Source organism: Emcibacteraceae bacterium (assembly GCA_041396985.1).
In the GTDB taxonomy this organism is placed as follows: domain Bacteria; phylum Pseudomonadota; class Alphaproteobacteria; order Sphingomonadales; family Emcibacteraceae; genus Pseudemcibacter.
Map to the genome: position 1 here is coordinate 1 of JAWKXO010000003.1, position 461,373 is coordinate 461,373.

Here is a 461,373-nt window from a genome sequence, read left to right on the forward strand (position 1 = left end):
TTACTGGTTTGTGGCCCGCGGTGATGATATTATCATTTCTGCAGGCTATAATATTGCCGCGCCGGAGGTAGAGCAGGCGGTCATGGCCCATGAAGCGGTTAAAGAATGTGCTGTCGTTGGTGCCAAAGACCCGGACCGAGGCATGATTGTGAAAGCCTTTGTGGTTTTAAATGAAGGATATGAGAGGAATGATGGCCTGATTTCAGATATTCAGAATTTTGTAAAATCCAATATAGCCCCCTATAAATATCCGCGGGCCATCGAATTTATTGATGCTCTGCCAAAGTCGGCAACTGGTAAGCTGCTCCGTAAGGACCTGAAAGATTAGTCAAGAAAGATTAATCAAGAGACATTCTGGCATTATGAAGAAAATGGGTAAATTCCTTCATATGGTCAAGATCAATTGAATTTAAGGCTTCCTCGACCCAAAGCGCATTATTTTCTGCCATTTTTTGAAATAGATTGTTGCCTTTTTTTGTCAGTGTGACCAACGAACTTCTACGATCATCCTCTTTGGCCTCTTTTTTGATCAGACCGTCACTCTGCATACGGTCAAGTAGCCCGGTTATATTTCCTTTAGACGCTATAAGCCTTGATGCCAACTCGCCAATGGTTAGACCATCATTATTTTCTCTGGCCAGCTGTGAAAGCACATCAAAACGAGAAATATTCTGGCTGTAATTCTGCCTTAGTTTATCGTCAATAATCTGTTCCAGTTTGTTGGAATAACGAAGCAGCTCAATCCAGAGTTTGAGCGATTCTTTTTGTCGCTCTGTATAGTTTGATTTTGGCATTTACAATTTTCTCCCTGCAAGCACTATATCCGCAGTGGGAAAAGTTGCAAGCACGCAAATGTAGTTTACATGTAAGATAAATTTGGCTAGTCTGCTTTAATTCTGCAGGAGGCAAAAATATGAAAATATCTGTAATTGGTGGTGGGCCGGGTGGACTTTATTTTGCACTTCTGACTAAAAAGGCGAAACCTGACTGGGATATTGAGGTTTTTGAGCAAAACAGGCCTGATGATACCTTTGGCTTTGGTGTCGTCTTTTCTGATGATACGTTAGACGAATTTTTAAGCCGAGATCCTGAATCTTACGCGCTGGTCCGCGATGAATTTGCCTATTGGGATGATATTATCATCCGTTTTAAAGGTGAAGAAGTCCGTTGCGGTGGTAATGGCTTTGCCGGATGTTCCCGGCTTAATCTGCTTAAAATTCTGCAACATAGATGTCATGAGCTGGGGGTTAAGCTAACATTCGGTAAGCGGATTGACGTCGAAAATCTGGAAACTGACTTTGCCTCATCGGATATGATCCTTGCCAGTGACGGAATAGGCTCCGCCATTCGCACCTATTACAGTGATTATTTTAAACCGAGCCTTGTAACAAAGTCGAACCTATTTACCTGGATGGGTTCTACCCGCAAGGTTGAGGACTTTACCTATTTCTTTAAAGATACAAAACATGGTCCCATTTGTGCTCATACCTATCAGTATGAGGAAGGAACATCGACCTGGGTTTTTGAAATGTCAGATGACTGCTGGCAGAAATGGCAGTTTGAAGAATTTGATGAGCAGGGATCAGCCGATAAGCTGGAGAAAATTTTTGCAGACGAACTGGAAGGTCACAAGCTCATTATTAACCGTTCGATGTGGCGCCAGTTTCCAAGGATTTATTGTAAAAACTGGTATCACAAAAATATTGCTATTCTTGGTGATGCAAAGGCATCAGCTCATTTTTCAATCGGGTCCGGAACCAAGCTTGCCATGGAATGCGCAATTGCCCTCTCGGACGCGATGGTCGAGCATGGGGAAACGTCCATAGAGGATGCCTTTAAAGCCTATGTCAATGAGCGTGAAACACCGGTGCAGATTTTACAGCATAATGCCGATGTTTCCATGGCCTGGTTTGAACATATGGACCGGTCCTGGGATATGGACCTGATGCAGTTTGCCACGGTTGTTATGTGCCGGTCTAAATCGGTGACCTATGATAACCTGATCTTGCGTGACCCGAACTTTGCCGAAAAAATTGATACGGCCTTTTACGAACGCTATTACCGTGAAAGCGGGTATGATTATCGGCAAAGCCGGCCGACACCTATGTTCACGAAATTCAAACTGGGTGAAATGGAACTTCGAAACCGTGTTGTTATGTCCCCCATGGCGCAATATTCAGCGGATGAAGAGGGCAATGTTACAGACTGGCATTTCAATCACTATAGCGGATGCGCAAAGGGCGGTATGGGCCTGATGTATGTGGAAATGACCTGCCCATCACCGGAAGCGCGGATCACGCTTGGATGCCCTGGGCTTTGGACTGACAGACACGAAGTTGGCTGGAAACGCATTGTTGATTTTGTTCATGAAAACACGAGCACAAAAATTTGCATGCAGCTTGGCCATGCAGGACGTAAAGGATCGACCCAGCTGGGCTGGCAAGATGCAGATCACCCTATTAAGGATAAGGATAAAAACTGGACGCTTAAGTCAGCATCCGCCCTGCCCTATTTCAAGGATATTTCCCAGACCCCAAAAGCCATAGACCGCGCCGATATGGATAAAATTATTGCTGATTTTCGGCAGGCAACGATACGGGCGGACCGAGCAGGATTTGATATGATCGAAATGCATGCGGCGCACGGATATTTGCTTGCGTCTTTTTTATCGCCGCTGACCAATATCCGTAGTGACGAATATGGCGGATCGATAGAGAACAGATGCCGTTTCCCGCTTGAGGTGTTTAAAGCTATGCGGGAAGAATGGCCGGACCATAAACCGATGTCGGTAAGGATTTCGGCCTGTGACTGGGTCGAGGGCGGTATTACAGAGGAAGATACGTTTTATATTGCCAATGCCTTTAAGGATGCGGGCGTGAATCTGATTGACGTATCTGCCGGACAAACAGTGCCTGACCAGAAACCGGTTTACGGGCGGATGTTCCAGCTTGGCTTTGCAGAAGCCATACGTAACGTCCCGCGGGTCGCCACGATGGCTGTAGGCAATATCACCGACCCGGCACAGGTTAATACCATCATCCATACAAGGCGGGCTGATCTTGTGGCACTTGGCCGTCCGCATCTCTGGAACCCTTATTTTACACGTGAGGCGGCCGCCTGGTACGGTGTACCACTTGCGGATGGGGATTGGGAAAAACAATATCTTTCTGGTAAAGCACAGGCCTATAGCTTAAAAGAAAAGGCACGGGCACAACAATTGGAATGGCAGCAAAAAGCCAAGCCAAGCCGCCATAAATAACAGCCGAAAAATAAAGGAACAGGGGATATGGCCACTTTTAAGGTAACACGTAAAATCCGTTTCGGGCAGACAGATGCCGCCGGGATTACTTATTATCCGCGTCTGGTTGAAATGATAAATGACATTGTTGAGGATTTTTTCGCCGATGTGGTTAAATTCAGCTACAAAGAAATGATCGTCGAAACCGATTACGGAGTTCCGACCGTAAATCTCAATGTTACATTCAAGCGCCCGGCTGAGTTAGAAGATTACGTGGATTGGTATTTGAATGTAACCAAAATCGGCCGTTCGTCCTTTACTGTGGAAATTGAAGCAAAAGTCGCGGAAACTGAGATTCTCAGCGCCATTGTGACCTTGGCCTATATTAAGGGAAAAGGGGCCATTATGAAAAGCCATCCGCTTCCTGCCCATGTGAAAAAAATTATGCAAGATTATATGAAATAGAGGTCTGAATTAGTGAGTGTTGTTTCCACTGAAATATACAATGATATAGCGGTGATCACCATTGATATTCCACCGGTGAACGCGCTTTCACATGCAGTACGGGAAGGCGTTTCGCAGGCTTTGTCGGATGTGGGCGTAAAGTATGAAGTCAAGGCAATAATCTTACGTTGTGCCGGGCGCACCTTCTGTGCCGGTGCCGATATTTCAGAATTTGGAAAACCACCCAAATCCCCAAGCTTACCGGAACTGATGGATCAAATGGATAAAATCGATATTCCTTTGATTGCTGCCATTCATGGTACGGCCCTTGGGGGCGGATTTGAACTGGCGCTTTGCTGTCATTACCGGATATTGGAAGCGTCAGCAAAAGTCGGGCTGCCGGAAGTAAATCTGGGGCTTATACCCGGTGCGGGCGGGACCCAGCGGCTCCCCCGTTTGACAGGCGTTTCTCAGGCATTGGACATGATCACAACCGGAAAGCCAGTTTCAGCAGAAAAAGCCTTGTCGCTTAAAATTGCGGATCGGGTCAGCCAAAATAATCTGGAACAGGATGCTCTGGCAATTGCTGAAGACATTATAAAAAACAATATTCCGGTAAAAAGAGTAAGTGATCTAGACATCAAAGATAATTCTGAAGTTTTTGATATATTTGCAAAAAAAATAGCTGCCCGAACTCGTGGTTTTCTTGCGCCAGCGGCAGCGATAGAAGCTGTGAAAGCTGCCACCACCTTATCTTTTAAAGAGGGGTTAATGGTTGAACGGGAACAATTTATAAAACTTGTTGAAGGGGCGCAGTCAAAAGCCCAGCGCCATCTGTTTTTTGCAGAACGTGAAGCAGCAAAAGTGCCCGGTATTGATAAAAACACAGCCGTTTATGATATTAGGCAGGTTGCGGTCATCGGCGGTGGCATTATGGGCTGCGGCATTGCTGTGAATTTCTTAAATATACAGCTTCCAGTCACTTTATTGGAAATCTCCCCCGACGCATGTGATGCCGCGAGGCAGAAAATTTCTGGTATATATGCTTCATCAGTCAAAAAGGGCCGCATCACGGAAGTTCAGAAAGAAAAGATGTTGGCCGGGCTTACCCTTACCTGCAAATATGAAGATATTTCAAATACTGATCTTGTGATTGAGGCTGTGTTTGAAAATATGGATATTAAAAAACAGGTGTTTGAAAAACTGGATAGTGTGGCAAAACCAACCGCGATCCTGGCGACAAACACATCTTTTCTTGATATTAATGAAATGGCCAGCGCGACATCGCGACCACAGAATGTTCTTGGCCTTCATTTTTTTAGCCCGGCCCATATTATGCCGCTTTTAGAAATTGTTAGAACGGATCATACGTCGAACGAGGTACTGGCAACGGCATTGAAATTGGCAAAAATGATTGGGAAAACGGCTGTGGTATCCGGGGTTTGCTACGGCTTTATCGCCAACCGGATGTCCTCCTGTTATGGACGGGAGGCAGGACTACTTCTGCTTGAAGGGGCAGATGTTGAGCAGGTTGACCGCGTACTTTATGAATTCGGTATGCCGATGGGCATGTTTACCATGCTTGACATGGCCGGTATAGATATTGGGGTGATGGCGCGTGAAAATCTTAGTCCTGAGCTATATGATCAAAGGGCTTTTGCTATTCATGCGGCATTGGTGAAGGATGGGCATAAGGGGCAGAAAACAGGGACAGGATTTTATATTTATGACGGGGGTCAAAAGATAATAAATCCGATGGTTACTGAACTGGCCAAAAAATTTGCGGAAGAATTTCAGATCAGGCGCCGCACTATCAGTGACAAAGAAATAGAAGAGCGCTGCATATTTGCCCTGATCAATGAAGGCTATAAAATTGTTGGGGAAGGTATTGCCATAAGAGCAAGTGATGTTGATGTGGTTTATACCGCTGCATTCGGTTTTCCCCGTTATAAAGGCGGGCCGCTTTTTTATGCGGAGCAAATAGGGCTTGATTATGTGATTCGTAAAATAAATGAATTTGCTGAAAAACATGGTGATCGATGGTGGCAGCCGTCGGATCTTATGATAAAATTGGCCACAAAATAACAGGTGATGATATGACAGAAAAAAAAGACAAATATGTTGCAGAAAATAAACCGACGCTTGTTAGTCTAGAGGCTGGTAAAAAATACGCCTGGTGCACCTGTAAGCTCAGTAAAAACCAGCCTTTCTGTGATGGTTCCCATAAAGCGACGAACAAGAGGCCAATGGTTTTTACCGCTGATAAGGATGAAGATGTGCTTCTTTGTGTCTGTAAGGCGACAAAGTCCGGTCCTTATTGCGATGGATCCCATAATAACCTTGAAGATGTTTATGCCGAAGCCACCCCCGAAGAAGTGGAGAGCATGAAAGGATCCCACTTTGTTGAGCGCGAAAATGGCAAGGCGCTCATTGACGGTGGGGCCTATGTTTTAACGCCGCAGGCGGAAAATGATAAAGTGGCGGGAAACTTAAGGTACCAGCCTGTTATTTCGGAAGAGGACGGGGCAACAAAACTAAGTCTTCATAAATTATCAGTTTCACCCGGAACAACACCGTGGCTTGAATATAAGGGGGTTGATACGGTTCTATATTTTGTTGATGGAAAAGGCAAAGTTGATATCGCAGGACGGGAATTTGATGTTGCTGCTGAGGCTGGTATTTATGTAAGGCCCGGTGAATCATTCCGCGTTATTGCAAAAGAAAATATGACCATTTATGCAACAGCCTGCCCGATGCTCAGTGAGCTAAGTGTGTTAGATGAAAATCAAAGTGAATTTCAAGCCGATTTTCCCGAGCGCTATGTGGCATTCGACCTTGCGACGGCTAATGTTATGGCCAACCGTTTTTATCAGGAACTCGTCGATAAAAAAGTTGGGTCAAATGAGGTTACCCAGTTTATCGGCCAGATCCCAAAATCCCGTGCAGCCATGCATCGCCACCTTTATGAGGAGGCCATTGTTATTCTATCCGGTTTTGGCCGGATGTGGACAGGCACCAAATGGGCGACGGTTGAATGCGGTGATGTATTGTTCCTGCCGCACCGTCAGGGCCATTCCCTCGAATGTACGGCGGATGATGGCATGCTTCTTATGGGCGTTTTTTATCCATCAGGCAGTCCGGCAATTAACTATTAGGGTAAATAATGAAATCAATGGAAGACTATCGGAAACATTTTCCGATTTTTAAAAATAAGGTTTATATCAACAGCTGTTCCTATGCCGCTCTCTCGAACGAGGTTGAAGCGGCTTTCTTGAGCTATCTTAAAGACAGGCACATGCTTGGGGCGGACTGGATCAACTGGTGTGATCGTCTTGAAAGGGTCCGGGGTCTGTTTGCAAAGCTGCTTTCTGCAAAGGTCAGTGAAATTGCGGTTACGGCATCGGCATCGGCATCTTTAAGCGCGGTATCAAGCAGTCTTGATTTTTCAGGTCCCCGAAAAAAAATCGTTACGACCGATCTAGCTTTTCCTACGGAGGCTCAAGCCTGGCATGCGCTTAAAAAAAATGGTGCAGAAGTCGTCCATGTAAAAGAAAAAAATGGCATGATTGACCTGGATGAACTTGAAAGACGGGTTGATGACAAGACCCTGTTGGTGGCTGTTCCCTTGGTGTGCTACCGAAATGGGGCCCTTGCCGATATCCCTAAAATTCGTGATATTGCCCGAAAAAATGGCGCGATGATTCTGGTTGATGCCTATCAGGGAGTTGGTGCGGTACCGATCAATGCCGCTGACTGGGATGTTGATTTCATCGTTGGCGGCTCTCTTAAATATCTGCTTTCTACTGCTGGTGTTGGTTTTCTTTATGTCCGTGAGGGTTTGATCAGTAAATCAAGCCCAACCCAAACCGGATGGTTTGCCCAGGAAGATATCCATGCCATGCTCATCCATGATAATATTCCGGCAAATTCTGCCAGACGTTTTGAACAGGGAACACCGGCGGTGCCCAATCTTTATGCCGCGGAGGCAGGTCTAAACCTAATTCTTGAAATAGGTGTTGAGAATATCAGAAAACATGTAGCTGCCCTTAATGAATATCTGAAGGAAGGGGTTCAAAAAATTGGCGGAAAGCTGATGTCACCTGTCGATCCGGAGCAGCATGGTGCCATGATTACTGTTGCCTCAACCGATCAATATGCACTGGTTGAGAGATTGGCTGAGCAGAATATTGTCGCCTCATGTCGGGATGGAAATTTACGGCTTTCGGCCCATTTTTATAATAATAGTCAGGATATTGAGGCGGTCTTGTCGGCTCTTAAGGATAATCAAAACCTGCTGGCATAAATCAAAAATCATTTCGTTATTCAAATTTACTTGGCATCTAGAAATATAAATGTTACTCTCTGGTAACTTTTATATTTTGAGGTGAGGAATGACGACTATCGGCAAGGCAAGTGGGCCAGTAAAAAAAATATCCAAAGCAGATCTGGAAAATTTAAAGCTGCTTGAGAAAAAAGTCCTCTGGCTGGCAAGCTATATGATCCATAACGCCAATCATCTTCGTCCGTCGCGGGATGGTCTTAAGGTCGGTGGTCACCAGGCGTCCAGTGCTTCACTGGCAACGATTATGACGGCCTTATATTTCCATATTTTAAAGCCGAATGACCGGATTGCTGTGAAACCCCATGCCTCCCCCATTATGCATGCAATCATGTATCTGATGGATCGTCAGACACTGCCTAAAATGCAGAATTTTCGTGGTTTTGGGGGGGCACAGTCCTATCCATCCATGACAAAGGATACGACGGATGTTGACTTTTCAACAGGTTCGGTCGGGATGGGTGTTGCGGCGACCTTATTTAATTCCCTGACCCAGGATTATATGGTTGATCACGGCTGGCACGATGAAAAAGCAATGGGTCGGATGATCGCCCTTGCGGGTGATGCGGAATTTGACGAAGGCAATATTTTTGAAAGCCTGCTAGAAGGATGGAAGCACCGGGTCAGAAATCTTTGGTGGGTTATCGATTATAACCGTCAAAGTCTTGATGGTGTGGTTGATGATGCTCTTTTCGGTCGGATTAGTGGTGTATTTGACAGTCTGGGGTGGAAGGTTTCTACCCTTAAGTACGGAAAAAAACTGCTCAAAGCTCAGAAAGGACCAGCGGGTGAAGCAATCCTCAAATGGATTGATAACTGTCCGAACCAGCTTTATTCAGCCTTGACCTATCAGGGCGGCGCTGAATGGCGAAAACAGCTCTCTGATGAGCTTAAAGGAACAAGCAAGCTTGGCGAATTTCTGGATAGCTATAGTGATCCTGAACTGGCCGAAGTTATGACCAACCTTGGGGGTCATGATCTTGAAACCCTGACCGAAGCCTTCAGTCAGGCCGAAAGTGACCAGCCGCAGTGCTTTATAGCCTATACTGTAAAAGGCCATGGCCTGCCGCTTGCCGGACACAAGGATAACCATGCCGGGCTGATGAGCGTCGGGCAGATGGCACAGTTCCAAAAAGACCAGAAAGTGCCACAAGGCGCGGAATGGGATAAATTTGGCGGGCTGGAAAAACACGCGGAAAAATTACAGCATTTTATTGATAACAGTGCCTATCAACAGCGTAAAAAAGCAATTAAGAAAGCTGCCGCCATCCGTATTCCGGAAATTCCGGCGCCAAGCGATGACTACCAGTCAACCCAGGAGGCTTTCGGTAAAATCATGTTTGATCTTGCCAAGGGCGATAGTGAGCTTGCCGACCGGATTATTACTACAAGTCCGGACGTGACTTCCTCAACCAACCTCGGGCCGTGGGTGAACCGCAGAAACCTTTATGCCCGTGAAGACGTGGCTGATATTTTCAAGGATAAAAGAATTCCTAGCACCCAGATATGGCGTAAAGGGCCTTCGGGTCAGCATATGGAGCTTGGGATCGCCGAAAATAATCTGTTCTCACTGCTTGGTCAGTTGGGTCTTGCCCATCATCATTTTGGAGAAAGACTTTTCCCGGTGGGGACCCTTTATGATCCGTTTATTGCCCGGGGGCTTGATGCCTTAAATTATGCCGCTTATCAGGGTGCCCGCTTCATGCTTGTTGCGACCCCTTCCGGGGTTACGCTTGGACCAGAAGGTGGTGCTCATCAGTCCATCGGCACGCCGCTGATTGGCCTTTCTCAACCGGGACTGACGTCGGTTGAACCTTCCTATGCCGATGAACTTGCAGTACTCATGAAATGGGCGTTTGAAACCATGCAGGACGAGGAAGGATCATCAGTTTATCTCCGTCTGTCAACGCGAAAAATTGATCAGCTTCCCCGTAAGCTTTCTGAGGAAGATAAAGATAATATTGTTAAAGGAGCTTATTGGCTCAGAAAACCAACAAGTGGAACAACAAGAGCCATAATTTATTCAGGAGCCATTGCGCCGGAGGTTATGGGTGCCGTACAGGATTTGCAGCACGAAAATAAGGATATGGCGGTTCTTGCCGTAACGTCATCGGATATTCTATATCGTGACTGGGCGGCATCGCGCCGAAGCAGTGCGATAAATAAAATTCAGAAGACTTCCCATATCGAGAACCTGATGTCTAATCTGGCACGGGACTGTGTCGTCGTTTCCGTTTGTGACGGTCACCCGCTTAACCTTTCATGGCTTGGTAGTATTCATGGGAACCCGGTTGTGCCGCTTGGTGTTGAGGCCTTTGGACAGACAGGTGATCTTCCCGATTTATATGAACATTTCATGATCGACAGTGCGGCCATTGTTGCGGCTTATGGCAGACTGAAACGGAATTGATCCTTATCATCATTAGAACCTTGCAGAATTCATATTGCTCCATTCTTATTTTTGTGTTTTTTTAACAAAAATGAGGATGGAGTGATTGATGAAAGCCGTTTTGTTCGAAGAATTCGGTAAAAAGCCAGAGATTACACAGGTAACTGATCCAGCGCCAGTTGATCATGGTGTTGTTGTCAGGGTTATTGCAACAGGACTTTGCCGGAGCGACTGGCATGGCTGGATAGGTCACGATCCAGACATCAGATTGCCCCATGTGCCGGGTCATGAACTTGCCGGTATCATTGAGGTGGTCGGCAAAGATGTCAAAAAATGGAAAGCTGGTGACCGTGTAACCGTTCCATTTGTCGGGGGTTGCGGGCATTGTCCTGAGTGCCTGTCAGGCAATCAGCAGGTCTGCGATAATCAATTCCAGCCCGGTTTTACCCATTGGGGGTCATTTGCCCAATATGTGGGCATTCATTATGCTGATATTAATCTGGTGAGGTTGCCTGATTCCATGGATTTTGTTACAGCGGCCAGTCTGGGATGCCGATTTGTGACCTCTTACCGGGCTGTTGTTGACCAAGGGAAGGTGGACGCTGGTCAATGGGTTGCGGTACATGGCTGTGGCGGCGTGGGGTTATCAGCCATCATGATTGCAAAAGCCTATGGCGCCAAAGTGATCGCCGTTGACATTGATGATGATAAACTGGATTTTGCCAGGGCGATAGGCGCGGATTTCGCCGTAAACGGATTGCATGAGAAAGTGCCGCAGGCTGTTTTTGAAATTTCAAAGCGAGGGGCGCATATTTCCATTGATGCGCTTGGCAATCCTGTCACTTGTGAAAATTCAATCAGGTCTCTTAAAAAGCGCGGTAAACATATTCAGGTCGGTCTGCTGGTAGCCGACCAGAGCAAGCCGAACTTGCCGATGGATATCGTGGTGGCTAACGAGCTGGAAATTATCGGCAGCCATGGCATACAGGCATATCGTTATCCTGAACTTATTGGCTTGATTGAAAAGGGCAAGCTTTCCCCTGAAAAGCTGATCGGTCAAACCATTTCATTGGAGCAATCGATTGATGCATTAATGAATATGGACAGCTTTGAAGGAACGGGGGTCACGGTAATCCGTTTATAAAGGAGTAATTTTATTCTGCAGTGACCGTTATCGTTTCTTTCTGACTTTTTGCCGGCCATAACATGTTTAAGGCTGCAACAACAACAAGCCATAGTCCACCAAGAAGGCCGACACCGGAAATTGAGAAAATCAGAAGCATGGGCATGACCGCTTCCGAGCGCTCATAAAAATCATCCCATTCTTTAAAGGCCTCCATGGAGCCTGCAACCATCAAGGCGGTGAGGAAAACAACAAGAGAAATATTACTGAGCCAATAGCCATGGGAGGCCCATTTTTTTGACCAGCCACTGAATTCAGCACCTTTTAGCTCTTCGATTATCAAAAAGACTGAGCCCATCAGGATCATGGTATTGATGCCGATGGTTGTTCCCATTGCATGGGCAACGGTGATATGGGTGCCGTGAGAGAACAGATTAAACGCCGGTATTGAAATCAGGATCGCTAAAATCAGATTTAAAAATACCCAGATATCGGCCGCAAAAATAAAGCGATAAGACTGGCGATGAGTGAATTTCTGATCCGGTGTTAGTGATTGCCGCCATTTCCAGATAATGTCGGCAAGAATAATAAGTTCTGCCATACTGACGGCGTAACCAAGCATTCTAATCCACGAGGCAGAGGGCACCGCATATACATGGTGTGACCAGCCAACCATTAGTGCAACAAAGCTCAGGATATAAAGCAGGAAAGCTTCATTGGAATGGGCCATTTTCTTATCGCCGCTGATATATTCCATCACAAACATGGCTGTGCCGTAGACCAGCATATTCCAGGACCCGACAAGCGCGCCATAGGATTTCCACTGAATGGTAGTTTCACGGACAATATTTTCATCAAAAAACGGGATTAGATATAGGTGAGCTTCGGTAAAAGTAATCAGGAAAAATATAATCCCGGTCATCCACATCCAGTAATAGACCGGCCAGGGGCCTTTTTCCTTTTTCATCGTCAAAAGAATGTTAATGCCAAACATAATCCATGTGGCGAAAATGGGTGTTGATAACACGGGTGGATAAGCCCAATATTCACGACCGCCAAATTTCCCCATAATATAGGCGGCAAGGATGGCAATACCGGTGATCACAAAGACCCAAAAATGCAGTGGCATGGATCTTGACCAGGCGAGGCTAAGTCCCCGGTATTTTGGTAAATAATGATATATCCCCCCAATAGCGGCAAGAAAAATCCAGGCAACGGCAAGACTGACATGGATGGGCCGTAACTGGTAAAATTCAAAGCCGCTTAACGTGTCGGGGTATAAATATTTAAAAGCCCCCAGCACACCCATAAGTACACATCCACCCAAAGACATCAGTCCGAGGATAACAAAACATACGCCGGAGCGATTATTAACGTTCGTATTTGACTGTTCCATACCAGGTTATCTCTCCTTTCTTGGGGTTATAATTACCACCCTCGCCGACATGCTTAAGGTAGGCGATGAGATCATCAACTTCCTGCTCGTTAAATCCAAAATTTGGCATCCGGTCAGTGCCTTCTTCAATGAACATGCGCGCATAGTCGGGTCCAAGATCGGGATTAGCCACTACATTGGTAAGATCAGGTCCCATATAACCGCCAAGGCCATAGATCTGGTGGCAGGCCCAGCAGTTATTTTCCCGAAATAATTTTTGTCCGTGCAGGACATTTTCACTAGCGGCAGTTTCGCCATTCAGTGCGGTGCCGGATGTGTAGATATTGGCAGAATAGAAAAAGAACGAAACAAAAAGTGCCAAAAACAACACACGACGCCATGGTTGAGGTTTATCCATTTTCGCTACCCCTGTTTATACATCCCTATATGTACAGTTAAATTATACTGCAAATCAGGAGTATAAAGCGGTGTATTAAGGACAGGAATGAGGGGAAAATTAGAATTCCATTCTAGCAAATAAAAAAATCATAAAAATGAATTCTGTATTTGTGGGAGTTATTTTTAAAACCCCCCATTTTAATACCTATTGAAAAATATAATTAAGAGAAACATTTTCAGGTTCATTTAAGCTGCGGATGATACCTAGGGTTTAATTTGAATTATGGAGTGTTTATAATGCTTAATCGTGTAATTTTTTTCACGCTTATGATCTGGCCTTTTGCTCTTTTCGCTGAGCAGCAGGAAACTCCCGAATTTGAAATTGTTGAGAGCGAAACTTTGACCCTTGGTGAAGTGGTGAGTGCTGCTATGGCAAGATCACCAGATCTTGGCGTGGTGAAATCCAAAGAGGAAAATGCTGACGCCTTAAGAAGTCGTGCATCAAGTTTATTTGCGGATACTCCGGAAATTTCGCTTAAAATGCAAAATGACCGCTTACTGTCAAACCAGGGATTGCGGGAATGGGAAAGTGCTCTTGGAGCTGCCGTTATGGATGCCAGGACAAAAATCAGCAAGTTATCAGAAAGCAAGGATGTCTGATCAGGAAGCTAAAGCCTATCAGGATTTAGCTATTTTGAGTGTAAATGGTCAGATCCGCGAACATCTATGGCAAATCAAACTGGCACAGACCGAGCTGCAACAGGCACAGGCAAACTTAAAAATCGCCGAGGATCTGGAACGCGATATTAGCAGGAGAATTGCAGCCGGAAATTTACCTAAACAGGATGAGCTTTTAAGCCAGAAAGAAGTGATGAGCCGTAAAATGGAGCTGATTAACGCCCAAGCAGAATTTATTCATGCGGGCAAAAGATATGAGAGTGTTACTGGGCTAACAGAAATTCCGGCATTTTTTGAAGAAGAGATTGATCATGAAACAGATACTGAAAATGCGCCGATATTAAGGTTTTATAATGCGAAAGTTGATTATCTTGATGCTTCTTATAATGAGCAGAGAAACAGCTGGAGCAGCCCACCGAAATTATCCGTAGGCGTTAAGCGGGAAACGGCTTCCTATACAGGCCATAATATTGACTCTATTGGTGTTGGAGTGCTGGTTCCTCTTGGTGCCGGTGCCCAAATGAAGTCTAAACGTGCTGAAGCTGCTCTTGCTCTCGCAGAAATGGAGCGGGAACGGGAACTGGTCAAAAGGGAATACAGGCTTGCCCTCCATGAAGCGGACAACGACCTTGAGGTATGTGAAGCCGAGCTGCCGCTCTCCGCCAAACATTTTGAAATGGCCAGTGAAAATTTAAGACTTGGAAAAAAAGCCTTTGATTTGGGTGAAACTGACTTGTTTGATTTTCTGAAAATTCAGGAACAGTATTTTTCATCTTCAGCGGCAAATAAAAAAATTATTATTGAATGTAAGCGGGCAGTAGCCCGGCATAATCAGGTTAAGGGAGTATTATTGCCATGAAAATAATCTTGAAGGCACTAATCAGTTTATTTTTATTGGGTAGCATAGCCAATGCGTCAGACGAGCAAATTAAAATTACTGCATCACAAATTGATAAAATGGGTATTGAAACTCGTGATATTGAGAAAATTTCATCCGTATGGAGCACCGGGTTTCCTGCGCAAGTGGTCATTCCAAATTCGCAAATTATGGTACTTAATCCAATGTTGCCGGGACTTGTCAATATACTTTATGTGGCCGAAGGCGATCAGATTAGCAAAGGACAGAAACTGGCTGAAATTTCAAGTCCGGAATTTTTGAATGCGCAACAGGTTTATCTGGATGCGTTATTTACAAAATTACAAATGACCAGAAATCATCAGCGTAATATTGAGCTTTTTAAAGAAGGAATTATTTCTGAGAAAAGTTATTTAAGTGGTGAAGCCGCATTTCAGGATGCAGAGGCTTCCGTCTTCCGCGCCCAGCAATCCCTTGAATTTTCCGGACTTGATCCTGCTGATATAAAGGCACTTGAAGAAAGCCGTAAGATGCAGAAAAATCTGATTATCCGAGCGCCCTTTGATGGTGTCGTTCTGAAACAGAATGCCAGAACGGGAGAGCATATCAGTGAAGATATGTCCCTTTATGAAGTAGGACAGATTAATCCGCTCTGGATTGAAATCCATGTGCCATTATATTTAAGAGAGTCACTTCAGCCTGGTAATAAAATAACCATAGACGGTTCGTCTGTTGAAAGCCGTATTATTACCATCGGTAAAATGGTCCACGAGGAAGATCAGGGAATTATCGTCAGAGGAGAGATTTCTTCCGGACAATCAGAATTTATCCCCGGCCAACTGGTGAAAGCCAGACTTGAACAGAAAAATGAAGCAGGGGAATTGTTCAGAATTCCGGCTGGGGCCGTTATCAGAAGTGGCGATAATGCAAGTATTTTTATCAGGAATTCGCAAGGGTTTTTGTTAAAGCCGGTAAAAATTATTGCTGATGAAGGATCGTCACTTGTCATTATGGCAGAAATGGCAGAAGGTGATCAGATTGCCTCCAAAGGCCTTGTCACCCTAAAAGGGATGATGGAAGGATTGGGGAGCGAAGAATAATGCTGGATAAACTCATACAGTTTTCGCTTACTCAGCGGCTGATCGTCCTCCTTGTTGCAGTGCTTGTTATTGCGGGGGGATGGGTTTCTTTTGGTGATACCCCAATTGATGCTTTCCCGGATGTATCCACAACCCAGGTAAAAATCATCCTCAAGGCACCGGGTATGACTCCGGAAGAAATTGAGCAGCGGATCACTGCGATTATTGAAGTTGAGATGTTGGGTCTTCCCAATCAAAGCATGCTGCGCTCTATTTCAAAATATGCTTTGACCGATATCACCATTGATTTTGAGGAGGGAACCGATATTTACTGGGCCCGTCAGCAGGTATCAGAACGGCTAAATGCCATAATGGAAGACCTTCCAGCCGGTGTTTCCGGCGGGATTGCCCCGATGACAACGCCGCTTGGTGAAATGTTCATGTTTACCATTGATGGCGATACGATGAGCCTGATGGAAAAAAGGTCGCTCCTTGACTGGGTTATCAGACCCGCATTGCGCGGGGTTCCTGGTGTGGCTGATGTAAATGCCCTTGGTGGATTGGTAAAGACATTTGAAATTACCCCCGATAACTCGCTTTTATTGGCCCATAATATTACTGTGTCCGAAGTTATTGATGCAGTACGGGAAAATAATAAAAATGATGGTGCCGGCCGCCTTAACGAAGGAGAAGAAGTTCTTCTGGTGCGAACCAGTGGCAGCATTACAGGCATTTCCGATATTGAAAATATTATTGTCAGGCAGCATCTTACCGAGCCAATCCGCGTAGCTGACATTGCAACCGTCAAAATTGGCTCTATTACCCGTTACGGCGGTGTCACGGCACGCGGTCAGGGAGAAGCTGTTGAAGGGCTTGTGCTTAGTTTGCGGGGAGCTAATGCCCAGGAAGTGGTCGAAGGCGTAAATGAGAAACTTGCTGAGATTGAAAGAAGTTTACCGGATGGCATTTCCATCAATGTGTTTTATGACAGGGGAAAACTGATCGACAAAGCTATTGGATCGGTTTCCAAGGCACTCGGTGAAGCTATTGTACTGGTTCTGGTTCTGCTTCTGGTTTACCTTGGCGATCTGCGTGTTGCCCTGACCGTCGCGCTCATTTTACCACTTGCCGCGCTGGCAACATTTATATGGATGAAAGAGTTTTCCATGTCTGCAAATCTGATGAGCCTTGGTGGTCTTGCCATCGCCATTGGTATACTGGTTGATGCAGCGGTCGTTGTGGTTGAAAATATAGTGACTTATTTATTTGATGAAAAAAATCAGAAGCTGCCGAAACTGCATCTCATTTATCGCGCAGTTTCAGAAGTTTCCTTACCGGTTACCTCGGGCATGCTGATTATCATTATTGTGTTCTTGCCGCTGCTGTCTTTACAGGGACTGGAAGGAAAATTATTTTCACCGGTGGCACTGACGATTGTATTTGCGCTAACATCGTCACTTTTCCTGTCCCTGACTGTAATTCCGGTAATCGCGTCATATCTTCCCAGTCAGGTCAGTCATTCTGAAACCTGGCTTGTCAGGACGTTGCAGAAGAAATATGTCCCCATACTCAACTGGTCACTGGAAAACTCAAAGAAGGTATTTATTTCATCCGGAATATTACTTGCTGTTGCGCTCCTGGTTTATATCCAGGTCGGGAAAACCTTTATGCCGACAATGGATGAAGGTGATATGATCATTCAGTGGGAGAAATTGCCATCAGTCGGACTTGAAAAATCCATTGAAATGGACAATCGAATTCAGCAGATTTTAATGGAAAATATTTCAGAAATTGACAGTATGGTGGCCCGCGTCGGCTCGGATGAAATTGGGCTTGACCCCATGGGTCTTAATGAAACGGATGGATTTCTTGTCCTTAAGCCTCGTGATGAATGGACGGTGGACAGTAAAGAAGAACTGATGGCAAAAATTAATGATGTTCTGGCGGAAATTCCTGGCGTCGCATTTAATTTTACCCAGCCCATTGAAATGCGGGTTTCTGAAATGCTGACCGGTGTTCGTGGGGATATTGCCATAAAAGTTTTTGGTGAAGACCAGAACCAGTTAAATGCCATTAGCGCAAAAATTATTGATATTCTTCAGGACATTGAAGGGGCGGATAACGTTTATAAACCTGCCAATGAAGGGGCACAATATCTTAGGCTTCAGATTGATACAATGGCAGCAGGACGTCTTGGTATTTCAGTTGATGAGATCTCGGAACTGCTCAGAAGTCAGATTGAAGGTCTGAATGTCGGTTTGGTCTATGAAGGGGCGCGCCGGACACCGATAATTATTAAAGGAACGGAAGAGGTCAGAAATTCTCCGGCAGATTTTGAAAATCTGCAAATCACTTTGCCGGAAGGACGGCGTGTCCCTCTTGCCATGGTTGCTAAAATTGAGCGGGTTGAAGGTCCTGTCTCTGTCCAGCGTGAAAAAGGATCCCGTATGGTGGTTGTCATTGCCAATGTTGCAAACCGTGATCTCGTTGGATTTGTGGAGGAAGCAAAGGAACTCACTGCCTCAAATGTGGAACTGCCAAGCGGATATACGCTTGAATGGGGGGGACAGTTTGAAAACCAGCAACGGGCGGCCGCAAGGCTTTCTATCGTGATCCCGGTTGCTCTTGGACTAATTTTTCTGCTTCTTTTCGTGACATTTAAGTCAATCCGACAGGCGCTACTGGTATTAAGCAATATTCCCTTTGCCATGACCGGGGGAATTATCGCTCTCTGGCTATCCGGTGAATATCTATCTGTTCCGGCTTCGGTCGGGTTTATCGCCCTGCTAGGGATTGCGGTGCTTAATGGCGTTGTCATGGTCAGTTATTTTAATCAGCTTTATGCTCTTGGAAAACCGATTGCAGAAGTCATTATGGAAGGAGCAATCAGAAGGCTGAGACCGGTTCTCATGACCGCTAGTATAGCGGCATTCGGTCTTGTCCCGCTTTTGTTTGCAACAGGACCCGGTTCTGAAATTCAAAGACCACTGGCAATCGTTGTTATAGGCGGGTTGGTTACTTCAACATTGCTGACACTGGTTCTTTTGCCGATTTTGTATAGCCGATTGGGAAATAATTCCGGTGGGGAGAAAAATTCATGAGCCTTTGTATGCTATCACTTATCGTGCCGGTCGCTATTGAAAGCACGATCATCGACTGGTTATTAGAGCAGGATGAAATTAAAGGATTTAACAGTCTGTCCCTTGATGGACACGGAGCCCATGAAAATGCAATGACACTATCAGAACGCGTTACTGGGAAATCCGTTAAAAAAATGTTCCAATCGCATGTCACGGAAGTACAGGCAAAAGATATATTGGGTCGGCTGAAGAAGGATTTTGCAAACGCTGATATTCATTATATGATCAGACCATTATTAGATGCGGGGAATTTATCATCCTATGAAGCAGATTAATTTTTATAAAATTCCACTTATGTTTTTTGGGGTGATGGTATTGCTTTTTGGTGGTGAGAGTGCCTTTTCACAGGAAGAACAATATGAATCCAATCATTTATCACAGGAAGAATTGGCGGAAATATTAAAAAGTGGCGATATTCTGGGGCTTGAGCAAATTATCTCATTTATCCACAGGGAAAAAGATGACCGAATGCTTGAAGTTGAGCTGCTTAATTATGACGGTGTGCTTATTTATCAGATTGAAATTCTAACGGCCAAAGGCGTTGTTGTGACCTATTATCTGGATGGTAAGACGGGTCAGGATGCATCAAGTTTGCTGGAGGGCTAGAATGAGATTACTGCTTGTTGAAGATGATCCAAAGCTCGGACCTAGACTGGCAGAGGATCTTCGGGGCAAAGGTTTTGCAGTCGATTTGGTCTCAACAGGTATAGATGCGGAATTCATGGGGGACGAAATTTCATATGATGTTGTAATTCTTGATCTGGGATTGCCGGATATTTCAGGACTGGATGTCTTAAGAAACTGGCGAAGAAAAGGAAATTCACAGGCTGTACTCATCCTGACAGCCCGCGATGACTGGCAGGAGCGGGTTGATGGCTTTCAGGCAGGGGCAGATGACTATCTTGGAAAACCGTTTCATTTTGAGGAACTCATTGAACGTGTAAATGCATTGATCCGCCGTACCAATCAAAAAGTAGGTGCTGGTCTTGCGGCGGGTGGCATAAGTCTGGATGAACGAAAACAGACCGTTACAACGGATGCTGGTCAGGAATATGAACTGACGGGCACTGAATTCAGGTTGCTGCGATATATGATGATGCATCAGAATGAAATATTATCGAAAACCCATTTGACCGAACATATATATGATGATGTTTCGGATAAGGACAGTAATGTCATAGAAGTTTATATAAGACGACTGCGTAAAATTCTTGGTGATGAAATGATAAAAACAAAAAGAGGACAGGGCTACGTTTTTGAGGAACGGTCATGAGCAGTTTAAAGTCCCGTCTTAACCTAGGTGTATTTATTGTTTCCCTGATATTTTTCAGTACTTTGATTGGTATAAATATTGTTTTTTTTAACAGGTTTGGAGAAGAGTTTGTTCAAACCCGGCTCCAGCATGATATTGATGCTCTATTGGCAAATTTAAAACCGGGCGAAGACGGAAATCTCTTTCTTAATGAAGAGACACTCAATCCTATTTTTCTCCAACCATTTTCGGGTCATTATTTCCATATTGAAATGTCACATAGGGAGTATTTGTCCCGTTCATTATGGGATCAGACAATGTCAGTCTCCAAAATTGAGATCGGCAAAACGGCTTTAAAACAGGAAAACGGGCCAAACGGCCAAAGGCTTCTGATCCTGGAAGGGGGCTATCTGAAAGATGGGCAATTAATACGAATAGCCGTTGCAGAGGATTTTACGCCAATTACAAACAGTTTGCGCACTCTTACCATTGCGCTGGTTGTTTTAAATGGTGCCATTGTGCTGCTATTGATGCTGATACAGCGCTTTATTGTTAATCGTGGGATGGCCCCCCTGCAGGCAACAACTGAGGAATTGGCGCGGATTGGGTCAGGAGAAAACAATTTCCTCAATGAAAAAGTACCAGAAGAGGTTTTACCATTGGTTATGGAAATCAACAAATTGATGGTGATGGTTGATAACCGGGTTAAACGATCTAAAACAGCATTGGGAAATCTGGCACATGCACTTAAAACACCGCTGGCTTTAATTGAGCAGAATGTATCGGGTGGAGATGATAAAATAAGACCCGAAGAGATAAAAGGTGCGACCAAACAGATCAAACATCAACTGGATAGTGAGCTCAGACGGGCGAGAATTATCGGATCATCTGTCCATGGCCAGAAAATTGATCTTTCAGAATTAATCGGAACACTCATTACGACTTTCAAAAAAATATACCAGGATAAAAATATCGACTGCATATTGAATATTGATCCTGATGCTAAATTTGTTGGTGATCGGCATGATATGATGGAGCTTTTTGGAAACCTTCTTGATAATGCCTGTAAATGGTGTCAGCATGTTGTTTCGGTTAGCATCAGAAATTCTGACGGGCTGGAAATAACTATAGAGGATGATGGTCCGGGAATTTCACAGGAAAAATATGAGCAGATTGAAAGTCGTGGAATTAGGCTTGATGAAGCGGGCGAAGGATATGGCCTTGGCCTATCAATCGTGCGCGAAATTATTGATTTGAATGATGCAGAAGTAAAATATGCGCCATCGGAAGAATTGGGCGGATTGAAAGTCTTTATTAAAATGCCCAGGCAATGATTATTTTCATTCTATCTTTGGTACAAGTTAACCTTTACAAACAATCTATTTTATAGTCCTATATGCGATGTAAGAGTGGGGACTCAGAATAATATAACTTTCGAATATGAGGAGAAATCTTAGATGAGGATTAATAAAAAAATTGCAAATATATTATTTGCTTCCGCGGCTTTAACCGCTGTTTTTTCTGCGTCGGCTATGGCACAGGGAAATCCCTATGAACCGATAGAGGGAGAATGGGTGACACTGCCTGACGGGCGTCAATGGGGATCAACAAGCACCGTTTATTATGCTGGAAATGGTAATATCTGGGTTGCTGAGCGTTGCGGTGGCAATACGAATTGTCTGGATACGCCGGATATTGATCCGATTATGCTGGTCGATGTGGATGGAAATATCTTAAAAAGTTTTGGTAAAAATATGATCGTCTGGCCACATGGATTACATGTTGATCCAGATGGAAATTTATGGATTGCTGATGCCCGTGGTGATGAAAAACGTAAAAAAGGGCACCAGGTTCATAAATTCAGTCCTGATGGAAAGTTGCTGATGTCACTCGGCACAGCTGGTGTGGCGGGTAAAGATAAATATATATTTGATCAGCCCTGCGACGTTGCGGTAGCACCAAATGGCGATATTTTTGTTGCCGATGGTCATGGTGCCGGTGGCAATAACCGCATTGTCAAATATAACAGCAAAGGTGAGTATCTGATGGAATTCGGCTCAACAGGATCAGAGCGTGGTCAGTTCCGTGAACCTCATGCACTGGCGATCAGTACAGATGGCCGGTTGTTTGTTGGAGATCGTCATAACGCCCGCGTTCAGATTTTTGATCTGGAGGGACATCATATTGATCAATGGACCCAGTTTGGACGTCCAAGCGGTGTTTATATTGATAAGAACAATATGCTTTATGTTGCCGACAGTGAATCAAACACTGGCTATCAGCGTAATCCTGGCTGGCTGCGCGGAATTCGCATCGGAAGTGCGAATAATGGTTGGGTGACAGCTTTTATTCCTGATCCAAACCCGGGTTATGCCCGTGGCACAAGTGTGGCCGAAGGGGTAACGGCCGATGAAGCCGGTAATGTCTATGGTGCGGAAGTGGCGCAAATGAGAATGCGTAAATATATTCCAAAAACATATCATGGAACACCACCACCACCGAGAAGAAATTAATTTCTGGACTAATTAAAGGAAGCCTCCATATTATCCATATGGGGGCTTTTTTTGTAGGTACTAGAAATGGAAATTATCAAAAGCAAAAATTTTAAAGCGAATAAAGCCTGGGGAGCAAGGGATATTGCCAATATGGGTGGCATAACAACCCGACTTCACTGGACAGATAAACCTTATGTCTGGCACATTAATGAAGGTGAAGAAGTATTTGCCGTATTAGATGGGACTGTCGAAATGTTTTACCGTGAAAATGGTGATGAAAAATCAGTTCTGTTGGACGTCGGGGACATTTTTTATGCCGGTATAGGGACGGAGCATGTCGCCCATCCCAGAGGAGAAGCGAGAATTTTAGTGATTGAAAAAGAAGGCAGTGTGTAACAATGAAATTGAATGCTGAATTTGATCAGGTTGCGGTGGTCCGGCCCAAAGATTATAAATGGGTTCCCTCACCCATGAAGGGCGTCGAAAGAATGATGCTTGACCGCATTGGCGATGAAGTGGCAAGGGCAACCACAATTGTCCGTTATGCACCCAATAGTGAATTTCCAAGCCATGTGCATGGTGGAGGAGAGGAGTTTTTCGTTCTTGAAGGTGTTTTTTCTGACGAACATGCGGATTATCCGGCAGGCAGTTATGTCAGAAACCCTATCGGTACGGCTCATACACCACGTATTGGTGAGGAGGGAGCGACTATATTCGTCAAGCTGTGTCAGTTTGAAAAAGAAGACCAGCATCAGTTTAGCATAAGTACAAAAGAATCGAACTGGTATCCTGGACTGGTTCCAGGCTTATCGGTGATGCCATTACATGAATATGGCACAGAACATGTGGCGCTGGTAAAATGGGCGCCAAATACATTGTTTAAGCCACATCAGCATTGGGGTGGGGAAGAAATTCTGGTGCTTGAAGGCACATTTTATGATGAACATGGCGCTTATCCGAAGGGCACCTGGATCAGGAGTCCTCATTTAAGCAAACATACACCATTTACGAAAGAGGACGGGGCACTCATTTATGTGAAAACCGGCCATTTGCCTATTTCTTAAAAAATTAGACGAACTTGTCGATTTTTAATCTCCCCATTCGTTTAGCTGGTGTAATCTGAAATCAGATTATTTTCTAAGATTAAAAAATGAGGAGAATATCATGAAATATATAGCATTGATTTATGCAAATGAAGAAACCAGTCCAAAGCCGGGCTCTGAGGAATTTGGCCGGTTGATCGGGGAATATGAAGCTGCCACCGGCCAGTTTATCAATGACGGGGTTCTGGTCGGGAGTGATCCCCTGCAGTCGGTGAATACAGCAACGACGTTACGGGCGAGGAATGGCAAATTGGCGATGACGGACGGCCCCTTTGCTGAAACAAAAGAGCAGCTTGGGGGCTATTATATATTTGAATGCGAAAATCTGGATGATGCATTGAAATATGCGGCCATGATACCGACCGTAAATTACGGGTCGATAGAAGTCAGACCGATCATGACGATAGAGAGGTAGACTTTTTATATGGTATCCCCATCGACGCCGCCGATTAACTTTGAAGTGGCAATTCATAAAATTGTCCGAGAGGAATGGGGATACCTGATTTCTTCATTAATTAAATCCTTTAATGATTTCCACATGGCTGAAGATGCCCTTCAGGACGCCGTAGAAGCGGCACTGATTAACTGGCGGGAGAAAGGCCTGCCGCCTTCTGCGCGGGCTTGGCTTTTAACGACAGCGAGACGCAAAATTATTGATAAAATAAGGCGTGATAAAAACTTTGAATCCAAAAAGGAACAATTTCTTCCTCTTCTGGAGGATGATGAACTGATGGAATCTGATTATTCAGTCCCGGATGAAAGGCTCAGATTAATTTTTACCTGCTGCCACCCGGCGCTTGATCATAATATTTCAGTTGCTTTAACTTTGCAGCTTCTTGGTGGATTGACCACAACGGAAATTGCCAGAGCATTTCTGGTTAAACCGGAAACCATGGCACAGCGTTTGGTGCGTGGAAAAAGAAAAATTAAACAGGCGGGCATCCCCTATATCATCCCGGACCAGAATCAGTTTGCCGCCCGTCTTGATGCGGTACTGAGTGTTTTATATCTTATTTTTAATGAAGGCTATTCAGCGTCATCTGGAAAAAAACATATAAGAGCAGAACTTTGTGATGAAGCAATAAGACTTGCCAGAATATTGCTACATCTTTGCCCGAAAGAGCCGGAAGCAGAAGCGCTTCTGGCATTAATGCTTCTTCATAATTCGCGAAAAACTGCCCGCTTTGGTGAAAATGGTGTTCTTGTACCATTGGAGGAGCAGGACAGGTCATTATGGAACATGAATGAAATTAATGAAGGGACTATCCTGGTAGAAAAGTCCCTGGCCCGAAAACAAATAGGAGCATACCAGATACAGGCGGCCATAAGTGCTCTCCATTCAGAAGCCTGCCGATTTAAGGATACCAACTGGCGGGAAATTGTACTTCTTTATGATGAGCTTTTTAAATTGCTGCCTTCACCCGTTATTCAGTTAAACAGGATCGTTGCCCTTTCCTATCTTATTTCACCGGAAGAAAGTATTAAGGCCCTTGAAGGTTTGAAGCAGGATATTGGCAATTATCAGCCCTATTATGCGGCACTGGCAGATTTATACAAGCGAAGCGGCAAAAATAAAAAGGCTATTAGATATTATCAAAAAGCAATCAGCTTAAGCGGCAATCAGGCCGAGCAGGATTTCTTGCAACAAAGAATGTCTGATCTAATATCTTTACAAAAACAATAAATTATTGTCCAATGAGCCGGATTAAAAATAGTCATAAAACGGACTAAAAATTTGGAGGATAATCAATGATTAATAAAAAAATGATCACCAACTTATTATTGGCAGCAACGGCCCTGACGTCTGTTGTTGCCACAACTTCAGTCGCACAGGATAACCCGTACGAAGCTATTAAAGGGGAGTGGATTACATTGCCTGACGGGCGTCAATGGGGATCAACCAGTACCGTTTATTATGCAGGAAATGGTAATATCTGGGTTGCTGAGCGTTGCGGTGGAAATGGGAACTGCCTTGATACACCGGATATTGACCCGATCATGCTGGTCGATGTTGATGGAAAAATCTTAAAAAGCTTTGGTAAAAATATGATTGTCTGGCCTCATGGAATGCACGTGGATCCGGACGGAAATTTATGGATTGCTGATGCCCGTGGTGATGAAAAGCGTAAAAAAGGTCATCAGGTTCTAAAATTTAGCCCGGACGGTGAGTTATTGATGACAATTGGAACTGCGGGTGTTGCGGGTAAGGATAAATATATTTTTGATCAGCCCTGCGATGTAGCAGTAGCGCCAAACGGCGATATATTTGTGGCCGATGGCCATGAAGCGGGCGGTAATAACCGCATTGTCAAATATAACAGCAAGGGTGAGTATCTGATGGAATTTGGTGATACCGGGGCTGAACGGGGCGAACTTCGCGAACCTCATGCGCTGGCTATTAATTCGCAGGGAAAATTATTTGTTGGCGACCGTCAAAACAGCCGCATTCAGATTTTTGATCTGGACGGACATCATCTTGATCAGTGGACCCAGTTTGGCCGTCCAAGCGGTATTTATATTGATAAAAACGATATAATGTATGTTGCTGACAGTGAATCAAATACCGGTTGGCAGCGTAACCCGGGCTGGGAACGTGGTATCCGTATCGGGAGCTCAATTACCGGATGGGTAACCGCTTTTATTCCCGATCCGAATAATGGAATGGAACCCCGTTATACAAGCGTTGCAGAAGGGGTAACTGCGGATGAGGCCGGAAATGTTTATGGCGCTGAAGTCCTTCAGAAAAGGATGCGTAAATACGTACCGAAAGGCTATTTTGCCACCCCGCCAAAACGCAATTAGATAATAGACATATTGAATAAGATAAAGTTTGAAAAAGCCTCTTATTAATGAGAGGCTTTTTTTAGCGCTGCCTTTTTTTCAATATATTTTTTAAGCTCATACATTGCCCAGGAGGCTATGGCGATTATAACGAGTAGCATACCCCAGCGCATCAGATCGACATAAAAAGCGCGGTCAAATTTTGGCATAACGAAAATATACTGCATGAGATTATCATTGCGTTCTGTCATCCAGTGCCAGCCACTATGTGCGACGAGTGCAGATAGAAGAATTGTGCCGGCTTTTTCATTCACGACATATTTGAATAACAGATTAAGCAGAGGCAGGACGATGATCAGGATGAACAGCTGACCGACCTCGACACCAAGGTTGAACGACAACAGAGAGGTGAAGAGATGTGTTCCAGCAAACTGCATGCTTTCTGATAGCAGGAATGAAAAACCGAACCCGTGAACAAGACCAAAAGCAAATGCAACGACCCATCTGTTTTCCAGCTTTGCCCCGACAATATTTTCAAACGCCATAAAGACGATTGAGAGGGCAATAAGCATTTCAATAAGCGGTGCAAACCATAATGCCTGTGGTGCCAGGCCAAAGGCTGTCGAAATAAGTGTTATGGAATGAGCAACTGTAAAAGAGGTGATAACAGGAACCAGACCCATAAAATTACGAACAGGAATGATCAGGCATAATAGAAACAGAATGTGGTCTGTTCCCTCCAAAATATGGAAAAAGCCAAGTTTCAAAAATTCATAAAGGGCGTGAAAAAGGCTTGGATCAAGCTCGACAACACCAGGGTTTCCAATATAGTTGAAGACACGTTCGCCAGAGTCCGGCGGCAAAAAACGCAAAACTGTATTTGTCACATTGGCCAGTTTGTTTAATGTGGGCTCAATTGAAAATCTGGAATGTTCGGACTTTATGGGGAATTCATATAGGACATCCAGAACGGCCTGCCCATAATATAACTTGGTTTCATTGGTAAGGGCTGGTTTTTTAATATTTTCAATTGCGGCTTCCCAAGTGCTTATTGAGCGGTCCTGCGGATAAGTTGCGCGGTAGGCCGTAATCATTTTATCGTTGATAAGTTCACCATTTTCAAAAACCTGCAGCTCGTCTGTCAGGTAAACATGGGCCGCATCAAGCAATACAGAATCCGCTTTTTCAAAATCAAGATAGCCGGGGCCAAAAGTCGGATAAACAAGTTCGCTCATGGATTCAAGGGGGACGCGGAGCAGGAGTTTTAGAGTATTCCCCTCAGGCTTAACATACATATGTACTGTTACAGATGCTGGATTATCATGGGCTTTTGCCTGTGTCGTTAAGGAAGAAACGACGAATAACGCCAGCGTGATAGCGGCAACAATCAAAGATTTTCCAAAAATAGTAAAATCATAAAATAATTTATTCTTCATGAACGAATTTCCCTTTATTGACACTGTTTTACCCTATATTCGCTGTATTACATAGGAAAAGCGAAACAAAGAGTCAATTTATTACGGTTAATACAACTGATTCAGTGCTTGAACGTACCTTTGATATACTGTATCATTTTTTCACAGCATAGTATTCAGTTTAGAAAAGCGCTAAAACGTTATGCTAAGCTGAATAAATAAAAACTAAAATGGAACGGAATCATGAAATTAAAAAATAAGGTTTTGATGGGGGCCGCATTAGTTGTCACTCTCGTCGGTTTAGGCCTTGGACAATCATATGTCGGTATGGGTGGTGATGCAACAGCACAAGCACCACAGGCACCTGCATTTGAAGTTGATCCCTTTTGGCCACAGCCACTACCAAATGGCTGGATCTTGGGGAACGTAATCGGTGTTGCAGTTGACGCAAACGATCATGTTTATATTGTTCATCGCGCATGGGGAGAAGGCATCTTCAAACCTTTCGCTGAGCTCGGATTACAGCAGGGTACAAGTATCTGTTGTACACCTGCTCCGCCAATTGTTGAATTTGATGCAGACGGTAATCTGGTCCGTGCCTGGGGTGGTCCTGTTGACGGCGCACCATACACATGGCCAGAATCAAACCATGGTATTGAAGTGGATTATAAAGGCAACGTCTGGATTGGTGGTAACGGCCAAAACGATTCACACATCCTGAAATTTACAAATGACGGTAAATTTATTGCTCAATATGGTACACCAGGCATTTCCACACCGGATAGCAATGATACAACACACTTCTCACGTGTTGCTAAAATTTCTGTCGTTGAGGAAACAAATGAAGCCTATATCGCGGACGGATATGGTAACAGACGTGTTGCTGTTCTTGATGCAGATACCGGCGCGTTTAAACGTTACTGGGGTGCTTATGGCTCCAAGAAAATTGACGATCCGACTGAAAGATATCGTCATGACCCATCCAAGCCACCGTCAAAAGTCTTTACAGGTCCGGTTCACTGTGTTGAGCCATCAGATGACGGCCTACTCTATGTTTGTGACCGTACCAGTGACCGTATTCAGGTTTTTGACCGTGATGGTAACTATAAGTCTGAAGTGCTGATTGCTCCTGAAACCGGTTCTCAAGGTTCAACCTGGGATCTTGATTTCTCAAAAGATTCTGCACAAAAATATATTTACCTTGCAGATGGTCAGAACCAACGTGTTTACATTATTGACCGTGCTTCTATGAAAGTTCTTACCAAGTTCGGTGGTGGTGGACGTCAGCCAGGCCTGTGGTTTGCACCACATAGTCTTGCGACTGACTCAAAAGGGAACATTTATACAACTGAAACTTACGAAGGTAAGCGTATCCAGAAATTCGTATACCAAGGAATTAAAAATATTCCTGCTGCGGATCAGGGTGCTCTTTGGCCTGCCGGAAAACTTCATTAATCGTCGTTTTACCTAAGTTTCGATTTTAAAAATATTAAACCCCCGGTGAATAATTCGCCGGGGGTTTTTATATATGATTATATTATTTTTGAGGTTTCCTAGTCATCGGGGAGTTTATAAGCCCGTATTTCACCGGGATATGATCCGCCACTTACGGCAACAATGATATATTGTTTGCCTTTTATTGTGTAGGTCATCGGCGATCCGGACTGTCCCGCGGGCATCCATATTTCCCCTACTTCCTCCCCGGTCATTTTATCATAAGCACGCAGCATCGCCCCGCGTTCGCGATCACCAGGGTTTGTCACACGCATATCGCCGGCGATGGCAAGTGTTTTTGTCACCATCATTCCGACACTGCCGGGTTGACCAGTTCTCGGAATGTCCATCCCTTGCAGTTTAGGATGATTGCGGACATTGTCCAGTGTTTCACCGTGGGCTATACGCCAGATAATTTCACCTTTTGTCATATCAAATGCGGCAATAATCCCGTATGGAGGTTTCAGAATGGAAAGTCCTTCAACATTTAGGGTTGGTACTTTGACCGGAGGTCCGTCATAGACGGGGTAATCCACTTCTTTTGGGGCGCCCGGGTTCTGCCCGGTTCCACCTGCAAGGGCCATTTTAAACGGCTGCCCTTTGCGTCCTTCAAGGTAATTGACATTTGAATATCCTTCCGGTGGTGGGGCCAGTGAAATACCGCTAATTGCCGACACGTTTGCCGGGGCATAGAGAATACTGGTTTCCGGATCAAAAGCCCCTCCAGCCCAGTTTGTACCACCTCCTGAATTTCCAAGAGTGATCGCCCCAAGCATGCCGTTTATATCACCAAGAATTGGTGGATTATAAAGCGTGGCTTCCTTCCAGACATATCGTTCCAGTTTTTTTAAGGCCTCTTCTCTCATTTCCGGGGTAAAGTCAATCAGATCATCAGGCACTTTCATTTCCGAGCGGCCATAGTTTAATTTTTCCATGACCTTTGGTTGGGTCGGTGCGTACCATTCGCCGGGAACATTGCCTTTTGGGACGGGGATTTCCCTAATAGGCCAAATAGGTTCTCCCGTTACACGATCAAAAACAAACAGCATGGCCTGCTTAGTGGGAACGGCAAGAATTTGACGATCTTTACCATCAATCTTTACGTCCATTACCATTGGTGCTGATGAAAGGTCATGTCCCCAGAGCGGATGATGAACCACCTGAAAATGCCATTTATATTTACCGGTTTTCAGATCAACGGCAACTATACTTTCCGCAAAGAGATTGTCGCCAGGACGATGTCCGCCATAATAATCCGATGACGGGCTTTCGACAGACAAATAAACAAGTCCATTTTCCTCATCTGCCGTTATCTGGGTCCAGACGCCGGTGCTGCCGTTTCTCTCCCAGGAATTGTCGAGCCAGGTGTCATTACCAAACTGACCTGGACGGGGGATTGGGTCAAACTGCCAGACCTTCTTGCCGGTACGGGCGTCAAACGCACGAACCAGACCTTTGGTGTTGTTATAGTTATCAATGGTTAGACCTTCCTTCATGGCATTTCCGACAATTATCAGGTTGCCGACCACAGTCGGGGTAGCATGAAGACCGATTTCCCCGGTAACCAGGTCGATCTGAACTTCATTGCCCTGTACAGCGCCGACTTTAAGATCAAGGATACCATTACCGTCTGTGCCGAAGGAATTGATCGGAACACCGGTATGGGCATTAAGGGCGACCAGTTTATAGCCAGTCGTCACATAGAAAATACGGTCATCGCCTTTACCGTCTGACCAGTAGGACAGACCACGACCGGACAGTTGCCGTGGGGCCATCCCGCCACGTAAGCCTTCGTCCATGCTATGAAGCCACATCAGTTCACCGGTTTCTCCATCAAGGGCGAATGCGGTTCGACGTGTTCCCCCGGTCGCATAAATCACACCGTCGATCATCAGCGGTGTGACTTCGAGTTTATATTCTGGACGACTGCCAAGATTTTTAGTGGAAAATGACCAGGCCAGTTCCAGATCGTTGAAGTTATCAGCATTGATCTGATCCAGTGGCGAATAGCGGGATCCTTTTATGTCACCTGCATAATGTGGCCATTCCCCATTTGATGTATCCGGAGACTGTGCATTTGCTGTTGTTACCATTATAAATGTGATTGTGAGGAAAATTTTTAAATGAGATTTCATGTGTTTTCTCTCGTTATAAATTATTATGAAAATTAAATAATAGAAGCCTCAATGACGATAAAGTCACAGAGGCTTCAGTTCAAGATTTAAGAAATATAATTTTAGTCATCAGGAAGTGCATAGACCCGGAATTCACCCGGATAGGATCCGCCACTGACAGAAACACAGATATACTGCTTGCCGTCAATCATATAGGTCATGGGCGACCCTGTTTGTCCAGCAGGCATCCAGATCGCTCCTACTTCTTCGCCAGTTTCCTTGTTATAGGCTCTTAGCATGGCACCACGTTCACGATCTCCCGGATTTGTGACAATCTGGTCGGCAAGGATAACGAGTGTTTTGGTTACGACAAGGCCAATTTCAATTTTCTGGCCTGTGCGCGGTATATCCATATCCCGAAGTTTGGGATGGAATCTGACATTGTCCGGTGTTTCACCGTGAGGAACCTGCCATTTTACTTTTCCGGCCTTCATATCAATTGCTGCCAGAACACCATATGGCGGTTTCAGGATTGAAAGACCTTCAACATCCAGACCTGGAATTTTCACAAGCGGCGCTTCGGGATCTTCATATTCACTTTCCAGTTTTGGGGCATCCGGGTTTTGCCCTGTTCCTGATGCATATCTCATCCTGAAAGGCTCACCTTTACGTCCGGCCATATAGCGCACATTTGAAAATCCTTTTGGTGGGGGAGCTAGAGAAAGATTGTCAAGTGATGCAGCCTGGGCTTGCGCATAGACAATTCCCGTTTCAGGATCAAATGACGCACCAGGCCAGCTGGAGCCCCCTCCGGTCGCCCCGATATTGATGGCACCAAGTACACCATTAACATCACCAAGTAGCGGTGGGTTATAGCGTCCACCATTGCTCCAGTCCCAGCGATCCATCCTATCCAATGCCGCCTGACGAAGTTCCGGTGTAAAATCTATAAGATCATCAGGAAGGTTAAGTTTTCCACGGCCATACATTAAATCCATTGGCGGCTCAGGCTGGGTTGGGGAATACCATTCACCCGGTACATTTCCAACAGGTACCTCTTTTTCAGGGATCGGCCAAATCGGCTCACCAGTCAGGCGGTCAAAGGCATAGATAAAGGATTGTTTTGTCGGCAGGGCGATGATCTTGCGGTCCTTGCCGTCAATTTTCACGTCCATAATGAGCGGCGCTGATGACAGGTCATGATCCCAGATCGGGTGGTGAACCACCTGGAAATGCCATTTATATTTACCTGTTTTCAGATCAACCGCAACAAGGCTTTCGCCGAACAGGTTATTGCCCGGACGGTGTCCGCCATAAAAATCAGAAGATGGTGATTCTATCGGTAAAAATACCAGACCATTCTCTTCATCCACAGTGATCTGGGTCCAGACTCCTGTATTGCCGTTTCTTTCCCATGAATTGTCTAGCCAGGTGTCATTACCAAACTGTCCGGGGCGGGGGATCGGGTCAAACTGCCAGACTTTCTTACCTGTACGAACGTCAAAGGCACGAACCAGACCTTTGGTATTGTTATAGTTATCAATGGTCATGCCTTCTTTCATGGCCGAACCAACTATGATTAAATCACCGGCAATGGTTGGGGTTGCATGAAGGCCTATTTCGCCGCTGACCAGATCAATTTGTACCTCATTACCCTGGACAACACCCAATTTCAGATCAAGAATTCCACTACCATCCGGTCCAAACGATTTAATGGGAATACCCGTGTGGGCATTAAGGGCCACAAGCTTATAGCCGGTCGTGACGTAATAAATGCGGTCATCGCCTTTACCGTCTGACCAGTAGGACAGACCGCGACCGGAAAGCTGACGGGGGGCAAGGCCTGCGCGCAAGCCTTCACGCATGCTGTGTAGCCACATCAGTTCCCCTGTTTTACCGTCAAGGGCAATCGCTGTACGGCGGGTACCGGCAGTGGCATAAAGCACACCATCAACCATTAACGGCGTGACTTCGAGTTTATATTCTGGACGACTGCCAAGATTTTTGGTGGAAAATGACCAGACCAATTCCAGATCGTCGAAATTATCAGCTTTAATCTGATCCAGAGGCGAATAGCGGGACCCTTTGATGTCCCCGGTGTAATAAGGCCACTCACCGTTTGATGTATCAGGTGATTTTGCATTTGCAGTTTGTGCAATAATCACTGTTATTAAAATGAAAATGGTTGCTATTGTGTTTTTGAAATATGTCATTTCTCCCTCCCCTTTTTTATATGGAAAAAGCCCCCTTAATCCTATGATTAAGGGGGCTTTTATACAAGATTTAAAAACGCTCTATGATTAACAGATTAATCATCAGGAAGTGCATATACCCTGAATTCACCAGAATAAGCACCACCACTGATAGAGACACAGATATACTGCTTGCCATCAATCATATAGGTCATAGGTGATCCGGATTGTCCGGCCGGCATCCAGATTGCACCAACTTCTTCCCCGGTCATTTTATCATAAGCACGAAGCATAGCGCCACGCTCACGACCACCTGGGTTTGTTATCCGCTGATCACCAACAATCACCAGTGTTTTGGTCACGACCACACCAACGTTGGCAGGCTGGCCTGTGCGTGGAATATCCATTCCCTGCAGTTTCGGATGATTGCGGACATTGTCCGGTGTTTCACCATGTGCCACTTTCCAGAGGACTTTGCCCTGGTTCATATCAATGGCCGACAATACACCATATGGCGGTTTCAGGATTGTAAGACCTTCCACATTTAAAGAAGGTATTTCCACAGGTGCCGCATTTGGATCTTCATATTCACTCTCCACTTTCGGGGCATCAGGATTTTGCCCTGTCCCTGCAGCATAAGCCATACGGAAAGGCTGACCTTTACGACCGGCGATATAATCAACGTTTGAATAGCCTTTTGGTGGCGGTGCCAGTGAAATATTATCAATAAAGGCCTGAGAAGCAGGAGCATAGACAATCCCTGTTTCAGGATCGAATGACGCACCCGGCCAGTTTGTACCGCCGGTTGTTGCACCAATATTGATCGCACCAAGAACACCATTAACATCACCTAGCAGTGGTGGGTTATAGCGTCCGCCATTGCTCCAGTCCCAGCGATCCATCTTATCGAGGGCAGCCTGGCGAAGTTCAGGGGTAAAATCAATCAGGTCATCAGGCAGATTAAGTTTTCCACGACCATACATTAATGCCATTGGCGGCTCAGGCTGGGTTGGGGAATACCATTCACCCGGTACATTTCCAACAGGTACCTCTTTTTCAGGGATCGGCCAGATCGGCTCACCAGTCAGGCGGTCAAAAGCATAAATGTATGACTGCTTGGTCGGCAGGGCGATGATTTTGCGGTCCTTGCCATCAATCTTCACGTCCATAATCAGTGGCGCTGATGACAGGTCATGGTCCCAGATCGGATGGTGAACCACCTGGAAATGCCATTTATATTTGCCGGTTTTCAGATCAACCGCCACAAGGCTTTCGCCGAACAGGTTGTTACCCGGACGGTGACCACCGTAAAAGTCAGATGACGGACTTTCAACAGCCAGGAACACCAGGCCATTTTCCTCATCCACAGTGATCTGGGTCCAGACACCGGCGTTGCCGTTCCGCTCCCATGAATTATCAAGCCAGGTATCGTTACCGAACTGTCCAGGACGGGGGATCGGGTCAAACTGCCAGATTTTCTTGCCTGTACGAACGTCAAACGCACGAACCAGACCTTTGGTGTTGTTATAGTTATCAATGGTCATGCCTTCTTTCATGGCAGAGCCGATAATGATCATGTCACCAACAACGGTCGGCGTTGCATGAAGGCCGATTTCGCCGGTAACCAGGTCGATCTGAACTTCATTGCCCTGTACGGCACCGATCTTAAGATCAAGAATACCATTACCGTCTGTGCCGAAGGAATTGATCGGAACACCGGTATGGGCATTTAGGGAGACCAGTTTATAACCGGTTGTCACATAGAAGATACGGTCATCGCCTTTACCATCTGACCAGTAGGACAGACCACGACCGGAAAGCTGTCGTGGAGCAAGACCAGCGCGCAAGCCTTCACGCATGCTGTGAAGCCACATCAGTTCCCCTGTTTTACCGTCAAGGGCGATCGCCGTACGGCGGGTGCCGGCAGTGGCATAAAGTACGCCGTCGATCATAATCGGCGTGACTTCAAGTTTGTATTCACTGCGTGTTCCAAGATTTTGCGTTGAAAATGACCATGCCAGTTCGAGATCATCGAAATTATCAGCATTGATCTGATCCAGCGGCGAATAGCGGGACCCTTTGATGTCCCCGGTGTAATAAGGCCATTCACCGTTTGATGTATCCGGTGCTTTTCCCTGCGCACCGGAACTTACCAAACTTGCAGCAAGTAGCATAAGTGCCACTGCAGTTTTTGTAATGTTAACCATTATAAGTTTCTCCAGATTTATTAATTCATTATTATAAAAAAAGACTCAAAGATCATATGATCTTTGAGTCTTCTCTGCAAGATTCTAATTCGTATAAATTTTATTCTTCAGGCTTTAAGGCGTGCCATTCAATGCGCTTCAATTGAGCGTTCTGATAAGGAAGTTCTTTTGTTCCTGCGGGGAAATTATTTTGAGACATAATATAGGCAAGAATGTCTGCTTTCATTTTACGGGAAACACCCTTTGGATCATCAAGTGGCATTGTATCACGTATTCTTTGAAACAATACATCAACACCTAAACTGTCCCAGTTATAAACAAAAGCACCCTGCTTTAAAGTTGGCGCTTCTTCAATACCCTGCATCTGTGTACCATGACAAGCTGAGCAATGGTCCTGATAGAGTTTCTGTCCTCTTTCCGCCTGAGCTTTGGTATATACACCGTCCCAAACTGTTACGCCCTGTGCTTTTGAAATATTTCCAAAAGAGAGCCCCATAACTGTTGCAGCGGCAATTATTGATACTTTGTGTTTTAATTTCATGTTAATCTCGTTTACCTTTTTAAATTCCCATCTAAAACCAACGGTATGTTTTTTTCAGATGTATTAAATGAACTTCGCAAGTCTAACGTTCGATTATAAATACCGAATATTAATCCAAGCTGAATTAATAAAGCCGAATGGGGCCAAAATTATGGCCCCATTCGACAATGTTTTTTAATCGTCAGGCAGTGTGTATACCCTGAATTCACCAGGATATGCACCACCACTGACAGCGACACAGATATACTGCTTGCCATCAATCATGTAGGTCATTGGTGAACCGGATTGTCCGGCAGGCATCCAGATTGAACCGACATTTTCACCGGTCATTTTATCATAAGCACGAAGCATGGCGCCGCGCTCACGTCCTTCCGGATTGGTAACCAGCTGATCACCAACAATCACCAGTGTTTTGGTCACGACCACACCAACGTTGGCACGTTGACCGGTGCGAGGAATATCCATACCCTGCAGTTTCGGATGATTGCGGACATTGTCCGGTGTTTCACCGTGAGGAACTGTCCAGAGGACCTTGCCCTGGTTCATGTCAATCGCTGAAAGGATACCATATGGGGGTTTCAGGATTGAAAGACCTTCAATAGTCAGCGAAGGCACGACAACAGGAGGACCATCATAAACCGGATAGTTCACTTCTTTCGGTGCGTCAGGGTTCTGACCAGTACCGGCAGCATTTCTCATGCGGAATGGCTCACCCTTACGTCCGGCCATATAACGCACGTTTGAATAGCCTTCCGGCGGAGGAGCAAGAGACATATCGTTTAGAATTGCTGTTGCAGCAGGTGCATAGACAATGCCTGTTTCAGGATCGAATGACGCACCCGGCCAGTTTGTACCGCCGGTTGTTGCACCAATATTGATCGCACCAAGTATACCGTTAACATCACCAAGAAGTGGTGGGTTATATAAACCGCCATTGCTCCAGTCCCAGCGTTTGGCTTTCTCAACGGCTGCAGCACGCATTTCAGGCGTAAAATCAATCAGATCATCAGGTAATGTCAGATGTGCCCGACCATACATCAGATCTTCAGATGGTTTAGGCTGAGTTGGTGAATACCATTCACCCGGCACGTTGCCTTGTGGCACTTCAACTTCCGGGATCGGCCAGATCGGCTCACCGGTCAGGCGATCAAAAGCATAAATGTATGACTGCTTGGTCGGCAGGGCGATGATCTTGCGGTCCTTGCCATCAATCTTCACGTCCATGATAAGTGGAGCCGATGACAGGTCATGGTCCCAGATCGCATGATGAACAGTCTGGAAATGCCATTTATATTTACCGGTTTTCAGATCAACCGCCACAAGGCTTTCGCCGAAAAGGTTATTGCCCGGACGGTGACCACCGTAAAAGTCAGATGATGGGCTTTCAACAGCAAGGAACACCAGACCATTTTCCTCATCGACCGTAATCTGGGTCCAGACGCCGGCGTTGCCGTTTCGCTCCCATGAATTGTCCAGCCAGGTGTCATTACCGAACTGTCCAGGACGGGGGATCGGGTCAAACTGCCAGATTTTCTTGCCCGTACGAACGTCAAAGGCACGAACCAGACCTTTGGTGTTGTTATAGTTGTCAATGGTCATGCCTTCTTTCATGGCAGAGCCGATAATGATCATGTCACCAACAACAGTCGGGGTCGCATGAAGACCGATTTCGCCGGTAACCAGATCAATTTGTACCTCATTACCCTGAACGGCACCAATTTTAAGATCAAGAATACCATTACCGTCTGTGCCGAAGGAATTGATCGGAACACCGGTATGGGCATTCAAAGCAACCAAACGATAGCCGGTTGTTACATAGAAAATACGGTCATCGCCTTTACCGTCTGACCAGTAGGACAGACCACGACCGGACAGCTGACGGGGGGCCATACCGCCACGAAGGCCTTCACGCATGCTGTGGAGCCACATCAGTTCCCCTGTTTTACCGTCAAGGGCGATCGCCGTACGGCGGGTACCGGCTGTGGCATAAAGCACGCCATCGATCATAATTGGTGTTACTTCCAGCTTATATTCACTGCGTGTTCCAAGATTTTGCGTTGAAAATGACCATGCCAGTTCCAGATCTTCAAAGTTATCGGCATCAATCTGATCCAGTGGCGAATAGCGGGACCCTTTGATGTCCCCGGTGTAAAATGGCCACTCACCGTTTGACGTATCCGGTGCTTCTGCGCGGGCACCGGTACTGATCAACCCAAAGGCCATCATCCCAACTGCCAGAACAGAATTTTTAAAATTAAATTTCATTATTCTCTCCCATACATTTAATTTGAAGACATAATTGTTATAATATTACAAAAAGTCAAGATATTATAAGTTTTGTCATAAGTTTCATGTGTTTTTGTTTGTTTTATCATATTTAAGACGAGTCTAGGTTTGAAATCCTGCATTTTGAGAGAGAAATATAGGACAATTGATACGTGATTCTGAAAAAAAGAATCAAACTCTATTGTGAGAAAAAACGTAATGAGTAAATCGAATAAGGTATTTAAATACCCTTAAAGGATGGGGTTGGTATTAAGAAAGTTCAGGGAGCTTCAAGGGAAGCTCCCTGAATATAAAATTAATCTTCGGGTAACGCATAGACCCTGAATTCACCAGGATATGCACCACCACTGACAGAGACACAGATATACTGCTTGCCATCAATCATATAGGTCATTGGCGAACCGGATTGACCGGCAGGCATCCAGATTGATCCGACATTTTCACCGGTCATTTTATCATAAGCACGTAGCATTGCGCCACGCTCGCGACCTTCCGGATTGGTTACTGTCGGATCACCAAGAATGACCAGTGTTTTTGTGACCACCACGCCAACACTTCCTGGCTGACCAGTACGGGGGATATCCATACCCTGCAGATCAGGATGGTTGCGGACATTATCCAGTGTTTCTCCATGCGCAACCCGCCATAGAACTTCACCTTTTTTCATATCAATTGCTGCAATAACACCATATGGCGGTTTCAGAATAGACAGGCCTTTTACATTCAGTGAAGGCACGACAACAGGGGGACCATCATAAACCGGATAGTTCACCTCTTTCGGTGCATCAGGGTTCTGACCAGTACCGGCAGCATTTCTCATGCGGAATGGCTCACCCTTACGACCGGCCATGTAACGCACGTTCGAATAACCTTCCGGTGGAGGAGCAAGTGAAATTCCTCCAATAGCGCCAGTTGTTGCAGAGGCATAAACAATCCCTGTTTCAGGATCAAACGCTCCACCCGGCCAGTTTGTACCGCCCCCCGCATTACCAAGGTTAATGGCACCAAGCATACCATTTACATCGCCGAGAATTGGGGGATTGTAAAGTGTACCATCTTTCCAGACCCAGCGTTCTAGGTTTTTAATCGCGATTTCACGCATTTCCGGTGTAAAATCGATCAGGTCATCCGGATAATCAAGTTCCGGATTACCGTAGAGGAGTTTATCAGAAGGACGTGGCTGGGTTGGGGAATACCATTCGCCCGGTACGTTGCCTTGTGGGACAGGCACTTCTGGAATTGGCCAGATCGGCTCGCCGGTCAGGCGGTCAAATACATACATGAAAGCCTGTTTGGTAGGAAGAGCAAGTATTTGACGATCCTTGCCGTCAATCTTCACATCCATCACGAGTGGCGCTGATGACAGGTCATGGTCCCAGATCGCATGATGGACCACCTGGAAATGCCATTTATATTTACCTGTTTCAAGATCAACAGCAACAATACTTTCGCCGAACAGGTTGTTACCCGGACGGTGACCGCCGTAAAAGTCGGATGACGGGCTTTCGACGGAGAGAAAGACAAGCTTGTTTTTCTCATCCACAGTGATCTGGGTCCAGACGCCAGCGTTGCCGTTTCGCTCCCATGAATTGTCCAGCCAGGTGTCATTACCGAACTGTCCGGGACGGGGGATCGGGTCAAACTGCCAGATTTTCTTGCCTGTCCGAACGTCAAACGCACGAACCAGACCTTTGGTGTTGTTATAGTTGTCAATGGTCATGCCTTCTTTCATGGCAGAGCCGATAATGATCATGTCCCCAACAACAGTCGGGGTCGCATGAAGACCGATTTCCCCGGTGACCAGGTCGATCTGAACTTCATTGCCCTGAACGGCACCGATCTTAAGATCAAGAATACCATTACCGTCTGTGCCGAAGGAATTGATCGGAACACCGGTATGAGCATTCAAAGCAACTAAGCGGTAGCCGGTTGTCACATAGAAAATACGGTCATCGCCTTTACCATCTGACCAGTAGGACAGACCACGACCGGACAGCTGACGGGGGGCCATGCCGCCACGAAGGCCTTCACGCATGCTGTGGAGCCACATCAGTTCCCCGGTTTTACCGTCAAGGGCGATTGCCGTACGGCGGGTACCGGCAGTGGCATAAAGTACGCCGTCGATCATAATCGGCGTGACTTCCAGTTTATATTCACTGCGTGTTCCAAGATTTTGCGTTGAAAATGACCAGGCAAGCTCCAGATCTTCAAAATTATCGGCATCAATCTGATCCAGTGGCGAATAGCGGGACCCTTTAATGTCCCCGGTGTAAAATGGCCACTCACCGTTTGACGTATCCGGTGCTTCTGCGCGGGCACCGGTACTGACCAGCCCAAAAGCCATCATCCCGATTGCCAATACAGAATTTTTAAAATTAAATTTCATTATTCTCTCCCTTTTTAATAATATGCTGTGTCCCTATAATTATATTTTGCATTCGGACATTTCTTAATTCAACATAGCCTTACATTTATAGGAAAGATTTGTTGGTTTGTACACTCTAAATGAACCATGAAGGTTTGCATGAAAATGACTATTTCTTATGGACCTGAATTTCTGGATGAAACCAAACAATGTCCGAATTTTTCATCTTGGTTTCAGACAGTAATTATATAAACCAATTCAGAATTTAGAGTTTTGTTGAGTTTTAAATTCAAACATGCGAAAGAAATATCAGGTTAATTTATATCTGAAACATCCATTTTTAAATTTTTATGGCATATAAAGAAAAGTGATGATAGATACATTATAACATTTGATAAATAATATCGTTCGCAAAAAAGCGAAAAGTACAAAAAATCATAAAAATATATCAGGGAAGAACTGAAAATGCAGAGAGGGTATTTTCTAGAACAAAAGAATAAAATATGTCAATTGATGGCAATTGGAAAGTAATAGCAAAATGAAATTTAAAAAACTGTCTTTACTGGGATTGGGAATATCTTCCTTAATTCCAGCAATTTTACCGACAATGAGTCTGGCGCAGGATAACAGTGAAACGGAAACGTTGACTGTTACCACAACAAGAAGTGAAAGACTGGCAACGGACGTAATCGGAAATGATACGGCCGTATCAGGTTCTGAAATTGAATTTATAAGTCCAACACATATTAATGAAGTGTTTCAGGGCGTAGCTGGGGTAAATATTTCACGTAACAGTGGGCAGGAATCACTTATTTCTCTTCGATCACCAATTTTTACAGGTGCAGGGGCCTGTGGTGCTTTCTTAACGGCACAGGATGGTATCCCATTAAGAGCTGCCGGATTCTGTAACGTAAATGAGCTGTTTGAAAGCTTTGTGGAGCAGGCAGGAAGTGTTGAAGTGGTGCGTGGGCCAGGGTCAGTTCTTTATGGTTCAAATGCCATGCACGGCATAATAAACGTCATATCCAAACCGGTCGGGGATGCCAGTTCAACCGCCAGTATGGAAGCAGGTTCCTGGGGGTATCTGAAATTCAATGCGTCCGGTGCATTCAGGGATGGCAATTCAGGACTTAGGGTTACGGCGAGTGTCATGCATGACGGCGGTTATATTGAGAATAGCGGATATAACCAGCAAAAAGGCCAAATCAGACACGAATATGATAACGGGGACTGGAAAATTTCATCGAATTTTCTGGCAACCAACCTTGACCAGGATACATCAGGATATCTTGACGGGCTAGACAGTTACAAAGACCCAGTTCTTGCAAGAACAAATGCCAATCCTGAAGCATACAGAAAGGGTAAATCTTTCCGTTACTGGTCAACCATTTCGAAAGATATAGCGAATAATGTACGTTGGCAGATTTCCCCGTATTTAAGAACTATGGACATGGAATTTCTGATGCATTTCCTGCCCGGTCAACCAGTTGAAAATAATAAGCAGAAAAGCGCTGGCTTCCAAAACGCCTTTTATTTTAACGAAGGCTCAGACCTTGAAATTATTGCCGGATTTGATGGTGAAATAGCCAAGGGGGAACTTTTGCAGGTACAGGAAAACCCGCCTGTTGAACCGTTCCTGGTTACAAGGCTGCCAGTTGGTAAAAACTATGACTATGAAGTCAATACGAAGCTGATTGCCGGCTTTGTCCGGGGTGATGTTGATGTTACCGAGCAGCTTTCAGTGATTGCAGGCATCAGGACCGAATATGTCAAATATGATTATGATAACCGTATGGTTTCGGGACAGGTGGATGAAAACGGCAATCCATGCCCGCATCCTGAAGGGTGTCGATACACGCGTCCAGCGGACCGTTCAGACAGTTTTACAAACACTTCATTTGAAGCTGGGTTTCTTTATAAACTGGATGAAAATAATAATTTTTATGCCAGATTAAGTCGTGGTTTCCGTGCGCCGCAGACTTCAGAACTTTACAGGCTTCAACTTAATCAGCTGGTTGCAGATATTGATAGTGTCAAACTTGACAGTGTTGAGGCAGGTATCAGAGGTAAAATTGAAGCTTTAACCTACGACGTCTCATTTTTTGCCATGAAAAAAGACAATGTTATTTTTCAGGATAATCGCATTAATGTTGATAATGGTAAATCCAAGCATATTGGTGTTGAAGGTATGGTGGAATACAGGTTCCCAATCGATGTCACGTTAAGAGCCAGCGGCAGCCTCGCCAAACACCAGTATGATTTTGATTATATGCCGGGAACAGTGAACTGGAACGGGCTTGATATTGATACGGCTCCCCGTAATTTTGGCAGCATTCAGTTAAACTGGGTGCCGGCCAATAAGGTTAAAGCAGGATTGGAATGGATCTGGATGGGTAAATATTCTATGGATCCTGAAGCCACATTTATTTATCCGGGTCATAACTATTTCAATCTTAGGGTCGAAGCTGAAGCCATGGAAAATGTAGATGTATTTCTTCGTGTGATGAATTTGACCAATGTCAGATATGCTGAGCGCGGTGATGTGTCCTTTGGCACACCAAGATATTTTGTCGGATTACCTCGGGCCTTTTATGGTGGTGCGAGGGTTCGCTTCTAATATTTCCAATAAATCTTATTAAATTAAAAGGCCCGTATTCACCAATACGGGCCTTTTTAATTGGATCAAGGCTTTACAGAAGTCCAATGTATAGCTATTGTTTTGGCCGTACTAGCAAAATTATCTTAGGGACGGAAATTCAATGAAGAAAATACTCATTTTAATGCTACTGACTGTGGCAGCCTGCTCTTCTCAGGATGGCGGTCAGAATGAACAGGCAAGCAATGCGGGCACCCAATCTGGTCAAATGTCAGATGAAGTTGCCCGTTGGGAAGCCCAGGCAAAAAATATTACCATCATTCGTGATGATTGGGGTGTACCGCATATTTACGGTAAAACGGACGCTGATGCTGTTTTTGGCGTAATGTATGCTCAGGCGGAAGATGATTTTAACCGTATAGAAGTGAATTACATGAATGCTATGGGCCTTCTTGCCCAATCAGAAGGCGAAGACCAGATCTTCCGTGATTTGAGAATGCGCCTTTTCATCCAGCAGGATGATCTGAAAAAAATGTATGCTGAAGCACCAGACTGGCTAAAGAAACTTATGGATGCTTATGCAGACGGACTTAATTATTATCTTCATACTCATCCTGAAACCAAAGCAAAGGTAATTAAGCGGTTTGAACCTTGGATGGCCCTTTCCTTCTCTGAAGGCAGTATTGGTGGTGACATAGAAAGTATTTCCATAAATGATCTGCAAAATTTTTATGGTGGCACTATGAAAATGGCGGAAGCACCACGCGATCTTGATCTGGAACCACGGGGCTCCAACGGCATGGCAATCGCTCCGAAGAAAACAAAGGATGGTCATGCCATGCTTTATATCAACCCGCATACTACCCATTATTTCCGCGAAGAGGCCCATATGGTCAGTGATGAAGGACTGGATGCCTACGGGGCCCTTACCTGGGGACAGTTCTTTATTTATCAGGGTTTCAGCGAATATAACGGCTGGATGCACACATCAAGCCGTGCTGACGTGATTGATGAATATGCGGAAACTATCATCGAAAAGGACGGGAAACTCTATTATAAATATGGTGACGAGGAACGTCCTGTGACTGTTTCCACAGAGACTATCGAATATAAAACAGATACCGGTAAGGAATCCCGTGATTTTACTGTTTATCACACGCATCATGGACCCATTATCCGCTCTGAAGGGGATAAATGGATCAGTGTTCAATTAATGAATATTCCACTGACAGCCCTTAACCAGTCATATACAAGAACGAAAACGCATAGTTATCAGGAATTTTTTGAGATGATGAGGCTTAAATCCAACTCTTCAAACAATACTGTCTATGCTGATAAAGACGGGAACATTGCCTATTTCCACGGTAACTTCCTGCCAATCCGAAATACAAAATATGATTTTAATCACCCTGTGGACGGTAGCAATCCGGACACTGACTGGAAAGGCCTTCATACGGTTGAGGAATCAATTCACCTGCTTAATCCGGAATCTGGTTGGTTATATAACTCTAACAACTGGCCCTTTAGCGCTGCTGGACCGGGTTCCAGCCCGAAAAAGGCGGATTATCCAAGCTATATGTCAGTGAATTTTGAAAATCCCCGCGGTGAGCATGCTGTAGGGCTTTATCCAAAAATTAATGACTTTACAATCGACAGCTTAATTGAAGCCGGATACGACGGACTACTTCCATCATTCCAGCGTTTTGTACCGGTACTTAAAGCAGCCTATGATGCCGCACCGGATCCAAGCCTAAAAGAAGCTGTTGATATGCTGGTGGCCTGGGACAAGCGTTCCAGCATGGATTCCATTGAAACATCACTTGCCCATCATTTTGGCAATGAACTTTTTGAATATGTTCCACGCGGTCGTGATCTCGACCCGTTTGATGTTTATGAATATGCTGAAAAGCAAGTTAGCGGAGATAAATATCTGGCGGCTTTAAAAGCGGCAATGGACAAAATGGTTGCTGATTTCGGGTCATGGAAAGTCAAATGGGGTGATATGAATCGCTTCCAACGTAATGACGGCAGTATTGAGCAGACATTTGACGATAGTAAACCAAGTTATCCTGTGAAACTGGCTTCTGGCCGTTGGGGAGCACTGGCTTCCGTTGGCACCCGTCAGTATCCAGGCACGAAAAACTGGTATGTGACCAGCGGTAACAGCTTTATTGCCTCAATCGAGTTTGGTGATAAAGTTAAGGCCAAAGCTCTGATGGCTGGTGGTTTAAGCAGTGATCCGAACTCACCACACTTCTTTGATCAGGGTGAGATGTATGGCACAGGCGAGTTTCGTGATGTTTATTATTACCGTGAAGATGTTGATGCACATGCTGAACGTCAATATCATCCGGGTGAATAATTACAGGCATTTATAGATTATTAAATTATGGGCCGGACATATTAATGTCCGGCCCATATTTATTTTAAAGCCGTCTTAAGGTATATTTTATTGTCATAAGATTATGGGTGAAAGTGCGTGCGATGAATTTTAAAAAATGGCTGGTTCGTATTTGTCTGACTATCGGGTTTCTTGGTCTGGTTGGTGTGACTTTTCTTTATATGGGGTTTCGGGCAAGCCTGCCGCAACTGGACGGGAGTGTAAATTCGGCCGAGCTGCAATCAGCCGTTAAGCTTGAACGGGATAGTCGGGGAAACGCCACTTTAAGTGCTGATTACAGAAATGATCTTTCATACGCTACGGGCTATCTTCATGCGCAGGAGCGTTTCTTTCAAATGGATTTATCAAGAAGACTGGCGGCAGGGGAACTTTCGGAGCTTTTTGGCGGGATAGCGCTAAAGACGGATATGACCAACCGCTTACATCGGTTTCGTAGTCGTGCCGTAGCAGCCATTAATGCACTACCTCAGGAACATAAAGTGCTGCTTGAAAAATATGTGGCAGGTGTCAATGCCGGACTTAACGATCTTGGCAGTAAACCATTTGAATATTGGCTTCTGGGGGTGTCGCCAAAACAATGGACCGTTGAGGACAGTTTTCTGGTGATTTACTCCATGTTTTTTACCCTGCAGGATTCAGGCGGAGGATTTGAATGGCAAAATTACCTGATAAAACAATCCCTTGATCCGGCACTTACCGCATTTCTGCTTCCGACCCGGACAAAATGGGATGCGCCGATCCAGCAGGATGATAAACCTTTGGTACAAACCGCTATCCCACCGTCATCAGTGCTGCCAAATATCCAGCTGGCGTCGCTGGATTCTGATGACGACCCCATGCCCGGTAGCAATAACTGGGCCGTATCAGGTGATATTACAAAAACCGGGGCCGCTATGCTTTCCAATGATATGCATTTAAGTATTCGTGCGCCTTCTATCTGGTATAAACTGCGACTTAAGCTTAATGATGGTTCGCTTGATGTGACGGGTGTTTCTCTTCCAGGGACACCGGCAATTGTGGTTGGCAGTAATGGTTCAGTGGCCTGGGGGTTTACCAATAGTAATATTGATACGTCCGACATCATCAAACTTAAACTTAACCCGCAAAATGCAAATCAGTATCTGACGGTAGATGGCTATAAAGATTTTGAGGTTGTTGACGAAGCCATCCATGAAAAAGGCGGAAACCCAATAACATTTACCGTTAAAGAAACGATCTGGGGGCCGGTAATGGATTTGCAAAAGGGTGAGACATATGTATTTCGCTGGGTTGCCCATGTAACAGGGGCAGTTAATATGGGGCTTCTGAATATGGAAAATGTCAAATCCGTTAAAGAAGCCCAATCCTATGCCGGGACTATGGGCATTCCGGCACAAAATGCAATGCTCGTGGATAAAGACGGTAATATCGGCTGGACCATTTTCGGTATGCTGCCCAGACGAAGTGATGGTGATTATAGCGATATTATGGACTGGTCAACGGGTGATAAGGACTGGTCAGGATGGTATTCATCAGAAGAATATCCCAAAGTTTATGATCCGGATAATCATAGACTTTGGACCGCGAATGGCCGGGTTGCCAGCGGTGCCGATTTGGAGAAACTTGGCAGCAACAGATATGATCTTGGCGCGAGGGCGCAGCAAATCAGGGATGATCTTTTTGCACTTGATAAAGATGTTGTGGAACAGGACCTTTATAATATCATGCTTGATAACAGGGCCGTGCTACTGACCCGCTGGCAACAGCAGCTTCTGAACGTGCTTAAAAATTCAGGCGATAGCGCGTTTGACCAATATATCAGGGAAATTGAAAACTGGGGCGGCAAAGCCGATAAAAACTCGGTCGGGTTCAGATTGGTTCGTGATTATCGACGACAGGTATATGAAACACTGATGGGAAGCATTACGGCGCCCTGCGTCAGTTATAATGAAGAATGCAATTATGATAGTGCCACCAAATATTGGGAACAGCCGCTCTGGCAACTGGTCACAGAAACGCCGGATGGATGGTTACCTGCCGGATTTGATAACTGGCAGTTTTTCTTTGAGAAGCAGGCCTTTGATGCCTGGAAGCCGGTGATAATGGGTGAAGATGATCTGGAAAATTATACATGGGGCGAGCAAAATCGGGCAAACATAAAACATCCGCTTAGTGCGGCTGTACCGTTTCTGGGAATGATGACAGATATGCCGATGGACCCGCAGTCTGGGGATACAGAGAATATGCCCCATATATCGGGCCAGTTTAAAGGCCAGTCAGAACGAATTGTCGTCAGTCCGGGTTTTGAGGAAAGAGCCATCATGAACCTGCCGGCGGGTCAGTCCGGCCATCCGTTATCCCCATATTACGGGGCGGGGCATGAGGACTGGGTCAGGGGTAAACCGACACCCTTCCTGCCGCAGGAGACCAAATGGACGCTGGAATTTTTGCCGCTTACTCCGAATTAAGAAGCTTGTCAGCAATGATGAAATTATCGCCATCTTTATCAAACCGGCGTGCTTTGATCTTATAAGTGTTTTGCAGGTTTTTATCGCTCAGAACGTCACCCGGCTTGCCTGAGGCTACAATCTTTCCTTTATCGAGCAATATAAGGTCGTCACAATATTTCTGTGCAAAATTCAGATCGTGAATAATCAGCAAGACACCATGACCATTCTTGGTCAATTCTTTTAAAATATTGAGAATTTGAATCTGGTGATAGGGATCAAGGGATTCAATTGGCTCGTCAGCCAGCAGGAATTCCGCTCCTGTCACAATGGCGCGGGCAAGCATAACCCTGGCCCGTTCGCCGCCGGACAGGCTTGTGGTAATTCGCATTGAAAGGTGATCAACATTTGTTTTTTTCATGGCTTCCAGCGTCAATATCTGATCTTTACGGGTCGTGGACTGCCACGGTGAAAGATGGGGAATACGTCCCAGTGAAACCAGATGGCCAACTGTAAGCGGCCAGTGAACGGGCGCGCCTTGTGCCGCGTAGGATATTTTACGTGCTCTTTCCTTTAGCGGCCAATCGGAAATATCCTTGCCATCCAGGGTGATTTCACCAGCACTTTTATCAACCACGCCCAAAATAGATTTTAACAGAATAGATTTTCCGGCACCATTCGGGCCTATAAGTCCAACCAGTCTGCCGCTGCTGATGTCAAAGCTGACATCCGATAATATTTTCTGCCCTTCAAGGGAAACAAGCAGATTTCTAATGCTTAAGTGGCTCATCTCATTTCCTTTCTCGTTTTATAAACGATGTAAAGGAACATTGGGGCCCCGATTATGGCAGTCACCACGCCCAGCCGCAGTTGCCCATAGCCGAATGGTAGACGGGTGAGTAAGTCCGCGGAGATAAGAAGTATGGCCCCGAGCAGGGCTGAGGGAAATAGTAATCTTCCCGGCGCATAACCGATGAGCCGGCGGACAATATGGGGAACCACAAGGCCGACAAAGCCAATGGCGCCGCAGGCGGCAACCACGGCCCCTACCGATAGGGCGCCGCCCAGAATGATTTGAAGTTGCATGCGTTTGGTATCAATGCCAAGTGATCTTGCCGTATCATCACCAAGACTTGTGGCATCAAGACCATTTGAAATTCCCAAATGCAGGGCCCAGCCCAACAAAATAAACGGCAGCGAAATTGAAATGTCTGAAATGGTTCTGTTTTCAAGGGATCCCAGCATCCACATGATCATATCCTGCAATGTCATTGGATTTGGCGCAAAATTCATGGTCAGGGATATAGCGGCGGTGGATAGGGAACTGATACCGATCCCGGCGAGGATCAGGGTCAGAACGCTACTGTCCCGCATTGAAATAAGCACCAGAATTGCTGTAGATACCAATGCGCCAAAGATGGCCATCAGCTGAATGGCGGCCGGAAATATGGAAGAAAGCCCAAAATAAATGGCGATGACAGCACCAAGTGCAGAGGTCGAGGTAACCCCGATTATTCCCGGGTCTGCCAGCGGATTTCTCAGCATGCCCTGAAGCGATGCACCGGACAGGCCAAGTGTGGCACCGGCAAGGATACCCATAAGTACCCGGGGCAATCTGAGATCAACGACGATGATCGATACGGCCCCTGTCCCCTGCCCGAATAATGCCTCTATAACTTCGGATGGGGATAATGATACGCTGCCAATAAAAAGAGACAGAAAAGAAATCAACACCAGACCAATGATCAGGGCAATATTAAAATTTCTGTATGGAAGAACCTTAACTGCCATTATGGGGTCCTATCCTTTGACAGTAACGTCTTTTCCCCTTCATCATGGATGTAATCGGCAATTTCAATACTGAAAAGGCTGCCACAGGAAATCATGTCACTGGGGATTGACACTGTTGGAATTTCGGCCATGATTTTCTGAATTTCAGGATGACGGGTAAGGCTCCAATGGGACACTTCAACATCGCTTTGACCAAAAAAACTTGTGACGATAAGATCAGGGGGATTCATAAGCAGTTTTTCAAGTGATAAAGGCTGCCAGCCGATAGTACCATTTTCTTCGGCAAGGGATTTAAACCCGGCCAGTTTTATTATGTTGTCAATATAGGTGCCCGTCCCACCCGTATAACCACTTGGTGTGATATAGGCAGCCCTAATGTCTGATTTTGGTAATTTTTCAAGCTTTGAAAGTCGGTCAATATAGTCAGTTTTTATCTTTTCGGCTTGCTTATGTCGGTTCAGCACTTCACCAAAATGCTCTAAATTTTTCAATAATATATCTGTCTCATAGCCATATTGGGGCGTATCCGTTTCTATGCCGTAATTTTTTAGTGCGGGCTGGATCATAAATGACCAGTCAGTGCCAAGCACCACATCCGGCTTCATCATGAGTATTTCTTCAACAGTGCCGCCATACTGTTTTAGTCCGGCTGCCCGATCACGATAAAATGAATTTTGATCCTTAGCATATTTTGAGACGGCTATGATCTGCTTTGGATCAGCAAGGGCAAGCAGATATTGATCGGCACAAAAATCCAGTGATACTGCCTTTGGTAATTCGTCCGCAAAAGTAAATAATGAAAAACAGGAAGTTGCAGTCGCAGAAAGTACAGCGAAAATAACACATCTGATTTTTGCGACTGCGTCCATTATTATATCCCCTAGAACTTTACCCGTGCTCCAATATAACCTGATCTGTCCGGTGTGCCATACTCAAATACCTGCTGATATTCTTTGTTAAACAGGTTATCAATCCGGCCATATAGTTCCAGCATTTCAGTAAGCTGATAAGAGGCCCGGAAGTCAAACCTTGTCCAGCTCTCCAGTGAAGCAGAGAAATCTTCTGTGCGAGACGTATAAGTGGCACTTAAACCAAGCTTCATCGGTTCAAGCGGTGACCAGATAATCTCAGCAAAAGCCGTATTTTTTGGAACCAGCAGTAATTGTGTGCCAAGACCTATGTCCTTGCTGTCGGTATACGTATAGTTGGCGTATACTGATATTGTGTCATTCAGCTCGGCATTCAATGAAAGTTCAATACCTTTTGATATGACCTTATCAACATTTTGATACTGGTAGATAAAAAAGTTGGGATCAATCAGGACATAATTGATTTTATCCTTAAAATTCTGATGGAAATAGGTGGCCCCCAAAAGAACCTTTCCATCCAAAGCGGATTGTTCAATACCGATTTCCCATCCCTTTGAACGCTCCGGCATTAGATCAAGGTTGCCGTTAAACGGGTGGGTGAGCTGGGTGATGGTTGGTGCCTTAAACCCTTCGGCCCAGTTTGAGAAAATTTTGGTTCCGCTTTCTTCAATATAATAAGCGGCTGTAATGCGCGGCGTATAAGTATCCCCTGCCTGACTATGATCATCATAACGCACGCCGGCGGTAAAGGTCAGGCCCTTTATACCCTGCCAGTCAATTTCTGAAAAGGCGCTATCCATATTAAACTTTTGGGCATCCGTATTATTGGCTTCCGCTTCAACCTCTTCATGCTGAAGGCCGAATGATACACCAAAGGCGTCATCAATTTTGTAATGGCCGAAATAATCAATATTTATCCGGTTGCTTTTTGACTGGGGAGTAAGGATATTGCCTGTTTCATCTTCGCGTAGTGTGTTTGAATATTGAAAGGAAAATGTGTTTATAAAATTTCCGTCCAACAATTCAAGATGGCTGCGTGATGCCAGAAGATATTCTGTGGTGTGATCAACCTTATCCGCATCCTGAAGTGTGTAAAAGGGTGGCAGATAGTCATCAAATTCATTACGGCTTTTGGAAAAATGCCCGATAAATTCAGTTGAAAAATTGTCGGTCAACTGACTACCCACTTTTGAATTAAGGGATATGTTATGAAAACCGTCAGCTTCCATATTGCCGTTATTTTCATCAGCTTTTGAAATGCCGTCCGTGGTAATACCACGGGCCGCAAAATTAAAATGAAGTTTTTTGTCGCCACCATGAATATTGGCGCCACCGTTAAAGGTAGTATAGGAACCGCCCTCCACAAAGGCGCCACCGCCAAGGCCATCACTTCCTGAATTTGTAATGATATTAACCACACCACCCATTGCATCCGAACCGTATAAAAGTGACTGTGGTCCACGAAGTACCTCAATCCGTTCAATGGCATTGACATCATAATTTGCGAAATTGGCACGGCCATCGGGGGAGGCACCATCATTGATCTGAACACCGTCCATTAGAACAACGACTTCAGTCGTTCCGCGAATACGGAGCGACGAAACACCACCAAAAGAACCGTTCTGAGTTGCAGTTACACCCGGTATTTTTGTCAGAATGTCTTTTAAAAATACGGTTTGTGCAATTTCAATATCCTCCGCTGAAACCACAGAAATACTGCTGCCGATGTTTGATAGCGGTTTGTCGTAACGTGTTGCTGTTGTGACAATCACGTCCTCTGCCGTTGCTGCGTATAGGGGGAAAGATTGGATGAAGGCCGTAAGACTGACCCCGCTTAATATAATTGATTTTTTCATAATGATATCCTCATAAAGTATAAATTTTGCTCTATACTTGAGGATGAATGTGATGCCTCCCGTACAAAGCGAGTGATATCACCCGTACGGAAATTCCGCTCCATTCACTGACCCGGTAAATAGGTATGGCGATCAGACGGCAGGTTTCCTGACTTATGGATACTCTCTCAGTCTCGCCTTCCCGAAATTTTCAGTGGCTTATGAAACCGAGCACTCCAATCACAGTTGCGGGTACAGTCACGGCATTCCGTGTTCCCTTTTACCCCCGAAGGGCACCATCTGGCTTAAGTGATACTCTTAATTAAAATGAAGATCAATATTATTTGAGGTTTGTTTTCTGGTAGGCAAGCTTGGCCGCTATCAGATCCTCAAGCGCTGTACCGACTGATTTAAAAAGCGTGTTGGATTTTGTGTAATCAGGTTTAAATGTGTCTTTGACCATTCCGAACAGGTCATCTTTTACATCATTTTTTGTTATAATGCCTTGATCGATCGGCTGTAAAATGTCTCCCGCTTCTGAAAGTGCGCCGTCAAATGTATCTACATAAATATTTGATGAGGCTATTATATCATTATCAGCTTCACGCATATCATAGGTATATCCCCCGACAAGATCGATATGCCTGTGTTTATTTTCTATTAGCCATTTTCCTTTTAAAATTGGCTCTCTCGCCAGGGTCGCGCAGGATATAATATCGGATATGTCGGCGTATTTTTCGGGGTTGTTAACAGCTTCTATATTAACAGAAGGGTTAATTGAAAGTTTTTGTGCAAGCTTTTCCGCCTGTTCAAATCGCCGCCCCCAGATATATATGTTTTTAAGTTCACGCACCTTTTGATGGGCGCGGATCAGGTGAGAGGCTATTTTCCCGGTACCCATCATCAGCAGACTTTCAGACTTTGGGTTAGACAACAGGCTTGAAGCCAGTGCAGAGGCGCAAGCCGTTCGTCGGGCGGTCAGCTCGTCCCCATTCATTATGGCCTTCACTTCGCCGGTTGTGGCGTCGGAAAGAATGTAGGTTGACTGGACGCTTTCAAGTCCGATCTGATGGTTTTCCGGGCAAACCATCACCATTTTTAAGCCCATCATACCGCCCCGCTGCCAGCAGGGCATAAGCAGCAGGCTATTTTCCGTGCCCCTTTTCGTTGTAATTTGATGACTGTGTCTTAAGGGGACTTCCCCGCCTTGCTTAAATCCGTCCCTTAATGCACGAATGAGTTCGTCATAAGGTAGAAGGCAGGAGAGTTCTTCAGCACCAAAATATTTCACTTATTATCCTTTTATTTTTGATTTATATTACAAAATAATTTTCAACAACAATGCCGTAAAACCATATGACACAACAAGTAAATAATTCTCTTTGGTCACTTTCAAGGACATCAAAGCTTGAGACAAATATACTCAGTCATGATCAAAAAGCTGATGTGGCAATTATTGGTGGTGGCTTTACGGGTATTTCTGCTGCCCTTAGGCTGGCGGAAGCAGGAACGGATGTGGCCGTGGTAGAAGCAGAATATAGCGGTTTTGGCGGGTCCGGCCGAAATGTTGGGTTGACCAATGCGGGACTATGGATAAATCCGGAAGATGTGGAAAAAGCTATTGGCAAACGCCACGGTGCGGCCCTTAATCAGTTCCTGAGCCGCGCCCCTGACCTGGTTCATGATCTGATTGATGAACATGAAATTGAATGTGATGCAGTACGGAACGGAACATTACATCTGGCTCATGATGAAAAAGGTTTAAAGGCGTTGGAAGAAAAAGCGTGGCAGATTAATGCCCGTGGTGGAAGTGTCATGCTGCTGGATAAGGCGGCTACCTTTAAATTAACTGCAGCAGAAAACTATCTGGGGGCAATTCATGATATGCGGGCAGGCACCATTCAACCCCTTGAATATTGTCATGGGCTCATGAGAGCTGCAAAAAAAGCGGGTGCAAAAATATTCACATCATCCCCGGTATTAAGCCTTCGGTTCAAGCGTGGCCAATGGCATTTAAAAACGCCTAAAGGATTTATCAGGGCGCATCGGGTATTGCTGGCAACCAATGCTTATCTTGAACATATTTATCCGATCATCAGATCGTCTTTTACCCCGATGTATTATTCACAAATGGCATCAGACCCGCTTAGCGATGAACGGCTTGCTCATTTCCTGCCCGGAAAAAACGGAACCTGGGATACGCGTCTGGTGATGCGGTCTTTCCGGACGGATGCCGCCGGCAGGTTAATTATCGGCACCATTGGCAATATTTATAGTGAAAATGCACCGCTCCTCAGCTCATGGGCCGACAAAATTATCAAAGAAACTTTCCCGGAAGTGGGCCCTGTAAACTGGACCTATAAATGGTCAGGCCGCATTGCCTGCTCGGAAAAATATGTGCCCAACATTCATGATCTGGGAAGAGGGCTTTATAGTATTTCAGGCTTCAGCGGTCGGGGTATTGCACCGGGTACGGCGCTTGGGCGGGTTATGGCAGATTATCTTTTGGGGCGTGTTGTCTCCCGTGATTTACCGCTACCGCTCAGCACTGTTAATTCAGTGCCATTGAATAAATTAAGAGAGCTTTTCTTTGAAGGGGGAAGCCAGCTTTCGAAAATTTATGATCATATAGTCTGAATTAAGATAAGAATTTTTATCTGTTTTTTCCAAAAATAATTAAATTGCTTAAAATGTAACCTTCTATTTATACTTTGTAAGTAAAATAGGCCGTGATTAAAGATGATGCCGTAATTTTAAGATGGACAGAAATTAATATGGGGAAAACTGAAATCTCAGATTTAACGATCCTTATTGCTGATAATAATTCATTTATTGCAAAGACATTATTCTCTATTTTAGAGGCGTTTGGCGCAAAAAGAATAATACTCTGTGATGATCTCGATGATGCAGAGAAAAAGTTCTACAATATCGACGTTGACTGTATTTTTGTCGACTTTATGATGAATAAAAGAGCGGGCCTTGACTTTATAAAAAAAATAAGAACCAAGCCCGGAACAAAGAATGATCCGGAATTACCAATCATTCTGGAAACAGGTGTCACAGATATAAAATCAGTTATTTTGGCAAGAGATGCCGGTGTTACAGAAGTTATAAGCAAACCGTTTTCGCCGGCACAAGTGCTTCAAAAATTGGATAGTGCAATAAACCGTAAGCGAGAATTTATTCAATCAGAAGATTTTATCGGGCCAAATCGTCGCCGTCATAAAGAAAACAATTCAGAATGGAACGGGGAAAATGATCGTCGCGGGGCAAATTTGGATAAATTAAAAAAAGCTATGGATAATTAAATGAATGAGCGCTTAGATAAAGAACAAATGCTAGCCCGCGCCAATAGTGCAGTGGAAAAAGCAGGACTTGAATTTGCTGCAGAACTGAAACAAAGAATCAGGGAACTGGAGATTGCGATCCGGCAAAATAATCGTCAGGACGCTGTGTTGATGGCCTATAATCTTGAATCTGAGGCCTCAACATTTGGCTGGCCACGTGTTACACGTATCTGCAAATGGCTTCGGAAAATTTTTTCAGGTGAATTTGATACGGTGCCTGAAGCTGAAGAAGTTTTTGGCGCGTTAAATGCCTTAAAAACAATGGTCAGTAATCCTGAAGAGCGTGATGAGCAACGTGATGCAGAGCTTTTTGAAAAAATCTATCCGTCGCTTAAAAGAGTGATTTCAGATATCTAAAAAACTACGAAATAGCCTTCAGATACCAATTCAGAAAATGTTGCGGGAAATACTCCATTTCTGAAAGACGTCCGGGCTTGTAAAATTTTGAATTAACCCCTTTCTGATTATTCACAATAATTTCTTCGTCATCCAGTATTGTCACATGCCAGAGCCAGGTTAAATCTTCCAGCTTATAATCTTTTCCTTCTTCCGCGTCGGCGCGTACAAACCAGAATAAATCACATATGCAATCATCAATTGAGACGGGCAGAAACCGATAGCCAATCATATGATCATCATAAATCAGGAAAAAAGTAACGGGGCCAACCAGAAATTCAGAGGCAGCCCCGTCATATTTCTCAAGGTTTCCAAGTAACGGGGCAACAGGGCTACCATCCTTGCTTCCGCTCTTTTTTCCAGGAAGAAGGGGATTTCGGTCATACTGATATCCTTCCTCCCCGGGAATGGCGAGATCGAAATAGTAGGATGAGGCTTTGGTTCTCACATTACTTGGAGGATTTTCTTTTAAGGCTTCTTTCTGTTTTCTGAACTTTTCAGGATTTTGGGCCATTGAATGTATTTTTGCAAAGTCTTTGTGCGAAGGGGCGCAGTGATAACACTCCTGATAATTTTCGACAGCCAGTTTCCAGTTGGATTTTACCGGATAGCATGTTTGTTGGGCCAGTTTCATATTGTCAAAACCGAACTGCTTAAACATGTCTTTTAGGTCATCCCTCATGGCATTTAGTGAAAGAGGTTTTTTTGCCAGACTTATAAAAATAAGCCCACCCACAAGTTCGACATGGACTTTATGAAGACCGTTTTCACTTTTTTCAAAATCGTCCGCCATTATGCGTGCGGCAATCAGATTTCCATTGAGATCATAACTCCAGGCGTGATATGGGCAGGTGAAGTTTTTTGCGTTACCCTTTTTCTCAAGGCAGACACGTGATCCACGATGCCTGCATACATTTAAGTGGGCTTTAATTTTTCCTTCTTTGTTACGGCATAAGATGATTGATTCATTTGCAAATTCGACTAGAAAATAATCCCCCGGATTTGGGATTTGTGATGTGTGACCGGCAAGGAACCAGTTTTGGAAAAAAATTTTTTCCAGTTCCCTTTCATAAAGTTCGGGATTCTTATAAAAATTCTGTTCCAGCGAGTAACCTGGCTTATAATCTTTGATCAGATCGCAAATTGATTTATCGGCACCCATTCGAATTGATTGCTCCATTGGTATTTTATTGTACAATTGTACAATAAAAGGCGATATTAAATTTTGCAATTTATTTTGCGCAATAAAAAAGTATTTAAAGCACTATTATAAAAAGGCGCTTTTATGGTGCGGGAAGATTTGTCTTAAATACTGCATCATCACCTTTTCCGCATCCTGGCGTTTAAATTCCTGATTGGAAATAAGAATATTAAGCCAAAGCCCATCGGCCATAGCGACAATGCTTTTTGTTAAAAGAGAAACATCAATATCCTGATAGTTTCCATCAGTCACGAGATCATACAGCAGATTTTCAAGTGTGTCCGTATAATCTGTCACTCTTTCCTGGCTTATTTTTTTATAGACAGGTCTTGATTTCGCCTCTCCCCAGAAAGCAAACCAAACGGCCAACTTCTTATTATCTGCAACAGCTGCCTGATAATCAGACCTGAGCAGGGCAGCAAGCTTATATGCAGGATCATCATCGGCCTTTTCAAGCGCGGTTCGCCAATTTTGTTCATATTCGAGGCGCAAATGTTTCAATGTTTCATTGAGCAGGTTTTCTTTGCTCGTAAAATGGAGATTAACAATTCCCTGACTGAGGCCGGCTGCCTTTGAAACATGGGATAACGTTGTGTCACTCAGCCCCCGTTTGGCAATCGATTGAATGGCAGCTTCGATTAGCTGACGACGTCGTACATTTTTGGCGACACGTCTTTTTGAGTTAATTTTGGCAAGGGCCATTCTGGAATCTCTTATGTTTAATTAGTGGCATTTTATAATATTAAAAACATTAGTCAATATAATAGGTTGATTAAATTTACTGAATATATATTCATTCATTTAATGCTGGACAATTAAATATTCAGTTGGCATATTTTAAAATAAATCAAGGGCTGATTCTTGAAGGGTTGCCTGCTAAGGGAAACGAAGCGATGAAAAAATATGATGTGATAGTTATTGGTGCGGGACATAACGGCCTGACCAATGCGGCGTTTCTGGCAAAAGCGGGGCTTGATGTCCTGATGGTCGAAAAAAATGATTATATTGGTGGCGCGTCGGTCAGCCGTAACCTTCATAAGGACTGGATGTATTCAAACTGTTCCTATGTCTGTAGCCTGTTCAGACCGGAAATTTACCGTTATCTGAACCTGGGTAAACACGGGCTTCAGGTTGTCACCTATAATGGTGGGTTTTCACTCACCGACTGTGGTGATTATCTTGGCAGTTATAGTGATCATGATGTGATGCGCCGTGAAATCCAGCGCCACAGTCCGATCGATGTAGATGCCTATGATCGTTACTATACCGAAATGGCAAAATGGTGCCGTTTTATCCGACCGCTTCTCCTTCGTACACCGCCTGACCCGACCAGCTTTAAAATTCGTGATCTGGATGAGCTTCGGTTCCTTGCTAAAAAATTCGGTGAACTGGGTCCTAAAGATCTGCATGACTTTATGCGCTTTTTTACGATCAGCGTTGGTGATTTTGTTGATCAGTTTTTTACCTCTGACCTGATTAAAGCACACAAGGCGGGTTCTGCGGTTGTTGGAACAAATCTGGGGCCTTATTCGCCGGGGACGGCTTATGTGCTTCTGCATCATTATATGGGCGATGTGGACGGGGCAACCGGGGCATGGGGGTTTGCGCGTGGTGGTATGGGCGCAGTGGCAAAAGCACTCGCCGGCGCTTTTCAGGAACATGGCGGTGAAATCAGAACGGGTTCCGGCGTTGAGCAGATCACGGTGAAAAACGGCAAGGTTACTGGGGTGCGACTTGAAAATGGTGAGGAAATAAAGGCGGACCGCGTTGTTTCAAACCTTGATGCCAAGCGGACATTTCTTGGCATTATGGACCCGAAAGATGCGGGGGAAAAAGTGGTGAAAGCCGCTAAAAGGTTCAAAATCCGTGGCTCGTCCGGCAAACTGAATATTGCACTAAACGGCGTTCCGGAATTTTCGGCGCTTCCAAAAGACAGCAAGCTTATTCAGGGTGATTTCCATGTGGTTGACAATATGGAAGCGTATGAGCGTGCCTACGACGAATGGAAAAGCGGAACCTGGTCAAAAAGCCCTTATCTTGACGTCCTTATCCCGTCCCTTACGGATCCGACAATGGCACCACCGGGCAAACATTTTATGTCGGTTTTTGTTCAATACTGTCCTGAAAAAGTCAACGGTCAGGACTGGACACCTGATTTGATAAAACAGTTTGGCGAAACAGTTATCAATACCATTGCCAAATATAGCCCGAATTTTAAAAGCCTGATTGAGCATGTTGAGGTCAGAACTCCCAGTAAAATTGAGGAAGAAATCGGTCTGACCGGCGGTAATATTTTCCAGGGGGAATTATCCTTAAGCCAGCTGATGTTTAACCGGCCATTTCCCGGATATTCACAGTATCGTGGCCCGGTAAATGGCATGTATATGTGTGGGTCCTCCACCCATCCGGGAGGCGGCGTTATGGCGGCACCCGGTGCCAATGCGGCCCGGGAAATACTCATGGATATGAAAGTAAGCACCACCGTGCCGGAGGATGAAGGCGATGACTGATAGCGTAAAAAATAAATATGATGCCATCATTGTCGGCGGCGGTCATAACGGGCTGGTCTGTGCAACTTATCTGGCAAAAGCCGGTAAGAATGTAATTGTGCTTGAGGCGAACAGCCAGGTTGGTGGCGGCGCAGTAACAAGCGATCTATGTTACGGCAAGCGGGTTTCTGCATGTGCCCATTATCTTAACCAACTTAATAATCAAGTATTAAAAGACTTAAATCTTTCGGCGCATGGGCTAAAATTAGCAGCAAAAGATCTGTCAACTATTTCACTTGATAAAGATGGCGATCATCTGTTTCTCACTAAAAACTCCGCCAAAGGTGGTGGCATCACGAAAGAGGAAGCGGATGCCTATAAAAAATTTATGGCACTTATCCATGATTATGCGAAAACGCTGGGGCACTTGATTGATAGTCCGCCGATTGATATTTTTAATCCGGACTGGGATGACAAACTGGTGGCCATGAAGCTTGGTTGGAAGCTTAGGGTCGGGCTTGGCGCGGAAAAAATGTCAGAACTGCTTCGAATGATAGGAATGAATATCCGCGATGTGCTGAATGACGAATTTGAAAATAATAAGCTGAAAGGCGCATTATCCTTTGATGCAGTGCTGGGAACCCATACAGGCCCTTATTCGCCGGGTAATTTTCTTAATTTTCTTTATCGCTATGCCGCTGGCGATAGCGGGGCGCTGCATATTCCGGAAGGGGGAATGGGTGCCGTGAGCAAGGCCATGGCCGCCTCAGCCATTGCGTCAGGCGTAGAAGTCAGGACGGACGCAAGGGTGCAGAAGATAAATGTTGAAAATTGTGTAGTCAGAGGTGTGACATTGGAAAGTGGTGAGGTCATCAGTTCTGATATGGTTATTTCCAATGCCAATACCAATACAACTGTTTTTGATTTGGTCGGAACAAAACATTTTGAAGCTGATTTTGTGCTTCGTATGACCAATTACCGCATGCGCGGGGCAACGGCAAAATTACATATAGCCCTTCATGCTCTTCCCGACTTTAAAGGACTTTCGAAAGAAGATCTGGTCAATCGCCTGCTGATTGCTCCTGATCAGGAGGATGTCGAACGGGCCTTTAACCATGTAAAATATGGTGAAGTTTCCCCTTCCCCGATGATGGAAATATCAATTCCGTCATTGGTTGATAAAAGCATCGCTGACAATGGCCATGTTTTAAGTGCATCCGTTCAATATGCGCCCTATGCCCTGAAAGGCGGCTGGACAGTGGAGGCAAAGACAGCATTTCTTGAAAGCTGTATCGAAAGAATAGCTGAATATGCACCAGATATCAGGGAGCAGATAGAACATGCGGAAATTTTAACGCCTAAAGATCTGGAAGATCGCTTCGGAATGGTCGGTGGTAACTGGCACCATGGAGAACTGACCCTTGACCAGATGCTAATGCTTCGCCCGGTTCCGGAAGCATCAAGATATGCGTTGCCGCTTGACGGGCTTTACATTTGCGGGGCCGGGGCTCATCCGGGCGGCGGTGTCATGGGCGCTGCCGGGCGTAATGCTGCGAGAGCAATTCTTAAGGGAGAAGTGAAATGACCACGCAGATTGATAGGGATCACTGGCGCAGTGCTGTCAAATTTTCACCTTTTTATAGCAAACTAAAAGAACATGATATGGTCAATATGTGGCATCGGTGGGCGGGCTATACGGTGCCGACTGTGCTTGAAAATACGACTTTTGAATATTTCGCCATTCGTAATACGGCAAGCCTATTTGATCTAACACCAATGTCAAAATACCGGATTTGGGGTCCGGAAGCTCTTGATTATATGAACCGCTTGTTGCCCCGCGATATGACAAAATTACGCGTCGGTCGGGTTGCTTATACAGTCTGGTGTGATGACGAAGGGATGGTGATTGATGATGGAACCGTTTTCCGGGTGACGGAAGATGAATATCTGTTATGTGCTCAACAAAGGCAGATGGAAATTTTGAAGCGGAATGCCATTGGCTTTGATATTGAATTTGAAGAAGTATCGGACGAGATTGCTGCCCTTTCCTTCCAGGGTCCGATCAGCTGTAAAATCCTTAAAAATATGGGGTTTAAGGATATTGAGACCATGAAGATGTTTGATCTTCGTCATTTCGAGTTTCCGGGTGGTGAGGTGATGATATCCCGTTCCGGCTATACTGGCGATCTGGGCTATGAAATCTGGATGAAGAATGAGCAGGCCGAGCCATTTTGGGATGCTATTTTTGAAGCGGGAAAGGATTATAATATCCGTCCGATAGGTGGCGATGCCCTTGAGATAGCCAGGATTGAGGCCGGTCTTATTGCGGCCAATGTTGATTTTTCGCCCGCCAATGAAACGGTGCGTCCGGGACATGCCAAATCACCGTTCGAACTGGGCCTGGACTGGCTCGTGAAACTGGATAAGGGAGTGGTTTTTAACGGAAGACGTGCTTTGTTAAAGGAAAAACAGCAAGGCTCAAGGTACCGCTTTGTCAGGCTGGATGTCGAAGGGAATAAGACGGCGTGTAATGCTTATCTTTTTGATAGGGAAAATGGCAAGAATATAGGCTATGTCAGCAGTGCGGCGTGGGCACCGTCGGCAAAGAAAAATATTGCTCTCGGGTTTGTAGATATGCCCCATGGTAAAGTGGGGGATATTATCTGGGCGGAGATTTATTATAAAAAAGAGCTTAAATGGAACCGGCGTTGGGCAAAATGTACGGTCATGGGTGGTCCTGCCTGGAACCCACCCAGAAAAACAAAAACGCCACCAGATGATTTCTAGACTTATGTATTATGGACTAATGATTATCAGCCACTGATTATAAGGCCTGTTGAGCTTTCAATAAACTGATAGGCAGTATCTAGGCTTTTTCTTTGCGAAAAGCCTTCAGGATCCAGACAGCATTCAAGCCAAAGTCCATCAAGCAAGGCATAAATACCAATTGCCAGAGACCAGGTATCACGCCCTTTTAAAGAAAATTTTTGCTGTCTGTACGCTGTTTTAAGAATAGATTCTATTGCATCTATATATTGTTGATACATTTCCTTATGCGCAATCCTCAGGTCATGTTCGCTTAATGTAATCGCCCAAAAGGCAAGCCATACTCTTAAATATTTTGGGTCGACATCATCAGGGGCAAAAGTGCTCTCAATATATACTTTTAACGCATTCAGGGGGTTTGTATCCATGGCAGCAATTTTTGCCTTAAATTCTTCCAGGAATAAATTTGAAAAATATTTATAGCTTTCTGCAATGAGCTCTTCTTTGCCTTTAAAATAATGGGTCAGTAGTCCAGGGGCCACGCCAGCGTAGCCAGCAATTCGACGTACAGTCGTTCTTTTGTACCCAAAATTTGCCAGTGAGCAGATGGTTGCATCTATAAAAAGCTGTTTTTTATCAGGATTTTTTTTATCAACTTTAAATAAATTTCGGCCATCTTTCATTTAAATATGCTCTTTTCAGGTTTAATTTATGTTAGAGTAGTACAAAATTTTTCTGTAGTCGTCTGATTTATTGGAAAAATTAAATTTCATAACTAGAGAGGTTAATTATGACAGAATTTACACCTTTTGCGTCATTCATAGGCGGTGCGTTGATCGGGCTTTCCGCTGTGCTTCTAATGCTATTCCAGGGCAGTATAGCCGGTGTCAGTGGCATTTTAGGCAGGCTCTTGCCACCCTGGACCGAAACCAAAGGTCTGGATTGGCGGGCAGCCTTTATTTTTGGCATTATTATTTCTCCCATTCTGGTTAAGCTCGTTACCGGTCAAAATATTGAGCAGGTTGTATCTGACAGTAAAATTGTCATGATCTCAGCAGGTCTGCTCGTTGGATATGGAACCGGCCTTGGTAGTGGATGCACCAGTGGCCATGGCGTTTGCGGCATTTCGCGCCTATCCATGAGATCCATTCTGGCAACGGTGTCTTTTATGTTATCCGGTTTTTTAACCGTTTATATCATCCGCCATCTTATTGAAGGGGCATTCTGATGGGTAAAATTATTTCTGCTTTGATTGCCGGTTTGATTTTTGGACTGGGCCTTATAATTTCGGGTATGAGTAATCCTGCCAAAGTATTAAATTTTCTTGATTTAGCTGGTACGTTTGATCCCAGCCTTCTCTTTGTCATGGGCGGTGCAATTATAGTTGTATTTACCGGGTATAAACTTGTGTTGAAACGTAAAACGCCTATTTTTGACAATGCATTTCACATACCGACCCGCAAAGATATTGATAAAAACCTTATTATCGGTTCTGTAATTTTTGGAATTGGATGGGGTATTGGCGGATTTTGTCCGGGGCCGTCATTAACGTCCGTACTGCTTGGAAGTGAAGGAATAATTTATTTCTTCCCTTCACTTGTTGTTGGGCTGATCATAACGAAAATTATTAAGGCTTAATGCACCTGCATATAAACTTTCACTCATGAGGCCTGTATTATGCAGACCTCATAAAATTTCATTTAATGAAATATATCATTAAGCAGATTCTGTTTGTTCAAATGCACCGGAGATACTTTTTGAAGGGTCCCTTTTATCCCGATTATGAACCATATCATCCATCAACTGGCTGATTATTCTGCTGCCCGTTTTTTCAAACAGAAATGGAAAAAAAGCGTGGGTCAGGCAGGCAAGAAGTGCCAGTGTCAGTTTACCACAGAATGAGAGTGCGGATAATAGATGTCCGAAATATGTTTCGCCAACTGAAGCAGGGTGCTCGGTAAAAGAAAATCGCATGTCTGTTATCCTTATTGTTTGTCCTATATTTAGTTTAGGAAAGATAGCATGTGCGGAAGAAAAGATTTTTGCTTTCTTCAATAAAATTTGCGATTTTCTAGAAAAAATATATTAATATAAATTATAATAATAGTATAAATTTACATTAATTAGGCAATATTATGAAAAATAAGCCTTCTTATACGTAATTTAGCGGAAGTTTTGTCGTACTTTTTATTTCTTCCATTACGAAGCTGGAGCTGACATCGTAAAGATCATCAATTTTTGAAATAATATCCTGATAGACCCTGTCATATTCTGACATATCCGGCACCAGTATTTTTAGCGAGTAATCTGTTTCGCCGCTTAAGCGTAAAATTTCAACCACTTCCGGAATGTGGATGAGAGAGTTTCGAAATTTAATCAGCCAATCTTTTGAATGCTGACTGGTTTTTATATTTACAATGACAGTCAGACCCAGATTGAGTTTCTTCTTATTGACAAGTGCGACCCGTTTTTCGATATAGCCTTTTTCCTCAAGAATCTGTACCCGCCGCCAACATGGCGTCGTGGATAGGCCGACTTTTTCAGAAAGTGCAGAGGTTGAGATGGTGGCATCTTCCTGCAGACATTTTAAAATCTTTTTATCAAATTCATCCATGATCCGTCTCCCCTTTATTATAGAAAATAATTCTATTATTTTGCGATAGAATCGCAATCATATACTAAATTGATACTGTTTAAAAGATTACGCCCGGGTTTAAAATATTTTTCGGATCCATGGTTTTTTTGAGCAGCTTCATCAGGGCAATTTCTTCCTGTGACCGACTATGAGCCAGCCAGGCTTTTTTCTCCCTCCCGATACCATGTTCTGCTGAGACGCTCCCTCCTATTGTTTTAAGCGGATCATAGACGATCGCATTGGATTGTTCATGCAGGCTTTCATCACCCGTGTTCGGGCAAATCATCAAATGAAGGTTACCATCGCCGATATGACCGATGACGTAACAATTTGCCTGCGGCCAGGTCGATGAAAATTTTTGCTGTACCTGTTCAATATAATTTTCCATATGTTTAATTGGAAGACTGACATCATATAAAAATAAAGGGAAATTCCTTAATATTGGCTCAAAACCTTCTCTGACAATCCAGATGGATTTTCGTTCCTGTTCTGACTTGGGAATGATGGCATCGATAATAATATTTTCCTCCATAGCACTTTCTAAGGAGTTCATGAAAATATTGTTGTCTGATTGCACGTCAGTCCCTGTACATTCGGTAATTACATAATAAGGATGATCTCGGCTCATTGGGGCCTTGTGGCCATCCGGACCTGTCACTGCCTGAAAATAATTGCCCCACATAACCTCAAAGGCGCTTAATCGGGGTCCGGCTTTTTTCTTCATATGGTTTAAAAAACGGATTACGCAAGAAAAGCTATCTAATCCCACCAGGGCAGTCTGACAGTTGGTTGACGCCGTTTCAAGTTTGACAATGATTTTGGTGATGATTCCAAGTGTGCCTTCGGAACCAATGAAAAGCTGTTTTAAATCATACCCCGCATTGTTCTTGATTACCTTATTCATGGAGGAAATTACAGTGCCGTCTGCCAACACGGCTTCAAGCCCGAGAATATGATTTCGCATCATGCCATAACGGATCACATTAATTCCACCTGCGTTGGTTGCGGCGTTGCCACCGATAGTACAGCTTCCTCTTGCGCCAAGATCAAGAGGGAAATAGAACCCTTTTTCGGCGACGGTTTTTTGTACATTTTCCAGAATTGCTCCTGCTTCAACAGTAACGGTGCCGCCTATTTCATCAATTTCCTCGATCGCGGTCATCCGTTCTGTTGAAATAATTACGTGATCTAATGTTGCGTCGGCGGCTTTTGCGCATCCTGTCAGGCCGCCATGGGTTACAATTATCTGACCTACGTCATTGCATTTTTTTATTATCTCGGAAAGCTGTGCAGTAGAAGTTGGCTTGATAACGGCCTTGGCAGTAATCGGGGTGGCATCCCAATAACTGCTTGCGCGGTTTGAAATGCTGTCCCCTGTCAGGACTGCTTTTTCTCCATAGTCTGCTTTCAGCTTTTCAATAAAAAATGACATTTATCTTATTTCTTTTTTTGAGTGTTTTGTGATTAGAGTTTTGCTTCTCATAAAGCATTCAACTGTTCTTTAGAACCATTTCTGAATCTTAAATACGATTATTTGCCCAACAACTATGGCAGCTAAAATTGCGCAGAATATCCAGAAGGAATAGGCATAATCGGCACCCGGAATTCCCCCTACATTAATGCCCAATAATCCGGTCAGAAACCCTAGCGGCAGGAAAATGGCGGCGATAACCGAAAGGACATACATATTTTTATTCAGTCTGTCCGATAACATATTTGCAAGTTCATCTTTTACGATTTGTGCCCGCTCTCTAATTGCATCAAGATCCTCTACATGGCGTAAGACATTGTCATAATTTTCGTATAAGTAGCGTTTTTGCGATGTAGTTAGCCACTCCATCTCAGAAATTCTCAGTTGGCCAATAGCATCTTTTTGTGGTGCCATATAGCGTCTGAAGATAATGGCTTTTCGCCTTATGTCGATGATATTTTCCCTTAACGATAAATCAGGATCATCCAGAATTTTTTCCTCAATATCGTCTGTCCGTTCATCCAGTTCAGTAATTACCGGTTCAATGCGTTCAAATAAGCGTGTAATCAGCATAGTTACAAAATGCCCGGCATCGGTTGGACCACGGCCATTCTCAATTCTTTCCTTAATATCAAGAATGGCTTTAAGCTGCCGTTTCTGAACGCTAATAATTCTGTGTTTGTCGACCCACATTCTGATTGAAACCATGTCTTCGGGGTCAGCATCCAGATTGAGGTTCGCGCCTCTCAATATAATAATGGCCCCGTCACCGATTTCGGTAATACGAGGGCGGGTTTCCTCAGCCAGTAATGCAGATACGACAAACGGGTCAAGATAGGAAAGCTCATTTTCAAGCCACTCACGCGCCTGGGGATTACGAGCATCAAGATGAACCCAGGCCAATTGCGCATTCTTGATTTTCTGGCTGGCAACTTTAATATCATCAATGGCACTTCCACCGCCTTTGCCATCAAAATCATAAGCGAGCAACATAGTTTTCGTCATTTTAACTCACCTAAATTCTTTACATATACATCCCTTTGTGGATATGGAATTTCGATATTATTTTCTGCAAATTTATCCCATATGGCAAATAGGACATCACTTTTGGGCCTTTTTCTGCCTTCTGCAACATTATCCACCCAGAAATAAAGGGTGAACATCACTGCACTATCTCCGTAAGAATCAAGAAAACAATCGGGAGGTGATACTGTGCTTGATTTTGGGTGTTCATTTGCGGCTTCCAGCATAAGTTCATATGCTTTTTTAATATCGCTTTTATAAGATACGCCGATATTTATCTCTACCCGGCCGAGCGTGTTTGTATATGTCCAGTTCGTTACGCTGTGAGTAATAAAATCTTCATTGGGGATCATGATTTCCCTGTTTTCGAAGGTTTCAACAAGTGTGTATCTGGCACCCGTATGCCTGACAAATCCTGTGGTGCCATTTTCAAGTTCAATGAGATCGCCGACAACCACAGTTTTTTCAAATAACAAAATAATGCCACTAATAAAATTTGAAGCTATCTTCTGTAGACCCACACCGATCCCGATCCCAATAGCACCGCTAAAGATAGCCAGGCCGGTCAGGTCGATATCAAGAAGATCAAGGGCAACGAGAAACGCAATAAAATATACAAGGATCTGCAATGCCTTTACGATCAGAGAACGGTTACTTGCCGTAATTTTGTTAAGCTTCTGAATATGCCCCTCACCAAAATCGGCGACAATACCGGCAAGCCAGAAAAGCAGGACAATTATAATAGCGGCCCGGGTAAGCAAATAGACCGAATAACGGTTAGATCCGAGTTGGAATGACATCGCATCGGAATCAAGAAAGTTTTGAATAGGGGCTAAAAATCCGGAAATGCCAAGAACAAAAAAGCCGACCACAACGAGCAATAGCAGCAGTTTAGCGACCCATGTCTTTGGTTTAAGAATTGATTTCCACATATAGAACTCACCCTGATTTATTCTTTTTTATTATTGTCCAGAAATTACTTTTTATAAAGCACAAACATCATTCCATTCAATATTGGGGAATAAAAAATATTTAGGATTATCGGGTTAGCCTATTTGACATAAATAGTAATTATCCTCTAAATGAAGCCAATACGAATAAAGGAAATTGGATTGAATATGGAAAATATTGTAGTTGGATGGGAAGAATGGGTGACTTTGCCGGAATTGGGTTTGCCAGCATTGAAGGCAAAAACGGATACCGGCGCAAGAACATCCGCCTTACATGCATTTTCTATTCAGCCTTTTGGTAGTGAAAAAAAGCCCTTTGTCAGATTTGGAATTCACCCGGTTCCGGATAATCCGGATATTGAAGTATTTTGTTCCGCACGGGTAGTAGACAGAAGAGAAGTGACATCTTCAAACGGCCAGAAAGAGCTAAGATATGTCATTAAAACACCAATAATTATTGGAAAAAGAAAATGGGATATTGAAATAACACTGACCAATCGCGGAAATATGGCCTACCGTATGTTATTGGGACGAACGGCCCTTGAGGAAGTCGCGGTCCAGCCAACGCAAAGTTTTATTCAGGGACAACTGTCCTACCATTTATATGATAAGATTGCCCGACAGAAGCCGATTAAACGGCCACTCAGAATTGCAGTTCTCACCAGAGAGCCAAATAATTTTTCGACAAGAAGACTGGTGGAAGAAGCCGAAAAAAGAAATCATGTTATTGAGCTCATCGATACCAAAAGATGTTATCTCAATATTCAAAGTCATAATCCCGAAGTTCATTATGACGGTAAACCACTTCCAGTCTATGATGCCGTCATTCCACGAATTGGCGCTTCGCTGACCTTTTATGGCATGGCGGTTGTCAGGCAGTTTGAGGCTATGGGAACATTTTGTCTTAATAGTGCAGCATCAATTGGGGCATCGCGTGATAAACTGGCCGCCCATCAGATTTTGGCAAGGCACAGAATACCTATGCCGACAACGGCTTTTGCTAACTCTCCTAAAGATACAAACAGTTTACTTTCGTTGGTAGGCGGCGCTCCTACCGTGCTTAAACTTTTACAAAGCACACAGGGAAGAGGTGTCGTGCTGGCGGAGACAAAAAAAGCGGGGGAAGCTGTGATCAGTGCGTTTCAGGGACTTGATGCCCATTTTATCGCCCAGGAATTTGTAAAAGAGGCGGCGGGGTCGGATGTACGCTGCTTTGTTGTCGGTAAGAAAGTGGTCGGCGCTATGATGAGAACGGCTGATGCAGAAGATTTTCGTTCAAATTTACATGCTGGGGGTAAAGCAAAACGGGTTGCTTTAAGTAAAGATGAAAAAGCCATTGCCATCAGGTCAGCAAATGTCCTTGGTCTGACAGTCGCCGGAGTGGATTTGATAAGAACGGAAACTGGATCAAAAGTTTTGGAAGTCAACAGCTCACCCGGTCTTGAAGGATTAGAGAAAATATCCAGAAAAAATGTTGCTGAAAAAATAATAGAATATATTGAAAATAATGTATCTTCCACAGTCCGGCAAAGCCGCAAAACCAGATAATAAGTAGAATATTATTTAAAATAAATTTTTTCTATTAAAGCCTGATATTCTTCGAGCGATAAAGTTTCAGGAATATTTTTGTCATGCCCGTAAATTAACTTACCATCGAAGTCGGAAATGATCTGCCTTTGATTTGCTGCAGATGTGTCTGAATTAAAAAGCTCTTTTGCGTCTGAAATGCGGCTTCCCATAATCAGTTTCCTTAAATTAATGGACCATCAGATTATGAATTATATGCCGTAAATAAAATTATAAAATTGAATATTTTATGATATTATTATTTGATTTTTAAATAACATATGGTTCAGGTAAAATGGATATCCCTCAAATTAAAACATTCATCGCTGTGGCCGATACGGGCAGTTTTATTGCAGCGGCTGAGAAGGTCTATGTGACCCAATCCACAGTGAGTATCAGGATTAAAAATCTTGAAGATCAGTTGGGAACATATTTATTTGAAAGAAGCAAACAGGGCGCGCGTCTTACATTTGCAGGCAGGCAGTTTCTAAAACATGCAATTGCATTGGTAAAAATCTGGGACGAGGCGAGGTTATCAGTTGGTATCGGGGAGCAAATGGAAGCACTGCTGCGTATTGGTGGCCAGGTTAGTCTTTGGGATGGTTTTTTGCTAAAGTTATTGTCATGGATGCGCATTCATGCACCGGAAATTGCTATCCGAACTGAAATGGGATATTCGCCTGACCTTATGCAGAAACTTACAGAAGGGTCTGTTGATATTGCTATCCTTTACAGGCCTCAGCACAGAGCAGGGTTTAAAATTAAGCAGATATTTGAAGAAGAAATTGTTTTGGTTTCTTCGCTGGAACAGGGGATCGATATATTTGATCACGATTATATTTTCGTTAATTGGGGACCGGAATTTATCAGTGATCATGCCCTAAATTTTCCGAACCTGACCACACCGAGGGTATCACTTGACCTGGGTACACTTGGCATTGAATATTTGCTCAACTCTCCCTCCAGTGGGTATTTCCCGAGAAGAATTGCGGACAGTTTTGTAAAAGAGGGAAAGCTCTGGTATGTGGACTGGGCGCCGAAATTCATTTATCCGGCTTATATAATTTATGCGGAAGACATAGAAACTGACCTTATTAAGGTCATTTTAAAAGGAATTTCTGTTCTAAGAAAAGAAATGCTGACAGCTACTTAAAAAGTTCTTACCATCAGGGAATATCTGATAAATCAGATACTTCCTGGCGGTAAAATTTCTGAATTTAAAGAACTCAGTAGTCTTCGATATAATCGTCAAAAGCGCTTTTATATCTGGAGCGGCTTCTTGCAGGACGGCTACGTTTGGACTTATTTTTATCGCGCTCTTTAACTAAATCAAAATAATAGTCATCGTCAAATTCACTATAATCATAATAATCCAGTTTTTCGTATAATTCCCTATCAGAAATTGTATTTGGTTTATAATGCCTCATGTTAGTCTCCAATACTCATTACTGTTAGCATGTAGATAACATGATACCTGATTTTATCTATTTGAAAAGCGAATTTATTATATATAAAATATTTAAAAATTGAATATTATTAATCTTTAATTTACTATAATTCCGGTGCTTTAAGTGCTTCAATCAAAGGGTTTAGATATTTTTCATACGGGCGCCATTTTTCGATGGCCGTATTATAAATTGGTTTACGTACCTGATCGGCGCTGGCTGTATGAACAGATCTTTTGTTTTGATAAAAATTCAGACATTGATCCTGCCATTCCAGCCCTATGAATTTGATCAGTTTCCGAGCCTCATGCTCAAGATTATCAACAACGTCTTCATATTGTACATCTATTAGCATCTGTTTTGGCAGGACTTTATGCCAATGCTCTATAAGATCCTGATAACGGTTATAATAGCGGCCCAATTCGCCTAAATCATATACAAATGGCAAAAGTTGCTGAAACAGACGAGTGTAATTGGAAAAACAACAATCCATTGGATTACGTTTTGTATTAATGATACGTGCCCCGGGCAAAATTTTTGCGATTAATCCAACGTAATGGAAATTTGCAGGCAGTTTATTAACGATGCGTTTGGCATTAGGATTAAGTGCTTTTAGTTTGCCTAAATAATCTTTCCCAATGTCCAAAAGATCATCTTCGGCAATCTTTTCAATTTCCCATGGAAAATTATTGATTTTTTCTTTTATGATTTCGGCAAGTATCGTCAATTCTCCGCCTGCATGGATGTTACTATGGCTTGATAATATTTGTTCTATAAGGGTTGATCCCGAACGGGGCATCCCTACTATGAAAACGGCTGTTTGGTCATCGTTAGGGGCTTTTTTAAATGTATTTACAAATGATGCTGAAAATACATTTTTTATTTTTTCCATCAGCTTGAAGACAGCTTTTTCATCATAATGAAAACTTGCTCTTTTTATCTTGTTTCCGTACTTGAAATATTCAAAAGCAGTATCAAATTTTTCCAGATCGGAATATGCTTTCCCCAGAGTGAAATATAAACGAGCCTGATTTTCGGTTGATAGCCTCTTTGCATCCGGCACAATTTTTTCCATCTGCTTTATATGTTCATCGTCACTCTTATACTTCTTTAAAGGCGATAAATTATGATGGGCTTCAATATTGGCTGGTTTTATTCTAATTGCAGTTTCAAGGTGTTTTTTGGCATTAATAATGTCACCATTGGCAATTAAAACTACTGCCAGATTATTATGAGCTTCAGAATTATTGGGATTGATTTTGATTGCCTGAATATAGGCATCTTTGGCCTGATCCGGATGGCCGATTGCTTCCAATTGAGTGCCAAGATTATTATAGGCAGCCCCAAAACCGGGATTGAGTTTTATTGCTGTTTTATAAGCCTCTATTGCTTTTATACTTTCACCCAATGTGCTCAGCGCAAGGGCGGCAATATAGTGGGATTTTGGATCATTAAGATTTAGCTTTAATGACCTGTTGATGGAATGTAGGGCATTATTCGGATTGCCTCTAAAAAATATGATTTCTGCCAAATCTCTATGATATATCGCTCTATTCTCATCAAGCGATATGGCATTCTGCAACATTTTCTCAGCTTTTGCATCTTGGCCCTGTTGAAAAGCAAGCTGTCCCAGCAGGTGATAAGCCGGATGATAATTTTTATTGACCTGGATGATATCAAGACAAATTTTTTCAGCAATTTCAACCATACCCTGATTTGCATAATTAAGGGCAGCATGAATGGCATCTGTTGGCCCTTTAAATTGAGCAATATTACCTGAATACTGATTTTGTCTGACCATAAAGCGCTTTCTGTATTTTTGTGACTGCAATGCATATTCACATATACAGCAATTTCAGTCAGTTGATCTGGAAGATTATACTTAACATTGGTATTAGTCAGATGAAAGTGAATTTAATTTAGGGGATTACAGTTCCCAAAGTGCAGTTTCTTCATAGCGCCCTTATTTAAAGTCTTTTTTATCTGTTCTAATTATCAGAGGCCGTGATTTCCACCAGTAAATAAATTCAGCAGATGGCCTCAACCACCATCCGGGATATTTTGGGATTGTGATAAATTGAGCGATAAAAAGATAGCATTTGGCATAAAAAGAAAAAATATAATCAATGTTCTTGCCACTCTTTAAGGACATTGCTTTCTGGATAATTCTTTTCCGGGAATATAGATTATTTCTAACTCTTAAATCCAATGAATTTTTAGCATTATCCGGCATTTCACGGCTACCGCGATAAGCCGCAAGTTTAGGCCAGTATTTGTATAGAATGGCTTTCTGCGGTCTGTTAATTACATTATTTTCCAGTGAAAATCGTAACATGGTTTCCATATAATCAAGATCAAGGTAAGGATAGAGGAATATATGTCCTGGCCTTGATTGTTGCTGTCCCCACAATATGGAGCTTTTCCGGGTTTGCCATAAGGCAAAAGTCAGCAGATTCTGATTATATCCGGCAGGCTGATTAGTTATTCCTTCTCTTAGTATTTTTTCCATATGTTCTGGTTTTGGAAAAAATTCTTTTTTCAAAATCAAAGGTATTTTATGAGGCATAATTTTTTCAAGATGCCCACGAAAAACCCAGTCATTAAAGCCAAAAATATCACCCCCGGTGCCATCATAAAAACTGCATTTAAATTTATCATAATAGGTAAATATTGGTACGGACCAGGTATGAACCTGACATTGACCGTCCATACTGAAAATTCTTTGAATATCCTGTTTGTGCCATTCTTCCGGTGTTGGGTACCGGAACAGTTTGATATTAATGTTGTAATCTTTTGCTATTTGCATCGCGCAGTCGGCTTCAATATCAAATCCGTTTTCCATCAATGACTGAACGGTACAAGCGCCGAATGGAGTTTTACTTTTCTCTAAATGGGCAAATAACCGGCGGCTGTCATACCCACTGGAAAGAGGCAGTAAAACATCTCCAAAATGAACTGATTGACATCTTTCTATGGCAGTGGCCAATTTCTGCTCGGACAATTCGAGGGAGAGATCACATACAGCCTCTTCACCTTTTGGGAAGGTTTCATAGTCATACCATTTTTCAACTCTTTTGCCGGAATTTGTATATGAAGTGATACTTGCTTCCTGTGCTAGCTCTATCGCTTCACTTAATGTGTCTCTTGCAGGAATATACCCATTGGTTAATCGTAAAAAGCTGGCCATCATATTCGGTTTGTCGTCATGCAGACTTAATAGAGCAGGCGTTGATGAAAAGAAAATGAGTTTATCGATTTTTCTTATGTAAATTGGGCTCATGCCGAATATATCGGTTATGATGCTTAGTTCACGGCCTTCTTTTGATATTCTTACGGCACTGAAAATCCCATTGTGGCGTTTTAAGAGCTCATTTGACCAATATTTCCTTACTCGGTCCGCCGGAGTATAAGTGTTGATGGATGCTTCGGAAAGGTATCCCCTGAAGATAATAAGATCAGGATCATCAATATTTTCAGGGGGAAAAAGAAGGCCGTCAACTGTGTCAGCACCGTTTCTAATCGCAATCCAGTTTTTACCGCGTTCAATTTGAAAATGGCGGGGGGCAGAACCAGTATCAAAATCGTGGGGATCCGGCGACCAGCAGCCAAAATAAAATTCCTTACCGCCACATTTCCCGGAAATATATTGATCAAGTTCTGCTAAATTGATACGGGTGACTTTATTCATTTACACCTGAAGTTTGCTGACGGGAAAGACTTATTTCCAGTATTTTCTTTACCAGATCTTTTTGTGTTAACCCTTTTTCCTGAGCGGCAAAAGCAAAGCTGCCAAAAGAACTAATATCACAACACACATTAATTTCAAGAATTGTCAATTGACCTGTATTATCATTATAACGGTAATCAATTCGGAAATAGTCAATCGGCCTCAGTGAATTATTAAGAGCTTCGGCATGATGGGTAATGGTCTTTCTGACTTTGTCATTGTCAAAAATCTTGAATGACATGTCCCCATGATCCTGCAATTTTTCCTCTGATGTCAGAACATTATGAGGCTCAATTGTTGGGACCTCAACCACACCGAGCACTTGTGGGCTTTGTCCGCCGAGCACAGGTACCGTTAAATTAATGCCTTCAACAAAATCTTCCATGAGCACTGGAACATTCTTTGATAAAAGAAAGTCAATCTCCTCTTGAGCGGCGTGCCAGTCTTCACAATAGGAACTGGATCTTATCCATTCAGAATTTCCGCCTGACATGGGTTTTACAAAATACGGTGCTTTCAGTTGATCCGGTCTCTTTATTTCGTCTCCAGGATAAAATGCTGCGCTATTGGCAACGGTTATTCCACATGAGCTTGCAATATGTTTAAACAGACTTTTATTCTCGGCAACACCTCTGACTTCGGGGCTGGAGCCCAAATAGGGCACTCTTAAATATTCGCAGATGGCTGAAGCATATAGTTCACTTGATCTGAAACCCATTCGGTTGAAAAGCGAAAATACATAATCATATTCGCCTGCCTTGTTAAATAGATCCTGAGCATCATTTGTACCGATGACCTTTTCACATAATTCTGACAGTATTTTATAAATTTCCCTATGGTATCTTAATTTAGAGGTCACAACATTCGGCATTCCCTCTTTGGTTTTTGGGTCTGCACAATTGCCAAGAAACAGAATTTTTAATGTATTTAAGTTCATCTTATGTGATTATCTCTCTTTTCATATTTATATACATGCCGTCTGGTATTTTATACACTTGAAAAACGAGCATATTTTTATGATTAAACTATAACATAAAAGTAGTTAACAAATCGCGATGCAGAATTGGGGCAAAGAAATAACATTAATGGCTGTATTATTTAAAATATTTGAAGAGCAAAAAAAGAACCCACGGGAAATATAATTTTCTGTGGGTTCTGATAATTTTTAAATAAGCTGATCTGCGTAATAAGTTAATTTAATCTTATTACACGACTTATAAGCTGACTTTTTTCCTGCGACGACCTAGGAAGCCCATGCCACCAAGTGCCGCACCAAACATCAATAATGCAGGTGGTAGAGGCACAGCAGAAATACTGGCTAATGCGTAGTCGCCATATCCCCTGCTTTGAAGGCCACCGTTCAGAACAGTGAACACCAGTTGATCAGTAAACAGATATAGTCCGGTGACAGATAAAAATCCGCTTGAGCCGTCAAACCTTACTTCGCCAGGATCGGCAGAAAAATCCATAAAACCGCCATTGTAAGTTACTCTTGCAACTTCAGGAGCCGAAGTACCTTCATCATCAGTGAATAAATCAAGAAATGTAATGCCGCTAATGCCAATCGCCTTGCCAAAATTAATTGTGATAGACTGAGCACCATCAGATGAAATTTCATCATCGTCATCATCACCACCACCATTATTGACACCAAGTCCGTCATTTTGACAGGCTAGTCCTACACAGCTGTTACCATCTTGCCCTTGTGATGCAGTGAGCACCCCGCCAGATGCAGATATTGAATAAGTTGTACCAGCAAATAGGCCATTTGCGCCGATAAACGGATTTGCCGTAAAATCCAGCGTTGCCGCGTTAGAAATAGTGCCAGAAGCAATCAATGCTATGAAAGATGCACCAATAACGGAAATAAACTTGTTAATCATACTCTGTACTCTTCATTATTTAATAATTAAAAATTACAATTCCAGCCGAAACATATAAGCCCGTCTGATTGTATTTGTTTTTATAAAAATTATTTTTCTCAACTTACTCTTACCAGAGGAAAAATATGCTTTCCATTCCGTAAAATATTACCACATATAAACTATTTGGTCAAAGGCATTAAATTTAATTTTTTATAAAATTCTAAAAAAATTGAGGGGAAGATGTTGAGTTTTTTATAAATACTAATGTAACTATTTGATAATAAAAGATCGTTATGGTTAACAAATTCTCAAATATAAAATTTCAATTCATACAAAAAAATTTATCAAATAAAATTTAATAGCGATTAAATCGAATGATCATGATCTGTCGGTTTAAAACCAGCTCAAACTGAGATTTAATTCTTTATGGCAAAATCTTCAATTAGACCTACTCTGATAATAATTATCAAAAACACTTGCTATTAATAATCATTATTAATAATATAGGTCCATTGAGTCGTCTTGACTAATAATTAGCCGAGCCAGCCATTGTCTGATAAAACAATTCCGGAACTTATCTGGATAGAATTTACAAAGACAAGCAAGCCAAGCGTAAACCAAAATCAAATTGGGTTAACTAAGGAGTTTGCTTGTGAATTTTTATAGTAATGTTTCTATGCTGGCATTATTGGTGGCTTTTTCCACTACTACAAATGTGAATGCTGATGAAGGCGCTGTGGAAGATGTTGATGTGATCACAGTTACTGCAACGAAAACTGAAAGAAACGTGTTTGAAACACCGACTGCTGTCGCGGTCATTGACCAGCAGGAAATTGAGCAGTTTATACCGCTTTCATATTCAGATGTTCTGGAAGGTGTGCCTGGCCTATCGGTGCAGGGTGGTGCCCGAAGGATTGCAGAAGAGCCATCAATTAGAGGTTTTTCTGACCAACAGCTTGTTCTCAGAATTGATGGAGCAAGACAGAATTTTGATATATCTCATAGAGGAAGATTTTTCGTAGATCCTGATCTGATCAAAAGGGTTGAAGTTATCCGTGGTTCCGCGTCATCGTTATATGGAAGCGGTGCCATAGGCGGGGTTCTTTCCCTTGAAACCAAAGGGGCAAAAGACCTTCTCCGTGAGGGTCAGGATATTGGTGCCAGAAGCAGTATCGGATATCAGTCAAATGGAAATGAATTTTTTACATCAGGCAGCATATTCGGCAAATCCAATAAAGTCGATATGTTGGCCAATCTCGTTTACCGGAAAGTTTATGATGACTTAACTGACGGTTCAGGCAGTCCTATTGTTGATACCCAGGACGAGATTGTTAACGGACATACAAAACTTGGGTTTGAGCCGACAGAATTTCAACGCTTTGAAATTAATGCGGATTTTTTTGACAGTCAGGGCCTAAATCCCACTGCTTCAGATGATGTTTCCTCTCCTACAACTGTTGTTGATCGGGACACATCCCAATATAACATCAGGGGAAATTATTCTTACCATGACCCTGATAATAATCTTGTCGATTTCAAAACCGTTATTCACTATTCGGATATTAATATAAGTGAAGATCGACTATTCGATGGTCGCTCGGACAAATCAAATTTTAAATCTTATGGAATTGACATGCATAATACCAGCAGGGTCATGGTTTCGGATCGATTGAAAGCAGCTATTACTTACGGTCTGGAATATTTTAAGGATGAACAGAATGGCACAAGGGATGGTGTAGACCGACCTGAATTTCCTGATTCAGAGCGCAAATTTATTGCCGGTTATACTCAGTTGGAAATAGATGTGCTGGATGGACTTCTTTCAATCATTCCAGGAGTGCGATATGACAGCTATGATCTGACTTCAAATGACGTTTTTGACAATAGATCTGAAAGTGATTTTACACCGCGAATTTCAATAGGACTAAATCCCACCGATCAGCTTTATTTCTGGGGCAGTTATTCTGAAGCGTTTCGCGCGCCAACGCTAACCGAACTATATAATGATGGCATCCATTTTTCTGTGCCTGAAGGCTTTGGCCCTGGCACGCTTGTCGTCAATGAGTTTGAGCCGACGCCTCTTCTAATGGCGGAGCAGGCCAAATCATGGGAAGCAGGCTTCCGCTTCAGGCAGTCTGACCTGATTAATGCCGGGGACAGCTTTGTTCTAAGTGCCAACTATTTTAATACGGACGTTAATAATTTTGTTGATACGGTCGTATCCTACGTTGATCCAATGAAGGCACCTGAATTTATACCGCCATTTGGCCCTATGACATTCTATGGAACCACTCAGAATGTGAATGGAAAGGCTAAAATTGACGGGTTTGAAGGGGATATCCGTTATGACAACGAGTATATCACTTTTAGCATAAGCGGCTTTACGGCAAACGGCAGGAACCCTCTGACGGATGAAGGGCTTTCTTCAATTGCACCCGATAGCATGACCATTCGCCTGACCGGAAAATTCCAGGATATAGGTTTAAGGGCGGGCACCCGCGTTACCATCACGGCCGCTCAAATCGATGTGCCGGCCGAAAGCGTGACAACTGACGGCTATCAGACGGTTGACTTGTTTGCAAGCTGGTCACCCGTGGATGGTGCATTGCAGAATACTGTCTTTAGTATTGCGCTGGATAATGTGTTCAATGAAGATTATTCGATCCACCCAACCGTTATTCACCAGCCGGGCCGAAGTTTCAAATTCAATTTATCACACCAGTTTTAGTGGAAAGGGAAGGATATGATTGATGAAATAAATCTACCACCTAAAGAACCTGTACAAGGTAAGATTGACGCTACCGGCCGGTGTGACAGCAGCAAGCTGCTTCAGGGGCGAAATGAGATCATTATCGTTCATGGAGATGTCGAATACCGTCTGCGAAAAACATCCCAAAATAAACTGATCTTAACAAAATAGAGAATTAGGAACAAACCAGGAAAAAGTTAAGCCAGCCAGCGCATTAGAAAAATAATTTGCGAGCCAGCCGACCAAACCCCAAATCTTATAAAGGAGAATATTATGGACGTGGCACTGGCAAGTGATGAAACATCCTATATGCAGGATTTAAAAGAAAAATGGCATTTATATAAAGAAGAGAACCCCAAAGTCCGCATCCGAAATGCAGCCGATGATCTCGGTGTAAGCGAAGCAGAACTGGTTGCAACCGGTATTGGTGAAACGGCAGTCAGGCTGAAAGCGGAATGGGGAAATATTATTAAACAGCTTCCAAAACTGGGTGAAATTCTCTGCATAACCCGCAATGACGATGCGGTACATGAAAAAAATGGTAAATTCGGTGCCGTTTCAGTCAGTCCGGGTCATGCTTTGGTGGTTAACCGTGAAATTGATTTGAGAATTTTCTTCAGCCATTGGCATTTTGGGTTTGCGGTAACAGAAAATACTGCGCGTGGCGAGCGAAAAAGTCTGCAGTTTTTTGATCTTTCCGGATCATCTGTTCATAAAGTCTATCTGACGGATGACAGCAATTTCGAAGCCTATGATGAATTAATCAGTCGGTTCAAAGCAGATAATCAGTATGCTGAACTCAAAACAACCGAGCATGCCCCGCTTCCTGCCGAAGTTCCGGATGAAAACATTGAAGCGGAAAGAATGAGAAAACATTGGCTCGCTCTTCAGGATACCCATGATTTTATTCATATTTTGCGGGACTTTGGCGTATCAAGAGTGCAGGCATTAAGGCTTGCCGGGTCTGATCTGGCCTTTGAAGTATCGAAGGGTGCTTTTAGATATGCCTTGGAGAAAGCTTCGCAAACAGGTCTTCCCATCATGATATTTGTCGGAAATAAAGGATGCATACAAATACATACCGGTCCGATCAAAAGAATTGTTGATTCAGGTGGCTGGCTGAATATTCTGGACCCACGGTTTGATCTTCATGTTAAGGAAAGCCGGATTGAAAAGGCATGGGTCGTGCGCAAACCAACCAGCGATGGTATTGTCACTTCGCTGGAACTTTTCGACAAAGACGGCAATCAGATACTCACCATGTTTGGGGAGCGAAAACCTGGTCAACCGGAATTGAAAGACTGGGCAGCTCTATGTGCGGACCTACCCAAATGAGACATCTGATTTATCCGGTAATATTTCTGCTCTTAAATGCCCAGACTGCACTGGCACAGGAACAGAATTGCCAGACTGCGGGACAAAGGGTAATTGCTCTTGGCGGTGCTGTTACTGAAATGATCTATGCTCTTGGTGAAGAGAAAAGGCTTGTTGGTGTAGATATCACATCAACTTACCCTGCTTCTGCTCTTAAACTTCCGAAGGTCGGGTATTATAGGACTGTCAGTGCCGAAGGGTTAATGTCATTGGGTCCGGATCTTATAATTGCTGATCCTGATGCAGGGCCGCCGGAAGTTTTAGATCAGCTTAAAGCGATCGGTATTTGTATTCGGAAAATTGGGGGTGGCGGGAGTGCGGATGCCGTATTGGACCGGGTTGCATTAATTGCCGATATATTAAATGCCGAGGGGAAAGGAAATACGCTTAGAAAAAGTCTTTCTGATGATTTTGCTGAAGCTACCGTCAGATCAATGGAAATTGCATCTGAAAAGCCCCGCGTACTTTTTTTATTGTCGGCTCAGGACGGCACACCCGTTGCCGCTGGCATTGATACCGATGCAAATGCCATTATTCATCTGGCTGGCGGGGTAAATGCTGTTGATGGGTTTAGCGGCTATAAGCCACTTTCCTCTGAAGTGGCGGCAGCTTCAAAAGCGGATTTCATCCTCATGATGTCACATGTGGTTGAAAGTTCCGGCGGGCCCTCATCAATATTGAACTTACCGCAAATCAGGCTGACACCAGCGGGAAGGCTGGGAAATCTTATTTCGATGGACGGACTTTTACTGCTTGGTTTTGGACCCCGAACCCCGGAAGCCATTAATTCACTTAGTAACCAGATCTATAAGTAGCCGATCAAATAAAGGTGAAGAGGGAATTAAAAATATGAACACAGATATATTGACCGGTTTGCGCTACAAAAAACCAAGCCTCATTGTCATTCTCTGTATTGGTTTAATTTTGGCTGTGATTGCCAATATTTTGATCGGTGGATATAGCCTGCCATTTGATAAGATTATCGCAATTCTGCTGACCAAGCTTGGACTTTCAACATCAGTTGATTTCGCGCCGCATGAAGCAGGAATATTGCTTTCAATCAGACTGCCAAGACTGATACTTGGTATTTTTGTTGGAGCCGCACTGGGGATCTCCGGGGCCGTCCTTCAGGCGCTTTTCAGAAATCCGCTGGCGGAACCGGGTCTGATCGGGGTCTCGAGCGGTGCCGCTTTATTTGCCGTCGGCTATATTGTGCTGGGGGTGGGTTTTGCGGTTTCCTTTATGTTGCCACTTATGGCTTTTATTGGGGGTATCTGCGCCACATTACTTATCTATACCCTTTCAAGAAATGCGCTAGGGGATAAAGTGGCGACCATGTTGTTGATTGGCATAGCCATTAATGCCATTTCGCTGGCCGGGATAGGATTTTTTCAGTTTATAAGCGATGATACACAATTAAGACTTCTGACTTTCTGGATGATGGGAGGACTTGGCAGTGCATCCTGGCAGTCTATCCTACCGACCCTTTCGCTTATAACAATAGGGGTATTTGCTCTATGGCACAGCGCGGTTCCGTTAAATGCATATTTACTTGGGGTGGCGGAAGCGGGTCATTTGGGTGTGGATACAAAAAAACTGACCAGGATCATTATTCTTTCCGTTGCGCTGATCGTTGGCTCAGCAGTTGCTGTTTCCGGTATAATTAGTTTTGTTGGCCTAATTGTACCTCATATTGTACGCCAGTTTTCCGGCCCTGATCACAGGATTGTCATTCCTGCGTCTGCTTTGCTTGGGGCGATATTTACTCTTATTGCGGATCTGGTCGCCCGAACAGTGGTTATTCCGGCAGAGCTCCCTATAGGTCTTGTCTGCAGTGCTGTGGGAGGACCTTTTTTCCTTTGGCTTCTGCTTGAAAAAAACAGGGAGGCCAGCCATGGCTTATAAATGTGAAAAAATATCTGTATTTGCCGGACGAAAGGTATTGGTTAATGATATCTCCTTGTCTGTAAAACCAGGGCAACTGTCGGTCATTCTTGGCCCCAATGGCGCCGGTAAATCAACGTTGCTAAAGGCGCTGTCAGGTGATATCAGACCTGACAGAGGTGAGGTTATGATTGACGGTAAGTCCACTCAATCTCTGGACAGAAAAGAACTGGCAATGGCCAGAGCCGTACTCCCTCAATTATCAAACGTCACCTTTAATTTTTCCGCTCTTGATATCGTTAAAATGGGCAGGCTCCCCTATAATGAATGTGAGCGGATCAGTTTGCCGATTGTCGCAAAAGCCATGTCTCTGACAAGGACATCAGAACTCCAAAGCCGGCAATTTATTACGCTTTCCGGGGGCGAGAAACAGCGGGTGCAATTTGCCCGTATTTTGACACAGATTTGGCCGGAATTAAGCAATGGTAAGACAAAATATCTGTTGCTGGACGAGCCAACCGGTGCCCTTGATCCATTATATCAGATGGAAATTTTAAATATTGCCAGATGGCTTGCTGAAGAAAAAGGGTTCGGTGTCCTTGCCGTCCTTCATGATTTGAACCAGGCGATGGTCTATGCTGATTATATTTATCTTCTTAAGCAAGGCAGACTGGTTAGTGAAGGCCAGCCTCAAACAGTTCTGACCCGGTCTTCCATCCGGGAGCTTTGGGGAATTGACACCGAAATTATCCATCACAAATCTGCTTCAGTCCCTTATATTCTTCCCTATGTTGGGAAATGCTCTAGCTCCTTTTAAAAATATATTTCAGGCAGTTTAATTGCCTATTGACTTAATTAAGTATTAACTTAATAATCTGTCTATGGATAGATTTGCCGCTCTTGCTGAACCCAACCGTCGCCGTATGATTGAAATCATTGCTGCGAATGAAAAGATTTCAGCCACCGAAATCAGCAGCCGGTTCGCGATCAGTGCCCCGGCGGTGTCGCAGCATCTGAAAATCCTGCGAGAAGCCGGGATCGTCAACATGGAAAAAAAAGCGCAACAAAGGCTATATTCAATTAATTCACAAGGTGTGGATGAAATGTGGGAATGGCTAAATCATATTCGACAGTTCTGGGGAGAGAAACTTTCGGCGTTGGAAGAATATTTAATTCAGGAAAAAGAGAAAATATAGGGTAAAGGAGAGAAAAAAATGAGCAAATCCACACAACCATTCTTAATGTTTTCAGGGCATAACCACGGCAAAGCGGAAGAGGCGGCAAACTTTTATGCAAAAACCTTTAAAAATGCTGAAATAAACGAAATGACCTATTTTCAGGAAGGTGAAGGCCAGCCGGTCGGCACTATAAAATCAGCACGGGTTAAAGTTAATCAGGTAGAATTAAGGCTGATGGACAGTGACGGTCCTCATCAATTTAATTTTACGCCATCAATTTCTTTTTTTGTTGAATGTGATAATGACGATGAAATCACGGATCTTGCCAAGATATTAAGCGAGCAAGGTCAGTTTATGATGCCGCTTGGAAACTATGGCTTTAGTGCGAAATTTGCCTGGGTCCAGGACCGTTACGGCGTCTCCTGGCAGCTTAATCTGTCTAGTTGAATTGTAGGGTATAAAATGGAGGAGAGGAAGGGATGAGGTCCACTCCTCCATAAATTATTATAACTCATTGATTTATAATGATTAAGCATAGTTTTAAGATAACATTTTTTACTCTGTCAGTGTACTAAATAGTGTACTGAACAGTGTATTATTGTGAGCGACTGCTTCCGACCCTAAGTGGACAGTCAGAATTGGAAATATTTACCTAATGTGGTTCAATCTACTTCAAAGTGAACATGGTCGTCATGTCTCGCTGCGCCACATCCTGCAAACTTCATTTTATCGCTTTGTACATTGAGTATTTCTACAAGGTACGGCTCAATAAAAATCTTCTGAATAGACTTTGACGCATTCCCAAGGCTTAAGTGATTTAGCATTTCACTTGTTCGATCAAGGTCCAAAGCGAGGTCGCTAAAAATAGATTGAAGCCAAGCAAATTTCCACCTCAATGCACCTTCATTCGCACACACTTGCTTCTTCTCATAATGCCATGAGGGAGAAAAGTTCCAATACCCGATCATCCATCCTCCGCCTTTAGACAGAGGTATTCCGCTATCTTGGTCTTTATAGAAAAGCGCGACATCTAACTTTTTGCCATCGTTGTGGCTCAAGTGAGGAAGTAATGGAATATCGTTTGCAAAGGGAAAGTTGGCGTCTAAATAACTAACCACCGTTCCGGGGAATTTATCTGCCATATGGTCCGCGAGGCCTTCAAGAATGCTTTTAACGTGAGGCTGCACATAATTGCGGTTTAACGCACAAAACAAAACAGAGTTAGCTTGATACGGGTGTGCTTCTGTTGCGAAACAGTTAAGAGCAACTCTGCCAAATAAAGGGGCTACAAATGGCACGGCAACCGTAGTTGATATAGCATAAACCAATAAGAAAGTCCCGGTGGTAAATAAACTTTGATACCCTTGTTTACGGTTAGCTATAATTTCTCCAAAACCATAAGAAAACCATAGAATAACACCACCAATTTCCGTTATAACCGTTAATAAAAATACAGCCAAAATCGCAAGAAATACACCCAATACTGAGCGTGTCGAAGACAAAGGGCCTAACAGTAGTTTTTTAATTGCGTAGAATAAATCCATACTACCCCAAGCGGTAAAGTTTGTTAAATACCAACTTCAGCAAGCCTACCATACGGTTTCACATATCTCTAGCCGAAACCAATTGCATAAATAATTTGGTCAGCTTATTGAATTTGCCCAACGTCCACTTTGGGTCGAAAATTGTCATATAGATGAACTGTTACTACTCACAAACGATGATAGCTTGCCAATATAGGAATGGTCCTAATTTGTTTCCGTTTGGGGTGGTATCAACGCGTTGTATTGCGCCGTTAAGATTATTCTTAGTGCAGATGTCGTCAGCAAACTTTTGAGCGTGCCTTCTGGCATCTTCTTCTGTTACTTCATTCAACTTAGTGTATCCATCAACTGAAAAAGCCATCTTGCCATCTGGCGAGTACGCAGCCGAGTAGTCCTGAATAACTGCGGGTGAGCAGCTAGTAACGAACATTAGTGATAAATATATTATTAGTACCCTTATCACTTTCTTACAATCCCTGCTTGCGACCACATGATTTTCCACTCATCATACCCATAGTAGAGACTGTACTTACATGATGTGTAAGAGCATGACAGCACTTTGACCAATCGCCCCTCAACATCTGCTTCACAACCAAGCATAGCGGCCTGTGAAGGCATCAAATCTTTTACTTGCTCATATAAACCTTCTGAAGGGCAAAATGGGAACATGTCAGTGCTAACTTCACCTTCGCAATTTAAAGGAATAGGTTCCCCAGCTGTCCAGCAATTACTAGGTAATCTGCTTTGTGCATTTGCTTCTATAAGACCTGAACCGGATAGTGGGATTAGGATGCATGAACAAATGCTAATACTTAGAATGATGGACATTATTTTCATGATGGTTTCCCCTGATAGTTTGATGTAGGCATATAATTCATTGTGAGATTAATGTTGCAAGGGATGCTAAAAATACGACAATTATGATTAATGTCAGGCAACCTTTTCGAGTTTCTGCTTGTGACTTTGCGCCCCAACCTTCATCAAGTGGTTCTCCGCACTTAGGACATTGTTCAGCGTTAATTGATATTTGACGTCTACAAGCCGGACAATGTGCCATCCTACTCATCATTCTTTCCCCCAATTGGTCCTGTCACATATAGTACTCCCGGGATTTCCGTTTCTAATTTCAGCATTACAATTCACTGCATCCATAATGTATTTTTGAAAGCTTAGTGGTCCGCGGTCTAGATCACACTTTTGAATTTGTGCAAGCAAAAGCGTGCCGTTTATTCTTTGCCAAAGATTTGAAATTTCTTGAAGTCTTGCTGCAGCACGGACAGCACTATTTTGGTCCGAAAGAGTTTCATTCAATGCTATCGTCATTAATGAATTTTCGATGTCTTCAGATAGGGCATCACAATTAGCCGCGAAAACATTCTGAACTGAACTAAATATTATGATTGCAGTGAGTATGATAAATTTGAACATTTTCCCTCCCTTGAATGTAGTTTCTATAACTTTATCAAAGGATGGCGAGAAAACAATAAAATAATTACGGAATAATAATAAAGACGTAAAATAGTTCACTCATAAAATTATTCCAGATGCTCTATCAAAGTTGAAGAGGAGCATGTCATGGAATTAAAGAAACGATTAGGGGGCAAAGTAAGTTTTTATCGAACCTCAATCGGTATGACCCAAGAACGATTGGCCGAAGAACTTGATCTTTCGGTGGATATGATTGGCAAGATAGAGCGAGGAACTGCTGCTCCTTCCTTTAATACGCTTGAAAAGCTCTGTAATGTGCTGGATAAGGACATATTGGAGTTATTCGGAGATAGCCTACAGACGGAGCTTAAAACGCCAAAGGCAAACACATTACGTGAGATTAATAGCGTACTGATTAAATTGAATGAAAAAGACCTCGAGCGTGCACTTAAATTACTTAAGGCCCTTACTTGATTAGATTGATATTACCTTTAACTTGCCTAGGATGAATTTAGTATGCATCGTTACAGCATTCCAAAGCAGGTCAGGCTTCCAACAAACGACCCGTGCATCTTCCATGTGTTTCATGTAAATATACTTTGTTTCAGGTAGGAGCATTCCTAGCGCCGTATCTATACCTCTTACTTTGCAGCAATCGCCAAACATATGCCATTGAGTTTCGGATGCAATGTTTGGAACAGCGAAGAAGTCCGTTAGCAAGTAGGGTTTAAATCTGTTAGCAGCCTTACCCGATAGCTTGTAGAAGCTTTTAAGTGTCATGTCGGTAAGACTTTGCTTCAGCAATCGTATTTCAAGACGCATATGCAAAAGGTCGTCATAAATTGGTTTTTCTTGTTTTTCTTTCGATTTAGCTCTTTTATCGTAAATGTAGGCCTTAAAATTCTGCGATGATATTTTTTGGCTGTTTGGCCCGATGTAAGAAGTTTCTACACCTCCATTTGGTCCAAAATAAGTGACATTTTTTCTGGGGTTTTCAGTGTTCTTTTCAATCAGGAAATCTGAGGTGTCGACATTGAGAAAGTCTATCGCCCAATCAAGTCTAGTAATCTTGCCGTGTTGAATTATATAGTCCGCATCTATATTACCATTGCTTACGGCGAATATGGTGTCCCAGAATTGTTTGACATGCTCATATGTCCATTGAGACGGGATAATGGTAATCTTTAAATCATTGTAGCTTTTGTGCTTGGGTTTAAACTGGATGGCAGCAAGTCCCGGTAAATCGGCTATTCTTAAGCTGTGTGTATATCCGTGGAAATTATTTTTGGCTTTTTTGGGTAGGTGGCTAACGTAATACGGTTCATACTGAGGTTCATCACTGTCTATAAGCATCTGAGAAATATGCGTGGCAATTGACTTTCGTGTTTCCCGGTCCTTGACTTTAAGGGTTACAATCATGAAATCGATCTTAGGATTTAAGACATAGCCCTTACTATCCACACCTCTTTCATATTCATAACATGTATCTAATTTAGTCTTGCACTTAATTGCAAACTCTTCACCCCCTCCTTTGTTAGTAGCAGGGGGTGGTATATCTTTTAACTTGGTTATAGTAAGAGCCATTTCCCCTCCTTGGGAAGATCATCCATAACCTATCTATACCGAATAAATGCCACCTTGTCGCCAATAAATGAATAGTGACAAGAGGGGTAAAATTTTGCACTTAATTGCAAAATCCAACACAATAAATATTGTAAGCGTTTTTGCACATATTTGCAAATTTGCAAAAATGAAAATAAAACTTTATTATCAATAGGTTATGGTGATAACTAGGCTCTATATAATTTTGACTAACAATATCAATGATCGCCCATATAGTGTGGCAATATAACTAGGCATGGTCAAGAAAAAAAACAATAGATCAGGTGGGGTAGATTGCATCAGGCTGTATTAACAAATGAGCTATGGGGCGATTTGAAAATTGATGTTAATCGTCATCCGTTGTTATTTCGACTGCTTTGGCTGCACTAACGGCTTCTTCTGGGAGAGTTTCTTCTGGACCAGATTTTGTTTCAAGCTTCTTATTCAGCGCTAAACTGGCGTCTAGTTTGGATTGATCAAATTCCTTTTTCAGAACGATTGGCCTCTCTGCTTTTATTGCTTTTCCGGAGGCAAGAAACTCAAACCGCCCCAGATTTGGAATAAGCTTTGTATGTTGAGAACTATAAACGCTATCCAAAAAATTTAAGCTGGTTTGATCAATTAAACTGTGTGTTAAAAAAGTGTTGCATTGAGACAATATGGTTTTGCTCACCAGAGCTGTGCGTTGACTAATTACCATGAGGCCAACTCCATATTTACGGCCTTGTAGGGCAATTTGACCTATTCTGCTAACAACGAACTGAGTATCGAAATCAAATCCGGAACCGCGTACTTCGGGAACGATTGTATGGGCTTCTTCTAGAACAATTAGAATTTGCCGTGCCCGTCGATTTTCGCGTGCCCAGTCCATAATGGTAGAAAGATATAGTTCGGTAAGTCGAAGTGAAGCTTTTGTATTAGACATTTCTGCAAGCTCTAATATAGCTAGATTTTCATTGGTGTTTGTTAGATAGTCATCAATTTGTTCTTCAGTATTTTTTCTTAATTCATCAATACCTTTTTGCAGAACTTTCTTTTCTTTGCCAGCTCCATACTGTCCTGTTTCTACTGCGAACAGGTCTTCCTCTAACTTTGTGGCTTGAGAAGAAGAGGGTGAAGGAAATATTGGCCCCAAGTCTGAAAGCCGGTGTTTATAGTCTCCCGTGAAATCTACACAGAAGACTTTGGTACCCCCCCGTATTGCCTCTCTAATAATGTCTAATGCAAGTTCTGTTTTTCCAGTGCCGGTAACGCCTAATATCGCTGTATGATATTCAATAAGTTCATCTATCCGGGCTATAGCATCAACGTTTGTTGACGGAACTTTGCCAATTGGAAATTCACGGTCACCTGCTATAGCCTTTTTGAATTGACGGCTACTAGCTGCAAAAATAGGGGTATTCATTTTTGGTAACCAACTATATTTCTCAAATCCCTTTTCAGGTGTGTAGATGCCTAATTGGGCCGCGCGTACTATATGAGTGCCGCGGGGATTTTGGTCGAAGCTTTCTTCAGAAGTTTCAGCACCGATTATTTGATAAAATACATCTTGCCCTGAAAGATTTGTGAAGACCACGTCGCCTTCTTTCAATTCTGACATTGCAGCCACTTCAAACGCTATTACACTTATATTTGAGTTTTCAACTACGAACCCTACAAGCCGACTATCCTTTGCTCCACTCAACTTTTCTAAAAATGAGGCTGTTTTTTCTTTATCATGGCTACTACAAACGGCGCCATTGGGAAGGTTATACTGTTCATCTGCGGTAGCAACGCATAATCCGGTACCAACCACTTCGGCATCTTGTACTTGAGTAAAAAGAGAAACTACATACTGTTGTTTACTATCTGGCATGCCAACAGTGAAAAGGCGATTAGGTTCCCAGGCGGACACTGAAGTTAATCTAACTCGTACTATGTTAGGATGATCAATACGGCTTATCGTCCCGATTGTTGGTAACGTATCTACTGCTGCGCTATCAGCGTTATATTGTTTCCATGCGGTTCTTATACGCTCGATAGGTTTGCCAAATAACATAACAAACCAATATAAAAACAACCAAACCATAGAAGTGTGAGAGCTTTGATATGCTGCAACTATGCTAATGAACGCTGGCATGGAAAATAGCATCTCTCCGCTACCAAAAATTCCCGTTGCTTTATAAGCGAATATGCCGAGTGGTGAGCGCTGATCTCGATCGTGAAGAAATAATGCAGCGACAGCAATAATGGTAACCATAACAGTGTACCCGATTGCAACTGATCTTATCAAACTAAGTTCTTGTAAGATTATTAACTCAGGACTGATTTCCATGGTTGTTAATATTAACAAGCTACTAATACTACAAGTAATTACGTCCCTTGGAGGTAAAAACCAAGGTGCTGACAATAATGATAAGAACCAATAGGCTAATATACTCATCAACCAAACAGTTTCAGCACCGCTAGTTGGTATGAATTGGTTAGTAATGAGGATGAAAACTAAATACGCCGAAATAGCATTCAATATTAGAGTTATTGCACGTTCTTTATTGGTTAAGTTTGGCCGCATAGGTATTACCTTCATGAGTTGAGAACTCAGGTGCCTATAAACCTATACTTTAAGCCCCCCGGAAAAAACTGATTGACATATTGTAAATCAAACATTCGATCATTGCTACAAAAACGTTGCTACTCAAAGGATATTTGATATCGGGTTTGACACAAATAACTCTGCTTCTCGGATGTATCGCCTAACAGATGTTTCTGACTTATGCCCAGTTTGCTTCATAATTGCATACGTTTCAACCCCCGCTTGAGCGGCAGAAGTTGCGAGACCAGCACGTAAGGAGTGACCGGAGAACGCTCTTGGGTTAAAGCCAGCAGCTTTGGCACGCCGTTTAATGATATAGGCTATGCCGTTGCCACTTAGTCTACTCTTGCCGTCGCCATCAATGCTTAGTGAACGGAAGAGGGGACCATCAATGATCTGTTCATGTTCGATATAAGCTTGCAACGATCCGACGGGGCAGTATTCGCCTTTGGCATAAGGTATTCCAAGCCGCCGACCTTTACCTTCTTGGTCCGTCTTGCTTCTTTCTATGGTCAGAATTAGACCTTCAGGTACAAACTCAGCATCGTTGCAATTAAGTGCAAGAAGTTCTGAACGTCTTAATGCGCTCGCAAATCCGACTAGCAACAATGCGCTGTCTCGAATGCCCTTTCTGCCTAATCCGCAAGTTTCAACCATTTTGATAAGCCGTTCCTTGGTCAAAGGCGATACCTGTGAGGAAGCAGTACCATGGGTTCGCTTGATCCCCTTCATCGTGGACCGAACCAGTTCTGACTTTGTTGGGTTTTCAAGTTTCCTAACCGAGTGGATTTTTGAAAGTGCTGCTACTCGTCGAGACAAGGTCGCCACTGAAAGAGCGCCAGCATAATCTGACAAATAGTTTGCTACCGAGTTAGCAGATGCCGGTATCGACCCACCCCACGCCATAAAGTGCTCCAGATCTGCCCTGTAGGCCCGAAGGGTTGCTTCTGCTGACGATGCTCTCACATAGTCCTTTGTGCGTTCTGAGGGGCCATTGTGGCCTTGTGATAAGGGATTGTTATCTAAAGGGTGAGCTTCTATTACTTCATGCTTGTTGTTGCGTTGCGTGTTACTCATGGTCTGAGATCGCCATCGCAGCTTCTTCTATTAGTTCAGCTAGTATTGTCCTGTGGCAACGGTCAGTTGAATGACAGGCACACAGCAATGTGAGGGTGTCACCCTTGAGATGCCGTTTCGCTAGCTGGTTTATCAATTCATGCTGATTGTTCATTTCTGTGCGGTACAACATGCTCCACACTTCGTGATAGGTAATATGATCCTCTTCTGAATGGTCGGCTTTAAAATACGTTGCGTATTGACTGAGTAACTTCTCTGATGGCGCCAATTCTTTGTACCAGAGATTTATGTTTTCTCGCCTAAGGCCTCTTGGCCAATATCGTGTAACGAGCAGGCGATACCCATCACCGGGCTGAGGATTTAACCTTGCATGTTTATCAATCCGAATTGTCATATAATTAATTACCTGTTATTGCAATTAATTATACCAAATAATCTTTTAAAAACAAATAGTTAAATGTAATTTCAATTGTATGTTTTTAATGTTTGAGCGAGGTTTTGTGTTACATACTTGAAGCCATCACCTAAATTCGGTGATCTCTAGAATAAAACTTTATTGGACAGCGTTATCGCCTAATGAGTATTTCTGCGATAATCGTATGGGTTTTCAAATTCTCCCGTCCATATACCTGTGCCGTTCCACCGTGCCTGTAGTTCTTCCATTAGGTAGTCGTAAGAATAATAGGTATACGCAGTCGCCATGCCTGCTATCACCATTTGAGCTTCTATATCTTCATTCTTATGGTTATAGCAGCGGGCCACTATACGACCATATTGATCTGTACTTAATGTAAAACAGTTTACGATCTGATTATTGATAATAGTATTCAGGTAAGCTCGAGCTTCGATGCCACATTGATACCTTCGGCTTTCTACCCAGCATGGTTGATCGATCTCTGGTGCATCTATGCCATGAAACCTTATTAGTTCGCCGTTTATTTTAATTGTATCTCCATCAGTGATGACAGCGTAGCCTCTAATATCGCCCACCATTCGATCTTCGCTTGTACTAGCTATCACTTTATTTTTTAATGAAGCCAAATCCGGAACATAGAAACCGACTATCCCACCAATCACAAGAGCGACTATTATGATCGGTAACAACTTCGCCGATGCTGGCCGCTTTTTAAAAGGTAGCAAATTGCTCATTCCATGGCCTTCATTTTCATTAAAATTAACAGTCTTCCTTATGGCACAGAATATTAAACTTCCTATTAACGGTACCTATGGCTGTACGGCGTCCATGGTTGTGAACGCTAATGATAATTAAAACTATCGAGATACATTTCAATTTCGTCGAGAAACTCGTGTCGGGCTTGAAAGCGAGGATCACTTCTTGCATTCTTCAATTCGGTCATGGCCTTTTCGATTGTACACCATCCGTCTTTTTCTGGAGCGGGTCCCCTTAACCTACTGTTTTTCCACTCTTCAAGTTTCTCGATAACTTTTGTAGGTAATGTAGCTGGTGCGTGTTGATATATTAGCCGGCAACCCGCTTCCCGTAACCTGATGTCTTCCATGCGAAGTACAAGTTCATATCGTTCGTTCCAGTTCACCGAGTGGAACTGTTTCATTAATTGCTGATCGTCTCTGCTTGGAAAGCCTTCAAATATTTTTCCTTCCAAATAATCCTTCTTCTCGTATCCATCAGTTATTTGTCCCAAGGCTTGCCCCACCTTTTCACAAAAATCCGGTCTGCTTTGTATTAATCCTGACCGCCGTTCAAGCTCTGCGTATCCAATTTCCTGAATAACAGGGTTGGTGACTGCTCATTTGCGGATAAAAGAATAGGCTGATTATTGGATTTAACTGACCTTATTCGTTTCACACGAGCGTTACGGACGTCTACCAGTTCATCAACTGATAAATCTAAGAGGTCGCTGGGATCGTGTTGCAGGTCTACAACGCCGAAATCTGTTGGGTTGATAGAATTGACACCAGCCAAACTAACTGCATATCGGTATATACGACCAAAGTGGCTTTCTGTTAAACACAATGGTGCCATCGTTCCGAGTAGTGCTTCGATATGAGGCTTCGAAATGTTTTGCATCATCGCTTCCCACACAATAGTTGCCTGCATCTTTATTATTTTCATAATATGCAAGGTTGCTCTTACGTCGTCGAGAGCATCATGAGCATTTTCATGGGCGAACCCATTTAATGGTGCTAACTGATCCAATTTAAAGGAAGGATTACCTTTATCACCAATTGGTATCTCCAGTACGCCCGGACTATGCACGTGGCACGCATGAGCCATTCTTAGAACGTCCGCACGGGTATTACCGTTGGTGTTAGTCAGATAGGTAGGTAGTAAATTCTGATAAAAGGCTTGCCTCACAAGTGGTTCGTCAAAGGCCAGTGAATTGTATCCTGTAATCACTGCTGGTGACCATTGTTCGATGAACGCTTTAACTGTAAGAATGAACTCGTAATGTGAAGGGAGTGAATGATCTGTAATCTGGGTAGGGCGAACATTGGTGACAAGTAACGCAGTCGGGTTTGCCACGACGTGCGGCTGTATCTGACACCGGATGTCTATGGTTTCAATTTCGTTTAACTCGCCATCTGTGACAATGGCGGCGAATTGGAGTATCTGATCAAACTCCGTCGCCGTTCCTGTTGTCTCTGTGTCGTAAACTAGGAAATTCATCCTCTATCCCCAATTAAGTGCATGGATAGTCTAGCACAAATCAGTGAATTAACAACCATGAGCCCCCTTTTGATAATATAAGATTATCGAAAGTAGTTTACTTAATTGCAATATTGAAAGGGCCTATTTCTAACGAAAATAGGCAGTTACGAACTTATCGTAGTTAACTACAGACAGCGTGAAACACAATGTTTCTGTCCGTTAATATTCAGTTTTAAGCTCTTGCCATGATTGCCGGATAATACTTATGGCTGAATGAGAGAATAAAGTGGCCATAATCCCCGCAACTATCAAATCAGGCCACGCATTATCTGTAACTACAATACCAGATGCTGCTATCATTACAGCAACATTGCCAATTGCATCATTTCTACTGCATAACCAAACAGACCTAACATTGGCATCTCCATCTTTGTAACGCAATAGGAGCAATGCACTTATCAAATTGGCGGCAAACGCAGCAAAACCAATTGCTCCCATGGTAATTGGTTCAGGAACTTCATTTTCCAATACTCTCATTCCAGTTGCTCCAAGTACCCACATCGCTATGAATAACAGGGATATTCCCTTGAACATTCCAGCTTTGGCCCTTACTGCGATAGGCATACCAATAACGATAAGTGAAATTGTATAAGTCGCGCTGTCACCCAAAAAGTCCAGACAATCCGCTAAAAGAGACATTGATCCGGATAATACTCCTCCACCTAATTCAACAACGAACATTGTAAAGTTAATTGCGATGATCACCACGAGTATACGTTTATATTCTTTTGATGCTCCGTCGAAATTGATATTTGTCTCGCATCCGCATTTTTCTACCATTTGTAAAACCTTTCAATAGATTGTTTAACCTAGTAACTACCAAGACCAGAATTAATTGTTCCATAAACTATTCATTGCCTAGCGCCTAGATACTAAATAAGTATGCCTCAGAGATGCAGTTGCACCCCTGAGATATTAGGATTGTGATTATTCTTGCTCGAAATCGTACGTCATAAATTTGCTGTAAACAGCGGGCAACAATATTAAGGTCAACATAGTACTTGTAACGATCCCGCCAACAACTACTGTCGCCAAAGGTTTTTGTATTTCGGACCCAATACCGTTGGATAATAGTAGAGGTATTAAACCCAGCATACTCGTTATTGCGGTCATTAAAACCGGCCTCAGTCTAGAAACAGTTCCTTCTAAAACACTGTTAAACATAGTTTCTCCATTGGAAAGCCGTTCATTAAATGAATTTACAAGAACAACCCCATTTAAAATCGCTATGCCAAATAGTGTGATAAAACCGATAGAACCGGGCACAGATAGATATTGGCCACTTATGTAAAGCCCAACGACACCCCCAACCAGAGCCATGGGGACATTTAACATAACAAGTGAAGCCTGTTTTGCTGAACCAAAAGCGAAATAAAGAAGCAGGAATATCAATGCCATCGAAATAGGAACCACGATCATCAACCGTGCTTGCGCCCGTTGTTGATTTTCATACTGTCCACCAAACTCAACAGCGTATCCAGCAGGAAGGTCAATTTCGTTATTGATACGATCCTCCAGTTCTGAGACAAGGCCGCCCATATCTCGACCTTCTACATTACTTTGAATAACTACACGCCTTTGCACATTATCGCGCCTGATTTGGGTAGGGCCATTTTCAACCATGACCTCTGCAACATCTCCCAACCTGACCCAAGCACCATTTAGCGATACCAACGTCAAATCAGCTATTCTCTGCGCGTCTTTTCTAAATTCCTCATCAAGCCGCACATAAATATCATATCGTTCATTTCCTTGTATAACTTGTCCTGCTGCTTTTCCGCCGATTGCATCGGAAACAAGCTCCATTACTTGAGAAACTGAAAGACCATACCGGGCAACAAGTTCACGTTTAGGCGTAATAACAAGCTGGGCTTCACCAGATATTTGTTCCATGGCTACATCACTAGTTCCCGATGTTTCTCGTACCAAGGCTTCAATTTCCTTTCCTTTGTCACTTAAAACATCCAAATCGGGGCCAAAAAGTTTCACTGCTAGCTCTGCTCTAACCCCTGATAGAAGTTCATCTACCCTAGTAGCAATCGGTTGTGAGAAGGAGAAAAGTAGTCCTGGAAAAACGGACATTTCCTGTTCCATTAATTGCTGAAGTTGGTATCTATTGTCAGCTGATGTCCATTGTTGCACTTCTTTAAGCCCCACCAATAGCTCAATATTTGATACAGGTTCCGGATCACCACCAATTTCAGCACGTCCAGTACGACTTGAAACAAACAGAACTTCTGGAAATTGAATAAGTTTATCTTCAAGTACTTGAGCGACTTCGACCGCAGTAGTCAGAGATGTGGAAGGTGCAAGTGTTACACGAATATTGAGTGTGCCTTCTTCAAGCTCGGGAACAAACTCTGTCCCAAGGAATGGTATTAATGTCATCGCCATCACAAAAACAATAAATGACGCGATCATAACTTTCTTTGAATTATTAAGAACCCAAACCAACGCTTTACGATAATGATCTTCTATGAACATAAGAGGTTTATTTTCTTTTTTACGAATACCTTTCATAAATATATATGAAGCCAACGGCGGTAGAATGAGCATCGCTACAACTAATGAGCCCAACATAGTTAAGATGATTGACAGGGCCATTGGCTGAAATAACTTACCCTCAACGCCTTGCAAACTGAACAGTGGCGCAAAAACTACTACAATTATCATCACAGCAAAAAAAACAGGACGACCTACTTCTTTAGCTGCTTCCTGAACGATCAAACGTAATCCATGGGACTTTTCACCGATCAATTTATTCGGATTGCGACGAGACAAATGATTGAATATATTTTCCATCATTACAACAGAACCATCAACCATCATGCCGATTGCAATAGCCATTCCACCTAGAGACATTAAATTTGCTGAAATTCCATTTAATGACATGACAGAAAGTGCCATTAAAACAGAAATGGGAATTGAAAGTAATACAAGACTGGCAGCTCTTATATTAAGTAGAAATAGGTATAAAACGATAACGATGAGGATAAATGCTTGTAATAAAGCACTTGAAACTGTTTCTATCGCTTTTGATACCAGATCAGCTTGATCGTATACTGGCTCTATCGTTACACCTTCGGGTAAAGCGGCTTGAATGATGGGTAGACGCTCTTTATACTGTCTATCGTTAGCTTAGTGTTGGCTCCAAAGTCTTTTTTAATACAATACCTGTTACAACTTCACCAAGTTTCTCGATTTTTCCGTCTGTACGTCTGGTCATTGTAACTGCGCCTTGGCGAATTTCCCCGCCAAACTCAACAGTTGCAATGTCTGAAACATAAACAACGCTGCCATCTTTTTCTTTTAAGGGTATATTACCAATATCAGTCAAGCCATCTTCCTGACTTCTGATCCAGCCAACACCACGAATTACCAGTTGCTCGTTGCCACTGTCTATATACCAGCCACCAGCATTTTTGTTATTATTCTCAATTGCGCTGATCACATCTGCAATCTTAACCTCATAGTTCAATAAATGATCCGGGTTTACCTGAACTTGAAATTGTCTGACCTCTCCACCAAATGAAAGAACGTCTGTAACTCCCTCTATAGGCATTAAAAGTAATTTGACTACCCAGTCATTCAAACTTCTTAGGTCAAGAGCATCGTACTGTTGGTCACCACGTGACCGTAGAATATACTGATAAACTTGCCCTAATCCTGAAGTGTTAGGCCCCATTTCAGGTACCCCTACCCCGGAGGGAACATCTTCTTTCGCGGCTTGCAATCTTTCAAATACCAGCTGACGCGCAAAATAAATATCGGTACCTTCTTTAAATACTACTGTAATCACCGACAGTCCTGACTTGGATATAGAACGAACTTCTTCTACATCAGGTAATGCATACATTACAGCTTCAACCGGAAATGTGATCAATTGTTCAACTTCGTTGGCTGCCAAACCTGCTGCCTCGGTATTGATGGTCACTTGAACATTTGTAACGTCGGGAAAAGCGTCCAGATTGATTTTTGGTAAGATAAAAACACTCGATCCCAATAACCCTAACACAGCTAAAAGCACCAGTAATCGATTTACGATGCCTAGGTCTATTATTTTGTTTAACATCTCGGCATCCTTTAATGATTATGTACGCTAAAGCCGCTTTTGGCGAGTTCAGATTGAATAAAGAACGCACCAGTTACGACTACTGTTTCGCCCTCATTAACATCAGATATTACATACCGATCTCCAGTGGATTTGAGAATTCTGACCTCTCTAGGTATAAAGCCTCCATCCTGATCTTGGATAAAGAGCTGCCAGTCTCCATCAGCTGATCTAAGTACAGCTTCCTTGGGAACTGAATATCCCTTTTCTTCACCGGGCATTAAAAATTTTACATTTACGAATTGTCCCGGATGTAAATTATGATCCTCATTTTCCACAATCATTCTTATTTTACGCCGGCGTGTTTCCTCATCAACTATTTCATCTGCTATTAAAACACGTGCTTCCGCAATGTAGTCACCTACTTCAATTGTCGCTCTACTGGATGTAAAAGCCTGATCGAACTGTCCTAGCGATATTGCACTTTCGATCCAAACAGTATCTTCATTTATCAGCTTAAAAAGTATGGTACCCGGTTCAACCAAGGCACCAGATAAAAAGTCATCACTCGCAATAGTAGCTGCTTGAGAGGAATAGAGGTCATACTCACCTGGTTTATTCAGTTCTGATGTCTCATAAAGTCTGTTGATATCCTCAGCAGACATTCCGTAAGACTTCAGTTGTGCTAATAACTGAAGGTAATCTGTCTCTGCTTGTAAATAACGTTTTGCGGAAACAATATCACTTCCCAAGTTTTTAACACGCTGCCATTCTCTTGAAACATTAATGAATTTCGCCTGAGCATTTGCCATCTCAACACTGAATAGAGTTATCAAAGGTTGATTAACATCCACTCTATCTCCTAATCTTGCATGTCGTTCAATGATTATTGACGGTATACGGGGGGTGATAATTGAGGATGCATAATCATTAGCGCGCACTTCACCCGTAGCAGCAATACTTTCTGTTATTCTATCCAATCGTAATTTAACCGTCGTTATACCTGCAGCTGCGATTTGTTCTTGTGTTAGTGAAACTTCAATTTCTTCTTCGTTGTGGGCTTCATCATCATTATGCACTTCTTGCGAAATGCTACTCTCAGATGACAAAATAATTGCAGCTGATAAACTCCAAGCTAACAAAATATGATAGTTATATTTTTTAATTAGAGAGGATTTGGTCATATTAATTCTCCATCCATTCATTGAAATTGCCAGTCAACTCAAACCAGTCAATCCAAGCGATTTCCAGATTAAAGCGCATCTCGATAATGGCTTCTTCTGTTTGAAATAATTGTTCGATTTCTAGTAAATAATTAAGGGTGCTGATCTCATCATTCTCAAGCAGCCGGGACATTAAGTCGTATTGATTATCAAGAGATTTAACATCACCTTTTTGCCAACTCTGCCAACTGCTGGAGAGTAGAGAAATACGACTATGATTGGAGATCAAAGTTGCTTCATATAATCGTTGCCTATTTTGATAATCGAACTCCGATGATTGCATGTCTTTTTGAGATGCAATCAGATCATCCGAATAAGTGTTCCTTATTGGAAGTGGGAGGGAAATGTTGATCCCAACCAAATCATTATTTCCTTCTTTTCCGTATTTGACACCAACGGTGGGATCAACGGATCGCCTCTTACGTGCCACTTCGACTTCAGCTTTTTTCTCAAAATACGAGACTTGTGAAAGCAAAAGTGTCGGGCTTTTTCTTTCTACGCTTGTCTCCAGAGCGGGAATTGCTAAATTAGAGAGATATTTTAAAGACCAATGCATGGCCTCAACACCAGTTAAAGCTTCAACCAGTTGCTTCGCGCTCAGCATTGATGACAAGGCATTATTTTTGTCGGTTCTTGCTTTGAATAAGGCCAGATTTGCCGTTTGTAGTTCTTTTAAAGTTATATCACCTTGCTGATGTCTGCTTTGTGCATATGAGGCTAACCTAATAGCTGATTTTAGGCTTTTCTCCCGAAGTGATAAAATTTGATTTGTTCTCTCGTAATCTGAAATTGCTCTGGCAATAGAAGCCATCACATTGTTTCTCGCGATCTTATATTCAAGCCTCGCCTTTTCAGTTCTAATTCGGGCTAAATTTTGATTGGTGGTTCTCTTGCCTCGCCAATCTATTGTCTGACTGAGCCCTACAGACTTTGATGATTGATCAGCATTTTCATATTCCAAATCTAGCGTTGGATTATAAAGTGCTTGCCCCAAAGATCGTCCTCTCGCAATTTCGGCTTCCAACTTTTCCTGAGCGGATTTTACAGCAGGGTTTGTAAGAAGAGCTCTTGCCATGAGTTCGTTCACGGAAAGAGTGTTTTCAATTTCCGTATTAGTCGTTCTTTCCTGAGCGAATGTATTTGTGGAGAGCAAAAACACCCACAACGACAAAGCGGAAAGAACATGCATTATTTTGCAGTTCATTTTAATTCCTAATAAATTTAATAGAAGTTGACCGTGGCCGAGAACCTAAACGAAATCTCGGACACAATTATCATTAGTTGTTAGATTATTAGGAAATGGGAGGAGCTATTGGTGGTTTATGATAAATAGAAATAAGCAAATCCGTTAAAGGTGCTCCATATTCTATATCATCAGGTTCAAATTTAATGTTAATCTCACAGAACATTAGCGTTAATTGCGGATGTGAGTGCATGCAATGGGAAACACCTGTAAGTTCATCCTGATGTTCTGCAATTTCATTATGATTTTTTGAGAAACTGTCATGACCTTCCTGATCGAGCAAGTTATGCTCAACAGTTTCAAGTAGAATTTCACCGGCCTCCGACATTGCACAAGCAATTTGGGTGAATAAAAAAGAGGCCAATATCATAAAGGTCATTTTAAAGTTCATATGGTGTATATAATCATTAATCTAAATACTGACAAGCGAATAGTTGGTAGAGTATTCAAGACATCCATCCTAAGTGGGTGGCGTTCAAGACTTCAGTTGGCTAGTAGTGACTGCAAAAATATTGGGTGACTAATTTTATTTTTGGTTGAATATTCCAACCACTTTTTTATGGAAATCGGCAGAATACTGCCATTCTGTTTTTAAAAACATGCCACCACCTTGGAATGTGAAATGAGGTAATATTTCATACAAATTGGATCATGTTCAATATTGAAAGTGACAGACTTGGAACGAGACCAGAAGTATTATTATTTCATTTTTTTAAGTGGTTCAAAGTCGACGTAATTATAGGAGTTATCTATAAAACTTTTTAGTACACCAATTGATGTACCTGATCCGTAATTAGAGGTAGTGTCTGCTTTACTGTGCCCCATAAGCTTTTTAATACTATACTCTTCTACATTCTGATTTCTAAGTTCATCTGCAAAACTATGTCTGGTGCTATGAAACGTCTTCACTGTATCTGGGAAACCTAAGTTTTTTTTGTATCTATTCAATCGGCTAGTTGCTTTTTTACTTGGGTCTCTCAGTTGTGCGCCAATAAGGTTTGGGAAAATTAATTTGTTTGGTTTTCCTTTTGTGGTTTTTTTTATCCATTTGAGCAAGCCTAGATCAATCAATTGGTCATGTATTGGTACTTTTCTAATACTAGATTTAGTTTTGACACCTTTCCCATGTTGGTTATTAACATCAAAACACAGAATGTTTTCAAATTCTACTATGTCACGACTGTGCAGTAAGCATATCTCTTTTATTCGCAAGCCTGACATAAACCCAATCAACCAAGCCCAGTAATGTTCGGTTTGAATTTTCATTCGCCCTTCAATATAAGTCCTACTCTTACTCTTAAATCCCACAAATAATGGAGATGTCAGTATTTTTATTATCTCATCCTTACTAAACGGCTGTCGTCCTTTTGTATCGGGTGTAGTTTTCAAGACTTGGATTTTAATTCCCTGAAATGGAGATTGATCGAGGTGTTTGTCTTGGACGGCCCAGTTAAAAATAGCATTTGTAAGCGATAAATATTTCTTCTGTGTTTTAATGCTTTGCGTCTCTACATTTTTATAATTAGTGCTTTTTTTTATGACCTCTTTAAGAGTTAGGTTCTTGTATCTTTTGTTCTTCGAATAGTTTTTTGGCATTGACATCAGCGTATCTCGAAAACTGCGAACATCATCCATATCAATATTGTGTATTGATATTTCGTCGCCAAACCATTCGAGTAACCAGCGGTACAATCTTTCGAAATCTAGCTTACTGTTAAGTGTTATTGCTTTATGTTTAGCTTTCCGGTGCTTATCCAAAAGCTGCTTCAACGACAAGTGCGGTTTGGAATGAACATTAGTAATTTGAGTAGATTGATAGTCCATAAATAATGCGTCCAATGGCCTACCATCATGAAATCCTTTAGTAAGGTATTGGTGGAATACTCGATATGCCTCTGCCTGTGCGCGACATAGAAGCGTACCTAGTAATCTGTACTCTACAGAATTTGTTGTGGGAATATCACGTCCCATATCCTCAAAGGCCTGATCTATTTCGAATGAAATTGTAGAATTGAACTGCTCAGAAACAATCATGTTCTCATATGCATTAACAAGTTTTAAAGTTTTCTCAGCTTGGTATTTTCGGTTAAACCCCTGTTTTCCCTTCGTTACGGCAGGGTTTCGTGGGGCCAATTCCAAATCATTTAGACAATCCTGTAATTCTCGCCTAAAATAGGCTCTAGCTACCTCTATCATTTCGGGACTTGCGTTGTCAGATATCATTTGTTCAGTTTCCCCAAGCAGACGCTTAAAACTTAGATCGATATATGCACATCTTAGTCGAGCTTCTTGAAGATTACCAGTTTTCAGGGACCTCCTGATTTCGGATATGCCTAAAATTTTTTTGAGTTGGCCTGATAGCTGTCTACGAAAGTAATATATGCCGGCCTTCTCATAAAGGTTTGGGGTCCCGGAGTACTGAAAGCCTGAGCTCATTTCGCGGCTCCCAGTGTACTGACCAGTGTACTCCCCAGTGTACTCGGCTGTTTCCATTCTTTAATAAAAAGGTGAGAATTGTTATTTGGTAAGGAGTTAGCTGAAGACATGGAGGAGAGGAAGGGAGTATCCTCCATATCTAGAAGTCCGCATAAACCCTAGACTTTTAAGTTCTTCTGCTACACAAATTAATGATTTTGTGTAGCAAAATGTGTAGCAGTAGATAAATAAAATTGCAACGGGTTGTAAATTTTCCCTTAGGTGGTTAACAGAGTATATAAGTTTACAATGGGTTGCAAACCCCTTCATTTTCTAAAGTGATAACTCACTGTTCTTTAGATTGTCACTACGGACAGAAAATTTACATCCGATTGCTGGTTGGGTGTTTTTTGTAATGAATCATCAAGGCCAATAATTGTGTAGCGAGAACTAGTTTGACGATATCTGCAATGATGCATATCATTCAATAAAGGGAATCGGGTAGTTTTGATTATATAATTTAAATTGGGTGTATCATGAAATCATCGCATGCGAGTGAAATTTCGTCCTCTATAAGACTTTTGAGAAAAGAAAAAATTCTAACTCAGGTGGATTTATCGAAGAAATTATCTGTTAAGCAATCAACAGTAAGTAGGTGGGAAAATGGCGTGGATGAGCCTTCGGGCGAGCATTTGCCAAAACTCGTCAAGGTTCTTGAATGTACCTATGACGAACTTTACGGTGGGCTAAATAAGGATTTTGCTGAGGAAAGAGAATTATTAAATAATTTCCGTAATCTAACAAAGATGAAAAAGAAACAAATAATGCAATTTTTCTATGATAATCCGGAAGAGTTTAACGGCCAGAATATTAAGGCAAAAGCACAACACGAGATAAATAAGCTATTGTGCCAGTTGTTGAATAAGGGGTTAACGACGGGAGAGTTGAAAATTATTCTGTTTGATCAAATTGAGAATTTGGAAACTGTTAATGATCCTCGGGAAGAAGCAGAAGCTAAAAGCAGGAACTTTGCAAGGATATTCCCTAGTTTCTTTGCACGAAAGCCTAACATGCCCACAAATTAGATTTTTCCATGTTTAATCTAGATACTCAATTTGGTAAACACGGTTATATTTTTATCAGGAAATGCCTTCCCCCCAAGTAATGTTCAGGCAATCCTAAATTATTCATATATTTTCTTAGACTAATCTTTATCAGTTCTCGAAAGTCCCCCATATATAATCACATGCTATACAAATCAGAGTAAGAATTAAAAATAGAAATTCTTTTGTTCATTACATCAAATATTTTGTATTATAAACTTAATACGAGAATTAATTGAGGTCTATTCGAAATTTTATTGATCGAATTTTGAAACTATTCAAGAATTAATAATTATCAATAAACTACCCAATACTTTATAAATTAAAGCATTAATTATTGGGTCGGAAAATCTTAGAAAAACTGATACAGATATGGACATCTTAAAAATCCACCTTAGAGTAAGACAATGAAAAATTTTATGTTCAATTTTTATGTTATATGCACAATCATTGTTTGTTCACTGACTACTACACCTTTGTATGCACAGGAGGGTTCAGCTGAACCTACTTCTAGATTGGTACTTGCTGATAATATTGCCAGTGAAGATAAGATAGCTGAAGTGAGTATTTTATCCCTCGTGGGATTTATCGTTGTAGCCATTAGTGTTCCATTTGTAATTAGCTTCATAATACAAATACTAATTGAAAACACATTAACGGCTTATATCTGTACCTACTGCTTAGTGGCCCTTCTTTATTACCTCCTAAGCCTAATTTTTACCGATATGTCTGGAAGCAGAAACATAATGACATATATTTTTCTGCTCTTTCCCAGTATGTTTGGTTCTTTAATTGCCCAGTTTGCTTATTACATGATGCTTGTTAAAGAAAGTAAAAATAATAAAGCTTAAACATCAAAGAGATGTGCGGATTGATTTGCTAATTTACTTAAACTTACAATTCTTTTCTGGATATAATTTTTGCCAATATCCCACTGACTATTAAAGAGCATAATAATGCAAGGGATAGTAATTTTATAAATGGGAAAGCTATTGTAAAAATACCCAGAACAACAGAAATATACGCTTCTCTGTGGTTCTCAGAATTTAGTAAAGCCAAAATGCCAAGAAAAATTGCCAGACCACCCGAAGGGACACTAGTGAAATAGAGTATACCATTTGTCGGTATTTCATCTATATTGAAATGAGATGGAGCTGGTTCGGCGTAAAATAATAATAACGAAATTATGAGGCCGAAACCGCTAATAACAATACCTAAAAGTCCTAGCTTAATCTTCTTTTTACTCATTATTACGCCACTACTAAATAATTTTACTTAAAGGTCATATAACAAAAAAACAGCAATTTGTCCATCTTTAGGTTTATTACCTTTGACCAATGCAACTAGCAATAAACCTTCCTCAGCTCTCCCCACCGTGTTGTATATCTGGGACTGAGAAGATTTCTTGCCATGAACCATGTTTTGTTGGTGCCGGATATAGCGGGGCGGATGGTTTCACGGCCATGTATCTTGTTGATCCTGTCCATGGTTTTCATGAGCTGTGTTACCCTGTCTGACTGTCCACCGCCAAAGATGGATATTTGCCGTTCAGTGTCATAAACAAGTCCGGTGAGCATTACCCCTGCTTTCTGGTAATTATGTCGTGGCTTATAGATGGCTTCCAGCACTTGTAAAGCGGCTCTTATAATGGTTCCTGCATCATTACGGGCTTCCTGAAGAATAACCGCATGACTTGCTGAATAGCTTGTGTTCCTATCCCCATAAGGGTCAGTCCTGATAAACACATGAACCCTGTAGGCATAGACCTTCTTGATGCGGGCTTTCTCTGCTGCCCTGTTGGCGTAAAAGGAAACCGCTTCTATCATCTCTTGCTTTGTACTGACGCGGTTCTTAAAGCCCCTGCTGACGATGATATTCTGGGGATGGGGTGGGACTTCCTCCAGAGGAATGCAACTTATGCCATTTAGTTCTCTTACTGTGCGCTCTGCCACCACGCTGAAACGCTTTCTGACGGCTCTGGGGGCCAGTAGAGAGAGGTCATAGGCCGTATGAACCCCGAAGGCCTTTAGATGCTCTGTGAGCCGTCTGCCTATACCCCAGACCTTATCAACCACTATCTGTTTTAAAATATCATAATCCGGTGTTTCCATGACATAGGAACCACACTGGCCTTCAAACCTTTTAGCAACATGGTTTGCCAGCTTTGCCAGTGTCTTGGTCGGGGCAATGCCGACAGAGACAGGAATACCGGTTAAACGTTCCACATCATGCTTGATGAGCTTCCCCCGTGCCTCCAGGTCATTAAATCCCTTTAAGGACAGGAAGGCTTCATCAATGCTATAAACTTCAAGATCAGGGGTATAATTCTCAAGGACTTTCATCACCCGGTCTGACAGGTCACCATAAAGGGCATAGTTGCTAGAGAAGACTGCAACCCGCTTTCTGACAAGGTCATCACGTACTTTAAAGAACACATCCCCCATCTTATAGCCCAGTGCCTTGGCCTCATTGGAGAGGGCAATAAGACAACCGTCATTATTGGATAAAACCACAACAGGCTTTCCTATAAGGTCAGGACGGAATACCCGCTCACAGGACGCATAGAAGCTGTTACAGTCCACCAAGGCAAACATGGCCTATAACTCGGTGATGGAGGAGGTCACAACACCCCAGACGGTAAACTCTTCAATGATGGATTTAAAATGAGGATTGGCTGGGTCAAGCTGCGGAGGATCAGATTTAAGGTTTAACCGCTTCACAGTCATATCCCCGTCAACCATAGCCACAACCACCCTGCCATGTGTGGGCATGATACTGCGGTCAACAATAAGAAAGTCCCCGTCATTAATACCTGCCCCTGTCATGCTTTCCCCTTCAACCTTAAACAGGAAAGTGGAGGACGGGCTCTTAATCAGTTTCTGGTTCAAATCCAGCTTATCCTCAAGCCAGTCTTCTGCCGCACTGGGAAAACCACACCTCACACGACTTGGTGCAAGAGGAAGCGAAAGGGCAATACCCGGATAAACAGGGCCAATATAGGAAATGGAATCAAGCATCCCTCAATTAGAACAAAAAAAGAACAAAAGTAAAGAAGGAAAGTAAAACTAATTTAGCAAATTACTAAATTTTATTGATGAAAGATTAAAATACAGAAGTCTAAAAGTTTACTTTTGTAATCCATTGTAAAAGTAAAATAGTATTATTTGAAAATCTAAGATCTATGATGTGAAAGTCAATAAATAACTACCAATCCTGCATAAAGTCATGAGTCAAGTTTAATCCATTCTACAAAGTCTGTTCGTTTTTTATAAATTTCAATCATAATACTTTTGAGAAAAGTTTGTTGCGAGGTTAAATTTATTACAAGTGTATCCATAGCTCGAGTTAATGGTATCATAAGCCACTGTGCAGCAAAAATAAGCGCTAATTCTTCTTTTGATTTGAACTGGCCTTGGGACACTTGAGGAGATGATATAAATTGATTGAACTTAATTTCATAGAAATTATCTAAGGCGTAGTTAATAACAATCCAACCTTCTAGGCCACGACAAGATTCATATTGAACTATGCGAAGAGCATCGCGTTCTGTCGGATAATGTTCTCTAATGTCGGCTGATGTGGCATCCCAAACAAGCTTACCAGTTCTCTGAATTGCTTGCCCAGGAAGTGAGTAGGCACTATTTTCTTCATGAACAATGAGAGATGGAGGGACGCAGGCTAGCATGTCAACTGGATAGTTTCCAAGACTTGCGGCCTCCAAAATGAATTGATCGACGATTTTAGTGTTATTTTCCATTTCTCCTTCAATAATTATTATGCGGCCGCCGTTTGCTTCTGTGTTAGGTTCCAAGTCCCAATTTGATAAGCCCATTAATTCAGCACAGTCAGAAACGAAGATCGCTAAGTTGGCCTTCATACGAAGACAGCGCTTTAAGCGCCGGGGCTGAATTAACTCGCGTGCAAGCCCTAAATCCCAATTTGCTACAGAGTCACGTACATATTGGTCTACACCATCCGCTACAACGATTTTCTTTGGTCCAAAAAATTTATGAAGGATCTTTATTTCGTTAGATGGCCAGTCCTGACCTTCATCAATGAAGACAACGTCCCATGCAAACTCATTTGCCTGCCTTTCAATAACTAAACTAAGGTCTTCAATTGTAACAGTACCGCTAATTAAGTAATCGAGTAAGGTTTTTTTGTGTTTTTCATAGTTATCTAGAAAATCATCTTCTATTCCAATTATCCCTAATCCATACATTAATCGGCCAACAAAAGAATGAACTGTTTCGATGCCAATTCCACCCTTCTCAATATTTCGTGGAACGCCTAATAAGGCCATTGTCCTTCTCATATCAGCAACAAGTGCTTTGTTATAAGTGAGGAATAGTGATCTCATTCCGTTAATGTCAAATTCCCTGTATGCCATTTGGAGCATAAGTACGGTTTTTCCTACCCCTCCTCGGCCTCGTAAAATGACCTGTTTCTTAGACAAATCACTAAGCCAATTATCGGGTAACGCAGATTTAATAATTCTGTCCATCCGTCCACGGTCAAGTGCAGTTGGCTCTAAAGTTTTCATTACGGTAGCTTCTGGCGATAGAATTGCATTAAAATTTTCATTTGGTCCGAAACTAATATTTACGAAACGGCCAATTGCTTGTGGTTGTGAAATTTGGCCTATTATATTTAGTATTTTCTCGAAGCTTGCATCTATTCCGAAACAGTTGTGCGGTCTCGTTGGCAGATCGTTCTCTCGTAATCCGGACATAAAAATCATGTCCTTTACGTATGGACTAGGTAGCCCTGCTCGTTTTAAGTATATCTTAAGTTCGAAAACTTGTTTGAAGGCTTTTTCGGTAACACATTCCCATCCACGAGGATATTTTACAGATACAAGTTTGTCATCAAACCTTACACCACTTGCATTGTGAGATTTTACTTCAATTGCTAGTGCGAAGTTTTGTATTGAAGCGCGTCGTGGCACAAAAGGTTCCCCGTTTCTAGGATAAAATTTCATCTCTACGTCAAATTCTCGAGGTTGTTCGAAGTGACCAACGAGAAATATGTCTATATCCTCGTTCTTCTGGCCGTATAGTTTAAGACTTACAAACATTTTGATGTGATCAAGCTTATGTTGGCTCAGATCAGGCCAAACTGCAAGAATTAGCTTGCGAAGATGAAGTGCTGCCTCATACTCTTGTCCTTCGTTTGCACCAACAATCTCAATCATTTTTATCTCTCAAATTGAATTTGCATTTATTCTTGGAATTAATTATCTGTTAAAAATTCTTTTCATCACTATATTCCATAATCTTTAATTTGCTGAAGAACTCTAAGACTAACTGAGGGAAGGTTAGCACGGACTTCAAGTTCATTTTCCACAATAACATGGTACTTAGAACTATTATCTCGCAAAATTGAAATCTCAGGATCAGCAGGGTGCCCGCTGGTAAGAGCACCAGATAAAGCGATAATAAATTGATTGCTACCAACTTTAGCAAGAACGGGAACTTCAATAGTATTACCTGAACCGTAGGTGACAGAAGCATTTTCTGAAAATGATATATTTCCCTCGCTACGGCGTTTAAGATCATTTAACAGTAAGTTGGTAGATGCCTTTATCCGTTTTGCGTTGAAAACGGGAGGTTTGCCTGAAATTAAATATTCTAGTAGTTCAACGCCAACGTGTCGGTCAAGAAGTCTGTGTTCGAGTTTATTTTTAAATGTTCTGAGGCACCTATAGCAAGAAGTATCACAGGCTTCCGGGCAGTTTTTTAAAATCAAAAGCGCATTTTGAAATAACTCAAGTTCTTTACCAACTAATTGACTGGCGAATCCAGCACCACCCGGAAGAGTATCGTAAAGAAAAATTTCGACTTCTTTACCTGATTTACCACGAATTGTTAGTGCTGGTCGGAATTCAGCCATTAATTCACTTGGTTCAATTTCAAGAATTTTACAAGCTGACTTTGCTAATGCTTCACTAATAGTCCTAAGCGCAACTTGACTAGAAAAATGAGTTGGGTGAATTTCAATTGGTTTTTCTACGCGCAACGAAAATAATCCAATATCGGTTATGAAATCAGTTCCAAGTACAATATGTCGTGTTGGCCCAATCCCTTCACAAATCGCATTATCATCTTTTTCTGGAAAAGGTTTTTGGTGAGGGCCACCTAGACTTGGTATTGGAGAAGAACTAGCTTCTATTCGCCCACATTTTACGCAATAGGTATAACCCTCTTCTTGTGGTCCTGTATTCGAAACTAGCAGATGTTCACGGGTACTTAAACCACGTATGCGATCATTAGCTTGGTGCCAACCCGCACTATCTCCAGGTGTACCCATTGTGAGTTTTGCACGGGTTGCATAACTAGTTTCAGGAATTTCATCTGGTGAAGTAACTTCTTCTTCATAAATAGGATGTGCAAATCCAGGAGGACGGACCCAATACTTTGCTGGTCCAAAACCATTACTTTCACTACATGCCGGGCAGTCCTCAACGTCCCCTTTGCTGACCTCATGTCTATCAAAAGTTTTTGCATAACCACATTCTGAGCATTCCATGTAAACTTTTCGGGTTTCCCAAGCTTTATGAAGATTTTCTTTTATTATGGAATAAATTGCGCCGGATGTGTAACACTTACCAGAAATCCAAACTTGGCGTCCAGGGGAATATTGTGATAGAGCAATGGGTAGTCCTTGGGATGGGCTAAATTTCATTATATGTCGGTAAGGGGTTGAGCGGTCTCGATCAAACACACTGAAAGTTGCAACATCGGTTGGAAAAGCATAGCGGGGCAGTTTTCCACAATAGAGTAACCGATCCAAAAGGTTACTTGGTTGAGAGGCTTGTTGTGGACGCTCTTCACCGACCTCTGGGGCTTCTTCATCACCGTCATCATTTTCCTCTTCATTTCCCTCGCTTACAATATCTAATGAAATTGCTTCTTCAATGGCTTCGGTACAGTCTTTTACAAATTCTCCTAGTAGAATGTCTTTATCCTCTATAGAAAGCTCGTTGGGCAACCATTTTTCAATGCGATTTCGGAGCTTTGTCTCGTTTTCATTTAACCAGTTAGTAAAATCATAATAGTTAAGTGCAGAATTAGATTGTCTAAATGCTGAAACACTCCCAAGAACAGAGAATAAATCATGGGGCTGGTTAGGATCAATTTCGGAAAGTCGATCTTGGTGGTAGTTCTGGAGTAAAAATGCACGTATATGACGGCGAGTAATCTCAGGATTGTTGAGAGTTAATTTTGGATCAACAACTTTTCCTCGAATCATTTCATCTGGGAAAGAGAAATAGTGTTCATCGTGACTGTCGGCACTTCCAAATGCAAGTACAGTCGCGACAGCATTTCCACGACGCCCAGCCCGACCAGCACGTTGCTGATAATTTGCACGACCTGGAGGCATGTTTCTCAAGGCTACACCGGAAAGTTCTCCTAGGTCTATACCAACCTCCATTGTTGTAGTGCTTGAAAGGATATCAATTGCTGTTGAGCGGGAATTAGCATGAGTACTATTGAGTTCAATATCTTGGAAAAGAAGTTCATGCTCTTCTGCCTTCGAAAAAACATCTTCGTCCTGCGGAGCATTTAGTTGAGCGGTATGTTCAGCGGCAATCACGGCCATGGGCTCGCGAGGGGGATCTTCAAGAGCTTCTATTACAGGCTTTCTATAAAAACCTTTTCGCGCGATAAAAACAGGATCAGTACACGGACTTAAGAGGCTAACATTTTCATGTCCACATTCTATGCAATTCTGGTAAAATTGAATTGGACGATGTACAGATCTGCATTTTGCGCAATAAACCCATTCTCCGTCAAATTGAAGAGAAAGTTCACTTCCATTTAGGTAGCGGTTTCCACCTTCTTTTGATGTTGTAAATTTTGTTAGGAGTTTGGGATGCCAATGATCCCAGAAAAATTTTCTTGCTTCTTTTTCAGGGAGTATAGCGTTTATTTGATCAAATTTAGTATTTGGGTTTCTTGATCTAATTCTGTAACCCTCGTTTGCTTTCCTGTCAATCCAAGTCCCAGGTGTATGAGTCAGTCCAAAACCTGTCCAACAACGAATCCAAAACCTAGCTAAAGAAAGCTTTGCTTCTTCACTTTCGGCAATTTGGGAAATGTTTGGTAAAGCCAAAATAATACTTTTATTTTCATCATTTTCTTTGAGATTAGCAAGAGCTAATGATTCCATACCGTAAAATTTATCTGAAAGATTTGTAAGTATGCTTCCCAGTAATGCCTCAGGGGGTTTTTTTGATCGAAGGGAAAAGAGTATCTTAATTAGCTGATTTGGATTTTTATATTCTCCACTATTTACGGCTTTTTCTACAATTTCTTCGGCATCAAAATTTTCGTGAGCATGGAGTTCAGGTCGTAATCTTACATTGAGTTCCTTTGATGCTATAAGTATACCCAAAAATAGGTCATCTAAATTTAAATAAGGTTGGATAGAGTTTTGATCAAGTAACCACTTGAATCCGCGAATAATAAGTGGACGCAGTGAGTCTCGCTCAGAATACATTTGGATATTAGGTGCTAGCCTAGCTGCAACTTGACGGGAGTCACTGAAGGCCAGTACCTTACGGCCGCGTAAGGGTGCAAATCTTGTAGCTTTCTGTGGACCAGGAGGCTGGATTTGGATTTGGCGGGTAATTAGAGCCTGAAAAGGTTGATCACCTTTCGTTTGATGATCTTGAACGTAACTTCTGCCGAACCTAGCCTGTTTGCCGCAAATTGCGCATGGCACAAACTTTCCTGGAGGCTCAGGACTTGTAACATTTTCTTCGTCATCATCATTAATATCAGACAATCGTGCTTGCCTGATATAGACGGTTCTTGTACGAGGCCCTATAGTATTAGGATTTATTTGTCCAGTCTCTAAATCGTAATCAGCAGGCTCAGCCGCATCTTCGTTAAGGGGATCTTCTAAAAGTAAATCAATTGGCTCAAGCAAACGGATTTCACCGCTAGCCATACGAATTTGTTCGCCAGGCTCAGACCAAAGGTTATTAGGTTCTTCAATGTCGTCTGTATAAGCACGTCCATATGCAGTCCCACAATTCCGACAAGTAAAGAGTTCAAGTACTCGTGAGCCACAACCGCATGTTTCTATTGGTTGAGAGTACATTTTTCCACAGACACCAGTTTGGCTTTTTTCTGGGACCTCACTGCAATTTGGATCCATGCATACCCAAAGTCCGGGCAATCCTCGGAAGAAATTATGGACTCGGCAAGGTAATAACCCTGGCACTCCAGGAGAACTTCGAGCTACGCTAGCTAGAGCCATTAGGGTAGTGACGGCTTTGTCCGCAAGTTCTTTAGGCACCTCTTTCTGAAAGATGAGTTCACCTAAATCAGCAATTGGAACCGCCTCTTGCATACTAACGTTTATAAGACGGCCCATAGGATCGAATTCTTCTAATGCTATAAAAAGCGCTTGTTCACTAATCCCAGAAATGGGGACTTTACGATATTTAAGAATCGGAGAGATAATTTTGAGACGATCTTCATTGGTTTCCGCTCCGTAGAATGCTTTTAAATCGATGGAAGATAAAGCATTAGCATCATTTAGAGTTCCCTTATCTTGCTTTTCTTTCAATGCAAGAGAGCCCTGAACTGGTACGAAGGATTGAGGCAGAGTACCAGAGAGTTGTGCGCCGAAATCTGCAGCGTATTCAGCATTATCAAAGCTTGCAGTTGCACAAATAACCTGCAAACGTTCCGTTGAAATTCCAATTCGATCTCGAAGTCTTCTAAGCAACAGACCAACTTCTGCTCCTGCTGCTCCTCTATAAAGATGTGCCTCATCAAGAACAACAAGAAATTTTTCATCTGGATTATTAGCTAACCAATTCTTTGTTTTATCAAAAATTGGTCGTTCAATAGGCCGCATCAACATATACTCAAGCATTGAGTAGTTAGTTACCAGGAGGTCGGGTGGGGATGTTTGAACCTCATGTCTAGTCAATAGTTCCGAGTCATCGGGTAAAGTTATCGCCCTGACGAACTCTCCTGTTAGAGAGTTTATCCACTCCGTTCCTTTCTGGCCAAACCATTCTTCAAGATCTGGTTTGGCAGGCCATTTTCCCCGTTTTTTCAATGCAGAGAGTAATTGGGTAGCTTTTAACTTATCTTCTGCATTGTCACTTTGAGTTCGGCGTAAAACATCTACATAGAAACTATCGAATGACTTTAGTCTGGCAGTGTCCTTCTTAGGACTCCTAACCCCAGCATATGGAGTTCTGCTCGTATATCGTGCAAAACGTGGAGGACGTCCACACCAAGCTTTAAATTTTTTGACTAGCCTCGGGTCACCAAGAATTCCCCTTAAGCGGCCTAACTGGTCGTTAACAAGTGCGTTCATTGGATACATTATTAGGGCACGCATAGCAGGTTGCTCAGCAAAGCAGGAAGGATTCTCCTTTGCCTCTTTTGCAAACTTTCCTAGTATTGGTAGAAGAAATGACTCGGTTTTTCCTGATCCTGTTCCGGTCATAATAACAAGATTATTTCCATCAATAAGACATTTTTTGAGAGATTCGGCCTGATGTTTATAAGGCGGGTTATAAATTAGCTTAGGCAGGTCACCATCAGGAATACTTAGTAGCTCAAGTAATTCAAGTGCTGCCTCTGGTAATCCAGAAATTGATTCAAATTTCTCTCCTGAATGATATTTTGGAGTAGATTCTAGATAAGGAATTCTGTGTATTACTCCGTCCCGATCCAGTAGAGATTGCCTTTGTGCAACCAGCGAGGGTGCGCTAATGTGGTAAGTTGCCTCTATATAGTCCTTCAGCGAAGTATGCAGGTTTTCAATTGTCTGTTTTAAAGTTTGCATAATATACTCCTCAAGTAGGGTTCAATTACTAGGTGACAGCCAAAGATTTTCTTGGAGAAATTCTTCTTCTTCATTTATTTCGTCATTTGGTACTTGGTACGCAAATAAACTATTTTCACCTTTACATTTATTTCCCAGTACCAATAGACGTCTTTCTGCCCATAGAGGGATAGGAGAAAAGAATTCAATTCGAAAAATTGAATTATCAATTTCAGTCTTTTTATAAATTTGGGGTTTATTTAGTTCTTTGTCGATTGCCATTTGCAAATGCCATGCAGCATCGCAACCTCGCCAGCGGAAGGCTCCATTAGGAAGGTCAAGTAGGCGTATTACATTGCCTTCTTCTAGCTCAACTAGGCACCAAAGAGGAGAACCAAACTCTTGTGGTCGTCTTGCTACAAATATACCTGACTGGATAATTGGGATTTTCCAACGGCCTCTATAATATGTTACTTTAGTTGAGGGGTCAATTATCTCAATCCCAGAAACAGGGCCACATTTGGGTTCTGCAGAAATACGTAGTAAAGACTTTGAAAGCAAATTGGACGAAGAAACTTTTTGTGGAGCTTTTAGCCAAGTTGAAGTTGTTAGTCGATTTAATCCCTCAGATAAAAGTTTATTTGCCAAGTCCTCGCCAAAATGCGGTTTGATCATTCTTGTAGTATAATAATATTCCAAGCGTTCAAAAATAGCCTTTGAAAGAAATTCATCCTGATCAGGAACTATTCCGGTCAGGAAAAAATTACCACTTTTTCTTTCTACAAAAGCTGGAGGTGCAGCGAATAAACAGGTTCTTTTCGAATCTGTATCTTTGGTAGTAACATCATTAAGGTCTAATAAATCTCCAGAAACTACTAGGTCATTAATGAGATCCTCAATTTGTCCTTTTAAGCTCTCAAAGTCGTTTACTATGTATCGAAGGCTTTCCCCTAATGTTGAACTCAGAAAAGTAGGCGAACAAGGGCACAAATAGCCGGCTAAGCGCCTAATCATGGATGCTAGAAAAACTTCGTCAATTTCAGTGCCAGATTTATTAATACCAAGAACCGAACGGCAATATTTTACAATCTCTTTGGATGTAATAACTGAAATCATGTATTCGCCCCAGGAATTAATAGTGGTCCGTGTTTTAATTTTGTACTCCTGGAAAGCACAGCAAGTCTAGCGCCGCGGATAAGTGTTTGTGAGGATTTTGCTTGTGTAATCAGGTTTACCAAATCATTTCGATATATCTTGGTTACTGATTGAGGACGGTTAGCTAAATCAAAAACAAATTTGCAGAGATTATCATTTGAAGAAATACCATACCGTTTTGCAAGTTCTGTAAACCAAATTCTCATTGCCCTATGTCCTTCATTAGCTAATGGAGCATCTCTAATAATAACGCTGGAAAAGCCACTCTTATGCTTGATAAGCGATTGTAATTTAGATAAAGTTGCTACCGCATCACTTGAATTAATAAGCTTGGCTTCTGTGCGTGCCCAATCCCAACCTGCAACTATCCCAATTAAACCGTGCATTAACATGTTCGTTACTTGCCTTTGCCTAGCGGTTGCAAGAAAACCCGCAATGCGAGCTAATTTCCAGTAACGCAGTATCAACAAAAGTTTGATAATCTTCTTAGGGTTATCAGATATATGACCATGGTTTGGATGCACGCCCAGCCCGTCTAATCCCTCTCCTGTTAGTCCTGTACTAACGACTACTGCATCAGTAAAATTTCCCACTTTCGCAATATAAAGGCCTCCTGGCGGTAGTATCCTTTGCGCAGTATGGGCTTGTTTTTTATTGATAGTTCTTACATTCATTGGTTTATCCATACTTATGAAATAAACCTTTGACTTGAATTCTGTTTGAACAGTCTCATCCACAAGGCGAATAAACAGGTTGTTTCCATCATGTCGAATAACCCAACGTACTGGGCGAACTTCATGCTCGAAGCGTAAAATGTGTTGGCCAAGATCAGCCCCATCAATTGTCAAACGTCCGGATGTGGCTTCCAAGTACCTCCATTCACAATTTTCTTTTCTAAGAAACTCGGAAAATTTTTTTTTCCAAATCTCTGGTTTTAATGGTAAGTTCAGAGGTGCACAAACTTGGCAGTTAAATATGTCTTCTTCACTCGAATTTTGGAGTGAAATATATGGAGTGATTTGGCGACTTGGGGGACCGTATACTGATAATTCAACCTCATTCTGCCAAAAAGTATCTAACATTGGGCTATAAGGGTCTGTAAATATAATGAGACCTGCATGCGATGTTGTTTCAGGCACCCAAGGCTGTGGCTCTCGAATTCGAAGTTCAAGGTGACCTTCATGCGGTTCAAGATTATCACAAAAACCTTTCAGTCCTTTTATTCGAATTGTCAATAAATGTTTCCCTACGGGTAATTCAGAGAGTTGTATAAATGTTGGTTTCCCTGGAATATTGGCAGGAATAGATTTGGATTCTTTTCCATTAAGAATGACTTCATAAAATTGAATTTTATGATCAGATATTATACTAAAGCAGGGTTTTTCCGTTGTTAGCCAATCACTACGTCCTTCTCCATCCCAATTGCGGCCTGGTAAACCCACAGGACTGACGCTAATAGTTTTTGCAACTTTCAGCTTCCAAGTCAGTAGTTGTTGGATATAATTATCTGAAACAGTGTCCGGAACTTTAAAGTAATAAGTAGTTATATTTAAACAGTTTATATTAGAAAGTTGCATTCCCGTTAATAAATTTTCTACTGGATACTTAGAAGCAAAAATGTACTCCATACCTGGACGAACAATTCGTCCAGATATTTCTCTAGCTATACCGTCTGCACCAATGCGGAAGAGCCAATTGGGTCCAGAACTAATACGGCATTCAGTGTTAAGTAAATGATCAATTATTCCATTATTTTTTTCAAATTTTATAATAGGCAGTTTTGGATCAGGCCATTCTTTAAGAACGGCGATACGACGGCCGGAGATTAACCAGCCTTGCGGCTTATTCCCATTACTCCCATTCAATTGACAGCGGGTCTTCTTCAAAAACTTGCTTAATTTTACATCAAGTGCTGCTATATCTTTGAAGCTAGGAATTTCAACTTGTAAGTCCCACCTACCACTTCCCTTATATTGTATCCTCAAGTCAGGTCTAATATCAGGCTTTACGTTATTGTTGCGAAGCTTATTTATTTTATCAACTGGTTGATTTTGCGTAAGTGGATTTCGGTGACTTAAACCCTTGAAATTTTTTGATACTACTCGACTTGCTTCATTGATCCAACTTTTCGCATTTCGGGTTTTCTCTAAATCACTAACAATCCTCTTTAGGGTTTCTGGCAGAAGTGGTTCTTCTCCTTTTATTTGGTCTTGATGTAATAGTGCGAGGACAATTCTACCCACTAGCTCTTCTTGTTGAAGAAACTGTTCCAGTCGTGTTGAAATGTTGTATGTATTTGAAGCAATTAGTCTTCCTATTGTTGATGCTTCGGTGGAATTCAATCTTGCAAGGCTGAACCTTAGTTCATATAAAACTCGGGCAAATTGTCGTTGAAGGAAACGTGGTAACACTGCATGAGTGATTGGCCATGAAATTATATTGAAATGTTGTGCCCAAGTTCCGGAGGGAAATACCCCATTATATAATTTATGAAATTTTGTAAACCAATTGGATACTCTATTGCGATACTTTGAATCCCAGGCAGGGGTGGTTTCTTCAAAAGAATGCCAATACTCATCCCCATTGTAATTATAACCTTTTTCTGCTGCATAGATAGTCCACAGAAGCCAGTGAGGAGAAAGTTTCTTCTTCTGGATAATTCTTTGTCTAAGATAGTTAGAAATTTCTTCAAGGTTGCTCTTTGATAGACCATGCTCTAATGCAAATAATGGAAGACCTGATTCCTTACGTTTTTCAGCAAGTAATTTAAAGTGATCCTTCATGCGTTCTTGCCAATTATCTAATGTGACATCTGGGGAGGTTATGTCTTCCATTTCAGATTTCCGGTATTATTGTTATTTTCTTTTTCGGTGTTCAAGTGACGAAATTGGTTTCCAAACAAATCAATTAAGTCCTTGTGAGTCCAATTTTGAAATTCTGGGAACCTAACTGCACGTGGTTGCATCCATCTTTTTACTCCAAGACTTGCTATTTCTTTTACGCTTAACAAGGATTCGATATTTGGCTTTTCATTCCCTGTTTTAAGAATTTTTAGAGCATTTGAAGCAAGGAAGCTGATAAATACTTGGCGCCGGATCCCATGCCGAAGCATATCTTCTTTAAATCCTAATTCTGATAATGCAGCTCTAGTTGTGCGTAAACGCCAATTTGGTCCCTGCCCAAATTGGTATTTGTCGGCATAACCATGATTAATATCTCGGAGAAAATCTCGGAGTTCTAGGAATAAACTATCAGGTATATGAAAGTGTCCCCATCCACCAGTGAATCCAATTGGTTCCATATACTGGAGACCTTCAAGTTTTAGACGATTATAAACTGACGATCTTCCCATGGAGGAAGAAGTTGTTACTGCTAATAAAGAAGCTTTCTTTTTTATACCCGAAATAAGTCCAGTTGAACTACCATAAGCTTTAGCGAAATCATCAAATATATCACGACTGCGTAGCAAGCATGCTATAAGTTTACCTCCTAACAATGCATTATATGGCGGAATGGCTCCTAGAACGTAGGCATCCATAATGTTTACAAGGCGTTCACTTCTATCTTGCGCGCTCCAACCAATTAAATTATCACGAACAGCAAGATTGAAAACGGGATCCCCAATAGCAATGATTCCCATAAGTTTGCCATTATTCTTGTCCCATACTAGGTATCTAAGGCGTCTACCAAAGCCATTTGAAACTGGAACTGACCAGGTTAAAGATGCCAATCTGAATAAATCGCCTTGCTCAGTGCCGGATGAAATAAGTTCGATAACCGGAGAAACTCTCTTAGGATTGACCTCATTTCCTTCGGCAAAGTACATTAAGAGCTTTTCAAACTTATCTAAAATGAATTCTCTGTTTTTCTTCAGTTTATCTTCACGCTGAACTCGGTGAACACTCCTAACTATTTCTTTGCTTTCCCCCTCAATTATTAACTCACCATTGTCTGATTTGGCGAACCCAATGTTTCTAAGGTGTCTACGAAGTTTTCTTTTTAGGTTAGCCTCACGAGATGTAACTTTGACAAATGTATTGAATGTTTTGACCACGATTTATATGCTCCCCCATTTTAATTGGATCCATCTTTATTAAAAACAATAATATTTTTTTCGGACCTAAAAATTTATACAATTTTGACATGTTTTAAGATAAATATAAAGCAATATTAACTGAAGTAATTATTTAGCAAATAACTATCACTAAGTTATTGTTTAATAAAATTATGATTAGAAGATTCCTAATATATGTAACTATGAACTGTAACTATTTTGACTTCAACAATTTAAGTAGATTGATAGAGTTTCTAATACGAAATTAAGAAGTGAAATGGGTGATGTTGTCAATTATTGAAATTAAGATTACAATGTGATGGGGATACAAAACAATTATTATGATTGATTGATTTCTGCATATTTTTTGGGTTAATTTACTATATGATTTATATTTCACATTAATTTATTTAGATTTAAACATAATAATATTTGTGGGTATATTTGTGGGTAATTGCTAATTAATTAGAAAAAATTATTTATTTTCAATAAATTATGGAGGAGAGGAAGGGATTCGAACCCTCGAGAGCTTGCGCTCAACACACTTTCCAGGCGTGCGCCTTAAACCACTCGGCCACCTCTCCTTAGCAGGCGCAATATAACGTTCTTTTACCAAGACGCAAGTAAAGAGATCAAATTGTTTTCTGTTTTTATGAAATCTGTCTATTAATCGCCTTAAAAGGGCGTTAGGCTCTATTCGGAATAGATGGAGTATAAATGATGTTGAGCCGCCTGCTCGCTTATATATTATTATCGCTGACAGTCATTATGCTTGGAGCGGAATTACTTAAGTTTCTGGTAGGCGGTGAGCAGGGTCTGATCAGTATTTCTCATGTGGTGAATTTTGTCAGCGCTTTGAATGGACCACATCTTGCTTCGGCCGATTCCCCGGATAGCTGGCAGACTATGCTGTCCCCGGTTCTGAAATTTCCGATTATTGTGGTCTTTGGGGTCATAACAATGCTTCTGTTTCTGGAAAACAGGTAAAGGGTTGACGATCCACTGTGATATAACGAGGTTTCGGCAACTATTACTTGACATTGGGCCCAACATTAACGATAACACACTGTTTTTGAGATTCAGGACCTGAAAAAATGGCCTAAAAAGAAGGTAGGATAAGAAAATGGCAGTTCCAAAAAGGAAAGTATCACCACATCGTCGTGGTAACCGTCGTTCGCATGACAGCTTGAGCGTTGACACATATGTTGAAGATCAGGAAAGCGGTGAGCTTCGCCGCCGCCATCATATTGACCTGAGCACAGGAAAATATCGTGGCCGTCAAATTCTTGAGCCAAATGACGAATATTAAGAATTAAGACTTATAGATAAAAAACCCGGCTGATTTAATCAGCCGGGTTTTTTTGTTTTAGAGGAAATGATTATTTGTCATCCCGCATTTTGAGGGCGGCAATAAAGGCTTCATGGGGGATTTCCACGTTTCCATAAAGGCGCATTTTCTTTTTGCCTTTTTTCTGCTTTTCGAGCAGCTTTCTTTTACGACTGATATCGCCACCATAACATTTTGCGGTTACATCCTTGCGCATGGCGCTTATGGTTTCGCGGGCTATAACCTTGCCGCCGATGGCGGCCTGGATCGGAATTTTAAATAGTGCCCGCGGGATCAGGTCTTTTAGCCGTTCGCAGAGTGCGCGACCACGATATTCGGCCTGACTGCGGTGGACCATCATACTAAGGGCGTCGACAGGTTCGTTGTTCACCAGGATTGACAATTTAACGAGATCCCCTTCACGGTACCCTTCCATTTGATAATCAAAACTGGCATAACCGCGGCTGATTGATTTTAATCTGTCATAAAAATCATAGACCACTTCATTCAGTGGAAGTCGGTAAACGACCATTGCCCGATTACCGGCATAGGTCAGATCAACCTGTTCGCCTCGTTTTTCCTGACATAATGTCAGTACGGCACCAAGGTGACTATCTGGAACAAGTATAGTTGCCTTGATCCATGGTTCTTCCATATGGTCTATATAAACCGGGTCCGGCATATCTGCAGGATTATGGATTTCTTTTATTTTCCCTTTGTTCAGAAAGATTTTATAAATAACACTGGGCGAAGTGGTGATGATATCAAGATCAAATTCACGCATCAGCCGTTCCTGGATAATCTCCAGATGCAACATTCCAAGAAAACCGCAGCGGAAACCGTAGCCAAGGGCGGTTGAGGTTTCAGGCTCAAATTGAAAACTGGCATCATTGAGCCTTAGTTTATGCATGCTTTCCCGCAGGAGTTCAAAATCGGCTGCATCGGCCGGGAACAGACCACAAAAAACAACGCTTTGCACCGGTTTAAACCCGGGAAGCATTTTGGCGGTTTCGTTTTTATACTCGGTTACCGTGTCCCCCACATGGGTTTGCGATACTTCCTTGATTGATGCTGTGAAAAAACCAACTTCACCTGGGCCGAGTTCATCAACGATTGTCGATTTTGGTTTAAATACGCCAACACGGTCAACAAGATGGTCGGTATCGGCCGCCATCATTTTAACGCGCATGCCTTTTTTAAGTTTGCCGTCAATAATCCTGACCAGAACCATTACGCCCAGATAGCTGTCATACCAGCTGTCAACCAGCAGGGCTTTCAGCGGCGCATTCGCATCCCCCTGGGGCGGTGGCAGCGTTTTAATAATGCTTTCCATAACGTCTTCAATGCCGACACCGGTTTTTGCCGAAACCAAAATGGCTTCAGAAGCATCAATACCGATCACATCCTCAATCTGGGCCCGGACCTGTTCTGGTTCAGCGGCGGGTAAGTCAATTTTATTCAGCACAGGGACAATTTCATGATTATGTTCAATGGCCTGATAGACGTTCGCAAGGGTTTGTGCCTCAACGCCCTGACTGGAATCAACGACAAGAATAGAGCCTTCGCAAGCATAAAGGCAGCGGCTCACTTCATAGGCAAAGTCAACATGGCCGGGTGTATCCATCAGGTTTATGATATAATCTTCGCCGTTTCTGGCTTTATATTCTAGGCGGACTGTCTGAGCTTTAATGGTGATGCCACGCTCGCGCTCAATATCCATGTTGTCGAGGACCTGTTCTTTCATTTCACGGTCGGTAAGTCCGCCGCAAAACTGTATCAGGCGGTCGGCAAGTGTCGACTTCCCATGATCAATATGGGCGACGATTGAAAAATTTCTGATATGGGCCAAGTCTGTCATGAAGGGGCTTTTACCATTCACCCAATCAACTTACAACAGATTCCGATAGGCTAATGATTATTTTATTTCTGCCGGTTTATAGGCAAGGAAGCGCCATGCCTTTACATGCCCGTCTTTCATGGTTTTTGAACGGAGCATCCAGAATTCAGCTTCTTTAATGAGGCGGTTTATGGTTTCCGACTGATCTTCCGGGTGTTTTGTCAATGATTCTATAACTTTATCAACGCCAACCCAGCTTTTTGCGATCATATCAATGTAAATATTTGTGATGTCTTCATTCACCCTAAGAATATAGCCACACTCGGTAAGAAGCTTTTCCATGGATTTGTGTGGTATCGGAAAGGGCTGTGTCGGTTCCTGACGAAGCCATTTCTGAACATCCTTGTTTTCCAAAGCCTCAGGACCGGAAAGGGTATAATCATTAATCAGGAACAGGCCGCTGTCCTTAAGTTTATTAAAGACGTTCTGAAGTAGTTTTGGTTTATCCTCAACTGTATAAAGGGCCTCTTTCGAATAGGCGCGGTCAAATGTTCGCTCGAAAGTCTCATCACTGGAAGGATTATAATGTTTAATTGGAGCTTTGGCTTCCAGTCCGGCCTTTTTTGAAAGTTCCATGCCTTTTTCAGCAAGATTTTCCGACTGTTCATATCCGGTAATCCAGGCGCCAAATTCTTCGGCAAGAACACGCGATGGTCCGCCCAGACCGGCACCAATTACCGCCACGCTCATTTTGGATGACATACCGAGCAGTTTTGACATGCTGGTCACATATTCCGGACCACCAGGCCCACAATAGCCCTCGCCCCAGATGAGCTGCGCTGTTTCTAGTCTTTTATCATCCCAGACCAGGGCTTCCGGTGCATCGCTGACAGGTTTTACTTGTTTTACCGGCTCAACTGATGCAACTTCTTCATCCTTTTCACCAGAGTTCAAACGCGCTCTGATATCATCCAGGTCGTAACCTTCCCACCAGGCCTTCAGACGCCATTTCATGGGGACTTTTACTGTATTTTCCTTACTTACCATACCGATTTCAGAATCCACTTACAGTTTATCCTGGATAAACTATAAGCAGATGATCTTTAAATATGGTTAATAAATTTCTATCCCGATAACAATTACCTTAGAGTTCCGCCGATTTTAGAGGACACAGTATCAATGACCTGTTTCGAGAATGTATCAATTTCCTCATCAGTCATCGTTTTATTAAACGGTTGCAGTTTGACATTTATGGCAATTGACTTTTTATCTTCATCAATACCGGCACCCTGATAGACATCAAAAATGCTGACATGATCGATCAGTTTTTTATTTACACTGCTGACAACTTTTATAAGACTTTCTGCAGGTAAATTCTTATCAACAACAAATGCAAAATCACGCTCAACTGCCTGAAAATCAGAAACTCTTAGAGGGCCTCTGCTATTTCCGGATTGCGAGCGAGGCAGCGGAATATTACCGATCATAATTTCAAACCCGGCCAATGGTCCTTTCACATCCATTTGCTTAAGGATAGATGGGTGGATTTCACCAAAATAAGCCATGATATTTTTTGGACCCAAGCGAATAACTCCGCTTCCTCCAGGATGATACCAGGATGGTGCCTCTGCCACAATCTGGGCATTTTCGGCATTGACCCCTAATGACGTCAGGATGGCAACGGCGTCTGCTTTTGCATCATACACATTTACATCTTCAGGTCGCTTTTGCCAGTGGCGGTCGTGTTTCTGTCCACGACGAACGCCAGCAACGACAAAATTCTGCCCGTCTGGTGTATCTGAAGCAAACTGATTGCCGGCCTCAAAAAGGGCGACATTTTTAAGACCACGATCATGGTTTCGTCCGGCGGCCATAATCAGGTTAGGAAGCAGATTAGGGCGCATGGCATTAAGCTCAGTGCTGACAGGATTATCCAGAATAAGTGGCTCAGACTGCCCATTAAATAAGGCAGCATAAGCACCTGGCATAAATGACCAGGTAACGGCCTCCCGAAGGCCAATTGACGCGGCACTGCGCTTGGCCAGTCGGATACGTTTCTGCACCGGATTTAGGCCGATAACAATTTCCCTGCTTGATGGGGGCAGTGGTTCAACGTTAATTTTATCATAACCGTGGATGCGCAGCACTTCTTCCACCAGATCGGGTTCCCGGTCAATATCACAGCGCCAGGATGGTGTCGTGACGTCAAGCGTTGCACCATTATCGACAACACCAAAACCAAGTCGTACCAGAATTTCAGCGATCTGTTCTTTACTGATATCCACACCACCAAGTTCACGTACTCGTTCTGGACGCATAGTAATGGTTTTGCTGATATCGGGCACCTCGCCGGCAAGATAAACATCGCTGGGCTCCCCGCCGCACATTTCCATAATCAGCCGGGTGGCCATCTCCACGCCATCCAGCACAGTCGCCGGGTCGACACCCCGCTCAAAACGGTATCTGGCATCACTGTCTATACCAAGCTTGCGGCCGGTCATCGCCGTGCGGATAGGGTCAAACCAGGCGCATTCCAAAAATACGTTGGTTGTTGTCTCGTATGTTCCGCTGTCGTTACCACCCATAACACCACCGATTGAATTTATGGCATTATCGTCTGAGATAACACAGACCTGGTCATCAAACTGATATTCCTTACCGTCGAGGGCCAACAGTTTTTCACCTGATTTGGACAGCCGTACTGTCAGATTTCCAGCAATATTGTCCGCGTCGAAAACATGCAGAGGCCTTCCATAATCATGGGTCATGAAGTTGGTTATATCAACAAGAGCGGATATTGGCTTCATTCCCAGGGATTTAAGGCGGCGTTGCATCCAGTCAGGGCTGGGACCGTTTTTAACCCCGCGAATATAGCGTCCGGCAAAAACAGGGCAGGCATCAGGGCTTTCAATATTAACTTTAATAGGGCTTTCAAAATTACCCGGTACTTTTGAAATATCTGGCTTTTTTAAAGTGCCAAGACCAGCAGCTGCCAGATCGCGGGCAATTCCATATACGCCAAGTGCATCCTGATGATTTGGTGTGATGGCAATTTCAATGACCGGATCATTCAATCCGGCATATTCAGCGAAACTTTTACCGACCGGGGCGTCAGCGGGAAGGTCAATAATTCCATCATGATCTTCACCAAGGCCAAGTTCGCGCTCGGAACACATCATGCCATTGCTTTCCACACCACGAATGACAGATGCTTTTAATTTAAGCCCATTACTGGGGATAACGCTGCCACTAGGGGCAAATGCACCGATCAGTCCGGTTCGCGCATTAGGGGCGCCGCAAACAACCTGTACTGTTTCACTTCCGTTATTAACGGTGCAGACCCTTAATTTATCGGCATTGGGATGTTGTTCCGCCTTTTCAATGCGGGCAACGACAAAAGGTTTTAAGTCAACTGTCGGGTCACTGATCCCTTCAACCTCAAGTCCAATAGAGGTCAGGGTTTTTGAAATGGTATCAAGGTTGGCATCAGTATCAAGATATGTTTTAAGCCAGGATAATGTAAATTTCATGTTATTTACCCCCCTTCACGTTTGATGTTCTTGTACTGAGTGACGGGATATCAAGTGCCTGAAAACCGTAATGCTTGAGCCAGCGTAAATCAGCGGCAAAGAAATCACGTAAGTCTGGAATGCCCCATTTAAGCATGGCAATGCGGTCAAGGCCGAGGCCAAATGCAAAGCCCTGATATTCTTTTGGATCAAGATTTACATTTTCCAGGACTCGCTCATTGACCATACCGCATCCCATAATTTCAAGCCAGTCATCACCCTCTCCGATCAGCACCTCACCGTCTTTGAAGGCGCAGCCGATATCAACTTCTGCCGAGGGTTCCGTGAATGGAAAATAACTTGGGCGAAAACGAATTTTCACATTATCAATTTCAAAGAATTTCCGCGCAAATTCCTCAATACACCATTTAAGGTGTCCCATATGAATATTTTTATCAATGACCAGTGCTTCCACCTGGTGAAACATCGGGGTATGGGTAGCGTCACTGTCGTTTCTGTATGTCCGTCCTGGGGCAATGATCCGGTAAGGTGGCTCGCCGGATAGCATGGTACGAATTTGTACAGGGGATGTATGGGTTCTGAGAACCTTGCGGTTGCCATCCTCGTCTGCTGGAAAATAAAAGGTATCATGCATCTGCCGTGCCGGATGTTCTTCCGGGATATTAAGGGCAGTGAAGTTATAGAAATCCTCTTCTATTTCCGGTCCTTCTGCAACACTGAACCCCATTTCCGTAAAAATTTCGGTGACTTCGTCCATGACCTGGCTGATTGGGTGGATGCTTCCACTATCCATTGAAACGGCGGAAAGGCTGATATCTACACTTTCAGACTGAAGTTTCCGGTTAAGGACCTCTTCCTCCAGAGTGTTTTTGCGGGCAGATATTGCATCATTTAAATTATTTTTCAGTTGATTTAATTTGGGCCCAAATTCCTTTTTTTCTTCCGGGTTCATTTTGCCAAGTTCACGCATCAGCAGACTGACACGTCCTTTCTTGCCAAGCTCGGCAATACGGATATTTTCAACCTTGTCCAGATTGTCTGCCGCCAGTAAATTTGCGGTAATTTCACTTTCCAGTGTTTGGAGGTCTTGCATTATTTTTTACCCAAAATTTTTAAATCAATTAATTATAAAACCGAACATAAAGAAAAAGGAGCCTACTGCCAAGCGGCAGGCTCCTCAAACTTGAATTTTGAACTCTTTGAAGGGCTTTTTAGGCGATTGCGGCTTTTGCTTGTTCTGCAATGGCTTTAAAAGCTTCAGGTTCACGAACGGCTAAATCAGCCAGAACTTTGCGGTCAAGTTCGATGCCTGCAACTTTAAGGCCGTTCATAAATCGTGAATAGGTAAGTCCTTCTAGACGCGCACCTGCGTTAATACGCTGAATCCACAAAGCGCGGAATTGACGCTTACGGACTTTACGGTCACGGTAAGCATACTGGCCTGCTTTTTCAACAGCCTGCATCGCTACGCGAATAGTGGATTTACGACGACCGCGGTAACCTTTTGCGGCATTAAGAACTTTTTTGTGACGGGCTTTTGCAGTTACGCCCCGTTTTACATGTGCCATTTTATTGCTCCATTAACCGTAAGGCATATATTTCTTAACAATCCGGGCATCCTGATCACTCAGAATTGTTGTGCCGCGTTGATTGCGAATTTGTTTGTTTGTGCGTTTGATCATGCCGTGCTGTTTCCCGGTCTGTGATGAACGCACCTTGCCAGAGGCGGTGAGTTTGAAGCGTTTTTTGGCGCCACTTTTTGTTTTCAATTTGGGCATTTAGCTTTCCTTCTGTTAAATAAGTCAGCCTTGGCTGACAAGCTTTTCGAATGGATAGGCATGCCCTACCAAGCCGTACCATTCAACGAAGGTCGGTGTATAGCCCGCTTTTATTGGGATTGCAAGAGGATTTAATAACTAATGCCTGTTCCTGCGGGTTAATCTATTTTTTACATAAAGTTGACATATTTTATATTAACCCTATCAATAAATGCCAACGATAAGAAAACAGAAAAGAATCATTGATGATGAAATCCATATACCAGTTATTTACGTACAGGCTCATGCCTGTGTTGGCTGCGTTACTGATCGTAATGCCGCAAATTTCCACGGCGCAGGAAGAGCTCAATGCCCATCCGGCCATTTGGATGATTGAACGGGATAAATCAAAAGTTTATTTTTTAGGCTCAATTCACCTGCTTCCCAAAAATGTGAAATGGTATGGCGGAAAAGTCAAAGAGATATTCGGCGATGCGCGTGAGGTAGTCTTTGAGGTTCACATGACACCTGACAAAGAAGCCCAAGCGCAACAGATAACAATTGAAAATGGTCTGCTTCCTGCAGGGGATGAGCTAAGAAACTATCTGGAGCCTGAAGAATACCAGTATTTGAGTGAACAGGCCGTGGCTGTCGGAATACCAGCTGTTAATCTTACTAGGTTCAAACCCTGGTTCGCATCTATTGCTCTTTCAATAAATGTCATTAAAAAGCAGGGATGGGACCCGGACTCCGGTGTCGATAAATTTATTGAGGGGTTGGCCATGCAGGAAAACAAAACGATTTCTGAGCTTGAAACTTTGCAAGATCAAATGGCCACCCTTTATGATCATCCGTTATCCATACAGGCAGAAATGCTGGTGGATACACTTGACCAAATAAAGGATATTCAAAAAATTACCATGGAAATGGTGGATACATGGGCAAATGGGGATGAGAAGGGGATGGAGGAATCCTTGATCAAGCCAATGCAGGAACAGAAAGAAATATACCAGCAGCTCGTTGTTGAACGCAATAAAAGGTGGCTTCCTGTAATAGCCGGGCTACTGATGAAGGAACAAAACACACTGGTTGTTGCCGGAGTAGCCCATTTTATTGGCGATGACGGGGTTATTAAAATGCTAAGGCAACAGGGTTATAAAGTTAAAAGGATAGAGTAATGTCAGATAAAATAAGCTGGGAAGATTTTCAGAAAGTTGAGCTCAGAATAGGGACGGTGGTTAATGCTGAGGAATTTCCGGAAGCAAGAAGACCGGCTTATAAAGTCTGGGTGGACTTCGGGGGTGAGATTGGAATTAAAAAATCTAGCGCGCAGATCACTGTGCATTATAAACCTGAAGAGCTTATTGGAAAACAGATTGTGGCGGTTGTGAATTTTCCGGTAAAACAGATCGGACCTATTCAGTCAGAATTTCTTCTGACGGGCTTTTATGATGAAAATGGGGCAGTGGTTATAGCCCAGCCTGAAAGACCGGTTCCAAACGGGTCGCGACTGGTTTGAAAAAACCCGCCGAGTGTCTCCACTTACGGCGGGCTCCTTTCGCATCCACACTATTAAGTTCAGCTGACCCTTTACAGTGCGGAATGTCGTGCCACCAATGGGCGCACGTTCGTCTATATGCTATCATAAATCAAACATAAAAACAAAAATGATGTGACTTCAATGAGTTGGAAATGGTCAATTTTCTGCGACTCGAAATGATAAAAAAAGCAGCCCGATTTCGAGCTGCTCTAATGTATATAGTATCTTAATTTTATGGTTATTTTGGCGCGATAATCATGATCATCTGCCGCCCTTCCATTTTCGGCATCTGTTCAATTTTTGTAACGGCGGCAAATTGGTCTTTCACGCGGTTTAAAACCTCCATACCGAGTTCCTGATGGGCCATTTCGCGCCCACGGTATCTGAGCGTCACCTTAACCTTGTCACCGGCATTCAGAAATTTGTCGATTGAGCGCATTTTCACGTCATAATCATGTTTCTCAATACCCGGACGCAGCTTAATTTCCTTAACATCAACCGTTTTTTGCTTCTTCTTGGCAATGCTGGCTTTTTTCTGCGCTTCGTATTTATATTTTCCATAATCGAGAATTTTACAAACAGGGGGATTAGCATTTGGTGATATTTCAACGAGGTCAAGACCAGCTGCTTTTGCCATTTTCATGGCTTTATCAGTTGCGACAGCACCATGGTTTTCACCATTTTCGTCAATAAGTCTTACTTCATCCTCGATGATATCATCATTGACCCTGGGTCCTTTCTTAGACGACGGGCCTTGCATTGGTCGCTTAGTTATTTAATTTCTCCATTATGTTGTTAGCGTACAGTTTATGTATAACCCAATAAACTTAATTTATTGTTTATCCGGGGCAATAGACTCGGTGACAAGTTTATTAATTGCGTCACTTAAATCAAGGGTTTCCTGATTATTTGAGCCAAGTCTTCTTACAGTAATTGTGTTATTTTCTGCCTCCCGGCCACCTGCAACGAATATTGCCGGTATTTTGGCGTGGGAATGTTCGCGGATTTTATAATTTATTTTCTCATTACGCAAATCAATTTCCGCTCTCAGGCCAGCGGCTTTCAATTTTTTGTAAACAGCCTGCACATAGTCGTCCTGTTCGGTGGTAATCCCTGCCACGACCACCTGTGTCGGGGCAAGCCACATTGGAAAACGACCGGCATGGTTTTCTATTAGTATTCCGATAAACCGCTCAAACGAACCAAGTATGGCCCGGTGAAGCATAACGGGACGATGTTTGGCATTATCGGCGCCAATATAATTTGCATCGAGTCTTTCTGGCAAAACAAAGTCTACCTGCAAAGTTCCACATTGCCAGTCACGGCCAATGGCATCGGTCAGCACAAATTCAAGTTTTGGGCCGTAAAAAGCACCTTCGCCGGGGTTATGAGTATAGTCAAGTCCCACTTGCTCAACGGCGTCTATCAGGCACTTTTCTGCTTCGTCCCAGACGGCATCAGTGCCAGCCCGCATTGCTGGCCGATCCGAGAATTTGACTTTAACTTCTTCAAAGCCGAAATCTTTATACACTTCGAGAAGCATTTTGCAGAAAATTTCAGTTTCTTCTGTGATTTTTTCTTTTTCACAAAAAATATGGGCATCATCCTGTACGAAGGAGCGAACCCGCATCAGTCCATGCAATGCACCGGATGGTTCATAGCGGTGACAACTACCAAATTCTGCCAAACGCAATGGCAGGTCACGATAGCTGACAATGCCCTGATTGAAAACCTGTACATGGCAGGGACAATTCATGGGTTTCAGGGCAAAGATGCGTTCTTCTGATTCAGTTGTGTACATATGCTCGCGGAATTTTTCCCAATGTCCGCTTTGTTCCCAAAGCTTTCGGTCAACTAGCTTCGGGGTATTGATTTCACGGTACCCATACTCAATCTGTTTGCGGCGCATATAGGCTTCTATCTGGGTATAAATGGTCCAGCCATTTGGATGCCAGAATGGCATGCCTGCGGCTTCTTCCTGAAAATGAAACAGGCCCAGTTCGCGGCCCAGTTTTCTGTGGTCACGTTTTTCTGCTTCTTCAATTCGGGTAAGATATGCATTTAATTCCTTTTTATTACGCCAGGCGGTGCCGTAAATACGTTGAAGCATTTCATTGTTGCTGTCGCCACGCCAATAGGCGCCTGCCACATTCATCAGTTTGAAAGTGTCATTACCAAGATATTTTGTTGAGGGCAGATGCGGGCCACGGCAAAGATCGATAAAATCGCCTTGTCTATAGAGAGTAATCGGTTCATCAGACGGAATGCTGGCAATAATTTCCGCTTTATAGTCTTCGCCCATATCACGGAAAAATTTAACGGCTTCATCACGCGGCATTTCCGTACGGATAATTTCCTCGTCACGCTCGACAATTTCTTTCATGCGCTGTTCAATGCGTTCCAGATCTTCCGGGGTAAAGGGCTTATCCCGCGCAAAGTCGTAATAAAAACCATTTTCGATAGCCGGGCCGATTGTGACCTGAGTATCCGGCCATATTTCCTTGACGGCCTCCGCAAGGATATGGGCGGCATCATGACGCAAAATTTCCAACGCTTCATCATCACGATTTGTAATGATTGATACATCTGAATCTTTTTCAATTTCACGGGACAGATCCCATTGCTCGCCATTAACGACAATCACTAACGCCGCCTTGGCAAGGCCTGGGCCAATATCGTTGGCAAGCGTCATACCAGTCACCGGTCCATTATATTCACGGACGCTGCCATCAGGCAGGGTTAGGGCGACTTTATTTTTGCTACTCATCAGGATCTCGTTATTAATCTTTAGTTATCTGGTTATTATGGTTGGAATTTATATCCTTTAAGTTTCAAGTCAAGTGAACAAACCTTAAAATTACGTATTTCTTGGCCTTAATCGGCATTATTATGTTATCAGACAAAAAATAAACGGCATCGGATGATAAAATGAGTGGAAATCCAACTTTTTTGATTGGACCTGAGAAAAGAAAAATAGCCTACCGCAAACGGAATGGGGGAAGCCCAACGGTTGTGTTCTGTGGTGGTTATATGTCTGATATGGAAGGCACAAAAGCCTTATTTCTGGAAGAAAGCTGTAAAGAACTTGGGTTAAGTTACGTCAGATTTGATTATTCCGGTCATGGTAGCTCGTCTGAAAAATTTGAAGACGGAACCATTGGCAAATGGCGGGATGATGCATTATCAGTCATTGATCAGGTTACGAAAGGTTCCTTAATTATCGTTGGCTCAAGCATGGGGGGATGGATTGGACTGTTGGTTTCACTTGCACGAAAGGAACGTATAAAAGCTTTCATTGGTATTGCATCAGCCCCGGATTTTACAAGAGAACTGATGTGGGATTGTTATTCTGACACTATAAAAGAAACCTTAAATAGAGACGGTATTTATCTTGAGCCTTCCGAATATAGTGACGAGCCCTATAAAGTATCATATGCCCTTATTCAGGAAGGGGATAAGCATCTTCTGTTGGATAAGCCAATTGAACTTGACTGTCCGGTACGCTTATTTCATGGTTTTAAGGATAATGACGTACCCTATGACTATTCGATGCGAATTGCCGAAAAACTAAAAAGTGATGATGTCACTATCAATTTCAGTAAGTCAGGGGACCACAGACTTTCTACGCCCGCTGATTTAAACCGATTGAAACAGGCATTAACTGAGTTTTGCTAATATATCACGGTAGCCTTCCCTGAAACTTGGGAATTTTGGCCGCCAATCCAGGGCGTTTTTTACATATTCATTTTTAATGCGTTTATTATCTCTATAAAAACTTCTTAATGCGGGGCTGATATCGGAATTTTCAAATAATTCACCTTCTATCGCGGGCAAGTGTAATTCCTGGCATATGAAATCAAGTATATCCGCCGTTGCGGCAGGGCAATCATCAGCAATATTATAAATTTCCTTTAGTGCGGGTTGGTCCATGGACTTAATAAGGGCGGAACATATATCATCCACATGAACCCGTGAAAAAACATGGCCGGGTTTAATTATTTTTCTGGCAGTGCCGTTTCTGACAGCTTCAATCTGGTTACGGTCGCGACCATATATGCCGGCAAGTCTGAAAATATGGACAGGAAGGTCAAGTGAAAGCCACATTTTTTCGGCTTCAAGTCGGCTTTTCCCGCGCGGCCCGGTGGGGTGGAGTGGGGTTTGTTCATCGACCCATTCGCCATGATAATCACCATAGACGCTGGTAGCGGATAAATATCCGATCCATTTCAAATTTGGCATGGTTTCTATATTTCTTTTGTGATGAAACAAAACGGGGTCAGAAACATTCTTGTCAGGTGGAATAGAAATCAGAAGATGCGTTACATGTTCCAGTATCTTGTCTGCATTTTGAAGTGGTTCATTCGTAATGAACTTATTTTCACCGGATCTTTGGCTGCCTGAATATTGCCATTTTGCTGGTGATAAACTACGGATCAGGTGATTTGCCGTATAGCCAAGTCCAAAGCAGAATAAGTTCATTTTCAGTGTCATTTTTTACGATTTGCTCTTTAAAGTGATTATAATTATACAGGTACGGGTAAATTACCAGCACGAAAGCAGGTTAAGTCAATATGGGTTCTATGATTAAAATAATTTTAGCTTTACTGGTGGTTCAGGTTGCTGCAGCCAATGCACAGGATACTTCAGAAGCGGCACAAGCAAAAAAATATCAGGAATGTCTGGCGAGTGTGGAGCATGACAGTAAAAATGCCCTGAGCGAAGCGCGTAAATGGTTTATCGAAGGGGGCGGTGTGGCGGCTCAACATTGTGAAGGGATGGCCCTTTATGAGCAGGAAAGGTTTTCCGAAGCGGCGCAGTTATTTGAGAATATAGTCGGAAAATTGCAGCGTAATGAAAGCGTCAATGATTTTGCCAGTAAGAATAAAAAAAACCTGACCATTCAGCTTAATTATCTGGCCGGTTTAGCGTGGCATTCAGCAAAGGAATTTGACAAAGCATATAATGATCTGACGGCCTCTATTAATGGTCTGGAAGAGAATTCTCCCCTGTCTTACGAAATTTTAATTGAGAGAGGACTGGTTCTGGCATCATCGGAAAATTATAAAGGGGCGATTGAGGATTATCAGCGGGCCCTTGAAATAAATCCGGAGAAGGTCGATGCTTTTTTATTAAGGGCTGAAGCTTTCCGTAAGTTAAGCGAGCATCTGAAAGCACGGCTTGATTTAAACATGGCGCTGAGTATAGACCCCAATAATCCGGATGTATTATTTGAAAGCGGTGTAAATTACCGTATGCAACACCATGATGAGAAAGCGTTAGTAGAGTGGAAAAAACTGATTGCCAAATATCCTGATAGTTATTGGCAAAAGCTGGCTGAAGATAATATCCGTCTCATTGGTCAATAGTTATCCCCATTCTTTTAAAACATCTGGGTCATATTCCGATTTAGCATATTTATTTTTAATGTGAGCGAACTCTGTTTCTCCCGAAAGCATTTTTATGGCCCATATTGCCATGGCACGTATATGCGGGCTTTTTTCGGTTAATTTTTCTTCGAGCAGAGGTAAAAATGAACTGTTGCCACTATTCCCCATAGCAATAAGCACATTTCTGATAAAAAAATCTCTGCCAATTCTTTTAATAGGGGAACCTGAAAAAATTTCACGAAATGAGGGTTCATCGAGCTGTGCAAGTTCAATGAGTTTCGGATATTTAAGTTCTCCTCTTGGCAGGAGGGAAAATTCATTGGTTCTTATTGCATATTTATTCCACGGGCAAACAGACAGGCAGTCATCACATCCATAAATCCGGTTTCCCATGGCGGCACGGAATTCTCTGTCAATATGGCCTTTATATTCTATTGTCAGGTAGGAAATACAGCGACGTGCGTCTAACTGGTAAGGCGCCGGAAAGGCGTTCGTCGGACAGATATCAAGACAGGACCGGCACGAACCACAATGATCCGGTTCGTTGCTATCTGGGTCTATTTTCAGTGTGGTGAAGATGCTGCCAATAAATAGCCAGGATCCAAAATCCCGGCTCACCAGATTGGTGTGTTTTCCCTGCCAGCCAAGTCCGGCTTTTGCAGCCAATGGTTTTTCCATCACCGGCGCCGTATCGACAAACACTTTTACCTCTGCCTGATATTTCTGGTGGATATGTCGGGCAATTTGTTTAAGGCGTTTCTTGACAACATCATGATAATCCCGCCCACGGGCATAGACGGATATATTCCCGATATTTTTATTGGCCAGAAAATCAAGCGGGTTTTCACCCGGGCCGTAATTCATTCCCAACATAATGATGGATTTGACCTCGGGCCATAATATAAGGGGCGATTTTCTGCGGTCTGCCTTTTCTTCCATCCATTTCATATCGCCGTGAAATGACTGCTTTAAAAAGCTGGTAAAATACCCGGCGTTTTCTTCAAGTCCGTAGGGATCAGTTATTTTTACAACGTCAAATCCTGTTTCAAGAGCGAATGATATTATGGCTGATTTTTTAGACTCTGGTTGTGAAGTTTCGCTCATTTCGGTTTCTTTAAACGTTAAAAGTCAGGATCACGGTAATATGATGCCGGGGTAAGTCCAGAAATGGTGTCCTTCAATATTTTCTGCATGCTTGGTCTTGATTTAATGCGGGCATACCATTCGCGGGCTTTTGGGTAATCATCCCACGGCACATCACCAAAATAGTCAACACATGAAATTTGTGTTGCGGCAGAAATATCGGCATATGAAAAATCATTGCCGCCAAGCCAGTTCCTGCGATCAGTAAGATACTCAATATATTTAAGGTGGGGTTTTATGTTTTGAGCAGCAAACCTGATATTTGCAGCTTCCGTATTGCCTCTTTTTAAAAATATTTTCATCACTTTTTCATTGATGATCAGGTTGGTGACTTCGTCAAAAAATTTGACGTCAAACCATTCCACAAGACGTCTTACTTCGGCCCTGCATTTTGCATCAGTGCCCAGAAAACCAGGGTGATCATTAATTTCTTCCAGATATTCGGAAATTGCAGTTGTACCTGAAATGACAGCATCATCCTCTTCGATCAAAACAGGCACGGTACCGGCGGGATTTAACATAAGAAATTCATGGCGCCGCTTCCAGGGTAGTTCAAGGATCATTTCAAATTCAATTCCCTTTTCCAGCATGGCCATTCTTATTTTTCTTGAACCGGGAGAGAACCAATAATGATATAACTTAAGCATTTTTAAAATTTATCCTTGAAAAGTAAAAAGTCATCGTTAACAATAAGCCTATATACTAAAATGAAATTCATTGTTAGCGAATATAAAAAAATTGATCAGGTATTGAAATAGGTTTTATTGATGGCATGCTGTGATCATGACATACACGAAAAAGATCTTAAAGTGGATGCTTTCCGCAATGCGTTGTGGATAGCATTTATTATTAATTTGACAATGTTTTTTATTGAATTTGGCACTGCCTTTTTTGCCAATTCTGTTTCGCTACAGGCTGACGCAATGGATTTTCTGTCTGATTCAATAACGTATGGCGTCACCCTTCTTGTTTTAGGAAGTTCACTTCGCATCAGGGCATCTGTTGCTCTCCTGAAGGGAGCAAGTATGGGTATTCTAGGCCTGTGGATTTTTGTTCGCACTGTTATGAATGCTCAGGACGCGGTGGTTCCCTTGGCAGGTGTAATGGGAACAGTTGGTCTTGTGGCTTTGGCCGCAAATGTGATCAGTGCGGTGCTCTTGTTCAAGTTCAGAGGCGGAGACAGCAACATGCGCTCAATCTGGCTTTGTTCAAGAAATGATGCAATTGGAAATATTGCTATTGTTATTGCGGCTTCCGGGGTATTTGCAACCAATACCGGATGGCCTGATTTCATTGTGGCAGTGATGATGGCGGGACTTTCCAGTCTTGCCAGTTTTCAAATTATCAAACAGGCCATGTCGGAACTTAAAACGATAAATGGGTAAATCAGATTAATGACGCATCAGCGGCATTAGGCAGGTCCATTTCAAGAATAGCCATTTGAAATGCGTAGGAAACTTCCCCTTCATCCTCATCGCGATAAATTAGTCCAATAAATTCACCGTTCAGATGGACTTCCATACTATCGTCTTCGGACTGGCTTTTTTCTAGGGTAAATTTATCACTGCCAAATTTATTATTAAGATATTTCCGGATGCGAAGAATTTCAGTACGTGTCATTAGTATTCCTTAAAAGCGAGCCTAGCCTTTCAACATAGGGGGCTATAACGGGTATATTCCTGCTGTTAATATAATTTGGATCGTTTAGTAATGCTATAGATTTTTGTAGTTTGTTAATCAGATATTGTTTTTGTTCGATGCTTATAAATTGGTTTTTTTTCAGATTTTCCAGATCGTCAGTTAATGTGTCTTTTAGCTTATTTAAATCTGGTGAAGATTGATTAGGAGGATTTTTTAACTGAAATGCTGAATAAGCCATCATCACTCTATCGCCAACGCTGGCCCATTCTTCCGGATTATTAAAACCGACACTTTTTATAATTTTTAAGAAATCCTCATATGTCGGAAGATTTCTGATTTCCTCGAGGCTATCTGTCAACGGCGTCATGCTGAATGATGATATTTCATCTTGCCCGGGAAGGGTCTTTTGCTCTTCGCCAAGATTCTTTTCATATGTTTCAGCAAGTTGACGAATTTGAGGCATTGCATTCAAATATTTTTCAATTTCGTCCTTATTTAATACATTTTGAGCATTTGCATGGGTAATATTTAAAAAAAATAAAGCAAATATAAGTATCTGTTGTAAGAGTGGCTTCTTCATTGATTTCCTTGAGAAAAACTATTAAAATCAATAAGTTACATTAATAACAATAATGAAATTAAGGTTAATATTTCTTAACAATATCGGCAGTTCCAGCCCAAAAGTCAATAAACATGGCAGTCAAATAATAGATAAAATTTTATCTTTAAGCTTCAGTTTACCATTTTTCACTATAGTCCATAAGTGCAAATGGGGTTTCCGTCAGAATATGAGTATCCTTTAAGCAACTGCGGAAGGTCTAAAATTAAAATTTGATATAAATAGTAGCACAGATTTTAGGAGTAAAAAATGGGCAAATTGAGTTTAGTGAAATTAATGGCATCAATTATGGTTGCTGCCGGTATAACGATTGCGGGTTTTGTGACTTCTGCTAATGCACAGGATATTAGCGGCTGGCAGCATGAAGTAAGTGAGGCAATTGCAAAAAAGCAGTCTTATCCTCGTGCAGCACTCAGGAAAGAGTTGGAAGGTAAAGCAACTGTTGAAATTAACGTAGACCGTGAGGGCAATATTGTTGCTCACACTCTTAAATCTTCAACAGGATCTGATATTTTGGATAGAGAAATTCCAAAACTATTAAATCGAGCAAGCCCTCTCCCTGCCCCACCAGCAGGTGCAGCTGACAGCCAACTTACCATGACAGTACCATTAGCATGGGTACTTGAATAACTGCAATTACAGATTAATCTGAACATTTAAGGCCCTGAATTTTTCAGGGCCTTTTTTGTTTTTTCACGAAAAACATTTCAATCGACAGCCTGCTTCATTTTTTTTATATAAAAAAACGATTTTTTTTGTTTTTTTTTCATTGCTTGAAATTTGAAAATTTTTGGTTTGTTTCTAGCGTATAATTTATGGGAATTATGTTATAATTCAATATATTAATGATATATCATAACATTCTAATATTTTTATGTACCTTATTGAAAGATAATAGCTTTTTTAATTAAAAGTGTTTTTTTTAACATATAAAATTTATTTCTTAAGCATTTGTACACCTTTTAAATTTAAAAACCAAATTATGGATTATCCAGAAGGGTAAAACAATTTTTGTAAACATTAAGTTTAATATTATGGAGACTAAATTAAATGAGTAAAGTTAGAGTTTTAAAAGTATTTGTATCAGTAATGTTGGCATCACTTATTGCAGTCACAGGTTTTGCTGCAACAGCAAATGCTGCAGATATCAGCGGGTGGCAAAATGAAGTAAACGAAGCAATTGCTAAAAAGCAGGTTTATCCTCGTGCAGCTCTTCGCAAAGAAATTGAAGGTAATGTAAAAGTTGAAATTCAAGTAGACCGTGAAGGTAATATTGTTGCTCAAAATATCAAAACTTCTTCTGGTGAAGATATCTTGGACAGAGAAGTGCCAAAGCTTTTAAAGCGCGTTAGCCCACTTCCAAAACCACCAGCGGATGCAGCTGACAGTCAACTGACTTTTGTTGTTCCGCTTGCTTGGACAATTAAATAATTTAATTGCAGTATATTATACCTAAATCGGGTATTTTTATTCTTTATTTTCAAGGCCTTGAAAAGTTTTTTTTCAAGGCCTTTTCAATTGTGTAAACTGTCTCTATGCTGCGTTTAATGATTCATTAAAATTATGATATTTTAGGAGAAGTTATGACAGAGCCTTTGATGCCATTGGCTACAGGTGTTTGGCTTGTGGATAATACAAGCCTCAGTTTTGCTCAAATTGCAAAATTTTGCGGTTTACATGAACTTGAGGTACAGGGGATTGCGGATGAACAGGTGGCAGTAAATATAGTAGGCCTAGACCCTGTTGCTAACGGTCAGTTAACCTGGGAAGAAATTGAACGGTGTCAGAATGACCCGAATGCAAATCTGCAGATCGTCATTGATGATGTGCCGGCAAAAACGAGAAGCGGCGGCGCAAAATATACACCGGTATCCAAAAGACAAGATAAACCAGATGCTATTGCATGGCTGCTCAGACACCATCCTGAGCTAACGGATGCTCAAATTTCTAAAATTGTTGGCACTACAAAACCGACAATTACCGCTATTCGTGAAAGAACACATTGGAATATGAGCAATATTAAACCAATTGACCCGGTTTTGCTTGGCTTATGCAAACAGACTGAATTGGATGCAGCGGTAAAAAAAGCAGCTCCGCGTCGTGCCCAAGTTGAAGATGAAGGGCAAAATGCTGAATAAGCGTTAGAAATTTTTCTCAAATTTTAATGCAAAACATAAAAAAACCCGCCTGTAACGAGGCGGGTTTTGACTTTAAAGGCACTGTTTATTGTGCTTTTAATCGCGTCATTTCGTCTTTCAGGACCAGTTTTTCTTTCTTCAGCTCGTTTAAAACAGTACTGTCAGGTGCCGGACGATTTTCTTCTAAATGTATTTTTTCATCTAAAGCGGCATGTTTTCTTGAAAGTGCATTGATATGAGCTTCTGAATGCATATTTTGGTCTCCTAATTAATATTGTTGTAATCAGATCTTTGCTGTTCATTTTTAAGTATGCTGATAATAAGTTTAGATTGTGTGAATAATGGGGCGAATTGATTTCGCGTTAGGGGAATTGTCTGATTTTTGAAATTTGGCAAAGTGGCCATATATATTCCCTGTATTATTCAAAACACTCAGCTTGGTCTGTGAATTAAATCACATTACAGCACTTATAATTACATCATAGTTTTCTGCATTTGTCATCTGTTCCTGGGAAAAATCGAACTTATTTCGCTGAAACAAATACAAACTGTGTATAAATTTCAATTATTTTGATATAAACGACAACAGATTTAAATAAGGTGGTTTTATTAATGAAAGATGGTCAAAAGCGACTCATTGTCGGAATCAGTGGAGCGTCTGGTATTCAATATGGTATAAGGCTTCTGGAATTTTTGAAAGAGGCTGACGTAGAGAGCCATTTAATACTTTCAAAGGCAGCTGCTGTTACCGCAAGTCTCGAAACAGATAAGAAAATTTCAGAGATAAATGCACTGGCAAGCGTTGTCCATAAGGTAGATGATATCAGTGCTTCGGTTGCCAGTGGGTCATTTAAAACATCTGGGATGCTGATCGTTCCCTGCTCCGTTAAAACCATGTCTGAAATTAATACAGGGGTGACGTCCACATTACTGACACGTGCGGCAGATGTGACACTAAAAGAACGTCGCAAACTGGTCTTAATGGTTCGTGAAACCCCCCTTCATCTGGGCCATTTAAAAACGATGACGTCCCTAAGTGAGATGGGGGCAGTTATTTATCCACCAGTGCCGGCACTTTACAGTAAGCCGGCAACGATAGATGAAATGATTGATCAGACTTTAAGCCGTATACTTGATTTGTTTGATATCGAAACAGGCCGTCTTAAAAGGTGGAAATCTTAATTGCTGATATCTTTTTAATAAAGTCGTTAGAGTTATGGTATACTCTAAAGCATAGCAACAACTGGGCTGTTAAAAATGAATATTGATGAAGGTGATATTTTAGAAAAAATTCAACAGTTAAGGGTGCAGCATCGTGACCTTGATGATGCTATTACAGCGCTTATTTATTCGGGTACCAGTAATATGCTTCAGATTAAAAGGCTTAAAAAACAGAAACTGATGCTGAAAGATAAAATTGCCCAACTGGAAGATCAGCTTTTGCCCGATATTATTGCTTAAATCAGTCGCCATCTTTTTTCATTGATTGCTTGTGAGTATACATTTTTTTATCGGCATGATCGAGTGCCTGATCCGGGCTTAATCCGGAATGGAGCGGATATACACCAAAAGCTATCTTGATAGGAATTTTATTGCCATTCAAAATAAGCGGATTTTCCTCCAGCATTTTGAGGATTTGCAAAGCTTTGGCAGTGGCATTTTCTTCAGTCGCCTTTGGCAGGATAATGCCGAATTCATCGCCGCCCAATCGGCCGATAATATCCGAATCACGTAAACCGGAAATCATGATTTTTGCCAGGTGAACAAGTGCTTCGTCACCGGCTTTATGTCCATGTGTATCATTAATGCCCTTAAGGTCATTCATATCAAGGAATATAAGAGAGCTGTTAATGCCATAACGATCCGAATAGGAAATCATTCGGGTCATTTCACGGACAAAGGCACGGCGATTTGATATTTCAATCAGACTGTCCTGATCAGCAAGGCGTTCCAATTCGGAAATGCGCCGATGCGCAATTTCAAGTTCATGACGCATATTTTCAACTTCAGCCATCAGTGTCATTATGGCATCACGAACTTTTGGTGTCATTTCAGCCTGAGGAATTCCCAGAATACTGGTTGTATCCTGAATATTACGAACAGAAGAAACTGAAGATGAAGAAGAAAGGCTGCCGCTTCGTTCAATCGTCTTGCGGCGGATAGGCTGTGCCCGGTCTGTATTGCTGGTACCTTGTATTTTCATATAATCAGATAACCTTAAATCCCGACATTCATCTATAAGTTTCTTTATAAACTGATATAACAGATTTAACGCATAGTATCAGTATGTTGCAGTTAAATTGTTATTAAAAACCTACCATTTGTATTTTTTCTGTTAAAAGATATCATTTGGACATTAAGAATGCCACTGTAAACTTGCCTATCCGGACGGGATCGTTATAATCCACTTTTTTAATTTATAGTGTTACAAGCAGTATTTGAAGGAACAGGCATGAGCGAAAACACACCCGTTGTTGGCGTAATTATGGGGAGCCAATCGGATTGGCCCATTATGAAAAATGCTGTTGAGGTTCTCAAAGAGCTGGGTGTATCTGTTGAAAGCCGGATAGTCTCAGCGCATCGTACGCCAGAGCGTCTTTATGAATATGCCAAATCGGCAAAAGAAAGAGGTCTTAAGGTTATCGTCGCCGGTGCGGGCGGAGCCGCACACTTGCCGGGTATGGCGGCGTCAATGACGCTACTGCCAGTTTTCGGCGTACCAATTGAAAGCAAAGCTCTTAAAGGTATGGATAGTCTGCTTTCAATTGTCCAGATGCCGGGTGGGATTCCTGTCGGGACCCTTTCTATTGGTGTAGCAGGGGCTAAAAATGCTGGCTTGCTGGCGGCTTCCGTAATTGCCCTTGACGATGAAACTGTCGCAAACAATCTAAAAGCCTGGCGTGAGCGTCAATCGGCATCAGTTGCCGAGTTTCCGGTTGACTGAAATATGAGCGTTTTATCACCCGGATCAACCATTGGCATATTAGGGGGTGGCCAGCTCGGGCGAATGTTGTCGATCGCAGCGTCCCGTCTTGGATATAAATGCCATATTTATTGCCCAGAAATAAACAGTCCAGCATCACAAGTATCTGCGCAAGTGACCCATGCTTCATACGAAGATACTGATCAGCTTGAAAAATTTGCACTGTCTGTAGACGTTATTACATATGAATTTGAAAATATCCCCGTTGCTACCGTAGAATTTCTGTCTGAAAGAAAACCTGTGTTCCCGGGCTCAAAAGTACTTGAAGTATCCCAGGACAGACTAAAGGAAAAAGAATTTATAAATTCCCTCGGTATTGAAACGGCTCCTTTTAAGGGGGTTTCGAACATTGAAGAAACGTTGGGTGCCCTTCAAACAATAAATTATCCGGCAGTCCTAAAAACCAGGAGGTTTGGGTATGACGGCAAAGGGCAGGCCATTCTTAAATCTCCGGAAGACCTCAAAGCCGCTTTTGAGAAACTTGACAGCAATGAAATTATTTTAGAGGGTTTTGTTGATTTTGAACTGGAAATATCAGTGATTGCGGCTCGGGGGCAGGACGGCGAAATTAAATGTTATGTTCCTGTGGAAAATAAACACAAAAACCATATTCTTGATATTTCAATTGCTCCTGCCAGAATTGATGATGAGTTAAAAAATGAAGCTGTTTTATATGCGAAAAAAATAATTGAAAATATTGATTATGTTGGCGTGTTGACGGTTGAATTTTTTGTTTCATCAAATGAGCCACGACTGAGAGTTAATGAAATTGCGCCACGCGTTCATAATTCTGGCCACTGGACGATTGAGGCCTGCACGACAAGTCAATTTGAACAGCATATTCGGTCAATATGCGGTCTTCCGTTAGGGGATGTTGATTTTACTGGTGAGGCACGGATGATCAATCTGATTGGCGAGGATATTCTTCAATTTCATGATCTGGTGTCCCAGGCAGAAAATTATGTTCACCATTACGGAAAATCAGAGGTGAAGGAAGGGCGAAAAATGGGGCATATAACCCGTCTATATCCGGATAAAGATTAACTGCCGTAGCGTTTTTTACCAAGTTCGCGCCAGATATTGGGAAATTTTGGTTTCTTGCTGCGGCATTTAGCCTTTAATTTCTCAATCTGCATGACATTTTCAATTCTTCGATCCAGAAAATCCCATGTATCAGCATTATTTTCACTTTCATCACCGAGCCAGTATAAAAATGTGCTGGAATAGACGGCACTTAATGTCATTCTTTTGGTATAGAAGTTGAAATCGGTGGAAGTATCATTAATCGTCTTCCAGATAAGATCAACTGTTCGGTAAAGTATCCTGAGACTTGTATAATAATTTCCGGGAAGGGCAAGAAAAGCAACCGTTCTTCTTACCGCTTCTTTATGGGGTTGTTCAGATAACAGTCTGAATTTTACAAGTGCAGTAATTTTTTCTCGAATTTTTAAGCTATTCAGGTCTATTTTGGCGGCCTGGTGAACCATGGCTATGTCACATTTCTGTGCATAAAAATCAATCATTTCAATGACGCCATCTGGAAAAGCTAAATCAACTATAGCACTGGATATACCAATATTCTCTGCTGCCTGATTTAAGGTCTTTTCCGACCAGCCATCAAATGCAACGTGATCCAGCGCCGCTTCCAGTAGCGAATCGCGATATTCGTCGGGTGTTTTATCTGATGTCTTTTTGCTCATATTCCTAATATGGGCATCAAACATAAAATCGTAAAGACTATTTTTAATAAAAATGGCTTAAATTATAGAAAAAGCTTCACAAGTCGCCTTTGATTTGATAGAAAGCGGGCTTCTTTGAAACATACGTTTCTTTGATGTAAACACAAACCAGAAAGGAGTGTGACTATAACCATGCAGGTTATTGTCCGCGATAATAACGTTGATCAAGCGCTTCGCGCTCTGAAGAAAAAACTTCAGCGTGAAGGGGTGTACCGTGAAATGAAAATGCGCCGTTTTTATGAAAAGCCTTCCGAAAAGAAAGCCCGTGAGAATGCCGCTGCAGTTCGCAGATCCCGTAAACTTGACCGTAAACGTCTCGAGCGCGACGGCGCAGTTTAAGCTTTTAGCGTTACTATAAATTCAAAAGCCGTCCTCAGAATAATTGAGAGACGGCTTTTTTATTAAGAATATGTTTTGATAGGCTGTGATGAAATTTTTAGCTTTAATATTTTCTGTGCTTCTCGTTTCAGGATGTTCTTCAACCAACCCTGAATTAATACATCATGCCGACAACTTAAATAGTCACGAATATTTTGGTGTTTGTTACGGATATGGCTGTAAATTTTACCAAAAAACAGGCTTAACTGATCAGGAATGGCAGAAAGTCAGGAATATTTTTTCTCCAGCGGCAGAAACAGCTGAGCAGGAGAGAGGCATGATTGCCAAATCGATTGCCCTGATTGAACAAATAATTGGCCCCAAAACAGGGACTGATCAGGATAATGCCGGCGCAGTAATCATTAATTTTAATACAAAAAACCAGATGGACTGTATTGATGAGGCCTTTAATACCACAAGCTATCTATATCTGATGCGCCATGACGGCCTGATTAGGTTTCATACGCTAGGGGCTCACCTTAGACGCGGGGTAAGTGACTTCAGTTATCCGCATAGCACCGCGACAATCCATGAAATCAGCCTTCCTATTGTCGTCGAAGGTGAAGGGCATTATGTCGTTGATTCATGGTTTCACAAAAATGGAGCGTTGCCGGAAATTATTCCGGCTCATACCTGGAAAAGCCGCTGGCATCCGAAAGAAAAAAGAGAGCGTTATAATTTTTCAGCGTCATAATCTGAAAAATCCCAGTCTTTTGCCGTATTGATTTGTTCCAGAAATAAATTCTCGGCGGATGCCACAGCTTCTTCTTCGCTATCTGCGTTGACTTTGGTAACCCAGTAAAATGTTCCTCTGGGCAAATCGGATTTCAGAGTGACTTTATATGCAGACATATTAAATATCCTGTTTGAATATTGTTGGTGAACTTTCTATACTCTTTTAACAATCCAGAGACAATCATAATGAGTTCAGTATGGCGAATAAAGACCAACCTACGCGAAAACCCCTTAGACAAAGGGTCACTGACCGGAAACTTGGCATTAAAGAGGTAAGGCCATTAAGTGAAAGAAAAAAACGGTTATTAAGGGTAGCCGTTCTTTTATTGACGGCACTACAATATTCAGGGCTTTTATTTTTGCTCTTATCCCTCGGGGGGATTGTTACCGAGAATTATGAAATTCATAATATGCAGTTATTAACACTATACTGTGCGATGTTTCTTGTCGGTCGCTTCGGTTTGATGATCATAAAATCTGTGTTTATGTTCAGATAAAAAAACAGGGCGTTTTTCAGACGCCTCGTTTTTGAAGATTTTTAGCCCACTTTATTTTTTTTCGGTCTTTTTATCGCTTGCGACCTTTTTATCAGCTGACTTTTTCGCGGGTGCTTTTTTTTCTTCAGGCTTTTCTTTTACTTCTTTCCATTGATCGGGGAAAAGATGATAATGTGCTTTGTTTACGGCATCACTTACTGATTTAAGTGTGGTCATGACATTATCCATGTGAAACCCTTTGCCGCGGTAAACATATATTTTGCTGACGGTATCAAATGAACGGAAAATATTGTCGATCTTGACATCTTTATGCTGGCTTTTTCCAAGGTCGCCAATAAAATCATACAAAATATATTTCCCGGCAGTTTTTTTGACCCATTCTTCATTTGCCTCATCACAATGATCAAAAATACTCTGAACATCCTGATTATTTAAGGGGTGATCTTCGGGTATGCCCAGAAACTTCCTTAATGCTTCTGCTCTTGCTTTTCCTTTTTTGCGTGGGGCCCACAATATTTTGGAAATTTGTGAAGCGGCACAGAAAATAGACTGCAGAGACATGAAAACACCGACACTGCTGTTTTGTTCCAGGGTCTGGTTAAGTATTCCGATATTTCCTTCGATATATGTGAACTGGTTTCTCAGTTCATGTATATGTAAGCCAAGTTTATTAAGGTCCATATTGGTCCTTCCTTTTATCTCAGTTAATTATTTCTTGAAATGTTATATATCCTTATTGGAATATATCAGCAAGCTTTAAAGCTAGTCCCATATCGCCTTCAATTTTTAGCTTTCCCATCATAAAAGCCAATTGAGGATTGAGTGAGCCGTCCATCAATCCTTCAAAATTTTCCATTGAGAGTATGAAGGTGACATCAGCATCAAGATCTTCGTTTGTCACTTCAGGAGGTGACTTTGTGGCGTCGACATGAATTATGCCTTCATCGGTCAAATTGAATTTTACCTTTTTCTTCAAATCTGACGCTTCGGCTGTCTTTTGTTTAACGGTTTCTGTATGGTCCTTTAGTGACATTATAAACGTCCTTAATTTATGATAGTTCTTATTTATTCAAGATTTCACTTATTGTATGGCATTACCAGTGATTTCTCAATTCCCGTAAGGCCAGAAAGACTTCTTTTTCACTCGGGGTGTTGCTCATGTGAGGGAATTTCTTTTTTAGTTCATTTATTATTGAAGGATTTTGTAGCCTAAGAAAGCTGTTTATTTTTCTTTCATCCTGCATAGTTGAAACATAAGCATTATGAGGATCCTGATGTTCAAGTTTTTTAAGGAATGATTTGGCATCCTCATTATCCGGCTCCCGGTCCAGGGTAAATTCCAGATTATTAATCATATAATCATGTCCCGGATAAATGACCGTATTATCGGGAAGTCGGGCCAATTGTTTGTCAAATGTTGTAAACAAGTCGTCCGGATTGCCACCGAGCTTACAATGACCAACCCCGGCATTGAAAAGTGTATCACCGCAAATCAGGGCAGGTTCCGGGCCACTGGAAAGAAGGCAAATATGGCTTTTGGTATGACCGGGTGTATCCAGCACCTGAAAAGACACACTTGTGCCGATGGAAACTTTATCACCGGCATTTAAGCCGCGATCAACATCCGGTATTTTTGCTACGGCCCCATGGTGAGCCAAGATTTTAGCACCGGTCTTTTCGCGCATCTCCTGATTGCCGCCTATATGATCCCAATGTTCATGGGTATTCAATATAGTATTGATTTTAAAACCTTCACTGGCGGCATAGTCGAGGCAGCGCTCAACATCAAGCGGATCAATGACCATCGCTTCCATGGTTTTTTCACAAACAATAATATAATGAAAATTTCTAAGACTGTTATCAGCATATAGCTGTTTTATAATCATAAGCCACCTTCCATGCGTTTAATCATGCTTTCTGGAACGGCTCTCCGGGATATTAAGATTTATTTTTGTTCCTTCTCCTGGCGAACTGATAATTGACATGCTGCCGTCATGCTTTTCTATCAGTTTTTTTACGTATGAGATGCCAAATCCTATTCCTGTTGACGGGTCAGAGTAAATATCGTCAAGATGTGTGTCACTGCTGAAGGCTTTAGTTATCTCCATCGGAGTCATGCCCTTGCCATTATCTGCACAGCTAATTACGGTGTTGCCAGTTGGGTCAGTGTAAAGCCTTACTGTTATTTTACCGTCAGCGGGCGTAAATTTCACAGCATTATCGATAACAGCTTCAATTGATTTTTGCAGCCTTACTTTGTCGCCATAAATTTCAGGTAAATTAAGAATATAGGAAACCTCAACAACAACATTTTTCTTTAACGCACATTTTTTAAACTTATTAACACAGTTCTTTAAAACCGCGACGAGATCAAAGGTTTCCTCGTGTAATTCAAATTCAGTGGTTTCAAGTTCTTTAAGCTCAAGCAGGCTGTCAATAAGCTCTAATAGCTCCTGTCCGGCCCCATGTATATCAGAAGCATATTCTTTATACGTATCTTTACCAATCGGCCCGAGCATTTCAGTCATTATGACTTCCGAATACCCGAGAATCCCGTTTAAAGGTGTTTTGAAATTATGATGCATGGCAGCCAGTAATTTCTGTTTAATTTCGCGGGCAGCTTCATCCTTCAACTGAATGTGATCTTTATTCAAACGAAAAATACAAATGAACCGTGACAAGGTTTTATCGCCGTTATATGGCCTTACTGTCATGTTCATATTGAGAATGTGTTTGTTGGCACAGATAAAATCACAATGTATGAAGGCAGATTTGCGGTTTTTTAAGGCATCATAAATGATATGCTGTTCTGCACTATTATTCAGAAAATCAAATAGGGGTTTATTTCGCACATTGTGAAATGAATATCCTGTTACGAGTTCAAAGTGGTAATTGATATCATTTATGATGGGGATATCTTTTTCAGGATCGATTGAAAGCAAAATTATCGCGTCGCTTACTTCGTTAAACACGACATTGAAAAGGCCGTTTTCGTCAATATATCTTGGGTGTTTCGAGACATTTGTCGCCGAAAAATCTTTGCGAATATCAAAGGAAACATCCATTTTAAATAAAAACCCAGACGCATTAATTATATAATAAATATGATAATTTTCAAATCACCTTTCGAATCATCTATTATCTGATTCGTGAGGTCAACAAAAAAGTTAACTTTTTGTTAACCTTATCAATCAACGCCGGACTAAAAGTCCGGCATTAAGATTTTTTGATGATTTTATTGGAGGGCTCTAAGCGCCGCCATTGATAAACTTATCATTTATCTGGCAAGTGGCTGGACCCATAAGAACAACAAACAAAGTTGGCAGAATAAAGAGAATTAGTGGTACTGTCATAACAGCAGGAAGTCTTGCCGCTTTCTCCTCTGCTTTCATAAAACGTTCATTACGGAATTCGTCAGAAAGTACTCTTAATGACTGTGCCAGTGGTGTCCCGTATTTTTCAGCCTGAATGAGTGTTGCTGTAACAGCTTTAATTGAAGGCAGGCTGACCCGGTTTGCAAGGTTGTGCAGGGCAAGTCTTCTTTCCGGCAGGAAGCCGAGCTCAATTGCGGTGAGGTTAAATTCATCACACAAATCCGGACTTGTTTGAGACATTTCTTTTACAACACGTGTCATCGCCGCATCCAGCGTCAGGCCGGCTTCCGCACAGATCACCAGAAGATCAAGCATGTCAGGAAGTGAATTCTGCATCAGCAAATTACGTTTTGACGTTCTGTTTGATAGAAATATCTCCGGCGAATAGGACGCTATCAGGGCAGATCCAATAACGGCCGCAAATTCCTGAATATCTGTCAGGTCGAACATGCCAAAACCATAAATTGTGATTACAGCGATCAGGCTGATAATTACCGGCAGAACGAGTTTAAAAAATAAAAATATAACCAGGGCTTCCTTGCTTCTGTAACCCGCCTGTGTCAATTTTAACTGGAACTTTTCGGCCTGTTCATTCTTTAAAAGGTTAAATTTACTCACCAGGCTATGCATAAAGCCTACATGCTTGTTGGTTTTGATAGTCTGGCTGCGTTTCACGGGTGCGACATATCCACGCTTTAGGTCCGAACGTCTTTCCTGCAAAGCCTTAATTCGGGTATCCATACCATCTTTAATTATTCCCGTGCTCCAAATAGCCAGCATCACTAAAAAAGCTGATGTTGCTGCCAGGAGTGTGATGACGTCTTCGCCAGTTATGCCTTCAGGAAGAAACTGTTCCATTTTTATGTCTCGAAATTAATTAGTTTGGAAATAATAAACATGCCTATAGCCATCCATATCAGTCCACCCAGCAACCCCAATTGTCCGCGGGGGTCGATGAACATAGTGCTCATATAGTCATAATTCAGCACAGAAAGAATACCCAGCATGATGAAAGGAAGCGCACCTATAATGGCGGCACTGGCTTTACCTTCTGATGACATTGCTTTTATTTTAAGTTTCAGTTGTGCACGACCACGAAGAATATTGGACAAATTAGCCAATGTCTCTGCAAGATTACCCCCTGTTTCCTGTTGTACAGAAATACAGATAACGAAAAACTTAAATTCTGGTGTATCCAGTTTGTCGGACGCCTGCCATAATGCTTCATCAAGCGTCTTACCAAAACGGTTTTCATCAATAATTGTTTTAAACTCAGTTGATATTGGTGCTGCCATTTCCTGGCTAACTGCATAGATAGATTCAGTCACAGGAAGACCCGCTTTTAAACCCCTGACGATTAAATCAATTGCTTCAGGGAACTGTGTGGTAAATTTTTCCAGTCTCTTTTTAATAGTTATGTTAACCCATAGATGAGGCAGCAGCAGTCCAACGGCCAGCGCAACTGCAAAACAGGGTATAAATGATAAACTTGTTATCAGCATCAAGATAACAAATATTACTAATGCAATAACGACATTAGCAATAATATATTGCTTGAAACTAATATCCATGCCTGTTTTTTTAAGCCGTTTCCGTAGTTCCTGTGGTTTAGGAATAAGACCGTCCAGAATTGACGTTTCCTGCTTTTTAAACAATGCTCTTTTATGCTGCTGGATCATTGCTTCCTTGTTGTGGCGCCCTTTAATTTTATCAAGGCGTGCCTGAGTGATTTTGTTTGCCTTGCCAAAAATGCCGACAGCAAGTGAAACAGTCAAAAACAGGATAACCACGGTCGCAAAGACACCGAACATCAATATATTAGGATTATCAACTATCATTCTCTTTATCCCTATAATGCTTCCATCAATGCACGGTCCAAACCGTAATATCTGGCTTTTTCTATAAAGTGTGGTCGCATTCCTGTTGGTCTGAATTGCCCAAGCAGTTTTCCATCAGCATCCTCGCCTGTAAATTCATATAGAAAGAGTTCCTGTGTTGTAATCACATCGCCTTCCATGCCGACAACTTCAGTAACAGAGGCGCATCGTCTGCCACCGTCACGCATTCTCGAAACCTGTACGATTAGATCCACGGCCCCGGCAATCTGCTCACGTACTGCCTTTTGGGGCAACTTTAAATCGGCCATACCGATCATATTTTCCATCCGGGTGAGGGCTTCCCTCGGATTGTTGGCATGGAGCGTACACATTGAACCATCATGACCTGTATTCATTGCCTGAAGCACATCAAACGCTTCTGCGCCACGCACCTCGCCGAGGATGATGCGATCAGGGCGCATACGCAGGGCATTTTTCACAAGGTCGCGCATAGAAATCTCACCCTTACCTTCCAGGTTTGCAGGACGAGTTTCAAGTCGGACAACATGAGGCTGTTGCATTTGAAGTTCGGCAGTATCCTCAATGGTCACTACGCGTTCACCGACGTCAATCATTCGCGATAAGGCATTAAGCATGGTTGTTTTACCGGAACCGGTACCGCCCGAGATCAGGATATTCAGACGACACGCAGAAGCAATCTTAAGAACGGTTGCCATTTTGTGCGACAAACTACCAAAATTTATCATTTTATCGAGAGTAATTTTCTGTTTGGCAAATTTACGAATTGAAATTGACGCTCCGTCAATCGCAAGCGGTGGAATAATAATATTCACACGGCTTCCGTCTTTGAGGCGGGCATCACAAATAGGGGTAGTTTCATCGACCCGGCGGCCAACGGCATTCACAATACGAGTACATATATTCATCAGATGCTGATCATCACGGAAAACGACGTCTGACAGCTGAATTTTACCTGATTTCTCTATATATATCTGCTTCGGACCATTGACCATGATCTCAGTAATTTCTTCGTTTTCCAGTAAAGGTTCCAGTGGCCCAAGTCCCAACATATCATTGAGAAGCATGTTTACCAGTTCACGCTGCTCGCGAAGATTCAAGTTGATTTTTTCCTGGGCCATCAATTCATTTACGGCTTCACTGACCTGATCTGCCAGATCAGTACGGTCCATCTCATTGGCGGCAGCGGCATCAATATATTCTAAAAGAAGTGGTTGCAACCGATCTTTGGCATTAATAATGCTTTCTTTACTGGCCAGTTGATTTTTTTCATCTTTTTCACGTTTGGACTTAGATTTGGCTAGCTCTGTCTCAATTTCCTGCTCTACGCTGTTTTCTTTCTGACTATTATCAGAGGTTAAAAGGTCATTGAGCAAAACTGTCGTTAAGTCACGCTTTTCCAATTCATTTATTTGTAAATTTTGTGAATGGATAACTTCAATGACCAGTTCGTCGATAATAGCAACAGCATCGCCTCGTGCGAGCTCCTTGGCCTGCTCTGGCGAAATTCTTTCGCCAAGCATCGGTTCAATCAATTCATATGCTTTATCGACAACATTTGCATCAGAAGACAGGAATCTGGACGTTGTGGAATTGTCCAACGCTCTCTTGTTATAACCATTCCCTTTTTTTTCAGGCACAATTGTGCCTGTGCTGGTTGAAGGCTTTGATACAGATTTACGTCCAAATGCAGGTTTCATTTTTATTAGTCTTTATTCTTAAAGGAAGAATTACTTCTTCTTAGTTAGTCCAATCTTTTCAAGTAGTCCGGCGGATTTTTCTTCAGATTGCCCTCCGGTAATACTGTCACAAATAGTGTGGATTTGTTTTGCAATTTTGCTGTGTTTAGCTGAATAGGCAAGAATTTTACCACTTTTTGCTACCTGAAGCATCAGCTTGCTATCAAGAGGGATTTCCCAATCGATTTTTCGCTCAATAGTGGTTTCGAAGTCGTTCTTACTTACTTCAACCAGACCAGGACCACTCATTTTATTAGCAAGGACACGGACCTTAACATGCGGTGCAACCGTTTTGCAGAATGCCAAAAAGCGCACAACATCACGGGTGGCTGACAGAGTTAAGTCAGTAACCAGAATAACCTCATCAGTCTCACTGATCAGCAAAGGATAATCCGCAACAATTGTTCTAGGCAGGTCAAGAATGACATATTTGAAATTATTGCGCATTTCGACCAAAAGATGATTTAAAGCGGCAGGATCAGTATACGAGGGGTCATTCAGCGGAGCTTCCGATCCCAGAATGGAAAGATTTTCACTTTCCTTGATCATTGCGCGTTCAATAAACAGTCCATCTACCCGGCTTGGATTTTCCAAAGCATCCGTTAATCCTCTGCCTGGCTCCAGATCAAAAGTAAGTGCTCCAGTTCCAAAATGCATATCCAGATCAACCAGAGCAGTTTTCTGTTTTCTTTCATTGGCCAGAATCCAGGCACAGTTGGTCGCAAGCGTACTTGCGCCCACTCCACCACGAACACCAATGAATGATATTACTTTATCTTTATTTTTATGGTCTTCGGTTGGCGCGGCTTCAATAGGTGCTCTTAAAGTATGTTCAGCCGCTAAAAAGGCGTCTCTTAGCTGATCAGTACTGACGGGTTTAACCAGATAATCCTGTACACCACTCGCGATCATATTCCGATAAAAATTTATATCGTTGACCTTGCCGACGGTAATAACCATTGTTCCTGGCTCACAAACTTCTGCAAGCGCATTTATATCTTCTTCAGGATCAATTGAATTTGAAAGATCAACCAGAAGAAATTGCGGTGAACCAATTGTTGCTAAGGTACGAATAGCGCTTTCTATGCCACCTGTTTTGACTTGTGAAGTATCCCATTCACGTTCGCTTAAAACAGGTACAAGCTGCTGTGTTGTCTCATCGTCACATAAATAGGCGCCAAATATCCTACTCTCACCAGACTTAGCGTTTGTTTTTATTAAATTTTCTACACTCATGAGTTTTCTCTGATCAATAATTTTAGTTTGAACCTATATCAGCAGGTGCGACAACAGTTGTTCCATTCTGATAGCGTTCAACGGCCCGCGCTGTACGTTCAGTATTTGGTGTTCCTCCTTTGGCACCAATAACCAGATCGCGAGGATTGGCAATCATCAATCCCAAATTTGCCTGTGATGCACAACCAAGGTTATTGAGTGGAGCATTTTCATAGTTTGGATATGACTTTTGCGACCAATCACCACATTCTGGTGGAGTCACAACATATTTTGAAACCAGAAGGCGACCTGAATTGTTGCCGGGTTCCATTCCAAATGGTGTAACTTCGGCAGAAAGATAAAGTCCGCTTTTTTTAAGCAGCCCGGAAACATAAGCCATACGCTTTTTATCGATTTCGCTGATATTGCCATTTCTGTCCAGCGGAAAATCCATGCTGAATTCATCGCCATATGAAATATTAGCCGATTGCAGAAAATGATTGAGTTTGCCAATCTCCGTATCGCTCAATTCTACAACATCATTGTTAAATTGAATGTTGTAAGGAATTCTAACCATTTCTACTTCATTGCGGGTTTGTTGCTCAACCCCGCTGAAATTTGCCATTTGGCTTGCACAACCGGTTGTCAGAAAAATACAGGACATACCGAGAATGACTGATTTTGTAATGGTTCCGATATGATTGTCGGAGAACTTGTTATTTATATTTTTTTTCATTTTCTATCTCCTATTCCAACATGAAGCCAGCGGCACTTTTTAATTTTTGACCGCCTGCTTCCTGCACAGGTTCCGGTGTATTTGGTGGTGTGCTCGCATAAGACTGTCCGTCAAGATATCTTTCCTTGTCACTTGGATATCTGAAATTATCCGTAGGTAAATGCATCTTGTCGTCCTGAGTTGGTTTCACAATGTAAGGTGTGATAATGACGACCAGTTCTGATTCCTGACGGGTAAATTTGCTTGATTTAAATAATGCGCCGACAACTGGAATGTCTGCAAGCCACGGAAATTTAGTAAGATCGTGAACGCCATTATTCTGTATCAGTCCAGCAACAGCAAAGCTTTGACCGCTGCCCAGTTCAACAGTTGTTTCCACACGACGAGTTGTTAGAGCCGGAATATTCAGCCCTTCGACAGTGATCGCACCGGCTGATGTAATCTGGCTTACTTCCGGTTTTAGATGTATATTTATGCGGCCGCTATCAAGGACAACCGGTGTAAAGTTAAGGGCTACACCGAATTCCTTATATTGAATGGAAAGACCTTCCCTCTGAAAAACCGGGATAGGATATTCACCACCTGCAAGGAAGCTGGCTTCTTCACCTGATAAGGCTGTCAGATTTGGTTCAGCCAATACGGAAATTACACCTTCTTCTTCAAGGGCATCTACAATGAAGTTGAAATCTAGATTGCCAACAGGGAAGCCGCCACCGAGGCCTGTAACTTCGGTAAGATAATTTTTCATTGGGGATACCGGAGTGGTAAACTGATTAGGGACAATGTCGAATACATTTCTTCCCTGAACCATACCAATTTGTGCACCACCGGATGTTGAAAGAATATTTTCCCAGTTAAAACCGAGCTGTTTCATTGTTTCACGACCGATTTCGGCTATGCGTACTCTTAAGTTAACCTGTATAGGTGTGGCAATTTCGAGCTTGTTAATAATCGTACTTTCATCGCCAATAAATTCTGCGGCCATTTTTCTTGCTTCTTCAGCCTGTTCAGGATTTTTAACATGACCTGTCAGGATCAGGAGGCCCTCATATGATTCAACATTAACTACGGTATCAGGCATAACTGTATGAATGGCCGCTTCGAAATGGCCAAGATTGTGATTTACAGAGACATCACCTTCATAAACGACTTCGTCATTATTTGAAATGGCGTAAACTGTTGTCTGGCCTTGTTTTTTTCCAAAAACATAGGCAAGAGTAGGCGACTTTACCTGAATATCGGCAATATTTGGGTCGGCTATGAAAACATTATCCACGGCTTTGTCAAAGCGAATGAGTGTGCCTTTGCTGACTTCTATATTTATATGTTTATTCTGAGCACCGAAAGAAGGCACCAACCCAACAACCACGAAGGAAAGAGCGACGCAAATAACGACCATCGCATTCTTTATCTGTGCTTTCATATTCTTCGTACTATTTTTTATCATTGTTATTATTCCTAGCGGTTATTATTTGTTGGGATCTGTGAAGACCAGATCTTCTATTTTATCGGCTCTGACGATTTTTACGGTTTGCTTTTTGCCACTGCCTGTGCCGGTACCATTTTGTTCCGCAATGACTTTGCTTACTTCGTCAGCATAAGTAACATTGCTTCTGCTACTCTCTGAGTTCTTAGCAATTCCCATTGTGTCGTCCCCCTCAACTGCCAGACTTCTAAGAGAAAGTGACAATTCACCCATACGGGACATTAAAGCGATTTTTTCGGCCTGTTTGGGCAGAACTTCAAAGGTTGCTATTTTCCCGATTGATGGTGTGTTGGTTTCATTTGTCATCTGGGTATCAATAGCCAGAACACGAATGTCTGTAAGCACTGTCTCTGCCGCCTGTATTTCTGTCTTTCCACCTTCCTTGCCTGGAACGTCTTCTTCAACATCATGGGTAAGAAGAATATCGACAGAATCGCCAGGGAAAATAAACCCGGATAATCCAGTACGTGAGTTAATGGCAATTGATACTGCTCGATACCCAGGTTTTAACACAGCGGCCATGAAGCCTCTGGAGCCTGGTTTAACCACGCGGCCGTTTAAAATTGGCTCACCAGCAGCAATTGGAGTCTTGGCAACTGCGCCAATAAATGTCTCCATCTGACCGTTCGCAGTCGCATCTGATTTTTTCTGAGTATAATTTTCATTGATATTATCCCCTGGCCATGATTGCCATGTCAGGTCTTCTTTTTTTAGAAAATGACCGGTTGGCACATCGTCTGCTGCAACAAGCACCTGTATTTCAGATGCAACCTGCTGAACAATTGTGGTTTTTGCAGCTTCTGGTGCTGAAATCAGACTTCTGGCCAAAAATGCCGTTATGCCCGCGACAATAAGTGCAGCTGTTATGAGTATGATGCTTCTCGTGTTTATCATTTTCCTGTTATCCTGTTTGTGGCTCTAATTGAGCGCCTGGAATAATCGATAGGCGACATAAAGCCCTCCTATGGAAATCCCAACTCCATAAGGAATATTATTTTCCTCATGATCCAACTCTGCTAACTCTGACATAGAAAAGTTTATTTTTTCTGAAGATTTATGCTGAGAAGTGTAATTTTTTAAATATCTGAAACTTATTATTAACAGTGCGAGCAGCCCGCCAAAGATCGTTGTAATTAATAGAAATTCTAAAATAAGTGATGGGCCTGCCCATAGGGCAATAGCCGGGATTAATTTGACGTCCCCTCCGCCAATATATCCGCGCGCAAATAAAAAAACCAGGAATGAGAATATTAGAATTGAAATTCCAATTGACCAGCCAATTGAGACTAAGGTGACCTGGAAACCATCAAAATAAAGTGCTGCAATGAATATTGGATATAATAATGCAACGCTTAAACATAGCCTGTTGGAGAGGATAAAATAGCGAATATCCGATACGGCAGCCCAGATCATGAGGCAACAAAAAATAGTTATGATTAAATTGGCAGTCAATTCGTGTTCCAGAAAGTAATTGCATTATATTTTCTGGAAGGATGATAAACGGCTGCTCTTAAGATATGGTAAAATTATATAGAAGTCGTATTAATTTAAGATCACAAAGTGAAGATTAATTCTGCGATTCTTCAATGGCGGTTCCAACAGTGGTCAGGGTGTTTTTGAATTCACCACCGATTGTTGATAGGGCTCCTGTTATAGCCAAAGCAATTAATGACACTAGCAATCCATATTCAATAGCGGTTGCGCCTGTTTCATTGGATAATAATGATTTTATTTTCTGCCTAATGATTTTCATGTTTTTGCCCTGCCCTGGTTGGAGAAAAAAAGGCCCTGAATACTCATGATGATGTATACAAGGCCTTTTTTGAGAATTTATGAATAGATGATCTACCCATTATTAAAAGCAAGAATGCTATTAGGTATTAGCATTAGTGAGTTCTGTGCCTACGCTTGAAAAAGTTGTTTGTAGTTGTGGGCCAATAGCTTTCATTCCCGCGATGCCGGCAATAGAAATCAAAGCAGCAATCAGACCGTATTCGATAGCTGTAGCACCTTTTTCAGACTTGCGTAGTTTTGCAAATAGTTTAGTCATAGTTCTTACTCCATTTATGTCTATAGTATGCTTAGTTAAATTTAAAATATCACGTTTGCAGGGTTCATTATGGATTGAGATTATGAATAAATAGTTAACAAAATATTTTTTTTATCCATATATTACAATGTGTTAGGTGATAATTTTGATTTAAATTTAATTAAAAATTTATCTATACAGAATTGGCAATAAATAAATATTCCCCGACTTTTATCAGTACTAATGTTCTCAGAATTAAAATTACACAGTAAAATAAGGGTGTTATATCAGATTGGATATGTTGAAATGGTCATGACAATATGTGAAATCTTTCCATCATGAGACATAGTTGACAGCTCGCCGCCGATTAATTTTGCAATGTCCTGAGCGACAGATAATCCAAATCCAGCCGCTATTTTTGTTTCAAAATCTGCTTTATTTGAAGTTTTTCCGTCTTCTTTCCGGTGTAAATTATATGTTTTCTGGAATAATTCGGCGGCGTTTTCTTCATTTATAGTCTGATTTACCAGGGGTATTTCAATTCTCACCTGAGCATTGCTGTTGACGAGGACTGACATATGGAGTTTATCGCCAATATCAGCATGTCGCGTAGCAAAGGTAATTATTTTAATGAGGCATAATATAATGCAATGTTTATCATTATAAAGAATGACATCAATATTATCATCAATACCGGTTACATCTATTTCCTTGCTTTCGAGAATCGGTGCGATGGCTGACATAGCTTCCTGAATAACGGATTTAAGCGAAAAAGACTCAGGTGAGGGTTCAATAAGACCTGCTTCAAGCTTGGCAGAATCGAGAATATTATTAACAGCCTCCTTCAGGTGGTTTGCGGCATTGATAATATCTTTCGTATTTTTCCGATACTGGTCACTGACCGGTCCCCACATTTCATTATCAATCATTTGGGAAAAGCCGATAATGGCATTAAGGGGTGTGCGAAACTCATGTGAAAGATTATGAAGCAGTTCCGAGGCCACTTCATCTTTTTCCTTTTTATCTAGATCACCAGATTTAGATTTCTTGTTGCCGTAACTTGCATCATTATCCTGATCATATGATGCTTCGTTCGTCAGATTTCCAGAAAATTGAGGAAGATGTTTAACATTATCACTATATTTTGTTTCTTCCAGAGGAGTTTCAAGGATTAGCGGTTCATCAGTATTTTCACCTTCTTCGTCATCCGGCTCGCCTGAAGGTATTTTGTCACTGATCTGCTCAAACTTGCTGTCATCAAGATGTGCGCTACCACGGAACCCTGTAAAACGACCATTATCAATATCGAAAGTGGCTATAGCACTCAGCCGGAAGCATTGGAATACATTTGGGGAAATTTCAAAAAGAAATTCTTCGTCCCTGAATGGCTGACGCTTTTCAAACAAGGCAATAAAATCATTAGGGTCCCCTTCTGCGGCACCTTTTCTTCGCCACAGGCAAAGAAAATCTTCACCATTCATGGCTTCCGGCGTTTGAAGAAACACAGATTCGGCGTTTTCGGAAAGATATTTTATATTGCCATAGCGGTCTATTTCCCAGAACCATTCGTCAGAAATAGAAGTGGGACCTGATTGAGGCGCTTCGTGATCAAGCACAAGCACTTCTTCATCCTCGGCGTCTTCCGATAATTCAGTGTCAACTTCATGTTCAGATATTGAAGCAGCTTCTATATCCTCTTCGAGGTCTTCCTGCTCAGGAAAATACTTCTCAACATGAATCTCGCGATCCGGCTGCTGCTTCTGCGCTGCATCCTTCTTTTCCAAAATTGACGTAAGACTTATCGGTTGGTTTTTACGTTCCTGATCACTTGAGTGTTCCTCGGACTGACTTTCTACATTATCTTCTTTTTCGACTTCGTCTTCTTGTTTTTGTGGAAGGTCAGTATCCGTCAAACCGGATTTTGTATTTTTCTTTGACCTTAAAACCTCAAGAATATTTGCTGTTGCATCTTCGTTCAAGACAGTTGAGTTTTGCTGGGCTTCTTCAAGTTCCTGCAGGCTTATTTTTTTGCTTTCGGCGACACTTTGTTGTTCAGGCTCAATGCGGGTTGATTTTTTCCGCATCTTGTCAAGCTCACGTCTGAGTATAGGGGAGAGGCCAAATCTTTTACCAATATGGTCCCGATGTTCATCAGATGCATATTTTATCAGATAAAGAAGCTGCTCTTCTTCGATCATTGCTTCTTCGAGTAATGTGCCAGAAACTTCCACCACATCCTCACTGATCAGTTTAATCAGTTCTTCCGGTGGGTTATCAATTGTCAGAAGAATATTGGCCAGTTCTTTGCGTATGGTAATATCAACGTCACTGATCAGCTCATTGATAATTTCAATAAGCATTCTGACCTGATTTTCAGATTCCATTGGGCGTTCCTGCAGGAACAAATCGCAGATGTGAGAAAACAGAAGAGTTCGGCTTTCAACAGAATTATCCTCTGCAAGTGCCAGTAAATTCCTAATCCTGTCATCAAATTGTGCTTTTTTCTGCACCATTTGCCCAATGCCCCTTTGTGTACCCGTCTCAACAAACTGCCATAATTTGAATAAAGGATCAATTTATCAGACTGTATGCTTAAGCACCCAGACTGTGAAAATTCAATTAAAGCCTTCTCCGACGACTAATATAACCGTTTATGATTCTCATATCCAGTGAAAGCTATGGTTAACGCCAGAAAAATATAAAAAATCAGGAAAAGGATGATTTTCTAATAAAATTATGTATTTGGATTAAATAGTGATATAATATTTCGTGCAGAGTAATTTTTACTTAGCAAAAATTACAAAACAAAAAACCAGTGAAAGGCTTGCAAGAAGTAATATATGCAACATATCAAGCTTGATAACATCGATCTTAAGATATTACAGATTTTACAGGAAGAAGGTAGAATTACCAATGTAAAACTTGCTGAGAGGGTTGGGATTACTGCTCCACCATGTTTGCGAAGGGTAAAAGCACTCGAGGATGCGGGATATATTCAAGGCTATCATGCAGATTTAAATCCGGAAAATCTTGGATTTAATCTGGTTGTATTTGCTTTAGTGGGACTTCATAGTCAGGCTGAAACGGATCTAAGGGCTTTCGAAGAGCTTGTGGCCGGATGGCCAATGGTCAGGGAAGCCTATATGCTAAACGGGGAAATCGATTTTATTTTAAAAATTGTTGCGCGCGATCTTAATCATTTTCAAAAATTCCTAACTACCCATCTGACACCCGCTCCAAATGTTGAAAGTGTGAAAACTTCTTTAAGTATTCGCTGCGGAAAGCATAGGCCTGGAGTTCCTTTTACGCCTGATTCTGTATTTCCTAAATAAAAAAGCCGCTTTAATAAGCGGCTTCATTAAGAGTATTTTTAGCAGAGATCAGATAAATTCAATTTTGACGATTTCATAATAAGTTTCGCCGCCAGGTGTTTTAACCTCTACCTCGTCACCAAGATTACGGCCAATCAAGGCGCGTCCAATGGGGGAACTGAATGAAATTTTTCCGGCACTGACATCAACTTCATCAACACCGACAATCTGGTAAGTTGATTCTTTATCATCTTCATCGGCAATTGTTACAGTAGAGGCAAAAACCACTTTATTTCCCGAAAGATCTTTTGGATCAATCACTTCAGCACGGCTCAGACTGTCCTCGATCATCTGGATGCGGCCTTCGATCATACCCTGCTGTTCCTTTGCAGCATGATATTCGGCGTTCTCGGAAAGGTCACCGTGAGCACGAGCTTCTTCAATTGCTTTAATAATTGCAGGTCTTTCAGAATGTTTCAGGTTTTTTAATTCCTGTTCCAGTCTTGAGTGGCCTTCAATGGTCATTGGAACTTTTTCTACCATTTCTTTTTTCTCTATTCCAAAAAAATAATTCAGAAAATAGTGGCACAGTTGTTCGAAAGACACAATTGCGCTTTTTAAATTTCTGCAGTTTTAATTAAAAATTTTAATCAATCACATATAAGACTGAAGGGGTTTAACTTCAAGAGAGGAAGATTTCAAGACTTTTATTGCTTCCATTGCTGAAATTGCTCCTCTTGAGGTGGTATAATAGGGAATGTTCGCCTGAAGAGCAGTCCGTCTGAGTTCATAACTGTCTTTGATGGACTGAGCGCCTTCTGTCGTATTAAAAATCAAATCTATTTCATCATTCTTAATTGCATCGACAATATGGGGCCGTCCTTCAAGCACTTTATTTATGCGGGTTACGTCTATGCCCTGCGCCTGTAAATACTCAGCCGTACCACCCGTAGCGATAACAGTATACCCCATACCAATCAGCTCTCTGGCAGGTTCAACCATTTTTGCTTTGTCGCGGTTTTTGACCGAAATAAAGACATTTCCCTTAAGGGGCAAATGGGTGCCGGCAGCAATTTGCGATTTGAGAAATGCTTTGGCGAACGTATCATCAAGACCGATCACTTCGCCGGTTGAGCGCATTTCAGGGCCAAGAAGAATATCAACGCCCGGAAAACGGTTAAAGGGAAGGACAGCTTCCTTAACCGCAACATGACTGGTACGGTAGCTTGGAATATCAAAATCTTTCAATTTTTCACCTGCCATCAAACGGGCGGCTATTTTTGCGACTGGCGCGCCAATGGCTTTGGCAACAAATGGGACAGTACGACTGGCCCTTGGGTTTACTTCAATCAGATAGACGACATCGTCTTTTACAGCAAACTGGACATTCATCAGGCCCTTAACATTAAGGGCAAGAGCCAGTTTTGTTGTTTGCGCTTCCAAATCTTCAATAACGCTGTCTTTAAGCGAATATGGTGGAAGTGAGCAGGCGCTGTCACCTGAATGGACACCAGCTTCTTCAATATGCTGCATGATTGCGGCAATATGAACGTCTTCACCGTCACACAAGGCATCAACATCGACTTCAGTTGCACCGCCAAGATAGCGGTCAATCAATACCGGACTTTCCCATGAAACGCGAACGGCCTCTTTCATATAGCGTTCGAGCGATACTGTGTCATAGACAATTTCCATAGCCCGTCCACCAAGCACATAGGATGGGCGGATCAAAATAGGATAACCAATACCCTCTGCAATTTTTACGGCTGCTTCGGTTGTGGTCGCCAGTCCGTTATCAGGTTGTCTGAGGCCAAGGTTATCAACGAGGTCTTTAAATCTCTCGCGGTCTTCTGCCAAGTCAATTGAATCTGGTGAGGTCCCAAGAATAGGTATATTGGCGTCTTGCAATGCATGGGACAATTTCAGTGGTGTCTGACCACCAAACTGAACGATCACACCCACAACTTCGCCATTTTCCTGTTCTTTTCTGATCAGGTCTATAACATTTTCAGCCGTTAAAGGCTCAAAATAAAGGCGGTCTGATGTATCGTAGTCAGTGGATACAGTCTCCGGATTGCAGTTGACCATTATGGTCTCATAATTTTGATCACTTAAGGAAAATGCGGCGTGACAGCAGCAATAGTCAAACTCAATCCCCTGACCAATTCTGTTAGGGCCTCCGCCAAGAATTACTATTTTGCGGGCATCTGTCGGTTCCGATTCACATTCACTTTCGCCGGACGCGTCACGTTCATAGCTGGAATAGAGATAAGGCGTTTGTGAAGCAAACTCAGCGGCACAGGTATCTATACGTTTATAGGATGGATAAATACCAAGAGACCGTCTTTTTTCTGCAACGTCATTTTCCTCTAAACCACAAAGCTCGGCAAGGCGTTGATCTGAAAACCCGAGGGACTTAAGTTTCTGAAGTTCGAGTTTGTCTGTTGGCAGTCCATTTTTACGGACGTCTTTTTCGGCATCTGTGATTAATCTGATCTGATCTATAAACCATGGGTCATATTTTGCGATAGCATGAATTTCAGCTGTGCTCATACCAAGACGTAAGGCTTGCGCCAATATAAGAATTCTATCCGCTGTTGGGACTGCCAGTGCGGCCTTAACCGCGTTTATGTCACCAATTTCAGGATCGTAACCGGGTATGTCAATTTCATTTAACCCGGTCAGATCAGTTTCCATAGATCTAAGGGCTTTTTGAAGACTTTCAGGAAAACTGCGGCCAATGGACATGGCTTCACCAACGGACTTCATTGCTGTTGTAAGTGTTGGGACGGCTCCGGGGAATTTTTCAAATGTAAAGCGGGGAATTTTTGTTACGACATAATCAATTGTCGGCTCAAAAGAAGACGGCGTTACACCGGTAATTTCATTGGAAAGTTCGTCAAGCGTATAGCCGACTGCAAGCTTTGCGGCAACCTTTGCAATTGGGAATCCGGTCGCTTTTGAAGCAAGGGCAGAAGACCGGCTTACGCGTGGGTTCATTTCAATAATGATCAGTTCACCATTCTCCGGATTAACGGCAAATTGCACGTTTGATCCGCCGGTTTCCACACCAATTTCACGAAGCACTGCGATCGATGCGTTACGCATGATCTGGTATTCTTTATCAGTCAGGGTCAGGGCGGGTGCTACTGTAATACTGTCCCCGGTATGTATGCCCATCGGATCAAAATTTTCAATTGAGCAGATGATGATACAGTTATCCGCTGTGTCACGGACCACTTCCATTTCATATTCTTTCCAGCCCAATACAGATTGCTCCACCAGGACTTCATGGCTCGGGGAGGCATCAAGACCGCCCTTAACGATCTGAATATATTCTTCTTTATTATAGGCAACACCACCACCTGTTCCCCCCATGGTGAAACTTGGCCTGATAATACTGGGCAGTTTGATATATTCCAGTGCATCCAGTGCTTCTTCAAGTGATTTTACCACCCGGCTTCTTGGTGTATTTATATTGAGACGTTTCATGGCGTCTTTGAACAGCTGTCTGTCTTCGGCCATATTGATGGCATCAACCTTGGCACCAATCAGTTCGACGTTATATTTTTCCAGAATGCCGGCTTTATCAAGTTTTAAGGCGGTATTAAGGCCGGTTTGTCCACCCATTGTCGGCAAAATAGCATCCGGTCTTTCCTTGATAATGATTTTTTCAACCATTTCCGGTGTTATCGGTTCCACATAGGTCGCATCGGCAAGATCCGGATCAGTCATAATTGTTGCCGGATTACTATTTACAAGGATAACTCTGTATCCTTCTTCTCGCAGGGCTTTGCAGGCTTGCGTTCCCGAATAATCAAATTCACACGCCTGTCCTATGATAATCGGGCCTGCGCCTATAATAAGGATGGAATTTATGTCGGTACGTTTAGGCATGGTTTAAAATCATTTCCATAAAGCGGTCAAAAAGATAGTGGCTGTCCTGCGGCCCGGGGCTTGCCTCCGGATGATGCTGAACGGAAAAGGCTGGCTTATCCGTCAGTTCAATGCCGCAGCATGTTTTGTCAAAAAGGGATATATGGCTCATTCTTACGCCATCGGGCAAGGTTTCCTTGTCAACCATGAAGCCGTGATTCATTGAGGTAATTTCAACTTTATTTGTATTAAAGTCCATAACCGGATGGTTTGCACCACGATGCCCCTGATGCATTTTTGAGGTTTTAGCACCAACAGCAAGACCAAGAATTTGGTGTCCAAGACATATACCAAATAAAGGTATTCCTGTTTCCAGCAGTTTATTGATTACTGGAATTGCATATTGGCCTGTAGCTGCAGGATCACCAGGGCCATTTGAAAGAAAAATTCCGTCCGGTTTATAGGACAATATATGCTCAGCTGTAGCATCGGCTGGCACAACGGTCACTTTTGCACCCGTCGAAGCCAGACACCTTAAAATATTGCGTTTGATACCATAATCAACGGCAACAACATGTGCTTTTGGTTTTTCCAGTTTCCCATAGCCCTTTTTCAGGGTCCAGCGAACTTCGTCCCAAGTGTAATCTTCTTTGCAGCTTACCTCAATCGCAAGATCCAGGCCTTCCAGGCTGGGGCATTCTTTGGCGCGGGCGGTAAGTGCAGAAATATCGAACTTTCCTTCCGGATTAAAGGATATAATACCGTTCGGGGCACCGTTTTGTCGAATGTACCTAGTAAGCTTTCTTGTATCAATGCCAGCAATGCCTGTTAAATTTTGCTTTTTGCACCAGTCATTCAAATGCCCGGCAGATCTGAAATTGGAAGGTTCCGTAATATCCTGGCGAATGATTAGTCCGCGTGCATATGATCTTCCTGCTTCTTCATCTTCGGGGTTAGTACCTACATTGCCGATGTGAGGGAATGTGAAGTTGATTATCTGGCCGGCATAGGATGGGTCGGTTAGAATTTCCTGATATCCGGTCATTGACGTATTGAAACATACTTCACCGACTGTTTCGCCGATCCGGCCAATTCCAAATCCCCAAAAAAAAGTTCCGTCTGCCAGCACTAATACGGCTGTAATTTTTTCGTGTGGAGGGTGATTGGCGTTCTTTTTGTCCGTCATGAATAATAAGACTTTATATAATTAGATTGCATTAGCATTATGCTGCGGCGCAATTGCAGCTTATCTGTTCTAGCATATTTCAAAGCTTGCACTTGGAAATACGTAAATTGTCGGGACCATAATAAATAGCTTGGCTTACGTCAAGGGAATATCTTGAGAATAACAAATAAATTTAATCGTTTAAAAACAATGACTTATAATATAATTTGCTGTTGCATTATTTTCTGAATTCGGGTAGAGTCTCTCTTTCCTGTAAGAAAAAGCCGACCGACTTTGAGATGTCAATCGTCGGCGTTTTTGTAGATTAAGGATATAAAACAATATGTTGCGCGATAAATTTAATTCTGCGATGAAAGAGGCAATGAGGTCAAAAGACCGTCGCCGCCTTTCAACCATCCGTTTGATTATGGCCGCGGTAAAAGACAGAGACATCTCAGTTCGTACCGAATCGGATAGTAAAGTAGGCGATTCTGAAATTATTGATATTCTTTCCAAAATGGTAAAACAGAGGAATGACAGCATCAAAGCCTATCAGGACGCGGGTCGTCTGGAGCTAGCAAAACAGGAAGCTGATGAGATTGAAATTATTCAGGAGTTTCTTCCGAGACAACTGGATGAGCAGGAAATTGAGGCCGCTGTCAAACAGGCAATTGAAAAAACATCTGCTTCAGGTCTAAAAGATATCGGTAAAATTATGGCGTCCCTCAAAGGGGATTATTCCGGTCAGATGGATTTTGCAAAAGCCAGTGCCATGGCTAAAGGGTTTCTCTCTTAAACAGGAATTGAACGGAATAAAAATCTGTTCTAAAATTTCTGACTGTTATTTTTTGGACTTTTAAGAACCTGATATGGGATTTTCGCCGGACTTTCTTGATGAGATAAGAAACAGACTTCCAGTAAGTGACATTGTTGGCCGTAAAGTCCGACTTGTCAGAAAAGGCCGTGAACATCTTGGGCTTTGCCCGTTTCATAACGAAAAAACCCCTTCCTTTACTGTGAATGATGATAAGGGATTTTATCACTGTTTTGGCTGTGGCGCGCATGGCGATGTAATCAATTTTGTTCTGGAAACCGAAGGGCTTTCCTTCCCTGAGACGATTGAAAGACTTGCCGCTCAGGCCGGGCTTCAGATGCCGGAATATACACCGGAGGATAAACAGAAGAACAAAGTAAGAAAAACCCTTTATGATGTTATGGAGGCGGTGGCACACTGGTTTGAAAGCCAGCTTGTGTCTGCTGCCGGGAGCGAAGGGCGATCATATTTACAGAAACGGGGATTGGCGAAGGAAACAGTTAAAAAGTTCAGATTAGGATATTCGCCGGATGACAGGACTGCTCTTAAAAATGCGATGTTGGCGCGACCAGAATTTACTGAAGAGATGCTTATAGAGGCGGGCATGCTTATTCAGCCCGAGGATGGCAGTGAAAGTTATGATCGGTTTCGTGGTCGCGTAATGTTTCCTATCACCGACCGGCAGGGACGGGTGGTTGCCTTTGGTGGTCGCGCGCTTAAAGATAATGCAAAAGCCAAATATTTAAATTCCCCTGAAACACCGCTATTTCATAAAGGAAGGCTGCTTTATAATTTAAGTGGTGCAAGAAAAGCTGCTTTTGAAAAGGGCAGGTTGCTGGTCACAGAAGGATATATGGATGTTATTGCCCTGGCACAGGCAGGATTTGAAGAGGCTGTCGCACCGCTGGGAACTGCAGTTACAGAAGACCAGGTGAGGGAAATGTGGCGGCTAGCACCAGAGCCTTTTATGTGTTTTGACGGGGATCAAGCCGGTCAGCGTGCGGCAATCAGGGTGGTAGAACGTTCATTATCATTATTAAAGCCTGGCTATTCTCTCAGATTTGTCTATTTGCCGGAAGGAGAGGATCCGGACAGTTTTGTTAACGGTCATGGTCGTAAGGCTTTTGAAAAGCTTCTTGAAGAAGGTGTTCCTCTTGCCAGTGTCCTATGGTTGGATCTCATTGGTGATGCCCAATATGATACCCCGGAAAAAAGGGCTGGTCTTGAGCAGAAAATTAGCCGTGAGCTTTCCGAAATTAAAGATTCTAAAATTCGGGGATATTATGAAAGCGATTATGGAAAACGTCTGAAAAAGCTGTTTGGTGGAGAGTTTGTGCCAGAAATTAACCTTCATGAAAGAGTTGATTCAAATCTGAATAAAAAGAATCAGCAGTCTGAATGGTGGGGCAATGGAAAAAAAGTAAGTGATTTTAAGCGGGGAAAAACTGAAAAAAGCATTGGGGAACTGCATAAAACTGAAATTGGCAAATCTCGCGATTCATCAAAAAAAGGCCGGGAAAGGCTAATCATTCTAACGGTTTTGGAGCATCCATGGTTGCTTGAACGACATGAAGAATTATTTGCTACTTTTGAATTCGAATCAGTTGAGCTTGACAAGGTCCGTAATGAAATAATACGTATAGCAAGTCGCGACTCGAACCTTGAAAAGAAAGACCTGAGGCACCAACTAATAGAAAATGGATTGGGCCAGGTGATTGAAATCATATTCAGGCAAGGCGTGTTGACAGCCCATAATTTTATTGGGCCAGAATCTTCGAAGGAAGAAACTGAAGAAAAATGGAAGCATTGTATTGAGCTTTTTCAATTGGAAAAGCTAGAGAAGGAAATTGCTTCATATGGATCTAAGGATTTGAACGAAGAAGAATATGCGCGCTTGCAAGCCCTGAAAGTAGAGCATTCAGCAAGCCTAAGGAAGTTGACCACAGCCATGGAACAATAAGGTTTCTGGCGGGTTTTGGATATTTATATTAAATCGAGGTTTATAAATGGCGCCAAAAGCCACAAAGTCTGATAAAAATGCGGATAATACAGATACTCCGGTCGTAAACAGCCAGGAAGCCGTTAAGAAGATGATCGCCGATGCTAAAAAGCGCGGTTATATCACTTATGATGAAATGAATGAGGCGCTTCCACAGGATCAGATGTCTTCGGAGCAGATTGAAGATGTTATGACGCTGTTATCCGAAATGGGCATTAACGTCATTGACAATGCTGATGTTGATTCCGAAACGGAGGATTCAGATGATGATAATAGTCATGATGATGATAATGATGACAATGATGACGATCAGTCGGATGACGATTCTGATAAAATAGAAACGAAAACGCCTGCAGATCGGACAGATGACCCTGTTCGAATGTATCTAAGAGAAATGGGAAGTGTCGAACTTCTTTCCCGTGAAGGCGAAATTGCCATTGCAAAGCGTATTGAAGCCGGTCGAGAGACTATGATTTCCGGCCTTTGCGATAGTCCGCTTACCTTTAATGCCCTGGCTGCATGGGGTGAGATGCTGGCTGAAGAAGAAATTCTTCTACGGGATGTCATTGATCTGGATGCCATGTATGGTAATGATCCTACCCAGGAAACAGATGAGACATCTTCAGGTTCTGAAAATGATGACATTGATGACACTGATGTTGAAGATAAATCCGAGCAGGAAGTCATAGAAAAAAAGAAAGAAAAGGTTACGAAAAAGAACCTTGATGATGATTATGACGACTTGGATGACGAAGGGGATGGGGAAGACGACGAAGAAGAAGATGACGATGATGACGATGATGATGAAGATGGCGCAACAATGTCACTTGCCACCATGGAACAGGCGCTTCAGCCAAGGGTAATGGAAATATTCACCCAAATAGGCAACACATACAAAAAGTTTTCTAAGCTACAGGTTCTTCGCCATGAATCCAATATCGGCAATACCGAACTAACTTCAACGCAGGAAAAAAGGTACCGTAAATTAAGTGATGAGCTTATTGAGCTTGTTAATAATCTGCGTCTCAATAATAACCGTATCGAAGCTCTGCTTGAACAGCTTTATCATTCAAGCAAAAGACTGATGGGGCTTGAAGGTAAGATGCTGCGTCTTGCTGAAAGATATAAAGTCAGCCGTAAATCCTATCTGGATAATTACTGGGGTCGGGAACTTGATCCGGACTGGATCGACGAGATGTCAAAGGAAAAGGGCAAAGGCTGGAACAGCTTTATTACTTCGGAACGGGAAATTTTGCAGAATATGCGGGATCAGGTTTCTGAAATTGCCAAGGATGTCGGCTTAAATATTACTGAATTTCGTGTTATCGTAAATAAAGTTCAGAAAGGCGAAAAAGAAGCCCGCATTGCCAAAAAGGAAATGGTGGAAGCCAACCTGCGCCTTGTTATATCCATAGCTAAAAAATACACCAACCGTGGTCTTCAGTTTCTTGATCTTATTCAGGAAGGAAATATCGGCCTGATGAAAGCTGTGGATAAATTTGAATACCGTCGTGGCTATAAATTCTCAACCTATGCCACATGGTGGATCAGGCAGGCCATTACCCGGTCAATTGCTGACCAGGCGCGTACAATCCGTATTCCGGTCCATATGATTGAAACCATCAATAAACTGGTGCGGACAGGTCGACAGATGATGCATGAAATTGGCCGTGAAGCCACACCGGAAGAGCTGGCAGCCCGTCTGTCGATGCCACTTGAAAAAGTCCGTAAAGTGATGAAAATTGCCAAGGAACCGATTTCTCTTGAAACACCAATTGGTGACGAGGAAGACAGCCATCTTGGTGATTTTATAGAAGACAAAAATGCGATACTTCCAGTGGATAGCGCGATACAAACCAACCTTCGTGATACAACAACACGGGTTCTCGCATCCCTTACTCCACGTGAGGAAAGGGTGCTTCGGATGCGGTTTGGGATCGGTATGAATACCGATCATACGCTTGAGGAAGTGGGGCAGCAATTCTCAGTAACCCGGGAGCGGATCCGGCAGATTGAGGCTAAGGCCCTGCGCAAGCTTAAGCATCCAAGCCGCTCACGAAAATTAAGAAGTTTTCTGGATAAATAAACCTCTAAAGCCCGCTGATATCAGCGGGCTTTAAAAAATTTGCAAAAATGCAAATTCCCCTCTGTTCATTTTTTTTATTATCTGCTACTTAAGCAGTCTTGTTTTTGGGGGCCTGTAGCTCAGTTGGTTAGAGCAAACCGCTCATAACGGTTTGGTCGTAGGTTCGAGTCCTACCAGGCCCACCATTTATTTTTTATGTCAGTGCATTAAACCGCTTGGAAGCATTCTCCCAGTTGACGAGTTTTTCAAAAAATTTATCTACATATCTGTTTCGTTCATTTTTATAATCCAGATAATAGGCATGTTCCCAGACATCGATATTTAAAAGTGCCTGATTTAATTCGGCAACGGGTATTTCCGCATCATCGCCGCTTAAGATTTCCAGGCTGTTATTCCTGAATACGAGCCATGCATAACCGCTGCCGAATTTGTCAATGCTGCATTGTTTAAATTCTTTAATAAATTGGTCGAATGAGCCAAAATCTTTCTCAATCTGAGTTGCCAATGCACCGACAGGTTTTTGACCACCATTTGGTGACATCGAATTCCAATATAAGGTATGGTTCCATACCTGGGCCGTTAAATTGAATAATTTCTGGTTATTATTGCGTGATTTCAAAATAATTTCTTCCAGGCTGAGTTTTTCTAGGTCGGTGCCTTTGGTAATATCTATCGCTTTGGTTAAATAGCCCTGATGGTGTTTGTAGTAATGGGTTTTCACAGTCTCTTCCGAGATATGAGGTTCTAAAGCATCGGTTTCATAGGGTAAAACAGGTAAAGTTAATTCCATAAATAATTTCCTTTTAAAAATTTAGTTAAGTTCATGTTTAATGATGAGCCAGCCAATGGAAAGGCGGGTATTAGAAATCAGGTCCTGTTATCTATAGCCAATACCCACTACATAGTCTTTTAGAAGCGCCTCTTCATACTGTGCATCTTTAAGAAGTTCATGAAGGGTGTCTTTGGCATTTAAAACGGCAATCGGGACGTTATTTTCATCAATTACAGGAACATGGGTGATACCGGATTCTTTCATGATTTCCCATACGTCATATAACAAGCTGTCTGTTTTGCAGAATATAATATCCCGGGTCATTATTTTATCCGCCATTGTTGTGCAACTATTGCCATGACAATGGCTTATCTGGCGGACAATGTCTGTTTTGCTGATTATTCCGACCATAGAGCCGTCATTACTACAGACAACGACAATCCCGTTATGCTTTTCAGATAAAATTCGGGCAGCGTCTATTAAGGGCGCATTGTCACTTATGGTATAAAGCGCATCGGAGATTTTATATAGAATAGATTTAATATACATATGAATTTCTTTTCATGATGATAGCCAAATTGGATTTAAACTTTAAGCAAAAAACATCGTTATCTAATTTTTTTATTTTTAAATTCTGTTAGCAGTCTATCTCCTTATAAGCATGCCATGTGCTATGTCCCAGCCATGGAAAAATAATGACTAATCCGAACAGGCCTGTTGCCAGACACAGAAGGAATAATATTAAAATAATAAAACCCCAGACTACAGCAACCTTCATATTATGCCAGGCAAGGGCCATACTTGTTCCCATTGCTGTAAAGGCATCGACTTTTTTATCCAGCAGCATGGGAATGGAAAAAGCGCTGACCGCAAAAGAAAAGGAAGCAAATAAGCCACCGACTGCACTGCCGACAATTAGCAATCCCCATCCGGTGGGGGTGGTGAATACAGTATTTATAATGTGATCAAACCCGGAAAAGGGTACCATGCCAAAAAAAAGTGCATAAAGCAGGAAGGCTGCCCGTAACCACATCACCATAATTAGACCGAGGACTACACCGACCAATAATATCTGCCCCAGGGTTTTTCCCCGAATTGACAGCATTTTGGCCATAGAAACGGTTTCTTTTTCTGAAATTCTGCGGCTTTTTTCATAAAGACCGACGGCAAGAGCAGGGCCAACAATCATAAAGCCGGCAAAGGCAGAAAACACAAGATATTCGGCATTAATGATAAAAAGAACATAGATAATCAGGACAGACAATAAGAAGATAAATGATCCGTAAAGTAAACTGGTGGCTGGAAATAACCATAGGTCGGCCCATCCGGCGGATAGCCATCTGAATGGCGTATTCCATTCCATGTTTTTCGCAAATTTGCGTCTCGGATTTACGAACTGTACCTCTGCTTGTTTAGTGTTCATAATTTTTCACCCTTGTTTATGGCTTGTCCATTAATCATTTTAACAACTTGAACTCGCCGCTCTGAATGCGTTCCCGGCTTCATCAATTGATTTATAATGAGCCACACATGCTGGCTGCGAATTGACTGACACATACACAAGATGAATATTAGCCCCGATCACGAGCATAAGAACCAGTATTCCGGCAAATGACCAAAATACTTTTGAGTTCAAACAGATGAATAGAATGTTCGACAAGGCAGCTATTTTCTTCCTGGTGGTCAGTCTGTCTCTCCCAGTTTCAATATGTAAAAGGATAAAATTTTTCTTTCCGGCAGGCTTAGGCGTTCAGACCAGAACGGCATGACCCCCTGACGTCCATCTCTTAATACGGATGACATTGTTTCATAGTCATTTCCATATATCCAGAACGGGTCTGTTAAATTAGGCGCACCAAGCTCGGTTTGGCCTTCGCCGTTTTCTCCGTGGCAGACGGCACAGTTTTCCGAGAAAACTTTTGCCCCTGCGGCAATGACATCATCACCAACAGTTGTTGAAATATTGGTACCTGATAAAGACTGAACAAAATAAATGACATTTTTCCTATCTTCTACATTGAGAATGCCGTCCCGTCCGAACGCCATCATTTCGCTTGCCCGACTGTCTTCATGTCCGGAATTAATGCCGATGTTAATTGTTTCCAGTATTGTATCCGGATCGCCGCCCCATAACCACTGTTTGTCAGTGAGGTTTGGATATCCGTGGCCGCCTTTTGCGTCGCGGCCATGGCACATGGCACAATTATCTTCAAACAGTCTTTTGCCATTGCGCATAATCACGGTTGTTAATTCATTGTCATTTTTCAGATCCGGATAATCTGCCTTTGCCAGCCTGACTTCCCAGGGTTCTCTGACCAAATTAGCCTGTGTGAGGTTTTCTTTTACTGTTTCCCGTTCATCGGCCCCGAGCAGTCCTTTGGTATAAGTGGAACCGAGCGGCCAGCTGGGAAGTAAAATCCACATAATGATTGCGCATATTGTGGCTACTGTCAGGAATATCCATATGGCTTTTGGTATCGGGGTATCCAGTTCTGTAATACCGTTCCATTCGTGCCCGGTTGTTTCACGGCCCGAGTATTGATCAATATTTTTCTCAGACATGGTTATCCTCATCCTTCAAAATACTTTCCCCGGCCTGATCGAATTTATTTTTATTGGCAGGCCAGTAGGCATAGACAGTCACACCGATGAAAACGATCATCATGTAAAATAATCCATATGATTTCGATATTGCGACCAGGGTCTCATGATTTATATCCATTCTCTACTCCTTCTTCTCAAGATTCTTCGGTAGAGTTAAATCGGAGATTTCGGATACATCTGTCAGTCGCCCGATAATCTGTAGATAGGCGACAATTGCGTCCATTTCCGTCACACTGCTGCGATTGCCATCAAAATAACTTATGGTTGTCTTTTCACCGTAGCGTTCAAGCAGGCCGTCAACATTGCCAGAATCCGGATTGGCCTGTGCATAAAGATCATCCACTGCATGATCAATCATTTCCTGTGTGTAAGGAACACCGACTTTACGAAGCGCTGCCAGATCAAGATTTATGTCCCTATAATTAAGATCATTTCGAAGAAGCCATGAATAGGAAGGCATAACTGACTGCGGGACAACATCGCGTGGATTGTTAAGATGGGTAACATGCCACTGATCAGAATATTTTCCGCCAACCCGTGCCAGGTCGGGTCCTGTTCTTTTTGATCCCCATAACATTGGATGATCATATTTGGATTCTACCGCCAATGAATAATGGCCATAGCGTTCCACCTCATCCTCAAGGGTTCTGATCATCTGTGAATGACAGGCATAGCAGCCTTCCCTGATATAAATATTGCGACCGGCCAGCTCCAATGGTGTGTACTGGCGCATATCGGGCACTTCTTCCACTGTTTCATCAATTGTAAAAAGCGGGGCAATCTCGACTGCTCCACCAATAGAGCCGACAAGGATAATGGCAAACACAAACCCCATGGCACTTCGTTCAAGTTTTCTGTGTCTTTCACTCATTTCTATGTTCTCTGTGTTTCAATTGCTGCTGTTGTTGGGACCGGTGCCCGGTCAGGCTGGCTTGCTTGCTCCTGCGCCGTTTGTCCTATTGTTTTCACGATATTGTAGAAACAGATTATGCTTCCTGTCAGAAACAGGAAGCCGCCAAAAGCCCGCGCATAATAATAGGGCTTCATCGCTGCAACGGATTCGATAAAGGAATAGGCAAGGGAGCCGTCCTCATTATAGGCTCTCCACATCAGCCCCTGAATAATGCCGGAATTCCACATCGCAAAGACATAGATCAGCGTTCCGATAAGGGCGAGCCAGAAATGCACTTCAATTAGTTTGGCTGAGTACATGGTTTTCTGCCCCCAAAGCCAGGGAACCAAAGTATAAAATGAGCCAAAAACAATCATCGCCACCCAGCCCAGAACACCGGCATGGACATGACCAACGGTCCAGTCAGTATAATGGGAGAGGGCATTAACGGGACGAATTGCCAGAAATGACCCTTCAAATGTTGACAGTCCATAAAACACAGCGGCGATCATCATAAAACGGAGCGTGGCGTCATCCCGGACTTTGTTCCATGCACCATTTAATGTCAGAAGGGCGTTTCCGGCTGATGACCAGGATGGGACCAGCAGCATTATTGAGAATGACATCCCAAGCGTTTGTACCCATTGGGGCAACGCAGTGTAATGAAGGTGATGTGATCCAACCCACATATACATAAAGGTGATGCCCCAGAAGCTCACTATGGACAGTCGGTAAGAAAAAATGGGCCTCCCGGCACGTTTGGGAAGATAATAATAAAGCATGCCGAGAAAGCCCGAGGTAAGAAAAAAGGCGACAGCATTATGACCGTACCACCATTGGGTCATGGCATCCTGTACACCGGAAAAAATGGTATAGCTTTTGGCATGGGTAAGTGAAATGGGCACTGCCAGATTGTTAATAATGTGCAAGATTGCAACAACGATAATAAAGGCCAGAAAATACCAGTTTGCCACATAAATATGAGGTTCCTTCCTGCGGGCCAGCGTTCTTAAATAAAGTACAAAATAAAGCACCCATACTGCCAATAGAAGTATGTCGGCATACCATTCAGGTTCGGCATATTCCTTGGACGAGGTAATCCCCATCAGATACCCGCTGACGGCCACCAGGCAGAATATGTTATAGCCGATAATAACCACCCATGGACTAAGCTGATCCGGCAGCCGGGACCTTGTCGTCCTTTGAACCACATGAAAAGAAGTCGCGATCAAAGCATTGCCACCAAACCCGAAAATAACACCGGTTGTATGAACGGGTCGAAGCCTGCCAAAACTTGCCCACCCGGCATCAAAGGTGGCTTCCGGAAAAACAAGAAGCCAGGCAACCCAGTCACCGATAAAGGCTGCAAAAACAAGCCATGACATGGAAAAAATGATGCCAGCTTTGGTTGGGTCATCAAAATATTTTTTAAAATTGGATGAATTCGGTTGCGGCTCATAATAGGAGTTTCCTATAATAAAAATCAGTGCCAGACCAATAATGGCAATCAGGGCACCATGAATGCCAAGAATATCTTCCCTACCCGCTATACCGATGGTCAAGCCAATCAGGGTTAAAGCTGCCGATATATAAATAGCAATATATCTCTCCTTTTGTGTCAGATTTGAAACCATTTTTACATCTTCCGGTTCAATTTTTTATTTGTAAAATTCGATATAAAATTCCGCATCCTTTGACGGCCGGATATAATGGAGCACTTGAGATTCAATTACCTGACAGTCGCCTTCAGTCAGCAAAGACAATGGCTTTTTCTGTTCTGACAGAAAATATCTGACTTCACCCTTTTCAACACAGAGCAGACCCCAGGTTCCTTTTTTCAGATTATGATCACTCAGCAGTTTTTCAGGGACTGATTGGTTATTGAAAAGAGAGGTTTTGAAATAGGGTTTTACAATATCGGGTAATTTTGGCGCTTTATTCATTTTCAGGGTTCCTGATTATTTTCGTTGTGATTTTCAATTTTAAAATAACCAATGGCCAGTAAGGCCAGTGAAAGGCATTTAATGACCTCCAAGACAATATAAATGGCATGAATACTGTTTGGGGGTGCTGCACTGCCGGCGGTAATAAGGTCGGTTCTTTCATTAAGCAGCGGCATTAAAAATAATTGCTGGACGACTAGTATGAGAATTGGCAAAATTATCCAGTGCCACTGAGGCTTTTTAAAGCGAAAAAGACTGCCAATAAGCAATAAACAAAGCGCAATTTCGACCATTCCGATCCAGTGAAACTGTGCCCTTCCAACTTCAAGTGCAACAGGTAGGGTTAATGATGCCACCGTAAATTTTGCAGGTGCGGCAATCAGCGCTCCTCCAAGCGAAACACCCGCCCATATTCCTGCAATTCCATTATGCAATGTTAAATCCATCTTACAGTCTTCCCTGTCTTAATTCAGGCACACCAAACATAGCCAGTTGCAGGCTTTGGGCAATTCGGGCGGCCCGTTCCATAAAATATGGAATGACTTCTTCAGTTGGCGCAATTTCGATCAGCGTTTTTTCGAAAAGGGACAGCCATATGTCAAAATCGGCTTCCCTGGCCTTGGTCAGTTTTCTATGGACCGGGACTGGCTGTCCTGAATAGGTGCCGCTGTTCATAGCGACTGATGACCAGAAAGATTTCATTTTTAACAGATGAGCATCCCAGTTATTTCCGATTACGTCATCAAAGATTGGGCCTAGTCTCTCATGGTATCGAACATGATCATAAAATGTATCAACCAGTTTTGAGATAAATTCATCATTTATTCCCATGTTGAGAGCATTCTGCTGGATAATTTTACGTCGTTCCAAAGCTGTTAAATTTACATTTTCCATAATTATGCCTTTTTCAAGTTAAAGCACCTTCATTGAGTTCTTTATAGCAATCTGGAGAAAATATTCAAGCCAAAAGAATATTTAAAATATTTTTTTGAAAAATTGGAAAATTTCGAATACTGTATTATAGTCGCTTTGAGGCTACGGATTTAAACTCTGCAAAAAGTGCTTTGATTTGTTTATTCTGCCAATGATTAATTTTTACAATAAGAGAAAATAAAATGCGCCTTACAATAAAAACTGATTATTCTCTTCGTGTCCTTATGTATCTGGGGGTGACTGGTGATAGACTGGTTACAATTCAGGAAATCTCGGAATGTTACGATATATCCAAGGGACATCTTATGAAAGTGGTCCGACACCTTGGGCATATAGGATGCATTAAAAGCAGTCGAGGTAATAATGGCGGTATTAAGCTGAATATAGAACCATCAGCTATAAATATTGGTTCGATAGTCAGGAAAACAGAGCCCGATCTGGCTCTTGTTGATTGTATGCAGGCAGATGGCAAATGTCGGCTTGCACTTGGGTGTAAATTAACCTCTATACTGGATGAAGCACTGCACTCTTTTCTGAAAACTCTGGATAAATACAGTTTGGATGATCTAATAGAAAACCCAGGCGGTCTGGCTAGTTTATTGGATATTGAATTAGTGCCTTCAAAAATTTAAATAATGAGTGTCCTTAAACTCTGCTCTCGATCCATAACGCCAATTTAAATTCAGCGGTTTTAATAGAATATTATAAATATTCTTTAATAGCAGGTTCTAGGGATGTAATTAATAAAGTAATTGTCGAAAAAACTGTTAATGGGTAGTGATTTAAATTTCATTTTTCTTTTAATAATTGTTGATTAAAAGAGCCGCCAGAAAAATACCCCGCTCATAATAAATCCGACCAGTGCTATTATTAATCTGATCATGGTTTTAGGAAGAACTCTTGCAATAGGTGCGCCGACGTAGCCACCAGCTGTTGAGGCGATCATCATAACCACAGCTTCGTACCACTCCACCATACTGCCTAATGAAAAAATTAAAACTGAGATAGCTGAAAGTGCGAATGAAAGTCCGCTTTTTAGTCCATTCATTTGATGGATATTTTCCATTCCCCATAGTGCAAATAAAGCAAGGAATACAATCCCCAATCCACCATTAAAATATCCACCGTAAATACTCGTTAAGAATATTCCAACAGAGCCATATGGAGAAACGAGATTACTGTGTTGTGTAGTCCAGCGGCGTATGTCCTCACTGAAAAGGAAGACTATTGTGGCGAATAGTAGTAAGAATGGTACAGCTATTGAGAAAGCCTGATTTGAAGAAACAATAAGCAGTCCTGATCCAAGTGCCCCGCCAATTATCGTTATTACTGTCAAGCGGATCAGAATTGACCGGTCAAATGCTTTTAACTCACTTCCAAAACCGAGAGCGCCCCCGAGATATCCCGGAAACACAGAAACGGCACTTGTAGCGTTGGCTGCAACAGGTGGAACCCCGGTAAAAACTAATGCCGGAAAAGTCAGGAAAGTCCCTCCGCCCGCAATTGTATTTAAAATACCTGCTCCAAATGCAGCGCTGATTAAAATAATAATATTCAATTGGATTCTCTGATAATATTTTGGGTTATCGCGGATATTATAGAATATAATTTCCTTTAAGGCACATTTGAAACTTATACATCTTCAGTTTTAGGTGCAAGTCATCCCATTTGTTATAAATGTATTTTTTGTCGTATGCAGCTTCAATAGGATTGTCTTAATGAGAATTATTTCTGTATATTTGCCAGTAAGTTTCTATGTTGTAGGAATTAAATTCTCTGTTTATCAGAATTAATTCCCTGATAAATTATTTAGGGAAATGGTCAGTTTCTCGCTGTAACTCATAGTAAATTTAGCAATGAAATCATAAAAAACCCCAAGAATGAGAATATTTCCCTGTAAATTCCCTGTATTTTAGGGAAATCATAAGAGACTAGTTCGCTATTGATACAACACCACCATTTTCCCCTTTTGCCAATAAAAAATCCAGGGCATTTCCTAATTTGACATTTTAACGGCCATATCTCCGCGTTCAGGCGGTGTTGTATCAATAGCGGCATAGTCACCATAAGACAACCGTTCTTCAACCCCAGTGAGTGTGATAATGCCGAGTTCTTTCTTCCTCACACTTAGAAGTTCACCCGTTGTGGGGTCGGTCAAGCGTCTAACAATCCTTTCGACGACAAATTTATCTCCGGATTTTAAACCGGCATTTTCACCATAGTTTAAATATATTTCACTGCCATCAAATTCTACAACCGAGCTGGACCATTTTACATATTCTGATTTACGAGCGATATTCTGCACGGCTTTGGTGATTGCTTTTCGGGCGGCCTGCCCAAGGGGTGTTTTATAAAATTGGTTTGTACCCAGATTCATACCTTTATAGCCGGCATTAACATCGAAAGATCTGCTCTTTGCCGTTTCTTTCACGCTGAAACTGTCAATGATTTCACCGCTTGAAGTATCTACCAATCGAATGTCTAAGCCAACTGTGCCTGATTTTCCTTGTAGTGAGGCGCCGCCACCTAGCAAGCTTCCGAGGGCGCCGCTTGATACGCCCAAGCTTAAACCCCCTCCCTTGTTACCGGCATCAAATTCTGTGACCGCTCCATATATGATGATCTGGGCATTTTGAAGATTGCCGGATTGTGGCCTTCCTTCCTGTCGGGTCAGTCCGCCTGCTGCAAGTTCCTGTTCTGCCAATACCTGTTGAAGATTGGCGCGTTCCACGACAATAAAGCGATCCGCCTCTCTTAAGGCAGTCACAAACATGGAGGATAAACCGCCGCCAATAGACCAGTCTCCATAATTAGCGGCGAAAGAACCAATTGAGTCAAATTTTCCAACGGCGACAGTGCGTCTTGGACCTTTGACTTGTGGTATTTTCCCGTCAAGGATGCCTTCTTCCGCTTCAACATCATCCTGGGCATAGCTGTATACCGGCGCCACCATACTTAATAAAATAATCACCAGACATTGATTAATCACTGTAACAAGATTTTTTATTGTTTTTACATTATTCATTTGTAACCTCCATTTTATTCAACGTACCGGTGACCAGACGCCGTTATTTTTACTAATCAGATATTCATCCACCAATGCACCATTCTCTGTGACAATCTGGGCTCGAATATTGTCACCCTCTTCCTTGACGGGACCGACTTTTAATCGCGGGTTTCCTGAAACCATCAGTCTATATTCAAGAAGAACTTTAACGGATTTTTCTGTTGGCCCCTCTGGCCCGAAGGCTTCCAGACCACTTCCTGCAGATGGCAATTCCAGACCAGGGGTGTTATTTGATTTTTGTTGCTCGAGCCTTGCTGCCTCTGCTGCAACAGCCTGAAGCTGGGCGGCCAATATCTGTATCTGATGAGTAAGTGCAACATAGTCAACGCTCTCGCTTCTTCCGGTCTGATATGGAACAAATGGGTAATCGAGCGCAGATTGAGCATTAACCTGTGCCCGTTCGCGGTAATAATCGGCACGCTCAAAATTACGTTCACTCAATTTTCCTTCCTGCTGATTTTGCTGTGCATATGCCTCACTGATCAAAGCCGCAGAAATCAAACCAATTGGAATTAAATATGTCTTTTTACTCACTCATAAGCCTCCTGTTTGGCATGATTAAAACCCTCCTGCTGCGTTTCCAAAGCCGGTAAAATTATCATTTGCCACTGCTGACCTTGCCGCGGCCCTAACACCATCCTGATTAAAGCCAAGAACCGGATTAAACCCAATTTCTTCCAGTGGAACCCCCAAGCTTGCTTCATCAATTAAATGGCCATACTCTTCCAGCACGGCACGTCCATGACCTGATGTTATGTCAAATGCACGTTCTGCAGCATTCTGCATATTTGTGGCTGCAGCAGCGGCCGCATCGGCGTTTCCATTTGCACGTGCCCTTGCCCAATCAAGTTTATAACTTTCATAGGCATTCATTGCTTCCCTATACTGGGTAACCAATGATTCATCGGGGGTCATCAAGGCCCGCTGAATGGTTTTTGCATTTGCCGCCCGTTCCGCGGAAGTTGCACCAACTGTCGGCACGGTTCCCCCTGCATCATGAACTATTGTGCGCTTAAAGCCATTTGGAAGGTCCTGGAAGCCAAAATTATTACTTTTCAGATCCAGAACAACAAACCCGCCTTCATTAATAAGGTCCTGTGCTCTGGAAATTGACTCTACCTCATCCAGAGTCATTGGGGTTCGTGCTCCCCGTGCCTGACTGTATGTCGGAACGGGTGCTTTTTCAGCAATCCGAATATTTCTTCCGGCAAGGACACCATTATCATTTGCAGCAGTTACCTGAAACTCGCCTCGTGCTTCCGGGGTATAAACAAAGTTATCTTTTACTTGTTTGGGCAGGTCAGTAAAAGCTTGCGTTCCTACATTATCAAGTCTTGCGGTTACCGGGTCCACCTCTCTGCTTAATTTAATGACATTTCCCTGATTTTTACCGTTTAGATCATTCACTACGGTAAAGGATCCTCTGCCGACTTCATCCCCCACTTCCAGAACCTGACGCGATCCTGTTGCTGTATCTTCAAGTATTAGAAACCGTCCGGCCCTTGTGGCCCGGACTGTCGGTGCAGTTGTTAAAGGCACCTGCATCAGGCCATTTTCTGTTCTGAAAACGCCAGGGGGTAAATTGCCCGCCGATGTGCCCGATGGGGCAGCCCCCGGTATATTATCAACAGGTCCAGCCACCGGTCCGTCAAACAAGGTACCATTCGGGCCGGCATTACCAAGATCCAGAGGGAGGCCACTTTCGCCGGGCCTTAATGGAAGATTTGTATTCGCGGCCGATGGCACTGGACGTGCGCCAGGTGCATTGGTTGGCGGTATGCCAACTGGCGGATTAGTTGGTGGAATACCAATTTCATTAACTGGTATGCCAGATTCTCCCACTGCAAGAGGTGCATTGCTGTTGGCTGCCGAAGGTGCAGGACGGGCACCCGGCGCATTGGTTGGCGGAATGCCACTGCTGCTAGCGGGTGGCGATGCTGCGCCTGCATTGGTCGGTGGAATCTGTCCGCCGTTGCCACCTGCTACAGGCTGAGTTCCACCCGGGCCGGTTCTTGATGCGGCAGGGAAAGGTTCATCAAATGCATTTCTGAATTCAGGACCCAGCATTTCATCAAGCCCAATATAAGGACCTTCACGTGGAGGAAGCACGGTTGTCGGGCTGGTGGTGCCAGGTCTTAAAGGTGTTGGTCTGGCCGGTGGATAGACCGGTGCCTTCGGCACTTCCCCAAATGCATTGGCAAATTCCGGACCGAGGATTTCATCAAGCCCCTGATAGGGGACACCTGTTGCATCTTTTGGAATATTCGGAACATCATCAAACGCATTGGCAAATTCGGGGCCCAATAATTCGTCAAGGCCCTGGAAGGGACCGTCCCGTGGCGGCAGAGGTGCTGCTGGGGCGGCAGTTCCGGGTCTGAGAGGAGTGGGTCTGACGGGCGGGTAAACAGGTGCACGTGGTGTCGTGCCAAAGGCGTTGGCAAATTCAGGTCCCAGCAATTCATCCAGCCCCTGATAAGGCAGTGTATCCGAAGCCAATGTCGTAGCAGGCACCGGTCCATCCAGTGCCCCGGCAAATTCAGGACCAAGTAGCTCATCAAGTCCGATATAAGGACCATCCCGCGGTGGCAGAACGGTTGTCGGGCCTGTGGTTCCGGGTCTTAAGGGTGTCGGCCTGGCCGGTGGATAGACCGGCGCCTTTGGCACTTCCCCAAAGGCATTGGCAAATTCCGGACCCAAAAGTTCATCCAGTCCTTTATAAGCGCCGCCAGTAACCTCAGGAAGGTGGGCACTTTCCGTAAATCTGACTGTGTCTCCTACTATTTCTGCTCCGCGGGTAACATCCGTTGCAACAGCGCTACCCGTTCTGGCAGCATCATTTATTGCATTGGCGCCTCTCGCTGCTTCCTCCAGTATGTTTGCGGCCTGAGCAAGTTCATCTACCTTGTCCAGTCCGCGCAGAACCGTAATGATTTTACCACCGCCGCCAATAACCATTGCCGGATCGACAAATAATTCTGCACCGACTGCTGTGATTTCAGATGAGCCGGAGAAAGCATCGCTTAATGATCCGGTTTGATAGGCACTATTCAGTTGATCAAGTCCATCCGATATTTTTTTGCCTTCACCAATTACGAATTTCATTCCCAGGTCACCCCAGCTGGCTTCACCAAGGTTATTGATCGTATCAAGATTCTCAGAACCAAAGATGTCTACATTAAGCCCAGTTGCCTCATTGAAATAAAGCTGTAGCGTTTCGTAGTAAGTATCAAGCGACTGAACAATAAGAATATCAGCGAGCCCGACCAGACTTTTGACCGTACCTTTGCCGACACCATATAGTGCTCCGACGCCTGATGAAATACCAACAGCCGTATTCTGGACAGCATCTGTTGTCGCATCATAGCCGGTGATGATGGATTCCCATATCGTTGGATCGGCTTCTTTAAAATCAATGCCATTCACGGCATTCTGAATTGTTGTGGCCGTTGCCTGCCGCTGTGAATTCAGGTCAGAATCTGACATGAGTTTGGCATTTGTCCGTTCTTCCAGATTGTCTTCGAAGGCAATTTCACCTAGTCCGTTCATTGTGCCGTAATATGTGATTTCCCGACGCACGTCTGCCGCAATAGCTTCACTTCCGGCAACGGTTCTTGCGTCAAAATCTTCCCAGTATTTTCGGGCTTCCTGAAGACGGGTAAGTTCACCTTTTGCCACTTCGGCATCTTCAGCACTGGTCGGGTTGTTAATTCGATTTTGTATTTCTGCTTCGCGAGTGTCGAAAGCCTGACTCCGTGCTGACTGAATATTGCGGGCATTTCCAACCTGTGACTGAGCATCGGCATAGGCATCAACATTTCGTTGAACTTCTTCCGCCCGTTTTTCATCATTAACCGCCCAGAGTTTTTTATTGGCTTCCTGCCAAGCTTCATAACGAAGCATTTCTTCAGTATTTCTGGCCCTTTGATCTGCCCGCAGACGGGACGTTCCCACTTCCAGTCCTTCTTTTAATCTATTTGCCTCAGCTTCCTCCTCATCATTCCAGATGGTCATGTCATTCAGTTCTTTGAGGCGCGTTTGCATATTAACAAGGTCTCTTTGGCGACTTTCAAGCATTTCTTTGGTTGAGCGCTGCCCTTGAGAACTATTGTTAAATTCTTCATATCTTGAATTCTGTTCCTTGAAATCATTGGCGGCTTCGCCAAGCTCAAGCTTCTGAATGAAATCAATTCTCTGATCAATACTCAGTTCGCTCCACTGTGGTATATTTTCCTGCAGCCACTCTGACCGTTCGTCTGAACTCAGTGATGACCAGCGCCAACCTTCAGGCGGACTGTTAATCAGTTCGTTAAAGGCCTTACGCTGCGCATCAACAAGGCTGTTGGCTTGTGTTGTCGCAAGCTGATCGAGTTTTGCAGCTTCGCTGTTTAGTCTGGCAGCCTCAGATTCCAATCTTTCGACCTCTGCCTGTGCTCTTGCCGCATCAGCCTCGGCATTCTGCGCTTTGGTTTCAAGGTTCTGGGCATCTTCCCTGATTTCAGTTTCTCTTGCTGTCAGTTCTGCTGCCCTTGCATCATCACGGGAAGCTTCTGTACGATAATCTTTTGCCTGCTCTTCTCTCTCTCTTGCATTTTGCAGGTTATCCTGGGCAGCGGCCCGTGCATCACGGGCCAAGGATTTATCATCTGTGCTATCCGCAATTGCATTAAACTGGGCAGCGGATTGCCTTAAACGTTCTGCCTGTGCTTCCAGATCTTCCGCTTTGGCGCGGTTTTTACTTGCCTGCTCTTCAGCATAATCAGCAAAGCCAACATATTCGTCCGCCTGGCGTTCTCTGGTTCCGACATTTTGATCGGCCTGACTGCGCTGAAATTCTGCTTCTTTTTGGGCCTGCTCTGCATCAAATCTGGCTGTGTCTATTTGGTTTTCAATGCGTAAAGCATCACTTCTGACTTCCCTTGCAGCCTGCTTGGTGGTTGAAATTAGTTCATGTTGGTCGGCAATAGTAGGGGTTGGTTTTGTTGCACTTGCGACCGCAATTGCCGCTCCGTGAGTGGCCTGTTCAGATAAGTCATTGGCGGCATCAGTAATATACTGGAAAAAGCCTCCGGGCTGTTCAAGAGGTGGTTCACTGATTAAAACCGGATCACTGGCGACTTCGACTATTCTTTCCGTCGTGCTGTCGGTGCTGTTATTGGTGGTTTTTGCCTGTTGCGGTGAATTTGCCAGTTGCTGTTGCTGGTTTTGGGCATTTGTTACGGCATTACTGACACCCTCGGCGGCGGCGGCCCAAGTGGACGATGCTCCGATGGAATTGGCACTTAGTGCAAACCCACCTTCGGAATTGGTTGAAATATTAATGTCATTCTCAGCAAATTGACCGGTTATCCTGTCTACCACCTCATTATATTGACTGACCCTTGACTGTGCGCGTTCAATAGTTGCCGGATCACCACCTGCCTGAGCCTCAGCAAGATTACTTTGTGCCTGCTGAAGATTGCTTGTCGCATTTACAAGATTGACCTGCGCCTGCGCCATTTCCCCGACCTGTTTTGCAAAGGCAGTTCTGTTAATGGTCCCATCTGCATTTAAGGGCAACCCATCGGTTAAATCAGCGGCCCATTGATTATGTGTATTAACAAGGTCGACGGCATCGCTTGCTGCACCAATTGATTTTAGCCCGTTAAGCTCACTTTCAACTTCGCTTAAGCGTTTTGTCATATCCCGGTAAGCCTGATCAGCGCCAAAAACGACACCAGTTCCGCTTGATCCCATAGGATTGAAATTCTCAATATTTTCCTGAAGCTGCTGCTGTTCTGCCTGAAGTGCTTTGTAACGATCAGTATATTGACCCCCAGGATCCTCGACCGTACCGCCAAGTCCGTTTCTGGCAGCAGTTACCCGGGTTTTGGCTTCATTAATCATATTGATTTCATTGTTAAGCTCTGCATCCGTTAAATTGCTTAACCGTTGACGTTCGGCAAATTCACCTGAAATATTATCCAGTGCTTCCGAAATCTGGCGACTTGTCGCGTTGGTAACAGGCAGGCTTTTACCAGTTAATGCCTTTGTTGTATTACCGACATCACCGGCAAAGTTTCTTACGGCTTCCTCCGCAGTTTCTAGCTGTGTTCTAAGGTCTCTAACTTCATTTTCCAGATCAGATAAACTTTTCGGGTCAAAATCCGGGTTCTGGCGCGCTGCGTCTAGGGCATCCTGAGCACTGCTTGTCCGTGCTCTTAGGTCGGTTGCCTGGTTATTGGCATCAATATAATTGTTAAAAGCATCTGCTGCCTTGCGGGCATTTTCGTAATCATTCCATTCGTCCTGCATTCCATTTGCATAAAATTGGGCTTTTAACGCTAAGCTGTCAGCGATCTGCGCATTATTTGCTGCAGCCTGCGCTTCTCTTTCTGCCTGTTCGATGGCCCGGTCATAGGCTTGATCCTGTCTTGAGCCTGATCCGCCCTGACGTCTTAAATTAAGCTGTTCTTCCCGCAGTCGATCAACTTCACTTTGAGCATTAGCAGCAGCTTGATGGGCCTCATTTCGCATGCGTTCTGTTTCGAAAACTGGATCACCCTGACGCATTGCGTCAAGACGGGCCTGATTTCTCTGGAAATCCTGGACCTGCCCCTGAAAGCGGGCCTGGTCTGCCTGAAACCGTCCTTCCTCTCTGGCAAGGTCGGTTATATTCCGTGAATTTTGCTGACGTTGTTCACGAATGGACCTGCATTCAGAACTACGGCAGTTTGGATCGCCGTTTCTGCGGGCTTCCTGTTCTGCCTTTCTTAAATCACGCTCTTCCTGTTCAAGCCTTGCACGGCGTTCCTGCTGTTCATTTCCTCTTTCTTCAAGTTCGTCACCTTGTTCATTTAGGTCTTCAGCACGCTGCCTCTGCTCTTCTTCTAATGCATCAATTGCTTTTTGACGGGCACTACGTTTATCCCTTCGCTTTTTCTCCTCGTCCGCCCGGTCAGCGTCTTCGTCCAGATCCTTTTCAATATCATCAAGGTCTTCTTTGGCTTTTTTCTCACCCTCATTTTTGGCATCATTTATTTCTTTATCGAGTTCATCGGCCACTTTATTTGCTGCTTCTTCGCACGCATTGGCCAGAATTTCGGGGCAGGGGCCGAAAACGTCTCCCACAGCTTCTCCGTCATTTATATTTTTACTGGCACTTGCGACACTGTTGCTCAGGCTTGCAATTTGAGGGGATAAATTAGGGATTGTGTTACCGGCTTTTAGGCGGGCATTTTGAGTAAAAATGCTCATGCGTTGAGGATCCATCATCCCCTCACTTCCACCCATCTGGCCCATGGATACGCCCATCATGGAGTTATTATTGTCTTCAATAAGGGCTGTCGCGCGGGCCTGTGCCCCTTGCCGCAAACTGGAGGCTTCCTGTTGTTGCCGGATATATTCCTCGCGGCGACGTCTTTCCTCTTCAGCTGCTCTGGCGGCGGCGGCTTCCCGTTCTGCCTGTGACATCCCTGATGCAGAGGCTACCTGGTTTGATTTTACTGCTGCCGGTGTTGATGCCGGAGAACTTTGTCCTTCATCTGTTTTTTCAGATGTTTCATCATCAGTCACAGTATCATCAGCACCATTTTCTGTACTCGCTGTCTTTGATGCATCAGCCATATTGACTTCAGAGTTATCAGTGGTTGCAGTCTCTTCCCCGTCCGTTTCATTTGTTGATGCTGAAGTATCATCGGCAGCAGGAGCCTGATTTGTTGCTATGTTTGAACCGCTATCTACTATTGTCTTTTTTGAACCAGTGTCACCAACTGTTGAACCGGAAGTGGTTGAATTAGGGATAGGAACGGCACTAGAAGTTGTTGGCGTTTTATCAACATCCGGAACACTACTGCTAAGAGTGGTATTAGAAGGTGTAGTTGTCGTAGATGTTGAATTTCCACCACTCACGACCGCTGGCGTTTCAATCGTTCCTTCCGTTGTCGTTGTGGTAAGTGTTTCCGTTATCGTTGTTTTGCTGTTTGGCGTTGTCGTTGTGGTAACGGTTGTATCAACTGTTTGTGTCGGTGTTGATGTAATTTTTGTACCGTTATCCAGAATTTGCGTTGTCGTATCGCCAACTGTGGTCTGTGTATCATTTGTTACTGTGGTTTGGCCGCCGGTAACAGTTGGTACAGCTATAGCTGTATTTGTTCCAGTATTGTTGGTTCCGGTACTGGTCCCTGAAGTTGTCTGCTGAGCTTGAGTAGCCTGGGTTGCTTGTTGTGCCTGTGTGGCGTAATTCATGCCACCGCCCGTTTCACTGCTGGTTACTATTGTTGGAGACTGGATCAAATTTTCAGTGACCGTTGTCGTCGTTGTTTCCGTAATGACCGTTTTGCTGTCGGGAGTGGTTATAGTTGTGACCTCAGTATCAACTGTTTCTGTTGGTGTTGATGTTATTTTGGTCCCGTCAGCCAAAGATTGCGTTGTCGTGTCCCCAACCGTCGTTTGGGTATTATTTGTCACCGTCGTTTGGCCGCCACTGGCCGTTACCATATTCGGACTATAGCTATAAGTCGGTGATTGGGCTTGTGTAACATTGGTTGTTACTGGCTGACTTTGAATTGTGTAGGAAAACTGGCCTGATGCAGAATTGCTACCTAGTACATAGCCATTTGTTGTCGGTGTTACATCCAATCTCATCCAGCCTGATGGCGTTGGATCATTTGTCCCGACTGTTCTGACTTCTCCCGTATTGGGGTTGGCAACCACCTGGCTGCTTTCTGAAAGTTGTGAGAGCAGGTTTTGGTTTATTTGAATGTTGTTGATTAAATTCTGATAATTCTGGATAGCCGTCTGTTGGTCATTTTGAAGACTATTGTCCTGAACCGTCTGACTGTTTGTTGATGTCCCGCCGTAGTAAGACGGAATATTCAGTGTTTCCTGAGCAATGGAATTTTGTACCGTGAGCAGGGGCGCTACAAACGGTATTATACAGTAAATCAAGGCATTTTTAGAAATAATTTTAATTTTCGATGATGAGAAACCAAGTCTATATGCCGTACAGTCAATAAGACTATTCCGTTTATGCTCCCAATAATATCTAAAACCCTCCCACATGGTTTTTTCCCAATTATTGATGAATATCAATATTATAGAAGGCTGTAACTCAACCTGCTTAACTTACTTCAATCAGTGCCCATATATTTTTTGTTAATGTATTTTATTATTTTGAGTGCATTGTACTATAAAAAGAGAAAAGAGTCTAATCTGCTCGTACATATTCGTACGGCTTTTTTTACCATGTTCTAATATAGAATCATTCCAATTTAATTTCCCATGTGATAGCCACATATATCATTCCCATAATGTAAATAAGAATGATGATTTAAATTATACTCCAAATATTTCGGATACGATAATTTTAGGGCTTATTTATCTGTGCTCTCTTATCCATTTTTTAGCATCAGATTTGCTTTTAAGAATTTCATTTTCCGATAGATTTTTTTCTAAAATGAGCATTAAACTTTTTGCGTCACCCTCACCGTATGAGTCTGCAAGGACGGCCCACTTATAGGCTTTTAAAAAATCCTGTTTTACACCATTTCCCTGATAGTATATTTTCGCAAGATTATATTGAGCACGGGCATGTTCCTGATCCGCGGCACGCTCATACCAATAGGCTGCACTTTCAAGGTCTTTTGATGTTCCTTGGCCGGTTTCAAGTTTGAGACCTAAAAAATATTCTGCCCATGCATATCCCTGTTCAGCAGAAAGCCTATACCAGTTGACAGCCTGTTCATAATTAATCTCAACACCGCGACCTCTGTTATACATATTACCCAATATATATTGTGATTTGGGGTCGCCCAACGCCGCTGCGGCCTTATACCATTTTAAAGCTTCCGGGTAGTTCTTAGGTACCCCTACCGAGTTTTCATACATATATCCAAGGGAATATGTTGCTTCCATATGACCTTCTGCAGCAGCCTTTTTAAATTCCGAAATGGCATAGTCAGATTGCCCGAACATCATGGCAATCACGCCATTTGAATAATCCGCTAAAGCATCGGCTGAACCTGTAAATGAAATGAAAAGAATTATAGGGAGTAATTTCAACTTCTTTTTCACAAATATCATTTTTTAATTTCCTTATAATATTTCTGAATATGGAGCATTTTAATTTCAGAATATTTATTGATTATACGGCGAAACAATAGAAACAAAACATATAATATTAGTCGCTATGAGCACTGTCCATTTTCCGGAAGATTTCCGGAAAATGGACAGATATAGTTCTTAAAACGGGAATTTTTCCGAAAATAATCATGTTGTTGGCAGTCTTTAATTTAGAAAGATTTGATAAAATCAGAATCAAACATTTTTCCTACAGTGCCTCTTAACGCTCTTTTCAATTTGTGCCTATTTTTTATGCACTGTAAATCAGGCAGTCCTTTTTTTAATCACATCCACTAAATTTTATCAGAATGTGAAAAATTAGTTTTGGCTTTGAATTTATAAGGATGAAAATTTTATGTTGAATATTCATTTTAAAAACAATGGGTTAATTGTCATAAAGAAAAGAAAATATTTTTTTTAGAATGAATAAAATTTTCTGGCACGGCAATTGCTATTACTTAAACGTGAACCGCCAGGGACGGCGAGTTCCACCCTCGATCCAAAGAAGGATTGAATGAGCACCGGTTCTATCTGATCTCATGAATTGAAAAGTAGGACCTGTTTATTGCCTCAAGATGCATTGTCATTGCGAGGGTTAATTAAACTTCTTTGGAGACTTAAAATGACGATTACCATGAAGGAGCTGCCTGCCCTTCCTCCGTTAAAGCAAAGAATGATTTTATCATTACTGATATTGAAAGCATTGTTAGTGCCTTTGCCATTATTGGCCGCGGCTGAGAATGTTAAAGCGCAAAAAATTGTGTTTGACCCCAAACCAATTGCTCCTCAAAGCGCAAGATTTATTCCGTCAGCATATAGCTTCGGCAAAGATCCGGGAGAATAAGGAAAGGATAGTGAATAGTGAAAAGATGATTTTAAATTTTTCCTAGTGAAGTAAGTTTCCCCCAATTCTTACTTCAGTACGGAGGCGAGGCTTCTCTCCCCTTGCCTCCGTAATATTGATAGATAACTAATCAACACTGTGCAGAAGAAATGAAAATATTAGTAATTGATGAAGATGCCGACAATGCAGTCCTTATTGAGAAAGCACTTATATGTGCCAACTATGATCCTGTAATATCTATGAATGACCACACAAATTTCCATCAAAAAATTCTAGACACTTCTGCTGACGTTATCCTGATAGCATTACGTGACCCGGCTCGCGATACTCTCGAAAAAATGTTTGAACTAACGAAAGTGGTTAAAAAGCCTATCATCATATTTGTAAACAAATCGGATGCTATGACGATCCACCAAGCGATCAGCTCCGGCGTGAGTGCCTTCATCGTTGACGGGTTAAAACCCGAGCGGCTTGGGGCAATTGTAGAAGTAGCGTTAAGCCGTTTTGATAGTGTCCAGAAAATTGCAATAGAACTGGATCAGGCAAGAACTGCACTCGCAGAAAGAAAAGTCATAGAAAAAGCCAAAGGGCTTCTAATGGCAAGTCGGAATATTTCAGAAGACAGCGCCTATAAATTATTAAGAAATAATGCCATGAAGCAAAGCAGGAAGATTGTCGAAATTGCCAAAATTATCATTTCTGCTTCAGAAATTGATAACTCTGATCTGCTTCATACAGATGTTCTGGTTGATAGATTGGAATATAAAGCAGACTCAAATTTTCAAAACAACCTTGTCACAAATGAAGATTAGTTCTAATTTACTAATGTAAATTCAATGAATTGAACTCATCACATGAATGACAGGTAGGCCAGGATTGATAAAAAAAAATATAAGAGATGAGGTGCCGACACCGGCACATCCGCTCGAGCGAAAAGAGCCTTTACCAGGGTATCAGCCAAAACCAAAATCAGAAGATCCTGAAGGTCCGGCAAAAATTGAAGCTTTACTGAATAGTCCATCATACAGACCTTCCATCGAGGATTTGGATTTTCTGAACGGCGATGATATGCGCGGTGTGCGTTTGATGCTCGATTATATAAAGCCGAACAAAGTCTTAGAGGAAAATGGTGTAAAATCAGCAATAGTAGTCTTTGGCAGTGCAAGAATTGTTGAACCAGCTGCAGCTAAACAACATGTTGAACAATTAAGAGATGAAATATCAAAATCACCTGATGATGAAGAATTACATAGGCGTTTATTGATAGCTGAACGCATTCAGGCAAAATGTCACTATTATGAAATTGCCCGTGAATTCTCACGACTTGTTGCTTCTTTTGGCAATGGCCCAAAAGATACGAGTCTTGTAATTGTAACAGGCGGCGGCCCCGGTATAATGGAGGCAGCAAATAGAGGGGCTAGTGAAGCGGGGGCAAAAAACGTTGGCTTAAATATTAATCTGCCACATGAGCAGTTTCCAAACCCTTATGTTTCACCAGAGCTTTGTTTTCAGTTTCATTATTTTGCATTACGCAAAATGCATTTTCTCATGCGGGCAAAGGCGTTGATTGCTTTTCCTGGTGGTTTTGGAACAATGGATGAGCTTTTTGAAACACTTACGTTAATTCAGACCCGTAAAATCAAACCGCTTCCTGTGGTTCTTGTCGGTGAAGCCTATTGGCGCAAGGTTTTTGATATAGACTTCATGGTCGAAGAAGGCGTTATAGATGAAGAAGACAGAGACCTTTTCTGGTATGCTGAAACAGCAAGAGATATATGGGATGGATTATTATGCTGGCATGAGCAAAATGGTGAAACAATAATAGGAAATAGTCAATGAAACTGTCTTTTCACGGTGCTGACCGCAATGTGACCGGTTCGTGTCATTTGGTTGAATGCGGCGGAAAAAAAATTCTGGTTGATTGCGGCCTTTATCAGGGTGGACATGAATTGGTTCAGGAAAATGCCAAGGATTTTGGATTTGATCCTTCCGATATTGATTATCTTCTTCTAACACATGGACATCTGGATCATTGCGGTCGTATTCCCCTGCTTGTCAAACGCGGGTTTAGAGGTGAAATTATCATGACTGCGGCAACCGTGGAACTGGCCCGACTAGTCTTGCTTGATTCTGCAGGCTTGCAGGAGGAGGAGGCCCGTTATCAAATCAGAAAAATAAATCGGCAGGGTGGAAAGAAAACAAATAAAATTGAACCGCTTTATACGACACTGGATGTGCTCAATAGTTTTAATTATTTTGGCAGACAGGCGGATTATAACGAGGGTATTCAGCTTGCGGCGGGAGTCAGGGCAACATTTCTGGATGCGGGGCATATCCTTGGATCCGCCAGTATATTCCTGGAACTTGAGGAACAGGGAAAAAAGCATCGGCTGCTGTTTTCAGGGGATCTGGGGTATAGTGGGCGGGCCATACTCCGTAACCCGGCAACACCACCCGATGCCGATACGGTCGTTATTGAAACCACATATGGGGATCGGCTTCATAAGAAACTCGAGCCGACCATAGATGAATTTTATGATGCCATTAATAAAACCATTGGCAGAGGTGGCAATGTGGTCATCCCGACCTTCGCGTTGGAGCGGGCTCAGGAAATACTTTATTATCTGCGGGAGGGTGTTGAAAACAGACGCCTTGCCCATTTCATTACTGTCTTTCTGGATTCGCCCATGGCGATATCTGCAACTGAAATTTTTAAACGTCACCCTGAATGTTTCGACAGTGAAACGCTGGCGGTTTCAGGAAATGGCAATGATCCGTTCGGGCTGCCGGGACTTCATTTTACGCGGGAAACAGCTGAATCCATGGCAATAAACCAGATCAGCAGTGGTGCGGTTATCCTTGCTGGTTCCGGTATGTGTACGGGGGGCAGGGTAAGGCATCATCTGAAACATAATATCTGGCGCAAGGAATGCAGTATCATTTTTGTTGGGTTCGCGGCGCAAGGGACGTTGGCGAGAAAAATTGTTGATGGGGCAGAGCATGTCAAAATTTATGGTGAAATGATCCCGGTACGGGCCAATATTTATACGATTGGCGGTTTTTCTGCCCATGCTGATCAGGCGGAGCTGCTTGCCTGGCATGATAAAACCGGAAACCCAAAAAGAACATTCCTTGTTCACGGTGAAGAAGAAACCATGCATATTTTTGCCAAAAAATTAAAAGGCAAAAAAGTCGAAATTCCAAAACTTCATCAGAGTTATGATCTATAATAAATCGACCTGAATATAAATAACGGTTATTTCTGTAATGCTTTAAATTCGCTCATAGCATCCATTACATGAGTGGCATAGACCATGGCAGGGCCGCCGCCCATAAGAATGGCAATGCCGAGCGCCTCTGTTATTTCCTGTTCACTGGCGCCTGCCTCCAGAGCATCATGCGTATGAAATGAGATACAGCCATCACAACGGGAAACTACCGCAATGGCTAGTGCAATAAGCTCCTTGGTTTTTTTATTTAGAGCGCCGTCAGCAATACTGGCACGATGCAGTTGATCAAAAGCATCCAGAATTTTTGGTTGGCTTTCAGAAAGTTTTTTCTGGCATTCTCCGATATGTTTAAGCTGTGCCGGATAGGATGGGGTGTTGGATAATGTCATTTCTAGCTCCTATATTGTCTATGGTTTAAAAATCTGTTTTATGAAATATTAAAAAATCAATTTGTCCTTTCAGTAGGGAGCTTTTATCTAAAGTCCGCTGGGGAAAGTCTCATCCTGCTCTATACGTTGCCATTGTGAGCCGACATCCATGGGTTCAAGGGCGTTGCTTTCGTCAAAATGAATCATAAAGTCGAATTGTGCGGGAAGAACAGCGTGGAAATAGTGACTTTGTCTTTCCGTTTCCGGACGATAAATAACCCCTATGGCTCTCTGAAGCCTGGGCAAATAAAGCTTATCGGTTGCGTTGTTATTTTCCCTCAGATCCAGAAGGAAATTCTTTTTGTTCACTTTATGAAAAATATCTTCATAGCTGCCGGGTATTGGGAGACGTATTTTTTTACATTCCGCAGGCATAGACCAGTTGGAAGCGGCGGTAACCGTTCCCCTGGCCGTTGAGAAACCGACAAGCAATGCCTGATCCTGATAAGTTTGCCTGACCATCTGACCAATATTATATTCGCCCCTATGGGACATCTCAGTAGCAGCAGCATTACCGATGTGTGAATTATGGGCCCAGACAATTATTTTAGCTTTCCTGCCAAGCTGGTTGCTTAAATGTTTTTTTAGATTTTCAAGGGTTCCAAACATATGACGGTCACGCAAATTCCATAAATTAGGGCGCGGCGTAACTTCACTTGCAAACATGCTGCTATAATATTCCTGCCCATTTTTGATGAGGCGTGCATTTTGTTCTGCGCAAAAATATTCATCTTCAGCAATCAGACCATCCCGCTGCAGATAATGATATGCTTTTTTTCTTAGATCAATCAGCTGGTCAATGATTTCCTTTTCACAGCTTTTGGCAACAGCCTTTTTTAGTTCATAGGAATAGGTTTGCTTTTCATCTGCAAAATATTCGAGACAGCTGTAACGCTGCCTTGCTCGCTCTGCGGCATCAATATCTATTGTTTTCAGATAATCAATAACGGCATTTACGGAAGTATTCATGCTATAAAGATCCAGACCGTAAAAGCCAACGGACTTTGTTTTTTTATGAAACATTTCATTGAAAGCCCTTAGCCATTTTATAAAATGAAGAATTTCATAATTGGCCCACATCCAGGTGGGAAAGCGTTCAAATCGTGACAATGCCTCCTCTGCAGTTGAAGGTTGAGTTAAGTCACAGACAAAACGGTTAACAGCATAGGCATCCGGCCAGTCTGCTTCTACGGCAACGGCATCAAACCCCTTTTCTTCAATTAATCTCTGGCTGATTTCTGAGCGCGTACGATAAAATTCCTCGGTGCCGTGTGAAGCCTCGCCAATGAGAACAAATTGCTTATCTGAGGAAGCTTCAATAATGCTGTCATATTCGTCAGTGGCTTCACCGGCAGGATAGGCGCATTTTTCAATAGCGGATATCAAAAAGGCATCATTTTCATTTATTTCCATTTTCTATCCCGTTTTCATTTATCTGAATTCAAAGTGAGAAGTTCCTGTACTTCCTGATCCGTTGTTTGTGAGAAATCATTGTACCAGTTGCCAACACCGTAAAATGGATCAGGCGTAAAAAGACATATTACCTTATCGGCTATATCTTCCATTTTCCTGATTGTATCAACGGCGCCCACCGGTACCGCGACGACAACTTTTTTGATATCTGTCTGCTTTAAAGCCATTACGGCCGCATGCATTGTGGCTCCGGTGGCTAGTCCGTCATCGACAATAATAACCGTCATCCCTTTTAAATTGGGTGAGGGTCGACCAGAACGATAGAGCTGGCTACGCCTTTTAAGTTCCTGCGTTTCCCGAACTATAGCCCCCTCAATTGCAGTGTGGGGAATTTGAAGGCTGCTTATAATATCCTGATTAATGTAAAGGATATTACCTTCAGCAATCGCACCCATTGCCAGTTCTTCATGACCTGGCACGCCAAGCTTTCTTACAAGGAGAATATCAAATGGCAGACTTAAAGCTCTGGCAATTTCATAGGCAATTGGAACCCCCCCGCGCGGCAGCCCGAGAATAATAGTATCCGGTGTTTGGGAATAAGCGGATAATGCTTTTGCAAGTTCTTTTCCGGCATGGGCTCTGTTTAGAAAATGCATATAATTTATCCTATATATTTTTTGAACCAGTCCGCCGCAATTTGGGCCACCATATGAAGTGTGCCCGGCTCCTCAAACAAGTGTGTTGCCCCGGGAATGATGAACAGGCGAGATTCATCATTTAGGTCGTCTAATGCCTCTTCATTTAGTTTTAAGACCTCGGGATCATTTTCACCTACAATGAGAAGGGCAGGAATTTTGACGCCAGACAGAAATTTTCCGGCAAGGTCTGGACGCCCGCCGCGGGAAACAACGGTGGCAATATCACCGGGTCGCTGCGCGGCTGCTATCAAAGCTGCGCCGCCACCTGTGCTGGCGCCAAAATATCCCATTTTCAGGTTCTTGGTAACGGCGCTTCTTTTTACCCAATCGGCTATTTGCACAAGACGGTCAGCAAGCATAGGGATATCAAACCGTAAATGGCGTGTTCTTAGATCAATTTCTTCCTCTTCAGGAGATAAAAGGTCAGTTAGCAGAGATGCTATATTATGTTCATAAAGCATTTCTGCAACGTACCAGTTGCGGAAACTGAAGCGGCTGCTGCCGCTTCCATGAGCGAAGATAACAATCCCTCTGGCATTCGGGGGTACAGAAAGTCTGCCCCCCAATGTAATCCCATTGAGAGGAACGTCCACCGTCATATCCTTGACGGAGCCATTAGAGTTGACAATATCTGAATTTATCACAATATTTTCCGGGTTCAATAACCACAACAGAAAAACAAGTATATACCGATTTTCAACAAATTTCATTGATATCAATCAAATCTGGCATTGATTAGTTTTGGAATTCTTGCGGTGAATAATGAAATTTTAAAATTGGTGGATTGAGGAGTATTTGACTATAATCAATGAAGTTGATCAGCACATGTCATAAATTGATCTGTAATGTAGAAAGATTATAAATGGCTATTCTGAATGAAAAGACGGTTAATTCTCTCCATCTGGAAGGATGGGTGGTCGGTGCAATGGGGTCCGTTGTTGATGTCCGTTTTGAGGATAGTGCTCTGCCGGAAATTAATGATGCTCTCAAGGTGTTATGGGATGGTTCCCACCCTTTAATTTTGGAGGTTCAGCAGCATTTAAGCAAAGATACCGTTCGTGCGGTGGCAATGGAGCATACGGCAGGTATCAAGTGGGGCGATAAAGTTATTGCGTCCGGCGGGCCGATTGAGGTTGCTGTGGGAAAAGATGTCTTAGGACGCATGGTCAATATTCTGGGGCAGCCCGTTGATCAGAAAGACGCATTTCCAAATACAATTACCCGATGGCCAATTCATAGAAAATCTCCCTTGTTGATTTCACAGAATTTATCGCAAAAAATGTATCATACCGGTATTAAGGTTATCGACCTTTTGTCACCTTTGGTGCAGGGTGGCAAAGCCGGAATGTTTGGTGGAGCGGGTGTTGGAAAAACCGTCCTGATCATGGAACTCATCAGAAATATGTCGACCCTACAATCCGGCATATCAGTTTTTGCCGGGGTTGGGGAGCGGACAAGGGAAGGTCATGAGCTTCTGCAGGAAATGAAAGCGTCCGGCGTTCTGGATATGGTGTCTCTGGTCTTTGGCCAAATGAATGAACCGCCGGGAGCGCGATGGCGTGTCGGTATGACAGCAATCACCATTGCCGAATATTTCAGGGATGTTGATCACAGTGATGTGTTGCTTCTGATGGATAATGTATTCAGATTTGTTCAGGCAGGAAGCGAAATTTCAGGGGCGCTTGGCCGTCTGCCATCCCGGGTCGGATATCAGCCGACACTGGCCAGTGAAATTGCCGATCTTGAGGAAAGAATTGTATCATCCTCAGGCGCATCAATCACCTCAATCCAGGCTGTCTATGTTCCTGCAGATGATTTTACTGATCCGGCGGTTACAGAAATTTTCACACATCTGGATTCGTCCATTGTCCTTTCGCGTGATATGGCATCGGAAAGTCTTTATCCGGCGATTGACCCGCTTTCATCCTCATCGGCACTGCTGGATCCTATGATCGTCGGTAAAGAACATTATGTGGCGGCACAGGATGTGCGCAAGGCTATAGAGCATTACCGTTCACTGGAAGATATCATTGCAATGCTGGGGATTGATGAATTAAGCCTTGATGATCGCCGGGCAGTTTACAGGGCGAGGCGACTTATCCGCTTTTTAACCCAGCCGTTTAATGTAACGGAGCCTTTTACGGGCATGCCGGGCAAATCAGTAAGTCTTGAAGATACGATTGCCGGGGTACAGCGCATTCTTAGCGGTGAATGTGACAGCTGGCCGGAAAATGTTTTTTATATGATCGGGACAATTGATGAGGCTCATGAAAAATATCTTCACCTTAAAAGAGAGGCAGGTAAATGAAGCTAACCATAACCACACCAATGGGCATTGTTATTGATAGTGAAACAGTCTTATCGCTTAAGGCCGAGGATAAAACGGGAAGTTTTGGCATTATGCCTGGACATGCCGATTTTATAACGGTTCTTGATATTTCAGTGGTAAGCTGGAAGGGAGAAAGTGGGAGAACAAATTACTGCGCCGTATGCAAGGGATTATTATCCGTCACAAAGGGAAGTGAAATTTTAATCGCCACGCGCGAAGCTGTAATTGGAACCGATCTGGAAAGCTTAAAGAGCAGAACGCTGGTCAAATATTATTTTGATGAGGAACAGGAAGAAAAAACAAGAGTCTCACAGGAAATAATGCAGGCAGAGGCCATAAGAAATATTCAGAAATATTTGCTTCAGGAGACACGGTTTGACACTTCGACCTGAACAGAATGAGGACCTGCATGAGAGCGTAAAGCGCCGTGAAAGAATTTCGCAGATTGCCGAACGTGAAGGCGAGCGGACTATCGGCCAGAATCTGGCCTTAATGGGCTCTGTCGGCTGGCTGGTGGTGCTTCCGGCTGTGGCGGGAATTTTTCTGGGCCGCTGGCTGGATGCAAAGTTTGCAAGCGGGATATTCTGGACGGGGGCCTGTATTTTGCTTGGTGTTTCTTTTGGTGTCTGGCTTGGATGGAAACGAATTAAAGAGGAAAATAAATGAACCCGATATCAATAACTATCATTGCTTTAATTGCAGGGTTTACCCTTGGTTTATTTTTTTTCTGGCTCTTGAAATTAAACAGTGATTATTACCTGAAGGATGGTAAAAAAGGATTGGCTATTTTGCTGCATGTTGCCCGGTTTGCGGTTATTTTTCTGGCCTTCTGGTATATTACCAAATTTGGAGCTCTAGCCCTGCTTGCCAGTTTCGGCGGGTTTTTACTCAGTCGCCTGATTTTCACCCGCTTTTTAATTAAAAAGGAAGTGTGATGGGAAATCCGTTTAGCCCCCATATCGTTTTTATGATTGGCCCGGTTCCGATCAGTATGGCAGTGCTAACCACTTGGGGAATTATTATTTTTCTTGCCCTGTTGTCCTGGTTGTCCTGTCGAGGGTTGAAGGTTTCTGCCGGACGTTGGCAATCAGTGCTTGAAATTTTAATAACCGGCATTGATGATCAGATTACCCAGATCATTGATGAAAAAAAGGTTCATTTTTTCCCCCTGATCGCAACACTTTTTATTTTTATATGTCTGGCGAACCTTATTGATATCGTGCCGGGCCTTTCATCACCAACTGCCGTTCTTGAGACAACGGCCGCCCTTGCCGTGATAACATTTTTCAGTGTTCACTATGTGGGAATTAAATCAAAAGGATTGTTCGGCTATTTAAAAAGCTTTACCGAACCAAATATCATATTGATGCCTTTTACAATTTTATCCCAGATAACAAGAACTTTTTCGATGATGATCCGGCTTTTTGGAAATATGATGAGCGGCCAGTTTTTAATGGGGATTATTCTGGCCTTTGTGGGGTTATTGGTGCCCATTCCGCTTATGATATTACATGTGCTTATCAGCATATTGCAGGCATATATTTTTACTATCCTGGCAACCGTTTTTATTGCCGCGGCAATAGCAGAAGATAATAAAGGAGACTAAAATGGATTTGGATTTAATTAGTATTATTGTGGCGGGATTTACCGTTTCTGCCGGCGCCATTGGCCCCGCTTTGAGTGAGGGTTATGCCGTTGGAAAGGCGATGGATGCCATCGCCAGGCAGCCGGAAGCCGCCGGGCCACTTGCCAGAACCCTGTTTGTTGGACTGGCGATGATTGAAACAACGGCGATTTATTGCCTCGTTATCGGTTTGCTTCTTTTATACGCAAATCCGTTTGTCGGGTAACATAATGCAGTTTGATCTTTGGACATTTGGCTTACAGACTGTCAATTTTCTTGTACTGGTATGGCTGCTTAAAATTTTCCTCTATACACCGGTGGCGAAAATAATTGAGCGGCGTCAGGCCGGGATCAGGGCGGCACAGGATGAGGCCGACCGTGCTAAAAAGAATGCTGAAAATGAAGCGGCGCAGTTTAAACAGAAAACTGATGAGATTGAAGCGGAGCGTGAGCAGATAATTGCTGATGCGCGTATTGCTGAATCCAAAGCTTATGACGATCTTATCATACAGGGTCAAAGTGAAATTGCTCATATGCGTGATCTGACCAAGCGGGATATTGAAAGAGAAAAAAACAAAGCAAAATCGGAAATACGTCGTGGTGCCACTGAATTGGCTATTTCTCTTAGTCGTCAAATTCTGGCAGAAAGTGCGAACGGGTATATTGACGAATATTTTCTCGACAAGGTTAAAAACCATTTAAAAGCGCTACCCGTTTCCGAATTTAAAAATCTTCAGGACCAGCTAAAGGATGGCATGTTGACAATAATATCTGCGGAAAAGTTGCAATCGCAGATGAAGAAAAAATGGCAGGATGCCATTCAGGAAATATTTGAGAGCAAGGTAAAGCTTAGTTTCAGTGTGGATAAGAAACTGATTGCCGGGGTTAATCTTCAGTTTCCGGACGGACTTTTAAGCTTTAACTGGAATGATATTCTGGAACAGGCAAAATTTGAACTGGACAAACGGGCGGGTGGTGAATGAATAAGGAAGTAGGGCTTTCATCTGATCTGAATGAATGGCTTGGCGAAGCCAGTGATATTACTTCAACCTTGCAGTTTGGTCCCCGCCTTAAACAAAGAGGAAAGGTGATCAGCATTGGCGATGGTGTCGCCTTTGTCTCAGGGTTAAAAAAAGTCCGGCTTAATGAGCTTGTCATTTTTGAGACAGGTGTCGAAGGCATGGTTATGAGCATTGAGACGGCAAAATTCGGCTGTATTCTGCTGGGCCCCCAGGATGGAATAAGTGCAGGTTCCGTTGTTTTAGGCTCAGGCGAAGTCGCCCGCACAAAGGTAGGTGATGAATTATTGGGCCGGATATTGGATCCTTTGGGACAAGCGCTTGATAACGGTCCGGAATTTGAAGCGAAAGATTATAGGGAGGTCGAAAGGCCAGCCCCGCCGATAGTGGACAGGGATCTGGTGAGCACACCGCTGCAAACCGGTATCACGGTCATTGATGCGATGATACCGCTTGGACGCGGCCAAAGGGAATTAATTATCGGGGATCGCGGCACGGGCAAAACAACCGTTGCCGTCGATACCATAATAAATCAGCGTGATACCGATGTGATCTGTATATATGTTGCCATCGGTCAAAAAAGCTCATCTATCAAAAAAGTTATCGAGGCAATCACAAGAAACGGAAATATCAATAACTGTATTTTTGTCGCGGCGCTGGCGGACAGCAGTCCGGGAATGCAGTGGCTGGCCCCCTATGGTGCTTTCGGCATGGCAGAATATTTTGTCGATCAGGGACGGGATGTACTGGTTGTGCTTGATGATATGAACAAGCATGCAGCAACATACAGGGAGCTTGCTTTATTGCTTGGCTATATCCCTGGAAGGGAAGCCTATCCAAGTGATATTTTTTATATTCATGCACGGCTTCTTGAAAGGGCAACGCAAATGAACGCTGAGAATGGTGGTGGCTCTTTAACGGCCCTGCCTATTGTCGAAACCCAATCGGGGAATTTGTCGTCCTATATACCAACGAACCTAATTTCCATTACCGATGGGCAGATTTATCTGGAACCAAAGCTTTTCAATGAAGGATCAAAACCGGCTGTCAATGTCGGCTTAAGTGTTTCAAGGGTGGGCGGAAAAACGCAGGTAGGCGTGATACGAAATCTGGTAAAAAGTCTTAAAATTGATTTTGCCCAGTTTCAGGAACTGGAACTATTTACACGGTTCAGTTCTGCGGTTGACGAGCATGTACTAAAAACCATCAGGCATGGCAGGCGAATTCGCGCCGTCTTAAAACAAAGGCAGTATAACCCGGTCACTCTGGCTGAACAAATCTGTATCCTCTTTGCTTTAAAGGAAATGTTGCTCGACAGACTTAGCCTTGAGGATGTTGAGCGTTTTAAAAATGGCTTGGGGTCCTGGATAAAAGAAAATGCCATGACAATTACCAGTAAAATAATTGATGCTGATATTATTAAACCGGAAGATCGGGAAATTTTACTGGATCAGTTAACCCATTATGCCAAAGGGTTTAATTCCTACGCGAGTGAAGAACATGAACCATCTCAAACTTGAGAAGCGTAAGGAAAGCATAGGAAAATTAAGAAGCATTGTATCTGCATTGCGGTCAATGGCGGCGCTTCGGGTTCAGCAAACGTTAAATCCGCTAAAAGGTATGCGCGAATATCGAGATAGCACCCTGGATTCAATTGCCAGATTCAGAAGTTTGGCTGAAATTCCAATTGCGGCAAGCAAGGATAAAAACAGGAATCTTCTGATCATATTCTGTTCGGAATATGGATTTGTCGGTGGATTTAACCGTGGAATACTGGAAGAAGTCAGTAAAATTGACCGAGTAGATTTTGAAATAGGGCTGGTGGGAACGCGCGGGGTGACATTGGCGGAAGAACTGAATATTAAACCCGATTGGGTGCTCAAAATGAGCAATGATCATAATTCTGTGCAACATACAGCCCGTGACATTTCGAGCTATATATTTGAGGCCGTGAATGATGGCATCAGTTCAATTAAACTTCTTTATACTGAAAAAAAAGGGGCCATCGAAACGGCAATAAGGCTCCGTCAGCTATTTCCTATTGAGACGCTTAAATCAGAACAGGAGGAAACACCGGAAGATGTCCCCCTTCTTAATATGCCGCCAAAGGATATTCTGGGCTATCTGATTGAAGAATATATAATGGCATCCATTGGCTGCACGGTTATGGAAAGTCTGCATGCGGAAAATATCGTCAGAATGAATTCAATGGATTATGTCTACCATAATGTTTCCAAAAAATATGATCAGCTGAGCCTGTTGTCACACCAGAAATATCAGGAAGAGATCACAACAGAGCTTTTTGATATAATAACCGGCTTTAAAGCCCAGAAAGAAAATAAACTGAATTCGGTTTCAGAATAGATTACCTACCCAGTTTCGGCCTTGGCCATAATTTTCTTTACGGATATGAAGCTGTCGGGCGTTACCGATAAACTGTCAATTCCCGCTTCCACTAAAATCCGGGCATAATCCGGATGATCACTGGGGGCCTGACCGCAAAGTCCGACTTTTGTTTTTTTGCGGTGGGCGCGTTTTATTAAATCTCGGATGCTGGATACGACCGCCGGATCGGCAGCATTAAAGATGGACGATAGTTTATGTGAATCCCGATCAATGCCAAGCGTTAACTGGGTAAGGTCGTTGCTGCCAATTGAAAAACCGTCAAACCGGTCTGCGAAATCTTCTGCAAGGATGATGTTGGCCGGAATTTCAGCCATGACATAGACTTCAAGTCCATTTTGCCCGCGTATCAGGCTCTGTTTTTTCATTTCCTTTAAGACCGCATCTGCTTCGCCCAGAGTGCGGCAATAAGGGATCATCACGATGACATTTTTAAAGCCGATTTTTTCTCTTACATATTTGATCGCCCGACATTCCAGGGCAAAGGCGTCCCGATAATTTTCATCATAATACCGGCTGGCGCCGCGCCAGCCGATCATCGGGTTATCTTCTGTTGGCTCGAATGCGGCCCCGCCAATAAGGTTTGAATATTCATTTGTTTTAAAATCGCTAAAGCGGACGATTACCGGCTTCGGATATTGACTGGCAGCGATCAGGGAAATATCCCGGGCCAGATTTTCTACAAAATAATCTTCTTTTTTTGCGTAATTAGCTGTCATTTCCAAAATTTGTTTGCGGACGTTTTTGCCTTTTACCTTATCCATATTGATTAGGGCCATAGGGTGAATTTTTATATTATTGCTGATAATAAACTCGATCCTTGCAAGACCAATACCATCGGAAGGCATTCTCCACCATCTGAGGGCCTCATAGGGGTTTGCTATATTGAGCATCAGTTTAGTTTTTGTCTTGGGCAAACCTTCATAGGTAATGTGCTCTTTGTCAAATGGTAGTTTCCTGGCATAAACAAATCCATGTTCCCCTTCTGCGCAGGAAACGGTGACTTCCTGATTATTTTTAAGTGTTTTACAGGCGTTGCCCGTTCCGATCACAGCGGGCAGACCGAGTTCGCGGCTGACGATTGCGGCATGTGATGTTCTGCCGCCATGATCGGTGATCAAGGCACTGGCTTTTTTCATAACCGGTAACCAATCAGGGTCTGTTTTTGGGGCGACGAGAACAGCCCCTTCCGGGAATTTATCGGCTTCAGATATATCATTCAGGATACAGACTTTACCGGATGCAATCGCCTCACCGATGCTTACGCCCTGAACCAGGACGTCACCTTTTTTCTTTAATTTATATGACCATATTTCCCCCAGTTTTTTCCTTGCCTGTACCGTTTCGGGGCGGGCCTGTAAAAGATAAAGGCGTCCATTATCCGCATCCTTTGCCCATTCCATATCCATTGGTACCTTATAGTGGGCTTCGATATGCCTGGCGGCTTTGGCAAGGGTCAGAATTTCCTTATCATTTAAAACAAATGATTTTCTTTCTTTTTTCTTAGTGGCAACAGACTTGGTGCCGTCTTTGCCTTTTTCTCTATAAACAATTTTGGTCAGTTTTGATCCGACTTTCTTTTGTAAAATTGGCGCTAGCTTTCGATCGGATAGAAACGGTTTATAAACTATATATTCGTCTGGATCGACGGCACCCGATACGATTCCTTCTCCAAGTCCCCATGCGCCATTTATGATTACCACATCGGGAAACCCGGTTTCAGTATCAATGGAAAACATGACGCCTGAACAGGAGCCGGAGGCTTCAACCATCATTTGTACACCGACGGATAAAGCCACTTTCATATGATCTATTTTATTAAGGGTTCGATAGGTAATGGCACGGTCCATAAAAAGGGATGCCAGGCATTTCTGGCAGGCCTCAATAAGATTATTAAAACCCTTCACATTCAAAAAACTCTCATGCTGACCGGCAAAACTGGCATCGGGAAGATCTTCTGCGGTGGCACTGCTTCTGACAGCAACATTTGCCTTTGTTTTATTTGCAGATTTACATAAATCTGAATAGGCCTGCCTGACTTCAGTTATTATTTCATCAGGCATTTTTCCAGCTAAAATAAGCTTTCTGATTTTTTTTCCGGTCTGTTCCAGTGTAAGGTTGCCATTTTCCAGGCTTTTCAGCAGTTTTTGTATTGGTTCCTTTAATTTATTTTTTTCTATGAATAACCAATATGACTGTGTGGTAAGAGCAAAGCCGTGGGGAACATGAATGCCCAGTTTGGATATGTTTTGGATCATCTCTCCCAGTGAGGCGTTCTTGCCACCCACTTTTGGAATGTCGTTCAAGCCAATTTCTGTGAACTGAAGCGTTAAAGGTATCATCTTACTTTGCTCCATAATATGAATGAGATATACCACCAGTCTAATCCATTCCATATTGAAATATTATGACATGGATCAAATTATGAATGATTTAATTTTTAATTGCTACTAAGGGCTTTTATAGAGACAGGCATATTGACAGATTTTGCAGCATATAATGCAGCGCCTATTACCGGGTTATAGGCAGGTTCCATAAGTTGATAATCGTCATATTGTGTGATTAAATTATCTTTTAGAGGCTTAAGGATTAAATCCCCTGCGTTAAAAACGCCGCCTGAGTATGAAACAGGAATAATGTCGTCTTTCGGCCAGTCAAGCTGCATTCGAATTGCTTCAATAATTGATGAGAGCTCTTTTCCAGCAGCATTATAAATTTCTTTAGAGGTTATATCGCCGGCTTTCGCCGCTTCAAAAACATGTTGGGCCAGACTGGCAATTTTGCTGCGTTCATTATTAAAGTCGCTCATTATGCGTCCGATCAGGTCTATCGGTTCAACCAGGTCAAGCTGCTTCATAATAATATCAAACAAAGGTCCTTTTTTTGCCCTGCCGTCAGCCATTAGTGTAAATTGGGTAAGTCCCTCACGGGCAATCCAATAGGCGGATCCTTCATCACCAAAAATTTCGCTCCATCCGCCGGAACGGGCACATCTCCCCTTATGTTCCCCATAACCGATTGAGCCAGTACCGGCAACAATATTGATGCCATCTTTGCCGCCAAGGGACCCGGCCCAGCCACAGATCATATCATTGCCACATAAATATTGGTTTTTGTTTAGAATTTTTGCCGGCAAATTGTCCAGCTTTGGGGTAATATTCCGATCTTCACCGTAACTGGGGATACCGAAAAATCCAAACGTAATATTCTCAGGGATAATACCGGCTTTCTCGCAGACAACTTTTACACCTTTCGTTATTGTGACTTCTGCTGCCTCAAGACCAACCTCATGATAATATGTGGTCGGTGCTGTATGGAGAGCGATTATATCGCCCGTCTGATTAATCAGAATGAAATCGGTTTTGGTTCCGCCGCTATCAACACCTAAAAACATAATCTGTCGCCTACCCGTTAAGAGGATGAATGGTAACACCCTGAACAACTCTGTTTACAGTTCCGCTGGCACTTGGACTGTCGGGGGAATTTCCTTGTTTATAGGCCTGATAAAAGGCAAAAATCTGGGCCCATATGGCATAGGGAAATAATAGACTAAAATCCTTTTCCATCTCCATATCATCAATGAAAATGAAATCCCCTTTGGTTATTTCATCATCTTTTTGGGCTGTTAAAGCAATCACCTGTCCGACTTCACCATCATTCCTTAATTCTTGAAGTAAATCCATATCATATTGGCGGGTAAACGGGTCGTTGGACATGAATATGATCACCAGGGTATTGTTGTTAATAATGGTTTTGGGGCCATGACGAAAACCTAGTGGGGATTGGGACATAGTTATAATCTCCCCATCCGTCATTTCCAGCAATTTCAGAGAGGCTTCCTGGGCAAGACCATAAAATCCATTGCTGCCAAGATAGACAATGCGGTCAAATTTTTTATCAACCAGAGCATCAATTTCGGGAACCAGTTGGGTAAGAACCTGATTACCAGCAGCAATAATGGTGTCTGTGCAGGAAACAATGTTATTTATCCCCAGAAAGACGGATATTGCGGCATACATCATGCTTGAATAACTGGACGTCATCACAAAACTACGATCATGTGTTAAGTCGGGGAGCAAAACCGCCAGACTGTTTTGGTGCCCCCCACATCTTTTAAAGAGCTCGCCATCCTTGTTGCACGTGAAGACGAGATGATAGCAGTCTGAAATAATCTGATCTGCATAATCGACGGTTGCCACGCTTTCAGGGCTACCGCCGGAACGGCTGAATGAAACTATGAGAGTTGGCCTGTCGGCCATTAAATACTGTCTGGGGTTCGATACTATGTCAGTTGTCGCTATTGATTCAATCTGACGTTCCAGTATTTCAGACAATATAGGGGTAATACAGGCGCCAATATAGGATGATGTTCCGGCGCCGGTTAAAATGATGCGAATATTTTTTTGACTTATCAGAGGTGAGAGAAATGATTGAATTTTTTTCTCTTCCAGTCCTAACATATTCTGGGTGAGCTTCCAGGCATTTGGTTGCTGTTCTATTTCCCGGGCCGTTAAAATGGCTCCTTTTTCAGACAGCAAGTCTTGGGACAGGTTTAGGTATTTCATCTGTTGCTCTCTAGTTGATGGCAGGCATTATAATATTGATCAAGAACACTGCCTATATAGTTAATGATAATGTCATTGAAATTGTTCTTTATCAGTCCTTTTCTAATGGCCTGATATTGTAGTGGCAGAAATTGTGAAAGCAGTGTCAGGGAGGGAGGATTTGAATTCCAGTTTTTTTCCAAACAATTCAATACTTCCTTTATTGTCTCATCCGGCCAGTAATAGCGAATTCTGTCTGAAAGGCTATATTGCATATCCAGTAGTTGTTGATGCGGTTCTGATGCATAATAGGATTTCCAGTATTTTGGATTGTTATACATCACTTCCAAAACGGTCTGGCGTAGATTTGATTTGTTTTTAATCTTCTGCCATTGACTTTCAATTTCATCCATTGCCCATAAGACCTCTCGTAAGGCGAAGGTCAGACCCGGGCCCACCTTTAAAATGGCAAAATGGTCTTTGACCAGTTGCTTCAAACTTTCTTCCGTCTGATAATCGGTCGAATGAGCCTCGAAAACCATAGTTTCTATATCATCCAAGGCAGTGCTTAAATCTGCCGCTTTTTCCGACTGATAATCAATGACTTTATGGTGGTCAAATTCCACTCCGGGCTGGACGACCACCCCAACAACTCTGGACCAGACATTTTCAAGACCTGCACCACTGAAGGCTTTTTTGTGCAATTCGATGGTTTTTAGGGCATCACTAGATGAGGTTACTTCCAGAATATTAAGCTCTTCCTTCGCTCCGCCTGGAGCCGGAACTTCGGTGCCAATGATATAAACGGGTGCTTCTCCACCAATATTGTTCCATGCCGTTTCAGCAACCTTACATAACCGTGCAGCACGGCGAGCAACAATTTCATCAGATAATATAGCAGGATCGCCAAGGCAGGTCATTGAGCAGTCCAGATGAATTTTGCGAAATCCCGCTATTACATATTGTTCTATTAAAATTTCAGATTTGAACATTGCCTCTTCGGCTGTAAAGGTCTGCCAACAGTTTGGTCCCAAATGATCTCCACCGAACAGAATTTTGCTTTTGGGAAAATTAATTTGATCAGCAATATTATAGACAAAATGGATAAAATCTTCAGGACGCATTCCGGTATATCCGCCATCCTGATTGACCTGATTTGAAGTGGCTTCAATTAAAACAGGGCTGTTTTTATCTAGTCCATGGCGAAGACTTGCTTCAATAATAAATGGGTTGGCAGAACATATGGATGTTATGCCAAGCTTTTGACCTGACTTATGGCGTTTAACAATCTCTAAAATAGATTTCATGAATCATACTTCTCCGGCACTGGCGCTTTTTTTTCGTCAACCGGTTCTATTGCCAGCAGCATTGCAGCTGTAACAGCAAAAATAATTCCTAATATTTTTGTTGGTGCAGGTATTATCCCTAGGGCCACCAATGAAATAATAGCCGTTATCAATGGAGCACCAGCATTGGTCATGGGCGAAACAACAATCGCTTTTCCATATCTGAATGCATAAACAAGACAAAGGGCCCCAATAGCGTTTAATATTTGAATGGAAGCTGCCAAGCTAACCTTGTAGGCACTCCAGTCAATGAAAGCTGAGAAATCAGTCATCCAGATTGCCAAAGGAATAAGTAAAAGGCTGGTAACCATCATATAAAAGAATATACTTTCAGCATTCATAGTTTCATTTGAGATTTTCATAAAATATGCCTGGATACCCCAGGCAGCAGAAATGCTTAAAGCCAGGAAAAACCACAAAATGCCGTGAATATTGTCGCTGTCACCGGAACTATATTCAAAAAGTTGCAGTGATATGAGTGCAAGAACCACCCCCAATGCACCCAGTTTGGTTGTGCGTTCTTTCAGAAGGATCAGAGAAAGGATGATAGTGACCATGGGTGAAAGCGCAATAATAGGAAAAATCAGATATGCCGGGCCTATTGTTAAAGTATAAAATAATACCATTTGGCCTATGGCCCCCAATAGTCCAATTACGAAGCCCAAATATATTGATCTTGAATCATGCTGAAGTTTCCAATTGATCATTTTTAAGACAAAAATGGCGGGAATGATCATTGTTAATGCCCAGATAATATAGATTATAGTGTCTGGCATATGACCTGCCGTAAGTCCGGAAAAAGCACCCCAAACACCCCAGAACAGAGTGGTAATTAATGCATATAGCAACCAAATTTTTGAATTATTCACTTTTGTCCCCTTAAACTATATTCATTATCCCGAGAATTGCTGAGATCAGGATAAGTGGATATAAAATAATTTTTAATATAATTAATTCAGATAGTTAATCTAATTTTTTATAAAATCTGATTGGGAAATAAGTATAGGCAGACTTTTAATTATAGACAATAAGTATATAAAGTCTGGAAATATAAAAAACTAACGCCCCAATGTAATCCGGAATTCGGCATTAAGGCGTTAGTCGCTTCGCATGATTAAGTATTAGGCAACCTGCTTCTTTTTCAGGTCTTCAATAACTGCCAACAGATGGTCGGGAATGCTGTCTACAGCGGGAAGCACATCAGGGCGCTCCCCGCCGAGAAGTTTAGACGGACAGTTGTATTCATACCCTCCAAGGTTTGGTTTATGAATCCTATATCCGATCAAGTCCTGTATTTCTTTTGGAAATCCGGAGGCTATTTCTGGCGGATAAGCCAGGAATTGGTTTTCATTCTGTTTCAGCCAGCCAAGCGAATAGCTGACAATTATACCGGTTCTGCTTTCATTGCAGAAATTTGCTCCGCCGCAATGGCGTGTTGAGCCGAGAAAAACCAGTGCTGATCCTTTTTTCATGACAGCAGGTACAGCATCGTCCTTGTTATATTCAAAAGCCTGTGACTGATCTTTATAAGCGGGCCAAATTCTTGTAGCACCATTTTCAATGGTAAAGTCGTCAACGGCCCAGATAACATTGATCAAATATTCGCTTTCTTTTTTACAAGGCCACATCAGCTCATCCCTGTGAACAGGTTGCTCAGGAGATCCTGGATGAATTCTTACGGCCTGCGTCAGATTAAGCTGGTACCAGTCACAATGAGGTAATAAAAATTCGTCAGCGATACGAAGAACTTCCGGATGCACAACAAGTTCCTGGGTCATAGGGACTTTACTGAGGAGAGACCCAAAACGAGTAGTATTATGACCGTAAAAATCGCCAACGCAGTTAGGGGTCTTATCAAACCAGACATTTAACTGGTCTTTTAAAGTTTCCACTTCCTGTTCATTAAGAATATCTTCAAAAATGATATATCCGTTTGTACGAAGTTCATCAAAAATTTTATCCTGATCAGTTAATTTTTTTAACATTTTCAATCTCCGTTTCAATTTGTTCAAAACTGTAAATTTCACGCCCTTCATAGTGGCTTGCATACTGTTCTATAAATTCGACCAGATCCTGTTGTTGATTATCGCTCAATGTCTGCAAGGCATCTCGGGTTCGAATAAGTAGAGTATCCAGTTTATTCATGAGACCACCTCTTCTAAGCCACATCGTAATAATCGGGGACCAGGATTGATTGGGCAGGACTTAGCCCCATATTTTCGCGAACTTTTTTAAGATCTTCCTGAGTGACATCGATCGCGAATGCACCTACGGCCAGTTTATTTTTATATTGGGGAATTCCCAGTGGATAGATTTGCCAACCCGCTCTCAGGCAATGGGCGAGAAGCGGCATGTTGATGACGAATGTGATTTTATCCCAACCATGCATTACAGCACATTCCATAACACCACAAATCATATATCGCATGGCTTCAAGCCGATCAGTTCTGCTAATAAGCTCAGGGTTATAGCAGTATCTTGAACCTTCAAATATAGTTGGACCGGTCGGCACACCCTCACTGCATAAATCATTGAATATTTCTGACATAAGATGCGGCTTACAGGTGGGATTTAATCTGATTGAGCTCATGATTTTACCGGAGTCATCATCTATGCAAACCAGGTAAATTGTGTCATCAGTGTCAAACTGGTCAATTTCCTCACCGCCTTCGCAGTTCAAATCCCACCTAAGACGATCAATAAATACAGCCGTACGTTGTTTATACATTTGTGATAAAATGTCGGTATATGCGTTTCGATTTGTTTTATTTATCAAGTGAATCATCAGTCCATCTCCTTAAGCAAATATTGCCTTTTTGGAGCTTGTTAAAACAACTACCTGATGGAGTAGGTCTATTCTATTAAAAGTTGAATAAAAATTTATTAAAATTATAAATAGTAGTTATATGGACCATCAAAATATTTAAAGTCCACTTTTAATATATTAAGTATCAAATGAATTGGATTAGCGAGGGAGATGGATAAATCCGGATTGTTCGGGTTTTAGTACTGGTTTGTTAACCTCTACATCCATATAGGAAATATCACCGTAAAATAAAGCGCGTATGACGGCCTGATTACGGGTCGCCACTTTATAGTGATTTAAAATGGCTTTGACATGGAACTTAACTGTGTTTTCGCTAATTCCTAATATTTTGCTGACTGCCCAGTCACTCTTTCCCATGGCAATCATTTGCAGGCATTCAATTTGCCGTGCTGTTGGCTTTTTTCGCTGACTAAAAGACTTGGTTTTCATCTTAATGGCGGTTTCATAAAGATAGATAGCCATTAGCTGTATGGCCATTAATGCATGAGGGTCAACTTCACCGGGTTGAAATACGACAGAACAGGAAGCGGAATATCCATCACCGGAATGAATTGGAATTGTATGGCCTTCACCAAGTTCGAATTCGGACGCTTCATTTAATATTTTTTCCTTATCAATATTCAGAAGGGCTCTCCAGGAAGGATCGGACCAGATGAACGGTGTTATGCGTGATTTGCAGGTATCCATTATTGGATCATTTTTAAAATATTGTTTTTCATGATGATAAAGTCCCCACTCCAGGGGATAGTTTGAGAGAAGGACCGCATCTTCAGGAAGATTGAAAACATCGACATGGGAAAGACAAATAAAGTGTGTACATCCTAATTTACGTATTGTCAGGTCGAAAAGTCTCGCCAGATCAACCAGGTTGTTGGCCTTGGCAGACTGTTCTATAAAATTCTGTACCTGATCAAAATAATTATGGGACACACTTTCCTCAGTTATACTTTAAAAAACGTTAAATCATTGTTCATATAATTTATTAAAAGTAACAAGAATTTTTCAATTTTATATACCATCATAAATTACGAATAACACAATTTTGTAAGATTAAGATTTTTCAATTCAACTGGCAAGTATTGTTTGTATTGTTTTTTACAAGACTACTTTGTGCGTGTGTAGTTAATCTGCCATCTGGTTACCCAATTGTTACCGCCGTCAGATGTTGCCTGCCATGTCCAGATAAAACTGTCATTCATAATATCTGAGAACACCATCCGTAACTGGGATGTTGGTTTGGTTTTATCAGGGGTTGTCTGGAAAATATAATTATCTCCGTCTTTCTTACCATAAAGATCAAGAAAGCCGTTTTGTTCATCGACCCAGATCTGTCTCCATTTACCTTCAGGTTTGACATAACTTGATATGCTCATTCCTTTTAGGTTGGACCCCTTGAAATCTTCTCTGATGACGCAGCCATTATAGTCTTTTGTGATCTGATTGGTACCGGATCCTCCCTCCCAGCTAACATTCCATTTTCCAACCCAAAAATCGAGTGTGGAATATTCCGGCCCGCTACAGGGGGATGTATTTTCCTGTGCTATTATATATTGAAGGGGAATGAAAAAAGTCAGCACTATAAGGAGTAGATATTTTATCATGGCCAAAAATCTCCCGGACAATAATTTATGTATCATTGCTCCCTATTATTCTACGTTAAATTATTCCCAAGGCAAGTTTTTACAAACGGCGGTCAGGTGGTCAACAAATAGTCGCAAGCGCGTTGACAGATAACGGTTCGGCATAAATACAGCATTAATATCCCGTTGTGGAGAAGCCTTATACTGAGAGAGTATCTGAACCAGTTTTCCGCTATTAAGATGGTCTGCGACATAAAAAATAGGCAAAATGGAAATGCCAATCCCCATCACCGTGGCTTCGCAAAGCATCTGTCCATTGTCGCTTTTAAAAGTACCGTTTAAATTTACCTGGCCATCTTTATTATCTGGTGTTTTGTATCGCCATTCATGCAGTCCTGTGTTTCTGTTATAACCAAGGACGTTGTGATTTATTAACTGATCAGGATTTTCTGGCGTACCATGCTTTTTCAGATATTCCGGGCTGGCGCAAACAACTATGGGGCAGGACGCCAACCTTCGAGCAATAAGGCTTGAGTCCTTTAAGCTGCCAATTCTGATGACGACATCGAAACCGTCACTGACAATATCAACAAACCGGTCATCAAAACTTATATCCAGATGAATTTCCGGATATTCTCTTGCGAATGCGGCTATATCCTTTTTTAAATAATGAACGCTAAGGCCGTGGGGCATACTTATTTTCAGACTACCCTTCGGGCAGGCCTTCAGTTCGTGAATTTGTTCTTTTGCTTCCTCAATATCTTCGAGTGCGCGGCTAACACGCTCGAAATACATGGCCCCTTCCTCTGTAACAGAAACATTACGCGTTGTACGGTTTAATAATTTAATCTCCAAATCATTTTCCAAATTCTGGATCTGTTTGGAAACGGCTGAGCTGGTAATACCAAGCTCACGGGCAGCACCTATAAAGCTTTCATTTTTGACAACAGCAACGAATATGCCGACCCGGGAAATATTATCCATCATTATCAACCAAATGGAATTAATTAAATTCTATATTAGTATATTATCAAAAAATATAAATGAAAGTAAAGTGCTCAGGTAAATTAAATAAGATAAAGGAATTGAAAATGATCAAACATTATCCCTATCAGACGCTTGGCCATCACGACTATAATTGGCTTAATGCGCGGTATCATTTCAGCTTTTCAGAATATTATAATCCGGAGCGAATGGGTTTTGGCGCCCTTCGGGTGATTAATGATGACATCATCAAAGCCGGGGCCGGTTTTGACACCCACCCCCATAAGAATATGGAAATTATAACTTATGTCAGAAAAGGAGCCATCACCCACAGGGATTCAAAAGGAAATTCAGGACGCACTGAAGCAGGGGATGTTCAGGTAATGAGTGCGGGAAGCGGGATCTATCATTCCGAATTCAATCTGGAAAGTGAAGATACAAACCTGTTTCAGATCTGGATATACCCAAAAGAAAATTCAATTGAGCCCCAATGGGACAGCAGACGTTTTCCAAAAGAAACCGTGGGCGAGAGTTTAACGCTTATGGTTTCCGGGTTTGAGAAAGATCAGGCTGATGACGTTTTATATATTCATCAGGATGCCAGAATATTTGGTGGAGCGCTGAAAGCCGGACAAACCATAAATCACACTTTATCCAGTCAGGCCTACCTTCTGGTTTCAGATGGAAAAATAGACCTCGAAGGGATGACACTTAACAAGGGGGATGGTGCCGAGATTACTGAACTTGAAAACATAACAATTAAGGCATTGGATGACGCAGAAGTCGTAATTATCGAAGTGCCAACTGATAAAAAACTTTAAATTTAGGAGTAGAAGAGATGACAAAATTATTATTTTTGGCCGGTAGTGCCAGAAAAGGTTCAATCAATAAAAAGCTTGCCGATGCAGCAGCTGAACTGGCAACGCAAAAAGGTGCCGTGGTAACGAAAATTGATCTGAAAGATTTTGAAATGCCGATTTATGATGGCGATCTGGAGGAGAAATATAACCTTCCCGAAAATGCGGTCCGTTTGAAAAAGCTGTTTATCGAGCATGATGGATTTTTTATAGCTTCGCCTGAATATAACAGTTCAATTCCACCTCTGCTTAAAAATGCACTGGACTGGATTTCAAGGCCGCATGAGGCGGATGAAAAGCCACTTTCTGCCTATCAGGGAAAGATTGCTGCAATTGGCTCGACATCACCCGGTGCCCTTGGCGGTCTTCGCGGACTTGTCCCACTCCGCATGATGCTTTCAAACATTGCTGTGCATGTTATTCCAAACCAGGTGGCAATTTCATTCGGGTTCGATGCTTTCGACGAAACAGGAAAACTAAAAAATGAAGGACAGGAGCAGATGCTTTCAGCATCTATGGAACAATTTGTCCAAACTGCGAGTGCCCTTTAACCACAAATTTTCTGCAGCAATAGTATTAGGCGGCACTTTAATAAAATGTGCCGTCTTTTTTTGTTTTGAGCTGGCTGAAATTTCAATTTTTGTATATATGATTATGACAATTTCAGATAAAGAAGTGGCGTATGACAAAATTAAAACTGGTATATGGGCCAAGTCCCAATTTTAAGCAAATTTCAGTTCCTGTAGAAGAAGTTGACGATAACATAAGAGAGCTTTGTGAAGGTTTAAAAGAAATGCTTTATGCCCACGGTGCTGTTGGCATTGCGGCAACGATGGTCGGTGTTCATAAAAGAGTGATGGTTGCTGATTTACAGGAAAATGATGAAAAAAATCCATTTTCAATAATTAACCCTAAAATTACATTCGCAAGCGAAGAATTACAAACTTTTGAAGAAGGGTCTATTTGCTTTCCTGGCGTTTCTGCGGAAATTACCAGACCAAAATCAATTAAAGTTGAGTATCTTGATGAAGATGGTAATTCCAGGAATTTGGAGGCGGAAGGCTTTCTTTCAACCGTTATTCAACATGAGATTGATTATATGGATGGGAAAACGTACCTTGATTATCTGTCGCCAATGAAACGAAGTCTGCTTTTAAAAAGAACCAGAAAATATACCCAAAAAAGTGGTTATTAATATTTTTACCTATTATTCATATTCTTTACAGAATAATGAATTATGCAAATGGTGGCAATTTTGCCACATTTCACTGCAATAAGTTGAAAATAATTATTCAGATGATAGACTGTAATAAATAGCAAAAAGGATTTTCACATGATGAAAAAGATATCAATTTTACTATTCTTGATAGGCCTACCGATTTATGCAAATGCAAAAACGGCAGAGGAAGACAGACAGGAAATTCGTGAAATGCGGTCCGAAGTGTTGGCGCAGCTCTATCAGAATAATTCTGAAGCAAAAGACCTTATAGCCAGTGCAGAAGGCTATGCTGTTTTTAATAATGGCGGTGTAAATCTGATCCTGCTTTCGGCTGGAAGTGGTAAGGGCGTTGCCCATGATAACAAATCAGGAAAAGATGTTTTCATGCGTATGGCAACGGGTGGTGTTGGTATCGGCCTTGGTATAAAAGATTACCGGGCCGTGATTGTATTCCACAAGCGTGCCATGTTTGACCAGTTTGTTGATAAGGGCTGGGATTTTTCCGGTCAGGCTGATGCTGCCGCAAAAATTGATGATACTGGCGGAGAAGCAAACGCAGCTGATTCAGTGGTCAGTGGTGTTACCGTTTATCAGATGACCGAGAAGGGGCTTGCACTGCAAGCCACCTTACAGGGAACAAAATACTGGAAAGTTGATAAGTGGAATAAATAAGTCTCAAAGACTGAATTCTTACGTTGAAGAACGCGCCTCATATTTTGTGGCGCGTTCTTTATTTATAAGCCTGACCCCGAATAAGAGACGCAAAAAATTGGATTTCTTGATCACGAATTCGATGAGTAAAAGACAGACAATAAATGTGCCAAAAGCAATAGCAAGATATTCAAAAATGCCATTCATTCCCCAGTCAATGATATAATACCCGATAATGATCAACACTGTCTGATGCAGGATATAAAATGGATAAACAATGCCATTTCCATATTGCAGAAAATCATTGCTAAAATTTAGATAACGTCTGGCAAAGCCAATCAACATGGCAATCCATGACCATTTGATAATCATTTCAACCAGATCCCATGGAATAATATCAAGGGGAGTATCCCAGTTATATTTGATCATGATCAGGCCATAGGAAAGAAAGGCCAAAATCATTGATTTATAACGATTATCCTCGAATGCCTGCCATATTGATGGCATCCGGACAAACAGAACCCCCATGACCAGAATATAGGCAAAAATAAAGTGGCCAAAATTATCCTTTATAATGTTGTGGGTAACTTCATTATTGCCATTATAAAAATAGACCGGAATATAAATCAGATATGGGGCCCATAAAATTCGTGTGCCTTTATTGAGCCAGTTTTCAAATTTTGCCAGGTGGGTGATCCCCCTGTTGCTGTTGATATAGGCGATAACAGGAATAAGCAGTATAGTATAGAGAAACAGATAGGCCACATACCACATGTGATTATACGTCGGCCAGGGGCTCAGCATACCGTCCAGCCAGGTAAAATGAAAATATTTTTCGCTCCAGAACTGCCAGTATCCTGGTTCGATAAACCCTTTTTGCAGGGCTTCAAAATAGGGTTGCGGGGCGACAACAACGGCGCAGGCAAAAAACAGGGGAACGAACAATTTGACCAGCCGTTGTTTTAAGAAACCGGTCAGGGTCATTTTGATGGTCATGACACTGATGGCTACCCCTGATACCAGAAACAGAAGATCAAGCCGCCAGTTTGAAGTCAGCATCATTATCGATTTTAAAAGCCGGCTGTCATGACCGCTTTCAATATGAAAAGGCCATTCAACAAACATCATGCCGGTATGGTAAAAAACCAGATAGGCAAAGGCAAGCACCCTAAGCCAGTCCAGAAAATATTGTCGTTTGTTGAATTGCTTTAAATCGATAGTTACAGTCATCTGTTTTCTCCTAAAAATAAATCATTGAAATCATGATGTGATTATTGGAGACTGATAGCCAATCATTTGGGATAATGAGACGGGATTTGTGATACTCGGGGCGCGGGTTGTGACAAACGGCATCAAAATGTGATAAGAGGAGCGGGCGAATAGATGATCCAGACCATCAAAAAACACTGGAAATTATTTGCGGTTGCTTTCAGTTTTTATCTTGTCGATGCGGCGATGCGTTCAACATCACTTATTATGGAATTTCAGGATAGGGGCGAAGCCCTGGATATCTGGAAACCATTTGTGTGGGAATATTCAAGTACAATTGTGGCCTTTATCCTGCTTCCTTTTATTTTAATGTTTGACGAACGCTATCCCATTTCCAGCGGCAGCTGGCGGGAGCGGCTGTTGATGCATATCCCGTTAAGTATGGTGTTTTCCTTTTTGCATATTCTCGGCATGGTCACGGTCAGGAAGCTGGTTTATTTTATGGCCGGGGAAAATTACGAATTTACCGATATTAATTACACTATTCTATATGAATATCGTAAAGACCTGATGTCCTATATCTCTATTCTGATCGTCATTTACGGCTATCGGGAAATATTAAGATTAAGACATGGCGAGGCGCAGATTGAAAATTCTTCCGAAGAAAGGATCATGGTCAGTAAGGCGGGGATGTTTCAGTTCATTGATCCCAAATCCGTTGACTGGGTTGAAGCTGCGGGAAACTATGTTGAGCTTCATGTCGGAAAAGAAAATTACATGCTCAGAGCCACAATGAAAGAAATTGAAGACCGGCTTGGTGAGCGGGACTTTGCCCGCGTTCACCGGTCATCAATTGTCCGACGCGATTTTATTGACCGCATCCAGCCCTTATCCAATGGCGATAAGAATATATTTCTTAAAGATGGCACCGAGCTTCGGATGTCGCGAAGATATAATGAGAATTTAAAGCATGCCGGGTGATTTATTGGCCCATTAAATTTCTTTGTTTATAGCCTTCAGGTGCTATAAACTCGCTCTCATCTATATCCTGATTGCTGATGGAAGACAGCATTGACTCGTGCGTTGCCTGACCATTTGAAAATTGACGGCTTAAAACGGGAAAGCCTTCCATTTCATTCATATAGTTAAACGGATTATCATCCATTCGGACTGGTGACATTTTGCTTAATTCCTCCATGAATCCTTTCATGAATTCTGCCATATTTTTAAAGGAAGTCTGAATATCCTCACCCACATCAAGATCAGACCAGGATGTGATGCAATATTCCCCCTGCTTCTGATCGCCCCGGTAAGCTTCATAATAGTCACAGGCATAGCCGTTGATGGTGTCATTCTTTCCTGTCTTTTTAATTTCAGTTTTTACCTGTGGCATCTGCATTTGCTGTTGTCCGCCCATAGAAGACATTCTTTGCTTCATCATTTTTTCAACCATAGCCCGCTGTTCGGGTGGAACATTTGCCAGTGCTTTTTCCATTGCGGCGTCCATTTGGCTTTTAACAGAACCGGCGGTTGATTTATCAAAAATCATGTAGGATTTGTCCTGATGGGAAATGACAGTCATATTTTGCGCGGCACCGTCGAAAATCATTTCGTTGCCTTCCATGCCTTTCATTTTCATATTGCCGTCTGAAAATAACACCTGCATGGTTTCTTCCTGAGCGTTTTTCTTGCGCAGGTCTTTGTTTATAATTTCAATGATTTCCCCGGCATAAAGAGGGGTGGAAATAAGTGAAATGAAAAGTGCGGAAAATAAAATTTTAGAATTTGTCTTGAAATTAGTCATGTGTGATGCCCGGTTTAGTTAATTGCCCATAATAAAAAATTAACCATAACATACAAGTATTTGAAAGTCAGCGGTTTTTAGTAATTCATATTTCTAAATTCATTGACTTTTTGTCCCTCACCCTTATCGTGAATAAAAATATGTGGGAGAAATTTAATGATAACTATGACAAAATTAATGCGTGTTTCTTTACTGGCCGGTGTTGCTGCCCTCTCAATGGGCTCGATCGCAAAGGCCCAGGATGTTCCTTATGAGGAAGTGCCCGGGGTGTGGGCCAAGCTGCCGGATGGACGCAAATGGGGATCAACAAGCACGGTTTATTATGCCGGGAACGGTAATATCTGGGCGGCGGAACGCTGTGGTGGCAATGGTAACTGCATGGATACGCCGGATATAGACCCGGTGATGCTGATCAGCCAGGACGGGAAAATACTGAAAACCTTTGGTAAAGGCATGATGGTCTGGCCCCATGGCATTCATGTGGATAAGGAAGGAAATGTCTGGATCGCCGACGGCCGTGGTGATGAGAAGCGTGGCGTTGGCCATCAGGTTCATAAATTTAGCCCGGATGGGAAACTTCTGATGTCGCTTGGTCAAGCTGGGAAAGCAGGCAAGGGCGAATATATATTTGATCAGCCGTGTGATGTGCTGGTGGCGCCGAATGGCGATATTTTTGTTGCAGATGGTCATTCGCCCAAAGGCAATAACCGGGTCGTGAAATATAACAGCAAGGGTGAGTATCTGATGGAATTTGGCGGTGATGGGGCCGAGTTCGGTGAAATGTATGAACCACACAGTCTGGCGATGGATAGCCAGGGGCGGCTTTTTGTTGCTGACCGCTATAATGATCGGGTGCAGATATTTACCCAGGACGGTGAATTTATCAACAGTTGGCGTCAGTTTGGCCGGCCTAGTGGCGTTTATATTGATAAAAATGATATCCTTTATGTCGCCGACAGTGAAAGCAATTCCGGTGGTACCCGGAATCCTGGCTGGGACCGGGGCATCCGTATAGGCAGCGCAAAGACCGGCTGGGTCACCGCCTTTATTCCCGACCCTGATAAGGGCGTTGCCTTCAGCCGTGCCGAAGGGGTCACAGCTGATGAGGACGGTAATATTTACGGCGCTGAAGTGGAGGAAATGAACCTGCGCAAATATGTGCCGCGCGGCACTTTGCCACGCCGCCGTGAATAAAAAGCGTTATAATGAGGTTATGGAATGGAAGATGGGATTCTCATCGGGGGCAATGAAACCGGGCAGGTGTTTCTTAACCCCCGCTATGCCAACAGACATGGATTAATTGCCGGGGCAACGGGGACGGGCAAAACAGTCACCCTGCAATGTCTGGCGGAAGGCTTTTCAGATCTTGGCATTCCGGTCTTTATGGCTGATGTTAAAGGGGATATTTCAGGGATCAGCCAGGCTGGAAAGCCCCACCCCAAAATTGACGAACGCGTAAAATCTATCGGCATCGACGGCTATACCCAATTTGGCTACCCGGTTTCCTTCTGGGATGTTTTTGCGAAAAAAGGTACAGCAGTCCGGTCAACAATTTCTGAAATGGGGCCTCAGCTGCTCTCGCGGCTGATGGAATTAAACGAAGCACAGGAAAGCATCATTTCCCTGGTCTTTGAATATGCTGATCAGGAAGGCCTCCTGCTTGTTGATCTGGCGGATTTGAGAACCACACTTGAATATTTAGGCGAAAATACCGGTAGTCTGGGTCTTAATTACAGTGTGTCGAAAGCCTCGGTAAATGCCATATTGCGCCGGCTTCTTATGCTTGAGCGTGAAGGAGGCGATCAGTTTTTTGGCGAGCCGGCATTGTCGCTCGAGGATTTTATGGCGACTGACCGAGATGGCCGGGGCCGGATCAATATACTGGCCGCCGATAAACTGATTAACAGCCCGCGAGTCTATTCCACATTTTTATTATGGCTGCTTTCCGAATTATTTGAAAATCTGCCGGAGATTGGCGACCCGGATCAACCGGTTCTGGTCTTTTTCTTTGATGAGGCACATTTGCTTTTTAACAGTGCGCCAAAATCCCTTATCGAAAAAATTGAACAGGTTGTCCGGCTGATCAGATCGAAAGGTGTCGGTGTTTATTTTATCAGCCAGAGCCCGTCGGATATTCCCGATACGGTTTTAGGGCAGCTTGGTAATAGAATTCAGCATGCGCTTCGCGCCTATACACCGCGGGAACAGAAGGCCGTTAAGGTCGCCGCTCAGTCATTTCGGGAAAATCCGAAACTTGATACGGTCAGTGTCATCAGCGAACTTGGCGTAGGCGAGGCGCTGGTTTCCGTTTTGCAGGATAAGGCCATTCCTAGCCCGGTTGAAAGGGTGCTGATCAGGCCACCCCATTCACGGATCGGTAAAGCCACGGATGAAGAGCGAAAAGCCATTCTTGATAACGATATCAATATGCGTCGTTACGCCGAGCCGTTTGATCCGCGCTCTGCCCATGAAATTCTTCATGAAAGAATGGCGGAAAAAATAAACCGGCAGAACAGGGAAGAAGAAAGTCAAAGGACAAATTACACCAGCGTGCCACGAACAGGGTCAAGAGCAAAGGCGGGGTTAAGAACGCGCACCAGTAACAGACAGACGGCCGGGGAGGCTTTTGTAAAAAGCATGGCGCGCAGTGTCGGCCGCAGTCTCGGCAACAAATTGCTTCGCGGTATATTAGGGTCGATACTTAAATAAAGAAAAAGACTTGAGCAAAAAGTCAAGTCTTTGATCTGAATGGCGCGCTTGGGAAGATTCGAACTCCCGACCCCTTGATTCGTAGTCAAGTACTCTATCCAGCTGAGCTACAAGCGCTGATCATTCAATTTGCGTGAGGCAACCTACTCATATCGAAAGCGTAATGCAAGCCTCATTTGACAAATATAGCTGTTTTTTTTGAAATTTAAAGTCGAAGCATGCTTGTCGCGACGTTTATCATCCACTAAACTTGAATTTAATCGACAATAAACAGGGCGGGGCGGAAATTGATTAAGTCTAAAAAATCCTTATTTAATAAGATGTTAAACGGATTGCTCAGTGCTGCTTTGCTGAGTGTTCTAGTCGGGTGTTCATCAGGCGGGCAGTCAGAATGGCCGAAAATGGAGGCTGACAGTCTCTGGGCCGAGCTGGAAAATAAAAGAACAGCCGATCCAGAAGCAACAACCCAGATCAGTGATGAAAGCAGTGGATCGAGTCTTGCCACACCGCCATTTGCAGAAAAATCCGTTTCGCTACTAGATATTCAGGTTAGCCTTCAGGAAATAGAACGGGATCTGCCGTTCCATGCCGGGAATATTGCAAAAGCAATGGATCAGTATGAAGCGTCGCCGGATGAAGATAAAGCCATGCGCTGGCGCGGGGTTGAGCTTGAAATTTCGCGTCTTAACGAGCTTTCGGCAAAACTACGTACCATATCCCGTCAGATTGGCGGCAATGATCAGGCGGGTAAGGAAAGACAGCTTACCAATCAGCTTTTAAACAGAATTGAAGAAATTATTCCCGCCACGCCAGACAGCATTGATCTGGCACTGATGCAGCAGGCGGAAGGGGCAGGCAAATCATCTTATGATAATCAGATGGTGGTGGCGGCTAATCCCTATGCGGCAAAAGCGGGGCTTGAGATTTTAAAAAAAGGCGGTAGTGCGGTTGATGCGGCTATTGCGGTGGAAACAGTTTTAAGCCTGGTGGAGCCACAGTCATCAGGAATTGGCGGTGGGGCCTTCCTACTCCATTTTGATCCGGGCAAGCCATCGAATGAACAGCTTAATTTTTATGATGGACGTGAAGCAGCCCCCATGGCGGCGACGCCGGATTTGTTCAAATCAGTGACGGATGTGCCGGGATATGTGAAACTTGATGCCATCTATGGCGGGCTTTCGGTTGGGGTGCCGGGGGCTTTGGCCGCACTCAAAATGGCCCATGACCGTCATGGCGTGCTGCCGTGGGCGGAAGTGTTTGAGCCGGCCATACGCCTTGCCGAAGAAGGCTTTATCGTTTCCCCGCGGCTTGAGCATTATATTACTATTGATGAAAAGCTGATGCTGGTGCCGGAATCGCGGGCCTATTTTTATGACGAAGCCGGTCAGCCGCTTAAAGCAGGATATCTTCTTAAAAATCCAAAACAGGCGGCGGTTCTAAGGCGCATTGCCAATGAGGGAATATCAGCATTTTATACGGGCGAGATTGCTGAAAAAATTGTTTCTGCCATTAAAAATGCACCCAATAATCCGGGAAAACTGGAAATCAGCGACCTGGCCAATTATAAGGCAAAAGAGCGTGATGTGCTTTGTGGTCGTTACCGTGTTTATAAAGTCTGTTCTATTTCGCCACCGTCCTCAGGCGGCACCACAATGATCGCGGCGCTCGGGATGCTGGAAAAATTTAATATCCAGCAAATGAAGCCGCATTCGCCGGAAGCTTATAATCTTATTCTTGAGGCGGAGAGCCTCGCCTATGCGGACCGTAACCAGTATACCGGGGATACGGATTTTATTGATGTTCCTTATCATGGAATGATTGATCCCAAATATCTTGCTGAGCGGGCAAGGCTGATCAAGCCAGGTACATCAATGGGAAAAGCGCCATATGGCCAGCCCCCATCTGACATGGCGCTGGATTACGGGGAAGGGTATGTGCTTGATATTCCCTCGACAACCCATTTCAGTATTACCGATAAATGGGGCCATGTGGTTTCTATGACGGCAACGGTTGAAAGCATGTTTGGCAGCCGTCTGATGGTGGAAGGCTTTATGCTGAATAATGAGCTGACGGATTTTTCAATTATCCCGATCGGTGAAGATGGCAAGCTGGTGGCAAACCGGGTGCAGGGCGGGAAAAGACCGATGAGTTCGCAAACGCCCAGCATAATCTTTGATCAACAGAATCGTCCCGTGCTTATTATTGGCTCACCTGGCGGCGCTAGCATTATTGATTATGTCACCCAGACGGTGATTAATGTGCTTGACTGGAATATGGATGTTCAATCAGCAATAAGCGCCCCGCATGTTTTAAGCCGTAACGGACCGGCCCTGGTTGAGGAAGGCACAAGCGCAGAAAGCCTGATTGATCCGCTAAAAGCGCTTGGTCATGATGTACAGGCAGTGACCCTTATGAGCGGTCTTCACGGAATAAGGCTGAAATACCCTGAAAATGGAGGACGTACACTGGAAGGAGGGGCAGACCCGAGACGGGAAGGGTTTGTGGCCCAATGACGGAGATTAAGGCGGCAGATATTGAAAGTGAGCTTTCAAAATTAAAAATGCTTGAAGGAAGAGATGAAAATACGCCAGTGGAAGTATCGGCAGCTGCTTTTGCCAAACTTGCCTCATTTGATACGGGCGGTGTTTTTACCGGCAGTTTTAGCGGCGACAGCCCGTGGGAACGTCACAATGCAGGCGATGAACTTGTCCATATTTTAAAGGGTGAAGCAGATCTTTCTATCCTGACCAGGGATGGGCCGGAAGTGCTGAATATGAAAGCGGGTATGCTGACGGTGGTGCCAAAGGGATTATGGCATCGGTTCCATGCGCCAAATGGTGTAACCGTTTTAACGGCAACGCCCCAGCCTACTGATCATTCCACTGCAGAACTGCCGAAAAATTGATTTAATTCTGAAGGGGAAGTGTAATTCTGAAGGTGCTTCCATTTGGGTCACTTTTTAAAAGATCAAGTGTCCCGCCGTGTGCTTCGATCATTTCTCTTGAAATTGCCAGCCCGAGACCAGTACCGCCGCTACTACCACTTTTAAAGGGCTGGAACAGATTTTCTTTTATTTTTTCAGGAATACCAAGGGCGTCATCAGATATATCTATAATAATTTTGTCATTCTCAATAAAACTTTCTATCGTTATTTTACCGCTTTCGCCTATTGCCTGGACGGCGTTTCTGCAGATGTTCATAAAAACCCTGAATATCTGATCGTTGTCTGCTTTTAATTTTTGATCTTTTTTTATTTTGTTATGCAGAGTTATATTTTCATTATCCAGAAGACCCAATGACGTTGAAACATCATCCACAAGATTATAGAGATTAAAAGTTCTGATGTTGAGATGCTCTACCTCGCGTCCACCATATTGCAGAGTGTTTTCACAAAGGCGGATAGCCCTGTCAATGGCTTTTACAAAGCGTGGAGCCAGTTGTTGGACCACAGGATTGTCAATTGTACTAAGATGATCTGAAACAAGTTGCGCACTCGAAAGCATATTTCTAAGGTCATGATTGATATTACTGATGGCACCGCCGAGCTTTGCCAGATGATTTTTCTGATTTAAAGCTTTTCTTATTTCATCCTGCATTTTTGTCAGCTCGCGCATGACGATACCAATTTCGTCAGCCCGGTCTTCCGCGTCAAGACGTTTGGTGAGATCCTCAGGAGCACGTCTGAAAGCGATCATATTTTCGGTGATTTCTGTAACAGGTCTAACCAGAAGATTGAGCAGATTATAATAAAGCAGCATAGCAACCAGCAATGAAATTATGATGGTCAGAATTGCTATGTTAAATGAATAGTCATACATTGCCTTACTGAGGAGTTCTTCATTAAAGACTATACTAATCTCATCATAATCTTCACCATTGGCATCCCCGGTTGCCTCAATCAAATATCCTTTGCGATTCAAATTCGCGAGCGTAACGAAGGCATCTTTTACAGACTGGTACCAGGAAATTTTCCTCATATCAAAGTGAGCAGATATTTTAAATGGCTCGACAACTGTAAGTGCCTGTTGATTTTCCTCATCCATTTTTCTAACAATTGCGTAATTTTCTGTTGATGTAAGAAGTTCATCTGCAAGCATCCTGCTCACCATGTAATCCGGTGCTGCCTCTATAACCAATATGGCAATGTTGGCTTCTGCCAGTTTCTGTTTGATCCAGTTCACTCTGAAATTGGCAATTGACGGCACATAAATTACGATCTCGGCAATGAGTACAAAAGAGATTGTAAAAAGCAGCAGTCTGAGCGAGAGACTTTTTTTAACAGATAGTTTTTTTAGTTTCTCAAACATATTTTTAACCCAGAAAGGATAGGATCCTGACTATCATCTTTGTTTTATCACTAAAAAGGGAAGCTGTATAAAAACTAGAAGCTGCCCTTTTATTTATTTCGCCCAGTGTCGGATATGGGTAGATCATATTGGCTATCGCACTGATTTTTATACCTTGTTCTATTGCCAATATCCAGATCGCCAGGAGTTCATCAGCCGCTGTTCCAACAATGCTCGCTCCTAGAATTTTACCATTTTTGCTGGTTATGACTTTGACCAGTCCATTTGTCGTTCCCGTTGCTTTTGCCCGGTCATTGTCGTTATATGACCATCTTAATATTTTTATATTTTCACCAAATTTTTCACGTGCCTCAGCTTCACGAAGGCCGACACCGGCAAGTGTCGGTGATGTATAGGTCGTATGGGGAAGAGCCTTATAATCGGTCTTTGCCCAGAACATGCCGAATATAATCCGTCTGATAATTATCCCGGCGTCATACCCTGCCTTATGTGTGAAGCCGGGCCCTCCTGTCACATCGCCGATGGCATATACGGCTTTATTGCTCGTTCTTAAATTTGCGCCGACGATAATTCCCTGTCTGTTATATTCAATACCGGCCTTTTCAAGATCTAGCCTGTCGATATTCGCTCTTCTTCCTGTGGCGATCAGTAAATGTGTGCCATTAATAATTTCGTTTTCAAGGGTGACTGAGATTTGCCCCTGACCGCCATTAATTTTTTTAATGGTGACTTTTTCCCTGAAATCTATTCCTTCATCACTCAGACTTTTAAGCAGTATCTTAACGAGCTCCGGATCGTCATTTTCCATAAAATCAAGAGCGATAACAGTTACCTTTGAACCAAGCCGTTTATGTGCTTGTGCCATTTCAAGTCCAACAGGTCCGCCCCCGATGATAATCAGATGTTCAGGGGCCTCTTTTAAATCAAAAATAGTCTCATTCGTCAGATAGTCCGTTTTATCCAGTCCTGATATAGGTGGAATGCTTGGTGATGACCCGGTGGCGATAACAAAGCGTTTTGCCTTAATTATATTATCACCGGCTTTAATCGTTTTATGATCAATAAAGCTTCCGTATTCGGGGATAACTGTAACACCCAGACCTTCAAACCGTTCTATCGAATCGTGTGGCGCAATGCCGGCAATGACATTATGGACATAATCATGCGTTTTGGAAAAATTGATATCAGGGTCTGTTGCTTTTATGCCAAAGGCCCCGACATTTCTGAATGATTGAGCTGCCTGTGCGGCCGCAAGCAGGGATTTTGAAGGAACGCATCCGTAATTCAGGCAGTCACCACCCATTTTACCACCTTCGATCAGGACAGTGTTTTTTCCAAGTTGCGCAGCACCGGCAGCAACGCTTAATCCACCGCTTCCACCGCCTATGATGCAAATATCCGCTTTTATAATTTTGGTCATGCGGGGCGTGATCCCTTAATTTTTTTAATAATAATTGGCATCAGGGACAATAGCCCTAAAGCAACAAGCGGCACGATGACTTCAGGTGATCGTAAAATGGAAAGATCGGGTGTTTTACCCTGCTCAAGAATATATCCAATCCCGCTTCCAATACTGGCATAGACAAATGTCCCGGGAATAATGCCAACGAGCGTGGTGATAAAATATAACCGGAGACTAACCCCCATAAAGGCAGGCACAATGTTGACGACAAAAAAAGGAAAGGCAGGAACCAATCTTAAGAATAAAAGATAGCTGACGGCATTTTCATTAAATCCGTCCCTCATTTTTGAAAGCCACGGTCCGGCGCGCTTTTTAAGACTATCCTGAAGCGCATATTTTGCTGCCAGAAAAATAAGTGTGGCGCCGATCGTTGCCGAGACAACAATGAGTGATCCGGCAACAAATGTTCCCAGAAGAGCACCATAGAGCAGGGATAAAACGGATGCCCCGGGAATAGAAAAGGCGACTGAAAGAATATAAATAAGTGAAAAGGAAAGCAGGCTTAAGACATACTGATCATCGATAAAGTTTTTCAATGTGGCATAATTTTCACCGATGGCTTTAAATGAAAAGAATTTATCAACATCAAAATATATAGCCAGACCAAGACCAATAGCCAGAACAGCAACAGGGATGTATCGTTTTAAATTCATTTGGTTACTTTCAGTTTTCGCATTCACCTGATTACTGTAGCGGAAATAACCCTATTGAACTATAATAAACTGTTGAAATAACTTCTATTCACAGATATGTGATCGTGAATAATTGACTGTTTTTATTTTATGGTATTTATCGCTATAGAGGCATTGACTTATAGTATCATACCTATTATACACCCGGTTTCATAAACGCATTCGGCCACAGGCACGAATAAAAATTAATTTAATCGCCTCTTAGGCAGTTGGAGAAGTCCAGTGAAACGTACATATCAACCAAGTGCTCTGGTTCGTAAACGCCGTCATGGCTTCCGTTCGCGCTCTGCGACAGTTGGTGGAAGACGAGTTCTTGCTGCCCGCCGTGCGAAAGGACGTAAACGCTTGTCAGCATAATTACACTGATTAGTCGTTAGACACGATTTCGAAAGCCGGTCCTTCATTTGAGTGACCGGTTTTTTTGTGGATTTTATATGATGTCACAAGCTATTGATAATAAAAGAAAAAAAATTGAAACTCTTAAGAAGAGAAGTGATTTTCTTCGGGTGGCAGAAACGCGAAAAAAGTGGATCTCACCAGCAATAATCCTGCAGGTGGCAAAGCAGAAAGACAATGTTTCTGACAAAATCAGAGTGGGGTATACAGCAAGCAAAAAGGTCGGTAATGCGGTATTGCGTAACCGCGCCAAAAGAAGAATGCGTGAAGCCGCGCAACTGGTTATGTCTGAAAATGGTGTCAAAAATCACGACTATGTGCTTATAGCAAGAAAGGAAATTACAGAGCGTCCCTATATTGAATTGATTCGTGACTTGAAATGGTCGTTGAAGAGACTACATGTTGAACCAGACGATAAAAGGACCAATGACCGGTGATTTTTTCCTCCCTGATAAAATATTTAAGTAAGATTTTGTCTTATTTCTTGAAAGCAATGATTACTGTCTATAAGTATGTCATTTCACCATTGCTGGGGCCGAAGTGTCGTTATTTGCCGACATGTTCATCCTATGCGATGGAGGCAATAGAAATTCATGGTCCCCTTAAAGGTGGCTGGCTTGGACTAAAAAGAATATTAAGATGTCACCCCTGGGGCGGCAGTGGTTATGATCCGGTACTGCCTAAAAATAAGGATGGATCAGAAAATTGTAATTGTAGTGCCGACTTCTTAGGCAAAAATTAGAGATAGTATAATGGAAGAAAACCGTAATTTCATATTGGCGATTGTGTTGACCATCATCATCCTGTTTGGTTGGGAGTATTTTTTTGGCAACAAATCGAAAGTGGATGAGCAAACTGCAACAGAACAGGTCGCGGCGGCAGGATCATCCGAAATTGCGGGAATCCCGGATATCAATTCCGCCAATGATGTTGGCGGGAGCATTCCCGGCATGGCAGCGCCTATAGTTAAAGACATCGACGTCAGTCGGAATGATGTGGTCGCTGGTCGTGACAATGTTAGAATTGATAGTGGCAGACTTCAGGGAACCATTAGTCTTAAAGGTCTTCGTTTCGATGATCTTTCCTTAAAAGACTATAGAGAAACTGTGGAAAAGGATTCCCCGATCGTCACACTTCTTAGTCCCTATAATACCGCCAAAGCCTATTTTGCAGATTTTGGCTGGGTTGGGGACGGGAAAAAACCGGATGCCGATTCCGTCTGGACAGCCAATAAATCGACCCTGACATCGGATGATACGGTGACATTTACCTGGGACAATGGCGAAGGTCTTTTATTTACACGTGAAATCTCCCTTGATCAGAATTATATGTTCACGATAGACCAGCGTGTCCAGAATAATACGGATTCTGCGGTTACTATGGCAACATACGGCAGGATTTATCGAGAAGGCGGTGGTGACAGTAATGCCCGCTTCATTCTTCATGAAGGCCCACTTAGGGTTGGAGATGAAGGTAAAGAGGAAATCACCTATAAAGACCTTGAGAAAGAAACTTTTGAGCCGGAAAAAGTGACTGAAGGTGGTTGGGACGGCATTACGGATAAGGAATGGCTTGTTGCGCTTATCCCTGATCAGAAAGAGAGCTTCACAACAAATATTTCCCGCACCACACAAAATAACGGTGAACAGTTTCACGTAAATTTTGTTAATAATGCTGTTTCGATCGCACCTGGAGCATCGGCAGGAAAAGTAGCCCGTCTTTTTGCAGGGGCCAAAGAAGTTGCGCTGCTTGAACATTATACAGATGTTGAAGGCGTTAAGATGCTTGATTATGCCATTGACTGGGGATGGTTTCATTTTATTACCAAGCCGATTTATCTGACCTTGCATTTCTTCTACGGTATAGTCGGTAATTTCGGTATTGCCATATTGCTTCTTACTCTTGTGATTAAGGGGCTTCTATTTCCAATGGCCAATAAACAATATGAAAGCATGGGACGCATGAAAAAACTGCAGCCAAAGATGCAGAAGCTGAAAGAGAAATTCGGTGATGATCGCGCCCGTATGCAGCAGGAAACCATGGAGCTTTATAAAAAGGAAAAGGTAAACCCGTTGGCAAGCTGTCTTCCCATTTTTATTCAAATACCTGTTTTCTTCTCATTATATAAAGTGCTTTATGTGACAATAGATATGCGTCATGCACCATTTTTTGGCTGGATCCGTGATCTGAGCGCACCTGACCCGATGCTGGTTACCAATCTTTTTGGACTTATTCCCTGGCATCCGACAGGGTTTCTGGCAATTGGTGTACTTCCGGTTCTGATGGGAATAACGATGTATCTGCAGCAAAAATTAAACCCGCCAATGGCTGACCCCGTTCAGCAGAAAATATTTACGTTTATGCCAATTATGTTCACATTTATTTTGGCTGGTTTCTCTGTTGGTCTGGTGATTTACTGGACCTGGAACAATATCCTGACTATATGCCAGCAATGGGTGATTATGCGCAGGGTTGAGGCAAAAGAAAGCTGAGCCATTGACAGAACACGAAAAAACGGCTGAAGAGCAGGCAGCGTATCTGGAAAGAGGGCGCCTGCTTTTTTGTAGTGACTGCCAGTTTTTGCTTGGGGCCGCATCTCTTTCGCAGCTTCCTGAACCAGACGCGGTAGAAATTGCTTTTGCGGGCCGGTCCAATGTGGGCAAGTCAAGCCTACTAAATGCACTGACGGGCCGAAACGGGCTTGCCCGAACTTCAAACACACCGGGCCGAACACAGCAGCTCAATTTTTTCTTCCTCGGCGACCGGGAAAAAGACGGACTTTATGTGGTTGACCTTCCTGGATACGGCTATGCCAAAGTGTCGAAAAAACTGGTTAATGACTGGGTCAAGTTAATGCGTGAATATCTTCGCGGAAGGCCAAATCTTAGAAGAGTTTTTGTCCTTGTTGACGGGCGTCACGGATTAAAGGACAGTGATCGTGAACTAATGTCCATGCTTGATGAAACGGCTGTTTCCTATCAGATTGTATTGACCAAATCCGATAAGGTGAAGATGTCTGAAATGGAAAAGACACTCACAAAAACGCAGAAAGAAATTTCAAAGAATGTTGCTGCCCATCCAAAAGTATTGATTACCAGCGCTGTTAAGGGATATGGTCTGGACGAATTGCGGGCAATTATTGCTGAAATGTTATAGGGCTTAAAATGACAGGGAGTGGGAAATGACCGGAAAAATTGACAGACAGGTAATGTTAAGAAAAGCAAGAACGCTTACAGAAGCGCTTCCCTATATGCGACGTCATGCCGGCAAAACCTTTGTTATTAAATATGGCGGCCATGCCATGGTCGATGAAGTATTATCTGAAAATTTCGCCCGTGATATCGTCCTGATGAAACAGGTGGGGATGAACCCAATCGTTGTTCATGGTGGTGGACCACAGATTGGCAGTATGCTTGAACGGCTCAAAATTGAAAGCTCATTTGTTGACGGACTTCGTGTGACAGATAAAGCGACAATAGAAATCGTCGAAATGGTGCTTTCTGGAAGCATCAATAAATCCATTGTCGGTGCCATAAACAAAATAGGCGGTAAAGCCGTCGGCCTTTCCGGAAAAGACAGTGGTCTGGTTATTGCGGAGCCTTTAAAACGAAAGCGTAAAGATCCTGATTCAAATATTGAGCAGATACTCGATCTCGGATATGTCGGAGAACCAAAACATGTCAATGCGGAATTTCTTCGTTCATTTGAAAAATCTCCGGTTATACCTGTCATCGCCCCAATCGGCTTGGGTGAAGGGGGGGAAACCTATAACATCAATGCTGATACAATGGCCGGTGCAATTGCCGGTGCGTTAAAAGCAGAGCGGTTATTGCTTCTGACCGATGTGGTGGGTGTTCTTGACAAAGATAAAAATCTGATTGCCGATATGAATGAGGATATGGCCAAAGCATTAATAGAGGACGGGACCATAATCGGCGGTATGATCCCTAAAGTGGAAACCTGTATTAAAGCAATACATGATGACGTTGGTGCGTCAGTCATCATTGATGGCCGTGTTGAACATGCCCTGTTACTGGAGCTTTTCACCGAACATGGTGCGGGAACTTTAATCCAGAAATAAATGTATTGCTGAATTAAAGTTATTCATAAAGGGCTATTTCATATTCCATTTTGTCGTGTGACATTGGAAAATCAATACCATTTTTGGCATTTACAAAATCGGCCGTTGGCACAAATGCCAGATCGGATTGCATTTGAAGTGCGGTTCTCATACTAAGCCCGGCTCTGTATGCCAACGCAACAATAATTGATCCTTTTTTCTTGTTCAAAATGCTGCGGACTGAATTATCGGGTAAGTTTGACATAATTATAAGGGATTGTATAACAAGTTCGCGTTGTTTGTTCTTAATCGCATTCTGGATGAATTCATCGTCTATGATACCGCGCTCAAACAAATCGGCAGCCTGTTCGGATAGGGATCGTTTATCGCTATTTTCAGCATTTTCATTTGAAATCCGGTCCCGTGCCCGGATCAGCAATTCTTTACCCTGTTCAGGGTCAAGATGGTTATCGGTAATCATTATGTCCACCAGAGATGATGCAACAAATGTGGCGATCCGTTTCATGGCTCTTATGGAAAGGCTGGGGCGTTTAACTAAGGGCTCATGCCAGGCGACAATATTTTTTTCCTGTGCCTGATCTATAATTTTATCAAGTGTTTCTTCACGGATCTGGGCGTTCTGATTGGCAAGCAGATTGGCAACTGCCGGAATTTCCAGTGTTGATGCTATGGCATCACAGACATCACCGCTTAGGTCATTTCGGTTGGCAATGGCTTCCAGTGCACCGCTTAATGTGGTTGCTGCAATGATTTCCTTGAGGTCGGCATCACTTAATAAAGGGGAATATTCAAGTATCGGGGCGCATACCGATAAAATTTCATCATTGGCCAGTTTCAGGGCAATATGCTTTGGGATACTGTCTGATGATTTTAATTCTTCGGCAAGAATTTGTCTGACGGATGGCAACTGATCATTGGCGAGCTTTTCAATCATTTCAATTGCTTTATCACGAATTTGTCTAGCACCCTCGTCAGAGATATTCGGAAAGAAACGGGTAATTTTTCGTGCCAGTTCGTGTTTTACTTCTTCATCAATATCGTTTGAGAGAATCTCGTCAGCTTTATAGGGTGTATTGGGATTTGCTGCGATTTTTTTCCGGATGTCAGGATCTTCATCTTCTGCCAGATAATAAAGAACTTCCTGCGGTGTATTATCACCGCTGGCCAGGATCATCTTATCATCGCGCTTTTTGGCTTCCAAAGCTTTGCGTGCTTCTTCATAGGAAGTGAGTTCTTCTTCCCGGTTGTCTTTTTTTCTAAATAAATTTTTTATCATTTACCTGATCCAGAATTTCATATTTTCCTGTTATTCCCCAAAGTAATTATTCGTTACTTAAAGACGCTCCTGACTTGCCATTTCTTTTAACGGAATAAAGGGCTTTATCAGCACGATCCATCAGGCTTTCCAGTTTTTGAGATGATCCCGGTTCACTTAAGGCTATACCAATTGAAAGTGAGAGAGGCTTATCAGGATTATCAGAAATTGCCTTCAGTTCATCAACGGACCCTAGTATCCGATCGGCATGGTTCATGGCGCTTTTTTCATCAATATTTTCAAGCCAGACAGCAAATTCATCACCACCCAGACGACTGCAGAAATCTGCTGTGCGCGTGTTTTTCTGTAATATTTCAGAAAGTTTTATGAGAACCTGATCGCCGGTTGCGTGGCCGTGTGTGTCATTGACATACTTAAAATTATCAAGATCAATATAAAGCAGGGCGCAGGTTTGCCGGGTTCGGTTCTGAATAACAAGTCGCTTATTCACCTTATCGGTAAAAGCCCGACGATTTAACAGTGACGTAAGTTCATCCGTATTGGAAAGACGTTCCAGTTTTTCATAATTTTTTATTTGCTCAAAGGCAATGCCAAGATGGCTGGTTACACCCATGAACAGTGATTTTTCATCTTTGTTCCAGCTTTTTTTCTCATTATCCAGTGTGACGAGCATTACACCGTTAATTTTACTGTGATGTTTTGAAAACCCTATTAATACTGATTTTTCATCAATAATTTCTTCGATGAAACTTGGAGGTGTTTTTTCGCCCGCACTGTCAAAAATTGTCATAGCGCGTTTTATTATCTTGTTATAACGTGAAGTGGATGTGTTTTCGCCGCTTTTGGCCTTTAATACAGTATCAAAACTACCATTTCCAAGATTGTTTATCTGGGCAATATAGCAGTCTTCTGCGGTGATACCGTCGAGAGCAGCATTTGCCGTTGTCTGCAATATTTTTGATGGTTCAACTTCGTCACGGATGGTTGAAATAATTTTTTTGAGGACCTGTTCACTTTTTCGCGCGCGTCGAAGCGACGCTTCACGTTCACGCATTTCGGTGACATCACGGCAAACACCTCGAGCGCCCTGCCAGGTGGAATTATTATCAATAATCGGATTTGCTGAAACCTGTACACAGGCAAAAGTGGAATCGCTTCTTTGAAGCCATATTTCTACATCGTGAATAATATCAAGCGTATCAAAAGGGTTTATGTCGCCTTCACCAACAATTAGATCAGCGGCTCTTTTGTCATTTAGCTCATAGGCTGAATATCCGAGTATGCCATTGGGCGAGACATATTTGAAACGGCCTTTATTATCAGTTTCCCATGCAAAATCTGTCGAACAGGATACTAGGTCTTTAAACATTTGGCGGGACTGTACCAGTGCTTTGGTCAGATGTTGCTCTACCGTGGTGTCTTTTCCAAATAATAATACCTGCGTTTTATTTAGAGATGCAGATTTTACGGGAAAGGCATAAAGATCAAAATGACGGCTTCCGGTTTCATCCTCGAGAGTAATTTTTTGATTTTCCGGACAGCCATTGGTCAGACAGCGAATAACGATGCCATGCAAAGTCGGATTTCTGCTTTGGAAAGCAGATACCAGACTTTCGGCATAAATATTTTTTTCAAGGACATTTAATGATTCATCAGTCACCAATGCGGGACCGCTTAAATTTTCAATAATGTCTTCCAGAAGATAAGTATGTTCATAATTGCTTTCCTGAATTGTGCCGACATTTTTAGAAATATCTCTATGTTCTGCTTTAATCGCTTCTGTCAGGATACGTGCAATATTACTGTCCATGGTGCCCAAATCGATTTATTCTGTTACTTATTACTCAAAATTTTATTAGAATGAAGGCTAACGATTTTGTATTAATATTTAGTTTACGCTAGGAAGAAACGATTTAAATATGCTGATAAAAAATGCAGTAAGGGCCCCCGATCTTGAAAGTATAAAATACTGGGTCTTTGATCTTGATAATACACTCTATCCGCATGGGGCCGATTTGTTCACGCAGGTTGATCATAAAATGGGTCTTTTTATTCAGGATATGTTTAACATTTCCTATGACGAGGCAAAAAAACGCCAGAAGCATTTTTTTATGACCCATGGAACAACATTACGCGGACTGATGACGGAGCATGGGATTGAGCCCTATGCTTATCTCGATTTTGTACATGATATTGATTTTTCGGTTCTAAAAGTTGACGACACGCTTAATGCGGCATTAGAAAAACTGCCGGGTGAGAAATTTATATATACAAACGCTTCAACCAGCTATGCCAATGATGTGCTCGCACGAATTGGTCTTTCGGGGAAATTTAAAGATATTTTTGATATTCATGATGCTGAATTTTTGCCCAAGCCGGACATCAGGAGTTATCATAAAATGGTTGAAAAATTTTCCATAGATCCCAGAAAATCTGTAATGATTGAAGATATTGCAGGCAATTTAAATCCGGCAGCGGAACTAGGAATGGCAACAGTGTGGGTGCCAACCGGAGCTCATTGGTCAGATAACGGCCAGAATGGTCAGAATATAGATTATATCACCCCGAATTTGCCCGAATGGCTAAAGAATGTGGTCAGTTCTGCACAATAACTTGACAGCAGGGTGTTTGTGGATATGTTCTGCATATTTAATATTATTTAGAAGGAAGATACAATGCACGATCAGTCACTTGAAACTGTCATAAATCAGGCTTGGGAAGATCGTGACACGCTTAACCCGTCGACACGGGGGCAGGTTCGTGACGCGGTCATAGAGGCTCTAAATATGCTTGATGACGGAAAGGCGCGCGTGGCATCAAAAGAGGGTGGTGTCTGGACAGTTCATCAATGGCTTAAGAAAGCTGTTCTTCTTTCTTTTCGCTTAAATGAAATTGGCACGATTGCCGGTGGACCGGGCGATAAAAGCCGCTGGTACGACAAAGTGCCATCGAAATTTGAAGGATGGGACCGTGAGCGTTTCGATAAGGCGGGGTTTAGGGCAGTTCCCAATGCGGTTGTCCGCCATTCTGCCTATATAGCGCCGAATGTCGTGCTTATGCCGTCATTTGTCAATTTGGGGGCCTATGTTGACCAGGGAGCAATGATTGATACCTGGGCGACGGTCGGGTCCTGTGCGCAGATTGGCAAAAATGTTCATATTTCAGGAGGCGTTGGAATTGGCGGTGTGCTCGAGCCATTACAGGCCGGTCCGGTCATTATTGAGGATAACTGTTTTATCGGTGCGCGTTCCGAAGTGGCCGAAGGCGTGATTGTTGAGGAAGGTGCAGTGCTCAGCATGGGCGTGTTTATTGGCGCTTCAACAAAAATTATTGACCGCGAAAGCGGAGAAATCTTCATGGGTAGGGTCCCTGCCTATAGTGTAGTGGTGCCAGGCACACTTCCCGGCAAGCCATTAAAAGATGGAACTCCGGGGCCAAATCTTTATGCTGCCGTGATCGTCAAACGCGTTGATGAGAGAACCCGTTCAAAAACGTCAATCAATGATCTGCTGAGAGATTAATCCATGATAATCGATCCGGTGGAGTTAACAAAAAAACTGGTGCAATGCCCCAGCATAACTCCAAAGGATGAGGGTGCACTGGATACTTTGCAGCACACGCTTGAAAGTCTTGGATTTAATTGTACGCGGCTTTTGTTTGAAGATGTGGACACACCAAAAGTGGACAATCTTTACGCGCGGCGTGGAACTGGCAGCCCTCATTTTTGTTATGCCGGCCATACAGATGTTGTTCCGGTAGGCGCCCTTGAAGACTGGATCTTTGGCCCGTTTGATGCCATCGTTCAAGACGGCGTACTTTATGGTCGCGGTACCAGTGATATGAAGGGGCATTGCCGCATTTGTTGCGGCCGTTTCAGAAATAATAAATGATCAGGGATCAATCAGTTTGCTCATAACTGGTGACGAAGAAGGACCGGCCATCAACGGCACAGTAAAAATGCTGGAATGGCTTAAAAACCACGGTGACATTCCTGATATCTGTCTGGTCGGGGAGCCGACCAATGTTTCAGAAATTGGCGACATGGCAAAGATTGGCAGAAGGGGGAGCCTCAACGGAACGCTTGCCATACATGGCACCCAGGGGCATGTGGCCTATCCGGACCTTGCGGATAACCCGATCCCAAGGCTGGTCAGAGTACTTGATAAATTAATCTGTACCGATCTTGATCAGGGCAATGAATTTTTTCAGCCAAGCAATCTGGAAATTGTCAGTGTTGATGTTGGAAATCAGGCGACAAATGTCATCCCGATGGATGCAAGTGCAAAATTCAATATTCGTTTTAATAATGAGCATACGGCTGATGAACTGATTGAATGGATTAAGGATATCTGTGAAAGTGACGGTGGGCATTATACGCTTGATATAAAAGTATCAGGAGATGCCTTTCTGACAGAAGAAGGCACTTTAAGCGAACTGATCCGCCGCTCTATATATGAAGTAACAGGAAAAAATGTTGAGCTTAGCACGTCAGGCGGAACATCCGATGCCAGATTTATTAAAAATTACTGTCCGGTAGCAGAATTCGGCCTTATTAATAAAACAATTCACAAGGTAAATGAATGTGTAGATATTGATGATCTTTATTTACTGAAAAATATCTACATCCATATGTTAAACAGCTATTTTGCGAAATAAAATGAATGAAAATAATGAAATAAGCCTGCCCAATTATATTCTCCGGTCGCTTTTTGCTGCATGGAAAGTGATACAGATTAATCCAAAAGCAATGGATTATTTTGACCTGTCATCGGACGGTTTCTGGAAAAGTTTCTGGGCTATTGCGGTTATGCTGCCGGTTTTTATATTAAACCTAATTTACCGGACACAAGGAATGGGGCAACCGCTGTTTGCTACGGAACTGATATTCTTTTTCATTACTCTGCCGCTTAATGCATTTGTGATGTACTATTTTACCCGATATATGAATATCAATACCAATTATCCCTCGATGGTAATTGCCAATAACTGGGTGTCAGCGGCCAGCTTTAATATTTTGGTTTTAAGTACGCTTATTATCAATCTGCTGGCACCACAGAATATAATGTCATCTGTGGTTCTCATAATCATCAGCTTTTATTTTGGTATTTTTGCAGGGTGGTTTATGTACAGGATTTCGCTCCAGATCAGTGGTGCGCTTGCAGTAGGGGTGTTGCTGTTTGATATATTATTCAGTCAGTCTGTGCGTATAATCGTACTAAAAATTCTGGACCCTGAAATTTATCAGGGAATGCTTGATACTATTCATAATCTACCTTCATAAAATAAAGCCCGTCCGGCGGTGCGTTATAGCCCAGTGCATTTCGGTCAGCGGCTTTAAGCGCTTTTTGAAGATCATCCTTGCTCCATTTGCCCCGGCCTACATAATAAAGGCAGCCAACCATTGAGCGGACCTGATGGTGAAGGTAGGAAATGGCCGTCGTATCAATATATATATTTTCACCATCACGGCTGACATCAAGTTTTTCAAGGGTTTTTAAGGGGGATTTTGACTGACACTGTACACTTCTGAAGGTCGTAAAATCATGCTTTCCCACCAAAACCTGTGCGGCGTCATGCATGGCATCGGCGTCAAGCGGCTGTTTTACGTGCCAGGCCTTCCCCTGCATCAGGCTTAATTTCGCCCGTCTGTTAATGATGTGATATCGGTAATATCTTTTTTTTGCCGAAAAGCGGGCATGGAAATCTTCAGTTACCGCTTCGGAATCCAGCACTGAAATGGGTACGCCTTTAAGATGATAATTTAGGGCCTCCATCAGTTTATAGGGTTTTTCATTTCGCGGGATATCAACATGAACAACCATACCCAAGGCATGGACCCCGGCATCCGTACGACCGGCCGCGTAAAAACGGCAATCTGTCTGGCAATAATTAAAGACAGCCTTTTCAAGTTCTTCCTGAATGCTCGGGGCGTTTTCCTGTAGCTGCCAGCCGTGAAAATTACCGCCGTCATATTCAAGGGTCAGCTTAAAACGGTAAAGTCCGCTCATGAGAATTTAGCCCCAATTTCAAGTGCAAATCCATTCATAAGCGCATTAATATCCATAGGTCCTTTTCCCGGTCGTTGGGCGCGGGTTATAGAAAGTGACTTATCGCCACAGGCAATAATCAGCGGTACCCCAATCATCTGCCCTGCCTTTCCGGTCTGTTCAGAAATTTCCGCGCCAAGTATTTTAAGCCGCTCACCATTTACCTCGCTCCATGCGCCGGGAAAGGGGGATAGACCATGAATGTGATTTTTAATGGTTTCGGCGGGTAAAGACCAATTTATATGAGCTTCTGATTTATCAATTTTTTTGGCGTATGTTATGCCATGCTCACTTTGAGCGATAGGTGTGCTCTGGGGTAATTTATCCAGTACTTCAACGATGGCTTTTGCGCCAAGTATGCAAAGTTTATCATGCAGGCTGCCGGCGGTATCATAGTTTTCTATATTAATTCGTTTTTCAAGATGAACGGGTCCGGTATCAAGGCCCGCTTCCATCTGCATGATACCGATACCGGTTTCATGATCACCGGCCATAATGGCCCGCTGGATCGGTGCAGCACCACGCCATCTTGGCAGGAGGGACGCATGAATATTAAGGCAGCCATATTTTGGCGTATCCAGTATTTCCTGCGGCAGTAACAGACCATAAGCGACCACAACGGCGACATCCGGTTTTAGTGATCTGAATTTTTCGCGCTCTGAAGTTTCTTTAAAATTAAGGGGGGTATAAACAGGGATATCAAGTGAAGCCGCCAATTCATGAACTGGGGATAGTCTTTCTTTCTTGCCCCTTCCGGCGGGTCGCGGTGGTTGGCTGTAAACGGCAATAACCTTGTGCCCGGCACTTAAAATTGCTCTTAGCGCACTAACTGAAAAATCAGGAGTTCCCATGAAAACGATGCGCATCAAAAAGCTCCTATTCGTTTTCTTTGACCAGTTTTTTCACTTTCCGGACATACATGCTACGTTTGATTTTGGACAGATAATCGATAAATACCACGCCATTTAAATGGTCTATTTCGTGCTGAACGCAGGTGGCAAGAAGCCCTGTTGCATGAATTTCCTGTTCATCACCGTTGTAATCAAGGAATTTTATTTTGCATTCGGCCGGTCGCTCAATTTCCGCGTATTGTTCAGGGATAGACAGGCAGCCTTCGTTATAGGTGTTTAATTCTTCCGATGTCCAGGTGATTTCCGGATTGACGAAATACATTGGGTTTGGATCTTCTTCATCACGGGCAATATCAATCACAAGAATGCGCCATAACTTACCCACCTGTACGGCGGCCAACCCGATGCCGGGAGCGTCATACATGGTTTCAAGCATATCATCCATGAATGCTCTTAGCTTATCATCGACCTTTTTAACCGGTTCGGATATTTTCTTCAGTAATGGGTCGGGTACTGTCACAATGGGTAAAATTGCCATAATTATTCATCTTATCCTTTTAATCTCTTAAATGGTAGGTAATATGTGTTGAGGATAAGGTCAAGACTATAAGGAGCGGACATTCGTGTTAATTGATCAGAATATGATGATATTGATAGGCATGGTAGCAATAGTCCTGCTGCTGGTGGTTGTGCTTTTTATGGTCAACAGACGCGCCAGAATGGACAGCCACGAACGCCAAATCGCCGCCGAAAATGCCAATCAGTATATTGCCGAGATTATGAGAGCGAATGCAAGTCTTGAAAGCCGAATTCAGGTTATGAGTGAAAACCATGCGCAGGCGCAGGAAGAGCTTAAAAGGACAATGCACGAGCGGCTTGATGCGGTGAGCCAGCGGGTGGGTGACAGTCTCGAAAAAACCGGTGTTAAAACAGGCGAAAGCCTTGAAAAGCTGAGAGAACGTCTGGCGGTCATTGATCAGGCACAGAAGAATATCACCGATCTTTCCGGGCAAATGGTAGGCTTGCAGGAAATATTATCTAACAAACAGGCGCGTGGTGCTTTTGGCGAAATCCAGCTTAATGATCTGGTCTCGTCAATTTTGCCGCCGAATGCTTATGAATTCCAGGCCACAATGGAAAACGGAAAAAGAGCCGATTGCCTTATCAAACTTCCCAATCCACCGGGGTCGATCGTTGTTGACGCCAAATTCCCGCTTGAAAGTTATCACAGGCTTCATAAGGCCGAAAACGAGATTGAGTTTAAAAATGCGCAGCGCCTTTTCAGGGCAGATATTTTAAAACATGTGAAGGATATTTCCGATAAATATATCATCAATGGCGTGACGGCGGAATCTGCGTTGATGTTTTTGCCGTCGGAAGCGGTTTATGCGGAGCTTCATGCAAATTATGCTGATGTGGTGGAAAAGTCATTCAGGGCAAAAGTCTGGATTGTCAGTCCGACAACATTAATGGCGACGTTAAACACTGTAAGAGCCATTCTTAAAGATGCCCGTATGCGGGAACAGGCCGGTATTATCCAGAAACATGTGACCACGCTGCTTGAAGATGTCGGGCGTCTTGATGAACGGGTTGAAAGTTTAAGAAAACATTTTGAGCGGGCCGATAAAACCATTGATCAGATTGCTACGTCTTCCCGGAAAATTACTTCCAAGGTTGATGTGATTGAAAAAATCCAGATGGAAGATGAAGGAAGCATTGAGGACGCCCTGGAGCAAAAGGAACCACCCCAGATCAAACTTATGATCGATTAACCATAATGCCATCATTTGGCCCATCTGCTGCTTTAACTTGACATCCATTATGTCTTTTGATTCTTTAGATGCTATGAAAATAAAGCTTCTCATAGCGACGACAATTATCGCGGTCGCAGGATGTGCATCAAGACCGCCCAGTAATTTCGCGGACAGCTGCTCCATTCTTGATGAAAAGGGCGGCTGGTATTCGGCTGCAAAAAAAGTACGTGATAAATACGGCACGCCGATCAATGTGCAGCTTGCCATCATACGTCAGGAAAGCGGTTTTAAACATGACGCCAAGCCGGAACGTAACCACCTGCTATGGATTATTCCATGGGGACGGAAATCATCGGCCTATGGGTATGCGCAGGTAAAGGATGCAACATGGGACTGGTACCGCGAGCAGACCGGCAATCACGGGGCTGACCGTGACCGGTTTGCGGATGCAGCGGACTTCATCGGCTGGTACAGCAACATCAGCCAGCGGACTTTGGGAATTTCAAAATGGGATGCCTACAACCAGTATCTTGCCTATCACGAAGGGCATGGCGGTTATAAACGGAAAACTTACTTAAAGAAAAAATGGCTGATGGATGTTGCCAAAAAAGTGGACGGTTATTCAAGGACTTATGCGGCGCAATTGGCGGCTTGTGAGAAAGATCTGGACAGCGGATTTTCGCTATGGCCGTTTTAGGCATAATTTTGCCGTATTTATGATTATAATTAAAATTGAGTCATGATGTACTCGGAAAACCCCATTTTATGTTAAAAGACGGGCTGGTGATTTATTCAACACCAGCCCTTTTTTTATTAATATCATTCTTTTTAATATCCTTCTGGCCAGGGGAACAGGTCAGCAGGTCTTTCAACATTAAGATCAATTTCCGTGCCACGCGCCATAACGAAGGTTGGGTTCATCAGGGTGCCGATATCTTTAAGCGGGTCCGCTTTTGCGGCGATAATATCGGCCTCTTTACCGACAGCAATGGTGCCGGTGACTTCAGTCAGATCCATCAGGTCGGCGGCATTGACGGTGGCGGCGATCAGTACGGCCCGCTCCGGCATACCGGCATCATGCATCAGCACCAATTCATAACCATTGGTGCCATGATCATTGACCCCGGCATCAGTGCCGAAAGCAATTTTGACGCCTTTGTTATACGCCATGGCAAGGGCGTTTTTCATAATCGGGCCGACCTCAAGTGCTTTTTGTGCCACCGCCGGAATAAAGAAGCCCGGACGTTCCTTTGCAATGCGTTCCACCGTATAGCCCGCAATCAGGGTTGGTACCAGATAGGCATCATGTTCCAGGAATAAGTCGACCGTGTCCTCATCAAGATAGGATCCATGTTCAATACTGTCGACGCCCGCGCGCAAGGCGGCTTCAATCCCGGCTTTGCCGTGGGCATGGGCGGCGACTTTTCGGCCCATAGCATGGGCTGCCTCAATGATCGCGACCTGTTCTTCATCGGTAAACTGCTGTCCGGTACCGGTCGCGGTTTTACTCAACACGCCGCCGGTCGCCACATATTTTATATGATCGGCGCCAAATTTAATTTGGGTGCGTGCTGCTTTTCGGCATTCAGTAACACCGTCACAAACGCCGGAATGGGGATGCGGGAATATATCATCCCGAAAGCCGCCAGCATCGCCATGTCCACCAGTCGGGGAAAGGGTTTGCCCCGCTGCTTTTATGCGTGGCCCCATGACAATATCCTGATTAATGGCATCACGAAGAGCAAAGATTGCATTACGGTCAGCGCCGACATTGCGGATGGTTGTAAAGCCGGCCCGTAATGTGCGCATGCCATATTCAACGCCCATCAGGGTGCTGAGTTCCGATGAACGGGTAACCCGTACTTCACGGCCGTGGGCTTCCTGCTGGCTCAGGATGTGGGTATGGGTGTCAATCAGTCCCGGTAAAACATACTGATTCTTAAGATCAATAATTTCGGCATTTTCAGCGCCCTTTACCTGAGACGCAGAAACATAACCATCACGGATTTCAACAATTTTTTTATTTTTGATAATAATTGACTGTTCTTTTTTGGCCTCTTCACGGGCATCGGCAAGCAAAGTACCGGCATGGATAATTTTCCATTTGTCAGCGGCCTGTGCCGAAAGTGGCAGGCACAGCAATACTATCGCGGTTAAAATTGATTTTTTGAGCATGATATCTCCCAAGATTGTTTTTTATAGCTTAACTTAAAAATTTACGGTTGACCATAACCACCGCCCCCCGGTGATTTAATAATGAATATGTCACCCTTTTTAACGGCGGTTTCAGCGGCGCCGTCCAGAATTTCAATGTCACCATTTTCGCGCTGTATCCAGTTTTCCCCGCGCGATGCATCACTGCCACCGGCAAGGCCCATGGGGGCAATCTTCCGGCTGCTGGAAATGATGGCCGCATGCATATCTTTTAAAAATTCAATCCGCCGTTCAACGCCATTTCCACCGTTAAATTTACCGCGACCACCGCTATTTTCGCGAATTTTAAATTCTTTGAGGATTACCGGATAGCGCCACTCAAGAACTTCGGGGTCAGTCAGTCGGCTGTTGGTCATGTGTGTTTGTATAGCGCTGGCACCATTATTCCTGGCGGTGGCACCCATGCCGCCGGCAACGGTTTCATAATATTGGATTTTATCATCCCCGAATGTGAAATTATTCATGGTGCCCTGTGCCGCTGCCATAGCGCCAAAGGCAAGAAACAGGCAATTGACAATGGCCTGTGATGTTTCGACATTACCGGCAACAACCGCACAGGGCGGGGTCGGGTTTAAAAATGATTTTTCCGGGACAATGATTTTTACCGGTTTTAAGCACCCCTGATTAAGCGGTATATCATCCTTAACCAGGCATCGCAGAACATAGAGCACTGCCGCATGGCAAATGGCAAGCGGGGCATTGAAATTACTTTTCAGTTCCGGGCTTGTGCCTGTAAAGTCAAGGGTCGCCGAACGACTTTTCTGGTCAACCGTTACTTTAAGTCGGATATGGGCGCCGTTATCCAGCGGATAATCAAACGAAGTGTTTTTTAATTTATGAATAACGCGGCGGACCGCTTCTTCGGCATTATTCTGAACATGGCGCATATAGGCACTTACCGTATCAACGCCGTAGTGACGGGTGATGCGGTCCAGTTCCTTTAATCCCTTTTCATTGGCGGCAATCTGGCCTTTAAGATCGGCAATATTCTGTTCCGGGTTTCTGGCCGGGTAACTGGTTGATTTCAGCGCAGTACGAAGCTCATCTTCCCGGAATGAACCGTGATCGACCAAAAGAAAGTCATTAAACAAAATGCCTTCCTCTTCAATATTTTTCGACATGGGCGGCATGGACCCAGGCGTTATTCCCCCGATATCGGCATGATGACCGCGTGTGGCAACATAATAGGCCGGTTCAGTGTTTTCCTTTTCAAACCATGGGGATATGACCGTGATATCCGGAAGATGCGTCCCTCCATTATAGGGATCATTCAGCATATAGACATCGCCCCGCTTCATTGTGCCATTGCGGTTTTCAATTACCGTTTTTATGCTTTTTCCCATGGAGCCGAGATGCACTGGCATATGCGGAGCATTGGCGACCAGATTACCGTCACTGTCAAAAAGCGCACATGAAAAATCAAGCCGCTCTTTCATATTGACTGAATGGGCGACATTTTCAAGCACGGCCCCCATCTGTTCGGCGATTGACATAAAGAGGTTATTGAAAATTTCAAGCTGGACCGGGTCAACATCGGTGCCTATGGCCTTCTCTCTATGAAGTTCTTCTATTCGCTCAAAAATCATATTATTTTCGGGATCGCTATAAGCGCGCCAGCCCTGTTCAAGATAATTTGTGCCATGATCCTCTAATATAATAGCGGGTCCGGTTAGTTCCTTGATATTAGCACTTAAGTCATTACGGTGAATGATTGTTGCTTTCTGCCATTTGCCGTTACGGAATAAATTTGAGCGGGCAATTTTATGTCGATGAATTTCCGCAGGAGGCTGTGTCGTGACTTTTCCGCCACCACCGAAGGCTTCAATATGGATTTTCTCAATGATCAGTTCTTTATCTTTTGAAATAAATCCATAGCGCTGCTTGTGGAGCTCATAAAACTTTTCAACCATATTGGGCACATCTGCCATATCCACTTCAAGTGTGCTGTCGCTTCCATGATATTTAATATGAAATTTGGAAATGATTTCAATTTTTTCAATTGATTGTGATTTTAAATTAGCCTCAGCAATGTTGGTGAGTTCTTTTACTATTTCCTGAAACTCTGCTTCATTCTCAACACTAAGATTTTTTTCAATCGTTTGCTCTTTTATTGTTCTTAAGTCGGCGAGCCCCATGCCGTATGCGCTTAACACGCCTGCAAACGGGTGGAGAAAAATTCTTTTAATGCCAAGCCGGTCCGCAATTTTGCAGGCATGCTGCCCGCCGGCACCACCGAAACTGACGAGTGTATAATCGCGAACATCATACCCTTTTTCCGTGGATATTTTTTTGATGGCAGCGGCCATATTCTCCACAGCTACATTTAAAAATCCTTCGGCAATTTCCTCTGCTGATTTGCCAGTTTTTACTCTGCCCACTAACTCATTAAATTTCCGCTTCACGGTTTCCGGATCTAAGGGCTGATCGGCATTTTCACCAAAAGTTGCCGGAAAATATTCAGGATCAAGATAGCCAAGCAGAAGATTACAGTCGGTCACTGTCAGTGGGCCGCCCTTACGATAACAACAGGGGCCGGGATCGGCGCCAGCACTTTCAGGTCCAACCCTAAAACGGCTGCCGTCATAGTGAATGATTGACCCGCCCCCGGCCGCCACCGTATGAATATTCATTATGGGCGTCCGCATGCGTACGCCGGCAACTGTGGTTTCATAGGCGCGTTCATAATCGCCATCATAATGGCTGACATCGGTTGATGTGCCGCCCATATCAAATCCGATAATTTTTTTATATCCGGACTGTTCGGCGGTTTTAACGGCACCGACGATCCCTCCGGCAGGTCCGGAAAGAATAGCATCTTTTCCTTTAAAATGTCCGGAATTGGCAAGCCCACCATTTGATTGCATGAAATAAAGTGGCACATCGCCCAGTTCACTTTCAATCCGGTCAATATAGCGTCGCAAAACCGGGCTTAGGTAAGCATCTACGACAGACGTATCGCCACGACCAACCAGCTTCATCAAAGGGCTTGTCCCGTGGCTTGTTGATATTTGTTTAAAACCTATTTTTTTGGCAAGGTCCGCTATTTTTTCTTCATGATCCGGATATCTGTATCCATGCATGGTAACAATGGCTATTGCACTGATGCCACCATGCAAGATTTTTTCCATTTCCTTTGCGATGTCAGTCAGATCCAGTGGGGTAATAATCTCACCATTGGGGCCGATCCGTTCATCAACCTCTATGACTTTTTCATAAAGCTGTTCCGGTAATATAACGTCCAGATCAAAAAGCCGTGGTCTGGCCTGATAGCCAATTTTCAGGGCATCCTTAAACCCTTTTGTGATGATGAGCAGGGTCCGTTCCCCTTTTCGCTCCAACAGCGCATTTGTTGCAACGGTCGTTCCCATTTTAACGGATTCTATCAGGGATGTGTTTATGGGAGCATTCTTTTCCGTTCCCATCAGCAGGCGGATTGCGGCTAGAGCGGCATCTTCATAATGCTCCTTATTGTCTGAAAGCAGCTTGCTGGTTTTCAGTTCACCATTTGGTTTTTGGGCAACTACGTCGGTGAAAGTGCCCCCTCGATCAATCCAAAACTGCCATTTATTCATCCTGCATTTTCCCGTTCATTATTATTTTTTTGCTTTCAAAAGGATTAGTATATATCAATAGCAAAAGATTGAACGATGGGGAAAGAAAAATGGCGGTGAGTGGATCACCGCCATCAGAAATTTTTTGATCAGTTTATTCTTCGTTTTTAACGCAGATCAAATCGATCAAGATTCATAACCTTGGTCCAGGCGGCGACAAAGTCAGTCAGGAATTTTTGCTGTGCGTTATCAAAGGCGTAAACCTCCGCAACGGCGCGTAGTTCAGAATTTGATCCAAAGATCAGATCAACCGGCGTTGCTGTCCATTTGAGTTTTCCTGTGCTGCGGTCCCGTCCTTCATAAATTCCTGCATCATCGGAAGATTTTTGCCAGACAGTTGACATATCAATCAGATTGACAAAAAAGTCATTGGTCAGGGTTCCCGGATTATCCGTGAACACACCATGTTTTGATTGACTGGCATTGGCCCCCATTGAGCGCATGCCCCCAACCAATACAGTCATTTCAGGAATTGAAAGCGTCAGCAGAGCGGCTTTGTCAACAAGCATGTCAGCCGGAGACAGTCTGTTATCTTTATCAAAATAATTACGGAAGGCATCCGCGGTCGGTTTAAGAACGTCAAAAGAATTCGCATCGGTTTGAGCTTGTACCGCATCAGCACGACCCGGTGAGAAGGGCACTTCAATTGTCTGCCCTGCTTTTTTGGCAGCCTGTTCGATAGCAACAGAGCCACCAAGAACAATCAGATCAGCGAGAGAAACCTTTTTACCATCTGATTGTGCTTTATTATAATCATTTTGAATGCTTTCAAGTTTGGTTAGTACTTTTGTCAGTTCCGTTGGCTGATTAACGGCCCAGTCCTTTTGCGGAGCAAGACGTACGCGGGCACCATTTGCACCGCCACGCATGTCGGTTCCACGGAATGTGGAGGCAGAAGCCCAGGCGGTTCTGACCAGTTCAGGGACTGATAGCCCGGAAGCCAGAATTTTAGATTTCAGATTTTTAATGTCTGTAGCATCGATCATTTTATAATCAACATCGGGTAACGGGTCCTGCCAGATCATTTTTTGGGCAGGGACCATCGAGCCCAGATAACGGGAACGCGGACCCATGTCGCGGTGGGTCAGTTTGAACCATGCTTTGGCAAAGGCAAGTTCGAATTCTTCCGGATTATCAAGAAAACGTTGTGATATTTTCCGGTACTCAGGGTCAAATTTCAGCGATAAGTCTGTCGTAAACATGATCGGGGCATGGGTTTTTGATGGATCAAAAGCATCGGGCACCAGTCCTGAAGCAAATTCCTCTTTTGGAATCCATTGTGTCGCACCGGCCGGGCTTTTGGTTTTTACCCATTCGAATGAAAACAGATTATCAAGATAATTAATTGACCAGGCTGTCGGGGAAACCGTCCAGGCCCCTTCCAGCCCACTGGTTATGGTATCACCGGCATTACCGGTTCCATAGCTGTTTTTCCATCCCAGTCCCTGTTCCTCAACGCCTGCGGCTTCTGGCTCTGCACCAACATATTTGGAAGGGTCGGCCGCACCGTGGGCTTTTCCGAATGAATGGCCGCCAGCAATAAGGGCGACTGTCTCTTCGTCATTCATTGCCATCCGGCCAAATGTATCACGAATATCTTTTGCAGCGGCGATTGGGTCGGGGTTACCGTTTGGTCCTTCAGGATTAACATAAATCAGCCCCATCTGAACGGCAGCAAGTGGTTTTTCAAGAGCGCGGTCACCGCTATAACGTTTATCGGCAAGCCACTCCCCTTCAGGACCCCAGTAAACGTCTTCGGGTTCCCACGCATCCACACGGCCACCGGCAAAACCAAGGGTTTTAAATCCCATTGATTCCATGGCCACAGTTCCGGTAAGCACCATGAGGTCACCCCATGAAATTTTACGGCCATATTTTTGCTTGATCGGCCAGAGCAGGCGACGCGCTTTATCAAGATTTGCATTATCGGGCCAACTGTTAAGGGGAGCAAATCGCTGCATTCCTCCGCCAGCACCACCCCGTCCGTCGCTGACACGGTAAGTTCCGGCACTATGCCAGGCCATCCTGATAAAAAACGGTCCATAATGACCATAGTCAGCCGGCCACCAGTCCTGTGATGTTGTCATTAGCTCTTCCAGATCTTTTTTCACAGCCTCAAGATCTAGTGTTTTAAATTCCTCGGCATAGTTGAAACTTGTTTCCATTGGATCGGAATTGGGAGAGTTTTTGCGCAGAGGGGCAAGATTTAAACGATCCGGCCACCAATAATCATTATTAATTTCCGTGCTGTTACTCATCGTGCTTTCCGCCGCATTTGTAAAATTAATCGCCAGAACCGGGGAAAATCCGATTGCCATAATGGCGATAAAAGGCAGGGTTCTTCTTAACATTTCAGTGTCCTCTCATATTTCGTATTATTTTAGAATCATTCTATTTTATATTAATTAATTCAATAATTAAAATAATTTATTTAATTAATTTTAATTATTCTAAATATAATAATATAACATTTCAGAAAATTGTGAGGGATGAAGATCACTTCAATCTGATTTTTAAAGTGATGTTGATTATCGTAAGCAGAAATATATTTGTCAGCAGCTTTACTATTTTGGTCGCTTTATTTAGTTGAATTATCGACTTTAATGTGACTTGTTGAATTTTATGTCTATGATGACTTGTTAAATATGATTACTTTAATTTTTTATTCAGTTGTTTAGGAATTTTTTATGTCCATTTGGAGTACAGTCTTAGGTGGTGCAGCAGGTTTTGCCCTTGGAGGCCCGATCGGGGCTTTATTGGGTGGTGCAGCAGCACATTACGCCAGTAAGGCATCCCGAAGACAGTTAGGAAATACAGCGCAAGAGGCAGTCTTTGCAGCCGGATTTATCGCTCTTTGTGCAAAAATGGCGAAGGCGGATGGTGTTGTCACCCGCGATGAAATAAATGTTTTTAAAAGAGCTTTTCATGTTCCGCCAAAAGACGCCAAAAAAGTTGGCTGGTTTTTTGATATGGCAAAAAAAGAGGTGGCAGGTTATGATGCTTACGCCTCACAGCTTTATCGCCAGTTTCATAATCAGCCAGCAGTTCTGGAACAAATTATAGATCTGCTTTTTCATATTGCCATGGCCAATGGGGTCATGCATCCGGCGGAAATGGACTACCTGCTCGACGTCGCAAGAATATTCCATATTAAAGAAAAAGATTTTGCCAGAATAAGGGAAAGGCATTTGGGGCCTGATCAAAGTGATCCCTATAAAGTTTTGGGGCTTAACCAGGATGCTACAGAAAGAGAGATTAAATCGGCTTACCGGAAGCTGATAAAGGAAAATCATCCCGATCTTCTGATGGCTCAGGGGGTGCCTAAGGAATTGATTGATGTGGCAAATGAAAAATTGGCTGCGATCAATAATGCCTATGATAAAATTTCTAAACTTCGGGGAATGAAGTAGGAAAAACGATGCCGATAAGACACGTGTTATTTGCGCTTTTTGTCTGTTTTATCTGGGGGGTAAATTTCACTGTGATGAAAGTCGGCCTCCTCAGACTTGATCCTTATTTATTCGGATTTCTCCGCTTCTCAATTGTTTTAATCCTTTTGCTGCCCTGGCTGAAAATTGTTCCGGGTGAAATGATGAAACTGTTCTTACTGGGAAATTTAATCGGTGGATTACAGTTTGCACTAATTTTTCTTGGTATGGATATGACTGACCATGTTTCGGCAATGTCTGTCGTTGTACAAATGAACATCCCGATAACTTTAATCATGGCTCACTTCTTTCTTGGGGAGCGAATGAGTTATTGGCGTAGTTTCGGCGTCATAATTTCATTTCTTGGCGTGGTCATTATTACTTTAGAACCTGAAATTCTTGATGAAGGTATTGTCGTATTTATCATTCTTACCGCAACAGCCCTTTATTCAACGGGTGTTATTCTGATGCGAAGAATTACCAAAATTCCTGTTTTTCAAACTCAGGCGTGGATATCTTTTTACAGCGTTCCGGTATTCATATTCATGACACTGATTTTTGAAGAAAATCAGTTATCACAAATTATAAGCCTCGATTATATTGGTATTTTAATGGTTCTTTATACCTCTATCCTATCAACGATAGTAGGGTATGGCGGTGTAAATTATTTATTGAGGCAATATCCTGTTACTTTGATCTCACCTTTTATGGTCAGTGTTCCGGTATTTGCCACAATTGGGTCGGTTATTTTTTTGAAAGAGGAAGTCACACCAAAATTTATACTTGGAGCAGTTGTGACTTTAAGCGGTCTTGGTATAATCCATTATCGGGACTGGCTCTTAAAAAGACGTTCAAAGGTAATTGCAAATGAAGGAAGTTAAGTCACCGAATTATAATGATCGCACCTCATCAACCGTCAAATATCTTATTTTTCATTATACGGGCATGGCAACTGGTGCTGCGGCACTGGAAAGGCTTTGTGACCCGGAAGCTTCCGTAAGTGCACATTATCTAATTGAAGAAGATGGGACAGTCTTTAATTTGGTTGATGAAGAAAAGAGAGCTTGGCATGCCGGAGTTTCCAAGTGGGAAAATGATACAGATATAAATGATCTTTCTATTGGTATTGAAATCGTTAATCCAGGGCATTCTTACCCGGGTTATGAAGGAGGATATAGGGCTTTTCCGAAGATACAGATGGATTCCGTCAAAAAATTGTCACTGGACATCATCAGGCGCCATGCAATTAAACCCTTTTATGTTTTGGGACATAGTGATGTAGCCTGGCGTCGGAAAATTGACCCCGGGGAGTTATTTGACTGGAGAGACTTGGCAAAGGAAGGAATCGGATGCTGGCCGGAAAAAGCGCCAAGTGATAACGGAAAAGCCGTGAGCAGCAGAGATTTTATCAAAAATCTGAAAATTTTCGGATATGATACAGATGGATGTGAGCAAAATATTTCTGAAATTACAGCCGCGTTTCAAAGACATTTCAGGCAGTCCAATATTGATGGTGAATTGGACTACGAAACTTTTTATCTTCTGGAGAATTTGTTAAAACAGAAAATTAGTTGATATCAGGCTTTAAATCTTCTGTCCCATGACGCGCATTTTGTTTGTCCGCAATAAGACCCTCAGGCAACGGATCAATAAGATCACCTGTTTTTGGACCTGCCGGACCGTTTTTTATGACGATCCCCGGCCTACCGCAGGCAGTCAGTGTTATAAATGCAAAAAGTGCTAAATATCGAACGACAGATTTTAAATTCATTTTCATAAAGAATTTTCTTCATTAAGACTTAAGATTTTGCTCAATCTGCCCCAGAAAGTTATAGAATTCCAGTAAAAAATAGTCGATTGATCGATTTTGGTAACCATATAGCAATAATATCATGATAGTTTTTATTCATTATATGTTCGAATCTAACGTGGATTATCGAAGATAATGATAGAGAAAAATTCAGCTTTAAGTTCAAAAGCAGCAAATAAAAATAATGTGCATGAGGGGCTTGAGGTGCTTCGGTCCCACAAAAGAAGGACTGTTGTTTGGCCTGCGGTGCTTCTTGTAAATGAGTTTGAATTTAAATGCACACTTTATGATATTTCACTTGGCGGGGTGCGTTTAAGGCTCGATTTGCCACTGGCTACTGGGGCTAAGGTGAGGATTAAGATAAAAGATCTGGATTTTACAAACGCTTTGGTTGCCTGGCACGCTGAGGATTTTGTCGGCCTCAGGTTTGTTGAAGATCCGGAGACAATGATAGACCTACTTGGCGAATACGCACATAATCTGGTCTGATTAGACCTTTGAAATAGTCACAGATTTCTTGCATTTTTTGGTGCATATAAGGTATTTTACTTTTTGTCAGATGGCCGGAAGATCGCTGCTATGCCTTTATCGGCATGGTAGAGGAAAGTCCGGGCACCACGGAAGAACGGTGCTGGTTAATGGCCAGCGAAGGTGACTTCAGGGAAAGTGCCACAGAAAGCAAACCGCCATTTGTTTGGCAAGGGTGAAAGGGTGCGGTAAGAGCGCACCGCTTTTCTGGTGACAGAAAAGGCATGGTAAACCCCACCGGGTGCAAAATCGAATAGGAACGACAGGCAATTTGCCACTTTTCTTTCGAAGAGTCGTTCGGGTTGATTGCATGAGATAATTGGCAACAATTATCCTAGATGAATGATCTTACATTCTATGCTTCCTATGAAGTGTGGGAGGACAGAACCCGGCTTATAGGCCATCTGGCATATTTTTTTCATGAAACCCTACAGAATATTTTCTATGGATTTGGCACTGCTTCGTTGCTAACATCTTTATAAAAATAAATATGAGCAACAGCATAAGGGAAAGTACAATGTCATTTTTAAGGAATTTGGCACTGTTATGGGCAATGATCGCGATGGTTACAATCACACCTTCGGCCATAGCGGCTGGACTGACAATTAAACAAATAACCGAAAATGGCGATCTGGCTGGCGCAGTCCCAAGAGGACTAAAATATTCGCCGGATGGGAAACGTGTAACGTTCTTAAAAGCGAGCGAGATGGACGCACGGGTACTTGACTTATGGGAATATAATATTGCGGAAAAAAAAGCGCAGATGCTGGTCAAGGCCAGCGATATTACCGGGGGGGAGGAAAAGCTTTCTGAGGAAGAGCGTGGTCGCCGGGAACGCATGCGTATTACCAGCATGGGGATTGTGGATTTTTCCTGGTCAAGGGATGGAACCAAACTGTTGTTTCCACTGGGTGGGGATCTTTACGAATATTCCCTTCAAAACAATAAAACCAATCGTCTGACCAATGATACAGCCTATGAACTCGACAGCAGATTTTCGCCGCAGGGCAATTTTGTGTCGTTTATTGAAGATAATAATATCCATATTGTTGATGTCAGGTCCAAAACCCAAAGAACGCTTACGACATCATCATCCCCAACTGTTAAGAATGGTGTGGCGGAATTTATAGCCATGGAGGAAATGGATCGGGATACAGGCTATTGGTGGTCAGATGATGAAAAATATATTGCCTATATTCAATTTGATGAAAAAAATATTGATGAGCGAGGCAGATATGAAATAGTCCGTGACGGATTTAATGTGTTAAGAGAAAGATACCCAAGAGCTGGAACTCATAACGTTACGGTCAGACTTGGCATCATGACTATATCAAGTGGAGAAACAAAATGGGTGGATCTTTGCAGTGATCAGGATATTTACCTGCCGCGGGTGGCGTGGGTGCCGGACAGCAGTGGTATTTTTTATCAGGTTGAAAATCGAGCGCAGACCAGGCTAGAACTTAATTTTGCAGATGCAATGACGGCAGTAAAAAGAAATATTCTGGTTGAAGAATCTGATAGCTGGATAAATTTAAATCATGGCCTTACTTTCCTGAAAAATGGTGCCGAGTTTCTCTGGCAATCAGAAAGAAGCGGCTTTAATCACCTGTATCATTATAAAAATGACGGTAGCCTGATCAACCAGCTTACTGATGGTGACTGGGTCGTCAGTGGTACTGTAAAAGCGGATAACAAAGCGGGAGATATTTATTTCCAGGCCAATGCCACTGATTATCTTGAGCAGCATTTATATAAAGTGGCTATGGATAGTAACAGACAAACAAATCCGGAAAAGGTGACATCAGAGCCGGGATGGCATGATATTACTTTTTCAAAAGAGGGTGACAGTTATATTGACCGCTATTCAACTCCGGATGTGCCGCCACAGGTTTCCATTCACAATTTAAGTGGCAAGAGGGAAATGTGGATAGAAGAAAACAGGCTGGATAAAAACCATCCCTATTATCCCTATAAAGATCAGCATATCAGTCCTGAGTTCGGGGCCATCAAAAATAAAGACGGAGATATCCTTCATTACAGGCTTTATAAGCCGGCCAATATGGAAGCGGGTAAAAAATATCCTGTTATCTTTGCGCTTTATGGCGGACCGGGTTCGCAGCTCGTCAGAAAGGCCTGGGATGATCCGCTGCATCAGGTCTGGGCCCAGGACGGTTATGTGGTTTTTACCCTTGATAACAGGGGAACAAGTAATAAGGGAACCAAATTTGCCGGAGCACTCTATCACAGGATGGGCAAAGTTGAAGTTGAAGATCAGGTGGCTGGTGCTGAATTTCTAAAGCAGCTTGAGTTTGTTGATGCAGACCGTTTTGGAGTTCAGGGGCATAGTTACGGCGGCTACATGGTTTTGATGAGTATGTTTACAGCCCCCGATATATTTAAGGTAGGGGTGTCTGGTGCTCCGGTGACCGATTGGCGATTATATGATACGCATTATACAGAACGCTTTCTTGGCCTTCCAGGGGGCAAGGATGAAGCATATGAGAAAAGCAGTGTATTTCCCTATATTGAAGGGTTAAGAGGCAATCTTCTCATCATGCATGGGCTTGCAGATGACAATGTGCTTTTTAATCATAGCAGTAAACTTATTGATGAGCTTCAGCAAAGGGCAATTCAGTTTGATTTTATGGCTTATCCGGGAGAGACCCACAGGCTGGGAGCAGACCGTATGAGAAAACGACATGTGCTTGAAACTATGAAACGTTATTTTGATGACCATCTGAAATAAAGGTTAACAAAAAGTAACTATTTGTTAACCTAAGCATAATATCCTAATGGCAAAGTGGTTTATTTTTTGTTCGCCCAACATATTTTAAGGACTGACATGGCTATTAAAGAAGTAAATAAAATACTGAGGACAATGCGTAAGCATAACAGGAGAGCCGTTGTGCTTCCTGCAAAGCTTGATGTAGATGGCCAGTATCATAACTGTATAGCTTATGACGTGTCTTTGGGAGGTATCCGTCTTAAGGTGGATGCACAGATTGCGGCAAATTCCCAGGTCAATGTCAGAATAAAGGATACATCAAGCCATAGTGCAAATGTTGTATGGGCGGCAGAAGGGTTTGTCGGTTTAAATTTTATTGAAAGTCCAAATGCGATCAAAGCGGGGCTGGGCGGACTTGCAAGTAACCTGAATTAATTAAAGTAGGCGTACAGAAAGGCTTCTCTATATAATATTGATACTATGGAGTTTACCGGGGAAGAATTTAAGTCAGGATATGATAATAAAATTGCAAAAAGAATTTCAAAAGCGTCGCAGTAAGCGTCAAAATGTTCTGATCAAAACAAAATTGGAAGTAGGAAGCTATTATTTTGACGCAGTGGCATATGACTTGTCATTGAGAGGCGCAAAAATCAAACTCAACCTTCCCCTTGAACGCGGTTCAGATTTTCTCATTTCCTTCAAAGGGCAAAGAAATATTCCGTCAAAGGTCTCCTGGGTTAAAAACGGTTTTTTGGGACTTGAATTTGTATATTCACCAGAGGCCGTAAAAGGAATATTTGGTACCCTGGGCGAGCGCCTGGATTAATCTTTCTGCAGAAATTCTGATTCTTTATTCCGCCCGAGTCTTTTAGCGGCTTACGATATAATTTTCCGTATTTACCATACTCATCCCATCAAAACCCATATTGACAGGAAGTGCTTCTGTATTATCAGACATGTGTCCAGTCAGATAATTATGAAGTTAACCAATTGCAATTAAACAATTTATTTTTTGTTTATCCGCAAGTTAATGGATTGTTAACTCCATTTAAGTAATACTAAATCCCATTGACGGGCATGATATCCCATGATATTCCATTTAAAGGATGCGCTGGGAACACGTTCGCAACCGTTAGATTTTTATTAATCAGGGATTTCTGTAAGACAAAATGCCATTATTTATGTCGAAATATACCAATAAGGTGGATAGCAAGGGGCGGGTTTCCGTTCCGGCACAGTTTCGTGCTGCGTTACCTTCGGGGTTTCAGAAATCCATTGTTGTTTATCAGGCAGTTAATCACAATGCGATTGAATGCTGTGACCTTCTGCATATTGAAAAGGTAAATGAAAGCCTTGAAGGCTTTGCTCCCTATTCCGACGAACATGATGAATTCAGCCTCGCCCTTATGTCGGGGCTAGTAGAACTCAGCTTTGACGGAAACGGCCGAATTATTTTGCCACAGGAGCTGATGGAATTTGCAGGGATTAGTGACTATGCAACATTCGCCGGTAAGGGAAAAACTTTTCAGATTTGGGAGCCCGAAGCCTTCAAGCAGGAATTGGATAAGGCGCGTCATAAAGTTAAGGAAAAGAGAGGTCTTTTACGCTTCCAGTCAAGAAATGATGCAGGAGGCGAGAATGATCGCACGTAATTCAGCCGACAGGCATCATGCCAGTGAAATGCATTATTCTGTAATGCTTAACGAAGTCCTTGAGGCGCTGTGTATTAAAAAAGAAGGAACCTATGTTGATGGTACCTTTGGTGCCGGAGGATATAGCAGGGCTATCCTGGAGCAAGATGTTTCAATGCTTTGGGCAATTGACCGTGATCCTACTGTGAAGAATTTTGCGCAAAAGCTTAGTGAAGAATTTCCTGGAAAATTTCAACTGTTGCAAGGCTGTTTTTCCGATATGGAGAAATTGCTCAAGGAAAACGGGCAGGAATATGTTGATGGTATCGTGCTGGATATTGGTGTTTCATCCATGCAGCTTGATCAGGCCGAAAGAGGGTTTTCCTTCATGCAGGATGGGCCGCTTGATATGAGAATGGGTGGTGATGGCCCGACGGCGGCTGATATTGTGAATACAAAGGAAGAAGAAGAGCTAGCTGACATTATTTATAACTACGGGGAAGAGCGAGCATCACGCCGGGTAGCAAGGGCAATTGTAAAGGCACGTGCAGAGAAAAATTTTGCAAGAACGCTGGAGCTTTCAGAAGTAGTTGAAAAAGCTGTCGGTGGACCAAAATATAAAAAAGGCAAAAGGCAAATCCACGGTGCAACCAGAACATTTCAGGCGCTTCGCATATATGTAAATGATGAATTGGGTGAATTAAAACGCGGGCTTGAGGCAGCAGAAAAAATGCTTGCACCTGGCGGGCGACTTTGTGTTGTGACGTTCCATTCACTTGAAGATCGGATAGTTAAGGATTTTTTTAAACTCAGAAGCGGAGAAAGCTCACTGGGTTCCCGTCATTTACCGTTACAGGAACTGAATTTACAAAAGCCCACATTTGAAATGATTTTCAGGGGCGGAAAAAAGGCTTCAGCAGAAGAAATAAAAGTGAATGTCCGTTCACGCTCGGCGAAATTGCGAGCGGCAGAGAGAACCAATGCACCGGCATGGGCAAAGGAGACTATATCATGATTAAAGTATTTGCAGCGTTTGCCATTCTTACTGTTATGATTTCCACTGCGTCTGTCTATAACCTGAAACAGGCGACTTACGACCTTGAAGAAAAGAAGCGTGATATCAGCGCACAAATATTAAAGGACCGTGAGGCAATAAAAGTCTTAAAAGCAGAGATGGCATATCTTTCAAGACCAGAAAGACTGGAAAGGCTGGGCCGGAGACATCTTGCACTTGAGTCAACGACTACAGAACAGATAGCCGCGGATATTACTGAATTGACGGTTCGTGACAATGTGCAGCTGGTTAAAATGCCGGTTGATAATTTCCAGCTTTTATTGCCACGCCAGAAACCGTCAACAATTGTGGCGGTTAACAACCCGCAAACAAGGAATATTACACCACTTCCAAAAGTGGAAAATTCTGTTACGCAAAAAACTGAAAACAGAAAAGTAGAACAGAGACAACAAGAGAGCAGGCAACAAAGTCTATATGATCGAATATTGGCTAAATTAGGAAATTAATATAGGGATAAATAAGGTGAAGCCAATTGATTTGCGAGTGGAGGGAATACGCCAGGGAGCGATAGAGGTTGCCCGAAACCGATTAATTTTCGTTATGGCTTTATTCTCATTGGGCTTTTTTACCCTGATCGTAAAACTTGTTTCGGTCGGCGTATTTCAGGCTGACGGTTCAGCTTACTATCAAACCGGAAACGCTAATACATCATTACTTATGGCACGGGCGGATATTCTCGACCGTAATGGTGTCATACTGGCGACTAACCTTAAGACGCCATCTCTGGCAGTGGTTCCGGCTAAACTTAAAACGTCCCCTGAAGAACTGGCTCCAAGGGTAGCGGCAATTTTCCCAGAAATGTCTGAAGGGAAGGCGCTGAAGCTTTTAAGTACGGAGCGATCACATACCTGGATTAAAAGGACGCTGACACCAAAGCAGGTATTTGAAATTAAGAAAATAGGTGATCCAGGGCTCGTAACATCGGATGCAGAAAAAAGAATATATCCGCAAGGCAGGCTACTGTCACACATACTTGGGTCTGTTGATATTGATAATAAGCCCAGTTCTGGAGTTGAAGCCTATTTTAATGATCAGCTTATTGATCCGTCAAAATCGGAAAGTCCACTGGTTCTTTCTATTGATATTCGTCTTCAGTATATCCTTAATCAGGAATTGGCGGCCTATAAGGAAAAATTTTCAGCAATTGGTGCTGCGGGACTAATTCTCGATGTCACGACTGGGGAAGTGCTTGCTTTGTCTTCCCTTCCTGATTTTGATCCGAATGATACAAGCGGTCCACAAAATGTAAATGAAATGAACCGGGTTCTGCAGGGTGATTATGAACTTGGTTCCGGCTTTAAGACCTTTACCCTTGCATCGGCACTGGAAAATAAAGTCGTGACCCTTGCAGATCGCTATGATGCAACCAAGCCTGTGAGAATTGCAAATTTCACCATTCATGATGACCATCCAAAAAACAGGTGGCTTAATGTACCCGAAATTTTTGTTTATTCGTCGAATATTGGTACATTGAAAATGGCACAGGATATTGGTGTCGAGCGTCAGATTGCTTTTTTTGATAAACTGGGCCTGTTTACAAAGGCAGATATTGAAGTTTATGAGAAAAGCACGCCCTTGTTGCCCAGACAGTGGGGACCTACCGAACTGGCAACGACCGCCTATGGGCACGGAATTGCTGTTACGCCACTTCATCTGGCTTCTGGTGTTGCAGCAATGGTCAATGGGGGACGCCTTATTCCTGCCACCTTACTGAGAAAAAATAAAAATATTGCACAGAGTGTTTCTCAAGATCTGGGAGAGCAGGTTATTTCACCGGCGACCAGTGAAATTATGAGAAATCTTCTTCATCTTGTTGTTGAATATGGTACGGGAAAAAATGCCAAAGTAGATGGTTATTTGGTTGGTGGAAAGACGGGAACGGCGATTAAAGCTGTTAATGGCGGATATAATGACAAAGCGGTCATTTCCTCATTGGTGTCCGTATTTCCAATCGATAAACCAAAATATCTGGTTTTTGCTATGCTGGATGAACCAAAAGGCATCAAAGAAACCTATAACCTTATCACAGCCGGTATGACTGTCGCGCCGATGGTGGGCAATATTATTAAACGCGTAGGGCCGTTAATGGGTGTTATGCCAAGAAAAGAAGATGAAATAGACTTTAAGGATTTAATGCTTGTATCCGGAACTGACGAATGAAACTGAGTGAATTGCTGGATAATGAAAATCTGGAAAATGACGTTGAAATTGGCGGGATTACTGCTGATAGCCGTCAGGTTAAACCGGGTTATTTGTTTGTCGCTTTGCCGGGACTGGTCTTTAATGGTGCCGATTTTATTGGTAAGGCGATTGAAGCTGGCGCGTCCGCGATCCTTTCCATACCGGAAGCCAGACTTGACAATGATCGGGTGGTCTGGATTCTGGATGATTATCCCGGTCGCCTGTTTCCCCATATTGTTTCACGATTTTTTAAATCCCAGCCCAAAAATATTGCCGCCGTCACCGGAACAAACGGTAAAACATCTGTCGCATTTTTTACGCAGCAGATATGGAAGCATCTGGGTCTTAAGGCGGCGTCTGTTGGCACACTTGGGATCCACGCAGATGGGTATGATAAATCAACCGGACTGACAACCCCCGATCCTGTCGTTATGCACAAGGCATTGAGTGAACTTTGCGATATGGGTGTTGATCATGTTGTTTTCGAAGCGTCCAGTCATGGGCTGGATCAGCACCGTCTTGACGGATTAAATATTTCTGCTGCCGCATTTACCAATCTGACCCATGATCATCTTGATTATCATAAAACAGAACAGCAGTATTTTGATGCAAAAAAACGGCTGTTTAGTGAATTACTGCCGCCATCAAAAACAGCGGTTCTTTACATTGATAATCCTTATGTCCGGGATGTCGAGAAAGTTTGTGAGGATAGAGGGCATAATATCATCACTGTTGGCAAAAATGATGGGGATATTCGCCTGCTCAGCCAACGATCATCATCATCTGGCCAGGAAATAACAGTGAGTTATCAAGGTGAAATTTATGATATTTCATTACCTCTTGTTGGATATTTTCAGGCAATCAATGCACTGATGGCTGTCGGATTGGTAATTGGGTGCGGCGAAGAAGCAGATAAAGCCTTTAAAGCACTTTCCTATCTAAGGCCGGTTCGGGGGCGTATGGAGCAAGCTGGGCGGCACCCCAGCGGGGCCAGAGTGTATGTTGATTATGCCCATACACCGGATGCTCTGGAAACTGTGCTTAAGGCCTTAAGGCCCCATGTCAGGGGTAAGCTTTCTGTTGTTTTTGGCTGTGGCGGGGATCGTGATCGGACAAAAAGAAAAATTATGGGACAGATTGCAGAAAAACTTGCCGACCGGATTTATGTAACAGACGATAACCCAAGATCGGAAAACCCGCTTGATATCAGAACAGAGATATTAAAGGGAAGTCCACGCGGCATTGATGGAGGTGACCGCGCCTCGGCAATTGAACGCGCTGTTGCAGAGTTATCAAGAGGAGATATTTTGCTCGTTGCGGGAAAAGGTCACGAGCAGGGGCAAACAATAGGCAATCAGGTCTTTGATTTTGATGACGTGTCCGTTGTGCGATCGGCCATTGCGGCAATCGGGCAAACTGGCACAACAGGCAAAAGACTGGCACATTAGAAAGGGTTCGAGGATGAGTTTACTGCCATTATGGACATCACAGGAATTGGAAACGGTTTTCGGAACTAAGGCGTCCGCAAACTGGAATTCATATGGCGTGTCTATTGACAGTAGAACGCTTGAAAAAGGTGATTTGTTTTTTGCTCTTTCTGGGCCAAATTTTGATGGACACGGGTATGTGAAAGCGGCTTTTGAAAAAGGGGCAGCTGGGGCAGTCGTCAGTAAATCTGTCGAAGGCGTGCCGGAGGGAAGACTGATTTTTGTCGATGATGTTATGGCAGCACTGATCAAGCTTGGAAGGGCTGGAAGAGACAGGGTTAACGTCCCCATCATCGCTGTTACAGGTAGCGTGGGTAAAACCGGAACCAAAGAAGCTCTTAATGCAGCACTTTCAAGATATAAGAAAACCCACGCTAGCGTCTTAAGCTATAATAATGATGTGGGTGTGCCGCTTTCTCTGGCCCGTATGCCCTATGATGCTGAATATGGTATTTTTGAGCTGGGCATGAACCATGCCGGTGAATTACGTGAGCTTGTTAAACTTGTGCGTCCTGATGTCGCGATTATCACGACCATTGGATTGGCGCATAGTGAGTTTTTTAATAGTGAGGAAGATATTGCAGACGCCAAAGCGGAAATTTTTACATCAATGCATAATGGCGGCACAGCCATCCTGAATTTTGATAACCCGCATTTTGAAAGATTAAAGAAAAAAGCGAAAGAAGCAGGCGTAAAAAGAATTATTTCATTTGGTAATGACGAACGTGCTGATGTTCGGGTGCTTCATTATGTTTTCCATGATACCTGTAGCTGCATCATAGCCAATATTCTGGGAAAAATTATGACTTATAAAGTCGGCATGCTTGGCTATCACTGGGTAATGAATTCTCTTGCGGTTCTGGGAAGTGTTGATGCGGTTGGTGCTGATCTGGGACTGGGTGGGCTAGGACTAGCTGAACTTAAGCCACTGTCTGGCAGAGGCAGAAGGGACCGGATTTATTTTGATATTGCAACAAATGCATCCTTTCTTCTTATTGATGAAAGCTACAATGCAAATCCGGCAAGTATGAAAGCGGCAATTGAAACACTCGGCCAGACAGAGAAAGAAGGCAGAGGACGGAAAATAGCCGTATTAAGCGATATGGGCGAGCTGGGCAAGCAGGCCGATCAGCTGCATAGAGATCTTGCACCGATACTGAATGATGCAGATGTTGATATCGTTTTTGCGGTGGGCAGGCATATGAAACATCTGGCTGATTTTATAGTCCGGAAATATCGGCATATTAATGTCAATTATTTTAATGACAGGCAGGCCCTTGAGCGGGCCTTGCTACATGATATCCGGGATGGTGACATCATAATGGTTAAAGGTTCAAACGCTGGACGTATGTCCAACGTTGTCGAGAAATTAAAAACTCTTGATCTGAACCAGGATAAACAGGCGGCTAACAGCTGACGGGAACAAGGTAATAATATATGCTCTATCATCTACTGACCTCATTAAGCGATGAATATACTTTTCTGAATGTTTTTAGCTATCTTACATTCAGAACCGGTATTTCACTTTTTACCGCGTTCGTGGTTAGTTTCCTGTTTGGCCCAAAGGTTATATTTATGCTTAAGGCCAAACAGACAAAAGGACAGCCAATCCGTGATGATGGCCCTGAAAGCCATATTCTGACCAAGCAGGGCACGCCGACCATGGGTGGGTTTCTGATTTTGCTTGGGCTTAGTTCGGCAACTCTGCTTTGGGCTGATCTTACCAATCATTATGTCTGGGCCTGTCTACTTGTCACCACAGGTTTCGGCTTTATCGGCTTTCTTGATGATTATGCAAAAATTACACGGTCAAGCACCGCTGGCGTATCCGGCAGGGTAAAACTTCTTCTTGAGATTATTATTTCACTTGGGGCCACACTCATTATTATGAATGCAGCTGGACAGGAAATAGGAAGCAAGCTGGCACTGCCATTTTTAAAGGATTTTCTGGTTGATCTGGGCTGGTTTATGGTGCCCTTTTCCATGTTCGTGCTTGTCGGTTCGTCAAACAGTGTCAATCTGACAGATGGACTTGATGGGCTGGCCATTATGCCCGTTATTATTGCTTCCGGTACATTTGCGATAATCGCCTATGTTGTGGGGAATACGGTTTATGCAGATTATCTTAATCTTACTTACGTTCAGGGGACAGGGGAATTATCGGTTTTTCTGGCAGCCATTATTGGTGCGGGCCTTGGGTTTCTCTGGTTTAATGCACCACCGGCAATGATTTTTATGGGGGACACCGGTTCCCTGTCGTTAGGGGGTGCCCTTGGGGCGGTTGGCGTCATTACCAAACACGAAATCGTGCTGGCAATTGTCGGCGGATTATTTGTGCTTGAGACAGTATCAGTGATTGTGCAGGTGGCATCTTTCAGGCTTACCGGAAAACGGGTTTTTCGAATGGCACCCATTCATCATCATTATGAGAAAAAAGGCTGGGCAGAACCGACAATTGTTATCCGGTTCTGGATCATTGCCGTTTTACTTGGCCTTATCGGGCTGGCAACTTTAAAATTAAGATAGCGAAACTGAAATGGGCACTTTTTCAAGAACAGATAACAGTATAATAAGCACATGGTGGTGGACAGTAGACCGATGGCTACTCATGTCTATTGCTTTGCTTATTACAATTGGCATTGTTCTTGTTTTCGGGGCAAGCCCGGCAGTGGCCGAGCGTATTGGATTACCCAGTTTTCATTTCGTTGAAAGACAGCTGGTATTTCTAGGGCTCTCAATTTTAGTGATGTTTTCCGTTTCCCTTTTATCGCCGGTTATGGTCCGACGGCTTGGCGTGGTCATGTTCGCCGGATGCCTCCTTTTATTGATCGCTACATTGGTTTTTGGTGCTGAAGCAAAAGGCGCGCGCCGCTGGATTCAAATTGGTTCATTCACTTTACAGGCATCTGAATTTATGAAACCGGCTTTCATAATCTTTACCGCCTGGATGTTTTCCCAAAGTGGCCGGGTGCCCGGATTTCCCGGCTGGCAAATTTCCATAGCATCATTTGTTGTGGTGATTGGACTGCTGATTTCACAACCTGATCTTGGTCAAAGTATTCTGGTAGCTTCAGTATGGGGAATGCAGCTTTTTATGGCGGGTCTTGCCTGGATGTGGGTAGGTGGACTGGTGGTTCTTTCAATGGTTGGTCTGATCATTGCCTATTTTACACTGCCCCATGTGGAAAAGCGGATAGATGGTTTTTTCTTTCCCCAACCCGGCGGAAATTACCAGGTCGAACAATCTTTAAGCGCCTTTAAGAATGGTGGAATATTTGGTCAGGGTCCCGGTGAAGGGGTTGTGAAAATGCATCTTCCTGATGCGCATTCTGATTATATCTTTGCTGTCGCCGGTGAAGAATTTGGAGCTGTTGTCTGTCTTCTTATAATTATGATTTTTGCCGTTATTGTGGTCAGGGGATTTGTCAATCTTTTGAAAGAGGAAGACCATTTTACGGTACTGGCGGTGGCCGGGCTTTTAATACAGTTTGGAACGCAGGCCTTTATTAATCTGGCGGTTAATCTTTCGATCCTGCCATCAAAAGGAATGACCCTGCCTTTTATCAGTTACGGCGGATCATCAATGATAGCTTTGGCAATTGGAATGGGAATGATCCTTTCCTTAACACGGCGTTATAGCCAATATAAGCCTGGTCAGACAAATTTATCCTGGGGACGCAGATGATAAGACGTCGTACCAGTCATATTGTGCTTGCAGCCGGAGGAACCGGAGGACATATGTTCCCGGCACTTGCCCTTATGGAAGAGCTGCTTGAGCGTGGTCATAAAGTTACGCTTATTACGGATCATCGCGGGATTAAATATAGAAAGTTATTTAAAGGAATTAAAATTTATCAGGTCGACAGTGCATCATTTGCCGGAAAAGGTCCGGTCGGAAAAATTCTGTCCATACCCAAAATTATTAGTGGTGTTTTTGAAGCCAGATCAATTCTGAAAACGATTGGTGCCGGTGCCGTGATCGGCTTTGGCGGCTATCCGTCCTATCCGACGATACGGGCAGCGATTTCAATGGGAATTCCCACCTGTCTGCATGAACAGAATGCGGTTCTTGGAAAAGTAAACAGGCATCTGGCAAAATCGGTGGATGCGGTCGCACTGTCATTTGAAGATACAAAATACGTTAATTGGCACAAAAATAAATATACGGCTGTGACCGGAAATCCTGTTCGCAAGGAAATTGTGGAAATTGGCGATCTTTACTATCCAACGCTGGGAGATGACAGAATATTCAGGATACTGGTGATAGGGGGTAGTCAGGGGGCCAAAATTTTCAGTGAAGTGGTTCCACAGGCGGTCTCAACCTTACCTAGGGCGTCACAACGCCGTCTCCAGATTACGCAGCAGTGCCGTGAAGAAGATATTGAAGCCGTAAGAGATCTTTACGCTGATACGAAAATTGCCGTTGAACTGACCACATTTATTGATGATTTACCCACCTGTTTAAGGTGGGCACATCTGGTCATCGGCCGGGCAGGCGCGTCAACAATTGCCGAACTGACAACCGCAGGGCGGCCGGGCATTTTAGTCCCCTATCCACATGCTACAGATGATCATCAGATGGCAAATGCCCGGGAGATGATTAGCAATGGTGCCGCTTGGATTTATCAAAATGACGAATTTAATGCCAAGGTGCTGGCTAAAATGCTTCAGCGTATGGCACGGCACCCCAATGAGGTGTGGGCGGCAGCAGAGGAATCAAGAAAAATCGGCAAGCCATTTGCCGCAAATGATCTGGCAGATATTGTTGAAAGGCTTGCCCTGGTTAAGGGTGACCGTTCTGTTGTTGTCGTAAATAACATCAGCGAAGAAATAGAAAAAAAAGGACTTAAAGCCGAAAAATGAATAAGGAAATCCGTTCAAATAAAATTGGCCACCCCGTTAATATTGGCATCCTGCATTTTGTCGGGATTGGCGGTATTGGTATGAGCGGCATTGCCGAAGTGATGCATAATTTTGGCTATAAAGTCCAGGGAAGTGATATTTCGGAAAATGCCAATGTAATCCGATTGCGTAAATTAGGCATCAAAGTATTCGTCGGGCATAGGGAAGAAAACCTAAAAGGCGCCTGGGGGCTGGTCGTCTCAACAGCCATAAAAGCGGATAACCCGGAAATAATAGCAGCACGTGCCCTTAAAATGCCGGTGATCCGGCGTTCGGAAATGCTGGCTGAACTGATGCGGCTTAAATGGTGTGTTTCAGTGGCAGGTACACATGGTAAAACGACCACGACAACAATGGTTTCAGCGGTTCTGGAAGAAGCCAATTATGACCCGACCGTAATTAACGGCGGGATTATTAATGCCTATGGTACCAATGCCCGCCTTGGCGATGGGGACTGGATGGTCGTTGAAGCGGATGAGAGCGACGGCACATTTATCAAGATCCCGTCAACAGTTGCCGTGGTGACAAATATTGACCCGGAACATCTGGACTTTTACGGTGATTTTGAAAATGCCAAAGCGGCGTTTGAAACCTTTGTTGAAAATGTGCCATTTTACGGTTTTTCCGTCATGTGCATTGATCATCCGGAGGTTCAGGCACTTATTGCTAAAATAATTGACCGGCGGATTGTCACTTATGGATTTAGCCCGCAGGCGGAAGTAAGAGGCACTAATATATCCTTTGATGAAGGATCGGCGATTTTTGACGTTGTAATCAGCAACAGACAGGATGACAGTGTTATTGAGCTTAAAGGCATTACCATGCCAATGCCGGGGCGTCATAATGTTTCAAATGCATTGGCGGCGATAGCCGTATCCCATGAACTTGGTATTTCTGATGATGTTATTCGCAGAACATTTTCAAAATTTTCCGGGGTTAAACGTCGCTTCACTCTGGTCGATAAAGTTGATGGTATAACCATCGTTGATGATTATGCGCATCACCCGGTGGAAATAGCCTCTGTTCTTAATGCTGCCCGTGAAGCATATCAGGGACGCGTTATAGCTGTTATGCAGCCACACAGATATACGAGGCTGCAAAGTCTTTTTGATGAGTTTTGCACCTGTTTCAACAATGCCGATATTGTCATAGTTGCGCCAGTCTATGAAGCAGGTGAAAAACCGATTGAAGGCGCGGATCAGGATGCCCTTATTAACGGTCTTCAAAGCTCCGGGCATAGGGGAGTCAAAAAAATAAATGGCCCCGACGATCTGCCGAAAATGATTTCTGAAATTGCCAAAGACGGCGACCTGGTCATTTATCTTGGAGCTGGAAGCGTGAGCCAATGGGCTTACGATTTGCCGAGTGCGTTGAGGAAGGAAAAGGGCTAATGGCATCTGCAGAGGCCTATAATAATCTACGCGATGATTTTGCCCCAGTCGTCAGAGGTAAACTGGAATTTGATGCGCCACTTGCAAAATTGACATGGTTTCGAACAGGGGGCAATGCAGATTTGCTTTTTACACCGGAAGATGAACAGGATTTATGTGATTTTTTAAAGCAGTTACCAATGGATATTCCCGTCCTGCCGCTTGGTGTGGGATCAAACATGCTGGTTCGTGATGGTGGTGTTGAAGGGGCCGTTATCAGAATGGGCAAGAAGTTTTCTAAAATCACAATAAAGGAAAACTATATTGTTGCGGGTGCCGGTGCCCCGGATATTTCGGTTGCCCATGCAGCACTTGATGCAAATTTGACGGGCTTTGAATTTTTGCGTGGGGTTCCGGGCACAATCGGCGGTGCGCTTAAGATGAATGCAGGGGCTTATGGTTCTGAAATCAAGGATATTTTTCATTCTGCCACTGCCGTTGACCGCGCTGGAAAACTGCATGAGCTGTCATTGGAAGAAATGGGGTTTTCTTACCGCCACTCGGAAGTTCCGGATGACTATATTTTTATTAATGCAACATTAAAAGGAACGCCAGGAAGCGCTGCTCAAATTAAAGCCAGAATGGATGAGATAGCCGAAGCCCGTGAAGACAGTCAGCCGTTAAGGACAAGGACTGGTGGCAGCACATTTAAAAACCCTGATGATTTATCCGCCTGGAAACTGATCGATGGTGCGGGATGCCGCGGTTTAAAAATCGGCGGCGCCAGAGTTTCTGAAAAACATTGTAATTTCCTGATCAACGAAGGAGATGCCACAGCGGAAGATATTGAAAATCTTGGCGATGAAGTCAGGCGCAGAGTCATGAATAATTCCGGTGTCAAACTGGTCTGGGAAATTAAGCGTGTCGGGAGGCGGGTATGAGAAAATATTCAAATGTCTGCGTTCTGAAAGGCGGCTGGTCAAGCGAGAGGGAAGTATCATTAGTCAGTGGTAAAGCGATAGCGGAAGGGTTAAGAGAAGCCGGGTATCAGGTAACGGAAGTTGATGTTGGACCAGATATATATGACGTTTTAAAGAAATTAAAGCCTGAAGCCGTCTTTAACGGACTTCACGGTACCTGGGGCGAAGATGGTTGCGTTCAGGGACTTCTGGAAACGTTGAAAATTCCCTATACCCATTCTGGTGTAAAGGCCTCTGCGCTGGCAATGGATAAGGTTTTATCAAAAAAACTTTTTCAGTCAATTGGAATTCCCTGTGCAGACGATAAGATTGTTAACGTTGCAGATTTGTTTGATCCTGAACCAATGCCAAGGCCATTTGTGGTGAAGCCGAATTGTGACGGATCAAGTGTAGGGGTTGTTATTGTTGATGAAGGTGATGCATTTAGAGCGGATATGGAAGGTCCGTGGCAGACGGAAGAAAAGTTAATGGTCGAAAAATATATTCCCGGTCGGGAACTCACTGTTTCTGTGATGGGTGATAAAGCGTTATGTGTGACTGAGCTTAAACCAAAACAGGGATTTTATGACTATAAAGCCAAATATCAGGACGGGATGACGGACCATATTGTTCCTGCGGAAATAAGTGAACAAAATGCCCAGTTGCTTATGAAAATGGCTGTGGACGCCCATAATATTCTGGGATGCCGTGGGGTAAGCAGATCTGACTTCAGAATGGATGGAGATGATATTTATATTCTTGAAACCAATACACAGCCGGGTATGACGCCGCTTTCACTGGTGCCTGAGCAGGCAAAATATGTAGGAATGAAGTTCTCTGAGCTGGTAGGCTGGATGATGGAGGATGCATCATGCGCGCGCTAAAAGACAATATTCTGGGGTCAAAAAAAATGGCGGCAAAGCGTGGTGAGAAAGAGGCAATCAGTCTGCGTCGCCGTCGTATCATAAAATCTGTAACCAGGGCGGTTACAGCGACGGGAATTTGTTTTTCAATCATTTTGTCCATTTATCTCTGGCGTAGTGGAACGATTTCAGTGTGGCTTGGAACGGCTGAAGGCAAAGTTCAGAAAACACTCGTTAGTGCTGGTCTGGTAGTGGATGTGGTTAAAGTGGCCGGTGTAAAATATGTTTCTGAAAAGCAGGTTTTGGATGCAGCCAACATTACAATTGGAGATGCCCTTCTTGCGCAAGACATAGACGCGATAATAAGCCGAATTGAGCAGCTGAAATGGATAAAAAAAGCAACTGTGCGCAGGGAATTTTCGGGTGAGATATTGATCCGGGTTTATGAGCATCAGCCAGCGGCATTGTGGCAGGTTGATAACAAGCTATGGGTTGTTTCTGATGAAGGGGTTCAGATTGACGATGAAAATCTGGAAAATTTTGCTCAGCTTCCGATGATCAGTGGTGTTGGTGCGGAAAAAGAACTTGGTCAATTAATAGCAGCGGTGTCAAGTAACACGGATCTTTTTGATCGTGTGGAAACGGCCAGCTGGGTTGGCGGACGGCGTTGGGATTTGTTTCTCAAGAATGGCATTAAAATCATGTTACCGGAAGATGGGCTCGCTGAGGCTTGGCAGAATTTAAGTGATTTTGAAAAACAGGAACAGTTACTGGCGAGAAATATTCTTGCTGTCGATTTTCGAATTAAAGATAAAACCGTGGTTCGTCTAACACCGGAAGAAGCGGAAAGAAGGCGCTTGCTTGCTAAAACAAGCGGTAAAGGGGAAAAAATTTAAATGAGTAACCAGACCATTGCCATACTTGATGTTGGCAGCAGTAAAATTTGCTGTTTTATTGCCGAGATTGGCGCTGAAAATGAACGTCCACGTGTAATCGGTATCGGGCATCGTGAATCCAGGGGTCTTAATCTGGGCACTGTGGTTGATATGGAAGAAACGGAAAATGCAATTCGCACGGCCGTAGATGCTGCTGAAAAAATGGCAGGTGGCGATCCAATTGATAATGTTACAGTAAATTTATCAGCAGGTGACCCGAAGTCTACCCAGCTTTCCGTCGAGGTTGAGGTTGCCGGGCATGAGATTAGTAATGTTGATATTGAAAGGGTGCTTGATCTTGGCCGTCATTATTTAAATGATCATGAAAGGTTTGTAATTCACTCACGACCAACGAGTTTCAGTATTGACGGCGTGGGCGGGGTTCGGGATCCTAAGGGGATGTTTGGCGAAAAACTTGGTGTGGAAATGCATGTAACGTCAGCAGCGATCAGCCCGCTTAGAAACCTGCAATCCTGCATTAATCGTTGTCATTTGAATATGGTTGGTGTTGTGTTCTCTCCATATGCATCCGGACTTTCGACTCTGGTTGCGGATGAGCTGGAAATGGGCAGTATATGTATCGATATGGGCGGCGGTGTAACCAGTATTGCCGCGTTTAAGGACAATGAATTTATATTCGGAGATATGGTGCCATTCGGCGGACATCATGTTACGCGCGATATAGCGCAGGGATTATCGACACCGCTTGCTGCTGCAGAAAGGCTAAAAACTCTATTTGGGAACTGCTTATCCGGAGTATCGAATGTCCGTACCCATATTGATGTCACACAAATTGGTGATAACGGGCAGGAAAGTGTGACGACCATACCAAGGCGGATGCTTACGTCAATTATAGAGCCGCGGGTGGAAGAAATTTTTGAAATCGTCAGAGATAAAATCAGTGCAGCGGGGCTTGAAAATACTGTTGGACGGCGCCTGGTAATCACAGGGGGTGCCAGTCAGTTAGGCGGGATAGAGGAGCTGGCAAAGAAAGTATTTAAATGTAACGTCCGGCTTGGCCGGCCGCTGAATGTTGACGGACTTGCCGATACGACGGCAGGGGCCGGATTTTCAACAGCAGCAGGGTTGTTATTATATGCTTCAATGAAACCGGAGGAGCTTCATTTTATGAAACAGAAACGCCCTCAAATCGGATTTTTGCAGGGCATTAGTTCCTGGTTTAAGGAGAATTTTTAGTAACTGGTAATCGTTTTAGGAGAAAAATCAGGATAAATTCTGCCGAATTTGGCCTAAAACGACTCGAAATTGAAAAAAAGCGACTCGGATTCATTTTTTTTTAGACAGGGCGAATCACTTGATATAAAGTACCGTTAACTGTTTGTTAAAGAAGAATGAATCCTGATTTAACGAAAGATTTTTTGGGAGGTCAAAATGACTATTGAATTTACATCACCGGAACTTACTGAACTAACACCAAAAATTACGGTGTTTGGTGTTGGTGGTGCAGGTGGAAACGCCGTCAACAATATGGTGCGATCAGCACTTAAAGGCGTCGATTTTGTTTGTGCAAATACGGATGCGCAGGCACTCAGTCTTTCATTGGCAGAACAAAAAATTCAGCTTGGGGCCGAATTGACACAGGGTCTTGGTGCAGGTGCCAGACCGGAAGTTGGAAAAGCGGCCGCTGAGGAAACTATGGACACCATTATGGAAAGTCTAGAAGGTTCCCATATGGTGTTTATCACGGCTGGAATGGGCGGTGGTACCGGAACCGGTGCAGCACCAATGATTGCAAAAATGTCTCGTGAAAAAGGCATTCTGACTGTCGGTGTTGTAACAAAGCCGTTTCAGTTTGAAGGTGGTCGCCGAATGAAGCTTGCAGAAGAAGGAATTGCAGAGCTTTCAAAATATGTTGATACACTTATTATTATCCCAAACCAAAATCTTTTCAGAATTGCCAATGAGCGCACGACATTTGCAGATGCCTTTGCCATGGCCGATGAAGTTCTCCATTCTGGTGTTCGTGGTGTAACTGACCTTATGATGCTTCCTGGTCTGGTCAATCTGGATTTTGCGGATGTTCGCACAGTAATGAGCGAAATGGGCAAAGCCATGATGGGAACCGGCGAAGCTGAAGGTGACAACAGAGCACTTGAAGCTGCTGAAGCCGCCATTTCAAATCCGCTTCTAGATGAGGTGTCAATGAAGGGTGCCCAAGGCGTGCTTATTAATATTACCGGTGGTATGGACCTTACATTGTTTGAGGTGGATGAGGCAGCAAACAGAATCCGTAGTGAAGTTGATCCTGATGCCAATATTCTTGTCGGGTCAGCCCTCGATTCAAGTCTCGATGGCAAAATGCGTGTTTCCGTCGTTGCAACCGGAATTGACGCGAGCGCAACAAGACCTGTTGAAGACATCCCGACCCGTCAGTATAGCACACCGAAGGTGGAAGCAGCTGTTATTGAAGAGGAAGTGACGGATACTGTTGAGCAGGAAGAAGTTGAAACCATCTCAGGGGCTGTTGAAGAGCCGCTGGATCTGGTTGATGAAGTGACCACTGAAGAGGATACAATTGAAACTTCTGAACAGGTTGATCTGGCGGAAGACCGTGATGCGGCTTTTATCGCACCGGAGCCAATTATGCCTGAGCCTGTTATTTCAGCCAGTCAGGCTGATGACAATGCATATTCTGATCCATATGCAGAAGCGGCTCTTGCCAATAGTGAGCCAAGAGAAAAGCCAAAACAAAAACTCGGTCTGTTTCAAAATCTTCTAGGCACCAAAAAAGAGCCTATAATTCACAGAGAGCCGGTATTAAGACAAGGTGACATGCTGGAGTCAGAGAGCTTAAAAGGTCAAGAAACAGATGTTGAAGCCTCTGTTTCTGGAGAAGCAAAAGAAATTAAGGTTGATGTGAAGCCGGTAATAAAAGAAGAGCTGGTCGCTAAAAGAGATGATGATGACCATCTTGAAATTCCAGCTTTTCTGAGACGCCAGGCAAACTAACTGACTATAATTTAATAATAAGAAAGGCGGCATTTTTGCCGCCTTATTTGTTTCCGAAGATCTTTTTATTTTTATATAACGCCCCGGCGGATCTGATCGAGTTCAATTGATTCAAAGAGTGCTTTGAAATTTCCCTCACCAAACCCGATATTTCCTTTTCTTTGAATAATTTCAAAGAATATCGGCCCAATAACTGTATCAGTGAATATCTGAAGTAAAATGCCGTCTTTTTTATTACCGTCTATCAGAATACGGCGCTTGCGGAGTTCTTCAATATTTTCCTCATGCTCGTCAATTCGGTCATCAATCAGATCGTAATAGGTATCAATTGTATCCTGCAGTGGAACATTTCGAGCTTTAAGGACGTCAACTGTTTTATAAATATTGTTGGTATAAAGCGCGATGTGCTGAATGCCTTCTCCACGATATTCATTAAGATACTCGGCAATTTGTGATTTATTATCTTTTGACTCATTAAGAGGAATATGAATTTTTCCACAAGGGCTGGTCATAGCTTTGCTGGTCAATCCGGTTTTCTGTCCATCAATGTCAAAATATTTGAGCTCTTTAAAATTAAAAATACGCTCATAAAAGTCTGCCCAGTAGGCCATCCGGCCAGTATAAACATTATGGGTCAGATGATCTATATATTCAAACCCGGTATCGGCAATTTCAGTAACATCTTCATCTTCACATGGAATAAAATCCACATCATAAATTGTTTTATCGCCGTAGCGGTCGACCAGATAAAGTCTGCTGCCCCCTATGCCTTCAATAGCCGGTATATAAAGTTCCATTGGGGCGATTTCCTGTGCAATCGGGTTGGCGCCCTGTGCAATTGCGTGATCATAGGCGAGTTTTGAATTTTTAACACGAAAAGCCATTGCACAAATACTTGGTCCATGGGCAAATGCATAGCGTTGGGCAAAACTGTTTGGCTCTGCATTGATCAGAAAATTGACGCCGCCAGCTTTATGAAGGGTTACATTTTTTGAGCGGTGACGGGCTATTTTTTTGAACCCCAGTTGTTTGAACAATGCTCTCAGTTTCTCAGGTTCCGGGGATGCGTACTCGACAAATTCAAAGCCATCAACGCCCATCGGGTTTTCAAATAAATCAGCCATCATCACTCCTGTATATTTTAAAAGTTTCAATAAATGAACTTATATATTATTTTTAGTGAAAAAGGGTTTCAATTTTTAGGCATATTTAGGCATAATTGAAATATTAATTCATAATCGGGAAAAAAATGGATGAATATTACATTAGATGATGCAGACATCAAAATTCTTAATTTAATTCAAAAGGATGTTAATTTAACCAATCAGGATATTGCGGAAATAACAGGTCTTTCGGCGACGTCTGTTTGGAGAAGAATAAAAAACCTTGAAGATGTAGGAGTGATCAAAGCGAAGGTGGCCCTGCTTGATCAGAGAAAAACCAATTTGAATGTATGTGCAATTATCCATGTTCGCCTAAATTTACATGGTGAAGACACAAGAATTGAATTTGAAGATTTTATTGCGAACAGGCCGGAAGTGATGGAATGCTATGCAATTCTTGGCCGGCACGACTACTCACTAACTGTGGTCGTGCCGGATGTGGAAAGATTTGAAAAGTTTTTGGCAGGCCATCTTCTCAACCATCCAATGATTTCAGAATCAACAACCTATTTCACGCTTAGACAGGTAAAATATTCTACTGCGTTGCCGCTTAATTTGCACCGAACATAGCGGCTTCATCTTTTGCCTGGCAATCAAGAATGCTTTGAGTGATTTCAAACATCAGCTGAAAGTAACTGTTCGGTCCGGGTTCAAGATATTGCCCGAGATGGTCAACGACACCGTAGCCTGCTTTGGTCTCACCCATAACAGCCATGGCAATTCGCGGATGGGTTCCAGGAATGGCAAGGACACAGGTCACATTTTTCTCTTCAGCTAATTTTTTTAAAGCAGCAAGATGCTTTATGCTGGGCGTCTCATCCGATTTAAGCTGGATTGCCCCAACACTGCTTAATGAGTATGCTTTTTCATAATATTGAAACGCATCATGATAAACGATCATGGCACTGTCTCGCAAAGGCCTTAGAAGTTCACGAATTAATTCTTCCTGAGCATATAATTCTTTAATAAGCTGCTTTGAATTTTTGACATAAGTGATGCTGTTTTCCGGGTCAAGTTTGGAAAGAGTTTCTTCAATTATCGTCACAATGCGTCTGGTATTGGAAGGGTCGAGCCAGATATGAAGATCCATATCGCTTTGCATATGTTCTTCGTCTTCGCCTTCGGAGAACCAGATCTTACTGGTTCTGTAAGGATATAACTTTATACCTTCCTGCTCAGCAAATGCGACAGCGTTCAGTGTTGGATTATCTGTCTCCGACACAGATTTGAGGAATGTTTCAAATTTGGGAGAAATATAAAACAGGACATCCGCATTTGCCACTTTCCTGAAATCGGAAGGCTTCATGCGGAAAATATGTGGTGTGACACCACCCTTCATTAACAGTTCTGGTGTACCTGTATCACCCATAACCCTAGAAACCAACGAATGAATTGGTTTTATACTGGCTACGACTTTTAGCTCTTTTGCCAATACGGTGGAATTGCTAAAGAGAAGCAGCCCAATGATCATTGCAAAAAGCTTTATTATAATTTTGGTTTTCATTTTTTCAACTTACTAGAATCTTACATTTTGTTACTATATAACATTTATTATTTGTTTGCAATCTATGAAATAAATCCTTTTACATAGCCCATAAGTCCGGTTTTTGCCATAAATAGTGTATTTAATGTGTCTTTTTTATAATTGCCATGGTGATTTTTAATTGAAGCATGGTATATAGTTGGTCTAATGATCAATTTTACGATTAGAAAATTGGAATAAGAATGAAGTCAGTCAGTTCAGATTACTTACTTTCCCGTAAATTTTTAACCGGGTTTTTTCTTCTAGCCTTGACGCTATTGTTGACCGCATGTGGGGGTACACAAAAATTAAAATATAGGGATCTGCCAGTTGACCAGCTTTATATTGAAGCGCAGAAATATATTGATTATGGCAATTTTAAAGTCGCGGCAGTTGCCTTTGATGAAGTGGAAAGGCAGCATCCATATTCAATCTGGGCCAGACGTGCTCAACTTATGTCTGCTTTCTCATATTATATGGCTAATGATTATGAGAATGCTATTTTGGCTGCCCAAAGATTTTTAACCCTACATCCTGGTAATAAGGATGCTCCTTATGCCCGTTATCTTGTCGCTCTAAGCTATTATGAGCAGATTGCAGATGTGCGCAGGGATCAGAAAAATACCGAGCAGGCTTTGGATTCCTTCAGGGAGGTCGTAAGATTACATCCAAATTCAGCATATGCTGCCGATGCCCGGGTTAAGATTGAGCTGACGCTTGACCATTTGGCAGGCAAGGAAATGGAGATTGGCCGATATTACCAGTCTACAGGAGAGATCTTTGCAGCAATCGGAAGATTTAACAATGTTGTTACCAAATTTCAGACGACAAGTCATACGCCGGAGGCACTTCATCGTTTGACTGAATGTTATCTTGCCCTTGGAATAGTTCAGGAGGCAAAAAAGTCCTCAGAAGTTCTGGCATTGAATTTTCCAAATTCGGACTGGAACAAATTTAGTACCGAGCTCATACGTAAATACGGGAATTAAAGGATAATCAGTATCTCATGATTGTTTCGCTTACGATCAAAGATATCGTTCTAATAGACCGCCTTCAAATGAATTTTGAAGACGGTCTATGTGTTTTAAGCGGCGAGACCGGGGCTGGTAAATCAATTCTTCTTTCCGGCATCGGGCTGGCAATTGGTGCACGTGGTGGGCGAGAACTGATCAGAAATGCTAAGGATCAGGGGAGCGTAAGCATTGATCTGAATGTCGCAGATGATCATAAGGTGTGGACAATTCTGAAAGAACAGGGGCTGGATTATGAGCCCGGACAAATTATATTGCGTCGCATAATAATGAATGATGGACGTAGCCGGGCCTTTATTAACGATCAGTCTGTGAGTGTGGGCCTGCTTCGGGAAGTAGGCGAAAGTCTTATTGAAATTCATGGACAGCATGATGAACGTGGCTTGCTCAATCCATCAGGTCATCGTGAGCTTCTGGATGATTTTGGAAATTATGGTTCACTGCTGCTTGATGTTCGAAAAAATTACCGCACTTTGACGAATTTGCAGGAATTGCTGGCGACAGAAGTAGAAAAACTTGAAAACGCGCAAAAAGACGAAGACTATATTCGTCATAACCTTGAAGAGCTTGAGCAGTTAAATCCGGTTGCGGGTGAAGAGGAAAAGCTGTCCACTGAGAGAACAAAAATGATGCAGGGGGAAACATTATCTGAAGGGTTAGGGGAACTTCTGGAAAAACTCCTTAGTGATAAAGGTGTTGATACCGTATTACGGGCGACGATCAGGAAAATAGAGCGAATGTCTGCCCAGGCGCCGGGATTACTTGACCCAGTTTCTGCAAGTCTGGATCGTGCGGCCAATGAAACAACAGAGGCCATTTCCGAACTTGAAAGAATTATGCGGGAGCTGGAATTTAATCCATATGATCTTGAAAATGTGGAAGAACGTCTATTTGCGCTAAGAGGTATCGCACGCAAACATCATTGCCAGCCTGACAGTCTGGTCCAGTTAAAAAAGGATTTTGAAGAAAAACTTGAAAGTCTCGAATACAGTGATCGTGAAGTTCAAAGATTAAAAAGCGAAGTCACAGAGGCAAAAGCAAAATTTGAAGAAAATGTTATAAAGCTCTCAGCAGCAAGACAGAAGACTGGGGCTATACTAGATGATCAGGTTAACAGGGAATTGCCAGCACTGAAAATGGACAAGGCAAAATTTAAAACCTTTCTTGAACCGCTTGAGCGGGAAAGCTGGAACGCTGATGGTGGGGAACGTGTAGATTTCAGAGTTTCTACAAATCCTGGTGCTCCTTTTGGCGGTTTGATCAAAATTGCCTCTGGTGGGGAACTTTCCAGATTTATACTGGCCCTGAAAGTGGTTCTTGCCCGTAAAACAAGTGTCGCAACATTGATTTTTGATGAAATTGATCAGGGGGTTGGTGGTGCCGTGGCCAATGCCGTGGGGGAAAGACTGGCGGACTTGGCGACGAAGGCACAAATTATGGTGATTACTCACTCACCACAGGTTGCATCACGAGGGAACAGCCACTGGCTTATTAATAAGGGGATATCGGAAGATGGCGAGAATGTAGCCACCACTGTAACCCTGATAGAAAAAGATCACAGGCGCGAGGAAATTGCCCGAATGCTCTCGGGAGCGCATGTTACAAATGAATCTAGGGCCGCGGCAGATAATCTGTTAAATTGGTGACAGTGCTGATGAGACGTTATAGATGAACGATATAAGCAAAATAGCAGTGGAGGAACTGGATCCGGTTCAGGCAGCAAGTGAACTCGAGCGACTGGCTGCATTGATCAAACGCCATGATAAACTTTATCATGATAAGGATAATCCCGAAATATCCGATGCGGAATATGATTTTCTGAGAATTCGTAATAATGAAATTGAAATGAAATTTCCGGACCTGATCCGTGATGACAGCCCTAATAATTCGGTTGGGGTGCTGCCGACAAGCGGATTTAAAAAAGTAGACCATCGTAAGCCGATGCTGTCTCTCGACAATGCCTTTAGCAGTGAAGATGTGTTTGATTTTACCTCTCGTGTAAAACGGTTTCTAAACATTCCGGAAAGCGAAGACGTTGAATTCCTTGCTGAACCAAAAATTGATGGTTTGTCGGCATCACTCAGATATGAGAAGGGTGTTTTTGTTCAGGGTCTGACTCGTGGTGACGGTAAAACAGGTGAAGATATAACGGAAAATCTTAAGACGATTGATCAGATCCCACTTAAGCTCCAGGGAACCGCCTGGCCGGACATTCTGGAAGTACGCGGAGAAGTTTATATGGCCAAAGAAGACTTTTTGGCCCTTAACGAAAGACAGATTGCCGCTGGAAAGCAGCATTTTGCCAACCCAAGAAATGCTGCCGCCGGCTCGCTTCGTCAACTGGATAGCAGTATCACCAGATCACGCGCTTTAAAATTCTTTGCTTATAGCTGGGGAGAAACCAGTGGTAGGCTTGGCCGGACACAATCAGAAGTCATGGACCATTTCAGGCAGTGGGGTTTTACGACCAACGAAATGATTTTTGTCAGTTCCAATATTGAGGAACTTATCAAGCATTATCAGTATATAGGGGAAATAAGAAGTTCACTTTCCTATGATATTGATGGAGTGGTTTATAAGGTCAACCGTCTTGATTATCAGGATCGGCTTGGGATGGTGGCGCGTGCGCCACGTTGGGCGATCGCGCATAAATTCCCTGCCGAAAAAGCGCAGACAATCTTACGCGATGTTGATTTCCAGGTTGGCAGAACAGGTGCGATTACGCCAGTTGCGCGACTTGAGCCTATTACAGTGGGTGGTGTAGTGGTTTCAAATGCCACATTGCATAATGCTGATGAGATCAAGAGGCTTAATATTCATTTGGGTGATCGTGTTATTGTGCAAAGAGCGGGGGATGTTATTCCACAAATTATTGGCGTGGCTGAAACGAGTGAGAAAAATCCTGACATTGTCTTTCCAGATCAATGTCCGTCCTGCGGCAGTCATCTTGTTCGTGAAGGTGATGATGTGGTCTGGCGCTGTTCCGGTGGTCTTATTTGTCCCGCACAGCGTATTGAAAGGCTTCGGCATTTTGTTTCCAGAAATGCCTTTGATATAGACGGGTTGGGTAATAAGCAAATCGAGTTTTTCTTTAAAGAAGGCATGATTGAAAGCCCGGCTGATATTTTCAGATTGCAGCAACGTGATGAAGCAGAACCGCTAACGTCTTTAAAGAATCGCGACGGTTGGGGTGAGCTCTCAGTTTCAAATCTGTGGGCGGCTATTAATGCCCGGCGGACAATATCAATGGACAGGTTTTTATTTTCGTTGGGCATAAGACATCTTGGTCAGCAGAATGCACGACTTATGTGTCTGAATTATCTGACAATTGACAATTTCATCAGAAATATGATTGAAGCCCAGGATAAAACCAGTGATTCATATGCTTCACTTTTGGCCATTGATGGCATAGGTGAAAAAGTTGCTGACGCTATTATTGATTTTTTTGCTGAGCCGAAAAATATGGAAGTTGTCAAAGAATTGCTAGAACTGGTTACGGTTGAAGACTTTCAACCGCCGGAAACAGGAAACGTCAATGTTGCCGGTAAAATTATCGTTTTTACAGGAAAACTGGAAAAATTAAGCCGACAGGAAGCAAAGGCTTCAGCAGAAAATCTGGGGGCAAAAGTCTCTGGCTCAGTATCCGCCAAAACAGATATTGTTGTCGCAGGCCCCGGTGCCGGGTCAAAGCTGAAAAAAGCAACAGAACTAGGTATAACTGTCCTTTCAGAGGATGAATGGCTAAGTATGATTTAGATATGCATAAATTGCATGGCTGGCTGTCGTTTTATCCTTCTACTCATTCGATATGCGAATATATATATCCACTCTGACAAGAGGGTGATGAGCACCCTTAATGAATTAAATTCAGCAGATTTAAGGATAGATCAATGATAAACGTATTAAAAACATACAGCTTCATGGACCTGTTGAAGGATTATAATTATGTTCCTGAAGCAGAAAAAAGCGTAATCGAATTTCCAGAAAATGTCGCAGCACTTGTTGAGTATTTTACTGACCTGATTAAAAACAAAACTGAAGACTATGACTTTATGAGTCTTCTCGGTGACAAAGGTTATGTTCCTGTGAATGACAACTGGACTAAATCTTACGTAAACGATAACAGCAAAATCGAAAAAATTGCGTCCTAATTTTGAACTTTTGTGGCAGTTATTTTTACTGCCACAAAAGCTTTCCTTCCCCAATTTTAATGAATTTTTTCTTATAAAAACCTCAAAATGCGATAAGCCGTATTTATTTTGAGATAGGGTGTTCCTGCCTCTATTGATCAGGTTACAGGTCTACAATTATAGTTGATGTATGGAAGTGATAAGCATTTCCAAAAATTAATTCAGCATATTTAAGGATAGATCAATGACTAAATTCCTAGACACTTATAGCTTCATGGACCTGTTAAAGGATTATGATTATGTCCCCGAAACAGGTCGTAATGAACCGTCAATTTTCGATAATATCGAGAATATTCTAGCGCCGATAACTGACTTTGTAAAAGCGAGTGCTTACGAGTATGACTTTATGGACCTTTTAAATGACAAAGGTTATGTGACTGCAAATTCTGCAAATGCTCTGGTCGCCAGCAATGATAATGATTTGATTGTCAGAGCTGCATCTTAAGGACAGTTTGACGGTAGCCCTGGCGCTACCGCAAAGCGGTCTTATGATTTTTGTAGAAGCAATGTCTGCCATTCTTTAATTGGATACGTTTTCAGAAGTTTCATATTTCTGCTTTCATAAGCGTTAAGCACTGCCTCTTGCTGTTCTATTAAAAGCCCGGAAAGAAGCAGATAAGAATTTTCTCCAAGATTTGAAATGATATCAGAGGCCATTTCAATTAATGGTCCAGCCAGAATGTTTGCGACAATCAGATCATAAGGGCCATTTTTCTCAAGAATTGTATCTTTTAATCCATCGCATGTGAGACCCTTAATTTGCGGGACATTATTAATCAGGAAATTTTCTTTCGCTGTGTCAGTAGCAATCGGATCAATATCACTTGCCAGTATAAGGCCATTCCATTGTTTGGCCATGGCGATGGCGAGTACGCCGCTGCCACATCCCAGGTCCAGCATTTTTGCAGGGTCTATTATTCCATTAAGATCGCTGATCGCCATCAGGCAGCCCGCTGTTGTGCCGTGGCTTCCGGTTCCAAAGGCTTGTCCGGCGTCAATACAAATGGCAATTTTATTGTTCGGAATGTTGTCTTTATCGTGACTTCCATAAAGAAAAAATCGCCCGGCATTAATTGGTTTTAACAATTTCTGGGATTCAGCAACCCAGTTTTTATTTTCTATTTCTTCCAGAAATACTTCAGGAGAAGTGATTTTAAGAATTCTGGACATATCCATTATAGCTTTATTTATAATCTCCAGATCAGGCTTTTCCTGATAATAGGCTTCCAGAATTCCGTTTTTTATATCTTCTTCAATTTCAAAGCTGGATATGGAGGGAAAATTATCGTAGCTTGCGGCAAAAATTATTTCTTCAAAAGACGGTAATAATTCTTTTGGAGCAGTGAATTTTATTTTCCAACTATTGCCCGCTTCAGTTAATAGATTATCAGTCATTCATTATACCTGTTCATATTCGATTTATTTTCGTCCTTTCCCAATTTTCCTGTGTCTAAAGGCTAAAAATGCGATGAAACACATGTAATTTGAGACGAGAGGCCGATGGCAGCATTGTTCGTAAAACGCTTTTCTAATAAAATTCTAATCTATAGGAGACGAGCAATATGACAAACTTTATTTCAAAATTTCCGACTTTTCTGATCAGCATTATGGTTGGATCAATCATTTTTTTTCAGTTGGCTCAGGCTGATGAAATTAAAGTTAAGCATGATCTGAAAGATTTCAGCCAAATTCGCATTGATAATATTGGGGTTCAGTTGGACGTTACCGTCGGTCAGAAATTTTCTGTAGAAGTTGAAGGGGAAGAAGAACTGGTTAATACACTTCTTCTAAAAGTCAGAGGCAAAAAGCTCGTCCTTTATCGCGATGATGATAAGCATATCTGGGACAAGGGAAACAATGATTCAACAAAAGTGATCATCAGCATGCCTGAATTTACCGGATTTGATCTTCGCGGTGCTGTGGATGCCCATATTAAAGGGGTTGATAGCGATGAGGTCGAGTTTGATTTAAAAGGCGCCGGAAATATTAATATCGAAGGTAAATGCAAATGGCTCATTGTTGATCTTAAGGGCGCGGGTAATGTTGATGCCGAAGACCTCAGATGTGAGGAAGCGGATGTGGATCTTAAAGGTGCAGGTAATATTTCAGTATATGCCAGCGAAAGAGTAAGTGCCGATATTAAAGGCATGGGTAACATTGACGTTTATGGAAAACCTAAAGACGTCACAAAAAGTGATGGATGGTTTAGCAATATTTCCATTCATTAAAACGGGAAGATATTTAAGGATTATGTGAGGAAAATAAAATGAATAAACTGGTTAAAATAGCGGGTGTGTCATTGGCGGCATTATCGGCTGCGTTTTATGCTTCATCAAGCACAGAAAGTCTGGCCGCCAATATTACGAAGGCATCTGATTTAAAAGGATTTACCAAAGTCCAGCTTAATACTTCGTCAGATGTGAATATTAAAATCGGAAAAGGATTTTCCATTGAAATGGTCGGCGATGAAGATCGTATTGAAAACACGGTTCTGGAAGTGAATGGAGATACTCTAAAAATTAAAAATAAAAGAGAGCATTTTAATTTTGGTAATGATCAGGAAATGGTCGTTAATATTGTGATGCCTGATATCAAATCAATGAAAATCAATGGGTCCGGTGACGCCGAGATAACGGGTGTTGATAATGATGAGCTTGAGCTGAAAATCAATGGTTCAGGTGATATGACGGTATCTGGTAAAACCAAAGCACTGGATCTGGGTATCAATGGGTCCGGAGATATTAATATGGATCAGGTTGATGGTAATGCCGTGGAAATTTCGATTAATGGTTCCGGGGATGTATCATTCAACGGTGGCAGTTGCACCAGCATGGAAATTGATATTCATGGTTCCGGCGATGTAAATGCCAGGGATCTGAAATGTAAAGACGTTGATGTCGATGTGTCCGGATCCGGCGACAGTACAGTTTATGCCAGTAACTCAATTACTTTTGACAGCCACGGTTCCGGTGAAGTAGATGTATACGGGAAACCAAAAACAGTTGTTGATAATGAGGCTAAAAGAAGAAGTAAAGTCGTTGTTCATTAGCCGTTGACCAAAGAGAAGTCGTAAATGAATAAAATATTCAAATTTAGTTCACTTTCAGTATTATCCGTACTTGCATTTGCGTTGCCCTTTGCCGCGAATGCAAGGGACGTGACTGAAATGGCTGACTTCTCAGGCTTTTCAAGAATTGAGTTAAATACTTCAGCAGATCTCAAAATTAAAATTGGAAATGAATTTTCGGTAAAAATGACCGGTGATCAGCGCCGGATTGACCGTATGGAATTTGATCGGTCAGGTGACAAGCTGGAAATATCGGGCCGTTCACGCTTTGGTTTTTTTGGCAGGGATAGCGGTGGTTACATAAAAATCGAAATCACAATGCCTGACCTTGAGGAAATGGAAATCAATAGCTCAGGTGATGCAGAGATTGTAGGACTGGATAATAAGGAAATTTCACTCAATATAAATGGTTCCGGCAATATTTACGCAACTGGCAAAAGTGAAAATCTTGAAATAGAGGTAAATGGTTCAGGTGATATTGAGCTTGATCAGTTTAAAAGTAAGTCGGTATATATTGAAGTTGATGGCTCCGGTAATGTTGACTTTGACGGGGGCTCTTGCGAGAGCATGAAAATTGATGTTGAAGGCTCCGGTGATATTGATGCAAAGGATTTTGTCTGTAAAGAAATTAATATGGATATAACGGGATCGGGCAACAGCAGGGTATATGCTACTGATCTCTTTATCTTTAAAGGTGAAGGATCCGGCAGGGTGGATGTATTTGGCAAACCAAAAAAAATCGAAGACCGCACTGAACGGGACAGTAAAATCAGAATCCGTTAAATGCCGGGCTTGTTTCAGGCAGACTTAATAAAACTATCCATAACTTTTCGTTTAGACCCCATTTCAAAATCAATCGTCAGTTTATTGCCTTCTATTTCGGTTACCTGTCCATAACCGAATTTATCATGGAAAACCCGTTCGCCGATGGCAAATTCAGAAGCAGGGGATTTTCTGGGTGGGCTTACCGCGTTAGGAAAACGTTTTTTTGCCCGGCTTCGGTCAAGCTGGTAAAATTCCCGGCCTTCACCAAAATTAAATCCCAAATTTCCTGAAGAATTGAAATCTTTGTGATCTGAATTTGAAAGCCCCTGCTGTCCAAGCTTTTCGATATGCTCTTTTGGAAGCTCTTCTATAAAGCGTGACGGGATTGGCGTCATATAATTTCCAAACATATAGCGGGTGGCAGCATAAAAAATATAGGCTCTCTTTTTGGCTCGTGTTATGCCGACATAGGCAAGTCGGCGCTCTTCCTCCAGTCCTCTTTCTCCCTGTTCTTCGATAGAACGGCGACTGGGGAAAAGTTCCTCTTCCCAGCCGGGAAGAAATACGGTGTCAAACTCGAGTCCTTTTGAGCCATGTAATGTCATTATGCTGATACTGTCATACTGGCTTTCAGCGGTATTTTCCATAACCAGTGAAATATGTTCCAGAAATTCTTCGAGATTTTCGAAGGCCTCCATACCACGGATCAGTTCTGCAAGATTCTCAAGCTTACCCGGCGCGTCAGGGGACTTGTCATTACGCCATTTGTCATAATAACCGCTTTCTTCCAGTATTGTATCGGTAATATCAAGATGGTTTACATCCTTTGCAATATTTCTCCAACGATCAAAATTCTGCAGAAGCTGGGTAAGTGCAGTTCTGGCCTTTTTGCTGACTTCATCCGTTTCAATGATATCAAGCGATGCTTTAACCAGTGAAGTTCCGGCAGCACGGGCTATGCGGTGTAATTTGGCAATGGTTGTATCGCCAATTCCTCTTTTGGGTACGTTGATGATCCGCTCAAAAGCCAGATCATCGTCAGGGTTTTGCAATACGCGCAGGTATGCCATCGCATCTCTGATTTCGGCTCTTTCATAAAAGCGTACCCCCCCTATAATCCGATAGGGAATTCCGAGCGTGATGAAATTTTCTTCAAATTCACGGGTTTGAAACCCGGCACGTACCAGTATGGCCATTTCATTTAAAGGCTGCTTTTTACGTTGAAGATCCTCAACAATTTCACCGATTGCTCTGGCTTCTGCACGGCCATCCCAAACGGCATTGACACTTACTTTCTCGCCGCCTTCTTCAGCTGTCCATAATGTTTTGCCAAGTCGATCACGGTTACTATTGATCAGTCCGCTTGCCGCCCCCAGAATGTGGGTGGTGGAGCGATAATTTTGTTCAAGACGGATAATTTTTGCCCCTTCAAAATCCTTTTCAAATTTGAGGATATTGCCAACCTCCGCACCGCGCCATCCGTATATTGACTGATCATCGTCACCCACGCAGCAGATATTTTTATGTCCCATCGCTAGCAGCCTTAACCACAGATACTGGGCGACATTGGTGTCCTGATATTCATCAATAAGAATATATCTGAACCTTCTTTGATATTCGTTTAGGATATGAGGATTTTTCTGAAATAAATTTACGCAAAGCAGGATAAGATCGCCAAAATCAGCTGCATTTAATGCTTTCAGACGGTTTTGATAATTTTCATAAAGCTCAAGGCCTTTGCCATCGGCATAAAAGTGAGCTTCACTTTTTGGAACCTGCCCGGGAAGAAGCCCTTTATTCTTCCAGCTGTCAATCAGGCCGGCGAGCATACGTGGTGGGAATCGTTTTTCATCAATGTCAGCCGCTCTCACCAGCTGTTTTATAAGCCTGAGCTGATCATCCTGGTCAAGTATTGTAAAATTGGTTCCTAGTCCGACAAGGTCGGCATGACGCCTTAAAATTTTGACGCAGATCGAATGAAATGTGCCAAGCCAGAACATATTCTCTACCGCTGAGCCGATAATGGCACCGACGCGTTCTTTCATTTCATGTGCGGCTTTGTTGGTGAATGTGACGGCAAGGATCTGATTGGGAAATGCTCTGCCGGTGGCCAAGATATGTGCCAGACGGGTTGTCAGAACCCTCGTTTTTCCTGTACCGGCCCCGGCAAGCACCAGAATTGGACCATCAATATGTTTAATGGCTTCCAGTTGCGGCGGGTTAAGCCCTTCCAGGTAAAAAGGCGGAATATTTTTTCCTGCCTCCTGTTCGGAAGGCTTCGTTTCAGACAGATTATCAAGATCAAAAGGGTCAGACATGGATCATATATACCCTATTGTGATTTAAAAAACAGAGGAAAATAAAATGAAATTATTTTATCAGTCCTGTTCGGCCTCAATCAGTATTTCGTTATAGGCGCGTAGTAAATTTTGTTGTGACAAGACACCAATAATTTCGCCTTTCTCATCATTTGAAAGGACAGCAATTCTTTCTTCTCCGGTCTGCTTAAAAAGCTCAACAGCATGTTCCAGAGTATCATTAGGAGATAAATAAAAGGGCTGTTTGCGACAAATCTGTTTCGCAGTTAAGTCTTTAGCATCTGTATCCAGATGATAGCTGTCACGGATTTCATTAAGGGTAATTATCCCAATAATCTGTTTGTCTTCATTTATAACAAAAAGATTATTATATTTTAAGTTAATGATCAGTTCTTTTATTTTTTCTATGTCCATATCTTCACTGACAACTGAAAAATCCTGCTTCATGATTTTCTCAACCATTATTTGCCGGCTTAAAAGTGCTGCCCGGCTTCCTTCCATATCTTTGCCGGCTCTTTTAAGCTGAAGGTGAAAAAATGATGAGCTGTTCAGGTAATGGGTTGTGATGAGATTGGCAACAACAACAGCAACCATTAATGCCATTGTGATTTGGTAGTCACCTGTCAGTTCAAAAATAATCAGAATGGTGGAAATGGGGGCGCCAAGTACGGCAGAAGAAACGGCCCCCATACCGACAATAGCGTAAAGCCCGTTGTGACTGGAAAGTTCCGGTGATGTCTGTGATGCGATAAACCCAAAAGCGCTGCCAATCAGTGCGCCAAGAAGCAGGGTCGGGCTGAATATTCCGGCCCCGTAGCGAAAGGCAATGCAAATTGTTGTTACAGCGATTTTGGCAACAATGAGTAAGCACAGAAGGCCAAAAGGAATGATATTTTTAAGCGCGGCGTCGGTTGTTCCATAGCCGACCCCCAGTATGTAAGGACAGATTATAGCAATCAGACCCACGGCAAGCCCAGCCAATGGGGGGCGTATCCAGTAAGGTAAGGAATATTTATTGGCAAAATCCTCAGTGAAAAAAATTGATTTAATCAGAATAATGGAAACAAATGCACTAACGGCACCCAGCATCATAAAAGCAGGAAATTCAAAAAAACTGGCAATATGATAATCCGGAATGTTGAAAGCCGGAAAATCACCAAAATGTATGCGTGAAATAATGGCTGCAGTTACCGATGATATAACAATCGGGGCAAAGGCATGTAGGGCATAATGCCCAAGAACTACTTCCAGGGCAAAAAAGACGCCAGCTATGGGTGCATTAAACGAAGCGGAAATCGCAGCAGCAATGCCGCAACCAAATAGTGTCCGGCACATTTTATGGGAAAGATTAAGGCGGTCCGACATCCAGGAAGATAAGGTGGCCCCCAAATGTACAACCGGTCCTTCCCGTCCAGCGCCTGCCCCTGTACCAAGAGCAATAGCGGCAGTAATGGCGCTGAAAATACCATCTTTCAATGACATTTTGGTGTTATGAAAGGTGTTTGCCTCCATAACATCTGCAATCGCAGCCGCTTTTTTATCATCCATGAAAATATAATAAATCAAACTGATTATGATGCCGCCTGAAATGGTGGAAATTAAAATATGCCACCATTTTAAGGTATCAACATAATCATAAATATTTTCAGAAAAGTCCCCAAGGGCAAATAACTGGGTAAATTGGATCAGATACCGAAAACCAATTGCTGCAAGTGCAACGATCATTCCGACAAAAATGGCAAATAAAACGGCAAATATTTTGTTATGACGACCTAAATAATTCAGCAGTTTATTCTGATTAAGAAAAATACTCTGTTTGGGCTTGCCGGTGTTGTTAGTCATATGATTTTTTTACCTAATATTTTAAATATTTATTATTTTCATATTTTATTGACCTATTATTGCCACTATTATCACGTTATGTATAATTACCAGAGACATGATAAGTTTCAAGAAATCATTTTTTTGGGGTAGAAGCGGAGGAAAATGAAAAAAGTAGGCATAGGCGCCGGGATATTATTGGTAATTTTGATCGGCAGTGCCCTTGTGGTGCCGAGCTTTATCGACTGGAATAAATATAAATCCCAAATAGAAACAACAGCTTCTGATCTAAGTGACCGGAAGGTGATGATTAATGGTGATTTGTCTCTGTCTATTTTGCCGTCGCCATCATTTTCGGCAAGGGATGTGAGTGTCTCAAATGTTGAAGGTGGGCAGGCGACGAATTTCATTTCTCTGAAATCAGTTGATGTAAATGTCGCTTTTTTCCCCTTACTACGCGGGGAAATTCAGGTAAAGAAATTCATACTGATTGAGCCGGTTATTGCCATTGAAATTGACAGTAATGGGAAAGGAAACTGGGAGTTTGGAAGTGAAAATGATGCCCCCGATGACAAAGGCAGCACAACTGATCTCAGTTTTGAGCAGTTCCAAATCGAAGATGGCCAGATCAGTTATCAGGATTTTTCCAATGGACGTCAGGAGCTTGTCAGGTCAATAAATGCCTCTGTTTCAATGGACAGTCTCAATGGCCCGTTTGAAATTTCTGGCAGTGCACGCTATAAAAACCTGCCCGTTTCAGCAGAATTAATGGTTGGAAGAATTCGGGAAGGCAGCAAAATTCCAGTCAGCTTAAATGGCGGATTTCTAAATAATGATATCCGATTTAAATTCACAGGCGGATATTTACCGGATGAAAATGCCCCGCAAGCGGACGGTAAAATAAATATTGAAGCAAATGATATCGGCGATATTTTCCTGGCGGTCTCGTTACTTGATCCCGAAAATACAAATCTGGATGGCCCAATCTATAACAATCCAATTTCGCTTGAAAGTGCAATTGCTTATGGCGGTGACGCCATAAATATTTCATCGCTGGAATTTGAAATGGGCGAAAGCCGTGGTTCCGGAAAATTAATGGCGACTTTTGGTGAAAATACGCATTTTGACGGCAATCTGACCGTCAACAGTTTTAACCTTGATAGTTTTTTACCTGCCTTTGAGAACAGCGCAAAGAAAGAAGGCAGCTCTCAGGCGGCTAAAAATCAGGATCAGAAAACAGACTATTCATTTATGAATAATCTGGAAGGAAACTTTAAATTCAGCCTTGGTGCCTTGCAGTATAACGAAAAAATTGCCAGCCAGCTGGATCTTGATATTACGGCAACGAGTGGTGAAATAGAAGTCAGTAAAGCCCGTCTGAATATGCCGGGTGGTTCTGAAATAGCCTTAAACGGATCCTTCACTGCGCCTGATAACAAGCCATTATTCGGCGGAAATATTAATCTGAATTCAGGCAATTTCAGAGCGTTTCTGGACTGGCTGAAAGTGGATACATCATCAATTCCCGAAGGTCGCCTGACACGGTTCTCCTATCAGGGAGCGGTACAGGCGGCAGAAAAACTTGTTCAGCTATATGGTATTGATGGCAGCCTTGATACATTCCAGTTTTCCGGCGGTATTTCATATGCTCTGCAGGACAGACCATCAATGGGGCTTGACGTTGCCGTTAAAAACCTGAATGTGGATAATTACCTAGTCGATGATGACACGCCGACGGATTATAAAAAAATGGTTGCGATATTGGGGGACTTTGATGCGAACTATAAAATCAATATGGCCAATGTCACATCAGGCGGAGTAACAATTAAAAAGTTTGATGTTTCGGGTGAATTGTTTAACGGGCAACTGAATGCAAAAACCATTACAGTGGAAGATTATGCAGGGTTCAATCTGAACGGGTCATTGATTGGCAGTGACCTTGCAAGCAACCCGCGTTTTGAAACGTCTTTCAATACCACGGCATCATCGTTATTAACGCTGCAACGGGCATTCCGCTTTAAAACGGCATTTGATATTGCCGAAGTTGGCGCAGTCGCCGTCAATGCGCGCATTACCGGTGATTTTGAAAAAGTGAATGTGGATATTAAATCCACTGTTGGCAGTACAAAAGCTGATATTAAAGGGGAAGTCAGAAGTGCTACCCTTAAACAGTTGCCTGAGATTGGCAGTGTGGATCTTGCCGTTAATGCCTCAAACCCTAGTTTTGCCAGCCTGATTGACCAGTTTGACTTACCTGTTACAAAAGCCGCTGCCGCTGATGATCGGCCATTTACAATTTCAACATCCGTAAAGGGCACAACAGAACTTGTGGATATTGACGGGACGGTAAATGTGGCTGGCGGTCAAGTTACGTTGAAAGGAAGAACCAATTTAACAGAAAATCAGGTAAGCTCGTTTGATATGGCCGTTGATCTGAACGGGCCGAGTGTCCGTGAATTTGTCAGGGGGATGGGGGCTGATTTTAAACCTGCAAAAACTGAACTTGGGCCAATTGTGCTTAAACTGACAGCTACAGGAAATAATAACGACGTCTCATTAAAAAATATAGCCGGTAATATTGGACCTACAAAAATCACCGGGTCCGGTGAAATTAAAGGTTTGAACGCAGACACTGCTACTGGAGCAAAACCAAATTTTGATTTTAATCTTATATTTGACAATGTTCAGCTTACCGATTTTATGGAGGCACCAGCGGACGCGCCGAAAAAAGATGATTGGGGAAAATGGAGTGAGGAACCACTTCAATTAGCTGTCCTTGAAGAATATGATGGAAGTGCTTCAATTTCAGCGAACCGTATCACCTATGAGAAATATGATTTCAGAAATCCAAGATTTGAAGCCACACTTAAGAACGGCGTGATTACGATAAGTAATTTTACTGGAAAATTATTTGGTGGTGATGTGGCGGTCGCCGGAACCTTCAGTAGTGCTGGCGATCTGAACCTTGATATGGCGCTTAAAAATGCAACAATTGTTGATGCAACAAGTTCTTTTGCGGGTATACGCCCGGTGAGCGGCACATTCGATATGAGTCAGAAAATTTCCGGCAAGGGAAAAAGTCAGAAAGAGCTTGTCTCATCGCTTAATGGAACAGGGTCCGTTACGGCCTCTCCCGGCGTAATTAAAGGGATAAATGTTCCCGAATTAAGCAAGCGGCTTAATGGGCTGACATCTCAAAACGGGCTAATGAGCCTATTAGGTAGTTCACTTTCCGGTGGTGAAACGCCGTATGATGGAGGCTCAAGTGCGCTAACAATGAAAAATGGAAATATCCAGCTTTCCCCGCTTGATATCAAAATGCTTGGAGCAAATAGTGATATTAATCTTGCCGTTAATCTTGCCCAGTGGCAGATGAATCTCAAAGGTGATATGTCTTTGAGTGATCATCCTGATGCGCCGCCGATCGGTATCAGTGTTCTCGGCGCACTGAATAATCCGAAAATAGCCTATAATACCAAACAGATTGAAAGTTTTATCGGACAGAAAATTGCCGCCAGTCTGTTGCAGAATATGGTTGAAGGCAACGGGGGGATTGGTGGACTTTTCGGTGCACCGACTTCCGGGCAGGGCGGCACCACACAGCCGGCGACGACACCTCAGCCTGGGGCAACAGCACAGCCGAATACAACAACGACAACGCCATCAGGCACAGAAAATAAAGTGACAAGCACACCGCTTGAAGCGGTTGTTCCACAGACCGCCCCGGCCAATACCGAGGAAACAGCCAAGAAAGAGGCACCAGCGGAGCCAGCACCAAAAGAAACGGTAGAACAGCTGGGAACAAAACTACTTGAGCGATTGTTTAATAAGCCAGCGCCAAAAAATTAGGATTTTATTTTCTTAAGGATAAAAACACGGATTGCACTGCTTAAATTTGTTGTACGGTCTTTGTCAATTTCCGTGATTAATGTTTTAAGGCTTTTATTTTCATTACGGGCTATTGACTTTAGCTGATGCCAGAAAATATTTTCAAGAGTGATGCTGGTTTGATGGCCGGCAATGACAACGGAATGTTTTTTTAAAATTTCGTCGTCATCGGCCATTCTGAAGTCCTAAATCATTTTGAAAAAGTCATTTCCCTTATCATCAACTATGATAAAGGCAGGGAAGTCCTTAACCTCGATTTTCCAGACAGCTTCCATGCCGAAATCTTCAAAATCAAGAACCTCTACTTTTGTAATGTTATTTTTGGCAAGGATTGCCGCCGGACCGCCGATTGAGCCGAGGTAAAAACCGCCATGTTTTGAGCAGGCATCAGTTACCTGTTTGCTGCGATTGCCTTTTGCCAGCATAATCATGCTGCCGCCATTCTCCTGAAATTTATCAACATAGCTGTCCATCCGTCCGGCTGTTGTCGGCCCAAATGAACCGGAAGCATAGCCTTCCGGTGTTTTGGCCGGGCCGGCATAATAGACAATATGATTTTTAAGATAATCAGGCATCGGTTCACCGTCTTCCAGTTTCTTAAGGATAGCGGCATGGGCAAGATCACGGGCAACAACAATTGTTCCGGTGAGGGATAATCGGGTTTTTACCGGATATTGACTAAGGTCCTTGCAGACTTCCGACATTGGTCTGTTCAGATCAATTTTAACCACATTATCGCTGAGGTCATCGCTTCCAACATCCGGCAAGAAGCGCGCCGGATCATGTTCTAGCTGCTCAAGAAAAATACCGTCTTTTGTAATTTTCCCTTTTGCCTGACGGTCAGCCGAACAGGAAACACCAATGCCGATTGGCACAGATGCCCCATGACGAGGCATGCGGATCACCCGAACGTCATGACAGAAATATTTTCCCCCAAACTGTGCTCCGATATCAAAGCGCTGGGTCATTTTCAGGACTTTTTCTTCCATTTCAGGGCAGCGGATAGCCTGACCGAAATCCCCGCCTACTGTTGGTAAATTATCCAGATAATGCGTGCTGGCCATTTTAACGGTTTTCAGATTTTGTTCCGCACTCAAACCACCAATGACTATCGCCAGATGATAGGGCGGGCAGGCGGCCGTACCAAGTGTTCTTATTTTTTCATCCAGAAATTCGGTCAATTTGTCTTCCCGCAATACTGCCGGGGTCTGCTGATATAGAAAGGTTTTGTTGGCGCTGCCGCCACCCTTGGCCACAAAAAGAAAATGATATTCATTACCTTCCGTTGCATAGAGATCAACCTGGGCCGGGCCATTTGTTTTTGTGTTCTTTTCTTCAAACAGGCTTTTGGGGGCAAGCTGTGAATAACGCAGGTTTGTATGGGTGTAAGTATCAATGACACCCTGATTGATGGTTTCGGCATCATCCCCGTCAGTCCAGACATACTGACCTTTTTTACCCATAACAATACCTGTCCCGGTATCCTGACAGCTGGGAAGCACCATACCGGCAGCAATATTGGCATTTTTTAAAAGTTCGGTCGCAACAAAACGGTCATTGTCTGAGGCTTCTTCATCTTTAAGGATAGCAGCCAGTTTTTCCAGATGACTTGATCTCAGCAGATGGGAAATATCCTTCATTGCCTCTGCAGTCAGCAGTCTTATCCCTTCGGGATCCACTTTCAGAATTTCTTTCCCGTCAACATTAATGGTTGAAACATAATCGGAAGTAATTTTGCGGTAGACGGTGTTGCTCGGCGATTGAGCATACATGTCAGTATAATTTGGCAATGTCATGTAAAAGTCCCGGAAGGCTAATATTTATTATTTTTTACGGAAAGCATCCAAAGTCACAATATTGTCTTTTTCAGCTGGAATATCTATTTTTTCTTCCACAATCTCAATTTTCTGATCTTCACTCGCTTTTTCCGGAAGATCAGCTTTTGAATCAACGTCCGTATTGAAATGAAGACCAAAATCAACACTAGGATCAAAAAAGCCAAGAAGTGAATCAAATGGAATGGAGAGATGCTCTTTGTTTCTGTTGAAACTTAAAGATATTTCAAAATGGTCATCGTCAATGGAAAGGTCCCAGAACTGATTCTGCAGGACAATGGTCATGTCTTCTTCATATCGTTCTTTTAAATATTTGGGTATTTTGACATTTGGGTGGGTTGTCTGGAAAGTTATATAAAAATGATGCTCCCCGGGCAGGCCATTTTCCGCCGTATCCTTAAGAATATCACGAACGACACCAATCAGTGCGGCTTGAACCATTTCATCATACTTTATAATACTATCCGTCATTCCGCTTTAACGTCTCCAATTTCCCATACGACTCTGAACGTAATAAATTATAGCCTTATCTTAAATCAGGGGCTAGTAATTTTACAAACTTATAGAGTAAGGCTTTATATAAAAGTGGCAGGCTTCTGTTGCTAGGTGCCTGCCGAACCCCGCGTAGCTAGACTATTAAGCTGCTACAGCAAATGCTTCGTTATCGTTTGCATTTACAAGAATTGACCCGTCACAGCGGAATCATGCTGGGCAAAAGTTATATCTTTATTGCGCACGTCGATCCTGTTTCGCCCCCATAAACTTTCTGTCGTTTTAATGGTGGAGGCGCCGGGTACCGCCCCCGGGTCCGTAACGTTTATTCCATATACCAGTTTATTACCATAGTCGGTTGCCCGACATCCTATATATAAGGGCTAATGATTAAGATTTAAATAGATTTGCACAAAATAATGTGCAATTTATGTATAAAATTTAAAAGTAACGTTGGAATTAAATGAAACAATATCTTGATCTCGCGCGGCGCATTCGCGATGAAGGCATCAAAAAAGAAGACAGAACAGGAACGGGAACAAAAAGTGTGTTTGGTCATCAGATGCGCTTTAATCTGGCGGATGGTTTCCCGATGGTGACAACCAAAAAGCTCCATCTTAAATCGATAATTCATGAACTGTTGTGGTTTTTGGCCGGGGACACCAATATTAAATATTTAAAAGAAAACGGCGTGCGGATCTGGGATGAGTGGGCTGATGAAAATGGTAATCTGGGTCCTGTTTACGGGCATCAGTGGCGGTCTTGGCCAACCCCGACTGGCGAGACAATTGATCAGATTTCCAATCTTATCCATATGATAAAAAATAATCCTGACAGTCGTCGTCTGATTGTCAGCGCGTGGAACGTGGCCGATGTTGACCATATGGCGTTGCCGCCATGCCACTGTCTGTTCCAGTTTTATGTGGCGGGCGGGAAACTGAGCTGTCAGCTTTATCAAAGAAGTGCCGATGTGTTTCTTGGGGTCCCCTTTAACATTGCATCATATGCTCTTCTGACGATGATGATTGCGCAAGTGTGCGATCTGGGTGTTGGTGATTTTGTCCATACATTCGGTGATGCCCATCTTTATTTAAATCATATGGAGCAAATTGATCTGCAGCTTGGCCGAGATCCGCTTCCGCTTCCGACCATGGCGATAAACCCTGACGTCAAAAGCATTTTTGATTTTAAATTTGATGATTTCGAGCTGCAGAATTATCAGGCTCATCCCCATATCAAAGGGGTGGTTGCAGTCTAATGATTAAAACGTCCCTTATCGTTGCGGTGGCAGAAAATGGCATTATCGGCAAAGATAATGATATGCCCTGGAAAATATCATCTGATCTTCAGTATTTTAAAAAGGTCACGATGAATAAACCCGTAATCATGGGGCGTAAAACATTTGAAAGTATTGGGAAACCCTTACCGGGCCGCCTGAATATTGTCATTACCCGGGACACCGGCTTCGTACCTGAAGGGGTCATCACGGCCCATAGTGCTGAAATGGCCCTTGACGTGGCCAAAAGCATGGCGGAGGTCAAGGGTTTGAAAGAGATTATGGTTATTGGTGGGGCTCAGATTTATGAGCTTTGCTTGCCATTGGCGGACAGACTTTATCTTACCCGGATTCATGCGGAAATTGAGGGCGATACAAGCTTTCCTGACCTTAACCCGAATGACTGGCTTGAATATTCACGCGAACAGCACAAAGCTGGCGAAAAAGACAGCCATGATTTCAGCTTCATAGTACTCGACCGTATTTAATTTTCGAGCTGATAGACCAGTGTCACATAGGCCGTTGTTGTAATTTTTCCCGGTCTGATGGGAATGGACATATTTTTAGGCATCGGCGCGGCCATAGCCATGCTTTCCTGTCGCATCATGTCAAAGGTACGGGGCATTACCTGCACATTGCCCTCGGTTATTGTGCAAACTGTGCCAAGTTTATTGCCGGAAAGTTTTGCATAAAGTTCGGCTTTATGATGCGCTTTATTAAAGGCGGCTTCCCTTGCCTGATCTTCCAAACTTTCAACATCTGTTGACGAGTAGGTGATGTTAGAAAATAGATTACTGCTTCCTGCAATCACACCGGACATAAGTTCCGTAATCTTGCTAAGGTCATAGGTTTTAAAATAAACCCTTGATGTTCCTTCATAGGCTACGACTTCCTGACGATCGCGTTGGTCATAGACTGGGAAAATGTTAATGGAATCTGTTCGGATGTCCTCGTCTTTTATTTTCAGACTATCAAGGACATTGATTATTTTCTGAATATTATCAGATAACCCCTGAAGCGCTGCCATTTCATCATTTGCGCGACTTTTGACATTAAGCGCGACCTCCGCAACATCCGGCAGGCTTTCAATTTCACCGGTTGCGCTCATGGTAATGACGGAGCCCTGACAGGCTTTGATTTCCTGAGCCTGACAGGCCGATACGGCAAAAACACTGGTTAAAAACAGGGTAAGAAATCTGATATTTTTCATTGTTAATCTCCCAATTACATTTTTAACAGTGGTAATGCCCAATCATGTCAAAATCGGGGCTATTTAAACTTTGAATAATCAATTGGCTTGTTTTTATCAAGAAACTGGTCCGTTTCCGGCATCGGGTATTTAAGGCCGGTGGCGCAGTTAAAGAGAACGACTTTATCATTCTTTTTTATCTGCCCGTTTTTAAGGGCCATTTCCCATGCCGCGAATGTTGCCGCCCCTTCCGGACAGAGCAGAAGGCCGTCTTTTTGAGCAACACGGTCACGGCACTCAAAAATATGATCTTCTTTTACGGCAATGGCAAACCCGCCGCTTTCGCGGACCGCTCTAAGGATAAGAAAATCACCAACAGCGATCGGCACCCGAATGCCCCATGCATGGGTATAGGCATTTTGCCAGAGCGGAGCATGTTCTTCGCCATCATCGAAGGCTTTGACAATGGGGGCACATCCTTCTGCCTGAACAGCAACCATTTTCGGGCGTTTGCTTCCGATCCAGCCAATTTTTTCCAGCTCATCAAAAGCTTTCCACATACCGATCAGGCCGGTTCCGCCGCCGGTTGGATAAAAAATAACATCGGGCATTTGCCAGCCAAACTGTTCCGCCAGTTCAAGGCCCATGGTTTTTTTGCCCTCAATCCTGTAGGGTTCCTTTAAGGTCGAAATATCGGCCCAGCCCATTTTTCCCTTACCCTCCAGAACGATTTTTCCGCAGTCATTAATAAGTCCGTTGACGGTATAAGTGTCTGCCCCCTGTAGTGCGATTTCACGGATATTGACGATTGGTGTATCATCAGGGCAAAACACTGTTGTCTTAAGTCCGGCATAGCTGGCATAGGCTGCAAGGGCGGCCCCGGCATTACCGTTGGTTGGCATTGCCAGATGATTCTGTCCCAGTTCCTTGGCCATCGCCACGGCAAGGGCAAGGCCGCGCGCTTTGAACGATCCGGTGGGAAGGCGTCCTTCATCCTTAACAATGACGTCGCATCCTTGTGGCACGGACGCTTTAAGCGGAATAAGCGGTGTCATCACTTCGCCTAGGCTTGTCATGGCATCCCCGCTATTGACTGGAAGAAATTCGCGATATTTCCAGAACCCGCCTGGGCGTGCTTCGATCACTTCTTTAGTGACGCTTTTTTTTATGGCGTCCAGATCATATCTGACAAGGAGCGGCCGACCGGCTTCGGACAGGCCGTGAATTTCGCCAGCCTTGTAATCGGCCCTGCCTGTTATTGAGCATTCAAGGTTGGTCACAAATGATGGTTTTTTGTCATAGAGAGCTTTGGTAAATTCAAATTCTGTCTTGTTCATCATTGATCATTTCTTTTCTATTTTGCTTCAGCAATACACTCAATTTCCACCATCGCATCCAATGGGTTTTTCTTGACCGCAATGGTGGTTCGGGCGGGGCGATGATCGCCCATTTTTTCAGCATAAACTTTATTCATTCCGCCGAAATCATCCATATCACGGAGATATACATTCGTTTTTACGATATTTTCAAGTGTCAGGCCGCAACCCGCCAGGACGATTTTCAGATTTTCAAAGACACGCGCGGTTTGTTCTTCGATGGTGTCGCCTGTTAGCGTCATCGTTTCGGGATCAAGTGGGGTCTGCCCGGAACAATAAACCAGATTACCTGTCCGAACCGCATGGCAGTATGGGCCAATGGCATCAGGTGCACCATCAATAAATTTTATTTCCATCAATATCCCCTGTTACAGATGATCAATTCGGCGTACTGCCCCCTTATCGGCTGAAGTGGCCATTAAACCATATGCTTTAAGCGCTTTTGAAACAACGCGCGCTCTTTTTTCTGTTGGCTTCCAGGCGTCGTCGCCTTTGGCATCCATCGCTTCACGCCTTTTTTCAAGGTCAGCGTCACTGATATCGACACGGATAATGCGGTTCGGGATATCTATATCTATCATATCGCCATTTTCAATTAGGCCGATGGCACCACCCGATGCCGCCTCGGGAGAGACATGACCGATGGAAAGACCCGATGTTCCGCCGGAAAAACGACCATCTGTGATCAGTGCACATTTGGTGCCAAGTCCCATAGATTTTAGATAGGATGTGGGATAAAGCATTTCCTGCATTCCCGGGCCCCCACGGGGACCTTCATAACGGATAACAACGGCTTCACCCGCTTTTACCTTACCTGAAATGATGCCCTCTACGGCACTGTCCTGGCTTTCAAATACATGGGCAGGCCCGCGGAACGTAAAGTTTTCTTCAGCAACACCGGCGGATTTAACGATACAGCCGTCAAGGGCGATATTGCCCTGCAGCACGGCAAGACCGCCATCTTTTGAATAGGCATTTTCCACTGACCGGATGCAACCTTCTGCGCGGTCAAGGTCCAAAGTATTGAAGCGCTCGGACTGTGAAAAGGCTTCTGTTGTTCGCACGCCGCCCGGTGCCGCCTTATAAAATTCGGCAACATCATCGGCGGGACTACGGTTAACATCAAAATAATCAATCACTTCACCGATACTGCGCCCCTGAATGGTCGAGCAATCCCGGTGGATAAGGCCGGCTTTTTCCAGCTCACCCAGAATGGCGATGACACCACCGGCACGGTGGACGTCTTCCATATGATAATTTTGTGTGGCCGGTGCCACTTTACAGATATTGGGAATTTTTTTTGAAAGCCGGTCAATATCCTTCATGGTGAAATCGCATTCTGCCTCACTTGCGGCGGCAAGCAGGTGCAGAACCGTGTTGGTTGATCCTCCCATGGCAATATCAAGGGCCATGGCATTTTCAAAAGCATTGAATGACGCGATTGAGCGGGGAAGCACGCTTTTATCATCATGGTGGTAATATTGCTTTGTGATATTCATGATGGTTTTTGCCGCGCCCAGGAAAAGCTGCCTGCGGTCACTATGGGTGGCTAGGGCGGAGCCGTTACCAGGCAGGGAAAGCCCCAGAGCTTCGGTCAGGCAGTTCATGCTGTTAGCCGTGAACATGCCGGAGCAGGAACCGCAGGTCGGGCAGGCGGACTGTTCAACTTTTGCCACAGTTTCATCATCAACATTAGGATCAACACCCATGATAATGGCGTCGACAAGATCAAGTCCGTGATTAATGCCTTCTGTCTTTCCGGCTTCCATCGGACCGCCGGAAACAAACACGGTCGGTATATTAAGCCGAAGCGAGGCCATCAGCATACCCGGGGTGATTTTATCGCAATTGGATATACAGACCATGGCATCTGCACAGTGGGCATTGACCATATATTCAACACTGTCGGCGATAATTTCGCGGCTAGGCAGGCTGTAAAGCATCCCATCATGACCCATGGCAATGCCATCATCGACAGCGATAGTGTTAAATTCTTTTGCAATGCCACCATGGCTTTCAATTTCACGGGCAACCATCTGGCCAAGATCTTTTAAGTGAACGTGTCCCGGCACAAATTGGGTGAAGCTGTTTACGACCGCAATAATCGGTTTTCCAAAATCCTTGTCTGTCACACCGGTCGCGCGCCACAGCGCACGGGCACCAGCCATATTACGGCCATGGGTTGAGGTTTTGGAACGATATTCAGGCATCTTACTTTCTTTCTGATAGGCTTTTAATTAATTATCTGTAATAAATACCAACATTACGTCATTTGTCGATAACTAAGTAAGAAAATTGGGAGCATTTTATGCGAAGCGATAATAATTCGGGCGTGTCACCTGAAATTTTAAAGGCTATTATGGATGAAAATGAGGGGGACGCGATCGCTTACGGTCATGATGATGTTACGGTGCGCTCAGAAGAAGCATTTAAAAAGCTTTTTGAAACGGATAAGCTAAAGGCCTTTAATCTTATTTCCGGGACTGCTGCCAATTCACTCATAATCGCGACATTGTCACCGACGTATGGGGCGGTTTTTTGTCATCAGGACAGTCATATCAATTGTGATGAATGTGGTGCTATCGAATTTCAAAGCGGTGGCGCAAAACTGATCCCGATAAATGGCGCTGACGGTAAAATTAAGGTTAGCGAACTTGAGGAAGCCATTGGCCGTTTTACGGTCGGGGAAGCTCACCACAGTCAACCTTCTATGCTCAGTATTGCCAACGTAACCGAAGCCGGTACCGTTTATACGCCGGATGAGGTTTATGAACTTTCGTGTTTGCTTAAAAAACATAATTTAAAACTGCATATGGACGGGGCAAGATTTGCCAATGCGGTCGCCAAAATTGGCTGCAGTGCTGCGGAAATGACCTGGAAAGCGGGCGTGGATGCCCTATCCTTTGGCGCGACGAAAAATGGCGCACTTGGTGCAGAAGCGGCAATTTTTTTCAATGATAGTGAAGACGGGAGCTTTATTTACCGCCGCATGAGAAGTGGGCATCTGGTTTCCAAAATGCGGTTTATTTCCGCACAAATTATTGCTTATACTGAAAATGATTTGTGGCTTAAGAATGCTGAACATGCCAATGCGATGGCAGAAAAACTCTTTCAGGGGGTTAAGTATGCGAGCGGAATAAAATTTACTTATCCCGTTCAGTCAAATGTCATGTTTGCTGAAATTGAAGACGGATTAAGAGATCGGCTCTGGCAGGCAGGGTTCCGGTTTTATACTAGCAATATTTCCGGGGTAAAACGGTCCCGTCTGGTTACGGCATTTAATACGGATCCTGCCGATATTGATAGATTTATTGAGCTTGTTAAAAATTAAATCTAAGCCTCAACTATAAAGATTATTTTAACAAATATCGTGATATTTTTAATCCATGATGATTAGAAAAATTGTTACATTTGTCCTTGTATCTTTGCTTTATGTTTCGCTTTTTGCCTGCGACAGTAATCAGGATAAACATAAAAAAACGCTTGAGGAAAAACTGGCGGACAGTTTCAGCCAATCAGAAGAAATTGTCAAAAACCGTGTCAATGTCATTGTAAAGGCCAGCGAAGATAAAAACTATATGCTGGCTATGAATGAGCTTGCCATATTATCTGCTTCAAAAATTAATAATCCCGAACAAAAACAGGCTATAAAGCTTCTTATGACCCAGCTTCGCTTTAATATGGAAGAAGAAGAAATTGCAGCGAAAACCAAAAGTTCAGAGCGTTAATTCTGTCGAAATTCATCACTAAGATATTGACATCTTGCATCAAAATAACCCAATATATTGAAATTAAAGGTTGTTTTAGATGGGTTGATGAATGGATAAATCAACATCCGGTTTAATCTGGAAACTTGTAATTGCCTCGCTTTGTGTTGGGCTATTGCTTAGCTTTTTTGAAATTGACCCCGTCGCTCTTATTGAAAATGTACCGGATACGCTCGGGCGAATACTTGAAGTCGTGCTTGATATTATCAACTGGGCTGGAAAATATATAATACTTGGCGCAATTATTGTTATTCCAATTTGGATATTGTTCAATATCAAAACAATTTTCCAAAAGTTATTTGGCAGTAAAAAGTAAAAAACCCCATCTGGGGTTATCAATATAAACATCAAAATATGGATATAGAAGGGTATAATACTATGTCAGCTAATAATACCAGTAATTCCTATGGATGGGTTTCAAAAACATTTCACTGGGGGATGTTTTTCATAATTGTTGGCCAGTTCTGGCTAGGGGGCAACTTCAAGAAAGATGCCTATGAAGGTATGGGCTTAAGCAAATTACATTTTTCTGTTGGGTTGCTCATTTTGTTTTTAATTTTAATTCGGTTTGCATGGCGCGCAAAAAACCCTATTCCGGAATTGCCGGAAGGAACCGGTAAACTGCAGGCTCTTGGCGCACACGGGCTCCATATTTTATTCTACGTGCTTCTCATCGGATTGCCGGTTGCAGGCATTTGTATTGTGCAGGCAAAAGGCGGTACCGTTTCATTTTTTGGATTGTTTGATGTGCCGAGATTTGTTGCTAAAGCTGAATCATCAGCGGATCTGGCCGAATTGATGCATGAAGTTTTTGCAAAAATTACCTTTCTTTCAGTGCTGCTGCATATAGGCATGGCGCTTTTCCATCATTATGTGAAGAAGGATAATGTGCTTCGCCGCATGCTGCCCTGGTAAAACTCGGTTTGCATAGTAAAGATAATCAAGGGACCTCCGGGTCCCTTTTTCATAGGGGTTTTAGCTTTCGAATGGTTCTGGAAATCCAGAGAAATCCGACAATGCCGGCGATCATATTGGAAACACTGATAACAAGGAAAGCTGTTTCAAGATCATAAAATCTTGACGCCGCGTAAACCAATGGAAGCTGTAGGAAAAATACCCTTAATGCCGATATGACAACACCGGGCATGGGTTTACCTATACTGTTGAACATGGCATTGGCACTCATCACAATACCGTATAAACCGTATGATGCAGGAACCACATATAAATAGGAAGCTGTTAAAGAGGTTATTTTAGGATCATCAGAAAATAATCCTGCCAGTGAATTGGCAAGCAGTCCTAAAATTACGGCCATCAGACCGCCCCAGATCATGCAGAAAATGGCGGCTTTTTTGATACATTCCTCTATCCGGTCATAATTTCCTGCACCGATGTTCTGTCCCAGAAACGGGCCGACCACGGATGATAATGCAAAAAACAGGACGAGTGACAGGGCTTCGATTGTAGTTGCAACGTTGGTTGCGGCAACAGCGTCACTTCCATAACGGGCAATAATAGAAATGATAATTGCTGCGACAATCGGGATAATCATATTGGTGCCGGTTGCCGGAATTCCTACATGCAGAGTCCGTTTGATTGAGGGTATAAAACTGCTTAATGTTGTTTTTTTAAAGCATAAAACCTGAAAACGATATGTCAGGAAATAAAGGATGGCTGAGAAACTTATAAACCTGGTAATTAAGGATGCAATCGCAGCGCCCTGAAATCCCAATTCGGGAAAACCAATTAGGCCAAATATAAGAATAGGATCAAGGACAGCATTGGCCAATGCGGAAAAAAGCATTAATTTGCCCTGAAGCCCCGTATCACCCAGTGCCCGCATGGCAGCGCCACCAGTCATCGGCACCATAATGAATATTGGTGATAAATACCATATGGTTACATATTCTCTTATGAGCGGTAATATTTTTTCCTCTGCACCCATTGCTGTGAAAAGCGGGTCAATGGTCAGCAATCCGACAACAGTGAAAGTCAGTGAAAGAATGACGGTAAAAAGAAGAGTGTTTGTCGCAAGGCATTTAATTTCTTGGTCATCCTTGTTGCCGGCAGCCCTGGCAAGGACAGAGGATATACCGGCACTTAGGCCAATGGAAGCAGAAATGACAATCATCGCCATACGGGAAATAAATCCCATGGCAGCGAGTTCATCCGTGCCGAGTTTGCCAATATAGAATAGATCAACAAACGTAAACGACATGTTCGCCATGAGCCCGATAACCATTGGCAGAGCCATTCTGATAAGATGTTTATGAACAGGACCGGTTGTAAGGTCAACTCTTGGCGAATTTTTTGTGGCGGCCATTAATCTGTAAAGTCCTGAAAAACTGGTGAGTATTGTTATTCTAAATGGGGCTATATTTAAGCGAAGTCAATAGGGCAGTGATAAAATAAAATATACTGTAAAAATCCGGTGAGTATGTTATTTGTAGGGTGGAATTGATATTTTTTAGAAGAGTTATAAACAGGAAATTAAAATAAGATGATTGTTGTTGTATCGCCCGCAAAAAAATTGGATTTTGAAAGTGATGAGGTAAAACCAAACTGGTCGGTTCCCGATTATCTGGACCAAAGTGAAACGCTTATCAATGCTGCCAGAAAGATGAGCCGGAAGAAAATTGCCGATATCATGAATTTAAGTGATGCGCTTGCCGATCTCAATTATGAAAGATACCGGGATTTTTCAACGCCGTTCACCCTGACCAATTCCCGTCAGGCTATTCTGGCGTTCAAAGGGGACACATATATCGGGCTTGATGCCGAGACATTATCTGAAGATGACATGAACTATGCACAGGATCATTTAAGAATATTGTCCGGCCTTTACGGTATTCTTCGCCCGCTTGATCTGATGCAGGCATACAGGCTTGAAATGGGCTGCGGAATTAAAATTCCCAGACGGCGCAATTTATATGATTTCTGGGGTGATCTTTTGACCGACGGGCTTAATAAATTGATGGATGAACAGAAAACAGATGTGGTCATCAACTGTGCTTCCAATGAATATTTTAAATCAATTAATAAAAAGAAATTAAAAGGCAGAGTGATTACACCTGTTTTTAAAATAGTCAGGGACGGAATGGCAAAAAGCCCGGGCATGATGGCCAAACGGGCACGGGGACAAATGGCGAGATTTATCATTCAGAAAAAAATTGAAGATCCAAAGGATTTAAAAAAATTCAAAACTGATGGCTATAAATTTATGCCGGGTCTTTCGAATGAAGAAACAATGGAATTTCATAAAATTGTGGACTAATCATCGTGATTGAAAGCCCTTTATTTTATGCCGTGGCGGTGGTTGCCGTTCTGATTGTCGGCATATCAAAGGGCGGCTTCGTCGGTGGTTTCGGTATGCTTGCTGTGCCGATGATGTCAATGATCATTGACCCAAGACAGGCCGCGGCGATAATGCTTCCAATTTTATGTGTTATGGATGTTTTTGCCGTTAAGGCATTTTGGGGAAAATGGGACCGTAAGGCGCTGATCAGTCTGGTGCCCGGTGCGGTGTTGGGAATTGTTATTGGCACAATAACTTTTAGATATCTCAACGCCGATATGATCCGAATTATTGTCGGCATTGTTACTATTCTCTTTGTACTGCAATATTACCTGATAGACCGGCGAAGAAAAATGACTGCGGGTCTGGGCTATAACGCCATTAAGGGCGGGGTTCTTGGTGCTTTAAGCGGTTTTACCAGCTTTATCGCCCATGCCGGTGGCGGACCGCTTTCCATGTATCTGTTTCCCCTTAAGCTGGATAAAACCATTCTGGTGGCAACATCGGTATTTTTCTTCATTACGGTCAATTTTGTAAAGCTTATTCCCTATGCATGGCTCGGGCAGCTTTCAGGGGATAATCTGTTAACATCACTTGTGCTGCTGCCGCTGGCACCACTCGGAATAAAACTGGGTGTTTGGATGCATAATAAAGTATCGACAGAGTTATTTTATAAAATCTGTTATATTGCGCTGCTTTTTACAGGCTTGAAGCTCATATATGACGGGTCAGGTGGCCTTTAAAACGGTATCCAGTCTCTTTCTTTGGTAAAATGAAGGTATCCCAGATTAACTCCGGCCCGAAGGCCAACACCCAGGCGAATGGGGGCAATAATAATTTCATCGACTTGTTGGTAATTCATGCCGAACCCTGCAACATAATAAAAGCTGCCTTCCACGGCCGGGAAGCGTTGGAATAGTTCCTCAGTGTCATTCAGGTTATAAACAAGAGCAAAGACACGAGACCCGTTGGCGCCGACATCAATACCTATTGATGGTCCTTTCCAGTAAACACGTCTGTCACCTTCAATTTTATGGGACAATGTTCCGTCCCCATAGCGTGCACCGACAACAAGTGCGGCACTGGCCTCTGTCCCTATGATATAACCATTTGGACGCCCCAGATCGGCAAAAGCCTTTTCAATAACGCTGGCGACTGCTTCCGATCCTTCGCCGAAAAAGCCTGACGCCGCGTTAATAATGCTTTCCTTATCATAAGTCGTATCCACATTTGTACCATCCATATTTTGCGATGTAGCAGGTGGTGGCGGTGATGTGGTTTCAGTATTTTTACCACCACAGGCAGTCAGGATCAGCACACATGACAATATTATCAATTTAAAGAAGCGGCGCATTATTCTTTCCCCGGTATTTTGGTGCTATTAATTTTATACATTATTGGTTTTGCAGGAAATATCCAGATAATTCCTGCAACCATATAACCAATAAGTTCGAGCATAATATGACCCGAAAAAAAGGCATCAATAAGACGACTGATTATCAGGATATAAATAACCATTGCAGCAATCATCAACATGAGCCAAAGCAGCTTAGAAAATTTTGGTGATGACTTTTCAGACATTGATTACACTTAAATCCTTCCTGTAAAATATAAAACCAGATACATTGTGCCATAGACAACTGTGGAAAAGGCGGCTGCAATGGCCAGAACTTTGAGATGGCGTCCAAGACTATAGAAAATTCGTTTAAAAATATTGCCAATTTCCATAGTTTATTCTGCTTTTTGTATCAAGGCTGATTTTTTTATTAGCTTAATGGTTTCCGACCATAAGTTATACTCTGTAAGCTGATTTAATGAAACCCATTTTGCGTCAAATGCATCATCGCCAGCCTTAAGATCGCCTGATTGATAATCGGCTTTATAGTCAATCAGGCTATAATGATATTCAATATTTTTATCATGATCTCTTTTAATATAATCCACAGCATCGACGAGTGTAATATTTTTTATTGAAATTGAGGTTTCCTCAAAAACTTCCCGCATTGCCGTTTCCTTTAACCGTTCGCCAAGTTGTTGTGCGCCACCAGGAATGCTCCACTCGGATGATTTTGGTGGCTTGTTGCGCTTAATAAGCAGGACTTTATCATCTTTAAAAACAACAACACCAACGGCAGTGATTGGACGGGTCGGATATTCTCTTTTCATTGGGGGCTTTTCATATATTATAGCTTTCGGTTTTACTATAACGTGATTGGGCCATGTGTGGAAGATATTCATTAACCAGCGATACATATAGCAATTATATTGAATTTCTTGATATGGGATATCCATTCCAGGTTCCATCACGCTTCAATATTGCGCCAAGCCAGCCTGTGCCGGTTATCCGGCTTAAAGGATCAGATCAGGATCAGGCAATTCTGCCGGATGCACCATTGCCGGAACGGGAGGGGGCATTAATGCGTTGGGGGCTTATCCCACATTTTGCCAAGGAAATAAAAACCGACCGGCCGCTGATTAACGCCAGATCGGAAACCATTGCCGACAAACCATCATTCAGGGGACCATTCAGGCGCCGAAAATGCCTAGTTCCGGCAGATGGATTTTACGAATGGAAACGGGGCGGGGCTTCGCCGGTCCCTCATTATATCCACTTGCCTGACCGAAAACCATTTACCTTTGCCGGAATCTGGGAAGCCTGGACCGGGCCTGCCGGTGAAGACTGGCTTGAGACAGTATCACTGGTGACAAAACCGGCAAATGGAGTGGTCAAGAAAATTCATCACCGCTCTCCGGTTATAATAGAGCCAGAAGACCATGAACTGTGGCTCCGGCCAGCAGACCCGCCGGATCGAGATATTTTTTCAAAGCTGTCAACGAGGATTGACGAGCAATTTGAAATGTATGAGGTCAGTCCATTAGTCAATAATGCCCGTAACGACAGCGAAGACTGTATCAGGCCGGCAAGCAAAGATCAGTTCAGGTTATTTTGAAAATATTTATGGGCGTTTGCAGTGCAGCTTGAAAGAAGAAAACGGGTACCTGAAAATTATGAAGAATTTGTGCAAAGAATTGCCCGGCATACTTCAGAACAATCACTAAACAAAATTTCTTCCACAATTGAAAAATTGGCTAAACGAATTCGAGAAATTCATGAAAAGAAATGGTTTAAAATTAAACCGGCGACCAATGTCATGAACCTGAAAGCCGAAAAATATAGCTCTAGATATGGGTTTAGGGTCTTTTAACAAATTTCATTACATGCTTTAAAAGCAGATACCCATCAAAGTTATATCCGCAAATAATGAATCAGGCGTTAAATTTTAAGTTTCAAATTGTATATTTGAAGCAACCTGGGATATATATTATTCCATTTTTTAATAAGATAAATTGAATTTATTCATTTTTCACAAAAATAAATTGTATATATCATAAATATTATTATATAACATATCAGTTATTATATAACATATCATCAAGATAATTTATCAGGCTATTTTACGGGGAACCAGATGACTAGAATATTTTTTCCAAATCAAATTACAGAATTATTTCCTATTTCGGCATATTGGTAAATCGCAGATCTGGTTTACTTAAATGTCAACATTTGAAATATATTTGACGGTCTGGGCGACAAATCATGGTTCGCAGGTTCCGGCTCATTGGAACTTAATCCATAATTTCATAACAAATACAATAAGCAAAGCTCATTTCATTCGGCGACGGATAAATATCCTGCTGGTCGAGAAAATTGAATTTTCGAGAAACAAGGGTCATTAAATGAACAGAGCAGAAAAGCGCCATCAGCAGAAAATGGCTTTAAAAGCTTCAAAAAAATCAGATAAGCATAGAATTCTTATCAGTCAGCAAACCTTAAATATGGCAGTGCAGCACCACTGCGCAGGTCGTTTGCAGGAAGCGGATAGATTATACAAACATATATTGAAATTTGAGCCTAACCATTCTGAAACATTGTATTTACTTGGCACCATAGGATTGCAAACGGGGAATTTTCAGAAAGCGATAGATTTGATATCTAAAGCAATTATAATAAACCCGAACATTGCGGAATATTATTCCAACCGTGGCCTGGCACAACAGGAACTTAGACAGTTTGAGGATGCTATTGCCAGTTATGACAACGCGATCCGTCTAAAACCGGACTATGCAGAAGCCTATTCCAACCTTGGTACTGTGTTAAAAGAGATCGGACAACTGGAAGAGGCTGTCGCCAGTTATAATAAGGCGATCAGTATCAATCCTGACTATGCGGAAGCTTATTTCAACCGGGGTATTGTATTTAAGGAGCTTGGAAAGCTTGAAGAGGCCGTTGAATGTTATGAAAAGGCAATAGCAGTAAATCCTAATATTGCTGAGTTTTACTCAAACCGCGGTATTGCCCTTCTGGAACTTAAGAGGCCGGATGAGGCTGTTGCCAGTTATGATAAATCTATCAATATCAATCCGAATTTTGCGGAAGCTTATTTCAATCGGGGTGTGGCGCTAAAAGAACTCGGTCGGCTTGACGCAGCGTCGGCCAGCTATGATAATGCAATTAAGATTAGGCCTGACTACGCTCAGGCTCACAATAATTTGGGTAATATTATCAAAGAAATAGGGAATTTTAATGAGGCTATTAACAATTACAGAAAAGCAATTTCGCTTCAACCGGGATTTATTGATGCGCAGATCAATCTCAGTATGTCTCTTGCGGAGCAGGGGAACATAAAAGAAGCAGAGATTGCCCTTCGAAAAGTTTTAGCCCTCTCCCCAGAACATGCGGAGGTTTATCTTATTTTAGCGAAACTAAAAAATTTCACAAATCCGGATGAGGATATCAAATCAATGAAGCGCATATTTGCGCGGCGTGATATCAGTGATCAGGACCGCATTTATTTGGGGTTTGCTTTGGGAAAAGCCTATGAAGATTTAAAGAAATATGATGCGTCCTTTAAGATGTATAATATTGCGAATTCCTTGGAACGAAAAAATAAAAAATATTCAATTGAAAAAGATAAAGAAAATTTCAATCACGTAAAACAGACTTTTAAACATTCATTTATTAAGTCTTTTAATGGTGGAGGTTTTAATGATGAATGTCCAATATTTATATTAGGCATGCCGCGTTCCGGGACAAGTCTCGTTGAGCAAATACTTGACTGCCATTCCGAAGTTCACGGAGGCGGAGAGCTTGATCTGTTTTATAACCTTGCCATGTCGAGTTTTTACGGTAATTCAGATTTAACAAAGACCATAAGAAAAAAAGATATCAAAGCACAGGATATTAGGAAAATTGGCGAACGGTATTGTGAGATGCTGCATAAGATTGCGCCTGGAAGCCGTTTTATTACAGATAAACTGCCCTTTAATTTTTTACATATAGGCCTGATCAGACTTGCCTTGCCCAAAGCAAAAATAATTCACTGCAAACGCAGTCCCGAGGATTGTAGTTTGTCCCTCTTTAAGACATTCTTCCCTTCGGAAATTATGGGGTTTTCATATGATTTAAATGATCTCGGTAAATATCACAATCTTTATCAGGAGCTTATGGATCATTGGCATAAAGTAATACCAGGTCATATTTTTGATGTTAACTATGAAGATTTGATCGAAGATCAGGAAGCAACATCACGCAGACTTCTAGAATTTTGTGGACTGGGGTGGGATGATGCTTGTCTTGATTTTCATAACTCCAAGCGCCCTGTCAAAACAGCAAGTGTGGTTCAGGTTCGCCAGCCCATCAATAATTTATCGGTACAGAAATGGAAAAATTTTGAAACACATCTTAAGCCATTACTGGAAAATCTGCATTCAGTATCGGGAAAGGATCATGCTAAGTTAACACAGGATAATTCTCTTCCGGAAAATAATATCCATCTTCCGCTCCTATCTGTGTCCTAGAACCGGTCTTTGAAAGCACTGATTAAAAATCCGCGTATTATTTAAGAACTTTTCTCTAACCAGGTTCAACTGATTTTAGGGTCAGTTTAATCGCTGGTTCAGGTATGAGAATATTTAATGATATAGTATTTTTATATCCACACTTAATGACAAAAAAGAATAGCCAGCATTGGAATACAAAGTTTCTTATGAAGTGATAAGGAAATTTATAAAATCTGACAGTAGAAGAATTTATTGAAATTCGGTCTTAAAGGTTCTCCGGACTGCCGTAAACAGGTTTTCCGCCAAACAGCGTAAGAAGCACTTTTGTATCGGAAATCTGATCCGGGTCAATTTCAAACATATTCTGGTTGAGGACGATAAGGTCGGCAAGTTTGCCAACTTCAATTGATCCTGTTTTGTCTTCCTGTTTATTAACGAAAGCGGCATTTATTGTGAAAGCGTCAATTGCTGTCTGCAGGCTGATCCGTTCATTTGGTGTAAATTCCGGATAAGGTTCACCTAATGCACCTAGGCGGGTAACAGCCGTTTCAATTTCCAGAAACGGGTTGGCCGTTGATACGGACCAGTCACTGCCAAAGGCGATGGTGGCCCCGGTTTTCTCAATGCTTCGGATCGGATACATCCAACCTGTCCGTTCTTCACCGATGGCAGGCACGTTTAGGTCCATTATATATTCATCCGCTGCGGCCCAGTAGGGTTGAAAATTGGCAACTACATCAAGAGCAGCAAAGCGGGGAATATCATCAGGATGAATGACTTGTAAATGAGCAATATGATGACGATTTCCAAGCGGGCCATTCAGTTTACGGGCATATTCGATGGCATCAAGGCTCTGGCGGATGGCGGCGTCACCGATCGCATGAATATGAACCTGAAATCCGTCTGCATCAAGTTCTGCCACTGCTTTTTTAAGCATCTCCGGATCAACCATTGGAATGCCCCTGGTGCCATTGGCTTCCAGATAGGGCTCAAGCATGGCCGCCGTATAATTTTCAAGTACCCCGTCCTGCATAATTTTTATGGATGAAGCATCAACAAGATCGCTGGTAAATTCGTCTCTTAAGCTTTTAAAACCTTCAATCTGTTCAGTACCTTTGTCCCGTTCCCACCACTGTGCCGCGACAACATGTAATGTAAGCTCATTATCTTTTTCCAGTGCGGCATAGGTTTCAAAATCCGGGAGTTCAACCGAGGCATCCTGAATAGAGGTAATGCCGTATGAATGGAGCATATTGATTGTGTACTCTAACCCGGCAATTCTCTTTTCCAGTGATGGCGGTGGTACAAATTTCTGTAATAAGGACATCGCACCTTCCTGAAGGCTGCCAATAAGTTCCCCTGTTTCCGGGTCTCGGTCAATAATACCATCTTCAGGATCAGGTGTATCTTTGGTAATGCCAGCAATTTCAAGAGCAAGGCTATTTGCCCATCCGCTGTGACCGTCGCGTGAAGTCAGATAGACGGGACGATCCGGAACTAGGTCATCAAGAATTTTTTTACTTGGCGCCCCGCCCGCGCCAAAAACGGCCATTGACCAGCCGCCGCCAAGCAGCCATTCGAGATCAGGATTGGCAATTGCATAATCGGCAATTACCTTTTTATAATCTTCCAGTGTGACTTGTGCGTTAAGATCGCAGCTTAAAGCTTCGATCCCGCCCAAAATCGGATGGATATGGCTATCCTGCATTGCCGGCATCATCATGCGTCCATGAAGGTCTATGACTTTTGTATTCTCACCAATCAGATTGGCGACGTCATTATCTGTTCCCACAAATGAAATGTGGTTTCCGGTAATGGCAACGGCTTCGGCCCAACTGTGATTATTATCGACCATATAGATCCGTCCGTTTTTATAAACAGTATCGGCGCTGATTTTAGATCCAATATCGGATGACTGACCACATGCACTAAGTGCCAATATTGCGCAACATATTGTAAAAAAATGAAAATTAATAAAATTGGTAACTTTAATCATTTGTGGTCCCCGTCTGTTTCTCTATAAGCTATCACTGATATTATTAACAAAGCAATAGAGCAAATTAGGGAATGATTTATAGATGGATTAAGTATGATGCAGCAATGATATTATCCGGGTATCATGCTAATATTTGAGTTTGATAAATTTTAAGGGAATTATGATGTCGCAACGGGAAAATGAATTTGGCCAGCCAATTGGCGAAGATGTGCCCAACTGGACAGGAGCCAAATATCCGACACATGCGCCAATGGAAGGTAATTTATGTAGATTGGAAAAAATTGATCTGGATAAGCATTCAAAACAGTTATTTGATTCATTGGCAGAAGATCGGGGCGGAAAATTATGGACCTATATGATGCAGGGGCCATTTAAGTCGGAACTGGAATTTAATGATTGGTTGGCACCTAAATGTGAAAGTATTGATCCTTTATTTTACGTCATTATTGAACGGGCCAGCAATGAAGCCGTGGGACTGGCCAGTTATCTGCGAATTCAGCCTGAACACGGTGTAATTGAAGTGGGAAATATCATGTTTGCGCCAAAATTACAGAAAACGTCAATCGCCACCGAATGTATGTATCTAATGATGAAGCGGGCATTTGGTGAACTTGGCTACAGACGTTATGAATGGAAATGCGATGCTTTAAATGCGCCATCGCGCCGAGCCGCTCTTCGCTTTGGTTTTCATTATGATGGTACATTTGAGCAGGCCGTAATCTATAAGGGTCGCAATCGTGATACGGCCTGGTATTCAATTCTGGATAAAAACTGGCCTATTGTTGAGAAAGGGTTTTTAAGCTGGCTGTCACCGGACAATTTTGATGAAAAAGGAATACAGAAACAAAAATTATCTGAATTAATTAATATGGGAAAAGCAGCGAATTAGTGCTATAAATTGTTTATGAATGTAAGCAAACAGACACTACAGAAATATATGATCTATTTTTTAATCTCTATGGTCGTACTCTTAAAAACCATTGGGCCTGCGCTTTATCTTGTTAATCAGTTTTATCCGGAGGATGATCCATTCGTTATATCCCTGTTTGGTGAAAGTGTGTTTATCTGTACGCCCTCCGGCATCAAATATATAAATGCGGATGAATTAAGATAATTAAGTAAAAAAGTCTGCCTAAAATATATTAAACAGACTTTTTTAGTTTGAATTGAAAATTGGTCAGATCGGGTTTACGGATAAATTTTTACGTTTACGAGCAATCAGTCCAACACCGAGCATCGCACTCATAAAAGCAATGATTGCAGGTGGAAGAGGAACGGCGCTCACGGAAAGTGTATAACCTCCGCCGGCAGATCTGAAGTTTCCGGTAACTGACAGAATTCCAACCTGACCATCAGTAAGTGCATGGAAAAAAGGAATGCCCGATGTATTAACAATCCCACTTGGGCTGGTAATAGTATGAATGATATTGCCAATGCTCCAGGTCATCTGCAAATTATTAATACCATAATTTAAGGGCACGCCAATGCTACCTTGATCATGATTTACACTCACGAAAAATTTCAGATTGGTGAATCCGGAAGAGGTAAATTGGTAAGTATCAGTGATACCACCTATTGGGCCGACTTCATCGTGGAAGTAATTTCCATCGAATGTAGTATCCACATTTTCAACAATGTTATAAACAGTAGCATTGGCCAATGATAAGGGACTAATTACCAGTAAAACCAATGATGAAAATATGAATAAAAACTTTTTTGACATGTCATGAATCCTTCGCAATATAACTAACAAATCGGGGCATATTTTATTGGATTTCAAATTTTAGGTCAATTTCCTAAATATGATAGATTTATTAAAATTATAACCTATTGTTTATATTATATTGTTGGACACTTAAAATTTATAAACATTTGTAAACTAGTTATAAAATTTAATTTAGACAAAAAAACATAACAATTCCAGTAGTGATTCGTGTTATATATTCTCCAATTTATTAGAATTATTTTTTCTATGTTATGTAAAATTCAGTTTAATGAAAAAAAGACGAATTTATTAGGAAAGATTGGAAAATAAAGAGAATTTTAACTTAGCAAGTTTAGTCAGACGCGAATAATACGACCCGGATTCATGATGTTTTTAGGATCAATTGTTTTTTTGATATCCCGCATGATTTTAAGATCAGTTTCGGGCTTATAATGTTCCAGCTCCCCGACTTTTAAAGTGCCTATCCCATGTTCGGCACTGATGCTGCCGCCCAGCTCTGTAACGATATCATGAACCACCCGGTTCAGGTCGGGCCATTTTTTTAAATAGTCCTGTTTATTCATATTCACCGGCTGGGATAAGTTGAAGTGAATGTTTCCGTCACCGATATGGCCGAAGGGAACAGGACGCACGCCGGGCAATGCCTGCATTACGGCTTCGACGGCCTGTTTTAAAAATTCAGGAATTTTTGAAACGGGCACAGCGATATCATGTTTAATGCTGCCCCCTTCAAATTTCTGGGCTTCAGACATAAATTCACGGAGCTTCCAAAGGTCATTTGCCTCATTCATATTTTTGGGGACTACGCCATCAATCACCAGTTCTGCTTCCATCGCTGTTTCAAGTATTCTTTCCATCACTTTTTCAAGATCAAGAAGATCAGGATTAAGGGAAGTTGCACACTCCATTAGAATGTACCATGGATAGGATTGATCTAATGGGTCGCGGCATCCGGGCATATGCTTAATGGTCATATCAAGACCAATACGCGGAAGAATTTCAAAGGCGATCAGGCTATCGCCGCTGATTTCACGCGCTAGATTTAGAAGCTTGATGGCCGCTTCCGGATTTTGAATGGCAACAAAGGCAGTGTTTTTTTGTTTGTGTGCGGGGAAAAGCTTCAACGTGGCAGCAGTGATAATGCCAAGTGTGCCTTCAGCACCGATAAATAACTGTTTTAAATCATAGCCAGTATTGTCTTTTCTGAGGCCGGTAAGACCGTTCCAGATGTCGCCATTGGGTAGCACCACTTCAAGACCGAGTACCAGATCACGCATGACCCCATAATGAAGCACGTTTATACCACCGGCATTTGATGAAATATTGCCGCCGATCATGGCTGATCCTTCGGAGGCAAGATGCATCGGAAATATCATGTCCATTGATGTTGCTATATTATGAGCATCGGCAAGGATCATGCCGCTTTCGACAGTCATGGTGTGGTTCAGGTTATCTTTGACCCTCACCCTGTTCATACGTTTCAGACTTATGATAATTTCATTTCCGCTTGCATCCGGCACGCCGCCACCGACAAGACCGGTATTACCGCTTTGCGGGACCAGTTTAATGTCATGCTCATAAGCAAAATGAACCAGCGCGGAAACTTTCTCTGTACTGTCCGGATATAGAACAAGCGGTGATTTTCCGATAAATTTTTCGCGTGGTTCCTTCAGATGGGGCTCAATTACATCCGGATCAGTGCTGTACCCTTTAGGGCCAGCAATATTTTTCAACTTTTCAAGGTGTAAAATGTCAATTGCCACTTAGGCTTCTCCCCTAGGGGCCGCTGCACGCTCCAGCCTGTCATTAATGGCAAAACCCAGCCCGGTGTTGGGAATGGGGGCGACAGCAATATTTTTTAGGCCAAGATTGTCCAAGGTTCTCATCATTGAAAATAAATTTTTTGCGGCCTCGACCAGATCACCGGAAGGGCTGAGGTTTAAACTGTTTTCTTCCATTTTATATTTCCCAAAAGCAAGAAAAGCTTCGCCGGGTGCCGGGTCTGTTACATTCAGCCTCATTTTTGTTTTTGGCGCATAGTGGCTTTTAAGCTGGCCGGGTGCCGTTGGATTGTCCGTTGGTGAATTTTGTACTTCGATATCTCGTTCCAGGATTTTTTCGATCTGCTCTGCGGTGATGTTGCCGGGACGAAGCAGGGTAATTTCCCCGCCGTCAATCTGCAATATAGTTGATTCAATGCCTTTATTGCATGGACCACCATCAATGATCAATTTAAGTTCTGGGCCAAATTCACTTTCCACATGATCAGCGGTTGTCGGGCTGACATTTCCTGATTTATTAGCACTTGGGGCCGCTATCGGGCCATCAAATTGTTCAAGAAGCGCATGGGCAATTTGATTTTCCGGGACCCTTATGGCAACAGTATCCAGTCCAGCTGTCACCAGATCTGAAAGGCCGCTATTTTCTTTAATTGGCAGAACCATAGTAAACGGGCCCGGCCAGAACGCTTTTGCCAGTTTTCTTGAATGGACATTCATCATCACATACTGCGTTGCATCAGCAGCGTCAGCCAGATGAACAATAAGCGGATTAAACTGAGGACGCTTTTTGGCTTCATATATTTTTGCCACCGCATCAGTGTTTTTTGCATCGGCGCCTAGCCCATAGACTGTTTCAGTCGGGAAAGAGATAATATCCCCCTGCCGGAGTAAATTGGCGGCAAGTTCAAACGTTTCCTGTGATGGATTATGGCGTCGGTTCTTGGTCATTGTCATATTATATACTTGATTGAGATTAATTAATACTGTTCTATAATTGTTGTGGGAGTGCATAACAACCCCGTTTGGGAGATTTATTGAAACGATATGAGGGCATAATGAACGACAGACCATGGATTGACCATTATCCTCCGCATGTAAAATGGGATCAAAAATTTGAAGGAAGACCGCTTCATGTGATCCTTGATGATACAGCGGCAAAACTACCCGATAATATCGTTATAGATTTTTTGGGGAAAACATGGAATTACGGAGAGCTGATCAAAAGCGTTAATGCAGCTTGTAAATCCTTTCAGGAAATGGGGGTTAAGAAAGGTATTAAAGTTGGACTTTTCCTGCCAAACTGCCCCCAATTTGTCGTTGCTTTCTTTGCCATTTCAAAAGCAGGTGGTACGGTTGTTAATTTTAGCCCGCTTTATTCGGAAAAAGAATTATTGCATCAGGTTGAGGATTCTGAAACGGATATTATGGTAACGCTTGATCTTGATGCGCTTTATAGCAAAATGCGCCGGGTCGTTGAACAAAGCCGTCTTAAAAAGCTTGTTGTTGCCAAGTTTTCCGAAGTCCTGCCCTTTCCAAAAAATATTTTGTTTAAAATATTTAAAAACAGCGCCATCGCCCGTGTTGCCAGAGATGACATCAATATTGACTATAATTCACTTTTTGAAAATGACGGGAACTTTCAACCGGTTGAGATAAATCCGGATGAGGATATTGCTGTCCTTCAATATACCGGTGGGACCACAGGTATTCCCAAAGGGGCAATGCTTAGTCATTCCAATCTTTATATCAACATGAAGCAGCTGGAAGTCTGGCCACCAAATCTGGAATTTGGCAAAGAAAATATGGTCGCGTTCCTGCCGTTTTTTCATATATTTGCCCTGACCGTGGTTCTGAATATGGGGCTTAAAATAGGGGCAAGACTGGTTATGGTGCCAAAATTTGAACTGGAAGAAGCTGTACAACTGATGATCCGGGAAAATATCACCATGTTTGCCGGTGTGCCGACCATGTTTACGGCTCTCGCCAGCCATAAGGATGCCGATAAAATCGGTATTGGCAAAATCAAGATGGCAATGTCTGGCGGTGCGCCCCTTCCTGTTGATTTAAGGGCACAATATCGGAACCGTTTTAACCTTGATATCACGGAAGGATATGGTCTGACCGAAGCTTCGCCGGTAACACACGCCAGCCCGATGGGCGAAATAGGCAGCCGGGCAGGGTCCATCGGCTTACCGCTCCCTGCAACCGAAGTATTTATTTTGGATAGAGAAGATCATAGCAAAAAAATGCCGATTGGAGAAAGTGGGGAAATCTGTATCCGGGGTCCGCAGGTGATGAAAGGATACTGGAAAAAACCGGACGCGACGGATCAGGTGATGATCGGCGATATATTAAAAACCGGTGATGTTGGCTATATGGATGCGGAAGGATACACATTCATCATGGACCGCGATAAGGATCTTATTCTGGTCGGTGGGTTTAATGTTTTTCCCAGAACGATTGAGGAAGCCATTAACCAAAATCCTTCTGTGGAAGAAGTTACGGTTATCGGCATACCGGATGATTATCTGGGTGAAACACCAAAGGCTTTCGTAAGGCTTAAAAAAGGGGCGGCGCCCATAACCGAAGACGAACTGATGGCTTTCATCAAACCGTTAATTGGCAAGCATGAACGGCCCTCACAAATTGAATTTCGTGATGAACTGCCGAAAACCATGGTCGGAAAGCTTTCCAAAAAAGAGCTAGTTGCAGAAGAAAAAGCAAAATATGAAGCCGCAAAAGCAGCCAAATGACCACTGCCCTTATTACCCATAGAGATTGCTTAAATCATATCTCTCCGGCCGGTCATCCGGAATGTGTTGAAAGATTAAGTGTTATTCTGGCCGCTTTGGATGACCCCAAATTTCAGAAACTTGACAGGGTTGAAGCTGTTCCTGCTTCAATTGAACAACTGAAACTGGTTCATACGGATGATCAGATTGAGGCCGTTCTCAATAAAATGCCGCTCAATGGTCATGCCATGCTTGACGAAGATACATATTTGTCACCAGGATCAGAGCTGGCGGCACTGCTTGCTGCCGGGGCTGTATGTCAGGCGATTGATCGGGTCATGGCGGGGAAAAATAAAAATGCTTTTTGCGCCATAAGGCCACCAGGTCATCATGCAGAACCAGACAGATCGATGGGGTTTTGCCTGTTTAATTCAGTCGCAATTGCCGCCCTTCACGCTAGAACAAAATATTTCTGTCACCGTGTTGCTATTATAGATTTTGATGTTCATCACGGAAACGGCACCCAGACTGTGGCGGAAAACACACGCGGGCTATTTTATGCATCGACCCATCAATCCCCCTTATATCCTGGAACAGGCCATATTCATGATCAGGGTGTCGGCGTGATAATCAATGCGCCGCTTGCAGCAGGCAGCGGCAGTAATGCCTTTCGAAAATCAGTGGAAAGCCGTATATTGCCAGCTTTAAGAAAGTTCAAGCCGGATTTAATTCTTATTTCGGCGGGGTTTGATGCACATACCCTTGACCCGCTCGCTGATCTTAATCTGGACACAGATGATTATTATTATGTGACGCGGAAATTGATGGAAGTTGCGGATGAGTTTTCAAAAGGCCGTGTTGTGTCAGCCCTGGAAGGGGGTTATAATCTTTCAGTTATCGGCGAATGTGCAAAAGCACATGTTTTAGCATTGATGGAAGAGTGATGTTTCCGCTATAACAGGGCGGTAAAGTAAATCGGGAGCAAGAAGTGGTTAAGGAAACAAAGTCAGCCGTAGAAATACCGGATGATATTAAAAATATGAAATTTGAAGAGGCCCTGTCTGCGCTTGAAGATATTGTCAGAAGTCTTGAAAGTGGTGAAGTATCACTGGAACAATCCATAGAAATCTATACGCGAGGAACCCAGCTTAAGGCCCACTGTGAAGACAAGCTGAAGGATGCAACAGCCCGCATAGAAAAAATAACTAAGTCGAGCGATGGTACTTTAACAAGTACGCCTCTGGACGGCGGAAGCTAGCCTATGTCATCATTGTCAATTGATTTGGCAACAAATTCATTAAATGAATTTGCCGGATCGTTCGATCATTATCTAATTTCTGTTCTTCCCAAAACGGTGGGGATGGAACATTATGTTGTCGAAGCCATGCGCTATGCGCTTCTTGCCGGGGGGAAACGATTAAGGCCGTTTTTGGTGATGAAGTCATCTTCACTTTATTCAGTCAATCCTGATCATGCGCTACGTGTCGCTGTGGCAGTGGAATGTGTTCATACATATTCTCTAATACATGACGATCTTCCGGCAATGGATGATGATGATATGCGCCGTGGCCAGCCCTCAGTCCATAAAAAATTTGATGAAGCAACAGCCATTCTGGCGGGTGATGCCCTTTTAACTTTAGCGTTTGAAATTCTGGCTGACAGTAAAACGCACCCGGATGCTGCTGTTCGCTGTGAGCTGATTGGCTTGTTATCCAAGGCAATAGGTGCTATGGGCATGGTCGGAGGGCAGATGATTGACCTTAAAGCGGAAAACCAGCCCCTGACGGATGAAGAAATAATCCGCATGCAACAGATGAAAACTGGTGCGCTGATCGTTTTTTCCTGTGAAGCGGGAGCAATATTGGCTAAGGTAGCGGATGAAGGGCGTCATAATCTGGCCAACTATGGACGCGATATTGGTCTTGCGTTTCAGATTGTTGACGATTTGCTTGATATTGAGGGCAGTTCGGAAGATATTGGAAAGACAGCCGGCAAAGATTTGGAAGCGGGCAAGGCGACTTTGGTTTCGCTTATGGGAGCCAAGCGTGCAAGAGGGATGGCAGATGAGCTGATTGATCAGGCTGTCAAAAGCCTGGATAAATTTGATGAAAGAGCTGATATCTTAAGGTCGTTGGCTGGTTTTGTGCGTCACAGGGCTCATTAAGAATAGGGTGAAGAGTAATAAAAATGAATGAAAAACCGGAAACACCTTTACTGGATCAAATAAAATATCCAGCTGATGTAAGAAAGCTTCCACCGGAAAAGCTGCAGGATCTGGCTGATGAGCTACGTGCCGATATGATTTATAATGTCTCGCGCACAGGCGGACATCTTGGTGCCGGGCTTGGTGTCGTTGAACTGACGACAGCCATTCATTATGTATTCAATACACCAAAAGATAAGCTGATATGGGATGTGGGACATCAGTGTTACCCCCATAAAATACTGACCGGGCGCCGTGATAAAATGTATACCATTCGAAAAGGTGGCGGTCTTGCCGGTTTTACAAAAAGAAAAGAAAGTGAATATGACCCCTTTGGCGCAGGACACAGTTCCACGTCAATTTCGGCCGGACTTGGCATGGCGGTGGCCCGGGATCTGGAAGGTGGAGCTGAAAATGTTATCGCCGTGATCGGTGACGGGGCTATGAGTGCCGGAATGGCTTATGAGGCAATGAATAATGCAGGGGCATTAAATAGTCGTCTGATTGTTATTCTGAATGACAATGATATGTCAATTGCTCCTCCAGTGGGGGCAATGAGCGCCTATCTTGCGAGGCTGTTATCGTCAAGTTCTTATCTTAACCTTCGGGATTTTGCCAAAAATATTGTCCGCAAATTTCCCCGCACGATCAGCACCACAGCAAGAAAGGCTGAGGAATATGCCCGGGGTATGGCAACGGGAGGGACGCTTTTCGAGGAACTTGGTTTTTATTATGTCGGACCCGTTGACGGTCATAATATGGAACATTTGCTTCCGGTGCTCGAAAATGTGCGTGATGCGACGGGTGGTCCGATCCTTGTTCATGTTGTCACGCAAAAGGGCAAGGGCTATTCATTCGCTGAAAATGCAGCAGATAAATATCACGGCGTTTCGACATTTGATGTAGATACCGGCGCTCAGAAAAAGTCAAAAGCCAATGCCCCAAGTTATACCAGTGTTTTCGCAAAAGCGTTGATTAATGAAGCGAGAAAAGACGATAAAATTGTTGCGATAAATGCGGCAATGCCATCGGGTACTGGTCTTGACAAATTTGCCGATGAATTTCCCGACCGTTGCTTTGATGTTGGTATTGCAGAACAGCATGCCGTTACCTTTGCTGCCGGTCTTGCCTGTGAAGGCTATAAACCGTTTGCCGCCATTTATTCAACATTCCTGCAGCGGGCCTATGATCAGGTTGTGCATGATGTGGCTGTTCAAAACCTGCCCGTTCGTTTTGCCATTGACCGTGCGGGTCTTGTCGGGGCGGATGGCCCGACCCATGCCGGTTCGTTCGATGTAACATACTTAACGACCCTGCCGAATATGGTGGTGATGGCTGCTGCCGATGAAGCGGAACTGACCCATATGATCGCTACAGCCGCGGCTCATGATAGCGGACCTTCAGCTGTGCGCTATCCAAGGGGAGAAGGCACCGGGGTTGAGCTACCGCAAGAAGGAAAAATACTTGAAATTGGCAAGGGCCGAATAGTCCGCGAAGGAAAGCAAATCGCCATTCTGTCCCTTGGCACCCGCCTTGAACATGCCCTGATTGCCGCGGATGAGCTTGCCGCCAAAGGGCTTTCCTGTACGGTCGCCGATGCCCGGTTTGCCAAGCCACTTGATCTTGAAATGATCCGTAAACTGGCGCTGGACCATGATGTTTTACTGACCATTGAGGAAGGCTCTATTGGCGGTTTTGGCAGCCATGTCCTTGAATATCTTTCAAATGAAGGGCTGATGGAACAGGGACTTAAAGTGCGAACATTAAAACTTCCTGATGAGTTTATTGATCAGGACAGCCCGGATGAAATGTATAAAAAAGCGGGCCTTACGGCCGCAGACCTTGTCAGAACCGCACTTCAGGCATTGGGGCATAACGACGTAAATTCTTCTCAGGTCAATGGCTAAAAAGCGCGCAGATCAGATGCTTGTGGATCGCGGTCTTGCAGAAAGCCGCGCAAGGGCACAGGCTTATATCATGGCGGGAAATGTTTATGCCGGTGAGCAGAAAATATCCAAACCTGGCCAACAGTTAAGCGAAGAAATTTCATTGGAAGTGCGCGGCAAGGAGCATCCCTGGGTCAGTCGCGGCGGACTTAAACTGGTTAAAGGGCTGGAAGAGTTTAACATAGACGTGACGGGTATGACCGTTCTGGATGTTGGGGCATCCACTGGCGGTTTTACCGATGTCTGCCTGACAAACGGTGCTGCTAAGGTCTATGCTGTTGATGTTGGGCATGGCCAACTTGCCTGGAAAATCAGAAATGACAATAAAGTTGTCGTTTTTGAAAAAACCAATGCACGCTACCTCACCGAGAACGAAATACCAGATAAAATCAATTTAATTGTTTGCGACGCAAGTTTTATTGGCCTTCAGACTGTTTTACCGGCCCCTATGAAGCTGGCGGCCGATGGCTGTATTTTAATTGCCCTGATCAAACCGCAGTTCGAAGTCGGCAAAGGTAATGTCGGTAAAGGTGGCGTTGTGCGTGAGCCTGAACTTCATCAGGAGGTCTGCGAAAAAATCAAAAGCTGGATTGAAGATGAAATGGACGGGTGGAGCGTTATCGGCCTGACGCAAAGTCCAATTAAAGGACCGGAAGGCAATATAGAATTTCTGATCGGGGCGCGATATGACGCAAAAAATAACCATTGATGAACTTGGCGGCCGTGGAGATGGTATAGCCCATATGGACGGGAAAACCGTTTATGTGCCCTATACTGTATCAGGGGATGTGATTGATGCCAAACTGAATGGTCCCAAAGGACGCCTTCGTCACATTCATATAAAGTCACCCTACAGGGCAGAGCCAATTTGTCAGCATTTTGGGGACTGCGGCGGCTGTATGCTTCAGCATGTGGAAAAAGATTATTATAGGGACTGGAAAAGAAATCTGGTTAAGACCGCCCTTGAAAATCAGGGAATAGCTGATGCGGAAATCAGGCCGCTTGAGATTAGCCCGATAGGAAGCCGTCGCAGGACAAGTTTTCATGCGATCGGCCGTGGAAGTGGTGAAATTATCCTGGGTTATGCCGAAAAAGGCAGTCATAATCTGGTTGATATAAATATGTGTCCGATACAGGTTCCTCAAATTACCTCGTTTATTGAACCTCTCAAGAAATATTTAAGAAAAAATCTTGGCCATAAACAGAAAATGACCATTCAGATTACCAAAGCAGATAATGGTCTGGATGTGGTGTTTAAGGGAAATGGTGAAGTTGACCTTAATATGAGAATGGATCTTGCGGCCTTTGCTGAAGAGAATGATCTGGCAAGGATCAGCTGGTTTGATACAAAGTTGAAAAAGCCTTTTTATGAAATATTGGCAGAGCGCAGAAAGCCCTTTGTAACCTTTGAAGGGAACAAGGTCTTTTTTCCTGAGGGCGCATTTCTGCAGGCAACAGAACATGGTCAGAATGTTCTTATTTCCGCAATGCTTGACGGGATAAAGGGCGCTACCCGTGTTGTTGATTTGTTTTCCGGCTGTGGCACATTTTCGATTGCAGCGGCCAATCATGCAAATGTACATGCGGTTGAAAATAATGAAGAGATGCTGGAGGCATTAAAAAGCAGTGCCAATCAGCTAGGCGGTATAAAGCGGGTGACAACGGAACTTCGTGACCTGTTTCTCAGGCCATTACTCCCTCATGAACTGGACAATTTTGATGTGGCAATAATAGACCCGCCAAGGGCAGGGGCCAGGCACCAGATGGTGGAAATTATCAATTCCAAACTTAAAAAGCTGGTGATGGTGTCCTGCAATCCCGTTACATTTTCACGTGATGTCCAGAACCTGATCGAGGCCGGGTTCAAGATGGGGGCGGTAACACCGGTTGATCAGTTTCTTTATTCAGCGCATCTGGAAATTATTGCCACTTTTGAACGGGCATAATTTTACCACATTTTTTTCTTACTATAAGATCTGGTTGTTGAATTGGAAGCGGTAAGAATTGCCGGAATTTATGGTTAATAAATTATTAAAACGCCTTTTTTAACAATATGTTAGTAAATAGGTTAGGAATTTAAACAAATTTTCAAAAGTCGAGGGGATGGCACAGTCCTTGCAATAAAAAGCGAAAAGTCGCTGATATTTTGCAAGGAGTAATATAATGGATAGCGTAAGAGCCTATAACATGAATTTAAAAGAACTGATCCAACCTGAACCAAAGCAGACTTTAATCAGTGATCAAGCCGTCATCAGCGGTAAATCACAAAAAAGATTAAAAGCCGATAATGATATTAATCCAATTAATCGGCCAGCCAACGATTCATCAGTAAAAATCGACATTTCCCCAATCTGGCGTAATGTTGCGTCAAATATTGATCTTAAAAATGCGACATCATCCGAGGTGGCAAATTTAAGTGCTGCTCTTTTTAATGCCGGAGCAATAAGCTTTGAAGACCATATCAATTTAAGTTTTCAGAAAGATCCGGGAAATGATGAGAAATTTGATGTTATTGCCTATTGGCAACAGCAACAGGAAGAGGCCATTCATCATGGTGCCGTCCATGAAGAGCTGAATGATATCATCAGGATACAATCCCTATTAGGGTATGTGGACAGTATAAAAAATTAATCCTGCCTGATTATTTTAAAATAAATTAGCCATTAAAAGGCAAATCCACATCTTCTGACCATGTAATTTCCCTGTAATTAAATCCGCTTTCAATGGTGGGTTTTATTACTTTGAAATAGGGAGATACATCAAAATCCCGCGGGGTAAACAGGCTGTAATGGCGGATGTGGTAAATCTCTTTTTCCTGAAAACTGGCGTCAGTGGACATTACTTTTTTTACCTCAATCCGTGGCAAGATCGGGTATTTTACCGACTGAAATGCCTGGGCGATCAGGGTTGAGCATATGGCTCTTGTCGGATCTCCGCTTCCCAGTGCCAGCATTCGCCGCCTGAAGAAAAGTGGTACCGGAGGGTATGGAAATAGGTAACGCATAAGGTCTATGATATTTTTCATGTCATACTGTAGGCCAATTCGGGATACCACATAATCAATGACATTCTTTTTTTCTTCAATATTAAGTCCATTTGGCCGGCAGATACGGGTGTTAAAATGGTTATATTTACTTAAAGGAACTGCGTTAACACCCCCCTTGGCATCTGCTTCTATCAGGCAAAGTCTTTCCCCATTTTCGTCTGTCCCTAAAGCGTCACCAACATAAAAACAGGCATGGGACCAGGTTGACTGGGTAAGATATTTGATGATTGAGCTGATATACTGATTGCCTTCTATTAACAGGACATCACCTGGTTCAAGATAGGTTCTCAAATCCTCCTCTGTAATCAGTGTGAAGGGTCTGTAGCGCCAGACGGGCCTTTCCAGATATCGAATTATACTGTTGGAAATTTTTGTTTTTAACCAATTCAACATAGCCTTCTACCCGTTTTCCATCAATATTGAGATCATTCTACAGATATGCCTGATGAGTCTATATATACAGCTATTGTTACACTAGTCTGTCGTTTAAATTATGGTCTTCCAAAAATTTAGGTTTCACTGTAAATCGAATTTTTTTTATCCGCATTGGGCCTTATGGCGCAGAATATGATCGGCCAGCACACAGGCCATCATAGCCTCACCAATAGGAACGGCACGTATGCCGACGCAAGGATCATGACGGCCCTTGGTCAGAATTTCGGTTTCGTTTCCATCAGCATCAATGGTTTCACGTGGGGTCAGTATAGATGATGTTGGCTTAACAGCAAATCGCACAACCACATCCTGTCCGGATGAAATACCGCCCAGAATACCGCCGGCATGATTGCTTTTAAAATGGGGATTGCCATCTTTAATTCTGATTTCATCGGCATTTTGTTCACCCGTCAGGGCAGCGCTGGCAAACCCAGCACCAATTTCAACACCTTTAACGGCATTAATGCTCATCATCGCTGCGGCCAGATCGGCATCCAGCTTGCCATAGATAGGCTCACCCAGCCCGGCTGGTACACCGCTTGCGCGGACTTCGATTACGGCGCCAATGGAGCTTCCGGATTTTCGGATTTGATCGAGATATTTTTCCCAGACGGCAACCATCTCCAAATCCGGACACCAGAATGGATTTTTGGAAATTTGATCATCATCCCACTTGGCAGGATCAATTTTTTTGTCGCCGATTTGTATCAGGGCGCCGGTTATTTTAATTTCGTCACCAAGAATTTTGCGGGCAACTCCGCCGGCAGCAACACGCATGGCTGTTTCACGGGCAGATGAACGACCGCCGCCGCGATAATCACGAATGCCATATTTTTCCATATAAGTGAAATCGGCATGACCGGGACGGTATTTATCTTTGATATCACCATAATCTTTTGAGCGTTGATCTTTATTTTCAATAATGAGGCTGATCGGCGTTCCGGTGGTCAGCCCTTCAAAAACGCCAGACATAATTTTGACCTGATCCGGCTCCTGACGCTGGGTGGTGAAACGGTTTTGTCCGGGCTTTCGCTGATCAAGGTAAATTTGCAGATCTTCTTCAGATAAGCTAAGGCGCGGGGGCACGCCATCAACAACGCAACCGATTGATGGGCCATGACTCTCGCCCCAGGTTGTCACCCGGAACAATTTACCGTAGCTATTGTCTGACATAATTATTCTTCCTTATGCAGGGTAAGGTCGGGACTATCTTCGCGTTTCATTCCCATAACGTGATATCCGGCATCAACATGATGGTTTTCACCGGTAACACCGGATGATAAATCACTGATAAAATAGACGCCTGCATTTCCCACTTCCTCAATGCTGACATTTCGGCCCATTGGGGAATTTAGTTCATTCCATTTCAGAATATAGCGAAAATCACCGATGCCTGATGCAGCCAGAGTTTTAATTGGTCCGGCAGAAATGCTGTTTACACGAATATTTTTGGGACCGAGATCGCGGGCCAGATATTTAACGCTGGCTTCAAGCGCCGCTTTGGCAACGCCCATGACGTTATAATGGGGGATCACCTTTTCGGCACCATAGTAACTTAGCGTGATCATGCTTCCCCCTTCAGTCATCAGCTTCTCGGCGCGCTGGGCCAGGGCCGTAAATGAGTAACAGGAAATATTCATGCTTCTGGCAAAATTACCGGGTGTCGTATCGACATAACGGCCGGTCAGTTCCTCTTTATCAGAGTAGGCAATCGCATGAACAAGGAAATCGAGACGACCCCATTTTTCTTCAAGTGCAGCAAAAACAGCATCAATCGAGGCAGTATCTGTAACGTCACAAGGCAGGATCAGATTTGAGCCAAGGCTCTCTGCCAAAGGGCGCACCCTTTTTTCAATTTGCTCACCCTGATACGTAAACGCCAGTTCGGCACCTTCCTCTGCTGCCTTTTTGGCTATACCCCACGCAATAGAGCGGTTGTTTGCCGCTCCCATGATGATACCGCGCTTTCCTGAAAGAAGTCCTTTTTTTTCAGTCATTTTTTATTCCTCTGGGTAATATGTCCCAAATGTTTTTAAATGATATAGTATCAAATAGTAAATTACCCGTATCCTACACAATAGTCACTCAAATTCAATCACTTGGCTGTATTTTTTCCATTTTTTCCAACCGTCGGTGATAAATTTCCGCATTAATTTCTGCGCCAATTATAAAACCCACACTTAAAAAATAGAAAAAAACGAGGGCAATAATGGCACCGGCAAGGCTGCCGTATGTGACATCATAATTACCGAAATATTTAAGATAAATTGAAAAGCTATTGGCAATAACCATCCAGACAACGATTGCCCCGATTGCCCCTGGAGCGACGGGTCCTGGGGCAATAAGCCGTCTTGGTTTGAGTATGAAATAGGCAAGGCAGAGGGCGCCGAATATGAGGCCAAAACTGGCCGAAAGACGGATGAGGTTCCATAAAAAAATCCAATTTGCTTCAACGGGGCTGTATTTAATAATGGCTTTCCAGATGACGGGGCCGAAAACCAGCGCGGTCATGCCAAGTATAATACTGGATGCGGATAAAATAACCAGTAGAAGTCCCTCGGCACGGCGGCGCAGGTAAGGACGTCTTGACACCGTTGAATAGGCCCGGACAATCGCCAGCCGCGCAGCATCAATGGCGGAGGAAGATACCCAAATGGCACCGATGATGCTGAATGTCATAATGCCCTTACTTGATGTGGAGATCATTTTTTCAATTGGTCCACGCAACACTGAAACGACATCTGCAGGCATATGGTCAAACATTACTGTAAGGGCATCTGTACCAGCAGCTGATTGGCCAAAAGTTCCGGCAAGGGAGACCAGAAAAATGATGAACGGAAATAAAGCCAGCAGGCCAAGAAAGGCCAGATGGCCTGCCATGACCATGCCGTCATGTTTATTAAAATTCGTAATTGTCTTGATCAGAAACTTTACGAATGCTGCTGGTTTTTCCATTTTACCCTAAATGTTCACGTATGTTTTTGGACTCGTCATTCTTAGCCGACCATTTTTTAACAAATTTTTCAAGCTCCGAGTCAGCTTCTGCAGGTAAAGTGACCATTAATTTTACAAACTGGTCACCTTTTTTCTTGGTTTTAGGATCCTCTGCTCCCCGTCCTTTTAACCTCATCAACTTGCCAGAACTTGAGTTTTTTGGAATGGTCAGGGCAATTTTGCCTGAAATTGTCGGCACCGTTACTTTGCCCCCACACACAGCTTCTTCAAGCGTAATGGGAAGCTCCATGTGGATATCATTTCCTTTTAGCGTATAATAAGGGTGCTTGTTGATATGGACTTCAATAAGTGCGTCGCCATCTGGGCCGCCGCCAATACCAGCACCACCTTGCCCTTTAAGCCTGATCTGTTGACCTTCCCTGACATTAACTGGAGTGTTTATGTTGAGGGTTTTGCCATTCTCAAGTCTAACCTGTTTCTTGCTGCCTAAAACAGCGTCGAGAAAATCAATATTGATATTATATGTTTTATCATCGCCGCGTGCAGATGGTTTGGCCCTATGTGTCCGGGTGCGGCCACCACCAAAAAGGCTGGAAAACAAATCTTCGGCATCAAAGCCGGCCCCAAAACCGCTGAAACCCGAAGCGCCACCAAATGGGTTGCCGCCGGCGTGAGCATTCTGGCGGTATCCGGCAAATCCTTTTTCGCTACCATCTGGATTAATTTCACCACGGTCATAACGAGCTCTCATCTTTTCATCGCTCAGCAGGGCATAGGCAGCAGAAACTTCCTTAAACTTCTCTGCCATTTTCTCATCGCCGGGATTTTGATCCGGATGATATTTCATCGCAAGTTTGCGATATGTTTTTTTTAAATCTGCCGGGCTGGTATCTTTGGATACGCCAAGTACTGTATATGGATCTCTCATCATTCCATTCTTTAAATTAAAAACTACCGATTAATATAATTAATTGTTTACGATTTTCCAAGAACCATCTGGTTGGCGGCAGGCAGTCCCGTATGCTGTTTCTGCTTTGCCTGCTATGGTCACCGTTTGCTGATACTCACGGCAATATTGACCATCTGCATTATTATAAGCAGGCTGAGGGGTTACCGACCCGCTATTACCCGTATCCGGATTTGTCCACTGTGCGGCGTTTCCGGAAACGCCGGTTTCAAGGGCTGCCTGGGTTGTCTGATACATTTTCTGCTGATCTGCCTTATCCATTTTGCGGCCAATATCGCGACCAATATAGGCTCCGGCCAACGTGCCAATGGCAACACCGACCGTACTGTTATTGGTTACAGCACTTCCAACCAAAGCGCCGCCAACGCCGCCCAGCAGTGTGCCGCTATCTTCTTTTGTGCAGGACAGCAATGGCACTGCAATTAAGGAAATCAGCGCAACTTTTGCAATGTTTTTTGAATTATTCACTGTATTATCCTTTAACATGGGTTATAGATGTACTCTAAATTATACAATATAATTAATTATAAAATGAAACGATACAAGGGCTGATTATTATGCAGGATCCATTCGAAAAATTCGCAGAGTGGTTTGAAGAAGCAAACAAAGCCGAAGATATGGCAGAAGCAATGTCAATTGCAACTGTTGATGATCAGGGAAGGCCATCTGTCAGAATGGTGCTACTTAAAGATCACGGACCTGATGGGTTTACTTTTTATACTAATCTTGACAGCCGTAAAGGTCAGGAAATAACTCATAATCCCAATATGGCCTTTTGTTTTCACTGGAAAAGTCTAGCCCGGCAAATCCGTATTGAGGGTGCCGTCAGCCAGGTAAGCGATGAAGAGGCTGATGCCTATTTTGCTTCGCGTGCCAGAGACAGCCAGATCGGGGCGTGGGCGTCAAAACAAAGCCAGCCAATGGAAGGACGTTTTGAATTTGAAGCAAGAATTCTTAAATACACAACCAAATTTGGTATCGGTGCGGTTCCCCGTCCTCCACACTGGTCAGGGTTCAGGCTAAAACCAAGACGCATTGAATTCTGGCGCGATCGAAAATTCCGGCTTCATGACAGACATATTTATAAAATTAATGATCAGGGCAATTGGGAAACAGAAATACTTTATCCGTAATGAATACTCACCTTGATAAAAATGATGCTGAAAAACTTCTTAGAAGAGCGACGACAGCCTCTGTTACGGTGGCAATTACGCTTATTGCCCTAAAAACATGGGGATATATTGAAAGCGGATCTGTTGCTATTTTCGGAACGCTTCTTGATAGCGTTATGGATAGCCTGTCATCGATTATTATTTTTGCGGCTGTGCGTTTCTCAATGATCCCTGCGGATAAGGATCACAGGTTTGGTCATGGTAAGGCAGAAGCTATTGCCGGTCTTTTACAGGCCTTTATAATTTTCGCCTCATCGCTGTTTCTACTTAGAGAAGTAATCGAAAAAATAATTAATCCTAGGGCGATTGAAAAACCTGTTCTTGGTGCCGGGATAATTGGGGCATCCGTTTTGCTGACTATTTTGTTGGTTATGTATCAGAAACATGTCACCAGAAAAACCGGTTCTGTCGCTATAGCCGCCGATGGAATGCATTATACTGGGGATATTCTGTTAAATTTAGGGGTGGTCATTTCACTTGTACTGGATGGATATTTTAAATTTACATATGCGGATCCTTTTTTTGGTGCAGTTGCCTGTTTTTATCTTCTCCATAGTGCCTATCAGGTGTTTATTGCCAGTACCGATGTGCTGATGGATAAGGAACTGGATGATGAGGACAGAAAAAAAATCATCAGTATTATAAAAAAGCATAATGAAGTGGTTGGGGTTCATGAGCTTCGGACCCGACGTTCGGGGCTGGATATATTCATCCAGTTTCATATGGAACTACAGGACGGAATAAGCCTTCATGAAGCGCATGAAATTTCAGATCAGGTGGAACAAAAGATTATTGAAACATATAAAAATGCAGAAGTTTTTATTCATGCTGATCCCTTTAATGACAGCAAAAAAGGGGCTATTTAATGATTAAAATTTTTGGCATCAAAAATTGTGATACGATGAAAAAGGCTATGAAATGGCTGGATTCAAAAGGCATTGATTATCTTTTCCATGACTATCGGAAAGATGGCGTTGATGAAGAATTAATCCGGCACTTGGTTTCAGAATGCGGACTTGATGTTGTTCTTAATAAAAAAGGCACAACATGGAGAAAGCTACCTGAATCGGTGAAGGAGGCATTGGATGAGCAAGGGACAATAAATCTTTTATGTGAAAATGAGGCAATGATCAAAAGGCCGGTTTTTGATTTGGGAGATAAATGCATTATCGGTTTTTCAAAGAAAGAGCAGACCTTACTCGAAGAAGCACTATTAAAATAATTATTTATTATTTTTAAAACTATGCTACTGTAGATTAATTAAGAATCATTATTAATAAATGAGTTTCAAAAATGCCCACCCAATCACAAGAAAATGGAAAAACTGAATCTAGGGCCAATGTTAAAAAGACAATTGTCCTGACCGGGGCCAGCCGGGGTATTGGACATGCGACGGTCAAACGCTTTTCCAGCGCCGGGTGGCGGGTTATTACCTGTTCACGTCATCCTTTTTCAGAACATTGCCCCTGGGAAGCAGGACCGGAAGATCATGTGCAAATAGACCTTGGTGACCCGGAAGGGCGTCGTGAAGGCATTCAGGAAATTAAAAAACGTCTTGGTGGTGGACCGCTTCACGCACTTGTCAATAATGCGGGTATTTCACCAAAAGGGGAAAATGGGTCAAGGCTGAACACGCAAAATACCAGTGAGGAAGATTGGAAAAAAGTATTTGAAGTGAATTTCTTTGCACCGATCATGCTGGCCCGTGGTCTTTATGATGAGCTGGCGCTGGCGCGCGGGGCGGTGGTCAATGTAACTTCAATTGCCGGAAGCCGTGTCCACCCCTTTGCCGGAGCCGCCTATGCCACATCAAAAGCGGCACTGGCGTCGCTGACCAGGGAAATGGCCGCCGATTTTGGACCCGATGGTATTCGGGTAAATGCCATTGCGCCAGGGGAGATTAAAACAGCGATCCTTTCGCCGGGTACTGAAGATCTTATCGCTGATATTCCGCTTCGCCGACTTGGCACCCCTGAGGAAGTGGCAAAGACAATTTATTTTCTTTGCACTGAAATGTCTGATTATGTGACAGGTGCGGAAATCCATATTAATGGCGGTCAGCACGTTTAATATTTCAATTCCGTTTTATGGTAATGATTTGGGTTCCGTGTTTCGATGATTTAGCGGTGGATAAAATTGCGCCATGAGTGAGCCACAGAGCATCAGTGCACAACCAATTAATGCTTTCTGTCCCAATGTTTCATTAAGCAGCAAGTAACCGGCAAAGGCAGCGAACAGTGCTTCCGTGCTGAAGATCAGAGCGGTTTGTGAGGGTGGTGTTACTTTTTGACCGTAAATCTGCAGCGTATATCCGACGGCAATGGCAACAGCGCCGCTGAAAATGACATAAAACAACTCAATACCACTAGAGAGGAACATTCTTTCATCCATCAAAACGGCCATCATCAGGCTTAATGTACCACAAACGATAAACTGGCGGATGGCAAAAGCAACCGGGTGATGACGATGCGAAATATGATCAATTACGATCAAATGAGCGCCCCAGAAAAAAGCACTGATCAGAACAAAAAAATCGCCCTTTTCCATATTAAATCCGCTCATACCGGAAAGAAGATATAATCCCGAACAGGCAATTAGAATAGCCAGCCATATTTTATGGTTATAACGATGACCTATGAATATGCCGATCATCGGTACAAAAACAATATAAAGTCCTGTAATAAAGCCGGTGTTGGAAATGGTCGTAAATTTTATGCCAATCTGCTGAAAGGCAACCGCAACAAACATAATGCTGCCGGCAATGATGCTGCCGAAAAGCATGTGGGTTTTATCAGCGCTTTGCATGATTGAAATATTGCCGCGTCTGAAATAACGAACCGGTAAAAGACACAATGCCGCAATGAAAAATCGGTATGCATTAAAAATATACGGATCCATAGTGTCCATGGCGTTTTTCTGTATAACGAAACTGCCCCCCCATAAAGCGGCAGTACATAACAGCATTATATTTGACTGAATCAATGTCATGGCATTTTCTTTCGACAGCTAATCACGCAAGGCGAAGTGGACGGCGAGTATGCCTTTTTAATTTAAATAATCAAGTCCAATATCCACGGCGGGGGCGGATTGTGTGATACGGCCGACAGAGACAAAGTCAATGCCGGTTTCGGCAATGGATTTTATGGTGTCCAAAGTGACACCACCGGAGGCTTCCAATTTTACACGGCCGCCAAAATCACCAACAGCTGTGCGCATCATATCAAGGGACATATTGTCAAGCAGCAGACGGTCAGCCCCGGCGGCAACGGCCTCGGCAGCCTGATCAAGCGTATCACATTCAACAGTGATCCCGATTGTGCTTGCACGGGTGCCATATTTTCTGGCGGCGTCGACCGCGTTTTTAATGCTGCCAACGCTGGCAATATGATTATCCTTGATCAGAATACCATCATCAAGCCGCATACGGTGATTAACAGCACCACCCATTCTGGTGGCATATTTGGCCAGTTTTCGCAGTGTGGGGATCGTCTTTCGCGTATCCAGAAGCTTACAGTCAGTATGCTCGATTTCCCTTACATACTGTCTGGTAAGGGTTGCAATACCGGACAGATGTTGTAGCACGTTAAGGGCGGACCGTTCGGCGGTCAGAATGTTTCTGGCATTTCCTTCAAGGCGCATGATGACATTGCCGGCGGTTACTTCAACGCCGTCCTGAACCAGTATTTCCACTCTGATGGCGCTATCGACGGTATGGATTATTTTGGCAGCAATATCAATGCCAGCAATAACCATGGTCTGCCGGGCATTCATTTCTGCTTTTAAAGTGGCATCCGCAGGAATGGTGGCAAGTGTTGTCAGGTCGCCAGCGCCAATATCCTCATCAAGCAGGCTTTTTATAAAATGCCGAAGCTCTTCCTTATAAAGCGGCATGTTAAAAGGCCCGGCCCGATTTGGGGGGCTGGTTTGATGCCGCTGGTGGTGACATTTCAAGCATTTTATTTAAGGGGGCCAGGGCTTTGATCCGGGTTATTTCATCGACTTCAATTTGCGGCTCCAGTGTGTTTAAACAATTATAGAGTTTTTCAAGTGTATTTAAGGCCATGAACGGGCATTGATTACAGTTACAATTGCCGTCTGCACCGGGGGCACCAATAAATGTTTTATGAGGCGCGCTTTTTTGCATCTGGTGTATGATGCCGGGCTCTGTCGCAACCAGAAATTTTTCAGCCGGATTTTCAAGCACAAATTTCAGGATTGACGATGTTGAACCGACATGATCGGCATGACGAAGGATATGATCCGGGCATTCCGGATGCGCTGTTACCGGCGCGTCTGGATGTTCGGCTTTCAGTTTGATCAGCTCTTTTTCAGAAAAACGCTCATGGACGATACAGCTACCGGGCCACAGAACCATGTCGCGACCGGTTTTCTTCGCCAGATAGGCGCCAAGATGGCGGTCCGGGGCCAGTATGATTTTCTGGTTCTCAGGCAGCTGGTTTATAATATGCTCAGCATTGGATGAGGTTATGATGATATCCGACATTGCCTTAATATCAGCAGAACAGTTGATATAAGTTATGCATAAATGGTCCGGATATTTATCGCGGAACTTCATAAACCTGTCCGGTGGGCAGCTGTCTTCAAGTGAGCAGCCCGCTTCCATATCCGGCAGCACAACGGTTTTTCCCGGGCTGAGAATTTTGGCCACTTCAGCCATAAACCGCACACCGCAAAAGACGATGACATCAGCATCTGTTGCCGCGGCTTTCCGGGAAAGATCAAGGCTGTCACCTACGAAGTCAGCCAGATCCTGAATTTCGGCATCCTGATAATAATGCGCAAGGATCACGGCATTTTTTTCTTTTCGCAAGCGATTGATTTCATTCAATAGCTCGGCTTTTGGCATTGTTTCTTTAGCCGTTAAAGGAATTGTCATTTTTTAAACCCAGTTGTCAGTACTTTATATTCTTCTATGTAAGCCCTGGACCATCGTGATTCAAGAATTATTCATGAAATTCAGCTTTTTCGGGAATACGGGTAAAAGCAATTTTTGTGCCGCTAAAGGGAGCCATGGTTTCAGGCAGGGTACCCAGAACAACCGTATCAAGACCATATTTTTTATTTATATCATCCATAGCAACGGAAAGGCGGCGGTGGCGGTTTTGTGTTTTGCTGATCGGATCATCCAGCTGCTTGAACATATCGGGCATTATTTTTTCAGCGGGGACAAGCCCGAAAAATGTGACAGAAAGCTGTTTGATATGGGTGGGGGTATTATCCTCAATCATTTTTTGCCAGAGAATGTTTAAAGCGCGAAGAAAAGAGAAACTGTCTTCAGCAAGAGGGATTTTAATATCCATTTGCCATTTGTATTTTCTGCCGTCCCCTTTCGGGATATCAAAGCGAACATAAAGACTGTAATCTCGGGCAAAATATCCAAGACGTCTTAACCGGCTGGCGGCCTTAAGGGTCAGGCGTCTTGCGACCAGACGCGCCTTGTGACGCGGTCGCATGTTGGGGGCAAGAACATGACTATGGCCGACAGTGCGGCGGGTAGGATCATCGTTGGTTGTTGTTTCTATGCCGTGGAGGGCATACCAGAAGCGTTCCCCCTCAACACTGTTCCAGATACGTCTTACATGCTTCGGGTTCAGATTCCAGAAACATGTGATATCGTTAATCCCGGCCCGGGACAGGCGGGCATCCATATTACGCCCGATGCCGGGCAGGTCTGATAATTTAAGATGAGCTAGCCGGTCGGGCAGCTCTGTCGCATAAAGCACGGTCAGGCCATCGGGTTTTTGCAAATTGCTGGCGACCTTGGCGAGGAAGCGGTTTGGGCCTATCCCCACCGAAGACCTCAGGCAGGGGCCGACATTCTGGAGAATGGCTTTTTTGATGTTACGGGCAATTTCAAAGGCTTTTTCCTTTTCGCGCTCATGACCGATCAGACGGCAGGCCACCTCATCAATCGAGCAGACTTTGGTTATGGGAATGTGTTTATCGATCTGTTCCATGATTTTATGGTGATATTCGACATATTTGTCATGACGGGCAGGAACCGTAACCAGCCCGGGGCAAAGTTTTCTAGCCTGATAAATCATGGTGCCGGTTTTAACGCCATATGCTTTTGCCTCATAGCTGGCGGCAATGGCACAGGTGGCTTCGGTATCAGAAGGGACAACAGCAACAGGGCGACCCCGCAGCTGTGGATTTAATTGCTGTTCAACACTGGCAAAATAACTGTTCAGGTCAAGGTAAAGCCAGCCAAGCCCGGTTGGAACGTCCAACATGGTTGTGATCCTTTTCATTATCTGACCCCAATTTAAGGAAAGATAAAGATTATCATAAAAATAGAACAAAACAAGAACAAATGGAAAAATATCAGAATAAATTTATTTTCCTTTTTTTCTTAAATGGCTTAACGTAAAAACAAACAATGAATGACTTGAGCACCATGACCGAACATGACGAACGGACCGTAAAATACAGTGTTGCCAGACGGTTTATTATCAAGCTAGGCATTATAGCCCATGGATATGGCCCATCAGCAGCCCGACTGGAAGGTTACTTAACCCAGGTGACCGAGGCGCTGGGCTATAATGGTGTGTTCCGGTCAACCAGATCGGAAATGATTTATGCCTTCTGGAAAGATGATGAAAATGACCAGATCATGCATATGGCTCATGTGGAAAAGGGCGGTTTTAACATGGCCAAGCTTGCCCGTGTCGGTGAACTGGTTGAAGGCGTTGTTGATGGGGGGATTTCGTTGGACGATGCCTATTCATTGCTGGATGAAATTGAAGCGCTGCCCAACCCATGGGGACCATTGGGAAAAGCCATCGGGTTTTTATTCGTAGGGGTGGGATTCTCCGGACTGATGTCAGGCAATATACTGGATATTATTCTCTCCGGTGCTTTATCGGTTCTTGTCTATATCAACGTTCATATTGCCCATAAATATGAAGGGAGAATGCTTGAACTTCTGCCGTTCTCGAGCGCTTATGCTGTCGGAATACTTACCGCTATACTTAAAATTTATCTGCCTGAAATTAACATGCTGGTGATCGTGATTTCCGCGATTATCAGCATTATCCCCGGATTTACGGTAAGTGCGAGTATTGTTGAAATTGTCAGCAATCATGTGGTTTCGGGAAGTGCCAACCTGATCAGCGGTCTGATATATCTGTTAAAGCAGTTTTTTGGCGCCTGGTTCGGGCTGGCGACCATCAATATATTATGGTCAGGGGATATGGTTGATGCAGTGCAGACTGAAAATTTCGGCGACTGGCTTTTCCTTCCTCTGTTGTTCATTGGTCTGGGCATTGCTTATCAGTCACTGATCAGGGATTTCCCCTGGGTGATATTATGTTGCCTTGTCTCCTATCTTGGTGTGCTGTTTGGCAATGAGTTCGAAGTCACCTATCTTGGTACATTGATGGGGGCGATTGTCGCAACAATATATGCCAATCTGTGGGCACGGAAATTCAATCGGCCCACGTCAATTGTGCTGGTGCCGGCCATTACCGTTATGGTCAGCGGCAGTGTCGGGTTTAGGGGACTTCTTATCGCAGCGGGAGGTGAAAGTGATAAGGGGTTTGACCAGTTTCTGCAAATGTTTGTTGTTGCGCTTGTGATTGCAGCAGGGCTGCTGATCGCCAATACAATCGTCCGTCCCAAAGCCACCCTCTAGAGTTTTATTAATAAGCTTAATTTTTCTTAACCTTACTTTGTAACCAGTTGTTTACTTCAGCGGAATACACTTGGAAAATCCAAATTCGTTGAGGTTAGCACGATGACCAATATCAAAAGGCTTCATAAAATCATCCAGGAAATGGGCAGTGATCCAAATGTATCAATGCATGAACTCGTGCGTGAGGTGCTGAAAAGGGATCATAACTTTGATGATTATTATCTTGAAAATATATCGGAGCCCGTCAGCGAAGAGGAAGCTCAGGAATATGCTGATCGGGGGCGGATTTTTTCAGAGAATGCCAGAGAAAATCAGGCACAAGTCAACGAGTTTCTCGCGCAGGATCAGAATAGCGTGAAGATGGCCATTCGTGACAAAGAAAGCTTAAGGTTTGAGACCATAGAGCAGCTTCAAAGTAAATTAAAAACAGGATGGACTGATATTGTGAAGTCCACAGATGATCCCGAAGAAAATTCCGATGAGTAACGTTTCTGTTCACTGTAATTCTAAATAAGCGTTCCTTTTAGCCTTGATATCATTTCAATATCCACTAGGGTAGAAAAAGAAATACAGTGCTTGAAAAGAGGATGTTATGGAAAGCTATGGTGTCTTGTCAGTGATACCACCGTTGCTCAGTGTGGCGCTGGCGATTTATACACGTAATATAATCCTGGCACTGACAGCCGGAGCCTTAAGCGGAACACTTATCCTTAATCATTTCAATCCGTTTTTTGCTACTGTCAGTCTGATGCGCGACCATAGATTTGTAGAAGTGTCCAGCCCATCCAATACGCAAGTTATACTGATTACATTGATCATTGGCGGGTTTGTTAATCTTCTAGAACAGTCTGGTGGTGCAAAGGCATTTTCCTCTGTCATGGTAAAGCTGGTTTCAAATAAGGTAAAAGGACAGCTCGCTACATGGCTCTCCGGCATTAGCGTGTTTTTTTCCGATACGGCAAATTCATTAATTGTCGGTCCTTTGTTTCGGCCAGTCTTTCGGGAACTGAAAATCTGCCGTGAAAAACTGGCTTATATAATTGATACCACGGCCGCACCGGTAGTTATTTTGGTTCCGGTGGCCAGCTGGGGTGTTTATATTATGAGCCTGATTGAAAATTCATACTCAGGCATGGGGGTAAAGGCTGACCCGTTTTCTGTTCTGCTTGAGGTCTGGCCCTATCAGTTTTATGCGTTTCTCGCCCTTTTTGCTGTCCCTATGTTTATATCAACAGGCAAGGATTTTGGCCCGATGGCAGCGGCGCAGAAACGTTTCCTCGAAGAATTGGGCAAAACGGAAAATATATCGGAGGCAAAGAAGGAAGAAACAAAACTGATTGTGGTGATCCTGCCTTTTGCCATCATGGCTGCAACACTTGCCGCAGTGCTTGGTTATTATGCCATGACAGAAGGTGTCAAAAGTGTGCATGTAAATGCGGGGCTCTGCCTTTCCTATTTATTCGCTTCAATGGGATGCGCATATGTAATGAAGCGGTATCAGCAAATAACCTATGACAGGTCAATGGAACTATTTTTTGAAGGGGTTGGTAACCTTATCAGCGTTGGGGCCATTCTGGCGCTTGCCTGGGCTCTTAGTTCCATCTGCCGTGAACTTGAAACGGGTCAATATCTGGCAACCCTGATCGGGGACAGTCTTAATCCCCGCTTCTTTCCAATTGCGGTATTCATTTTTGGCGCCATGATGTCTTTTGCAACCGGGTCCTCATTTGGAACATTTGCCATTCTGATGGCGACAACTTTGCCTGTAGCTCATATTCTGGGGGCAGATTTAATTCTGACAATCGCAGCCATATTAAGCGGCGGCCTGTTCGGGGATCATACATCCCCCATTTCCGATACAACGGTGCTGGCATCGATGGGTGCCGGATGTCCGCATATTGATCATGTATCAACGCAGTTCCCCTATGCGATGATTGCCGGGTTCATGACCGTTTTAGCTTTTCTGCTGCTGGCTATTTTTGACACGTCTTATATAATTCTGGTGGTCATGCCGCTTCAGTATATTGTGATCAGGTTAATAATGCGGCGCTATGGTTCTTAAAAAATAATACTTTGAAAAAATCCGGCCATCCTCTAGGGTTATAAAAAATAACAGAGGGAAGTTTTATGGAAGGTTACGGTGCATTGTCGGTGTTGCCTCCGGCGCTAAGTATTATTTTGGCGGTTTATACACGAAATATCATATTTTCACTGACACTTGGGGCTTATAGCGGTGCTTTGATAAGTGCCGATTTTAATCCGTTCCTGGCATTTGCCGAGCTTCTTGAAAAGCACGCCTTTGTCCAGATTTCCACCCCCTCCAATACCCAGGTGCTGATTGTTATGCTGGCTATTGGTGGATTTATTCAGATGCTTGATAAATCCGGTGGCTCACGCGCCTTTGCCTCTGTCATGGTGAAATTTATCGGCGATCCGGTCCGTGCACAGCTGGCGGCCTGGACAACAGGACTTAGCGTCTTTTTTACCGATAGCGGTAATGCACTGATTGTCGGGCCGCTTTTTAAACCGGTCTTTCGGGAACTGAAAATCTGCCGTGAAAAGCTGGCTTATATTATTGATACGACCGCTTCACCGGTGACTATCCTCATCCCTTTTATCGGTTGGGGTGTGTATATTATGAGTTTGATTGAAAATGCCTATCGCGATGTGGGGCTGGAGGGCGAGCCTTATCAGGTGCTGCTCAGTGTCTGGCCCTATCAGTTTTATGCGTTTCTGGCTCTTATCTCCATTCCCATGATCCTATCAACTGGCAAGGATTTTGGTCCTATGGCAAAGGCACAGAGCCAGTATAATAAAGCGGTTGAAGAAGGACTTCTGGATGATGAACTGGATGAGCCCGATCCGGCGAATAAAGAACAGTATAAATTAATAACGGTTATCCTGCCGCTTTCCGTGATGCTGACAACCATGATTACCTATATGGGGTATTTTGCCTATCTGGACGGTATTAAAAGCCTGCATATGCGGGCAGGGATCTGTCTTTCCTATACCTTTGCTTCTATTGCCTGTGCCTATCTGATGAAAAAGCATAAGAAGACAACCTATAATGAAAGTCTCAATATTTTTGTGCGGGGAATGCAGAAGCTTGTCTTTATCTGTTTCGTGCTTGTGCTGGCCTGGACGCTCAGTTCCCTTTGTCGTGATCTTCATACAGGGGATTATCTTGCCACCCTGATTGGGGATCGGATTTCACCAAATTTCTTTCCGCTGATAGTCTTTTTCCTTGGGGCAATGATGTCATTCGCCACGGGATCATCTTACGGCACTTTCGCCATTCTGATGATTATTGTTGTGCCGATTGCCAACACCCTTGGAGCGCCGATGATACTCACTATTGCCGCCGTGCTCAGCGGTGGTCTGTTTGGAGATCATACGTCTCCCATTTCCGATACGACGGTTCTGGCATCGATGGGGGCGGGATGCCCTCACATCGATCATGTATCAACGCAGTTCGCTTATGCGGCTCTAAATGGAACGATGGCAATGCTGGCCTTTATTGTGGCAGGATTTTATCAAAGCCCGGCTATCATATTTTTTATCATCATCATTCAGTTTATAACGATCAGAATGGTTATGAAATTTTATGGTCATGATGCCCGCGGCGAATAGCCTTGCAAATTTATAAATTCAATTCGCCGCTGTTTCAGGATGCTCGAATGTTGGTGAAATTTTCTTAACAAAAACTTATACTGTAAGCGCTGAAAATTGCCATGTTATTTGGCAGAGAACAGAGAGGGAGTGGAAAACGGATGAGCAAAATTTATGAGAATATTGTTGAGACGGTCGGAAACACGCCGGTCGTCAAACTGAATAATCTGAGCCCGGGCAATGTCAATATTTACGCAAAGCTGGAATATTTTAATCCGATGGGGTCAGTTAAGGACCGCCTAGCTCTAGGTGTGATTACGGATGCTGAAAGGCGAGGAGAGCTTAAACCCGGTCAGACAATCGTTGAAGCAACAAGCGGTAATACGGGTATAGGTCTCGCTATGATCTGCGCGCAGCGGGGATACCCGCTTGTCATAACAATGGCGGAAAGTTTCAGCGTAGAGCGGCGCCGGTTAATGCGTTTCCTTGGGGCCAAGGTCGTTTTAACGCCGGCAGCACTTAAAGGATCCGGTATGGTTGCCAAAGCCGATGAACTCGCAAAAGAGCATGGCTGGTGGCAGTCCAAGCAGTTTGAAAATCCGGCTAACGCTGATATTCATGAAAAAACCACAGCCAGAGAAATACTGAATGATTTTGCAGAAATTGGACTTGATTACTGGATCACCGGTTTTGGTTCAGGCGGAACGGTTAATGGTGTTTCACGTGTTCTGAAAAAGGAAAGTCCCGGGACAAAAATTATTGTGGCCGAGCCTGATAATGCGCAGTTGCTCGCAAGCGGAATACCGCAAGTGCATAATGCCGATGGATCATATGCAAGCAATCACCCCGCTTTTCAGCCGCATCCGATGCAGGGATGGACGCCGGATTTTATTCCACGTCTGACTGAGCAGGCAGTCCAAAACGGAACCATTGATGATCTGATCGCTGTTTCCGGAAGTTTGGCGATGGAATGTTCAAAAAACCTAGCCCAGAAAGAAGGAATATTTGTCGGGGTTTCTGCCGGGGCAGGTTTTGCCGCAGCCCTAGAGATTGCAAAAACAGCACCGGATGGGTCAAATATTCTTGTTATGTTCCCCGATACGGGGGAGCGGTATTTAAGCACACCTTTATTTAGCTGGGTTTCCACGGATATGACCGAAGAAGAAATAGAAATTTCAAAATCAACACCAAATTACCGGTTTGATTAAAAATTCAAGGGGATAAGATTGAAATTGAACAAATCAAGGTTACACAGCCGGATTGAAGCATTAAGCAAAATTGGCAGTACCCCCGAAGGTGGTTCAAGACGCATTGCCCTGACCGATGCGGATAAAGAAGGTCGGGATCTGGTTATTTCATGGATGAAGGAAAGCGGACTTCAGGTTCAGATTGATCAGATCGGTAATATATTCGCCACTTTAAAAGGAAAGAAAAGTGGTCAGCCGATTATGACAGGGTCACATATTGATACGGTCGGAAATGGCGGGCATCTGGACGGATGTTACGGCGTACTTGCCGGGCTTGAGGTATTGGCAACTTTTGCGGATCATGGAGAAGTGCCAAATTTTGATCTGTGTGTGGCAATATTCACCAATGAAGAAGGGGTGCGGTTTCAGCCTGACATGCTTGGCTCACTTGTTTATGCCGGGGGAATGTCGATTGAAGAGGCGCATGCTATCTGCTCTACGGATGGTAAGACACTTTATGAGGAACTGATCAGAACAGGTTTTCTGGGGACAATGAAATGTGGGTCCACAATTCCGCATGCTTTTATCGAGCTTCATATAGAGCAGGGACCAATACTTGAAAGCAAAAATGATTTTATCGGCGTTGTGGAAGGCGTGCAGGGGATTTCCTGGACCGGTGTGACTTTTCGGGGCCAGTCAAATCATGCGGGAACAACCCCGATGAATTTAAGGAAAGATGCGGCTTATGCGGCCTCAAGGCTGGCAGTTTCGGTGCGTGAAATTACAAAAGAAATTGGTGAAGGGCAGGTCGGCACTGTGGGTGTCATTACACCCAAACCAAACCTGATTAATGTTGTTCCCGGTGAGGTCAATATGACAGTGGACCTTAGGAATATTGATGATGAAAAACTGAAAAAGGCGGAAAAAATTCTTCATAAGGAAATTGAAAATATCTGTCATGAAGAGAAAGTCGTGGCAGATACCGAGAAGCTTGTCAGGTTCGAGCCTGTTCAATTTGACAAGAGGATCTGTGATCTGATTGCAGAGGTCACAGAAAATGTCGGTTTTTCATATTCAAGACTTAACTCCGGTGCGGGGCATGATGCACAAATGATGGCACGACTTTGCCCGACAGCGATGATTTTTGTGCCATCAAAAGCAGGCATTAGCCATAATCCGAAAGAATATACGGACAAAAAATTTCTGGATGCTGGCGCAGATATTCTGTTTAAAATAATTAAGCGAATTGATCAGGGGGATATTTGACAACATGATTGTTAAAAATATATAGTCAATTATATTGTCAGTTCCTGTTGATAAATTTCGGCAGTTAAGTGAGGGAAAATGAAAACTGAAGCTAAAAGGCTAAACACAGTTATCCGTGATGTAAGATCCAGTTTTAATCTGCTCGGGGATCGCTCAAATGATCTATTGAAAGATCTGGAGGTTAATGCATCAATGCGTTTTGTTCTGGAAAATTTATCTGTGACGGGCGAGAAAACTGTGCCGGAGATTGCCAGATCAAAAAATGTTTCGCGTCAGCATATTCAGATCGTGGTAAATGACCTGCTTGATAAAGGGCTGGTGACAAGTCGGGCTAACCCGTCAGACAAACGCAGCCTTTTGATATCGCTCACTGAACGCGGGGATAGAATATTTTCAGAAATCTGGAACCGTGAGCTGGTTGAAGTTCAGAATTTGGCGGAATATTTCACCGCCGAAGAATTAAGGGTAACATCTAAAACGCTTCAGAAACTAAGTAAATTTCTGAGCTGAATTGGGATGTTAACTCTGACTACCCAGGAATTCAGAGATTTTGCCAAGACCGGTTTTTAAAATTTCGGCGCTGTTGGCATAGCCCATTCGTAGATACCCTTCCATATCCATAACACTTCCGGGCGTGAGCATCACGCCGGTTTCATTCAGCAGCTTGATACAAAAGTCGCGCGATCTTAAATCAAGATCATATTTAAGGAGTGCTGTTGTTCCGGATTTTGGCTTTACATATGAAATGAGCGGTTCATTTGCGACCCAATCATCTAGGATTTTTAAATTTTCCCGAGTGATTTTCTGGCTTCTGGCTATGATTTTATGTTTATTTTCAAGCGCAATGGCCGCAAAATAATCATCAATCATACTGACACTAATTGTATTATAATCCCGGTGAATTGAAATGCTCTCGAGAACCTCTCGCGGTGCTGCTACCCAGCCTACGCGAAGCCCGGCAAGCGAAAATGCTTTTGACATGCTACCGGTGCTGATCCCTTTTTCATAAATATCAGCAATTGATTTCGTGAAGCCACTTCCTTCCTGATCTGTTCCACGATAAACTTCATCACACAGGAGATAGGCGTCACACGTACGGGCAATATCCGCTATTTCATGTAACACTTCTTCACTGATTAAAGCGCCCGTCGGATTATTCGGGTTATTCACCGAAATTAATTTTGTTTTTGCGCTCACCATGCTTTTCATCTCGTCAAGGTTAGGTAAAAAGTCGTCTTCTTCACGAAGCTGGAGGATTTTGACTTTTGCCCCGAAACTTTCCGGAATAGAGTAATGCTGCTGATATGTGGGCAGAATGGTGATTACCTCGTCTTTGGGACCAACCAACGCAGAGTATACGAGTGCATTGGCGCCAATCGCACCGTGGGCAACCATAATATTTTCAGGTTTTTGGGAGTCATAGAGTGCCGAAATGGCATTTTTCAGCCTTGAGGATCCTTCAATGGCTCCATAAGTCATTTTAAGCGGTAGAAGTTCAGACAGGGCCGCTTCTTTTTTATCGGTTATTTTCAGTAGTTCATCAATTGTAAGCGATTGAACGCATGTTTCAGCTAGATTATATTTGCAATGATTTTCAAATTCATTCATCCATATTTCGACGCCAAATTCTCTTATTTTCATAACAAAACCCTTGATTAAATTTGCTTATAGATTAGGCATAATTTTTGGAATAGCAAATTTAAAATATCTGACCAATATTTAAAAATGCCGCTGTTGCACCGTCAGACCCCAGCCCGATCCCGAGATATGTCGGGCCAAGAATGGTATCTATTCCGACGAAAACGCTTGAACTCCAGCGCAGATCAGTAAGGCTTACATCTTCCCAACGGTTCCAGACATTACCAGCCTCGACCGTTCCCCCCAGATAAATTGGTGTTTCCGTCAGATATTGTGGTCCTCCTGAAATACGCCGATAGTAAATTGCCGTCAGAAGTCCGCCATGGTTACCGGTTAGCTGACCCGGTGCAAATGCTGTCAACCTCATAAATCCGCCAAGAGGAAAGAGATTTGTTTCATTCGGGTTTCCATTATAGGATGTTGCAAACAAGGGTCTGAAACCAAGAGTGTTTTTGCCCCAGCTAAAGGGGAAATATCCGCCAAATTCTACTGTATCGGCCCCGGAATCGCCGCCAAGCCAGGAAAGTGTATTTTCGCTGACAATTTCCACAACAGCGCCTGACGTTGGAAACTGGGTGTTATCCATGGTATCAATAAGAAATTCAGTGACAAACTTGGTCTTATCATAAGATACTTTTGGGATAGAAGGAAAACCAATTCTTCCTTTAACATTGCCAAATGTTTTTCTAATTCCGGCGCGTAATGTGCCCCATCGGCCAAAATTTCGTCCTGCACCTATCTGTGTGCCAAACTCTGAGATCCTGACCTGACCGAGAATGGTACCATCCCCATTATCACTTAACAGGTTTCTATTGATTTTTCCTCCACCCGCATTGGCAAATAGGTAGTATTTTTCCTTATAATCAATAGGTTGGTAAAATTCAGTGAAAAGGCTGAATTCCTGACCGACTTTGAAGAGCGTTTGCCATTCACCGCCGTAAGAATTAATTGCAAGGTTTGTGAAGCCGACGGCCAGCTGAAAATCACTTTCCCCTTCAAAATCTTCCTGTATGGCCAGCCCAAAACGAAAATAATCTTCGCCCCCTTCACGCTGCTTTGTTCTTATCTCCAGCCCTGTTTCACCATTTTCATTGAGCGTCTGATAATTCACTTCTTCGAATAATTCCAGACCATAAATCTCTGTTAAATCCTTTGATAACTGGACAGCATCTAAAATTTGCCCATCCGATTGTGTAATATGTGATCTGATGACCTGATCAGAAACGTCAGAATTATTATTAATACGGACAAAATCAATGGTCGGCGGGTCATATTTTTCTTCAGAATGATTTTTTGTATAATTATTCCAATTGCTCTGGTTCAGTCTATATTTTTTAAGATGATCAAGAACCGACAAAGCCGCCTCAACGCCTTTAGGGATCGTTTCTGTTGTAATATCAAAATCGAGAAAATCTATATCATCCAATTCAGGACGAATAAGAATATCCTCGTCTTTAAGAGTGGCAATCAGCTTGTCAGCAGTTTTGTGGCTTTGAAGCGATGTAAGCTGATCAAGAACGGAGGCGAATGATGTTATTTCCTCTTTTTTTAGAAGCGGCGTGGTGACATCAACCACGATGATAATATCGGCACCCATATCCCGGACGACATTAATAGGAATATTATTTGCGATGCCCCCGTCAACAAGTAGAGTTCCATTAAGCTCAACCGGGGGAAATAAAGCTGGGACAGTCATGCTTGCAACAATAGCGGAGGCAAGATTGCCATTTTTTAAGACGACCTCTTCACCATTCTCAAGGTTGGTGGCAACCGCCCGAAATGGAATAGAAAGTTTGCAAAAATCTTCCGTTTGTGTTTTTTTATTTAGAAGTTCAGCAAATAAAAGTCTTAAATTATTTGGGGTAATCAGTCCGCTGGGAAGTTTGATTTTTCCATCTTTAAGCCCGACTTTAAACTTGATCAGGAACCCATCATCGTCTTTTTTGCGGCGGAAAGATTTTTGTTTTCTGGGAGCACTGTTGGAGAGTGTTTCCTGCCAGTCAATATTTTTTATTATTTCTTCAAGCTCATCTGCGGAATAACCGGACGCATAAAGACCGCCGATTATGGCACCAAAGCTCGTCCCGGCAATCATATCAATTGGAATATGGTTTTCTTCAAGAACTTTTAGTACACCAACATGGGCTGCTCCACGCGCACCACCACCGGAAAGGACGAGACCAATCTTTGGTCTTTCCTTTTCTGCCAATTGTGCTTTTGCCTGTGGATAATATGCCATTACACAGCAAAGCATTATGGTGTAAATAAATTTATACAAAAAATGAATCTCCGGATTTAATTCATCTTAAAACCAATAATATACGAATACTAAATTTTTGAACTACTGATTTTTCATGCAAATGGTTCGGTGAACAGCACCGAACCATAAAGCAAAGGAAATTTAGTTATTTACTTGAATATTTTATATCACCACCAACTATTGTCATAAGCACTTTAGTGTTGATGATTTCAGCCGGATCAATGTCAAAAATATTATCACTGATAACAACCATATCAGCAAGCTTTCCTGGTTCAATGGTGCCAAGATCATTTTCCTGAAAGCCGGCATAGGCGTTATTAATGGTGTATGCCTTGACCGCCTGTTCGATGGATATTTTTTGTTCCGGCACCCAACCATCAGGATTTTTGCCGTCCAGTGTGCGACGTGTAACTGCGGCATAAATGCCACTAAGGGGTTCAAGTGGAGCAACCATCCAGTCCGATCCAAATGTGACGATGGCCCCGGCATCAAAAAGCGATTTAAACGGATAAGTGCCTGCCAGGCGCTCTTTACCTATTCGTTTTTCTGCCCACCTGCCATCATCAATTGCGTGGTAGGGCTGTACGGAGGCAATGATGCCTAATCCGGCCATTTTTTGAATGGCATCGGGGGTTAAATGCTGGGCATGTTCAATTCGCGGACGGTTGCCGGTCGCGCCAATTTCCTCAAAAATCCTGATCAGGTTATCATTTGTCTGGTCACCGATTGCGTGGACGGCCAACTGAAATCCAAGGTCATTGGCTTCGGCAAGATTTTTCTTAAGAACATCCATCTGCATCAGCGGGAAGCCGTTGGTGTCAGGTTCATCGGTATAGGGTTCATAAAACCATGCCGTCGTGCTGCCCAACGATCCGTCAGCCAGTTCCTTAACACCGCCAAAGCGCAGCCAGGTATCGCCTTTGCTTTCGCGTTCAATCATATCATGCAGCTTATGGACATTGGGAATTAGGGGAAAGTAATAAACACGGATTCTAAGGCGGCCTTCATCCTTCGCTTTTTTAAAGATCGCAATGTTATCCCAAGTGCCCATATTATGAATTTGGGTGACGCCATTTTCCAATGCTTCCTGAATGCCGGCATCAAATGTTCTTGTCGCCTGGGCCGTGGTCATTGGCGGAACAATGCTATATACCGCATTCATAGCGTTATCTTTAAGAACGCCCGTTGGTTCGCCATTTTCATCACGGACAATCAGGCCGCCTTCCGGGTCGGGTGTGTCTTTTGTAATTCCGGCAAGTTTTAAGACAAGTGAATTGACAATGGCCATATGGCCGTCAGTACGCAGCAGGAAAAGGGGGTTGTTCGGTGTATATTCGTCAATCCATTCCTTCTTAGGAAGTTGTCCTTCCCAGGCTTCATGATCCCAAAGCCCACCAGTAATCCATTCTCCCTCCGGGGCAGATGCCGCATAGTTTTTTACCGTTTCTATAAATTCGGCAGAACTTTTAGTGCCCTGCGTTTTAATGCCGAGAAGTGATGCCGAGCCATCCATAAAATGTGTGTGATTATCAATAAAGCCGGGCAGAACCAATTTTCCGGATACATCAATGACTTCAGCGCCTGGATGATCGTTTTTAAGTTCAGATCCGCCGACAGCAATAATCCGGTCATCCTTCATAACGACGGTTTCCGCCCAGGGTTGGTCAGCATTTCCGGTCCATACTTTGGCGTTTATCATTATTTTTTCATTTGAAGCGGCTTGTTGATTATTTTTGTCTGTCTCGGCAGATGAGCAGGCAGCAATCGTTAATAATCCTATACTCAATATTATTTTTATAAATTTATCCATTTTAAAAAAATCCATCTGGTTTATTTCCATGCGGCTTTTGCGAGTCCGTCCCTCCTGGGGTCCGCGGCACCATGCCATTTTCCGTTTTCGATCGCAAGGGCATGAACCCCGCCAAAATAGGGGTCATACTGGCTGTCTGATACACCGTAAGCCGGTCTTTTCAGATTATAACCATATTTTGCCAGCCCGGAAAGGAGCTCATTTGAAATATTTGGCCCTTCTATATAGGCCTGATCGTCGGGAACGACATGTACCCGGTAAGCCCCGACGGCTTTTTCAATATTTTTATCCACATCTATCCAGTAACTTGTGACCTGGGCGACAGCAGAAATAATCCGTGCGCTGGCCGGGCTGCCCAGGACCATGACCGGTTCCCCATCTTTCTTTACAATTGTGCCTGTCATCGAACTTAAGGGCATTTCATTTTGTTTGAGGACATAGGGGGAGCCGTCATCATTTAACCGGAATGACTGCATATAGTTATTATACAGAAACCCGAGTGTCGGATGAGCGACAAGCGCGCCAAAATAATTATCAATACTTTGGGTGACGGCGACAGCATTGCCGTCCCCATCGACAATGGAAAAATGTGTGGTTTCACCGCCTTTGCCGTTTTTATAATGATCCAGCATTTTAGCGGCCTGTTCCTTTGACAGTTTTATGCTGATATCGTCATCATAATCATAAAAATTTGGTACCGGGTCATGTGCCCTGGTACCGTGACCAAGTCGCATGGCATTAAGCAGGGCAATCCTTCTCTTTGCATTATCCTCTTCTATCGCTTTGGGCGTTTCTGCTTCAAGAATATTTAATATCTGCATCATGATCCAGCCACCAAATGGTGGCGGTAAGGAGATCACCTCATAACCGCGGTAATTTGATCTAAGGGCGGGAACAATTTTCGGATCCTTGAAGTTGGCCAGATCGTCATAAGTAATCCAGCCACCATTTTCAGCCATATCAGCCGCTATTTCGCGGGCCATATCCCCTTTATAAAATTCATCCGCCCCTTTTTCTGCTATCCGCGCTAATGTTTTCGCCATCAGCGGTTGTTTGAAGACTTCCTCGATCTGATAAGCGCTACCATCAGGCTTTAAAAAAATATCGGCAGCCGCTTTTTGTCCTTTAAGCCCCATGCCGTAATGGCTGAATGCGCGGTAGCGAAAAGGACCGACCACAAAACCATCTTTATAAAGCTCAACGGCCGGGTTCACCAGTTCCTTCCAGCTCAGCTTGCCGCTTCCATATTTTTTGTGGGTAAAGGAAAGCACTTTAAGATTGGATGGAATTGTTGATGCTGTTCGCCCTCCAACCAGTTGATCTCTTGTCACTTGCTCAGGAATTTGTGCCGGTGATAATGTGCTTCCCTGAATAACAAAAGGTTCACCATTCTTGGGTTGGACCAGCATGACGGTCTGGCCAAATATTCCCGATCCTGCCGGTTCCGACGCGCCTAACGCCAGAGATACGGCAACGGCCGCATCAAAAGCGTTACCGCCTTTTTCAAGGACAGTTACCCCGGCATTGGTTGCTTCCGGAGACGCTGATACAACATAGCCGGCAAAATTCTTGGTTTGCGCAAAAGTTGATGAAGTAATGAAAGCAAGCAAATAAATTAAGGCAACTGCCCTGCAATAACGAAACATATCTTTCCCCTTTACTTGATATGTTAGTTATCATTCATTCTTACTCATAATGCAATGCATTAATCGGGTTGGTTTTGGCGATATTAAATGCATGTGTCGCAACCGTCGCCCATGATAGTAAAAGTCCGCAAATACCGGCCCCCAGCAGCATGCCGTAAGGCAGACCAATACGCTCCGCAAAAAATTCCAGATAACGGCCAGATGCTAAATAAGCCAGTATTAAAGCAATTGGTGTTGCCCAAAGAACCGGGGTTGAGAATTGCCATATCAGAAGTCTTATAATCTGATTGTTACTGGCTCCCAGAACTTTTCTAATGCCGATTTCCTTGGTTCGCTGCTCGGCCATAAAGGCCGCCAGTCCAAACAGGCCTATTGCGGCAAGGAAAAGGGCAACAAAAGCAAAAGCCGCCAGTGATTTGGTTCCCATATCGAAAATCATATAGACCAACTGGAAGGTTTCATTTAGAAATTTACCCTGCATCGGATAATCGGGGTAAACGTCCTGCCATACTTCTTCAATATCCTTAACGACGCTGACAGGGGCATTTTTTGATATTTTTATCGATGCCAGCCGATAAGACGCATCGCGCATGAAAAAGAAGAATGGTTTGACACTGTTAAAAAGACCAAGAATATTTCGGTCCGCCATAACACCGACAATGGTATAGGTGGTTATACCTTTTTCCTTTTCATCTTCGTAGAATACCTGGTTTAGCGCTGCTTCCGGCGTGCTGAACCCTAAGGCTTTTGCCGCCGTTTCATTGACCAGAACATTCACTGCTCCACGGGCTCTTATGTGGGTGTCCATGGCAATGTCTTTGGATATATTCCTGCCAGCGACCATGGGAATATCGTAGGTACTGACAAAATGATCATCAATATTCAGCTGGTTTATAGTCACTGTCTGATTAAAATCATTGAGGATTTTTGACGCCCTGATGGTGCTGTTCGTCTGTTCATAGGGTACCTGTGAAGACAAGGTGAAGTCATCAACATAAGGGATGCTCAGCATTTCATTTCTAAGAACCTCATGACGGTCTGTCATCTGATCAACATTAATACGGTCCAGGGTATAAACCTGATCCTTGGGAAATATTCTGCTACTTTCCTCAACTTTTTCATTTTGGGCATAAACCACAAGTACCATTGCCAGAATACAAACCGAAAAAGTAAATTGTACGCTTATCATGATCGCTCTGATAATAGTCGCGGCTTTTCCCTTGCGGGCAGTATCCCTCAATGCTTCAATCGGGTTTGTTTTGGTAATGACATATGCGGGATATGAACCGGATAGTATTCCCACGACCAATGTCGTCAATAGCAGCCATGGTAATGTGCTCAGATAATTGATGCTGAGAATTTTACCGGTGGCCGAGTTGAATAAAGGTATAATCAGCTCAAGAGCTGCCAGGGCCAGTATCATTGCAAATAACGTAATGGTTAAACTTTCGACAATAAACTGCAGGAGCAGTTGAAATTGCCCGGCACCAAGCGTTTTTCTAAGGCCTACTTCGCGGGCACGACCCATGGACTGTGCCGTTGCAAGATTTGTATAATTAACACAGGCGATAATAAGAACCATTATTCCCAGCACTTTTACAACCGTTATGACGGGAATACCGAGCATGTCCCAGATCGCCGTATTGGCATCGGCGAGGGAGTGTACTTCAAAGCTATCCAGAAATTCTTTCTGTTCATCCGGCATATGTCTTTCATAAATACCATCCATTTGAGTTTGCAGCCATGCCCGGTCGAGAGAGGGAGGAAGCAGGATATAGGTCATGTTTCCTGAAGAGGTATTGCCCCAGTTTGTGTCAGGCTGAAATTCTGTAATACGTTCCATCGCCCTCATGGGGATCAGGATTCCAAGTGGGGTACCCATGACAATCTGGGAATTAAAATGAGAGTTTTTGGGAATATCGCGGATGACTGCCATAACTGTAAGGTCATACTCATGATCCAGGGTAATAGATTTCCCTATTGGATTTTCATTGCCAAAATATTTTTTGGCTTCCATATCGGTTATGACTATGCCGTTTGAACCATCCAGTGCAGTTGCGTCGCCCTGGATAAAATCAAAATCAAAAATTTTCAGAAGTTCGGGATCTGCGAACCGTACTCTTTGATAATAATTATCTTCCCCGACAGAAATCAGGAATTCCCGTAAAATAGTTCTTGCCACTGCTTCTACATCGGGAAGTTCCGTTTTGATGAGCGGGCCAACAGCAGACTGGACTGTATCAATTTGCGAAACGCCGATATTGGCCTGGGAACTAACATTACCCCGTAAGGTATAAATGCGGTCAAAATTCTTAAAAAATGAATCATGTGAATATTCATAATCATAAAACAGGCCCCCAAACAAATATATAGCCAAACCAATGGATAAGCCTAGAACATTGATGATGGCGTAAAGTTTGTTTTTTAGGATGCTTCTGATCGCTATTTTTACATAATTGCTGAACATTTTTTTCTCTTTGTTTATTTTACGTTATTCACTCTTCAGAGAGTATATTGGATTTACACTGGCGGCGGACCAGGCGCGTAGCGCCGTTGTTGCGTAGGCAAGGACGAAAGCCGTTAGGCCCGCGATCAGATAAGGTGTTAAAGACATGTCAATGCGGTAACTGAAACCGGACAGCCAGTCGTTCATCATCAGCCAGGCAGCCGGCCAGGCAATAATATTTGCGACGATGACCAGCTTGGAAAGCTCCCAGGACAGCATAGTCACAATATTAAGAATTGATGCGCCAAGGACCTTACGAATACCTATTTCCTTTGTACGACGTTCAGCAATGAATGATGCAAGGCCATAAAGACCGATACAGGCAATCATTGCTGCTATTCCGGCAAAGCCAATAAACATTCTGAAAACGCGGCCTTCAACGGCATAGAAGGAAGCATAATCCTCTTCCAGGAACGAACGGCGGATCGGGTAGGACGGAACATGCTGCTGCCAAGTGCTGTCGATCAGCTTAACTGTCTGGTTTAAATTTCCTTTTGTAGCCTTCACGATCATTACATTGGCACCTGCCGTTAACATAAATGATAGTGCTGCTGGTTCGGACCGAATTGAGCTGTAATGTGCATCTTCAACAATGCCGACAATATTAAAGTTAAGTCTGTAATCGGTGCCGTCATCTGAAAAAGCACTATATACCTGTTGACCAACAGCATCATTTGGATCTGTCCAGCCAGCCTGTTTAGCAGCCGTTTCATTAAGGATTAGCCCGCCTTCAACTGTTGGGGCTTCCTTACTTATATCCGGCAGAAAATCCCCGCGGAATTCATCACTTAAGGCGCGTCCGGCAACCATCTTCATTCCCAATGTATCAAAATAGCCGTCACTCACTCCGATCCGCCGGGTTATGATTTGAAAATCCGGACTTTCTCCTTCCTTCTGGAATGATGAACCGTCGAAAAGATCTTCGGTTGGTATAATGGTGCCGCTGGAAACGGAGACAACGAGCGGGTTTGAGACCAATTCATCATGCATTGTCTGATATGCGTCACTGGCTTCCTGATTATTCAGGCGGACAACAACGACGTCCTCAGGTAGGTATCCGAGCGGTTTGTTGAGGGCAAAATCAATTTGCCTGTTTACAACGCCTGTTGCTGAAATTAGACCGATGGCAATTGAAAACTGGAGAATAACAAGTCCGGCCCTTAATTTTGAAGAACCGATCCCGTCAAAAACACGCCCCTGAAGGGCTTTTGCCGGAAGGATGCCTGACACAAACAGGGCAGGATAAAGACCAGATAATATACCGACAAGAAAAGTCGTTAAAATCAGGCTACTTATGAAACCACCACTATATATTGGGTCTGCGGTCAAGGGTACGCCGAGCATTGATCCAAAGAAAGGCGCAAATATTTCAACAATAACGAGCGACACGGCGAGGGCGATCAGGGCCATGACTGTTGATTCAATAATGAACTGCAGGGCTATTTGCTGGCGGGTGGCCCCCAGCACCTTGCGCACGCCAACTTCTTTAACACGGTTGCTGCTCTGGGCAATTTGCATATTGATAAAATTAAATGTTGCGATAATCAGCGTCAGTAGGGCGACAAAACCGAATATTGTGATATCAGATTTTTGGCGTGCGGGTTTGGAGAGCCCGGTCACAGTATCCTTCACGGTCATTTCATTCTGAAGTTCCGTATTAAAATGGATATCACTTAACGGCTGTGCATGTACGGCGATATTATTGGCAAAATCACCGCCTATATTGTTTTTGATATAGTCGTAAGCTTTTTGGGCAAAAGCGTCACCGGATATATTCGGGGAAAGCCTAACATAATGATAAAGCTGATCGGAAAAATTTCTTTCCCAGAAATTCGGGGAATTCCAGATTACCGGAAGCATTTCCATATTAATAAAAATATTGGAAACCTGATGAGAATTGCTTTTGTTATTGTCAACAATGGCCGTGACCTGAAAATCATATTTTCCGTCCAGGGTAAAACTTTTTCCGATCGCCTCTTCCCCGGGGAATAGTAGTTCTGCTGCGGCTTCTGTCAGAACGGCATTATTTAAATTGGAAAGGGCAGTTACAATTGATCCGCTTTCTACTTTGTAGGAAAAGAAATCAAAGAAATTGGGATCAACGAAACTGATGGTCTGGTATTGTTTTTCGTCTCCGATGCTAAGCAGTCTTTCCGATAATGTAATCCTGGTCAGGTCTTCGACATCACCCGGATAGGCTTCAACGATATTTTTGGATAATGGATTGAAAAAAGTGGCAAAGCGGCCGCCTGAAGTCGTGCTTTCCCAGTTTAGCCGGTAAACACGGTCACTGCCCATTACGGCTTTATCAAACGACGTTTCGTGTGCAACAAAAAGAATGATCAGAATGGACACGGCTAAACCAACTGCCAGTCCGATTATATTGATGGCACTATAAAGTCTGAATTTCAGTATATTACGAAATGACATATTTAAATAATTGGCAAACATTCTATTCTCCTATTCATATCTTAGTGCGTTAATGGGGTTGGATCGGGCGACCCGGATTGAATTACCGGCGACAGTGATCCAGGCAATCAGCAGCGCGCCAATACCGGCAATGATACAGAAGGCAATAACAAAAATATTATCAATGCGGTAAGAGAAGCCCTCTAACCATTTTACCATAAAGTAAAATGAAAACGGCCATGCAATGAGGTTGGCAAGGATGACCGGTTTGGAAAATTGCCAGATCAGGAGCCTAACCACGTCAAAGACGCTGGCCCCCATGACTTTACGGATGCCGATTTCTTTTATTCTTCTGTCGGCAGTAAAGCTTGCAAGCCCGTATAGCCCAAGGCTTGAGATGACAATAGCAAGAGAAGCGAAAATAAGGAATAAACGGCCCTGTTCCTGATCAGCCTTATATTGCTCCATAATTTTATCATCAAGAAAAGTCTGACTCATTGGCACCTGCGGGAAAAGCTCGCGCCAGATGTCGTTGATATTTTTGACGAGTGTGTCAATGTTTTGGGTTGAGTATTTAATGGTCAGTTTATTGTAAAATTCCTGATCGATATAGTAAAAGGTCGGATTGGTCGTTTCGCGCGTTGTCTGTAGATACAGATCAGGAATGACCCCGACGATGGTGTAGGCAACTTCATCAATAAGCTGCTTGCCCAGCGCACCATCAGCGTCTTTAAAGCCCAGTTTGGTAACGGCGGATTCGTTAATTAGGATATTGCCGTTTTTTTGCGGCTCTCCATAAAGCCGGGCGATGTCATCTCCTCTGTCGAGCGAAAGATTGCGGCCTTTGTCCAGCTTTATGCCATAAGTCGCCAGATAATCCGGGTCGATACTTTCAATGCGCAGCAAAATGGGGTCACTTTTCCTGCCATCCACATCGCTGAATCCGATAAGGGCGACCATACGGTCTGCGGGAACGACGGAGCTTAATGTTGCTTGCTTAATCTCGGGAAGCTCAAGAAGCCGGTTTTTAAGGATTTGCGCCTTACCTATGACAAGCGGATCATTAATATGGTCGAGAACCAGTAAATTTTCCTTATCGAACCCTGCATCACGGTTGATGCTATAAGTAAGCTGTGAATAGACAACCAAAGCACAGACTATCAGCGAAATGCAGATGGTGAACTGGGCAATCACCAGAAATGTTCTGAATTTTAGCGACCCGACCGGTTCTGCGCGGCCGGCAGCTAGGATGCGACTGGGTCTGAAGCCTGACATAATAAAGGCAGGGTGGGCACCGGCCCCGAGGGCAACAAGTAAAGTCAGAATAATGAGGGACGCTAATGTAATCGGCGAATGCAATGCCCCTATTTCCATCACTTTATCAATAAGGATATTATAATATGGCAGGATAATTTCAACCATGACCATTGCCAGCAGAAAGGCGGTAAAGGCCATTAACGCCGCTTCGCTTAAGAACTGGATGATAATATCATTCCTCTGTGCGCCGAGCACTTTTCTCAAGGCAACTTCCTTTGCCCGAAGGCTGGCACGGGCGGTGGACAGGTTCATAAAATTAAAACAGGCGATGATCAGGATCATTACGGCGATCAGCAGGAAAGACACTATTGTGGTCATGCTGCCTTTTGGCTTGATCCGCGCGGTGGGCGATCCTTTTAAATGAATATCCGTTAGCGGTACAAGACGCAGGTTCCAGCGCTTACTAGGAACAATCTGATCGTTGGGCCTTGGGCCCCGTCGGTCGAGAAAAGCGGGGAACCGTTCCGCTACTCTATCCATAGAAAGGCCCGGCTTTAATTTGACATAGATATATGTGCCGATTTCAAACCAGTCATCAAGCAGGGAAGGGCGCTCGTCACGTTTTGGTAATTCGTTGTAACTGAGCGGGATCGCAATATCGAGATTAAAATGTGTTGTGCGCGGTAAATCGGCAAAAACGGCGGTAACCCGGTAACGATGATCATTGCTGAAAATAAGTTCCCTGCCGACGGCATCGGTGGAGCCAAAATATTTCAGGGCCAGTTTCTTGGATATTACCGCGGAAGTTGGGTCCATCAAGGCAGAGGCTATTGAACCTTTTAAAAAGGGGACTTCAAAAACCTGGAAAAAGTTATTATCCACAAAGGCGACATTTTCTGAAAAATAATCATTCCCCTTTTGGATATTACGGTCCTGATAGGTCAGGCGGGCAGATTGTTCAACCTCCGGAAAATCAGCGTCAATAAAGGGTTTTAGCGGCCCCATTGTTGCGGCAAGCTCGAATGTTTTTGTTGATGGCGGATGACTGATAAGTTCCAGACGGAAAATCCTGTCATTATTTTTAAACCATTTATCGAAGCTAAGCTCATCCTTTACGAAAAGCATGATCAGGATACAGGTGGCAAATCCCACGGCAAGCCCGAAAATATTAATTGCGCTGAAAAGCTTGTGCTTTAAAATATTGCGGCTGGCGCTGATCATGTAATTGCTCAGTTTCATCATTCGTACCTTAATGCTTTAATTGGATTTGCCCTTGCGACCCGCATACTGTTGCCGGCAACAGTTATCCACGCAATCATCAGTGCGGCTATTCCGGAAATGGCACAAAAGCCCAGAATGAATATGCTTTCTATTCGATAGGCAAAGCCCTCGAGCCAAATTGACATGGCATAATATGATACAGGCCATGCGATTAAATTTGCTAACATCACAGGTTTTGAGAATTGCCAGACCAAAAGCTTGACGATGTCATAAACAGTTGCCCCCATGACCTTACGAATGCCAATTTCCTTGGTACGCCGTTCGGCTGTAAAGCTGGCAAGTCCATATAGTCCCAGACTGGCTATTAAAATTGCAAGGGCGGAAAATGCGACAAACATTGTCATTTCGCCCTGTTCGGTATGATATTGCTCTTCCAACTGATCTACAGCATAATTATAACTGAACGGGATACTTGGTATTTCTCTTTTCCAAATAGTGTGTGCCTGATTAACTATCGCTAAGGAATCCCCGCTATATTTAAGGGTAATATATCTTGCACTTTCGGGTATAAGCTCAAAGACTTCCGGTCTGATTTCTTTCTTAAGACTGTCGAGGTGAATATCCGGAATGACGCCAATTATCTGATATTCCTGTATAAGATTTTTATCATTATCTTGGATGTTTCGGTATAATATTTTGCCTAATGCATTTTGCGGATTTGAAAACCCGAACTTTTTAACGCCTGTTTCATTTATGATCAGGGACGCAGGGAACCTTCTTCCAGTCTTTAATTCATCTATTTCGGATCCCCGATCATTTTTAGTGTCATCGTAATAACGCCCGGCGAGGAGAGGGATGCGATAAGTTTCAAAATAATTATATCCAATTTGACGAACACCAATTTGTAAATTTTCAGAAGAGGTCATTTCCGGAGTTCGCAGTCCAATATTATCTTCAGAGTATTTTCCGGGAGCGTCATCTGACCATGTGACATTTATAACATTAGGGAGACGTTTAAATTCATCGATTAACAGATTCAGTTTTTTATCTGCTTCGTCTCTGTTTAGATTGTTAATGATCAGCAGATTTTCTTTATTGAAGCCAAGTTCAAAATTCTGTGTATAGAGCACCTGACCATAAACCACTGCTGTTGAAACAAATAGGGTAATGGATACGGCGAATTGGAATATTACCAGCGCGGCCCTTAATTTGACAGAATGTCCGTTTTCTGATGATTTATTAGTTTTCAAAATTTCGGCAGGACGAAATTTTGATAAGATTAATGCGGGGTATGTCCCGCCTAAAATGCCAACAATTGAAGCAAAAAGTATAATTAAAAATAAATCTGAAGATGTATAGTTTAAAGCAAGATTTTTTCCGATAATTTCATTGTAAAATGGCAGAACCATCTCAACAATTACAACGGAAACAAAGAGAGCTAAAAAGGTAATGAATATAGATTCTCCAATGAATTGAGCCACCAGGTTTTTACGCGACGCACCTAATACTTTTCGCAGGCTTACTTCTTTAGCGCGCTGACTGGCCCGTGCAATGCTAAGGTTCATAAAGTTGATGCTGGCAATGATTAATATAAGCGCTGCAACCGCTGAAAAGGTAAGAACAATATTGATGCTTCCTCTATCACGAAACTCACCTTTTCCCTGCGCTTTCAGATGAAGGTCGCGAATATTTTGCGAACTTAAAATTATTGATTTTGAGTTGGGTTCTCCGATGTTTGAGCTCGGAAAGTTCCTATCAATAAATGCAGGCATCTGATCATTTATGTCTTGAATGTCAGCGTTTGGACTTACTGAAAAATAAAGATGCGAATTTGACGAGAACCAGTTGTCAAACATCCAGGGCTGATCTAGCCATTCATTTTCTACTATGGATACCATAGCGGAAACATTTACCTGACTATTTTCAGGCATATCTTCAATAACTGCACTTACAATAAACTCACGTTCAAAAGCGTCAGCATTGACTGTTAGGGTTTTTCCAAGGGCATTTTCATGCGGAAATAACTTTTCCGCTAAAGTATGGTTTAATACGATGTTGTTTTGGTTCTCTAATGTATTTTCAAGATTTCCATCAAGAGTTTTAAAGTCAAATATTTTCACAAAGGAAGGATCAACAAGACTGACAACTTCTTCGTAATTTAGATCCCCTATACTCATTGTGGCGCGAGTGTTTGATATTCGTGCCGCTTCTTCCACTTGTGGAAAATCTTTCTTTAACGCATGTACAATTGGTCCGGAAACCATAGTAAATACCAAAGGTTCACGACCAGCAGGTAAAAAGGTTTGGTGCATACGGTAAATATTGTCAGCGTTTTTCCAAAATTTATCATATGAAAGCTCATCGCGCACAAATAGTGAAATTAATATAACTGCAGCAAGGCCAATAGAGAGCCCAAAAATATTTATCGTACTGAACAGCTTGTGCTTTAAAATATTGCGGCTGGCGCTGATCATATAATTGCTCAGTTTCATCATTCGTACCTTAATGCTTTAATTGGATTTGCCCTTGCGACCCGCATGCTGTTTCCGGCAACAGTGGCCCAGGCGATGAGAAGGGCTGATACACCGGCAAGAACACAAAAGCCGAGAATAAAGATATTTTCTATTCGGTAGGCAAAACTTTCGAGCCAGATTGACATGCTGTAATAAGCGACAGGCCATGCAATGAGATTGGCGATTATAACCGGTTTTGTGAATTGCCAGACAAGGAGTTTGATAATATCAATGACGCTTGCGCCGAGCACTTTTCTGACCCCTATTTCCTTGGTGCGGCGTTCGGACGTGAAACTTGCCAATCCATAAAGGCCCAGGCAGGCAATTAAAATGGCAAGGCCGGAAAAGGCCGCGAACATGGTCATTTCACCTTGTTCCGCCTGATATTGTTCATACAGCTGATCAATCGTATGGTTATATTCAAATGGAATAGTGGGAATCTCTCGCTCCCAGATTGCTCTGGTTTCGTCCACAATGGCAGCGGGGGATCCTGTGAAGCGAACGGATATATATTGTGCATATTCTGACATTAGCTCAAACATTTCCGGTCTGATTTCTTTTTTTAATGTATCCAGGTAAATATCAGGGGTGACACCAATGATCTGGTATTCCCGTGTTAATTCTTCGCCGTTATTGCCAATCGGACGATAAAGAATTTTACCGATTGCATCTTCGGGGCTTTTAAATCCAAAGCGGTGAACGGCCGTTTCGTTTATGATAAGTGAACTGGTAAAACCATTTCCGGCGCGAATTTCTTCCGCCTCGGCTCTTCGGTCATTTTTATTAATATCATACGTGCGGCCACTAAGCATTTTAATGCCGTAGGTTTCAAAAAAATCATAACCCACGGTTCGGTTGCCAATCAGCAGGGTTTTATTCTGTGGCATTTCAGGGGTTCTGAGTGTTGTATTATTTTCTGTTGGTACGCCTGGAGCATCATTTGACCATGTGACATGCGATACATTTGGCAGGTGCCTATATTCATCAACAAGCAATTGTCGTTTTTCAACGGCGGCATCGCGATAAAGATTTTTAATGACAAGGAGATTTTCCTTGTCAAAGCCAATATCCTTGTTTTTTGCATAGAGCATCTGCCCATAGACAACAGCGGTTGAAACAAAAAGGGTTATGGATACGGCAAACTGAAAAATAACAAGTGCAGATCTTAATTTAAGGGACGCATTACTGTCATGGGACTGGTTGGTTTTTAAAATTTCGGCGGGCCTAAATCCCGATAATACCATTGCCGGGTATATACCCCCCAAAATACCGACAATAAAAGCAAGGGAAAGCATTATTACAATGTCGAATGAAGCATAATGAAAGGTAAGTTCCTTCCCAAGAATTTTATTATAAACCGGCAAAGCCATCTCCACCATTACAATTGCCGTGAACAGGGCAAACAAAGTGATGAAAACGGATTCCCCGATAAATTGGGTTATCAGATTTTTTCTTGAGGCCCCCATTACTTTGCGAAGGCTCACCTCTCTGGCGCGGCCGCTGGCCCGGGCCGTGCTTAAATTCATAAAATTAATACTGGCGATAATCAGGATAAGGACGGCAACGGCAGAAAAAGTTAGAACAGTCGTCATGCTGCCCATTTTCTGATATTCGCCGTTGGTCGGACCCAATAAATGAAGATCCTTAATATTTTGGGAGTTTAATATGACAAAACTAGAGACCGGATCGTCACTACCGCCATCTTCAAAATTCCGGTCAATAAAGGCAGGCATCTGTTTATTTATATCATCAATATCTGTTCCCGGTGCAACCGTGAAATAAAGATGAGAATTGACGGAGAACCAGCTGTCGAACATCCATTCCTGGGATTTCCATTCTTCTTCAACAATTTTAACAATAGCGACGGTGTTTAACTGACTGTTTTCCGGCATGTCTTCTATGACGGCGCCGATCATGAATTCGCGTTCGAAAACGTCCGCATTGATGGTGAGGGTTTGGCCAAGTGCATTGCCACCCGGGAAATATTTATCGGCCAGACTTTGATTAATAATCAGCCCATTCGGATCATTTATGGTTCTTTCAAGGTCACCTGCTATCACCGTGAAATCAAAAATATTGACAAAATCAGGATCGGCCAGCGTCAATCGTTCATCAAAATATCTGTTATTTTGAATAAATGTTGCCTTTTGGCGTGCTTCGCGTGATGCATGGGTGACCTGGGGGAAGTCTTTTTCTAAGGCATGGATAATCGGGCCTGCTGATGCGGAAAAGACCATTGGCGGCCGTCCGGATGGCAAGAATGTCTGGTGCATACGGTAAATATTGTCGGCATTTTTCCAGAATTTATCATAAGAAAGTTCATCGCGTACAAAAAGGGCAATTAACATGCAGGAAGCCAGGCCGATTGCCAGCCCCAGAATATTGATCATACTGAAAAGTTTATGATTATAAATATTGCGCCAGGCACTAATGGTATAATTTTTAAGCAACATCATTCGTACCTCAGCGCCTTAATTGGGTTGGCTTTGGCGACCCGCATGCTGTTTCCCGCAACAGTGCTCCATGCGATCAGCAGAGCCGTAATGGCGGCAAGAAGGCAAAATCCGAGTATGAAGAAATCCTCAATACGGTAAACGAAGCTTTCCAACCAGAGTGTCATGGCGAAATAGGAGACGGGCCAGGCAATCAGGTTTGCAATCAGCACAGGTTTTGAGAATTGCCAGACCAGAAGCTTTACAACATCAAAGACGCTGGCACCCATTACTTTACGAATACCAATTTCCTTGGTTCTGCGCTCGGCCGTATAGCTGGCCAGTCCATAAAGCCCGAGACAGGCAACCAGAATAGCCAGACAGGAAAAGGCCGCGAACATAGTCGCCTGCCCCTGTTCGGCGTTATATTGTTTGGCGACAGCGGCAGAAATAAAATCATAATTAAAAGGGATGCTGGGAATTTCCTGTTCCCATAATTTTCTGACCTGATCCGTGAAGGCAACAGGGCTACCCGAAAAGCGGGCAGAAATCACACTGCCGTAATCTGGTGAAAGATCGTAAATTTCAGGGCGTATTGTTGATTTTAAACTATCAAAATGAATGTCCGGAACGACACCGATAATTTCATAAGTTGCTTCCAGATTTTCACCTGGTTGACCTTTGGATCCAAAAACCAATTTTCCTATGGCTTCTTCGGGTGAGCCGAGCCCCAATCTTCTAAGCGCAGATTCGTTAACGATTATGGAACCGGTATAATTTAGTCCCTTTCTTAAATCGTCCGTTAAAACCTCTTTATCGCCGCGTTCAATGCTATATTCACGACCGGCAATCAGCGGCACTTTGTATGTTTTAAAATAGTCATAGCCGATTTCCCGGCTTCCGATCAGGGAGGCATCTTCCAGTGCCTGATCCCCTGTTCTCATTAATGTATTATTGTTATCCCCGGATTCAGGCATAAAATTTGACCAGGTCACGGAAACGGTGTTCGGCATCCGGCGGATTTCATCAACCAGAAGCGGCAATTTTTTCAGAACAATGTCCCGGTAAATTTCTTTTACAACGAGTATATTTTCCTTGTCATAGCCAAGGTTCATATTTTTTGCATAGAGCATCTGACCGTAAACAACGGACGTTGAAACAAAAAGAGTAATGGACACTGCAAACTGGACAATTACAAGAATTGAACGTAGCTTAATCGAGGCGTCGGATTCAGATGACTTGTTTGCCTTTAAAGTTTCTGCTGGTCTAAAATGGGATAGGACGAAAGCCGGATATGAACCGCCAAGAAGGCCGACGAAAATGGCAAGGCCCGCTACGTAAAGAAGATCGGTTGATCCATAATCAATTTTAAGCGTCTTGCCCAGCACTTCATTGTATGTTGGTAATGCGAATTCAACAAGGACAACGGCCATTACCATGCCGAGTACAGTCACCAGAATTGATTCACCAAGAAACTGGATAATCAGATCTTTCCTTGAGGCACCGAGCACTTTGCGAAGGCTGACTTCTTTGGCCCGGCCACTGGCGCGGGCGGTACTTAAATTCATAAAATTTATGGCAGCAATAATAAGAAGAAGTAAGGCGACAGTAGAGAAAATAATGACCGTATTCATATCGCCAAGGTCATGATATTCCCCATCTCCTCTGGCTTTCAGATGTAGATCCTTAATATTCATGGTATTCATAAATACAAAGTCAGAAGTTTTGGCGCCCGTGCCCCCAAAGGGAAGTTTGGGGAAATTCCTGTCAATAAATTCCGGCATTGAAGCATTTATGCTTTTTATATCAGAGCCTTTTTTAAGGGTAAAAAACAGATGGGAATTTGTTGAAAACCAGGCATCAAACATCCAGTCTTTTTCTTTCCAGGCCGGTTCATCAATGGCGACTAGGGCGTCGGCATTTACCTGACTGTTTTTTGCCATATCCTTAATGACAGCGGCAACTTTGTAATCGCGTTTATAGCTGTCAAAATCGATGGTGATAACTTTACCGATGGCGTTTTCGGCCCCAAAATATTTTTTGGCCAGTTTTTCGGTCAGGACAATGTTACTGAGGCTTTTAAGGGCGGTGCTCAGATCACCCTCTACAGGTTCAAGATCAAATATATTTATAAAATCTTCATCAACCAGACTGATATCATCAACAAAATATTGATTATTAATTATGATGGTCGGTTCCTGACTGGCAATACGGCTTGCATATTCTATTTGCGGGAAATCTTTCAGTAATGCATGAATAACCGGCCCAGGGGTCATGACCATGTTCATGGGGTCCCTGCCGGGAACGCTGAATGTAACATGGGTGCGGTAAATCTGATCGGCCTTGGACCAGAATTTGTCGTAGGAAAGCTCACTGCGGACAAAAAGCGCAATGAGAATACAGGCGGCAAGCCCTATGGCGAGACCAAAAATATTAATCGCGCTGAAAAGCTTATGCTTAAAAATATTGCGCCAGGCGCTTATCAAATAACTGTTAAATAGCATTTCTTCATCCTGAATTGGGTCCCTACTCCCATAATCTTCAAAAATGAACTATATTTTGGAACGCATACTTTCCGTGACCACATGACCATCAAGCAGGTTTATGGTCCGGCGGGCATAGTCAGCATGTGACGGGCTGTGTGTTACCATAACGATGGTGGTGCCTTCCTCGTTCAGTTTTTGCAGCATTTCCATCACTTCCTGACCGTGGGCCGTGTCAAGGTTACCGGTCGGCTCGTCAGCGAGGATCATACTTTGATTGCCGACAACGGCACGGGCGACGGCAACGCGCTGCTGCTGACCACCGGATAGCTGGCTTGGCATATGTTTGGCGCGGTGGGCGATGCCGACTTTATCCATAACGGCGGCAACCCGCTCTTTACGCTCGGCGGCCGGAATGTCATGATAGAGAAGAGCCAGTTCAATATTTTCCGCAACCGTCAGTTCATCAATCAGGTTAAAACTTTGAAAGATAAAGCCTATATTCTGTTTGCGGATGACACCCAGTTGGGATTCGGAGTAGCCGGCAACGTCCTCATCTTTAAAGAAATAATGCCCACTGGTTGGCGTATCGAGCATGCCGATTATATTAAGCAGGGTCGATTTGCCGCATCCGGATGGCCCCATGATGGCAACAAATTCACCTGTTTCTATTTCAATGTTGACATTATTCAGCGCTACCGTTTCAACCTCGTCAGTACGGTATGCCTTTGTCAGATCTTGCAGTTTTAACATATTTTAGTCCTTTTGTTTTTTGTACTCTGATTATTCTTCGGTAAGTTTCAGTCGGTCCATGTCCATGAAAGTTGTGTAAGGCGATGTTATAACCCTCTCACCAACTTCAAGGCCTTCCAAGACTTCTATAAAGTTGTTGTTTTTCCGCCCCAGGCGGACATTACGCTTTATGGCAAATGTGTTATCCGGGCTCACGACGAAAATCCAGCTACCCCCAGTGTCCTGATAAAATGCACCATTTGGAATAAGAATGGCTTCAGAGCTGTCACCCAGCGTCAGTTTGGATTGCAGGGTCTGTCCGCGGCGGATATCTTCTGGCTGCTCTTCTGTAAAGACCATATCTATTTTAAACTGATTATTCTGCACATTCGGATAAATCTTTTTTATGCGAAGTGGAAATTCATCACCGTCACCCGGACGCACATATACCCCTGTCTGCCCGAGATCCACACGGTTCAGGTAAAATTCGTCCACCTGGACTTCGAGCTTGAAATGGTCAGGATCATCGATCTGGCCGATTGTATCTCCCCGGCCTACTGTCTGACCCAATTCCAGATCAAACCCGGAAAGCTTGCCGTCTATCTGCGCTTTCATATTCAGATTTTCAAGGTTATTACGGGCAATCGCCAGGTTCCGTTCCAGATTGGCACTATCAATTTTCGACAGCTCAAGCTGTTGTTCCTGCATGCGTGCATCTGTTTCCTGGGATTGTTTTGTAACCTCAAGCATTTTCTTTTTATAAGTCAGATCCTCTTCCGCTTCATCGAGCTGGGTTTTGGTAAAATTACCCTGCTTGTAAAGCGTTCTGTAGCGTTCGACATTGCGGGTTAGCTTCTGAATTTCATATTCCAGTGTTGTAATTTCCGTAATATGCCGTAAACGGTTTTGTTCCAGCTGAAGTTCCAAAGTTCGCATGGCATTCAATTCACCGGCGACACGGGCCTCGTTCTGGAACACTTCAAGCTGCAAAGTGGGATTTGAAAGTTCAACAATTTCCTGCCCCTGTTTAACCAGGGCACCATCCTCGACCAGAATTTTCTCAACCCGGCCACCTTCCGTGGCGGAAACAAAAACGGTGTTCAGTGGAGTGACTTTGCCGCGGATTGGAATATAATCCTCATAAATGCCACTGGTTACGGTTGAGACTACAAGGCGGCTTTCTTCAACACGGAATGTCCGCCCTCCTGTTGCACTTTCAATGATGAAATACAGCACTGCGGCAGCCGCAAGGCCGCCGACCCCCCAAAGAGCCATTTTAAGTGGGTTTTTCTTTTTCTCTATTTTTCGGTCCATGCCTACTCCAGCATGGGCACCCTCAGGTTTTTTGATATTGTCAATCTTTGTCATAATTTTCACTGTAAATTTTGATTTTTAATACTGTCTATTATTTCTGCAAAGACTGTGCCAAAAAATAAACTATTGATATTCAATGTTTTAATACTTTACTGTTCGTTTTCGAACAGTATATACTGTTCATTATTGAACACATGTGTGCGAAATTGAACAATGCAAAAATTCAGGAATTTTAAATGGAAAAGCATGGATCCATACTCATTGTAGATGATGATGACGATATTCTTGTCGCGGGCAGATTGCTTCTGAAAAGACATTTTGAAAATGTTGTCACGATTAGTGAACCTGGCCAGATTGCCGACGCCATGAAGAAAACTGATTTTGATGCTATATTGCTGGATATGAATTTTGGCCCGGGACAAAGTTCAGGGGAAGAAGGGTTTCACTGGCTTGGGGAAATACTAAAAATAGATTCTGAAGCTGTTGTCATCATGATTACCGCTCATGGTGGTGTTAATATTGCGGTTGAGGCTATGAAAATGGGGGCAACAGATTTTGTTTCAAAACCGTGGCAGAATGAAAAAGTTGTTGCGACATTGTCAGCAGCGGTCAAACTTAGGGACAGTCGCAGTAAAGCAGCAACATTAAAACAGGCAAACAGGACTTTGGTTGCAGACAGGGGCAGCCAGCAGATTATAGGAAATTCGGCGGCGCTTAAAGATATTCAGTCGATGATTGAAAAAGCGGCACCGACAGATGCCAATGTGTTGATTGTCGGTGAAAATGGAACGGGTAAGGAACTGGTGGCACGGGAGCTTCACAGGCTTTCAAACAGGGCGGATGAAATTTTTTTGAGTGTTGATATGGGCGCAATCAGTGAAAGCCTTTTTGACAGTGAGTTATTCGGGCACAAAAAAGGGTCATTCACCGATGCGAAAGAGGACCGCGTTGGAAGGTTTCACGCTGCTTCCGGCGGCACTCTTTTTCTAGATGAAATCGGGAATTTGCCTCTTCATCTTCAGGCAAAATTGCTTACAGTTCTGGAACAAAGAAAAGTAACGCCTGTTGGATCAAACCAGCCAATTTCAATTGATGTTCGTGTGATTGCTGCCACGAATTTAACATCAAAACAGCTTAGTGATGAAAATCGTTTCAGACAGGATTTGTTATTCCGTCTGAATACGGTCGAGATCTGTGTGCCACCTTTAAGAGAGCGGCCGGATGATATTGAAGAAATTGCCAACTATTATATAGACCTTTACTGCAGGAAATATGATAAACCATTAAAAAGGCTTTCAGGGGAAGCTTTAGTAGCGATCAAGGCATATGCATGGCCGGGAAATGTGCGGGCGCTAAGACATGCGATAGAGAGAGCCGTTATTCTTAGTCATGGCGTGAGATTTAATGCGTCCGATTTTGCTCTTGATACCCTGCCGGGCAATGCCGGGGAACTTGAAAATAAGATAACAATAAAAGCGGGGCCGGAAAATGAGGATATTGAGCTGCCGGAAGGGAACTTGAATCTGGAACGAATGGAATATGTTTTAATAGAAAGGTCACTTAAGAAACACCGCTATAATATTTCGCATGCGGCGAAGGAACTGGGTCTGACAAGGGCCGCCCTTTACCGGAGGATGGAGAAATATGGGTTTTAAACGCTTCAGTCTGCTTCTTACTATAAGATTGGTGCTGTTATTTATCACGGTATCCAGTCTGGCGATCCTGGTGATCAGCCCGGGGTTTCTGGCAGCAAGTCTATTGGTGGCGATGGTTGCTATGTCGCAGATTTTTGAAATTGTTCGCTTTGTGAAACTGACCAATGATGATCTGACCCGATTTCTGGATGCTATGCGTTATGGGGACTTTGGTCAAAAATTCGATCATGCCGGAATGGGGGCGGGTTTTATTGAACTGGGTGAAGCAATTACCGATATTCTGGAGCGATTTCGCCAGTATAGAGGACAGCAGGAAGAAGAACTTAAGCATCTTAAAGCCCTGATAGAACATGTACCTGTGCCCCTTATGTCGATAAAAGGTGATGGAACTATTTTAATTCATAATAATGCGGCCCGCCGGTTATTTGGGTCTATTCATGTCGCTAAAGTCGCAGACCTTACTCAATTTGGTGAAGAATTCAGAAAACGGGTTTTAACCCTGGAACCCGGGGAACGACATCTTGTTACCATTAAAATTGATAATATAGAGCAGACCCTGACCATTGCATCCACACAAATTATTACAGCAGGAAAAGTGGAAAAAATTATTTCGCTCCAGGATATTCAGAGTGAGCTTGACGTCGCGCAACTCAAAGCATGGCAGGATCTGGTTCGGGTGCTTACCCATGAAATTATGAACAGTATTACGCCGGTTTCGTCCCTGGCCAAAACGTCAACAGACCTTGTTGATGACGTCATTATAAAAGCAGGCGGGCAGGAAGATCTGATTGAGGAGCTTACAAATGTCCGAGACGCGGTGGATACGGTTGCCAGACGGTCTGACAGCCTGATGCATTTTGTGCAAAGTTATAGACGTCTGACGCGGCTACCGCCCCCAGAAAAAGAGCAATTAAAAGTCAATAATATTATTGATGATGTGATTAGAATAGCCGCCGCCGGATGGACTGACGAAGAAATTAAAATTGAGAAATCAGTATCCACGGCAGGATTGGAAATATCCGCTGACCGTGAAATGCTTGAACAAATGCTGATAAACCTTATAAAGAATGCTGAACAGGCCCTTAAAGGACACGAAAATGCCAGGGTCGAGATCAGGGCAAAACTCAACAAACGTGGCAGGATAGTAATTGAGGTTGCCGATAATGGTCCGGGAATTCCTGATGATCTCGCCGCAAAAATATTTGTACCGTTTTATACAACAAAAAGGGACGGTTCCGGGGTAGGGCTGGCACTTACCCGTCAGGTTATGATAGCCCATGGTGGATCAGTCAGTCTGGCAAAAACGGAAGGTGGTGGTGCCACTTTTATTTTAACATTCTAGGAAAGTCAGAATATTTTGCCCAATTGTGCCATCAGATTTAAAAATATTTCCAAAAAGTATGATGACGTCATTGCACTCGACGCAGTTAATCTTGAAATTAATGATAACAGTACCACGGCACTTGTTGGAGAAAGCGGTAGCGGAAAAACAACCCTGCTTAGACTGGTCAACGGTCTCATGCAGCCTTCGGAGGGGCAGGTTGAAATATTTGGTGACCCGATTGATTATACTACGCTCCCAGATATGAGAAAAAAAATGGGTTATGCGGTTCAGGGTGGTGGGTTGTTCCCTCATATGACGGTATACCAGAATATCACCATAATGGCGAAGTTAGAAAAATGGGATGAGGCCAGAATAAAAGAACGTGCGGATTATCTGATTGACCTTGTAAATTTACATAAGGATTTGCTGGACCGCTTCCCGCATGAATTATCAGGAGGGCAAAGGCAAAGGGTCAGTTTATGTCGCGCTTTGATGTTGAATCCGTCACTTCTATTGCTGGATGAACCATTTTCCGCTCTTGATCCGATAACCAAAGGCTATATTCATGATGAATTTGTGAAACTTCAAAAGGCAGAAAGTCGAACTATTCTACTTGTTACCCATGACATGGAAGAGGCTGCAAAACTTGCAGACAATATAGTCATCATAAAAAAGGGAAAAGTCGTTCAAAACGGGAAAGTGGAAGAAATTATCGCTTCGCCCAAAAATGAATATGTCAGTAATTTGCTGGACAAGGTAACAGACTAAACAGAACTGAGCAGAATGCTTGTTTCGCTGTTCAAAACGCCATCGATCATCCGGACCTCACGCAGAACACGGTCAAAATCATTAAGGTTGGCAGTTTGAATTTCCGCAACCAGATCCCAGGCGCCATTGGTTGTGTGCAATGTCTGAAGCTCGGGAATGCCACGAAGTTTGCGGATGACCTGGGATGTCGATTTTCCAACGACTTCGATCAGCATTAATGATCTTATCGCGTCGGCCTCATAATCTTCACGGACCCGAACTGTAAACCCGATCAGGGTCCCGGAGGAAGTTAAACGGTCCAGTCTGTTTTGAATTGTGCCTCTCGAAACTTTTAAAATCTCGGCAAGTTTTGACAATGGTGCCCGTCCATCCCTCCTGAGCAGGGCAATCAATTCACGGTCAAGCTGGTCATAAATATACTTGGCATTGGATCGTTTGCTATAAGGCATGATATTATTCACATTATTAACATTTTGCATAATATATACTGTCATATTGTCAAAATAACTACAAAAATATGTAGAAATATGACATTGTTTATAAAAATTTATCTTATTATCATAAAAAAATCTTAAAAATCAGAAATTAATAAACTGGAGTCTGTCATGAATAATTTGGTGCCAAAGGATATCAATCTTGTTCCTTTTGTCAGCGTTGATAACATGATGAAAATTGTTCTGGAAATTGGCATTGAAAATACCCTTATCGGTATTTGCGATTATCTGGAAGAAGATTTCAAACGCTGGGAACTGTTTGATAAAACACCACGTGTAGCCTCTCACTCAAATGAAGGGGTGATCGAGCTGATGCCGACGAGTGACGGTGAAGTTTACGGATTTAAATATGTAAACGGACATCCGAAAAACACCAAAGAAGGACTACAGACCGTTACGGCATTTGGTGTGCTTGCGGATGTGAATACGGGCTATCCGGTTCTTCTGTCTGAAATGACTATATTGACAGCACTGCGTACGGCATCGACATCGGCGATGGCGGCAAAATATCTGATGCCGAAAGGCTCAAAATGTATGGCAATGATCGGAAATGGTGCCCAGTCGGAATTTCAGGCGCTTGCCTTCAAGGCGATTTGCGGCATAAAGGAACTGAGACTCTATGATATTGATCCTTCGGCAACGGACCGCTGCATTAAAAATCTGTCAGGTCGCGGTTTAAATATTGTTAAATGTGACAGTGAACAATCCGCTGTTGAAGGAGCGGATATCATCACCACAGTGACTGCAGATAAGCAGTATGCGACCATTCTCACCGATAATATGGTTGGGGATAGTGTTCATATCAATGCGGTCGGGGGTGACTGCCCCGGAAAAACAGAGTTACATAAAGATATATTGCTTCGCTCCAAAATATTTGTTGAATATCCGCCGCAAACCCGTATCGAAGGGGAAATTCAGCAGCTTGATGAAGATTATCCGGTAACCGAACTCTGGCAAGTGATGACTGGCGAGGTAGAGGGACGAACCGATCAAAAGCAAATCACTTTATTTGACAGTGTCGGATTTGCCATTGAGGATTTTTCTGCTCTTCGTTATATCCGCGATCAGCTTGAAAAGACGGGCGAATATCAAAATCTTGATATGGTGGCGGACCCTGACGATCCCCGTGATCTGTTCGGCATGATATTACGTGCCAGAGAGAACATGTCCCACAAAGGAAAATAAAATGGACAGAAAAAGTGCCCAGGCACCGGCAGCCGTCATTATGATCCGTCCTCATCATTTTTCACCAAATGATCAGACGGCAAAGGACAATGCATTTCAGCAGTCGGATCAGGCAAGATCGGCACTTGAGATCGCCAGGGATGCCTATGAGGAAGCGACACTTGCCGCTGAAAAGCTGGAAGCAAAGGGCGTAAAAGTTCATATTTTTGAAGATAAGGGCATTGATACGCCGGATTCCGTGTTTCCAAATAACTGGTTTTCAACTCATGCCGGAGGGCATATAGCAATTTATCCGATGTTTCCTGAAAACAGACGATTAGAACGGCGTTACGATATCATTGAAATGCTCAAAAAAAAATATCGGGTTCAGGACATTATTGATTATTCCGGACTTGAATATGATGGGCTTTTTCTTGAAGGAACCGGGGCGATGGTGCTGGATCATATTGACAGGGTTGCCTATGCCGTAAAATCCAACCGTACCAACCCCGTCGCATTAGAGCGGTTCTGTACTCATTTTAATTTTGAACCTATGGTTTTTGATGCCCTTGATGAAATGGGCAAGCCGATTTATCACACCAATGTTCTGATGTGTATTGCCACTGATTTTGTCATGATATCTCTGGAAATGATTACGGATAAGGTAAGAAGAAATGAAATTGTTGAGCGATTTGAAGAATCTGGCAGGAAAATTATTGACCTTAGCCGCAAGCAAATAGCAAGCTTTGCCGGAAATGCATTGGAGCTACAGGGTAAAAATGGTCGTCTTCTGGCGATTTCCTCTGTTGCGCTCAAGGCATTAACATCGGAACAGAAGTCTGGCATTGAAAAATACGTTGAACTATTACCCCTTTCCATTCCGACTGTTGAACTGGCTGGCGGGTCGGTGCGTTGTATGCTTGCCGGGATACATTTATTGCCACGCTGATTTGACTTAAATGGATAAATACCCAATAATCAAAATTCTATATTAAATAAAAGAACTGAGGGGTAGTCCAATCCCACTTTTAAAACGAAATTTTGTGAAGGTTATTCTGACAGCCCTTTGTCTGGCTCTTCATTCAATTGCTTCAGCCGATGAAAATAAAATCGTTATTGGCAGTAAAATGGATAGTGAAAGCTATCTTCTTGCTGAAATGATGGCTCAGCTTCTTGAAAATAATGGATTTGAAATAGAGCGAAAATTCGGTCTTGGTGGTACGCTGATTTGTTATAATGCCCTGGTGGCGGGGGAAATTGATCTTTATCCCGAATATACCGGTACTGTGTCAGCCGTTATTCTGACACCCGAAGAGCGGCAAAAGACTGATGGCACTATTGAGAGTTTTAAGACCCAATTAAATCAAAAGGGACTGAATTTATTTTCACCTTTTGGTTTTAATAATAGCTATGTGCTTACTATGAAGAAAAGTTTGAGCGACAAACTAGGGGTGCGAAAAATTTCAGATTTAAAGTCACACTCTGATCTTATCGTGAGCGTAAGCCATGAATTCTTAAATCGGGAGGATGGATGGCTCGGCTTAAAGACGGTTTACGGGCTTGATCTTCCGGCAACGGGCATCCAACATGGGCTTGCCTATAAAGCGATTGATGAAGGGTCAATTGATATAACAGATGCATATTCAACGGATGGCGATATTGAAAGATATAGCCTTACTTTTCTTCAGGATGATCTTGACTTCTTTCCAAAATATTATGGAGCGGCTTTTGCCAGAACTGACTTTTCTGATAAGGCGGTGGCGGCGATATCCAGACTTGAAAATGCCCTTGATGATGAAGGGATGCGGACATTGAATGCGAAAGTTGTTATTGATCAACAGACGTTTGCAACAGTTGCTTATGATTTTCTGGAAAAACGGGGTTTTCTTAATCCTAAGCAATCATCAGTGCAAAATTCAATCGCCTCAAGACTTATCAAAAACACAGTTACCCATATTAAATTAACGCTTATTGCACTTACTATCGGCTGCTTTACAGGTCTTTTGCTTGCTGTTGTTATATTCCGCTCGCAAGTGATCTCCCGATATGTGATTTATTTCAGCGGGCTTTTACAGACTGTTCCTTCAATCGCGCTACTAGCATTAATGATCCCCTTATTGGGAATAGGAGAAGTTCCGGCGATTACGGCCTTATTTCTTTATTCGTTATTGCCCATTCTCAGAAGTGCTGTTACCGCGCTCAGCACTATTGATCCAATACTGACAAATGTATCGAAAGCAATCGGAATGAACAAATACCAGCAGCTTAGATATGTCCTTTTTCCGTTGGCCCTTCCCAATATTCTTGCCGGGATTAAGACGGCAGCTGTGATCTGTATTGGCACGGCAACCCTTGCCGCCTTTATCGGCGCCGGTGGGTTGGGGGAGCCTATTGTTACGGGTCTTGCCCTTAATGATACCAGCTTAATATTACAGGGCGCCATCCCGGCAGCCATTCTGGCAATTATTGTTGAGCTTATGTTTGAAGGACTTGAGAAAAGGATTATACCAGCCCATATGCGCAAAACCCATTAGGGGATAATTAATTCTTGACCAACCGGATGGATTTTTCATGAAACTGAATTTTTCCTTCCTTGAATAATTTTCCAAGGGCTTTTTTATAATTTGACTTGCTTGCATGAAAGACATGGTTGATTTCGTCGGGCGTGCTTTTGTCCGTCAAGTGGGTTTGACCGCCATGTTCAATAAGATGTTCCAGAATTTTGTCAGATAAATCATCACGCATTTCATAGGCGAGCTTTTGTAAGGTGAGATTAATTCGACTATCGGCACGCGGCTCGCCAATATATCCAATAAACCGATCACCAACGTTGATGGGCCGTACAATTTCATTATTATGAATAAGACCCAGATGGCTGCCATTGATAACCGCTTTATAGCCGAGATTGCTTCGGCTTGCGATCAGTAGATCGACTTCCTCTCTGATCTCAAAATCATCTTCGTTTGTCTCTTTAAGAAAACTGCTTAGGCGTGATGACGCGGCTATACGGTTAGTTTTATCAATAAAAATATAAACGACATAATTGCGGCCAACTTCCATTGGCACGCGCTGTTCCTTAAAAGGCGCCAAAAGATCTTTGCTTAAACCCCAGTCAAGAAAACTGCCAAACCGGCTTTGTCCAACAACAGGTAGATAGGCGCATTCCCCCACCATCGCAATGGGAGTTTCGGTCGTGGCAACAGGCCTGTCTTCGGAATCCAGATAGACAAAAACATCAATAAATGCCCCCACGGCCCAGAGCTCTTCATCGTCGGGCAGATATTTTTTAGGAAGCAGAATTTCTTCGTCATCACTTTTAAGGTAGACACCGAAATCAACATGTTTGATGATTTCGAGTGTGTGCATTTTGCCGACGTCAATCATGGTTGGTTTTTCTTTTTGGGGTTATCATCCGATTCTGTATTTTTAAGTTCCGGCCGCCACCAGTGACTTGTTTTCATGCGTCCGCGGTCAATAAACCAGTCATCAAGCTTAAGGGCCAGTTTTTTAAACGGCCCTTTGGCCAGTTTTAGCCACATGCGATGAATAAATTTTGTAAAATCACGGTTATAGGGACAGGAACGGATACAGATTATACAGTCAGTATTCTGATTGCACCAGAATTTAAAGCATTTTTCAGCAGATGGGGTCCATTTGACCACACCTTTAATGTTGCTTGCACTATGAACATGATCGGACGGGGCATCAAACGGTATTGCTTTTGGCGGGCATGCTTTTGCACAGCGGTCACAAATTGTACAGAATTCTTCAACGCCGAATTTTTTAGGCGTGTTAATTTCAAGCGGCATGTCTGTGAAAATTTTGCCAATACGAAAACGCGGGCCGTATTTTTCATTAATAAGCATGCCGTGCCGACCCACTTCGCCAAGTCCTGCCTGTAACGCCAGCGGAATACAAAGCGCCGTATCATTAAGGGTAGCATAAGCCCTATACCCCATATTGCGAATATACTGAGCCAGGGTAATGATTGCTACTCCATCAAACGTATAACCAAGCCCGGTTGCCGCCCCTGATAAAGCTGAGGGAACTGTTTTGATAAGGTCCCGGTCCATTGGCTCCAAAGTCACAATAACATTGGGGATATCCTCCGGTATCTCTTGCGGCTTCTGACCGTTGCCCTGCATGGAAAAAATTGATTTATACATCCATCTTTCATCATATTCACAGACACCCAGATCACCAACGCCGCAAAAACCTGCCACTTTTCTGAGATCACGGGTTGCTTCTGCCGGGCTTTCATACGGGTATGGCTCCGGCCAGCCCTGATCATGGGATGTGTAATAATCCCAAAAGCCCTCTTTACGGATTTCACCCGGTTTTTCTTTTCTGAACTCACCTGATTTTTCAATATCACGAATGACATTATTGACATGCCATGCCGCATTTCGGAAGGCATAATCCTTCTGGCTGAACCCATCCGTTTTGCGCGCTTTTGCGTAAGGCATATAATAGCCTTCAAAAAATTTATCTGATTTTTCGGATTTTATTTCCGGGTCCCACATTGCCCGGCAATAGATATCGAATTTCTGTTCGAACCTTTCAAAATCCTCACCGACTTTTACGCCGGTCAGATCGTCAATTGGCCGCGCATGGCGTGACGATTTTAAATTTGAGTTGCTCATATGAACGAAAAATCCTTGCGTCCCTGTTGTTGCTGGTTATGAAATTACACATATTTTGCTTTTGCATCAAACAAATATAAATGTAATGCTATGGGTTAAAGTAAAGGGGATGATATATGGTCAGTTTTTTTCAACGTTATTTGCTGCCGGGCTTCGTCTATCAGTCGGTGATCATTGCTGGCGGTTATGCAACGGGACGTGAGATTGTCGAGTTTTTCTTTGGACCCGGGCCACTTGGTGGCCTTCTGGGGATTTTTGTCGCGATGACAATCTGGAGTGTTACTCTTGCCGCCTGCTTTGAGCTGGCACGCATCACCAAAAGCTATGATTATAAAACATATTTTAATCAAACCCTGGGCCGCTTTAGCATTTTATTTGAAATTGTCTATATGCTGCAAATCGTTCTGGTGATATCAATTGTTGGTGCTGCGGCAGGGGAACTGTTATCAGAAAATTATGGAATACCGTCGGTTTGGGGTACGGTCACAATGATGGTGTCCGTTGGAATTCTGGTTTTTTACGGTTCCAGCCTGATTGAAAAATTCTTAAGCATCTGGTCACTGCTGCTTTATATGGCCTATGCGGCTTTTGTTATTTTATGTATCAGTGTTTTTGGCGACAGGATTGCTGAAAATTTTGCCAGTTATCCAATCGGTGAGGGTTGGTTTAAAGGGGGACTGACCTATTCAGGGTATAACCTGGCCACGATCCCGGCGGTTCTGTTTTGTATTAATCACATTAAAACCCGTAAAGAAGCAATATGTGCCGGGCTTCTTTCCGGTCCGATTGCTATGATTCCAGGTATATTCTTTTTCGTGGCTATGATGGGCTATTATCCTGAAATTATGGATCGGTCACTTCCGGTTAATTACCTGCTTGAGCTTTTGGATGTTCCGGCCTTCAAAGTCATATTTCAGATTATACTTTTTGGCACCTTTATTGAAACCTGTACCGCAATGATCCATTCTATTAATGAACGGATTGCCACTTCCTATCATCACAAAGATAAGGAAATGCCGCGGTTCTTAAGGCCGCTCATCGCTATTGCCATCTTGTTCACGGCCATTGTGCTGGCAACAAAATTCGGTATTGTAAATCTAATCTCGCAAGGATATGGCACACTGACCTGGATATTTATCATATTGATCATCATTCCATTATTTACTATTGGTATGTGGAAAATAATAAAAAGTGATGAGTGATGAAAATTACAGTGATTGGTGCCGGTCTTCTTGGCGTAACGACGGCATATTTTCTGGCCAGAGATGGGCATGAGGTTGATGTTATAGATCGTGCAAACGGTCCGGCAATGGAAACCAGTTTTGCCAATGCCGGAATGCTCACCCCGTCAATGGCGGACCCATGGAATGCGCCGGGAATTTTAGGCACACTGCTTTCATCGTTTTTCAGTTCTCACAGTTCTTTCAAATTAAGAGCAAAGGCGATCCCTTCCATGATTGGTTGGGGGCTGAGCTTTTTAAATAATTCAAGAAAACCACTTTATTTAAATAATCTTCATCGCAGTGCTGCGCTCGCCTGTTATTCAATGGACATGCTGACAAAATTAAATGAAGAACTGGATATTCATTATGACGGGATTACGACCGGTTCCCTGAAAGTATTTCGTGACCAGAAAAGTCTGGAAAAGCTTGCCAAACTTTCTGAGCATCTTAAAGATCATGATATGACTTTTCGGGTTGTAAAGGGTGATGCACTTCTGGAGGTTGAACCATCATTAGCACCAGTTGCGCATCAATTATGCGGCGGGGTTTATTTCCCAGGGGATCATGCCGGCAATGCATATTTATTTACCTGTGAAATGGAAAAAGAAGCAAAAAAACTGGGTGTCAATTTTCATTACGGCATTGACGTTAAGAAAATGATCCGTGAAGGATCAAAAGTCAGCCGGTTAATTACAGAGAATAATGAACTTGAGGCAGATAAATTTGTACTTGCCGCGGGAAGCTATTCAACATTAATTGCAAAGTCGGCAGGATTATTTGTACCGATCAGACCAGCGAAAGGATATTCACTGTCCGTTCCCCTTAACGGATGGAACGGTGGTCCGCGGATGCCGTTGATTGATGACGGTTTTCACGCGGCAATTTCACCGCTTGGTAATGTTCTTAGAATTGCAGGAACGGCAGAGTTTGCGGGATATGATCGTTCACTGACAAGGGAACGGCTTGATAATCTTTATCATCTGCTTGATGAAATATACCCTGATTTCAAGCCTTTTATGGATCCTGACAATGTGACAGAATGGGCAGGGCTCAGGCCACTGACAGCAGATGGCTCGCCCTTTATCGGTCAGACGGAAATAGAAAATCTGTATATTAATGCCGGCCACGGACCGCTTGGCTGGACCATGGCCGCAGGGTCGGCAAAGATGCTTGCTGATATTATTGCAACAAGACGCCTTTCAATTGATCCGAAGCCTTATTCACTTAGCCGTTATTAAAATGGGTTCCCGAACATTGTCGAATAGACAACCAGCGTAATGGCGATCGTTGCGACATATTTGGTGCTGAAATGCCATAGCCTGTAATCACGGCTACCGTATTTAAACCCAAGTTGGGTTTGAACCATTTCCACTTTCATTGCCCATCCGGCAAATAAACCAATCAGCAGGGCATTTATCGGTAAGAGCACGTTGGCAACGGTATAATCCATGATGCCGAACAGGTTTTTACCTTCGTAAAGAGGAATAAAGTCAAGGGGTTTTAAATCCGCCAGCACATTAAAGGACAGAACCATAAACATGCCAACAGACCAGGCGACCAAACCGGTTGCCCAGGCCATTTTTATACGCGACATACCATTATCAACAAACCAGGCAACAATCGGCTCAAGCATTCCTATGGTTGATGTCAGGGCGGCAAAGGACAATAGGGTAAAAAATAATGTACCGAAAATTAATCCACCCGGCATCTGGCCAAAGGCAATCGGCAGGGTGGCAAAAATGAGGCCGGGGCCTTCACCCGGTGTCAGACCATATTCAAACACAATTGGAAAAATTGCAAACCCGGCAAGCAGGGCCACAATGGTATCAGCAATGGCGATAATGCCGGCGGATTTTGGCAGTGAGACATCATCGGGAAGATAGGCACCATAGGTAATAAGCCCGCCAACACCAATGGCGAGGGAGAAAAGAGCTTGTCCCAATGCCTCAAGGATTGCCCTTGGGGTAAGTTTTGAAAAATCGGGATTTAGAAGAAAGTCCACTGCTTTTGCAGAGTCCCCTGTGATCATTGCATAAGCCGCCAGAAAAATAAGGATTATAAATAATGCCGGCAACATAAATTTGACGGCTTTTTCAAGCCCTTCTTTTACACCCAGCGAAATGATTGCAACGGTTATGAAAAGAAAAATGCTGAACCAGGCAACAAGGGCCGGCCAGTTTGCCTGTGCTTCGGCAAAAATGGCACCCGAAGCGGCGGCATCCACACCTATAAACTGACCTGCAGCCGCTTTGTATATATAATCGATCGACCAGCCAGCCACGACGCTATAATAGGAAAGCCCGCAAACCGGGACCAGAATGCTGATCCAGCCAATTGATTTCCAGAAGGGATGGTGGCCCATACGAATTAATTTTTCCATTGTGCCGACCGCATTTAATTTCCCAGCACGGCCAATGGCCAGTTCCGACATGATTAGGGGGACACCCAGCAGAAATACAAAGCCGACATAGACGATAATAAATGCACCGCCGCCATTCTGCCCGGCAATATAGGGAAAACGCCAGAGATTGCCCAGTCCGACGGCGCATCCGATTGCTGCCATAAGAAATGTTGTCCGTGAAGACCATGTGACTTTTTGAACGGTAGTATCACTCATGACGAAAACCCTATTATGTGAATATTTTATTTATAAGATAAAATGAAGACTAGCGAGAATATTTGCCGATATCAATGCTTCATTGCATTTTATAAAAAAACATCTCATATTATCGAAAAATGGGAGAACGGGAAGGAATATCCAATGTATAAAGTCATTATTTTTTTCGTTATGGCGGTGATCCTGACAGCCTGCGGGCAAGCAGAAAATAGTGCTTCACCCAAAAAAATGAGCAATGAAGCGCGGCCAAATATACTTCTGATTGTTGCGGATGATCTTGGATATTCGGACATCGCCCCTTTTGGGGGCGAAATTTCAACACCAAATCTTGATACCCTTGCTGCCGGTGGCATTAAAATGAGCAATATGTATGCGGCAGCAGCCTGCTCACCAACCAGAACCATGTTGATCGGCGGGGCTGACAGCCACAGAGGCGGTATGGGAACCATGTTTAATGATCAGGCGCCCAACCAATTGGGTAAACCGGGTTATGAAGGCTATCTGAATAATGATGTCGTGACCGTATCCACACTTTTGCAAGATGCGGGGTATCATACCTATATGACCGGGAAATGGCATCTTGGCTATGAGGAGGACCAATCACCAAAGGTCAGAGGATTTGAAAAATCATTTGCTCTTTTGCAGGGAGGCTCAGGCCATTTTGATGATGCACCCTTAACTATTGATCAGGATACATCATGGTTCCGTGAAGATGGAAAAAGAGTACCCTGGCCGGAGCATCAATTTTCGAGCCAGTTTTATACTGATAAAATGATTGATTATATTGATCAGTCAAAAAATGACGGAAAACCATTTTTTGCCTATCTTGCCTATACCGCCCCGCATTGGCCGCTTCAGGCTCCGGAAGATTATATCGACAAATATAAAGGTCAATATGATGAAGGATATAATGTTCTGACTGAGAAGCGTATGAAATCCATGGAGGCTATTGGACTAATAAATCCAGGACTTAAGCCGCCGGTTCATGCATATCCCGATTCCGAAAACTGGAATAATTTAAGTGAAGAGCAGAAAAAAGTAAAAGCCCGCCAAATGGAAATTTATGCGGCTATGATTGATAATATGGATTATCATATCGGCCGCATGCTTGATTATCTGGATAAAATCGGACAGCGGGAAAATACGATTGTGATTTTTATGTCTGATAATGGGGCTGCCGGGTTTGGACCGGGAATGGCAAGGGCGTTTCCCAAAGAATGGATCGAGGCCAATTTTGATAATTCATATGAAAATATGGGTAAAAAAGGCTCATACGTATATTATGGTCCTCACTGGGCACAGGCGGGGTCTGCCCCATCTCGCATGTTCAAGGGCTTTATCACCGAGGGCGGAATTAAAGTACCGGGAATTATAAATTTCGGTGATAAAATAAAGCATCTTAAAGGGGAGTTTGATGATCATTTCCTAACGGTGCTTGATCTTCCTGTGACATTTCTGGATTTGGCAAATGCAGATCTTCCCGGAACAGACTATAAAGGCCGTAAGGTATACCCATATATCGGTAAATCAATTCTTCCCTATTTGTATGGTGACGCAAAGACAATACATAATGACGATGATGTGATGTCCTGGGAGCTGGGTAACCGCATGGCTGTTCGTAAAGGTGACTGGAAAATAATTAAAATCTCCGGAAAGTACGGTACAGGTGAGTGGGAGCTTTTCAATATCAAAAATGATCCGGGTGAGACTCATGATTTAAGTCATGAGGATAAAGTCAAACTGGCTGAAATGGTTGGTGAATGGGACAAATATGCGCAAGAAAACGGAGTCGTTTTGGCTCAATAATTTTGTTTGAAAAAGCTGATTTTTTTTCAGGATGGCGGTTTTTAGCTAACTTACTGTAGGAAATAAGCTAATTTGAATTTTTTTTTCGGCTTTTTGAACTTTTTTTTTGACAAACCATAAAAATAAAAGTATGCACATTTTCAGACAATTGACGCACGTGCCACGACGGTGTCTCCTGAGGCTCGCCAGTACGGGTAACGACGTATATGTCCTTTATTAATTAAGTATGACAATTTTGTCATTTTTGTTAATCAGGGAGATTACGGAGGTTATTCGTATGAAAAAATGTTCATATGACTTTTTGCTCAGAGCAAAGGCGGTCAAATACTAGATGGTAATTCATTTAGCGTCCGATAATTTATCCAGAAATCTCTAAATCACAGCTTAAGTGCCTGTATGGTTGGTATTTAAGCTGAAAAAATTGGGTCATCCTCTCGGGGATTGTGTTTGATGTTTTTTGGTTTGGAGAAATACCATGAAAACACTTGAATATAGTCAGTATTATACTGAAGAAAAAAGAGATTTGGTAACTGATGGCAAATTTGATTTTTTAAGTCTGCCGGAGGCCGTTGCGTCACTGAAAAGTGAAGTACCCATTTATGTGATTTACCCTGAAGTCATAAAGACTCGGGCAGAATATTTTATAAATAATTTCCCGGGACGGGTAATGTTTGCTGTGAAAGCAAATCCGAATGTAACAGTTCTCAAATGTCTTTGGGATGCCGGTATCCGTCATTTTGATGTTGCTTCAATTAATGAAGTAAATCTTGTGGCCGGGTTATTGCCAGAAGCAAAAATGTATTTCATGCATCCGGTGAAATCACGCAAAGCCATTCGTGACAGCTATGCAATGGGCCTTCGTCATTATGCTGTTGATTCAATGGACGAGCTTCATAAAATCATCGAAGAAACGAATGAAGCAACTGATCTTGTCATTCATATCCGTATTCTGCTTGAAAATCAGAGTGCCGCTTATGATCTTTCCGGAAAGTTCGGCGCCAGTGCTGCTTCCGCGGTGAATTTGCTGAAACAGGCTGCTTTATATTCAAGCCGTTTGGGGATTACTTTCCATGTAGGTTCCCAGACGATGGATTCCGCTGCCTATAGAAAAGCATTGGGTGTAACAAAATCGATTATTGATAATGCAGGTGTGCCTGTTGAATTTATCGATGTCGGTGGTGGTTTTCCTGTGGCATATCCGGGAATGCCGTCTGCGCCGCTTTCAAATTATTTCAACCAGATCGAAGAGGCAATGGCTGAATTTGGACTTGATCATCTTGAGCTTGTGGGTGAGCCGGGGCGCGCTTTGGTTGCTGAAGGTGGGTCTACTCTTGCGCGCGTTGAGCTGCGTCGCGGTAATGATCTTTATCTTAATGAAGGCGTTTATGGGTCTTTTTTTGATGCAGGAACTCCGGAATGGCGTTATCCTACATCACGAATCGGAATGAATAAAAAACACGAAACCATAGCGGAATACCGTTTTTTTGGTCCAACCTGTGATTCAATTGACACAATGGTCGGACCGTTCCACCTGCCTGCAAATATTAAAGAAGGTGACTGGATCGAAGTGGCCAATCTTGGTGCTTACGGACAGGCCATGGCAACACATTTTAATGGTTTCCAATCCGATATCACAATCACTGTGCCAGGTTTTCCGGCCCATTTAAAATTTGTTGAAAATAATACGTAGAATAAGGAATTTATAGTATGACAATCAGAAACATACCCGATAAGTCAGAAATATTAAACTCTGTTGTCGAACATATTGATATTAAAAGTTTTGATGCCCGCCCGATCATTGATCAGATGGAAAAAATGTCTTTTACCAGTCGTGATCTGGCCCGTGCGGCACGTATATTTAATATGGCTATTGAAGATCCTGACTGCAGTGTAATTTTAACACTTGCCGGGTCAACATCTGCGGGTGGCTGTCTTGATGTATATCGGGATATGGTAGAGCTGGGTATGGTTGATGCAATTGTTGCCACAGGGGCAAGCATTGTTGATATGGACTTTTTTGAAGCTCTCGGTTTTAAACATTATCAGGGGGACCAGATTGCAGATGATAATATGCTGCGTGAGCTGGCAATTGACCGTATCTATGATACCTATATTGATGAAGATGAGCTTCAGATTTGCGATCAGGTCATTAAAGATATCGCCGATAGCCTTGAGCCGCGGGTCTATTCATCACGCGAATTTATCTATGAAATGGGCCGTTGGCTGAAAACCAATGCCAAGAAAAAGAATTCACTGATCGAATGCTGTTTTGATCATAATGTTCCTATTTTTGTGCCGGCCTTTTCTGATTGCTCGGCCGGGTTTGGGCTGGTGAAGCATCAGGTCGAAAATCCTGACAGTCATCTGTCAATTGATAGTGTTCGTGATTTCCGTGAACTGACCGACCTTAAAATCAAAGCCGGTTCCACCGGACTATTCATGGTTGGTGGCGGTGTGCCGAAAAACTTTGTTCAGGATACAGTCGTTTGTGCTGAAATTCTTGGTATTGAAGCTGAGATGCACAGATATGCGGTGCAGATCACAGTGGCCGATGTTCGTGATGGCGCCTGTTCATCTTCGACCTTAAAAGAAGCCAACAGCTGGGGTAAAGTTGATCTAGCCTGGGAACAGATGGTTTTCGCCGAAGCATCAAGTGTTGTACCGCTTATTGCCAGTGATGCCTACCACCGGGGTGGCTGGAAAAAACGCAGCAAAAAAGAATATACAAAACTGTTTCAGGGGTAATCAGAATGGCTGATTATAAAATCCTTGCATCTGAAGATGCCTTTCTTGGCTTGGAAGAAGAGGATGCCGTATCCTATGAACAGGCAAAAGCGGTCATCATTCCCTTTGGGCTGGAAGCGTCCGTTTCCTATGGCGGCGGGACAGAAAATGGGCCGGCCGCTATATTGAAAGCGAGCCATCAGGTTGAGCTTTTTGATGAGGATCTCTGGTGTGAGCCTTACAAAAATTATGGTGTTGTTACGCTTGAGTGCGCTGCCGATAATAAAAAGGACATACCATCTGAACTGGACAGGTTGGAAGAAATCGTCAGGTCAGTTCTGGAAGATGGAAAATTTCCCCTTGTACTGGGCGGGGAACATTCACTGACGGCAGGATCAATCAGGCCATTTGTCAAAAAATATGATGAGCTGGTTGTCCTGCATTTTGATGCCCATGCTGATTTGCGCGATGGTTATGAAGGTGAGCATTATTCACATGCAGCCGCTCTCAGAAGGGTAATGGATTTTGATAATGTAAAACTTTATTCTTTTGGCATCCGTAATATTTCAGCGGGGGAAATCCCATTCCTTGAAGCCAATGGCCACAGGGTTAAGATTTACTGGGCCAAGGATAAGTCGGCCTGGAACTTTGATGAAATTATTTCTCACTTTAAAGGGAAAAATGTATATCTGACTTTTGACCTTGATGGCTTTGACAGTTCGGTCATGCCAGCGACAGGAACGCCTGAGCCGGGTGGCCTCTTCTGGGATGATGTCATTCCAATTATCAAGGCAGTGGCAAAAGAAAGCAATATTGTTGGGGCGGATGTAGTTGAACTGGCCCCGATGGAAAATCTGCATGCATCAGATTTCCTGGCTGCCAAGCTTTGCTATAAAATTTTGTCCTATTCTCTTAATCAGAAATAAATTTACTAAAATGAATAACGACCTTTGCCGTAATGGGTGAAGGTCGTTGTTTTTTGTCAATTTGTTGCATAAATGTAACGGTTTTTTGATGCGTTCGTTGCTGAAAAGTGACTCTGTTGTATTTATGTGACTCTTATTGGTTGTAAAATGGACAAAAATTGATCCAAATAGGACTCATTCAACATTTCACAAAATCAATAAATTTCTTGCATTTGGGCCAATTATATTGGAGCTTGAGACCCATTCACAAAATACTGTAAGGTTAAGCTAAATAAACTACAGTTAAATAAAATATTATGGAGGATTTTGCCATATGAGTTTCCGCGAGGGTATACTAACGGCCTTAATTGTTATCTTGAGCATTTCATCTTTTGCTACAGCACAAGCTGCAAGCTGTGGCAATGCACCGGATCTGCTTGAAGAAATTATGAAACGGGGGAAAATTCGAATTGGCTGGATTAATTCAAAACCATTTCAGTACCGTAATGAAAAAGGCGAACTTGAAGGTGCCTTTGTCAATGCCGGTAATATGCTCGGGCAAGAACTCCTGAAAGTCGAAGTGGAATGGGTGGAGGCAAAATGGGATACATTCATTGCCGGGCTTCAATCCGGTAAATATGATGTTGTTATTTCCAATGTCGCCCGAAGGCCAAACCGGGCGGTTTCGGTCTGGTTTACCAAACCTGTGGTAATTGGTTCGCAAACTTTTCTTGTCCGAAAAGATAAAAATATTAAAAAACTGGCTGACCTTGATAAACCGGGTGCCACGGTTGTTGTCCGTCTTGGAAGCGCGGCCCATATTACCTATACCGAAAATGAAAAAGATTTTTTTAAAAATGCCCGAATTAAATCGGTTGCGCCACCGGCTCTTCCAGAACAGGAAGTGGCCAGTGGTCGTGCAATTGCCATGGGGGCCGGATCAATTGAAACGCAGCAGATTGCCCGTGCAAATCCGGACTGGGCAGAAGTAGTAGTCTTACCTGAATCGCCAAGATCGGTTGGGGCCGGTTTTGTAGTACCGCAATGCCAGCATAATCTGCTTCACGTCATGGATACATTTGCAGACACACTTATCGAAACCCAGTTTCTGGTCAAACAGGCAGAAATTTATCCCGATTTGGTCGCAGGTTCTATTGTCGCGCCAACCCGTCTGATTGGCGATTTACCACGCTGATAATGTAAGAAACCCAGGATAAAAAGCTATAGAATATGGAATTTGAATTTCGTTTTGATATTGTATGGAACAATTTACCGCTTCTTCTGGAAGGGGTTCAGACGACAATAGTTCTCTCACTTCTGACCATGGTTCTGGGCACGGTTATCGGACTGTTTGTTGCCATAATCCGTCTAAGGGTGAAACGGGTCTATGCCGTCCCGTTTATTATTTATGTGGAAGTATTCAGGGGTACCCCCGGGCTTATACAGATTGTCTGGATCTATTATTGTCTGCCAATTGTGACCGGGTTTCAGCTGGGGGAACTGACATCACTTGTTATCGCTATGGCGCTTAATGTGGGTGCCTATCTTTCGGAAGTATTCCGTGCCGGCATTCAGGGGGTTGATAAGGGACATATTGAAGCCGCTGCGGCGCTCGGCTTTCGACCTGCTCAGATTACCCGTAGAGTGGTTGTGCCGCAGGCCGCTTACCGCATGATCCCGGCGATCGGCAATGTATTTGTCTCGGCTATCAAGCTTTCATCACTTTGTTCAGTGCTTGGCATGGCCGAACTGATGTATCAGGGGCAGATCATCATTGCCAATTTCTTCCGGCCCATTGAGGTTTTTACTGTAGTGGCGGTTATTTATCTGATTATGGCTTACACAACATCTCTGTTTATGATGTATCTTGAATGGAAATTTGCCTGGGTACGGCGAAGCGATAACTCATTTTGGGAAAAATTCAGATATATTAGCCGTGCTGCCTTCAGTCTTAAACCGCAGGGGGATATTTAACCATGTCCTCGCTTGCAAAAAACACAGAAAATAAACTCGCGGTGGAAATTACCGACCTTCATAAATCATTTGGTTCTTTGGAAGTGCTGAAAGGCATTAATCTTCGTGTCAAACCCGGTGAAGTGATCTGTATGTTGGGGGCGTCAGGTTCCGGAAAATCGACGCTGCTGCGCTGTATCAATCAGCTGACAATTCAGGACCGTGGCGAAATACTGATTTACGGTGATCCGATCGGGTTTGAAAAATCTAAAGACGGAAAATTGAAAGAAGCAAGTACAGGCACCCTAGCAAAACAAAGAAGCCATATCGGTTTTGTGTTTCAGCAATTTAATTTATGGCCGCACCGAACTGTTCTGGGCAATATTACTGATGCTCTCCTGGTCGTGAAAAAACTGACAAAAGATCAGGCGGAGAAAATAGCCCTTGTAAGACTTGAAGAAGTGGGGCTGACAGACTGGAAGGATGAATATCCGTCAACCCTGTCAGGAGGACAACAGCAGCGTGTCGCCATTGCCCGTATGCTGGCGATGGAGCCTGATGTCATGCTGTTTGATGAGCCAACGTCTGCCCTTGATCCCGAACGGGTGGGTGAAGTGATTGACGTCATGCGGGCACTGGCCCAAAAAGGTCATACCATGATCCTGGCGACCCATGAATTAAACTTCGCCCGAGATACGGCGGATCGGGCCATATTCATTGATCAGGGTGTCATTGTTGAAGAAGGACCGGCAAAGGATTTCTTCAAAAATCCGAAAAGTGAGAAACTACGTTCATTTTTAAAACGCATGGGAAATGGGTAAGATGAGTCATACAGACAAAATCAGTCATTCCCCTGAATATCATCTGGCTAAATATGCCTGTGAACTGTCCTTTGATGATATGGACAAAGTTGCGCGGCAGCATTTATCGCATTTGATTTTTGATGCGGTTGCCATTTCAATTGGTGCCTATAATAAAGGCCATAAATCAGGGCTCATTAACGAAAATTTTATTCTGGAAACGTATCAGAACTCAGGACAAGTCCGCCTCTGGTCCGGGCGGGGGACGCTAACCGCTGATCTGGCGGCCCTGTGCAACGGCACATGGACCGAAGTTCTTGATTTTCAGGATGTTGTGGTTGATCCACGTAATAATGGCCATCTGGGTGTAACAATTATTCCAGCGGCTTTTGCCATCGCTGAGAGAGAAGGGCGAAGCGGTGCTGATCTGATTACCGCCGTCGCAGCAGGGATTGAAGCATCTATTGCCATACTTCGTTCTGTTGGGCGCCGTCACAGAAGCGAGGGACGCGGTTTTAGGACCACAAGCATTGCGGCGCCACTTGGTGCCGCTGTCGCCTGCGCCAAATTGCTTGATCTTGATGCGACGGGAATGCTGAATGCCATGGGCATTGCCGGTGCCTGTTCCCCCAACGGATTGATGCCCTCACTTTCCGCATCCAACGGGTCTTTCGGCATGGACAAGGACTGGGTCAACGGGCAGGCGGCCCAGCTTGCAGTAAATGCTGCTGATCTTGCAGCACGTGGGATGACCGCAAGTGACCGGGTCGCCACCGGTGAAATGGGTATTGTTGCCAGCCATGGTCATGGTGACGGGCAGCCGCTTATTGTGCCGGAAAAAGGAACCCCGAATATAGGACTTATTTCCCTAAAGAAATTTGCGGCCTGTTACGGTGTCCATAGCGCGATGGAAGCAACCATTAATTTGAAAAAAAATCATAATATACAGATTAATGACATCAGAAAAATAATAGTAAGGGTAAAAGCGGACAGTGCCAAAACACTCTCCACCAGATCAATTTCCAATCATATGGCGGCCCGTTTCAGTCTTCCTTATGCGGTTGCTTCTGCCGCTATCAGGGGGGAGCAATCTTCACTTGAAGATTTTGAGGAACCGGCAATTTTTGATAAAGACGTACTGGATTTTATGGATGTCATAGAAATTATTGCAGATCCTGCTCTTACCGATTTTCATGTACGTACCGGCGGTTTCCCGGCCCATGTTGAAATCTTGACAAAAGATGCATCATTTGATTTGCGAATTGATTATCCGGTAGGATCCATGCAGCGACCAATGTCATGGCAGGAGATAGAGGAAAAATTTATAGCGCTCACCACACCCCATTTTTCAGAAGTGCAGCAAAAGAAGATTTTGGAAGCGGGCAAAGATATTTCAAAATTAAAATCATTGGATGAACTGACCTCTTTGCTTTAGTCTTAATAAGAATAAGATAAAAAATATAATCCGTTAATGAATTTATACAATTTAGAGCAATCAGCATGACCCTGCCATTTTCAGTAGAAGAATTTAAAGCGCGAATTAAAACGGTTCAGAACCGAATGGAAGAGCGTGATGTCGATGTGCTGATGGTTTCTGATCCAGGGAATATATACTGGCTGACGGGAATAGAGAACTGGACATTTTATGTGCCGCAGTTTGTTCTAATCTTGCTGGATAAGGATGAACCCGTCTGGATCGGTAGGGAAATCGATACCTCTGGCGCTAAGCGTTCAGGTTGGTTTAGTGCTGACAATGTTTATAGTTACCCGGAAAATTTAATTCAGAAAGACGGTGTTCATCCATCAATCGCTATCGGGTCTTTAATGAAAGATTTTGGGTTTGGGTCAGCACGGATCGGATACGAATCCGACAGTTATTATTTTTCTGTTATGTCCTTTGATTTTTTAAAAAAGGAACTGTCTGATGCCACATTCATTGACTGCAATCTGCTGGTCAATTGGGCAAGGACGGTGAAAAGCGAAGCTGAACTTACCTATCTGAGGCAAGCATCGCGGATTGTCGAGAAGGCGATGAATGTGGCCTATGAAATGATCAGGCCGGGGGTTCGACAATGTGATGTGGTCGCAGAAATCTATAAAACGCAAATTGCCCCCGGTCCTGAATATGGTGGTGATCTAACAGCGGTTTGCCCGCTTATTCTGGCCGGGGAAAATACTTCAACTGCTCATCCGATCTGGAACGATCAGCCGTTTGAGAATAACCAGACCATTGCCATTGAACTGGGCGGCGCCCGCAGACGGTACACAAGCGCTTTGGCAAGAACGATGCATCTGGGGCATAATCCGCCAGAGAAACTGATTGATACGTCAAAGGCAGTGGAAGAAGGACTTGAAGCCATTATCGCGTTTTTAAAGGCAGGTGTAACGGGGGATGAGGTCTATGAAATATGGAATACTATTCTTGCCCGATATAATCTTACCAAAAACAGCCGGATTGGCTATGCACAAGGAATTGGTTTTCCTCCTGACTGGGGCGAGCATACAATCAGCCTTAGAAAAGGAGAGGACAGACCCATTGATGCGGATTGCTGCATACATATTATGATCGGTATGTGGATGGACGGCTGGGGCATGGAAATGTCGGAAACAGTACGGGTGTGTAAAACAAATATAGAATGCCTAACAAATTTTCCACGTGAAATTAATGTGATCCGAACATGAGCAAAAATGGCAAAGAGAATAAAACAGGTCAAAAAAAGGAAAATGGTGCTATTAAGCTAAGTTCGCCGCCCTGTTTGATGGGTGAAGTTGATCTTGAATATATGGGGTTGAATGATATTCCTGAAAATAACCAAAAGAAGAAAAAGGAAGATAAATAGGATTTATTTTCTACTGCGCATGCCGGGGATAATTTTTAAATCTTTCCTGCAGGTCATTTTTTTATATTTTTCAGTTTCCACACCATAAATGGCAATCATACCGTTTTCATCATAATGAAGCCCCCAGCCAAATTTTTTAACCAGTGGTGAAGTTCGCAGGCATGCCTTTGGTTTTGAGAAAAATATATCTCTGTTCAGGTCTATGTCCTCATTTTTAAGATTATTTTTTTCTGTATGTATCTTAAACAAAATATCATCACTGTTTAATGTGTATGGAGCACTATTGATCAACGAATACTGCAAACCCGCTATCGTTATTTCCTTTTCTGGAACCGTTCCCTCGGTCGCATCAGAATCCGGCGAAACAGTGATGAATGTGTTATAATAATTTGTTGATTTCATATCTGAATAACATTTCTATGAATTTTGTTCCGAGGGGATTTCAACCGAACGATTTGCAATGACAAATAGAACCAAGGTGAGCATAAAGGCAATAAGGAAACCACTTATGACCGGAAGAAGAGAGCCGTCATAATATTGCCCGATAATGGTGCCGCCAATAATGGATATGATGAATGAAATCGAACCGATGATCGCGGAGGCAATACCGGCAATATGACCCATCGGTTCCATCGCGAGCGCATTTAAATTACCGAAAATAAAGCCCAGATTAAAAAACATGAAACTGGCAAAAGTAAGAAACATCCAGAACTTTATATCAATATTCAGTAACAAAATCAGGAAAAGTGCAGAGGCAATCATATTTGCGGTCATTGCCCGTCTGCTGATAGTGCGCATACCATATTTCATGACGAGGTTTGAATTTAAAAGCGAGGCAACACCAAATGTCAGCGCAAGGCCGCCGAAATAAAGCACGAACATTTCACCTGTATTAAATATTTCCTGAAATATCTGACGGCTTGAATTGATATAACCCATCATGCTGCTGAACATTAAACCCATGCCGAGTGTGTAACAGACAGTGGCCTTATTGCCGATGACGGCACAAAGTCCGTGATAGAGGTTTACGGCCTTATAAGGCACTCGGTTTTCTTCTGAAAGGGTTTCTTCGAGCCGGAATGTTACCCAGGCGAGGACCGTGACCGCATAAAAAACATAGAAAAGAAAAATATATCGCCACGATGCGGCAAATAAAATGCCTTGACCAAGGCTTGGGGCAAGGGCCGGAGTCATAATAAAAATCATCATGACCAGTGACATAATTCTGGCCATTCCTGCACCACTATATTTATCACGGACAATGGACATGGTTGATACATACGGTCCTGATGCACCCAGTCCCTGAATGAAACGGCCAACAAGCATTATTTCAAGTGAGGGTGCATTAAAGCAAATGACACTGCCCAACAGATAAAAAATCATGCAGTAAAAAAGTATTTTTTTACGGCCGATCGCGTCCGACAACGGCCCACTGATTAATTGACCAATTGCCATACCTGCGAAAATAACACTGATGATGTGCTGAGGCTGGTTTACGTGCTCAACATTGAGATCATTTCCTATTATGCCAAGGGCAGGCAGCATTGCATCAATGGAAATGGCCACGATTGACATCAGCACAGCCATTAATGCAATGAATTCCTTTTCACCAACTTTTGATGGATTGGCTATCTTATAATTCTTACTATTACCCATTTTTATTTTTCTATCTTTAAGCCACTATTGAATATGCTCAGGATCCATCCAGAAAATTTCCCATGTATGCCCGTCCGGATCATCAAAGCTGCGCTGATACATAAACCCATAGTCCTGCGGGTCACGTATTTCCTGCCCACCTGCTTTTACCGCTTTATCCACCAGTTCATTTACCGCTTCTTTATTCTCAGCGTTGAGCGCAATCATCACTTCTGAAGACTGATGGGCATTGATAATTTCTTTGTCTGTGAAATTTTTATAATGCCCATGTGTCAGCAACATCACAAATATGGTGTCGGAGACGATCATACAGGCCCCGTGTTCATTGGTAAATTGCGGGTTAAAGCCATAGCCGATTTGTTTAAAAAAATCCATGGATTTATTCAGATCGGTTACCGGAAGGTTTATAAAAATCATTTGAGACATACTAAATACCCTTTATGCGTTTTTTAATTTTTCAATATCGATTTTGGTCATTTTGAGCATTTCAGCCATCACCTGTTCAGCTTTTTTGGGGTCGGCGCTGCTCATCAAATCACCCAGTATGCGCGGGACAACCTGCCATGAAACACCAAATTTGTCGGTGAGCCAGCCGCACTGGCCAGGTTCACCACCATCAGATAATTTTTCCCAATAATAGTCGACTTCTTCCTGATCAGTACAATCAATCATGAATGATATGGCCGGTGAAAAGGTGAAATGCGGACCACCATTGAGAGCAGTAAATTTTTGTCCGCCGAGTTCAAAGGATACGGTCATAACTTCTCCCGCCTTTTTGCCTGTAACTGCTTCTGCTGATTTTCCATAATGGGCAATGTTAGTGATTTTCGAATTTTTAAATATCGACAGATAAAAGTTCGCGGCGTCTTCCGCCTGATGATCAAACCACAGGAATGGGGTTATTTTCGACATTTTCACTTTCCGGTAAATTAGTATCAAAGTCTAAAATTCAACGATTGTTTTAAATCCGCCATAGGCCATTCGTTTACAGTCAAAAGGCATATTGTCCAAGTCACAGCTTTCTGCTAGGCGTGGATCATTGTGGACTTTTTCATTCACTGCATCACGGTGTTCGCGCGACTTATATTCAATATAGGAAAAGACGGCTATTTCGTCTTCCGGTACATTAAATGCTGCCGGAAAAGTCAGGCAGAACCCTTTATCCTCCATATCTTCACCAATACATTCCCTATAGGAAATGGCACCATGCTCCTGCCAGATTTTACCAGCAATTTCAGCCATTTTTTTATAATCATCCAGCCGGTCTTTTTTAACGGCAAGAACAAACCCGTCGACATAGGTCATGTTATTTTCCTTCCTGATTTTGTGTTTGTTTCATAATTATTTGGTTTAAATTCTCAAGGCCGCTGTCAAAGCTTGAATTCATCATTTTTTCGACGTTAAAAACTGTATGCATCAATTTCATAAGAAAATTTCGCTGCCACCACATGCTCCAGGTTACTTCTGTGCCATTACCCACCGGTGTGAGTGTAAAACCAGCCCTATTTGTTGATGCAAATGGTTTAATGAATTCCAGTCTTACCATCACTTTTTCATGAGGGATGCTTTCTACAATCGTATCACTGCCCATACCGGTCTTTTTGCCATTCCAGCTGTAACTTGCCCCCACCCCGGATTCCGGCCCTTCATATGTAATTTCTGCCTCAGGGTCGGCGCGCATCCAAGGGTTCCAGGTATTAAAATTGCGGGAATTATTGATCTGTTCAAAAATAACGTCGGCAGGAGCTTCTATGATCCTCGAGCGGGAAATTTTAAAAACTGTCGATTTTGACAATATTTTTATCAGAAAAATGACAATAAGAACGGCCAGTCCGATCAATATATAATTCAGCATCCTGTTTTTCCTTTTTAATTATCAATTTTAATATTCATCATGGAGCCGACACCAACCATATGTGGGCGTTTGCGGTGTTCCTTTTGGCACATTTTGCCAGTCTTCCTGCCGGCCATATGGTGTAAGATCAAGCAGGGCATAAGTTGATCCAAGTGTATCCATGCCCCGTCCCTTAGTGAAATAGGTCCTGAATATTTCACCCTTATGACGTATAAAAACATTAAGTCCGAAATATTGCGGCACATCAAAATCAGGATTGAAATCATCCATGGTTGAAACCCAGAGAAACTTCCAACCCATTCTTTTTTTGAAAGCTTCAATTTCATTGATTGGTGCCCGGGCTACAACACAAAAAGTCGTATTGCGGGCATTAATATGGGCAAGGTTAGGCATATTATCCATCGCCAACCCACATCCTGTACAGGGACTTTTATCACCGGGTTTTAACATATGGTGATAAACAATAAGCTGATCACGCCCTTCAAAAAGATCGCCAAGGCTCAATGTACCATCATTGCTTTCAAAATTATAATTCTTTGTGACTTTAACCCATGGCAGTCGGCGGCGCTTCTCCGCAAGCTCATCAAGGGCACGGGTCAGCTTCTTTTCTTCGATCAAATGCGCTTCTCTCGCCCTTAACCATTCCTCTTTTGTTGCCTCAATATACTCCACCATGATTTTACCCTTTTTTATGTCTTGTATTTATTTAGCGATCACTATATAAATGCGCCATTAAATGTTTGTCAAGCATTTTTGTAATGATCACTACAAAAGAGGTAATATGACGAAAGGAAGGCCAAGAAAGTTCGATAAGGACGACGCTCTTGAAACAGCTATGAAGCTATTCTGGCAGCATGGGTACGAAGGTGTCTCTATCGCAAAATTGGCAGAAGCCATGGGTATTAATGTGCCAAGTCTTTATTCTGCTTTTGGAAACAAAGAAAAACTGTTTATGGCGGCTTTTGATAAATATAGCCTTTTAGGCGGTCATATTTATATAGATTCGCTCAAACAAAAGACTGCCCGCGAAGTGGCATACAGTATTTTAAAAGGTGAAGTCGAGCTTGTTACAAATCCGGAACATCCTGATGGATGTATGGTGATTTTAGGGGCACTTGTTACCAGCTCCGATTCAGATCATATCAAAAAAAGAATGGATGAAATGCGGCAAACGCCGCCAAAATGGATGGCTGAACGCTTCGCACAAGCCATTAAAGAGGGTGACTTATCGCCTGAGGTGGACCCGAAAAGTCTGGCCTGTTACATCATGACTTTAAATTCCGGCCTTGCCGTTCAGGCAAAAAGTGGTGTCGGCAAGAAGGAGCTGATGAAAGTCGTTGATATAGCCATGAGAAACTGGCCTTTTGTTGACTGACTTTGTTTTGAAGATCCAAATTCAGCAAATAAAATTATTATTCAGTGCCATAAAAATTTCCCAATCATTATATAATTCTATAGGGTATGGATTGATAACTTTGATTTGGAGAAAAATATGAAACATGTGCCGCTGCGCCGCTCGTTATTAGCATTCAGTTTAACGATGCCGTTTTATGGATTTGGACTGTCTTTAATTGCCAGTGCTCAGGAAGATAATAATACGGAAATTCATAAAAAACTCAGCGATCTTGAAAAAATATATGGCGGAAGACTTGGCATTTCCATGATAAATACCGGCGATAACAGTATAATAAATCATCGCGGCGATGAACGTTTTCCCTTTTGCAGCACTTTCAAACTCATGCTTGCTTCGGCAATTTTGCAGGAAAGCATATCAAATCCAGATATGCTAAATATGCGGGTTAACTATAGCGAAGCTGATAAAGTGACTTATTCTCCAATTACCGAGAAGCATTTTGATGATGGTATGACCATTGCCGAGCTTTGTGCCGCTGCGGTGCAATATAGTGATAATACGGCGGCCAATCTTCTCATAAAACATCTGGGCGGGCCGGAGGCCGTCACTCAATTTGCCCGTTCAATTGGTGATGAAGTGTTCCGGCTTGACCGCTGGGAAACTGAACTCAACTCCGCCATACCGGGTGATCCGCGTGATACGACGACACCGGGAGCGATGGCAAAATCCATTCAAAAACTGGTACTTGGTGACGGGCTTCCCAATAAACAGCAAAAGCACTTACAGGAGTGGCTTAAAGGAAATACAACGGGGGATACCCGCATACGCGCAGGTGTTCCAAAAGGCTGGGTTGTCGGTGATAAAACCGGTAGCGGTTCATATGGGGTAACCAATGATATAGGTGTTATCTGGCCCGTAAATGGCGCGCCGGTTGTATTGGCTGTTTATTATGCGCATACGGATGAAAAAGCCCCAAATGTAAATGAGGTTGTTGCCGATGCAACCCGGGTTTTATTGACAGGTTAGAGCCTTGAAGTACTCTATTTAGCGCTTAACATATACTGGTTAATCACATTTTCGTACCATTCCTGCTTGGAGCTTATTCTTTCCGGCTCACCATATTCAACGGCCAGATCACGCAGGTCTGAGAGCGATAATTTTCCGGCCTCGAAGTCTGCCCCCTTGCCACTGTCATAGCTCTTATAACGGGCTGCTTTGTGTGCTGGCAATGCGCTATCATTAAGTATGCGGTGCGCTATTTCAAGGCCGCGGGCGAAACTGTCCATGCCACCGATATGGGCAATGAAGATATCCTCCATGTCTGTGCTTTCACGGCGGGTTTTGGCATCAAAATTGAGCCCTCCTGAGCCAAGGCCACCGGATGCGAGAACCACCATCATCGCATGAACCGTGTCATACATATCGACCGGGAACTGGTCCGTATCCCAGCCATTTTGAGGATCACCACGATTGGCATCAATGCTGCCGAGCAGTCCGGCATCGGCACACATCTGAAGATCATGCGCAAAAGTATGTCCGGCCAGGGTGGCATGATTGGCTTCGATATTCAGTTTGAAATCCTGATCAAGGCCATGATGGCGCAGGAAACCGATAACTGTCTGAGCGTCAAAATCATATTGGTGCTTTGTTGGTTCCATCGGTTTTGGTTCAATCAGGAATGTTCCCTTAAAGCCATTGGCGCGTCCATAATCTCGGGCGGTTGTAAGAAAAGTTGCAAGGTGCTCGAGCTCGCGTCTGGTGTCGGTATTTTGCAGGCACATATACCCCTCGCGACCGCCCCAGAACACATAATTTTCGCCGCCCAGTTCTATGGTGGCATCAATGGCGCCTTTTACCTGCGCTGCGGCATGGGTCAGAACTTTAAAATCAGGATTGGTTGAGGCGCCGTTCATATAACGCGGGTTGCTGAAGACATTGGCTGTCCCCCAAAGCAGCTTCATTCCTGTTTCACGCTGCCGTTCTTTGGCAAGCGAGACCATATGGCTAAGGTTTTTTCGCGTTCAAGAACACTGCTGGCATCGGGGGCTAGGTCAATATCGTGAAAACAGTAATAGGGAACCCCAAGTTTGGTAAAAAGCTCAAAAGCGGCATCCAGTTTATGACAGGCTGCGGTCAGGGAATCGGGCGAAACGTCCCATTCAAAAACCTGAGTGCCGGGGCCAAACGGGTCCGCACCTGTCCCGCAGAACGTATGCCAGTAACAAACAGCAAAGCGTAAATGTTCAGCCATGGTTTTGTCGCCGATTTTCTTATTTGCATCATAAAATTTAAAAGCGAGCGGATTATCTGACGTCGGTCCTTCATAGCCGATTTTTGAAATGCCTTTGAAATATTCTTTATCGCCGATAAATATATTGCTCATTTTATTTGTTTCCTGCTTTTATGACTTTCCGTAATGAAGGGTAATCAGTTTTACAAATGATTGATAGTCCTGATAGATTTTTTCATATTGTGCGACATTTTCAATATCCGGGGTACAGTGCTTGCCTTTATTTTTGCTTAAGTGATCCTTGATGATTTGATTAAGCGTTATGGGGTTGCCGGTATAATTTCTATAGGCCCAATATGCCTGCAAAATAGCACCGAATGCGGCATTTTCCTGTTGTTCGAGAATCCGGACCGGCAGGTTTAAAATGTCAGCGCAAATCTGCCGCCATAAGGCACTTTTGCTGCCGCCGCCAGTCAGGGTGACTTCCTTAAATTCCATACCGCAGCGTTTGAAAGCGTCAAGCCCTGCCTTAAGATTAAATATACCCGCTTCCATGGCGGAACGGATAAGATGGGCATTGGTTGTATTTTGCGGCGTCAGTCCAAATATGGATGCTTTGGCCTTGGGCAGGGCCGGTGTCCTTTCCCCATAAAAAAAGGGTATTGTAATGACCCCATCCGCTCCCGGCGGGATAAAGGACGCCAGTTTTTCCATTTCCAGCAAATCCACTTCAAGAAGGTCCCGCATCTGTTCTGTGGCGACTGTGCAGTTCATGGTGCATAAAAGCGGCAGCCAACCGCCGTTTGAAGAACAAAAGGCGGCTAGCTCCCCATCCGGATCAATGGCGGGTTGGTCATGATAGGCAAATAATGTGCCGGATGTACCGAGACTGGCGGTCAGTTTGCCGGGTTCACTATTGCCGGTACCAATCGCCGCCATCATATTATCTCCGCCGCCGGCGCTGACCACCACTTCAGGATTTAAACCAAGTTGAGCGGCGATATCCTCATTGAGTGTTCCGACAATATCATCCGCCTTAATGAGTGGCGGCAGGCAGTCCATTAAATCACGGTCCGGATCAAGGGCTTTAAGAACGGCGCGGCTCCAGCGTCTGTTTCTTACATCAAGCAGTCCGGTACCGGAGGCATCCCCGCATTCCATGGTCCGCTTTCCGGTCAGATAAAAATTAATATAATCATGGGGCAGCAGAATAGTGGCCATTTTTTCATAGGCTTCCGGCTGAAATTTTTTAAGCCAGAGAATTTTGGATGCCGTATATCCAACCGCTATAGAGTTTCCGGTGATCCGAACACATTCCTGCTCACCGCCCATTGCCTCCATAATTTCATAACATTCTTCACTGGTTGACGTGTCACACCATAATTTTACCGGAAAAAGAACATTTCCTTCCCCATCCAGTGGTACGAACCCGTGTTGCTGCCCGGATACACCAATGGCAACGACCGTTTTTTTGATCTCTGGATCAATTGCATTTATGCAATCCTTTATACCGCTCACCCACCATTCGGCCAATTGTTCCATCGTGCCGTCGGGTTTGGCTATAATGTCAAAAGGATGGGTTTTTTCAGCCAGAATTTTCTTCCTGTCAGGGCAATAGACCATTAGCTTGACGCTCTGCGTGCCCAGATCTATTCCCAAGATTGTTTTTTGTGTTGCAGTCACTACAGTCCCCGAATTTTGTGTTTTTTAAAATTATCCCAGCAATTCTTTATGGACAAGCGGAGATTTAAGATTGTTTTGAAAGCTGACAAATCTGCCGATCCAGTTCATGAAGGAAATTTGACCTGTCGGCTTTCGTGAAGCTGGGGTTATGTCCTTTGCTTTCTCCTGTTTCCCGCAAATGGGCTTTTAATTCCCGCATGGCAACGGCCATGCCAATATTATCAGCTGAAAAGAGTTTGCCCGTTGGTCCAATGGCAATGGCACCGGCATCAAGGCATCTTTTTGCCAGGGGGATATCGGCCGTAACAACGATATCATTTTTACCGATATGTTCGGCAATCCAGTTATCAGCCTGGTCAGCGCCTTCGGATACGACAATTTTTTGCACGAGCGGACCTGCATCAATTCTCATCCACTGATTACTGACTAGAAACACAGGCGTGTTATGGCGATAGGCCACTTTTAGAATTTCTTCCTTGACCGGGCAGGCATCCGCATCAACATATATTGATATTTTATGGCTTTGCTGGGTCATTCTTTTTTTGAACTTTCAATCATACCCGGTTATTATTAACATATTCATATACAGTATTGATCATAATATAGCGAGACAAGCATTGGCCCGGAAAAAAAATATTGAAAAATCAGGTTTGGAAAATCAGGTAGGACACCTTTTAAGGCGCGTATTCCATAAAGCACGTGGCAGAATGCAAAAGAAAATTGCCGAAACCGGGTTAAGCCCGATGCAGACTGCGGCAATGACATCCTTAAGAAAACTTGGACCGACATCACAAAATAAACTTGGCCGCCGCATTGGTATGGAACCGGGAAATGTTCATGGCCTGGTGGACCGGCTATTAAAAAAAGGAATGATAACGTCCAAGTTTGTCGATGAGGGACCTGGGCTCCATATACTTGATCTGACAGATGAAGGGCAGAAAATTGTTGATATGGTTATCCCGCTTGGTGCCGAAGCAAATAAGGAAACATTGGCACCACTATCCCCGGAGGAACAGGAACAGTTTATGGACTATCTGAGGCGTCTTTTATAACGTGAATGCGTTGACTCTATCGATTTTACTGTTATTATAATAACATTATTTTATCAGGAAAGTTTAGCATGGCAGAAATCGTACTTGGAATGTGGACGTCGCACGGACCCACCTTGTCAACAACACCGGAACAATGGCTGATGCGGGTAAAGGCGGATCAGAACCGCCCGTCACATCCGTTTCGTCTAGGCAATTATTCATTTGATGAGCTTAAAGAACTCAGGAAAAATGAAAATTTGGGTGAGCAGGCATCCTTAAAAGAGCGTACTTTAAGACATGGTCGCTGTCAGCAGGCCATTACCCGGATGGCGGATATCTGGGATGAGGTAAAACCGGATGTTGCCGTTATAATGGGCAATGATCAGAAAGAGATTTTTACCGATGAATTAATCCCGGCCTTTACAGTATTCAGCGGTGAAACATTATTTAATGAACCGGCAAATGAAGCGCAAATCCCCCTTATGGCACCGGGTATTCATGAAGCGGAAAGCGGCCATAATCCGGCAAAATATACTGAATATCCGGGACAGGTGGAATTAAGCCGACTGATCATTGAGCAGTCAACAAAAGACGGGTTTGATGTGGCACAGATGACTAAAATTCCCCGCCATGAAAACCACTGGTCCTCCGGTGTTGGTCATGCTTTTGGATATATCTACCGTCAGGTCATGAGGGATAATGTGGTGCCAAACGTTCCCGTTATCACCAATACGTTTTTCCCGCCAAATCAGCCGAGTGCTAAAAGATGCTTTGATTTCGGTCGAACCATTGGCAAGGCCATTAGAAATTGGGACAGTGATTTAAAGGTAGCAGTATTCGGTTCCGGCGGCATGAGCCATTTTGTCATTGATGAGAATCTGGACCAGCTGTTCATTAAAGCGATCAGGGAAAGAGATGCAAAAACACTCATTTCATTGGAAGAGGGTTATTTTCAAACCGGAACGTCTGAGCTTAAAAACTGGATTGCGGCCGCAGGTATTTTATTTGATACTGATCTGGATGGTGAACTGGTTGATTATGTTCCATGTTACCGGTCAGAAGCTGGAACAGGAACCGCAAATGGTTTCGTCTACTGGCGATAATTTTTAGATTTGGAGAGTGATAAATGGATCAGGCAGTAGAGCGTGCTTCCAAACTTGATACGGCAACAATCAGCGATGCTCTGGATAAACTGGGGATCAAAGGTCAGTGTCTTGGCATAAAACCACGCGATCATAATTTCAGAATGACGGGACGCGCTTTTACAATTCTATATGGCCCGGCAGATGTCAATCCGGGAACGGTTGGCGATTATATCGATGATCTTGAACCGGGTAGCGTCGTTGTGTTGGATAATGGGGGTCGCGAGGATGCAACAGTATGGGGTGATATTCTGACCTATCTTGCCCATAAAAATGGCGTTGCAGGAACGGTGATAGATGGAGCCTGCCGCGATGTCCATATGTGCCTGAAGCTTGGCTATCCGGTTTACAGCCGCAGCTATTCCATGCGCACTGGAAAAGACCGTGTACAGGTCGATGCAACCAATGTTCCTGTAAATATTGGCAATGCAAAAGTGCATCCGGGGGACCTGATGCGCGGTGACAGTGACGGCGTTGTGGTTATTCCCAAAGAGCATGAGGAAAGGGTGCTTGCAGCCGCCGAAGCCATTGAAGCGGCAGAGGAAAAGATTAGAGCAGCCCTTCAAAAAGGGATGCGGCTTGACGAGGCACGTGAGCTTAATAAATATCATAGTCTTCAGACCCGGGAAGAATAATCATGCGTCCTGACCATCAATTAATACAAGCGTTAGGGGCGTATGGTACAGCAACCATTCATGAAGCGGCGGGACAGATCGGTGCTTTGCCGGGCAATATAAAACCGATTTCAAAAAATATGAAACTTTGTGGTCCTGTTTTTCCCCTTCATTGTCTGGCAAGAAGCAATATTAATCTTCATGAAGCAATTTATCAGGCGAAGCCCGGCGATATTCTGGTCGGCAGTATTGAAGGGATGAGGGATGCCGGTTATTGGGGGGATATCCTGACCAGCGCAGCACAGGAAAGGGGCATTAAGGGACTGGTGCTCGATGGCTGTGTCCGTGATGCTGATGATATTGATGCATTAGACTTTCCAATTTTTGCCCGCGGACTTAATATTCTGGGCACCGGAAAAATGCGGGGTGGGTCAATAGGCAACAAGATTATGATCGGTGATATTGAAATAAATGCCGGTGATGTTATCGTAGGGGATCGGGATGGTGTGGTTGTTATACCGGCAGCAAAGCTAGAGCAGGTGATTGCGGCATCCAAAACCCGTGAAGATAAGGAAAAGGACGTCAGAAAACGTCTTAAGGCAGGTGAAAGCAGTCTGGAAATTTATAAGTTTCCCTGAGACTTGAGGATAAAATATGAATAGTGATGTTGATGTCAGGGTACTTCGTAATTGTTTTGGAAAATTTGCAACGGGGATTACTGTCATCACCGCCCTTGCCCCTGATGGCACAAAAATCGGCCTGACTGTAAATTCCTTCAGTTCTTTAAGTCTTGATCCGCCAATGATCCTCTGGAGCCTGGATAAAAGGTCCAACAATCTTGACGCATTAAAAAAAGCCAGTCATTTTGCTGTCAATGTCCTTGCTTCCGATCAGATGGATATTTCCAATAATTTTGCCCGCCCCTGTGATGATAAATTTAAGGATGTTGAACTGGTGGACAGCGAGTTTGGCTTGCCCCTGCTGGCAGGGACAGTTGCCCATCTTGTCTGTAAGAATGTTGGTACCTATGAAGGGGGTGACCATCTTATTTTTATTGGTGAGGTTGAGCATTTTGATACCTGTGATAAAAAACCGCTTCTTTACAGTAATGGCCAATATTCTGTGGCAGCCCGTCATCCGGGTGTCAAAATGGCAGAACCGCCGGCGGACGAGCGATCAAGCAATGATGAATTTATTGTGCCGCTACTGCTTAGAAGCTATTGGGAAATTTCCGACCCGTTTTATCAGGAGCTTCTTGATGAAGGAATTCCAGTTGCCCATGCACGTATTCTGGTTCATTTGAGTCACTCACCTGAACTGACCGTACGGGAACTAAGTGATGCCATCCGCGTTGATATGGCGTCTGTTGCGATGTCGGTAAACTGGCTTTGTGATAATGGTCATCTTAAAAAAATAGAAAATGATAAACTGGTGCTTTCCGACAAAGGCCGGGATCATCTTGATAATGTTCAAAGAAGGGCAGAACGATTTGAAAAAGAAGTCCTTGATGGATACAGCGAGCAGGATATTGAACTTCTTAAATCAATGCTGCGAAAGCTTATTTACCGGAATAATCTTTAATTTCTTTTAGAAAGCTATTGGACGGTTGCCTTCATAAGCCTGCTTCAACAGTGCCCTGACGGATTCAAAATCCACCTTCTTTGGGTTAAAAGGCGTGGTTTCAACTGTTTCTTTGGCGGCGATATCAAGATGCTCTTCCCTCATTCCCAGATCTTTAAGACTTCCCGGAACATTAATATCACGGGCGAAATCATATATACCGCCCGATGCGCTTTTCGTGCCCATGGCGGTCTTTATTTTTTCCATTGCTGATGGAGATGACGTTTCATTATAGGCAACAGCATAAGGCAGGATCACACTGTTTGATTCCCCATGCGGAATGCCATGATGCCCACCAAGCACATGACATATTTTATGATGAATGGCGATGCCGGCAAGATTAACGCAATAGCCGCTCAGCATGCCACCATAAAGCACCTGTGCCCGGGCGCTTAGGTCATTAGGATTTAAAATACTGCCTTTTATTCCTTTTGTCAGTGAAGCAATTCCTTCTATGGCATAGAGGTCAGAAACCGGACTTTGATCCTTTGCATAAAGTGCTTCCACACAATGGGCGAGGCTGTTCATGCCGATCGTGCCGGTAAGGTGGGCGTTAAGCCCAGTTGTCAGTATCGGATCATAAATAGTGGTTCTGGCAATAACCTTAGAGTCGCGGCCGGTTTTTTTATGGTTCCCGATCAGCATGCCATAAATTGGTGTGCTTTCCGAACCGCACGGGGTGGTAGCAACAACAATAAATTTAGCATCGGTTCTAAGGGCAATGGCCTTGCCGATACCAATCGTTGAACCGCCACCTATGGCAACAATGCAATCTGCGTTTTTTTTGTTATAAAGATCAAGCGCTTCCATGGCGACATGTTCCGGGCAATGGGGCTTTGCACCGTCATAAAGGGCCACACACACTGATTCCAGACTTTCAATGATATGATTAATCCGCTTGACCATCCCCGCGGAGCAGGCAATCATAACCCGACTGCAGCCAAGCCTTTCCACTTCGTCTTTCAGCTTTAAAGCGGCATTTTCAGCGAAGACGGCTCTGGTCGGAATGGGGGTATATTCAAACTGCATTTCTTTGTTCCCAAGCTTGACAGCGGATATTCATTAGGTATTATTATAATAACATTAAACAAGTGACAATATTTTTCTCTAAATTATAGAAATGGAATGATAAATGAGCAATGATCTACTGGACCGCCTGAAAAAAATGGACAGTTGTGCAGTATCGGATGCGATGGATAGTCTTGGGCTTCCGGGGGAAGTAACAGGCATTACAAACCAGACAACAAAAAATAAAATTGTTGGTCGTGCCCTGACTGTTGAGCTTGGTAGCAAAGCCCCTGACGGGGGAAGTGCCAGACATCTTTGCTCGGGTGCCATTGAAAGCGGAAAAGCGGGTAATATTATTGTTATTCAGCAAAGTACCGGGATTGATGCAGCCGGATGGGGCGGTGTTCTTTCCAATGCGGCTCAGTATAACGGTATCGAAGGGGTGATCGTTGAAGGACCCGCCCGTGATATTGATGAGGCAGCCGGGCTGGGTTTTAGTGTTTATGCACGTGGTCACACGGCACGGACGGCAAGGGGACGGGTTTATGAACAATGTTTCAATCAGCCGATCAAAGTGGGGGATGTCTCCGTCAGTCCGGGTGATTATGTTATTGCCGATGGCAGTGCTGTGGTTTTTATTCCCGAAGCACGCGCGGAAGAGGTGATCAAAATTGCCGAACGCATAGTGGCAAAAGAAAAGCTTATGACAGAAGCGGTGCGCTCAGGAACGCCTGTCGGAACAGTTATGGGATCAAACTATGAAAATATGCTGGATGACATGGGTAAGTAGGCATGGATAAATCGACAAAAATTATCATTGCGGGTGCCGGTATCGGCGGTCTGACAGCGGCAGCCTGCCTGCTGCAGGAAGGATATCATGTCCGCGTTTATGAACAGGCCCCCAAACTTGGTGAAATTGGTGCCGGAATTCAAACCAGCGCCCCGGCGGTGAAAGTCCTTCATCATCTTGGCCTCGCCAAAAAACTGGAGGCAGTCTCAGTAAAGCCAAAATCATTTGAATTCAGGCTCTTTGACAGTGGTGAGGTGCTTCATAAACTGCCGCTTGCAGAGGCGCATGAAAAACAGCATGGAGCCCCCTATTATCATATTCATCGCAGTGATATTCATAAAATTCTGGCGGACCGTGTTCTTGAGCTTGACCCTGAGGCGGTGGTCCTGAACTCTACTGCTTTGGGATTTCGTGAAGATAAGGACAGTGTGACCCTAAAACTCGCGGATGGCCGGGAGATAAAAGGGGATATTCTGATCGGGGCTGATGGAATCAAGTCAGCTATCCGTGATCAGATTGTTGGCGTGACCGAGCCGGATTATACAGGACAGGTGGCCTGGCGGGCGACCGTTGATGTTCAAAAACTGCCGGAAGATTTTATGGATAAAATTGTCGCGATCTGGTGCGGGCCCAAAAAACATGCCGTTGTCTATTATCTGCGCTCAGGAAAATTGCTTAATTTTGTTGGTTGCGTAGAAAATAGCAATTGGAAAGAGGAAAGCTGGACGGTGAAGGCATCATGGGATGCTTTAAAAGCGGACTATGCTGGCTGGAACAAGGAAATACAAACCATAATTGATAATGTTGATAAGGACCAGTGTTACCTTTGGGCCCTGAATAATCGTAAACCTGTTGATAACTGGCGTACTGAGCGTGCCGTTATAATAGGTGATGCAGCGCACCCGACGTTGCCTTATATGGCATCCGGTGCGGTCATGGCGATCGAGGATGGTGCCGTATTAATGCGCTCAATAAATGCCAATGACGATGTGGCAGAGGCCCTTGATATGTTTCAGAGAAACCGTCTTGACCGCACCGCCAGGATTGTTACAGGCAGTACGGAAATGGGGGATCTTTATCATTTGTCCAACAGGGAAGAATTTGAAAAAGGGTTCGCCAAAAGAAACGTGGCCAAGGAACGTAATGAATGGCTTTATGCCTATGATCCTTTAACAGTTGTGTTAGTCTGAGTTTTCTTTTTCCTGAAGCCATATCCGGTAAGAAGGACGGACAAATGCCAGTGAAAGTGTGGCGAGCAACGACATCAGGATAAGCAAGTAAAATGCTTTATCATAATTTCCGAACCGTTCATACATGACCCCAACTACATATGGACCAGCTGCAAATCCCGCAGATAAAATCATGGTCATGGTGCCGACAGTCCGCGGCAATATTGCCGGTCCAAAAGCCTGCCGACAGAGATAGGGTACATCAACAATTGTTCCGCCATGGGAAATGCCGCGGGCAATGGCAAAGGCAATCAGGGTTGTTGTTCCGGCAACCGGAAAGGCAAGAATTACCCCAAGACCGATTGTCAGATAGCAAAGCATAACCCCTTTGATTGCGAATTTATCAAATGCCCAGCCAAAACACACTTTACCCAGAATGCTTATTGTCATGATCAGGCTAAATGTCCAGCGGGCCAGATTACGGCCCAGCCCGGCGTCCTTATCTATATATTCGACAGTATGCTGCAGCATACTTTGATCAACAAATCCGATCAGGAAAACACCAATGCTCATCATAATAAATGTTTTTCCTTTTACCGTACCAATGAAATCAAGGAATTCAGGCGGTAAATTTTCGTCCTTCGTGATATTTTTATTTTTTATTCCTTCTGTTTCAAGCCCGAGTGCTTCGGGTGTTTCGCGGGCAATAAGCAGGAAAAAGGGCAGGGCAAAAAACCAGATGCCGGCGCTTAATATGGCCACTGCCGTCCGCCAGTCATAACTATTAAGAAGAGGTTCCAACACAAAAGGCAGTGTCGCGCCGGCGGCAGAAGTCCCAAGCAGGGCAAAGCCAAGCGCCAGTCCGATCCGCCCGTGAAACCAGCGGGAAACGATTACCTTTACGGTGATCACCAGGCTTATTGAGCCTATTCCCAAAAATGTGCCAACCAATGCCAGATGCCATAGTTTTGTTATAAATATAAAGGATATCATGGTCAGCCCAACAATAAGACTTGTAATAATTGTCGTCAGCCGGGTACCAAAACGTTGTATAAATTCACCAATAAAAAAGGCGGCTACGGCACCAGAGATAAATTTTGCACTGGCCAAAATGGTTACATCACTACGGGTCCAACTGAACTGATCTTCCATAGGTCCATAGAGTAAAGGGAGCATCATGGTCGGGATGCCAAAAATAAACATATGGCAGAAGAATGAAGCAAGAACCACCATCCAGCCATAGTAAAATAGTGCTGGCCGGTCATTTCCTGAGAAGTAGGTTTCTATGACACGCACGGGTCAGAATTCTACAGGAAGTTATTCGGATAAATCATTGTCCGCCACATATGGGCAACCGGGCTGTTATCAAATCCAAGCCCTTCTTCCGGCTGCTTGAAATGTCTGCCGATAATATCTTCAAAATCATCAATTTCTGCTGTGACATTTGGGTCAAATGAATAAATATCATTGATAGTGATCTGGCGGGCTGTCATATACCATTTGTGGTTTCTGGCATATTCGGCGGCTTCTGCTATATAAGGCTCCGGTTTAAAATCTGGACCAAAATAACGGATGTAGGCTTCAGGATATGCATAACCAACTTCCTCGTCCGGATAAAATCTTAATGCCTGATGATATTTGATGGCCCAGGCAATTTCCTCATCAACATAAGGGGCAACCATTTGCGAGCCCCAGTAGCCATGATCCATTCTGATCAGGCCACCAACGGAAATATCATGAAGCAGACAGGCAAGAACAATTTTCTCAGGCAGGCCGTTTTTGCGGGCGAGTCGGGCGCTTTGACACATATGCTGAACGGACCCCAGACGTTTTTTGTAAAATTCAACCAGGGTCGGTTTTTCCGACATTTTTGGAAGTCGCGGATCATCACCCATCATGAAATACTTGTCGCGTTTTACACCTTTTACTATTTCCTCACCTTCCCGGCCATATGTCGTGCAAATGCCTGGTTTTACAACAATTTGATCGAGTTCTTCACTCATTGCAAGTTCAAGTGCATCAGCTTTTTCAGAGGCAGACATTGCGGCAAGAGCTGATGCCCCACCAACGGCTGCTAGAAACTTTCTTCGGTCCATAATGTGATCCTTATTTTGCTGGTCATATGCGTCATATTATATCTATATTAAAATCATAATACACGCGCTTTATTTAAATCAACTATAACTACTATTATAATAACAGTAAATATAAAAATACAAGCTTGACTTCAACTTTTCTTTACTGCTATTACAATAACACTTATATAATGATATTAAAATGGATATTCTCCATTAATCAGGAAGGATCAGGGATGTTAATTGATTGTCATGCTCATGTCAGTGCGCCGGCAAAATTATGGGCTTATAAGGCGACTTTACTTGCTCATAGAGGTTCTCATGGCCGTGGTAAAGTCGTTATATCAGATGATGAAATGATTGAAGCCCTTAATACCCCGCATATGGGACCTTATGGTCATCTTCCCTACTTAAAAGAAAACAGTATTGACAAGCAATGCATTTCCCCGCGCCCGTTTCAGATGATGCATTCGGAAAGCCCGGCCAGGATTGTGGACTGGCTTCATGAAGAAGTAAATAATGTCATCTATCGCCAAACCCAGCTTTTTCCCGATATTTTCGTCGGGGTAGCAGGATTGTCCCAGGTTGCGGGTAGGCCGATTGAAGCCTCCCTCCCTGAGCTTGAGCGCTGTGTGAATGAGCTTGGCTTTAAAGGGTGTCTGCTTAACCCTGACCCGTATGAAAATGGCGGGCAGGAAGCGCCGGGACTAGGGGACCGATATTGGTACCCATTATATGAAAAACTGTGCGAACTTGATGTGCCCGCGCATATCCATAGTGCCGGGTCCCGTTCGGAGAGGACCCCATATTCACTTCATTTCATTAATGAAGAAACGATTGCGGTTCAGCACCTTCTTAAATCCAGTGTTTATGATGATTTTCCGGATCTTAAAATAATCTGCTCCCACGGTGGCGGGGCTATCCCTTATCAGATCGGCCGTTTTGATTCAGCATCCATGCGCGGCAAGGGCCTTAGGTTCAGGGAAAAAGTGCGTAAATTATATTTCGATACAGTACTTTATTCTGAAGCCGCCCTTGAGCTGCTGATAAAGGAAATCGGCGCTGATCGGCTATTGTTCGGGGCGGAATGTCCCGGGGTGGGCTCAACCCATAATCCGGATACCGGAAGAACCTTTGATAATATAAAACCCTATATTGACGGGTTCGATTGGCTTGCAGACGAGGACCGCCAGGCAATATATTCAGGAAATGCAATAAAGGTATTTAACCTGGATTGATTGCAGGCGGAGATTTCAAAGGGATAAATTTCATGGCAGAAACACCAAAATCCGAAAAATTATCAAGCTTTAGTGAAAAAGTTACCAAGGATAATATCAGGCCGCTTTGGGATGTGCTGTCAACTCTTGTAACGCCGGAACCCAAAAGCCGCTGTGAAGCCGCTTTATGGAAATATAGTTCTATACGCCCGGTGCTGATGGAAGCGGGCGGACTGCTCACAGCGAAAGAAGCAGAACGACGTGTTCTTATTTTGGAAAATCCAGGCATTCCAGGTGAGAGCAAAATAACAACGTCCCTTTATGCCGGCATTCAGCTGGTTCTGCCCGGGGAAATTGCGCCGGCGCATAAGCATTCGCAATCGGCCTTTCGTTTTGTGCTTGAAGGCGGTAATGGGGCTTATACGGCGGTTAATGGTGAAAAAGCCTATATGGAAGTCGGTGATCTTATTTTAACCCCAAGCGGCACCTGGCATGATCATGGTAATGAGAGCGATGATCCTGTGATCTGGCTGGATGGGCTTGATATTCCGATTGTACAGTTTTTTGATACATCCTTTATGGAACATCATACCGAGGATGAGCATCCGCATGTTAAGTCAGACGGTGATTCACTGGCCCGTTATGGCAGCGGCATGCTGCCAATGGATTATGAAGCCGAGATGCCGACATCGCCGGTTATCAAATATCCCTATTCAAGAACGAAACAGATATTGAATAAAATGAAGGAAACAAAGGATTGGGACCCCTGCCACGGTCTTAAACTGATGTATGTTAATCCTTCTGATGGAAAATCGGCCATGCCGACGCTAGGCGCTTATATGCAGCTTTTACCGGAAGGCTTTATTACGTCCTCTTACCGTTCAACCGATGCGACCATTTATTCAGTTGTGGAAGGAACCGGCAAAACCAAAATAGGTGACAAAACATTGGAATGGGGGCCAAAGGATACTTTTGTTGTGCCCAGTTGGCATCACCATCAGCATATCGCGGATAGTGAATGTGTGTTATTCAGTTTTTCGGACCGTCCGGTTCAGAAAGCATTGGGTCTTTGGCGCGAAGATCGTGGAAACAGATAATTAAATCAGGAGAGTTATATAATGGGTTATGTCTTTGAACCACCCGTCGTTTCAAGTGTTGCAATTCATGGAAGCAGTGATCGTTTTCCTGTGCGGCGCATTTTTTGCGTAGGGCGAAACTATGCGGCCCATGCCCGCGAAATGGGGCGTGACCCAGACCGTGAGCCGCCATTTTATTTCATGAAGCCGACGGATGCGCTGGTGGATAATGGTGTTGATGTTCCCTATCCTCCGCAAACAGGCAATCTTCATTATGAAGGCGAGCTTGTTGTGGCGATCGGTAAGGAATGCGTGAATGTCTCAACAGAAAAGGCTCTTGATTATGTCTATGGTTATGCGGTGGGCAATGATCTGACCCGTCGTGATCTTCAACTTGATGCCCGTGAAAAGGGGCGCCCCTGGGATACGGGAAAAGGATTTGATAATTCGGCGCCGTGTTCGGAAATACATACGGTTGATCAGGTCGGTCATATTGCGGATGCCCGGATATGGCTTTCGGTCAATGGGGACATAAAACAGGACAGTAATGTCAATAAGCTGATCTGGTCAGTGCCGGAAGTGATTGCCAATCTGTCAGGGTTGTTTACACTGGAACCCGGTGATCTGATATATACCGGAACCCCGGAAGGGGTCGGCTCGGTTGTCGCCGGTGATGTCATCCGTGTCGGTGTAGAAGGCCTTACAGAATTGGAGACGAAAATTGTCTGATATTATTTTACATGGTATGTGGCGCAGCTCTGCTTCCTACAGGGTGCGTATTGCCTTAAATTTAAAAGGGTTAGACTATCAGCAGAAAAATTATGTTCTGGCCAATAAAGAACATAAGACGGCAGAATTTTTATCAAAAAATCCGCAAGGATTAATTCCTGCACTTGAAGTTGATGGAAAAGTCATAACCCAGTCACTGACTATTATTGAATATCTGGATCATATAAAAGCGGAAAACAGACTATTGCCGCTTGATGTGGATGAAAGAGCACGGGTACAGTCAATCGCCTATGCCATTGCCTGTGAAATCCATCCGCTTAATAACCTTCGCGTGCTACAATATCTGAAAAATGATATGGGACAGGATCAGGACAGTATCAATAAGTGGTACAGACATTGGGTGGCCGTTGAATTTACCGCGCTGGAAAATAAATTATCATCCGATCCGGCAACCGGGAATTATTGCCATGGGGACAAGCCGGGCTTTGCCGATTGTTTCCTTATTCCGCAAATTTATAATGCACAAAGATTTGACTGTGATCTGTCGGGATTTCCGACACTTATGCGCATTAACAAGGCATGTCTGGAAATGAATGCGTTTAAGGAGGCAATACCGGAAAATCAGCCAGATGCCCCCTAAAAAACTAGTAAGAATGAGGGGATGATTAATAGTCCCCTTCAAGCTCAAGGAAATCAGCAATCAGGCTGCGGGCGTGGCTTAAGTCCGTATTGCGCCAGGCATTGGCAACCATCACATTCGGGTCGCCCGAATGAAGGCGCTCATACATTTGCTGCCGGGCACCATATCCATCACCGCTCAAATCCCAGGCAAATTTGCAAAGCTTATGACGATCCATTGGTGAACTGTCCTTACCACGCATATAGACATCCAGATATTCTTTAATTTCCGGATTGTTCCAGTCCTCGGCTGTCGGCAGGAAAATAAGTGAACTGGTGCCAATATGTTCAATCAGCTCGATGAAACGCTCTGAAACCATTGTTGTAAAAGACCGCCTTTCCGGTGCCAGCGCCGGTTTATAATTCCCGGCCGCTGTTTTGGTTGCTTTAATCATGGATAGCTCAAAACTTGATTTAATCGCCCCCATATAAGTGCACATTTCACCGAGCTTGGCGATCACTTCCGGGCGATTGAGAACGCCAGACGTTTTGGCGAGCATTTCAGCAATGGCACAAAGAATTTCCAGGCGGAGAATGGTCAGGGACCCACCGGCAAAACTGGCCCAGGTCATGACGTTCGACCTGAAAAGCTGGTTGGCTTTTAGTGGTTCGCGATATAGGAAAATCCGTTCCCAAGGGATAAAGACATCATCAAAAATAATCAGGCTGTCCACTTCGTCATAAACGGCAGATGCAGGATGGTCAAGCGGGTTACGGCCACCATGGGCTTCACGGGCAATTTGGCTTAATCCCGGCGCATCGCAGGGAACAGTAAACCAGATGGCAAATTCTTTTTCGTCTTCTTTAAAGCCATAAGTCGGGCATATCATGATTTCGTTGGAATAAAGGCCGAATGTATTAAAACGTGCGCCGCGAACGATAATGCCATCATCACGTTCCTTAACAACGCGCACACAGCGGTCAGGGTCCTGGCTCGGACGCAATGATTTATCCATGCAGGGGTCATGTAGTCCATGGGAAAGACACAAATCATTCTGACGGGCAAATTTTAAGTAATCAGCGGCATTCTGGCCAAATGCCGGATTGAGTTTTGCCAGTTCATGACGGATGTCATACATCCCCACTGTCATTCCGGCTACAAAATCGGGCAGTCGGCCAAGCATTCCCATAGCATCATTGACCCAAACGTCAGTGTTGGTTCTTTTTGCGGCCAGAATTTCTTTTGTATCCGGAACAGCATAGGAATATGAGCAGCGAACACCATCTTCATCAATAAAGCTCATTTTATCCTGATATTCGGGTTCATGCTGTTTGTCATAACTTTCAGCAATTTTATGGGCCATTTTTGAAAATATCGGGTGGGTTGTGACATCTTTTACACGTTCACCTTTATAAAAAACAACGCGATCATCGCGGAGGCTTTCAAGAAATTCGGCACCATTCTTTACGCCTTTTCCCTTAATGTTTTTGTAAGAGGACATTTTTACGTCCCGCTCAACTGCAGGTTTGTCCAGGGTTGTTTTTATATCCATAAGAATCTCCAATTTTTAGTCTGAAGAAATTCTATATGGTTTGTAACTGTGGATCAAGAAAAAAGTGTTATTATAATAACATTAAAATTACAATTATGATAATGTTAATTTTTTTCCTTTATTTATGTCATTGGCCAAAGGTAATAAGGCTTGGTGAGTAGAAATAAACATGTGACACTATTTTTTATTCATCATTGATAATATGGACTTCCTATGTATATTATGGAAAAAATAAATTCGGGTATGAAGATTTATGGATAAGAAACATTGGGGGCTACGTCTGGTTATTCTGTTATTGTCATTAATAATGCCATTGGTAATTCAGGCGCAGGAACATAATGAAAATGATGAAATACCCTTTGATGGTAACCCGACCTATTCACAGACATTTAAAGAAAATATTTCCAGTGCTGTCGCAACGCATCCAAGAATAGCGGCGGCGATCGCCCAGCGCGATGAACAAAGATATGTGGAGGATGAAGCGAGAGCCGGCCTCTACCCGCATTTGGAAGTGGGGCTTACAGGACGTCACAGACTTGCCGATAATTTTGAGGATCGCTTTGATAATATTACGCAGCGTAGCTTACGTGATACGGCGGCCAACGTTACCGTGACAGGGCGCCAGCTGCTTTATGACGGAGGTAGTACCTCAAGTAAAATTGCCAGTGCAAAATATGCTTTTTCTGCTGCCCATGAAGAATATAGCATGGAGGCCTCTGGAGTGGCACTGGCCGCAATAGAAACACATTATACTGTGTTGCTGCAGAGAATGAGGAAGGCTTATCATCAGGAGAATGTTGATAGGCACCGGGAAATTCTGGATATGGTCAACGAGCGCTTCAAAAGCGGACGAGGGCCAAACCGTGATGTAACACTGATGGAGTCGCGACTTGCCATTGCCGAGACTGAACAATCACGGGTTCAGATGGATCTGGAAGAGGCGATTAGTAATTATGTTGAGGTATATAATTTTGCACCGGAAAACCTGAAAAGACCGGCACTTGTGCTAAATATCCCGACTACGGAAAATGAGGCCTTGGAAATTGGATTTCAAAATAATCCTATGCTGGTCATGGCCTCTTCACAGTCACTTTCTTCGAAAGAATATATGAATTCAATACGTGCTGAAAGACTGCCAAGTGTTTCGGTTGAGCTGGCAGCTACAAAGTATGATCTTGAACGGGGAAATCCGGATTATGATGTAACCGGACGCGTGGTGATCAATTACAGCCTTTATAATGGTGGTGCCAGCTCAGCGCGGATATCCCGTTCCCTTAAAAGCTATGAACGAACACGCCACTCCGAAGATAATATAAATCGGGAAGTGAACCGGAATATTAAAGTGGCTTATCAGAGTATGGAAAGTCAGGCGCGTCAGGTTATCAGCCTGCAAAAAGCCATGGAGGCCAGCCGGATTAATCGCGATCAGACCAGAGAGCAATTTGAAGTGACAGGTGGAAGTCTATTTAATCTTCTGGAGGCTGAGAAAGAGCATCAGAATGCAAAGGAACAGCATCTTGCTGGTGTTATAGATTATGATATTGCACAATTCAGGTTACTTGATGCAATGGGAACTTTGCTGCCCGCTCTAAATATACTTATTAATAAGGTTGGCGATGAGTGAAAATAAAAAAACAGGCACAGAATTGCTAAATAAAAACCATTGGTTTTGGGGAGCATTTCATCAGAACTGGTGGACATACGGGCAGATTATTCTTGCGGCGATTATGATTAACTTCTTTTCGCTCGGCAGTTCAATTTTTATTATGACTGTCTATGACCGTGTCATTCCCAATAATGCGGTGGAGAGTCTGGTCGCACTTTGCATTGGTATGATTATTCTGATCAGTTTTGATTTCCTGCTTAAATTTCTTCGGGCCTATTTTATTGATTCAGCCGGGCAAAAAGTTGATCTGAAAGTGGCAAAAGGTATTTTTGACAGGATTATGAAATTAAAACTGGCTTCACAAAAAGGATCAACCGGGCGGTTGGTCAATATTGTCCGCGAATTTGAAAGCCTGCGTGATTTCTGTACCTCGGCCTCATTGGCAACTTTGGTTGATATACCTTTTATTCTGTTATTCCTGACAGTAATTATCATCATCGGTGGTCCTGTCGCTATCGTTCCGGCGCTGGCCATTCCGATTGTGTTGTTTATCGGCATTTTCATTCAGCCGTTTCTGTCGCGGTTTTCCAGTGAAGGTATGCAACAGGGGCACAGCAAACAGGGCACTTTGGTTGAGATGGTTTCCGGACTTGAAACATTAAAAAGTCTCGGGTCCGACAAGTTATTTCATGATCGCTGGGAAAAGGCCGTTGACCAGCATTCAAGTATCAGTCTTAAATCCCGAATGTTCAGCCAGATCGCTATCAACAGCGCCGCAACAGCGCAGCAGGTTGCACAAATTGGAATAGTCGCTGTTGGTTTTGCCAGGATTATGGATGGTGAAATGTCGATGGGGGCGCTGATTGCCTGTGTCATTATTTCAGGGAGATGTCTTGCCCCGCTCGGTCAGCTTGCCAATCTGCTGACACGCTATAACCATGCCAAGACGGCTTATCATGCACTTGATAATCTGATGGCGGAACCCAGTGAGGATGCTGAAGGGCGCGATTTTATCCGCCGGAACAATATCAAAGGTAAACTTGAATTTCAGAATGTAAGCTTTAAATATCCCGGAGCCACAGGAAAGGTTCTGGAAAATGTTTCCTTCAAAGTGGAAGCGGGTGAGAAAGTTGCAATATTAGGGACAATAGGGTCCGGAAAAAGCACGATCCTTAGAATTGCTGCGGGGCTATATGAACCTGACGATGGGGCCGTACTCCTGGATGATACGGATATTCGGCAGATCATTCCTGAAGATCTCCGTAAAAATATGGCAATGGTCTTACAGGATGTTTTTCTTTTTTCAGGCAGCATCAAGGAAAATATCACAATGGGCGACCCGCAGATCAGCGATGACGATATATTGCATGCGGCAGAAATTAGCGGTGTACAGGACTTTCTGGGTGGACTGCCCAATGGGTATGATCTGCAGCTGCGTGACCGTGGCGATGGTCTTTCAGGCGGGCAGAAGCAGTCATTGGCCATATGTCGGGCCCTGGTCAGAAAATCACCTATTCTGATGATGGATGAACCGACAAGCTCCATGGACACGGGCTCTGAACAAAAGCTTATTTACCGGCTAAAGGAAGAACTTAAGGAAAAAACCCTGCTGGTGGTCACGCACAGACCAACCATGCTGGAGCTTGTTGACCGCATCATCGTTATTGAAAAGGGTAAAGTTGTCGCCAATGGCCCCAAGGATGATGTGATCAGAATGCTAACACCCAAAGGGAGCGATCCCAATCTGGCAAAACGGGGGAAAGCATGATTAAGCCTAAATTTGCTGCCAATATCCTCCTGCTCAGTATATTCGGCTTTTTTGTTCTTTTTATATTATGGGCGTCTTTTGCCGAACTTGATGAAGTAACAAAAGCGCCGGGACGGATTGTACCGAGTAAACAGATACAGGTTATCCAGAATCTTGAGGGGGGCATTATCAAGGAAATTCTGGTCAGTCAGGGGGATGAGGTAAAGGCAGGCGATGTTCTTGTGCGGCTTGACCGTACGCAATTTGATGCAGACTTTAACCGAAATGAAGAAGAATATTTATCCCTTGAAGCCAAGATTGCGCGGCTAATGGCAGAAAGTGAATTCATCGTGCCGGTTTTTGACGAGAACCTGACCAACAATCATGAAAATCTGGTTACCAGGGAAATTAATCTTTTTAATGCGAGAAAAGCGGAATTTGATGCAACCATCAGCAGCCTGGAAGCGCGTTTAAGACAAATAGAACAAGCGCAGATTGAAGCAGAAGTCAGTCTGGTCAGTGCTAAATCCGCCAGTGAACTGGCCGCAACAGAAGTCGAAACGTTAAGGCCACTTGTTGAGCGCGGCATTGAACCCCAGCTTGAGCTGATCCGGGCGGAACAAAGAAAAATTGAAGCTGAAGGGGATCACCGTAAGGCAGAACTGGGCATAGAAAAGGCCAAAAAATCTGTTGAAGAAACCAATTTGCAGATTGAAGCGGAAAAACAAAAGTTCCGTGCCAGTGTTCTTAACGAATTAAATGAGGCACAGACGGATCGCAACCAGTTGCTTGACAGCATGCCGACCCTATCCGACAGAGTAAATAGAACCGATGTCATTGCCCCGACTGATGGGATCATCAATCAGGTGCTGGTCACGACCATCGGCGGTATTGTTGACAGTGGAATGCCAATTGTAGAACTGGTCCCGCTTGATGATACATTGCTGGTGGAGGCAGAGGTAAAACCATCGGATATAGCGTTTCTGCGGCCCGGCCAGCAGGCCCGGGTTAAGCTTACGGCCTATGATTATGCGCGATATGGTTCACTGGATGGCAATGTTGAAAATATAAGTGCGGGTGCGATCCTTAATGATCAGGAGCAGTATGTTTATGTGATCAAGGTACGCACAAAGGAAAACAGTCTTCCGTCCACAGAAGGTGATTTGCCGATCCTGCCGGGCATGGTTGCTGAAGTCGATATTCTGAATGGTAAAAAAACAATTATGCGCTATTTGATGAATCCTGTTCTTAAATTAAAAGATAATGCCTTCAGGGAAAGATAGGATTCTAGTTTTGTATTAAAATCGATAGAATTTGAGTGTTTAGTTAACAAAAGATTAATAAAAGACTTGCCAATTTGGATTTTAAAATTTAGCCTTACTTTAGTTCTTGTATGTTCATTCAGGGGGGTAAGATGCATTTTTCCAAACTTAAATCAGCAGATAATTTCAATAAAAAGACCAATCAAAATTATGTTATAAATAGTCGGGCAGTTAAATTTAGTAGCTCCGGACTTGCATTATTATCTCTTGCAGCATGTGACGGGGGAGGAGCAAGCCCTACAACCTCAGCTCCACCCGCAGGTGGCGGAGGGGTTACTACGCCTCAGGTTGCCGGTTTTACTGAGATTTCAACCAATACTTTTCTAGCAAATAATGATCTGGATAGTGTCTTTAACAGATCCACAAGTACTGCGGACCTTACTGTGTCAGGGGCAGGTGGAGATGATACAATTATAACAGGGTCGGGCAATGATTATTTATTTGGGCAAGGTGGGAATGATACACTCCAAGGAGGTGCTGGCGTTGATGTTCTATCCGGTGGTGCTGGTGCTGATATGCTGGTGGGTGGGCCCGGTTTTGATTTTGTTGGCTATATCGATTCACCGGGCGGCGTAACGGTTAATCTTGCAACCGGTCAGGGGTCCGGTAGTTATGCAACCGGGGACAGATATACGACTATTGAGGGGGTCTTTGGTAGCGATTATAATGATACGATCACAGGAAATTCAGCTGATAATTTGTTCGAAGGGTTTAGTGGTGCCGATGTTTATGATGGAGGGGCAGGTGAAGATTATGTTGCTTATACAGCTTCCCCATCCGGAGTTATTGCTAATCTTGGCTCTGGTTTTGGTAGTCTTGGCGATGCTCAGGGGGATACCTATACCAATATCGAAGGGATCATAGGGAGTGATTACAATGACACTCTGACGGGTGATGCACTGGCTAATTATTTTGAAGGTGGCGCAGGAAGCGATACCATAAATGGTGGCGACGGTAATGATTTAATCTTTGGTCTTGAGGGTGTTGACACTATAAACGGTGAAAATGGTCATGATATCCTTTCCGGTGGTGATGGGGGAGACACGATAAATGGCGGTGCCGGGTTTGATTTAATCTCTGGGGATGCCGGCAATGATATTATCGATGGTGGTGATGATCAGGACCTGATTTATGGGGATGCCGGCAATGATACGATTTTTGGCGGTACCGGCTGGGATATTATTGAAGGCGGTGAAGGTGCTGACACGATTGACGGTGAAGCTGACAAGGCTGTTTTGAGTTATGCTTTATCTACAGCAGGCGTAACAATTAATCTGGCAACCAATTCTGCATCTGGTGGCGATGCGACAGGAGATACATTTACAAATATTGATGGTGTTTTTGGCTCAACCCATGATGATGTTCTCACAGGAGATGATAACGACAACTATCTGGATGGTGATGAAGGGGCGGATATAATATCAGGCGGAGGTGGGGATGATTATTTTTATGCCTACCAGTCGGAAGGCTCCGCAACGGAAGATCAGTTTGATGGCGGTGATGGTTTTGATAAATTGGATCTTATAGGCTCAAGTGCAATAACAACTTTTGCAGTCGACCTGTCCACTGTGAGTGCTGTTAACATTGAAGAAGTCCGTATGGGCCATGATTATAGGGAAAGCCTTACCCTCACAAACCAGGATGTTATTGATGTAACCGACGTGGATAATTTCCTGGTGATTTTGGGACATGATACAGATTCAGTAAGCAGTGCATCGACCTGGACCTATACCATGGATGTTATGTATGACGGGGAAATTTATCATCGTTATACAGGCACCGGAACAGAAGTTTTGGTTTATACGGAAATCGGGTCACAAGCCGGATTTTTCAAACCGGCTGCAAGCTTCAATGAAACAATTACCAATGTCTTTGATGCCGTGGATAACAACAATTCAACATTAAGCAAGGTGCATGTAACAGTTGGATTGACTGTAAACGGAAAAGACGGTGATGATTTGATCGCAACGGGCGATGGAAATGATACTATTAACGGTGGTAACGGAAACGATTCAATCCGGGGTAATGGAGGACTTAACGCAATATTCGGTGATGCGGGAGATGATATATTGATTTATGATGGGAGTGCCAACGCTTATGATGGGGGGGCAGACAGTGATACTCTGCTGTTGGTTTATGAAGCTGAAGAGATTGATTTATCAGTCGTAGCTCTGACAAATATCGAGACTATTGATCTGGACATTGAAAATGCGAACAGCATGACGTTGACGGCTCAGGATGTTCTGGATGTAACAGATGGTGGCAATCAGCTCATAATAGCAGGTGATAGCGAAGATACCGTAAATTCAACTGGCCAAGGATGGGTGCAAGGAGCTGATCAGATTATTGATACAAACACCTATCATAGTTATACATTTGGTGCTGCAGCGTTATTGATTGACGAAGATATCGTGCAGACGATCACTTAAGACGATCAGTTAATTGACTTTTCCTGCCTGTTCCAATAACCATTTCTTGAGGGCAACGACTGGGGCATATCCTGAATGGCTTGAAGGCGTGATCAGATAATAACCGGCGCTGTTTACTAGGGGAACATCCATTAATATTTCCAGTTCGCCCCGCTCAAGTTCTGTATTTATCAGAAAATGAGGGAGGATGGCGACGCCAAGCCCGGCAACCGCGGCCTGGGTGACCATGGAAAACTGTTCCAAAATCATGCCGCGACTGTTGGGTGGCGTAATATCGTTTTGTTTGAACCAGTCGGACCAGGCATTAGGCCGGGTTTCCAGATGTAAAAGCGGGATGCGGGTAATTTCTTCGGCGCTTTTAACCATATGATCACCAATAAGTGATGGGGCTGCCACGGGAACAGCTTCTTCACTCATTAAAAATGTCCCTTCTGTTCCCGGCCAGTTTGGATGGCCGAAATGGATAGCACAGTGAAGCTCTTCATTTGCGAAATCAAATGGGGAAAGTTTGCTGGTAAAGTTCACTGTGATTTGCGGGTTTCTGGCAAGAAAATCAGGAAAGCGCGGCATCAACCAACGCATACCAAAAGTAGGCAAAATAGCAAAATTTAAAGTCTGTCCCTGCGTGTCGCTTACGGCATTGAGAGAAGCGTTGCGGATCAGCCTTAAGGCACCGGCAATTTCAGTTGCGTATTTTTCCCCAACATCAGTCAGGATGATGGATTTCTTGACCCGTTTAAATAATTTGATCCCAAGCTGTTCTTCAAGAGCATTTACTTGCCTGCTTATAGCGCCCTGGGTCAGGTTTAGTTCCTGGGCTGCGAGGGTGAAGCTGCTGTTTCTTGCTGATGCCTCGAACGCCATAAGCATGCTGGTGCTTGGTATAAGTCTTCTTTGTCCCAGCATAGACCATTAATCCATTACAAAAAGTCATTAACCTATGATCAAGAATAGGTTGTTATTGCCTATAATTTTTTGTATTTTACGGCAAATTTTAATTTCAATCAATATATTGAAGTGAGTTTTTGTAATAAAAATGGCCATTTCCATATATTTTTAATTTCAGCCATAAGGGGCGTTATCATGAATGTTCAAAGTCCAGTAAGAAAAAAGCATATCCCAACTGAAAAAGAAGCAGATTTTCTTTCCAAAGTAGAGAATGCAAAATATGACCGTAAAATTGTTGCCGGTCTTCAGAAATTCATTGACGGAAAAGTTGATGATGACATGAAAGATTTTTACAGTCAGGAAGAAATTGATGCTATTTCAGCGCTTAAGGGGACGAACCGCGACCTTGAAGCGCGTATGCCTGTTAAAATCACCCGTCATTATTTTGAGCGGGCCCGAGTCAGTGCCCCACTTCGCACGCTGATTAAAGCCAGCCCGGCTGAAACCTTTGATCTTGATGGTTCTGAAGACCCAGGAAAGCAAATGAGCTACAGCCCGGTCGAAGGACTTATTCATAAATATGAAATGGGTCTTATTTATGTTGCGGGTACATGTTCGGCGCACTGTCGTTTTTGTTACCGTGAAGAACTGATTGCAAAGAAAGAAATCGTTCGTGAAGATGGCTCAATTCAGGCAAAAGGCCTTGCCCAAATACCTGATCTGGTTGAATATATTGTTGAGCATAATAAGATTGTGGCTGAAAATGGCGGCCATCATCCAAAAACAGGACGTGAGAAGCTTCGTGAAATACTGATGTCTGGTGGTGACCCGATGGTTCTTGCTAATAAGGGGATTGCCTCATGGTGGGCTGCTCTTGCTGAGGCTGGTATTGAAAACATCAGACTTGGAACAAAAGAGCTTGCTTTCTTCCCGGACCGTTTTGATGATGCATTCTTTCAAATGATGGATGACTTCCATGCTGCATATCCTGATACAAAACTTCGCTTTATGATTCATTTTAACCATCCGGATGAATTCCTCGAAAAAGACGAGAACGGCAATTATATTGATCTGCCGGATGGTGGTCTAAAATGGGTTGAAAGCACCCAGCGTGCGATCAGGGAATTTGGAAAGCGCAATTTTGTGACTGTCGATAACCAGGCCCCTATCATTAAAAATATTAATAATGACCCTGATGCCCTTCGTATCATGCAACGTGAACTTCGTCGCAACAAAGTTGAAAACCATTATTTCTTCTGTGGACGTGATATTGTAGGCCACAAAGCCTTTAACGTTCCAATTGAGGAAGCATGGCGTATTCTGAATACTTCTCAACGTGGACTGTCCGGTGTTGAGGCCCATGCCCGGCTTTCAATTACCCATTATTATGGTAAAACCGAAGTTGTTGCGGTGACCAACGAACCGATGGAAGGGGTTAAAGGCGCAGAAAATGGCGTCGTGATCTTTAAGCTTCTTCGTTCTGCTGAAGATGCACCGAAAAAAGGTCAGGTTGCCATTGTCGGACGAAATCCTGATGCTATCTGGTTTGATGGTTTTAAAGACCGTGTGATTTACGACGAAGCAGGTCTTTTCAGCATTAAAGCCTAATAGATTTGGGACGTTGAGTTTATGATCAATAAACAAATAAGTTCGGTCCACGAGGCGGTGGCAGGCATCCATGATGGCGCCACCGTTATGATCGGCGGGTTCGGTGAGGCGGGTAGCCCCATCGAACTTATTCATGCCCTGATTGATCAGGGGGCCAAGGACCTTACGGTCATCAATAATAATACGGGATCCGGGCATGTTGGACTTGCTGCACTGATTGAAAACAGACGTGTCGCCAAAATGATTTGTTCGTTTCCAAAATCAGCAAATTCATTTGTATTTCCCGATCTTTATACCAAAGGGGAAATCGAACTGGAACTGGTGCCCCAAGGTACCCTGGCGGAACGCATCCGTGCGGGAGGTGCCGGTGTGCCGGCTTTTTATACTGCGACATCCGTCGGAACGCCCCTTGCTGAAGGCAAGGAAGTCCGCAATATTAAAGGGCGTGATTACGTGCTTGAATATGGACTGACCGCAGATTTTGCATTGATTAAATCACTAAAAGCTGATCGTTATGGGAACCTGATCTATAATAAAACGGCCCGTAATTTTGCGCCTGTTATGGCCATGGCTGCTAAAACAACAATTGTTCAAACCAAAGAATTTGTGGAAGCCGGAGATATTGATCCTGAAATTGTGGTGACCCCCAGCATTTTTGTTGATGTTGTGGTTGAGGTTTCTAACCCACTGCACGAATCTGAACTTGTAAAAGCCGGGGAGACATATCCATGAGTGAACAGGAAATTGGCTGGAACCGTGAACAGATGGCGGAGCGTGCAGCACAGGATATCCCGAATGGTGCCTATGTAAATCTGGGTATTGGAATTCCGGAAAAAGTTGTGCGCTACGTGCCGTCAGGACGTGAAGTGATTTATCATACTGAAAATGGCCTGCTTGGTATGGGGGATGCGCCGGCACCGGGAGAGGAAGATCCTGAACTTATCAATGCCGGAAAAAAACTTGTTACCGCCATTCCGGGGGCGGCCTATTTTCACCATGCGGACAGTTTTTCCATGATCCGTGGCGGTCATATTGATATTTGTGTACTTGGTGCCATGCAGGTTGCTGAAAACGGCGATCTTGCCAACTGGTCAACCGGAAGTTCGGATGCAATCCCGGCAGTTGGCGGGGCAATGGATTTGGTTGCTGGTGTAAAAACCATCAATGTCATTACCCAGCATGTCACAAATAAGGGATATCCGAAGCTCGTTTCCAAATGCACATTCCCACTGACCGGCGTTGGTGTTGTTAGCCGGATATATACCGATCTCGCGGTGATTGATGTGACGCCGCAAGGCTTTAAAATTGTTGAACTCGCCCCCGGGGTTGATTTCGATTATGTACAGGAAAGAACCGGCTGCAAGCTTATTGCCGCATAAGGAAATAAATAATGTCAAAAAGCTCTGAACTCTATGAACGCGGCCTTAAGGTCATGCCAGGCGGCTGCAGCAGAAATACAATATTAAGAAAGCCCCACCCATTATATGTTGAAAAAGGGGAAGGCTGTTATGTCACCGATGTCGAGGGGGTAACCCGTGTTGATTTTGCCAATAATATGTGCTCGCTTATCCATGGGCACGCTCATCCGGCCGTGGTTGCTGCGGTCAGTGAGCAGCTTGCCAAAGGAACCGCTTTTACCATTGGCACTGAAGTTGAGATTGACTATGCCGAACATATCGTCAGCAGAAGTAAATCATTTGAAAAAATGCGTTTCGTCAATTCCGGTACCGAAGCGGTTATGAGCTGCATCAAAGCCGCTCGCGCCTTTACCGGAAAATCAAAAATTGCCAAGGCGGAAGGCGCTTACCACGGACTCTATGATTATGCGGAGGTCAGCCAGACTTCAAAACCTGAAAACTGGGGTGATGTGGATAAACCAAGCAGTGTACCTGTCGCTTACGGTACCCCGAAAGCGACACTTGACGATGTCATTATCATTCCTTTTAACGAACCTGAGCGCGCCATAAAAATATTAGAAGAAAATGCTGACGATATTGCCTGTGTGCTGTTGGATGTCATGCCGCATCGCATAGGTCTTATTCCAGCAAGTGACGAATTTGCCAGAGCCATTTATAACTGGACCCGCAAAAATAAAAGTCTGCTTGTATTTGATGAAGTGATCACTTTCCGTTCCAACTATGGTGGGGCACAGGAATGGTATGAGGGAATAATGCCTGACCTTACTGCCATGGGCAAAATGATCGGCGGTGGTTTTCCTGTTGGTGCGCTTGCCGGTCGTGCCGATGTTATGGATGTTATGGATCCTCTCGCGAGTAAGGTATTGTTTCCGCATTCAGGGACTTTCTCGGCAAATCCAATCACCATGACTGCAGGGCTTGTTTCCATGAAACTTTTTGACCGGGAAGCGGTTCTGAAGCTGAATAATCTCGCTGATTATGCGCGGGATAGCCTCAATGAAGCGATCAAAATTGCCGATGTTCCTGTTTGTGTAACCGGAGAAGGTTCAATGTTCCGTATCCATATGAAGGAAAAAGCACCGGTCAGTTATCGGGACGGGTATGTCACACCCGCACAAGCGGCGCTGACAAAAACACTGCTTGACCATTTATTTGATGACGGCATCATGATGATTAATACCTGTACCGGGGTCTTATCGACCGTAATGAAGGAAAAAGAAATTGACCGTCTTGCTGAAGCGGTGCTTAGTGGTCTTAAGAAAATGAAAAATCAGTTTTAGAAGGTTATATGATGAAGAATGTTTTTATTTGTGACGTGATCAGAACTCCGGTCGGTCGTTATGGTGGGGGTCTTGCTTCTGTTCGGGCAGACGACCTTGCCGCCGCACCGATTTCAGCACTGATGGACAGAAATAAAAACGTTGATTGGGATGCCATAGATGATGTGGTTTATGGCTGCGCCAATCAGGCTGGCGAAGATAATCGCAATGTCGGGCGGATGGCAACTCTTCTGGCCGGACTATCAGAAAAGGTCGCGGCAACGACTGTTAACCGCCTTTGTGGGTCCGGGCTTAATGCCATTGGAATTGCCGCAAATTCCATCGCTGTTGGCGAAGGTGAGCTAATGATTGCCGGTGGTGTAGAAAGCATGTCACGGGCACCTTTTGTCATCGGCAAGGGGGAAAGCCCTTATGATAGGGGCCAGCAGATGTATGATACAACAATGGGCTGGCGCTTTATCAATAAAAAACTTGAAAAACAATATGGCAGCGATGCAATGCCGCGCACGGCCGAGAATCTGGCCGAAGAACTGAATATCAGCCGTGAGGATCAGGATCAATTCGCCTATTGGAGCCAGAGTAAAGCAGCCGCAGCAATAGAAGCAGGATATACGGCAAAGGAAATTGCGGCCGTGTCAGTTCCGCAAAGACGCGGAGATCCGATCATTATTGAAAATGATGAACATCCACGTCAGACAAATCTTGAAAAAATGGCCGCGCTCAGGCCAATTTTTGAAGGTGGTACGATTACAGCTGGTAATGCGTCAGGAATTAATGATGGTGCTGGTGCAATACTAATCGCTTCTGAAAATTCAGCGGCAAAACATGGCCTTAGTCCCCGTGCCAGAATTTTGGGAATGGCGGTTGCCGGTGTTCCGCCAAGAACCATGGGAATTGGCCCTGTTCCGGCAAGCCAAAAACTTTTGGCCCGACTGGGTCTCTCCCTTGATGAAATGGATATCCTGGAGCTTAATGAAGCCTTTGCCGCGCAAGTGCTTGCCTGCACCAGAACATTGGGAATTGCTGATAATGATCCGCGAATTAATCCGCAAGGTGGCGCCATAGCCTTTGGTCATCCTCTGGGAATGAGCGGCGTACGTCTGGTAACGACAGCCGTAAATCAGCTTGAGCGTACAGGCGGCAGATACGCACTCTGCACCATGTGTATCGGTGTCGGTCAGGGAATATCCCTGGTGATAGAGCGGGTATAATACACGGCTAAATTACTGAACCAGAAATGATTTTGATGATCCGGTAAGTGTAAAGTCAAAATGTGGTATCAGCGGCAATGACATATTATATGAGTAATCAATCGTAATATTGACTGTGCTGGTATTATCCGCATTGGTGATCACATTAACATCAAAATTTGAAATATTTGCATCATCTACCAGAATGAAGCTTTTTCTAGAAACGTCTTCAATATCACTTTTAATAGCATCTATATAGTCAGGGTCCAGATTATCATGATCAAAATTGACCATGGCAAATCTTGTTCCCTGCTCAGCTGAATAACTCAGAATCCCTTGAGTGAAAAGAACGCGACTGAATTCAAACATACCAAATAATAAAAGCAATAATACAGGCGCAGTAAAAGCGAATTCAACGACCGTAGAGCCTTTATTATCATTTTTTAACTTTAAAAATGTTGCAAATCTCATATTCACAATCTTTTCATCAATTTAACTGTATTGTCTGACTCTCCTTGAGAGGAAATTCAGAAAATAACCAGTTATAGTTAAAATATGGTGTCGTATAATTTTCGGTAACCGTAACATTTACAAAGGCGGATACATTCTCGTCTGCGCAAACATTGGTGCAAACCTGTTTGGCACCATCGCACATGCAGTATAGTTCAACATCAATATCTGTTGATGCGTTTCCGCTATCGCCAATTGATTCCGTAACGGCGTTGCTTATTGCTGTCACATCACCTTCAACCGGTTTTCTCACCATGGCATATTGAATGCCCGCTTTGGCAGCATTCGACAGTTCCATTTTTCGGACAAACGCTGACCCAAGATCAAGTGATCCAACCATTATCAGTAATAATATTGGCATAATTAAAGCCATCTCAACCAAAGAGGCACCCCGCTCATCAGATAGAAACATTGTTTTAATTTTTTTTATCATCAGCATTATTCCACTAATGTTACCAGAGTTCGGGAAATTTTTGTGACGCCGTATAAGTCACATGTTGACTGATCGTTATAAAGCTCGGCATTCCCGTTAAATGTAACTTTTTTACCAATAATCTGCAGACAGGTTGAAATGGCTTTTGATCCGCCAGAATAGGTAATTTCCTGAGAAGGAAAATACACAGCTCCATTTATGATCATACTAGCGCCTCCGAGAATATCATTATTGCCAGTTGGATCAGCATTTCTGTCCTGATAAATGGTTACGCCTTTATAATCACCGCTTGTAGGTGCTGATAGGGTCACATCAGCTCCACCATTCACTTTCATAGTAGCAACATTCTCAGGTGTATCACCAGTCAGTATTATGGTTACCCCATCGCCTGTTATGGTGGCCCCAGCATTAATTTTAAGTTCACCTCCATCCATGATATAAACACCTGGATCAAGATGTACATTGGCTTGCGAGCCGAAATCTATACCTCCACAGTAGCGACCAGGCGTTGGTGCCGGATCGGTATCATGAATAATCTTCAGATTTGTATCGGTACATGAGGCTGGATCGCTCGGCACTTCAATATTTTCATAAGGATCAGGGGATCTTTGTGAAAATGGCTGAATAGGGTTTGGCACATTAAGCGTTGCACTGCCGCCGGTGTAAATATCGCCGTATGCTTGAGCTGACGGGTTGGCGGTTAGTGACGCTTTTCCATTCAGGTAAATGGATTCTGAACTGCTTGAATTGGAGGCTACACCGCAGTTAATATCAACGTCCGACGTACCGGAAAATTCCAAAGCTTTGTCAATTTTATGGTCCAAGGCCAGAATACAGTGTTCTCCCACTGCAAGTATGCCGGCGGTAGCGATAGTTTTAATGGTCCCGTCGGCTCTTCCCAAAATTCGGGTAAATGTACCTGATGCCGGTGTGGTCGATGTGATCATGACAAAATTCGCCTGTCCGGCATAATCGCCGGATGATGGGGGGCTTTCAACGAGCATTGTATTGCTTCCACCAACTGTAAAGCTGTTTGTCTGTGCGTCAGTATGTGCGGCCAATTCAACCTCAGCGGCTTCATTTCCCTTTGATATTGAATAGGCAGCGGCAAGTGCTGAAGAATCGGTAACATTCTGCAGCATGCGTTTTTCCATATACCACCCGGTTGCATCAAACGCGAGCCCGGCAAAACCGGCGATAACCGGCATCATTAACGCAACAAATACAAGTGTACCCCCATTTTCCGAATTTTTTAGATTCTTTAGATGTTGCGAAACATTCCTCAATTTAGTCCACATGTAGTATTTTAACTTTCATCTAGTTGATAAAATAAAATTAAGACTACATACAATCCTTCAAAAAATAATTAAGGAAAGATAAATTTGTCATTAAATTGTCATAAAGTGATTTTGAAAAACTGAGTGATTACATAGGGTCGGCGCAGAAGTTTAATCTGTTAGCCTTTTGATTAATAATCAGTAATCAATTATCTTAATTTCAGTTTTGTTTTAGAAGACTGTAAATCTCGTCCTTGAGTAACATTCTTTTTTTACGAAGATCTTCTTCGGTAAATTGTGAAACATGCTCCTCACCAATTTCAATGCGGTGTATTTTCCGGTTGATTTGGTGATATTCAGCTTCCAGTCTGGCAAAATGGGCATTATTCCCCTTTAACTCGTGGATTTTATCGGCAAATTCGGGAAAATCTTCCCTTAATTCATGTGGTGTATTACTCATAATCTCTCCGTTCATTTAATATATGAACAGATTAAATGAACCCTATTTTTAAGTGTTTGACCTTAATCAAAAAAATCGAAATTTTACTATTTCAGAAAATTATGTTCTGAGCGGAAATAAAACCTCGAGTGTATCAATTGTCGGCTGACCAATAACTTTATAGGCTGCCGGAATAGAACTTGCCAGATCGGACTCTCTGTAAGCTTTCATTGCATCCAGACTTTGCCATATATAAACGCCGCCATATTCACCGGTTTCATTCTTTTTAAAATAATATTTCTGAATGAGCCCCGGTAGCGCCCGAAAGTCATCGGCACGCTCGTTCGCGACATTAAGCACTTCTTGTTCTGTCAGATTTGTCTGAAATTTAATAACAGCGACATACATTATCTATTCTCCTTAATCTGAATAGGCTGATTTACCCTTACTGCCAGGATTTAATCAGTTCATCATAGCCGATCGTCACCGGTTTTGGCTTTTCATTGGCGATTTTTGCTTTTGGGGCACCGGGTTGGGCCAGCCAGTAATCGGCTCCTTTTTCATCATTTAATTTTGGACCATATTGACCCTGAACGCCCGCACGTTCTAACCGGCTTAACAGTCTTTCCTGCGCCATACATAAGGCGTCAAGCGCTTCCTGAGCCGTCTTGTCGCCACTTGCCGCATCACCAATATTCTGCCACCAAAGCTGAGCCAGTTTTGGATAATCCGGAATATTTGTCCCGGTCGGTGACCAGCGCACCCGGGCGGGGGAGCGGTAAAATTCAACCAGACCGCCAAGCTTTGGTGCGCGTTCGGTAAATGATTGGTGTTGCACAGTGCTTTCGCGAATGAATGTCAGTCCCACATGTGATTTTTTAACATCAACGGTTTTTGAGGTCACAAACTGGGCATAAAGCCAGGCGGCCTTTGCACGGTTATCCGGGGTTGATTTCATCAATGTCCAGGAGCCCGCATCCTGATAGCCGATTTTGGTTCCTTCCGACCAGTAGGCACCATGCGGGGATGGGGCCATACGCCATTTTGGCGTACCATCGGCATTGACCACAGGAATATTTTCCTTGACCATGTCAGGGGTAAATGTGGTGTACCAGAATATCTGCTGGGCGATGTCGCCTTGAGCTGGGACGGGACCCGCTTCTGAAAAGACCATGCCGGCCGCTGCCGGTGGAGCATATTTTTTTAGCCAGTCAATATATTTTTGCAGCGCATAAACGGCCGCCGGACTATTGGTTGCACCGCCACGGGCCATGCAGGAGCCGACGGGCTGAGAATTTTCATTAACGCGAATGCCCCATTCATCAACCGGAAGTCCGTTTGGCTCCCCCTTATCGCCCATACCAGCCATGGACATCCAGGCATCGGTAAAGCGCCAGCCAAGGGACGGGTCTTTTTTGCCGTAATCCATATGACCGAACACTTTTTTACCGTCAATTTCGCGGCCGGTGAAAAATTCCGCTATATCCTCATAAGCTGACCAGTTGACCGGAACACCAAGGTCATATCCGTATTTTGCCTTGAAATCGGCCATGTTCTTGGGATCGGTGAACCAGTCATATCGAAACCAGTAAAGATTGGCAAACTGCTGGTCAGGAAGCTGATAAAGTTTGCCGTCCGGACCGGTGGTAAAAGACGTTCCGATAAAATCGGTGAGATCAAGACCGGGATTGGTTACATCCTTGCCAATGCCGGCCATGAAGTCGGTAAGGTTTCTGGCCTGCTGATAACGCCAGTGGGTGCCGATCAGGTCGCTGTCGTTAATATAAGCATCATAAATATTTTCGCCTGACTGCATCTGGGTTTGAAGTTTTTCAACCACATCCCCTTCGCCAATCAGATCATGGGTGACTTTTATTCCGGTTAGTTCCGTAAACGCCTGGGCGAGGGTTTTGCTTTCATATTCATGGGTGGCGATAGTTTCAGAAACAACTTTAATTTCCATGCCTTTATAAGGCTCAGCCGCTTTAATAAACCAGTTGATTTCCTGCTTTTGCTGTTCTTTTGATAAGGCGGATGGCTGGAATTCCTCAATCCATTTATCAACAGTTGCTTCATCAGCAAGGGCATTTGTACTGATCCCCAATACTATTAGTGCCAGTTTAAAGCTGTGTTTCATTATTTTCTCCCTCTTAACCCCATTTAAATACAATTCCGCCAAAGACGACACAGACCACAAGCCCTCCCCAGATGGGTGCGCCAAATGCCGCCAACCAGCCAAGACATATAAAGGCGGACCCAAGCAGGCTGATAAATAACCGGTCTCCCGGTGTTGTATCCAAGCCTAATATTCCCCGTCTTGGGGCTTGCGGTGCCTTTATGGCCCATATGATCATAACCAGAAGGGCGCATGCAATAGAAATAAAAAATATTGCTGTTGGGACTGTCCAGGCCATCCATGATAAATCCATTTGCCGCTCTCCTTCCTAAACCCTGCCCAGGGCAAAGCCCCTGGCAATGTGGTTTCTGACAAAATAAATCACAAGCGCTCCCGGAATTATGGTCAGCACCCCGGCGGCGGCAAGCACGCCCCAGTCAAGGCCGGATGCGGAAACCGTCCGGGTCATGGTGGCAGCGATTGACTTGGCATCGACCGATGTCAGGGTTCGGCTAAGCAGCAGTTCCACCCAGGAAAACATGAAACAGAAAAACGCCGCAACGCCAATGCCGGAGGCGATCAGCGGCATAAATATCTTTCTGAAAAATGTGAAAAACCCATAACCGTCAATATAGGCGGTTTCATCAATTTCCTTTGGCACCCCGCGCATGAACCCTTCCAGTATCCATACCGCGAGCGGCACATTAAACAGGGTATGGGCGAGGGCGACGGCAATATGGGTATCAAACAGACCGATACTGGAATATAGCTGGAAGAACGGCAGCGCGAAGACAGCCGGTGGCGCCATGCGGTTGGTCAGCAGCCAGAAGAATAAATGCTTGTCCCCCATAAATTTATAGCGGCTGAACGCATAGGCCGCGGGCAGGGCGACCGATATGGAAATCACCGTGTTCATAAGAACATAGGTAATTGAATTGATATAACCCCCATACCAGCTGGCATCGGTAAAGATCACCAGATAATTATCAAAGGTAAGATTTTCGGGCCAAAGCGAAAAGCCTGCTAAAATCTCCTGATTGGTTTTAAGGCTCATATTAATCAGCCAGTAAATAGGCAGCATAAGAAAGAAAATATAAAGGGCCATGACCAGGACTGATTTATTTATTTTCATGCGCCTTCTCCCTTATCGGCATGGACCATAACCGTATAAAACACCCAGGAAATCAGCAGGATTACCAGAAAATAAATCAGTGAAAATGCCGCTGCCGGGCCAAGGTCAAATTGACCGATCGCCATTTTAACAAGGTCAATGGACAGAAAAGTGGTCGCATTGCCCGGGCCGCCACCGGTAACAACAAAGGGTTCGGTGTAAATCATAAAACTGTCCATAAAGCGAAGTAGGATTGCAATCAGCAGAACCCCTTTCATTTTTGGAAGCTCAATATATCTGAAGATGCTCCAGCGGCTGGCCTGGTCAATTTTTGCTGCCTGATAATAGGCATCCGGGATTGATTTAAGCCCGGCATAGCATAGCAACACCACCAACGACGTCCAATGCCAGACATCCATGATAATGATGGTAAACCATGCGTCGGTGGCATCCTGCGTATAGTTATAATCAATGCCAAGCTGGTCAAGCATATAGCCGAGCAGACCGATATCGATCCGGCCAAAAATCTGCCAGATGGTCCCAACCACATTCCAGGGAATAAGCAGCGGCAGCGCAATCAGAACCAGACAGAGTGATGTCCAAAGACCGCTTTTTTTCGGCATATTCAGGGCAACAAAAATACCAAGAGGCACTTCAATAGCGAGAATTATTGAAGTGAAGATAATCTGCCGGATCAGGGCGTCATGCACCCGTTCCGAAGCAAGAATTTCTTCAAACCACTCTAATCCAACCCAGAAAAATTCATTATTACCGAACGTATCCTGCACCGAATAATTTACCACGGTCATCAGCGGAATAATGGCGGAAAATGCAACTAGCAATAACATCGGCAGCACCATAAACCATGCTTTTTGATTGGTTGTTTTCCTCATGGGCTCACCAGCCAGTCATTTGCGTATATATTGGTATGGTCCGCATCAAAACGGGCAAAGCGCATATTTTCTGAAATGCGGCTTTCTTCTTTTGAGATAATGTTAATTTCCTGTCCCTGATGGGAGGCTCGGACAATTTTATAATGTCCGACATCCTCAATCCTGTTGATGGTTATGGGCAGATCATCAGGATTATCGCTAAGGCTTACATATTCCGGTCGGATGCCCAGTTCCAGTTTGCCCGAAAGATTTTTATAGCCATTATTTAATGTGATTTCGTAATTTCCGATGATGGCTTTATTGCCGTTTACTTCGGTTTTTAAAATATTCATTCCCGGCGAGCCGATAAAATAACCGACGAATGTGTGCTCCGGTTTTTCAAATAGCTCCTGCGGGGTACCGATCTGCACCACTTCACCCATGGACATGACAACAACCTTATCGGCGAAGGTAAGGGCCTCCGTCTGATCATGTGTGACATATATCATGGTATGGCCCAGTTTTTTATGAAGCGCTTTAAGCTGGGTTCTAAGCTGCCATTTCATATGGGGATCAATCACAGTCAGCGGTTCATCGAAAAGAATGGCATTGACATCTTCACGCACCAGGCCGCGACCAAGGCTTATTTTCTGCTTAATATCGGCGCTTAAGCCCATTGCTTTTTTAGTGAGGATATCTTCCACTTCGATTATTCGGGCGATTTCCATAACCCGGGCATCAATATATTCCGGGCTGAGCTTGCGGTTTTTTAGGGGGAAGGCGAGGTTGTCATAGACGCTCATAGTATCATAAACCACAGGGAATTGGAAAACCTGGGCAATATTACGCTCGGCGGTCTTCTTTTCGGTAACATCCTGATCATCAAACAATATTTGTCCGCGGGATGGTTTCAACAATCCGGAAATAATATTTAGAAGTGTCGTTTTGCCGCAGCCGGATGGCCCCAAAAGGGCGTAGGCAGCCCCGTCCTCCCAAACATGGTTCAGGGTTTTTAAGGCATAATCATTTTCCGTTTCAGGATTTTTCAGATAACTATGTGCCAGTCCGGACAGGGTGATTTTTGCCATTTACCCAATCCTTTCCGCATATTGTGCTGGTAGGGCCAGCTTGCCGTCATTGGAAAATATATAAATATGGGCCGGATCAAGATAAACGGAAATATCACTGCCAAGCGTTAAATCATGAATGCCATGAAGGAGGCCAACCCAGGGTTTTCCGCCGTGTTCCATATGAATATATGTTTCTGAGCCGGTGATTTCGGTAACGTTAAGGCGGGCATCAAATTTTAAGCTGCCTTCTTCCTGGTGAAGGTCAAGGTGATTGGCACGAAAACCGGCCATATAGTCACCGTCATTTAAAGTCTGAAACGCGCCTGCTGCGGGCATGTTTGTCCCATCACCCAGAATGATTTTTTCCTGCCGCTTGCTTAGGGTCATAAAATTCATCGGCGGATTTGAAAATATGCGTGCCGTGACATTATCCTGCGGTTGGTGGTAAACATCAGCCGTTTTGCCGAACTGGGTAATGTGGCCTTCAGACATTGTGGCCGTATTGCCGCCAAGCAGCAGGGCTTCTTCCGGCTCAGTGGTGGCATAAACAAAAATGGATCCGGATGCGGCGAATATTTTCGGAATTTCACTACGTAATTCTTCACGCAGTTTATAGTCAAGATTTGCCAGCGGTTCATCAAGAAGCACAAGCCCGGCCCCTTTGACCAAGGCCCGGGCCAGGGCGCATCTTTGTTGCTGCCCACCGGAAAGCTCAAGCGGTTTGCTCCTCAAATAGGGAGTTAGTTTCATGAGCTCTGCCGTTTTTCCGACCTCGGCGTCAATCTCAGCATCAGATTTTTTCATGATCCGAAGCGGAGAAGCAATATTTTCATAAACAGTCAGCGAGGGATAATTGATAAATTGCTGATAGACCATCGCGACATCTCGCTGTCGGACTTCAAGGTTTGTTACATCTTCACCATTCCAGATAATCTTACCGTTATCCGGTTTATCCAGTCCTGCCATCAACCGCATCAGGGTGGTTTTGCCTGCGCCCGTCGGGCCAAGCAGAATATTCATGCTGCCCTCTTCAAGCGTTAGATTTGTCTGATAAATATATGGCTCTCCATTTATGTTTAGCGCCACATTTTCAAGCTGAAGTGACAATCAATTCCCCTTATATATTCTGTAGTGCCTGATCAAAGTCGGCAATGATATCCTCAATATCCTCAATCCCGACAGAACAGCGGATCAGGCTTTCTGGAATGCCAAGCTCTGTTCGCTGCGCTTCTGTCAGTTCGACATGACTGGTGGTGCGTGGCGGGCCGACAATTGTTTCAACACCGCCAAGATGAGCGGCCCTGTGGGCAAATCTGATCTGCGGCAGGAAGTGACGAACCGCATCAAACCCACCTTTCAGAGAAAAACTGAGCATTCCACTAAAACCACGCATCTGGCCTTTGGCGATGTCGTGACCTTTACTGTTTTTAAGGCCGGGATAAAATACCTGTTCAACCTTTTGATGGTTTTCAAGGAAACGAGCCAGCTTCATGGCATTGTCATTTTGTCGTTCAATCCGAAGTTTTAAGGTTTTAAGCCCGCGCAGCAGCAGATAGGCGGAATTGGCATCGAGTGTGGCACCGTTGATTTCACGAAAGCCATATATTTTCTGAACCAGATCCTTTTTGCCACAAACGACACCGCCAAGGGCGTCCGAATGTCCGCCGATAAATTTGGTAGCACTATGCACCACCAGATCTGCTCCCAACGCAAGAGGGTTCTGATTGATCGGTGTGGCGAATGTGTTATCAACCACGACGGTTGCGCCCGCTTTTTTACCTGCGGCAATAAGCCTTTTTAAATCAAGAATTTTCATTGTCGGGTTGGTCGGGGTTTCAAGATAAAGAACGGTGCAGCCTTTTAAGCATTCTGCTTCAATCTCATTCTGGTCATCGGTTTCACACATGGTGACATCAATGCCAAAGCGGGGAAGATGTTCAAGAAAGACGATACTGGTGCCGCCATAGGTGTCCTTAACCGAAACCACCCGCTCACCAGGAGAAAGAAAGGTAAATAGCGTGTTGCTGATAGCGGCCATGCCGGTGGCAAAGCTTGTTGCGGCTTCGGCGTTTTCGAGCACGCGCATTTTTTCTTCGAAAACCTTTACGGTGGGATTAGTATTGCGGCTGTAAATGTGGCCTTTGCGTTTCCCGGTGGCCACTTCAAACCATTCATCAACATCATCATGGTTATAGGAAACACTGTTGACGATTGGGACCTGGGCCACACCTTCAAAAAAACCGTCCGTTTCACCGGCCCACACGGCCTTTGTTGATTGATGAATTCCGTCCCACTTTTGATTGCTCATTATATCAACCTTGTTTTTTGAGGTTATTATTTTAGTCCATCAGGCTTGAATCAATGATTATTTCATTGGTGATTGTTCTGTGAACCGGGCATTTTTCGGCTATGTCAAATATTCGCTGACGTTCCTCGTCGGTCAGGTCACCTGTAATTGTAATATCTGTCTGGATGTGATCAACAAGGCCTTTTTTTGTTTCACATTTTGCGCAGTCCTCAGCATGAATTTTTGAATGGGAAAGCCTTACTTCAACATTTTCCAGTTTGAATCCTTTTCTTTCCGCATACATGCGCATGGTCATTGATTTACAGCTGCCAAGGGCCGCCAGTAAAAAATCATATGGGGACGGGCCTTTATCATCGCCACCTACATCTTTTGGTTCATCCGCCATCAGTGAGTGACTGGTGCTGGTTTGGACTTTATTGGTATATTTACCGGTGCCTGTTTCCTGAACGATGACGGTTACTGTTTCTGACATTTCAGATATCCTTTATTTAAATCTTTTTAATCAACTGAGAATAAAAGGCTTTTGATTAATCAAATAAACCCAAGCCATTTTCTTTTATAAAATCATGAATATGAAAAGCGAGAATTTCCGGCTGTTCAATGGGTGGGAGATGCCCTGCTCCGTCGATACGAACAAAGGTTGCATCCTCTATCATCATAGCCATATCCTGTACATTTTTGGGTGTGGTCACCAGATCTTCATCGCTCGCTATGCAAAGAGCAGGCACAGAAATCTTTTCCACATAATGGCTTAGGTCTGTCATCCGAATGGCTTCGCAGGTTGCCACATATCCTTCCAGAGGTGTCCGTGTAAGCATATTTTTCCAGCCCACTATTTCTGATTTATTTTCTGACTTGAACCGGGCAGAAAACCATCTGTCCAAAATGGCATCAGCTTGTGATTTTATGCCCTCGCTTCTAATCAGCCTGATACGCTCCTTCCAGAAGTCCTCAGTACCGATGCGCGGTGCCGTGTTGCAAAGGATCACACCCCTTAATCGATTTGGGAATGTGCTGGCTACCTGTTGGGCAATCATACCCCCTACCGAGATGCCGCAAAGAATGGCTTTTTCAATTTTCAGATAATCCATCAGGGCAATAACATCCTGGCTCAGCATTTTAATGGTACAGGGTGTGTTTGAAATATCCGACAGACCATGACCACGTTTATCAAAGCGGATTATACGGTATGTTTTATCCAGATATTTTGAAAGGCTGTCCCAGAGTCTCAGATCAGTTCCCAGAGAATTACAGAATATTATCACCGGTCCTTTTCGGGAGCCGGTATCTTTATAGTGTATATTAGTTTCATTAATTGATGCGATTTTCATTTTCTAAACCGGATTATTGAACAGCTTCATGATATTGAATTGAACTGATAAAACAAGACAAGAAAAATATATTTTAATTTAAAGACTACTGATGACAGCAAAGGGTAAATTTTTTTTCTTTCATCAAAAAAACCGGCATCACAGCCTGATAAAAATTAAAAGAAAAAGAAAAAAACAATAAAATTTTATCAAATGCACTTTTAATCTTCTTTATAGTGCCTATATGTACCATTAGTAAAATACAGCCTTGATCAATTGCGCCATAGATTGCCTCAGTCATAGGTCTTTATGAGTTGGCTATTGAAAAAATGTTATTTCCAGTGAAGGAGGAATTTCAAAAGGCTTGACAAGCGTTCCCTGTTTTAATTATATAGTGATCGCTACAAAAACAAAAAGTTCAGTTTAAATTATGAGTTTCCGGTAAATTATAAAATTCATTAGAAGCATTTACTTTTGTCGTTGTTAATATTATTAAGTGCTTCATTAATTCAGATGCATAATTAAATGCATTAACCAAAATGAGAGTAAAGGGTATAATTGTGTCAAATCGAATAGTGATCATTGCTGTCACTGTCGTGATTATTGCTGTTGGCGCATGGTATATGATGTCATCAGGTCCACAATCAGGCAGTCAGATGGGGGCAATGGGCCAAATGCCACCTACAGCCGTCTCAGTCCTTACATTAAAGGAAGAGACTATTAACCGTGAAGAAATTCTTCCCGGGCGTGTTTCGGCATTTAGACAGGCGGAAATCAGACCACAGGTAAATGGTATTATCATAAGCCGTCTTTTTGATGAAGGCTCGCTGGTCAAGCAGGGACAGGCCCTCTACCAGATTGATGATACGCCATATAAGGCGGCACTGGCCAGTGCCAAAGCCGATCTTGTCAGTGCGGAAGCCAACCTGAAAGCGGTAACGGCAAAAGAAGCCAGATATCGGGAACTGCTGAAAACAAATGCAGTAAGTGGTCAGGCCTATGATGATGTCAAAGCCGATCTTGATAAAGCGGTTGCGTCAATTGCAGTGGCCAAGTCATCTGTGGAAGTGGCGGAAGTTAATCTTGGTTATACGCGCGTTTATGCGCCGATTGATGGCCGTATTGGAAGATCATCGGTAACTGAAGGGGCGCTGGTTACTACAAATCAGTCTGACAGCCTTTCCATGATTACGCAGCTTGATCCCATCTATGTTGATATTAATCAGCCGGGTGTTGAATCATTGCGTCTTAGAAATGAACTGTCGGATAAAGATAATATCCCTGTTGAAATTATCATCGACAGCACATCAGGGATGGTTCATCCACAAAAAGGTAAACTGATATTTTCAGATGTCGTAGTTGATGAAACAACCGGGTCAGTAGGATTGCGGGCTTTGGTGCCCAACCCGAACCAGACTTTGCTGCCAGGACTATTTGTTCGTGCAAAGATTGAGTTGGGTGAGCGTCCAGCCGTTTTGGTGCCGCAGCGTGCGACAACAAGAAATCCCGACGGCAATTTGTTGGTCTGGGCAGTTGATGCTGAAAATAAAGTTGCGCCAAGGCCAATTACCGTTGCGGGGGATTATGGTGATCAGTGGATTGTGGCTTCAGGTGTTGAAGCGGGCACAACAATTGTTATTGAAGGATACCAGAAAATTCGCCCGGGAATGACTGTGTCGCCAGCTCCATGGGTAGCGGCACAATAGTCTAAAAACTAATTTAGGGTATTAGGAAAGATATTATGGCTCGATTTTTTATTGAACGTCCGGTATTTGCATGGGTTATTGCAATTGTTGTGATGCTGGCGGGCGTGCTTTCCATTCGCTCGCTGCCGGTAGAACTTTATCCGCAGGTGGCTCCGCCGACAGTTTCTATTATGGCATTCTATCCGGGTGCGTCGGCAGAAACGGTGGAAAATGCGGTCACGCAGGTGATCGAGCAGCGACTTGTGGGGATTGATAACCTTCGTTATTTTTCTTCAAGCAGCCTTGATGGCTCGGCAGTAATCACGCTTACTTTTGAGCCGGGAACAGACCCGGATATTGCACAGGTACAGACCCAAAATAAAGCGCAAGGCGCGCTGACCCAGTTGCCGCAGGAAGTACAGGCCCTTGGCCTTACTGTGGAAAAAGCAACAAGAAACTTTCTGATTGTTGTTGGTCTTTATGCTGATGATGACAGCATGACTCAAAGCGAAATCGGGGATATTGCTGTTTCAACATTTCAGGATCAGCTTTCCCGGGTTAATGGCGTTGGAAGCACACAGGTTTTTGGTGCCCAGCACGCCATGCGTATTTGGCTGAACCCAGAAAAACTATTAAGCTATAATCTTACACCTGTTGAAGTTCAGGATGCCGTTCGAGTTCAAAATACCGATGTTTCCGCCGGGCAGCTTGGCGCACTGCCGGCTGTTTCAGGACAGCAGCTTAATGCGACCATTACAGCGCAGTCACGGCTTCAGACTGTCGAAGATTTCGGTAATATCATCCTGCGGATTAACACTGATGGGTCGCAAGTCAGACTTCGTGATGTGGCACGGCTAGAGCTCGGAACAGAAAATTATTCCGTTGTTGTTCGCTATAAAAGGAAGCCAGCCACAGGTATTGCGGTCAGCCTGACACCGGGCGCTAATGCACTTGAAACAGCAAAAGCGGTTAAAGCAAGAGTGGCCGAACTGGCGGAATTTTTGCCAAAAGGCGTTAAATATATGTTCCCCTATGATACAGCGCCCTATATTCAGCTCTCCATTGAATCTGTGATTATCACATTGCTGGAAGCGGTCGGACTTGTGTTTGTGATTATGTTCCTGTTTCTGCAGAATATCAGGGCGACGCTGATCCCGACAATCGCGGTACCGATAGTTCTGCTGGGAACATTCGGGGTGCTTTCGGTCTTTGGATTTTCAGTGAATACATTAACGATGTTTGCGATGGTGCTGGCGATTGGTCTTTTGGTGGACGATGCCATTGTTGTGGTGGAAAATGTCGAACGGATTATGAGCGAAGAAGGATTGTCGCCAAAAGAAGCGACGAAGAAATCGATGGATCAGATCACCAGTGCGCTGGTGGGGATTGCTCTTGTGCTTTCAACTGTGTTCGTTCCGATGGCCTTTTTTGCCGGCTCTGCCGGGGTTATTTACAGACAGTTTTCAATCACCATTGTCGCCGCGATGACCTTATCCGTTTTGGTCGCGCTTATTCTTTCACCGTCTTTATGTGCCACTTTCCTGAAAAATGAAAAGGGCCATGCAAGACGTGCGGAAACAGGGTTCTTTGGTGCTTTTAACCGAAACTTTAACAAGGTGCGTAACTTTTATCAGAAAAGTACATCTTATATGGCGCGGCGCATTGCCCGGTTCTTCATGGTTTATTCAGCACTGGCAGCGGGGCTGATCTTGATCTTTGTTTCCTTGCCGACATCGTTCTTGCCCAACGAAGATCAGGGTATCATGATGATGCTCGTGAACACACCTCCCGGTGCGACGGCCGAGCGTACACTCGAAAGTGTTGCCAAAATTGAAGATTACTTCCTTGATGGCCAGAAGGATAATGTCGAACATTTATTTACGGTCACCGGTTTTAGCTTCGCTGGGGCTGCTCAGAATAACGGAATGGGCTTTATCGGACTTAAAGACTGGTCTGAGCGCACCCGCCCGGATCAAAGTGTCTTTGCAATATTCGGTCAGGCGATGGGGGCATTGTCGCAGATTAAAGATGCCATGGCCTTTACATTCTTCCCGCCGCCCATTCAGGAACTCGGTAATGCATCGGGGTTTGATTTCCATATTGTTGACCGGGCCGGTCTTGGTCATCAGGTTTTGATGAATGCACGAAATCAGCTGCTCGGTGCGGCAGCACAGGATCCTTTGCTCTCAGGGGTGCGGCCAAACGGACTTAATGATGTGCCGCAGTTAAAAGTGGATATCGACAGCGAGAAAGCATCGGCCTTTGGTCTGTCGTTAAGCGATATTAACCGTACGTTGCAGATCGCGCTTGGCTCCAGTTATGTTAATGACTTCCTTGATAAAGGCAGGATTAAGAGGGTTTATCTTCAGGCGGATGCAGATTTCCGCATGACGCCGGAGGATATCTATGACTGGCATGTCCGAAACAACAAGGGCGAAATGATCCCGTTCAGCAATTTTTCGACCACTAAATGGGAATATGGCTCGCCTAAACTTGAACGTTTTAACGGCATTGCCTCAATTAATATTCAGGGTTCCCCGGCACCGGGGGTCAGCTCCGGTGTCGCCATGGATGAAATTGAGAAAATAGTGGACACATTACCTGAAGGGATTGGTATTGAATGGTCCGGTCTCAGTTTTGAGGAAAAACTTTCAGGGGCACAGGCGCCTGCGCTTTATGCCATTTCGATATTGGTTGTGTTCCTTTGTCTGGCCGCTCTTTATGAAAGCTGGGCTGTACCGCTTGCGGTTATGCTTGTGGTGCCGCTTGGTGTTCTTGGTGCGGTTATAGCCACCAAAATGTTTGGAATGGCCAATGATATTTATTTCCAGGTGGCGCTACTGACCACGGTTGGGCTTGCGTCCAAGAACGCTATTCTGATTGTGGAATTCGCCAAGAGCCAGTATGAGGCAGGCACCAGTCTGATGGAGGCAACGGCTCTTGCCGCGCGTCGCCGGTTCCGTCCGATTATTATGACCTCAATGGCCTTTGTTCTTGGGGTTTCACCAATGGCAATGGCTACTGGTGCGGGCTCCGGCTCGCAAAACGCGATTGGTATTGCGGTGATGGGCGGTATGCTTGCCGCGACATTCCTGGCGATTTTCTTTGTGCCGATGTTCTATATTGCCGTGGAAAAACTGTTCCATGGCGAAAGATCGGCGGTAAAGTCACCGGCACCGGCTGAGTAAACCTCGGATATTGTCATTCGAATATTTTAAAGATATGCTCTCCCCTGAAAAATATTTCAGGGGAGAAGTCATATGTTAAAAATTATCCTTAATGCAGTCATCATCACTTTTCTGGGGATAAGTTTTTCCAGTGCTGAAAGCAGTATGATGGAAAAAGCCGCTGTTCAGAAAGTGCTTGATCAGGTATTTACTGCTATGCGGTCCGGGGATGCCGATACCTTAAAAACCCTGATCCTTGCCGATACACCGCTTGACCGGGCCAACCCGGATAAGCCCGTGACCCGTGGCATTTCAAAAGACTGGATCGACTGGGTCAGTACCTTAAAACCAGGGCAGGCGGACGAACAGATTTTTGATGTCAAAATTCATGTGGAAGGGCCTTTGGCGGTTGCCTGGGCACCTTTTACTATTGCCCTTGATGGGGAACTTAAATCATGCGGCGTTAATCAGTTTACTCTTGTCAAACAATCTGAAGGCTGGCGGGTTGCCTATCTTATTGATACCCATACGCCGGAAAAATGCCTGCCGAAGTGAGCAAGCGGTTCAGAAAATTTATTATACGACTGACCAGATTTTCTGGATTAATCAAATTGTAGAGCAGGGTGAGCAGCTCGAACAATCGATTAAGGCGGAGTATCAATAACTGAGCATTTTTAATGGTCGGCAATAATTTTATAAACAGTCTCTAAGGTTTTATCATTACCAGCTATGTAGTCCGGCCAGGTGGTAATGATTTCAATGTCCGGTGTTATGCCAGCCGAATTTTTATCCTGCAGGCGAAAAAATCTTTTGGAATAGGTAACCAGTAATCCAGAGGATGGAAGCGTGAAACTTCCCATATCCTGGGGGCCGTTTGGGTTGCCGCCTGTCGGCTCACCCACTATAGTTGCGTTTAAAAGTTGTCGGTATTGTGCGGTGTTTACTGCGGCAGCGGAAAATGTTTTACGATTGGTCAGAACAAATACGCCTTTCTTCCAGTCAATCATATCAATTGTGTTCAGATAGGAAGCCAGTATAAGCCCGATAAACAGATCGCCCCCGTAATTATCCCTCATATCAACGATAAGGTTTCTGGTTTTTGTTTTGGAAATTTTTTCCAAAAGATTTTGCGTGAAACTATTCATTTGTTCAAATGAAGGATATTTTGCAAATTTTATATAGACGGCATTTTTATCCGGCAGAACCGAAAACCACAAACTATCAAGCCCTGCGGTATCCTGTTCACTTTTTGGTGGTAAATTCGGACCAATTTTTTGATAAGTTGACTGATTAATATTTTTTTCAAGGTCCGTCTTAATCTCAATTGTGGAAATAGTATTATCATCCTTTTGCAGGGTAAAATTTGCATGAGTAATGGTTTCGGTAATACCCATAGCATTTAAAATTTCCGCTATCATCATATAGCTTGATGTCCGGGTCAGACCGGAAAATTTATTTTCTGTGAAGGGGGTGATGGCTGACACTTCCGCAATAATTCGTTCCACCGGTGTGTCATTAATTGAAAGAATTTTTCGACCTATCAGGCCAGCATATTTTTCATCAGCCCCCACAATTCTGATGTCACCGTTAAAGTTAATCACTTCGATGGGAAAGCGGTGTAATTCACTGTTCCATAGTGGTATTGCGGTATGTCCATCACCCATGCCCCCACCAATATCATGGGTAAGACGCATCAGCTCGACTGTCACCTGAAAGTTAGTGAAGTTTGATGCATTTTTCTTTAGTGTCTCAAGTCTTTGATCGAACTCTTCTTTGCTGAGATGGTGATAAAGATCAATATGATTTTTTTCCAGGTTTTCGCGGTAAACGTTCAAATCCGTCGACCAGTCATATGCGTATGAATTTGTACTTGCCAGAATGCTCAAAATGGCTGTGATCATTGATGACACTATTTTCCCGGTCATATTTGTTTTCCATTTTTTCATTATATTTCTGGTCATTGCGGTTTTTTCTTTCGATCTGTTAAAATGATGCTTTTAAAAGCAAATAATATGCCAATAAAAAAAGCTAATATAATCAATATTTTAACAAATTCCATGTTGAATTTAATTGGCTGATCTGTTCGTTAACGGACAGTATTGTTCATATTCGGACAACATAGAAGAATAGCTTCAGTTAAAACAAAAGGCCGCGGGTAAAGCGGCCTTTGATTTTGGTTACTATGTTTTTTTCACGAACTCTTAATATTTTGGTAATACTATAATATAGTTATAAAATAAACTTGATAAATAAGCTAGGCGATGTAGGTATTTGACTTTTGAAATTTAAAAGTACATTATTGAGAAATGCTGTTTTTAAAGCAAAAAAGATTGGGGACACTATATGTCTAATGATACGCTAGAAGATAATAAATTAAAAATTTCCAATTCAAATTTCGTTGATCAGCACAAAAATATATTGGAAATGGCCGGGTATCCTGTGCACATTGAAAAGACCAATTTTCAATTTGACAGCAATGAAATATTTGCTCCATGGGAACGTGTGCAGGTTGGCGATCAAATTTCGAATTCTACAAAGAAAGTTTAATTTTTTAATTCTATTCTATTTTATTGGGGGGTAAATGGGCAGTTGGAACGAAATTCTAGATGAAATACAAAGTCATCCATCAGCTCTTGATGATGTGCGTCGTAAATACTTAAAAGAATTAAGTGATTACACTAAAAGAAATACTGTTGCATATTATTCAGGATGGTTGCAACCTAAGCCAGGGGCGATTTATTCAATTAATGATGAT

421 protein-coding genes, 3 tRNA genes, 2 other RNA genes, 2 pseudogenes and 1 riboswitch (1 of these 429 only partly in view) are annotated in these 461,373 nt (G+C 43.4%); of the genes and pseudogenes, 214 read left to right on the plus strand and 214 right to left on the minus strand.

Features of this window, described 5'->3' with window-relative positions:
• The coding region (locus R3D86_08180; protein ID MEZ5758183.1) for a 2-aminobenzoate-CoA ligase at positions 1 to 328 on the plus strand (328 nt) is incomplete at its 5' end.
• Between the two features lie 10 nt (positions 329 to 338).
• Here the strand turns inward: R3D86_08180 and R3D86_08185 are convergent.
• Positions 339 to 794: a MarR family transcriptional regulator gene (locus tag R3D86_08185; protein MEZ5758184.1), complete on the minus strand. Its 456-nt coding sequence runs from the start codon at positions 792 to 794 to the stop codon at positions 339 to 341.
• A 119-nt stretch (positions 795 to 913) separates the two neighbouring features.
• On the opposite strand from R3D86_08185, the gene R3D86_08190 reads away from it, so the two are divergent.
• The 7 genes from R3D86_08190 to R3D86_08220 all read left to right on the plus strand — a co-directional run bounded on the left by R3D86_08190 (position 914) and on the right by R3D86_08220 (position 11,554).
• A complete protein-coding gene (locus R3D86_08190) occupies positions 914 to 3,259 on the plus strand; it encodes a hypothetical protein (GenBank protein ID MEZ5758185.1) in 2,346 nt (781 codons plus the stop codon).
• A 27-nt stretch (positions 3,260 to 3,286) separates the two neighbouring features.
• Positions 3,287 to 3,703 carry a hotdog domain-containing protein gene (locus tag R3D86_08195; protein MEZ5758186.1) on the plus strand — a complete coding sequence of 139 codons (417 nt, stop codon included), beginning with the start codon at positions 3,287 to 3,289 and terminating at the stop codon, positions 3,701 to 3,703.
• 12 nt (positions 3,704 to 3,715) lie between these two features.
• On the plus strand, positions 3,716 to 5,767 hold the full coding sequence (locus R3D86_08200; protein ID MEZ5758187.1) for a 3-hydroxyacyl-CoA dehydrogenase NAD-binding domain-containing protein: 2,052 nt from the start codon (positions 3,716 to 3,718) through the stop codon (positions 5,765 to 5,767).
• A gap of 11 nt (positions 5,768 to 5,778) precedes the next feature.
• A complete protein-coding gene (locus tag R3D86_08205) occupies positions 5,779 to 6,837 on the plus strand; it encodes a CDGSH iron-sulfur domain-containing protein (protein ID MEZ5758188.1) in 1,059 nt (352 codons plus the stop codon).
• An 8-nt stretch (positions 6,838 to 6,845) separates the two neighbouring features.
• Positions 6,846 to 7,985 (plus strand): aminotransferase class V-fold PLP-dependent enzyme, encoded by a 1,140-nt coding sequence (locus R3D86_08210; protein ID MEZ5758189.1) that lies wholly within the window; start codon positions 6,846 to 6,848, stop codon positions 7,983 to 7,985.
• 88 nt (positions 7,986 to 8,073) lie between these two features.
• Complete coding sequence (locus R3D86_08215; GenBank protein ID MEZ5758190.1) at positions 8,074 to 10,431, plus strand: hypothetical protein; 2,358 nt, start codon at positions 8,074 to 8,076, stop codon at positions 10,429 to 10,431.
• Positions 10,432 to 10,519: 88 nt separating this feature from the next.
• A complete protein-coding gene (locus tag R3D86_08220; protein MEZ5758191.1) occupies positions 10,520 to 11,554 on the plus strand; it encodes a zinc-dependent alcohol dehydrogenase family protein in 1,035 nt (344 codons plus the stop codon).
• A gap of 10 nt (positions 11,555 to 11,564) precedes the next feature.
• Here R3D86_08220 and R3D86_08225 read toward each other — a convergent pair whose 3' ends face one another.
• Complete coding sequence (locus tag R3D86_08225) at positions 11,565 to 12,929, minus strand: cbb3-type cytochrome c oxidase subunit I (GenBank protein ID MEZ5758192.1); 1,365 nt, start codon at positions 12,927 to 12,929, stop codon at positions 11,565 to 11,567.
• Positions 12,904 to 13,326: a cytochrome c gene (locus R3D86_08230; protein MEZ5758193.1), complete on the minus strand. Its 423-nt coding sequence runs from the start codon at positions 13,324 to 13,326 to the stop codon at positions 12,904 to 12,906. The genes R3D86_08225 and R3D86_08230 overlap by 26 nt, the downstream gene beginning before the upstream one ends.
• Before the next feature lie 278 nt (positions 13,327 to 13,604).
• Here R3D86_08230 and R3D86_08235 point away from each other — a divergent pair, with 278 nt between their 5' ends.
• The 14 genes from R3D86_08235 (at position 13,605) to R3D86_08300 (ending at position 26,712) form a co-directional block, all read left to right on the plus strand.
• Positions 13,605 to 13,967, plus strand: coding sequence for a hypothetical protein (locus R3D86_08235; protein MEZ5758194.1), 363 nt, complete (start codon positions 13,605 to 13,607; stop codon positions 13,965 to 13,967).
• Entirely contained in the window at positions 13,921 to 14,844 is a 924-nt protein-coding gene (locus tag R3D86_08240) for a TolC family protein (protein ID MEZ5758195.1), read from the plus strand. The genes R3D86_08235 and R3D86_08240 overlap by 47 nt, the downstream gene beginning before the upstream one ends.
• A complete protein-coding gene (locus R3D86_08245) occupies positions 14,841 to 15,941 on the plus strand; it encodes an efflux RND transporter periplasmic adaptor subunit (GenBank protein ID MEZ5758196.1) in 1,101 nt (366 codons plus the stop codon). Before R3D86_08240 ends, R3D86_08245 begins: the two co-directional genes overlap by 4 nt.
• Positions 15,941 to 19,021 carry a CusA/CzcA family heavy metal efflux RND transporter gene (locus R3D86_08250; GenBank protein ID MEZ5758197.1) on the plus strand — a complete coding sequence of 1,027 codons (3,081 nt, stop codon included), beginning with the start codon at positions 15,941 to 15,943 and terminating at the stop codon, positions 19,019 to 19,021. The genes R3D86_08245 and R3D86_08250 overlap by 1 nt, the downstream gene beginning before the upstream one ends.
• Complete coding sequence (locus tag R3D86_08255; GenBank protein MEZ5758198.1) at positions 19,018 to 19,335, plus strand: DUF3240 family protein; 318 nt, start codon at positions 19,018 to 19,020, stop codon at positions 19,333 to 19,335. Before R3D86_08250 ends, R3D86_08255 begins: the two co-directional genes overlap by 4 nt.
• Positions 19,322 to 19,666: a hypothetical protein gene (locus tag R3D86_08260; protein ID MEZ5758199.1), complete on the plus strand. Its 345-nt coding sequence runs from the start codon at positions 19,322 to 19,324 to the stop codon at positions 19,664 to 19,666. Before R3D86_08255 ends, R3D86_08260 begins: the two co-directional genes overlap by 14 nt.
• Position 19,667: 1 nt before the next feature.
• Positions 19,668 to 20,333, plus strand: a complete 666-nt coding sequence (locus tag R3D86_08265; GenBank protein ID MEZ5758200.1) for a response regulator transcription factor — start codon at positions 19,668 to 19,670, stop codon at positions 20,331 to 20,333.
• Positions 20,330 to 21,646: an ATP-binding protein gene (locus R3D86_08270; protein MEZ5758201.1), complete on the plus strand. Its 1,317-nt coding sequence runs from the start codon at positions 20,330 to 20,332 to the stop codon at positions 21,644 to 21,646. Before R3D86_08265 ends, R3D86_08270 begins: the two co-directional genes overlap by 4 nt.
• Before the next feature lie 123 nt (positions 21,647 to 21,769).
• Complete coding sequence (locus R3D86_08275; protein MEZ5758202.1) at positions 21,770 to 22,825, plus strand: peptidyl-alpha-hydroxyglycine alpha-amidating lyase family protein; 1,056 nt, start codon at positions 21,770 to 21,772, stop codon at positions 22,823 to 22,825.
• Positions 22,826 to 22,891: 66 nt separating this feature from the next.
• Positions 22,892 to 23,203 carry a hypothetical protein gene (locus R3D86_08280; protein MEZ5758203.1) on the plus strand — a complete coding sequence of 104 codons (312 nt, stop codon included), beginning with the start codon at positions 22,892 to 22,894 and terminating at the stop codon, positions 23,201 to 23,203.
• Positions 23,204 to 23,205: 2 nt separating this feature from the next.
• Complete coding sequence (locus tag R3D86_08285; GenBank protein ID MEZ5758204.1) at positions 23,206 to 23,871, plus strand: cupin domain-containing protein; 666 nt, start codon at positions 23,206 to 23,208, stop codon at positions 23,869 to 23,871.
• Positions 23,872 to 23,971: 100 nt separating this feature from the next.
• Positions 23,972 to 24,325 carry a YciI family protein gene (locus R3D86_08290; protein ID MEZ5758205.1) on the plus strand — a complete coding sequence of 118 codons (354 nt, stop codon included), beginning with the start codon at positions 23,972 to 23,974 and terminating at the stop codon, positions 24,323 to 24,325.
• Between the two features lie 9 nt (positions 24,326 to 24,334).
• On the plus strand, positions 24,335 to 25,594 hold the full coding sequence (locus tag R3D86_08295; GenBank protein MEZ5758206.1) for a DUF6596 domain-containing protein: 1,260 nt from the start codon (positions 24,335 to 24,337) through the stop codon (positions 25,592 to 25,594).
• Between the two features lie 65 nt (positions 25,595 to 25,659).
• Positions 25,660 to 26,712: a peptidyl-alpha-hydroxyglycine alpha-amidating lyase family protein gene (locus tag R3D86_08300; protein ID MEZ5758207.1), complete on the plus strand. Its 1,053-nt coding sequence runs from the start codon at positions 25,660 to 25,662 to the stop codon at positions 26,710 to 26,712.
• Between the two features lie 44 nt (positions 26,713 to 26,756).
• Here the strand turns inward: R3D86_08300 and R3D86_08305 are convergent, their stop codons facing one another.
• A complete protein-coding gene (locus tag R3D86_08305) occupies positions 26,757 to 28,127 on the minus strand; it encodes a HupE/UreJ family protein (protein ID MEZ5758208.1) in 1,371 nt (456 codons plus the stop codon).
• 222 nt (positions 28,128 to 28,349) lie between these two features.
• Here R3D86_08305 and R3D86_08310 point away from each other — a divergent pair, with 222 nt between their 5' ends.
• The gene (locus R3D86_08310; GenBank protein ID MEZ5758209.1) at positions 28,350 to 29,561 is read left to right on the plus strand and encodes a hypothetical protein; all 1,212 of its coding nucleotides are present in this window, start codon (positions 28,350 to 28,352) and stop codon (positions 29,559 to 29,561) included.
• Positions 29,562 to 29,659: 98 nt separating this feature from the next.
• Here R3D86_08310 and R3D86_08315 read toward each other — a convergent pair whose 3' ends face one another.
• The 6 genes from R3D86_08315 to R3D86_08340 all read right to left on the minus strand — a co-directional run bounded on the left by R3D86_08315 (position 29,660) and on the right by R3D86_08340 (position 41,326).
• Positions 29,660 to 31,735: a PQQ-binding-like beta-propeller repeat protein gene (locus R3D86_08315; GenBank protein ID MEZ5758210.1), complete on the minus strand. Its 2,076-nt coding sequence runs from the start codon at positions 31,733 to 31,735 to the stop codon at positions 29,660 to 29,662.
• A gap of 101 nt (positions 31,736 to 31,836) precedes the next feature.
• Positions 31,837 to 33,927: a PQQ-binding-like beta-propeller repeat protein gene (locus tag R3D86_08320; protein MEZ5758211.1), complete on the minus strand. Its 2,091-nt coding sequence runs from the start codon at positions 33,925 to 33,927 to the stop codon at positions 31,837 to 31,839.
• Positions 33,928 to 34,022: 95 nt separating this feature from the next.
• Positions 34,023 to 36,113 (minus strand): PQQ-binding-like beta-propeller repeat protein, encoded by a 2,091-nt coding sequence (locus tag R3D86_08325; GenBank protein MEZ5758212.1) that lies wholly within the window; start codon positions 36,111 to 36,113, stop codon positions 34,023 to 34,025.
• 100 nt (positions 36,114 to 36,213) lie between these two features.
• Positions 36,214 to 36,654 (minus strand): c-type cytochrome, encoded by a 441-nt coding sequence (locus tag R3D86_08330; protein MEZ5758213.1) that lies wholly within the window; start codon positions 36,652 to 36,654, stop codon positions 36,214 to 36,216.
• Positions 36,655 to 36,828: 174 nt separating this feature from the next.
• Complete coding sequence (locus R3D86_08335) at positions 36,829 to 38,919, minus strand: PQQ-binding-like beta-propeller repeat protein (protein MEZ5758214.1); 2,091 nt, start codon at positions 38,917 to 38,919, stop codon at positions 36,829 to 36,831.
• A 316-nt stretch (positions 38,920 to 39,235) separates the two neighbouring features.
• Entirely contained in the window at positions 39,236 to 41,326 is a 2,091-nt protein-coding gene (locus tag R3D86_08340) for a PQQ-binding-like beta-propeller repeat protein (GenBank protein MEZ5758215.1), read from the minus strand.
• A 517-nt stretch (positions 41,327 to 41,843) separates the two neighbouring features.
• Between R3D86_08340 and R3D86_08345 the strand changes: the two genes are divergently transcribed.
• The 3 genes from R3D86_08345 to R3D86_08355 all read left to right on the plus strand — a co-directional run bounded on the left by R3D86_08345 (position 41,844) and on the right by R3D86_08355 (position 48,749).
• A complete protein-coding gene (locus R3D86_08345) occupies positions 41,844 to 43,922 on the plus strand; it encodes a TonB-dependent receptor (protein MEZ5758216.1) in 2,079 nt (692 codons plus the stop codon).
• 142 nt (positions 43,923 to 44,064) lie between these two features.
• Positions 44,065 to 46,263, plus strand: coding sequence for a penicillin acylase family protein (locus R3D86_08350; protein ID MEZ5758217.1), 2,199 nt, complete (start codon positions 44,065 to 44,067; stop codon positions 46,261 to 46,263).
• Positions 46,264 to 46,385: 122 nt separating this feature from the next.
• Entirely contained in the window at positions 46,386 to 48,749 is a 2,364-nt protein-coding gene (locus R3D86_08355) for a penicillin acylase family protein (protein MEZ5758218.1), read from the plus strand.
• Here the strand turns inward: R3D86_08355 and R3D86_08360 are convergent.
• From R3D86_08360 to R3D86_08380, 5 genes are all read right to left on the minus strand, one after another.
• Positions 48,736 to 49,518, minus strand: coding sequence for an ABC transporter ATP-binding protein (locus R3D86_08360; GenBank protein ID MEZ5758219.1), 783 nt, complete (start codon positions 49,516 to 49,518; stop codon positions 48,736 to 48,738). The genes R3D86_08355 and R3D86_08360 overlap by 14 nt on opposite strands.
• Positions 49,515 to 50,519 carry an iron ABC transporter permease gene (locus R3D86_08365; GenBank protein MEZ5758220.1) on the minus strand — a complete coding sequence of 335 codons (1,005 nt, stop codon included), beginning with the start codon at positions 50,517 to 50,519 and terminating at the stop codon, positions 49,515 to 49,517. Before R3D86_08365 ends, R3D86_08360 begins: the two co-directional genes overlap by 4 nt.
• Positions 50,519 to 51,388, minus strand: a complete 870-nt coding sequence (locus R3D86_08370; protein MEZ5758221.1) for an ABC transporter substrate-binding protein — start codon at positions 51,386 to 51,388, stop codon at positions 50,519 to 50,521. The genes R3D86_08365 and R3D86_08370 overlap by 1 nt, the downstream gene beginning before the upstream one ends.
• Before the next feature lie 11 nt (positions 51,389 to 51,399).
• Positions 51,400 to 53,244: a TonB-dependent receptor gene (locus R3D86_08375; protein MEZ5758222.1), complete on the minus strand. Its 1,845-nt coding sequence runs from the start codon at positions 53,242 to 53,244 to the stop codon at positions 51,400 to 51,402.
• Between the two features lie 120 nt (positions 53,245 to 53,364).
• Positions 53,365 to 53,539, minus strand: a riboswitch (cobalamin riboswitch).
• Positions 53,540 to 53,563: 24 nt separating this feature from the next.
• A complete protein-coding gene (locus R3D86_08380) occupies positions 53,564 to 54,514 on the minus strand; it encodes an ornithine cyclodeaminase family protein (GenBank protein ID MEZ5758223.1) in 951 nt (316 codons plus the stop codon).
• Positions 54,515 to 54,579: 65 nt separating this feature from the next.
• Here R3D86_08380 and R3D86_08385 point away from each other — a divergent pair, with 65 nt between their 5' ends.
• From R3D86_08385 to R3D86_08395, 3 genes are all read left to right on the plus strand, one after another.
• Positions 54,580 to 55,860, plus strand: coding sequence for an FAD-binding oxidoreductase (locus R3D86_08385; GenBank protein MEZ5758224.1), 1,281 nt, complete (start codon positions 54,580 to 54,582; stop codon positions 55,858 to 55,860).
• Between the two features lie 92 nt (positions 55,861 to 55,952).
• Positions 55,953 to 56,531, plus strand: a complete 579-nt coding sequence (locus R3D86_08390; protein MEZ5758225.1) for a response regulator — start codon at positions 55,953 to 55,955, stop codon at positions 56,529 to 56,531.
• Entirely contained in the window at positions 56,532 to 56,927 is a 396-nt protein-coding gene (locus tag R3D86_08395; GenBank protein ID MEZ5758226.1) for a hypothetical protein, read from the plus strand.
• Between the two features lie 4 nt (positions 56,928 to 56,931).
• On the opposite strand, the gene R3D86_08400 is transcribed toward R3D86_08395, so the two are convergent.
• Entirely contained in the window at positions 56,932 to 58,128 is a 1,197-nt protein-coding gene (locus tag R3D86_08400; protein ID MEZ5758227.1) for an aromatic ring-hydroxylating dioxygenase subunit alpha, read from the minus strand.
• A gap of 105 nt (positions 58,129 to 58,233) precedes the next feature.
• Entirely contained in the window at positions 58,234 to 58,869 is a 636-nt protein-coding gene (gene betI, locus R3D86_08405) for a transcriptional regulator BetI (GenBank protein MEZ5758228.1), read from the minus strand.
• A 191-nt stretch (positions 58,870 to 59,060) separates the two neighbouring features.
• Here betI and R3D86_08410 point away from each other — a divergent pair, with 191 nt between their 5' ends.
• The 3 genes from R3D86_08410 to R3D86_08420 are packed head-to-tail and all read left to right on the plus strand — an operon-like array spanning position 59,061 to position 63,443.
• Positions 59,061 to 60,677: an NAD(P)/FAD-dependent oxidoreductase gene (locus tag R3D86_08410; GenBank protein MEZ5758229.1), complete on the plus strand. Its 1,617-nt coding sequence runs from the start codon at positions 59,061 to 59,063 to the stop codon at positions 60,675 to 60,677.
• Positions 60,670 to 62,241, plus strand: a complete 1,572-nt coding sequence (locus R3D86_08415) for an NAD(P)/FAD-dependent oxidoreductase (protein MEZ5758230.1) — start codon at positions 60,670 to 60,672, stop codon at positions 62,239 to 62,241. The genes R3D86_08410 and R3D86_08415 overlap by 8 nt, the downstream gene beginning before the upstream one ends.
• Positions 62,238 to 63,443 carry an aminomethyltransferase family protein gene (locus R3D86_08420; GenBank protein ID MEZ5758231.1) on the plus strand — a complete coding sequence of 402 codons (1,206 nt, stop codon included), beginning with the start codon at positions 62,238 to 62,240 and terminating at the stop codon, positions 63,441 to 63,443. The genes R3D86_08415 and R3D86_08420 overlap by 4 nt, the downstream gene beginning before the upstream one ends.
• Before the next feature lie 26 nt (positions 63,444 to 63,469).
• Here the strand turns inward: R3D86_08420 and R3D86_08425 are convergent, their stop codons facing one another.
• Positions 63,470 to 64,105 (minus strand): TetR family transcriptional regulator C-terminal domain-containing protein, encoded by a 636-nt coding sequence (locus R3D86_08425; protein MEZ5758232.1) that lies wholly within the window; start codon positions 64,103 to 64,105, stop codon positions 63,470 to 63,472.
• Between the two features lie 107 nt (positions 64,106 to 64,212).
• Here R3D86_08425 and R3D86_08430 point away from each other — a divergent pair, with 107 nt between their 5' ends.
• Positions 64,213 to 64,650, plus strand: coding sequence for a YeeE/YedE family protein (locus tag R3D86_08430; GenBank protein MEZ5758233.1), 438 nt, complete (start codon positions 64,213 to 64,215; stop codon positions 64,648 to 64,650).
• Positions 64,650 to 65,060: a DUF6691 family protein gene (locus R3D86_08435; protein MEZ5758234.1), complete on the plus strand. Its 411-nt coding sequence runs from the start codon at positions 64,650 to 64,652 to the stop codon at positions 65,058 to 65,060. Before R3D86_08430 ends, R3D86_08435 begins: the two co-directional genes overlap by 1 nt.
• A 78-nt stretch (positions 65,061 to 65,138) precedes the next feature.
• Here R3D86_08435 and R3D86_08440 read toward each other — a convergent pair whose 3' ends face one another.
• The 5 genes from R3D86_08440 to R3D86_08460 form a co-directional block, all read right to left on the minus strand.
• Positions 65,139 to 65,396, minus strand: a complete 258-nt coding sequence (locus R3D86_08440; GenBank protein ID MEZ5758235.1) for a DUF6356 family protein — start codon at positions 65,394 to 65,396, stop codon at positions 65,139 to 65,141.
• A 178-nt stretch (positions 65,397 to 65,574) separates the two neighbouring features.
• A complete protein-coding gene (locus tag R3D86_08445; GenBank protein ID MEZ5758236.1) occupies positions 65,575 to 66,036 on the minus strand; it encodes an Lrp/AsnC family transcriptional regulator in 462 nt (153 codons plus the stop codon).
• Positions 66,037 to 66,115: 79 nt separating this feature from the next.
• Positions 66,116 to 67,489, minus strand: a complete 1,374-nt coding sequence (locus R3D86_08450) for an FAD-binding oxidoreductase (protein ID MEZ5758237.1) — start codon at positions 67,487 to 67,489, stop codon at positions 66,116 to 66,118.
• A 69-nt stretch (positions 67,490 to 67,558) separates the two neighbouring features.
• Positions 67,559 to 68,533 carry a zinc transporter ZntB gene (locus R3D86_08455; GenBank protein MEZ5758238.1) on the minus strand — a complete coding sequence of 325 codons (975 nt, stop codon included), beginning with the start codon at positions 68,531 to 68,533 and terminating at the stop codon, positions 67,559 to 67,561.
• Positions 68,530 to 69,483 (minus strand): mechanosensitive ion channel, encoded by a 954-nt coding sequence (locus tag R3D86_08460; GenBank protein ID MEZ5758239.1) that lies wholly within the window; start codon positions 69,481 to 69,483, stop codon positions 68,530 to 68,532. The genes R3D86_08455 and R3D86_08460 overlap by 4 nt, the downstream gene beginning before the upstream one ends.
• Positions 69,484 to 69,669: 186 nt before the next feature.
• Here R3D86_08460 and rimK point away from each other — a divergent pair, with 186 nt between their 5' ends.
• On the plus strand, positions 69,670 to 71,049 hold the full coding sequence (gene rimK / locus R3D86_08465) for a 30S ribosomal protein S6--L-glutamate ligase (protein MEZ5758240.1): 1,380 nt from the start codon (positions 69,670 to 69,672) through the stop codon (positions 71,047 to 71,049).
• A gap of 11 nt (positions 71,050 to 71,060) precedes the next feature.
• On the opposite strand, the gene R3D86_08470 is transcribed toward rimK, so the two are convergent.
• On the minus strand, positions 71,061 to 71,240 hold the full coding sequence (locus R3D86_08470) for a hypothetical protein (protein ID MEZ5758241.1): 180 nt from the start codon (positions 71,238 to 71,240) through the stop codon (positions 71,061 to 71,063).
• Positions 71,241 to 71,362: 122 nt separating this feature from the next.
• Between R3D86_08470 and R3D86_08475 the strand changes: the two genes are divergently transcribed.
• Positions 71,363 to 72,220 carry a LysR family transcriptional regulator gene (locus tag R3D86_08475; protein ID MEZ5758242.1) on the plus strand — a complete coding sequence of 286 codons (858 nt, stop codon included), beginning with the start codon at positions 71,363 to 71,365 and terminating at the stop codon, positions 72,218 to 72,220.
• Between the two features lie 73 nt (positions 72,221 to 72,293).
• On the opposite strand, the gene R3D86_08480 is transcribed toward R3D86_08475, so the two are convergent.
• The 5 genes from R3D86_08480 to R3D86_08500 all read right to left on the minus strand — a co-directional run bounded on the left by R3D86_08480 (position 72,294) and on the right by R3D86_08500 (position 78,122).
• Positions 72,294 to 72,494, minus strand: a complete 201-nt coding sequence (locus R3D86_08480; protein ID MEZ5758243.1) for a hypothetical protein — start codon at positions 72,492 to 72,494, stop codon at positions 72,294 to 72,296.
• A 124-nt stretch (positions 72,495 to 72,618) separates the two neighbouring features.
• The gene (locus R3D86_08485; protein MEZ5758244.1) at positions 72,619 to 74,313 is read right to left on the minus strand and encodes a sulfotransferase; all 1,695 of its coding nucleotides are present in this window, start codon (positions 74,311 to 74,313) and stop codon (positions 72,619 to 72,621) included.
• A 162-nt stretch (positions 74,314 to 74,475) separates the two neighbouring features.
• Positions 74,476 to 76,200, minus strand: a complete 1,725-nt coding sequence (locus R3D86_08490) for a hypothetical protein (GenBank protein ID MEZ5758245.1) — start codon at positions 76,198 to 76,200, stop codon at positions 74,476 to 74,478.
• Positions 76,193 to 77,176: a hypothetical protein gene (locus R3D86_08495; GenBank protein ID MEZ5758246.1), complete on the minus strand. Its 984-nt coding sequence runs from the start codon at positions 77,174 to 77,176 to the stop codon at positions 76,193 to 76,195. The genes R3D86_08490 and R3D86_08495 overlap by 8 nt, the downstream gene beginning before the upstream one ends.
• Positions 77,177 to 77,453: 277 nt before the next feature.
• The gene (locus tag R3D86_08500) at positions 77,454 to 78,122 is read right to left on the minus strand and encodes a VPLPA-CTERM sorting domain-containing protein (protein ID MEZ5758247.1); all 669 of its coding nucleotides are present in this window, start codon (positions 78,120 to 78,122) and stop codon (positions 77,454 to 77,456) included.
• A 634-nt stretch (positions 78,123 to 78,756) separates the two neighbouring features.
• On the opposite strand from R3D86_08500, the gene R3D86_08505 reads away from it, so the two are divergent.
• The 8 genes from R3D86_08505 to R3D86_08540 all read left to right on the plus strand — a co-directional run bounded on the left by R3D86_08505 (position 78,757) and on the right by R3D86_08540 (position 85,736).
• The gene (locus R3D86_08505) at positions 78,757 to 80,832 is read left to right on the plus strand and encodes a TonB-dependent hemoglobin/transferrin/lactoferrin family receptor (protein MEZ5758248.1); all 2,076 of its coding nucleotides are present in this window, start codon (positions 78,757 to 78,759) and stop codon (positions 80,830 to 80,832) included.
• 15 nt (positions 80,833 to 80,847) lie between these two features.
• Positions 80,848 to 81,024: a hemin uptake protein HemP gene (locus R3D86_08510; GenBank protein MEZ5758249.1), complete on the plus strand. Its 177-nt coding sequence runs from the start codon at positions 80,848 to 80,850 to the stop codon at positions 81,022 to 81,024.
• Between the two features lie 102 nt (positions 81,025 to 81,126).
• Positions 81,127 to 82,188: a ChuX/HutX family heme-like substrate-binding protein gene (locus tag R3D86_08515; GenBank protein MEZ5758250.1), complete on the plus strand. Its 1,062-nt coding sequence runs from the start codon at positions 81,127 to 81,129 to the stop codon at positions 82,186 to 82,188.
• On the plus strand, positions 82,185 to 83,042 hold the full coding sequence (locus R3D86_08520) for an ABC transporter substrate-binding protein (GenBank protein ID MEZ5758251.1): 858 nt from the start codon (positions 82,185 to 82,187) through the stop codon (positions 83,040 to 83,042). Before R3D86_08515 ends, R3D86_08520 begins: the two co-directional genes overlap by 4 nt.
• Before the next feature lie 34 nt (positions 83,043 to 83,076).
• Positions 83,077 to 84,132, plus strand: a complete 1,056-nt coding sequence (locus tag R3D86_08525; GenBank protein MEZ5758252.1) for an iron ABC transporter permease — start codon at positions 83,077 to 83,079, stop codon at positions 84,130 to 84,132.
• Complete coding sequence (locus R3D86_08530; protein ID MEZ5758253.1) at positions 84,122 to 84,928, plus strand: heme ABC transporter ATP-binding protein; 807 nt, start codon at positions 84,122 to 84,124, stop codon at positions 84,926 to 84,928. Before R3D86_08525 ends, R3D86_08530 begins: the two co-directional genes overlap by 11 nt.
• Positions 84,929 to 84,992: 64 nt before the next feature.
• A complete protein-coding gene (locus R3D86_08535) occupies positions 84,993 to 85,307 on the plus strand; it encodes a metalloregulator ArsR/SmtB family transcription factor (protein MEZ5758254.1) in 315 nt (104 codons plus the stop codon).
• 18 nt (positions 85,308 to 85,325) lie between these two features.
• Positions 85,326 to 85,736, plus strand: coding sequence for a VOC family protein (locus tag R3D86_08540; GenBank protein MEZ5758255.1), 411 nt, complete (start codon positions 85,326 to 85,328; stop codon positions 85,734 to 85,736).
• A 215-nt stretch (positions 85,737 to 85,951) separates the two neighbouring features.
• Here the strand turns inward: R3D86_08540 and R3D86_08545 are convergent, their stop codons facing one another.
• The 3 genes from R3D86_08545 to R3D86_08555 all read right to left on the minus strand — a co-directional run bounded on the left by R3D86_08545 (position 85,952) and on the right by R3D86_08555 (position 88,261).
• Entirely contained in the window at positions 85,952 to 86,833 is an 882-nt protein-coding gene (locus R3D86_08545) for a hypothetical protein (protein ID MEZ5758256.1), read from the minus strand.
• A 459-nt stretch (positions 86,834 to 87,292) separates the two neighbouring features.
• Positions 87,293 to 87,670, minus strand: a complete 378-nt coding sequence (locus R3D86_08550; protein ID MEZ5758257.1) for a hypothetical protein — start codon at positions 87,668 to 87,670, stop codon at positions 87,293 to 87,295.
• 228 nt (positions 87,671 to 87,898) lie between these two features.
• Positions 87,899 to 88,261 carry a hypothetical protein gene (locus R3D86_08555; protein MEZ5758258.1) on the minus strand — a complete coding sequence of 121 codons (363 nt, stop codon included), beginning with the start codon at positions 88,259 to 88,261 and terminating at the stop codon, positions 87,899 to 87,901.
• A gap of 147 nt (positions 88,262 to 88,408) precedes the next feature.
• Here R3D86_08555 and R3D86_08560 point away from each other — a divergent pair, with 147 nt between their 5' ends.
• A complete protein-coding gene (locus tag R3D86_08560) occupies positions 88,409 to 88,735 on the plus strand; it encodes a helix-turn-helix transcriptional regulator (protein MEZ5758259.1) in 327 nt (108 codons plus the stop codon).
• Here R3D86_08560 and R3D86_08565 read toward each other — a convergent pair whose 3' ends face one another.
• The 14 genes and pseudogenes from R3D86_08565 to R3D86_08630 all read right to left on the minus strand — a co-directional run bounded on the left by R3D86_08565 (position 88,736) and on the right by R3D86_08630 (position 105,157).
• Positions 88,736 to 89,845: a hypothetical protein gene (locus tag R3D86_08565; GenBank protein ID MEZ5758260.1), complete on the minus strand. Its 1,110-nt coding sequence runs from the start codon at positions 89,843 to 89,845 to the stop codon at positions 88,736 to 88,738.
• A 364-nt stretch (positions 89,846 to 90,209) separates the two neighbouring features.
• Positions 90,210 to 92,414 (minus strand): ATP-binding protein, encoded by a 2,205-nt coding sequence (locus R3D86_08570; GenBank protein MEZ5758261.1) that lies wholly within the window; start codon positions 92,412 to 92,414, stop codon positions 90,210 to 90,212.
• Positions 92,415 to 92,537: 123 nt separating this feature from the next.
• Complete coding sequence (locus R3D86_08575; GenBank protein MEZ5758262.1) at positions 92,538 to 93,512, minus strand: site-specific integrase; 975 nt, start codon at positions 93,510 to 93,512, stop codon at positions 92,538 to 92,540.
• Complete coding sequence (locus R3D86_08580) at positions 93,505 to 93,906, minus strand: DUF488 family protein (GenBank protein MEZ5758263.1); 402 nt, start codon at positions 93,904 to 93,906, stop codon at positions 93,505 to 93,507. The genes R3D86_08575 and R3D86_08580 overlap by 8 nt, the downstream gene beginning before the upstream one ends.
• Positions 93,907 to 94,085: 179 nt before the next feature.
• Positions 94,086 to 94,661 (minus strand): thermonuclease family protein, encoded by a 576-nt coding sequence (locus R3D86_08585; protein MEZ5758264.1) that lies wholly within the window; start codon positions 94,659 to 94,661, stop codon positions 94,086 to 94,088.
• 107 nt (positions 94,662 to 94,768) lie between these two features.
• On the minus strand, positions 94,769 to 95,188 hold the full coding sequence (locus R3D86_08590; protein MEZ5758265.1) for a hypothetical protein: 420 nt from the start codon (positions 95,186 to 95,188) through the stop codon (positions 94,769 to 94,771).
• 29 nt (positions 95,189 to 95,217) lie between these two features.
• Positions 95,218 to 96,162 (minus strand): exonuclease domain-containing protein, encoded by a 945-nt coding sequence (locus R3D86_08595; protein ID MEZ5758266.1) that lies wholly within the window; start codon positions 96,160 to 96,162, stop codon positions 95,218 to 95,220.
• A gap of 201 nt (positions 96,163 to 96,363) precedes the next feature.
• Complete coding sequence (locus R3D86_08600) at positions 96,364 to 96,984, minus strand: cation transporter (GenBank protein ID MEZ5758267.1); 621 nt, start codon at positions 96,982 to 96,984, stop codon at positions 96,364 to 96,366.
• Between the two features lie 147 nt (positions 96,985 to 97,131).
• Positions 97,132 to 99,312 (minus strand): annotated as a pseudogene (locus R3D86_08605) (CusA/CzcA family heavy metal efflux RND transporter).
• A 25-nt stretch (positions 99,313 to 99,337) separates the two neighbouring features.
• Positions 99,338 to 100,276 carry an efflux RND transporter permease subunit gene (locus tag R3D86_08610; GenBank protein MEZ5758268.1) on the minus strand — a complete coding sequence of 313 codons (939 nt, stop codon included), beginning with the start codon at positions 100,274 to 100,276 and terminating at the stop codon, positions 99,338 to 99,340.
• An 11-nt stretch (positions 100,277 to 100,287) separates the two neighbouring features.
• Positions 100,288 to 101,439 carry an efflux RND transporter periplasmic adaptor subunit gene (locus R3D86_08615; GenBank protein ID MEZ5758269.1) on the minus strand — a complete coding sequence of 384 codons (1,152 nt, stop codon included), beginning with the start codon at positions 101,437 to 101,439 and terminating at the stop codon, positions 100,288 to 100,290.
• Position 101,440: 1 nt separating this feature from the next.
• A complete protein-coding gene (locus tag R3D86_08620; GenBank protein ID MEZ5758270.1) occupies positions 101,441 to 102,682 on the minus strand; it encodes a TolC family protein in 1,242 nt (413 codons plus the stop codon).
• A gap of 88 nt (positions 102,683 to 102,770) precedes the next feature.
• Entirely contained in the window at positions 102,771 to 103,100 is a 330-nt protein-coding gene (locus R3D86_08625; protein ID MEZ5758271.1) for a hypothetical protein, read from the minus strand.
• Between the two features lie 320 nt (positions 103,101 to 103,420).
• A complete protein-coding gene (locus tag R3D86_08630) occupies positions 103,421 to 105,157 on the minus strand; it encodes a site-specific integrase (GenBank protein ID MEZ5758272.1) in 1,737 nt (578 codons plus the stop codon).
• Positions 105,158 to 105,672: 515 nt separating this feature from the next.
• On the opposite strand from R3D86_08630, the gene R3D86_08635 reads away from it, so the two are divergent.
• Positions 105,673 to 106,221: a helix-turn-helix transcriptional regulator gene (locus R3D86_08635; protein MEZ5758273.1), complete on the plus strand. Its 549-nt coding sequence runs from the start codon at positions 105,673 to 105,675 to the stop codon at positions 106,219 to 106,221.
• Positions 106,222 to 106,646: 425 nt separating this feature from the next.
• On the plus strand, positions 106,647 to 107,090 hold the full coding sequence (locus R3D86_08640; GenBank protein MEZ5758274.1) for a hypothetical protein: 444 nt from the start codon (positions 106,647 to 106,649) through the stop codon (positions 107,088 to 107,090).
• 43 nt (positions 107,091 to 107,133) lie between these two features.
• On the opposite strand, the gene R3D86_08645 is transcribed toward R3D86_08640, so the two are convergent.
• The 9 genes from R3D86_08645 to R3D86_08685 form a co-directional block, all read right to left on the minus strand.
• Positions 107,134 to 107,487: a hypothetical protein gene (locus tag R3D86_08645; protein MEZ5758275.1), complete on the minus strand. Its 354-nt coding sequence runs from the start codon at positions 107,485 to 107,487 to the stop codon at positions 107,134 to 107,136.
• A 95-nt stretch (positions 107,488 to 107,582) separates the two neighbouring features.
• Positions 107,583 to 108,833, minus strand: a complete 1,251-nt coding sequence (locus R3D86_08650) for a Y-family DNA polymerase (protein MEZ5758276.1) — start codon at positions 108,831 to 108,833, stop codon at positions 107,583 to 107,585.
• 3 nt (positions 108,834 to 108,836) lie between these two features.
• Positions 108,837 to 109,256, minus strand: a complete 420-nt coding sequence (umuD, locus tag R3D86_08655) for a translesion error-prone DNA polymerase V autoproteolytic subunit (GenBank protein MEZ5758277.1) — start codon at positions 109,254 to 109,256, stop codon at positions 108,837 to 108,839.
• A 206-nt stretch (positions 109,257 to 109,462) separates the two neighbouring features.
• Positions 109,463 to 111,433, minus strand: a complete 1,971-nt coding sequence (locus R3D86_08660) for a hypothetical protein (GenBank protein MEZ5758278.1) — start codon at positions 111,431 to 111,433, stop codon at positions 109,463 to 109,465.
• Between the two features lie 68 nt (positions 111,434 to 111,501).
• A complete protein-coding gene (locus tag R3D86_08665; protein MEZ5758279.1) occupies positions 111,502 to 117,057 on the minus strand; it encodes a DEAD/DEAH box helicase in 5,556 nt (1,851 codons plus the stop codon).
• Between the two features lie 21 nt (positions 117,058 to 117,078).
• Positions 117,079 to 118,152 (minus strand): hypothetical protein, encoded by a 1,074-nt coding sequence (locus R3D86_08670; protein MEZ5758280.1) that lies wholly within the window; start codon positions 118,150 to 118,152, stop codon positions 117,079 to 117,081.
• Positions 118,149 to 121,025: a hypothetical protein gene (locus R3D86_08675; protein ID MEZ5758281.1), complete on the minus strand. Its 2,877-nt coding sequence runs from the start codon at positions 121,023 to 121,025 to the stop codon at positions 118,149 to 118,151. The genes R3D86_08670 and R3D86_08675 overlap by 4 nt, the downstream gene beginning before the upstream one ends.
• A complete protein-coding gene (locus R3D86_08680; protein MEZ5758282.1) occupies positions 121,013 to 122,245 on the minus strand; it encodes a DUF4338 domain-containing protein in 1,233 nt (410 codons plus the stop codon). Before R3D86_08680 ends, R3D86_08675 begins: the two co-directional genes overlap by 13 nt.
• Positions 122,246 to 122,741: 496 nt before the next feature.
• Positions 122,742 to 122,829, minus strand: a tRNA-Ser gene (locus R3D86_08685).
• A gap of 133 nt (positions 122,830 to 122,962) precedes the next feature.
• Between R3D86_08685 and R3D86_08690 the strand changes: the two genes are divergently transcribed.
• Positions 122,963 to 123,232: a hypothetical protein gene (locus R3D86_08690; GenBank protein ID MEZ5758283.1), complete on the plus strand. Its 270-nt coding sequence runs from the start codon at positions 122,963 to 122,965 to the stop codon at positions 123,230 to 123,232.
• Between the two features lie 136 nt (positions 123,233 to 123,368).
• Positions 123,369 to 123,554, plus strand: a complete 186-nt coding sequence (gene rpmF / locus R3D86_08695; GenBank protein ID MEZ5758284.1) for a 50S ribosomal protein L32 — start codon at positions 123,369 to 123,371, stop codon at positions 123,552 to 123,554.
• Between the two features lie 70 nt (positions 123,555 to 123,624).
• Here rpmF and lepA read toward each other — a convergent pair whose 3' ends face one another.
• The 6 genes from lepA to rpmI form a co-directional block, all read right to left on the minus strand.
• A complete protein-coding gene (gene lepA / locus R3D86_08700; GenBank protein ID MEZ5758285.1) occupies positions 123,625 to 125,421 on the minus strand; it encodes a translation elongation factor 4 in 1,797 nt (598 codons plus the stop codon).
• 66 nt (positions 125,422 to 125,487) lie between these two features.
• The gene (locus R3D86_08705; protein MEZ5758286.1) at positions 125,488 to 126,474 is read right to left on the minus strand and encodes a methyltransferase domain-containing protein; all 987 of its coding nucleotides are present in this window, start codon (positions 126,472 to 126,474) and stop codon (positions 125,488 to 125,490) included.
• Between the two features lie 74 nt (positions 126,475 to 126,548).
• Positions 126,549 to 128,939 (minus strand): phenylalanine--tRNA ligase subunit beta, encoded by a 2,391-nt coding sequence (gene pheT, locus R3D86_08710; GenBank protein ID MEZ5758287.1) that lies wholly within the window; start codon positions 128,937 to 128,939, stop codon positions 126,549 to 126,551.
• A 1-nt stretch (position 128,940) separates the two neighbouring features.
• A complete protein-coding gene (gene pheS, locus R3D86_08715; GenBank protein ID MEZ5758288.1) occupies positions 128,941 to 130,032 on the minus strand; it encodes a phenylalanine--tRNA ligase subunit alpha in 1,092 nt (363 codons plus the stop codon).
• A 118-nt stretch (positions 130,033 to 130,150) separates the two neighbouring features.
• On the minus strand, positions 130,151 to 130,507 hold the full coding sequence (gene rplT, locus R3D86_08720; GenBank protein ID MEZ5758289.1) for a 50S ribosomal protein L20: 357 nt from the start codon (positions 130,505 to 130,507) through the stop codon (positions 130,151 to 130,153).
• A gap of 12 nt (positions 130,508 to 130,519) precedes the next feature.
• A complete protein-coding gene (gene rpmI, locus R3D86_08725; GenBank protein ID MEZ5758290.1) occupies positions 130,520 to 130,717 on the minus strand; it encodes a 50S ribosomal protein L35 in 198 nt (65 codons plus the stop codon).
• 245 nt (positions 130,718 to 130,962) lie between these two features.
• On the opposite strand from rpmI, the gene R3D86_08730 reads away from it, so the two are divergent.
• Together R3D86_08730 and R3D86_08735 are read left to right on the plus strand one after the other, a co-directional pair.
• Entirely contained in the window at positions 130,963 to 131,874 is a 912-nt protein-coding gene (locus tag R3D86_08730; GenBank protein ID MEZ5758291.1) for a TraB/GumN family protein, read from the plus strand.
• The gene (locus R3D86_08735) at positions 131,874 to 132,215 is read left to right on the plus strand and encodes a tRNA-binding protein (GenBank protein MEZ5758292.1); all 342 of its coding nucleotides are present in this window, start codon (positions 131,874 to 131,876) and stop codon (positions 132,213 to 132,215) included. The genes R3D86_08730 and R3D86_08735 overlap by 1 nt, the downstream gene beginning before the upstream one ends.
• Before the next feature lie 259 nt (positions 132,216 to 132,474).
• Here R3D86_08735 and infC read toward each other — a convergent pair whose 3' ends face one another.
• Entirely contained in the window at positions 132,475 to 132,996 is a 522-nt protein-coding gene (infC, locus tag R3D86_08740) for a translation initiation factor IF-3 (protein ID MEZ5758293.1), read from the minus strand.
• Between the two features lie 72 nt (positions 132,997 to 133,068).
• Positions 133,069 to 135,003, minus strand: a complete 1,935-nt coding sequence (thrS, locus tag R3D86_08745) for a threonine--tRNA ligase (GenBank protein ID MEZ5758294.1) — start codon at positions 135,001 to 135,003, stop codon at positions 133,069 to 133,071.
• Between the two features lie 161 nt (positions 135,004 to 135,164).
• Between thrS and R3D86_08750 the strand changes: the two genes are divergently transcribed.
• Entirely contained in the window at positions 135,165 to 135,911 is a 747-nt protein-coding gene (locus tag R3D86_08750; GenBank protein MEZ5758295.1) for an alpha/beta hydrolase, read from the plus strand.
• Here R3D86_08750 and R3D86_08755 read toward each other — a convergent pair.
• Positions 135,894 to 136,715, minus strand: a complete 822-nt coding sequence (locus R3D86_08755; GenBank protein MEZ5758296.1) for an SDR family oxidoreductase — start codon at positions 136,713 to 136,715, stop codon at positions 135,894 to 135,896. The two genes, R3D86_08750 and R3D86_08755, sit on opposite strands and share 18 nt — an antisense overlap.
• Before the next feature lie 101 nt (positions 136,716 to 136,816).
• On the opposite strand from R3D86_08755, the gene R3D86_08760 reads away from it, so the two are divergent.
• Positions 136,817 to 137,602, plus strand: a complete 786-nt coding sequence (locus tag R3D86_08760; protein ID MEZ5758297.1) for a tetratricopeptide repeat protein — start codon at positions 136,817 to 136,819, stop codon at positions 137,600 to 137,602.
• Here R3D86_08760 and queG read toward each other — a convergent pair whose 3' ends face one another.
• Together queG and R3D86_08770 are read right to left on the minus strand one after the other, a co-directional pair.
• Positions 137,603 to 138,727 (minus strand): tRNA epoxyqueuosine(34) reductase QueG, encoded by a 1,125-nt coding sequence (gene queG, locus R3D86_08765; GenBank protein MEZ5758298.1) that lies wholly within the window; start codon positions 138,725 to 138,727, stop codon positions 137,603 to 137,605.
• A gap of 17 nt (positions 138,728 to 138,744) precedes the next feature.
• A complete protein-coding gene (locus R3D86_08770) occupies positions 138,745 to 139,413 on the minus strand; it encodes a glutathione S-transferase family protein (protein MEZ5758299.1) in 669 nt (222 codons plus the stop codon).
• A gap of 120 nt (positions 139,414 to 139,533) precedes the next feature.
• Between R3D86_08770 and R3D86_08775 the strand changes: the two genes are divergently transcribed.
• Positions 139,534 to 140,151: a cation transporter gene (locus R3D86_08775; GenBank protein ID MEZ5758300.1), complete on the plus strand. Its 618-nt coding sequence runs from the start codon at positions 139,534 to 139,536 to the stop codon at positions 140,149 to 140,151.
• Between the two features lies 1 nt (position 140,152).
• Here the strand turns inward: R3D86_08775 and R3D86_08780 are convergent, their stop codons facing one another.
• Together R3D86_08780 and R3D86_08785 are read right to left on the minus strand one after the other, a co-directional pair.
• Positions 140,153 to 140,386 carry a DUF3126 family protein gene (locus R3D86_08780; GenBank protein MEZ5758301.1) on the minus strand — a complete coding sequence of 78 codons (234 nt, stop codon included), beginning with the start codon at positions 140,384 to 140,386 and terminating at the stop codon, positions 140,153 to 140,155.
• Entirely contained in the window at positions 140,373 to 140,987 is a 615-nt protein-coding gene (locus R3D86_08785; GenBank protein ID MEZ5758302.1) for a hypothetical protein, read from the minus strand. The genes R3D86_08780 and R3D86_08785 overlap by 14 nt, the downstream gene beginning before the upstream one ends.
• 288 nt (positions 140,988 to 141,275) lie before the next feature.
• On the opposite strand from R3D86_08785, the gene R3D86_08790 reads away from it, so the two are divergent.
• From R3D86_08790 to R3D86_08800, 3 genes are all read left to right on the plus strand, one after another.
• On the plus strand, positions 141,276 to 141,656 hold the full coding sequence (locus tag R3D86_08790) for a TonB family protein (GenBank protein MEZ5758303.1): 381 nt from the start codon (positions 141,276 to 141,278) through the stop codon (positions 141,654 to 141,656).
• Between the two features lie 420 nt (positions 141,657 to 142,076).
• On the plus strand, positions 142,077 to 142,457 hold the full coding sequence (locus R3D86_08795) for a TonB family protein (GenBank protein MEZ5758304.1): 381 nt from the start codon (positions 142,077 to 142,079) through the stop codon (positions 142,455 to 142,457).
• A 152-nt stretch (positions 142,458 to 142,609) separates the two neighbouring features.
• Positions 142,610 to 143,164 (plus strand): cell cycle transcriptional regulator TrcR, encoded by a 555-nt coding sequence (locus tag R3D86_08800; protein ID MEZ5758305.1) that lies wholly within the window; start codon positions 142,610 to 142,612, stop codon positions 143,162 to 143,164.
• Positions 143,165 to 143,249: 85 nt separating this feature from the next.
• Here the strand turns inward: R3D86_08800 and R3D86_08805 are convergent, their stop codons facing one another.
• A complete protein-coding gene (locus tag R3D86_08805) occupies positions 143,250 to 143,417 on the minus strand; it encodes a DUF465 domain-containing protein (protein MEZ5758306.1) in 168 nt (55 codons plus the stop codon).
• Positions 143,418 to 143,776: 359 nt separating this feature from the next.
• On the opposite strand from R3D86_08805, the gene R3D86_08810 reads away from it, so the two are divergent.
• Together R3D86_08810 and R3D86_08815 are read left to right on the plus strand one after the other, a co-directional pair.
• A complete protein-coding gene (locus R3D86_08810) occupies positions 143,777 to 144,346 on the plus strand; it encodes a UbiX family flavin prenyltransferase (protein ID MEZ5758307.1) in 570 nt (189 codons plus the stop codon).
• Positions 144,347 to 144,421: 75 nt separating this feature from the next.
• Entirely contained in the window at positions 144,422 to 144,625 is a 204-nt protein-coding gene (locus R3D86_08815; protein MEZ5758308.1) for a DUF465 domain-containing protein, read from the plus strand.
• A 1-nt stretch (position 144,626) separates the two neighbouring features.
• On the opposite strand, the gene R3D86_08820 is transcribed toward R3D86_08815, so the two are convergent.
• A complete protein-coding gene (locus R3D86_08820) occupies positions 144,627 to 145,367 on the minus strand; it encodes a GGDEF domain-containing protein (protein ID MEZ5758309.1) in 741 nt (246 codons plus the stop codon).
• A gap of 249 nt (positions 145,368 to 145,616) precedes the next feature.
• Between R3D86_08820 and purE the strand changes: the two genes are divergently transcribed.
• A complete protein-coding gene (gene purE / locus R3D86_08825) occupies positions 145,617 to 146,108 on the plus strand; it encodes a 5-(carboxyamino)imidazole ribonucleotide mutase (protein ID MEZ5758310.1) in 492 nt (163 codons plus the stop codon).
• Between the two features lie 3 nt (positions 146,109 to 146,111).
• Complete coding sequence (locus R3D86_08830; protein ID MEZ5758311.1) at positions 146,112 to 147,191, plus strand: 5-(carboxyamino)imidazole ribonucleotide synthase; 1,080 nt, start codon at positions 146,112 to 146,114, stop codon at positions 147,189 to 147,191.
• Here R3D86_08830 and R3D86_08835 read toward each other — a convergent pair.
• Positions 147,188 to 147,847: a COQ9 family protein gene (locus tag R3D86_08835; GenBank protein ID MEZ5758312.1), complete on the minus strand. Its 660-nt coding sequence runs from the start codon at positions 147,845 to 147,847 to the stop codon at positions 147,188 to 147,190. The two genes, R3D86_08830 and R3D86_08835, sit on opposite strands and share 4 nt — an antisense overlap.
• Positions 147,848 to 148,018: 171 nt before the next feature.
• Here R3D86_08835 and rpsU point away from each other — a divergent pair, with 171 nt between their 5' ends.
• Positions 148,019 to 148,225: a 30S ribosomal protein S21 gene (rpsU, locus tag R3D86_08840; protein ID MEZ5758313.1), complete on the plus strand. Its 207-nt coding sequence runs from the start codon at positions 148,019 to 148,021 to the stop codon at positions 148,223 to 148,225.
• A gap of 88 nt (positions 148,226 to 148,313) precedes the next feature.
• Positions 148,314 to 148,958 (plus strand): hypothetical protein, encoded by a 645-nt coding sequence (locus R3D86_08845; protein ID MEZ5758314.1) that lies wholly within the window; start codon positions 148,314 to 148,316, stop codon positions 148,956 to 148,958.
• Here the strand turns inward: R3D86_08845 and R3D86_08850 are convergent.
• Positions 148,937 to 149,116, minus strand: a complete 180-nt coding sequence (locus R3D86_08850) for a hypothetical protein (GenBank protein ID MEZ5758315.1) — start codon at positions 149,114 to 149,116, stop codon at positions 148,937 to 148,939. The two genes, R3D86_08845 and R3D86_08850, sit on opposite strands and share 22 nt — an antisense overlap.
• A gap of 80 nt (positions 149,117 to 149,196) precedes the next feature.
• Between R3D86_08850 and R3D86_08855 the strand changes: the two genes are divergently transcribed.
• A complete protein-coding gene (locus R3D86_08855) occupies positions 149,197 to 149,496 on the plus strand; it encodes a hypothetical protein (protein MEZ5758316.1) in 300 nt (99 codons plus the stop codon).
• A 51-nt stretch (positions 149,497 to 149,547) separates the two neighbouring features.
• On the opposite strand, the gene R3D86_08860 is transcribed toward R3D86_08855, so the two are convergent.
• The 15 genes from R3D86_08860 to R3D86_08930 form a co-directional block, all read right to left on the minus strand.
• Positions 149,548 to 150,177: a hypothetical protein gene (locus R3D86_08860; GenBank protein MEZ5758317.1), complete on the minus strand. Its 630-nt coding sequence runs from the start codon at positions 150,175 to 150,177 to the stop codon at positions 149,548 to 149,550.
• A gap of 52 nt (positions 150,178 to 150,229) precedes the next feature.
• Positions 150,230 to 150,529, minus strand: a complete 300-nt coding sequence (locus R3D86_08865) for an SCP2 sterol-binding domain-containing protein (protein ID MEZ5758318.1) — start codon at positions 150,527 to 150,529, stop codon at positions 150,230 to 150,232.
• Positions 150,530 to 150,590: 61 nt separating this feature from the next.
• Entirely contained in the window at positions 150,591 to 151,382 is a 792-nt protein-coding gene (locus R3D86_08870) for a hydroxyacylglutathione hydrolase (GenBank protein ID MEZ5758319.1), read from the minus strand.
• A gap of 18 nt (positions 151,383 to 151,400) precedes the next feature.
• Positions 151,401 to 152,561 carry a HAMP domain-containing sensor histidine kinase gene (locus tag R3D86_08875; GenBank protein ID MEZ5758320.1) on the minus strand — a complete coding sequence of 387 codons (1,161 nt, stop codon included), beginning with the start codon at positions 152,559 to 152,561 and terminating at the stop codon, positions 151,401 to 151,403.
• 183 nt (positions 152,562 to 152,744) lie between these two features.
• Positions 152,745 to 153,728, minus strand: a complete 984-nt coding sequence (locus R3D86_08880) for a type II secretion system F family protein (protein ID MEZ5758321.1) — start codon at positions 153,726 to 153,728, stop codon at positions 152,745 to 152,747.
• A gap of 2 nt (positions 153,729 to 153,730) precedes the next feature.
• Positions 153,731 to 154,708 carry a type II secretion system F family protein gene (locus R3D86_08885; protein ID MEZ5758322.1) on the minus strand — a complete coding sequence of 326 codons (978 nt, stop codon included), beginning with the start codon at positions 154,706 to 154,708 and terminating at the stop codon, positions 153,731 to 153,733.
• Positions 154,709 to 154,719: 11 nt separating this feature from the next.
• Positions 154,720 to 156,426, minus strand: coding sequence for a CpaF family protein (locus tag R3D86_08890; GenBank protein ID MEZ5758323.1), 1,707 nt, complete (start codon positions 156,424 to 156,426; stop codon positions 154,720 to 154,722).
• A gap of 30 nt (positions 156,427 to 156,456) precedes the next feature.
• The gene (locus R3D86_08895; GenBank protein ID MEZ5758324.1) at positions 156,457 to 157,701 is read right to left on the minus strand and encodes an AAA family ATPase; all 1,245 of its coding nucleotides are present in this window, start codon (positions 157,699 to 157,701) and stop codon (positions 156,457 to 156,459) included.
• A 22-nt stretch (positions 157,702 to 157,723) separates the two neighbouring features.
• Positions 157,724 to 158,416: a CpaD family pilus assembly lipoprotein gene (locus R3D86_08900; protein ID MEZ5758325.1), complete on the minus strand. Its 693-nt coding sequence runs from the start codon at positions 158,414 to 158,416 to the stop codon at positions 157,724 to 157,726.
• A 10-nt stretch (positions 158,417 to 158,426) separates the two neighbouring features.
• A complete protein-coding gene (locus tag R3D86_08905) occupies positions 158,427 to 159,863 on the minus strand; it encodes a type II and III secretion system protein family protein (GenBank protein MEZ5758326.1) in 1,437 nt (478 codons plus the stop codon).
• A 21-nt stretch (positions 159,864 to 159,884) separates the two neighbouring features.
• A complete protein-coding gene (cpaB, locus tag R3D86_08910; protein MEZ5758327.1) occupies positions 159,885 to 160,796 on the minus strand; it encodes a Flp pilus assembly protein CpaB in 912 nt (303 codons plus the stop codon).
• A 24-nt stretch (positions 160,797 to 160,820) separates the two neighbouring features.
• Positions 160,821 to 161,354 carry a prepilin peptidase gene (locus tag R3D86_08915; GenBank protein MEZ5758328.1) on the minus strand — a complete coding sequence of 178 codons (534 nt, stop codon included), beginning with the start codon at positions 161,352 to 161,354 and terminating at the stop codon, positions 160,821 to 160,823.
• Positions 161,355 to 161,469: 115 nt separating this feature from the next.
• Entirely contained in the window at positions 161,470 to 161,655 is a 186-nt protein-coding gene (locus tag R3D86_08920; GenBank protein MEZ5758329.1) for a Flp family type IVb pilin, read from the minus strand.
• A gap of 120 nt (positions 161,656 to 161,775) precedes the next feature.
• Positions 161,776 to 161,952 (minus strand): Flp family type IVb pilin, encoded by a 177-nt coding sequence (locus R3D86_08925; protein MEZ5758330.1) that lies wholly within the window; start codon positions 161,950 to 161,952, stop codon positions 161,776 to 161,778.
• A gap of 266 nt (positions 161,953 to 162,218) precedes the next feature.
• Positions 162,219 to 164,444, minus strand: coding sequence for a histidine kinase dimerization/phospho-acceptor domain-containing protein (locus R3D86_08930; protein MEZ5758331.1), 2,226 nt, complete (start codon positions 164,442 to 164,444; stop codon positions 162,219 to 162,221).
• A gap of 327 nt (positions 164,445 to 164,771) precedes the next feature.
• On the opposite strand from R3D86_08930, the gene R3D86_08935 reads away from it, so the two are divergent.
• Positions 164,772 to 165,263 carry an Lrp/AsnC family transcriptional regulator gene (locus R3D86_08935; GenBank protein ID MEZ5758332.1) on the plus strand — a complete coding sequence of 164 codons (492 nt, stop codon included), beginning with the start codon at positions 164,772 to 164,774 and terminating at the stop codon, positions 165,261 to 165,263.
• A 48-nt stretch (positions 165,264 to 165,311) separates the two neighbouring features.
• Here R3D86_08935 and greA read toward each other — a convergent pair whose 3' ends face one another.
• From greA to carA, 3 genes are all read right to left on the minus strand, one after another.
• Positions 165,312 to 165,785 (minus strand): transcription elongation factor GreA, encoded by a 474-nt coding sequence (gene greA, locus R3D86_08940; GenBank protein MEZ5758333.1) that lies wholly within the window; start codon positions 165,783 to 165,785, stop codon positions 165,312 to 165,314.
• A gap of 111 nt (positions 165,786 to 165,896) precedes the next feature.
• On the minus strand, positions 165,897 to 169,139 hold the full coding sequence (gene carB, locus R3D86_08945; GenBank protein MEZ5758334.1) for a carbamoyl-phosphate synthase large subunit: 3,243 nt from the start codon (positions 169,137 to 169,139) through the stop codon (positions 165,897 to 165,899).
• Positions 169,132 to 170,304: a glutamine-hydrolyzing carbamoyl-phosphate synthase small subunit gene (gene carA / locus R3D86_08950; GenBank protein MEZ5758335.1), complete on the minus strand. Its 1,173-nt coding sequence runs from the start codon at positions 170,302 to 170,304 to the stop codon at positions 169,132 to 169,134. Before carA ends, carB begins: the two co-directional genes overlap by 8 nt.
• Before the next feature lie 322 nt (positions 170,305 to 170,626).
• Between carA and R3D86_08955 the strand changes: the two genes are divergently transcribed.
• The 4 genes from R3D86_08955 to R3D86_08970 all read left to right on the plus strand — a co-directional run bounded on the left by R3D86_08955 (position 170,627) and on the right by R3D86_08970 (position 175,367).
• Positions 170,627 to 171,079, plus strand: coding sequence for a GatB/YqeY domain-containing protein (locus R3D86_08955; GenBank protein MEZ5758336.1), 453 nt, complete (start codon positions 170,627 to 170,629; stop codon positions 171,077 to 171,079).
• Between the two features lie 73 nt (positions 171,080 to 171,152).
• A complete protein-coding gene (gene dnaG, locus R3D86_08960; GenBank protein MEZ5758337.1) occupies positions 171,153 to 173,057 on the plus strand; it encodes a DNA primase in 1,905 nt (634 codons plus the stop codon).
• 46 nt (positions 173,058 to 173,103) lie between these two features.
• Positions 173,104 to 175,182, plus strand: coding sequence for an RNA polymerase sigma factor RpoD (rpoD, locus tag R3D86_08965; GenBank protein ID MEZ5758338.1), 2,079 nt, complete (start codon positions 173,104 to 173,106; stop codon positions 175,180 to 175,182).
• Between the two features lie 108 nt (positions 175,183 to 175,290).
• Positions 175,291 to 175,367, plus strand: a tRNA-Ile gene (locus R3D86_08970).
• A gap of 8 nt (positions 175,368 to 175,375) precedes the next feature.
• On the opposite strand, the gene R3D86_08975 is transcribed toward R3D86_08970, so the two are convergent.
• From R3D86_08975 to R3D86_09020, 10 genes are all read right to left on the minus strand, one after another.
• Entirely contained in the window at positions 175,376 to 175,972 is a 597-nt protein-coding gene (locus tag R3D86_08975) for a superoxide dismutase (protein MEZ5758339.1), read from the minus strand.
• Between the two features lie 87 nt (positions 175,973 to 176,059).
• On the minus strand, positions 176,060 to 176,503 hold the full coding sequence (locus R3D86_08980; GenBank protein ID MEZ5758340.1) for a CBS domain-containing protein: 444 nt from the start codon (positions 176,501 to 176,503) through the stop codon (positions 176,060 to 176,062).
• Between the two features lie 88 nt (positions 176,504 to 176,591).
• A complete protein-coding gene (locus R3D86_08985; GenBank protein MEZ5758341.1) occupies positions 176,592 to 177,377 on the minus strand; it encodes a DUF2189 domain-containing protein in 786 nt (261 codons plus the stop codon).
• A gap of 260 nt (positions 177,378 to 177,637) precedes the next feature.
• Positions 177,638 to 178,516, minus strand: a complete 879-nt coding sequence (gene ccoP, locus R3D86_08990; GenBank protein ID MEZ5758342.1) for a cytochrome-c oxidase, cbb3-type subunit III — start codon at positions 178,514 to 178,516, stop codon at positions 177,638 to 177,640.
• On the minus strand, positions 178,509 to 178,676 hold the full coding sequence (locus R3D86_08995; GenBank protein MEZ5758343.1) for a cbb3-type cytochrome c oxidase subunit 3: 168 nt from the start codon (positions 178,674 to 178,676) through the stop codon (positions 178,509 to 178,511). Before R3D86_08995 ends, ccoP begins: the two co-directional genes overlap by 8 nt.
• 3 nt (positions 178,677 to 178,679) lie before the next feature.
• Entirely contained in the window at positions 178,680 to 179,429 is a 750-nt protein-coding gene (gene ccoO, locus R3D86_09000; protein MEZ5758344.1) for a cytochrome-c oxidase, cbb3-type subunit II, read from the minus strand.
• Positions 179,430 to 179,431: 2 nt separating this feature from the next.
• A complete protein-coding gene (ccoN, locus tag R3D86_09005) occupies positions 179,432 to 181,084 on the minus strand; it encodes a cytochrome-c oxidase, cbb3-type subunit I (GenBank protein ID MEZ5758345.1) in 1,653 nt (550 codons plus the stop codon).
• Positions 181,085 to 181,108: 24 nt separating this feature from the next.
• Positions 181,109 to 181,393, minus strand: coding sequence for a DUF1971 domain-containing protein (locus R3D86_09010; protein ID MEZ5758346.1), 285 nt, complete (start codon positions 181,391 to 181,393; stop codon positions 181,109 to 181,111).
• A gap of 2 nt (positions 181,394 to 181,395) precedes the next feature.
• Complete coding sequence (locus R3D86_09015; protein MEZ5758347.1) at positions 181,396 to 181,839, minus strand: hypothetical protein; 444 nt, start codon at positions 181,837 to 181,839, stop codon at positions 181,396 to 181,398.
• A 1-nt stretch (position 181,840) separates the two neighbouring features.
• Positions 181,841 to 182,287 (minus strand): group III truncated hemoglobin, encoded by a 447-nt coding sequence (locus tag R3D86_09020; GenBank protein MEZ5758348.1) that lies wholly within the window; start codon positions 182,285 to 182,287, stop codon positions 181,841 to 181,843.
• A gap of 221 nt (positions 182,288 to 182,508) precedes the next feature.
• Here R3D86_09020 and R3D86_09025 point away from each other — a divergent pair, with 221 nt between their 5' ends.
• Positions 182,509 to 182,958 carry an Rrf2 family transcriptional regulator gene (locus R3D86_09025; GenBank protein MEZ5758349.1) on the plus strand — a complete coding sequence of 150 codons (450 nt, stop codon included), beginning with the start codon at positions 182,509 to 182,511 and terminating at the stop codon, positions 182,956 to 182,958.
• Between the two features lie 182 nt (positions 182,959 to 183,140).
• Here R3D86_09025 and R3D86_09030 read toward each other — a convergent pair whose 3' ends face one another.
• The 5 genes from R3D86_09030 to R3D86_09050 form a co-directional block, all read right to left on the minus strand.
• Complete coding sequence (locus R3D86_09030; GenBank protein ID MEZ5758350.1) at positions 183,141 to 183,884, minus strand: sulfite exporter TauE/SafE family protein; 744 nt, start codon at positions 183,882 to 183,884, stop codon at positions 183,141 to 183,143.
• 438 nt (positions 183,885 to 184,322) lie between these two features.
• Entirely contained in the window at positions 184,323 to 185,351 is a 1,029-nt protein-coding gene (locus R3D86_09035; GenBank protein MEZ5758351.1) for a CsgG/HfaB family protein, read from the minus strand.
• An 18-nt stretch (positions 185,352 to 185,369) separates the two neighbouring features.
• A complete protein-coding gene (locus R3D86_09040; GenBank protein ID MEZ5758352.1) occupies positions 185,370 to 185,927 on the minus strand; it encodes a hypothetical protein in 558 nt (185 codons plus the stop codon).
• A gap of 24 nt (positions 185,928 to 185,951) precedes the next feature.
• On the minus strand, positions 185,952 to 194,432 hold the full coding sequence (locus R3D86_09045; GenBank protein ID MEZ5758353.1) for a hypothetical protein: 8,481 nt from the start codon (positions 194,430 to 194,432) through the stop codon (positions 185,952 to 185,954).
• 315 nt (positions 194,433 to 194,747) lie between these two features.
• Positions 194,748 to 195,452, minus strand: coding sequence for a tetratricopeptide repeat protein (locus tag R3D86_09050; protein ID MEZ5758354.1), 705 nt, complete (start codon positions 195,450 to 195,452; stop codon positions 194,748 to 194,750).
• A gap of 661 nt (positions 195,453 to 196,113) precedes the next feature.
• On the opposite strand from R3D86_09050, the gene R3D86_09055 reads away from it, so the two are divergent.
• From R3D86_09055 to R3D86_09070, 4 genes are all read left to right on the plus strand, one after another.
• Complete coding sequence (locus R3D86_09055; GenBank protein MEZ5758355.1) at positions 196,114 to 196,335, plus strand: hypothetical protein; 222 nt, start codon at positions 196,114 to 196,116, stop codon at positions 196,333 to 196,335.
• Positions 196,336 to 196,484: 149 nt separating this feature from the next.
• The gene (locus R3D86_09060; protein MEZ5758356.1) at positions 196,485 to 197,147 is read left to right on the plus strand and encodes an ANTAR domain-containing protein; all 663 of its coding nucleotides are present in this window, start codon (positions 196,485 to 196,487) and stop codon (positions 197,145 to 197,147) included.
• A gap of 64 nt (positions 197,148 to 197,211) precedes the next feature.
• A complete protein-coding gene (locus R3D86_09065) occupies positions 197,212 to 198,174 on the plus strand; it encodes a TIGR00730 family Rossman fold protein (GenBank protein MEZ5758357.1) in 963 nt (320 codons plus the stop codon).
• On the plus strand, positions 198,171 to 199,565 hold the full coding sequence (locus R3D86_09070) for an MBL fold metallo-hydrolase (GenBank protein ID MEZ5758358.1): 1,395 nt from the start codon (positions 198,171 to 198,173) through the stop codon (positions 199,563 to 199,565). Before R3D86_09065 ends, R3D86_09070 begins: the two co-directional genes overlap by 4 nt.
• 26 nt (positions 199,566 to 199,591) lie before the next feature.
• On the opposite strand, the gene R3D86_09075 is transcribed toward R3D86_09070, so the two are convergent.
• The 4 genes from R3D86_09075 to R3D86_09090 all read right to left on the minus strand — a co-directional run bounded on the left by R3D86_09075 (position 199,592) and on the right by R3D86_09090 (position 202,748).
• Positions 199,592 to 199,954: a carboxymuconolactone decarboxylase family protein gene (locus R3D86_09075; GenBank protein ID MEZ5758359.1), complete on the minus strand. Its 363-nt coding sequence runs from the start codon at positions 199,952 to 199,954 to the stop codon at positions 199,592 to 199,594.
• An 87-nt stretch (positions 199,955 to 200,041) separates the two neighbouring features.
• A complete protein-coding gene (locus R3D86_09080) occupies positions 200,042 to 201,406 on the minus strand; it encodes an erythromycin esterase family protein (protein ID MEZ5758360.1) in 1,365 nt (454 codons plus the stop codon).
• Positions 201,407 to 201,420: 14 nt separating this feature from the next.
• The gene (locus R3D86_09085; GenBank protein ID MEZ5758361.1) at positions 201,421 to 202,062 is read right to left on the minus strand and encodes a phosphoribosyltransferase; all 642 of its coding nucleotides are present in this window, start codon (positions 202,060 to 202,062) and stop codon (positions 201,421 to 201,423) included.
• Positions 202,063 to 202,067: 5 nt separating this feature from the next.
• Positions 202,068 to 202,748, minus strand: a complete 681-nt coding sequence (locus tag R3D86_09090; GenBank protein ID MEZ5758362.1) for a dienelactone hydrolase family protein — start codon at positions 202,746 to 202,748, stop codon at positions 202,068 to 202,070.
• Positions 202,749 to 202,966: 218 nt separating this feature from the next.
• Here R3D86_09090 and atpD point away from each other — a divergent pair, with 218 nt between their 5' ends.
• From atpD to R3D86_09135, 9 genes are read left to right on the plus strand one after another with little or no spacing between them, the layout of a single operon-like run.
• Positions 202,967 to 204,412 carry a F0F1 ATP synthase subunit beta gene (gene atpD, locus R3D86_09095; GenBank protein ID MEZ5758363.1) on the plus strand — a complete coding sequence of 482 codons (1,446 nt, stop codon included), beginning with the start codon at positions 202,967 to 202,969 and terminating at the stop codon, positions 204,410 to 204,412.
• A complete protein-coding gene (locus R3D86_09100) occupies positions 204,409 to 204,825 on the plus strand; it encodes a F0F1 ATP synthase subunit epsilon (protein MEZ5758364.1) in 417 nt (138 codons plus the stop codon). Before atpD ends, R3D86_09100 begins: the two co-directional genes overlap by 4 nt.
• The gene (locus R3D86_09105) at positions 204,809 to 205,099 is read left to right on the plus strand and encodes an AtpZ/AtpI family protein (GenBank protein ID MEZ5758365.1); all 291 of its coding nucleotides are present in this window, start codon (positions 204,809 to 204,811) and stop codon (positions 205,097 to 205,099) included. The genes R3D86_09100 and R3D86_09105 overlap by 17 nt, the downstream gene beginning before the upstream one ends.
• Positions 205,096 to 205,368: an ATP synthase subunit I gene (locus R3D86_09110; GenBank protein ID MEZ5758366.1), complete on the plus strand. Its 273-nt coding sequence runs from the start codon at positions 205,096 to 205,098 to the stop codon at positions 205,366 to 205,368. Before R3D86_09105 ends, R3D86_09110 begins: the two co-directional genes overlap by 4 nt.
• Entirely contained in the window at positions 205,368 to 206,039 is a 672-nt protein-coding gene (gene atpB, locus R3D86_09115) for a F0F1 ATP synthase subunit A (protein ID MEZ5758367.1), read from the plus strand. The genes R3D86_09110 and atpB overlap by 1 nt, the downstream gene beginning before the upstream one ends.
• Position 206,040: 1 nt before the next feature.
• The gene (locus tag R3D86_09120; GenBank protein MEZ5758368.1) at positions 206,041 to 206,283 is read left to right on the plus strand and encodes a F0F1 ATP synthase subunit C; all 243 of its coding nucleotides are present in this window, start codon (positions 206,041 to 206,043) and stop codon (positions 206,281 to 206,283) included.
• A gap of 4 nt (positions 206,284 to 206,287) precedes the next feature.
• Positions 206,288 to 207,040, plus strand: coding sequence for a F0F1 ATP synthase subunit B (atpF, locus tag R3D86_09125; protein ID MEZ5758369.1), 753 nt, complete (start codon positions 206,288 to 206,290; stop codon positions 207,038 to 207,040).
• Positions 207,037 to 208,596 (plus strand): F0F1 ATP synthase subunit alpha, encoded by a 1,560-nt coding sequence (locus tag R3D86_09130; GenBank protein MEZ5758370.1) that lies wholly within the window; start codon positions 207,037 to 207,039, stop codon positions 208,594 to 208,596. The genes atpF and R3D86_09130 overlap by 4 nt, the downstream gene beginning before the upstream one ends.
• A complete protein-coding gene (locus R3D86_09135; GenBank protein MEZ5758371.1) occupies positions 208,577 to 209,440 on the plus strand; it encodes a F0F1 ATP synthase subunit gamma in 864 nt (287 codons plus the stop codon). The genes R3D86_09130 and R3D86_09135 overlap by 20 nt, the downstream gene beginning before the upstream one ends.
• Positions 209,441 to 209,445: 5 nt before the next feature.
• On the opposite strand, the gene ppsA is transcribed toward R3D86_09135, so the two are convergent.
• From ppsA to R3D86_09190, 11 genes are all read right to left on the minus strand, one after another.
• Positions 209,446 to 211,821, minus strand: a complete 2,376-nt coding sequence (gene ppsA, locus R3D86_09140) for a phosphoenolpyruvate synthase (GenBank protein ID MEZ5758372.1) — start codon at positions 211,819 to 211,821, stop codon at positions 209,446 to 209,448.
• A gap of 98 nt (positions 211,822 to 211,919) precedes the next feature.
• Positions 211,920 to 212,873: a BadF/BadG/BcrA/BcrD ATPase family protein gene (locus R3D86_09145; protein ID MEZ5758373.1), complete on the minus strand. Its 954-nt coding sequence runs from the start codon at positions 212,871 to 212,873 to the stop codon at positions 211,920 to 211,922.
• A 10-nt stretch (positions 212,874 to 212,883) separates the two neighbouring features.
• On the minus strand, positions 212,884 to 214,044 hold the full coding sequence (locus R3D86_09150) for an SIS domain-containing protein (protein MEZ5758374.1): 1,161 nt from the start codon (positions 214,042 to 214,044) through the stop codon (positions 212,884 to 212,886).
• Positions 214,041 to 215,330: a D-tagatose-bisphosphate aldolase, class II, non-catalytic subunit gene (locus R3D86_09155; protein ID MEZ5758375.1), complete on the minus strand. Its 1,290-nt coding sequence runs from the start codon at positions 215,328 to 215,330 to the stop codon at positions 214,041 to 214,043. The genes R3D86_09150 and R3D86_09155 overlap by 4 nt, the downstream gene beginning before the upstream one ends.
• Positions 215,327 to 216,238 (minus strand): DMT family transporter, encoded by a 912-nt coding sequence (locus R3D86_09160; GenBank protein ID MEZ5758376.1) that lies wholly within the window; start codon positions 216,236 to 216,238, stop codon positions 215,327 to 215,329. Before R3D86_09160 ends, R3D86_09155 begins: the two co-directional genes overlap by 4 nt.
• Positions 216,239 to 216,490: 252 nt before the next feature.
• Complete coding sequence (locus R3D86_09165; GenBank protein ID MEZ5758377.1) at positions 216,491 to 217,354, minus strand: phytanoyl-CoA dioxygenase family protein; 864 nt, start codon at positions 217,352 to 217,354, stop codon at positions 216,491 to 216,493.
• Positions 217,335 to 217,514 carry a hypothetical protein gene (locus tag R3D86_09170; protein ID MEZ5758378.1) on the minus strand — a complete coding sequence of 60 codons (180 nt, stop codon included), beginning with the start codon at positions 217,512 to 217,514 and terminating at the stop codon, positions 217,335 to 217,337. The genes R3D86_09165 and R3D86_09170 overlap by 20 nt, the downstream gene beginning before the upstream one ends.
• A gap of 13 nt (positions 217,515 to 217,527) precedes the next feature.
• A complete protein-coding gene (locus R3D86_09175) occupies positions 217,528 to 218,154 on the minus strand; it encodes an acyl-homoserine-lactone synthase (protein MEZ5758379.1) in 627 nt (208 codons plus the stop codon).
• A gap of 180 nt (positions 218,155 to 218,334) precedes the next feature.
• Entirely contained in the window at positions 218,335 to 219,126 is a 792-nt protein-coding gene (locus tag R3D86_09180) for a LuxR family transcriptional regulator (GenBank protein ID MEZ5758380.1), read from the minus strand.
• A 173-nt stretch (positions 219,127 to 219,299) separates the two neighbouring features.
• Positions 219,300 to 219,797, minus strand: a complete 498-nt coding sequence (locus tag R3D86_09185; GenBank protein ID MEZ5758381.1) for a hypothetical protein — start codon at positions 219,795 to 219,797, stop codon at positions 219,300 to 219,302.
• Between the two features lie 60 nt (positions 219,798 to 219,857).
• Complete coding sequence (locus R3D86_09190) at positions 219,858 to 220,763, minus strand: LysR family transcriptional regulator (protein ID MEZ5758382.1); 906 nt, start codon at positions 220,761 to 220,763, stop codon at positions 219,858 to 219,860.
• A gap of 104 nt (positions 220,764 to 220,867) precedes the next feature.
• On the opposite strand from R3D86_09190, the gene R3D86_09195 reads away from it, so the two are divergent.
• The 4 genes from R3D86_09195 (at position 220,868) to R3D86_09210 (ending at position 223,508) form a co-directional block, all read left to right on the plus strand.
• The gene (locus R3D86_09195; protein MEZ5758383.1) at positions 220,868 to 221,581 is read left to right on the plus strand and encodes a pirin family protein; all 714 of its coding nucleotides are present in this window, start codon (positions 220,868 to 220,870) and stop codon (positions 221,579 to 221,581) included.
• 17 nt (positions 221,582 to 221,598) lie between these two features.
• The gene (locus R3D86_09200) at positions 221,599 to 222,168 is read left to right on the plus strand and encodes an NAD(P)H-dependent oxidoreductase (GenBank protein ID MEZ5758384.1); all 570 of its coding nucleotides are present in this window, start codon (positions 221,599 to 221,601) and stop codon (positions 222,166 to 222,168) included.
• Between the two features lie 131 nt (positions 222,169 to 222,299).
• Positions 222,300 to 222,812 carry a peptide deformylase gene (gene def, locus R3D86_09205; GenBank protein MEZ5758385.1) on the plus strand — a complete coding sequence of 171 codons (513 nt, stop codon included), beginning with the start codon at positions 222,300 to 222,302 and terminating at the stop codon, positions 222,810 to 222,812.
• Positions 222,813 to 222,950: 138 nt separating this feature from the next.
• Positions 222,951 to 223,508 (plus strand): YSC84-related protein, encoded by a 558-nt coding sequence (locus R3D86_09210; GenBank protein ID MEZ5758386.1) that lies wholly within the window; start codon positions 222,951 to 222,953, stop codon positions 223,506 to 223,508.
• An 18-nt stretch (positions 223,509 to 223,526) separates the two neighbouring features.
• Here the strand turns inward: R3D86_09210 and R3D86_09215 are convergent, their stop codons facing one another.
• Positions 223,527 to 224,717, minus strand: a complete 1,191-nt coding sequence (locus R3D86_09215) for an acyltransferase (GenBank protein MEZ5758387.1) — start codon at positions 224,715 to 224,717, stop codon at positions 223,527 to 223,529.
• A 153-nt stretch (positions 224,718 to 224,870) separates the two neighbouring features.
• Here R3D86_09215 and R3D86_09220 point away from each other — a divergent pair, with 153 nt between their 5' ends.
• Positions 224,871 to 225,677, plus strand: coding sequence for a LytTR family DNA-binding domain-containing protein (locus R3D86_09220; GenBank protein MEZ5758388.1), 807 nt, complete (start codon positions 224,871 to 224,873; stop codon positions 225,675 to 225,677).
• Between the two features lies 1 nt (position 225,678).
• Here the strand turns inward: R3D86_09220 and R3D86_09225 are convergent, their stop codons facing one another.
• Entirely contained in the window at positions 225,679 to 226,500 is an 822-nt protein-coding gene (locus R3D86_09225) for a DUF4412 domain-containing protein (protein MEZ5758389.1), read from the minus strand.
• Positions 226,501 to 226,656: 156 nt separating this feature from the next.
• Here R3D86_09225 and R3D86_09230 point away from each other — a divergent pair, with 156 nt between their 5' ends.
• Positions 226,657 to 227,694, plus strand: a complete 1,038-nt coding sequence (locus tag R3D86_09230) for a peptidyl-alpha-hydroxyglycine alpha-amidating lyase family protein (GenBank protein MEZ5758390.1) — start codon at positions 226,657 to 226,659, stop codon at positions 227,692 to 227,694.
• Positions 227,695 to 227,718: 24 nt separating this feature from the next.
• A complete protein-coding gene (locus R3D86_09235; GenBank protein MEZ5758391.1) occupies positions 227,719 to 229,209 on the plus strand; it encodes a helicase HerA-like domain-containing protein in 1,491 nt (496 codons plus the stop codon).
• A gap of 40 nt (positions 229,210 to 229,249) precedes the next feature.
• Here R3D86_09235 and R3D86_09240 read toward each other — a convergent pair.
• Positions 229,250 to 229,326, minus strand: a tRNA-Arg gene (locus R3D86_09240).
• A gap of 170 nt (positions 229,327 to 229,496) precedes the next feature.
• Here R3D86_09240 and ggt point away from each other — a divergent pair.
• Positions 229,497 to 231,722, plus strand: a complete 2,226-nt coding sequence (gene ggt / locus R3D86_09245) for a gamma-glutamyltransferase (GenBank protein ID MEZ5758392.1) — start codon at positions 229,497 to 229,499, stop codon at positions 231,720 to 231,722.
• On the plus strand, positions 231,719 to 232,114 hold the full coding sequence (locus R3D86_09250) for a cupin domain-containing protein (GenBank protein MEZ5758393.1): 396 nt from the start codon (positions 231,719 to 231,721) through the stop codon (positions 232,112 to 232,114). Before ggt ends, R3D86_09250 begins: the two co-directional genes overlap by 4 nt.
• A 1-nt stretch (position 232,115) precedes the next feature.
• Here R3D86_09250 and R3D86_09255 read toward each other — a convergent pair whose 3' ends face one another.
• Genes R3D86_09255 through R3D86_09265 form a run of 3 tightly spaced genes read right to left on the minus strand, consistent with a single transcriptional unit; the run spans position 232,116 to position 235,631 of the window.
• Complete coding sequence (locus R3D86_09255) at positions 232,116 to 233,516, minus strand: HAMP domain-containing sensor histidine kinase (protein ID MEZ5758394.1); 1,401 nt, start codon at positions 233,514 to 233,516, stop codon at positions 232,116 to 232,118.
• Positions 233,517 to 233,520: 4 nt separating this feature from the next.
• Positions 233,521 to 234,936: an FAD-dependent oxidoreductase gene (locus R3D86_09260; protein ID MEZ5758395.1), complete on the minus strand. Its 1,416-nt coding sequence runs from the start codon at positions 234,934 to 234,936 to the stop codon at positions 233,521 to 233,523.
• On the minus strand, positions 234,933 to 235,631 hold the full coding sequence (locus R3D86_09265; GenBank protein MEZ5758396.1) for a VTT domain-containing protein: 699 nt from the start codon (positions 235,629 to 235,631) through the stop codon (positions 234,933 to 234,935). The genes R3D86_09260 and R3D86_09265 overlap by 4 nt, the downstream gene beginning before the upstream one ends.
• 261 nt (positions 235,632 to 235,892) lie before the next feature.
• Here R3D86_09265 and rpmH point away from each other — a divergent pair, with 261 nt between their 5' ends.
• From rpmH to argB, 6 genes are all read left to right on the plus strand, one after another.
• A complete protein-coding gene (gene rpmH, locus R3D86_09270; protein ID MEZ5758397.1) occupies positions 235,893 to 236,027 on the plus strand; it encodes a 50S ribosomal protein L34 in 135 nt (44 codons plus the stop codon).
• A gap of 77 nt (positions 236,028 to 236,104) precedes the next feature.
• The gene (gene rnpA, locus R3D86_09275; GenBank protein ID MEZ5758398.1) at positions 236,105 to 236,503 is read left to right on the plus strand and encodes a ribonuclease P protein component; all 399 of its coding nucleotides are present in this window, start codon (positions 236,105 to 236,107) and stop codon (positions 236,501 to 236,503) included.
• A gap of 32 nt (positions 236,504 to 236,535) precedes the next feature.
• Entirely contained in the window at positions 236,536 to 236,808 is a 273-nt protein-coding gene (yidD, locus tag R3D86_09280; GenBank protein ID MEZ5758399.1) for a membrane protein insertion efficiency factor YidD, read from the plus strand.
• A 10-nt stretch (positions 236,809 to 236,818) separates the two neighbouring features.
• Positions 236,819 to 238,558 (plus strand): membrane protein insertase YidC, encoded by a 1,740-nt coding sequence (yidC, locus tag R3D86_09285; protein MEZ5758400.1) that lies wholly within the window; start codon positions 236,819 to 236,821, stop codon positions 238,556 to 238,558.
• Positions 238,559 to 238,562: 4 nt separating this feature from the next.
• The gene (gene yihA, locus R3D86_09290; GenBank protein MEZ5758401.1) at positions 238,563 to 239,222 is read left to right on the plus strand and encodes a ribosome biogenesis GTP-binding protein YihA/YsxC; all 660 of its coding nucleotides are present in this window, start codon (positions 238,563 to 238,565) and stop codon (positions 239,220 to 239,222) included.
• A gap of 25 nt (positions 239,223 to 239,247) precedes the next feature.
• Complete coding sequence (gene argB / locus R3D86_09295) at positions 239,248 to 240,147, plus strand: acetylglutamate kinase (protein ID MEZ5758402.1); 900 nt, start codon at positions 239,248 to 239,250, stop codon at positions 240,145 to 240,147.
• A gap of 19 nt (positions 240,148 to 240,166) precedes the next feature.
• On the opposite strand, the gene R3D86_09300 is transcribed toward argB, so the two are convergent.
• Entirely contained in the window at positions 240,167 to 241,423 is a 1,257-nt protein-coding gene (locus R3D86_09300) for a DUF2336 domain-containing protein (GenBank protein ID MEZ5758403.1), read from the minus strand.
• A 46-nt stretch (positions 241,424 to 241,469) separates the two neighbouring features.
• Positions 241,470 to 243,233 carry a diguanylate cyclase gene (locus R3D86_09305; protein ID MEZ5758404.1) on the minus strand — a complete coding sequence of 588 codons (1,764 nt, stop codon included), beginning with the start codon at positions 243,231 to 243,233 and terminating at the stop codon, positions 241,470 to 241,472.
• 109 nt (positions 243,234 to 243,342) lie between these two features.
• Between R3D86_09305 and R3D86_09310 the strand changes: the two genes are divergently transcribed.
• The 4 genes and pseudogenes from R3D86_09310 to R3D86_09325 all read left to right on the plus strand — a co-directional run bounded on the left by R3D86_09310 (position 243,343) and on the right by R3D86_09325 (position 246,704).
• Entirely contained in the window at positions 243,343 to 244,035 is a 693-nt protein-coding gene (locus R3D86_09310; protein ID MEZ5758405.1) for a pyrimidine 5'-nucleotidase, read from the plus strand.
• A gap of 63 nt (positions 244,036 to 244,098) precedes the next feature.
• On the plus strand, positions 244,099 to 244,944 hold the full coding sequence (gene dapD / locus R3D86_09315; protein ID MEZ5758406.1) for a 2,3,4,5-tetrahydropyridine-2,6-dicarboxylate N-succinyltransferase: 846 nt from the start codon (positions 244,099 to 244,101) through the stop codon (positions 244,942 to 244,944).
• Positions 244,945 to 244,947: 3 nt separating this feature from the next.
• Positions 244,948 to 246,079, plus strand: a pseudogene (dapE, locus tag R3D86_09320) (succinyl-diaminopimelate desuccinylase).
• A 1-nt stretch (position 246,080) separates the two neighbouring features.
• The gene (locus R3D86_09325; GenBank protein ID MEZ5758407.1) at positions 246,081 to 246,704 is read left to right on the plus strand and encodes a hypothetical protein; all 624 of its coding nucleotides are present in this window, start codon (positions 246,081 to 246,083) and stop codon (positions 246,702 to 246,704) included.
• On the opposite strand, the gene truA is transcribed toward R3D86_09325, so the two are convergent.
• The 3 genes from truA to def (R3D86_09340) are packed head-to-tail and all read right to left on the minus strand — an operon-like array spanning position 246,682 to position 248,859.
• Positions 246,682 to 247,431 (minus strand): tRNA pseudouridine(38-40) synthase TruA, encoded by a 750-nt coding sequence (truA, locus tag R3D86_09330; GenBank protein ID MEZ5758408.1) that lies wholly within the window; start codon positions 247,429 to 247,431, stop codon positions 246,682 to 246,684. The genes R3D86_09325 and truA overlap by 23 nt on opposite strands.
• Positions 247,428 to 248,336 (minus strand): methionyl-tRNA formyltransferase, encoded by a 909-nt coding sequence (gene fmt, locus R3D86_09335; protein ID MEZ5758409.1) that lies wholly within the window; start codon positions 248,334 to 248,336, stop codon positions 247,428 to 247,430. The genes truA and fmt overlap by 4 nt, the downstream gene beginning before the upstream one ends.
• Before the next feature lie 10 nt (positions 248,337 to 248,346).
• The gene (gene def / locus R3D86_09340) at positions 248,347 to 248,859 is read right to left on the minus strand and encodes a peptide deformylase (GenBank protein ID MEZ5758410.1); all 513 of its coding nucleotides are present in this window, start codon (positions 248,857 to 248,859) and stop codon (positions 248,347 to 248,349) included.
• An 85-nt stretch (positions 248,860 to 248,944) separates the two neighbouring features.
• Between def (R3D86_09340) and rmuC the strand changes: the two genes are divergently transcribed.
• On the plus strand, positions 248,945 to 250,093 hold the full coding sequence (gene rmuC / locus R3D86_09345; protein MEZ5758411.1) for a DNA recombination protein RmuC: 1,149 nt from the start codon (positions 248,945 to 248,947) through the stop codon (positions 250,091 to 250,093).
• A gap of 73 nt (positions 250,094 to 250,166) precedes the next feature.
• The gene (locus tag R3D86_09350; protein MEZ5758412.1) at positions 250,167 to 250,772 is read left to right on the plus strand and encodes a transglycosylase SLT domain-containing protein; all 606 of its coding nucleotides are present in this window, start codon (positions 250,167 to 250,169) and stop codon (positions 250,770 to 250,772) included.
• 131 nt (positions 250,773 to 250,903) lie between these two features.
• Here R3D86_09350 and R3D86_09355 read toward each other — a convergent pair whose 3' ends face one another.
• The 3 genes from R3D86_09355 to katG all read right to left on the minus strand — a co-directional run bounded on the left by R3D86_09355 (position 250,904) and on the right by katG (position 258,251).
• Positions 250,904 to 252,250, minus strand: coding sequence for an amidohydrolase family protein (locus R3D86_09355; GenBank protein MEZ5758413.1), 1,347 nt, complete (start codon positions 252,248 to 252,250; stop codon positions 250,904 to 250,906).
• A gap of 41 nt (positions 252,251 to 252,291) precedes the next feature.
• Entirely contained in the window at positions 252,292 to 255,861 is a 3,570-nt protein-coding gene (locus tag R3D86_09360) for a hydantoinase B/oxoprolinase family protein (GenBank protein ID MEZ5758414.1), read from the minus strand.
• 146 nt (positions 255,862 to 256,007) lie between these two features.
• Positions 256,008 to 258,251, minus strand: coding sequence for a catalase/peroxidase HPI (gene katG / locus R3D86_09365; GenBank protein MEZ5758415.1), 2,244 nt, complete (start codon positions 258,249 to 258,251; stop codon positions 256,008 to 256,010).
• Between the two features lie 336 nt (positions 258,252 to 258,587).
• Here katG and R3D86_09370 point away from each other — a divergent pair, with 336 nt between their 5' ends.
• From R3D86_09370 to R3D86_09380, 3 genes are read left to right on the plus strand one after another with little or no spacing between them, the layout of a single operon-like run.
• Complete coding sequence (locus R3D86_09370; GenBank protein ID MEZ5758416.1) at positions 258,588 to 259,310, plus strand: TerB family tellurite resistance protein; 723 nt, start codon at positions 258,588 to 258,590, stop codon at positions 259,308 to 259,310.
• Between the two features lie 8 nt (positions 259,311 to 259,318).
• Complete coding sequence (locus R3D86_09375) at positions 259,319 to 260,209, plus strand: EamA family transporter (protein MEZ5758417.1); 891 nt, start codon at positions 259,319 to 259,321, stop codon at positions 260,207 to 260,209.
• Positions 260,196 to 260,903, plus strand: coding sequence for an N-acetylmuramoyl-L-alanine amidase (locus tag R3D86_09380; GenBank protein ID MEZ5758418.1), 708 nt, complete (start codon positions 260,196 to 260,198; stop codon positions 260,901 to 260,903). The genes R3D86_09375 and R3D86_09380 overlap by 14 nt, the downstream gene beginning before the upstream one ends.
• On the opposite strand, the gene R3D86_09385 is transcribed toward R3D86_09380, so the two are convergent.
• Positions 260,896 to 261,105 (minus strand): hypothetical protein, encoded by a 210-nt coding sequence (locus tag R3D86_09385; protein ID MEZ5758419.1) that lies wholly within the window; start codon positions 261,103 to 261,105, stop codon positions 260,896 to 260,898. The two genes, R3D86_09380 and R3D86_09385, sit on opposite strands and share 8 nt — an antisense overlap.
• A 168-nt stretch (positions 261,106 to 261,273) precedes the next feature.
• Here R3D86_09385 and R3D86_09390 point away from each other — a divergent pair, with 168 nt between their 5' ends.
• The 20 genes from R3D86_09390 to ftsZ all read left to right on the plus strand — a co-directional run bounded on the left by R3D86_09390 (position 261,274) and on the right by ftsZ (position 282,764).
• Positions 261,274 to 261,627, plus strand: a complete 354-nt coding sequence (locus R3D86_09390; protein ID MEZ5758420.1) for a PilZ domain-containing protein — start codon at positions 261,274 to 261,276, stop codon at positions 261,625 to 261,627.
• A 66-nt stretch (positions 261,628 to 261,693) separates the two neighbouring features.
• An RNA gene (gene rnpB, locus R3D86_09395) (RNase P RNA component class A) lies at positions 261,694 to 262,078 on the plus strand.
• A gap of 105 nt (positions 262,079 to 262,183) precedes the next feature.
• On the plus strand, positions 262,184 to 264,412 hold the full coding sequence (locus tag R3D86_09400) for a S9 family peptidase (protein MEZ5758421.1): 2,229 nt from the start codon (positions 262,184 to 262,186) through the stop codon (positions 264,410 to 264,412).
• Between the two features lie 96 nt (positions 264,413 to 264,508).
• Positions 264,509 to 264,826: a PilZ domain-containing protein gene (locus R3D86_09405; protein MEZ5758422.1), complete on the plus strand. Its 318-nt coding sequence runs from the start codon at positions 264,509 to 264,511 to the stop codon at positions 264,824 to 264,826.
• Positions 264,827 to 264,917: 91 nt separating this feature from the next.
• Positions 264,918 to 265,217, plus strand: coding sequence for a PilZ domain-containing protein (locus tag R3D86_09410; GenBank protein MEZ5758423.1), 300 nt, complete (start codon positions 264,918 to 264,920; stop codon positions 265,215 to 265,217).
• Between the two features lie 355 nt (positions 265,218 to 265,572).
• Positions 265,573 to 266,043 carry a division/cell wall cluster transcriptional repressor MraZ gene (locus R3D86_09415; GenBank protein ID MEZ5758424.1) on the plus strand — a complete coding sequence of 157 codons (471 nt, stop codon included), beginning with the start codon at positions 265,573 to 265,575 and terminating at the stop codon, positions 266,041 to 266,043.
• Complete coding sequence (gene rsmH, locus R3D86_09420) at positions 266,030 to 267,037, plus strand: 16S rRNA (cytosine(1402)-N(4))-methyltransferase RsmH (protein ID MEZ5758425.1); 1,008 nt, start codon at positions 266,030 to 266,032, stop codon at positions 267,035 to 267,037. Before R3D86_09415 ends, rsmH begins: the two co-directional genes overlap by 14 nt.
• Positions 267,034 to 267,543 carry a hypothetical protein gene (locus R3D86_09425; protein MEZ5758426.1) on the plus strand — a complete coding sequence of 170 codons (510 nt, stop codon included), beginning with the start codon at positions 267,034 to 267,036 and terminating at the stop codon, positions 267,541 to 267,543. Before rsmH ends, R3D86_09425 begins: the two co-directional genes overlap by 4 nt.
• A 16-nt stretch (positions 267,544 to 267,559) precedes the next feature.
• Positions 267,560 to 269,257, plus strand: coding sequence for a penicillin-binding protein 2 (locus R3D86_09430; GenBank protein ID MEZ5758427.1), 1,698 nt, complete (start codon positions 267,560 to 267,562; stop codon positions 269,255 to 269,257).
• Positions 269,254 to 270,726: a UDP-N-acetylmuramoyl-L-alanyl-D-glutamate--2,6-diaminopimelate ligase gene (locus R3D86_09435; protein MEZ5758428.1), complete on the plus strand. Its 1,473-nt coding sequence runs from the start codon at positions 269,254 to 269,256 to the stop codon at positions 270,724 to 270,726. The genes R3D86_09430 and R3D86_09435 overlap by 4 nt, the downstream gene beginning before the upstream one ends.
• 13 nt (positions 270,727 to 270,739) lie before the next feature.
• Complete coding sequence (locus R3D86_09440; protein MEZ5758429.1) at positions 270,740 to 272,182, plus strand: UDP-N-acetylmuramoylalanyl-D-glutamyl-2,6-diaminopimelate--D-alanyl-D-alanine ligase; 1,443 nt, start codon at positions 270,740 to 270,742, stop codon at positions 272,180 to 272,182.
• 20 nt (positions 272,183 to 272,202) lie between these two features.
• Positions 272,203 to 273,291 (plus strand): phospho-N-acetylmuramoyl-pentapeptide-transferase, encoded by a 1,089-nt coding sequence (gene mraY / locus R3D86_09445; protein MEZ5758430.1) that lies wholly within the window; start codon positions 272,203 to 272,205, stop codon positions 273,289 to 273,291.
• A 10-nt stretch (positions 273,292 to 273,301) separates the two neighbouring features.
• Positions 273,302 to 274,450, plus strand: coding sequence for a putative lipid II flippase FtsW (ftsW, locus tag R3D86_09450; GenBank protein ID MEZ5758431.1), 1,149 nt, complete (start codon positions 273,302 to 273,304; stop codon positions 274,448 to 274,450).
• Positions 274,447 to 275,628, plus strand: coding sequence for an undecaprenyldiphospho-muramoylpentapeptide beta-N-acetylglucosaminyltransferase (gene murG / locus R3D86_09455; protein ID MEZ5758432.1), 1,182 nt, complete (start codon positions 274,447 to 274,449; stop codon positions 275,626 to 275,628). The genes ftsW and murG overlap by 4 nt, the downstream gene beginning before the upstream one ends.
• Entirely contained in the window at positions 275,625 to 277,058 is a 1,434-nt protein-coding gene (gene murC / locus R3D86_09460; GenBank protein MEZ5758433.1) for a UDP-N-acetylmuramate--L-alanine ligase, read from the plus strand. The genes murG and murC overlap by 4 nt, the downstream gene beginning before the upstream one ends.
• On the plus strand, positions 277,013 to 277,978 hold the full coding sequence (murB, locus tag R3D86_09465; protein ID MEZ5758434.1) for a UDP-N-acetylmuramate dehydrogenase: 966 nt from the start codon (positions 277,013 to 277,015) through the stop codon (positions 277,976 to 277,978). Before murC ends, murB begins: the two co-directional genes overlap by 46 nt.
• Positions 277,975 to 278,880 carry a D-alanine--D-alanine ligase gene (locus R3D86_09470; GenBank protein ID MEZ5758435.1) on the plus strand — a complete coding sequence of 302 codons (906 nt, stop codon included), beginning with the start codon at positions 277,975 to 277,977 and terminating at the stop codon, positions 278,878 to 278,880. The genes murB and R3D86_09470 overlap by 4 nt, the downstream gene beginning before the upstream one ends.
• Entirely contained in the window at positions 278,868 to 279,755 is an 888-nt protein-coding gene (locus R3D86_09475; protein MEZ5758436.1) for an FtsQ-type POTRA domain-containing protein, read from the plus strand. Before R3D86_09470 ends, R3D86_09475 begins: the two co-directional genes overlap by 13 nt.
• Positions 279,756 to 280,991, plus strand: coding sequence for a cell division protein FtsA (gene ftsA, locus R3D86_09480; GenBank protein ID MEZ5758437.1), 1,236 nt, complete (start codon positions 279,756 to 279,758; stop codon positions 280,989 to 280,991).
• A gap of 195 nt (positions 280,992 to 281,186) precedes the next feature.
• A complete protein-coding gene (gene ftsZ / locus R3D86_09485) occupies positions 281,187 to 282,764 on the plus strand; it encodes a cell division protein FtsZ (GenBank protein ID MEZ5758438.1) in 1,578 nt (525 codons plus the stop codon).
• A 71-nt stretch (positions 282,765 to 282,835) separates the two neighbouring features.
• Here ftsZ and hppD read toward each other — a convergent pair whose 3' ends face one another.
• Positions 282,836 to 283,891, minus strand: coding sequence for a 4-hydroxyphenylpyruvate dioxygenase (gene hppD, locus R3D86_09490; GenBank protein MEZ5758439.1), 1,056 nt, complete (start codon positions 283,889 to 283,891; stop codon positions 282,836 to 282,838).
• A 126-nt stretch (positions 283,892 to 284,017) separates the two neighbouring features.
• On the opposite strand from hppD, the gene R3D86_09495 reads away from it, so the two are divergent.
• Positions 284,018 to 284,497, plus strand: a complete 480-nt coding sequence (locus R3D86_09495; protein ID MEZ5758440.1) for an Lrp/AsnC family transcriptional regulator — start codon at positions 284,018 to 284,020, stop codon at positions 284,495 to 284,497.
• Here the strand turns inward: R3D86_09495 and R3D86_09500 are convergent.
• Positions 284,478 to 285,431 carry a zinc ABC transporter substrate-binding protein gene (locus R3D86_09500; protein ID MEZ5758441.1) on the minus strand — a complete coding sequence of 318 codons (954 nt, stop codon included), beginning with the start codon at positions 285,429 to 285,431 and terminating at the stop codon, positions 284,478 to 284,480. The genes R3D86_09495 and R3D86_09500 overlap by 20 nt on opposite strands.
• 221 nt (positions 285,432 to 285,652) lie before the next feature.
• On the opposite strand from R3D86_09500, the gene R3D86_09505 reads away from it, so the two are divergent.
• The 5 genes from R3D86_09505 to R3D86_09525 all read left to right on the plus strand — a co-directional run bounded on the left by R3D86_09505 (position 285,653) and on the right by R3D86_09525 (position 291,115).
• Entirely contained in the window at positions 285,653 to 286,438 is a 786-nt protein-coding gene (locus tag R3D86_09505) for an outer membrane protein assembly factor BamD (GenBank protein ID MEZ5758442.1), read from the plus strand.
• A gap of 17 nt (positions 286,439 to 286,455) precedes the next feature.
• Positions 286,456 to 288,126: a DNA repair protein RecN gene (recN, locus tag R3D86_09510; protein MEZ5758443.1), complete on the plus strand. Its 1,671-nt coding sequence runs from the start codon at positions 286,456 to 286,458 to the stop codon at positions 288,124 to 288,126.
• 22 nt (positions 288,127 to 288,148) lie between these two features.
• Positions 288,149 to 290,236 carry an NAD-dependent DNA ligase LigA gene (ligA, locus tag R3D86_09515; GenBank protein MEZ5758444.1) on the plus strand — a complete coding sequence of 696 codons (2,088 nt, stop codon included), beginning with the start codon at positions 288,149 to 288,151 and terminating at the stop codon, positions 290,234 to 290,236.
• A 134-nt stretch (positions 290,237 to 290,370) separates the two neighbouring features.
• Positions 290,371 to 290,631, plus strand: a complete 261-nt coding sequence (locus R3D86_09520; GenBank protein MEZ5758445.1) for a hypothetical protein — start codon at positions 290,371 to 290,373, stop codon at positions 290,629 to 290,631.
• Between the two features lie 223 nt (positions 290,632 to 290,854).
• Positions 290,855 to 291,115 (plus strand): hypothetical protein, encoded by a 261-nt coding sequence (locus R3D86_09525; protein MEZ5758446.1) that lies wholly within the window; start codon positions 290,855 to 290,857, stop codon positions 291,113 to 291,115.
• 41 nt (positions 291,116 to 291,156) lie between these two features.
• Here the strand turns inward: R3D86_09525 and R3D86_09530 are convergent, their stop codons facing one another.
• A complete protein-coding gene (locus R3D86_09530; protein MEZ5758447.1) occupies positions 291,157 to 292,065 on the minus strand; it encodes a 50S ribosomal protein L11 methyltransferase in 909 nt (302 codons plus the stop codon).
• A gap of 167 nt (positions 292,066 to 292,232) precedes the next feature.
• Between R3D86_09530 and R3D86_09535 the strand changes: the two genes are divergently transcribed.
• From R3D86_09535 to R3D86_09545, 3 genes are read left to right on the plus strand one after another with little or no spacing between them, the layout of a single operon-like run.
• The gene (locus tag R3D86_09535; protein MEZ5758448.1) at positions 292,233 to 292,898 is read left to right on the plus strand and encodes a DUF2807 domain-containing protein; all 666 of its coding nucleotides are present in this window, start codon (positions 292,233 to 292,235) and stop codon (positions 292,896 to 292,898) included.
• A gap of 38 nt (positions 292,899 to 292,936) precedes the next feature.
• Entirely contained in the window at positions 292,937 to 293,719 is a 783-nt protein-coding gene (locus R3D86_09540) for a head GIN domain-containing protein (GenBank protein ID MEZ5758449.1), read from the plus strand.
• 24 nt (positions 293,720 to 293,743) lie between these two features.
• A complete protein-coding gene (locus R3D86_09545; protein ID MEZ5758450.1) occupies positions 293,744 to 294,520 on the plus strand; it encodes a head GIN domain-containing protein in 777 nt (258 codons plus the stop codon).
• A 14-nt stretch (positions 294,521 to 294,534) separates the two neighbouring features.
• Here R3D86_09545 and R3D86_09550 read toward each other — a convergent pair whose 3' ends face one another.
• Both R3D86_09550 and R3D86_09555 read right to left on the minus strand, forming a co-directional pair.
• Entirely contained in the window at positions 294,535 to 296,820 is a 2,286-nt protein-coding gene (locus R3D86_09550; protein MEZ5758451.1) for a UvrD-helicase domain-containing protein, read from the minus strand.
• Positions 296,821 to 296,880: 60 nt separating this feature from the next.
• Positions 296,881 to 298,662, minus strand: coding sequence for a chloride channel protein (locus tag R3D86_09555; GenBank protein MEZ5758452.1), 1,782 nt, complete (start codon positions 298,660 to 298,662; stop codon positions 296,881 to 296,883).
• Positions 298,663 to 298,806: 144 nt separating this feature from the next.
• Between R3D86_09555 and R3D86_09560 the strand changes: the two genes are divergently transcribed.
• On the plus strand, positions 298,807 to 302,490 hold the full coding sequence (locus R3D86_09560; GenBank protein ID MEZ5758453.1) for an AsmA family protein: 3,684 nt from the start codon (positions 298,807 to 298,809) through the stop codon (positions 302,488 to 302,490).
• On the opposite strand, the gene R3D86_09565 is transcribed toward R3D86_09560, so the two are convergent.
• The 4 genes from R3D86_09565 to ssrA all read right to left on the minus strand — a co-directional run bounded on the left by R3D86_09565 (position 302,487) and on the right by ssrA (position 305,262).
• The gene (locus R3D86_09565) at positions 302,487 to 302,705 is read right to left on the minus strand and encodes a ribbon-helix-helix domain-containing protein (protein MEZ5758454.1); all 219 of its coding nucleotides are present in this window, start codon (positions 302,703 to 302,705) and stop codon (positions 302,487 to 302,489) included. The two genes, R3D86_09560 and R3D86_09565, sit on opposite strands and share 4 nt — an antisense overlap.
• A 9-nt stretch (positions 302,706 to 302,714) precedes the next feature.
• Entirely contained in the window at positions 302,715 to 304,325 is a 1,611-nt protein-coding gene (locus R3D86_09570) for a fumarate hydratase (GenBank protein ID MEZ5758455.1), read from the minus strand.
• Positions 304,326 to 304,352: 27 nt separating this feature from the next.
• Entirely contained in the window at positions 304,353 to 304,835 is a 483-nt protein-coding gene (locus R3D86_09575; GenBank protein ID MEZ5758456.1) for a ClpXP protease specificity-enhancing factor SspB, read from the minus strand.
• A 113-nt stretch (positions 304,836 to 304,948) separates the two neighbouring features.
• Positions 304,949 to 305,262, minus strand: a transfer-messenger RNA (tmRNA) gene (gene ssrA / locus R3D86_09580).
• A 57-nt stretch (positions 305,263 to 305,319) separates the two neighbouring features.
• On the opposite strand from ssrA, the gene R3D86_09585 reads away from it, so the two are divergent.
• Entirely contained in the window at positions 305,320 to 306,114 is a 795-nt protein-coding gene (locus tag R3D86_09585) for a thymidylate synthase (protein ID MEZ5758457.1), read from the plus strand.
• Complete coding sequence (gene folA / locus R3D86_09590; protein MEZ5758458.1) at positions 306,114 to 306,620, plus strand: type 3 dihydrofolate reductase; 507 nt, start codon at positions 306,114 to 306,116, stop codon at positions 306,618 to 306,620. The genes R3D86_09585 and folA overlap by 1 nt, the downstream gene beginning before the upstream one ends.
• Here the strand turns inward: folA and R3D86_09595 are convergent.
• Genes R3D86_09595 through ilvD form a run of 4 tightly spaced genes read right to left on the minus strand, consistent with a single transcriptional unit; the run spans position 306,617 to position 310,907 of the window.
• Positions 306,617 to 307,342 carry an SIMPL domain-containing protein gene (locus tag R3D86_09595; protein MEZ5758459.1) on the minus strand — a complete coding sequence of 242 codons (726 nt, stop codon included), beginning with the start codon at positions 307,340 to 307,342 and terminating at the stop codon, positions 306,617 to 306,619. The genes folA and R3D86_09595 overlap by 4 nt on opposite strands.
• A gap of 59 nt (positions 307,343 to 307,401) precedes the next feature.
• Complete coding sequence (locus R3D86_09600) at positions 307,402 to 308,661, minus strand: threonine synthase (protein ID MEZ5758460.1); 1,260 nt, start codon at positions 308,659 to 308,661, stop codon at positions 307,402 to 307,404.
• Positions 308,662 to 308,675: 14 nt separating this feature from the next.
• On the minus strand, positions 308,676 to 309,053 hold the full coding sequence (locus tag R3D86_09605) for a Rid family detoxifying hydrolase (protein ID MEZ5758461.1): 378 nt from the start codon (positions 309,051 to 309,053) through the stop codon (positions 308,676 to 308,678).
• 12 nt (positions 309,054 to 309,065) lie between these two features.
• A complete protein-coding gene (gene ilvD / locus R3D86_09610) occupies positions 309,066 to 310,907 on the minus strand; it encodes a dihydroxy-acid dehydratase (protein MEZ5758462.1) in 1,842 nt (613 codons plus the stop codon).
• 98 nt (positions 310,908 to 311,005) lie between these two features.
• On the opposite strand from ilvD, the gene R3D86_09615 reads away from it, so the two are divergent.
• From R3D86_09615 to R3D86_09630, 4 genes are all read left to right on the plus strand, one after another.
• The gene (locus R3D86_09615; GenBank protein MEZ5758463.1) at positions 311,006 to 312,028 is read left to right on the plus strand and encodes a low specificity L-threonine aldolase; all 1,023 of its coding nucleotides are present in this window, start codon (positions 311,006 to 311,008) and stop codon (positions 312,026 to 312,028) included.
• A gap of 55 nt (positions 312,029 to 312,083) precedes the next feature.
• Positions 312,084 to 312,425 carry a hypothetical protein gene (locus tag R3D86_09620; GenBank protein MEZ5758464.1) on the plus strand — a complete coding sequence of 114 codons (342 nt, stop codon included), beginning with the start codon at positions 312,084 to 312,086 and terminating at the stop codon, positions 312,423 to 312,425.
• Between the two features lie 91 nt (positions 312,426 to 312,516).
• Positions 312,517 to 312,780 (plus strand): DUF6460 domain-containing protein, encoded by a 264-nt coding sequence (locus R3D86_09625; GenBank protein ID MEZ5758465.1) that lies wholly within the window; start codon positions 312,517 to 312,519, stop codon positions 312,778 to 312,780.
• Positions 312,781 to 312,842: 62 nt separating this feature from the next.
• A complete protein-coding gene (locus R3D86_09630) occupies positions 312,843 to 313,379 on the plus strand; it encodes a cytochrome b (GenBank protein ID MEZ5758466.1) in 537 nt (178 codons plus the stop codon).
• A gap of 49 nt (positions 313,380 to 313,428) precedes the next feature.
• Here the strand turns inward: R3D86_09630 and R3D86_09635 are convergent, their stop codons facing one another.
• The gene (locus R3D86_09635; GenBank protein MEZ5758467.1) at positions 313,429 to 314,787 is read right to left on the minus strand and encodes an MATE family efflux transporter; all 1,359 of its coding nucleotides are present in this window, start codon (positions 314,785 to 314,787) and stop codon (positions 313,429 to 313,431) included.
• Positions 314,788 to 314,964: 177 nt separating this feature from the next.
• On the opposite strand from R3D86_09635, the gene yaaA reads away from it, so the two are divergent.
• Together yaaA and R3D86_09645 are read left to right on the plus strand one after the other, a co-directional pair.
• Positions 314,965 to 315,738 carry a peroxide stress protein YaaA gene (yaaA, locus tag R3D86_09640; GenBank protein ID MEZ5758468.1) on the plus strand — a complete coding sequence of 258 codons (774 nt, stop codon included), beginning with the start codon at positions 314,965 to 314,967 and terminating at the stop codon, positions 315,736 to 315,738.
• A gap of 5 nt (positions 315,739 to 315,743) precedes the next feature.
• Positions 315,744 to 316,502 carry a sulfite exporter TauE/SafE family protein gene (locus R3D86_09645; protein ID MEZ5758469.1) on the plus strand — a complete coding sequence of 253 codons (759 nt, stop codon included), beginning with the start codon at positions 315,744 to 315,746 and terminating at the stop codon, positions 316,500 to 316,502.
• Here the strand turns inward: R3D86_09645 and R3D86_09650 are convergent.
• Genes R3D86_09650 through R3D86_09665 form a run of 4 tightly spaced genes read right to left on the minus strand, consistent with a single transcriptional unit; the run spans position 316,499 to position 317,925 of the window.
• Positions 316,499 to 317,113, minus strand: a complete 615-nt coding sequence (locus R3D86_09650) for a DUF1134 domain-containing protein (protein ID MEZ5758470.1) — start codon at positions 317,111 to 317,113, stop codon at positions 316,499 to 316,501. The genes R3D86_09645 and R3D86_09650 overlap by 4 nt on opposite strands.
• Complete coding sequence (locus R3D86_09655; protein MEZ5758471.1) at positions 317,113 to 317,340, minus strand: DUF2842 domain-containing protein; 228 nt, start codon at positions 317,338 to 317,340, stop codon at positions 317,113 to 317,115. The genes R3D86_09650 and R3D86_09655 overlap by 1 nt, the downstream gene beginning before the upstream one ends.
• A gap of 9 nt (positions 317,341 to 317,349) precedes the next feature.
• Entirely contained in the window at positions 317,350 to 317,487 is a 138-nt protein-coding gene (locus R3D86_09660; GenBank protein ID MEZ5758472.1) for a hypothetical protein, read from the minus strand.
• A 3-nt stretch (positions 317,488 to 317,490) separates the two neighbouring features.
• Positions 317,491 to 317,925: an NUDIX hydrolase gene (locus R3D86_09665; GenBank protein MEZ5758473.1), complete on the minus strand. Its 435-nt coding sequence runs from the start codon at positions 317,923 to 317,925 to the stop codon at positions 317,491 to 317,493.
• Between the two features lie 53 nt (positions 317,926 to 317,978).
• On the opposite strand from R3D86_09665, the gene R3D86_09670 reads away from it, so the two are divergent.
• From R3D86_09670 to R3D86_09680, 3 genes are all read left to right on the plus strand, one after another.
• Positions 317,979 to 318,710 (plus strand): SOS response-associated peptidase, encoded by a 732-nt coding sequence (locus R3D86_09670; protein ID MEZ5758474.1) that lies wholly within the window; start codon positions 317,979 to 317,981, stop codon positions 318,708 to 318,710.
• A gap of 21 nt (positions 318,711 to 318,731) precedes the next feature.
• Positions 318,732 to 318,965, plus strand: coding sequence for a hypothetical protein (locus tag R3D86_09675; protein ID MEZ5758475.1), 234 nt, complete (start codon positions 318,732 to 318,734; stop codon positions 318,963 to 318,965).
• Between the two features lie 532 nt (positions 318,966 to 319,497).
• Entirely contained in the window at positions 319,498 to 321,618 is a 2,121-nt protein-coding gene (locus R3D86_09680; GenBank protein ID MEZ5758476.1) for a tetratricopeptide repeat protein, read from the plus strand.
• A gap of 247 nt (positions 321,619 to 321,865) precedes the next feature.
• On the opposite strand, the gene R3D86_09685 is transcribed toward R3D86_09680, so the two are convergent.
• Positions 321,866 to 323,596 carry an amidohydrolase gene (locus R3D86_09685; protein ID MEZ5758477.1) on the minus strand — a complete coding sequence of 577 codons (1,731 nt, stop codon included), beginning with the start codon at positions 323,594 to 323,596 and terminating at the stop codon, positions 321,866 to 321,868.
• 160 nt (positions 323,597 to 323,756) lie between these two features.
• Between R3D86_09685 and R3D86_09690 the strand changes: the two genes are divergently transcribed.
• Positions 323,757 to 324,485: a GNAT family protein gene (locus R3D86_09690; protein MEZ5758478.1), complete on the plus strand. Its 729-nt coding sequence runs from the start codon at positions 323,757 to 323,759 to the stop codon at positions 324,483 to 324,485.
• Positions 324,486 to 324,533: 48 nt separating this feature from the next.
• A complete protein-coding gene (locus R3D86_09695; protein ID MEZ5758479.1) occupies positions 324,534 to 324,710 on the plus strand; it encodes a hypothetical protein in 177 nt (58 codons plus the stop codon).
• 63 nt (positions 324,711 to 324,773) lie between these two features.
• Here R3D86_09695 and R3D86_09700 read toward each other — a convergent pair whose 3' ends face one another.
• The 3 genes from R3D86_09700 to R3D86_09710 all read right to left on the minus strand — a co-directional run bounded on the left by R3D86_09700 (position 324,774) and on the right by R3D86_09710 (position 328,057).
• On the minus strand, positions 324,774 to 325,319 hold the full coding sequence (locus R3D86_09700) for a hypothetical protein (GenBank protein ID MEZ5758480.1): 546 nt from the start codon (positions 325,317 to 325,319) through the stop codon (positions 324,774 to 324,776).
• 338 nt (positions 325,320 to 325,657) lie between these two features.
• Complete coding sequence (locus R3D86_09705) at positions 325,658 to 327,085, minus strand: FAD-binding oxidoreductase (GenBank protein MEZ5758481.1); 1,428 nt, start codon at positions 327,083 to 327,085, stop codon at positions 325,658 to 325,660.
• Positions 327,086 to 328,057, minus strand: a complete 972-nt coding sequence (locus tag R3D86_09710) for an L-threonylcarbamoyladenylate synthase (protein MEZ5758482.1) — start codon at positions 328,055 to 328,057, stop codon at positions 327,086 to 327,088. It lies immediately after the preceding gene.
• Positions 328,058 to 328,158: 101 nt separating this feature from the next.
• Here R3D86_09710 and R3D86_09715 point away from each other — a divergent pair, with 101 nt between their 5' ends.
• The 8 genes from R3D86_09715 (at position 328,159) to R3D86_09750 (ending at position 336,615) form a co-directional block, all read left to right on the plus strand.
• Positions 328,159 to 329,856 carry a long-chain fatty acid--CoA ligase gene (locus R3D86_09715; protein ID MEZ5758483.1) on the plus strand — a complete coding sequence of 566 codons (1,698 nt, stop codon included), beginning with the start codon at positions 328,159 to 328,161 and terminating at the stop codon, positions 329,854 to 329,856.
• The gene (locus R3D86_09720; protein MEZ5758484.1) at positions 329,853 to 330,779 is read left to right on the plus strand and encodes a histone deacetylase family protein; all 927 of its coding nucleotides are present in this window, start codon (positions 329,853 to 329,855) and stop codon (positions 330,777 to 330,779) included. The genes R3D86_09715 and R3D86_09720 overlap by 4 nt, the downstream gene beginning before the upstream one ends.
• A 44-nt stretch (positions 330,780 to 330,823) precedes the next feature.
• Positions 330,824 to 331,093 (plus strand): exodeoxyribonuclease VII small subunit, encoded by a 270-nt coding sequence (locus tag R3D86_09725; GenBank protein ID MEZ5758485.1) that lies wholly within the window; start codon positions 330,824 to 330,826, stop codon positions 331,091 to 331,093.
• Positions 331,094 to 331,096: 3 nt separating this feature from the next.
• Positions 331,097 to 331,999 carry a polyprenyl synthetase family protein gene (locus R3D86_09730; protein MEZ5758486.1) on the plus strand — a complete coding sequence of 301 codons (903 nt, stop codon included), beginning with the start codon at positions 331,097 to 331,099 and terminating at the stop codon, positions 331,997 to 331,999.
• 23 nt (positions 332,000 to 332,022) lie between these two features.
• Positions 332,023 to 333,945, plus strand: a complete 1,923-nt coding sequence (gene dxs, locus R3D86_09735; protein ID MEZ5758487.1) for a 1-deoxy-D-xylulose-5-phosphate synthase — start codon at positions 332,023 to 332,025, stop codon at positions 333,943 to 333,945.
• Positions 333,938 to 334,693: a TlyA family RNA methyltransferase gene (locus R3D86_09740; protein MEZ5758488.1), complete on the plus strand. Its 756-nt coding sequence runs from the start codon at positions 333,938 to 333,940 to the stop codon at positions 334,691 to 334,693. The genes dxs and R3D86_09740 overlap by 8 nt, the downstream gene beginning before the upstream one ends.
• A complete protein-coding gene (rlmD, locus tag R3D86_09745; protein MEZ5758489.1) occupies positions 334,671 to 335,930 on the plus strand; it encodes a 23S rRNA (uracil(1939)-C(5))-methyltransferase RlmD in 1,260 nt (419 codons plus the stop codon). Before R3D86_09740 ends, rlmD begins: the two co-directional genes overlap by 23 nt.
• A 217-nt stretch (positions 335,931 to 336,147) precedes the next feature.
• Positions 336,148 to 336,615, plus strand: a complete 468-nt coding sequence (locus R3D86_09750; GenBank protein MEZ5758490.1) for a hypothetical protein — start codon at positions 336,148 to 336,150, stop codon at positions 336,613 to 336,615.
• Positions 336,616 to 336,640: 25 nt separating this feature from the next.
• Here the strand turns inward: R3D86_09750 and R3D86_09755 are convergent, their stop codons facing one another.
• From R3D86_09755 to R3D86_09780, 6 genes are all read right to left on the minus strand, one after another.
• Positions 336,641 to 337,423 (minus strand): YiiX/YebB-like N1pC/P60 family cysteine hydrolase, encoded by a 783-nt coding sequence (locus tag R3D86_09755; protein MEZ5758491.1) that lies wholly within the window; start codon positions 337,421 to 337,423, stop codon positions 336,641 to 336,643.
• Positions 337,424 to 337,567: 144 nt separating this feature from the next.
• Positions 337,568 to 338,638: a chorismate synthase gene (gene aroC / locus R3D86_09760; GenBank protein MEZ5758492.1), complete on the minus strand. Its 1,071-nt coding sequence runs from the start codon at positions 338,636 to 338,638 to the stop codon at positions 337,568 to 337,570.
• Between the two features lie 2 nt (positions 338,639 to 338,640).
• Entirely contained in the window at positions 338,641 to 339,462 is an 822-nt protein-coding gene (gene fabI, locus R3D86_09765; GenBank protein MEZ5758493.1) for an enoyl-ACP reductase FabI, read from the minus strand.
• 94 nt (positions 339,463 to 339,556) lie between these two features.
• Complete coding sequence (locus R3D86_09770; protein ID MEZ5758494.1) at positions 339,557 to 340,420, minus strand: YihY/virulence factor BrkB family protein; 864 nt, start codon at positions 340,418 to 340,420, stop codon at positions 339,557 to 339,559.
• 1 nt (position 340,421) lies between these two features.
• Positions 340,422 to 341,351, minus strand: a complete 930-nt coding sequence (locus R3D86_09775; protein MEZ5758495.1) for a J domain-containing protein — start codon at positions 341,349 to 341,351, stop codon at positions 340,422 to 340,424.
• A 36-nt stretch (positions 341,352 to 341,387) separates the two neighbouring features.
• Complete coding sequence (locus tag R3D86_09780; GenBank protein MEZ5758496.1) at positions 341,388 to 341,855, minus strand: RT0821/Lpp0805 family surface protein; 468 nt, start codon at positions 341,853 to 341,855, stop codon at positions 341,388 to 341,390.
• A gap of 89 nt (positions 341,856 to 341,944) precedes the next feature.
• Between R3D86_09780 and pdxH the strand changes: the two genes are divergently transcribed.
• The 4 genes from pdxH (at position 341,945) to R3D86_09800 (ending at position 344,629) form a co-directional block, all read left to right on the plus strand.
• Complete coding sequence (gene pdxH, locus R3D86_09785; GenBank protein MEZ5758497.1) at positions 341,945 to 342,520, plus strand: pyridoxamine 5'-phosphate oxidase; 576 nt, start codon at positions 341,945 to 341,947, stop codon at positions 342,518 to 342,520.
• Positions 342,520 to 343,425, plus strand: coding sequence for a cation diffusion facilitator family transporter (locus R3D86_09790; GenBank protein ID MEZ5758498.1), 906 nt, complete (start codon positions 342,520 to 342,522; stop codon positions 343,423 to 343,425). The genes pdxH and R3D86_09790 overlap by 1 nt, the downstream gene beginning before the upstream one ends.
• Positions 343,425 to 343,781, plus strand: coding sequence for an arsenate reductase (locus tag R3D86_09795; protein ID MEZ5758499.1), 357 nt, complete (start codon positions 343,425 to 343,427; stop codon positions 343,779 to 343,781). Before R3D86_09790 ends, R3D86_09795 begins: the two co-directional genes overlap by 1 nt.
• Before the next feature lie 71 nt (positions 343,782 to 343,852).
• Entirely contained in the window at positions 343,853 to 344,629 is a 777-nt protein-coding gene (locus R3D86_09800; protein ID MEZ5758500.1) for an SDR family oxidoreductase, read from the plus strand.
• A 15-nt stretch (positions 344,630 to 344,644) separates the two neighbouring features.
• Here R3D86_09800 and R3D86_09805 read toward each other — a convergent pair whose 3' ends face one another.
• The 4 genes from R3D86_09805 to R3D86_09820 all read right to left on the minus strand — a co-directional run bounded on the left by R3D86_09805 (position 344,645) and on the right by R3D86_09820 (position 348,831).
• A complete protein-coding gene (locus R3D86_09805) occupies positions 344,645 to 345,547 on the minus strand; it encodes a DMT family transporter (GenBank protein ID MEZ5758501.1) in 903 nt (300 codons plus the stop codon).
• A 57-nt stretch (positions 345,548 to 345,604) separates the two neighbouring features.
• On the minus strand, positions 345,605 to 346,450 hold the full coding sequence (nadC, locus tag R3D86_09810; protein MEZ5758502.1) for a carboxylating nicotinate-nucleotide diphosphorylase: 846 nt from the start codon (positions 346,448 to 346,450) through the stop codon (positions 345,605 to 345,607).
• A gap of 1 nt (position 346,451) precedes the next feature.
• Positions 346,452 to 347,456, minus strand: a complete 1,005-nt coding sequence (gene nadA / locus R3D86_09815) for a quinolinate synthase NadA (protein MEZ5758503.1) — start codon at positions 347,454 to 347,456, stop codon at positions 346,452 to 346,454.
• Between the two features lie 67 nt (positions 347,457 to 347,523).
• Entirely contained in the window at positions 347,524 to 348,831 is a 1,308-nt protein-coding gene (locus tag R3D86_09820) for a hypothetical protein (GenBank protein MEZ5758504.1), read from the minus strand.
• 146 nt (positions 348,832 to 348,977) lie between these two features.
• On the opposite strand from R3D86_09820, the gene R3D86_09825 reads away from it, so the two are divergent.
• The 7 genes from R3D86_09825 (at position 348,978) to R3D86_09855 (ending at position 356,785) form a co-directional block, all read left to right on the plus strand.
• On the plus strand, positions 348,978 to 350,213 hold the full coding sequence (locus R3D86_09825) for a threonine/serine exporter family protein (GenBank protein ID MEZ5758505.1): 1,236 nt from the start codon (positions 348,978 to 348,980) through the stop codon (positions 350,211 to 350,213).
• Between the two features lie 102 nt (positions 350,214 to 350,315).
• A complete protein-coding gene (locus R3D86_09830; GenBank protein ID MEZ5758506.1) occupies positions 350,316 to 350,699 on the plus strand; it encodes a hypothetical protein in 384 nt (127 codons plus the stop codon).
• 106 nt (positions 350,700 to 350,805) lie between these two features.
• On the plus strand, positions 350,806 to 352,275 hold the full coding sequence (locus tag R3D86_09835; GenBank protein ID MEZ5758507.1) for a Na+/H+ antiporter NhaC family protein: 1,470 nt from the start codon (positions 350,806 to 350,808) through the stop codon (positions 352,273 to 352,275).
• Between the two features lie 65 nt (positions 352,276 to 352,340).
• Complete coding sequence (locus R3D86_09840; protein ID MEZ5758508.1) at positions 352,341 to 353,843, plus strand: Na+/H+ antiporter NhaC family protein; 1,503 nt, start codon at positions 352,341 to 352,343, stop codon at positions 353,841 to 353,843.
• A 140-nt stretch (positions 353,844 to 353,983) separates the two neighbouring features.
• Positions 353,984 to 355,030 (plus strand): cysteine synthase A, encoded by a 1,047-nt coding sequence (gene cysK, locus R3D86_09845; GenBank protein ID MEZ5758509.1) that lies wholly within the window; start codon positions 353,984 to 353,986, stop codon positions 355,028 to 355,030.
• Positions 355,031 to 355,048: 18 nt separating this feature from the next.
• Positions 355,049 to 356,275 carry a M20 family metallo-hydrolase gene (locus R3D86_09850; protein MEZ5758510.1) on the plus strand — a complete coding sequence of 409 codons (1,227 nt, stop codon included), beginning with the start codon at positions 355,049 to 355,051 and terminating at the stop codon, positions 356,273 to 356,275.
• Positions 356,276 to 356,353: 78 nt separating this feature from the next.
• Positions 356,354 to 356,785, plus strand: a complete 432-nt coding sequence (locus tag R3D86_09855; GenBank protein MEZ5758511.1) for a MarR family transcriptional regulator — start codon at positions 356,354 to 356,356, stop codon at positions 356,783 to 356,785.
• A 9-nt stretch (positions 356,786 to 356,794) separates the two neighbouring features.
• Here the strand turns inward: R3D86_09855 and R3D86_09860 are convergent, their stop codons facing one another.
• The 12 genes from R3D86_09860 to R3D86_09915 all read right to left on the minus strand — a co-directional run bounded on the left by R3D86_09860 (position 356,795) and on the right by R3D86_09915 (position 380,550).
• A complete protein-coding gene (locus tag R3D86_09860; protein MEZ5758512.1) occupies positions 356,795 to 357,916 on the minus strand; it encodes an aminotransferase in 1,122 nt (373 codons plus the stop codon).
• 58 nt (positions 357,917 to 357,974) lie between these two features.
• Positions 357,975 to 360,191, minus strand: a complete 2,217-nt coding sequence (locus R3D86_09865) for a patatin-like phospholipase family protein (protein MEZ5758513.1) — start codon at positions 360,189 to 360,191, stop codon at positions 357,975 to 357,977.
• Positions 360,192 to 360,318: 127 nt separating this feature from the next.
• The gene (locus R3D86_09870) at positions 360,319 to 361,983 is read right to left on the minus strand and encodes an amidohydrolase (protein MEZ5758514.1); all 1,665 of its coding nucleotides are present in this window, start codon (positions 361,981 to 361,983) and stop codon (positions 360,319 to 360,321) included.
• A 20-nt stretch (positions 361,984 to 362,003) separates the two neighbouring features.
• Positions 362,004 to 363,629 (minus strand): gamma-glutamyltransferase, encoded by a 1,626-nt coding sequence (locus tag R3D86_09875; protein ID MEZ5758515.1) that lies wholly within the window; start codon positions 363,627 to 363,629, stop codon positions 362,004 to 362,006.
• Between the two features lie 40 nt (positions 363,630 to 363,669).
• Positions 363,670 to 366,096, minus strand: a complete 2,427-nt coding sequence (locus R3D86_09880) for an FtsX-like permease family protein (protein MEZ5758516.1) — start codon at positions 366,094 to 366,096, stop codon at positions 363,670 to 363,672.
• Between the two features lie 24 nt (positions 366,097 to 366,120).
• Positions 366,121 to 368,586, minus strand: a complete 2,466-nt coding sequence (locus R3D86_09885; protein ID MEZ5758517.1) for an ABC transporter permease — start codon at positions 368,584 to 368,586, stop codon at positions 366,121 to 366,123.
• Positions 368,587 to 368,595: 9 nt separating this feature from the next.
• Entirely contained in the window at positions 368,596 to 371,043 is a 2,448-nt protein-coding gene (locus tag R3D86_09890) for an ABC transporter permease (GenBank protein ID MEZ5758518.1), read from the minus strand.
• On the minus strand, positions 371,040 to 373,496 hold the full coding sequence (locus R3D86_09895) for an ABC transporter permease (protein ID MEZ5758519.1): 2,457 nt from the start codon (positions 373,494 to 373,496) through the stop codon (positions 371,040 to 371,042). The genes R3D86_09890 and R3D86_09895 overlap by 4 nt, the downstream gene beginning before the upstream one ends.
• A 17-nt stretch (positions 373,497 to 373,513) precedes the next feature.
• The gene (locus tag R3D86_09900; protein MEZ5758520.1) at positions 373,514 to 375,991 is read right to left on the minus strand and encodes an ABC transporter permease; all 2,478 of its coding nucleotides are present in this window, start codon (positions 375,989 to 375,991) and stop codon (positions 373,514 to 373,516) included.
• Positions 375,988 to 378,471, minus strand: coding sequence for an FtsX-like permease family protein (locus tag R3D86_09905; protein MEZ5758521.1), 2,484 nt, complete (start codon positions 378,469 to 378,471; stop codon positions 375,988 to 375,990). The genes R3D86_09900 and R3D86_09905 overlap by 4 nt, the downstream gene beginning before the upstream one ends.
• A gap of 48 nt (positions 378,472 to 378,519) precedes the next feature.
• Positions 378,520 to 379,203 carry an ABC transporter ATP-binding protein gene (locus R3D86_09910; GenBank protein MEZ5758522.1) on the minus strand — a complete coding sequence of 228 codons (684 nt, stop codon included), beginning with the start codon at positions 379,201 to 379,203 and terminating at the stop codon, positions 378,520 to 378,522.
• Between the two features lie 30 nt (positions 379,204 to 379,233).
• Positions 379,234 to 380,550 carry an efflux RND transporter periplasmic adaptor subunit gene (locus tag R3D86_09915; GenBank protein MEZ5758523.1) on the minus strand — a complete coding sequence of 439 codons (1,317 nt, stop codon included), beginning with the start codon at positions 380,548 to 380,550 and terminating at the stop codon, positions 379,234 to 379,236.
• Between the two features lie 182 nt (positions 380,551 to 380,732).
• Here R3D86_09915 and R3D86_09920 point away from each other — a divergent pair, with 182 nt between their 5' ends.
• The 3 genes from R3D86_09920 to R3D86_09930 are packed head-to-tail and all read left to right on the plus strand — an operon-like array spanning position 380,733 to position 384,243.
• A complete protein-coding gene (locus R3D86_09920) occupies positions 380,733 to 382,151 on the plus strand; it encodes a sigma-54 dependent transcriptional regulator (protein MEZ5758524.1) in 1,419 nt (472 codons plus the stop codon).
• Entirely contained in the window at positions 382,141 to 383,493 is a 1,353-nt protein-coding gene (locus R3D86_09925) for an ATP-binding protein (GenBank protein MEZ5758525.1), read from the plus strand. The genes R3D86_09920 and R3D86_09925 overlap by 11 nt, the downstream gene beginning before the upstream one ends.
• A gap of 15 nt (positions 383,494 to 383,508) precedes the next feature.
• Positions 383,509 to 384,243: an ATP-binding cassette domain-containing protein gene (locus R3D86_09930; GenBank protein ID MEZ5758526.1), complete on the plus strand. Its 735-nt coding sequence runs from the start codon at positions 383,509 to 383,511 to the stop codon at positions 384,241 to 384,243.
• Here the strand turns inward: R3D86_09930 and R3D86_09935 are convergent.
• Positions 384,240 to 384,722 carry an Lrp/AsnC family transcriptional regulator gene (locus tag R3D86_09935; protein ID MEZ5758527.1) on the minus strand — a complete coding sequence of 161 codons (483 nt, stop codon included), beginning with the start codon at positions 384,720 to 384,722 and terminating at the stop codon, positions 384,240 to 384,242. The two genes, R3D86_09930 and R3D86_09935, sit on opposite strands and share 4 nt — an antisense overlap.
• A gap of 126 nt (positions 384,723 to 384,848) precedes the next feature.
• Here R3D86_09935 and R3D86_09940 point away from each other — a divergent pair, with 126 nt between their 5' ends.
• The 3 genes from R3D86_09940 (at position 384,849) to R3D86_09950 (ending at position 388,435) form a co-directional block, all read left to right on the plus strand.
• Positions 384,849 to 385,922, plus strand: a complete 1,074-nt coding sequence (locus R3D86_09940; protein ID MEZ5758528.1) for an ornithine cyclodeaminase — start codon at positions 384,849 to 384,851, stop codon at positions 385,920 to 385,922.
• 1 nt (position 385,923) lies between these two features.
• A complete protein-coding gene (locus tag R3D86_09945) occupies positions 385,924 to 386,850 on the plus strand; it encodes an arginine deiminase-related protein (protein MEZ5758529.1) in 927 nt (308 codons plus the stop codon).
• Positions 386,851 to 386,944: 94 nt separating this feature from the next.
• Positions 386,945 to 388,435 (plus strand): glycine betaine ABC transporter substrate-binding protein, encoded by a 1,491-nt coding sequence (locus tag R3D86_09950; protein ID MEZ5758530.1) that lies wholly within the window; start codon positions 386,945 to 386,947, stop codon positions 388,433 to 388,435.
• Positions 388,436 to 388,442: 7 nt separating this feature from the next.
• Here the strand turns inward: R3D86_09950 and R3D86_09955 are convergent, their stop codons facing one another.
• Both R3D86_09955 and R3D86_09960 read right to left on the minus strand, forming a co-directional pair.
• Positions 388,443 to 389,285 (minus strand): S1-like domain-containing RNA-binding protein, encoded by an 843-nt coding sequence (locus tag R3D86_09955; protein ID MEZ5758531.1) that lies wholly within the window; start codon positions 389,283 to 389,285, stop codon positions 388,443 to 388,445.
• Positions 389,282 to 390,544, minus strand: a complete 1,263-nt coding sequence (locus tag R3D86_09960; protein ID MEZ5758532.1) for a reductive dehalogenase domain-containing protein — start codon at positions 390,542 to 390,544, stop codon at positions 389,282 to 389,284. Before R3D86_09960 ends, R3D86_09955 begins: the two co-directional genes overlap by 4 nt.
• Positions 390,545 to 390,660: 116 nt before the next feature.
• Here R3D86_09960 and R3D86_09965 point away from each other — a divergent pair, with 116 nt between their 5' ends.
• Entirely contained in the window at positions 390,661 to 391,746 is a 1,086-nt protein-coding gene (locus R3D86_09965; GenBank protein MEZ5758533.1) for a hypothetical protein, read from the plus strand.
• Complete coding sequence (locus tag R3D86_09970) at positions 391,746 to 393,005, plus strand: D-amino acid dehydrogenase (protein ID MEZ5758534.1); 1,260 nt, start codon at positions 391,746 to 391,748, stop codon at positions 393,003 to 393,005. Before R3D86_09965 ends, R3D86_09970 begins: the two co-directional genes overlap by 1 nt.
• On the opposite strand, the gene R3D86_09975 is transcribed toward R3D86_09970, so the two are convergent.
• Positions 393,002 to 394,384, minus strand: coding sequence for a sodium-dependent transporter (locus tag R3D86_09975; GenBank protein ID MEZ5758535.1), 1,383 nt, complete (start codon positions 394,382 to 394,384; stop codon positions 393,002 to 393,004). The two genes, R3D86_09970 and R3D86_09975, sit on opposite strands and share 4 nt — an antisense overlap.
• A gap of 144 nt (positions 394,385 to 394,528) precedes the next feature.
• Here R3D86_09975 and R3D86_09980 point away from each other — a divergent pair, with 144 nt between their 5' ends.
• From R3D86_09980 to R3D86_10025, 10 genes are all read left to right on the plus strand, one after another.
• Positions 394,529 to 396,190 (plus strand): arylsulfatase, encoded by a 1,662-nt coding sequence (locus R3D86_09980; protein MEZ5758536.1) that lies wholly within the window; start codon positions 394,529 to 394,531, stop codon positions 396,188 to 396,190.
• 475 nt (positions 396,191 to 396,665) lie between these two features.
• Positions 396,666 to 397,880: a type III PLP-dependent enzyme gene (locus R3D86_09985; GenBank protein MEZ5758537.1), complete on the plus strand. Its 1,215-nt coding sequence runs from the start codon at positions 396,666 to 396,668 to the stop codon at positions 397,878 to 397,880.
• A gap of 17 nt (positions 397,881 to 397,897) precedes the next feature.
• A complete protein-coding gene (locus R3D86_09990) occupies positions 397,898 to 398,935 on the plus strand; it encodes a deoxyhypusine synthase (GenBank protein ID MEZ5758538.1) in 1,038 nt (345 codons plus the stop codon).
• 5 nt (positions 398,936 to 398,940) lie between these two features.
• Positions 398,941 to 399,840, plus strand: coding sequence for an agmatinase (gene speB, locus R3D86_09995; GenBank protein MEZ5758539.1), 900 nt, complete (start codon positions 398,941 to 398,943; stop codon positions 399,838 to 399,840).
• Between the two features lie 313 nt (positions 399,841 to 400,153).
• Positions 400,154 to 401,014: a transporter substrate-binding domain-containing protein gene (locus R3D86_10000; GenBank protein ID MEZ5758540.1), complete on the plus strand. Its 861-nt coding sequence runs from the start codon at positions 400,154 to 400,156 to the stop codon at positions 401,012 to 401,014.
• A 35-nt stretch (positions 401,015 to 401,049) separates the two neighbouring features.
• On the plus strand, positions 401,050 to 401,793 hold the full coding sequence (locus tag R3D86_10005) for an amino acid ABC transporter permease (protein MEZ5758541.1): 744 nt from the start codon (positions 401,050 to 401,052) through the stop codon (positions 401,791 to 401,793).
• 2 nt (positions 401,794 to 401,795) lie between these two features.
• The gene (locus R3D86_10010) at positions 401,796 to 402,593 is read left to right on the plus strand and encodes an amino acid ABC transporter ATP-binding protein (protein MEZ5758542.1); all 798 of its coding nucleotides are present in this window, start codon (positions 401,796 to 401,798) and stop codon (positions 402,591 to 402,593) included.
• 1 nt (position 402,594) lies between these two features.
• A complete protein-coding gene (locus tag R3D86_10015; protein ID MEZ5758543.1) occupies positions 402,595 to 404,007 on the plus strand; it encodes an MmgE/PrpD family protein in 1,413 nt (470 codons plus the stop codon).
• 65 nt (positions 404,008 to 404,072) lie between these two features.
• Positions 404,073 to 405,254: a Xaa-Pro peptidase family protein gene (locus tag R3D86_10020; GenBank protein MEZ5758544.1), complete on the plus strand. Its 1,182-nt coding sequence runs from the start codon at positions 404,073 to 404,075 to the stop codon at positions 405,252 to 405,254.
• Entirely contained in the window at positions 405,251 to 405,412 is a 162-nt protein-coding gene (locus R3D86_10025) for a hypothetical protein (protein ID MEZ5758545.1), read from the plus strand. Before R3D86_10020 ends, R3D86_10025 begins: the two co-directional genes overlap by 4 nt.
• A 3-nt stretch (positions 405,413 to 405,415) precedes the next feature.
• Here R3D86_10025 and R3D86_10030 read toward each other — a convergent pair whose 3' ends face one another.
• The 7 genes from R3D86_10030 to R3D86_10060 are packed head-to-tail and all read right to left on the minus strand — an operon-like array spanning position 405,416 to position 409,598.
• Positions 405,416 to 405,814 carry a DUF6157 family protein gene (locus tag R3D86_10030; protein ID MEZ5758546.1) on the minus strand — a complete coding sequence of 133 codons (399 nt, stop codon included), beginning with the start codon at positions 405,812 to 405,814 and terminating at the stop codon, positions 405,416 to 405,418.
• Positions 405,815 to 405,829: 15 nt separating this feature from the next.
• Positions 405,830 to 407,068 carry a multidrug effflux MFS transporter gene (locus R3D86_10035; protein ID MEZ5758547.1) on the minus strand — a complete coding sequence of 413 codons (1,239 nt, stop codon included), beginning with the start codon at positions 407,066 to 407,068 and terminating at the stop codon, positions 405,830 to 405,832.
• 24 nt (positions 407,069 to 407,092) lie between these two features.
• Positions 407,093 to 407,494, minus strand: coding sequence for a VOC family protein (locus R3D86_10040; protein MEZ5758548.1), 402 nt, complete (start codon positions 407,492 to 407,494; stop codon positions 407,093 to 407,095).
• A 12-nt stretch (positions 407,495 to 407,506) separates the two neighbouring features.
• Positions 407,507 to 407,980, minus strand: coding sequence for a VOC family protein (locus R3D86_10045; protein MEZ5758549.1), 474 nt, complete (start codon positions 407,978 to 407,980; stop codon positions 407,507 to 407,509).
• A gap of 30 nt (positions 407,981 to 408,010) precedes the next feature.
• Positions 408,011 to 408,373 carry a DUF1428 domain-containing protein gene (locus tag R3D86_10050; protein ID MEZ5758550.1) on the minus strand — a complete coding sequence of 121 codons (363 nt, stop codon included), beginning with the start codon at positions 408,371 to 408,373 and terminating at the stop codon, positions 408,011 to 408,013.
• A 1-nt stretch (position 408,374) separates the two neighbouring features.
• Positions 408,375 to 408,923 carry an SRPBCC family protein gene (locus R3D86_10055; protein ID MEZ5758551.1) on the minus strand — a complete coding sequence of 183 codons (549 nt, stop codon included), beginning with the start codon at positions 408,921 to 408,923 and terminating at the stop codon, positions 408,375 to 408,377.
• Positions 408,924 to 408,950: 27 nt separating this feature from the next.
• On the minus strand, positions 408,951 to 409,598 hold the full coding sequence (locus R3D86_10060; protein MEZ5758552.1) for a DUF899 domain-containing protein: 648 nt from the start codon (positions 409,596 to 409,598) through the stop codon (positions 408,951 to 408,953).
• Positions 409,599 to 409,704: 106 nt separating this feature from the next.
• On the opposite strand from R3D86_10060, the gene R3D86_10065 reads away from it, so the two are divergent.
• The gene (locus tag R3D86_10065; GenBank protein MEZ5758553.1) at positions 409,705 to 410,298 is read left to right on the plus strand and encodes a TetR/AcrR family transcriptional regulator; all 594 of its coding nucleotides are present in this window, start codon (positions 409,705 to 409,707) and stop codon (positions 410,296 to 410,298) included.
• A gap of 117 nt (positions 410,299 to 410,415) precedes the next feature.
• A complete protein-coding gene (gene bla, locus R3D86_10070) occupies positions 410,416 to 411,303 on the plus strand; it encodes a class A beta-lactamase (protein MEZ5758554.1) in 888 nt (295 codons plus the stop codon).
• A 14-nt stretch (positions 411,304 to 411,317) separates the two neighbouring features.
• Here the strand turns inward: bla and R3D86_10075 are convergent, their stop codons facing one another.
• The 4 genes from R3D86_10075 to R3D86_10090 all read right to left on the minus strand — a co-directional run bounded on the left by R3D86_10075 (position 411,318) and on the right by R3D86_10090 (position 414,725).
• Positions 411,318 to 412,277, minus strand: a complete 960-nt coding sequence (locus tag R3D86_10075; protein ID MEZ5758555.1) for a xylose isomerase — start codon at positions 412,275 to 412,277, stop codon at positions 411,318 to 411,320.
• On the minus strand, positions 412,235 to 412,660 hold the full coding sequence (locus R3D86_10080; protein ID MEZ5758556.1) for a hypothetical protein: 426 nt from the start codon (positions 412,658 to 412,660) through the stop codon (positions 412,235 to 412,237). Before R3D86_10080 ends, R3D86_10075 begins: the two co-directional genes overlap by 43 nt.
• 18 nt (positions 412,661 to 412,678) lie before the next feature.
• The gene (gene xylB / locus R3D86_10085) at positions 412,679 to 414,190 is read right to left on the minus strand and encodes a xylulokinase (GenBank protein ID MEZ5758557.1); all 1,512 of its coding nucleotides are present in this window, start codon (positions 414,188 to 414,190) and stop codon (positions 412,679 to 412,681) included.
• Between the two features lie 64 nt (positions 414,191 to 414,254).
• Positions 414,255 to 414,725 carry a YaiI/YqxD family protein gene (locus R3D86_10090; protein MEZ5758558.1) on the minus strand — a complete coding sequence of 157 codons (471 nt, stop codon included), beginning with the start codon at positions 414,723 to 414,725 and terminating at the stop codon, positions 414,255 to 414,257.
• 172 nt (positions 414,726 to 414,897) lie between these two features.
• Here R3D86_10090 and R3D86_10095 point away from each other — a divergent pair, with 172 nt between their 5' ends.
• From R3D86_10095 to R3D86_10115, 5 genes are all read left to right on the plus strand, one after another.
• Positions 414,898 to 415,242, plus strand: a complete 345-nt coding sequence (locus tag R3D86_10095) for a MarR family winged helix-turn-helix transcriptional regulator (GenBank protein MEZ5758559.1) — start codon at positions 414,898 to 414,900, stop codon at positions 415,240 to 415,242.
• A 68-nt stretch (positions 415,243 to 415,310) separates the two neighbouring features.
• A complete protein-coding gene (locus tag R3D86_10100) occupies positions 415,311 to 416,324 on the plus strand; it encodes a hypothetical protein (protein ID MEZ5758560.1) in 1,014 nt (337 codons plus the stop codon).
• A gap of 23 nt (positions 416,325 to 416,347) precedes the next feature.
• The gene (locus R3D86_10105; protein ID MEZ5758561.1) at positions 416,348 to 416,998 is read left to right on the plus strand and encodes an RraA family protein; all 651 of its coding nucleotides are present in this window, start codon (positions 416,348 to 416,350) and stop codon (positions 416,996 to 416,998) included.
• 2 nt (positions 416,999 to 417,000) lie between these two features.
• A complete protein-coding gene (locus R3D86_10110) occupies positions 417,001 to 417,615 on the plus strand; it encodes an RraA family protein (protein MEZ5758562.1) in 615 nt (204 codons plus the stop codon).
• A gap of 16 nt (positions 417,616 to 417,631) precedes the next feature.
• Positions 417,632 to 418,558 (plus strand): flavin reductase, encoded by a 927-nt coding sequence (locus R3D86_10115; GenBank protein MEZ5758563.1) that lies wholly within the window; start codon positions 417,632 to 417,634, stop codon positions 418,556 to 418,558.
• A 6-nt stretch (positions 418,559 to 418,564) separates the two neighbouring features.
• Here R3D86_10115 and R3D86_10120 read toward each other — a convergent pair whose 3' ends face one another.
• Complete coding sequence (locus tag R3D86_10120) at positions 418,565 to 419,626, minus strand: maleylacetate reductase (protein ID MEZ5758564.1); 1,062 nt, start codon at positions 419,624 to 419,626, stop codon at positions 418,565 to 418,567.
• 103 nt (positions 419,627 to 419,729) lie between these two features.
• Between R3D86_10120 and R3D86_10125 the strand changes: the two genes are divergently transcribed.
• Complete coding sequence (locus R3D86_10125; GenBank protein MEZ5758565.1) at positions 419,730 to 420,395, plus strand: hypothetical protein; 666 nt, start codon at positions 419,730 to 419,732, stop codon at positions 420,393 to 420,395.
• Positions 420,396 to 420,397: 2 nt separating this feature from the next.
• The gene (locus tag R3D86_10130; protein ID MEZ5758566.1) at positions 420,398 to 421,585 is read left to right on the plus strand and encodes an FAD-dependent monooxygenase; all 1,188 of its coding nucleotides are present in this window, start codon (positions 420,398 to 420,400) and stop codon (positions 421,583 to 421,585) included.
• On the opposite strand, the gene R3D86_10135 is transcribed toward R3D86_10130, so the two are convergent.
• Both R3D86_10135 and R3D86_10140 read right to left on the minus strand, forming a co-directional pair.
• Positions 421,577 to 422,860 (minus strand): MFS transporter, encoded by a 1,284-nt coding sequence (locus R3D86_10135; GenBank protein MEZ5758567.1) that lies wholly within the window; start codon positions 422,858 to 422,860, stop codon positions 421,577 to 421,579. The two genes, R3D86_10130 and R3D86_10135, sit on opposite strands and share 9 nt — an antisense overlap.
• Before the next feature lie 11 nt (positions 422,861 to 422,871).
• Positions 422,872 to 423,660, minus strand: a complete 789-nt coding sequence (locus R3D86_10140; protein MEZ5758568.1) for a hypothetical protein — start codon at positions 423,658 to 423,660, stop codon at positions 422,872 to 422,874.
• Between the two features lie 215 nt (positions 423,661 to 423,875).
• On the opposite strand from R3D86_10140, the gene R3D86_10145 reads away from it, so the two are divergent.
• The 4 genes from R3D86_10145 to maiA are packed head-to-tail and all read left to right on the plus strand — an operon-like array spanning position 423,876 to position 427,301.
• Complete coding sequence (locus tag R3D86_10145) at positions 423,876 to 424,877, plus strand: amidohydrolase family protein (GenBank protein MEZ5758569.1); 1,002 nt, start codon at positions 423,876 to 423,878, stop codon at positions 424,875 to 424,877.
• 32 nt (positions 424,878 to 424,909) lie between these two features.
• Positions 424,910 to 425,953: a gentisate 1,2-dioxygenase gene (gene gtdA / locus R3D86_10150; GenBank protein MEZ5758570.1), complete on the plus strand. Its 1,044-nt coding sequence runs from the start codon at positions 424,910 to 424,912 to the stop codon at positions 425,951 to 425,953.
• Between the two features lie 21 nt (positions 425,954 to 425,974).
• Positions 425,975 to 426,661, plus strand: a complete 687-nt coding sequence (locus tag R3D86_10155) for a fumarylacetoacetate hydrolase family protein (protein MEZ5758571.1) — start codon at positions 425,975 to 425,977, stop codon at positions 426,659 to 426,661.
• On the plus strand, positions 426,654 to 427,301 hold the full coding sequence (maiA, locus tag R3D86_10160; GenBank protein MEZ5758572.1) for a maleylacetoacetate isomerase: 648 nt from the start codon (positions 426,654 to 426,656) through the stop codon (positions 427,299 to 427,301). The genes R3D86_10155 and maiA overlap by 8 nt, the downstream gene beginning before the upstream one ends.
• 25 nt (positions 427,302 to 427,326) lie before the next feature.
• Here the strand turns inward: maiA and R3D86_10165 are convergent, their stop codons facing one another.
• The gene (locus R3D86_10165; protein MEZ5758573.1) at positions 427,327 to 428,832 is read right to left on the minus strand and encodes a 4-hydroxyphenylacetate 3-hydroxylase N-terminal domain-containing protein; all 1,506 of its coding nucleotides are present in this window, start codon (positions 428,830 to 428,832) and stop codon (positions 427,327 to 427,329) included.
• A gap of 253 nt (positions 428,833 to 429,085) precedes the next feature.
• On the opposite strand from R3D86_10165, the gene R3D86_10170 reads away from it, so the two are divergent.
• From R3D86_10170 to R3D86_10185, 4 genes are all read left to right on the plus strand, one after another.
• Positions 429,086 to 430,456 (plus strand): TolC family protein, encoded by a 1,371-nt coding sequence (locus R3D86_10170; protein ID MEZ5758574.1) that lies wholly within the window; start codon positions 429,086 to 429,088, stop codon positions 430,454 to 430,456.
• Positions 430,449 to 432,206, plus strand: a complete 1,758-nt coding sequence (locus R3D86_10175) for a type I secretion system permease/ATPase (GenBank protein ID MEZ5758575.1) — start codon at positions 430,449 to 430,451, stop codon at positions 432,204 to 432,206. The genes R3D86_10170 and R3D86_10175 overlap by 8 nt, the downstream gene beginning before the upstream one ends.
• Positions 432,203 to 433,468: an HlyD family type I secretion periplasmic adaptor subunit gene (locus R3D86_10180; GenBank protein MEZ5758576.1), complete on the plus strand. Its 1,266-nt coding sequence runs from the start codon at positions 432,203 to 432,205 to the stop codon at positions 433,466 to 433,468. Before R3D86_10175 ends, R3D86_10180 begins: the two co-directional genes overlap by 4 nt.
• A gap of 131 nt (positions 433,469 to 433,599) precedes the next feature.
• A complete protein-coding gene (locus R3D86_10185) occupies positions 433,600 to 435,936 on the plus strand; it encodes a calcium-binding protein (protein ID MEZ5758577.1) in 2,337 nt (778 codons plus the stop codon).
• Between the two features lie 9 nt (positions 435,937 to 435,945).
• On the opposite strand, the gene R3D86_10190 is transcribed toward R3D86_10185, so the two are convergent.
• The gene (locus R3D86_10190; GenBank protein MEZ5758578.1) at positions 435,946 to 436,842 is read right to left on the minus strand and encodes a LysR family transcriptional regulator; all 897 of its coding nucleotides are present in this window, start codon (positions 436,840 to 436,842) and stop codon (positions 435,946 to 435,948) included.
• Positions 436,843 to 437,019: 177 nt separating this feature from the next.
• Here R3D86_10190 and R3D86_10195 point away from each other — a divergent pair, with 177 nt between their 5' ends.
• Genes R3D86_10195 through pcaF form a run of 5 tightly spaced genes read left to right on the plus strand, consistent with a single transcriptional unit; the run spans position 437,020 to position 442,341 of the window.
• Positions 437,020 to 438,432 carry a hypothetical protein gene (locus R3D86_10195; protein MEZ5758579.1) on the plus strand — a complete coding sequence of 471 codons (1,413 nt, stop codon included), beginning with the start codon at positions 437,020 to 437,022 and terminating at the stop codon, positions 438,430 to 438,432.
• A 21-nt stretch (positions 438,433 to 438,453) separates the two neighbouring features.
• Positions 438,454 to 439,164, plus strand: coding sequence for a 3-oxoacid CoA-transferase subunit A (locus R3D86_10200; GenBank protein MEZ5758580.1), 711 nt, complete (start codon positions 438,454 to 438,456; stop codon positions 439,162 to 439,164).
• A complete protein-coding gene (locus R3D86_10205) occupies positions 439,161 to 439,811 on the plus strand; it encodes a 3-oxoacid CoA-transferase subunit B (GenBank protein ID MEZ5758581.1) in 651 nt (216 codons plus the stop codon). Before R3D86_10200 ends, R3D86_10205 begins: the two co-directional genes overlap by 4 nt.
• Before the next feature lie 11 nt (positions 439,812 to 439,822).
• Complete coding sequence (locus R3D86_10210; protein MEZ5758582.1) at positions 439,823 to 441,130, plus strand: aspartate aminotransferase family protein; 1,308 nt, start codon at positions 439,823 to 439,825, stop codon at positions 441,128 to 441,130.
• 8 nt (positions 441,131 to 441,138) lie between these two features.
• Complete coding sequence (pcaF, locus tag R3D86_10215) at positions 441,139 to 442,341, plus strand: 3-oxoadipyl-CoA thiolase (protein ID MEZ5758583.1); 1,203 nt, start codon at positions 441,139 to 441,141, stop codon at positions 442,339 to 442,341.
• 12 nt (positions 442,342 to 442,353) lie between these two features.
• Here the strand turns inward: pcaF and R3D86_10220 are convergent, their stop codons facing one another.
• From R3D86_10220 to pcaD, 14 genes are all read right to left on the minus strand, one after another.
• Positions 442,354 to 442,791 (minus strand): pilus assembly protein, encoded by a 438-nt coding sequence (locus R3D86_10220; protein ID MEZ5758584.1) that lies wholly within the window; start codon positions 442,789 to 442,791, stop codon positions 442,354 to 442,356.
• Between the two features lie 16 nt (positions 442,792 to 442,807).
• Positions 442,808 to 443,263 carry a TadE/TadG family type IV pilus assembly protein gene (locus R3D86_10225; GenBank protein MEZ5758585.1) on the minus strand — a complete coding sequence of 152 codons (456 nt, stop codon included), beginning with the start codon at positions 443,261 to 443,263 and terminating at the stop codon, positions 442,808 to 442,810.
• A 5-nt stretch (positions 443,264 to 443,268) separates the two neighbouring features.
• Complete coding sequence (locus R3D86_10230; protein MEZ5758586.1) at positions 443,269 to 444,549, minus strand: pilus assembly protein TadG-related protein; 1,281 nt, start codon at positions 444,547 to 444,549, stop codon at positions 443,269 to 443,271.
• Positions 444,550 to 444,760: 211 nt separating this feature from the next.
• On the minus strand, positions 444,761 to 445,000 hold the full coding sequence (locus tag R3D86_10235) for a YdcH family protein (GenBank protein MEZ5758587.1): 240 nt from the start codon (positions 444,998 to 445,000) through the stop codon (positions 444,761 to 444,763).
• Positions 445,001 to 445,099: 99 nt separating this feature from the next.
• A complete protein-coding gene (locus tag R3D86_10240) occupies positions 445,100 to 445,387 on the minus strand; it encodes a YdhR family protein (protein ID MEZ5758588.1) in 288 nt (95 codons plus the stop codon).
• A gap of 37 nt (positions 445,388 to 445,424) precedes the next feature.
• The gene (locus R3D86_10245) at positions 445,425 to 447,116 is read right to left on the minus strand and encodes an ABC transporter substrate-binding protein (protein MEZ5758589.1); all 1,692 of its coding nucleotides are present in this window, start codon (positions 447,114 to 447,116) and stop codon (positions 445,425 to 445,427) included.
• Positions 447,117 to 447,129: 13 nt separating this feature from the next.
• Positions 447,130 to 447,408: a DUF2160 domain-containing protein gene (locus R3D86_10250; protein ID MEZ5758590.1), complete on the minus strand. Its 279-nt coding sequence runs from the start codon at positions 447,406 to 447,408 to the stop codon at positions 447,130 to 447,132.
• 15 nt (positions 447,409 to 447,423) lie between these two features.
• Positions 447,424 to 448,227 (minus strand): carbohydrate ABC transporter permease, encoded by an 804-nt coding sequence (locus R3D86_10255; GenBank protein ID MEZ5758591.1) that lies wholly within the window; start codon positions 448,225 to 448,227, stop codon positions 447,424 to 447,426.
• Positions 448,224 to 449,099: a sugar ABC transporter permease gene (locus R3D86_10260; protein MEZ5758592.1), complete on the minus strand. Its 876-nt coding sequence runs from the start codon at positions 449,097 to 449,099 to the stop codon at positions 448,224 to 448,226. The genes R3D86_10255 and R3D86_10260 overlap by 4 nt, the downstream gene beginning before the upstream one ends.
• Positions 449,096 to 450,166, minus strand: a complete 1,071-nt coding sequence (locus tag R3D86_10265; GenBank protein MEZ5758593.1) for an ABC transporter ATP-binding protein — start codon at positions 450,164 to 450,166, stop codon at positions 449,096 to 449,098. Before R3D86_10265 ends, R3D86_10260 begins: the two co-directional genes overlap by 4 nt.
• Positions 450,167 to 451,255, minus strand: a complete 1,089-nt coding sequence (locus R3D86_10270; GenBank protein ID MEZ5758594.1) for an ABC transporter ATP-binding protein — start codon at positions 451,253 to 451,255, stop codon at positions 450,167 to 450,169.
• 10 nt (positions 451,256 to 451,265) lie between these two features.
• The gene (locus R3D86_10275; protein MEZ5758595.1) at positions 451,266 to 452,456 is read right to left on the minus strand and encodes a cystathionine gamma-synthase family protein; all 1,191 of its coding nucleotides are present in this window, start codon (positions 452,454 to 452,456) and stop codon (positions 451,266 to 451,268) included.
• Positions 452,457 to 452,487: 31 nt separating this feature from the next.
• Positions 452,488 to 452,928 (minus strand): OsmC family protein, encoded by a 441-nt coding sequence (locus R3D86_10280; GenBank protein ID MEZ5758596.1) that lies wholly within the window; start codon positions 452,926 to 452,928, stop codon positions 452,488 to 452,490.
• Between the two features lie 55 nt (positions 452,929 to 452,983).
• A complete protein-coding gene (pcaD, locus tag R3D86_10285) occupies positions 452,984 to 453,787 on the minus strand; it encodes a 3-oxoadipate enol-lactonase (GenBank protein ID MEZ5758597.1) in 804 nt (267 codons plus the stop codon).
• A 539-nt stretch (positions 453,788 to 454,326) separates the two neighbouring features.
• Here pcaD and R3D86_10290 point away from each other — a divergent pair.
• The 3 genes from R3D86_10290 to R3D86_10300 all read left to right on the plus strand — a co-directional run bounded on the left by R3D86_10290 (position 454,327) and on the right by R3D86_10300 (position 459,173).
• Entirely contained in the window at positions 454,327 to 455,472 is a 1,146-nt protein-coding gene (locus R3D86_10290) for an efflux RND transporter periplasmic adaptor subunit (protein ID MEZ5758598.1), read from the plus strand.
• A gap of 35 nt (positions 455,473 to 455,507) precedes the next feature.
• Positions 455,508 to 458,639, plus strand: coding sequence for an efflux RND transporter permease subunit (locus tag R3D86_10295; protein ID MEZ5758599.1), 3,132 nt, complete (start codon positions 455,508 to 455,510; stop codon positions 458,637 to 458,639).
• 72 nt (positions 458,640 to 458,711) lie between these two features.
• Positions 458,712 to 459,173 (plus strand): hypothetical protein, encoded by a 462-nt coding sequence (locus tag R3D86_10300; GenBank protein MEZ5758600.1) that lies wholly within the window; start codon positions 458,712 to 458,714, stop codon positions 459,171 to 459,173.
• Between the two features lie 119 nt (positions 459,174 to 459,292).
• On the opposite strand, the gene R3D86_10305 is transcribed toward R3D86_10300, so the two are convergent.
• Entirely contained in the window at positions 459,293 to 460,543 is a 1,251-nt protein-coding gene (locus tag R3D86_10305) for a S41 family peptidase (GenBank protein MEZ5758601.1), read from the minus strand.
• A 418-nt stretch (positions 460,544 to 460,961) separates the two neighbouring features.
• On the opposite strand from R3D86_10305, the gene R3D86_10310 reads away from it, so the two are divergent.
• Positions 460,962 to 461,165, plus strand: a complete 204-nt coding sequence (locus R3D86_10310; protein ID MEZ5758602.1) for a hypothetical protein — start codon at positions 460,962 to 460,964, stop codon at positions 461,163 to 461,165.
• A 34-nt stretch (positions 461,166 to 461,199) separates the two neighbouring features.
• Positions 461,200 to 461,373, plus strand: the 5' end (the start) of a protein-coding gene (locus R3D86_10315) for a hypothetical protein (GenBank protein MEZ5758603.1). 855 nt of this gene lie beyond the right edge of the window; 174 of the gene's 1,029 nt are visible here — the first part of the coding sequence; it begins with the start codon at positions 461,200 to 461,202; the stop codon falls past the right edge of the window.

What these genes read in the sequence shown, in the direction of transcription:
- R3D86_08185 (MEZ5758184.1), bottom strand. Translation starts at nt 794, where the DNA reads ATGCCAAAATCAAACTATACAGAGCGACAAAAAGAATCGCTCAAACTC.
- R3D86_08190 (MEZ5758185.1), top strand. Translation starts at nt 914, where the DNA reads ATGAAAATATCTGTAATTGGTGGTGGGCCGGGTGGACTTTATTTTGCA.
- R3D86_08195 (MEZ5758186.1), top strand. Translation starts at nt 3,287, where the DNA reads ATGGCCACTTTTAAGGTAACACGTAAAATCCGTTTCGGGCAGACAGAT.
- R3D86_08205 (MEZ5758188.1), top strand. Translation starts at nt 5,779, where the DNA reads ATGACAGAAAAAAAAGACAAATATGTTGCAGAAAATAAACCGACGCTT.
- R3D86_08210 (MEZ5758189.1), top strand. Translation starts at nt 6,846, where the DNA reads ATGAAATCAATGGAAGACTATCGGAAACATTTTCCGATTTTTAAAAAT.
- R3D86_08215 (MEZ5758190.1), top strand. Translation starts at nt 8,074, where the DNA reads ATGACGACTATCGGCAAGGCAAGTGGGCCAGTAAAAAAAATATCCAAA.
- R3D86_08220 (MEZ5758191.1), top strand. Translation starts at nt 10,520, where the DNA reads ATGAAAGCCGTTTTGTTCGAAGAATTCGGTAAAAAGCCAGAGATTACA.
- R3D86_08225 (MEZ5758192.1), bottom strand. Translation starts at nt 12,929, where the DNA reads ATGGAACAGTCAAATACGAACGTTAATAATCGCTCCGGCGTATGTTTT.
- R3D86_08230 (MEZ5758193.1), bottom strand. Translation starts at nt 13,326, where the DNA reads ATGGATAAACCTCAACCATGGCGTCGTGTGTTGTTTTTGGCACTTTTT.
- R3D86_08235 (MEZ5758194.1), top strand. Translation starts at nt 13,605, where the DNA reads ATGCTTAATCGTGTAATTTTTTTCACGCTTATGATCTGGCCTTTTGCT.
- R3D86_08240 (MEZ5758195.1), top strand. Translation starts at nt 13,921, where the DNA reads ATGCCAGGACAAAAATCAGCAAGTTATCAGAAAGCAAGGATGTCTGAT.
- R3D86_08245 (MEZ5758196.1), top strand. Translation starts at nt 14,841, where the DNA reads ATGAAAATAATCTTGAAGGCACTAATCAGTTTATTTTTATTGGGTAGC.
- R3D86_08250 (MEZ5758197.1), top strand. Translation starts at nt 15,941, where the DNA reads ATGCTGGATAAACTCATACAGTTTTCGCTTACTCAGCGGCTGATCGTC.
- R3D86_08255 (MEZ5758198.1), top strand. Translation starts at nt 19,018, where the DNA reads ATGAGCCTTTGTATGCTATCACTTATCGTGCCGGTCGCTATTGAAAGC.
- R3D86_08260 (MEZ5758199.1), top strand. Translation starts at nt 19,322, where the DNA reads ATGAAGCAGATTAATTTTTATAAAATTCCACTTATGTTTTTTGGGGTG.
- R3D86_08265 (MEZ5758200.1), top strand. Translation starts at nt 19,668, where the DNA reads ATGAGATTACTGCTTGTTGAAGATGATCCAAAGCTCGGACCTAGACTG.
- R3D86_08270 (MEZ5758201.1), top strand. Translation starts at nt 20,330, where the DNA reads ATGAGCAGTTTAAAGTCCCGTCTTAACCTAGGTGTATTTATTGTTTCC.
- R3D86_08275 (MEZ5758202.1), top strand. Translation starts at nt 21,770, where the DNA reads ATGAGGATTAATAAAAAAATTGCAAATATATTATTTGCTTCCGCGGCT.
- R3D86_08280 (MEZ5758203.1), top strand. Translation starts at nt 22,892, where the DNA reads ATGGAAATTATCAAAAGCAAAAATTTTAAAGCGAATAAAGCCTGGGGA.
- R3D86_08285 (MEZ5758204.1), top strand. Translation starts at nt 23,206, where the DNA reads ATGAAATTGAATGCTGAATTTGATCAGGTTGCGGTGGTCCGGCCCAAA.
- R3D86_08290 (MEZ5758205.1), top strand. Translation starts at nt 23,972, where the DNA reads ATGAAATATATAGCATTGATTTATGCAAATGAAGAAACCAGTCCAAAG.
- R3D86_08295 (MEZ5758206.1), top strand. Translation starts at nt 24,335, where the DNA reads ATGGTATCCCCATCGACGCCGCCGATTAACTTTGAAGTGGCAATTCAT.
- R3D86_08300 (MEZ5758207.1), top strand. Translation starts at nt 25,660, where the DNA reads ATGATTAATAAAAAAATGATCACCAACTTATTATTGGCAGCAACGGCC.
- R3D86_08305 (MEZ5758208.1), bottom strand. Translation starts at nt 28,127, where the DNA reads ATGAAGAATAAATTATTTTATGATTTTACTATTTTTGGAAAATCTTTG.
- R3D86_08310 (MEZ5758209.1), top strand. Translation starts at nt 28,350, where the DNA reads ATGAAATTAAAAAATAAGGTTTTGATGGGGGCCGCATTAGTTGTCACT.
- R3D86_08315 (MEZ5758210.1), bottom strand. Translation starts at nt 31,735, where the DNA reads ATGAAATCTCATTTAAAAATTTTCCTCACAATCACATTTATAATGGTA.
- R3D86_08320 (MEZ5758211.1), bottom strand. Translation starts at nt 33,927, where the DNA reads ATGACATATTTCAAAAACACAATAGCAACCATTTTCATTTTAATAACA.
- R3D86_08325 (MEZ5758212.1), bottom strand. Translation starts at nt 36,113, where the DNA reads ATGGTTAACATTACAAAAACTGCAGTGGCACTTATGCTACTTGCTGCA.
- R3D86_08330 (MEZ5758213.1), bottom strand. Translation starts at nt 36,654, where the DNA reads ATGAAATTAAAACACAAAGTATCAATAATTGCCGCTGCAACAGTTATG.
- R3D86_08335 (MEZ5758214.1), bottom strand. Translation starts at nt 38,919, where the DNA reads ATGAAATTTAATTTTAAAAATTCTGTTCTGGCAGTTGGGATGATGGCC.
- R3D86_08340 (MEZ5758215.1), bottom strand. Translation starts at nt 41,326, where the DNA reads ATGAAATTTAATTTTAAAAATTCTGTATTGGCAATCGGGATGATGGCT.
- R3D86_08345 (MEZ5758216.1), top strand. Translation starts at nt 41,844, where the DNA reads ATGAAATTTAAAAAACTGTCTTTACTGGGATTGGGAATATCTTCCTTA.
- R3D86_08350 (MEZ5758217.1), top strand. Translation starts at nt 44,065, where the DNA reads ATGAAGAAAATACTCATTTTAATGCTACTGACTGTGGCAGCCTGCTCT.
- R3D86_08355 (MEZ5758218.1), top strand. Translation starts at nt 46,386, where the DNA reads ATGAATTTTAAAAAATGGCTGGTTCGTATTTGTCTGACTATCGGGTTT.
- R3D86_08360 (MEZ5758219.1), bottom strand. Translation starts at nt 49,518, where the DNA reads ATGAGCCACTTAAGCATTAGAAATCTGCTTGTTTCCCTTGAAGGGCAG.
- R3D86_08365 (MEZ5758220.1), bottom strand. Translation starts at nt 50,519, where the DNA reads ATGGCAGTTAAGGTTCTTCCATACAGAAATTTTAATATTGCCCTGATC.
- R3D86_08370 (MEZ5758221.1), bottom strand. Translation starts at nt 51,388, where the DNA reads ATGGACGCAGTCGCAAAAATCAGATGTGTTATTTTCGCTGTACTTTCT.
- R3D86_08375 (MEZ5758222.1), bottom strand. Translation starts at nt 53,244, where the DNA reads ATGAAAAAATCAATTATATTAAGCGGGGTCAGTCTTACGGCCTTCATC.
- R3D86_08385 (MEZ5758224.1), top strand. Translation starts at nt 54,580, where the DNA reads ATGACACAACAAGTAAATAATTCTCTTTGGTCACTTTCAAGGACATCA.
- R3D86_08395 (MEZ5758226.1), top strand. Translation starts at nt 56,532, where the DNA reads ATGAATGAGCGCTTAGATAAAGAACAAATGCTAGCCCGCGCCAATAGT.
- R3D86_08400 (MEZ5758227.1), bottom strand. Translation starts at nt 58,128, where the DNA reads ATGGGTGCCGATAAATCAATTTGCGATCTGATCAAAGATTATAAGCCA.
- betI (MEZ5758228.1), bottom strand. Translation starts at nt 58,869, where the DNA reads ATGGCCCTTGCCAAAATTAACTCAAAAAGACGTGTCGCCAAAAATGTA.
- R3D86_08410 (MEZ5758229.1), top strand. Translation starts at nt 59,061, where the DNA reads ATGAAAAAATATGATGTGATAGTTATTGGTGCGGGACATAACGGCCTG.
- R3D86_08415 (MEZ5758230.1), top strand. Translation starts at nt 60,670, where the DNA reads ATGACTGATAGCGTAAAAAATAAATATGATGCCATCATTGTCGGCGGC.
- R3D86_08420 (MEZ5758231.1), top strand. Translation starts at nt 62,238, where the DNA reads ATGACCACGCAGATTGATAGGGATCACTGGCGCAGTGCTGTCAAATTT.
- R3D86_08425 (MEZ5758232.1), bottom strand. Translation starts at nt 64,105, where the DNA reads ATGAAAGATGGCCGAAATTTATTTAAAGTTGATAAAAAAAATCCTGAT.
- R3D86_08430 (MEZ5758233.1), top strand. Translation starts at nt 64,213, where the DNA reads ATGACAGAATTTACACCTTTTGCGTCATTCATAGGCGGTGCGTTGATC.
- R3D86_08435 (MEZ5758234.1), top strand. Translation starts at nt 64,650, where the DNA reads ATGGGTAAAATTATTTCTGCTTTGATTGCCGGTTTGATTTTTGGACTG.
- R3D86_08440 (MEZ5758235.1), bottom strand. Translation starts at nt 65,396, where the DNA reads ATGCGATTTTCTTTTACCGAGCACCCTGCTTCAGTTGGCGAAACATAT.
- R3D86_08445 (MEZ5758236.1), bottom strand. Translation starts at nt 66,036, where the DNA reads ATGGATGAATTTGATAAAAAGATTTTAAAATGTCTGCAGGAAGATGCC.
- R3D86_08450 (MEZ5758237.1), bottom strand. Translation starts at nt 67,489, where the DNA reads ATGTCATTTTTTATTGAAAAGCTGAAAGCAGACTATGGAGAAAAAGCA.
- R3D86_08455 (MEZ5758238.1), bottom strand. Translation starts at nt 68,533, where the DNA reads ATGACGAAAACTATGTTGCTCGCTTATGATTTTGATGGCAAAGGCGGT.
- R3D86_08460 (MEZ5758239.1), bottom strand. Translation starts at nt 69,483, where the DNA reads ATGTGGAAATCAATTCTTAAACCAAAGACATGGGTCGCTAAACTGCTG.
- rimK (MEZ5758240.1), top strand. Translation starts at nt 69,670, where the DNA reads ATGGAAAATATTGTAGTTGGATGGGAAGAATGGGTGACTTTGCCGGAA.
- R3D86_08470 (MEZ5758241.1), bottom strand. Translation starts at nt 71,240, where the DNA reads ATGGGAAGCCGCATTTCAGACGCAAAAGAGCTTTTTAATTCAGACACA.
- R3D86_08475 (MEZ5758242.1), top strand. Translation starts at nt 71,363, where the DNA reads ATGGATATCCCTCAAATTAAAACATTCATCGCTGTGGCCGATACGGGC.
- R3D86_08480 (MEZ5758243.1), bottom strand. Translation starts at nt 72,494, where the DNA reads ATGAGGCATTATAAACCAAATACAATTTCTGATAGGGAATTATACGAA.
- R3D86_08485 (MEZ5758244.1), bottom strand. Translation starts at nt 74,313, where the DNA reads ATGGTCAGACAAAATCAGTATTCAGGTAATATTGCTCAATTTAAAGGG.
- R3D86_08490 (MEZ5758245.1), bottom strand. Translation starts at nt 76,200, where the DNA reads ATGAATAAAGTCACCCGTATCAATTTAGCAGAACTTGATCAATATATT.
- R3D86_08495 (MEZ5758246.1), bottom strand. Translation starts at nt 77,176, where the DNA reads ATGAACTTAAATACATTAAAAATTCTGTTTCTTGGCAATTGTGCAGAC.
- R3D86_08500 (MEZ5758247.1), bottom strand. Translation starts at nt 78,122, where the DNA reads ATGATTAACAAGTTTATTTCCGTTATTGGTGCATCTTTCATAGCATTG.
- R3D86_08510 (MEZ5758249.1), top strand. Translation starts at nt 80,848, where the DNA reads ATGATTGATGAAATAAATCTACCACCTAAAGAACCTGTACAAGGTAAG.
- R3D86_08515 (MEZ5758250.1), top strand. Translation starts at nt 81,127, where the DNA reads ATGGACGTGGCACTGGCAAGTGATGAAACATCCTATATGCAGGATTTA.
- R3D86_08520 (MEZ5758251.1), top strand. Translation starts at nt 82,185, where the DNA reads ATGAGACATCTGATTTATCCGGTAATATTTCTGCTCTTAAATGCCCAG.
- R3D86_08525 (MEZ5758252.1), top strand. Translation starts at nt 83,077, where the DNA reads ATGAACACAGATATATTGACCGGTTTGCGCTACAAAAAACCAAGCCTC.
- R3D86_08530 (MEZ5758253.1), top strand. Translation starts at nt 84,122, where the DNA reads ATGGCTTATAAATGTGAAAAAATATCTGTATTTGCCGGACGAAAGGTA.
- R3D86_08535 (MEZ5758254.1), top strand. Translation starts at nt 84,993, where the DNA reads ATGGATAGATTTGCCGCTCTTGCTGAACCCAACCGTCGCCGTATGATT.
- R3D86_08540 (MEZ5758255.1), top strand. Translation starts at nt 85,326, where the DNA reads ATGAGCAAATCCACACAACCATTCTTAATGTTTTCAGGGCATAACCAC.
- R3D86_08545 (MEZ5758256.1), bottom strand. Translation starts at nt 86,833, where the DNA reads ATGGATTTATTCTACGCAATTAAAAAACTACTGTTAGGCCCTTTGTCT.
- R3D86_08550 (MEZ5758257.1), bottom strand. Translation starts at nt 87,670, where the DNA reads ATGAAAATAATGTCCATCATTCTAAGTATTAGCATTTGTTCATGCATC.
- R3D86_08555 (MEZ5758258.1), bottom strand. Translation starts at nt 88,261, where the DNA reads ATGTTCAAATTTATCATACTCACTGCAATCATAATATTTAGTTCAGTT.
- R3D86_08560 (MEZ5758259.1), top strand. Translation starts at nt 88,409, where the DNA reads ATGGAATTAAAGAAACGATTAGGGGGCAAAGTAAGTTTTTATCGAACC.
- R3D86_08565 (MEZ5758260.1), bottom strand. Translation starts at nt 89,845, where the DNA reads ATGGCTCTTACTATAACCAAGTTAAAAGATATACCACCCCCTGCTACT.
- R3D86_08570 (MEZ5758261.1), bottom strand. Translation starts at nt 92,414, where the DNA reads ATGCGGCCAAACTTAACCAATAAAGAACGTGCAATAACTCTAATATTG.
- R3D86_08575 (MEZ5758262.1), bottom strand. Translation starts at nt 93,512, where the DNA reads ATGAGTAACACGCAACGCAACAACAAGCATGAAGTAATAGAAGCTCAC.
- R3D86_08580 (MEZ5758263.1), bottom strand. Translation starts at nt 93,906, where the DNA reads ATGACAATTCGGATTGATAAACATGCAAGGTTAAATCCTCAGCCCGGT.
- R3D86_08585 (MEZ5758264.1), bottom strand. Translation starts at nt 94,661, where the DNA reads ATGAGCAATTTGCTACCTTTTAAAAAGCGGCCAGCATCGGCGAAGTTG.
- R3D86_08595 (MEZ5758266.1), bottom strand. Translation starts at nt 96,162, where the DNA reads ATGAATTTCCTAGTTTACGACACAGAGACAACAGGAACGGCGACGGAG.
- R3D86_08600 (MEZ5758267.1), bottom strand. Translation starts at nt 96,984, where the DNA reads ATGGTAGAAAAATGCGGATGCGAGACAAATATCAATTTCGACGGAGCA.
- R3D86_08610 (MEZ5758268.1), bottom strand. Translation starts at nt 100,276, where the DNA reads ATGTTAAACAAAATAATAGACCTAGGCATCGTAAATCGATTACTGGTG.
- R3D86_08615 (MEZ5758269.1), bottom strand. Translation starts at nt 101,439, where the DNA reads ATGACCAAATCCTCTCTAATTAAAAAATATAACTATCATATTTTGTTA.
- R3D86_08620 (MEZ5758270.1), bottom strand. Translation starts at nt 102,682, where the DNA reads ATGAACTGCAAAATAATGCATGTTCTTTCCGCTTTGTCGTTGTGGGTG.
- R3D86_08625 (MEZ5758271.1), bottom strand. Translation starts at nt 103,100, where the DNA reads ATGACCTTTATGATATTGGCCTCTTTTTTATTCACCCAAATTGCTTGT.
- R3D86_08630 (MEZ5758272.1), bottom strand. Translation starts at nt 105,157, where the DNA reads ATGAGCTCAGGCTTTCAGTACTCCGGGACCCCAAACCTTTATGAGAAG.
- R3D86_08635 (MEZ5758273.1), top strand. Translation starts at nt 105,673, where the DNA reads ATGAAATCATCGCATGCGAGTGAAATTTCGTCCTCTATAAGACTTTTG.
- R3D86_08640 (MEZ5758274.1), top strand. Translation starts at nt 106,647, where the DNA reads ATGAAAAATTTTATGTTCAATTTTTATGTTATATGCACAATCATTGTT.
- R3D86_08645 (MEZ5758275.1), bottom strand. Translation starts at nt 107,487, where the DNA reads ATGAGTAAAAAGAAGATTAAGCTAGGACTTTTAGGTATTGTTATTAGC.
- R3D86_08650 (MEZ5758276.1), bottom strand. Translation starts at nt 108,833, where the DNA reads ATGTTTGCCTTGGTGGACTGTAACAGCTTCTATGCGTCCTGTGAGCGG.
- umuD (MEZ5758277.1), bottom strand. Translation starts at nt 109,256, where the DNA reads ATGCTTGATTCCATTTCCTATATTGGCCCTGTTTATCCGGGTATTGCC.
- R3D86_08660 (MEZ5758278.1), bottom strand. Translation starts at nt 111,433, where the DNA reads ATGATTGAGATTGTTGGTGCAAACGAAGGACAAGAGTATGAGGCAGCA.
- R3D86_08665 (MEZ5758279.1), bottom strand. Translation starts at nt 117,057, where the DNA reads ATGCAAACTTTAAAACAGACAATTGAAAACCTGCATACTTCGCTGAAG.
- R3D86_08670 (MEZ5758280.1), bottom strand. Translation starts at nt 118,152, where the DNA reads ATGATTTCAGTTATTACATCCAAAGAGATTGTAAAATATTGCCGTTCG.
- R3D86_08675 (MEZ5758281.1), bottom strand. Translation starts at nt 121,025, where the DNA reads ATGGAAGACATAACCTCCCCAGATGTCACATTAGATAATTGGCAAGAA.
- R3D86_08690 (MEZ5758283.1), top strand. Translation starts at nt 122,963, where the DNA reads ATGATGTTGAGCCGCCTGCTCGCTTATATATTATTATCGCTGACAGTC.
- rpmF (MEZ5758284.1), top strand. Translation starts at nt 123,369, where the DNA reads ATGGCAGTTCCAAAAAGGAAAGTATCACCACATCGTCGTGGTAACCGT.
- pheT (MEZ5758287.1), bottom strand. Translation starts at nt 128,939, where the DNA reads ATGAAATTTACATTATCCTGGCTTAAAACATATCTTGATACTGATGCC.
- pheS (MEZ5758288.1), bottom strand. Translation starts at nt 130,032, where the DNA reads ATGCAAGACCTCCAAACACTGGAAAGTGAAATTACCGCAAATTTACTG.
- rplT (MEZ5758289.1), bottom strand. Translation starts at nt 130,507, where the DNA reads ATGGCACATGTAAAACGGGGCGTAACTGCAAAAGCCCGTCACAAAAAA.
- rpmI (MEZ5758290.1), bottom strand. Translation starts at nt 130,717, where the DNA reads ATGCCCAAATTGAAAACAAAAAGTGGCGCCAAAAAACGCTTCAAACTC.
- R3D86_08730 (MEZ5758291.1), top strand. Translation starts at nt 130,963, where the DNA reads ATGATGAAATCCATATACCAGTTATTTACGTACAGGCTCATGCCTGTG.
- R3D86_08735 (MEZ5758292.1), top strand. Translation starts at nt 131,874, where the DNA reads ATGTCAGATAAAATAAGCTGGGAAGATTTTCAGAAAGTTGAGCTCAGA.
- infC (MEZ5758293.1), bottom strand. Translation starts at nt 132,996, where the DNA reads ATGCAAGGCCCGTCGTCTAAGAAAGGACCCAGGGTCAATGATGATATC.
- thrS (MEZ5758294.1), bottom strand. Translation starts at nt 135,003, where the DNA reads ATGAGTAGCAAAAATAAAGTCGCCCTAACCCTGCCTGATGGCAGCGTC.
- R3D86_08750 (MEZ5758295.1), top strand. Translation starts at nt 135,165, where the DNA reads ATGAGTGGAAATCCAACTTTTTTGATTGGACCTGAGAAAAGAAAAATA.
- R3D86_08755 (MEZ5758296.1), bottom strand. Translation starts at nt 136,715, where the DNA reads ATGAACTTATTCTGCTTTGGACTTGGCTATACGGCAAATCACCTGATC.
- R3D86_08760 (MEZ5758297.1), top strand. Translation starts at nt 136,817, where the DNA reads ATGATTAAAATAATTTTAGCTTTACTGGTGGTTCAGGTTGCTGCAGCC.
- queG (MEZ5758298.1), bottom strand. Translation starts at nt 138,727, where the DNA reads ATGAGCGAAACTTCACAACCAGAGTCTAAAAAATCAGCCATAATATCA.
- R3D86_08770 (MEZ5758299.1), bottom strand. Translation starts at nt 139,413, where the DNA reads ATGCTTAAGTTATATCATTATTGGTTCTCTCCCGGTTCAAGAAAAATA.
- R3D86_08775 (MEZ5758300.1), top strand. Translation starts at nt 139,534, where the DNA reads ATGGCATGCTGTGATCATGACATACACGAAAAAGATCTTAAAGTGGAT.
- R3D86_08780 (MEZ5758301.1), bottom strand. Translation starts at nt 140,386, where the DNA reads ATGACACGTACTGAAATTCTTCGCATCCGGAAATATCTTAATAATAAA.
- R3D86_08785 (MEZ5758302.1), bottom strand. Translation starts at nt 140,987, where the DNA reads ATGAAGAAGCCACTCTTACAACAGATACTTATATTTGCTTTATTTTTT.
- R3D86_08790 (MEZ5758303.1), top strand. Translation starts at nt 141,276, where the DNA reads ATGGGCAAATTGAGTTTAGTGAAATTAATGGCATCAATTATGGTTGCT.
- R3D86_08795 (MEZ5758304.1), top strand. Translation starts at nt 142,077, where the DNA reads ATGAGTAAAGTTAGAGTTTTAAAAGTATTTGTATCAGTAATGTTGGCA.
- R3D86_08800 (MEZ5758305.1), top strand. Translation starts at nt 142,610, where the DNA reads ATGACAGAGCCTTTGATGCCATTGGCTACAGGTGTTTGGCTTGTGGAT.
- R3D86_08805 (MEZ5758306.1), bottom strand. Translation starts at nt 143,417, where the DNA reads ATGCATTCAGAAGCTCATATCAATGCACTTTCAAGAAAACATGCCGCT.
- R3D86_08810 (MEZ5758307.1), top strand. Translation starts at nt 143,777, where the DNA reads ATGAAAGATGGTCAAAAGCGACTCATTGTCGGAATCAGTGGAGCGTCT.
- R3D86_08815 (MEZ5758308.1), top strand. Translation starts at nt 144,422, where the DNA reads ATGAATATTGATGAAGGTGATATTTTAGAAAAAATTCAACAGTTAAGG.
- R3D86_08820 (MEZ5758309.1), bottom strand. Translation starts at nt 145,367, where the DNA reads ATGAAAATACAAGGTACCAGCAATACAGACCGGGCACAGCCTATCCGC.
- purE (MEZ5758310.1), top strand. Translation starts at nt 145,617, where the DNA reads ATGAGCGAAAACACACCCGTTGTTGGCGTAATTATGGGGAGCCAATCG.
- R3D86_08830 (MEZ5758311.1), top strand. Translation starts at nt 146,112, where the DNA reads ATGAGCGTTTTATCACCCGGATCAACCATTGGCATATTAGGGGGTGGC.
- R3D86_08835 (MEZ5758312.1), bottom strand. Translation starts at nt 147,847, where the DNA reads ATGAGCAAAAAGACATCAGATAAAACACCCGACGAATATCGCGATTCG.
- rpsU (MEZ5758313.1), top strand. Translation starts at nt 148,019, where the DNA reads ATGCAGGTTATTGTCCGCGATAATAACGTTGATCAAGCGCTTCGCGCT.
- R3D86_08845 (MEZ5758314.1), top strand. Translation starts at nt 148,314, where the DNA reads ATGAAATTTTTAGCTTTAATATTTTCTGTGCTTCTCGTTTCAGGATGT.
- R3D86_08850 (MEZ5758315.1), bottom strand. Translation starts at nt 149,116, where the DNA reads ATGTCTGCATATAAAGTCACTCTGAAATCCGATTTGCCCAGAGGAACA.
- R3D86_08855 (MEZ5758316.1), top strand. Translation starts at nt 149,197, where the DNA reads ATGGCGAATAAAGACCAACCTACGCGAAAACCCCTTAGACAAAGGGTC.
- R3D86_08860 (MEZ5758317.1), bottom strand. Translation starts at nt 150,177, where the DNA reads ATGGACCTTAATAAACTTGGCTTACATATACATGAACTGAGAAACCAG.
- R3D86_08865 (MEZ5758318.1), bottom strand. Translation starts at nt 150,529, where the DNA reads ATGTCACTAAAGGACCATACAGAAACCGTTAAACAAAAGACAGCCGAA.
- R3D86_08870 (MEZ5758319.1), bottom strand. Translation starts at nt 151,382, where the DNA reads ATGATTATAAAACAGCTATATGCTGATAACAGTCTTAGAAATTTTCAT.
- R3D86_08875 (MEZ5758320.1), bottom strand. Translation starts at nt 152,561, where the DNA reads ATGGATGTTTCCTTTGATATTCGCAAAGATTTTTCGGCGACAAATGTC.
- R3D86_08880 (MEZ5758321.1), bottom strand. Translation starts at nt 153,728, where the DNA reads ATGGAACAGTTTCTTCCTGAAGGCATAACTGGCGAAGACGTCATCACA.
- R3D86_08885 (MEZ5758322.1), bottom strand. Translation starts at nt 154,708, where the DNA reads ATGATAGTTGATAATCCTAATATATTGATGTTCGGTGTCTTTGCGACC.
- R3D86_08890 (MEZ5758323.1), bottom strand. Translation starts at nt 156,426, where the DNA reads ATGAAACCTGCATTTGGACGTAAATCTGTATCAAAGCCTTCAACCAGC.
- R3D86_08895 (MEZ5758324.1), bottom strand. Translation starts at nt 157,701, where the DNA reads ATGAGTGTAGAAAATTTAATAAAAACAAACGCTAAGTCTGGTGAGAGT.
- R3D86_08900 (MEZ5758325.1), bottom strand. Translation starts at nt 158,416, where the DNA reads ATGAAAAAAAATATAAATAACAAGTTCTCCGACAATCATATCGGAACC.
- R3D86_08905 (MEZ5758326.1), bottom strand. Translation starts at nt 159,863, where the DNA reads ATGATAAAAAATAGTACGAAGAATATGAAAGCACAGATAAAGAATGCG.
- cpaB (MEZ5758327.1), bottom strand. Translation starts at nt 160,796, where the DNA reads ATGATAAACACGAGAAGCATCATACTCATAACAGCTGCACTTATTGTC.
- R3D86_08920 (MEZ5758329.1), bottom strand. Translation starts at nt 161,655, where the DNA reads ATGAAAATCATTAGGCAGAAAATAAAATCATTATTATCCAATGAAACA.
- R3D86_08925 (MEZ5758330.1), bottom strand. Translation starts at nt 161,952, where the DNA reads ATGACTAAACTATTTGCAAAACTACGCAAGTCTGAAAAAGGTGCTACA.
- R3D86_08930 (MEZ5758331.1), bottom strand. Translation starts at nt 164,444, where the DNA reads ATGGTGCAGAAAAAAGCACAATTTGATGACAGGATTAGGAATTTACTG.
- R3D86_08935 (MEZ5758332.1), top strand. Translation starts at nt 164,772, where the DNA reads ATGCAACATATCAAGCTTGATAACATCGATCTTAAGATATTACAGATT.
- greA (MEZ5758333.1), bottom strand. Translation starts at nt 165,785, where the DNA reads ATGGTAGAAAAAGTTCCAATGACCATTGAAGGCCACTCAAGACTGGAA.
- carB (MEZ5758334.1), bottom strand. Translation starts at nt 169,139, where the DNA reads ATGCCTAAACGTACCGACATAAATTCCATCCTTATTATAGGCGCAGGC.
- carA (MEZ5758335.1), bottom strand. Translation starts at nt 170,304, where the DNA reads ATGACGGACAAAAAGAACGCCAATCACCCTCCACACGAAAAAATTACA.
- R3D86_08955 (MEZ5758336.1), top strand. Translation starts at nt 170,627, where the DNA reads ATGTTGCGCGATAAATTTAATTCTGCGATGAAAGAGGCAATGAGGTCA.
- dnaG (MEZ5758337.1), top strand. Translation starts at nt 171,153, where the DNA reads ATGGGATTTTCGCCGGACTTTCTTGATGAGATAAGAAACAGACTTCCA.
- rpoD (MEZ5758338.1), top strand. Translation starts at nt 173,104, where the DNA reads ATGGCGCCAAAAGCCACAAAGTCTGATAAAAATGCGGATAATACAGAT.
- R3D86_08975 (MEZ5758339.1), bottom strand. Translation starts at nt 175,972, where the DNA reads ATGGAATTAACTTTACCTGTTTTACCCTATGAAACCGATGCTTTAGAA.
- R3D86_08980 (MEZ5758340.1), bottom strand. Translation starts at nt 176,503, where the DNA reads ATGTATATTAAATCTATTCTATATAAAATCTCCGATGCGCTTTATACC.
- R3D86_08985 (MEZ5758341.1), bottom strand. Translation starts at nt 177,377, where the DNA reads ATGAACACTAAACAAGCAGAGGTACAGTTCGTAAATCCGAGACGCAAA.
- ccoP (MEZ5758342.1), bottom strand. Translation starts at nt 178,516, where the DNA reads ATGTCTGAGAAAAATATTGATCAATACTCGGGCCGTGAAACAACCGGG.
- R3D86_08995 (MEZ5758343.1), bottom strand. Translation starts at nt 178,676, where the DNA reads ATGGATATAAATCATGAGACCCTGGTCGCAATATCGAAATCATATGGA.
- ccoO (MEZ5758344.1), bottom strand. Translation starts at nt 179,429, where the DNA reads ATGAGTGAAAGACACAGAAAACTTGAACGAAGTGCCATGGGGTTTGTG.
- ccoN (MEZ5758345.1), bottom strand. Translation starts at nt 181,084, where the DNA reads ATGGTTTCAAATCTGACACAAAAGGAGAGATATATTGCTATTTATATA.
- R3D86_09010 (MEZ5758346.1), bottom strand. Translation starts at nt 181,393, where the DNA reads ATGAATAAAGCGCCAAAATTACCCGATATTGTAAAACCCTATTTCAAA.
- R3D86_09015 (MEZ5758347.1), bottom strand. Translation starts at nt 181,839, where the DNA reads ATGGATTTAACATTGCATAATGGAATTGCAGGAATATGGGCGGGTGTT.
- R3D86_09020 (MEZ5758348.1), bottom strand. Translation starts at nt 182,287, where the DNA reads ATGGAAAATGTAAATTTAACAGCTTTGGAACGACGTAAAATTATCCAG.
- R3D86_09025 (MEZ5758349.1), top strand. Translation starts at nt 182,509, where the DNA reads ATGCGCCTTACAATAAAAACTGATTATTCTCTTCGTGTCCTTATGTAT.
- R3D86_09035 (MEZ5758351.1), bottom strand. Translation starts at nt 185,351, where the DNA reads ATGAATAATGTAAAAACAATAAAAAATCTTGTTACAGTGATTAATCAA.
- R3D86_09045 (MEZ5758353.1), bottom strand. Translation starts at nt 194,432, where the DNA reads ATGTGGGAGGGTTTTAGATATTATTGGGAGCATAAACGGAATAGTCTT.
- R3D86_09050 (MEZ5758354.1), bottom strand. Translation starts at nt 195,452, where the DNA reads ATGATATTTGTGAAAAAGAAGTTGAAATTACTCCCTATAATTCTTTTC.
- R3D86_09055 (MEZ5758355.1), top strand. Translation starts at nt 196,114, where the DNA reads ATGACGATTACCATGAAGGAGCTGCCTGCCCTTCCTCCGTTAAAGCAA.
- R3D86_09060 (MEZ5758356.1), top strand. Translation starts at nt 196,485, where the DNA reads ATGAAAATATTAGTAATTGATGAAGATGCCGACAATGCAGTCCTTATT.
- R3D86_09070 (MEZ5758358.1), top strand. Translation starts at nt 198,171, where the DNA reads ATGAAACTGTCTTTTCACGGTGCTGACCGCAATGTGACCGGTTCGTGT.
- R3D86_09075 (MEZ5758359.1), bottom strand. Translation starts at nt 199,954, where the DNA reads ATGACATTATCCAACACCCCATCCTATCCGGCACAGCTTAAACATATC.
- R3D86_09080 (MEZ5758360.1), bottom strand. Translation starts at nt 201,406, where the DNA reads ATGGAAATAAATGAAAATGATGCCTTTTTGATATCCGCTATTGAAAAA.
- R3D86_09085 (MEZ5758361.1), bottom strand. Translation starts at nt 202,062, where the DNA reads ATGCATTTTCTAAACAGAGCCCATGCCGGAAAAGAACTTGCAAAAGCA.
- atpD (MEZ5758363.1), top strand. Translation starts at nt 202,967, where the DNA reads ATGGCTATTCTGAATGAAAAGACGGTTAATTCTCTCCATCTGGAAGGA.
- R3D86_09100 (MEZ5758364.1), top strand. Translation starts at nt 204,409, where the DNA reads ATGAAGCTAACCATAACCACACCAATGGGCATTGTTATTGATAGTGAA.
- R3D86_09110 (MEZ5758366.1), top strand. Translation starts at nt 205,096, where the DNA reads ATGAACCCGATATCAATAACTATCATTGCTTTAATTGCAGGGTTTACC.
- atpB (MEZ5758367.1), top strand. Translation starts at nt 205,368, where the DNA reads ATGGGAAATCCGTTTAGCCCCCATATCGTTTTTATGATTGGCCCGGTT.
- R3D86_09120 (MEZ5758368.1), top strand. Translation starts at nt 206,041, where the DNA reads ATGGATTTGGATTTAATTAGTATTATTGTGGCGGGATTTACCGTTTCT.
- atpF (MEZ5758369.1), top strand. Translation starts at nt 206,288, where the DNA reads ATGCAGTTTGATCTTTGGACATTTGGCTTACAGACTGTCAATTTTCTT.
- R3D86_09130 (MEZ5758370.1), top strand. Translation starts at nt 207,037, where the DNA reads ATGAATAAGGAAGTAGGGCTTTCATCTGATCTGAATGAATGGCTTGGC.
- R3D86_09135 (MEZ5758371.1), top strand. Translation starts at nt 208,577, where the DNA reads ATGAACCATCTCAAACTTGAGAAGCGTAAGGAAAGCATAGGAAAATTA.
- ppsA (MEZ5758372.1), bottom strand. Translation starts at nt 211,821, where the DNA reads ATGATACCTTTAACGCTTCAGTTCACAGAAATTGGCTTGAACGACATT.
- R3D86_09145 (MEZ5758373.1), bottom strand. Translation starts at nt 212,873, where the DNA reads ATGTTTTTAGGTGTTGATAGCGGCGGAACCAAAACCGATTTCATTCTG.
- R3D86_09150 (MEZ5758374.1), bottom strand. Translation starts at nt 214,044, where the DNA reads ATGAAATACCTAAACCTGTCCCAAGACTTGCTGTCTGAAAAAGGAGCC.
- R3D86_09155 (MEZ5758375.1), bottom strand. Translation starts at nt 215,330, where the DNA reads ATGAAATCTATTTTAGAGATTGTTAAACGCCATAAGTCAGGTCAAAAG.
- R3D86_09165 (MEZ5758377.1), bottom strand. Translation starts at nt 217,354, where the DNA reads ATGTTAAAAAAATTAACTGATCAGGATAAAATTTTTGATGAACTTCGT.
- R3D86_09170 (MEZ5758378.1), bottom strand. Translation starts at nt 217,514, where the DNA reads ATGAATAAACTGGATACTCTACTTATTCGAACCCGAGATGCCTTGCAG.
- R3D86_09175 (MEZ5758379.1), bottom strand. Translation starts at nt 218,154, where the DNA reads ATGATTCACTTGATAAATAAAACAAATCGAAACGCATATACCGACATT.
- R3D86_09185 (MEZ5758381.1), bottom strand. Translation starts at nt 219,797, where the DNA reads ATGATAAAATATCTACTCCTTATAGTGCTGACTTTTTTCATTCCCCTT.
- R3D86_09190 (MEZ5758382.1), bottom strand. Translation starts at nt 220,763, where the DNA reads ATGATGGATAATATTTCCCGGGTCGGCATATTCGTTGCTGTTGTCAAA.
- R3D86_09195 (MEZ5758383.1), top strand. Translation starts at nt 220,868, where the DNA reads ATGATCAAACATTATCCCTATCAGACGCTTGGCCATCACGACTATAAT.
- R3D86_09200 (MEZ5758384.1), top strand. Translation starts at nt 221,599, where the DNA reads ATGACAAAATTATTATTTTTGGCCGGTAGTGCCAGAAAAGGTTCAATC.
- def (MEZ5758385.1), top strand. Translation starts at nt 222,300, where the DNA reads ATGACAAAATTAAAACTGGTATATGGGCCAAGTCCCAATTTTAAGCAA.
- R3D86_09210 (MEZ5758386.1), top strand. Translation starts at nt 222,951, where the DNA reads ATGATGAAAAAGATATCAATTTTACTATTCTTGATAGGCCTACCGATT.
- R3D86_09215 (MEZ5758387.1), bottom strand. Translation starts at nt 224,717, where the DNA reads ATGACTGTAACTATCGATTTAAAGCAATTCAACAAACGACAATATTTT.
- R3D86_09220 (MEZ5758388.1), top strand. Translation starts at nt 224,871, where the DNA reads ATGATCCAGACCATCAAAAAACACTGGAAATTATTTGCGGTTGCTTTC.
- R3D86_09225 (MEZ5758389.1), bottom strand. Translation starts at nt 226,500, where the DNA reads ATGACTAATTTCAAGACAAATTCTAAAATTTTATTTTCCGCACTTTTC.
- R3D86_09230 (MEZ5758390.1), top strand. Translation starts at nt 226,657, where the DNA reads ATGATAACTATGACAAAATTAATGCGTGTTTCTTTACTGGCCGGTGTT.
- R3D86_09235 (MEZ5758391.1), top strand. Translation starts at nt 227,719, where the DNA reads ATGGAAGATGGGATTCTCATCGGGGGCAATGAAACCGGGCAGGTGTTT.
- R3D86_09250 (MEZ5758393.1), top strand. Translation starts at nt 231,719, where the DNA reads ATGACGGAGATTAAGGCGGCAGATATTGAAAGTGAGCTTTCAAAATTA.
- R3D86_09255 (MEZ5758394.1), bottom strand. Translation starts at nt 233,516, where the DNA reads ATGTTTGAGAAACTAAAAAAACTATCTGTTAAAAAAAGTCTCTCGCTC.
- R3D86_09260 (MEZ5758395.1), bottom strand. Translation starts at nt 234,936, where the DNA reads ATGACCAAAATTATAAAAGCGGATATTTGCATCATAGGCGGTGGAAGC.
- R3D86_09265 (MEZ5758396.1), bottom strand. Translation starts at nt 235,631, where the DNA reads ATGAATTTAAAACGATACATCCCTGTTGCTGTTCTGGCTATTGGTCTT.
- rnpA (MEZ5758398.1), top strand. Translation starts at nt 236,105, where the DNA reads ATGATGTCACAAGCTATTGATAATAAAAGAAAAAAAATTGAAACTCTT.
- yidC (MEZ5758400.1), top strand. Translation starts at nt 236,819, where the DNA reads ATGGAAGAAAACCGTAATTTCATATTGGCGATTGTGTTGACCATCATC.
- argB (MEZ5758402.1), top strand. Translation starts at nt 239,248, where the DNA reads ATGACCGGAAAAATTGACAGACAGGTAATGTTAAGAAAAGCAAGAACG.
- R3D86_09300 (MEZ5758403.1), bottom strand. Translation starts at nt 241,423, where the DNA reads ATGATAAAAAATTTATTTAGAAAAAAAGACAACCGGGAAGAAGAACTC.
- R3D86_09305 (MEZ5758404.1), bottom strand. Translation starts at nt 243,233, where the DNA reads ATGGACAGTAATATTGCACGTATCCTGACAGAAGCGATTAAAGCAGAA.
- R3D86_09310 (MEZ5758405.1), top strand. Translation starts at nt 243,343, where the DNA reads ATGCTGATAAAAAATGCAGTAAGGGCCCCCGATCTTGAAAGTATAAAA.
- dapD (MEZ5758406.1), top strand. Translation starts at nt 244,099, where the DNA reads ATGCACGATCAGTCACTTGAAACTGTCATAAATCAGGCTTGGGAAGAT.
- R3D86_09325 (MEZ5758407.1), top strand. Translation starts at nt 246,081, where the DNA reads ATGAATGAAAATAATGAAATAAGCCTGCCCAATTATATTCTCCGGTCG.
- truA (MEZ5758408.1), bottom strand. Translation starts at nt 247,431, where the DNA reads ATGAGCGGACTTTACCGTTTTAAGCTGACCCTTGAATATGACGGCGGT.
- fmt (MEZ5758409.1), bottom strand. Translation starts at nt 248,336, where the DNA reads ATGCGCATCGTTTTCATGGGAACTCCTGATTTTTCAGTTAGTGCGCTA.
- def (MEZ5758410.1), bottom strand. Translation starts at nt 248,859, where the DNA reads ATGGCAATTTTACCCATTGTGACAGTACCCGACCCATTACTGAAGAAA.
- R3D86_09350 (MEZ5758412.1), top strand. Translation starts at nt 250,167, where the DNA reads ATGAAAATAAAGCTTCTCATAGCGACGACAATTATCGCGGTCGCAGGA.
- R3D86_09355 (MEZ5758413.1), bottom strand. Translation starts at nt 252,250, where the DNA reads ATGCTCAAAAAATCAATTTTAACCGCGATAGTATTGCTGTGCCTGCCA.
- R3D86_09360 (MEZ5758414.1), bottom strand. Translation starts at nt 255,861, where the DNA reads ATGAATAAATGGCAGTTTTGGATTGATCGAGGGGGCACTTTCACCGAC.
- katG (MEZ5758415.1), bottom strand. Translation starts at nt 258,251, where the DNA reads ATGTTAAGAAGAACCCTGCCTTTTATCGCCATTATGGCAATCGGATTT.
- R3D86_09370 (MEZ5758416.1), top strand. Translation starts at nt 258,588, where the DNA reads ATGTCCATTTGGAGTACAGTCTTAGGTGGTGCAGCAGGTTTTGCCCTT.
- R3D86_09375 (MEZ5758417.1), top strand. Translation starts at nt 259,319, where the DNA reads ATGCCGATAAGACACGTGTTATTTGCGCTTTTTGTCTGTTTTATCTGG.
- R3D86_09380 (MEZ5758418.1), top strand. Translation starts at nt 260,196, where the DNA reads ATGAAGGAAGTTAAGTCACCGAATTATAATGATCGCACCTCATCAACC.
- R3D86_09385 (MEZ5758419.1), bottom strand. Translation starts at nt 261,105, where the DNA reads ATGAAAATGAATTTAAAATCTGTCGTTCGATATTTAGCACTTTTTGCA.
- R3D86_09390 (MEZ5758420.1), top strand. Translation starts at nt 261,274, where the DNA reads ATGATAGAGAAAAATTCAGCTTTAAGTTCAAAAGCAGCAAATAAAAAT.
- R3D86_09400 (MEZ5758421.1), top strand. Translation starts at nt 262,184, where the DNA reads ATGTCATTTTTAAGGAATTTGGCACTGTTATGGGCAATGATCGCGATG.
- R3D86_09405 (MEZ5758422.1), top strand. Translation starts at nt 264,509, where the DNA reads ATGGCTATTAAAGAAGTAAATAAAATACTGAGGACAATGCGTAAGCAT.
- R3D86_09415 (MEZ5758424.1), top strand. Translation starts at nt 265,573, where the DNA reads ATGTCGAAATATACCAATAAGGTGGATAGCAAGGGGCGGGTTTCCGTT.
- rsmH (MEZ5758425.1), top strand. Translation starts at nt 266,030, where the DNA reads ATGATCGCACGTAATTCAGCCGACAGGCATCATGCCAGTGAAATGCAT.
- R3D86_09425 (MEZ5758426.1), top strand. Translation starts at nt 267,034, where the DNA reads ATGATTAAAGTATTTGCAGCGTTTGCCATTCTTACTGTTATGATTTCC.
- R3D86_09435 (MEZ5758428.1), top strand. Translation starts at nt 269,254, where the DNA reads ATGAAACTGAGTGAATTGCTGGATAATGAAAATCTGGAAAATGACGTT.
- R3D86_09440 (MEZ5758429.1), top strand. Translation starts at nt 270,740, where the DNA reads ATGAGTTTACTGCCATTATGGACATCACAGGAATTGGAAACGGTTTTC.
- mraY (MEZ5758430.1), top strand. Translation starts at nt 272,203, where the DNA reads ATGCTCTATCATCTACTGACCTCATTAAGCGATGAATATACTTTTCTG.
- ftsW (MEZ5758431.1), top strand. Translation starts at nt 273,302, where the DNA reads ATGGGCACTTTTTCAAGAACAGATAACAGTATAATAAGCACATGGTGG.
- murG (MEZ5758432.1), top strand. Translation starts at nt 274,447, where the DNA reads ATGATAAGACGTCGTACCAGTCATATTGTGCTTGCAGCCGGAGGAACC.
- murC (MEZ5758433.1), top strand. Translation starts at nt 275,625, where the DNA reads ATGAATAAGGAAATCCGTTCAAATAAAATTGGCCACCCCGTTAATATT.
- murB (MEZ5758434.1), top strand. Translation starts at nt 277,013, where the DNA reads ATGGGCTTACGATTTGCCGAGTGCGTTGAGGAAGGAAAAGGGCTAATG.
- R3D86_09470 (MEZ5758435.1), top strand. Translation starts at nt 277,975, where the DNA reads ATGAGAAAATATTCAAATGTCTGCGTTCTGAAAGGCGGCTGGTCAAGC.
- R3D86_09475 (MEZ5758436.1), top strand. Translation starts at nt 278,868, where the DNA reads ATGCGCGCGCTAAAAGACAATATTCTGGGGTCAAAAAAAATGGCGGCA.
- ftsA (MEZ5758437.1), top strand. Translation starts at nt 279,756, where the DNA reads ATGAGTAACCAGACCATTGCCATACTTGATGTTGGCAGCAGTAAAATT.
- ftsZ (MEZ5758438.1), top strand. Translation starts at nt 281,187, where the DNA reads ATGACTATTGAATTTACATCACCGGAACTTACTGAACTAACACCAAAA.
- hppD (MEZ5758439.1), bottom strand. Translation starts at nt 283,891, where the DNA reads ATGATGGCTGATTTATTTGAAAACCCGATGGGCGTTGATGGCTTTGAA.
- R3D86_09495 (MEZ5758440.1), top strand. Translation starts at nt 284,018, where the DNA reads ATGAATATTACATTAGATGATGCAGACATCAAAATTCTTAATTTAATT.
- R3D86_09500 (MEZ5758441.1), bottom strand. Translation starts at nt 285,431, where the DNA reads ATGAAAACCAAAATTATAATAAAGCTTTTTGCAATGATCATTGGGCTG.
- R3D86_09505 (MEZ5758442.1), top strand. Translation starts at nt 285,653, where the DNA reads ATGAAGTCAGTCAGTTCAGATTACTTACTTTCCCGTAAATTTTTAACC.
- recN (MEZ5758443.1), top strand. Translation starts at nt 286,456, where the DNA reads ATGATTGTTTCGCTTACGATCAAAGATATCGTTCTAATAGACCGCCTT.
- ligA (MEZ5758444.1), top strand. Translation starts at nt 288,149, where the DNA reads ATGAACGATATAAGCAAAATAGCAGTGGAGGAACTGGATCCGGTTCAG.
- R3D86_09520 (MEZ5758445.1), top strand. Translation starts at nt 290,371, where the DNA reads ATGATAAACGTATTAAAAACATACAGCTTCATGGACCTGTTGAAGGAT.
- R3D86_09525 (MEZ5758446.1), top strand. Translation starts at nt 290,855, where the DNA reads ATGACTAAATTCCTAGACACTTATAGCTTCATGGACCTGTTAAAGGAT.
- R3D86_09530 (MEZ5758447.1), bottom strand. Translation starts at nt 292,065, where the DNA reads ATGACTGATAATCTATTAACTGAAGCGGGCAATAGTTGGAAAATAAAA.
- R3D86_09535 (MEZ5758448.1), top strand. Translation starts at nt 292,233, where the DNA reads ATGACAAACTTTATTTCAAAATTTCCGACTTTTCTGATCAGCATTATG.
- R3D86_09540 (MEZ5758449.1), top strand. Translation starts at nt 292,937, where the DNA reads ATGAATAAACTGGTTAAAATAGCGGGTGTGTCATTGGCGGCATTATCG.
- R3D86_09545 (MEZ5758450.1), top strand. Translation starts at nt 293,744, where the DNA reads ATGAATAAAATATTCAAATTTAGTTCACTTTCAGTATTATCCGTACTT.
- R3D86_09550 (MEZ5758451.1), bottom strand. Translation starts at nt 296,820, where the DNA reads ATGTCTGACCCTTTTGATCTTGATAATCTGTCTGAAACGAAGCCTTCC.
- R3D86_09555 (MEZ5758452.1), bottom strand. Translation starts at nt 298,662, where the DNA reads ATGACTAACAACACCGGCAAGCCCAAACAGAGTATTTTTCTTAATCAG.
- R3D86_09560 (MEZ5758453.1), top strand. Translation starts at nt 298,807, where the DNA reads ATGAAAAAAGTAGGCATAGGCGCCGGGATATTATTGGTAATTTTGATC.
- R3D86_09565 (MEZ5758454.1), bottom strand. Translation starts at nt 302,705, where the DNA reads ATGGCCGATGACGACGAAATTTTAAAAAAACATTCCGTTGTCATTGCC.
- R3D86_09570 (MEZ5758455.1), bottom strand. Translation starts at nt 304,325, where the DNA reads ATGACATTGCCAAATTATACTGACATGTATGCTCAATCGCCGAGCAAC.
- R3D86_09575 (MEZ5758456.1), bottom strand. Translation starts at nt 304,835, where the DNA reads ATGACGGATAGTATTATAAAGTATGATGAAATGGTTCAAGCCGCACTG.
- R3D86_09585 (MEZ5758457.1), top strand. Translation starts at nt 305,320, where the DNA reads ATGAAACAATATCTTGATCTCGCGCGGCGCATTCGCGATGAAGGCATC.
- folA (MEZ5758458.1), top strand. Translation starts at nt 306,114, where the DNA reads ATGATTAAAACGTCCCTTATCGTTGCGGTGGCAGAAAATGGCATTATC.
- R3D86_09595 (MEZ5758459.1), bottom strand. Translation starts at nt 307,342, where the DNA reads ATGAAAAATATCAGATTTCTTACCCTGTTTTTAACCAGTGTTTTTGCC.
- R3D86_09600 (MEZ5758460.1), bottom strand. Translation starts at nt 308,661, where the DNA reads ATGATGAACAAGACAGAATTTGAATTTACCAAAGCTCTCTATGACAAA.
- R3D86_09605 (MEZ5758461.1), bottom strand. Translation starts at nt 309,053, where the DNA reads ATGGAAATAAAATTTATTGATGGTGCACCTGATGCCATTGGCCCATAC.
- ilvD (MEZ5758462.1), bottom strand. Translation starts at nt 310,907, where the DNA reads ATGCCTGAATATCGTTCCAAAACCTCAACCCATGGCCGTAATATGGCT.
- R3D86_09615 (MEZ5758463.1), top strand. Translation starts at nt 311,006, where the DNA reads ATGCGAAGCGATAATAATTCGGGCGTGTCACCTGAAATTTTAAAGGCT.
- R3D86_09620 (MEZ5758464.1), top strand. Translation starts at nt 312,084, where the DNA reads ATGATGATTAGAAAAATTGTTACATTTGTCCTTGTATCTTTGCTTTAT.
- R3D86_09625 (MEZ5758465.1), top strand. Translation starts at nt 312,517, where the DNA reads ATGGATAAATCAACATCCGGTTTAATCTGGAAACTTGTAATTGCCTCG.
- R3D86_09630 (MEZ5758466.1), top strand. Translation starts at nt 312,843, where the DNA reads ATGTCAGCTAATAATACCAGTAATTCCTATGGATGGGTTTCAAAAACA.
- R3D86_09635 (MEZ5758467.1), bottom strand. Translation starts at nt 314,787, where the DNA reads ATGGCCGCCACAAAAAATTCGCCAAGAGTTGACCTTACAACCGGTCCT.
- yaaA (MEZ5758468.1), top strand. Translation starts at nt 314,965, where the DNA reads ATGATTGTTGTTGTATCGCCCGCAAAAAAATTGGATTTTGAAAGTGAT.
- R3D86_09650 (MEZ5758470.1), bottom strand. Translation starts at nt 317,113, where the DNA reads ATGCGCCGCTTCTTTAAATTGATAATATTGTCATGTGTGCTGATCCTG.
- R3D86_09655 (MEZ5758471.1), bottom strand. Translation starts at nt 317,340, where the DNA reads ATGTCTGAAAAGTCATCACCAAAATTTTCTAAGCTGCTTTGGCTCATG.
- R3D86_09660 (MEZ5758472.1), bottom strand. Translation starts at nt 317,487, where the DNA reads ATGGAAATTGGCAATATTTTTAAACGAATTTTCTATAGTCTTGGACGC.
- R3D86_09665 (MEZ5758473.1), bottom strand. Translation starts at nt 317,925, where the DNA reads ATGAAAAGAGAATATCCGACCCGTCCAATCACTGCCGTTGGTGTTGTT.
- R3D86_09670 (MEZ5758474.1), top strand. Translation starts at nt 317,979, where the DNA reads ATGTGTGGAAGATATTCATTAACCAGCGATACATATAGCAATTATATT.
- R3D86_09680 (MEZ5758476.1), top strand. Translation starts at nt 319,498, where the DNA reads ATGAACAGAGCAGAAAAGCGCCATCAGCAGAAAATGGCTTTAAAAGCT.
- R3D86_09685 (MEZ5758477.1), bottom strand. Translation starts at nt 323,596, where the DNA reads ATGATTAAAGTTACCAATTTTATTAATTTTCATTTTTTTACAATATGT.
- R3D86_09690 (MEZ5758478.1), top strand. Translation starts at nt 323,757, where the DNA reads ATGATGTCGCAACGGGAAAATGAATTTGGCCAGCCAATTGGCGAAGAT.
- R3D86_09695 (MEZ5758479.1), top strand. Translation starts at nt 324,534, where the DNA reads ATGATCTATTTTTTAATCTCTATGGTCGTACTCTTAAAAACCATTGGG.
- R3D86_09700 (MEZ5758480.1), bottom strand. Translation starts at nt 325,319, where the DNA reads ATGTCAAAAAAGTTTTTATTCATATTTTCATCATTGGTTTTACTGGTA.
- R3D86_09710 (MEZ5758482.1), bottom strand. Translation starts at nt 328,057, where the DNA reads ATGACAATGACCAAGAACCGACGCCATAATCCATCACAGGAAACGTTT.
- R3D86_09715 (MEZ5758483.1), top strand. Translation starts at nt 328,159, where the DNA reads ATGAACGACAGACCATGGATTGACCATTATCCTCCGCATGTAAAATGG.
- R3D86_09720 (MEZ5758484.1), top strand. Translation starts at nt 329,853, where the DNA reads ATGACCACTGCCCTTATTACCCATAGAGATTGCTTAAATCATATCTCT.
- R3D86_09730 (MEZ5758486.1), top strand. Translation starts at nt 331,097, where the DNA reads ATGTCATCATTGTCAATTGATTTGGCAACAAATTCATTAAATGAATTT.
- dxs (MEZ5758487.1), top strand. Translation starts at nt 332,023, where the DNA reads ATGAATGAAAAACCGGAAACACCTTTACTGGATCAAATAAAATATCCA.
- R3D86_09740 (MEZ5758488.1), top strand. Translation starts at nt 333,938, where the DNA reads ATGGCTAAAAAGCGCGCAGATCAGATGCTTGTGGATCGCGGTCTTGCA.
- rlmD (MEZ5758489.1), top strand. Translation starts at nt 334,671, where the DNA reads ATGACGCAAAAAATAACCATTGATGAACTTGGCGGCCGTGGAGATGGT.
- R3D86_09750 (MEZ5758490.1), top strand. Translation starts at nt 336,148, where the DNA reads ATGGATAGCGTAAGAGCCTATAACATGAATTTAAAAGAACTGATCCAA.
- R3D86_09755 (MEZ5758491.1), bottom strand. Translation starts at nt 337,423, where the DNA reads ATGTTGAATTGGTTAAAAACAAAAATTTCCAACAGTATAATTCGATAT.
- aroC (MEZ5758492.1), bottom strand. Translation starts at nt 338,638, where the DNA reads ATGTCAGACAATAGCTACGGTAAATTGTTCCGGGTGACAACCTGGGGC.
- fabI (MEZ5758493.1), bottom strand. Translation starts at nt 339,462, where the DNA reads ATGACTGAAAAAAAAGGACTTCTTTCAGGAAAGCGCGGTATCATCATG.
- R3D86_09770 (MEZ5758494.1), bottom strand. Translation starts at nt 340,420, where the DNA reads ATGGAAAAACCAGCAGCATTCGTAAAGTTTCTGATCAAGACAATTACG.
- R3D86_09775 (MEZ5758495.1), bottom strand. Translation starts at nt 341,351, where the DNA reads ATGATGAGAGATCCATATACAGTACTTGGCGTATCCAAAGATACCAGC.
- pdxH (MEZ5758497.1), top strand. Translation starts at nt 341,945, where the DNA reads ATGCAGGATCCATTCGAAAAATTCGCAGAGTGGTTTGAAGAAGCAAAC.
- R3D86_09790 (MEZ5758498.1), top strand. Translation starts at nt 342,520, where the DNA reads ATGAATACTCACCTTGATAAAAATGATGCTGAAAAACTTCTTAGAAGA.
- R3D86_09795 (MEZ5758499.1), top strand. Translation starts at nt 343,425, where the DNA reads ATGATTAAAATTTTTGGCATCAAAAATTGTGATACGATGAAAAAGGCT.
- R3D86_09800 (MEZ5758500.1), top strand. Translation starts at nt 343,853, where the DNA reads ATGCCCACCCAATCACAAGAAAATGGAAAAACTGAATCTAGGGCCAAT.
- R3D86_09805 (MEZ5758501.1), bottom strand. Translation starts at nt 345,547, where the DNA reads ATGACATTGATTCAGTCAAATATAATGCTGTTATGTACTGCCGCTTTA.
- nadC (MEZ5758502.1), bottom strand. Translation starts at nt 346,450, where the DNA reads ATGCCGCTTTATAAGGAAGAGCTTCGGCATTTTATAAAAAGCCTGCTT.
- nadA (MEZ5758503.1), bottom strand. Translation starts at nt 347,456, where the DNA reads ATGACAATTCCTTTAACGGCTAAAGAAACAATGCCAAAAGCCGAGCTA.
- R3D86_09820 (MEZ5758504.1), bottom strand. Translation starts at nt 348,831, where the DNA reads ATGAAAAGGATCACAACCATGTTGGACGTTCCAACCGGGCTTGGCTGG.
- R3D86_09825 (MEZ5758505.1), top strand. Translation starts at nt 348,978, where the DNA reads ATGACCGAACATGACGAACGGACCGTAAAATACAGTGTTGCCAGACGG.
- R3D86_09830 (MEZ5758506.1), top strand. Translation starts at nt 350,316, where the DNA reads ATGACCAATATCAAAAGGCTTCATAAAATCATCCAGGAAATGGGCAGT.
- R3D86_09835 (MEZ5758507.1), top strand. Translation starts at nt 350,806, where the DNA reads ATGGAAAGCTATGGTGTCTTGTCAGTGATACCACCGTTGCTCAGTGTG.
- R3D86_09840 (MEZ5758508.1), top strand. Translation starts at nt 352,341, where the DNA reads ATGGAAGGTTACGGTGCATTGTCGGTGTTGCCTCCGGCGCTAAGTATT.
- cysK (MEZ5758509.1), top strand. Translation starts at nt 353,984, where the DNA reads ATGAGCAAAATTTATGAGAATATTGTTGAGACGGTCGGAAACACGCCG.
- R3D86_09855 (MEZ5758511.1), top strand. Translation starts at nt 356,354, where the DNA reads ATGAAAACTGAAGCTAAAAGGCTAAACACAGTTATCCGTGATGTAAGA.
- R3D86_09860 (MEZ5758512.1), bottom strand. Translation starts at nt 357,916, where the DNA reads ATGAAAATAAGAGAATTTGGCGTCGAAATATGGATGAATGAATTTGAA.
- R3D86_09870 (MEZ5758514.1), bottom strand. Translation starts at nt 361,983, where the DNA reads ATGGATAAATTTATAAAAATAATATTGAGTATAGGATTATTAACGATT.
- R3D86_09875 (MEZ5758515.1), bottom strand. Translation starts at nt 363,629, where the DNA reads ATGTTTCGTTATTGCAGGGCAGTTGCCTTAATTTATTTGCTTGCTTTC.
- R3D86_09880 (MEZ5758516.1), bottom strand. Translation starts at nt 366,096, where the DNA reads ATGTTCAGCAATTATGTAAAAATAGCGATCAGAAGCATCCTAAAAAAC.
- R3D86_09885 (MEZ5758517.1), bottom strand. Translation starts at nt 368,586, where the DNA reads ATGTTTGCCAATTATTTAAATATGTCATTTCGTAATATACTGAAATTC.
- R3D86_09890 (MEZ5758518.1), bottom strand. Translation starts at nt 371,043, where the DNA reads ATGATGAAACTGAGCAATTACATGATCAGCGCCAGCCGCAATATTTTA.
- R3D86_09895 (MEZ5758519.1), bottom strand. Translation starts at nt 373,496, where the DNA reads ATGATCAGCGCCAGCCGCAATATTTTAAAGCACAAGCTGTTCAGTACG.
- R3D86_09900 (MEZ5758520.1), bottom strand. Translation starts at nt 375,991, where the DNA reads ATGATGTTGCTTAAAAATTATACCATTAGTGCCTGGCGCAATATTTAT.
- R3D86_09905 (MEZ5758521.1), bottom strand. Translation starts at nt 378,471, where the DNA reads ATGCTATTTAACAGTTATTTGATAAGCGCCTGGCGCAATATTTTTAAG.
- R3D86_09910 (MEZ5758522.1), bottom strand. Translation starts at nt 379,203, where the DNA reads ATGTTAAAACTGCAAGATCTGACAAAGGCATACCGTACTGACGAGGTT.
- R3D86_09915 (MEZ5758523.1), bottom strand. Translation starts at nt 380,550, where the DNA reads ATGACAAAGATTGACAATATCAAAAAACCTGAGGGTGCCCATGCTGGA.
- R3D86_09920 (MEZ5758524.1), top strand. Translation starts at nt 380,733, where the DNA reads ATGGAAAAGCATGGATCCATACTCATTGTAGATGATGATGACGATATT.
- R3D86_09925 (MEZ5758525.1), top strand. Translation starts at nt 382,141, where the DNA reads ATGGGTTTTAAACGCTTCAGTCTGCTTCTTACTATAAGATTGGTGCTG.
- R3D86_09935 (MEZ5758527.1), bottom strand. Translation starts at nt 384,722, where the DNA reads ATGCAAAATGTTAATAATGTGAATAATATCATGCCTTATAGCAAACGA.
- R3D86_09940 (MEZ5758528.1), top strand. Translation starts at nt 384,849, where the DNA reads ATGAATAATTTGGTGCCAAAGGATATCAATCTTGTTCCTTTTGTCAGC.
- R3D86_09945 (MEZ5758529.1), top strand. Translation starts at nt 385,924, where the DNA reads ATGGACAGAAAAAGTGCCCAGGCACCGGCAGCCGTCATTATGATCCGT.
- R3D86_09955 (MEZ5758531.1), bottom strand. Translation starts at nt 389,285, where the DNA reads ATGATTGACGTCGGCAAAATGCACACACTCGAAATCATCAAACATGTT.
- R3D86_09960 (MEZ5758532.1), bottom strand. Translation starts at nt 390,544, where the DNA reads ATGAGCAACTCAAATTTAAAATCGTCACGCCATGCGCGGCCAATTGAC.
- R3D86_09965 (MEZ5758533.1), top strand. Translation starts at nt 390,661, where the DNA reads ATGGTCAGTTTTTTTCAACGTTATTTGCTGCCGGGCTTCGTCTATCAG.
- R3D86_09970 (MEZ5758534.1), top strand. Translation starts at nt 391,746, where the DNA reads ATGAAAATTACAGTGATTGGTGCCGGTCTTCTTGGCGTAACGACGGCA.
- R3D86_09975 (MEZ5758535.1), bottom strand. Translation starts at nt 394,384, where the DNA reads ATGAGTGATACTACCGTTCAAAAAGTCACATGGTCTTCACGGACAACA.
- R3D86_09980 (MEZ5758536.1), top strand. Translation starts at nt 394,529, where the DNA reads ATGTATAAAGTCATTATTTTTTTCGTTATGGCGGTGATCCTGACAGCC.
- R3D86_09985 (MEZ5758537.1), top strand. Translation starts at nt 396,666, where the DNA reads ATGAAAACACTTGAATATAGTCAGTATTATACTGAAGAAAAAAGAGAT.
- R3D86_09990 (MEZ5758538.1), top strand. Translation starts at nt 397,898, where the DNA reads ATGACAATCAGAAACATACCCGATAAGTCAGAAATATTAAACTCTGTT.
- speB (MEZ5758539.1), top strand. Translation starts at nt 398,941, where the DNA reads ATGGCTGATTATAAAATCCTTGCATCTGAAGATGCCTTTCTTGGCTTG.
- R3D86_10000 (MEZ5758540.1), top strand. Translation starts at nt 400,154, where the DNA reads ATGAGTTTCCGCGAGGGTATACTAACGGCCTTAATTGTTATCTTGAGC.
- R3D86_10005 (MEZ5758541.1), top strand. Translation starts at nt 401,050, where the DNA reads ATGGAATTTGAATTTCGTTTTGATATTGTATGGAACAATTTACCGCTT.
- R3D86_10010 (MEZ5758542.1), top strand. Translation starts at nt 401,796, where the DNA reads ATGTCCTCGCTTGCAAAAAACACAGAAAATAAACTCGCGGTGGAAATT.
- R3D86_10015 (MEZ5758543.1), top strand. Translation starts at nt 402,595, where the DNA reads ATGAGTCATACAGACAAAATCAGTCATTCCCCTGAATATCATCTGGCT.
- R3D86_10020 (MEZ5758544.1), top strand. Translation starts at nt 404,073, where the DNA reads ATGACCCTGCCATTTTCAGTAGAAGAATTTAAAGCGCGAATTAAAACG.
- R3D86_10025 (MEZ5758545.1), top strand. Translation starts at nt 405,251, where the DNA reads ATGAGCAAAAATGGCAAAGAGAATAAAACAGGTCAAAAAAAGGAAAAT.
- R3D86_10030 (MEZ5758546.1), bottom strand. Translation starts at nt 405,814, where the DNA reads ATGAAATCAACAAATTATTATAACACATTCATCACTGTTTCGCCGGAT.
- R3D86_10035 (MEZ5758547.1), bottom strand. Translation starts at nt 407,068, where the DNA reads ATGGGTAATAGTAAGAATTATAAGATAGCCAATCCATCAAAAGTTGGT.
- R3D86_10040 (MEZ5758548.1), bottom strand. Translation starts at nt 407,494, where the DNA reads ATGTCTCAAATGATTTTTATAAACCTTCCGGTAACCGATCTGAATAAA.
- R3D86_10045 (MEZ5758549.1), bottom strand. Translation starts at nt 407,980, where the DNA reads ATGTCGAAAATAACCCCATTCCTGTGGTTTGATCATCAGGCGGAAGAC.
- R3D86_10050 (MEZ5758550.1), bottom strand. Translation starts at nt 408,373, where the DNA reads ATGACCTATGTCGACGGGTTTGTTCTTGCCGTTAAAAAAGACCGGCTG.
- R3D86_10055 (MEZ5758551.1), bottom strand. Translation starts at nt 408,923, where the DNA reads ATGCTGAATTATATATTGATCGGACTGGCCGTTCTTATTGTCATTTTT.
- R3D86_10060 (MEZ5758552.1), bottom strand. Translation starts at nt 409,598, where the DNA reads ATGGTGGAGTATATTGAGGCAACAAAAGAGGAATGGTTAAGGGCGAGA.
- R3D86_10065 (MEZ5758553.1), top strand. Translation starts at nt 409,705, where the DNA reads ATGACGAAAGGAAGGCCAAGAAAGTTCGATAAGGACGACGCTCTTGAA.
- bla (MEZ5758554.1), top strand. Translation starts at nt 410,416, where the DNA reads ATGAAACATGTGCCGCTGCGCCGCTCGTTATTAGCATTCAGTTTAACG.
- R3D86_10075 (MEZ5758555.1), bottom strand. Translation starts at nt 412,277, where the DNA reads ATGGTCTCGCTTGCCAAAGAACGGCAGCGTGAAACAGGAATGAAGCTG.
- R3D86_10080 (MEZ5758556.1), bottom strand. Translation starts at nt 412,660, where the DNA reads ATGAGCAATATATTTATCGGCGATAAAGAATATTTCAAAGGCATTTCA.
- R3D86_10090 (MEZ5758558.1), bottom strand. Translation starts at nt 414,725, where the DNA reads ATGACCCAGCAAAGCCATAAAATATCAATATATGTTGATGCGGATGCC.
- R3D86_10095 (MEZ5758559.1), top strand. Translation starts at nt 414,898, where the DNA reads ATGCAAAAGAAAATTGCCGAAACCGGGTTAAGCCCGATGCAGACTGCG.
- R3D86_10100 (MEZ5758560.1), top strand. Translation starts at nt 415,311, where the DNA reads ATGGCAGAAATCGTACTTGGAATGTGGACGTCGCACGGACCCACCTTG.
- R3D86_10105 (MEZ5758561.1), top strand. Translation starts at nt 416,348, where the DNA reads ATGGATCAGGCAGTAGAGCGTGCTTCCAAACTTGATACGGCAACAATC.
- R3D86_10110 (MEZ5758562.1), top strand. Translation starts at nt 417,001, where the DNA reads ATGCGTCCTGACCATCAATTAATACAAGCGTTAGGGGCGTATGGTACA.
- R3D86_10115 (MEZ5758563.1), top strand. Translation starts at nt 417,632, where the DNA reads ATGAATAGTGATGTTGATGTCAGGGTACTTCGTAATTGTTTTGGAAAA.
- R3D86_10120 (MEZ5758564.1), bottom strand. Translation starts at nt 419,626, where the DNA reads ATGCAGTTTGAATATACCCCCATTCCGACCAGAGCCGTCTTCGCTGAA.
- R3D86_10125 (MEZ5758565.1), top strand. Translation starts at nt 419,730, where the DNA reads ATGAGCAATGATCTACTGGACCGCCTGAAAAAAATGGACAGTTGTGCA.
- R3D86_10130 (MEZ5758566.1), top strand. Translation starts at nt 420,398, where the DNA reads ATGGATAAATCGACAAAAATTATCATTGCGGGTGCCGGTATCGGCGGT.
- R3D86_10140 (MEZ5758568.1), bottom strand. Translation starts at nt 423,660, where the DNA reads ATGGACCGAAGAAAGTTTCTAGCAGCCGTTGGTGGGGCATCAGCTCTT.
- R3D86_10145 (MEZ5758569.1), top strand. Translation starts at nt 423,876, where the DNA reads ATGTTAATTGATTGTCATGCTCATGTCAGTGCGCCGGCAAAATTATGG.
- gtdA (MEZ5758570.1), top strand. Translation starts at nt 424,910, where the DNA reads ATGGCAGAAACACCAAAATCCGAAAAATTATCAAGCTTTAGTGAAAAA.
- R3D86_10155 (MEZ5758571.1), top strand. Translation starts at nt 425,975, where the DNA reads ATGGGTTATGTCTTTGAACCACCCGTCGTTTCAAGTGTTGCAATTCAT.
- R3D86_10165 (MEZ5758573.1), bottom strand. Translation starts at nt 428,832, where the DNA reads ATGGATATAAAAACAACCCTGGACAAACCTGCAGTTGAGCGGGACGTA.
- R3D86_10170 (MEZ5758574.1), top strand. Translation starts at nt 429,086, where the DNA reads ATGGATAAGAAACATTGGGGGCTACGTCTGGTTATTCTGTTATTGTCA.
- R3D86_10175 (MEZ5758575.1), top strand. Translation starts at nt 430,449, where the DNA reads ATGAGTGAAAATAAAAAAACAGGCACAGAATTGCTAAATAAAAACCAT.
- R3D86_10180 (MEZ5758576.1), top strand. Translation starts at nt 432,203, where the DNA reads ATGATTAAGCCTAAATTTGCTGCCAATATCCTCCTGCTCAGTATATTC.
- R3D86_10185 (MEZ5758577.1), top strand. Translation starts at nt 433,600, where the DNA reads ATGCATTTTTCCAAACTTAAATCAGCAGATAATTTCAATAAAAAGACC.
- R3D86_10190 (MEZ5758578.1), bottom strand. Translation starts at nt 436,842, where the DNA reads ATGCTGGGACAAAGAAGACTTATACCAAGCACCAGCATGCTTATGGCG.
- R3D86_10195 (MEZ5758579.1), top strand. Translation starts at nt 437,020, where the DNA reads ATGAATGTTCAAAGTCCAGTAAGAAAAAAGCATATCCCAACTGAAAAA.
- R3D86_10200 (MEZ5758580.1), top strand. Translation starts at nt 438,454, where the DNA reads ATGATCAATAAACAAATAAGTTCGGTCCACGAGGCGGTGGCAGGCATC.
- R3D86_10205 (MEZ5758581.1), top strand. Translation starts at nt 439,161, where the DNA reads ATGAGTGAACAGGAAATTGGCTGGAACCGTGAACAGATGGCGGAGCGT.
- R3D86_10210 (MEZ5758582.1), top strand. Translation starts at nt 439,823, where the DNA reads ATGTCAAAAAGCTCTGAACTCTATGAACGCGGCCTTAAGGTCATGCCA.
- pcaF (MEZ5758583.1), top strand. Translation starts at nt 441,139, where the DNA reads ATGATGAAGAATGTTTTTATTTGTGACGTGATCAGAACTCCGGTCGGT.
- R3D86_10220 (MEZ5758584.1), bottom strand. Translation starts at nt 442,791, where the DNA reads ATGAGATTTGCAACATTTTTAAAGTTAAAAAATGATAATAAAGGCTCT.
- R3D86_10225 (MEZ5758585.1), bottom strand. Translation starts at nt 443,263, where the DNA reads ATGATAAAAAAAATTAAAACAATGTTTCTATCTGATGAGCGGGGTGCC.
- R3D86_10235 (MEZ5758587.1), bottom strand. Translation starts at nt 445,000, where the DNA reads ATGAGTAATACACCACATGAATTAAGGGAAGATTTTCCCGAATTTGCC.
- R3D86_10240 (MEZ5758588.1), bottom strand. Translation starts at nt 445,387, where the DNA reads ATGTATGTCGCTGTTATTAAATTTCAGACAAATCTGACAGAACAAGAA.
- R3D86_10245 (MEZ5758589.1), bottom strand. Translation starts at nt 447,116, where the DNA reads ATGAAACACAGCTTTAAACTGGCACTAATAGTATTGGGGATCAGTACA.
- R3D86_10250 (MEZ5758590.1), bottom strand. Translation starts at nt 447,408, where the DNA reads ATGGATTTATCATGGATGGCCTGGACAGTCCCAACAGCAATATTTTTT.
- R3D86_10255 (MEZ5758591.1), bottom strand. Translation starts at nt 448,227, where the DNA reads ATGAAAATAAATAAATCAGTCCTGGTCATGGCCCTTTATATTTTCTTT.
- R3D86_10260 (MEZ5758592.1), bottom strand. Translation starts at nt 449,099, where the DNA reads ATGAGGAAAACAACCAATCAAAAAGCATGGTTTATGGTGCTGCCGATG.
- R3D86_10265 (MEZ5758593.1), bottom strand. Translation starts at nt 450,166, where the DNA reads ATGGCAAAAATCACCCTGTCCGGACTGGCACATAGTTATCTGAAAAAT.
- R3D86_10275 (MEZ5758595.1), bottom strand. Translation starts at nt 452,456, where the DNA reads ATGAGCAATCAAAAGTGGGACGGAATTCATCAATCAACAAAGGCCGTG.
- R3D86_10280 (MEZ5758596.1), bottom strand. Translation starts at nt 452,928, where the DNA reads ATGTCAGAAACAGTAACCGTCATCGTTCAGGAAACAGGCACCGGTAAA.
- pcaD (MEZ5758597.1), bottom strand. Translation starts at nt 453,787, where the DNA reads ATGAAAATCGCATCAATTAATGAAACTAATATACACTATAAAGATACC.
- R3D86_10295 (MEZ5758599.1), top strand. Translation starts at nt 455,508, where the DNA reads ATGGCTCGATTTTTTATTGAACGTCCGGTATTTGCATGGGTTATTGCA.
- R3D86_10300 (MEZ5758600.1), top strand. Translation starts at nt 458,712, where the DNA reads ATGTTAAAAATTATCCTTAATGCAGTCATCATCACTTTTCTGGGGATA.
- R3D86_10305 (MEZ5758601.1), bottom strand. Translation starts at nt 460,543, where the DNA reads ATGACCGGGAAAATAGTGTCATCAATGATCACAGCCATTTTGAGCATT.
- R3D86_10310 (MEZ5758602.1), top strand. Translation starts at nt 460,962, where the DNA reads ATGTCTAATGATACGCTAGAAGATAATAAATTAAAAATTTCCAATTCA.